This window comes from Burkholderia sp. YIM B11467 (genome assembly GCF_052952715.1).
Window position 1 is genome coordinate 1 of the sequence record NZ_JBQVSQ010000004.1, and the last position, 461,373, is coordinate 461,373.

Below are 461,373 nucleotides of genomic sequence, written 5' to 3' on the forward strand. Positions count from 1 at the left end.
CGACTAATAGCTCGGTGTCGTCGCTGTCGACGTCGACGTCGACCGGCTTGTCGTCGGCCAACAGCTCGATTTCTTCGCTGTCCACGTCGACCTCGACAGGCATCAGCTCGCTGTCGACCGGCCTGAGCTCGACTGATAGCACGGTGTCGTCGCTGTCGACTTCGACGTCGACCGGTCTGTCGTCGGCGAATAGCTCGATCTCTTCGCTGTCCACGTCGACCTCGACGGGGCTTTCGTCCGCGAACAGCTCGATCTCCTCGCTGTCCACATCGACTTCGACGGGCATCAGCTCGCTGTCGACCGGCTTGAGCTCGACCGACAGCACGGTGTCGTCGCTGTCGACCTCGACGTCGACCGGCTTGTCGTCGGCTAACAGCTCGATCTCTTCGTTGTCTACGTCGACTTCGACGGGCATCAGCTCGCTGTCGACCGGCCTGAGTTCGACCGATAGCTCGGTGTCGTCGCTGTCGACTTCGACGTCGACCGGTTTGTCGTCGGCGAACAGCTCGATCTCTTCGTTGTCCACGTCGACTTCGACGGGCATCAGCTCGCTGTCGACCGGTCTGAGCTCGACTAATAGCTCGGTGTCGTCGCTGTCGACTTCGACGTCGACCGGTTTGTCGTCGGCCAACAGCTCGATCTCTTCGCTGTCCACGTCGACTTCGACGGGGATTAGTTCGCTTTCTACCGGCCTGAGCTCGACCGATAGCACGGTGTCGTCGCTGTCGACTTCGACATCGACGGGCCTGTCGTCGGCGAATAGCTCGATCTCTTCGTTGTCTACGTCGACTTCGACGGGCATCAGCTCGCTGTCGACCGGCCTGAGCTCGACTAATAGCTCGGTGTCGTCGCTGTCGACCTCGACGTCGACCGGCCTGTCGTCGGCGAACAGCTCGATTTCTTCGTTGTCCACGTCGACCTCGACGGGTCTCTCGTCCGCGAACAGCTCGGTGTCGTCGCTGTCGACTTCGACCTCGACCGGCTTGTCGTCGGCCACCAGCTCGATTTCTTCGCTGTCCACGTCGACTTCGACGGGCATCAGCTCGCTGTCGACCGGTCTGAGTTCGACTAATAGCTCGGTGTCGTCGCTGTCGACTTCGACGTCGACCGGTTTGTCGTCGGCCAACAGCTCGATCTCTTCGCTGTCCACGTCGACTTCGACGGGCATCAGCTCGCTGTCGACCGGTCTGAGTTCGACTAATAGCTCGGTGTCGTCGCTGTCGACTTCGACGTCGACCGGTTTGTCGTCGGCCAACAGCTCGATCTCTTCGCTGTCCACGTCGACCTCGACGGGCATCAGCTCGCTGTCGACCGGTCTGAGCTCGACTAATAGCACGGTGTCGTCGTTGTCGACCTCGACGTCGACCGGTTTGTCGTCGGCCAACAGCTCGATTTCCTCGCTGTCCACGTCGACTTCGACGGGCATCAGCTCGCTGTCGACCGGCCTGAGCTCGACTAATAGCGCGGTGTCGTCGCTGTCGACTTCGACGTCGACCGGCTTGTCGTCGGCCAACAGCTCGATCTCCTCGCTGTCCACGTCGACTTCAACGGGCATCAGCTCGCTATCGACCGGCCTGAGCTCGACCAACAGCTCGGTGTCGTCCCTGTCGACCTCGACATCGACCGGTTTGTCATCGGCCAACAGCTCGATCTCTTCGCTGTCCACGTCAACGTCGACGGGCATCAGCTCGCTGTCCACCGGCCTGAGCAGCACGAACAGCACGATCCTGTCGCTGTCCACCTCGACGTCGACCGGCATCGGCTCGCTGTCCACGGGCCTCAGTTCGACCAACAGTTCGATGACTTCGCTGTCGACGTCGACCTCAACCGCGATCGAAGCCGCGAAAACGCATTATTTCAGCGTCAACGACGGCGGTACGCCATCGGCGAACTACGCCAACAGCGCCGCGACCGGCCTCTACTCGCTGGCCGCCGGCGTCGGCGCCACCGCGGCGGGCGCAAGCAGCGTCGCGGTCGGCAACGGCTCGAACGCGCAATCGAACGGCTCGGTCGCGATCGGTCAAAGCGCTTCGGCAACAGGCGGCAAGGCCGTGTCGATCGGCTCCGGCAACACCGCGAGCGGCGATGGCGCGGTCGCGATCGGCGACCCGAGCGTCGCGACGGGCACCGGCGCAGTCGCGATGGGTGCAAACGACACGGCGACCGGCACCGGCGCAGTGGCGCTCGGCAACGCGAGCACGGCAGCCGGCAACAGCGCGCTGGCATTCGGCAGCTCGAGCCAGGCCACCGCGGACAACACGATCGCACTCGGCAACCAGGCCACGGCCAGCGCCATCGGCGCGCAGGCCTACGGCTCGGGCGCCACGGCCAGCGCCACCAACGCGCTCGCGTTCGGTTCGAACGCCACCGCGAACGTCGCCAACTCGATCGCGCTCGGCGCGAACTCGGTCACCGGCAACGCGGTTGCGGTGTCGAGCGTCACGGTCGGCGGCGTCACGTTCCCGGTCGTCGGCGCCAATCCGGTGGGCGTCCTGAGCGTCGGTGCACCGGGCGCGGAACGTCAGATCACGAACGTCGCTGCCGGCCAGGTCTCGGCCACCAGCACGGACGCGATCAACGGCAGCCAGTTGAACGCGACGAACCAGGCGGTCAACAACCTGTCGACGTCGACCGCAACGAACGTCGCATCGCTGTCGACCGGTATCAACTCGCTGTCGACGGGCCTGAGTTCGACCAACAGCAACGTGTCCTCGCTGTCCACATCGACGTCGACCGCGATCAACGCGCTGTCGACGTCGACGGCGGCCGGCATAGGCTCCCTGTCCACCGGCCTGAGCACGACGAACAACAACGTGGCGTCGCTGTCGACCGGCGTGACGAACATCAACAACCAGTTGAATCAGCTGTCCACGTTAATGACGACGAATACGACGAACGCCGCCGGCGTCGCCGCTGACATGAGCGGTACCGGCTCCGACAAGCCGACCGTCACTGCCGGCTCGAACTCGGTGGCGATCGGCGCGAATTCGACGGATGGCGGCCGCCAGAACGTGGTGTCGGTCGGCAGCGATACGCAGCAGCGTCAGATCATCAACGTCGCGCCGGGTACGCAGGGCACCGACGCGGTCAACGTGAACCAGCTCAATGCGGTGCAGTCGACGTTGTCGACGGCGCTGTCGGGCCAGCAGGCGCAGATCAACACGCTCGGTTCGCAACTGCAGCAGACCGACCAGATGGCAAGGCAGGGCATTGCCGCGGCGACGGCGCTGACCATGATGCCGCAGGTCGAACCCGGCAAGACGATCAACTTCGCCGTTGGTGTCGCGCGCTTTGCCGGCGAATCGGGCATGGCGTTCGGCGCGAGCGCGCATGTGTCGACCAACGGCATTCTGAAGCTGGGTATCGGCATGTCGGGCAACAACAAGACTTACGGTGCCGGGTATGGGTATAGCTGGTGATGGTGTTGTCAGGCGTCTTGACGCGGCGTGGCGGGCTCGGCGTCGAGCCCGCGAACGCGATTCCGGCGACCGCTCAGTTCAGGGTCGCGCCGCAATCTCGTCGAGATGCCACAGCAGATCCGCCGGATCGTCGTACACGCGCAGCGCGCCCGCACGCTCCAGTTCATCGCTGCCGTATCCGCCCGACAGCAGCCCGACGCCGAGCGCGCGGCAGCGGCTGGCGGCGAGCATGTCCCAGATACTGTCGCCGACCACGACCGTGTGTTCGATCGGCACGTTCAGTTGCGCGGCCGCGGTCAGGAACAGGTCGGGGTCAGGCTTCGCGTACTTGACCTGATCGCGCGTGACCACGACGTTCTTCGCCGGATCGACGCCGAGCGCCTCGAGATTGACGGAGGCCGTTTCCATCCGCCCGCTGGTGGCGATCGCCCAGCGGATGCCCGCGCTCGACAGCGCGGCCAGCAGTTCGCGCGCGCCCGGCAGCGGCCGAACCTGCGCGCGCAGCCGCTGGTACGCGGCCGCATGCAGCCGGGCGAGCCGTTCGACGCGCTCGGCGTCGATGTCGCCCGCCGTTTCGCGCAGCAGCTGGTTCAGGAAGAGGCCGCCGCTCATCCCGATCTTGCGGTGGATGCGCCACACCGACAATTCGATGCCCTCGGCATCGAGCGCTTCCTTCCACGCGAGCACGTGCTGATAGACGCTGTCGACGAGCGTGCCGTCGAGATCGAACAGAAAAGACGTTTCAATGCGCATGTGAATCTCCTGGCCTGATTGGGTTCGAACGAACCGTCCGTGAAAATCCCGTCGACACATTATCGGCGCATGGCCATGTCATGGCGATGTCCCGTGGCCGCGCCGCGCCGTGACGAGTCATGCGCCGCTGGTACAATCGCGGGCGATGCGCCGGGCCGGGCTTTCCGTGCCGTACGCACCCCCAACCCTCGTCGATCCCAGGTATGGCAACACCGGACGCCATCAGTTCCGAGCATTCGTGGTGGGGCGTAGTGGCCCTGGCACTGACTGCCTTCATCTTCAATACCACCGAGTTCGTACCCGTCGCGCTGCTCAGCGCGATCGGCGACAGTCTGCACATGCAGCCGACCGACGTCGGCCTGATGCTGACGATCTACGCGTGGGCCGTCGCCGTCGTGTCCCTGCCGCTGACGCTGGTGACGCGTCACGTCGAGCGCCGCAAGCTGCTGATCGGGGCGCTGCTGGTGTTCATCGGCAGCCACCTCGTCACCGGCGTCGCGTGGAATTTTGCGGTGCTGATGGTCGGCCGGTTGGGCATCGCATGCGCGCATGCGGTGTTCTGGTCGATTTCCGTCCCGCTGGCCGTGCGGCTCGCGCCGAGCGACCGGAAAAGCCGCGCGCTCAGCATGCTGGCGATGGGCACGTCGATCGCGATGGTCGCCGGCATTCCGCTCGGGCGCGTGATCGGCGAGGCGTTCGGCTGGCGTGTCACGTTCCTGATCATCGCGGGCGCGGCAGGCGTTGCGCTTCTGCTGTTGCGCGCGACGCTGCCGCAACTCCCGAGCCAGGGCGCCGGATCGCTCAGCAGCGTCGGCGTCTTCCTGCGCAAGCCGGCGCTGGTGTCGCTCTACGCGATTACGGTGCTCGTCGTGTCCGCGCATTTCACGTCGTACACGTACATCGAGCCGTTCGTCCAGAGCGTCAACCACGCGAGCAGCAGCCGGATCACGTATGTGCTGATCCTGTTCGGCATTGCCGGCATGCCGGCCGCGATCTGCTTCAATCGCATCTATCCGCACGAGCCGGACAAGTTTCTGCTGGCGTCGATCGTCGCTTTGTCGGGATGCCTGCTGATCCTGTTCCCGTGCGCGCTGAACATCGTCACGCTGTCCGTGCATACGCTGGTCTGGGGTGGCGCGATCGTCTGCTTCGGTCTCGCGATGCAGGCGTGGGTGCTGAAGCTGGCGCCTGAGGCAACGGACCTGGCCGTGTCGATCTTCTCGGGCCTCTACAACGTCGGCATCGGCGCCGGCGCGCTGCTCGGCAACCATATCGCGAGCGGCTTCGGGCTGCCGTGGGTCGGCACCTTCGGTGGCGTGGTCGGCGCGGTCGCGGTCGGGATCGCGTGGCTCGCGTTGCGTCTTCACGCGAAACGGGCGGTCGCGTAACCGACGCCCGGTTCCCGGGTGCGACGTCGGCGGCAGGGGCCCGACGTCGCGCCTGACACGTCATGCAATCGAATAACCGCCGTCGGCCACGAGCGCATGCCCCGACACATAGCTGGAATCGTCCGACGCGAGGAACGCGACGATCGTCGCCATTTCCTCGGCGGACCCCCACCGTCCGGCCGGCGTCGCCGCGGCAAAGGCCTGTTGTGCATCGTCCGACGGCCAGATGCCGCGGTGATGGAACGGCGTTTCGATCAGCCCGGGGCACAGTGCGTTGACGCGGATGCCTCGCTTGAACCACTCGATCGAAGCGGTCTTCGTCATCCCGATCACCGCGTGTTTGCTCGCGATATAGACCGACGCATTCTCGAAGCCGATGAGCCCGCCCATCGACGCGTTGTTGATGATGCTGCCCGAACCCTGGCGCAGCATGATTTCGGCCGCGTACTTCATCGAATTGAACACGCCGCGCACGTTCGGTTCGAACACCATGTCGAACCGTTCGGCATCCTGCTCGAGCAGCGGCGCGAACACTCCTTCCGTGCCGGCATTGTTGAACGCGATGTCGAGGCGTCCGTAAGTCGATGCCGTGAACGCGAAGGGCTTGCGGAGATCGTCTTCGTTCGCGACGTCCGCGGCGAATGCCTTGGCTTCGCCGCCGGCGGCCGAGATGGCTTCGACCAGCTGATCCAGTTCCGTCTTGCGCCGTGCCGAGACGACGACCTTCGCGCCGCGCCGTGCGAGTTCGATCGCGGATGCGCGGCCAATGCCGGAACTGGCGCCCGTTATCAGGGCGATGCGGCCGTCAAGTTGAGTCGGTTGGGTGCTTGCGTTCATGATGAGATGCTCCAGAGGGGTTGACCATTCACGTCGAAACGACGTCTGAAGCACAGTGTGGTTGTTCGCCGGCCATAAAAAAATGGAACAATGACGCATTCAGAATTCCTGCTTCAGGAATAAAATCGCTTCTTCACGAGCGTCAACGGGGAGACTCATGCTCAACCGACTCGACATCCTGAAGATCTTTGCCGCGGCCGCCGCGGCGCCGACATTCCGCGAGGCGGCGACGCGTCTCGGCGTGTCGCCGCAGGTCGTCACGCGTGCGGTGCGCGAGCTGGAAGAGATGCTGGGCGAAACCCTGTTCCATCGGACGACCCGCAGTATCCGGATTACCGCCTTCGGGCAGTCGTTCGCACTTGAAGCGCAGGCGGCGCTTTCCGCCGTCGACGGGTTGTTCGGGGCCGCGAACGGTCAGGTCGATGAACCGGTCGGCGTCGTCAGGGTGACGGCCCCGTCAGGCATGGGGCGCCATTACGTCCAGCCGATCCTGACCGATCTGATGCAGCGGTACCCGGGTCTCGTGCCGGACCTGAGGCTGTCGGATGTGCCTTCGCTGGTGGTCGACGAACAGATCGACATCGGCGTGCGGGTCGGGGCGATCGGCGATAACCGCTTTGTCGCGCGGATGGTCGGGCCGTTGCCGATGTGGGTCGTGGGCGCGCCGTCGCTGATCAAACGGCTGGGTGAGCCGAAAAGCCTGAAGGCACTAGAAGCGATGCCGGTAACGTGCCTGATCGACCGCGCGAGCGGCCGGGCATGGCCATGGATTTTTCGCGGGGAGCAACAATTCAAACCCGCGTCGCCGGCCTATCTGACGGACGACACCGAGGCGGAGGTCGACGCCGTGTGCGCGGGGTTGGGATTCGCCCAGTGCTCGGAATATCTCGTCCGGCCGTACATCAACAAGGGGCGTCTGGTGCGCTTGCTGTCCAACCTCGAACCCGAACCGTGGAAGCTGCACGTCTATCGACCGCGGCGTGGCCCGATGCCCCGTCGCATCCGGGTGGTGTACGACGAACTGGTAGCGAAGCTGGCGCAGGCAACGTGGCGGGGATAGTCGCTGCGAAGCAGGGTGAATCTCCGGTTTCGCCATAAACCCGCAATAGCCGCCCGGATTATTTCCATTTGGTCGGCCATATATTCAAAGATTGGGTTTTCCCTATCAATTATTTAAATTATTAACGATAAAATATTCCCGATCCGAAAAACCTTCATCTCCCAGTATTTGACCGCATGCTGCAAAGATTGAAACGGGGAAAGGAACGTCATTAATCTGCGTACGCGTGCGAAGCGGGCCGACGTGCGTCATTCACAACGATCGGGAGACGAAGATGAAGGGCAGAAATCATTTAGGAATATTGATGATGTGCTTCGTTGCAGCGGCGACAGGTTTGTCCGCATGCGGCGGAGACGATGTCGGTTCATCGCCGGGAACAAGTACCTCGGCAACCAGTACGACCTCCACTACCGGCACGACATCGACGGCTGGCGGCAGCGGAACCACGGCGCCGACGGCCATGCAGCAGATCGCGGTGAATCCGCCTCCGATGGGCTGGTCGTCGTGGAACAGCCTCGAGGAGAACGTCAGTTTCAATACGATCAAGGCCCAGGCCGACGGGCTGGCCGCGCTGAACGCGAACCTCGCGACGGGCAACAAGTACCAGTATGTGAATATCGACGAAGGCTGGTGGACGTCCAGGAAACGCGATGCCAACGGCAACTTCATCATCAACGTCGACATGAACGGCAACCCCACCAACCAGTGGCCGGGCGGGATGAAGGCGATGGCCGACTACATTCACGGCAAGGGGTTGAAGGCCGGCATCTATATCGACTCGGGTCCGCAGGGCTGCGGAAACACGAACGGCACGCATTTCGTCGGCAGCGATTACGCGCACTACGACCACGATTTCCTGCAGTTCGCGCAATGGGGCTATGACTTCGTCAAGGTCGACTGGTGCGGCGGCAGGGTGGCCGGATACGATCCCCAGCAAGCCTATACGGCGATATCGCAGGCGATCCAGAAAGCCTATGCCGCCACCGGAAAGCTTCTCGTGCTGAACATGTGCGACTGGGGCACGCTCGGCGGCAGCGGATATCCGGACTACAACCTGGGGCCCTGGGATTGGGGCGCGGGCATCGCGACGTCGTGGCGGACGACGGGCGATATCTACGGGCCGGGGAGCGGGGTTCCGAAGTTCGGCTCCGTGCTCGGCAATTTCAACGGCAACTATCATCCCGAAGGCCAGCACACCGGTTACTACAACGATCCGGACATGATGGTGGCCGGCATGGGCATGACGGCGGCGAACGACCTCGCGCATGTGAATCTGTGGGCCATTGCCGGCGCGCCGATGATACTCGGGAACGACCTGTCGCAGACACTCGCGAGCGATACGGTGAGCCTGCTCACCAATCCCGAGCTGATCGCGATCGACCAGGACATGCTCGGCCTGCAGGGATTGAAGGTCGCGGATGCCAACGGGCAGCAGGTCTGGGCGAAGCTGCTGGCCGGTGCAGGAAAACGCGCCGTCCTGCTGTTCAACAACGGGTCGGCGGCAAGCGACATGACCGTCACGTGGCAGCAACTGGGTTTCGCCGCAGGGACCTCGGCCACCGTCCGCGATATCTGGGCACACAAGGATCTCGGCGCGGCCACCGGTTCCTATACGGTCGCGGGCGTGCCCGCCGGCGGCACCGTGATGCTGGTGCTGGGCGGCACGGACCTTCCGTCGACGACGTTCCTGCCGAGTACGTTGTCGGGTGGCGCGACGTATACGGACTGCGCCGCTTGCGCGAGCGGCAAGAAGGTCACCGGGCTCGGCATGGTGACGTTCAACAACGTGACCTCGCAAACGGTGGGCGGCTACATCCAGATCGCGTACCAGAACACCGGAACGGAAACCGTCAAGGCTCGCCTCGGCGCGAACGGCGGAAACGGCACGACGCTCGCGTTTCCGCCCACGGGCAATGCCGTCGGCACGGTGACGGTGTTCGCGAACCTCGTGTCCGGGCAGAACACGCTGACCTTGTCGAGCCTCGACAGCACGACGCCGGCACCCGAGGTCACGTCGGTCGCGGTGGTGGCCGGGCCGGTGAAAGTGCCGCCGCCGCCGCCGATGGCGTATGAGGCCGAGGCGGCCGGCAATACGCTCGGCGGTGCGACGCGCGTGTCGTCTTGCGGCGCGTGCTCGGGCGGACAGGACGTCGGTTATATCGGGAACGGCGACGGCACCAGCAACGGGACGCTGACGATCAACGGCATTTCGGTTGCGTCGGACGGCACATACAGCGTCGTGATCGCTTACGTGAACGGCGATTCGACGCCGCGCAGCGCGCAGCTCAGTTTCGACGGTGCGGCGCCCGTCTCCGTGTCGTTCCCGTCGACGGGCGGGTGGGGGAGCGTGTCGACGCTGACGGTGACGGGCACGTTCAAGAAGGGAAGCGCCAACACGCTGAAGTTCTCCAACCCGACGGGCTGGGCGCCCGATATCGACGGCATCGGCGCGCCGGCGAAGCAGTAACGTGTGCGTGGCGCGGCTACCCGGCCACGGGTGGTCGCGCCATGCGCCGGGCGACATGCGAAAAGCCGCTATATTGCGGCATCATCATGGCACCGCCGCACCCGCGAGCGGTGCCCGATGTCCGACTGGAGACCCTGCATGCCGATACCCCGGATTGAAACCCGCGACGCGATGGGAGACCCCGATGCGGTCTTTCTCAACCCGGACCACGTGCTGTGGATGTCGCGGCCGACCGCCGCGCAGCGGCGACCGGGCAGTACGGCCATTCGCATCGACGACCGCGTGAAGGGCGGCGCATTGCTGATGGCCGACAACCCGCCGGCCGCGCAGCTGCTGCAGGATCTCGGCCCGTTCGTGACGGTGACGCTGGCGAACCCGTCGTCCGACTATCCGGATGGTCTCGTGCATATCCGTGCGCACGCGATCGTCAAGATCGCGACGGACGACCACGACAAGCCGCTGGCCGAGCGGACGCTGGGCTGGGTCCACGTCCAGGACGGCTCCGCGTTCAAGGTGAAGGATTTCGCGGGCGTGGCCGCGCAATGGCAGGCGTCGGTCGCGGCGGCCGGCCGCTGACAGTGCCTTCACACCTGCGCGACGATGCAGCGGCCCGGTGTCGTATCCGATACGCGATGCCTCGATCGGCCGCGTAACATCGCGCATTCAGACGAACCCGGGCGCGTTCAGGCCTTCGTCGCGGAAGCGCCCGTCGACGCTTTCGGTGCAGGCGTTCGCCACCGGCTTGCGGAGAATCCATCATGAACCTGTCCGTGTCCGATATCACGCCGGAGGAACTCCGGCTGTTCGGCGACATCGTTGCCCACCTGGAAGCGCTGGGGCCGCTCGTCGATGTGAGGACCGTCGTGCTGCCCGCGATCACGCAGTTGATCCGCGCGGATTTCGCCGCATCGTTCGATTGCGACGGGCAAACCGGGCTCTGGCGCAACGGCTTCTCGTACAACCTCGATCCGTCGCAGATCGCACGGTATGAAGCGTGGTTCCAGCATATCGACCCGGTCACGCCGCAACTGCGTGCGCGCTGCGTGGCGACCTGCGTCGACGAGGTGATGAGCCGCCGCGATCTGGAGCGCACCGCGTTCTACAACGATTTCCTGAGCCGCGACGGCATGCACCACGGGATCAACGTCTATGCATTCGACGGCGACACGCACGTCGGCGACCTGCGCATCTGGCGCGCGCAAGGGCGGCCCGACTTCACGGAGCGCGACAAGCTGCTGCTGAACGGCATCGAGCCGTTTTTCCGGCGCGCGCTGCTGAGGCGGCGCCATGCGTGCACCGGGCTGACCGAACGCGAGAGCGACGTCGCGCGGCTCGTCGCCGCCGGCTACACCGACAAGGACGTCGCGCGCACGCTCGGGATCGGGCTGTCGACGGTCCGCACGCATCTGCGGCGCGTGATGGCGAAGAAGGGTGTCGCCAACCGGGCGAGCCTGGCGGTCGCGATGGCGTGACCGGTCGCGCGGCGGGCGACCCGGGGTCATCCATTGTGATGATGGGCGTCAAAATCCGCGCGCCCTACCTTGTGACGATCCCCTGTTACGAGGCATGCCGACCATGACCCCCCTGGGTTCCCTGACGCTCACCGAAGCCCGGCACGCGATCCTGCGCCGGGAGTTTTCCTGTGTCGAATACGCGTATGCCTTCATCGAGCGGCACGCGCGCTGGCGTTACCTGAACGGTTTCACGTGCGTCGACGATGCGCGGCTGCTGGCCGAAGCCGCCCGCTGCGACCACGACCTCGCGACGTCGTCTAATCCGCGCGTGCTGCTCGGCCTGCCGATCGCGATCAAGGACAACATCGACACCGCATGCCTGCCGACCGGCAACGGCACGCTGGCGCTGCACAACCGCGTGCCGCCGCAGCATGCGCCGGTCGTCGCGCGGCTGCTGGCCCACGGCGCGCTGATCGCGGGCAAGGCGAACCTGCACGAACTCGCGTTCGGCGTGTCCGGCAACAACCGCGTGACGGGCGCGGTGCGCAACCCGTACGATTTCGACCGGATCCCGGGCGGCAGCAGCAGCGGCTCGGGCGCGCTGGTCGGCGCGGGCGTGGTACCCGCCGCGCTCGGCACGGACACCGGTGGTTCGGTCCGCATTCCGGCGGCGCTGTGCGGCGCGGTCGGCTTTCGGCCCACGGTGGGGCGTTACCCGCAGGGCGGCGTCGCGCCGATTTCCCGCACGCGCGACACCGTCGGCCCGATTGCCCGGTCGGTGGAGGACATCGCGCTGCTCGACGCGATCCTGGCCGGCGACGCCGCGTCGATGTCGACCCCGACCCGCAGCATGGCGCGTCCCATGCGTCTTGCGATTCCGCGCACGACGTTCTGGCGCGGCATCGCGCCGGATGTCGACGCGGTGGCGCATGCCGCGGTGGCGAAGCTGGAGCAGGCGGGATTCGAGTGCGTCGACATCGACCTGAATGCGTACCCGGGGTTCTTCGACGACGAGCCGGCCGTGATCGCGATGTACGAATTCCGTACGTCGATGCAGGCGTATCTGGTCGAGAACGGCTACGACCTGTCGGTCGACGACATCGTCGCGAACGTGGGGAGCCCGGACGTCGCGAGGATTGCCCGGCATATCACCGGCCCCGCCGGCATCGGCGAAAAGGCTTACCGCACCGCGCTCGACCGGCGTACGCGGTCGCGCGCCGCGTATCGGCAGTGCCTCGCCGACAGCGGTGCCGATGCGCTGGCCTTTCCGACCACGATCGCGACCGCCTGCCCGATCCCGTCGGGCGACACGATGATCCTCAACGGCGAGACCGTTCCGGTGTTCCGCACCTACACCAGGAATACCGAACCGGGCAGCAACGCAGGGGTACCGGGCATGACCGTGCCGGCGGGCCTGACGGCGGCCGGTCTGCCGGTCGGCCTTGCGCTGGATGGTGCGGCCGGCACCGATCGCGAACTCATCGCGGTCGCGCTGCACGTCGAACGGGTGCTCGGGCGATTGCCGGTACCGAACGACGGCTATGGGGTGGAAGGCCGGCTGGCCGGTTACCCGGGCGCCGGCGGCGCAGCGTGACGCGTGATCTGCCGGAACGCGTGGCCAGTCGATCGCGACGGGATGCGATCGTGGGGCCAGCCCGTGTCGCTTTCCGCCGTCGCTGACGATCGCGCGCGCCGCCAATCTGGTCGAGAACCGTGGCGATCCATCAGGAAAACCCTGATGCGGCTCGGCGCAGCGGCGTTTTCATGCCCCGGCCGGCACGGCGGCCGCCTCCGTTCCGGCCCTCCGGCGGGCCGCATCCCGGGTTGCCGCTCCCCCTGATCCAGCATGGCTTGCAGACCGTATTGCCTGTCACGGCGGGTATGGTGGTCAGCGATATTTGGCGATTCCCTCGTCATTTCAATACCTCTCAGGTATTGAAATGGCCGCCCAAAAGTATTGGACGCTCCGTTTGACCGGGACGTATAAATCGCCTCAAGAACTTCATCTCCACGGCGTGCCCCATGTCCTCCGTCACCATCGAACGCATTGAAACCCGCCTCGTCGATCTGCCGACGATCCGTCCGCACAAGCTGTCGGTCGCCACGATGCACGGCCAGACGCTGATGCTGGTGAAGGTGTTCTGCAGCGACGGCGTGACGGGTATCGGCGAAGGCACCACGATCGCCGGCATGGCGTACGGCCCGGAAAGCCCCGAGGCGATGAAGCTCGCGATCGACGCGTACCTCGCACCGGCGATCGTCGGCCACGACGCGACGCGCATCCAGACACTGATGGCGTTCCTCGGCAAGCTCGCGAAGGTCAACCACTTCGTGAAGAGCGCGCTCGAAACCGCGCTGCTCGACGCGCACGGCAAGCGGCTTGGCGTGCCGGTCAGCGAACTGCTCGGCGGCCGCCGACGCGACCGCCTGCCGGTCGCATGGACACTCGCTTCGGGCGACACGGCGACCGACATCGCCGAAGCCGAGCGGATGCTCGATCAGCGCCGCCACAACGTGTTCAAGCTGAAGATCGGTGCGAAGGCGCTGGCCGCGGATATCCGGCACGTGGCCGAGATCAAGAAAGCCGTCGGCGACCGCGCATCGGTGCGCGTCGACGTGAACATGGCGTGGAGCGAAACGCAGGCCGCACGGGCGATTCCCGCGCTGGCCGATGCCGGCTGCGAACTGGTCGAACAACCGGTCGCGTCCGCCGCGGCCCTGGCGCGCCTGATGCGCCGCTTCCCGGTCGCGCTGATGGCCGATGAAATCCTGCAGGGCCCCGACAGCGCGTTCGACATCGCGAAGCAGCACGGCGCGGACGTGTTCGCGATCAAGATCGAACAGAGCGGCGGGCTCTTCGCCGCGCAGCGCGTGGCCGCGATCGCGGATGCGGCTGGCATCGAGCTGTACGGCGGCACGATGCTCGAAGGCGCGTTCAGCACGGTCGCCTCCGCGCACCTGTTCGCGAGTTTCGCGAATCTGCAGTGGGGCACCGAGCTGTTCGGGCCGCTGCTGATCACCGAAGAGATCCTGACGCAGCCGCTGGACTACAGCGAATTCGAATTGACCGTGCCGGACGGCCCCGGTCTCGGTATCGAACTCGACGAGGACAAGGTCAGGCGCTTTACCCGCGACGGGCTGACGAAAGTCGTCCGGTAGCGCGAGCCAGGCAAGCCCCGCCATTCCCCCATAACTACGTGGAGACACCATCATGAGCGTCAAAGTTTTCGAGACCAACGAAGTGCAGGACCTGCTGAAGGCCGCGTCGAATGCAGGCGGGAACGGCGGCAACGCGCGCACCCGGCAGGTCGTGCAGCGGCTGCTCGGCGACCTGTTCAAGGCGATCGACGATCTCGACATCACGCCCGACGAGGTGTGGGCCGGCGTCAACTACCTGAACAAGCTCGGCCAGGACGGCGAAGCGGCGCTGCTCGCTGCCGGCCTCGGCCTCGAGAAGTATCTCGACATCCGGATGGACGCCGAGGACAAGGCCGTCGGCCTCGACGGCGGCACGCCGCGCACGATCGAAGGGCCGCTGTATGTGGCAGGCGCACCGGTACGCGACGGCGTGTCGAAGATCGACCTCGACGCGGACGAAGGCGCGGGCCCGCTCGTGATCCACGGCACGGTGACTGGCCTCGACGGCAAGCCGGTGGCCGGCGCGCTGGTCGAATGCTGGCACGCGAACTCGAAAGGCTTCTATTCGCACTTCGACCCGACCGGCGCGCAGACCGAATTCAACCTGCGCGGCGCGGTGAAGACGGGCGCGGACGGCAAGTACGAATTCCGCACGCTGATGCCGGTCGGCTACGGCTGCCCGCCGCAAGGCGCGACGCAGCAGTTGCTGAACGGCCTCGGCCGCCACGGCAACCGCCCGGCGCACGTGCACTTCTTCGTCGACAGCAACGATCACCGCAAGCTGACGACGCAGTTCAACATCGACGGCGATCCGCTGATCTGGGATGACTTCGCGTATGCGACGCGCGAGGAACTGATCCCGCCGGTGGTCGACAAGACCGGCGGCACGGCGCTCGGCATGAAGGCCGATGCGTACCAGGACATCGAGTTCAACTTCGTGCTGACGCCGCTGGTGCAGGGCAAGGACAACCAGATCGTCCACCGCCTGCGCGCTGCCGCGACGGCGTAACCGCCCACCGGCGCGGCGCGGATGCGCCGCCGCCGGCCGGGTTCCCGCGAGATTCAACCGATACCGATGCGAGCGTGCTTGCAGGACGCGGCACGCGCATGGGAGGAGCCAACATGTCCGCCACGATCGACCAAGCCAACGAACTGGATCACCTGCTCGCTACTGCCGTGCAGGACGACAAGGAAGCCGGCGTATTCCGCTGCCGCCGCGACATCTTCACGAACCCGGAACTGTACGAGCTCGAGATGAAGCACATCTTCGAGAGCAACTGGGTGTATCTGGCGCACGAAAGCCAGATTCCGGACAACAACGACTACTACACGACGTGGATCGGCCGTCAGCCGGTGGTCGTCACGCGCGACAAGACCGGCGAGCTGCATGCGGTCATCAATGCGTGTGCCCACAAGGGGGCGATGCTGTGCCGCCGCAAGCACGGCAACAAGGGCAGCTTCACGTGCCCGTTCCACGGCTGGACGTTCTCGAACACCGGCAAGCTGCTGAAGGTGAAGGACGAGAAGACGACCGAGTATCCGGTGCAGTTCAACACGAACGGGTCGCACGACCTGAAGAAGGTCGCGCGCTTCCAGAACTATCGCGGCTTCCTGTTCGGCAGCCTCAGCGCCGACGTGCTGCCGCTCGAGGACCACCTCGGCGAAGCGCGCGTGATCATCGACCAGATCGTCGACCAGGCGCCGAACGGGCTCGAAGTGCTGCGCGGCAACTCGTCCTACATCTACGAAGGCAACTGGAAGATGCAGATGGAGAACGGCTGCGACGGCTACCACGTCAGCACCGTGCACTGGAACTACGCGGCGACGATGGGCCGGCGCAAGGAAGACGGCACCAAGGCCGTCGACGCGAACAGCTGGAGCAAGTCGGTCGCGGGCGTGTACGGCTTCGACAACGGCCACATCCTGCTGTGGACGCAGACGATGAATCCGGAAGTGCGGCCGGTGTACCAGCATCGCGACGAGATCAAGGCGCGCGTCGGCGACGTGCAGGCCGATTTCATCGTCAACCAGACGCGCAACCTGTGCGTGTACCCGAACGTGTTCCTGATGGACCAGTTCAGCACGCAGATTCGTGTCGTGCGGCCGCTCGGTGTCGACAAGACCGAAGTCACGATCTTCTGCTTCGCGCCGAAGGGCGAGAGCGACGCCGACCGCACGGTGCGCATTCGCCAGTACGAGGATTTCTTCAACGTGACGGGCATGGGCACCGCCGACGACCTGGAAGAGTTTCGCGCATGCCAGGCTGGCTATGCGGGCATCACGGCGATGTGGAACGACATGTCGCGCGGTGCGCCGCTGTGGGTCGACGGCCCGGACGAGAACGCCCGGAAGATGGGGCTGAACCCGCGCATTTCGGGCGAGCGCAGCGAGGACGAAGGGCTGTTCGTGTGCCAGCACGAACACTGGATGCATGTGATGCGCGATGCGCTGAAGAAGGAACGCGGGGAGGTGGCGGCATGAACTTCGATTACCGGACTGTGTGCGCGACGCTGTATCGCGAAGCGCGTCTGCTCGACGATCGGCAGTGGGACGAGTGGCTGACGTGCTACACGGAAGACGTCACGTACTGGATGCCCGCGTGGGACGACGACGATCGGCCGACCGACGACCATCAGAGCCAGATCTCGCTGATGTATTACCCGGATCGCGGCGGCCTCGAGGATCGCGTGTTCCGCATCAAGACCGAGCGCAGCGGCGCGTCGACACCCGAGCCGCGCACCAGTCACAACGTGACGAACGTCGAGGTGCTGGCCGAGCGCGAGAACGAAGTGGACGTGCGCTACAACTTCCACACGCTGAACCATCGTTACCGCGTGACCGACCACTTCTTCGGCACGATGTTCGTCACGTTGCGCAAGGCGGGCGACGCGCTGCTGATTTCGCACAAGAAGATCGTGCTGAAGAACGACTACATCCGGCAGGTGCTCGACGTCTACCATGTCTGACGCCCGTTGTTTTGTCATGAAAGGAAGTGGAGGTGATGCCATGTCCAGCTACAAGATTGCACTGAATTTCGAGGACGGGGTGACCCGCTTCATCGACTGCAAGGCCGGCGAGAAAGTCCTCGACGCGGCCTTCCGCGCGAAGATCAACCTGCCGATGGACTGTTCCGACGGCGTGTGCGGCACCTGCAAGTGCCGCGCCGAAAGCGGCGCCTACGATCTCGGCGACGACTACATCGACGACGCGCTCACCGAAGACGAAAAAGACGGCGGCCTCGTGCTGACGTGCCAGATGGTGCCGCAAAGCGATTGCGTGATCGCGGTGCCGACGTCGTCGGTCGCCTGCAAGACCGGGCAAAGCGGCTTTGCCGCGACCGTGACGAAGGTCGAGCAGCACAACGATGCGGCCGTCGTGCTCGAACTCGACGTCGGCGCGGCCGCGCCCGTGTTCCTGCCGGGCCAGTACGTGAACATTGACGTGCCCGCGAGCGGCCAGCACCGTTCCTATTCGTTCTCGTCGGCGCCGGCGGACGCGAAGGTCAGCTTCCTGATCAAGAAGATTCCCGGCGGCGTGATGAGCACGTGGCTCGAATCGGCGCAGCCCGGCGACACGCTGGAACTGCACGGGCCGCTCGGCAGCTTCTACCTGCGCGACGTGCAGCGCCCGCTGCTGTTGCTCGCCGGCGGCACGGGCCTCGCGCCGTTCCTGTCGATGCTCGAGGTGCTGGCGCGTACCGGTTCGCAGCAGAAGGTGCACCTGATCTACGGCGTGACGCGCGATCTCGATCTCGTGCTGGTCGACGCGATCGAAGCCTACGCGGCGAAATTGCCGAACTTCAGCTTTGCGACGGTCATCGCGGACGCGGCATCGAGCCACCCGCGCAAGGGCTGGGTCACGCAGCATATTCCGGCCGATGCGCTGAACGACGGCGACGTCGACGTGTATCTGTGCGGGCCGCCGCCGATGGTCGATGCGGTGCGCAAGTACTTCGACGAAGAAGGCGTGAAGCCCAACAGCTTCCACTACGAGAAGTTCACCCTCAACGTCACGGCAAAGGCGGCATGACCATGCAACGATTCTCCGGCAAGGTCGTCGTCGTCACCGGCGCGGCACAGGGTATCGGCCGCGGCGTCGCGCTGCGCGCGGCGGCCGAAGGCGGCAAGGTGCTGTTCGTCGATCGCGCGGATTTCGTCGCCGAGGTGGCCGCCGAAGCGCCGCACGGCGAGACGGCCGGATTCGTCGCGGATCTCGAAACCTACGACGGTGCGCACGCGGCAATCGCGTGTGCCGTGCAGAGGTTCGGCGGCATCGACATCCTGATCAACGGCGTCGGCGGCGCGATTCGCATGCGCCCGTTCGCCGAGTTCGAGCCGGCGCAGATCGACGCGGAAATCCGCCGTTCGCTGATGCCGACGCTCTATACCTGTCACGCGGTGCTGCCGCACCTGCTCGCGCGCGGCGGCGGCACGATCGTCAACATCTCGTCGAACGCGACCCGCGGCATCCGCCGCGTGCCGTATTCGGCGGCGAAAGGCGGCGTCAATGCGCTGACGCAGGCGCTCGCGATGGAATACGCGGAGCACAACATTCGTGTCGTCGCGACCGCGCCGGGCGGCACCAGCGCGCCGCCGCGGCGCGTGCCGCGCAATGCGGCCGGCGACAGCGAGCAGGAACAGGCGTGGATGGGCGAAGCGGTGCGACAGGTGACCGATTCGACGTTCTTCAAGCGCTACGGCAGCCTCGACGAGCAGATCGCGCCGATCCTGTTCCTCGCGTCCGACGAGGCGAGCTACATCACCGGCACGGTGCTGCCGGTCGCGGGCGGCGATACGGGTTGAGCGACTTGCCGTGAAGCTGCCTGCTGTTCATCGACAACCCATCGGCCGGTGCGAAGACGCCGGCCACGGAGACATCCATGCGTGATCGCAAAGCCATCGTTCCGGCGGGAATGGAAGCGGTGTACGAGAAAATCGGCTACGCGCCCGGCCTGAAGGTCGGCGATACGCTGTACGTATCCGGACAGATCGGCCGCGACGCGGCGATGCAGCTCGTCGAAGGCCGCGAAGCGCAGATCGTGCAGGCGTTCGAGAATCTCGGGTGCGTGCTGGAGGCCGCCGGTGCCTCGTTCAACGACGTGGTCGACCTGACGACGTTCCATACCGACATGCGCGACCTGCCGTTGTTCATGCAGGTGCGCGACCGTTACCTCGCCGCGCACCCGAAGCCGGCGTGGACGGCGGTCGGCGCGCACATGCTGGGCGGATCGCCCGGTTATATCGTCGAGATCAAGGCGGTGGCGGTGTTGCAGGCATGATCGCGCGAATGCATGGCTGTCCGGCTTCCGCTCAGTTTCGCGAGGCCGGATCGGCGCGTTCCGCCGCTGGCAGGTACGCCATCCCGTGCTCGTCGTACAGGTCGTAGATGAGCTGCAGCATGCGTTCGATGTCGTCGGATTCGTCGAGCATGCGCATGCTCATGATGATCGGCGACACGAGCCTGGCGTCGTCCAGATCCAGGTATGACACGTCGTCGCGTTTGAGCCCGTACACGCTCTTCGGCACGATCGACACGCCTTCGCCCGCCGCGACGAGCCCGAGCGCGACCTGCAACTCCCGCGTCTCCAGCACGCGCGCCGGCTTGAGCGCGCGATCGTGGAACGCCGCGAGTACCTGATCCGCATAGCTCGGGCGCGGTGCCTTCGGAAACACGATCAACGTTTCGTTGAGCAGGTCGTGCAGCGACAGCGCTGCATTCGCTGCGCATAGCCGGTGGCCGAGTGGCAGCGCCGCAATCATCGGTTCCTCGCGCAGCACGACGCGGCGCACGCTCGGATCGTTGAGGCGAATGCGCCCGAAGCCCACGTCGATACGGCCTTCCTTGAGTGCCTTGATCTGGTCCATCGTCGACATCTCGTGCAGGCTCAGTTCGACCTCGGCATGCCGCTCGCGATAGCGGCGAATGACTTTCGGCAGCATCCCGTACAGCGTCGAACCGACGAAGCCGACCGACAGGCTGCGTTCGATCTTGCCGACGCGGCGCGTCATCGATTCGAGCTCGGCCGTTTGCGCCAGCAACTGAACCGCATGCTGGAGGAAGAAGCGGCCGGTCTCGGTGAGCTTCAGCGGACGCGATTCGCGCTCGAACAGCATTGCGCCGAGCAGCTGTTCGAGTTGCTGGATCTGTCGGCTCAACGGCGGCTGCGCGATGTGCAGCCTTTGTGCCGCGCGCGTGAAGCTGCGTTCTTCGGCGACAGCAACGAAATAGCGCAGATGGCGTAGCTCCATGTTCCTTGCCGTCGAATGGAAGAGGGGGATGTAGCCGAAGCCGCACACGTTGGATGGCCGCTGTGTGGCCGTGAGGTGGCCTTCTTGATTCTACGGTAGGTTCGACACGAGCGCGGCCGGTTTTTACAGGAAAATTAGTTCGGTTTGCAGATGGATTCATGTGGCATGCCACGCCATCCGTGCACCAAATATGGGCGACCAACCCGTTCATACCTCGCAGATATAAGCTGATACCCATTCGGTGTTGGACTGGTGAAATGGTGGTCGCTACTATCGTCGCAAACAGGTTGCAAACCCGAACGGAATCATGCAACAAGGAGACACCCCCCGATCACATTCCCCATCGGCCGGAAGCCCGCGGCGAGTCGAACGGCAGCGTCGACGCTCGACGCGCATGCCGTGTTGCTCCGGCCCGGTCGCGATTTTCAGAAAGAAACCCGCATTTCGCGCCCGCCGTACATCGTCGGGTGTAGCGTCGAATCAGCGGAAATAAATCCATCGATTCAGGATAGCTGATCAGTTATCCGAAGAAACGAGAATTACCCCTATCAACGTTTGGAGACGGAATGAGATTTCAGCATCTCGTAGGCGGAGCTTTGCTCGGATTCACGACGGCAGGCTTTGCGCAAAGCAGCGTGACGTTGTACGGCGTGATCGATACGGGCGTCGAATACGTGTCGCACGCCAATGCCGAGGGGAAGGGTATTGTGCGCATGCCTTCGATCACCGGCGAGCTGCCGTCGCGCTGGGGGCTGCGCGGATCGGAGGATCTCGGCGGCGGTTACAAGGCCGTCTTCGCGCTCGAGAGCGGTTTCAATGTCGGCAGCGGCACGATGGGACAGGGCGGCAGGTTGTTCGGCAGGCAAAGCTGGGTCGGAATCGACAGCCCGTACGGCACGCTGTCGTTCGGCCGTCAGTACACGATGACGTATTACGCGGTGCTCGATTCCGACCTGCTCGGCCCGAACATCTACGGGCTGCCGTCCCTCGACGCGTACATCCCGAACGGCCGCGCCGATAACGCCGTTGCGTGGCGCGGCAAGTTCGGCGGATGGACGGCCGGCGCGATGTACTCGTTCGGCCGCGATTCGGCCGGGACGGGAAACTCGCCGGGGCAGGGTACGTGCGCAGGCCCGACGCCCGGCGACATGACCGTGTGCCGGTTGTGGTCGGCGATGCTCAAATACGATTCGACGTCGTTTGGCGCGGCCGCGTCGTATGAGGAACAGCGCGGCGGCGGCGCGACCGCTGCCGCGAACTTCTTCGACGGTGTCAAGCCGATGCCGCTGACGTCGAGCGGCGACAAGGACGACCGCGCGCAGGTCAACGGCTACGTCAACGCGTTCGGCGTGAAGTTCGGCGGCGGCTGGATCGGCCGCTGGGTGGACACCGATTCGTCGGGCGGCCCGAATGTGCACTCGAACCTGTTCTATCTCACCGCGAACTACTACGTGACGCCCGCTTTCCTGGTCGATGGCGGCGTCTATCACGTCAACGTCTCGGGCCAGGATGCACGCGCGACGCTCGGCGCGTTGCGCGGCACCTACTTCCTGTCGAAGCAGACGGCCGTTTATCTGCAGGGCGCGTACCTCGCCAACAGCGCGCACGCCGCCTTCACGATCAGCGCCGGCGGTGGCGGCACGACGCCCGCACCGGGGCAAAACCAGGTCGGTGTGATGGCGGGTATCCGGCACATGTTCTGAGCGAGTCGCTTCGAACGACCACGGAGCGAATCGGTGCGCGCCGGTTCGCTTTCAAGCATGCAAATAACACGAAAGAAGACGGAGAGACGATATGAAATCGACGATCAGCGGCAACGACGGCCGCAGTGGATGGCGTTTGGGGGTGGTGGCTGTCGCATCCGCGCTCGGAAGCCTGGCGCTGTCAGGCTGTAACGATCACGACGTGGCGGCGTCCGGCGGCGCGACATCCGTTGCGCTGGCATGCAACGACACGATGAAAGCGCGCTTCGCGCCGGACGCGAACACCACCGTGATTGCCGTGAAGGCGTTCAAGGCTGGCGATCCGCTCGTGCTCGCTGCATCGGCGGCCACGTCCGCGACGCCGGTTGCCGGCAGCGATCTGTGTCTCGTCAAGCTGAACGTCGGCCCGGGCAATGCGGGGCCGGCGGGCGCGCCGTCGACGTCGGCGGGCATCGGCATGGAAATCTGGCTGCCCACGCCGTCGAACTGGAATCACCGGATCCACAATCTCGGCGGCGGCGGCTGGCAAGGCGGCGCCTATGACGACCCGACGCAGATCGCCAGCGCCGGCGGCGTGCCGGGCGCGGCGACGATCGCGGCCGCCGAGGGCGCGGTGGTCGGCACGACGGACACCGGCCATGCCGTCACGAACGGCTCGTTTGCGATGAATCCGGACGGGACCGTCAACACGACGCTGTGGGGCGACTTCGCGCAGCGTAGCCTGCACGAGCTGGCGCTGAAGACGAAGGCACTGGTCGCCGCGTACTATGCGACGCCGCAGAAGTATGCGTACTGGGACGGCTGCTCGACGGGCGGCCGGCAGGGCTACAACGAGGTGCAGAACAATCCGTCCGACTACGACGGCTATCTGAACGGCGCGCCTGCGTTCAATTGGTCGAAGTTCATTACGAACGAGCTCTATCCGCAGGTCGTCGCGCAAAACGATCTGGGCGGCGTGACGCTGACCGACGCGCAACAGACGCTGCTGTCGGGGGCGGCCGTGAGCGCGTGCGATTCGGTCGGCGGCCAGCATCTGGGTTATCTGATGGATCCGGCCCAGTGTCGCTACGATCCGACTCAGGACGCGAACGTACTGTGCGCCGGCGTGAAGATCGGCGCCGTCACGGGGACGAATGCAACGGCCGCGTGCGTGACGGCCGCGCAAGCGACGTCGATGAACAAGACCTGGTACGGGATGACGCGCGACGGTTCGGTGCCGAGCCCGGCTGCCGACATCGGCACGGCAACGTCGCTGGCGAGCAATCAGCTGTGGTTCGGCCTGATGCGCGGGACCCTTACCGGCGCGCTGGCCGGATCGTCGCCGTTCAGCATCTCGACCGACCTGGTTGCGCTGGAACTGCAGGATCCGACGATCGCAGGGTCCAGCTTCACGAATGCGACCGGAAACGGCGCGAACAAGTGGAAGGGCCTGACCTATGCGGGTCTTGCGAACGCATACGATCAGGGGATCGCGCTGCAGCCGTCGTTCGGCAACATCAATACCGACAATCCAGATCTGTCGGGGCTCGTGAAGACCGGCGCGAAGGTGCTGCATTACCACGGTCTCGCCGATCCGCTGATCACGCCGTCCGGCAGCATCAACTACTACGAACGCGTGGCGAGCCGGATGGGCGGAATCCCGGCCGTGCAGCAGTTCGACCGGCTGTTCCTGGTTCCCGGCATGGGGCATTGCAGCGGTTACGGCGGCGTCAACGGCACGGCCGGCCCCGCGCAAACGGCCAATACGGTGCCGCTGCCGAATGCCGACCGGCAGGACCTGTATGCGAAGCTGGTCGACTGGGTCGAGCACGGGAACGCACCGGCAAGCATCAAGCTGACGTCGGCGGACGGCAGCGCGAGCCAGCCGGTGTGCATGTATCCGACGAAGGCCACGTACAACGGTTCGGGGTCGATCAAGGATGCGGCGAACTATTCGTGCCGGTAGAGGCAGGGACGGGATGCGCGCGGCGGAGCACGCCGCGCGCATCTGGTGTCGTGAAGGGGCGGCTACGACGCGTTGCCGGTGTCGCCGAGATCTATTTCGTATCCTGCGCCGTCGGCGGTGCGGTGAGGTCGACATAGGACCCGGCGGGCCACTGCTTCCCGTGCCACGTGACCGGCGCGGCCAGAAAGCACGACCTCAACGCGGGGCCGGCGGGGGTGAGGTCGAACATCGTATCGCCGCAAGGCAAGTCGTCGATGATCGTACCGGCGCTGACTTCAGCCCTGGCGCGGTCGCAACAGTTCTCCGGGATGAAGATCAGCCCGTCGATCGGCACGTTGCCCAGCATGACGGGGCGGGGGCCATGAATCGACTGCAGCGTGCGTTTTGCGCCCCAGCCGAAAAAGCCGCCGGCGCCGTCGTAGTGGGCCTGACTCCCGGGCGGGAAGGTGACGCCGAGCACCACCAGCGGTTTGGTCGTGACCTCGGGCCTGTCGGTATAGCCGTCGAGCGCGTATTCCCAGAGGGCCATGCCGCCGATCAACAATGCGGGCAGGCAGAAAAACAGCACGGTGCACGCGAGCCGTTTCAGTAGCGGCAGCCGGCGCAGGAACCACACGAATACCACCACCGTCAGCACGACCCAGACCGTCGACGAGAAGGTAACCGCGGCCATCGCGATGCCGCCCAGTTCGCCCGCTTCGGCATGGCTGACCAACGGAAACAGCGCGGACAGCAGCGCCGGCAAGGCAAACTGGCCGAAGCGGGATCGGAGGCGTCGGAGTCGCATCGGTTGTCTCGTCAATGGGCGCGGAGGGTCGTGATCGGCTTCTCGACGGGCACCACGCTGCCCGCGAGCGGGCGGAAGTGATTCGACCGGGCGGGCAGGCCGCGGGTGTCGATCGCCCGGTCATCGAGGTATTTACGACGGGCGCGTCGATGAAGTCAAGCGGGATGAGGGCCCGCTGATCGGGTTGTGCCTCGACGAAGCCGGGTTGTAAATCCGACTCCGTGGACGGCTTGCATGCCGCTTACACGATCGTTGGCGTTCGACAAGCATGGCATGCAGTGCGGGATGCAGAATCTCGCGGTGTTGCTGACGGCGCTGTCGCGCACCCCGTCCGAACAGTTCGGCAAGGCCGTGTTCGGGCATTCTTCAGGCGAAAACGTTTGCGAAAACCCGCTGTCGCGAACGTCGCCTGCGCGGGCCGATGCGAGGCCAGGCAAGGTAACTCGACATATCAATACAAAATATTACCGACGTCGCCGCGTATCGTTCCCTACAATCCCCGCACCTGACACGTGCGCATGATGTTCCGTGACGCCTCCGTTTCCCGATCGTATCGAAGCATCGAGTTATCTCGCGCGTGCCCGGAATCGAACGCGTACGGGTCGGGTTCGCGTCGTACCGGCTCTCGACGGGCAGGCAATCGGACAACGAGCTATTGACAGGAGTGCGAAATGGTAACGCTGCAAGTCGTCCAGAGTCTCGATGCGCTCACGAACGCAATTGAAGTCGCGGTTGAGCGGGCCGACTGGAGCGAGGCCGTCCGGGCCGCCGAGACACGTTTGAGGTTCGTGGCTGCGCTTGCGCCCGATCAACCGGACGAGGTTCTTGCGGCGCTCAGGAGAATGCAGGAGATCGACGTCCGGATCTCCACCGCCGCACGCGAAACGTTGCTGGCGCTCGTCGCCGAGGGCCGGATGGCGTTGCACGAGACCGGGGTGGCGACGAACGAGCTGAAGGCGCACCAGAGGTCGCTCGACGCAGGCGCTGCGGCATCGCGCTGTGTTTCTTCCCGCGCGGGCACGCGATTCGCTGCCCGGCCGGCCACGCGAGGCTGATATTCGTTTCCCAAGGGGTGACATGAGATTCAGAAAACGCACCAGTCATGTCGAGGCAACCCGGTGGTTCGTCGACGGCGACCATGACCGGGTGGAGCGCCATCAGGGCATGTGGGCGGTCGCGACGCCGGAAGGCTGGCGTGCGGTGATGCCGGGCGACTGGATCCTGCTCGACGAAAGCGGAAACTGCTGGCCGATGGACCACGGCCACTTCGAGCATTTCTACGAACCGGTGGCGGGGTGACTCGATTCCGGGCGGCCGGGACGCCCGCGCCTACCGGCTCTTGCGTGAAAACAGCAACGAATCGGCGTCATTGAAGCGGATCCGCGTCGGTTCGCCATACCCGGCTTTCTCCGCAACCCGGATCGACGCGACATTCGTCGGCGCGATCAGGCACACGCTGCGCTCGAACCGCTGCTGCCCGTCGAGCCATGCAAGCGCGGCCGCGAGCGCCTCGGTCGCGTAGCCCTTGCCGTGCGCCCACGCCGCGAGCGCCCAGCCGGCTTCCGGCACGCCGCGAATCGACGGTTCGACGATCCGGTGGAAATCCGCGAAGCCGAGGTCGCCGACATAACGGCCTGACGCTTTCTCGCGAATCGCCCAGTAGCCGTAACCGAGCAGCGGCCACAGCCCGCGATACGCGAGCATGCGCATCCACGAGTCGCGCGGCGCGGACGGCTTGCCGTTGAAGATGTGCGCGACGACCTCCGGCTCGGCCGCACATTGCGGCGAGCGCGTCGAAATCGCCGAGCGGATGGCCTTCGAGGACGAGGCGTGGCGTGTCGAGAACGGGCGGGGAAGAGACGGGCGGCATCGTGGTTTCCGGGGAGGCGTTGAATGGAACGGCTAGACCGTCAGCACGTCGATGCCGCGTTGCCGAAGGTCGTCGACCACAGCCGGATCGGCGCCCGTATCGGTGATTAGCATGTCGAGCTGCTCGACGCTCGCGATTACCGACAGGTTGCGCTTCATCAGTTTCGACGAATCGGCTACCGCGATCACCTGGCGCGAGATCTTCAGCATCTGCGCGTTGAGCTGCGCTTCGAGCAGGTGCGGCGTCATCAGGCCGATCTCGGGGTCGAGGCTGTCGACACCGAGGAACAGCCGGTCCGCGTACAGCCCTTGCAGCGCGACGACGGCCTGCGGACCCGACAGCGAATAGGAATTCGGCCGCAGCTGACCGCCCGGCATGATCAGGTTGATGTGCGGCGCGGCCGCGAGCAGCACGGCCACGTTGAGTGCATTCGTGATCACGTTCAGCGACTGCAGCTTCATCGCGAGGATCTGCTTCGCGATTTCCTCGGTCGTGCTGCCCGAGTCGAGCAGGATCGTTTCGCCGTCGCCGATCAACGCGGCAGCGGCCGTCGCGATCCGCACCTTCTCCGCGTGACGGAGCTTCTGCTTGACCGCGATCGGCACTTCGTCGCTCTCGCGCAGCACGAGCGCGCCGCCGTGCGTGCGCAGCACCGCGCCGGCCGCCGCGAGCGCATTCAGGTCGCTGCGCACCGTGACGAGCGAAATGCCGAAACGCTCGGACAGCTCCTCGACGGTGACTTTCTCCCGTTCGCGCACCAGTTCGCAGATCAGGCGTCGACGTTCCTCGACAAGCAGCGGCGCGTGATCGACGGCGGGCGATGGAGGCACTCGGTGAGCGGGCATGTCCATTTCGGCAAGACAGGGAGCCGAAATGATATCAAAACCCCTGCCCGGGCTGGAGCGCACGCAATGCCGACGGGCCGAGCGGCCGGCCCGCCAGCCGGGCCGCATGCACGGCCGCGCCGACATGCGGGCCGAGCCGCGGCGCGGTGAGCACGGCGTGCGGCACGACGCGGGTGAGCGCGTCGCGCAGCGGATCGAGCACGAGCGCACCCGCGTTGAACACGCCGCCCGAATACGACACGGGCAGCGGCTGGCCGGGCGGCCAGTCGAGCGTGCGTGCGACGCCGGCCGCGAGCCGCGCGAGTTCGTCGGCCGCGCGTTCGATCAGCGCATGCGCGTGCGCGTCGCCCGCGCGTGCCGCATCGATCACGAGCCGCGACAACTGCGCGAAGCGGCTGCGCACGGCGCCCGAATTCACCGCCGCGCACAGGTCGAGGTCGTGTTCGAGCGAGAAGTGCGCACGCACGATGTCGAACAGCGGCCCGCGCGCGGCGCGGCCGTCGGCCATCCGCGAGAACGCGGCGAGCCCTTCGCGCGCGAGCCAGTACGCCGAGCCCTCGTCGCCGAAGATCTCGCCCCAGCCGCCGCAGCGCGCGGTGCGGCCTTCGAGCTGCCCGTATGCGATCGACCCGGTGCCGGCGACGATGCTGATGCCGTCGCCGCCGGCCAGCGTGCCGGCCCAGCTGCACACCATGTCGTTGCCGATCCGGTAGCGGCCGTGGTCGAACAACGGGGCGAGCAGGCCGTCGAGTTCGGGCAGCAGGCGGCTGTCCTCGCCATAGGCGGGCAAGCCGGCGAACGCATACGCGATCTCGTCGCGCGCGACGTCCGCGGCGGCCAGCACCGCGTGCACGCCGTCGGCGAGCAGCGCGCGCAGCGCGTCCATGCCGATTTCGAGGTAGTAGCTGGTGGTCGTTTCATGGCGCGCGAGGATACGGCCTTGCTGGTCGATCACCATGAAGGCGGTTTTCGTGCCGCCGCCATCGATGCCGAGAAAGAGTGGAGTCATGTGGGCTGCCCCGCATACGGATGAATGGTGACGCCCGCCACGACACGGTTGACGGTGCCGGATGCGCTCGGATTGTCGGGTGTGAGCCCGAGCCGCAGCGATGCGAGCAGCGCGAAGCACTGCGCGAGAATCAGCGCAACGGGCGCGAGCGCGAGATCGGGCAGGCCAGGCGGTAGCGGCACGGTCAGGTTGTCGTCGGACGGCGGCAGCGTTGCGGTGCCGTCGGCCGGCGCGACGCCGACCGACAGTATGCCGGCCGCACGGTTTTCGCGCCGCAGTTCGCGCAGCAGGTCGAGATCGTAGCGGCGCGTATGCGGATCGCCGGACAGCAGCACGACGACGAGCGTGCGCTCGTCCAGGAACGTCTTCGGGCCGTGCCGGAAGCCGAGCGGGGATTCGGCCATCGCGACGATCAGCCCGTCGGTCAGCTCCAGCAGCTTCAGCGCGGCTTCGCGCGCAAGCCCGAGCAGTGCACCGCTGCCGAGATAGACGACGCGCTCGGGCAACTGCCGCACGTGCGCGGCGATCCGCGATGCCTGCTCGCGCAGCAGCGTGCGCGCGGCGTCGGCCAGCGGTTCGACCGGCATGCCGGTCACGTCGAAAGCCCAGGCCGCGCCGAGCAGCATGCCGCTGAAACTGGACGTCATCGCGAACGCCTGGTCGTGCGTGGCCTCCGGCAGCAGCACGACGTGCGCGCGCGGATGCGTGCCGAGGTGCCGGTTCAGCATGCCGTCGGCCGCGCATGTGAACACGAGGTGGTGGCAGCCGTCGACGAAGCGGTCCGCCAACTCGACGGCCGCGACGCTTTCGGGGCTGTTGCCCGAGCGCGCGAACGAGACGAGCAGCGTCGGCACGCCGGGCTGCAGCGTTTCGCCGGGGCACGCGACGATGTCGGTGGTGGCCACCGCTTCGACGCGGCCGCCGAAGCGGTGCCGCAGCGCGGGGACGAGGCACTGTCCGATGAAGGCCGAGCTGCCGGCGCCCGTCAGGACGATGCGCAGGCCGGGATCGGCGAGAAGCGGCACGAGAAATGCGTCGAGCGCCGCGCGTTGTGCGTCGACGACCGCGTGAACGTCGGGCCATACGTCGGGCTGCTGGGCGATTTCGCGCGCGGTGTGGGCGGCGTGGCGGCGGGCAAGGTCGACGGGATCGAGATCGAGAAATTCCATGAGCAGTTCAGAGGAGAGTCGGTCACGCGGCACACGCGTGAAGATACGGACGGACGGCGGCGGCCGTGCCGTCTTGCAACAGGGCGCCGGCACGCAGGTCGAGCCGCCCTTCGCGGACGGCCTCGTACTGGCGCGGCAGATGCTGGCTGACCAGCGTGAGCGGCGGCGGCGACGCGTCGAGACGCGCGAGCAGGTCGGCACACGCGCGCTGCACGGCCGGATGCGTCCAGTAGTAGCGGATCCGGTCGCTCAGGCTGTAAGCGAGGTCGAGATCGAGCTGTGTGCCGGCCGCGTAGTAGTCGCGCCAGTGCACGGGTTCGTCGCGCATCACGCCGAGCACGGTCGCGATGAAGCCGTCGTCGCCGCCGAGCCATTCGCGCTCGATCGCGGCGAGTGCCCACAGCGTTTCGCGCATCGCGAAGGTCACGCCCGGTCCAACCTTCAGGATCGCGAAGTGATCGCGCGCGAGTTGCGCGAGATTGTCGGGCGTCTGGTAATCGGTCGAATGCGCTTCGAACACGAGCGCGGGTTCGTCCTCGATGAACGCGCTCAGCGCGCGGGCCTTGCCGGCGTCGTAGTCGATGACCTGGTGATGATCGAACTCGACGCCGGGCTGTACGACCATCGCGATCACGCGCGACCACGCATCGTCGAGGCCCGCGCGCGCGAATGCGTCGCGGTGCAGTGCCAGCGTCGCACTGGCCGCGTCCGGCGCGGTGACGGCCAGCGCGTCGAGCGTCTCGTGCGCGCCGCCGGGCACCGGCACCTCCGTGCCGATCACGTAGACCGGCGCCTCGCCGCGCGGCGAACCGGCTGCCCACGCATGTTCGGCGGCGCGGCACAGGCGCACGGCGCGCGCCGCGATTTCGGCTTCGGGCAGCGGCGACGGATCGTCCGCGCACGACATCGAGCAGTCGAGATGCAGCTTGCGGAAACCGGCCGCGACGTACTGCGCGACCATCGTCTCGGCATTGTCCATCGCGTGCGCGGCCGGCAACCGGCGCCACGCGTTCGGACCCAGGTGATCGCCGCCGAGCAGGATCGCGTCGGGGCTCACGCGTTCGCGCCAGGCGATGTCGAACACGTAGCGGCGGAAGTCGTGCGGCGTCATCCCCGTATAGCCGCCGTCCTGGTTGACCTGGTTGCAGGTCGCCTCGATCAGCGCGGGGCGATCGAGCGCCGCGCATTCGCGCAGCGCCGCGGCGATCGCGACCGGATGCGCGGAGCACACGGACGGGATGCCGATCGCGGGCGTGCCGCGCGATGCGTGCCGGGGCGACTGTTTGTGACGGCGAACGAGATCGAGCAGGTAGTTCATGCCGATTCCCCCGCTGCGTTGGCAGCCGTCGCGCTTTCCGGCTGCAGCGCGAGCAGCAGCGCGGCCAGCAGTGCCAGCGCAATGCCCGTCAGCTTGCTGCCGGTCGGCGCCGTGCCCGTGACGGCCATCGAGATCACCGACGTCAGCAACGGCGCGCCCGCATTGACGAGCGGCGACACGACGATCGCCTTGCCGAAGCGGAACGCGTAGACGAGCGTCAGCGCGCCGATCGCGTTCAGCACCTGGATGACGGCGGCGAGGCCCGGGCCGCTGATCCCGTAGTTGATCGTCCGGCCGAAGTCGGTCATCCACAGCGCGAACGGCACGCACAGCAGGCCGGTCAGCGCCATGTAGAAGAAGATCGATTCCGCATCCATCGACGCGTTCGCGATCTTGATGAAGTACGCCTGCAGTCCCCACGCGACGAGCACCAGCAGTGCAAGCGCGAACCACAGCCCGAATCTGGCAGGCCCCTGGCCGGACTGGAAATCGAACAGCGGCAGCGAGCAGAGCGCGAGCACGATCCCGGCCAGGCCGAGCTTGCCCGTGCGTTCGCGCAGCAGCAGGAACGACAGCGCGATCGTCAGCGCCGGCGACAGCGACACGATCGGGAACACGAGGTACGGCGGCCCCGATTCGACCGCGCGAAACAGCAGCATCTGTCCGCCCGCGCCGAGCAGCCCGATGGCCAGCCCGAGCACGAGCGAGCGGCTGTCGTGCCGCACGCGCCAGCCGGCGCGCCCCAGCGCGACCAGCGCCGGCGGAATCATCGTGAACGCCCACACCACGTAGATCAGCGTATCGGGGAAGCCCTGTTCGGCGGGCAAACCGGTGAATGCGCCCCACACGCCCCACAGCAGGGTCGTGACGAGCGCGTGGACAAGCCAGGTGTTTTGCATCGGTCGCGTCTTTCGAAGATGGTTCGGAACCGTCGAATGCTTTCGTTTTGTCGCTGCACGAGCATAGCCGGAAGCAATCGATGGGCCACTCCCGGCGGTGTTTCACAAAGAAATGTCAGAGTAACTTGCCGGGAGCCGCCAATCTATGTTCTTTCGATATCTTTCGTTATTAGTGTAAACCACAAACGAAAGAAAGCGAAAGATGAACTAGATTGCCGATCTGCACGATGCGGATGTGTCGGCGCACGGCCCTTCTTCACGAGGAACCTCGTATGAACGCTTGCTTTTCCTTTCGATTTCTTCGGTCCGCCCGGTTTGCCGCCCGGCCCGCCCGGTGCGTGCCGGCCGTCGGCGGCGCCGGTGTGTCGCTTTGCCGCGAGGTGCGCCAATGACCACGCGGCGCGCGTTCGTGCAGTGGCTGGCCGCCGGCGCGGCGAGCCCGATCCTGGTCGGTATCGGCGTACGCGATGCCCACGGCGGCGAACCGCGGCGCGTCGCGCTGCGCGATGACCGGCTCGTGATCGAGTTCGACCCGGCGATGCGCTGCCGGCTGGCCGTCCGCCGAGGTGGCGGCGCGCGCGCGCTGACCCGTTTCGATGCGAGCGAGACGCTCGAACAGCTGATCGGCCCGGCCCCGGCGCCCACGCCGGACGGCCCCGCGCCCGACACGCGGCCGGTGCGCACGATCGACCGCTTCGCGATCGTCGACGCCGCGCATGCGGAAGTCGTGACCGCGTTCGGCGCGGGGCGGCAACTGCGGCTGGTCGGGCGCTCGGCGCACGGCTTCGAGAAGACGCTGCGCGTCACGTTGCTCGACGCGCGGCCGGGTGTTGCGCTGATCGACACGCAGTTTCGCAATGTCGGCGCGCAGGCGGCCGACATCCGCGCATGGAACGTCGGCGCGCACCGGTTGCTGCCGGCCGCCGCCGGCGCGGGCGGTTACTGGACCTATTCGGGCGCGAGCCATGCGGACCGGCGCGACTGGGTGCAGCCGGTGAAGGCCGGCTTCGACCAGCGCAATTTCATGGGCATGAACGCGTCGGACTACGGCGGCGGCACGCCCGTCGTCGACGTGTGGCGGCGCGACCAGGGCATCGCGCTCGGCCATCTCGACACCGTGCCGCGCCTCGTGTCGCTGCCGGTGAAGGCGGTGCGCAACGAAGTCGCGCTCGGCCTGCGCGGCGAGAAGACGGTGACGCTCGCGCCGGGCGCGACGCTCGACACGCCGACCGCGTTCGTGATGCTGCACGCCGGCGATTATTTCGTCGCGCTCGATACCTACCGCCAGATGATGGACGCGCAGGGGTTCCATGCGCCGCAGCCGCCGGCAAGCGCGTACGAGCCGATCTGGTGCGCGTGGGGCTACGAGCGCCAGTTCAGCCTCGACTACGTGCGCGCCACGTTGCCGAAGGTGCAGGCGCTCGGCTTCAAATGGGCGGTGCTCGACGACGGCTGGCAACGGCGGACCGGCGACTGGGTGCCCGACCGCGCGAAATTCCCGGCCGGCGAAACGGACATGAAGGCGCTCGTCGACGACATCCATGCGCGCGGGCAGAAGGCGCGGCTGTGGATCGCGCCGCTCGCGGTCGCACCGGGCAGCGACGAACTGCACGACAACACCGACATGCTGCTGCTCGACGCGGACGGCGCGCCGCAGGCGATCACGTGGTGGAACAGCTTTTATCTGTGCCCGGCCTACGAGAAAACCCAGGCACACATCGCCGCGCTCGTGAAGAAGGTGATCGGCGAGTGGGGTTTCGACGGGATGAAGATCGACGGCCAGCACCTGAACGGCGTCGCGCCTTGCTACAACCCCGCGCACCAGCACGCGCGGCCGGAGGATTCGGTCGAGCATCTCGCGGATTTCTACCGCGTGTTCCATGACGCCGCGCATGCGCTCAAGCCGGACGCCGTCGTCGAAGTGTGTCCGTGCGGCACCGCGTACGCGTTCCACAACATGCGCTATATCGATCAGGCGCCCGCGTCCGATCCGCTGTCGAGCTGGCAGGTTCGCCACAAGGGCAAGACGCTGAAGGCGCTGATGGGCGCGTCGTCCGCGTATACGGGCGACCACGTCGAACTGAGCGACGGCGGGCGCGATTTCGCGTCGGCGGTCGGCGTCGGCGCCGTCATCTCGACGAAGTTCACGTGGCCCGTCGATCCGAAGCCGAAGAACTCGTTCCTGCTGACACCCGAGCACGAGCAGGCGTGGCGGCACTGGGTCGGCGTGTACAACGCGCACCGGCTCGCCGAGGGCCGCTATCGCGGCGAGCTCTACGACATCGCGTTCGACAAGCCGGAGGCACACGTCGTGGAAAAGGACGGCGTGCTGCATTACGCGTTCTACGCCGACCGCTGGAGCGGCTCCATCGCGCTGCGCGGCCTGCAGCCCGACCGCTCGTACCGGATCGTCGACTACGCGAACGGCAATCGCACGGTCGGCCACGTCGCACCCGGGCAGGCCGCGATCACATTGCGCTTCGAGCATGCGGCGCTGCTGCGCGCCGAACCGCTCGACGCTTGAGCGTCACCTCGCATCACCCGGCATCATCTCGCGTCACCGAGCAACCCGGCAGTTCCGCAACCCGCAGTTCCATTCGTCATCCCGACCCCTCCACTGGAGAAGCATCGATGAAAAAAACCGTACGCAACCTTTCGTGTGTCGCGGCGCTCGCGCTGTGCGCATCGATCCTGCAGGCCTGCGGCGACGGGTCGTCCGACCCGCTGTCGTCCAAGGCCTTTGCCGCGACCCGTCCGGCCGCGCCGACACCCGCGCGTGTCGGCTCGCACTGGGCGCCCGTCGTATCCGACACGTGGCAATGGCAGCTCAGGGGCAAGCTCAACACGTCCTACGACGTGGCCATCTACGACATCGACCTGTTCGATACCGACCCGGCGACCATCGCGGCGCTCAAGCAGGCAGGGCGCAAGGTCGTCTGCTATTTCTCGGCGGGGAGTTCCGAGAACTGGCGGCCCGATTTTTCGAAGTTCAAGGAATCCGACCAGGGCAAGAAGCTCGACGACTGGGAAGGCGAGCGCTGGCTCGACATTCGTTCGAGCAACGTCCGGGACATCATGACGGCCCGCCTCGATCGCGCGGTGTCGAAGGGGTGCGACGGCGTCGAGCCCGACAACGTCGACGGTTATGCGAACGACACGGGTTTCCCGCTGCAGGACAGCGATCAGTATGCGTTCAACGTGTTCATCGCAAACGAGGCGCACAAGCGCAATCTGGCGGTCGGGCTGAAGAACGACGTCGACCAGCTCGTGGCGCTCGAGCCGTCGTTCGATTTCGCGGTGAACGAGGAATGCAACGAGCACAAGGAGTGCGGCGGCTACACGGTGTTCACATCGAAGAACAAGCCGGTGCTGAACGCCGAGTACGCGAGCAAGTACCGCACGCCGAGCGGGCAGCGCACGCTGTGCGATGCGGCGCGCGCCCTGAACATGCGCACGCTCGTGCTGGCGAAGAAGCTCGACGACAGCTACCGGTTCAGCTGCGAAGCATCCTGATCCGGTAGCGCCCGCCGCGACGGGCGAACCCGTGTGACTGATGCGCGCTCGCGTAAGCCGTGTGCCCCGGCGTGCGCGAGCGCGAGCATCACGATGCCGTGAACCGGCGCGGCCTGAAACCGATGCGCAACGCACGGCCGACGTTCTGCCGACGTCCGTTCATATCGATTCGCAGTACTTATTCATAGACACGATGAAAAATTGCATGCTGATTGCAGGCGCCGCCGTTGCGGCTTCGCTTTCCGTCGCCGCACGGGCGGAAGGATCGGTCACGCTGTACGGCACGATCGATACCGGAATCGCCTATCTGAATCACGCGGAAGGCGGGCAGTCGCGTGTGTCGATGTCGTCGGGCGCGCTGTCGTCGAACGAATGGGGATTGACCGGCAGCGAGGATCTCGGCGGCGGGATGAACGCGATCTTCACGCTGGAAAACAACTTCGACGTCGCGAGCGGCCAGCTCGACGGCGGGCGGCTGTTCGGCTCGAAGGCGTTCGTCGGTATCGCGTCCGACGCGTGGGGCAAGCTGACGCTCGGCAGGCAGAACGATCCCGTCACGGACCTCGTGCAGCCGATCACGGCCGACGCGTTCAGCGGGCTCTTCGCGCCGCCCGGCGACGTCGACAACTACGACAGCAGCGTAACGTTCAGCAACGCGGTCAAATGGACGGGCGCGGCATGGCACGGCGTGACGGTCGCGGCGATGGTCGCGCCGGGCGGCGTGGCCGGCGCGTCGGGATCGGGCCTCGTGTATTCCGGCGCGGTTGGTTATGCCGACGGTCCGCTGAGCGCGGCGGCCGGCTACCTGCACGTCGACAACGGTAATGCGATTCGTTCGACGCGCGGCGTGTCGTCGGCCGATTCGTTCTTCAAAAGCGCGGTCAGTCGCGCGTATGCGTCGGCCCGGTCGATCGGGATTGCGCGTGCCGGTGCGCAATATGCGATCGGCAACGTGACGGTCGGCGCGGCGTTCAGCTTCAGCGAATACCGTCCCGACGCGTCGTCGACGTTCGTGCATGCGGAGCGCTACAGGAACGGTTCCGCGTTCGCGCAATGGCAGGCGCAGCCGGCGCTGCTGGCCATCGTCGGCTACAACTTCACGTGGTCGGACGGCGATTCGTCCGCGCGTTATCACCAGGTCAACGTCGGTGTCGACTATCTGCTGAGCAAGCGCACCGACCTCTATACGACTGTCGGTTATCAACACGCGAACGGCTTCAACGGGAGCGGGCCGGCCCAGGCCGTGATCGGGTCGTACAACGTCGACGCCGGCACGAATTCGCAACTGCTCGCGATCGTCGGCATTCGACACCGGTTCTGAGCCTTCTGCCGGCCTGTGCGACGGCGAACGTGCGGATTTCCCGGACGCTCGCCCGCGCAAGCAGCCGCCCCCGCATCACGCCACCGCGGCTTCCCGATGAAACGGATAGTCCGTATACCCGCGCGCATCGCCGCCATAGAACGTCGTGCGGTCGTAGCGCGTCAGTGGCGCGCCGGTCCGGAGCCGTTCCGGCAGATCGGGGTTCGAGATGAACATGCGGCCGAAGGCGACGAGATCGGCGTGGCCATCCGCGAGGATCTGTTCCGCGTTGTCGCGCGTGAAGCCGCCGGCCGCGACGATCGTGCCGTGGAACGCCTGGCGCAGGTCCTTCGACGACACGTCGTGTTCGCTTGCGTCCGCGTTTTCCTCGTTGCCGCGAATCCGCGGCTCGATCACATGCAGATACGCGAGGCCGTAGTCGTTCAGGCGCCGCGCGACATAACCGAACGTCGCGTGCGGATCGCTGTCGGATACCGTGCCGTACGAACCGCTCGGCGACAGCCGCACCGCGACGCGCCCGGCGCCCCAGACGGACACCGTCGCATCGACGACCTCGAACAGGAAGCGCGCGCGATTCTCGATCGGGCCGCCGTAGGCATCGGTGCGGTCGTTCGCGCCGTCGAGCAGGAACTGGTCGAGCAGGTAGCCGTTCGCCGCGTGCAGTTCGACCCCGTCGAAACCGGCCGCCTTCGCGCGCTGCGCGCCGGCGCGAAACTGCTCGACGATGCCCGGGATCTCGTGCAGCGCGAGCGGACGAGGCTCGACGAGCTCGGCTTCGGTAATCCCGCCGTGCACGTCGCGAATCGCCGCATGTTCGAGCGAGCGCCGCGCGGACGGCGCGATGGGCGTCACGCCGCCCGTGTTGGCCGGATGCGCCTGACGGCCCGCATGCCAGAGCTGCAGGAAGATGCGCGCGCCTTTCGCATGCACGGCGTCGACGACCCGCTTCCAGCCGGCGACCTGGGCCTCGGTATAGATCCCCGGCGCATCCACGTACGCGATCGCGAGCGGCGAGATCGCGGTGGCCTCCGTGATCAGCAGGCCGCCGTCGGTCGCGCGCTGCGTGTAGTACTCGACGATCAGGTCGCCCGGCACGTTGCCCGGTTCGCTACGCATGCGGGTCACCGGCGCATGCACGACGCGGTGGTTGAGTGTGATGGGGCCGAGCTTCAGCGGATTGAACAGCTTGTTCATGGTGTTCTCCTTGGAACAGGTGTTGGACGACTCGATGTTCGTCCCGAACGCCGCGCGCCAGAAGGCCGGCCGCGGCGATAAAACCCATTCCGCAGCGGAATGGCCGGCAATAACGCGGCCCGCAACGCCGCCGCGCGCGATGACATCGGCTTCCCGCGCGATAATCGGAACTTCACGCGGCGTTTGTCGTACGCGCGCCGCACTTCCGATCCTTCTCCATCACTCGACATGACGCTCGAATCCGATTGGCTCAGCCGCTTCATCGCGCTCGTCACGGTCACGGGGAAGCTCGAAATCCGCTGCGCGTTCGGCGCGCCGTGGGCGGTCACGTACGAGCGGTCACCCGCGTGCGAGATCCCGTATCACGTCGTGCTGCGCGGCCGCGCGATCCTCGAGAATCCCGACGACGGCACGGTGCGCGAACTCGGCGGCGGCGATCTCGTGCTGTTGCCGCACAGCTCGCCGCACGTGCTGCACGACGGCAGCGGGCTGCCGCCGGTGCCGGCGATCAAGCGGCCCGGCGGTCACGTTTTCATCGGCGAGAACGCGGGCACGGGCGAGCGGCTGGACATGCTGTGCGGACGCTTCGTGGTCGCGCCGCCGCATGACCGGCTGATCCGGCGTCACCTGCCGCCGGATCTCGTCGTGCGCGCGGCGACGGACAGCCGGGCCCCCGACGCGCTGGCCGCCGCCGCGCGGCTGACCGCCCTCGTGGAACTGATGCGTGCGGAATCGCTCGAGCAGCAGCTGGGCGGCCTCGCGATCCTGAATGCGCTGTCGGCGGCGTTGTTCGCGCTCGCACTGCGCGCGGTCAGCGAATCGGGGCAGGCGCCGACCGGCCTGCTGGCGCTGGCCGGCCATCCGCGCCTCGCGCCCGCGATCGTCGCGATGCTCGACGATCCGGCGAGGCCGTGGACGCTGCCCGAGCTGGCCGCGCTGTGCAGCATGTCGCGCGCGACGTTCATGCGTCACTTCCAGTCGAAGCTCGGGCACTCGGCCGCCGACCTGCTGACGGACATCCGGATGAGCCTCGCCGCGAATGCGCTGCGCCAGCCGTCGGCCAGCGCGGAGGCCGTGTCGGCCGACGTCGGCTACCAGTCGGTCGCCGCGTTTCGCCGCGTCTTCACGCGCTGGGCGGGGATGACGCCCGGCGACTGGCGGCGTCAGTCGCTCGGTGACCGGCGCGATGCGGCGGCTCCGGACGATGGTGAGGCCGGCGACGCGGAGTAGGTCCGAAGCGGGCGGTTGTCCGCTCCGGTTGCGGTTGTCACGCTTGGGCCCGCCCGCCATCGGCCACCTAACTGCTGTCGTCCGACGCAAGGAACAGCGCGGCAGCCGCCGGTTCGACCCAGGTTCGCGCGAGCGTCGTACTACAATTTGCGCGAACGGCATCTCGACTGCCGGCATGGTCGTGCCGCCCGGCACCCGCACACGGAGAAGCAACGCATGGATCGACTCGCGGCAATGGAGACCTACGTCAGCGTTGTGGAAGCCGGTTCGTTCTCGGCGGCCGCGAAGCGGATGAATCTCGGCCAGCCGGCCATCTCGAAGTCGATCGCGCAGCTCGAGGAGCGGCTCGGCGTACGTCTGCTGCTGCGCTCGACGCGCGGGCTCACGACGACCGACGCCGGGCAGCGTTTCTACGAACACGCAAAGCTCGCGATCCGCGAGGCCGATCAGGCCGAGCACGTGGTGCGCGATGCGTCCGCGAGCCTGTCCGGCAAGCTGCGCGTGAGCGCCGCCGTGAGCTTCACGTGCCTGCATGTGCTGCCGCTGCTCGACACGTTCCTGAGCCGGCATCCCGATCTGGAGATCGATCTCGCACTCGACGACCGCAACATCGATCTGCTGGAAGAGGGCACCGACGTCGCGCTGCGAATGGGCGAACTGGTCGATTCGTCGATGATCGCGCGGCGCATTGCGCGCAGCCCGCGGCTCGTCGTTGGCACGCCGGCGTATTTCGCGCGGGCGGGCATTCCGAAAGCGCCGGCCGATCTCGCCCGTCACCAGGCGATCGTGTATTCGCAGCGGGGCGGCGGCGAAACCTGGTCGTTCAACCGGAACGGTGCCGAAGTCGCGGTGGCGGTTTCCGGGCGCCTGCGTGTCAGCGCGGCCGAAGGAATGCGGACCGCCGTGATCGCCGGCATGGGGCTGGCAGTCGCGTCGCGCTGGATGTTCTCGCCCGAACTCGCGTCCGGCGCGGTGCAGGCCGTGCTGACCGACTGGGAACTGCCGCCGATCGACCTGTGGGCCGTGTTTCCGGCCGGCCGGCTCGTGACGGCCCGCGCCCGCGCGTTCGTCGAATTCGTCGAACAGACGCTGGCGGACGGCGAGCCCGCATCGGCGCAATGACGGCGGCCGGGCAGGGCCGCCGTTTTCTCCGACCCTTGGTCGCCGCTCAGAACGGTGCCTTGCCGATCGACGCGCCGCCGTCGACATAGAGCGTCTGCCCCGTCATGAAACCGGCATCGTCCGACAGCAGGAACGCGATCGCCGCCGCGATTTCGTCGGGCTTGCCGAAGCGCCCCATCGGGACCGCGGCGAGATAACGCTGCTCGCCTTCGCTGCCCGGTGCATTGTTGGCGCGGAACAGTTCCGTTTCCGTCGGCCCGGGCGCCACCGCATTGACGGTGATGCCCGTGTTCGCGAGTTCCAGCGCCCACGATCGCGAAAAGCTCACCAGCGCGGCTTTCGCCGCCGCATACGCGGTGCGCTGCACGATGCCGAGCACGGTCAGGCTGGAAAGGTTGACGATGCGCCCCCAGCCGCGCTCGCGCATGCCGGGCAGCAGTGCCTGCACGGTCTGGACGGCCGGATGCAGGTTCAGCGCGAGTACGTCGTCGAGGTCGCCGAGCGTCACGTCGCCGACGGACTGCGGGCGCACGAGGCCGACATTGTTCACGACGCCGTCGATCGCGTGCCGCTGCACGAGTGCTTGCAGCACGGCGCCGGTCGCGCGGCTGTCGGCGAGATCGACGCGAACGAGTTCGCCCGGGAACTCCGCGTCGTCGCGTGCGAGGCCGATGACGCGATGCCCGGTGCGCACCAGCCGTTCGGCAAGCGCGCGTCCGATCCCCTTGGTCGCGCCGGTGACGAGAAAAGTGCGTGCGGTCATGAAGGACTCCAGATGAAACGGGAAAACAGAAAGCGCCGCCGCGCCACATGCGGTGGCGCGGCGGCGCGCGATCATGCGTGCACGGCTTTTTCGATGACGGGGAACATGTCCGACGGATCGGGGCGATGCGTGTAGTCGGGATTGACTTCCGAGTACAGCACGATGCCGTCCTGGCCGATCACGTAGCGTGCCGGCATCGGCAGCGTCCAGCCGGAATCGTTGTTGAATGCCGGCAGGTCGTTCTTCAGCATCGTGTACAGGTCGACCAGATAGTCGGGCAGGTTGAAGCGCAGGCCGAACGCGGCGCCCGTCTCGCCGTGTGCATCGACCAGCACGGGGAAGCCGAGATGATTCGTGCGGACGGACTTGCGACTGTTGACGGCCGTTTGCGGCGAAATCGCGACCACGTTCGCGCCGAGCGCCTGGAGTTGCGGCAGCGCTTCGTTCAGCGCCTGCAGTTCGAGGTTGCAATACGGGCACCAGACGCCGCGGTAAAACGTGACGACGAGCGGCCCCTTCGCGAGCAGGTCGACGGACGACACGTCGTTGCCGTCCTGGTCCTTCAGGCGGAACGTCGGCGCGCGATCGCCGGCCTTGATCGCACGGGCGGCCTGGCCGCTCGCGATCAGTTCGGCCGTCGCGCGTTCCATGATCGGGTGGATTTCGGGCGGCGCGTGGTACGGCGGCTTGCCCGCCTTGAAGTCGGCCTTGAATGCGTCGAGCTTGTCCTGGAGCGACATGGCGAATCTCCTGTGAATGAATGGATGTCGGGTTGCGTGGCTGACGAGCGATCGGCTCGTCGTGGAACCCATCTTCGGCGAAGCGCTGTCGCGTCGGTAGCGGGCGCGCACGCATAACTTCCATTCCCGGCGGGAATGGCGGCTGCGAATCCTGCGTTGCGGCGATGATCGACGCAGGACGCCCGTCGCGGCAACGGGGCCGGGACGGGCGCGGTCGAAACAGGGATGGGAATCGGCATCGGGACGCATGCCGCCCCGATGCCGGCGATACCGCTTACTTCACGGGCGGGAAATCGACGACCGTGTCGTTGATGCGGTTGAACGTGTTGGTGAAGATCGTCAGCGCGATCGCGAGCGAGATTTCCGCGAGTTGCGCATCCGTGTAGCCGGCTTCGCGGATCGCCGCGAATTCGTCGTCGGTGATCGTGCCGCTGGTCCGTTGCAGGTTCAGCACGAAGCGGATCAGCGCGTCGCGCTTTGCGTCGCCGGTGCCCGGCTGGCCCGAGCGGATCGCGCGCAGCGCGTCGGCCGACAGGCCGGTCATCTTGCCGAGCAGGTTGTGCGCGGCGACGCAGTAGTCACACCCGGTGTCGGCGCTGACCAGCAGCTTGATCGTTTCGAGATCCTGCTTGCTCAGCGTGCCGCCGGCGAGCACGCCTTCGGCGTTGAGCACGGCTGCAAGCGCGTTCGGCGCGAGATGGCCGACGGCGGCGAACAGGTTGGGGACGGTGCCGCCGGCGACCTTGCGGACTTGTGCGTACACGTCGGCGGTTGCGCCGGTGGCGGATTCGATGGCGGGGATGGCGATGCGGCTCATGACTGGCTCCTTGACTGGAAAGTTGAGGCCCGTTCGTTCGGGGTGACTCCACTTTAGAAGCGCAGGCTGATCCTCGTAAGACGCAAAATCGCCAAATCGATGCTCAAAAGTATCAAGCTGATTGGCGCGCGGCGCGCGACCTACTTCCGGCTTTTCAGGAAGGTCCGACCTTCGGGCGTGATCGACGCGCCGGAACGGCCGTGTGCGGAATGGCTGACGAAGCCCGCGTTGACGAGTTCCCGCGCGATCGACCAGCCGAGCGCCGGCGCATCGCGTCCGTAGCGAACATCGGCGAGGCGTTCGAGCGCCCAGATGGCGGAGGCTGACAGGTTCGGGGCGTTTGACGTGAAGTTGTCGCTCATCGCTTCCTCGTGGAATGGAGATTCGGGGATGGACGGCGCCATGCCGTGCCATCGCGTCGCGCGGGTCAGCGCGCTTGCAGCAGGGGCAGCAGCGCCTGAAGCGCCGCTTCCTCGTCGGGGCCGGTGGCCAGCACCTGCGCGGATGCGCCGCCATGCACCTGCAGCGACGCGATTGCCGTGTCGTCCTTCGCGTTGCCGCTTTGCCCGTTCGCGATCATCAGGATGTCGCTTTCGAAGCCGCGTGCCGCTTCGACGGTCGCGTTTCGTGCGGTGCCGCCGCGGTTGCGGTTCCACGCGGGGCCGATTTCAACGTACACAACGGTTGCCACGATGTCGGATAGCCTCTGGACGGGTCGTCGGGATCAGTGCGCGGCGCCGATCGGGTAACCGGGGCGTGCCATCTTGCTTGAATTTGCTGGCAATCTCGGTGAAATCGCTGGCAAGTCCGATGAACGGCAGGAAGTGAGGGATTATAATACAGCGGGCAATATATGTGTATTGCATTATAATGCCGTGTGCGCCGATGCCGGCCTGCCGACCCGTCGGCACGCGCGTCGATGCCGCCGGGGCGACGTGCCTGCTCGCCCGGCATTGTTTCGATCGACTCAACTCCCCCGAATGGAAGCCGCAATGAACGCCCCCGCCTGCCCGCAATGCGCGATGGAAAACACTTACCCGGACGGCACGCTGACCGTGTGCGCCGACTGCGGCCATGAATGGTCGGCCGGCGCCGGTGCCGAAGCGGGCGACGAACCGGCGGGCGACGTCGTCAAGGACGCGAACGGCAACGTGCTGTCGGACGGCGATTCGGTCGTGCTGATCAAGGACTTGCGCGTGAAGGGTTCGTCGATCACGCTGAAGATGGGCACCAAGGTCAAGAGCATCCGGCTCGTCGGCGGCGATCACGAAGTCGACTGCAAGACCGACATGGGCGGTTTCATGCTGAAGGCCTGCTATCTGAAGAAGGTCTGAGCGCGCACGCTTCGCTCAATCGTTTGCATCTGGCTACCCGGGCATGGCAGAGGATCGCACTTCCTACGACGCGTTTGTCGAATTTCTGTCGACGCCACTGAACGACGGGCGGCCTTTCGTGCTGGAGACGCGGCACGCGCTGTCGCTGCACTTCGATCATTTCGGCACGCAGAGCTTCATGTCGCTCCGGGATCCGATCCGGCTCGAACTCGGCTACACGCGTGTGATGATGGGCTTTCTGCTGCTGCAGCCGGCGCCCGCGCATATCTGCATGCTCGGGCTCGGCGGTGGCTCGCTGGCGAAGTACTGCTACCGGCACCTGCCCGGCGCGGCGATCGACGCGGTCGAGATCAACCCGGACGTGATCGCGCTGCGCGACGTGTTCAGGATTCCTGTCGATGATGCGCGATTCGCCGTGGTGTGCGCCGACGGCGCGGATCATGTGACACGCTCGGACATCAGGACGGACGTGATCCTGCACGACGCATTTGTCGCGGACGGCACGCCGGGCCGGTGTACCGGCGCGGCATTTCTCGACGCGTGCCGCGAGCGCCTGAGCGAAGCCGGCGTGCTGGCGATCAACCTGATGGACGACGATCCGGCACTGCCGCGGCATCTCGAGCAGCTGCGATCGGTGTTTGGTTCGTCGTATGCGCTGGTGCCGTGCGGCGACGACAACAACTTCGTCGCGTTCGCGTGGAAGGGCAACCAACGGCTGCCGTCGCTGCGCATCCTGCTCGAACGCGCGCTCGCGTGTGTGCAGGCCGGCGAACTCAAGCTGGCGGCCACCGCGAGACGCATGAAGGACGGGGAAGGTGTCGATCCGCAGCGGCTGGTGTGGCGTGCGCAGTCGCACGGGCGATGGGAAATCGGCGCATAAGCGGCGCCGGTGGTGCGGCCCGTGCGGCCGCACTTACTTCACGCGCTTGCCGAGCGCGCTTTTGGTCTTGTACGTCACGCCGTGCCGGTCGAGATACTCGCGGATCAACTGCCGTACGACTTGCGACGGCGTGAGATCCTGCTCCGCGCAGAGCATCTCGAAGGCTTCTTTCTTCGCGGGGTCGATCAGGACGGTCAGGCGGGCGGTTTTCGTTTCCATTGCAGGGCGCGGGTGGTCGGTATGTTAATCAAATTATAATCGATCCGCCTGGCGGGTTACCGCCGAAAGTGCCGCCCTGCGCGCGCTCAGCGTCTGCCGCGGCGCAACGCGAGCAGGTCGTCGATCACCGGCACGATCGCGAGCGTGACGAGCAGGGCGGCGAGCGGCACGGTCGACACGTAGCCGACATGCTTGAAGCCGATCGCGCCGGCCAGGCCGCCGACGAAGAACGACGCGAGCATCGCGCCGTGAATCCTCAGTTTCGAGCGGTTGGCGATGACCGCGTGCGCGTCGACGTCGACGGCCGACCGGTTCCAGTAGAACAGCTTCCCGAGCTCGATGCCGAGGTCGGTCACGATGCCCGTCATGTGCGTCGTGCGGATCTCCGCGCCCGACAGCTTGGTGATCGTCGCGTTCTGCAGCCCCATGATGAAGCACAGCAGCGTCACGGTCACCGGCACGAAGAATGTCTCCCACAGCGCGAGGTGGCTGCCGAGCAGCCCGAACAGGAGCAGCAGCGCGGCTTCGACGAGCAGCGGCAGCATGAACTGGCTCTGCAGGCCGCGGCGGCGCCCCCAGTTGACGAGGATCGCCGAGCAGCTGGCACCGATCAGGAACGACCCCAGCGAGCTGACGCCGGCCAGTGCGAGCCGCACGTCGCCGAGCGCCGTCTGGTCGGCGATCGCCGATACGATGCCGCTCATATGCGACGTGTATTGCCTGACCGCGAGGAAACCGCCGGCATTGGCCGCGCCGGCGACGAACGCGAGCGAAAACCCGAGCTGGCGGTTCGCGGTCGCGCTGCGGTGTTTTCCCGTCAGGTTTCGAAAGTACTGCGCTGGCATAGGGGCTTCGCTCAATCGCCGCGGGTTGCGGGCACGGACGGGAAGACCGGCGCCGGACGGCCGCGCGGGCAGGCCGCTCGCACACGTCGCCAAGTCTCTCGAATCATGTGACGAACATGATAATGTCATTATCATACTCTGTTGGCCCGATGGGGCTTTCAGTACAATGTGTGCGGCGCGGCCTGCCCGCGGCTTCGCTGCCGCACGGCCCGCCTTCGCGATGACTTCGACCCACCGTTTCATGACCCCGACCAAGTTCATTCTTCGCTACACGGCGATCCCGTTCACGGCCATCGTGGCCGTGGTGATCTGGACTGTCATACCATCGTCGAAAGAGATCGATGCGAGACAATATGCGGCGCTGTCGCGTGCGTACGCGAGTTTCCCGCTGCCGTTCCGGCGCGAGATCTCGGAAGCGATTGACCATGGCCGGATCAACGACCGGCGCTACCAGACGCTCGTGCGCGATTCGCTGGGCAACGGCGTCGCGCTGGACTGGCCGGCGTCGGGCGTCGGCAACCTCGCCGACGAACGGCAAAAACTGGCCGAACTGATTCAGGCCGATTCCGATCTTCAAGGGCAACACCAATGAAAACTCTGCTGGTTTCCGTGGCATTCGCGCTGATCATCGCGAGCCTGATCTTCGCGCTGTATTTCATGAATCACGATCGCGGGAAATCCAAGCGGATGGCGTGGTCGCTCGCGGCACGCGTCGGGCTGTCGGTCACGCTGTTCCTGTCGCTGCTGATCGCGTACAAGCTCGGCTGGATCGAACCGACCGGGTTGCCGATCGGGCGTTGAGCGGGGTGCGCCCCGTTGCGTGCGGGGCGTTCTGGAAAATGGAAGTTTGATTCTGTAATCGTGATGTTGTGATAAGAATACTTATCCCGATAAGTGGATATTGTTGTCACGCGGTTCATCCGGCAAGCGTATCCATGCACCGCGGCGCGACCGCAGGCGCCCTGAGCAGTGAATGACTATTGCGGAACCCGTAACGGTTTGAGCTGCCGCTCTCCCGCCTGAAATGAAAAAGCCGATCCCGTGAGATCGGCTTGCGGTGACTGTTTTCCCGGGCTGCTGGTACGTGTTGCTACCGAGCGTCGGGCGGATCAGCGGACCCAGTGGCAGGTGCGATGCAGATGATGCAAGTGGCAGACCTTGTGGGGGCTCGCCTGCGCCGCCTCGGGTGCCAGTGCCGCAAAGGCGGCAGCCGAAACCAGACCGACGAGCAGCAGTGCTTTCGCTCTTTTCATCGCGCTTCTCCAATGATGTAGCAGTTGTTAGTGGTGACGATTCCGTCGCGGCAGACATCACGCTGAAGTCTGGCTCCTGCCTGACTCGCGCGACTTGGAATCCATGCTACTTGGCCCCGCGCAGCGAAAATTGAACGATTGTCACCCTTGGGGATTCGCGATGAACAGTGTGCGGCAAGCGTCATTTCCGCTCGGAGAGGGTGATGCAGCCCGGGATGTCGGCAGCCCACGAAAATCACGTCGGGAGGTCGAAAGCGGCCCAGTGGGAATCAAGAACCGCGAACACAAATCGTCGACAAACCGAGCACTGGTGATTGCGGCGAGCGAAATAGGCGCGGAGCGAAATGCTATCATTGCCAGCCCCCTGATTGCCTGACCGAGCTCGGTCTGGACATGATGGAATTTTGAAGAGGACTACACAAGATTGAATCGACGTCGCTTTTTACTTGCCTCTTTCGCCACGGCCGCGGTTTCAAGTGGCGCATTTGCTGCTGCGCCTGACGGCGAAACCTGGGGCAAATATTTTACCGAAGCCAACGCACAAGGAACGCTTGTCGTAGCCGACCTGAGAGGTGGAAAGGAAGTGGTCTTCGTGCACGACAGGGAGCGCGCTGCGCAACGCCTGTCACCCGCGTCGACCTTCAAGATTCCCCACAGCCTGATTGCGCTCGACGCCGGTGTGTTGCGCGACGAGTTTCAGATCATTCCCTGGGACGGTGTAAAGCGTCCTATCGACGCGTGGAATCACGACCAGGACTTGCGTTCTGCCGTACGCAACTCGGCTGTCTGGGTTTTCGAGCGCTTTGCAAAGGAAATCGGTCGAGAAAAAGAAGCCGCATATATGCGGAAGATTCCCTACGGGAATGCGCTTTCAAGTGGCGCGGAACCGTTCTGGGTCGACGGGGATCTTGCAATATCGGCTCAGGAACAGGTCGCTTTCTTGCGCCGTCTCTACAACAACACCTTGCCGTTCCGCGTCGAACACCAGTTGATAGTCAAGGATGTCCTGATCAATGAGGCGGGTCGAGACTGGATTCTTCGCGCAAAATCCGGGTGGAGCGGAAAGATCGGCTGGTGGGTGGGGTGGGTTGAATGGCCTGACGGCCCGGTATTCTTCGCGCTCAACATCGATACGCCGAACCGGATGGAAGACTTGCCAAAGCGCGAGAAAATCGTCCGCCAGGTATTACGGTCTCTTGACGCATTACCGAGCTGAGGCTTGCCGACACGAGTCAGCAAGCAATCGTAGCCGCCTATCCCTGCGTCCGGCGAAGCGCGCGGCTCATTTCCGCGATCGGCATCGCGGCAATCGAGTTCAGCAGGCGGATTTCCCCGGCATCGGGGCGCGCGATTTCCCTGACTTCATCGAGCGTCTGCGCGACATTGCGCTCGAGCGGTTCGAGAAAACGCTGAAGCTCGTTTTCGGCTGCCTTCTCCTTGAGCCCGAGCGCGTTGCCGAATGCGATCAGCGCGCCCGTGTCGATGTCGGAGAAGCGCGTCGCCGCGCCGAGCGGCATCGTCAGTTCACAGTGCGGCCAATGATCGCCGCGATGGTCGGGGCGGTGCGTGGGCGTGTGATAGACGACCGTGCTGACGATGTCGTAGAACGGCGCAAGGCGGTAACCGCGCGCGTCGACGAAGAACGACAGGTTTTTCAGGTGCGCGTCGGCATTGCCCACCACCACGTTGAAAATCGACCAGCGGAACACCGACAGGCGCGCCAGCGCACGCGTGCTGGTCTGCGCGATCGCGCGGCCGAGTTCCGCCGCGTTCGCGCGCTGGTACTTGAAGCCGCGATCGTAGTTGAGCAACTGCATCGCATCGATCGTGTGCAGGCGTCCGGCCGGCTCCGCCGCGGTATCGCGGTCGAAACGGTCGATCACGTAGCACGCGGACGGCGCGCGCAGAAAATGCACGTCCGGAACGTCGAGGCCCATCCGCTTCGCGAGCTTCATGCAGAAGAACTCGTTGATCGCCGAATGCGGGTAGCCGGCGGCGCGCATGTCCGGCTTCAGCAGATGCATCGACGGTTCGCTGCCGACCGGTTCGAACAGCGCGTAGTCCGGCGCGTCGCCGCGCAGGATCAGCAGCAGTTTCTGCTGCGCGCCGGCCGCCGACATGCGCTTGGGCGCGGTGGCCGTCAGCGCGCGCTCGGGCATCGCCTGGATGCGGCGTTCGAGCTCGTCGAGCGCAAGCGGCTGCATGCTGCCGAGCGCTTCCTGCTCGCCTTCGGCCAGCAAGGTGAGCGCGCCGGCCGATTCGCGCCCGAAGTATGCGAGCAGGCCCCACGCGTCGGCGGCATCGACCTTCGCCTCGCGCGCGAGCGACGTCCGCATGCCTTCCTCGGGCAGCAGGTTGTCGAAGAACCACTGGACCGGGCGATCGGTTGAGCTGTCGGTGAAGGCGCCGGCGCGCAGCGCGAAAGCCGGCGACAGCGGATACGCGCGCGGCGAGGCCAGCCACTGCGCGTCGTACGTGAACGACCAGACGCCTTTGTCGTCGGTCAGCGTGCCCATGCGCAGCCCGTTCGCGGACGCAATCAGCGTTCTAGTCGCCATGGCGGCTCCTGCGGCGTTGAGCGGCCTTGAGCGCGTTTTCCGCTGAAATCTCGATGGACGACTGCGCGAGCAGGTGCACGCCCAGTTCGCCGAGCAACTGCAGCACCTTGCCGATCTGCGCGGTCGGCTTCCCGGCTTCCACCTGGCTGATGAACTTCGGCGAGAGCCCCGTTGCGTTCGCGAGTTCGTCCCGCGTGAACCCCTGCTGGAGCCGCGCCGCGCGGATGAGGTTGGCGAGCGCGCCGATCGTGTTGACGGACAGGGTCTCCGGCATGACGTTCTCCGTGCTTCGTATCTGATCGGGAACAGTATTGCACAACTCGCGGGTGCAGGCATCGATTCGTATCCGAACGGAAACGAAAATGGAGATTGGGCTATGGATCGGCTGTTTCGTACCCGATCGGGAACCGGATGTGATGGAATCGGGGTCGACGGCGTTTTCGTATCCGGGCGGATACGCGCTTTGAGCGTCCCGAAAGGGACGGGGGCGGCGCGCGTCGACATGGTTAGAATGACCGCGGCGCATGCGCCATGCCGTGGCGCGACCCTTGCCTGACTGGAACCCATGACCGTACAAGAACTGGAAAAACGGATGCGAAGCCTGTTCGAGGACGACAGCCTCGAAGTCTTCGGCGACACCGGCTACAGCATTTCCTTCGTCGTGCCCGGCAAGGTCGGCGACGTCAAGGCCGCGCTGCTGGCCCGCACGGATCCGGCCGGATGGGACGGCGAGGCGGTGCACTGGTTCTACCGGTGCGACGACGAGGACTGGGCGCTGTATCTGCGCTCGATCCCGCATGCGGTGTTCTGTATCGCGACCGTGCAATCGTTGCATGCGCTCCACCTGCAGCAGCATCTGGATGCATCGGCGGTTACGCCGGAGCAGCAGGCGATCTACGATGCCGAGGAGGCGCAACGCCAGCAGGAGGCCGACGCGCGGCAACGGCGCGACACGCGGACCGAGCCGCTGGCGCCGCTCGGCGGACCGTTCCACAGCGATGGCGAACGCGTATGGGCCCGCGTCGGCAGCGGGCATCGGTATCGTGCGCTGAACAATTTCGATCTCGGCAGCTTTCGGCATCTGGTCGACAACTTTGCCGTCGATGCGTCGGGGCTGCGCTACTACGCGAGCGGCGCCGCGTTCAGCTACGACGACGAAGGCGACGGGCTCGTCGCCGATGGCGATGCCGCGACGCTGGAATCGCTGGGCGGCGACTGGTATCGCGATTCGCGGCAGGCCTACTATTTCGGCACCGATATCTACGGTCTCGGCGAACGCTACCTGACCGTGGTCAAGGCCGATGTCGCCAGTCTGACGACTATCGGCGGCGCGTATGCGCGGGATGCGAAGCACCTGTTCTGCGCCGGCGTGCGCAAGCGCGGCATCGACGATCCGGCCGGCGTGGTCGGCCTCGGCTACCGGTATGCGCGGCTCGGCGCGCAGATTCTTTACGACGGCAAGATCGTGACCAAGCCGGGGCACATCGACGTCGAGACCGCGCGCGGCGTTTTCCACGACGTGCTGATCGACGATGACGGCCACGTGCTGTGGGGGCAGAACTACCGCAAGCCGCTGCCCGGGATCGATGCCAAAAGCCTGCGGTTCCTGACGCGGTTCTTTGCGGTCGACGACCATCGCGTCTACTACCGGACCAACACGAATCTGGCCGTGTGCGAAGGCGTCGACCGCGCGAGCGTGGAGGTCGTATCGTCGATGGGTATCCGCGATCGGGACGGCCTGATCGATATCCGGTATCCGGAAGGCATCGTGCGCGTACCCGATCCGTCGACGGAATCGTGATGGCCTCGCCCGGCGCGGTTCCGTGCCCAGCGCAACCGCCGTTGCCACGCGTATGCCCGAGCAGCGATCTTTATGAGCGCAGCAGATAAACGTATCCGAATCGCTTCGTTGACGCAGTCCGGCACGCACTCGTAGATTCGCGTTTTGACCGAATCAGGGGCTGTGCCGTGACGACTACCGCCATCCGCGACGCTGCAACGCTTGCCGCCGGGCATCAGCCCGCCGCGCGGCCGGGCAGTGCGGCGCAGCGCTTCGACATCGTTCCGTTCGACGCGCCGCTCGGCGCGGAAGTGATCGGCCTCGACCTGTCGCGGCCACTCGACGCCGATGGTTTCGCGCGCATCCATCGCGCGCATCTCGACCATCACGTGCTGGTGTTTCGCGACCAGCGCATCACGCCGGACGAACACATCGCGTTCAGCCGCCGCTTCGGCCCGCTGCAGATCCACGTGCTGCACCAGTTCGCGCTCGCCGGGCATCCGGAGGTGCTGATCGTGTCGAACATCGTCGAGAACGGCAAGCCGATCGGGCTCGGTGACGCGGGTCATTTCTGGCACTCCGACCTGTCGTACAAGGAGAAACCGAGCCTCGGTTCGCTGTTGCACGCGCAGGAGTTGCCGGCGGAAGGCGGCGATACGCTGTTCGCGAACATGCATCTTGCATGGGACACGCTGCCGGTCCATCTGAGCCGCGCGATCGAAGGGCGGCGCGCCGAGCACACGTACCTCGCGCGTTATGCGGAACTGCAGGCACGCAGCCCGTGGCGGCCGAATCTGTCGCCCGAGCAGATCGCGCAGGTCGACGCGGTCGTTCATCCGATCGTGCGCACGCACCCAGAAACGGGCCGCCACGCACTGTTCGTCAGCGAACATTTCACGACGCGCATCGTCGGGCTGCCCGAAGACGAAAGCCGCGCGCTGCTCGACGCATTGTTCGCGCACAGCGTGCGTGCCGAGCATCTGTACCGGCACCAGTGGCGCGCGCACGATCTCGTGTTCTGGGACAACCGTTCGCTGATGCATCTCGCCGCCGGCACGCCCGACCACCTGCGCCGCAAGCTGTACCGCACGACGATCGAAGGCGACGCGCCTTTCTGAGCCGCGTGCCGCGTCATTCTTCCGCCTCGGGTCACAGACGGCAGTGGACGGATTTTGGGCCAAACCGGTGAACAGGCGCGGGGCCTCGAACCGTGCCGCGAGTTGTTTTCGATAAAGCGAGGCGTGCAGCAGATGGGGTTTGCCGCGCAGCATCACGACCATCTCGTCGAGGTGCCCGGTGCGGCCCGGCTTGCGCCGCCAGGCCGGCGCCGAAAGTTTCCGCCCATTTCTTGTCGGAGATGGCGTCGAGCATCGCGATCACGGCCGCGCGCGACGCGTCGATTGTCCGCGCCTCGTAGCCGGGCACTTGGCGCCCGAGCAATGCGTCCGAGACGGCGTAGTACGGCGCGTCGTTGGCGGACAAGCCGACAATGACGTGCACGGCCCACCTGCGGTCGCGATGTTCGACCGATATGCCGATCACCTCGACATCACCCAAGTGCATAGCGACCGAAAACACCACGGCGTCGACGGCGCGAGGGAGGGCGACCGGGCTGGCGGTTTCTTGGTGGAGGTACGGGCCACGGATTCAGCTCCTGTCAAATAGCGGCACGTCAACATAGTGCAGCGGCGGCTCGCTTCGTACCAGCGCGAAGAACTTTCCGACGGCGGATATTCGATGACGTATTACGGAGAGCCAAATAAAGAGATTTTGTCTTCTTCACGTCGTCATCTTGAGCCAACTCCACGAAAATTTTACAGAGCGCAAGACGCGACCAGGATCGATTTCGGACGGCTCGTCCATGCTCATCCGCCACTGGACAGCGCTAACTGTATAGATTTGTCGTTTTTTCTGACTAGTCATATTCTGAATTGCGTCGCCTGTGTATATTTGTCATTTGATTTGACTGGTCATTTTTGATGCCATTTCATTCACTGCCGAAATTACCAATCATTACTGTGTCGGCAGCGTAATCCTTTATATTGTTTATTTAGAATTACTAAACTAAAAATTAAGGATAATTATGAAAAGCAACGGAATGACGAAGAAAGGCGGGGGTATGCCGATCCACTATCGGCGCTGCTTCGTGCTACCGCTGGCGATTTCGCTTAGCGCTATGTTGATGACGGGTTGTGGCGGAGACGACGGATCGCCCGCGGTCGCGGCTGCGACGACGCAAACGCCGCCCGCTACGACCGCGCTGGTGGCCGACAAGCCATACAACGATCCGGTTGCGTATGGCAATCGCGCCGACGATTCGATCACTGACGCGAACGAAGACGGAGCGGTCACGCACCACGTCGTCACGGTCAACGGCCAATCGATTCAGTATACGGCGACGGCAGGCCATCTGGTGACCACCGACCCTGGTAGCTCGCAGCCGAACGCGAAAGTGTTTTACGTCGCCTATACCGCGGACGGCAAGAAGGCCAGTTCGCGGCCCGTCACGTTCTTCTACAACGGCGGCCCGGGTTCCGCCTCCGTGTGGCTACTGCTCGGCTCGTACGCACCGAAACGGATCAAGACGTCGATGCCGGACTACACGCCCCCGGCGCCGTATTCGATTGAGACGAATCCCGATAGCCTGCTTGACAAGACCGATCTCGTCTTCATCAATCCGGTCGGAACTGGCTATTCGACCGCGATTGCCCCGGCGAAGAACAAAGACTTTTGGGGCGTCGATAAGGATGCGACATCGCTCACGCAGTTCATCAAGCGCTACCTCACCGCGAACCAACGCTGGAATTCACCGAAATTCCTGTATGGCGAATCGTACGGCACTCCGCGCACGGCTGTGCTCGCTAATGCGCTGCATGGCGACGGGGTAGATCTGAACGGTGTCGTGCTGCAGTCGTCGATTCTTGATTTCCGTCAGAGCGACAACCCAATCGGCCTCCTGCCGACTTACGCCGCCGACGCGTGGTATCACAAAAAATTCAGCGCACCGACGAGCGCCACCACGCTCGCGGGCGTGATGGACGACGTGACCAAGTTCGCATCCGGAGACTATGCGGCGCTCGCAAAGGACGCAATGTCCGCGCAGGCTGCGAAAACAGCCGCACGCAACGACCCGGTCTTCTCGGCCGCGATCGATCAGGCGTTCGCGGCGGCGGGCAGCCCGTCGAGCATGAAGTGGTCTGACATTATCGGCTTCTTCCAGAAGCAGCCGAACGCGGACGTGCTGTCGCAGAAGACGCAGGCCTACTTTGATGCCTACGACAAGGTCGACCAGTTGCCGGCACCGAGCGACGCCGCCGCGCAACGCGTCGCGCAATACATCGGCATCGACAAGACGCTTGTCACACATGCGAAGCTGATGGTTGATTCGGACGTGTTCCAACGCAACCTGGTTCCGAACCGCAGCGTCGGCGCGTACGACGGTCGCGTAACAGCGACGAATCTCGGCGTGGCAGCAGACATCACCCTCATCAACAACGATGCGTTCGACCGTGCGACCAACGGCGTTTATATCGCCGCGTGGAACGTGTATCTGAATGAGGAACTGAAGTACACGTCGAATTCGACGTTCACGGGCATTACGGCAGTGACGTGGGACTGGACGCATAAGGATCCGACCGGCAAGACCTCGGTCGGCCGCGGCAATCTGAATACCGTGACCGATCTTGCTGCGATCATGAGCATCAACCCGGATCTGAAGGTGTTCCAAGCCAGCGGCTACTACGATGACGTCACGCCGTGGTATCAGACGCGCCTCGACCTGCAGAACATGAAGCTCGATCCGGCGCTGCGGAAGAACCTGCAGATCAAGGAATATCCGTCCGGGCACATGATTTATCTAGACTCTGAATCGCGGACGGCGCTGCGCAACGACCTCCTGCAGTTTTTCCAGAACGTCGGTTCCGATAAGGCTGCGATGGGCCGCATCATGAAGCTGCAGCGTTAGACCAGCTCGCGATGGCTTGAGAAGCCCCGGCGCGCAGCGCAGGCGGTTTGCATGAAAACGAGCGAGACGACCGCCAAGGGCTGGCATGTCACCGGCCCTTGGCATTGCATCGTGGGTCATATTCTCGTTCGCGTATTGCGACCGGCATTGTCACGTTAATCGGGCTGTCACGTTAGCGGACTATGTTCGCAAGAAGCGTGAGAGCAGCCTGTATGTTTCGTGCTGCAGACGGATTCCGGGTGACTTCGGTGAATTCACACCACGTCGAGAAGCGTGCGGCAAGGTGTTTGCGATAAAGGGAGGCGCGCAGCAGATGCCGCTTCAAGGCGAAACGCTGGCGGATCGGTCCGAAGCTCGCGAGGAAAGCCTGAGTGGGCTTCGGGTCGCGAAATCCTCGCATGCGTCGCTCGCGTTCGCGGGTCGGCTGATGACTGTTCTCGGCGCGGTTGTTCACGCGGGCTCCGGGATTTCTGCTTTTGCGGCGGGGTAGCTGTGCAGTTGGTCGGTGACGATCTTGCGCGGCGCTGGCTAGGAACGCAGCACGCGCTGGAAGAAGCGTTTGGCCGCCGCCGTGTCTCGCCGTTTCTGCAACAGGATGTCGAGCTCTGCGCCATGCTCGTCAACCGCGCGCCAGCGCAGCCAAGACTCGCCGCGCAGGCTGAGTTGGATGCGGTAATACCAGCGTACGGCGCAGCTGATGACTACCGCCGGGAACCGGTGTCCGAGGTAGAGTGATTTGCCATTCGTTATTCCGTCATCCTGCGCGATCACCTCCAGCAACGTTGCAATTCCGTAATTTGATATACGTTTGTGGATACCAGTCGAAATACCGTAACTAAAATTAATCGTGAGCCAGGCGAAGGGGCCATGCTTCGCCAACACGATACGTGGATCTCTATGAAGTTCTTTGCAGGCGCAAGATTGTCAGTATTCCTTATTTCAGTTGTTAGTACGCTCACGGGTTGCGGTGGTGGGGATGGCGGGGGAGGCCAGCCGTCGAATGTTTCAACCGTGCCGCCAGCAGTTGTCGGCGGCACGAGCAACAAGCCAACTCCGCCGGCGACGACAACCGATAACACGGACTGCAGCACTTCCAGTACAACGGTGGCGACGGCACCGAGTTCGTCCACTGGGGGCCAAGGTGCGGCAGGCGTGATCGTAAGGCTGTCGCCATTCGAAACCGTCGCCCTTGCTGGGCGAGCGATGGCCGCCGTTACTCCGGAGCGACGGATCGCGGCCGTGATTGATCGAGTCGCTGCGGCGACGGGCAAGCAGGGCGCTGGCGGACGGATCTTTGCGGCTGTGGATGGGGCCGACCGCCCACATATCGAGCGAATGCTTTCGGCCTCGACTGCGCTGGTTGCGTTCGACCGGATCATCCCTGCCGCTAAGCTGGAAGCGCTTGTCAAAGCCTACGCCGCGGACCCGGATGTGGCCGGCGCGGAAGCGGACGATATGATGAACGTCCGTGCGGTACCAACGGATCCGGACTATGCCCAGCAATGGAATCTCTCGAGTCCCACCGTCGGCATCAACCTCCCGGCAGCCTGGGACATCACGACGGGAGCGCCCACAGTGGTGACCGCGGTCCTGGACACCGGATATGTGCCGCACGCGGATCTCGTCACGAATCTACTACCGGGTTATGACTTCCTCACGAGCATTGCGATCGGTAACAACGGGCACGCGCGCGGGCCCGATGCGATCGATCCGGGCAATTGGGTCACGCGTGAAGAAGCGGCCGACCGGTCGAGCCGGTTCTACAACTGCGATCCTCGGGCAAGTACCTGGCACGGGACGAAAGTCGCGGGATTGATTGGCGCCACGGCCAACAACGGTATGGGTATCGCAGGGGTCAACTGGTACGGCAAAATCTTGCCTGTCCGGGTGCTGGGGAAGTGTGGCGGCCCGACGAGCGATGTCATCGACGGACTTCGCTGGGCTGCTGGAATCGACGTGCCGGGCGCGCCTGCGAACCCTACGCCGGCCAAGGTGATCAATCTCAGCCTCGGCGGGAAAGGGCGGTGTGGTGACGAGATGCAACGCGCGATAGACGACGTGATCGCACGAGGCACAACTGTTGTCGTGGCGGCCGGCAACGAGGGGAATCAATTCGGCCTGGACCGTCCTGCGAATTGCCGGGGTGTGATCGCGGTGGGTTCGACGGACAACACCGGTCGCCGTGCGTGGGACAGCAATTTCGGTGCAGACGTGCTGCTAAGCGCGCCCGGCGCCAACGTCCTGTCGACCTCGAATACAGGTTCAACCAGTCCGCAGAAAGATACCTTTAGCGCGGACAGCGGAACAAGCATGGCGGCGCCACAGGTAACGGGTGTGGTCTCGCTAATGCTTACTGTCAATCCGACGCTCACGCCGCGCCGGATCGCCGAGATCCTCAAGCAGACAGCCCGACCTGCTGTCGGCGGGGCGGTGCAGTCGTGCCGCGCGCGCCCCGCCGGTGCCGGCATGCTGGACGCTGCCGCCGCGGTGGCAGCCGCCGCTCGAGACTGACCGGGAGGCTGGCGCGCATGGCGTGTCGACGGTCGTCGTCAGGGTTGCGGGGAGACATGATATCGGCGGAGATTGATATCTCGACCCGATCTCGCTGCACCGTCGACCAATCATGACGACGACCAACACGCCACGCGTCACGCAACAGGCTACCCGCTAGCTTAAGTGAGAGGCTATGTCCGTGTTTCAAGGGGCTGCTCCAAGTTCGGACGCGTATCGCGCGCAGGGGCCGCACGCGGGGAAACGGACATTCTCGGCAACCGGGCGCGACGCGGCAAACAACGATTCCCGCTTTGCTTATCGCGCCTGTTGCGCCGCGCCCGCTGCGCGCGCCGTCAGAACTTCACGCGCAGCCCGCTGACGACCGCGACCTGGCGGTTCGTCGACGATGCGCTGCCGATGTTCGAGATCGCCGCGACCGCGCGATAGCCGCCGGCCGTTGCCGTGCTCGGGTCGCCGGCCGCGAGCTGGTAGATGCCGGACAGGTAGAGATCGGTGCGCTTCGACAACGCGTAGTCGAAACCGAGCGTGAACTGGTGCCAGCGCGGCTTCAGCGTCTGGCCGCCGGTGCCCGGCAGGCCGCTCGCGCGCCCGTCGGTGAACGTGTAGACGCCGATCAGCGTGGCTGCCGGCGTGATCTGGTAGCGCGCGTTCACGTCGTAGTTGTTGAACTTGCGCGACGAGCCGTCGACGTAGTCGAGCTGCGTGTGGCTCCACGCGAAGCCGAGCGTCGCGCGGCCGAGCGCGTAGTTCGCGCCCAGGGCACCGATCTGCTGCTTGAGCACGCCGCCGTTCAGCCCGTAGAAAAACGCGCCGCTGTAGTCGTTGCCGGTGGTCGAGGTCGCACCGCCCACCGCGCCGCTCGTATTCGACGTCGCATTCGGATGATTGAACCGTACGTAACCGCCGCCGAATGACAACGGGCCGTTCACGTAGTTCGCCGACACGCCCCATGCGTTGTTGTTCGAGAACCCCGTGCCCGCGCCGCCGTTCGCCTGGTTGCTGAACGCATAGAGCAGGTCGGCCGTGAAGCCGGCGATCGTGTCGCTGCGGAACTTCACCGCGTTGTTCAGCCGGAAGCTCTGGTTCATGTTGTCGTTGTCGCCCACATGGGTAGCCGGCGACCAGAAGCCGGACCCCGAGTACTGCGCGACCAGATCGGTGATCGGCTCGTACTGGCGGCCGAGCGTCAGCGTGCCGATGCCGCTCTTGCTCAAGCCCACGTACGCGGAGCGGCCGAACAGGCGGCCGCCCTGGCCGAGCCCGCCGTCGCTCGGACGGAACCCGCTTTCGAGTGTGAAGACCGCCTGCAACCCGCCGCCGAGATCTTCCGCGCCTTTCAGGCCCCAGCGGCTGCCGCTCAGCTTGCCGCTCGTCTGCTGGATGTTGCTGGCGCCGCCCTGGTTGTTCGTATAGGCGATACCGGCATCGACGACGCCGTACAACGTGACCGAACTCTGCGCATGCGCGCTGACCGAACCGATCGAAACCAAACCCAGGACTACCGATTTCTTGATCATGACCATCCTCTGTTTTTATGGGTACGTCTGCGAGGATCACGATGCTATTGACGACGGCCGCTCCGATGAACGGCCGATCCGTGGTTTGCAAATCGATGCGCGGCCGATTTGCAATGTGCAATGCCGCAAGCCCGGCATGTGCGTCGCCATCGCATCCGGCACGCATGCTGCGGCGAACGCATCGCACCGACGGCGAACGTCGACCGCCGGAAATGCGCGATCGACGTCATATCGATCGGTGAAATCGTTCGATGTGCGCAATACATGCCGTTCGGTGCGCGATGCATTTACGCAACGACTCGCTGTGCAGCGCACGGCCGATGCGCTATGCGCACCCGCATATCGATTCCGCAAAACGTTGGTAGGGCCGAGAGATGCGTGACGGTAGAGTCGGGCATCCGGTCGCGGGCAGGCATGCACCGGGAACAGGAGGGCGCGCAAGCGCGCATTCGTCCCGGCTGAACAACGAACACGGGAGCCGTTTGACATGAGTCGCGATGTGCTGTTTCTGCTGGAACCGGGCTTTGCCGATCCGAAGCATCCGGGGCAACGTTTCGTCTGTCCGCACGGACTGTCGATCGAAGGGCTGCTGGCAAGCGCGCCCGATCGCGCCGGCCGCCTCGACGTGAAGCGCGTCGGGTTCGAGCGGCCGCGGCATACGGTGATCGAAGCACTCGACGATGCGCACCAGGGCCTGCCGGTGCTCGTGCTCGGCCACGACCAGCCGGCACCGGACGATGCGCAGACGCTCGGCGACGTGCGCTTCGTCACCGACGCGCGCCGCATCCTCGAACTGCTGGCCGCGCGCCACGGATTTCCGGCGCTGCATTGACGCGACGGTTCAACTTCTCATCTGATCGACCGGAGCATCCGATGTCGTCAATTTTGGCGGCACGCCACCGCCTGCTGCTCGCCGGCGCCGCCGTCGTGTCGACTCCCGCGGCCATGCGGGCCGCGTTTGCCGCGCCGGCCATCAACGCCGATCTCGCCGGCACGACGTTGCGCGTCGCGACCTACAAGGGCGGCTGGCGCGCGCTGCTGCAGGCAGCAGGGCTCGGCGATACGCCATACCGGATCGACTGGCGCGAACTGAACAACGGCGTGCTGCACATCGAGGCGCTCAATGCGGATGCGCTCGATATCGGCTCGGGCAGCGAGATTCCGGCCGTGTTCGCCGCGCGCCAGAAAGCGAATGTCCGGTTCATCTCCCGTGCCCGCGAAGACCTGAACAACCAGGTCACGCTTGCGCGCAAGGACACGCCGATCCGCGGCATCGCGGACCTGAAGGGCAAGCGGGTCGGCTACGTGCGCGCGACGACGTCGCACTATTTCCTGTATCGCCAGCTTGCGGAGGCGGGCCTCAGCTTCGACGACATCCAGCCGATCAACCTGTCGCCCACCGACGGATTGTCCGCGTACGACCGCGGCGACATCGACGCATGGGCGATCTACGGCTACAACGGCCAGCTTGCGCGCAATCGCTACGGCGCGCGCGTGCTGAAGACGGGGAAGGGTTATCTGTCGGGCAATTTCCCGGTCTACGCGAATCCCCGCACGCTCGACGATGCGCGTCGTCGAGCGGCGACCGGCGATCTGTTGCTGCGGTTTCGGCGTGCGTATGCGTGGGCGAACGGGCATTTTCATGACTATGCGCTCGTGCAGAACCGCGAGACGCGCGTGCCGGTTGCCGATCTCGTCGCGATGTTCGAGCAGCGCAGCGAAGACTATGCGCTGCTGCCGGTGACGCCCGACGTGGTTGCGCAGCATCAGCAAGTCGCGGATGTGTTCGCCCGGATCGGCGTGCTGGACGGGCCGGCCAATGTCGCGCCGCTGTGGGATACGTCGTTCAACGCGCTGGTGGCGTCGGCGTGAGGTTATGTGAAGAACGGGATGCAGTGCCTGAGTGCGACGCTCACGCGAACCTGCCGGTACGACACCATCCGTCGAGTATCCACCGCGCATCGGCAACCATTGCATCCCACGCACCGATCGCCGGTTGCCGAACGATGCGGACACTGGGATACCACGGCGTCGCCGTCGGCAACCGTTCGTAGCGCCAGTCTACGTGGAGCGGCGACAGCAGAATGGTCGGCAGGTTGAGGCTGACGAGGTCGAAATACTCGATCGAGCATCGACCGGATATCCAATCCGCAGACGCAATGCCGGTCAGCCAAACAGGCTTGTCTCCGCGTGTCGAGTGACAAGCACACAATAATCCAATTCAAAATTTGTCTAGTCATCCTTGCGATTCGTCTAGGTCTGTTGCACCAAATTCGTGCCCGGATTCCCCGCAACGAGGCACGCCGGAGGCCTGTAATTAAGGGATTTCCCGCGTTTACGTCGATTTTTATTGTCGACGCTTGTCCTGCCGTTTTTCTTCTTGCATGCTTGTATAGACAAATTCCTGAGGCGGCTTGCATGACCGAAGGGATGACGAACTTCAACGCAAGGAGAAATCTCGTGAACGGCAAGCGCATCAAGTGGGCAGTCAAGACGATCGGCGTCATCGCGGCCGCGGCGGCAACGCTCGCCGCGCCGGTGCAGGCGAAGGAGTGGAAAACGGTGACGGTGGCGCTCGAAGGTGGCTACGCACCGTGGAATCTCACGCTGCCGGGCGGCAAGCTCGGCGGCTTCGAGCCGGAACTGCTCGCGAATGTCTGCGGCCGGATCAAGGTTCAGTGCAACATGGTCGCGCAGGACTGGGACGGGATGATTCCCGGCCTGCAGGCCGGCAAGTTCGATGTCCTGATGGATGCGATCTCGATCACGCCGGAGCGCGAGAAGATCCTGCTGTTCTCGCGCCCCTATGCGGCCACGCCGGCGACGTTCGCCGTCACCGACACGAAGATCATCCCGAAGGCTGCACCCGGCGCGCCGGCCGTCAAGTTGACCGGTGACGCGAATGCCGACAAGCCGACCGTCGACGTGCTGCGCAAGCAGCTGAAGGGCAAGACGATCGGCATCCAGTCGGGCACCGTCTATACGAAGTTCATCAACGACAGCTTCAAGGACATCGCGTCGATCCGCGTGTACAAGACTTCGCCCGAGCGCGATCTCGACCTCGTCGCCGGTCGCATCGATGCGTCGTTCGACGACGTCACGTACTACGCGGCGAACATCGAGAAAAAGGAAAACGCGTCGATCGTGCTCGCGGGCCCGAAGCTCGGCGGGCCGATCTGGGGGCCGGGCGAAGGTCTCGCGTTCCGCAAGCAGGATGCCGACCTGAAGACGAAGTTCGACGCTGCGATCGGCGCGGCGCTCGCGGACGGCACGGTGAAGAAACTCGCCGACAAGTGGTTCAAGACAGACGTCACGCCGTAAGCGCACGTCCGGCCGCCGCCGCGTAAGCGACACGCAACGACACCGCGACGCGCGGCGGCGCGCATCCTGCCGATTCACTCAACGCTTGCCGGGAGACACGCATGGCGATCCTTGAAATGCTGGGCTTCGGAACCGAAGGCTGGGGCGGTGTGCTGCTGCTCGCCGCGCTGATGACGGTCGCGCTGACGCTCGCCGCGCTTGCGGTCGGCGCCGTGATCGGCGCGGCGATCGCGGCCGCGAAACTGTCACGCCACCGCAGCGCCCGCCTGCTCGGCGATCTCTACACGACGGTGTTTCGCGGCGTCCCCGAACTGCTCGTCATCTACCTGTTCTATTTCGGCGGCTCGACGCTCGTGACGACCATCGGCCAGTGGTTCGGCGCGGAGGGCTTCATCGGCGTGCCGCCGTTCGTGATCGGTGCGCTGGCGGTCGGGATGATCTCCGGCGCGTATCAGGCGGAGGTCTACCGCGCGGCCGTGCTGGCCGTGTCTAAGGGAGAACTCGAAGCGGCCCGCTCGATCGGCATGCCGCGCAGCATGGTGCTGCGCCGCATCCTGATTCCGCAGGTGCTGCGCTTTGCGCTGCCCGGCATCGGTAACGTGTGGCAGCTGAGCCTCAAGGACTCGGCGCTGATCTCGGTCACCGGTCTCGCCGAGCTGCTGCGCACGAGCCAGATTGCCGCGAACTCGACGCACCAGTACTTCGTGTTCTTCGTCGCGGGCGGCGCGCTCTACCTCGTGATGACGGGGCTGTCGAACCGCGTGTTCAACCGGGCGGAGGCGATCGTCGGCCGCTCGTTCCGCCGCAATTTCGCGCGCAACTGACGGAGAGCACGCATGTCCATCGATTTCGACTTCCTCATCGACACGCTGCGCCAGTTGCTCGCGGCCGTGCCGACCACGCTCGGCCTGTTCTTCGCGTCGCTCGTGATCGGCGGCCTGCTGTCGCTCGTGATCGTCACGATGCGCGTGTCGCCGCACTGGCTGCCGAACCGCTTCGCACGCACATACATCCTCGTGTTTCGAGGGTCGCCGCTGCTGATCCAGATGTTCCTCGTGTACTACGGGCTCGGCCAGTTCGGTGTGATTCGCGAGAGCTTCATGTGGCCGCTGCTGCGCGAACCGTATGTGTGCGCGGTGCTGTCGCTGGCGTTGTGTACCGCCGGTTACACGGCCGAGATTCTGCGCGGCGGACTGATGGCCGTGCCGGTCGGGCAGATCGAGGCCGGTTATTCGATCGGCCTGTCGGGCTTCGCGCTGCTGCGGCGCGTGATCGGCCCGATCGCGTTGCGTCAGTGCCTGCCTGCGTATTCGACCGAAGCCGTGCTGCTCGTCAAGTCGACCGCGCTGGCCAGTCTCGTCACGGTGTGGGAAGTGACGGGCGTCGCGCAGCAGATCATCCAGCAGACCTACCGGACGACCGAGGTGTTCGTGTGTGCGGCCCTCATCTACCTCGGCCTGAACTTCATCGTCGTGCGCGTGCTCGGCGCGCTCGAATGGCGGCTGTCAGGCCACCTGCGCGCGCCGAAGCCGGCCGGCACGCCGGCCGCTGCCGAGCGCAACGCCCGGCGCGTCGCGTCCTGAGCGCATCCCTCTTTCCCGGAGAATCCGATGAACACCGCTGCTCCCGTTGCCCTGTCGGTCAGGAACATCCACAAGTCGTTCGGCGATCACCATGTGCTGAAGGGCATTTCGCTCGACGCGCACGAAGGCGACGTGATCTCGATCCTCGGCGCGAGCGGCTCGGGCAAGAGCACGTTCCTGCGCTGCCTGAACCTGCTCGAGACACCCGACGACGGCACCGTCGCGCTTGCCGGCGAGGAACTGAAAATGAAGCGCGCGCGCGACGGCAAGCTGCAGCCGGGCGACCGGCGTCAGGTCGACCGGATTCGTTCGCAGCTCGGGATGGTGTTCCAGAACTTCAACCTGTGGTCGCACATGACGGTGCTCGACAACCTCGTCGAAGGCCCGCTGCGCGTGCAGAAACGCAGCCGCGCGGAAGCGGTCGAGGAAGCCGAGGCGCTGCTCGCGCGCGTTGGCCTCGCGGACAAGCGCGACTACTATCCGGCGCACCTGTCGGGCGGCCAGCAGCAGCGCGTCGCGATCGCCCGTGCGCTCGCGATGCATCCGAAGGTGATGCTGTTCGACGAACCGACGTCGGCGCTCGATCCGGAGCTGGTCGGCGAGGTGCTGCGCGTGATGCGCTCGCTCGCGGAGGAAGGGCGCACGATGCTGGTCGTCACGCACGAGATGGGTTTTGCGCGTCACGTGTCGAATCGCGTGATGTTCCTGCATCAGGGCGAGGTCGATTCGGACGGCACGCCAGGCGATCTGTTCGGCGGCCAGTGCTCGGAGCGCTTCCGGCAGTTCGTATCGAGCCATCACGACCGTTCCGCGAACTGAGGCCGCCATGACCGTATTCCGTTCGGCAAGGCCGCTCGACTGGCGGCAGATCGCGGCGGTGGCCGCGGGCGAACCGCTTGCACTCGCCGACGAAGCGCGCATGCGCGTCGTCGCGGCCCGCGAGCTCGTCGATGAAATCGTCGCGCGCGGCATCCGCGCGTATGGCGTCAACACCGGCGTCGGCGCACTGTGCAACGTGATCGTGTCGCCGGCACAGCAGAGCACGCTGTCGCGCAACATCCTGATGAGCCACGCGGTCGGCGTGGGCGCACCGCTCGGCGCGGCGGAAACGCGCGCGATCGTCGCGGCGGCAATCAACAACTACGCGCACGGTCATTCGGGCGTGCGCGCCGACGTCGTCGACCAGCTCGTCGCGTTGCTGGAACACGATTGCCTGCCGGAGGTGCCCGCGCACGGCTCGGTCGGCTATCTGACGCATATGGCGCATGTCGCGCTCGTCTGCATCGGCCATGGCCACGCGCGCCACCGCGGCGAGCGGATTCGCGGCGACGAGGCATTGCGCCGCATCGGCCGCGCGCCGCTCGTGCTCGGCGCAAAGGAAGGGCTGAGCCTCGTCAACGGCACGCCGTGCGTGACGGGGCTGGCAGCGCTCGCGCTGGCCCGTGCCGAGCGGCTGCTCGACTGGGCCGACTGGGTCGCCGCGATGAGTTTCGAGAACCTCGGCGGGCAGCTCGCCGCATTCGATCCGGCGTCGCTTGCGTTGCGGATTTCGCCCGGCATCGGGCACGTCGGCGCGCGCTTGCGTGCGCTGCTCGCCGACAGCGGCATGCTCGCGGCGGCAAGCGGCCGGCATACGCAGGATCCGCTCAGCCTGCGCACGATTCCGCACGTGCACGGCGCGGCGCGCGACGTGTTCGACGTGACGGCGGAGGTGGTCGATCGCGAACTGGCGTCGGTGACCGACAATCCGATCGTGGCCGGCACGCGCGACGCGCCGGCCGTCCATTCGCAGGCACATGCGGTCGGCGCGGGCATCGCGCTGGCGATGGACAGTCTCGCGGCGGCGATGGCCCAGGTCGCGGCGATCGCCGAACGGCGTCTCGACCGGCTCGTCAATCCGCTCGTGAGCGGGCTGCCGGCATTCCTCGCGACGCCGGGCGGTACCTGTTCGGGCTTCATGATTGCGCAGTACACGGCGGTCGCGCTCGTCGCGCAGAACCAGCGGCTCGCGGGGCCGGCGAGCCTCGACGGCGGCATCACGTCGGGCCTGCAGGAAGACCATCTGTGCCATGCGACGCCGGCCGCGCTGAAGGCACTCGACATCATCGAGAACACGACGCGCGTGCTGGCGATCGAGCTGCTGGCCGCCGCGCAGGCCTACGATCTGCAGGCGGGCAGCGCGTCGCGGGCCGCCCCCACCGACACGCTGTGGCGGCATGTGCGCGAACGCGTGCCGGCGTACCGGGACGACCGGCCGCTCGCGGACGACATCGCGATCGCCGCCGGCATCGTCGCGGGTGTGCCGCCGCCCGTGATGTAACGGCGGGAGACCGGCCGCCGTGACATCGCGGCGGCCAGCGGGCGATCCATCATTCATTCGATCGAGGGCGCATGAACGAAGCGGAACGACAACTCGCCGGCCGGCAGGCGAGCGCACCGGGCGACGACGTGCCGGCGCGCGCGTTGCCGGCCTACCAGCAGATCAAGCGCTACGTCGTCGAGCGGATCGCGAACGGCGACTGGAAGCCCGGCGGCGCGATTCCGACCGAGGCCGAACTGGTCAAGGAGTTCGGCGTCGCGCGGATGACGGTATCGCGCGCGCTGCGCGAGCTGACCGCCGAGCGCGTGCTGACCCGGATCCAGGGCGCCGGCACGTTCGTCGAACGGCGGCATTACGAATCGACGGTGCTGGAAATCCGCAACATCGCGGACGAGATCGCGGAGCGCGGCCATCGGCACAGCGCGCGCGTCTTGCTGATCGAAAGCAGCGACGATCAGGAGGCGGTCGAAGCGCTCGGGCTGCGTTCGGGGCCCGTGTTCCATTCGCGCATCGTGCATTACGAGGAAGAGGAGCCGATCCAGTTCGAGGATCGCTACGTCAATCCGGCGTTGTTTCCCGCGTATCTGGAACAGGACTTCACGGTCGAGACGCCGAATCACTACATGGTGCGGCTTGCGCCGATCCAGCGCGCGGAGTTCCGGATCTACGCGCAGAAGCCCGACGCGCAGGTGCGCCGGCACCTCGTGATGGAAATCGGCGAGCCGTGTCTGTTATTGAGGCGCCGCACGTGGGTCGGCGAGCATGTCGCGACGTCGGTGCGCTTGTGGCATCCGGCATCGCGGTTTCATCTGGCGGGGAAGGTGTGAGCCTGCGGGTCGCCACCCGGCGGCTCAATCCTGCGTAGCGATATGCGTTTCATCGTGCCGGTCTAGAGCGACCGCTCTGAATTCTCGCCGCACTGCCGCATAAAACGGTCATCAACTGGGGGAGGCACGCGGGGCAAATCATTTCGTAGGTACTCGGCAAAATCCGCCGTGCTCCCGGGATAGGGCCGTCTGGTAAGGGGCGCGGCGAGTTTGTCGTCGTCATCCCCGACCTGCCGGAGCCACTTTCGCGCATCCGGCTCGCGATCCGCATTCAAGCGACGAATGTGTGCATCGCAACAATCCATTTCATTCGCGGCAGTCGTCCCGGTAAGGTGAACGCACGTTCGAATTTGCTCGAACGAAGCGAATTCACCACTCGACGATGCCATGAAAACGACTCCCGATCGACCTGCGGAAGCGTCACCCTCGCGCCCCGGCGTCACGCCGGCAGGCGGCGGCAATGGGCGCGCGGCGGGCCTGAGCCTGCCGTCCCGGCTGGTGGGCCCGATCGTGCTCGGGACGCTGCTCAACGCGCTGAACTCGTCGATGATCGCGGTCGCGCTCGTCAGCATCCAGCAGGCGTTCAATCCGCAGGGGCATGAACGCATCGACACGATGTGGCTCGTGTCGGGCCTCTATCTCGCGACGGCCGTCGGCCAGCCGACGATGGGGCGGCTCGCCGACCGGTTCGGCGCGAAACGGATCTTCTGCATCGGCCTCGCGATCGTCTTGATCGCATCTGCGCTCGCGCCGTTCGCGCCGTCGCTCGGGTGGCTGATCGCATCGCGCGTCGCGCTCGGCATCGGCACGTCCGCCGCGTATCCGGCCGGCATGGCGATGATCCGCACGTGGTCGCAGCGGCACGCGAACGGCGCGACGCCGACAGGCGGCCTCGGTGCGATCTCGGTCGCGGCGCAGGTGGCCGTCGCGTTCGGGCCGCCGCTCGGCGGCGCGCTCGTGCAGTTTGCCGGCTGGCGCGCGATCTTCTGGATCAACGTGCCGATCGTGCTGCTGGCCTTCGTGCTGGCGTGGCTGTGGATTCCGGCCGACGTCGTCCCGCGCGGCGCGCAGGAACGCCGCACGCTGCGGGGCACGCTGAAGGAGCTGGACCTGCCGGGCGTCGCGCTGTTCGTCCTGACGCTCGCGAGCCTGCTGCTGTTCCTGCAATCGGTATCGCACGAGCCCGACTGGCTGCTGCTGGTCGCGACGCTGGTCCTGTGCCCGATGCTGGTCGGGCGCGAGCGGCGGGCCGCGGCGCCGCTGATCGACATCCGCATGCTGAGCGACAACCGCGCACTCACGAGCACGTACCTGCGCTGCGTCGGCACCTACGCGGTGTTCTACGCGATCTTCTATGCACTGCCGATGTGGCTGCAGGAAGCCAAGCACCTGTCTGCCGCCGATGCCGGCCTCGTGATGCTGCCGGTCGCCGGGATCGGCACCGTGGCGACGATGTTCGCGACCCGCCTCGCGCACCGTCACGGCTCGCGGCCGGTGCTGATCATCGGCTCCGCGATGCTGTGCGTCGGCAGCGTCGTGATGAGTCTCCTCACCAGCGCGATGCCGGTCTGGTCGATCGTGCTGCTGTCGATCGTGTTCGGCGTGCCGAACGGCTTCAACAATCTCGGCAACCAGGCGGCGCTCTACCAGAGCGCGCCGCACGACCGGATCGGCACGGCCTCGGGGCTGTACCGCACCGCGCAGTATGTCGGCGGCAGCCTGTCGTTTGCGCTCGTCGGGCTGGCGCTCGGCCATCCGGCGAGCGATCGCGGCCTGCGCGAGCTGGCCATTGTCCTGGCGGTCATCAGCGTGCTGCTGCTGCTCAACGCAGCATCGAGCCGGCACCTGGACGCCGCCGCTTCTTCCATCTCCCAACAGAAGTGAGGTTTTACATGTCCATTCCGACGCTCAATCGCACGGTCGCCCTGGTCGCCATCGATCTGCAGAACGGCATCGTGTCGCTGCCGGTCGTGCCGTACACCGGCGCGCAGGTCGTGGCGAAGACGGTCGAGCTCGCGACCGCGTTCCGCGCGCTGCAGCTTCCCGTCATCTACGTGCACACGAGCTACCAGCCGGACGGCGGCGTCGCGCTGAAGGTCAAGACGGATGCGCCGTCGGCGCCGCCGAATCTCGATCCCGAATGGAGCGCGTTCGCGCCGGCGCTTGGCGTGGCGCCGTCCGACATCGTCGTGACGAAGCACCAGTGGGGCGCGTTCACCGGCACCGACCTGGACGTGCAGCTGCGCCGGCGCGGCATCACGGACATCGTGCTGACCGGGATCGCAACCAACATCGGCGTCGAATCGACGGCGCGCCAGGCATACGAGAACAACTACAACGTCGTCGTCGTCAGCGACGCGGTCAGCACGTCGTCCACCGACGCGCAGACCTTCGCGCTGACGCAGATCTTCCCGAAGCTCGGGCAGGTGGCCGCGACGGCCGACGTGGAGGCGGCACTGGAGCAGGCGTTTTCGCGCTGAACGAAGCGGCGTGTTCGGCGTGCACCATTCATACAGAGCCATTTAACGAGGCATGACGATGATCAAGACCGATGCATGGGTTCTTTACGCAGGACCGGAACCGAGCAAGAAGCAGGCGCCCGTGGCGGGCGAGCTGCGTCGCGAAACCTTCGAATTCTCCGATCTGGAAGCCGACGAGGTGCTGGTCGAGCCGCTGTACGGATCGTGGGAAGCGAACCTCGACCACGCGCTGTCGCGCAATCCGGTCGACATCTGCCGGCAGCGCCGCGAGGACAAGATCGTGCTCGGCAACGGTGCGCTGGTGCGCATCGTCGAGCGCGGTCGCGGCGTGAAGACGCTGAAGGAAGGCGAGATCTGCATGGTGATGCCGTTCGGCAAGCGCGACGAATACGGGTTCGCCGAACTCGTCTACGCGTACGACGCACCGGGCACGATCGGCGTGATGGCGCAGCGGACCAAGATGCGCGCCGACAACCTCGTGGCGGTGCCGACGGAAAGCCGGCATTCGCTGCTGCAATGGGCGACGTACGGCCGCTACTTCACCGCGTGGGACAACTGGAAGGTGGCGTCGGCGTGCTGGCGCTCGCAGTTGCCGGACGTCGATCCGGCCGACTACCTGGTGTTCGGCTGGGGCGGCGGCACGACGCTCGCCGAACTGCAGCTCGCGAAGCGCGAGGGCTTTCGCGTCGCGATGACGGCGAGCAACGACCGGCGCCTCGAGGAGCTCGCGAAGCTCGGCATCACGCCGGTCGATCGCCGCAAGTTCCCGAATCTCGCGTATGACGACGAGCGCTACAAGACCGATCCCGAGTATCAGGCGAGCTATCGCGAGTCGGAGCGCGTGTTCGCGGAGACGATCGCCGAACTGAGCGGCGGCCGCGGCGTCGCGATCTTCCTCGACAACCTCGGCGGCGCGCTGTATCGCTCGACGATGCGCGTGGTCGGCCGCACCGGCATCGTCACGACGGTCGGCTGGAAGACCGGGATGCGCCTGTGGAACCTGCGCGCGACGGAGTGCATCAACCGCCGCCTGCACATCCACACGCATGCGTGGCGCTACGACGACAGCATCACGATCCGCGACTTCCAGGAAACGAGCGGCTGGATCGGCGAGGAGCCGACCGAGATCTTCGATTTCGACGAGGTGCCGAAGCTCGCGTCCGACTACCTGAACGGGAAGATCCAGACGTATTTCCCGATCTACCGGATCAACGCCGTCTGAGCGACAGGTCGCGCGCCGCGCCCGCATCTTCGCATGTTGATTAGTCATGCAGACGATGCCGGCGCGCGGCGCGCCGTGCAATCCATTTGACTGGAGAACGGCATGGCCACTGTGGAAATCGGGGACGTCGACGCCGGCGCGGCGTCGGACGCCTCCAAACGGGCGCCGCTCGACGGCATTCGCGTGATCGACGCCGCGACGCTGTTCGCGGGCCCGCTCTCGGCGACGATGCTCGCGGACTACGGCGCCGACGTGATCAAGGTCGAGCATCCGGACGGCGATCCGGCGCGCAAGTACGGCGCGCGTCGCGACGACGTGCCGTTGTGGTGGAAGGTGCTCGCGCGCAACAAGCGGGCGGTCACGCTGAATCTCGGCACGGCCGACGGCCAGCGGATCTTCCGCGAACTGGCAGCGCAGGCGGACGTGGTCGTCGAGAATTTCCGGCCCGGCACGCTTGAGCGCTGGGGGCTCGGTTACGACGTGCTGTCCGCGATCAACCCGCGGCTCGTGCTTGTGCGGGTGACGGGCTTCGGCCAGTTTGGCCCGTATGCGAGCCGGCCGGGCTTCGGCACGCTGGCCGAGGCGATGAGCGGGCTCGCGTCGATCACCGGCGAGGCGGACGGGCCGCCGCTCCTGCCGTCGTTTCCGCTTGCCGACACGGTCGCGGGGCTGACCGCCGCGTTTGCGATCATGACCGCGCTGAAGGCGCGCGAGCACACCGGGCGCGGCCAGGTCGTCGATCTCGCGATCATCGAGACGATGCTCGCCGCGATGGGCGCGCAGGTCGCGAGTTACGACCAGACGGGCCGGGTGCCCGAGCGCACCGGCAATCGTTCGCCGAACAACTCGCCGCGCGGTGTCTACCGCACGTCGGACGGCAAGTGGGTCGCGCTGTCGACGTCGGCGCACAGCATCGCCGAACGCGTGATGCGCCTCGTCGGCCGCGCGGACCTGATCGACGAACCGTGGTTCGCGAACGGCGCCGAGCGCGCGCAGCATGCGGACGAGCTGGATGCGGCGGTCGGCAGCTGGATCGGGCAGCGCACGCGCGACGAGGTGATCGCCGAATTCGAGCGCGCGCAGGCGGCGGTCGCGCCGATCTACGACGTCGCCGACGTGCTGCGCGATCCGCAGTACGCGGCGCTCGGCTCGGTCGTGTCGGTGCCCGACGCGGAGCTTGGCGCGTTCCGCACGCACAACGTGCCGTTCCGGCTGTCCGACACGCCCGGCGCGATCCGCTGGGGAGGACCTGCGCGCGGCACGCACAACGACGAAGTATTCGGCGCATTGGGACTGGAGCGGCGCGAGATCGCCGATCTGACCGAACGAGGGGTTCTATGAAAACCAGCGCAACTTACCGCAGTTACCTTTACGTGCCCGCGCACAAGGCGCAGGTGGTGGAAAAGGCGTATGCAAGCGAAGCCGATGCCATCGTGCTCGACCTCGAGGATGCCGTGCCGGCCAGCCACAAGGCCGAGGCACGCCAGGCGGCCGCCGCGATTCTCGCGGAAGGCCCGCCGAAGCCGACCTACGTGCGGATCAACCCGATCGGCAGCCCGTGGTGCCGCGATGACGTCGAGGCGATTGCGCAGCCGGCACTGCAGGCGCTGCGCCTGCCGAAATGCGATCTGCCGCAGCATATCCAGGAGGTCGCGGGCTGGCTTGACGCGCTCGGCTGCGATGCGGGCATCCAGATCCTGATCGAGTCGGCGTACGGCGTCGAGACGGCTTACCAGCTCGCGACCGCGTCGCCGCGGCTCGAACGGATCGGGCTCGGCGAGAGCGACCTGCGCGCGGACCTGCAGATCGGCGTCGACAACTTCACGCTCGAGGTGTGCCGCGCGCGCTGCGTGGTCGTGTCGCGCGCGGCGGGGCTGAACGGGCCGATCCAGACGGTCTATCACACGCTGCCCGATCTCGACGGGCTGAAGGAATCGACGCTGCGCGCGAAATCGATGGGGTTCCTCGGCCGCTTCGCGATTCATCCGTCGCAGCTCGCGGTGATCAACGAGGTGTTCACGCCGTCGGAGGACGAGATCCGCGCGGCCGAGCGCGTGCTCGAGGCGGTCGATGCGGCGGCCGGCAAGGCCTCGGCGTCGTCGGTATTCGTGCTGCCGGACGGCCGCGTGGTCGCGCCGCCGCTGATCGCCAACGCACGCGTGACGCTCGCGCTCGCGAACAATCTTCGACTCAGTGGAGCACTGGCATGAGCACACCCGAAACGCTTTCCGCTCCGGCGGAGGCCGCGACGAACCGGCCCGCGCCGCCCGACGGCATCGTCGGCGCGCTCGGCCGCTTTGCGGCGGAGGTGCGCGCCGAAGGGCTGGATCGCTGGCTGCGCGTCGAGGCCGCCGCGCGCGTGCTCGACGTGGTCGGCAACAGCCTGATCGCGCACGACGAACCGGTCGCGCAGTCGGTGCTGCAGGTCGCGCGGCGCTGGGGCGGCAACGGCCCGGCGAGCGTGATCGGCGCGCCCGACCGGTTGCCGGCCGCGAGCGCCGCGCTCGTCAACGGCACGCTTGCGCATGCGATGGATTTCGACGATTCGCACATGCGCTCGGTGCTGCATCCGAGCGCATCCGTGATTCCGGCCGCGCTCGCCGCCGCGCAGGCGAGCGGCGCGTCGGGTGCGGCGCTGCTCGATGCGATCACGGTCGGCACCGAGGTGTGCATCCGGCTCGGCGTTGCCGCTTACAACGAGCGGCTCGGCAATTCGGTGTTCTTCGAGCGCGGCCAGCACGCGACGTCGATCTGCGGCACGGTCGGCGCGGCGGCGGCCGCGGCGATGCTGTTCGGGCTCGACGCCGCGCAGATCGCGGCGGCGCTCGGCATTGCCGCGAGCATGGGCGCGGGCCTGCTCGAAGCGAACCGCACCGGCGGCTCGGTGAAGCGGATCCACTGCGGCTGGGCGGCGCACGCGGGTGTGAGTGCGGCGGAACTGGCGGGCGCGGGCGTGACCGCGCCGCCGACCGCGCTCGAAGGCCGCTTCGGTTTCTTCCACGCGTGGTGTGGGGACCTCGCCGACGTCGACGCGGTGCTGCGCGGCCTCGGCGACGAATGGGAGACAAGCCGGATCATCTTCAAGCCCTATCCGTGCAACCACTTCACGCATCCGGGCATCGACGCGGCGCTGCAACTGAAGGCGCAAGGCGTGACGGCGGACGACGTGGTGTCGGCCGAGCTTCGGGTCGCGACGTCGACGCTGCGCACGATCGGCGAGCCGGCGGAGCTGAAGGCGAATCCGCCGACCGGTTATGCGGCGGCGTTCTCGGGGCCGTATACGGTCGCGGCGGCGCTGCTCGGCGGCGGCGGGCTTGGCGTCTGGTTCGACGATTTCGACGATGCGCTTGCGCAGGACCCCGCACGGCGCGCGCTGGCCGCGAAGGTGCGCTGCGTGGCCGATCCGTGGTGCGACACGCGCTTTCCGAACTTCCTGCCGGCCGTGCTGCGCGTCGAGCTGCGCGACGGGCAGGTGCGCGAGGCGCGGATCGAATCGAGCAAGGGCACGAATTCGCGGCCGCTGACCGAACAGGAGCTCACCGCGAAATTCGTGCTGGCGGCGAGTTCGGCGCTCGACATGGAGCGCGCGCTCGCGCTGCGCGACGCAGTGCAGGCGCTCGCCGACGATGCGCCGCTCGACGGGCTTGCGGCGCTGACGTCAGGTACTGAAGGAGGGCACCGATCTTGAATGCACCCCGCTGGAAAAAGCGGCCGCCCGGCTCGAACTGGGGCGATTTCGGTCCCGACGATCAGAAGGGGCGGCTGAACTGGCTGACGCCGGACAAGGTGCGGCAGGGCGTCGCCGAAGTCCGGGAAGGGCTGTCATTCTCGCTGAGCCTGCCGCTCGACGTGCCGCGCGGCGGCGGGCTGAACGCGCGGCGCCGGCCGCCGACGATCATGCCGGCACTGCTCGGCGACAAGCCGTACTTCGGCTATCGGGCCGACGAACAGGTTGCCAACGCAACCGACGTGGTCTGCGACGACTCGTTCTGCATGCACTCGCAGTTCTCGACGCAATGGGACGGCCTGTCGCACGTGGGTGGCGTGTTCGACGCGGACGACGACGGCGTGCCTGAAATCGTGTTCTACAACGGTTTCCGGATGGGCGAACATCTGCGGGTGCCGCAGGAGGGCGACGCGACGGGCGGCGCGCGCGCGCTCGGCATCGAGGTGATGGCGCAGACGGGTGTGCAGGGGCGCGGCGTGCTGATCGACCTGCGGCGTCATTTCGGCGATGCGCGCACGAAGGTCGGCTTCGCGCAGTTGATGCAGGTGATGGAGGCGGACCGCGTGCAGGTCGAGCGCGGCGACATCGTCTGCATTCACACCGGCTTCGCCGATCTGCTGCTGAACGACGACGGCGGATCGCCGGCGACGGTCGCGAGCGCATGCGTGCTGGACAGCAGCGATCCGCGGCTGCTGCAGTGGATCGACGAATCGGGGCTGGCCGCGCTCGTGGCCGACAACCATGCGATCGAGGAACGCCCGCAGCATGCGCAGCCGCTCCCGCAGCCGGGCGCACTGATGCCGCTGCACGAGCTGTGCCTGTTCAAGCTCGGCATTCACCTCGGCGAGCTGTGGCACCTGACGCCGCTCGCGAACTGGCTGCATGCGCATGGCCGGAACCGGTTTCTGCTGACCGCGCCGCCGTTGCATATCCGCGGCCTGGTCGGCGCGCCGGCGAATCCTGTCGCGACCGTTTGACCCTGCGGGCGGCGGCTGTGGCGGCGGCTGCCCGCATTTTTTGCAACGCGACCGGGTTGCGAAAATCGCGAATTAAATGTCCGATTGGCACGGTATTCAGAAGAATCGACACGAAACGGACCCATTAATTTAAAAACTTAACCAATATCGTCCGATACCTAAAAATATAGATACGTCAAGATTGGACTATTCTTGTGCATTGCACTAAATATCTGGGGATTGCTCCGATTGCAGAATTTCGCAATCGTAATCGGAGGCGGTGATTAACCTGTTTAGTGGATGGTCGCAAACATGAATCTACGTTCGATCGATCTGAACCTGCTGGTCATACTCGATGCGCTATTGACGGAGAAGCAGGTCACACGGGCCGGCCAGAAGGTCGGCCTCACGCAGCCGGCCGTCAGCAACGCGCTGGCGCGGCTGCGATTCCTGTTCAAGGACGAGATTCTCGCGCGCACGGCGGTCGGCATGGAGTTGACGCCGCGCGCGCAGGCGCTGGCCATGCCGATTCGACAAATCATGCAACAAATCGAGGAATTATTTGAATCGGATTATCAATTCAATCCTTTTACGTCCGAGCGCCATTTTACGGTGCGCATGTCGGATCTCACCGAATTGCTTTTGCTGCCGGCCCTGCTGCGCTGCATGCGATTGACCAGCCCGAATATCGGCATGGACGTCGTGCACATGAGCGCCACTAGGACCGCCGACGCGCTCGAATCGGGGCTGCTCGACCTGGCGATCAGCGCCGGCCTCGAACATTCGGGCACGCTGTCGTCGCGCATCGTGTTTCATGACCGGATGGTCTGCGTGATGAGTTGCAGCCATCCGGACGCGGGCGCGCCGCTGACGCTCGAGCGATTCCTCGCGCTCGACTTCCTCAACGTGACGATCAACCCGGTCGACCACAGCCTGATCGACAACCTGCTCGCGACGATGAACTGCACACGGCGCATCGCGCTCAACGTGCCGCACTGGCTCGTCGTGCCGAACATGCTGGATGCGCTGCCGTACGCGGTGATCATGTCGGAGCGGCATGCGCTGAGCCTCGACGATGCGCGGCTCGTGATCCGCGAACTGCCGCTCGCGATGGAGCCCGTCGCTTGGTCGCTGTACTGGCACCGCCGCTACGACGGCAGCAACGCGCACGCGTGGCTGCGCGGCCGCATCATCGAGGTCGCGGAAGCGCTCGAACGGCACGTCGTCGCGGCGGTGGCTTAGAGTCGCTGACACAAGTCATCCACGAAGCGTGAACAGATGACGGCGGCAGTCAGGAAAACAAGAACGAGATGAATATCGAGTCGGCGCTCGAAGCGAATCCGAAGTTTGCCGAAGCCAGCGAACCAAGCAGCGTTCGCTCGACAACCCAGCGATGTCGTCCGAGCCGCTCGCTGCTTTCCACGCCGCGACGGGCGATACGAGCCTTGATGTGCGGTGGACGGGCGCCTGGCCCGGGATGCCCGGTGCGGTGCCCGTCCTCCGCGTGCCGTCACAGCGGCGACAATCACGCTGGGCCCAAGTCTAGTACGACAGCCGGCTTTATCACGGTCACCGCTTTCCGGCCGCCGTCATCGGTTGCGCAGTACGTTGGTATTTTCGCTTTCAGTTGAGCCTGCGCGACATTGAAGAGTTGCGTTTTGAGCGCGGGGTGATCGTCAGCTACGAAACTATCCGGGGCTGGGCCGACAAGTTCAGCGCGAGGTTCGCGCATCGGGTCAAGGCTGCGCGTCGCAAACCGGGCTCGACCTGGCACCTCGACGAAATGTTCGTGACACTGTGCGGCGAGCCCTATCTGCTGTGGCGAGCGGTCGATCAGCACGGTGTCGAGCTCGATATCCTGCTGCAGAAACGTCGGGACAAGGTGGCAGCCAAACGGTTTTCAAAGCGTGTTTTTGCAGCTTGTCCGAAAGAATCTTCTTCATTGGGTCCAGCCAGTAGTCGCTGAACCAGTTGATATGGTTCTTCCCGTATGGCGAGAGCACTTTCAGTACCTCGGCGTCGATCGGATGCCCTTTCGCCTGCAGTTCCTTGAGCGTGCGCGACGTCCGCTGCACGTTGTGGAGGACATCATGTTTGCGACGAGCTGGTCGAGGGGATGGCCGGGGTTCAAAAAAATCCCTCCGCATCTCGGACCCCGAGTTCCATCTACAATCAACAATCCTGACCAACCTGCACAATGTCAACGATCAAGCACTCATGACCGATTCCACCGAGTCTTCCAAACCCGTACCGGCCAAGCGCCGCGGTCCGCTACGCGCGCTCTTTGCGCTTCGCTATTCGTGGAATGGCGTCGTCGAAACCTTTCGGGCCGAGAGTGCGTTCCGGCAGGAGGTAGCGTTTGGGGTGGTCCTGCTGCCCTGCGCGGTACTCGTGCCGGTTAGCTCGGTCGAGCGTGTGCTGCTGATCGTTTCGGTGCTGCTGGTGCTGCTCGTCGAATTGCTGAATTCGAGCATCGAAGCCGCCATCGATCGCATCTCGCTGACCCGGCACGAACTGTCGAGGCGCGCAAAAGATTGCGGCAGCGCCGCCGTGACGATGTCGCTACTGATCTGCGCGGTGACATGGGGCCTGCTGTGCGGGCCGCTTCTCCTGCATTGGCTGCGCACCTGAGTGGCGGGTGCGGTAACGGTACGCTGCTCGACGCGCTGAACGCCGGTCCATGTGGGGCCGGTCACAACCTGCTTCTGGTCCTGTGAACACTTCAGCTTTTTCCGCCTTGCTTCTCGTCTTCTGCTCACCAGCAGCATTGCCACAACGTCAGCGCCCGTGAGGCAGGGTGTCGCGTGAAAAATTTGGTCAGGTTCACTACGGAAATCAGAAACTCTCCGTTCTGAACTTGAACCCATAAGGCTTGGTGGCACTGCGCAGATGGCTCGACATGATGCGATTGCCACAGAAAAACACCGTCGCCGGGGAATTTTTTTCATTCAGTGCCGCCAGGGCTTTGAACTCATCGTTCCAGTCTATCTTTCTCTGATAGATAAACGGTTGGTTGAGCATGGCGTCGTTGCTATCCTTGCCAGCAATGAGATTCAACTCAAGAACGTCGAATAATTGTTCGTGTAATTTCAATAGAAGCGAATGAAATTCAGCGAAGTTCCGGGCGTCACGTTCCAGCCAGTACAGCACAATTTTCTGGTGGAAGCCTGTTGGCTTATCAAGCAGATCGTTAAAAAATGAGATAAATGGCGTGATACCGATCCCTGATGCGATGATGATGCTGTGCGAGCATTCGAGTAACTCTCGACTCGGGCTGGCAAAAGGGCCGTCGATACGAATCTGGCTGCCGACCTTTAATTTTGTCAAGCTTTGCGTCCACGTCCCGCAGCGCCTTACTGTGAAGGTCAAATCCCCTCGATTCGCGGGAGCATTGACTAATGAAAATGGATGCCACTCCAGTCTGGAGATGGAAGGTACGCATAAGAAGGCGTAATCGCCAGCCTGATAGGAAAAAAATTCCGGGCGGGTCAGGGTAATATGTGTATCGTCACGAACATGATCTATTTTTGCAACAGTCGCTGACTTTGTCATCCAGAAGAACCGGATAAATCGATCGGACAGGTAGAGAAAAAATGGAAGGCAGGTCCAATATGCGAATTTGGGTGCATGCCAGAAACAGAGTGACACAAAAGGAATAAACAGGTAGTGACTATAATAAAAATATTCGAATTTCTTTGATTTCCGGCTGTACGCTCCACATACCAGCAAAAACAGCAAAAAAGTCAGCGCGATACCGGTGCTGTTAGCCGGTCGTGATTTGATATTTGCGAGCCATGTCTGACCATTTCCCCCATAGAGAGCGAGATAGGCCAGCACGTGAACGAGTGAGAAAAAGGTCAGCGTGTAGGCAATGATAATATGTGCTTCTATTGCGTAGTGTAGCGGCAGGATGCCGGTAATTTTTCGAACCATATTATTGGAAAGAAAAAAACGTAACATCGGCAAAAAAATCAAAGCACTATTAAAATAGATCGCTGCGGCCGATGCGCGAGCAAGCCTGACCTCCATCGGCGCATTCAATGCAGCATAATGCTGATATGCGATGGCGCAAACAAATAGGGTCGCCATGGTGTATAGCGAGAGAACCATGGATTTTCGTTTGTTTCTCAGGATAGACAGCAGCAGGTTGCTATTGATCATGATCTTTTATTCCGCATTGTATGGATATATCCAGGTGCACTGACCTTGAGGGGCGGCCGGGATTCGCTAATTTTTCGCCAAAACTGCATCAAGCAGCTGTCTTGTAAGCGAAATTGATCGTTGGGTCGAGCGGAATAATATTCTTCATTAGGTCCAGCCAGTAGTTGCCGAACCGGTTGATATGGTCCTTCCTGTATGGCGAGAGCACTTTCAGTACCTCGGCATCGATCGAGTGCACTTTCGCCTGCAACTCCTTAAGCGTGCGTGACATCCACTGTACGTTGTAGAGGATCGCCATGTTTGCGACAAGCTGGTTGTACTTGATGTACCTTATGCTGCTCGTGCCGTATGTTTTCGGCGATGATGCCTTCGCCTCCGAACATCAACCATTGCGCGAAGCCGTTGAACTGTTCGCTCTTGTTGGTTGCCGCGTGAATCGTGCGGCGTATTTCGGGGCCGTTAATGTACCTGAGCAGGAACAGCGCACGGATCACGCGGCCGAGTTCACGGAGCGCAAAAAAATGCAGCTTGTTCTTCACGCTCTCGGAGCCCAGCCAACGCAGGATCGTCGACGGCGTCATCTTACCCGCCTTGATCGAGATCGCGACGCGCAGCATGCCGGGAGAATGGCGCTCGATCAGTTCCCAGTCGACGGATTCGCGAAACAGTGATTTGATGTTTTGATAGTGCTTGTCCCGGTCGGCCTTGTAGAACCTCAGGTCCTTGATGTTGCGGATACGTGGCATCAGGTTGATTCCGAGCAGGTGCGCGAGACCGAGTACCGGTGCACTTTGCGCCTGCGTGTCGCTGTGAACGGTGTCGGGCTGCACGTCGGAGGTATTTTTGATCAGCCCATCGAGAATGTAGACGGCCTCATGCACGGCGCACGGGATGGAGTGGCTGAACCGTGCGATGTACATGTCCGACACGTGATAGTAGCCGATCCCGCCGTAGCCGCCATATCGGATGTGGTATTCGGACAGCAGGTTCTGCTCGTAGAGGTTCCACTTCGTGCCGTCGGCCGATACCTGCCTGCCGGAACCCCGGAATTTCGGCAGCGCAAACTGGTTGTACGCATTGATGACCTTGACGATTGCCTTGTCGAGCCGCTCTTCGGTGACGTACCGCAGGTTTAGCCACGCGACCTGTTTGCGCGTCAAATTCTTGACGCAACGCGCGGTCTGGCTGGGGCGGAGATTGCAGCCATAGCAGAACAGCGTCGCGATGAAGCGCTTGTGCGGATCGTCAATCTTCTCTTCGAAGCCCGAGAGCGGACCGAAGAGCTTTTCAAGATCGAGCCACTGCTCGGTTTCGGTGAGCATCTCGAGAATGCTGACGGGTCGCATTGATGCCGTGATGGCCTGATCGATCAGCTTCTTGTTCGGTGGGTCGGGTTCCTTGTCGATCTTGTGAAGAATGAGGCCCTGCTCGCCGATCTCGACGTGGCTGTTCTCCGGAAAGCCGGCGTCAATCTCGTCGGCCCGCGTGCTGAGCTGGTCGCGCAGGTCTTTGACGACGGCGCGACTATCGACCGGCATCCCGACGATGCTCGCCGTAGCGCGGCAGTTCCTCATGGAATTCTTCCCACGACACCTGATGCTCGCGGGGGTCGTCGTACGGGTCGCTCTGCTCGACGTAGACGTCGCCGGGGTTGAATTCACGCATGAGCTGGCTGAACACGCACAGTTCAAAATACTTGCGGTGCAGCAGCCGGACGGACCGGCCATCCGTCGGCAATTCGTTTTCTTCGCGTTCGTAAGCCGCGGGCGTGTGGGAGCGATTGCATCTGGCGATGCTTCGTCGATTACGTGAACACGACCAGATTGATTGGGAGCGCGCAAGCCTCGATGGCGCCAGTGTCTCCAGCCCCCGGGGGGCCAGGAAACCGGCCCCACCCCGACGGATCGGGGAAAGCTTGGTTCGAAACGGCACATCGTCGTAGACGCACGCGGCATCCCTCTGGCTGTCACGGTCACGGGCGCCAACCGACACGATTCGATGGCATTCGAGCCCACGCTTGATGCCATCCCGGCGGTGCCGGGCTTGAGCGGCCAGCCCCGCAAACGTCCGGGCAAGTTGCATGCAGACAAGGGCCATGACTTCGCTCGCTGCCGGCGTTATCTGAAGCAGCGTGGCATCAAGGCCCGTATCGCCCGTCGCGGCGTGGAAAGCAGCGAGCGGCTCGGACGACATCGGTGGGTCGTCGAGCGCACGTATGCATGGTTTGCGGGTTTCGGCAAACTGCGTATTCGCTTTGAGCGCCGACTTGATATTCATGTTGCGCTTCTCTTCCTGACCGCCGCCGTCATCTGCTCGCGCTTCGTGGATGACTTGTGTTAGCGACTCTTAGGCGTAGGCCGGGCACGCCGGTCAGCCGACGACGAGCAGCGGCGGTAGCGTCGCGACATCGGGCTGCTCGTCGAGCCGCCACAGGTAATCGAGCGCCGCGCGAATCTGTGCCGGGTTCCAGTGCCGGCGGCAGTTCTTCGTGAACTTTGCGACGTAGTCGTCGCGCCGCATCGGCCGCGTCGGCGAGCCGGGCAGGTCGTCCACCTGCTTCGTGCAGGTCGTGCCGTCTTCGCACACGGCCGTCACGCGATTCGGTGCCTGCGCCGGATAACGCGCGGTCAGCGCCGGGTCCTCGCGCACCGTGATCCGCTCGATCAGCGCGCGCAGCGCCGGATCCTGCAGCGCGTCGTGCCGATAGCTCTCGGTCGTGATGTCGCCGTCGAGCATCGCGCGCGCGACGATGTACGGCAGGCTGTGATCGGCGGTCTCGTGGGTCGACGGCGCCCATTTTTCGCGGTCGCGGCCGGCCGTCACGTAGCCGACCTCGGTCGTGTCGATCTCGATGCGCTGGATGCGGCGCAGGTCGCCGACCTGCGCGGCGACGTCGACCGCGGCCGGAATCGCCGTTTGCGTGAGCCCCTGGGCGGGATAGAACTTCACGAAGCATTTGCCGATCCTGAATGCGCCGCCGCGCCCGCCGAATTCGCGCGTGTCGACCGCGAACGGCCCGGACACCTGTGGAAAGAACCCCGCCATGCCTTCGAAGATCGGCGCGGGGCCGGTCAGCCCGGCGCGCGCGAGCTGCGTCGAGAACACCGCGTTGCGCGCCGCGTCCGCATCGGCGAGCGCCTTCCAGTTCGACAACTGCTGGACGCGCGTCTGGTTCAGCGCGAGATGGCTGTTGATCGACAGGTTCACCGCCTGCACCAGCTGCGGCGCGGGCATGCGCATCAGCTTGCCCGCGGCGAGCGCGACCGCGGGCAGGCTGTAGCACGTGTGGTCCCAGCCGCGCGGGCTGATCGCGGCGGCATCCATCAGCCGGCACGCGATCTCGTACGCGATCGCGATCGACAGGATCAGGTCGCGGCCGTTCGCATGCTGCGCTTCGGCGACGGCGAGGCACGCGGACATGTTGTCGCTCGGATGGCCGGTCTCCTTGCCGGCGTAGGCGTCGTTGAAATCGTAGTAGCGCAGCGCGGTGCCGGTCGCGAACGCGGCGAGATCGGGGCTCGTGCGCTCGCGGGTGCCGACGATCGTCGACACGCCGCCCGGCGACGCAAGCGCCACATCGCGCGCGATCCGCACCGGGCGTTCGTCGTGTGCGGCGATCGCGCAGCCGAGCGCGTCGATCAGGTGCGCCTTGATCGTCTCGATCGTCGTGTCGTCGAGGTCGCGATACTGCAGCCCGGCCGCGTAGTCGGCGAGCTGCTGCGCGAGATCGGGGCGGCCGGTGGTGATGCCGGCGGCCGGGAGCGCGCCGGCGCGGGCGTGGGCGAACGGCAGCGCGAGCGCCGTGCCGGTCAGCGTGGAAAGGAAGTGGCGGCGGTTCATGGTGCGTGGCTCCGGAGGTTCCTGAAACGGGGGGAGAGGCGGGCTCAGAACAGCTTGCGCAGGCCGAGTGCCGCGCCCGCGCTGCTGGCGCGGTCGCCGGCCAGCGTGTAGTGGAGAAAGTTGTAGTTGTAGTTGTCGAAATCGAGCGCGGCGCGGCGCGCGTAGCCGCCCGCCAGGTACACCGTGACGGCTTTCGACAGGAAGTAGTTCAACTGCAGCGTGACCTGCTGCGGGTTCGCCGGGTGCGGTGCGGGTGTCTGCGCGTTCGGCGGATTCTGCGCGCGGATGTCCTCGTAATAGAACGCGCCGATCGCCTGCAGGAAAGGGGTGATCGCGTAGCGCACGCCGGCCCACCAGAACGTGTAGCGCGTCACGACCGATGGCGCGGCGACGCCGCTCTGTCCGTGCGTGACGCCGGCCAGCAGTTGCACGCGGTCGATCGACGCGATCGCGGCGGCGGCGTAGCGGCGGAAATGCGCGAAGCCGCCCGGCTGCGGCGTGTTGACGTTGTCGAACGCGGCGGCGACCGAGAATGCGTCGCCGACATAGTCGAAGCCGGCGCCGTAGGCGGCGTTCGACTGGAACGCGCCGGGCGTGCCGCCGAACGAATAGTGCGTTTCGAGCGTCAGCGCGCCGATCTTCGCGAGGTACTTGGCGACGTTGTTCTCGCGGAAGTTGACGCCGACGATCGCACCGGCCGGCTCGTACAGCGTCGAGTACGCGCCCGTCGGCGAATAGTGCTCCATGACGTCGAACAGCGTCGTGTACTGGTGGCCGAGCCGCAGCGCGCCCCAGCACTCGTGCTGCAGCCCGACCCATGCGGAGCGGTCGAAGCCGCCCGCGCCGGTGCCGGTGCCGTTGTTCAGGTTGATGCCGCTTTCGAGCCGAAACGCGGCCTGCCAGCCGCCGCCGAGTTCCTCGACGCCCTTCAGGCCCCAGCGCGAGCCGCTCTTGCCGCCCGACGCCATCCGCACGAGCGATGCCGACGCGTTATTGCCGGGCGCGGCCTGGTGGGTGAGGAATTCCGTATAGACGTCGGCCACGCCATACAGCGTGATCGTGTTCTGCGCGCAGGCGCTGGCCGATACGAGGCCCAGTCCGCACAGTGCGGACATCCGCTTGCCCATGGCTTGTCTCCTTCGTGGGTTTATTTATTGGATTGCGGCGCCGCGCCGGTCGAGCGGCGCGGCGGTGCTGCGGGGCGACGCTATCCGGGCCGGGCGGTGAACGGGTGGCGTCGTGGCGCAACGCACGCGCGTTTCGCGCGACCTGCGCATGCGCAGGGATGAGGCGCGGTAATGAAGGGTTGAGCGCGCATTACCGGGGCGTGGCGCCGGTACGCGCTTCGACGGCCGCGTGACGCGCGAGCACGCGCTTCGCGCGGGCGACGCCGGGTGCGTCGACCATCCTGCCGTCGACGCGCAGCGCGCCGCGTCCGTTCGCGCGTGCGTCGTCGTAGGCGGCCAGTACCGCGTTCGCGTCGCGCACCGCGCCGTCGTCGGGCCGGAACGCGCGGTTGAGCGCGCCGACCTGCAGCGGATGGATGCAGGTCGCGCCCGCATAGCCAAGCTCCGCGGACATGCGCGCGATGCGCTCGAACGCGTCGAGATCGCGCAGCTCGTCGAGGCCGCCGACGAGGCCGAGCGGCAGGATGCCGGCCGCGCGCGCGGCGATGATCAGCAACTGCTTCGGCACGCGCAGCACGTCGGCGCTCGCGCCGCTTTCGCAGTTCAGCGCGAAGTCGCCGCCGCCCAGCATCATCGCGACGACGCGCGGCGACGCCCGCGCGATCCGGTCCATCGCCTGGAACGCGCGCGGCGTTTCGACGATCGCGACGATCCGCGTGCCGCCGGGCGGTGCGCCGGTTTCCTCTTCGAGCGCGGCCAGCAGCTCGTCGATCGCCTCGACGTGCGAGCTGCCGCGCACCTTCGGCAGCACGACGCCGTCCACGCCGGCCCGGACGGCCGCGCGCAGGTCGGGCACCAGCAGGTCGAGCGGGCCGTTGGCGCGCACCAGCACGTCGCGGCCGGGCGTGCGCAACGCCGGCACGGCGTCGGCCAGCCCGTCGCGGGCGGCCGCCTTGCACGCGGCCGGGACGCTGTCCTCGAGATCGAGGATCAGCGCGTCGGCGTCGCTCGCGGCGGCCGATGCGACGAAACGGGGGACGTGGGCGGGGACGTACAGCAGCGAGCGCCAGACAGGTTGATGCGAAGAATCCATCGTTGATCTCTAAAAATGAAAGTCACTTTCATTTTTGTGATGGATGATGGCATTCGTCAAGATTATCGTTAACGCCTAGTTTCAAAGGAGATTGCGCGACGATGAGCGAACGAAGCCGTACGGATTCATGTTGATGTCATCGATGATCTGCGTATAATGAAAGTGACTTTCATTTTTCGAGTGCCGGCCAACACGGCGCTGGCACCGATGCCCGGCATCGCAAGAGGTGGACATGAGCAAGGTGGAGACAAGCAATCCGGCAGAAGGCGGCGTGGCCGCGGTCAACCGCGCGCTGACCGCGCTGCTGGTGTTCGGCAACGCGCCCGGCGGGCTGATGCTCGCGCAGGTCAGCGAGGAGACGGGGCTCAACATGAGCACGCTGTTGCGGATGTTCGAGTCGCTCGAGCAGTTCCGCTTCATCAAGCGCCTGCCGGACGGGCGCTACGTGTTGGGGCCCGCCGTGTTCCAGCTGGGGATGATGTATCGCGAGTCGTTCCAGCTGCGCGAGTACGTGATGCCGATCCTGTCGACGCTGTCGGCGGAAACCGGCGAGACGGCCGCGTTCTACGTGCGCGAAGGCGACCAGCGCGTGTGCCTGTTCCGCATCCAGGCGCAGCGCTCGGTGCGCACGCATCTGCGCGAGGGCGACCGCTTCCCGCTCGACGTCGGCGCGGCCGGGCGCGTGCTGCTCGCGTTCAGCGGCACGCGCGGCGGCGACTACGAGAAGACGGCCGAGCAGGGCTATGCGGTATCGATCGCCGAACGAGACCCGGAAAGCGCGGCGATCGCGTGCCCGGCGTTCGGTGTCGGCCGCGTGCTGAGCGGTGCGATCTCGCTCGGCGTGCCGCGTTATCGCTTCAACAAGAAGGTGCTGGCCGACTACCTGCCGCGCGTGCAGGCCGCCGCCGCCGAGCTGACGCATGCGCTGGGCGGCGATCTGCCCGCCGCGGGCGCGGCGTTCCGCTCGGCCGACCAGCTCGGCGCGCTGCTCGAGTAGCGCCGTGCGCGGTTGAGCGCGCACTTCGAAGTCCGTATCGAACGACGCACACACCAACCAGGAGACAAGCATGTTCGTTCCCGACCCGCAGGCCGCGCACGCGGCCGGCGCGCGCCGTCGCGCGTCCACCGGCCCGATCCATCCGAAACCGTTCGACGCCGGCGCGCAGGGGCCGCTCGCGGGCGTACGCGTCGTCGACCTGTCGCGTCTGATGGCGGGCAACATGCTGAGCGTGCAGCTCGCCGATTTCGGCGCGGACGTCGTGAAGGTCGAGAGCGAGCGCGGCGATACGCTGCGCGCGGTCGGCGCGGGCGGGATCAGCACGAACTGGAAGGTGTACGGGCGCAACAAGCGCAGCGTGTGCGTCGACCTGCGCACGCCCGAGGGGATCGACATCGTCCGCCGGCTGGTGCGTGACGCGGACGTGTTCGTCGAGAGTTTCAAGCCCGGCGTCGCCGAGAAGATGGGGCTCGGCCCGGACGACCTGCTCGCGATCCGGCCGGAACTGGTGATCGCGCGGATCTCCGGCTGGGGGCAGACGGGGCCGTACCGCCACAAGCCGGGCTTCGGCACGCTCGCGGAAGGGTATGCGGGGTTCGCGGCGATCAACGGCTTCGCCGATCGCGAGCCGGTGCTGCCGCCGATGTTCCTCGGCGACATGACGGCCGGGTTGTCCGGCGCGCTTGCCGTGCTGGTCGCGCTGCATGCGCGCGACGCGCACGGCGCGGCGGGGCAGGTGATCGACGTGTCGCTGTTCGAGCCGCTGCTGTCGATCCTCGGGCCGGCCGCCGCGAACTACGTGATGACCGGCGAGATCAAGGCGCGCACCGGCAGCCGTTCGTCGAACACCGCGCCACGCAACGCGTATCGCACCCGCGACGGCAAGTGGCTGTGCCTGTCGAGCTCGACGCAGGCGATGGCCGAGCGGCTGTTCCGCGCGATCGGCCGCGCGGAGCTGATCGACGATCCACGCTACGCGACCAACGTGCAGCGTGTGCAGCACGCGGAGGCGCTCGATGCGATCGTCGGCGAATTCATCGCCGCACGCGATCTCGACGCCAATCTCGCGTTCTTCGAAGAAGCGGGCGTGACGGTCGGGCCGATCCAGGACATCGCGCAGATCGTTCAGGATCACTACGTGATCGAACGCGAGGCGCTCGTCGAACTGCCGGACGACGACGTCGGCAGCCTGCCGATGCACAACATCACGCCGCGCCTGTCAGCCACGCCCGGTACGTTCCGCCGGCCGGCGCCCGCGCTCGGCGAGAACAATCGCGAGATCCTGCTGCCGCTGCTCGGCGAACAGGAATACGAGCGGCTCGCCGGGCTGGGCGTGATCCGCACGCGCTAGCCGCGAAACCTCGGGCGCGACACGGCCGCGAAGGACGGCCGTGCGCGCCTGCCGCCACACCCTGGATATGGCATGGAGGAGACACCATGAAACCACGCTGGACCCATCGGCCGCCCGGCTCGAACTGGGGCGATTTCGGCCCGGACGATCAGAAAGGGCGCCTGAACTGGCTGACGGCCGACGCGGTGCTGCGCGGCGTCGCGGAGGTGCGCGAAGGCCGCGTGTTTTCGCTGAGCCTGCCGCTCGACGTGCCGCGCGGCGGCGGGCTGAACGCGCGGCGCCGGCCGCCGGCGATCATGCCGGCGCTGCTCGGCGACAAGCCGTACTTCGGCTACCGGGCCGACGAACAGGTTGCGAACGCAACCGACGTGGTCTGCGACGACTCGTTCTGCATGCACTCGCAGTTCTCGACGCAATGGGATGCGCTGTCGCACGTCGGCTCGCTGTTCGATCCGGAAGGTGACGGCGAGCCGGCCCGCGTGTTCTACAACGGCTACCGGATGGACGAGCACATCCACGTGCCCGAAGCGGGCGCGCCGCGCGGTGGTGCGGGTGCGCTCGGCATCGAGGTGATGGCGCAAACCGGCGTGCAGGGGCGCGGCGTGCTGGTCGACCTGCGCCGTCACTTCGGCGACGAGCGGCGCAAGATCGGCTACGCGGAATGGATGGCGGTGCTGCGCGCGGACGACGTGGTCGTCGAGCGTGGCGACATCGTGTGCGTGCACACGGGCTTCGCCGATCGTCTGCTCGACGCCGACGCGCGCGGCGAGCCCGGTGCACCGGACCTGTGCTGCGTGCTCGACGGCAACGACCCGCGCCTGCTCGAATGGATCGCCGCATCGGGGCTCGCGGCACTCGCGGCGGACAACCACGCGGTCGAGGAGCGCCCGCGCAATGCGTCGGCGCGCGAGCGGCCCGGTGCGCTGATGCCGCTGCACGAGCTGTGCCTGTTCAAGCTCGGCATTCATCTCGGCGAGCTGTGGCACCTGACGCCGCTTGCCGAATGGTTGCGCGCGCACCGACGCAGCCGCTTCCTGCTGACCGCGCCGCCGCTGCACCTGCGCGGGCTCGTCGGGTCGCCGGTCAATCCGGTCGCCACCGTCTGAACGCCGGCGCCGCGCGCACGCTGCGCCGGCGCCTTGTCCGCCGCTTCGCGCCGGCCGCGCGGGCGGATCATCGAGGAGTCGCCATGTCCCATTCCCATGCGGCGTCGATCGCCGCGCGCATCGACCGCCTGCCCGCGACGGCCAGCATCTGGACGCTCGTGCTGTTCCTGAGCGTCGGCGGGTTTTTCGAGGTCTACGACCTGTTCCAGATGACCTACCTGCCGCCGGGGCTGATCCGCGACGGCATCTTTCATGCGGGCTCGCACGGCGTGCTCGGCATGTCGGACCAGGGCGCGCTCGGCGCGGCGACGTTCGCGGGGCTGTTCGTCGGCGAGATGTTCGTGTCGCGCCTCGCGGACCGCTTCGGGCGGCGCGCGCTGTTCACCGGCGCGCTGCTGCTCTACACGGCGGCGAGCCTGGCGATGTGCGTGCAGACGCATGCGCTCGGCATCCTCGTGTGCCGCTTCATCGCGGGCTGCGGCATCGGCGCGGAGCTGATCACGATCGGCGCGTTCCTGACCGAGCTGGTGCCGAAGGCGGTGCGCGGCCGCGCATTCGCGCTGTGCTTCGCGGTCGGTTATCTCGCGATGCCCGTGCTCGCGCTGGTGTCGTGGTTATGGGTGCCGCACGATCCGCTTGGGATCTCCGGATGGCGCTGGGTCGTGCTACTCGGCGGCAGCGGCGCGGTCGTCGTCTGGTGGCTGCAGTCGCGGTTGCCGGAGTCGCCGCGCTGGCTCGCCCGCAACGGCCGCGAGGCCGAGGCCGAAGCCGTGCTGCAGCGCCTCGAGCAGGCGGTCGAGCGGGAATCCGGCCGGCCGCTGCCCGCGGTCCCGGCGCCGGCCGCAACTGCGCCGGCCCCGCAGCGCGCGCCGTCGATGTGGGACGCGCAACATCGCGGCCGCACGGCGATGCTGATCGCGTTCAATGCATTCCTGAGCATCGGCTTCTTCGGCTTCAGCCAGTGGCTGCCGACGCTGCTCGCCGCGCAGGGCGCGAGCGTCACGAAGAGCCTCTGGTATGCGTTCGTGATCGCGTTCGCGTATCCGGTGTCGCCGTTCGTCGCGGGTCTGCTCGCCGACCGGATCGAGCGCAAATGGCTGATCGTCGCGTCGGCGTTCGGCGTCGCGCTGTTCGGCACCGCGTTCGCGATGTCGGCGCAGGCGCCGTTCGTGATCGCGTTCGGGCTGCTCGTCACGCTGTCCAATACGGTGCTCGCGAGCAACGGCACCGCGTACCAGTCGGAAGTGTTTCCGACCGAGATCCGCGGGCGCGCGCTCGGCTTCGTGCATTCGATCGGCCGCCTGACGGGAATCGCGAGCAGTTTCATCATCGCGCTGCTGCTCGAACGCGCCGGGGTGTCGGCCGTGTTCGTGCTGATCGGCGGCAGCATGGTGATCGTGATGGTGTCGATCGGTGTGTTCGGGCCGTATACCAACAACCGGGCGCTGGACGAGATCACGGGCGCCGGCGATGGGGGCGAGAGCGCGGCGGCGGTGCGCGGGCTCGCTGTCTTGCCGACTCGGCGTGTCGATGGGCCGCGTAAGGGCGCCGGGGATCGGGCGGTGTAATGACGTCGGCGGCAACGTTCATCACGCCGTCTCGGCCGCCGACTCACGCATCGCCGCTCACTCGCGGCGGCGCGGTCGAGCGGTCGCGTCGGTGACGCGGTCGACCCAGCCCCGGTAGAACGCGCGGTACTTGAGCACGAGCTTGTCGTACTTGCTGTACGCGCCGCCGCCGTCCGGCTTCATCCCGTTCCAGATCTTGACGTCGTACCCGGCGGCCTGTCGGGTCTGCAACCCGAACAGCACGAAGTCGGTCGCGCGGCGCAGGGGGCCGCCCACCTTCTTGATCGAGATGAGCATGTGCATGACGTTCTTGCCGTCGCTCACCGGCGTCACACACTGGAGCAGCTTGTATTTGAAGTCTCCGTCCAGCGCGACGGTCATGACGCACCCGCCGGGGTAACCATCGAAGTGCAGGTTCATCTGCGACATGCTCAGGCCGAGCGCGCGCGACAGCATGCCGAGGGGCCCGAAGTACCGGTCCACGGTGAAGTCGATCCCGGCACCGAACCACGCGCCCGCCCGGGCCAGCGGCTCGACCTCCGGCCACGGGCGCCAATCGTCGAAGAGCTTGAGCTCGAAGGCCGAGATCGGGAGCGCGTGCACGGGGTTCGCGTGCTGCGCGTCGTAGAAGTTCTCGACGATCCGCAAGACCGCCGTCGTCGTCTCGAACGCGATGTGCAGGTGCATGAAGTCGCCGTTGTCGACGTCGGCCGCGGCGATTTCGGGCAGCGGGTGCAGCGGCTGCGGGGAGCCGTACCAGACCCACACGTAGCCGTATCGCTCGGCGGTGACCCAGGTCGGCTGGCGCGCCCCGCGCGGGACGGGCTCCAGCCGGCTCACCGCCGAGCAGTGGCCGGGGATGTGAACGCACTGGCCCTGCTCGTCGTACCGCCAGTGGTGAAACGGGCACTGGATGCACCCTTCCTCGACCCGCCCGTCGGCCAGGTTCGCGCCGAGGTGCGAGCAGTGGCGGTCCATCACCACGGCCCGCCCCGTCGCGCCGCGCCACGCCACGCACGGACGGCCGAAGAGCGTCAACGCCGTCGGCTTGTCCTCGAGGTCGTCCGAGCGCATCGCGACGTACCAGCTCGCGGCCACGCGCGTGGTCGCGTCGTATGCCCCCAGGGGATGCGCCTCGGGGCGCGCTTGATCCAATTGAACGTCGTTCATCGTTTTCGTTCCGGAGCCGGCCGACTACTTCAGCGCCAGGCCGATGCGGGTCGTGACGTACGCCCTGAGCAGCGCGAACATCGGGTTGTAGTCGAAGTACCTTTTCACCTCTGCCGGCGCGCTGGTTTGCGTCCAGTGCAACAGCTTCATCGCCGGCAGCAGGCTGTACTTCGAGTTGTTGAGCTGCGGCCTGGCCCCGGTGATGCAATACCCGAAGCCGAACATCGGCCTGGCGAAATCTCGTTCGTCGATGAGGGCGTGAATCCGCGCCGCGGCCTCGTCGGCCGGCTTGCGCCCGGCGCTCACGGCCTCGACCTCGGCCTTGGCGTCGTTGAACAACTGGTAGTACCCCTCCATGTCCGCGCACAGGTACCCGAGGTACGGCGGGTTGTCGTCGAGGTGATCGAGGTCGCCCTCGTCACGCGACGCGCGGAACCGCGCGTGGGCTTGCACCAGCCGGAACTGCCCGAGGATCGTGCCGACCGCCCACAGCCGGTGGAACGCATCCCACAGGCGGAAATCCGAGAACGCCGTGTAGCAGCAGCTGACGAAGTCGTCGTTGTGGTCCAGCAGCTTCTGCTGCAGGCGCTCGATGTACTCGAAGCGCTCGGGGGAGAAGTCGTCGTCGCGCAGCGCCTTGATGAGGCGCGCCGCGAGCGCGTGGATGGTCACCGCGGTGTTTTCGAGCCCCCGGGAGAAAAGCGGGTCGATGAAGCCGTTCGCGTGCAGCATCAGGCAGTAGCGGTCGCCGACGCAGGCGCTCGACGAGAATTGCAGGCGGTCGGTCTTGACCCAGTCGCGCACCGGCACGGCGTCCCGGAACTGCGCCCCGATGCTCGGGAACCGCGCGAGGAACGCGTCGAATTCCTGCTGCGCGGAGATGTCCGTTTTCGGGTAGACGCGCGGGTCGAGCTGCAGGCCGACGCTCACCAGGTTGTTGGTCGACCGCGGGTGGTTGTTGAACGGAATCACCCAGAGCCAGCCTCCCGCGAACATGTGGTGCAAGGTCCCCTCGTGCCAGCGCCAGCGCTGCCCCTTGACCTTGAAAATGTCGTCGAACGGCTTGACCCCGAGCATGTGCGTGTAGAGGCTGCGCGAGTGCGTCTTGAAGCGACACGGCTCTTCGCGGAGCTTGAACTGGGTCGCGAGCGGCGCGCGGGGGCCTCCGCAGTCGATCATGTACCGGCCGGTAAACCGCTCGCCCTGGGCGGTGGTCACCGCGACGCCGTCCTTGTCGGCGTGGTATTCGGTCACGTTCGTCTTCTGGCGGACCGTGCAGCCGTATTTGATGGCGGCCTGCAACAGGTAGGCGTCGACGTCCTGCCGGTAATAATGGCTCTCCGGACCCCACGGCAGCTCAGGAATGACGCACTGCGTGAACTCCTTCGGGTCGTGCTCCTGGCCGGGCTTGTGGAACACGAAGCCGAAGTTGCGCTTGATGCCCGTGCTCGACGCGACGTAACGCTGCGTCGCGTAGAACGACGTGATGTGGTCGAGCTCCGGAATGCCGTAGCGATCGGCGATGATGCGGTTCATCAGCGACGTCTCGGGGATCGACGATTCGCCGATCGTGAACCGCGGGTGCGACGACTCCTCGACGATCAGCACGCGAAACTGTTGCCTGGCCAGGATGGCCCCCATCTGGGTGCCGGACATGCCCGAGCCGAGGATGATCACGTCGAAGTGATTGCTGTCGTGCCCGTTCGCGGGGCTGTTCTGAGTCATGGGGGCAAGTTCTCCTGGTGAGATGGAACACAGGGCCGCAAGCGTCAGGCGTCAGCGCTCGTCGAGCGCGGCGCGGAGGCGGAACCGCGCGGCACGCGTGAGCGTGAGCAGATCGACGAGCGCGCTGGGTGCGTACCCGCCGCTGCCGATGGCGGGGCCGCTTTGCCCGGCTTCGTACGCCCGCTCCGCCAATTTGAGGTGAGGCGCCCGGAAGCGCAGCAGGACCTCGAAGACCCGGTCGAGGGCGGCCAGCCCGGCCCCGACGGGCTCACCCCGCGCGCCGGCCACTTGCGCGTCGCCGAGCACGCGGTCGACGAGCGCCGGCTCCCCGGCGAACCGAGCGTAGACGGCCCGGTACGCGGGAAGCACGTAGGGCAGGTACGTCTCCTTGAATTCTCGATAAGCCGGGTGGTCCGATTGCGAGCCCCACAGCACGTGCTCCAGCACGAAGAGGGGCATTTCCACGGCACCGGGGCCGAGGTAGCTCTGGCCCCCGACTCGAATCGGTTCGTAGAAGGGGCGGAGCTCGTGGTAGAAGACCTGCAGCGAGATGAAGCGGTAAGCGTAAACGACCGATTCGACCATTTTCTGAAGATAGGCCGCCAGCTCGTCGCACCCTTGCGCGAACGCGGGGGACCGCAGAGGCACGTCGTACAGCTCGACGGTCACCGCGATGGCTGCCTCGAGGGCCGCCATCGAGATGCGCACGCTCTCGAGCAGGTGCGCTTCGTCGCGGAGCCCGGTGTAGCTCCGCTGCGCGTCGGCCGCCGCGGGGTTCCAGACCGTCACATGCAGGAGCGTCTCGCGCGGCGGCAGGTCGGTCGCGCGCGCCAGGCCGAGCAGGATCGGCTCGAGCCCGGGTACCACGTCCACGGGCTCGTGTCCGTGCCGCTTGAGCGACCCCAGGAAGAACCCGATGTCCCGCATCACGGCGGCGGCTTCGACGAAGCTCCAGCCGGAGGGCACGCCGCGCGCCGGGAGGAACTCGCGCAACAGGGCAACGATGCCGGGCACGTCCTTGTTACGGTTCAGGCCCGGCAGCTGCAGAACGAGCGCCCGCGCGTGCAGCGGATCGCAGGCCGCCACCGCGGCGTGCGTGGCCGCGAATGCGCATACCCGGCCCAGGGCGCGCTCCACTACAGGATTTCCGGCGTCGCGAACGTCGGCCCGGGCTGGCTGCGAGACCGCCCCGCGTCGCCCTCACGCAGCGACCGCAGGTAGTCGTAGTTGGTCGGCAGGCTCGTCCGCAGACGCTCGGCCTCGCGCCGGATGCGGGCGAACATCGCCTCGGCCTTGTCGATCGACTCCGGTCGGTGCCGCAAGAGCGGCAGCGACCGGTCGGGCAGCATGCCCAAGCCGGCAAAGATGCAGTAGTAGTTTCCGTTCAACCAGAAGTTCTTGAATTCGTAGTCGAACGTTTCGTAGTACGTGGAATCGTCGAACGACGTGGTGGTCAGCGGCAGCCCCGCCTTGTAGCGCTGAACCTTCTCCTTGATGGCGTCCGAGAGCCGCAGGTCGTGCCGGTTCGCGAGCCAGAATGGCGTGTCTTCGCGCGACGTCGCGAAATAGTGCGCCTGGACGAAATCCCGGCAGTCGTCGAACATGTAGACGATCTCGGCGTTGAACGCGTCGGTCAAGCGCGGATCGAACGAGGTATCGGGGAAGTGCTTCACGAGCTGGTACAGCGCTGCGTAGATGAAGTAGATTCCCGTCGATTCCAGGGGCTCCAGAAAGCACGACGACAACCCGATGGCGACGCAGTTGTTGACCCATGCCCGCCCGTTGCGCCCGACCCGGAACTTGATCTGGTTGAGCGGCTGGTTGTCCGGGAGGCCCCAGAGGTTGAGGAAGTCGGCGGTGGCCTGGTCGCGCGAGGTGAACTTGCTCGAGAAGACGTAGCCGCTGCCGAACCGGCCCAGCATCGGAATCTTCCAGGTCCACCCCGAGTTCATGGCGATCGCGGAGGTGTACGGCTCGACCCCCACGCGCGCGTCGGCGTTGGGCACGGCGCTGGCGACCGCGCTGTCGCACAGCAGGTAGTCGGACATGTCGATGAAGGGTTCCTTCAGGGCCTGGTTGATCAGGAGCCCCCGCATGCCGGAGCAATCGATGAACAGGTCCGCCTCCAGCGTCCGCCCTTCCTTGGTGGACAGGCTGGAGATGTAGCCGCGGTCGTTCAGGCGAACCTCCACGACCTCGTCGACCACACGGTTCACTCCGCGTTCGACGGCCCAGCGCTTCAGGAAGTCGGCCACCAGGTGCGCGTCGAAGTGCCATGCGTGGGACATCTGGCGGGTGCCGTCGGGCAGGCACGGTGCCAGCTTGCCGTCGAGCGCGCCGGGCTGCGGGTAGCAGGCGTACTCCATCGGCTGCTGGAAGCCCTGTTCGCGCTTGCGCAGCCAGTAGTGGGTAAGCGGCACGCCGTCGCAGTTCGGCACGCTGCCGAACAAATGGTAGAAGTGATCGTCGCGCGAGCGGTCGGGCGACTTCCTCCAGTTCACGAACTTGATGGCGGCCTTGAATGCGCCGTTCACCTGGGGCATCCACTCCCGCTCCGGTATTCCGAGGAAGTCGAAGAACACCTTCTGCAAGCTCGGGATGGTCGCCTCGCCCACGCCGATCCGGGGGATCGCATCAGACTCGATGAGCGTAATGTTCGTGTGTTGCTGGAGTGCCCGGACGAGGTACGAGGCGGCCATCCAGCCCGCGGTGCCGCCGCCCACGATGACGATATTCTTGATCGGGTTGCTCATGACACGTTTCTCATAGGATTTGAAACCTGAATGGATAGTGCCGCCTTATCGAGCTGAGATCGCCACTCGTCCGGTAACGCGTCATGACGTGTCGGACTCCTCACGACACATGACACCAGGAAGGCAGAGTGAATCGCAGCGAAGTTCGGCTAAATGGGGGACGTCCCTTTACGCAATATCCGGACATCCTTGCCCGCATCCCCGGGGTTTTGTCCGAGGCTGTTCCGCTCTCGGTTCAAATAGACGCATGATCGAACAATGCGAGGCACCCATCGCATCGGCGGCACACCGCGTAAGGGATGCCGCATCAACAGGTTGACTGGCCGATGCAGCAATCGCCATTAGCGCATCGAGATGCTCAGACAACGTCAGCTTCCCGAGGCTTGCCATACCGTGCACGTCACCTCTGCGATACACCATAGCAGTGTTAACGATGACATACCTTGCAAAATTTCATATCAATATCAGCTGATCCAGAGGAATCGTTAATCCAGTAAAGTATCGGCGGAATATTTCCAAACAAGCTATTTGATTATTTTAAAAACGGAAATTTGATTATTCATCTTTGGCGTTCGAGCAGGCGAATTTGTTGTATAGGAGTGAGAAATTAATGACTGAATTCACATGAAATAAATAAGGTCGCCACCATTTTCGAAACAAAGATGTCAACCTTTGCGTATTTCGGCGGTCTTGATCTGCTCCCCGCGTTTATTTCGAGGCGATCGTGCATGAATACAGGTTCATGACAGGCGCTAGCGGTTGAGTACGGAAAACACCAGCGTGCCCGCGAACATCCACAGCACGACCGACGCACCGCGAAGCAGCGTTCCGGTATGTGTGGCCAGAGACCGGCGCGCCGTCAAGGCGCCGCCGATGGTCAGCCACATCGAACCGATCGTGACGGCGAGCACGGTGAAGACCGCGATCGAGCAGAGATAGAACGGAACCGATACGAACGCCTGCGGGGGAAAGATCGCAGTGGCGAACAACAACGCCTTCGGGTTCAGGGTCGTCGCGACGAACATGTCGCGAAAGCCGATGGGGTCCGACTGGATGTCTTCAAAGTGTGGTCTTTTCCATAGCTGCAGGGCGAGATAGAAGATATAGGCCGAACTCCCCAGCTTCAGCGCATCGTAAAGCCACGGCCGTGTGGCGGCGAATGTCGCCAGGAAGAAACCCCACAGTGATATCGCGAAGCCGTAGCCCGATGCCTCTGCAACCAGGAGCGGCGACGATTGCCGGAAGCCGACCTTGATTCCCGAGGACAGCAGCAGGGTATTGGTCGGCCCTGGCGTGGCCAGGATCAGCGAAACGTAGAGTGCCATCTTCAACATCACGTGCAATGTCGGCATCTTGTTTCCTTGGGGTCGATGACGATCGCCACGCGTCGGGGCGACCCGTCGTATTGGTTGCAGTCATGCTGTATTCGGGCAGCTGTTGGCGCTCACAATAAGCGCGAGCGGTGCTCAGGAACCATGTTTGCGGCGATCAAGGGTGGAACCGCCCCCTGAAACGCCGGACACAGTCACCTACTTACAATAGCGGGTAAACGGGGTGTCGGTCGCGCCCGGGCGTTATCAACATTGGGTGCAAACTTTGGGAATGCCATCTTGAAAGACTTGGCGTTGGAACTTGCAAAGCCGCGTGTTCGGTTGTTTCGGGAAAGTACCCCGTGCACGCTTGTCATGTCTGTCGGAACTATGCTTGCGATGACCATGCTTTGATCAGATCGCGATCAAGCAATGATGCAAGTTGCCGAGCCCCGCTCGTCAGTTCTGTCGGGCCCGAATAACTCCCTACAACAACGACATCTGGCCCGGCATGCTCGACGGAGCCGCAGGGTTGCTTTCCGGCGTAGTTCCGCTCGACTGGTGTTCGGGTTCCGGATCCTCACTCGAACTCGCATGTGCGTTGGTCTGCCGATACTTGCGCGCCCACTCGACACCCAGTACATCGGCTGAGAACACGACGCCCGGCGCAATCTGAACAAGCTGGCTCATCGGCAGATCCTCCTGAGCGGACTGAACGTCGAAGTGCGCAGCGGCATTGCGCGCGCTGCAGTTCCACACTTCGACGCCGTCACGGGTGAACGTAGGCCATCCATCCTTTGCGATCCTCTCTGCACGCGGCAATACGTCGCCATGCCGGTTTGCCGCGACAGCCATGAGCCGAGACGGGACGCCGAGCGTCACATCTGCTTGAAGAGGCCCGCGCATGCGCGGCTGACGGGCAGGACGTCGTTGTTCCCGCGCAAATGGATACGCAGCCGGCCGAGCAGATCGCGTTCGATGTGATCGATGGCCGCATAGGCGACGATTACGCCGCGATGCACCTGCGCGAAGCGTTCGGAATCGAGCCGCTGCAGCATGTCCTTGAGCGGCGTGCGGATCACGTGCCGCTCGCCCGCGGTCACGACCTCCGTATATTTGTCCGTGGCCTGGAAGTACAGCACCTCGTCCACCGACACGAGCCGCGTCGTGTCCCGGAGGCCCACGGTCAGCCAGCGGATCGGCGCGGCATCCCGCTGCTCGCGCGCGTGCGCCAGCAGGGCGGTGTCGGCGGGCGCCGGGCCGCCGCGCTGCAGCTTGACGATGCAGCGCAGCAGGCGCTCGTCGGTCACCGGTTTCAGCAAATAATCGATCGCCGACTGGTCGAACGCCTGGACCGCATACTCGTCATAGGACGTCACGAACACGATGTGCACGTGCGGTACGAGACTTGCGATTTTCAGGCCGTCGATACCCGGCATCCGGATGTCGAGGAACGCGAAATCCGGGCGCTTCGCATTCAGCTCGGCGAGTGCGTCCACGCCGTTGCGGGGCATCCCGACGATCTCGAGTTCCGGCCACAGCGGCGCGAGGCGCGCGGCAAGCTCCGCGGACAGGTTGGGTTCGTCGTCGGCAATCAGGGCGGTCGGCATATCAGGCGATCGGGATCTGCAAGGTTGCGGTCACGCCCCGCATGGCGTCGGCATTCGCGCCGACCGACACGCGGCCGCGCTCGCCATAAAGACTGATCATCCGCGCGCGAACGTTCGCGAGCCCCACGCCGCCGTGCAGCTTCGTGCCGCTGTTGCCGAGTCCCACGCCCGTGTCGCTCACGCTCAGGACGAGCAGGTCGCCGCTGCGCGTGCCGCGAATGAGCACTTCGCCGCCGTCGACCGACGGCTCGATGCCGTGCAGCAACGCGTTCTCGACGAGGGGCTGCAGCAGGAGCGGCGACAGCGGCAACGCCCGCAGCGCGGCCGGCACGTCGATCGCATAGCGCAGGCGTTCCTCGCCGAGCCGGATCGTCGCGATCTTCAGCAGCGCCTCGACCAGTTCCAGCTCTTCCTCCAGGGTGGAGGTGGCCTCGCGCGTCCGGCTCAGGCTCGCACGCAGATAGCGGTTCAGGCTGTCGAGCATCGTCGTGGCGCGGGTCGGATCGCGTTCGATCAGGCTTTGCACGTTCGCTAGCGTATTGAACAGGAAATGCGGCTCGATCTGGGCCTGCAGCAGCGCGAGCCGCGCGGCCGTTTCGGCCTGGCGCGCCTCGGCGGCCTCGCGCCGCTGCGTTTCGAGCGACGCGCGCATGCGCGCGGCCTGCACGAACACCGAGACGAATGCGCAGGCCGCACCGGCGATAACGAACGACGAACCGTAGGCCAGCCATACCTTGATACCCGCATGTCCGATCAGGTGCGGAACGTGCCCGATCGTCGATGCCGCGATCTCGAAACCGATGAACACGCTGGCAGGCGCGACGATCAGGATCTTCGGCACCAGTGCCAGCTTGCCGCGCACGAGCCTGTCGGCGGCGAAGCTGAGCAGCATCGCGCTGAAACCGATGCCGTTCGCGACGACCAGGTACGGCAGCAGCGCCTCGTTGCGGCGGGTGGCCCAGAAGATCAGTCCGACACCGGTGTTGAAGACAAGGAGGCCCAGCAGCGATCGGCCGCGATGGGCGGGGCCAACATGCGGCGCGGACGACAGGAATGGGAGGAGCCTGCTTTGCATGGCAGCGAGCGAGTGCGGATAGCGGAGATGGTAACGTAATTCGCGACAGCGTCACCACCGGCAATCGGCCGCGACGCCTGCGCGACGGCTTCGATTCGCGCAGGCGCCCGGCGCGGATGTGCCGTGCCGTCGGGCTGTTGCAATGCAGCAGCGCGCGTGGGCTGGCGCGACGACGAAGCGGCCCCGCACGGACATTCGCCGGACGCAGGCGCCGTTCATCGGCCGATTCCCGCCGTTCATCGCAAAGCGCGGCAGGCGGACCTTCCGGCCGCTATAGTCGTCGACATATCCGCCGCGCGCGGCGCTTCCGAACAGGTACCCCATGCAACATCTCCCGTCCTACGTCTACGTGTTGTTCTGCGTGCTCGTCTATATCGGCGTGAAGCGCTGCTTCGCGCGCGAAGTCCGGCCCGTGCGTCCGATCCTGTTTCCGATCGTGTTCGTCGGGCTCGGCCTGTCGAGCCTCGGCCACCTGTTTCCGCGGGCGGGGGGCGATGCCTACGCGGCCGCGCTGGCTGCGCTCGTGCTGGGCGCGACGGGCGGCTGGTTCCACGCGCGCCGCTGGCGGCTGCAGTTCCGGACCGGGCCCGAAGGCATGCTCGTGCGCCTGCCCGGCGACGCGAGCCTGCTGGTCACGCTGCTCATGACCTTCGTCGCCGAGACGTTCATTCATTACGCGATCGCCACGTCGCGGCCGTGGGCCGCCACCGGAACCTTCGCGATCCTGTCGTTCGCGGTCTGGGGCCTGCTCGTCGGCATGCCGCTCGGACGCGCGATCAACGTGGTCACGCGCTGTATCCGTCATGCGAACGGATCGTCCGACGAAGGCGCCGCGCCGGCGTTCGAGTCGCGCTGAACCGGCGCTGAACCGGCACGGTCGCCCGTGAGGGCGGCCCTCGCGCCGCGATCTTCTTCCGCGCCCGACGCATTGCGCCGGGCGATTCGTTTTCCGCGCCATGAAGCAACCTGTCCGTCGGCCTCGATCCCCGGCGCCGTCAGGCCGCGCATCGCCGCGGCCGCCGCCCGCTCAAAAGAAGAACGTCACGATCCCCTGCACGATCTCGCTTTGCGCCTGCCCGCCGTAGACGCTGCGCGCGGAGCCGTGGTTGCTCTGCCATTGCACGGCGAAGTCCGTGCGCGGCCAGTGATAGCGCGCCTCGAGCCACGTGAAATAGCTGTGATCGTCGAGGTCGTAGCGCGCCATCGCGGCCAGCGCCAGATGCTGGACGAAGACGTCGGGCATCGACGCGTAGACGAACAGCGAGTGCCGCGTCATCAGCTCCTGCGCGACGCTCGCCGTGTCGCGATAGCGCCAGTATCGCGACGGGTCGCCCTGTAGCGCACGCCAGGCGGCGGCGCTCGCGCTGGCGCCGTCGTAGTCGTACTCGAACGTCAACGACAGCTTGTTCGCGAAGGTATGGGTGACGCCCGTCGCGAGCTTCGAGGTCCATGACGACGAAGCCTGCGCGAAGTCCGCGGTCGCGCTGCCGCGGCCGATCGCGTATTCGAGGAACCCGACCGTCGAGTTGTCGATCAGCGTGGTGGCGTTCAGGCCCAGCTGCGGCGCGATGCCTTCGCCGCCGTACAGCAGCCACTGCGGCGCGAAGTCGCCGAACAGGCGCTGCGATCCGCTCAGCATGTAGCGCGTGCGCGCGTTCGTCGCGCCGAGGTCGGGATTGAAGGTCGCGTCGTTCCGGTGCGTGTCGAGCCGCGGCGACACCAGCGCGGTGACCGAGCCGCCGTTCCACAGCAGCTGCCCGCGCGCCATCACGCTGCCGAGGCGGTTTTCGCGCAGGCTCTCGGTGTCGATCGACACCACCGAGCGCAGCGCGCCGGCCTTGAAGAAGTCCGTCGGATTGAAGCCCGACGCGACACCTTCGCGCAGGTTGACGCGGCCGACGTCGACGATCGCGTTCGGGCTTGCCTGCCAGCTCACATAGGCCTGCTTCAGCGTGTCGACCGCGTTGTACTGCGACGTGCCCGCGCGCCATCCCGCATCGAAGCGATTCGACAGGATCACCCGCCAGTTGCCGAACGTGCCGTCGTACGACAGCGTATTCGACACGCGCGCGTTGTCGTCGAGCGTCACGGGTCCGGTCTGGCTCGCCGCCGTGTAGTTCGCCACAGCCGCCTCGAACGTGCCGCGCCAGTTGCTCGGGGCCACGGGCGCGGCAGTCGCCGTGTCGGCGAGCCGCAGCGCGTCGCCGTCCGCGTCGCCCGCCGCGAGCGCGGGCTGCGTGGCCGCGAGGCCGGCCGCGCAGACCAGCGCCGCGACCCGGGATCGCGCCATCGCTCAGTCGGCCTTGAAGCGCGACAGGTACGCGCGCTGCAGCCACGCGTCCGGAATGTCGCGCCACGCGTAGTCCGAGTAGCGCATCACCGTGACCCAGCCGGGATCGAGGCCGTCGATGATCACGGTTTCCGTCGGCCGTGCCGCGCCCAGCTGCTCCTGGTAGTGCCGGTAGTAGGCGATTTTCAGCACGCTGCCGCTCGCCGCGAAAAAGCGCGCCTTGACCGGCCGCTTGGTGTCGCTCGCGATCCACAGGTCGATCGCGTGATACGTGACATCCGGTGCGCGCGCCGTCAGGTGCAGCCGGTAGCAGTGCCGGGTCTGGTGCTCGCCGTCCGCCACGTCCTCCTCGCCGGCGAGCGACGCGTCGTAGTCGTTCGCCCAGTTGACCGTCACGACATCGCCGTTCGCGGCCTGGCCGAGCAAACGCTGCTGCGGCGAGATCCGCACGCTGGCCTGGCTGGACGGATCGTAGAACCACAGATCGTTGCCGCTCTTCAGCATCAGCTTGTTCGCGTCGCGGGCAGGGGCGACGAACTGCACCAGCGTGCGGAACTGGCGGGTCGCCGGGTCCGCCTTCGAGTAGACCTTCAGGATCTCGGCGTCGGTCTGCTGTCCATTGCGAAATTCGAGCAGGGTCGTCGTCAGGCCGAACGGCTTGTCGGGGTTGCGCACGGCGTCGCTTTGCGCGAGCAGCTGTTGCGCCGCGGGGTCCGCGGCGGCGGCGGTGGCGGCGAGCGCCAGCAGCAGCGCGGCGGCGCGCGCGATCCGGATGGGCAATGTCATGGTGTCGGTCTCCCGGTCAGGCGAAGCGCAGTGCGTCGACGATCGGCAGGCGCGCCGCGCGGCGCGCGGGCAGCCAGGCCGAGAACGTCGCGACGATCGTCACGCCGAGCGCGTAGCGCGCGATCATCCCGAACTCGCCCCACACGCGCACCGACAGCGCGACCGGGTCGGTCTGCCCGGGCGGCGTCCAGTGCAGGCCGGCGCGATTGATCGCGAAGCCCGCCGCGAGTGCGAGGAGGGTGCCTGCGACCGCGCCGCACAGGCCGAGCAGGCAGCCTTCGCAGACGAACAGGCGGCGAATGCCGGCGCCGCGCAGGCCGAGCGCGCGCAGCGTGCCGATCTCGTGCGTGCGCTCCATCACGGCCATGTTCATGGTGTTGCCCACCGTAAACAGCACGATCGTGGCGATCAGCACCGCGATGAAACCGAAGATTGCGCCGAACATACCGGTGACCTGGCCGTACTGCGGATTGAGCGTCGCGAAGCCGAGCACCTCGAGCGGCTCGCCGGCGAGCCGGGTGCGCAGCAGCGTCTGGATGCGCGCGCGCGCGGCCGGCAGGTCGGCCGTGTGCCTGAGCTGCACGACGACGGACGTCACCTTCGCATTCGGGCCGCTGCCGTAGACGAGTTGCTGCGCCTGCGGCAGATGGACCTGCACGAACATGTCGTCGATTTGCTTGACGCCTTGCTTCTGCGCCGCGATCACCGACAGTGCGGCGACGTTCGGCGCACCGTACGCATTCGACGTCAGCAGTTCGAGACGGGCGAGGCCGGCGGGGTGCGCGGGCTTCGCGGCGGTCTCGGCCCGCGAGAGCGACGCGATGTCGTCGGGCAGGTCCGACGCGTCGGCCGGGGCGGCGGCCGCCGGATCGCGGCAACCGGGCACACGCAGCGCGTCGCAAAGGTGCAGCACGCGTGCGACACCGGTGCCGATCACGGCGGCGTTCGGCGCGCTGCCGGTCAGCGCGACGGGCGTCGGCCGGTCGGCGAAACCGTAGTCGTTCCACTGCCGCATCCGGTTCTGGTCGGCAACGACGATCCCGCTGCCCGAGACGGTGCGCGATACGCCCGCCGCGAAGTTGCCGGCGATACCGTTGATCGTCAGCACCGGCGTCACGACCGTGACCTTGCTTGCCAGCTCCGGGTCGCCGAGCACGGTATCGATGACCTTGCCGTAATCGCCGATCCCGTACGAGACGGGGTCGCCGCTGCCGTACAGGAAATAGTCGCGGTGCTGGATCTGCAGATGGCCGCCCTGGCGCACGTAGCTGGTCTGGAGTCCGTAATTGATGTCGCGCGCGTAGCCGCCGAACAGCAGGATCGCGGTCAGGCCGACGATCATCGCGAGCAGCGTCGTCGACGAGCGGCGGCGATTGCGCAACAGGTTGCGGAAGGCGAGAACCCAGAGGCTCATTGGCAGGCCTCCTCGCGCGACGCAACGGAACGGACTTCGACCACGCGCCCGTCGCGGATCATCGCGACGTCGTCCGCGGCGGCGATCACCTGCGGATCGTGCGACGAAAAGACGAACGACGTCGCCCGCTCGCGCTGCATCGTGCGCATCAGCCCGATGATGGCCGCGCCCGTCGCGCTGTCGAGGTTGGCCGTCGGCTCGTCGGCCAGCACGAGCGCCGGCTCGGTGACAAGCGCGCGCGCGATCGCGACGCGCTGCTGCTGGCCGCCCGACAGCTGGCCGGGCCGGCGATGCGCCATGTTACCCATGCCGACGGCGTCGAGCAGCGCGAGCGCCTGCTCGCGTCGTCGCGCGCGGGCGACGCCGAGGAGGGTCAGCGGATATTCGACGTTCTCGAACGCGCTGAACACGGGCAGCAGGTTGAACGACTGGAAGACGAACCCGACGTGGCGCGCGCGGAAATCCGCCAGCCCGTTTTCGTTCATCGCGTCGATCCGCTGGCCCGCGACCGTGATGGCGCCACGCGTCGGGCGATCGATGCCGCCGAGCAGATTGAGCAGCGTCGTCTTGCCGCTGCCGGAAGGGCCGGACAGCACCGTGAAGCGGTTCGCGACGATATCGAGCGACGCATCGTCGGCCGCCGCGACGGCGAGCGTACCTGTTCCATAGGTTTTCGTGACATAACTCAAGCTGGCCGCTAACACGGGCGCCTCCCGGGGTATCTGATCGATGTCGCCACCTTAGCGGGAACCGCTCCCCCGTATTGCGCGGTGCGACGAATGGCGGAACGCGCGGACGAACGGCATTCCTCCCCGACGAGCGGCGGCCGGCCGCGCCCGCTTGCGCGCACCGGCACGGCGCGCGGTCGGGCGCACCCGCGTTGCATTCCATCGGCGCCAAGCGCGGTTCGTCGCCCGTTTCTGCAATTGGTCGCATGATCGTTTCTTTCGACGACGAATCGATACACTCGCAGCCAATCAGCAGTCGATTCGCACGACACCGGCCGATGTGAGAGCGGTCGCCGGGGTTCGGGAAGCCAAAACACAGATATAACAAGGCATAACAATGAGCCATACCAGGTTTGAGAGGGGGAGCGAGACGGCGCGGCCAGGCTTTCTTGCCCTTTGTCGAGTGATCCGCGATCCGTCCGATCCCGCGCGCTTCGCGGGCGACGCCGATCCGCGACGGTATCGCGACTGGCCAAGCGCGCGACCGGCGCTCCTTGTCATCGAAGCGCTGCATCAGTTCGCGGTCAAGGCGGCGCGCGCGATGCACGGCGAGCCGGCGCTGATGGTGCCGGCGCAGCTGCGCGAACTGACGCTGAGCCACGTCGACGGCTATCCGCGGCTCGCGCTGGCCGGCACCGTCGCGAAACACGGCGATGGATACCGTGTCGAGGTATCGGCGCGCGACGCCGACGCCGGCATGTATCCGGCCGTCGCGTCGGGCACCGTGTTCGTCGCGCTGATGCCGGCTCGCCGGCCCGCGTCCGCCGCGCCGGGAGAACGGCCGTGATGGCCGCCACCGCGACGCCGGCGGCCACGATCGCCGGCGAACACTTCGGCGTGATCGACGTGGCGAGTGCCGCACCGCTCTTCGACGAGCACTTCGAACAATTTCCCGTGCTGCCCGGCTCGTTCAGCCTGAGCCTCGCGATCGCGATGCTGTTCGACGCGCTCGGTCTCGCGGCGGACCGCCCGCACCCGCCGCTCACGCTGCGCAAGGTCAGCTTCATCTGCCCGGTGCGGCCGGGCCAGCGCCTGAGCGCGCGCCTGCGGCGCCTGCAGCAGGACGGCGCGCGTACCACCGCGCACGTCGAGCTGCGCAATGCGGACGGCCAAAGCGTGATGGACGGCATCCTCAGCTGGGAGCACCACGCATGACGAAACTTGCGATTGTCACGGGCGGCACCCGCGGGATCGGGCGCGCGATCGTCGATGCGCTGATCGCCGACGGCCATGCCGTCTACTTCACCTATCGATCGAATCCCGAGCTGGCCGAAACGCTGGAGCGCACATACGACGGCGCGGCGCGGGGCTTTCGCGTCGACGGTGGCGACTGGGCAGCCGTGCAGGCGTTCGCCGACCGCGTGAACGCGGAGGCGGCCGTCGACGTGCTCGTGAACAACGCGGGCATCAACGACGACGCGATGCTGATCGGCGACTCGTTCTCCCGCTACTGGGAAGCGTTGCGGATCAACCTCGGCGCGACGATGGCGTTTTGCCATGCGTTCGGAGAAGGGATGCAGGCGCGCCGGCGCGGGGCGATCGTCAACGTGTCGTCGATTGCCGCGCGCAAGCCGAAGGTCGGTAACGGCGCGTACGGCGCGTCGAAGGCGGCGATCGAGCGTTTCACGAAAACCCTCGCGCTCGAGATGGCGCGCTTCGGCGTGCGCGTCAACGCGGTCGCGCCGGGATTCGTGCGCTCCGACCTGTTCGAGCGCTTTCTCGCGTCGCAGGACGCGGCGGCGTTCTATCGCCAGATTCCGATGCGGAAGATCCTCGAGCCCGACCAGGTTGCGCGCGCGGTCCTTCTGCTCGCGAACGGCTCGCTCGCAACGACCGGAAGCGTGATCGATCTCGGCAATGGCGAAAACATCAGTGGCTGACCCCGTGACTCAAGGAGAGTGGAGCATGAAGGAAGACATCAAGGACATCGTCGCGCAAATCCTCTATCTGAGCGGTCCCGAGCAGGTGGCCGACTCCGCGTCGCTGTTCCGCGAACTGAACATGAGCTCGATCGATTACGTCGACCTGTGCTACGAGCTCAAGGACAAGGTCGACAACCGCATCAGCCTCGAAAACCTGTGGCCGTTCAACCGGATGCTGCTCGATCCGCAATACCACACCGGCACCGAATGGACCGATGCCGGCTGGCAGCAGGTGTGCGACGTGATGAGCTGGAACGGCCACGAGAAATGCAGCCTGCAGGACCTCTACGAGCACTTCTCGGTGAACTACATCGAGCGCCGCATCGCGCAGTTCAGCTGACCGGGGCCTTCCCGCCGCATTGCAGGGACGCCGCGCCGCGCGGCGCGGCGTCTCGCACCCGATCGATTCCCGACTCACGTGAATGGGGATTTGCCATGTCGTACATCACCGGCCTCGGCATCGCGACGGCCGCCTTTCCCGACATCGCGTCGCTGCTGGACGTCGACTTTGCCGAGCGCGAACCGCTCGCGCCGGCAGCGAAGCCCGGCGACTACGCGCGCGTCAACTTGCCGTTCCCGCTCGTACAGCGCATGGCGCGCGAGGACCGTTCGCTGCTGAATCCGAGTTCGCGTCTCGCGCTGCAAGTCGCCGCCGAGGCGTTCGACGCGGCGTCGGCCGGCCGGCCCTACACGGCCGAAGAGCGCGAGCGGTTCGCGGTGTTTACCGGCGTCGAGGGCGAGGATGCGACGATGGCCGTGCTCGCGCCGTTGCACGAGCGTCGCGGTGTCGATAGCTGCGGGTACTTCGGCGAGGTCAAGGCGCACCTGAATCCGCTCGACATGCTGCGCCTGCTGACCACCAACGCGCTGTACCAGATCTCGAAGCTATTCGAACTGCGCGGCGAAGGTTATCCGCTGCAGCGGATGTCGCTGACCAGCCTGTGTGCGCTCGAGGAGGCGCACCGGCAGATCGAGGGCGGCGCGATCGACCGGGCGATCATCGCGGCGGTCGGCGACATGACGGCGCCCGACAACGTCGGCGCGTTCGAGAAGATGGGCCTGCTGCGCACCGCGTCGCACCCGGTCGGCATCATCCCGGCGTTCGGGGCGGTCGGCGTGGTCGTCGAAGGTGCGCCGCGCGAGGGGCGCGCGCCCTGCGCGCAGGTGCTCGACGTCCATTCGCTGTACAAGCCCGATACGTCCGTGTCGAGCGGCGACTGGTCGAGGCTGTTCGCCCGCTTTCCGGGCGAGGCCGCGCTCGGCGTGCCGCACGTCGTGCTGTACCAGAACGGCGAACCCTCGCTGGGCAAGGCCGAGCGCAACGCCGTGCAGAACGCCTGGCCGAATGCCGTCATGCACGCGTACAAGCCGCACGTCGGCTACACCGGGCGGGCGAACAACCTGATCGACCTGGTCCTGGCGATCGCGGACCCGGCCATACCCGTCGGCGCGCCCGTGCTGGTCAACGGTATCGGCGTGTCGTCGGGCCTCGGCGCGATCCTCGTGCGCAAACTGAGCGGGGTGGGGCGATGAAGCCGCGATCGGACGCAATCGTGATCAGCGCATTCGGCGCCGTCACGCCGCTCGGCGGCAGCTACGACGCGCTCCACGCCGCGCTGCGCGAAGGCCGCTCGGGCATTCGCAGGATCGAGAAGTTCGATTGCTCGACCTATACGACCCAGCATGCGGGCGTACCCGAGGAAGGTAACGAACGGGTGCGCTGGCCATCGGCGCGGCGGATCTCGGCCGAACAGCTGTACGGCGATCTCGCCGCCGCACGCCTGCTCGCGCAGGCGCCGTTCGTCGCGCGCGACTACGCGCCCGAACGCATCGGCTGCCTGGTCGGCGTCGACGTGCCGGCTACCGACGTGCAGAGCGCGCTCGAGCTCGTCGACAAGGTCAACGGCGACAAATCGCGCGACGCGCTGATCCAGGTGCTCGTGTCGCACATGCGCATGAGCGAATTCGTGAGCGGCGACGCGACCTCCGTGTTCGGCGCGATCCATCGCCACATCCCGTTCAGCGGATGCGCGCTTGCGCATGTGGGCCTGTGCTCGGCGTCGCTGCAGGCGATCGGGATGGGCATGCTCGCGCTGCGCCAGGGGCGTGTCGACGCGGCCATCGTCGGCGGCGTATCCGGCAAGGTCAATCCGCTCAACCTCGCGAGGCTCGAATCGCTCGACGTGATCTCGACCGACCTGAACCTCGACCCCCGGCATCGTTCGCGGCCGTTCGACGTGCGTCGCTCGGGCTTCGTGCTCGCGGAAGGCGCGGTGCTGTTCCTGATCGAGCGCGAATCGGCCGTGCGCGCCCGCGGCGACACGCCGCTCGCGCGCGTTGCCGGCTATGGTGCGAGTCTGGCCGCCGAACACATCGTGATTCCGCACCTGCAGTCGCTCGAGATGCGGCTCGCGATGCAGCGCGCGCTGGACGACGCGGGATGCGCGCCAGCCGATATCGACTACGTCAACGCGCACGGCACGTCGACGGTGCTCAACGACAAGCACGAGTCCGAGGCGATCTGCGCGATCTTCCCGATGCGGCCCGAGATGCCCGTCACCGCCAACAAGTCGCAGCACGGCCACCTGATCGCGACGGCGGGTGCGATGGAGGTGCTCAACACCGTGATCGGGCTGCGTGAGCGCTTCATTCCCGCGACCGTCAATCTCGACGAGCAGGCGCCGGAGTGTCCCGTCAACGTGGTGCGCACGGCGACGCCGAGCGACGCGCGGCGCGTGCTCAAGAACTCGTTCGGCATGGGCGGGCTCGCCGCCTCGCTCGTGCTGGAAGGAGCGGCCGCATGAAGTTCGCGTCGCTGCTTGCCCGCGATGCGAGCTGGCGGATCATGTTGCATGGCGCGAGCCTGACCGCCGGGGACCTGCGCGCGCGGGTGCGCGCCGCCCGGCGGGCGCTCGGCGCCCTGGAACCGCAGCTGCGCGGGCGCAGCCGTCTGATCGCGGTCGGATTCTCGGGGTTCGACTATTTCCTGTTCACGCTGCTCGCGTCGACGCTCGGCTGCCGGATCGTCCTGTGCGACCCGAGGATGCTGTCCGCCGCGCTGCGCCAATATCGGCTCGACGCACTCGCGGTGGTCGCGACCCGGTCGATCGCCTGCGACGGGCTGCCGGTTGTCGTGCTCGACCCGGCGGCGGCCGATGCGGAAGAGACGGGGCACGACGCCGACGCGTGGGCCGACACCGACGCGCCGCGCGCGCAGATCGTCTTCATGACCTCGGGCACGACGAGCGCGCCCAAGCTGGTCGTCTACGACGAGGCGCAACTCGTCGAGAACGCGCTGGCGGTCGGCCGCTATCTGGGCGTGCAGCCCGGCGACGGCGTGCTGTGCATGTTCCCGACGCACTACATGTACGGCTTCTCGACGCTGATGAACGGCTTGCTGGCCGGCGCGACCGTCTGGCTCGAACGGGCGTCGCTGACCGCGCACGAGGTGCTCGGTTACCTCTGCAGTGGCCGGATCCGCTTCGCACCGCTGATCCGCAGCATTGCCGAGCGCGTGTGCGAACTGGCCGAGGCGACGCCCGGCGTGCGTTTCGACGGGATCGTCGTGCTCAATGCTTCCGACCGCATCTACGCGGCGCAGGTGCGCCGCCTGCTCGCGCTCGGTGCGTGCGTCTGGAACAACTTCGGCCAGACGGAGTCCGGGCCGCGGATCTTCGCGCTGCTGCTCACGCCGGACGACCTGCCGCGGCTGGATTCGTACTGCTTCGAGGGCGTCGTCGCGCCGGGCCGTCCGATCGATCCACGCATCGAGCTGTCGATCGTCGACGCGCAGGGCCGGCCGTGCGCGCCCGGCGAAACCGGCCATCTGCATTACCGCACGCCGTACGCGATGCATGGTTATCTGCTGCCCGACGGCAGTCTTCAGCGATTCACGACGCTCGAATCCGGCGACCTCGTGTTTCGCCGCGACGACGGCATCGTGTTCTGGGTCGGCCGCAAGGACGAGACGGTCAAGTGCAATGGCCGGCTCATCAACGTCAGCCTGCTGCACCAGCACTTCGATGCGTTCGACGACATCGCGAAAAGCTATTTTCTCGCCGATCCGCAGACTGGCGCGCTGACCGTGTTCGTCGTGCCCCGTCCGTCGCCGGCCAGCGCGGACGTGGATTTCGAGGCGAGGATCCTGAGCCGCTACCGGGCCGCCTTTCCGTTGTATCCGCGTATCGCCGACGTGCGGTTCGTCGACGACCTTCCCGTCACCAGCACGGGGAAGATCTCATTGCGTCTCCTGCGCGAAAGCGCATGACGGCCGCCTGAACCTGGAGCCCACGATGTCCGACCGCACGACCCGCTTCGATTCCTCCGCCGTGAGCGAAGCGCTTTCGTACGATGCCCACTATGCGCGCTTGCTGCCGGCGGGCGTGGCCAGCTACGCGGCGTTCCGCGCGCAGGTCGCGATCGAGACCGCGGACGACCTGAAACGGCGCGTGCTGGAGCGCCTCGATCACGACGGTCTCGCCGGCGCGACGTTCTACACCACGTCGGGCACGAGCGGCGAAGCCAAGCTGCTGCTCAGCGCGACATCGCGCAAGCGGCCCGATGCGACCTATGGCCGGGCGCTCGCGAACGCGCTGGCGGGCAGGGTGTTCGCGCCGACCGACCGGGTGGCGAACCTGTTCACCGCCGGCGGCTTTTCCACGCTGTACGACGGCGTGAACCGGCTGCTGGAGGCGATCGGTGCGAACGTGCTGCCGATCGGGCGGCTGGACGCCTACGGCGCCGATCTGCCCGCGATGCTGAACCTGATCGGCCGCACCCGTCCCAACGTCCTGGTCGGCACGCCGACGAGCGTGCTGCAATGCCTGCGGCTGCTCGACGCGCACGGCGTCGACCTCGACGTGACGAAGATCCTCTACACGGGCGAGGCGTTCCCCGCGCGCAAGCGCGAGATCGTGCGGCGCTGCTGGCGCAATGCCGAATTCTTCGGACTGTACGGCACCACCGAAACGGGCTTTCTCGGCTATCACACGCCGCACTGCGATGACGGGCATTACCACGTGCTCGACGACTGGTTCTTCCTCGAGGAGGAGGACGGCCAGTTGCTCGTCACGAGCCGCGCGAACCCGGGCCTCGCGATGCTCCGCTACCGGATCGGCGATCGCGTGCGCATCGGACCGTCGGTGCGCTGCGCGTGCGGCGAGGCAGGGTCCGTCGTCGTGCTGCAGGGCCGTGCGGACCAGCGCTTCAAGTTCGCGGGCAATCTCGTCAGTGTCGCGCTGCTCGCCGATCGGCTCGCGGCGTGCGCCGGCCGACCGCTCGATTGCCAGTTCCGCCTGGGCGCCGACGCGCAGGGGCGCGATTGCCTGAAGGTCGCGGTCGACCTGGCCGACGACGAACTCGCACCGCTCGCGCCACGGCTCGCCGGCGCGCTGCTCGAGATCGAGGACGTGCGCGAGTGCATCGACAAGGGCGAGGGCCGCCTCGACGTGCTCGGCCGCGATGCGTTGCGCTTCTCGGCGCGCCAGAAGCTGCCGCGCCTGATCGACGAGAGGCACGCTCATGTCCGATGATCGCGCCACCGCCACGCCCGTCGCGTCGGGCGCGTCGCGCGCCGAACGCATACGGCAGTTCGCGGCCGAGGTGCGTGCGACCTGGCTGATGCTCTATCCGATGGTGCTGTCGTCGATCGCGGGCTATTGCATGACGCTGTTCGACTATCGCTGGATCCGCGACCTGCCGGCCGAGGACATGGCGCTGCTCGCGCTCGTCAACGGCAGCGTCGTCACCTTCATGTTCCTCCTCAGCAAGAGCTTCGAGGAATCGTTCGTCGCGGTGTTCGCCAAGGCACCCCGTGCGGACCAGGGCCGGTTGTTCGTGCAAAGCCTGGTGTTCGCGGGCGGGATCGGCGTGCTGGTCGTGCTGGCGTTGATCGGCACGCGGGCGCCGCTGATGATGTTCATTTCCGGCGGTCAGTTCCACGGCGACCGCATGTTCGGCTACTACGCGCTCGTCATCGGCAGCTTCCCGCTCACGCTGCTCAGCACCACGCTTTCGGCGGCGATGCGCACGTATGGCGACACCAAGTCGCCCGCGCGCATCAGCATCGTGTGCGGCGTGATCAACAACCTGCTCGACCCGCTGCTCGTGTTCGGGCTGTTCGGCCAGCATCCGACGCTGCAGCTGTTCGGCCTCGCGCTGACCGCGTGGATCACCAAAAGCCTGTACCTCGGCTGGAGCATCGGATGCATCCGCCCCCGGCTGCGCCGCGAGCAGGTCGCGTTGCCGCGCCCCGGCGTGGAGTGGCCGACGCAGCGCCGGCTGCTGCGCATCTTCGTACCGTCGGCCGCGCTCGAGACGCTGACCTTCCTCGCGAACACAGCCGTCTATTCGATGATCGCCCGCTACGGCGTGCGCGCGATCGGCGGCTACGGCATCGGCTTCGAGCTGATGACGATCGGCTTCATCCTGATCAAGGGCTTGAGCATGGTCTTCATGATCCGGATCGGCCATCTCGTGCGCAGCCGGGCGCCGTCCCGCGCGGCGCTGCAGTCGGTGATGCTGCTGGGTGTGCTGTTCACGGCCGCGATCAGCATCGCGTTCTTCCTGCTGCGCGCGCTCGCGCTGCGCTTTCTCGCATCCGACGCCGGCGTGATCGCCGTCGCGAGTGCGCTGCTCGACTATGTGCCGCTGTTCGTCTTCAGCTATCTGCTGACGAACCTCGTGACGGGCTGCTTCCAGATCCTCGAACGCCCGGCGTACGCGATGGCGCTCGGCCTGTTCTTTTCCTGGATCGTCACCCCGGGCGCGATCTATCTCGGTGTCACGCATCATCTCGCGCTCACGCAGCTGTTCGCGCTGCTCGCGGGCGTGAGCGTCGTGCGCCAGACGGTGTACCTGACGATCTTCCTGCGGCTCATGCGCAGGCTCGGCGCGGCACCCGCCGCCGCACCGGCCGGCGCGCGCCACGCCGTCGGATGAATCCGCGGCTGCCTTACCCCTCGACCTCACGACTGGAGACCTGCATGCGTACCAACACCCCCGCCGAAGTCAACGCCGACACCTACGATCATTACGTCGACGCGTTCACGCTCGAATGGAACCGCAATCTCGTGCAACGCGTCGAGCACGAACTCGCGCAGCGGCGCATCGCGTCGGGCCGGTTGCTCGACGTCGGCACCGGCACCGCGCGTACCCTGATCGAACTGGCTCGCGTCCCGTCGCTCGCGCCGCTGGGCTTCGTCGGGGTCGACTATTTCGACGACATGGTGCAGCGCGCCGAGCAGAACGTGCGCGCGGAAGGGCTGGGCGAGCGCATCGAGATCCGCGCGGGCGACGTGCATGCGCTGCCGTTCGACGACGCGACGTTCGTCGCGGTGATCGGCCGCTCGGTCGTGCATCACTGGGCCGATCCTGTCGGCGCGTACCGCGAGATCTTCCGCACGCTCGCACCCGGCGGCTTCGCGCTGATTCACGAGCCCTGCAGCGATCCCGATCCGGAGGCGCTCGCGTTCTTCAACGAGCGGCGCGCGGCCGCGAACGTCCATCCGGTCCATCTCGACGGCAAGTTCACGGTGGCGGAGTCGATCGAGCAGCTGCGCGAAGCCGGTATCGGCGAGTACGCGCAAGTGTCGAAGGGATCGGGGATGCTCGCGATCGGCTTCGAGGTGCTGATCGCGAAGCCGGCGCGGCAGTAAACGAGGCCCGCCGATGCGACTCGACCCTGACCTGCCGGCGCGGGAGGCTGTCCGGCCGCGCGCCGCGCGCGACGAATGCGAGATCGACGCGGTGTCGATCGCGCCCGACCGGCTCACCGTGCGGGGTGTCGATCTGCTGCAACTGATCGAGTCCGTCGATTTCACCGCCGCGATCCTGCACGTGCTCACGGGCCGGATGCCGGACGCCGCCGACGTGCGCGCGCTCGATCGCGCGCTGGCGGCGCGGCTGGCTGACGACGGTGCGCCCGAGGATGGCCTGCTTGCCGCGCAGCTGGCGCGCCGCCAGCGCCGGCCCGAGGTGTTTCTCGCGGCGGCCGTCGCGGCCGGGCTCGCCGACGGGCCGCCCGCGCGGCCGGTCGCGTTGCCCGAAGCGTTGCGCGACATCGGGCAGGGCGCCGAGATCGCAACGGGCCTGGGCATCGTCGCCGCGTTGCCGCGCCTGCTGTCGGTGTGGCGCGAGGTGTCCTGCGAGACGGCGGCCCGGACGCCCTCGGCAGGCGCCACGCGCGGCTTCAGCGCGGCGGTGCTGGACTGCCTGGGCGGCGGTGCGTCCCGCGACGCGCAGGCCAGCCTGTTCGATGTTCTGCTGGTTGCGCTGCACGGCGGCTTCGGCCTCGTCGCGCCCACCATCGCGCTGCCGCGCTTCTCGGCCAGCACCTACGCGAGCGTCGACTTGAACCTGATCGCGGGCTTGACGGGCAGTGGCCCCGCGCACGTGGGCGCCTGCAGCGACGCGACGCGCTTTCTCGCGCGCCTCGTCGGCAAGACGTCCGCCGAGATTCGCGATTGCGTCGCCGAACGTGTGCGTGCGGGCGACCGGATTCCGGGTTTCGGCCACCCGCTGCTCGAGCGCGACCCGCGGCCCGCCGCGCTCGAGCACCACGCGGCGCGGCTGGGTGTCGGCGGGGCGGCGTTCGACGCGTATCGGGCGGTGTGCGACACGATGCAGGACGTGCGCGGCCTGCCGCCGAACATCGATGCGGCCGCCGCAGCGATCCTGCTCGAACTCGGCGTGCCCGCCGTGCTTGCCACGCCGGTGTTCCTGTTTGCCCGGATGCCGACGATGCTCGCGCACGCATTGCAGAAGAAAGCGCACCCGCCATTCGGCCAGACTCGCCCGATGGCGCGCGAACGCCTCGCCGCGCTGCCGAAGGCATGGATCTGACGCCGGCTCGCCGGCGCCCCACAACCCGAGATTGGATCGACACCGACATGCTGACCAACCTGCCGCTCGCGCCGCATTGTGCGGCCAACGATACCCAGCACCGTATCGACTTTGTGAAGACCCAGATTCATCGCTGGATAGACGAGATGTTCGTGTCGCCGGACCGGCACGATCTGCGCGCCTGTTTCGCGAAGACGCTGCTGATCCGCAACTACCTGCTGTCTCCCGTGCTCGATGCGCATGAGACGGAACGCTTCCTGCGCGACGCGACGGTGCGCGAATACATGAAGCGCTTTCAGGCGCTGTCGCTCGACAACGAGGTCCGCTTCGAGCGGCAGATGAGCGACGTGTTGCGCGCGGGGCCGTCGAGCGAGGGGCTGCTCCTAATCATCAAGGAGTACTACGCGGAGATTTACCGGCTGCTCGCGCGGACCGAGATATTCCTGTCGGACATGTGCTCGGATTCGACAGTGGCGATGGTCGGATCCGGCGGCATGCCGCTTTCGCTCCTGTTCATGCAGTCGTTCAGCGGCGCGCGCATCGTCGGGCTGGATCTCAGCGAGGAATCGCTACGAACCGGCGAGCGTTTCGTCGATCATCTGTGCGCACTGCATCCGGCGCGCTATCGCCGCGACGCGATCGAGATGGTCCACGCGGATGGCGCGGCCTACGACTACGGCGCGTGCGACATCGTCATCCTGTCGATCCACATCGAGAACAAGACGGAGATCGTCGAGCGGATCATCGAGACGGCGCCGCGCGATCGCCGCGTGATCGTGATCGAGCGGCAAGTGCAGGGGCTCGGCCAGTATTTCTATCCGAACTATGGGTTCGATCCAGCCGGGCTACCGCTCGCGAAGCTGGCCACGTTGTGCTCGTCGCTGCTGGTGAGCACTGCCTACCAGCTCGACCGGTAGGCGGGCGCGATGACGGGATGCGAGATGCGCACGGGCGGGATCGGTCTGTTCCACGCATGGGAACGGCAGGTGCTCGCGCTTTACATGGAGGCGTTCACGACCGGGGCCTACGCCGGGCACTATCTCGACGAGGCCGCGGAACGGGGCTGGATCTACCGGCTGTTCCGCGAGCATGCCGCGCGCTGCCATCTGTGGGTGACCGGCGACACGCTGGCTGGCTTCCTGCTGTCGGCCGATTCGTGCTACGACCGCAAACTGCCGGCGTCGCTGCGCGCGACGCTCGGCGACGGGCCCGTGCTGTCGATCGCGGAACTGGCGGTCGCGCCGAGCTGGCGCGCACGCGGGCTCGGCGAAGCGCTGGTGCGGCGCTGTGTCGAGGAGGCGGCGCCCGGCTACCGTGACGTCATCGTGCGCAGCAACGGCAATGCGGCCGCCGCGCACCGGCTCTACCTGCGGCTCGGGTTCGAACCGTTCGGATCGGTGCGGGTGCGAAACGACATGCTGAGCGACGGGCGGCACGGCGTCGAGTGGGTCGACAAGCAGTATTTCCGTTATCGGATGGCTGGCCACTGACCGCGAGCCGGGTGGGGCGCGAAAGACGGGGCACACTCGAAGCGGCTAACGGGCGCCGTCTCCCCACCCAACCCGCCGCCACGCCACCGGCCACTACATCAGCGAAGGCATCGCGCCCACAGCGGTGTCGCACCGCCCCGCATCGGCCAACGCTTGGCCGATCGCGTGCTGAACGACGGCCGGGTTTTCCAATAAATAGAAGTGCCCGCCGTCGAACTCGCGGAAGCTGACCGGGTGCCGCGACGCGCGCATCCAGTCACGCTGCCCGGCGGGGCTCGGCACCGTGTCGTCGCGGCCCGAGAAGACCGTGACGGGGCACGGCAGCGCCGTCGCGGACGGTAGCGGAAAGCACTCGTCGACCACACGAAAATCCGCCTTGGCCAGCTTCAGCAGCATCGCCCGGAGCGCGTCGTGTTCGACCACTTCGCGCGGCGTGCCGCCGAGCGACACGACATAGTCGACGATCTCCGCGTCATTGCGCAGGTGAACCGGCGCGCCATCGAGCCGCGTGTGGCGATGCGGGTAGAACGGCGCATCGGTGCCGGAGGCGCCGAGCCAGACGGGCGGATGCCCCAGTTGCGTCATGTCGCGCGCGAAACAGTACGCAATCAGCGCCCCCATGCTGTGGCCGAACACCGAATAGTCGCGCGGCAGCAGCGGCCGAAGGGCCCGCAGGAAGTCGATCAGTTCGGGCAGCGTGTCGATCGCGCGCGTGCCCAGGCTCCTGCCGCGGCCGGGCAGTTCGATCAGCCATACCTCGATGTCGTCCGGGAACGACGCTCCCCACCGGTAGTAATTGGCCGCCGCGCCGCACGCATGATGGAACACCAGCAGCCGGTGCCGCGCCGTCGGGCGCGCGAGCGGAATGGTGAGGGTACTGGGTAGCAAGGCCATGCGTCGGGACTCCGCTTTAAAAAACCGACTATAAAAAATTTTCAAACAATTGCACCGATTATCTATTTAATCGAAGAGGCTGATCGTCTTCTATCGGTTAGCATATTTATGAAACAATGATCGGGATTATTGGATGTCGGTGATTATGATTTATTTTGTTTTCATGCAATAGAAATGTAATTAATTTTAGATGGCCTATGGTAAAGTCTGCTCGCTTCGATTTCAAAATACTTGCATCGTTGCCAGGCGCGAACGGGGCGGGCTGTTTTTATCGAAAAATCGAATTGTTTGATGCGTGCGACACGTGTGATCGATTATTGAAATGAGAGAGACATGGAAGCCGAAACGCCGCAAAACGACGCCGTTTTCAAGGTAGTCGTCAATCACGAGGAACAATACGCGATCTGGCCGGACGACAAGCATGTGCCGGAAGGCTGGCGGGCGGCAGGCCCGTCGGGAACCCGGGACACCTGTCTCGAATGGATCAACGCCAACTGGACCGACATGCGGCCATTGAGCGTGCGGGCCGCGCTGTCGGCCTGACTGTCGACGCGTCGCGCTACTCAGCGCGCAAGAAAAGATAAAGGAACGATGCGGCATTTCGCGGCCCGGTGACGGCGCGCGCGGGAGCACGCTGCGTTTCGCCGAGAGAATCCGAGGGAAATAACACTATGTCTGTCGATGATCGCCTGGGGGTCTTCCTCAATACAGGCATTCTGGCTTCGCGCGCGCATGATTTGGGCTTGCTGATCGAGCGGCAGGACGCGCTCATGCAGCAATTCATGGAAGCGAAATTCGAACCGGCCGCCTGCGCCGCGCTGTTGCGCGACGCGATTGCGCGTTATCCGTTCCTGGCCGGGCTGTTCGATCCGGATTCGGTGGCGGCCGGCGGCTGCATCGCGAGCCGCGCGCTGCTCTACGATCTGCATCAGCACCGTGATCGCTGGACGCTCGCGCTCGCGCCGCGGCACGGCGAGCCGATCGTGCTCGACACCGCCGCCGCCGATGTGCCGCAGATCGCGAACGCGCTGCGCGACGCGCTGCAGCGCAACCACTGGCAGCCGCTGTCCGAGCTGTACGCGGACCCCCGCCTGCTCGGCTGCGAACGGCCGGACGGCGACGCGGCGCTGGCGTGGCCGGCGTTCGACGGCCCCGGCATCCAGCGGCTCGAACACGCGTCGCTGCTGATCGCATCCGAAACCACCCGCCTGCTGACCGACCCGATCAGCCTCGCGATCGGCGGCAACGTCGGCCTGCCCGATCTCGATCGCGCGCCGTCCAACCTGGGCCAGCGGATCGACGGCATGCTCGTCACGCACGGGCATCTCGACCACTGGCACATCCCGACCATCCTGCGGCACGGCGGCGACGGATCGGTGCCGGTCGTCGTGCCGCACATCCCGGTCGCGTCGCTGCTGGCGCAGGACGACATGCAGCAGTCGCTGCGCGACGTCGGGCAGACGGTACTCGCGCCCGGCTGGGGCGAAACGGTGCGGATCGGCGACATCGAGATCGACATCCTGCCGTTCTACGGCGAGCAGCCGACCATCGGCGCGGCCGTGCCGCCGCAGGACGTGCGCAACTGGGGCAATTGCTACCGGGTCACGACGCCGCAGTTCTCGGTGATCCTGCTCGTCGACAGCGGCGAGGACGCGAAGGGCTCGGTGATGGACGTGATCGACCGGTCCGTCGCCCGGCGCGGCCAGCCCGACCTGGTCCTGAGCTGCTGCCGCGAATTGCGCAAGCCGCCGTTCTGGCAGGGCCTGTTCACGTTCTGGATGGTGCTGCCGATGACCGACCTGCAGCGCCTGACGCACGTCGCGGAAGCGGGCGACGGCCCGTCCATCACGCTCGGTCCGTCTGGTATCGGCGAACTCTGCGCGCGCGCCGGCGCCCGCGCGTTCGCGCCGTATGCGAACGGGTTCTGCGGCATCGCCACCGAGATCGGCGACATCGGCTGGATCAACGGCGAGCCCGCGGAAGCCGACACGCTCGACCAGATCGACGCGCGCGTCGGCGCGCTCGGCGGCGCCACCCGGGTGATCCGCTGGCTGCCCGGCGACGTGCTGCGCCACGACGGCGATTGGCAGGTGTCCTGATTTTCTTCCTGTCGACAGGAGCCCCACGATGACTGGCAGCAAGATTGTGCCGATGCCGCGGATTCGCTACGACGGCAGCCGGAGCATGCGCGACGTTCTGGCCGGACTGAAGCATCCGGCCGTGCTGGAAGGATTCATCGAAGCATGGCCCGCGCGTACGCGCTGGACGCCGGATTTCTTCGTCGAGCGTTACGGCGAGCACGAGATCACGGTGGAGACGTCGCAGCTATCGCCCACGCCGACGCAGCCGGACCTCTACCTGGGCGCGCGCCGCTACGAAACCGCGCGCCTCGGCGCGACGATCCGCGCGATGCAGGCGCAGGGCAGCGCCCGCACCGCGTACATCACCTACGCGGCGATCTATTCGACGGCGCCGGAGCTGAAGGACGACATCACGCCGCTGCACGAACAGCACGGCTTTCCCGGCTGGATGCCGCACTGGCTGCGGCGCCGGCTGGTGTTGCGGCCGGGCTTCTGGCTCGGCCCCGAAGGGATCTCGTCGCCGATGCATTTCGACCGGCACGAGAACCTGAACGTGCAGGTGTACGGCCGCAAGCGCTGGGTGCTGTTCGCGCCCGAGCAGTCCGCCAACGTGTATTACCGGCAGCGCCGCGACCTGCCGGTGATCTTCAGCCCGGTAGACATGAGCGATCCGGACCCGGCGCTGTTTCCGCGCGTGCAGTCGGCGCCGCGCCACGACTTCGTGCTGGAGGCGGGCGACGTGCTGTACCTGCCGCCCGGCTGGTGGCACTACGTGGAATCGCTGAGCGATTCGATCAACGTGAACTACTGGTGGTGGTCGCCCCGCGCCGTGCGGACCTTCTGCCGGGTCGAGCTCGCGAGCCTGTGGCAGGCGCTCGCGCGCCGGTGGCGCCGCGCGGCCGACAGGGCCGGCAAGCCGATGTCGATGCCGCGCTGACGCGCCGGTGCCACGCCGTTCGTTCTATCGGGCCGCCGTGCCGGCGGCCGTGTCTCTTCAGGAAGCCATGATGCAGAACGAGTTTGATTTCACCGTCATCGATGCGCTGTACGCGACCGGCTATCACGGGCCGCGCGCGCTCGACAAACCGGAGTTCTACTGGCGCTCGATGCTGGGCTCGATGGTCGCCTATCGCGACAGTTTCTTTCGCCCGCTCGGCGAGGAGATCGCGCCGGCCGACGCGCGCGACGGCATCGAGATCGAGGCCACGCGCTGCGAGTACGAGGGCAGCCGGTTTCATCACACGCTGCCGATGAACATCTCGTCGCTGCGGCAGTTCGCGAACCACTGGCACCTGGTGCTGCCCACCATCTCGACGCTGCGCGACGGGGTTTGCCGCCTGCGTGGCCACGACGGCGCGGTGTCGATGCTCGACCTGTGGTTCATCAGCAAGCTGTGCCAGCTGCTGCCCGCGTACCTGATCCGCCGGCGCGAGCAGCCGGCCGACCCGGACGGCATTCCCGTCGTGCCGTCGATCATCTACCGGATCTCGCTCGGCATGCACCGGATCGTGCATATCTCGCTGATCAAGCGGATGGCGTCCGGCGGCGATCCGGCCGCGCCGTGCCTCGCCAGCGACGCGTATTACCTGATCGCCGAGGCGGCGGGCCTGCTCGTCGGTCGCAACTCGGTGTGTGCGGGGCCGCAGACGATGGTCGAGCAGGCCTACCGCGCGATGATCGAGTCGGCGCCGCTGGCAGGCGCCGAAGCGAGCGCGGCCGAGCCCGGTTTTTACCGCTATGCGGCGGCGTTCCTGAAGCTCGAAGCCGAAAAATACCTGTTCGCGGTGCGGGCGGCGCAGCAGTTGCGCGCGCTGATCGTCGCGCTCGACGCGGTGCCCGGGCAGGCGCGAACGCACGCGTTCCGCGACGCGCTGGCGCGCTTCGAGGATTGGTCCACCGAACACACGAGCCCGCTCGCGCACGAGATCGCCCGCGAGGATCTGGCGATGCTGCTGCAGGGCGACGAGGCCGAGATCGCGCGCGCGCGGCAATGGCCGGCGGGGACGGTGCTGCGCCAGATGACGGCCGGGCTGAACCAGCTTGTCGCCGCGGCGGACCGGATGTGCGTGGCCACGCTTGGCGCACACGGGCCGGCGCTGCTGGCCGAGATCGACGCAATGCGCGCCGCGCCGCGCGGCGCGGACGAATGGTCGGCCGATGCGTTCGCGGCGCACGGGCTCGACGCGGCGGCGGCGCAGGCGACGGCGGCCGCGCTCAATACGTACCTGCACGACGAGCACGCCGCGCAGCGGATCTTCACACGGCTCCAGCAGGAGGTGGACCGCGCGCTCGGTATCGACGACGCCATCGCGCCGTACTCGGCCGATGACATCGCCGCGGTGTTCGGGCCGCGGCTGCGCCACTGCATCGCCGAACACTTCACGGAACCGGACGTCGCGGACCACGCCGTCCGTTGACGCGCGGCGCGCCGGGATCGACTTGCCGCGCCGTCCTTCACGTCCTTCATGCATCCAGACAGGGGCTAGCATGCGTACCACCTCGCTTTCAGCCTATCAGTACCGCTTCTGGCTCGAGTGGCAGCTCAATCCGCACTCGTCGGCCTACACGACCGCGCTCGTCTACCGCCTGTCGGGTCCGCTGGATCGCGACGCGCTGCGGCGCGCACTGGACGCGTTCGTCCACGAGCATGACGAAGGATGCCGCAGCACGTTCCGGATGGACGACGCCCGCGCGGTGCGCGACGTGCACGCTCGGGTGACGATCGCGCTCGACTACCGCGACGCGCGGGCGGCGCCGGCGCTGGACGCCGACGAGGCAGACGCGTGGATCGCCGCGCGCGCATCGCACGTGTTCGCGCTCGACGACGCGCCGCTGTTCCGCTTCGCGCTGCTAAGTGAGGATGCCGATGCGCACCGGCTCGTGCTGAGCTTCCCGCACATCATCTCCGACGCGTTTTCGGCGGTGTACATCAACCAGCGGCTGACGGCGCTGTACAACCACGCGCTCGGCGCGGGCCCGGCGCCCGCCTGCACGTTGCGCGATCTCGGCGAGCAGCTCGCGTTCGAAGCCGCGTACCGCGCGTCGCCGCGCTACGACGAAGATCTGGCCTATTGGCTCGGCGCGCTCGCGCATGCGCCGCTCGGGGTCGAGTTCGACGCGGCGGCATCGGCGGAGCCGCGCGAGGGGCGCATCCATCGGCTGCGCTTCGACGCGGACACCATGCGCCGGCTGCGCGCACGGGCTCGCGCGAGCCGCTCGACGCCGTTTCTCGTGCTGTCGAGCCTGTTCGCGATCGCGCTGGCCCGCTGGCAGGACGTGCGCGAGCTGGTCGTGACCTATCCCGTCAACATGCGCTCGCCGGGCTTTCGCGATGCGAGCGGATGCTTCGTGAACAACCTGCCGATGGGCTTTTCGCTGCGGCAGGGCGACACGTTCCGCGACATCGTCGCGCGCACCACCGCACAGCGTGCCGACAGCAAGCGCCATCAGCAGCTGTCGCTGACCGACCTCGTGACGGCGCTGCGGCGCACGCGTTCGCTGGCCGATACGCCCGTCTTCAACGTCGGCGTGACGGAAGCGTTCTTCGTGCAGGATGCGCCGCTCGCATTTCACGGCGTGCACGCGGAATTGCTGCCGGTGGTCGCCGCCGAGCGGCCGTTCGACCTGAACTTCGCCTATCAGCTGACGCCCGATGGCCTGTATGTGAATCTCGAATACGACACCGGCTGCCTGCCGCCGGCGCGAATCGGGGAGTTCGCCGCGCGCTTCGGCCGGCTGCTGCGCGCGTACCTGAACGACGATGCGCAGCCTGCGCTCGCGGTCGACCTGCTGGCGCCCGAGCAGCGCGCGCGGCTCGCGCAATACTGGCACGGGCCCGCGCGCCCGCTCGACGCGACGGACTGGCCGGCCCGCTTCGCCGCGCAGTGCGCCGCGACGCCGGATGCGCCGGCGGTCCAGTTCGGCGCGGAGCAACTGACCTATCGCGAACTGGATGCGCTGTCGGCCCGGCTGGCGGGCTTTCTCGCGGCGCGCGGCGTGACGCCGGGGGCGCTCGTCGGGCTGTGCTGCGAGCGCTCGACGGAGATGGTGCTGGCGATCCTCGCGGTGATGCGCGCGGGCGCGGCCTACGTGCCGCTCGATCCCGCCGCGCCGCCGGACCGGCTGCGGCGCATCGTCGACGACGCGGGGCTCGCGCTGCTGCTCACGCAGCGGCACCTGCTGGCGCGCCTGCCCGCCGGTCCGGCCGAGCGGCATCTGCTGGACGAGCGTGCGATCTGGCTCGCCGCCGAGCCGCTGCCGCAGCAACGCATTCACCCGGACGGGATCGCGTACGTGATCTACACGTCCGGCTCCACCGGCACGCCGAAGGGCGTCGCCAACACGCATCGCGCGCTGGTCAACCGGCTCGACTGGCACGGTTCGCTGCTCGCCGATGCGGCGCCGGTGCGCGTGCTGCAGAAGACGCCGTACTTCTTCGACGTGTCGGTCTGGGAATTCCTGTGGACGTTGCAGAGCGGGCATGCGCTGGTGATCGCGCCGCCCGAGGTACACAAGGATCCGGCCGGGCTGGCGGCGCTGCTGCGCGACGCGCGGATCGCGGTCGCGCACTTCGTGCCGTCGATGCTGAACGCGTTTCTGGACGCGGTGCCCGGGCAGCGCTTCCCGGATCTCGCGCTGGTCGTCTGCAGCGGCGAGGCGCTGCTCGCCGAGCAGGCCGAGCGCTTCCACCGGCTGCTGCCGGGCGTGCGGCTCGCCAACCTGTACGGGCCGACCGAGGCCGCGATCGACGTGACCGTGTGGCACTGCGCGCCGGGCGAGGCCCATGCGTGCGCCGGCGTGCCGATCGGCCGGCCGATCGACAACGTGTCGCTGTACGTGCTGGACGCGGGCCTCGAGCCGTGCCCGCCCGGCAGCGCGGGCGAGCTGTACATCGGCGGCGCGGGGCTCGCGCAAGGGTACGTCGGCCGCCCGGACCTCACCGCGGCGAGCTTCGTGCCCGATCCGTACGCGGGTCGTCCGGGCGCGCGCATGTACCGCACCGGCGACATCGCGAAGTTCGGCGAGCACGGCGAGCTGCATTACCTCGGCCGGCGCGACGAGCAGGTCAAGCTCAACGGCAACCGGATCGAGCTGCGCGAGATCGAGGCCTGCCTGCTGGCGCTGCCGGGCATCGCGCAGTGCGCGGTGGTGCCGGTGCGGGTGCAGGGGCGCGTGCGGCTGCTGCACGCGTTCGTCGAGCCGGCCGCGGGGTGGGACAGCTGGACGGCGGACGCGCTGCACGCGGCGCTGGCCGAGCGGCTGCCCGACGCGATGCGTCCGTCACGCATCGACGTGGTGGAGCGCATCGCGCTGCTGCCGGCCGGCAAGATCGACCGCAAGCGCTTGGCCCAGCTCGCCGACGCGGCGCTCGAGACGCGCGGGCGCGGTGCCGATGCGCGCGCGAAGACGCCGTTCCAGGCCGAGATCGCCGCCGAGTGGTCGGCCGTGCTCGACGTCGCCGACATCGGGCCTGACGACCATTTCTTCATGCTCGGCGGCAGCTCCGTGCAGGCGATCCAGCTGATCGGACGTCTCAATGGCCGCTACGGGCTGCTGCTGTCGCCGCCGCTGCTGTTCGGCGCGCCGCAGCTCGACCGGTTCAGCGCGCAGGTGCTGGTGGCGCTCGGCCAGAAGGCCCAGCGGGAAGACCGCCTGGAAGCGCTGCTCGATCGCCTCGCGCCGGACGACATGGACGAACTACTCACAGTGTTTTCATCGTCGGGAGAGCTGGTTTGATGTCGCATAAGGATTCCACCGAAAACAAGCGTCGCCAATTGCTCGAAGCGTTCGGCAGGCAGCGTGGCGCGGGTAGCCGCGACGCGATCACCCGCCAGGCGCGGCCGGCGGACCTGCCCGCGTCGGCGGAGCAGTTGCGGATGTGGGTGCAGATGGCGATCAGCGGCGGCGCCGGCCATTTCCACGTGCCGCACGTGCTGGAGATCGCGGGCACGCTCGACGAAGCGGCGTTGCGGGCGGCGCTGCGCGACGTGGTCGCGCGGCACGAGGCGCTGCGCACGACGTTCGACGAGCGCGACGGCAACCTGTACCAGCGGGTGCACCCGGAACTCGATCCGTCGCTGCCGGTGCACCGCCACGCGGCGGACGCGACCGACGCGGAGATCGCCCGCGCGATCACGGCCGAAATCGCGCAGCCGTTCGACCTCGCGCACGGGCCGCTGCTGCGCGTGTCGCTGCATCGCCTTGGCGACGCCCGGCAGATTCTCGTGCTGACCGCCCATCACCTGATCGTCGACGGGTGGTCGCTGGAACTGATGCTGGCCGACTGGTGGTCGGCCTATGCGGCACGGCTTGCGGGCCGCGAGTTCGAGCCGCCGGCAGACGACGCGCCGCACTACGCGGACTATGCGTTGTGGCAGCAGGCGCGCAGCGCCGCGGACAGCGCGCCGAGCCTCGCGTACTGGCAGGGCCGGCTGACGGGCGCGACGACGCTCGAATTGCCGTTCGCGCTGCCGCGCCCGTCGCGGCGCGCGCATGACGGCGAACTGGTGTTCTTCGCGATTCCCGCCGCCGTGCGCGCGCGGGCCGAGGCGCTGGCGCGGCGGCAGGGCGCCACGCTGTTCACGGTGATGCTGGCCGCGTGGCGGTGCCTGCTCGGCGACTACGCCGGCCAGGACGACTTCTGCATCGGCACGACCGCGTCGAACCGCGTACATCCGGGCAGCGAGCGCATCGTCGGCTTCTTCGCGAACCTGCTCGCGTTGCGCACCGCGCGGCAAGGCTGCGCCACGTTCGCCGCGCTGGTCGAGCGCGAGCGCGACACCGTCGCCGACGCGCTGCGGCATCAGGCGGTGTCGTTCGACCACGTGGTCGAGCAGGTCGGCGTCGCGCGCGATTCCGCGCGCAGCCCGCTGTTCCAGGTCAACTTCGTGCTGCAGGACACGAAAGGCGCGGTGCCTGGCGCCGCCGAGCCGGCGGCGCCGGCCGGGATGCCGGCGATGACGGTGCGCGACGACCTGTACCGCTACGCGCAGTTCGACCTGACGCTGTTCGCCGAGCTGACGCCCGACGGCGTGCGCTGCTGCACGGTGTTCCGCACCGATCTGTTCGAGGCCGCCGATATCGAGCGGCTGTCGCGCACCTATGTGCAATACCTCGACGCGCTGACCGCTCAGCCGGACGCGCCGTTCGGCACACTCGCGCGCGGCGACGCGCCCACGCTCGACGCGCTGCGCGGCTGGCAGAGCCGGGCGCTCGGGCAGCCACTACCCGACTCGATCGGCGCGGTGATCGACGCGCTCGCGCGGCAGCATCCGGGCCGCACGGCGATCCGCCACGGCGACGCGACGCTCGACTACCACGCGCTGAACACCCGCGCGAACCGGCTGGCGGATCACTTGCGCGATCTCGGCGTGTCGCCGGGCTCGACCGTCGGCCTGTGTCTCGAGCCGGGCGCGGAGCTGATCGTCGCGATGCTGGCGGTGCTCAACGCGGGCTGCGCGTATGTGCCGCTCGACAGCCGCTATCCGGCGGACCGGCTGCGATTCCTGATCGACGACAGCCAGGCGAGCGTGATCGTCACGCGCGAGGACGTGGTGGCGCGCACCGACGCGCTGCGCGACGGTTATCTGAACCTGATCGTCCTCGAGGACCACGACGACGAGATCGCCGCGCGCGACGGCGTGTTCGTCGCGAGCGGGCTGCCGGCGCAGATGCCGGCGTACCTGATGTACACGTCGGGCACCACCGATCGTCCGAAGGGCGTCATCGTGCCGCAACAGGCGATCCTGCGGCTCGCGTACCGGCCGGCCTATCTCGACGTGACGCCGGACGACGTGTTCCTGCAGTTCGCGCCGACCGCGTTCGACGCGTCGACCTTCGAGATCTGGACCGCGCTGCTGAACGGCGCGTCGCTCGTCGTGCCGGTCGGGCGCGACGCGTCGCTGGACCAGCTCGGGCCGCTGCTGGTCGACGCGCGCGTGACGATTCTGTGGCTGACGAGCGGCCTGTTCGCGGCGATGGTCGATCACGCGCCGGACGCGCTGCGGCGGCTGCGCTACCTCGTCTGCGGCGGCGACGTGCTGTCGCTGCCGCATGTGGCGCGCGCCCGCGCGCTGCTGGAACACGGGCAGGTCGTCAACGGCTACGGGCCGACCGAGACCACGACGTTCGCGACCGCGTACCCGGTGCGCGGCGCGCTGGCGGCGGGGCGCACGGTGCCGATCGGCATGCCGATCCAGGGCACGTCGGTGTACGTGCTCGACGACGACCTGAATCCACTGCCGGCCGGAGCGGCGGGCGACATCTACATCGCGGGGCTCGGCGTCGCGCACGGCTACGCGAACCGGCCGGACCTGACCGCGGCCGCGTTCGTGCCCGATCCTTACGGCGGCGAGCCGGGCGCCCGCATGTACCGCAGCGGCGACGTCGGCTACTGGTCGCATGACGGCGCGTTGCATTACCTCGGCCGGCGCGACCGGCAGGTGAAGCTGCGCGGCTACCGGATCGAGCCTGCGGAAATCGAGGCGGCGCTGGCCGCGTGCCGGGGCGTGCAGGCCGCCGTCGTGACGGTCGACGCGACGCCGCAGGGCGACAAGCAGCTCGTCGCGTACTGGACCGCCAGCCCGGGCACGGGCGCGGACGCGCCGGACGAAGCCGGCCTGCGCGCGCAACTGCGGGTGTCGCTGCCCGATCATCTCGTGCCGGCGCGCTTCCACGCGGTGCCGCACATTCCGCTGACGGCGAACGGCAAGGTGGACCGGGCCGCGCTCGCGCGGCTCGCACCCACGCAGGTGGCCGCCGAAACGGCACCCGAGTTGCTGACCGACACGCAGCGCGCGCTGCGCGCGCTGTGGGAAGACGTGCTCGGCCGCAGCGGGTTCGGCCTCGACGACGGTTTCTTCGATCTCGGCGGCGATTCGCTGCTGGCGATCCGGCTGAAGGCGCAGGCGCAGCGCCACGGGCTCGAATTCGAGATCCAGGACCTGTTCGTCCACCAGAGCGTGCGTACGCTGGGCGAGCACATCGAGCGGCAGCGCGGCGCAGGCACGGGTACCGGCGTGCAGGCGGAGGCCGCCGTACCCCGGGCACCGCTGACGAGCGACGCGGATCGCGCGCGACTGCCGGCCGGCGTCGTGGACGCGTATCCGCTCAGCCGCCTGCAACTGGGGATGCTCTATCACAGCCTGCGGCACCAGCACTCGAGCCTGTACCACGACGTGATCGGCTACGAGGTTGCGTATGCGTACGACGAAGCCTGCCTCGCGCACGCGCTCGAGCGGCTGTCGGCGCGTCATCCGGCGTTGCGCACCGCGCTGCGGATGGAGGGGTTCAGCGTGCCGCTGCAACTCGTGTTCGACACGGCCCGCATTCCGCTGGCGGTCACGGACCTGACCGCGCTCGACGCGGCGGCGCAGGCCGCCCGGATCGCCGCGTTCATGGACGGCGAGCGGTTCGCCGCGTTCGACATCGCCGCCGCGCCGCTGTTTCGCTGCTTCGTGTTCAAGCTGGCGGCGCAGCGCTTCAAGCTGGTGTGGAGCTTCCATCACGCGATGCTCGACGGCTGGAGCGAGGCCGCGCTGACCGCCGAATTCGTCCGGCTCTACACGGCGGGCCTGACGGGCCTGCAGAACCTGCAGAACGACGAGCCGGTGCAGGCCGGTTACCGGGATTTCATCGAACTCGAACAGGCCGCGCTCGCCGATCCGGCCCAGCGCGATTTCTGGCGCGGCCAGCTCGACGGCGCGCAGGCGCTGTCGCTGCGCCGCGCGCCGCTGACGGGCGACGCGGCGGACGAACGGGTGGACTATCTGGAGGTCGAGGTCTCGGCAGAACTGGAGGCGGCGCTGCGTGCGCTCGCGCGCGATGCGAACGTGCCGCTCAAGAGCGTGCTGCTCGCCGCCCACCTGCGCGCGCTGCAGGCGCTGAGCGGGCGCCGCGACGTGCTGACGTCGATGGTGACGCACGTGCGGCCCGAGACCGAGCACGCGGAGCGCGCGGTCGGGCTGTTCCTGAATTCGGTGCCGGTGCGCGCGGCGCTCGATGGTGAAGCATCGCCGGTCGCGCAGGTGCGGCAGGTGTTCGAGATCGAGTCGGGCATTTTCCGGCACCGCTTTTATCCGTCGCAGCAGATCCGGCAGGACAACGGCGGGATCGAGCTGGGTGAGGTGCTGTTCAATTTCACGAGCTTCCACGTGCTGCGCGAGCTGGACGACGCGGACGTGCGGATGCTGGCGGGCCGCGACGGCCATGCGGTCAACAGCTTTCCGGTGCAGGTCGATTTCTCCGTCTCCGCGAGCGACCAGCGGCTGCGCTGCATCGTCGGCTACCGGGCCGACAGCCTGCGGCGTGCCGACGCGGAAGACATCGCGCACGCCCAGCACGAAGCGCTGCGGCGGCTTGCCGGCGCGCCCGCGGCGGCGTGGCTGCTGCCTGCCACGCTCGCGCGGCTCGACGACTGGGCGGCGCCGAAGCCGGGGCTGCCGGCCGGCGCGAGCGTCGGCGAGCGCCTCGCCGCGTGCGCGGCCGCCGCGCCGGACGCGGTCGCGCTGATCGACGACGCGGGCGAGACGACCTATGCGGCGCTGCTCGACCAGTGCGACCGGCGCGCGGCGGCGCTCACCGCGCTGGGCGTGCGGCAGGGCGACGTCGTGGCGGTGTGCGCGGGCCGCGCGGCGGCGACGCTGCAGACCGTGCTCGCGCTGTTCCGGATCGGCGCCGTGTATCTGCCGCTCGATCCCGCATTGCCGGAAGCGCGTCATCGCTTCATGGTGGACGACGCGCGTCCGGTGGCGATCGTCGGCGATGCCACCGCGCCCGCGTGCCTGCGTGCGTGCGGCGTGCGTTTCGTCGAACAGGCGGCACTGGCGGAAGCGGGCGCGGCCGCGTGGGCCGCCGCGCCGCGCGTCAGCCCCGGCGACCCCGCCTACATTCTCTATACGTCCGGCTCGACCGGTACGCCGAAGGGCGTGCTGTGCCGCCAGGAAGGCATCCTCGCGCTGTTCGATGAGCTGGCACACACTTATTCGCTGGCTGCGGGCGACCGCGTGCTGTGGAAGACCGCGCAATCGTTCGACGTGTCGCTCACCGAAATGCTGTGGCCGTTGATGAAGGGCGCCGCGATCGTGATCGCGCGGCCGGACGGCCAGTACGATCCGCGCTACCTGCAGCGCGCGATCGAGCAGCATCGCGTGACGGTGGTCAATTTCGTGCCGTCGATGCTGCACCTGTTCCTGCAGTCGCTCGACGCCGGCGCGGCGAGCCCGCTGCGCGCGGTGTTCGCCGCCGGCGAGCCGCTGCTGCCCGCGACCGTCGAGCTGGCGGCGCGCGTGCTGCCGCACGCGCCGCTGTTCAACGCATACGGCCCGACCGAGGCCAGCATCTACGCAACCGTGTGGCGCTGCGCGAGCGGCCCGGTGCTGATCGGCCGCGCGGTGGGCGACGTCGGCACGCATATCCTCGCGCCCGATCTTGCGCGGCTGCCGATCGGCGTGACCGGCGAGCTTTACCTGTCCGGGCGCGCGCTGGCGTCGGGCTACCTGAACCGGCCCGAGCTGAGCGCCGAGCGTTTCGTGCCGAACCCGTATGCCACGGGCGACGCGGATCGCGTGCTGTATCGCACCGGCGACCTGGCCCGCTTCGATCGGCACGGCGACATCGAATTCGTGGGCCGCGACGACCAGCAGGTCAAGGTGCGCGGCTTCCGCATCGAGACGGGCGAGGTCGAATCGGTACTGGGCCGCCATCCGGGTGTCGCCAAAGTCGCGGTGCTGGCGCGTTCGGGCAGCGCGGGCGCTGTGCTCTGTGCGTTCGTGCAGGCGGCGGGCGCGCTGCCGGACGGCGCGCTGAAGGCGCATGCGCAACAGGCGCTGCCGCCGTACATGGTGCCCGACCGGATCGTCGTGCTCGACGCGATGCCGATGACCGGCAGCGGCAAGATCGATCGCCTCAGGCTGGCCGACTGGCCGCTCGACGGGGCGAGCACCACCACCGACCACGCCGGCTCCGCCAGCCCTGCGCGCCGCGCGCCCGGCGATGCGCAGGCCGCGGTCGCGGCGATCTGGCGCGACGTGCTCGGCGTCGCCGAGATCGATCCGGACACCAACTTCTTCGACGCCGGCGGCCATTCGCTCGCGTTGATCCAGTGCCAGGCGCGGCTTCGCAGCGCGTTCGGCCGCGACGTCGACATCGATCACCTGTTCCGCTACACGACGATTCGCACGCTGGCCGGCTGGCTGTCCGCGTCCGGCGATCCGTCGGCCGACGTCGGCGGCGCGGCCGCGGCCGCAAGCGCGTCGCACGTCGACAGCCGCGACGTCGCGATCATCGGGATGAGCGCGGCCGTCTCGGGCGCGGACGACGTCGAGCAGTTCTGGCAGATGCAGCTGGCGGGCGAGGACGGCATCACGCGGCTCGACGACGCGCGGCTGCGCGCGCTCGGCGTGCCGGACGACCTGCTCGGCAATCCGCGCTTCGTCGCCGCACGCGGGTTGATTCGCGATCCTGACTGTTTCGACGCCGCGTTCTTCGGTTATACGCCGCGCGAAGCCGAGATCATGGATCCGCAGCAGCGCAAGCTGATGGAGGAAAGCTACCGCGCGCTCGAGGACGCCGGTTACGCCGGGCCCGGGCATGCGCGCGACGTGGGCGTCTACGTCGGCGTGGGCGCGAGCCAGTACCTCGCGAACCACGTGCTCGGCAACCGCGACGCGGTTGACGCGCTCGGGCTGTATCAGATCAACGTGCTGAACCAGCCCGCGACGCAGATTGCCTATCGGCTGAACCTCACCGGCCCCGCGGTCACGCTGAACACCGCATGCTCGACGTCGCTGGTCGCGCTGCACATGGCCGCGCGCGCGGTCGCGCAGGGCGACTGCGAACTCGCGCTCGCGGGCGCGGCGTCGATCGGCGTCGACGGCGTGCCGGGCTACCTGCACCGCACCGGCGGGATCTTTTCCGCGGACGGCTATTGCCGCGCGTTCGACGCGGCCGCGAGCGGCACCGTCGAGGGCAGCGGCGCGGGTGCGGTGGTGCTGAAGCGGCTCGATCTCGCGCGCCGCGACGGCGATCACGTGTATGCGGTCGTCAAGGGCTCCGCGATCAACAACGACGGCCACGACAAGGCCGGCTACACCGCGCCGAGCCCCGCGGGCCAGGCACGGGTCATCCGCGCTGCGCTGGCGGACGCGGGCGTGGACGCCGCGTCGGTCGGTTATGTCGAGACGCACGGCACCGGCACGCTGCTCGGCGATCCGATCGAAATGGCTGCGCTGAAGGCGACCTACGGACAGCATCCGGCACGCGCGCCGCGCATGCTCGGCGCGGTCAAGACGAGCGTCGGGCACCTGGACAGCGCGGCGGGGCTCGCGGGCGTGATCAAGGCGGCGCTCGCGCTCGAACGCGGCAAGGTGCCGGGCACGCTGCACTTCGACACACTCAACCCGCTGCTCGAACTCGACGGCGCGGCCTTCCGCATCACGGCGGAAACGGTCGACTGGCCGGACGGCGGCGCGCCGCGCCGCGCGGCCGTCAGTTCATTCGGCATCGGCGGGACCAATGCGCACGTGATCCTGGAGGCCGCGCCGCCCGAGGCGGACGTACCGACGGCCGCCGCCGCGCATTGCCTGCGGCTGTCGGCCGCCACGCCGGACGGGCTGCGGCGCGCGGCGGACGGCCTCGCCGCCGCGCTGCGCCGCCACCCGGAATGGGCGCTGGCCGACGTCGCGCATACGCTGCAGGCTGCCCGGCAGGACCATGCGTGCCGCGCGTTCGTGGTCGCCGAGTCGCGCGACACGGCGCTCGACGCGCTGGCGGCGGGCGTGTTGCCCACCACCGACGACGCGCCGCACGCGCGCCCGGTGATTTTCCTGTTCACCGGGCAGGGTGCGCAGGCCGCCGGGATGGCGCGCGACCTGCATCGCGAGCACCCGGTGTTCCGCGCCGCGCTCGACCAGGTGTGCGGGCGGTTCGCGAGCGCGGCCGGGCTGGCGCTCGAACCTTATCTGCTGGGCGAGGCGAGCACCACCGACACGGCGCTGGTGCAGCCGCTGCTGTTTGCGTACGAGTACGCGCTGTATCAGGCGTGGGCTGCGCTGGGCGTGACGCCGGACTACCTGATCGGCCACAGCCTCGGCGAATTGGTCGCCGCGTGCTGCGCGGGCGTGTTCTCGCTCGACGAGGCCGTCGGCCTCGTGGCGGCGCGCGCAGCGGCGATGCAGGCGCAGCCGGCCGGCGCGATGCTGTCGGTATCGATCGCGGAGGACGAGCTGGCCGCGCAACTGCCGCCGACGCTCGCTGTCGCGGCGGTCAACGGGCCGCTGCAATGCGTGGTGTCCGGCCCGGTGGACGCGGTCGAGCTGTTCGCGGCGCACCTGCGCAACACGGGTGTCGCGCATGCGCGGCTTGCGTCGTCGCATGCGTTCCATTCGCCGATGATGACGGACGCGGCCGCGCGCGTGCAGGCGCATGTCGCGACGATGACGCTGCGCGCGCCGCGCATCCCGTTGATCTCCAACCTCGACGGCACGCTGCTGGACGCGCAGCGCGCCACCGATCCGGCGTACTGGGCCGCGCACGTGCTCGGCGCCGTGCGCTTCTCGGCGGGCGTGCGGACGCTGGCGGCGCTGGGCGACGCGCTGTGGGTCGAGATCGGCCCGCGCGACGTGCTGGCGGCGCTGGTGCGCGCGCATCGCTGCGCGCCGGCCGACGCGGTGCTGGCGAGCTTCACGGAACGCACGCCGCGCACGATGGCGACCCTGCTCGCCGGCTACGGGCGGCTGTGGGCGAAGGGCGCGCGTCTGACCCGCCGCGACGCGTACGCGGGCGAGCGCCGCAAGCGCCTGCCGTTGCCGGGTTATCCGTTCGAGAGAACGCGTCACTGGCTGCCGGCACAGCAGGGCGGCTCCGTCGGGCGCGCGCGGCCGGAGGCGCTGGCTGCGGCATCGGTGGCTGCACCGGCCGCGGTCGACATCCCGCCGGCCGCACCGGTCGAAACCGACGACGTGCAGCACGCATTGGCGCGCATCTGGACCGAGTGCCTCGGCCATGAGCGGATCGCGCCGACCGACGATTTCTTCGAGCTGGGCGGCGATTCGCTGCTGGCCGGGCGCGTGCTCACGCGGATTCACGAGCGTCTGAATGCGGAGCTGACGCTCGAGGCGTTCTTCAGTGCGCCGACGATCGACGGGCTGGCCCGCGCGATTCGCGCGCAGGCCGAACCGGCGCAGCCCGCGGTGCGGGCGGCAACGACGCCGGCCGCCCTGCCGGCCACCGGGCCGCGCCGCGCGCCGATGTCGTTCCAGCAGCGCCGGCTGTGGACGCTCGAACGGCTCGGCATGGGCGGTTCGGTCTTCCACTTGCCGCAATGCCTGCATCTGCACGGCGACGTCGACCGCGCCGCGCTGCACGCGGCGCTCGCCGGGCTGGTCGCGCGCCATCCGGTGTTGCGCACGTCGTTTCACGAGGGGCCGGACGGCGGCGGCGAGCAGCACGTGCATGCCGACGCGGCGGTCGCGCTGTCGATCCATGCGTACGCAGGCGGCACGGACGACGCACAGCGCGCGTTCATCGCGCAGCATCGCGACGCGCTGCGGGCGGAACCGTTCGATCTCGCGCGGCCGCCGCTGTTTCGCGCGCGGCTGCTCGAACTCGGGCCGCGCCGCGCGTGCCTGCTGATGTCGTTCCATCACATCGTCGTCGATGGCTGGTCGTTCCGGCTGATCGCGCAGGATCTCGCGTCGCTGTACGGCGCGGCGAGCCAGGGGCGCGCGCCGGATGCCGCGCCGCCCGCGTGGGATTACGCGGACTACAGCGAGGAACAGGCGGCGCGGTTCGCCGCCGGGCACTACGCGGCGCACGAGGCGTTCTGGGCGCATCTGGACGGCGCGCCGGTGCTCGATCTCGGCGGCGACCGGCGCCGCGCACGCACGCCGGGGCGCCTCGCGCACAGCGGCCGCGTCGCGGTGGACGCCGGGCGCGCACAGCAGGTCGACGCGCTGGCGCGGCGCTTGCGGACGACGCCGTATGTCGTGTTCCTGTCCGCGTTCCTGCTGATGCTGTCGCGGCGCACCGGGCAGCGCGACCTGGTGGTCGGCTCGCCGGTCGCCAACCGCGCGTCGAGCCGCACCGAAGGGCTCGTCGGCTTTTTCGTCAACCTGCTCGCGCTGCGCGTGGCGTTCCCGGCAGCCAGCCGCGCGCGGGCATGGATCGAGCGGGTGCGCGACTGCGTGATGGCCGCGCACGCGCACCAGGACTATCCGTTCGAAAAGCTGGTCGAGCGCTACGCGGGCCCGCGCGACACGTCGCTGACGCCGCTGTTCCAGGTGGTGTTCTCGATGCAGGAGGCGCCGGTTCGCAACGTGCAGATCGGCGCGCTGGACGTCGCGTTCGAGGACACGCCGGAAACGGAAACCGAATACGACCTGACGATGAACCTGCATCGCGACGGCGCGGGCTACGGCGGCGTGCTGCTGACGCGCGACGGCGCGCTGGAGCAGGGCGAGGCGGACGAGGTGGTCGAACAGTTCCACGCGGCGCTGGACCTGTTGCTGACGCTGCCGGACGATGCGCCGCTGGGTGACGCGGGTGTGCTGTCGGCCGCGCAGCGGCACGCATGGCAGGCAGCGTCCGGGGCGGCCGACGCATCCGCGTGGGCGGCGTCCGACCTCGTGTCGCTGCTGTCGGGCACGCTGACGGCCGGCAACGCTGCGCCGGCGGTTGCCACCGCGCACGAGACGCTCAGTTATGGGGCGCTGCGGGACCGGGTGGAGCGGGTCGCGGGCGCACTGCACACGCGCGGCGTCCGCACCGGCGAGCGCGTCGCGTTGTGCTTGCCGACGGGGCTCGACGCACTGGTGGCGCTGCTCGGCGTGCTGCGCGCCGGAGCGACGTACCTGCCGCTCGATCCCGCCGCGCCGGCCGCGCGGCAGCACGCGATCCTGTCGCAAGCGGCGCCGGTGCTGCTCGTGCACGACGCCACGGCGGCGCCGCCGGCGTGGCCCGGATGCGCGGCGATCGCGTTCGCCGCGCTTGGCGACGCGCCCGCCGGTGCGCTACCCGCGCGTATCGATCCGCAACAGGCCGCCTATACGTTGTTCACATCCGGCTCGACCGGCGTGCCGAAGGGCGTCGACGTCAGTCATCGGGCGGTCGCGCACAAGATCCAGGCGCTGTGCGCCGCGTATCGCATGACGGCCGACGACCGGGTCGTGCAGTTCTCGTCGCTCGTCTTCGACGTGTCGATCGAGGAGATCTTCACGACGCTGTCCGCCGGCGCCTGCCTGCTGCTGCTCGACCGCGCGGCATGGCCGACGCTCGGCGCGTTCAGCGGCCTGCTCGGCGCGCAGCGCGCGACCGTGCTCAACCTGCCCGCGTCGCTCTGGCGCGAATGGGTGCGTGCGCTCCGGCTCGGCGAGGCCGCGCTGCCGGCGCGGCTGCGTCTGGTCGTGACGGGCAGCGAGACGGTGCCGCTCGCGGCGGTGCAGGCGTGGCGCGCCGTGACGGGCGGCCGCGTGGCGCTGATGAACGCGTACGGGCTGACGGAAAGCGTGATCACGTCCGTCGTACACGACGTGCCGGCCGACGCGCGCCCGGACGAACGCGACGTGCCGATCGGCGCGCCGCTGCCGGGCACCACGGCCTATGTGCTCGACGCGCACCTTCAACCGGTGCCGCCGCTGTGCCGCGGCGAGCTCTACCTGGGCGGCAGCGCGCTCGCGAGCGGCTACTCGGGCCGGCCCGGGCAGACGGCCGCGGCCTTCCTGCCCGATCCGTTCGCCGGACAGCCGGGCGCGCGCATGTATCGCACCGGCGACCTCGTGCGTCGCGACGCGCAGGGCGCGCTGGTCTACCTCGGCCGGGGCGATCGCCAGATCAAGATGCGCGGGGTGCGCGTCGATCTGGCCGAAGTGGAGGCGCTGCTGCTCGAACAGGACGGCGTGCGCGAGGCGGCGGTGCGGCTGTCGGGCGGGCATGACGCGCTGGCGCCGCGCCTGGAGGCATTCATCGTCGTCGGCTCCGACGCGTCGGGCGCGTCAGGCACGCCGGACACGCCACGCGAGGCTGCGCGCGAGCGGTTGCGCGCGCTGCGCCGCGTCGCGCCGGCGCATCTGGTGCCGCATGCGCTGGTTATCGTGTCGTCGCTGCCCAAGACGTCCGGCGACAAGATCGACCGCCAGTGGGTGTCGACGGCGGTGCTGCCGGACGAGGCCGCGGGCGACGACGAAACGCCGCCGCTGCGCGCGCTGCTGACGGTGCTGCGTGACGTGCTGCGGCAGGAGCAGATCGGCCGCGACGACAACTATTTCGGACTGGGCGGCGATTCCATCCTGGTGCTGCGGGCCGTCGCGCAACTGAACCGGGCGGGCTGGACGGTCGATCCGCAGGATTTCTTCGCGAGTTCGACCATCGCGGACCTGGCCGATTGCCTGCGGCCGCTGGCGGCGCGGCCGGAGTCGGACGAAACGTCCGGGTTTCCGTTGACGCCGTATCAGCGGCGCGTGTTGCAGCGCCCGCACGCGCACCACTGGAACCGCTCGCTGCTCGTTCAGGCGGCGCAGCCGCTCGACGCCGACGCGCTGCGGGCCGCATTCCGTTCGCTGCTCGACGCGCACCCGGCGCTGCGCTGCGTATTCGACCACGATGCGCTGCTGGGCCGAGTCGCGCCGCCGGACGCGGATGCCGCGCAGCGCTGCTTCAGCAGCCACGACCTCGGCACGGCAGGCGATGCGGCGCGCTTTATCGTCGCGCACAGTACGACGCTGCAGCAGGGCTTCGATCTGGCGCACGGGCCGCTGATCCGGATTGCGCACTACCGGTGCGGCGCGGCCGGCGACCGGCTGTTGCTCGTCGTGCACGGGCTGGTGGCGGACAGCCACGGCTGGGCGGTGCTGCTGGACGACCTGGCCAACGCGTATGCGGCGCATGTGAACGCCGGGGCGCCGACACTGGCCGCGCCGACGCTGGCGTACCCGGCCTATCTTCGCGCGCTGGACGCACGCATTGTCGCCGCGCGGCAGGCGGGCGAAACCGCTGCGTACTTCGCGCCGATGGCGGCCAACGTCGCGCTGCCACGGGATCGGCACGCAGCACACGGCGAGAACGCCGAGGCCAGCCAGCAGGTCGTGCGCGACCGGCTGACGGGCGAGGCCGCGCGACAGATGCTGGCCGTCGTGCCGCAGCGCCTGCGCGTGAAAGCCGCCACCGTCGCGATCGCGGCGGCCGCGCGCGCGCTGACCGATTGGGCGGGTGGCGCGGTGGTCGCCGATCTCGGCCGGCATGGCCGCGACTGGCTCGACGACGGGCCGGCGGTCGAGCGCGCGGTCGGCTGTTTCGTCTGCGACGTGCCGCTGCTGTTGCCGCATCACGCCGGCGTGCCGAGCGTCGCGGCGCTGCGCGAGTGGGAGGTGACGCTCGCCGCGCTGCCGCCGGCCGCGCTGGGCGGCGCGGACGTGTCGCCGCCCGCCGGCGTCGATCCCGACGCGTGGCGGCGCTGCGTGCAGCCGCAGGTCAGCGTCGATTTCGTGTCGGCGGCGGCCGCGCGCCCGTCCGCGTGGTTCTCCGCCGCCACCGAGGTGGTGGGCGCGGACCGCGCGGCGAGCGACGAACGTTCGCACCTGCTGAACCTCGTCTGCGTCGCGGGCGACGGCGAACTCGCGTTCGAGTGCCGTTACAGCGACGCCGTGCACACGCGCGCCACCGCCGAACAGTTGCTGCGTCAGTGGCGCGAGCACATGGAGGCCGCGCTCGCGCATGTCGCCGCCGCCGCCGTTCCCGTAGTCGAACACGACCATTCCTGACATGACCCAGATCTACCTGAAACCGAACGCCGTCTTCGAACCGCTGATCAATCAATGGTATGCGTGGACCTTCCTGCTGCAGCCGGCGACCTGCGCGCTGGTGATGAAGCAGGTGCACCTGCGCATCATGGAATCCTTCATCCGCGCGCCGGAGCTGCACCGGCGTTCCGCCGCGAAGATGGCCGGCGGGCCGTTCCTCAACGGCGGCCGGGAGCTCGTGCCGGCGGTCGATGCGCTGATCGGCGACACCCGCACGCGCGCCGCGCCGCTGCTGGCGCTCGCGGACGCGCTGCGCGAGCTCGACGAACTACTCGCGCGGGAAGGGCGCGGCGACACGCTGTCGCCGCTGTATGCGCGGGTGCCCGAGCCGTTGAAGGGTCTCGTCGAGCTGGGCTACGACCTGCGCGGCCACGCGTCGTACCGGCTGTTCGAGCGGCTGCTGTACGACAGCGCCGGTTATCTCGACGCGCTGCAGAGCGTGAACGGCTTCGTCGCGACCAGCGACGACCGGAGCTTCATGCTCAGCACGCCGCGCTTTCCCGACGAGCACATGGTGCAGATCCGCCTGCCGTTCCGCGACGCGCTGTACGACGAGCTGTTCGCGGCCCGCCACGCGGGCGCTGCGCCGGACCTGATCGACCGTCTGCTCGCACACGCGGAAGGGGGTACCACGCGGCGCGCGGCGCTCGAAACCTGGTTCACCGACGCGCCGCCGCCGCGCCCGCCGTCGGTGCCGGCGCGTGCGGGGCAGCCGGTGAGGGTGCGCTACTTCAACCATGCGACGGTGCTGGTCGAAACCGCGGAATTTTCGCTGCTGACCGATCCGATCGTCGGTTATCCGCTCGGACAGGGCGACGATCCGTTCACGTTCGCGGATCTGCCCGAGCGCATCGACTACGTGCTGCTGACCCACAACCATCAGGATCACATCGTGCTCGAGAGCCTGCTGCAGCTACGGCACCGGATCGGCACGCTGGTGGTGCCGCGTAGCCACGGCGGGTTCCTGCAGGACCCGTCGATCCGGCTCGCGCTCGAGGCGTGCGGGTTCGAGCGGGTGGTCGAGGTCGGCGAGCTGGACAGCGTGCCCGTGCCGGGCGGAGAGATCGTTGCGCTGCCGTTCCTCGGCGAGCACGGCGATCTGCATATCGCCGCCAAGATGGCATTCGCGCTGAAGGTGGGCGGCAAGAGCATGCTGTTCGCGGCCGACTCGAACAACCTGCAGCCGGAGCTGTACCAGCGCATCGCGCAGCGCATCGGCCGGATCGGCACGCTGTTCATCGGCATGGAATGCGAAGGCGCGCCGATGTCCTGGCTGTACGGCGCGCTCCTGAACGAGCCGCTCGGGCGGCAGTTCGACCAGAACCGCCGCCTGAACGGCTCCGACTGCGAGCGCGCGTGGCCGCTGGTCGAGTGCTTCGCGCCGCGCCAGGTCTTCGTCTATGCGATGGGCGCGGAGCCGTGGCTCAAGTTCATCTCCAGCATCGAATACGCGCCGACCTCGCTGCCGATCGTCGAATCGGACAAGCTGATCGCCCGCTGCCACGCGCACGACATCCAGTCCGAACGGCTGTACCTGAAGAAGGAAATCCTCCTCTGAGCGCGGGCGGCCGCGTGGCCGCCCGCATCGTTTCGTCGAATCGTCGAACCAGGAAAACACCCCCCATGCCGGATCGTCATCCGTCCCGTGTCGCTACCGCCTTCAAGATTCTCGCCGTCACAGTCGTGCTGTTGCTGGTGACTGCCGCGGGCCTGCTGTATTGGGCGCTGCCCGCCGCGACCGGCTATGCGTCGCATTACCTGTGCGTGCGCGTGCTCGCCGGCGGCGCCGGCAATCCGGGCGCGCTGTTCGCGCGCGAAGTGAAGCCGATCAATCCGTTGTTCAACCTCGTCACGTACCGGATCGACCGTGCGCGACAGACTGTCGAGGCCGCCGGGCTCGGCGTGCTGCGCGCGACGGTCGCGCTGTACCGGCCGGGCCTCGGCTGCACGATCGCGCCGGCCGACGCGATCGACGCGTTGCGCGCACAGGGCCGCGGTCTCTCGCTGCCGCCCGCCGCGGCCGATGCCGACAACGTCGACAACTTCAACAACGTCGATGATGCCGTGCCGTCCGATCCTCCGCCGGCGCTGCGCAACGTGCTGGAGCGCGCGATGGCGGAGCCGTCGCCCGGGTCGCTGCGCAACACGCTGGCCGTGGTCGTGCGGCAGGACGGCAAGCTCGTCGGCGAGCGGTACGCGCCGGGCGTCACGGCCGCCACCCCGTTGCTCGGCTGGTCGATGACAAAGACCGTCACCGCGTTGCTGGCGGGCGTACTGGCCCACGACGGCAAGCTGACGCTTGCGCAGGATCACCTGCTGGACGACTGGTCGTCGCCCGGCGATCCGCGCCAGGCGATCCAGCTGCGGAACCTGCTGCAATGGACGAGCGGGCTGGATTACCAGGAAGGCTATCTGCCCGGCTCGGACACGACGAAGATGCTGTATCAGTCGACCGACATGGCGCACTTCGTCGCGAGCCGGCCGCTGAAGGTCGCGCCCGGCCGCGAGGTGGACTACCAGAGCGGCGGCAGCGTGCTGGTCGCGAAGATCGTCGCGCGCGCGGTCTCGCCGCGGCCGCTCGACATCGTGCCGTTCGCGCGGGCGCGGCTGTTCGAGCCGCTCGGCATCCGCACCGCGATGATGGAGCCCGACGCGTCGGGCACGCTGGTCGGCGGCAGCTACATGCTGGCGTCGGCGCGGGACTGGTCGAAGCTCGGCCAGTTGATCCTGCAGCAAGGCGTGTGGCGCGGCACGCGCATCGTCGATCCGGACTGGGTGCGGTTCATGGCGACGCCGCAGGCAGAGCGGCACGACGGCCGGCGCGGCGCGCACCTGTGGCTGAACGCCGGCGTCGACGGCGCGCGCCGGTTTCCGTCGCTGCCGGAGGATCTGATGATGATGGACGGCTTCAATCACCAGCTGGTGGTGATCGTGCCGTCGTGCCGCGCGGTTATTACACGGCTGGGCGCGACGGTGGACCGCAGCTGGGACACCGAACGTTTCGTCGCCGACGTGATGGCGAGCCTGCCGGGCTGCACTGGCCCGACAACCACGACCGCTGCGAGGTAAGCGAATCATGAGGATTACTGTACGAGACGCTGTGGCCGCCGATATGCCGGCCCTGCGCGAGCTGTTCCTGCGCTCGCGCCAGGAGACCTTCGTCTGGCAGCCGGCCGGCGCGTTCCAGCTGACCGACTTCGAGGACCAGACGGAAGGCGAGCGGCTGCGGGTCGCCGAGGACGACGGCGGGCAACTCGCCGGCTTCGTGTCGGTCTGGGAGCCCGACCATTTCATCCATCACCTGTACGTGCACCGGCCGCATCACCGGCGCGGCATCGGCCGGGTGCTGCTGCGCGCACTGCCGGGCTGGCCGGCAACGCACTACCGGCTCAAGTGCCTGCGCGCCAACACGCCGGCGCTGGCGTTCTATGCCGCGTGCGGCTTCATCGAGATCGGCGCTGGCAGCGCGGAAGACGGCGAGTACCTGCTGCTCGAGTCCGGCGGCAAGGACGGCCGATGACCGTCCACCTGCGGTACTGCCTGCAGCAGGCGGCGTTGTGGGGCACCTTCGGCCTCGTGCTGCCGGTCGTCACGCTGTTCCTGCTGCACAACCATTTCACGCTGTTCGAGATCGGGCTTTACGCGGCGCTGTTCAGCCTGTCGACCATCGCGCTGGAGCTGCCGTTCGGCGCGATGGCCGACCGTGTGGGCCGCATCCGGACCTATCGCGTATCGCTGCTGATGAACAGCGTCGGCTGCGCGCTGATGCTGTGCTTCAGCCAGAAGCCGATGCTGTACCTCGCCGCGGCGAGCTTCGGCGTCGCGCGTGCGATGAGTTCCGGCACCGTCGACGCGTGGTATGTCGGCCTGTTGCGCGAGCACGGCGAGACGAAGCGGATTCCGTATTTTCTCGGCCGCGCGGAGCTGGCCTCCGCGCTCGGGCTGGCGAGCATGTCGCTGGTCGGCGGCGTGCTCCCGGACCTGATCGGCAGCCGGCTGTTCGACAACCCGTACAAGATCGGCCTGGCGTTCGCGTGCGGCTTGTTCATCGTGCTGCTGGGCCTGACGTCGTGGTTTTTCGCCGAGGCGGAGCGGGCGCCGCACGAGGCGGCGCCGGCCGGCAGGATGCTCGACGATCTTCGCGAACTGGTCCGGTTCGCGTGGCATGGCGGCGCGGTGCGGCCGCTGATCGTGCTGTGCATGCTGCTCGGCGGCGTCGTGTCGGTGCTGGAGAGCTACTGGCCGGTGGTGCTGAAGACGCTCGTGCCGATGCATGGCGCGACCTGGGCGTTCGGCCTGTTCCTCACGCTGATGCTGGTCCTCAAGGGCGCGGGCGGCTGGGCGTCGTATCGCGTGATGAAGCATTGCGCCGCACGGCCGGCGCTCGCCGTGACGCTGCCGTTCGCCGGGCTCGCCGTGAGCCTCGTGCTGACGCGCTGGGCGTTTGACGTGGTCGCGTTCGGCGTCGTGCTGAGCGGGGTCGCGCTGTTCCTCGGCATCGCCGGTGCCGTGGTCAACGCGGTGCTGCATCACCGGACGCCCGATGCGCTGCGATCGCGCGCCGTCTCGTTCTTTTCGCTGGTGTTCCAGCTCGGCAGCATGATTGCGTCGATCCTGCTCGGCTACCTGGTCAGCCAGTGGGGCGTGCAGGCGGTGTGGTGCGGCGTCGGCGTGCTGGTCGCGGTGGCGGCCGGGTACGGTGCGTCGATCGGCGGCTGGGCCGCCGGCCCGGTGGACGAGGCGAAGGCGACGGCGCGCGTGTAGGGCAGCGCGCGCCGGTTCGATTCATGTGTGATGCGCGATGCGGTAGCGGCAATCTTTTTAGTTTGTCACCCCACGATAGCCAAGGAGAGCGACTTATGAAGCAGGAGATGCGCAATGCGATTCACGAAACGCTGGAGGCGCTCGTGTCGCAGTACGGGATAGCGGAACTCAAACGCGTGATCGAGTTCGTCGACATCAACACGGGGCGCGTTCCGCTGCCCGCGTTGCCGAAACATCAGCGGCCGTTGCTGTTCTATTTCCCGGGGCTGGACGGCAAGCCGTGGTACGAGGCGTCCGATTATCCGGAGCTCGAGGCGTTCACGTCGACGATCGAGGCGTCGGTCGACATACTGCGCGAGGAGTTTCTCGCGCAGGTCACCACGCCGATGCTGCTGCCGTATGAAGAGCAGGTGGCGGGACGTTTCGAGTCGATCCGGCGGAACGACTGGGGGTCGTTCTATTTCAGGCGCAAGGGCGAGCCCGAGGTCGAGGAGAATTGCCGCCGCTGCCCGCGCACCGCAGCGCTGATGCGGCAGGTGCAGGATTTCCTCAGCCCGAGCGGCGCCTTCATCTTTTCGGTGATCCAGGGCGGTACGCGGATCCCGCCGCATTCGGACACGACGAATCTCAAGCTGACCTGCCAGCTTCCGCTGATCGTGCCGCGCGGCTCGCGACTGCGCGTCGGCGACGAGACCCGCGAGTGGCCGGACCGTCGCGCGATCATTTTCGACGATACGTTCGAGCATGAGAGCTGGAACGACAGCGACGAGCCGCGGGTTTGCCTGCTGGTCGATATCTGGCATCCGGGAATGACGCGTATCGAGCGGGACGCGGTCGAGCGGCTCGACGCTGCGATCAGCCAGCATCTCGGGCTGGAGTTTCGGCCACCGTGGGCGCAAGCAGCCGCGGCGTGAGGTGGGGACGGGCGACGGGTTTGGGGGCGGTCGCCTTTTGATCATCGACCGATAGAGACGGTGGCCGAGCAGTTCGACTTGCGCGGGACGATTTGGATTCTTCAGTCATGATGTCCGCTGGATTTTTGCAATTCACTCCATCGAATCGCAATATTCCCGCACGAAATTGTGCCACCGGATGACAAGATAGTTCCGCGTGCGTCGAAAACAAGCGACGCTGGCGTTGCCCCGCGGTACGGGTCGGCAGGCGTGTTGCGTCGTGGGTTGGCTGGCTGCCGCCCCGATGATTTCAAGTAATCCAAGTGCTTTGGAGGCAGGGGAATACCCTGCTTTTTTGTGCGGCCATTTGTTAGGTATTATGACCTACGTTAGTCAACTATTTCTAGTTACGGGGATTCTGGTCCGCTTGATGCGACGGCAATCGATGGACGGGGCGGGAATCGGGGAACGGTGGTATGCGGTGTCGCTGCCGGTGCGAGCGGGAGACATGCGCACACAGATGGGCGTGCGCAATCGCGTCGGGCGAGCATTGATCCGGGAAACAAATGAAGCATCGAACCGAATCGGTACTGGAAGTTTCATGATGGATTTCAGATCTCCTGACATCTGGTTGTCCGTCGCCTTGCTGGCATGGGCGACAGGCACGTATGGCCTGAAATTTGTCCGCAAGCGCAACCCGCTGCTCGGAGTCGCATGGTGGGTCGTTACGGCATCCTCAATCAATGCGCTGATTTTCATGGCGACGGGCTGGTCGTGCTCGTCCGGCCTAGCGCATTTCCTGGACATGTTCACGAGAGGGTTCGGCATCCCGGTGATCGCGGCTGCCGGCATGATGGCCGTCACGCACGAATACAGGCCGATGGCCCAGCAGGTCGTGATGTTGTTCGGGATGGCCGTGGTGGGGACGATGGCGCTGATGACGCTCGAGTTCGTCGATGTCGTCCTGCCGTATTTCTATGTAGCGATGTGGACGGTGCTGGCGCTCTATCTGGTTTATTTCGTGGTGCGCCTGTTGCGCGCCGGGGAAGCGTTGCATGCGATGACGACGACGCTGGCGCTCGTGCTGTCGCTGATCGTCGCGTATGTCGACGACCTGTACAAGATGCCAGGCACTGCGCACGGCGCTGTATTCAGCTTTCCCGTGCTGGCCCTGCTGACGTGGTCATATTTCGCGGTCGCGATCTATTACGCGTATTGCGCGCTGGAGCGGAAGCGTCATGTGGAAACGCCAGGGGCTGCAGGCATGCTCCGGTGGCGTGAATTTACCTCATTCGAATAGGAATCCTGATATGAATGAGGATCTGAAAGAGTATGCGGAACCCGGCGCGGATCAGGCGGGACATGCGATGAAGACGACGCCTCGGCGCGGAAGGAAACGCGACGGCGAGTCGCGGGAGCGTTTGCTGCAAGCAGCACGCACGATTTTCGCCGAAAAGGGGTACGAGGCGGCGAGCATCGAAAGCATTGCCCTCGCGGCGGGTTATACGCGCGGTGCGTTCTATTCGAATTTCCGCGACAAGACGGTCGTGCTGCTCGAGTTACTGAGGCGCGATCACGAAGACGTCGAACGCGAACTGATGCGCATCGTCGAGGCTGGCAACGACCGCGAGGCGATGGAGCGTGCGATACACGCGTACTTCAGGCAACGCTATCGCCAGCCGGACGCCTGCGTCATGTGGATGGAAGCGGCACTCCTGTCCGTGCACGACCAGCCGTTTCGCGTTCAATTCGCTGCATTTCTGAACGCGCGGCGAGATCGTGGCTTGGCGTGCGCCGGTGCGCGGCTGCCTTTGCCGATCGAATTGCTGACGCTCGGCCTGACGGGGCTGGGCGACGACGTGTTGCCCGACGGCGCGAGCGGACGGTGGCACCTGACCGATGCATGGGTCGACGCGGCGGTGACGCGGGTGTTCGCGAGCAGCCCGTGCGACCAGACGATGGAATGACCGCGCGATTGCGGCGTACCGGTGGAAGGACAAACTGACGAGGACGGAAGAAACATAAAAATGAATCGCAAACCCAGGCCGGATGCCCAGACCCGGCGCAACATACTCCGCCTCGCAGCGGTGGGCGCGGCGTCGCTCGCGGCCGGTGAAGTGTCGCTCGCGCAAGCAGCCGGCGCAGTCACCGGGAACGACGGCGTGCTCGACGTCGCGATCATCGGCGCCGGGCTCGCGGGGTTGACCGCCGCGCGCGACCTGAAGCGCGCCGGATGTGAATCGTTCGTCGTGTTCGAGGCGCGCGATCGTGTCGGCGGGCGAACCTACAACCACGACCTCGGCGGCGGGAGAATTTCCGAGGCGGGAGGGCAGTGGTTCGGCCCCGGCCAGACGGCGATCGTCGATCTCGCGCGCGAGCTGAACGTCGATTCCTTCGATACGTACTACGCCGGCAAGACGGTGTATCTGGCGGACGGTGCGCGGGTGGCCCAGGACACGAAGGGGACGGTGGGCGGCAACGGCACGATCGCGGCCCGGCTCAACGCGATGGCGAAGAACGTACCTTCGGCGGCACCGTGGAAAGCGCCGAATGCGGCGGCGCTCGACAAACTGTCGCTGGGCGCGTGGCTCGCGCAGCAAGGCCTGACCAACGAGGAGAAATTCTCGTTCAGCCTGGCGGCCCGTTTGTCGCTCGGCACGGCGCCGGCGCAGCTCGGCTTGCTGCACTACCTGGCGACGATCAACAGCGCGAACAGCGACTACGACCAGCTCGAGTCGATCAAGGGGGGCGCACAGGAATCGCGTTTCGTCGGCGGTTCGCAGGTGCTGAGCATCAGGATGGCGAACGAACTGGGCGAACGGGTGAAGCTGTCTTGCCCGGTGCGCAAGATCTCCGGCTGGAATCGCGAGGTCGTCGAGCTCCATACCGACCAGGGTGTCGTACGTGCGCGCCGCGTGATCGTCGCGTTGAATCCGGCGCTGTGCAACCAGTTCGTGTTCGACCCGCCGCTGCCGGACGGCCGCGCGCAGTTGCAGCGCCTGTGGCCCGCCTACGCGCCGATGCGCAAGACGGTTCACGTCTACGACCGGCCGTTCTGGCGGGATGACGGGTGCAACGGGCAGGTCATCCCGGTCAACGGTCCGCTGTTGTGGGCCTATGACAACTCGCCGCCGGACGCCTCGATCGGCGTCATCAACGGCTTCATCGCACCGGGCGCGCTGGCGAGCGACGCGAAGGTGGCGGAACAAACGCTTTCCGCGATCTACGCGCAAGCGCTCGGCGACAAGGCGCTGCGCCCGACGCAATTCCACGATTACGACTGGGGCAAGGTGGACCCGTGGTCGCTGACCTGCATTCATCCGATTCCGCCCGGCTTCTGGACGAAGTGGGGCGAGCACCTGCACCCGCCGGCCGGGCGGCTGATCTGGTCCGGAACGGAGACGGCCGATATCTGGGCCGGCTCGATGGATGGCGCGGTGCGTTCGGGGCATCGCGCCGCACTGCAGGTTTTGGGTGCGCTCGCGCATCGGACGACGGAGGCTTGAGTGAAGCGAGCATGGATCATCGGTGTTGTCGTGGTCGCCGCCGTGTCGGCGGCAGGCGTACTGTTCGGGCGCGATCTGTACGGCTATTACCGCTTCGGGAAGGCGCTGGACGGCGAGGCCGACACGCTCAGGGCCGATGCCGGCCCGTGGCCTCAGCCGCAGGAGACGTGTTTTATCTGTCACGGCCCGCGCGGGCAATCCGGTAACGGCGGATATCCGGCGCTGTCCGGCCAGCCGGCGGCCTACATCGAAGCCCAGTTGCGCGCGTTCGCCAGCGACCGCCGGCCGGACCCGTACATGGGGCCGCTTGCGCGCGGCATGGACGAGAAACAGATGAAGCTGCTGGCCGAGTATTTCGCGCGACAGGCGCCGGTCCGGAACGAGAAGATCCGCGTCGACGCGGCGCTCGCCGCGCGCGGCATGTCGGTGGTGCAGACGAGGAGCTGCGTCGCGTGTCATGGCGCGGGCCTGACGGGCAACGAGCGCGCGCCTCGCCTCGCGGGGCAGGGCGAGGCCTATCTCGCGGACCAGCTCGTCGCGTTCCGGGCGGGCAAGCGGCATGACGAGACAGGCGCGATGAACGGGGTGGCCGCTGCATTGTCGGACGATGACATCCGGGTCGTCGCGCATTACCTGGCGGGTATCGCACCGACGCACGCCGCGGCCGCCACCGCATCGGTGGATCATGCGCCGCGCCTCGCGAATCACGGCGAAGCGGATCTGGTGAAGCAGATCACGGCCATCAAGGCCGGGAGTCGAGCCGATCCGGCCGGTGCGATGCATGCCGCTGTCGCCAGGTTGTCCGGCGACGACATCCGTGCCGTGGCGTACTACCTGGCCAACGTGTCTTCCGGGCGCGACGGCGGCGCCAGGTAACGCCGGGAGAGGCGATCCCGGCTGCTTGTGGCGACGGCGCTGTCGGACCCCAGCGCCGATGTGGAGCGGGCAGGCAAGGGGCGGCCCCGGCAGCCGCGACATGGCGCGCGATACACGCGCCGCGACGGACGGAGGCAGCGGCCGCGAGCCGCCGGCCGGCGGCGCCCCGGATGGAAATTGGTGTCGGCATCGGGTATAGTCGTTCGCGACCGGCGAAACGCCGGTCCTATCACATCAGGAGGGCGGGAACGCCCGGATCATGACGGAAGCGATGACAGTGCCTATTGAGCAACCGACCAGGAAACGGCGCACATCGAGTGCTGCACCCACCGGCGCGCAGCCTGAAGGCCTTCGGGCCCAGGGCGTTCGTACGCGCAAACTCATCGTGCGCGTGGCGAGGAAACTCCTGCTCGAGGGCGGTGCGCTGGAGTTTTCCCAGCGTGCGGTCGCGCAGCGCGCCGGCATCAGCGTCAGCAACCTCCAGTACTACTTTCCAACGCGGCTTGCCGTGCTTCGGGCGGTCATGGAGCCCGAGATCGAGGCCTACCTGAGCGCGCTGAAGCGTGCGCTCGAAAGCGGCGCGCCGCCGCGTGAAACGCTCGATGCATTGCTCGGCATGGCGCTCGAGAATGCGAAGGACGTTAAGGGCACGGCCCTGTGGGCCCACTTCGTTTCGTTCGCGTCGATCGATCCCGAATGCGCTCGGCTGATCGAGGAATGGTATGCGTCCTTGACGCAAGCCATTGCCGCGCTCGTCCGTGCGGTGAATCCGGGCGTCAAGGCGGCCGATGGCGAGCACGTCGCGATGCTGCTCGTCGCGATGGCCGACGGGCTGGCGCTCCAGTACACGATGGGACGGCAGACGGAGGGGCTCGATGCGAGGTTCCTGGCGTCGGCGTACAGCCTGGTGGAGGGCAAGGTGTCCGGCGGCAAGAGCCGATAGCGGTCGCAGCCTGACCAGGTGACACAGGAAGACAGGGCATGTCCCTGTCTTTTTTCTTTTGACGCCGCGCGTGATCCCGCGTGGCGGGCGCTGCGTTTGACGATGGTGACGCGCAGGGTGGGCATTCAGCTTGCCCGAGGCGTGTTGCCAAGCGTTCCGCGGAATTTCGCCAGCTGACGCGATTCCGCCACGAGCTGCCCGCCCGTATCCCGCAATTCACCATCGATGACCAACAGGCCATTGCGGACGTCCTTCGTCAGGAAGCGTGCGTGGATCGGCCCGGGGCCGGGCGTGGCCTTGAGGTGTACCGCATATTCGATCGTCGGCACCGATCCCCACTCGGCGCGATCGATGACGTTGAAGATCGGCGGCGGGAACGCATCGGCGAAGAGGGTCAGCGACGCGAGCGTCGGTATTGATTCGGTATCCAGAGAAATCCATCCCTCGATGGTCGCGGTGTGTTCCGGCCCGCCGTTCTGCAATGCACCAGGTGCGAGACGCAGGTCGAACTGTGAGATGAACGAGCGCATCGGATCGGGGGTCGCCAGCGTGTCGATGCTCACGCACGAGCGATAAGGCGTGGCCGGCAGCTGCGATCCCGCGCAGTGCGACGCCGTAGCGCCGGTTGTCCGGGAGAAGTCGGTGAACGTCGCCACGTAGAACGCCTTGAGTTCGCCTTCCTGTATCAGCGACAACGTCGCGCGCGACAGGCTTTTCGTCGATCCCAGTTCGACGATGCGGGCCGTTGCGGGGCCGGAAACGGGATGGCCGAGAAAACTCGCGTTGATCGACAGCAGGTCGGGGTGCGCGCTTCGCCCGGCGAGCGTCTCGGCGGCCAGCCTCGTGAGGTAGCCCCCGTTCGGATAGCCGAGGACGTTGAATCGCGACGAGATATCGACGGGTATTTCCACGCAGGCGCCTGACATTCCTGTTCCCATTAAGCCATGCCCCGTTGACGAGGCGGGGCATCGGATTGAGTGGTACGAGTGCCACGACGCGCAGGCGGGGCGCGACCGCATATGGGTTGCCGTGATCGAGCGCGGGAATGCCGTGCGGCGATGCCATTGCCGGCGGGTCGATGCGATTTCTCGCGTGGATTCGTGACCGCGAGCATAGCGGGCACGTGCACCGCACTGAAGTTTATTTTGTGAATCGGCCTGCATTCGTGCGATGAATGACCTGCTTCGCGCATCGTCGTCTGCCAGCGTTAGAAAGTTCTCCAGGGCAGGGTAATCCCCTGTCTTTTCTTTATTTTGGTTATATGTATCATGACCTACGTTTGTCACATATTCCTATAAATGGATTGCGTGGTTCGTCGACTTGCCTTGCGCCACGAGCGGGGCGGGGATGGCGGCCGCATTCCGATCGGTCTGGAACGACGTGCCGAACGGGCCGCCTATCGTTCGTCATCCTGATTGACGGCTCCCGAGCGACTTTCATTGCAGTAGCCAAGACAAAATGCCAAAGAAGTCTTTCCCCAATGGAGCAGCCGATTTGCATCGGAGGCAGTGGCTCAAGTATGCGGGCGCGTCAGCCGCCGCCGTGGGCACGCTTGCGATCGGCGCGCGGCAGGCGAGCGCCGGCGAAGGCGGCACGTCCGGCACGCCGGGCGACGTGCTCGACGTGGTCATCATCGGCGCGGGGCTGGCCGGACTGACGGCCGCGCGCGACTTGCGACAGGCCGGTTGCGAATCGTTCGCGGTGCTCGAGGCGCGCGACCGCGTCGGCGGCCGGACACTCAACTACAACGTGGAAGGCGGATTTGTCACCGAGGTCGGCGGCCAATGGATCGGGCCTGGCCAGACCGCCGTCGCCGATCTCGCCCGCGAACTGGAGGTCGGCACGTTCCCGAGTTACTACGAAGGCAAGACGGTCATCCTGGGCGGCGAAGGCCGCGCGACGGCCGACCTGAAAGGCACGTTCGGCACCGACGAAGCCATATCGTCGAAGCTCAGCAAGATGTCGCGGGACGTGCCGTCGGGCGCGCCGTGGACGTCGCCCCGGGCGGGCGAGCTGGACAAGCTGTCGGTGGCCGACTGGCTGGTGACGCAGGACATCAAGCCCGAGGACCGGATGGGTTGGGAGGGTTCGTGCACGCTGAGCGGCGGCGTTCCGCCGGTCAGGATGGGGCTGCTGCACTTCCTGTCGATGATCAATTCGGCATCCTGCGACTTCACGCAACTCGACTCCATCAAGCACAGCGCGCAGGAAACGCGCTTCATCGGCGGCTCACAAATCCTTTGCACGAAGATGGCCGGGCAACTGGGTGACACGGTGCGCCTGTCCACCCCGGTGCGCCGGATTTCCGGTTGGGATCGCGACATCGTCACGTTGCATACCGATCGTGGAGAGGTGCGTGCGCGCAAGGTCATCATGGCCATCCACCCGGCCCTCTGCAACCAGGTGAAGTTCGAGCCGGCGTTGCCCGAGAAGCGGGCGTCGCTGCAGCGTGCGTGGCCCGCTCACTCGCCGGCGCGCAAGACGGCGATGGTCTATCGCCGTCCGTTCTGGCGGGAGAAGGGGCTGAACGGCCATATCTTCCAGGTCGGCGGGCCGATCATCTGGGCGTTCGACAACTCCCCGCCCGGCGGCGAGATCGGGATCATCAATGCATTCGTCCGGAACGCGCTGTTGCCGACGGACCGGAAGGCCGCGCAACACATCCTCACGGACATCTATGCGCAGGCGTGGGGTGACGACGCGTTGTCACCCGTGTCGTATCACGACCACGACTGGAGCCGCGCCGACCCGTGGACGATCACGTGCGTGTCCGCGATTCCACCCGGTTTCTGGACTGCGCACGGCGAGGGACTGCATTTGCCGTGCGGCAACCTGATCTGGTCGGGGACCGAAACCGCGAACATCTGGGCGGGCTACATGGATGGCGCCGTGCGTTCGGGCCATCAGGGCGCTTTGCAGGCACTGAACGGCCTGCGCCGCGCATAGGAGAGCAATCATGAAAAAACGCATCTTGCTCGCCATTGCGGGGCTCGTCGCCGTATCGCTCGTCGTCTTCGGGCCGACGCTGCTGAATCTGTACCGCCTTCAACAGTTCGTGTCCGTGTCCGACGATGCGTACCGCGCCGACGGCGGGCCGTGGCCGCACCTGACCGACGCGTGCCTCGGCTGTCACGGCGTCAAGGGTACGTCGGTCGACCAGGGTTATCCGAGCCTGGCGGGGCAACCGGCGTCCTACGTGGCGGCCCAGCTTCACGACTTCGCGAGCGGCAAGCGCGCCAACCCGAACATGGCGCCGCTGGCGATGAGCCTGAGCGAGACCGAAATCAAGTCGCTGTCCGAGTACTACGCGCGGCAGCCGGCCCGCAGCAACCGCTACTTCGAAGCCGATCCGCAACTGGCGGCCCAAGGCAGGCAACTAGTCGAGAAGGGGGCGTGTGCCGCGTGTCACGGCGCCCGCCTGACAGGCCAGGCGCAGTTCCCGCGCTTGGCGGGCCAGGGGCACGACTATCTGCTGAAGCAACTGGAGGCGTTTGCCGCCGGCACGCGAACCGATGCGACCGGCACGATGCAGCGCGTCGCCGCCACGCTGTCGCCGAAAGACCGCGAGGCCGTCGCCCAGTACCTGGCGAGTGTGAATCCGGAGAAGGAATGATGAACCGTACGCAATCGGAATGGAGCATTTGATCATGGACAGCAGAACGCTCGTACTTTGCTTCGCCAGTGGCTTGCTGGCAACCACGACGGCCACTTACGGCTGGAAGTTTCTCAAGCGACGCAATTTCCTGCTCGGGATCGAGTGGCTCATCGTCACGGTCTCTTCGACCAATGCGCTGATCTACTTCGCGACTCACTTCGAGATTTCGGGGCTCGTGTCGCATATCCTGGACGCGTTTTCCCGGGGCTTCGGGATGCCGCTCGTCGCCGTCGCGGGCCTGATGGCCGTGACGCGCGGCTACCGGCCGTCGGGCCGTCAGGATGTCGTGCTGTTCGGGATCTCCATCGTCGGCACCATCGTGCTGGTGTCCGGCCTGATCGCGAAAGTGCAGCCGTATTTCTATGTCGCGACATGGGCATGGCTGACGATCTACCTCGCCGGTTTTGTGCGGAAATTGCTGGCGGCCGGCGAGCGGCTTCACGCGATGACGACGACCGTCGCGGCGGTGGCGTCGATGGCGATTGCGTGCATCTACGACTTCTATCCGATACCGGGAGACGAGCACAACGTCGTGCTCAACTTCTTTGTACTCGCGCTGGTGACGTGGTCGTACATGACGGTCGTGCTGTATTACGCCTATTGCGCGCTGGAGCGCGCGGGTCAGACGCATGACGCCAGCCGGTTCCGCTCGCCACGGAACGGGGATCGTCGCCTCGCGTAAGCGCGTGGCGACGCGCATCGGAGCATTCGCGTCGATCGAAGACACGCGCCGGAGACGGCTGTCGTGTCGTCGTGCCGCGCAGGGTCGAATCGCCTCCGTGACTCACCGCGGCCGATCGCGCGCGCGTGAGTAACGGTGTTCCGGAGCGCGGCTTGCGTGCATCGGCCGTCGCATATTCACCGGCCTTCGTCGGGTGGTGTCGACATCGATCCGTCGACGACCCGAGTGTCTCGTTGTCCGGCTAGTTCTGGATGGCGGGGTGTCGGCGCGGTGCTGACCGCGACGCGTGAAGGCCGTCGAACAATCGTCGCAGGAAAGAGGGGGCACTAGCCCTTCGCGTGCCCTTTCGCCGCGCCGCCGTGATCGGCTTCGCATGCCCGGCCGGGGATCGGCTGCCATGCGGGCATCCCGCTTTGTCCACGCGTTGAATCCGTACCGGGAATACCCTCTCTTTTTATTTTGTTCTAAATTTATCATCATTACCTAACATTGTTATCCCGTTCTATAGTCAAGACGGTACAGCGGACCCGCAAGCAAGGCGGGGGCGAACCAACAGGAGGTGACAAATGGACGATGTCAAGCGCAAGGCTTTCGCAGAAGACGGCGCGGTTCTGATCGAGGGTGTGTTGAACGAGGAACAACTGGCCCGATGCCGGCTCGCGTTCGACTGGGGTATTGAAAACCCGGGGCCGATGGCGTCGAGCCTGCTCGACGGTACCGAATTCCGGTCGCACGTCGACAACGCGAATCCGTATGCGAAGGAACGGCTCGACGAGCTGGTCGCCACGCTGCCGCTCGGTCGCCTGTTTGCCGACTTGTGGGGATCGGAGCACGCGTGGTTCTTCGCCGAGGAGCTGTTCCTGAAGCGAGGCGGAAAGGGCGCACGCTCGTTGTGGCATCAGGACACCTCGTACCTGCCGTGGGCAGGGATGCACTTCGGCAACGCGTGGATCAGTTTCGAGGCCGTTCCCAAGCGCAACGCGCTCGAGATCGTCCGGGGTTCGCATCGCGGCGTGCGTCACGACGGCACCACGTTCCAGAACGTCGACGATCCCACCGAGCCGCTGCATGGCGGTGGCGTCTGGCCGCGGATGCCGGACATCGAAGCCGAACGCTGCGCCGATCCGGGCAAGTACGACATCATCTCGTGGGCCACGAAGCCGGGCGACGTCCTGCTGCTTCATCCCGGCGTGCTGCACGGCGGCGGCGTGGTCGATCCGGCGTTTCCCGATCGCCACACGCTCGTGCTGCGCTTCTTCGGCGACGACGCCACGTTCAGCCCGCTGCCGGACAACAGCGCATCCGGCTTCACGCCGGCCGGCGTGCTGTTCGTGGACGAACTCGCGCCCTTGAAGGCGGGCGACCCGTTTCGCGCGCCGTGCTTCCGTCAACTCGTCTGAATCCGGAGGATTCCAGTCATGGCAACAACCAGCAAGCGGCAACCGATCATTCCACCCGGGTTCAAGGCGTGGTACGACACCTACCATTTCGCCCCGGCCACGCGTGTGGGCGACACGATCTGGGTTTCCGGCCAGGTCGGGATCGGCGCGGACATGCGGCCGGGCGACGGCGTGCAGGCGCAGGCGCGCATCGCGTTCGAATCGCTGAAGGCGATTCTGGTGGAGGCGGGCGCGAGTCTTGCCGACGTGGTGGAACTGACGACTTTTCATACGGATCTGCGCGCCGAGGTTGAAGCCTTCACAACCGTGAAGGACGAATACTTCCCGGATCGCTATCCGTCGTGGACGGCGGTCGGGGTGACGCAGCTCGCGTTGCCCGAGCTGTGTGTCGAAGTGCGGGCGGTGGCGGTGGCCGGTTCCGGCGCTGCCTGACGCGGACGCCCGGCCGTTGGCGCGGCCGGCGCGGCGTCGACGCAAGAGGGTGTTCGACGCCGCCGCATCCGGCAGAAGAATACCGAAAATACTTCGTATTACTTACAACATAGATCGCATCGGCCGGTGATGTCGAGCGTTTCGCGGTCGCGGAGATCGCGCGATGGCTTTCCATGAAGCGGCGCGCTAACCGCACGAGACGGATTGAACGCCTGTCGCCCGTCAACCGCACAACCGGTGAATGAAAGCCGAGTCTCGGAAGGAGAACATGATGAAGAAGCACACGATCGGAACCGTGTCCGCAATCGCGGCTGCGTTGTTGGTGATGGCCGGCAGTGCCGTGGCTGACGACCTTACCCCCGCAGGAGCCGAACGCGGCGCGAGCAAGGACGGCTCTATTCCGGCCTTCGCCGGTAAGCAGGAGCAGCAGTCGGGCTGGGAATACGGCAAGACGCGAGGCGATTTCTGGAAACACCGGAACGAGAAGCCGCTTTATTCGATCGATGCCGCGAACGTCGACAAGTACGCGAGCAATCTGTCGCCCGGCCAGATCGCATTGATCAAGCAGCGCAAGGGTTACCGGATGGATGTCTATCCGTCGCACCGCGAGTGCCAGCTGCCGGAAATTGCCGAGCAGAACGCGAAGGCCAACCTCACGGCCGCGAAGCTCGCGTCGGATGGAGAAACGCTCGAAGCGGGCATCTTGCCCGGCGTACTGTTTCCCCAGCCGAAAAACGGCGCCGAAGCGATCCTGAACTACGAGAACCGGTATCGGGGTGTCGGTATCGAATGGCCGCTGGTCGTCACGTCCATCTCGCCGCGTCCGGGCGGCGGCGAATGGATCGACGGGATCGGCCCGCAGGTCTTCTATTTCCCGGCGGGTAAATCGGGCAAGAGCGGGCCGAAGGATGTCGACCAGCTCAGCCTGGCCGCCTATTTCTCGGCCACTTCGCCGGCCGCGCTGGCCGGGCAGGCATTCGTGCAGCGCCAGTATTTCAACAAAGACTCGGAAACCTACTACTACTTTCCGGGCCAGCGCCGCGTGAGACGCATGCCGGCCTATACGCATGACGCGCCGCTGATCGGCTTCGAGAACCAGTACCTGATCGACGAAGCCAACATGTTCAACGGCTCGATCGACCGGTTCAACTGGAAGCTCGTCGGCAAGCGCGACTTGCTCGTTCCGTACAACGCATTCGGCATGTACAAGTTCAAGAGCAAGCTGCACGACGTCGTGACCCCGGACGGCATCGCATCGGCGAACCGCCGCTACGAGATGCATCGCGTATGGGTCGTCGAGGCGACGGTCAAGCCGAGCGCGCGCCACGTCGCGTCGAAGAAGGTGTTCTACCTCGACGAGGACAGCTGGCTCGCACTCGTCGGCGAGGACTACGACGCGCAGGGCAAGCTGTGGAAGGTGCGCGAGAGCTACCCGATTCCGGTATGGGAGCTGGGCGGTGCCTGTGACAACGAGCCGATGGCGCAGTACGACGTGCTGAGCGGGCGTTACGTATTCGATTCGTCGACGATCGGCCAGGGCAAGGATATCCGCTGGTATCAGGAGATCAACGATCCGCGCTTCAAGTCCGATTTCTACTCGGCGGAATCGCTGAGATCGGTCAGCGAACGCTGATTGCGGTAATAAAAAAACAAAACAGGCCCGACGTGCGCACTCGCGCCGTCGGCATCCGGTCTGGAGATGGGTGGGTGGTGCGATGAAAGCAAGCAATATCGTCAAGAGTACTACGGTGTCGATTGCAATGCTGGGCGCGGCAACGTCGACTGCGTACGGGTACGAGTTCACGCTCGGGGACGGAGCCGTCCAGGGGTCGTGGGTGAGCAATCTCACGGCGGGCGGCGGGATCCGGACCAAGAGTCCGAGCTGCTCGCTGACCGGCGATCCGAACGCATACGGATGTGGCGCGGCCGCCAATACGAACCAGTGGGGTTACGGCGACAACGGTGACCTGAACTACCGCAAGGGGCAGCCGTTCAGCACGTACGTGAGCGCGACCAGCGAGCTGCTGCTGAAGATGCCGAGCGAAGGGCTCAAGTTCATGGTGCGCGGCACGGGCATGTACGACTTCCTCGCCGGGAGAACGGCCAGAACGCCGCTGTCGAGCACGGCTGCCGCGCAGGTGGTGTACAACACGCAACTCCTCGATCTGTGGGCGCAGAAGGATTTCACGATCGGCGGGCGCAACGCACACGTCCGGCTCGGCAACCAGGTGATCAACTGGGGCGAGAGCATCTACGCGCAGAGCGGCATCAACGCGACCAACTCGATCGATGTGCAGAAGCTGCTGATCCCGGGTTCGCAACTCAAGCAGGCGCTGCTGCCGGCGCCGATGCTGAGCCTCGCAGCCGATCTTTCCCACGGCTTCAGCACCGAAGCGTATTACCAGTTCCAGTGGAACGGCAACCGCATCCCGCCGGTCGGTTCGTACTGGTCGCTGGCGAACGTCATCGGCCGCGGCGCCGAACCGTTCACGATCAACGCCAACAACCCCAACGTCGCGGGCCCGGGCGTCGGCACGATCGCCAATGCGATCGGCGGCGGGGCTGCGGCGGGCAACCAGGATACGCTGAACGCGATCAAGAACGGGCTCGTCAACGGGGCTTTCGCGGGGCCGCCGTTCAATGACCTCGGCATCCCGGTCTCCACGCAGTTGCCGGCGAAGTACCGGCCGCAGTTCGGCGTGAAGTTCAATTACTCGCCGCGCTCGTTCGATGCGAACTTCGCGTTCTACTACATGAACTACACGGACAAGTCGCCGGTGCTGTCGACGCTGGCCAACGGCACCGCGCAATGGTCGTATCTCCAGAACCGGCAACTGTTCGGCGCGAGCGCGAACTTCGGGGTCGGCCCGTGGGCCATCGGTACGGAGCTGTCGTATCGGCCGCGCGATGCGGTCGCGCTGTCGAGCTGCTACGGCGCGGGCGGCCCGACCGACCTGATCACGAACGGTGTACAGGGTGTCAACTGCCAGCAGTGGGCCGACAAGAAGAAGTTCCAGCTGGATGTCAACGGGCTCCTCGCGCTGACGCGCAGCGAGTACCCGTTCCTGAAGCTGATTGCCGCGGATTCCGCCGCTTTGACCTGGGAACTCACGTGGATCTACTACCCGGGCCTCGGTTCGGACGTGACGCGCACGGTGGACGGGCAGCCGGTCACGCAGGTGCCGGCCACCGGCTATTTCCCGTGGCTGAACAACAACTCGGGGCTCGGCTATCCGATCGCGCAAGGGCAGGGCACGTCAAGTTCGGTGGGCGCGACGGTCGACTTCAACTGGACTTACGACGGCTCGCTGATTCCCGGCTGGCAGGTGACGCCGGGCGTGACGTTCAGCACCGGCCTCTACGGGTACACGCCGACCTTCACCGCGAACTACATGCAGGGTGCGAAGTCGGTGAACGTCTACGTGCTGTTCAACCAGAATCCGCCGACGTGGCAGGCGGGCATCAACTTCGCGGCGTTCTTCGGTGGCCATCAGTCGGTGGGGAACCCGTATTCGGACCGCAATTTCGTCGGTGTGTTTGCTACCCGGAACTTCTGACGGGTGCAAGCGGAAGCGAGCGCGCGTGTCGGGCCGCGCCGGAAAACATGAAGGGGTCATGCAGTGCTTAATCGTCTGGTCAGCCGCCTTGAAAGGCTTTTCTTCGGTCATCGCGCGATCGTGCTCGCGGCGATCGGCCTGTTCACCGTCGTGATGGCCGTGTTCGCGATGCAACTGCGCATGGACGCCGGCTTCGAGAAGCAGATGCCGATCGGGCACGAGTACATCCGCACGTTCCAGCAGTACCGGAACGACCTGCTCGGCGCGAACCGGATCACCGTCGTCGTGCGCGCGAAGCACGGCTCGATCTGGACGCCGGACGGCCTGACACGGCTGTACAAGGTCACGCAGGCGGTGACCTACCTGCCGAACGTCGACCGGATCGGCGTGCGCTCGCTGTGGACGTCGAACGCGTTCGTCAATGAAATTACCGATGAAGGGTTTCGGGCGGAGCCGATCATTTCCGGCACGATCACGCCGGATCAACTGACGCCAGAAATCGTCGAGAAGATCCGTCGAGCGACGACGCTGGGTGGCTATGTCGGCACGCTCGTGTCGCACGGCGAAGATAGCGCGATGATCACGGCCGAACTGAACGAACGCGACAGTGCGGGCAAGGTGCTCGACTACGTCGCCTTCAACCATTTGCTGGAACAGAAGATCCGCCAGCCCTTCGAGGATGCCGGCTACGAGGTGCAGATCATCGGCTTCGCGAAGCAGATCGGCGACATCGCCGACGGCGCGAAGGCCGTGCTTGGCTTCTGCGCGATTGCGCTGCTGCTGACCGCGCTCGCGGTGTACTGGTATTGCCATTCGTTGCGCTTCACGGTGCTACTGATCGCGTGCTCGCTGACCTCGCTGGTCTGGCAGTTCGGCACGCTGAAGCTGCTGGGTTTCGGCCTCGACCCGCTCGCGGTGCTGGTGCCGTTCCTGGTGTTCGCGATCGGTGTTTCGCACGGTGTGCAGCAGGTGAACTTCATCGTCCGCGAGATTTCGCACGGGCACAGTTCGTACGAGGCGGCGCGCCGCAGCTTCAGCGGGCTGCTGATTCCGGGCGTGCTGGCGCTGATTACCGCGTTCGTGTCGTTCATCACGCTGCTGCTGATCCCGATCCCGATGGTGCGTGAACTGGCGATCACCGCGTCGCTCGGCGTGGCATACAAGATCGTGACGAACCTGATCCTGCTGCCGGTGGCCGCGTCCTGCTTCAACTTCACGAAGCGCTACGCGGACAGCGCGCTCAAGCGCGGCGAGCGGCGCTCGGCATGGTTGCGGCCGCTTGCGCGCGTCGCGCAGCCGAAGTATGCGGGGGCGACGGTCGCACTGACGCTGGTCGTGTTCGCGCTGGCCGCGTGGCAAAGCCGCGATCGCGTGATCGGCACGCTGCAGCCGGGCGCGCCGGAACTGCGCGCGGATGCACGCTTCAATCGCGACGCGACGGCCATCGCCGGCAACTACGACATGGGCCTCGACTGGCTGACGGTTGCGATCGAGTCGGCCGGCAAGGGCTGCGACAACCCGGCGGTCGGACTGTACGAGGACGATTTCGCGGCGGCCATGCGCACCGAGCCGGGCGTGGTGTCCGTGCAATCGTACTCGGGCATGCTGCGCGCCTACAACCAGGGCTACAACGAAGACTATCCGAAGATGAACGTGGTGCCGATCGACCCGGAGAACTATGGGGCGGTATCGGTCGACGTCGGGCGCGTGAAAGGCTTCATGAAGGCCGACTGCACGATGTCGGCCGTGCACCTGTTCCTGACCGACCACAAGGCGACCACGATCAACCGCATCCTCGACGACGTGAAGCAGTACCGCGCGTCGCATCCGTTCCCGGGCGTCGCCGTGCGGCTCGCGGCCGGCAACGCGGGCGTGCTGGCGGCGACCAACGAGGAAGTCGCGGGCAGCGAGCTGCCGATGATGCTGTACGTGTACGGCGCGATCCTGATCCTCGTGTTCCTCGCGTACCGCGACTGGCGCGCGATGATCGCCTGCTGCGCGCCGCTGTCGGTCGCGACCTTCATCGGCTACTGGTTCATGAAGGAGCTGCAGATCGGTCTGACGGTGGCGACGCTGCCGGTGATGGTGCTCGCGGTGGGGATCGGCGTCGATTACGCGTTCTATATCTACAACCGGCTGCAGGTGCATCTCGCCGGCGGCCAGCACATCGTGAAGGCCGTGCAGCACGCGATGCTCGAGGTGGGCGTCGCGACGATCTTCACGGCGATCACGCTGGCGATCGGCGTCGCCACGTGGAGCTTCTCCGCGCTCAAGTTCCAGGCCGACATGGGCAAGCTGCTCGCATTCATGTTCATCGTGAACCTGGTGATGGCGATGACCGCGTTGCCCGCGCTCGCGTCGCTGCTGGAACGCTGGTTCCCGCGCCGCAAGCCGGCCCGCGCGCCGGGTTTGTTCAGTCACTGAAGCTCGTGAACCTGCTGATGGAGATTCGATCTTGGTCAAGACGCTAACTGCTTGCGCCGCAATGTGCATCGCGGCGGGTGTCCTCCCGCGATTTCATGAAACAGGCGCGGGGCGGACCGCGCCGGCTCATGCGTTCGCGACGGACACGGCGCGCACCGGTGTACGCCACGCCGCAACCGGCGAAACAGGTGTCGCCGCGTCGTCGAACGACGGCTGGGTCGAGAGACGGGCGGCGGCCGCGCAGGGCGGCGGCAAGCCGCCGGCCGTTATGCTCGGCGAAGCGAATGCCGGCTGGTCGGCGCTATTCAACCACTGATGCTCGCACACTACTGAGATTCACCATGATCAAGACGCTCATTGCCTGTATCGCGCTCTGCGCGGCCGCGACGGCCTCCGCACAACCGCAGGACGGAACCGTTGCGGCCTGGGCCGCGAAGCCCGCGCACGCGTGGGCCGCGCCGACGCACATGATGCTGATGGACGCGGCGCGCGCCGGGTCGCGGATCGTCGCGGTCGGCGAGCACGGCATCGTGCTGCTGTCCGACGACGACGGCAAGACCTGGCGTCAGGCACGACGCGTGCCGGTGTCGGCGACGCTGTCGGCAGCGTCGTTCGCGGATGCGAAGCACGGCTGGGCCGTCGGCCAGTGGGGCGCGATTCTCGCGACCGACGACGGCGGCGAGACCTGGACGACGCAGCGCATCGACACGTCGGTCGACCAGCCGCTGTTCTCCGTGCTGTTCACGACGCCGCAGGACGGGCTCGCGGTCGGCCTGTGGTCGCTGATGCTGCAAACCCATGATGGCGGCAAGACCTGGACCCGGGTGACGCTGCCGAAGCCGCCGGGCGGCGGCAAGGCCGACCGCAACCTGTATCACGCGTTCGGCGATCGTCACGGCGCGCTTTACATCTCGGCCGAACAGGGCACGGTGCTGAAGTCGACTGACCGTGGTGCGAACTGGAGCTACCTGCAGACGGGCGGCAAGGGTTCGCTCTGGACGGGCGTGGCGCTGCCGGACGGTCGCGTGGTGGTGGGTGGCCTGCTCGGCAGCCTGTACCAGAGCGGCGACGGTGGCGCGAGCTGGACGGCCGTCGACAGTCGCACGCGGAGTTCGATCACCGGTCTGGTGGCGGCAGGCGACGGCCTGATCGGCGTCGGGCTCGATGGCCTGGTATTGAAGCAGCGTGCGGGGGCGGCAACGGTCGAGGTCGCGCAGCGCCCGGATCGTGCGACGCTGACTGCCGCGCTGCCCGATAAGGGCGGCACGCCGATCCTTTTCTCGCAGGACGGCGTGTTGACGTCGCCCTGATTGCATCCCGAATGACACGGGATTCCCGTTGGTGGCACGGAGTGACGGAGGCACACATGAGCGATTCGCAGTACCAATTTATGAAAGAATCGACTGGCAATGCCATGCGGTTCGATACGGCGCAGGAAGACCGTGCGTTGCGAGCATACCGACCCATCGGCGGATGGATCGAGCGGCCGGCTGACATGCAGCCACAGCTCGAAGGCGACGTTCGCGCGGATGTGGTCGTCGTCGGCGGCGGCTTCGCGGGTCTGTCCACCGCGCTCGAACTGACCGCGCGCGGCGCCAGCGTCGTCGTGATCGAACGAGAGTTCGCGGGCTTCGGCGCGAGCGGCCGCAATGCCGGCTATCTCGCGGGCGGGCAGGGGCTTGAGTACGAACTGTTCGTGAAGCGCGTGGGGCGCGATCAGGCGAAGCAGATCGTCGGCTTCTACGACGAAGGCGTTGCCTACGTCGAGCGCAAGCTCGTCGAGTACGGGATCGACTGCGACTTTCGCGCGACAGGGATCATTCGCGCGGGCGTGCATCCGTCGCAGGAGAAGCGCCTGCGCGAGAACATGGAGATGGGCATTGCGCTCGGTTCTCCTGCCCGGTTTCTCGATGGCGCGGCGCTGCGGGCGCGCGGCATTCCGCCGGCGTTCCTGTTCGGTTGCCACCTGCCCGGCGGCGGCACGCTCGATCCCGGCAAGTATGTGACGGGCTTGCGGCGCGCCGCGCTCGCGGCAGGCGTGAGGCTCTACGAGAACACCGCGCTGTTCGACTTCGACGCGGGCAAGACCGTACGGGCCCGGACGGCGCGCGGCAGCGCAAGCGCGCCGGTCATGGTGCTCGCCACCAATGCGTATACGCCGCAACTCGGCTTGCTGGGCAACAAGGTGATGCCGTTGCGCGTGTCGGCGCTCGAAACCGAACCGCTGTCCGATGCGCAATTGGCGATACTCGGCTGGCCGAATCGCGAGGGAATCGTGACGCCGCACATGACGATGGAGAGCCACCGGCTCACCGCGCGGAATGCGCTGTTGGTGACGACCAAGCGGCTGGATTACGTCTATGGCTCGCGGACGCCGAACGTACCGGACGACGCGGCCTATCGTGCGCTGCTGGCGACGCTTCACGCGCGTTTCCCGCAACTGGGCAACCTGCCGGTGCGTGCATGCTGGAGCGGCTATATCTCGGTTGCCAGCGATGCGCTGCCGGTGGTCGGCGCGACCGGCATGCATCACAACGTTTTCTACACGGCCGGATGCTCGGGGCACGGCGTCGGCACGCAGTCACTGATCGGGCAGGTGCTGGCCGACCGGATCCATGGCACGGAGTCGCCGCTGCTCAACGCGCTCACGCACCGCACGCCCTCGATGCCGCCGGAGCCGCTGCGCTGGTGCGCGATCAAGGCAGTGCTGGGCATCGCGAACCTGCTCGACGAACGCGTGAACCGCCATGCGGATCGCGGATAGCGCCATGCGAGACCCTCACGACGACCCGGACACAATGACCGAACCCAAAGCGCACCACGGTGACAGAAGGCTGCGCGCGACGAGTGCCGCTTCGTCAGGCGGCAATCTCGACGGCATGCGGGCCCAGGGCCTGCGCACGCGCAACACGATCGTTCGCGTCGCGCGGGAATTACTGCTGAAAGGTGGCCCGCTGACATTCTCGCAGCGCGCGGTCGCCGCCGATGCCGGTATCAGCGTGAGCAATCTGCAGTACTACTTCCCGACCCGGCTGGCCGTGCTGCGGGCCGTGATCGAGCCGACCATCGATGCGTACCTGCGCGAGCTGACGCGCGTGCTCGACAGCGATGCCACTCCGGACGACGTGCTCGAACGCGTGCTGGCACGCTCGCTGAGCGATGCGAAGGATGCGCAATACGGCGCGCTGTTCAGGCATTTCCTGTCGTTCGCCGCCATCGATCCGGAATGCCTCAAGCTGTTCGACGGATGGTACGACACACTGACGCGCGAGATCGCGAAGCTGTTGCGCACCATCAATCCGGCATTCGACGCGGCCCACAGCCTGCACGTTGCCGCGCTGTTGATTGCGACTGCCGATGGCCTGACGATGCAATCCGGGTCAGCGCGATTTACGCAGGAGCTCGATGCAATGTTCATGGAGACGGCCCGTTGCCTCATCTACGAAAGGCGGCCTTGAGGCAACACCCTGCGGTGATAGTGCGTGGCGGGTAGGCGTCGCCGGTCACGGCGCGGCTGCGCGATATCGTGCCGGGTGCGCCGGGCCGTGACCGTGCGATAGCGGCAGAGACGTGTTGAGCTGACCGCAGCTGCCCGTTGCTCGTCACCGGCCGTTTGCACACATCATCCGCATGTGAAGAGCAGTCTCGACGCATTCACCGCAATCAATCCGGATCGCTGGCGATCCAATACAGCACCTCCAGCGCAGCCGCGACGTGCAGACGCTGCTGTGCGAGCGGGCGGGGCAGCAGCGACTCGGCGCGCTCGAGCCGGCGCAGCAGCGTGTTGCGGTGAACATGGGTTTTCTCGGCCGCGTCGGTCACGCTGCAGCCTTCCGCGAGAAACGCGCGCAGCGCAGCGCGCAGCGACTTGTCGGCGGTGGCCAGGTCGCCCAGCGTATTGGTGACGAACTGTTGTACGGATTCCATATGGTTCGTCATCAACGCGATCAGGCTCATGCTGTCCGCATGCACCACACCGACGCCGGCGTGCAGCCGGCCGAGAAGCCGCTGCGTCGCCAGCGCGTCCAGATGACCATGCCGGAATCCTTCCATGCCGCTCCCGGCAGTCGCGACGGCCATGTGCACGCCGGGCAGCGCGTTGATCGCGCGCTGCAACCAAGTCATGTCGAGCGGTTTGCCGTCGTGATACGTCCAGACCCACAACGTCGCCGTGTTCGCGACGACGACCAGTGCATTGTGCGTGCCCGAGCATTGGGCCAGCGCGTCGGCCGCCCGCTCCAGCAACCCCAGTTCGATATCCGCTTCCTCGCTCCAGACGATCGCGGCGTGATGGCGTTGCTCCAGCGTATAGCCCAGACGCCGGCTGGCCTCTTGCGCGCTGATGGTCGCGCCTTCGACAATCTGCGTGACCAGTTCGCGACGGTCGGCGTGAGTGCCGCGCAGTCGGGCTTCGCGTTCGGCGCGCATGAACTCCGCCATGCCCACCATGTTGGTGTCGATGTAAGTCGCGATCGAACGTGACGACACGGCCAGAAATTCGCGCAGTTCGTCCGGGTCCTGGGTCAGCGCAAACGCGAGCTCCATCCAGCGTTGCCACAGGACACTCTGCGACGAACGGGCCGCGACGAACACGAGGTCGGTCAGGCCGCGCCGCACCAGTTCCTGCGCACTACTCAGCATGTCGGCGGAAAGAAAGCGGGAAACGGGCGCGCAAGGGTTTTCAAGGTTGGCTGTTGCCCAGTGAATCAGCCCGTTGCGGTTGATTCGTCGCACGGCCGCCGCGAGCACGGGATCGCTCATCGTCGGGCTGGTCGCCACGTTCTCCTTGTCCAGTTCCTGCAGCCATTCCGTCTGCACATTCAGTGCGATCTCGGCACCCTGGCGCATCAATTCCCGGATGCGGGGCGACGGCAGCGGCCAGGGCGGCGGGGTGACAGGGGCAAGGGGCTGGGACATGGCGGGCAAGAATCACGCGAAGAGGTGCAAGTTGCACCAATTGTAGTCTCGGACGGTGCTTTCAACACCTTGTTTGAGCTAATTCGGTTGATAACAATAACGTCACATAGCGCATTTCGACGCAATCAGGAGACACGCCGTGACCGTACACCCTCTTCCGTCCACCGAGCACGTGGATTTGCTCATCGTAGGCGCCGGCCTTTCCGGGATCGGCGTTGCTCGTCAACTCGAGACGGACCGTCCCGGCACGACGTACCTCATTCTGGAAGCGCGTGCCGCGACCGGCGGCACGTGGGACCTGTTCCGTTATCCGGGCATCCGCTCCGACTCGGACATGCACACCTATGGTTACGGTTTCAAGCCGTGGGCCGACAAGAAGGCGATCGCCGGAGCGGATGCGATCCTTTCGTACCTGAGAGAGACGGCGGCCGAATACGGGATCGATCATCACATCCGCATGAATCACAAGGTGATCCAGGCAAGCTGGTCGAGTGCACAGGCTCTGTGGAGCGTCGAAGTCGAGCGCCTCGATACAGGCGAACGCAAGACGATCCTGGCCAAGTGGTTCTTCAGCGCCGCAGGGTTCTATCGCCACGACGAAGGCTACACGCCGAAACTCGACGGAATCGAGAACTTCGGCGGCCCGGTGGTTCACCCGCAGCACTGGCCGGAAGATCTCGACTACAGCGGCAAGCGCGTGGTGGTGATCGGCAGTGGCGCGACAGCCGTCACGCTGTTGCCGGCGATGGCCGGCAAGGCCGGGCACGTGACGATGCTGCAGCGCACGCCGACCTACGTGGTGAGCCTGCCGTCGGAAGACATCATTGCCAATACGCTGCGCAAGATCATGCCTCACAAGTGGGCCTACGCGATCGTGCGGCGGAAAAATGTCGCGATTTCCCGCTTCATCTGGCGCTTCTGCCGGTCGCGTCCGCAGGCAGCGCGGCGCCTGATCCGCTACCTGACCAAACGCCAGTTGCCGAAGGATTATCCGGTCGACGTCCACTTCAATCCGCCCTACAACCCGTGGGACCAGCGCCTGTGCGCGGTGCCGGACGGTGATCTCTTCAAGTCGATCCGCGATGGCCGCGCGTCGGTCGTGACGGACCGCATCAAGACCTTCACGGAAACGGGCATCGTGCTGGAATCCGGGCAGACATTGCCCGCCGATATCATCGTCACGGCAACCGGGCTCAGCGTCAGGTTCTTCGGCGGGATCAAGCTGACGGTCGACGGCGAGCCGGTCGATCTCCACAGCAAGGTGGCTTTCAAAGGCATGATGCTCAGCGGCGTGCCGAATTTCGGGTTCTCGATCGGCTATACGAATTCGTCGTGGACGATGAAGGTCGGGCTGCTGGCCGAACACTTCTGCCGTTTGCTGACGCATATGGAGCGCGGCGGCTACGCGGTCTGCATGCCTGAATTGCCGGACAGCGACATGCCGACGCGCCCGCTGCTCGATTTCGGTGCCGGGTACGTGCAGCGCGCGATCGGCGGCCTGCCGCGCCAGGGCCCCGGCACGCCGTGGATCATGTCGATGGACTATCACGTCGATGTCAAGATCCTGCGGCATGGCCCGATCGAAGATCCGTGCCTGCGCTTCCGGTATGCGCGGGCAGCGAGCGGAACGGATCGCGTCGAGGCCCGTCGGGCCGTCGGAGCCTGACCATGACGATCCACGCCATGGAAGAGATTCAGGACGCGTTCCGCGATCTGTCGAGCGGAGTGCGCCTCTGCTATCGCACCTACGGGCCCGACGACGGCGAGCCGTTGCTGCTGATCGCGGGCATGACGCTGCAGTTGACCTTCTGGCCGCCTGCGCTGATCGGCGCGCTGATTCAATGCGGCTATCGCGTGATCGTGTTCGACAATCGCGATGTCGGGCGCTCGTCCCGCATCCCGCTGCCGGGGCCGAGTGTGCTCCAGCAATTCCTGCGCCGGCCCGTCAAGGACGGCTACGACCTGAATGACATGGCGCAGGACACGATCGGCTTGCTCGACAGCCTGCAGGTGGCGAGCGCGCATGTTGTCGGCATGTCGATGGGCGGCATGATCGGCCAGGTGCTCGCCGCGCGCTATCCGCAACGCGTGCTGTCGCTCACCTCCATCATTTCCACGACCGGCGCCCGCGAGGTCGGACAGCCGGCCATGTCCAGCATGCTGATGCTGACCGCGCCGCCGCCGCGCACGCGTGAAGCGGCGGTTGAGCAGTACAGCCGCATCATGGCCCACATCGGCACGCAGGCGTATCCCGCGGATGACGTCGCACGACGCGCGTACGCGGCCCAGGCGTGGGATCGCGGCCAGCAGGCGCGCGACCACGAGAGCACGACCCGCCAGATCGGCGCGATCATCAATTCAGGAGACCGGACCGACGAACTCCGGCGAATCCAGGCGCCGACGCTGGTTGTGCACGGCGATCGCGACCTGCTGGTCGCGCCAAGCGGCGGCGTCGCGACCGCCGCAGCCATCGCGGGTGCCGACATGGTCACGGTGCGCGGCATGGGGCATGACATTCCCGATGGCGTCGTGCCGCTGCTGACGAGCCTGATCGATGGTCATATCCGGCGCCGTGCGACACGCGCTACCGCGGAACCCGTGTGCGCCGGCAGGCACATTGCGTGAGCCGGTTCGCTTGCGGAAAGCGATCCGCGCGTGACGTCGGGACGCAGCGCTCACGCAATCGCCGGCCACCGAACCGGCCCGTCGCCGCGTGAGAACCTGGAACATTTTGCAAGCCGCTTGTCGTCGTGACGCGACGCGATCGCACGATCGACAAGCCGGAGGAGACACCATGCATCAAGGCTACCCAACCGACCTTGCGGCGCGCTTCGAGCGCCAGCGCCGCGCATTCGCACTGGAGCCGAACCCGGCGCTGGCCACCCGGCTGGCGCGCCTCGAACGGCTGGCTGCGTGGCTCGATGCGCACGAGCACGACATCGTACGCGCCATCGACACTGATTTTCAGGGCCGCTCGGCTCACGAGACGCGGCTGGCGGAGGTGTTCATCGTGCGCGCTGGCATCAGGCACGCGCGCAGGCACCTGAAGCACTGGATGCGGGCGCGCCGCGTGCCGACCGCGCTGCATTTCCGTCCCGGCTACAACCGGCTCGTGCCGCAACCGCTGGGCGTGACGGGCATCATCTCGCCGTGGAACTACCCGCTGCAGCTTTCGCTCGGGCCGGCACTCGCGGCGCTCGCCGCCGGCAATCGCGTATTGATCAAGCCGTCCGAGCTTACGCCCGCACTCTCCGACCTGCTCGTGTCGATGGCGCGCGAGACCTTTGCGCCGGACGAGCTGGATGTTGTGGTGGGCGACGTCGAGCTCGGAAAGGCGTTCACCGGCCTGCCGTTCGATCACCTGTTTTTCACCGGTTCGACCCAGGTCGGGCGTGTCGTTGCACAGACGGCCGCGGCCAACCTGACGCCCGTGACGCTCGAACTCGGCGGCAAATCGCCGGCCATTCTCGATGCGTCGTGCAATGTCGCGATTGCCGCGCAGCGCATCGCGTTTGGCAAGCTGCTGAACGCTGGCCAGACCTGTGTCGCGCCCGATTACCTGCTCGTGCCCACCGGAATGGCCGATAGCGTCGCGTCGCACCTGGTGCGCGCCGTCGGGCGCCTGTATCCGACGCTGTCCGCCAATCCCGACTACACGGCCATCATCACCGAACGCCACCGCGCGCGCCTCGCCGACATGGTCGATGAAGCGCGTCGTGCGGGCGCCCGCATCCTCGAAGTCAACCCGTCCGGCGAATCGTTCGGCACGTCGTCGCGCAAGTTCGTGCCCACGATCGTGCTCGGCGCACCGACCGACACGCGGCTAATGAACGAAGAGATCTTCGGGCCCGTCCTGCCGATCGTCGAATACACGAATCTGGACGATGCGCTTGCCTACATTCAGGGCCGTGCGCGTCCGCTGGCGTTGTACTGGTTCGGCGAAGACGTGTCGCATCGCGATCGCGTGCTGCGCGAGACGGTATCCGGAGGCGTCACGATCAACGATTGCCTGTGGCACCTGGTACAGGAAAACCAGCCGTTCGGCGGCGTCGGGCAGAGCGGCATGGGCGCCTATCACGGACAGTGGGGCTTCGACACCTTCAGCAAACTGAAGCCGGTGTTTCACCAGACCCGCTTGAACGGTGCCGTGCTGTTCCATCCGCCGTACGGCCGCGTCTTCGATTTGTTGCTGCGCACACTGTCGCGACTCACGTGACTTCCGAATCCTGTATCGAGAGAAATGCCATGAATCATCATTTCGACTACATCGTCGTGGGCGGAGGCTCAGGCGGCAGCGTGGTAGCAGGGCGCCTGACCGAAGACCCGAACACCAGCGTCTGCCTGCTGGAAGCGGGCGGCGGCGGCAACGACATGGCGATCAACATCCCGGCCGGCACGGTCGCTATGCTGCCGACCCACCTCAACAACTGGGCGTTCGATACGGTGCCGCAGCGTGGGCTCGGCGGGCGCATCGGCTATCAGCCGCGCGGCAAGGCGCTAGGCGGCTCGTCCGCGATCAACGCAATGGTCTACATTCGTGGCCACCGCAGCGACTACGACACGTGGGCTGCGCTCGGCAATCCCGGCTGGTCGTACGACGAAGTGCTGCCTTACTTTCGTCTGAGCGAGCACAACGAGCGCATCAACGACGAGTGGCACGGCCAGGACGGCCCGCTGTGGGTCAGCGACCTGCGTTCCGACAACCCGTTCCAGGCGCGCTTCCTGGCGGCGGCCCGCCAGGCCGGCCTGCCGTTGACAGACGATTTCAACGGCGGGCAGCAAGAAGGTGTCGGCATCTACCAGGTCACGCAGAAGCAAGGCGAGCGGTGGAGCGCGGCGCGCGGCTATCTGTTCCCGCACCTCGGAAAACGCACCAATCTGGCCGTCGAAACTCACGCGCAGGTCCGGCGCATCCTGTTCGAGGGCAAGCGCGCAGTGGGCGTGGAAGTGCTGCAGAAAGGCACGTTGAAGACATTCCGCGCCCGGCGTGAGGTGGTGCTGGCAGCGGGCGCGCTGCAGACGCCGCAGTTGCTGATGCTGTCCGGTATCGGCCCGGCGGGCGAGCTTGCGCGCGTCGGCATCGAGACGCTGCACAATCTGCCCGGCGTGGGCCGCAACCTTCAGGATCACCCCGACTTCATCTTCAGCTACCGCACGCGCAGCCTCGATACGATGGGCATCTCGTTGCGCGGCAGCGCGCGAATGCTGCGCGAGATCATGCGCTTTCGCCGTGAACGGCGCGGCATGCTGACGTCGAATTTCGCCGAAGGCGGCGCGTTCCTGAAGACGCAACCGGGCCTCGACGCGCCCGACATCCAGTTGCATTTCCTGGTGGCGCTGGTTGACGACCACGCGCGACGCATGCACCTGGGTCACGGGCTGTCCTGCCACGTGTGCCTGCTGCGCCCGCGTAGCCGTGGCTCGGTCACGCTGCTCAACCGCGACCCGGCCGCCGCGCCGCTGATCGATCCCGCGTTCCTTGACGATCCGCGCGACCTGGAGGACATGGTGGCGGGATTCAAGATCACGCGCGGCCTCATGAACGCGCCCGCGCTCGCGGAGTGGATCACGCGGGACATGTTCACGCGCGACGTACACAGCGACGACGAGATCCGGGCCGTGCTGCGCAAGCGCACGGATACCGTCTATCACCCGGTCGGCACCTGTCGCATGGGCCAGGACGCGATGGCCGTGGTCGATCCGCAGTTGCGCGTGCATGGCATCGACGGGCTGCGCATCGTCGATGCATCGGTGATGCCGACACTGATCGGCGGCAACACCAATGCGCCCACCATCATGATCGCGGAGAAGGCGGTCGACATGATGCGCGGCGTGAGCCGCGTGGCGTCCGCGGCGCGCACGGCAGCGGTGGAAACGCGCCGGGTCACGACGTCGGGCATCGAGGCCGGCCGATAGGGTGAAAGTCCGATCACAGTGAAAGTCGGATTGTCGTCAGCGTCGGACTTTCACGCGACCAAGCGAATGCGTGCATGCAGCGTCGGGACGACGAGTCCCGTCGATGCCATTTATCACCCGCAGTTTTGACGAAGAGTTGCCGAATCATGTCTGCCATCCGATCGCCATTCTGGCCCGCGCACCTGGCCACGCATCAGGTGCCGCCCGCGACCAACCTGTTTCGTCACGTGGAGGCCGCGGCGGCGCGTCATCCCGACAAGCCGTTCATTCTTTTCTACGATACGCCGGTCTCGTTCGCGCGCTTCCAGGGCGAAGCCGAGCACGTGGCAGGCTTCCTGCAGCAACGGTGCGGGGTGAAGGCGGGTGACCGCGTGCTGCTGTACATGCAGAACAGCCCGCAATGGATGATCGCGTACTACGGCATCCTGCGTGCGAACGCGGTGGTCGTTCCTGTCAATCCGATGAACATGACCGACGAGCTGGAGCATTACATCGAGGATAGCGGTGCGAGCGCGGCATTCGTCGCGCAGGACCTGTATCCGCGCATCGCGCAGCTCGTCGGCGGCGCGAGTGGCCTCGCGAACGTCGTCGTGGCGACGTATGGCGACTACGTGGCGCAACCTTCGGCCGTCGCGTTGCCCGATTTCGTGGCCGCGCCGCGCCACGTCGACGGGCCCGGCGTGGCCCACTGGTGCGATGCGCTCGCCGCGAAGCTGGCGCCGGGCGAACTGACGGCGGGCCCCGACGACATCTGCCTGATGCCCTACACGTCCGGCACGACGGGCAAGCCGAAAGGCTGCGTGCATACGCATCGAAGCGTCATGTGTACGGCGGCGGGCTTCGTCGACTGGTTCGACGATCCTGAAGACGCGATCCACCTGGCAGTGCTGCCGCTGTTCCATGTCACCGGCATGCAGGGCGGGCTGAACGGACCGTTGTACCGCGGGTCGACCGTCGTCGTGCTGCCGCGATGGGACCGCGATGCCGCGGGCCGTGCGATCGGCCGCAACCGCGTCTCGGTGTGGCAGTCGATCTCGACGATGATGGTGGATTTCCTGTCGAACCCGAACTTGCAAGAATACGACCTGTCGAGCCTGCGCTCGTTGCGCGGCGGCGGCGCAGCGATGCCGGACGCGATCGCCCGGAAGCTCAAGGACGCGGTCGGGCTCGATTACGTCGAAGGCTACGGGATGTCGGAAACGATTGCCGCGACGCACATCAATCCGCCGGCACGCCCCAAGCCGCAGTGCCTCGGCATTCCGGTGTTCGACGTCGATGCGCGGATCGTCGATCCGATTACGTTCCATCCGGTGCCGCAAGGGGAGGTGGGCGAGATTGTCGTGCATGCGCCGCAACTGATGCAAGGGTACTGGCGCAATCCGGATGCCACGAGAGACGCATTCGTCGAGATCGACGGCAAGCGCTTCCTGCGTACCGGCGACCTCGGTCGCGTCGACGCGGACGGCTATTTTTTCATGGCCGACAGGCTGAAGCGGATGATCAACGCATCGGGCTACAAGGTGTGGCCGGCCGAAGTCGAGACGATGATGTACCGCCATCCGGCGATCAAGGAAGTGTGCGTGATCGGCACGCGCAGTGTGCATCGAGGCGAGACCGTCAAGGCATTCGTCGTGCTGGATCCGACCTACCCCGACGGTGTGACGCCAGACGACGTGGTTGCATGGGCGCGCGATCATATGGCGTCCTACAAGGTTCCGCGCATCGTCGAGTTCGTCGAGTCGCTGCCGAAATCAGGATCCGGGAAGATCATGTGGCGGGAACTGCAGGAAAGGGAAGAGGCCGCGACGGCCGCAGCCGCTCAAGGAAACGCTGTGGTGTGACTGACCCGCGACGCGTTACGCGTTGACCTGGATGAAGCGGCCATGAGGGAATTCCCTCATGTTTTGCGTCGATTTTATATTTGTTATTGTGACCTATTATTGTTAGTGTGAACTACAAATGGGACGACCCGGTTTGCGAAGTCGTTCGGTCGGGTCGGTCACTGTTATCGAAGGGTTCCCTGTGCGGGAGCCGGACATGGTGTACGGAGAAAGAGAATGAGGAACGATTCATACAAGGTCATGCGCTTCACGGCATGGAGCGCGATCATCGGCGGCCTGCTGGCCTACGCGAACGTCGGGCTGGTATCGATGGTGGCCGGCACGGATATGGGCATGTTGCTGCACGGCGCGACCATGCTGAGCTTGCCGTCCGACACGCGCAACCTGTTTCGCTTGTCGATGCTGGTCGACGTGTTCGGCTTCTATCTCGCGGTGCTCGTGATCGGCGGGTACTTCCTACACGCCTTCAAGGATGAACTCGGCGCGCTGGGTTACATGATCGCGTTCGGGATCGGGGCGTACGCGGTGCTCGGCATCACGGGCGCCGCACTCCAGTTGTCGGTGCTGAACCCGCTGGCGCAAATGTATGCGGGCGGAGACGACGCAACGAGGGCCGCCGCGGCGGCGGCATGGACGACGGTCGCCAACGGCACGCAAAATGGGTTGTGGTGGACCGAAGGCCCACTGGTGTTCTTCTGGGCGCCGATCGTCGCCAATTATCTGAAAAAATCCGGTTGGCACGGGTCGTTCTTGCTGAAGATCGTCGCATGGTTTTTCGCGGTCATTTTTGTGTCCGGATTCTTTCCGGAGTACGAGGCCGTGACGGGTGCGAGCGAGATCGTCGTCGTCCTCCTGCTGCCGTTGTGGATGTTGTGGTTCGGCTTGCAGTTGCTTCGCCGCACACGAAAAGTTCCGGCACACGTGCAAGGTGCTGGCGCGACCGCCTAATGAAACGCTCGAACACATCTCAATAGGGGATCGGATATGTCTACCTTGATCGTGAGCTACCCACGCACGGAAGGAGCGACCTTTGACCGAGAGTATTACCTCTCGAAGCATGGTCAACTTGTCGGCACTGCATGGAACAAATTCGGTCTGCACTCTACCGAATTCTTGTTTCCATCACCGACCCAGCAACCCTTCGCATGCGTTGCGATACTGCGTTTCAGCGATCAGGTAGGAATCGATATGGCTCTCTCTTCCGCCGAAACTCGTGAGGTGATGAGCGACGTGAAAAACTTCACCAATATCACGCCGACGATTTTCCGCGCGGATGACTGACAGCTCGCGCGGCTAGCCTGATTTCGTCATTTCCATCGGGCCTGCAATCCATGCGATGAAATAACCATCTGATAGACCGAACTGCCTGATGACATTACAGATTGGGATTCCTCTGGAGACCGCCGCCGGTGAACGGCGCGTAGCGACCGTCCCCGAAGTGGTCGAGAAGCTGATCAAGCTGGGGTTTTCGGTCGCCGTCCAAAGCGGCGCCGGTGCCGGCGCGAACTTTGACGACGACGCCTATCGTGCGGCCGGCGCAACCGTTGCCACAACGGCGGCCGACCTCTGGTCCGGCAGCGACATCGTGTTCAAGGTGCGCCCGCCGACCGGCGACGAAGTCGCGCTGATGCGCGAGGGCGGCACGCTGATCGGCTTCGTCTGGCCGGCGCAGAACCCCGAACTGATGGAGCAACTGGCCGCCAAGCGGGCCACCGTGCTGGCGATCGATTCGCTGCCGCGCACGCTGTCGCGCGCGCAGAAGATGGACGCGCTCACGTCGATGGCCAGCATCAGCGGCTACCGCGCGGTAATCGAGGCCGCGCACGCATTCGGGCGTTTCCTGAATGGCCAGGTCACGGCGGCCGGCAAGATTCCGCCGGCCAAGGTCTTCATCGCCGGTGCCGGCGTGGCCGGCCTCGCCGCGATCGGCACGGCCGCCAGCCTCGGCGCGATCGTGCGTGCGAACGACACGCGTGCGGAAGTGGCCGATCAGGTCAAGTCGCTGGGCGGCGAGTTCGTCAAGGTCGACTACGAGGAGGAAGGTTCGGGCGGCGGCGGTTATGCGAAGGTGATGAGCGAAGGCTTCCAGCAGGCGCAGCGCGCGATGTACGCGCAGCAGGCGAAGGACGCCGACATCATCATCACGACCGCGCTGATCCCTGGCAAGCCCGCGCCGAAGCTGATCACGGTCGAGATGGTGCAGTCGATGAAACCCGGCAGCGTGATCGTCGACATGGCCGCCGAACAGGGCGGCAACTGCGAACTCACGGTGCCCGGCGAGGCCGTCGTGCGCCACGGCGTGACGATCGTCGGTTACACGGATCTCGCGTCACGCCTGTCGCGGCAGTCGTCCACGCTCTATGCGACCAACCTGCTGCGCGTGGTCGAGGAGCTGTGCAAGGGCAAGGACGGCACGATCAACGTCGACTTCGACGACGACGCGATCCGCGGCCTCACCGTCATCAAGGAAGGCAACGTCACGTGGCCGCCGCCGCCGATCAAGCAGGCGGTCGTCGCGCCCAAACCGCAGGCGGCGCCCGCAGCGGCCGCGCCCGCGAAGTCCAAGGGCCACGGCCACAGCGGCGAGCCGACGTCGGCCAAGGCGCTCGCGATCGTGTTCGCGAGCGGCGCGCTGGCTTTCCTGCTCGTCGGCCAGTACGCGCCGGCGAGCTTCCTGTCGCACTTCACGGTGTTCGTGCTCGCATGCTTCGTCGGCTACATGGTGATCTGGAACGTCACGCCGTCGCTGCACACGCCGCTGATGAGCGTGACCAACGCGATCTCGTCGATCATCGGGATCGGCGCGCTCGTGCAGGTTGCGCCGCCCCTCGGCGAATTGGCCAACGCGGGCGATCGCCCGTCCGGGCTGATCCTCGGCCTGGCGGTGGGCGCGCTGACGCTCACGGCCGTCAACATGTTCGGCGGCTTCGCGGTCACGCGACGCATGCTGGCGATGTTCCGCAAATAAGGGGACGACAACCATGACTTCAAACCTGACTACCGTCTCCTATATTGGCGCCGCGATCCTGTTCATCCTCAGCCTCGGCGGGCTGGCCAACCCTGAAACGGCACGCCGCGGCAACCTGCTCGGCATGATTGGCATGCTGATCGCGGTGCTGGCCACCGTGGCCGGTCCGCGCGTGTCGGCCGCGGGCATTCCGTACGTGGTCGCCGCGCTGGTCGTCGGCGGCGCCGTCGGCCTGTACGCCGCGAAGAAGGTGCAGATGACACAGATGCCGGAGCTGGTCGCGCTGATGCACAGCCTGGTCGGTCTCGCAGCCTGCCTGGTCGGCTTCGCGAGCTACATCGACACGTCGCTGCAGTTCACCGGCGCCGAGAAGGCCATTCACGAAGTGGAGATCTACGTCGGCATCCTGATCGGCGCCATCACCTTCGCAGGCTCGGTCATCGCGTTCGGCAAGCTGTCGGGCAAGATCGGCGGCAAGCCGCTGCTGCTGCCGGCGCGGCACTGGATGAACCTGGCCGCGCTGCTGATCGTGATCTACTTCTGCCGTGCATTCCTGCATGCGGAAAGCCTCCAGGACGGCATGCTGCCGCTCGTCGTGATGACGGTGATCTCGCTGCTGTTCGGCGTGCACATGGTGATGGCGATCGGCGGCGCGGATATGCCGGTCGTGGTGTCGATGCTCAACAGCTACTCGGGCTGGGCAGCGGCGGCCACCGGCTTCATGCTCGGCAACGACCTGCTGATCGTGATCGGCGCGCTGGTCGGCTCGTCCGGTGCGATCCTGTCGTACATCATGTGCCGCGCGATGAACCGCAACTTCATCAGCGTGATCGCGGGCGGTTTCGGCAGCGGCGCAGGCGCTCCGGCGGCAGCCGGCGGCGGAGCGCAGCCGGCTGGCGAGGTGGTTGCGGTGAGCGCGGCGGAAACGGCCGAGCTGCTGCGCGAGGCGAAGCGCGTGATCATCGTACCCGGCTATGGGATGGCGGTGGCGCAGGCCCAGCACACGGTGTTCGAACTGACGAAGCTGCTGCGCGAGAAGGGCGTCGACGTACGTTTCGCGATTCACCCGGTCGCGGGCCGCATGCCGGGGCACATGAACGTGCTGCTGGCCGAAGCGAAGGTGCCGTACGACATCGTGCTGGAGATGGACGAGATCAACGACGACTTCCCCGAAGCCGACGTGTCGATGGTGATTGGCGCGAACGACATCGTGAACCCGGCGGCGCAGGACGACCCGACGAGCCCGATCGCCGGCATGCCGGTGCTGGAGGTGTGGAAGGCGAAGACGTCGATCGTGATGAAGCGCAGCATGGCTTCGGGCTATGCAGGCGTCGACAATCCGCTGTTCTACAAGGACAACAACCGCATGTTGTTCGGCGACGCGAAGTCGATGCTCGGCGAGGTTTTCGGCATGCTGGCGATCTGATCAGCTCATCAAGTTATTTATTGGGTATCCCGGAATCAGGATGACCCGCTATTTCACAATAAAGGAGTATTTGCATGATCAAGTCCCGTCGCAATTTTATGATCACGTCCGCAGGCATTGCCTCGGGACTCGCGCTGTCACGCGTTGCGTTTGCAGATGCAGCCAAGGTCTCGGAAGCCGATTCGACGGCGGTCGCGCTCGGCTACTTGGCCGATGCGACCCGGGTGAACAAGGCGAAGTACTCGAAGTACGCAGCGGGAGAGGACTGTCGGAACTGCGCGTTGTACCAGGGAAAACCGAATGATCCGTTTGCCCCGTGCCCAATTTTTGGTGGCAAGCAAGTTGCGGCCAAGGGATGGTGTAGTGCGTATAGCAAAAAAGCTTGATTTCTCAAAGGCAGCATGACCACGGAAATCATGTAAATGCTGCACATCGTTGCGCCCCCCCCCACACATAGCTGACCGACCCTGGATGCCGAGGCAGACGCCGACGATGGGAATGCCGTCGACGGTCACAACGGATAGTTGGTATATCAATCAATAAGGTGGCTGATTTCCATCTCCGAAGCATCACTTCGAGCAAACAGTGTAAACACGATTTAGGCGAATTATGAAGACGCAAATCACCGAGCTCCTTGGCATCGAACACCCCATCGTCCAGGGCGGCATGCATTTTGTTGGATTGGCCGAACTGGCCGCTGCGGTTTCTAACGCGGGAGGGCTTGGCATCCTTACAGCGCTGACGCAGCCCACGGCGCAGGCGCTCGCTGACGAAATCCGTCGCTGCCGCGAAATGACCGACAAGCCATTCGGCGTGAACCTTACCTTTCTTCCCGTGCGCACGCCGCCGGATTACGCCGGATACGTGAAAGCGATCATAGATGGTGGCGTCAAGGTCGTGGAAACGGCGGGGAATAATCCTCAGAAATGGTTGCCGGGGTTGCATGAGGCCGGTATCAAGGTCATTCACAAATGCACCTCGTTGCGCCACGCGCTCAAGGCCGAGGCGCTTGGCTGCGATGCGGTCAGCGTGGATGGTTTCGAATGCGGTGGCCATCCCGGCGAAGACGATGTGCCCAATTTCATCTTGCTGCCGCGTGCAGCCGACGAACTGCGCATCCCGTTTTTGGCATCTGGAGGCATGGCTGATGGCCGTTCGATGGTCGCCGCCCTGTCTCTCGGCGCCGCCGGCATCAATATGGGCACGCGCTTCGTGGCGACCCGGGAAGCACCCGTGCATCCGCGCGTGAAGGAAGCGATCGTCCAGGCCAGTGAATTGGACACGCGTCTGGTCATGCGGCCGCTGCGAAATACCGAGCGTGTGCTCCGCAATGCGGGCGTCGATCGCCTGCTGGAAAAAGAGCAGCAACTGGGCGCCGAGATCCGCTTCGAGGATATTGTGGACGAAGTGGCAGGTGTCTACCCGCGTGTCATGCGAGACGGCGACATCGATGCTGGTGCGTGGTCCTGCGGCATGGTCGCGGGTCTCATCCAAGACGTTCCTAGCGTCGCCGAACTGATCCGTCGGGTGATGAGCGAGGCCGAGCAAATTGTCAGGCAGCGCCTGTCAAAGATGATCGACTGAGATCTAGCAGCTAGGTAGCTAACGGAGGAGATGCGCACCGATCAAATTCGCCGATACCACGTGCGAACAAGCGTACTCGGCGTCGCCTATGCGCTGCATCTGATCGGTAACTGCGGCACGCGGCAATCGACTAGGCTTAGCGTGCGCGCCAAAGTTGCGTCCATATTGGCCCGGCGACGGAGCGGTTATCCTTCGGCCGCGCCGGGATCGCCGCGTTCGGTAACTCGGAGAAACCGCCGGGATGCCTGCATCAACGCAAGCCACTCGCCATCCACGGTTCCCGGCACTTTTCCTGTCCATCTCTGGGTTGTGCCGGCGCTGTCGGCCATCATCGGCAGAACAAACCGGTCGGGCGCATCATGAAAGAAGAAGTGGCCACCCGAATGGCGCTGCAACAGCGACGCGATCAGCGATGGGGCGTCGGTCGCGAACGGCTCGTGCCGGCGCGATCCGCGTCCAGGCAGTTGCACGCCCACGATATCGACATCGTGCGGCAGCCATTTCCACCATCGGACGTAGTAGCTGGCGTTTCCGCCGGCATGGTGAAAAAAGGAGAGGCGCCGGCCGCAGGCCGGTACTTCGCGCCGTACGAACCAGGGCGAGGAGGCGATCGGGCTCATTGGGTCCTGCTTCGAATGATTGACGGAGTGCATGGCACGAACGCCGTGCTGAATGGAGCAATTCCCGGCGACTCGGCAGGTCAGCGCCGGGAAGACACCTTGTCGAAACCCGCTGTCGCACGCTACGTGACCGCGCTCATGATGAAGGCCGGACAGATTGCAGCGTCTCGCAGCCAGCGCATGACCTTGGCAGCGGTCAATTCCGCGGCGTCGTCAGACTGAACGAATGCGGGCCCGCATAAGTAGCAAAAGAATTTACATAATGCTGACTAGCGAAGTTTTTATGGGGTCTGGTTGATATTGGAGGACTGCAGTCAACGTCACGAACGCTGACGTCCGCGTCGCCGTCGCCGATCGCTAATTTCGCGCGCGGCCTTCGGCAGGCCGTCGCGCACACGGGCCTCGAGCTCCGCCAGCGTATGCGGTACCGGCCGAAGCTCCATCACGTCGGCCACCGCTTCAGGGGTCACAAGCAACATGTCGGATCCCTCCATAAAGTATCAATTGATACCAGCGTGCGGTTCACATGGTGCCAGATACAGGGGTGCCACGGCGCGACCGAATCGAATGGAGGTCGGTCACTTCGGCTTGTGGCCGGCGAGCCCGCGCAGCGCAGCGCGTTGCGGATTCGTTACTTCTGACGTGGCATTGGTGCCGCTGGCGACCTGCTGCCGCACGCCGTCGGCCATCTCGCTCGGGAGGCTGATACTCATTGCTGGGTGATGCCCGTGGTGCCTCCTACTCCATCCTCGTAACGCCGTCACGGACCGTGGTTTGCCAGGTGCGCGCCGGGCGGGCCGAAGTACAGCGCCGCGCGATACCAGCGCTGACGCCGCTTGCGAATCAGTGTGAGCAGATCGGCACACGTAGCGACGTCGGCGGCCGTGAGCCGCCCAATGAGCTGGGGTCGAACCAGCCCTCGAGCGCGTGCTCGGGCTGTGACGTCTCAACGAGACTCGCAGCCCTCCGCGCCCTGCTTCGGGTATGGAGAGCGATGCGAGCGCGGATCTCGCGCAGGGCCCCGCCGTGGACATTGTTACGTATTTAAATGCATATCCGTGCCGATGTTCAAGAATACGATGCGCTTCAACAGCGTATTAAGGTTGACTTAACAGTTATCACATTGTCGTCGCCGGATTTTTCGGGATATCGACTACCCCGACATCTGCAGCCGATCGAGATGGATTTTTTAAATAATCGTTTTCCAAGCACCTTTGCCAGACTGCTTCCGCTTTTAGGACCGCCAGGCGCGAATCTCATCGTGGTGCGGGAAGTCATTCCCCTAAACGGTGCCGAATAGATTTACGCAAGCCAACAACGACATCGAAATCAGTCTTGCAAAAAAGGGGGGCATAGATTTTCTGAAGCGCCCCGAAATTCTCCTTGCATTTCCCAAATCCTGACCAATACTGATACCACTTTAATACCAAATACATACCAAAGTAAACCAGGCTTTATCACCGGCATCCGCCATAAAGCAAAGGAGAATGCAATGCAACGTTCGATTTACCGCCTGTGCCTGCCCCTGATCGGCGCGAGCAGCCTCATCGTGGCCAGCTCTGCGGCCCATGCCCTGCCCAGCTGCAGCGCCTGGCAATCCAGCCAGATCTATAACGCGGGCGATTACGCCTTATACAACGGCCAAACCTGGCAAGCGCAATGGTGGACGCGAGGGGAAACGCCTACAGCCAGCCAAGGGGCCGTTTGGCAGCAGCGCGCCGCCAACTCATGCGCGCCTGTCAGCGGCGGCAGCTCAGGCAGCGGCGTGCCGCCGGAACCCACGCCCACCGTGGGCTACAACGTGGGCTCTTATTTCACCCAATGGGGCATTTATCAGCGCCAGTACTTTGTGAAAAACCTGATGGCCAGCGGTGGCGATAAAAAACTCACCGTGCTCAACTACGCTTTTGGCAATGTCTACGCCAACGGCCAGTGCGGCATGGTCACGGTCGCGGAAAGCGGCAATGGCGATGGCGGCGACGCCTGGGCGGATTACCAGCGCGCCGTCTCCGCGGCGGAGTCCGTGGACGGCCAGGCAGACAGCTGGGACACCCCACTACGCGGCAACTTCAACCAACTGCGTAAGCTGAAACTGACAAATCCGCAGCTCAAGGTGCTGATCTCCCTGGGCGGCTGGACCTGGTCCAAGAACTTCTCCACCGTAGCCGCCAGCGACGCCAGCCGCCAGGCGCTGGTTTCCTCCTGCATCAACCTCTACATCAAGGGCAACCTGCCGCAACAAGAAAACGCTGGGGGACAGGGTGTGGCGCTGGGCGTGTTTGACGGCTTTGACATCGACTGGGAATACCCGGTGGCCGGTGGCCTGCCCACCAATCATTACAGCGCGGCGGACAAGCAAAACTTCACCCTGCTGCTGGCGGAGTTCCGCCGTCAGCTGGATGCGCTGGGACAGCAGAACAAGCGTCGCTATTACCTTTCCGCCGCGCTGAGCGCCGGAGTGGACAAAATCCGCAATACCGAACCGAGCAACTACGGCGCTTACCTGGACTGGGCCAATGTGATGTCTTATGACTTCCATGGCGGCTGGGAAGCGCAAGGCCCCACCAACTTCCAGTCCAACCTCTACCCGGATCCGGCCAATCCGGCCCAGAACGACGCCAAGTTCTATGATATCGACGACGCGGTGAATGCCCTGGTCAGTGCTGGACTGGCCCGCAACCGCATCAATGTAGGCATCCCCTTCTATGGCCGCGGCTGGACCGGCGTGGCCGCCGGCCCTTATGGCAATGGCCTGTATCAAAGCGCCACCGGCCCCGCGCCCGGCACTTACGAGGCCGGTTACGAGGACTATCGTGTGCTGGGGGGCCGCGCAGGCGCGCGTTATGTGCATCCCGTCACCAAGCAGATGTGGAGCTATGACGGCACGCAGTTCTGGAGTTATGACACACCGGATGTGATCCGCACCAAGCTGGGCTATGTCAAAGCCCAGCAACTGGGCGGCGTGTTCAGTTGGTCATTGGATGGCGACGATATGCAAGGCTCACTGCTGTCCACCATGGGCGAGTTGCGCAGCGCCACCGCCGCCACCAAGCCCACCGGGGTGGCGCCGAACCGTTAATGCTAGCAAGGCATTTTTAGCTGGAGTCCAGCATGCCGGTCCGCGTGCCCGATCCCTCGCTCAAGGTACGCGGACTTTTAACGACGCACCGGCATTGTCACGTTTGCGTAGGATAACGACATGAAAACGACCTCGCTCTATCGTGGACGCCGGTTTCCTGCGGCCACCATTGCTCAGGCCGTGCGGTGGTATTTCCGCTTCCAGCTCAGCCTGCGCGATGTCGAAGAATTGCTGTTCGAGCGCGGTGTCGTGGTGAGCTGCGAAACGATCCGGCGCTGATGCGACAAATTTGGCGGGCCCAACGGGTTCATTGCGTTTCTGCGCCATCGAGGATAGAGGTGGCCTCGCAAATTCGGACAGCCAGATAAGTGGATCGGCCGGGGCCTGAGCCAGCGATAATGCTGGCAAAGGAACCGAGGAAATGACGAAGAGAACCCGACGTACGCACTCAGCGGCGTTCAAAGCGAAGGTGGCGCTGGCAGCGGTCAAGGGCGAGCGCACGCTGGCCGAGCTGGCGCAGCAGTTCGATGTGCACCCGAACCAGATTACCGAATGGAAGCGGCAATCGCAGTGCGGCGGACGTGTTTGGCGCGGCATCAAGTACGAAGAGATTTACCTGCGGGCCTACGAGTCGGTCAGCCATGCCCGGCGCTCCATCGGCGACTACATCGAGTTGTACAACCGGAAAAGGCCCCATTCGAGCCTGGCGGATCAGACGCCGGATGAGGCATACTTCGCGACACTGCCTGCGATCAAATCGGCAGCATGATTGCCTCGGCCGCTCCACTTAAAAATCTCAGAAAACTGTCCGAACGAGTGAGGCCATCTCTCGACCGTCGAGCTGACCAACGCACTGGAGCAGGAGAAGTCCACCGGCAAACAAGGCCAGATCGCCCATAAGCTGATGTACGTCGACCTGGTGATCCTCGACGAACTGGGCTACCTGCCGTTCAGCCAGACCGGTGGCGCATTGCTGTTCCACTTGCTCTCGAAGCTGTATGAACACACGAGTGTCGCGATCACCACCAACCTCAGCTTCGGCGAGTGGGCGACCGTGTTCGGGGACGCAAGGATGACGACGGCGCTGCTGGACCGCGTCACCCATCACTGCCACATCGTCGAAACGGGCAATGAATCCTGGCGCTTCAAGTCCAGTTCTGCCAAGGCGAAGGCAACGAGAAAGAGAGCAGCAAAAGCAACAGGCAGTGAGGAGCTATCCACATCGGAATAGATGTACTACGCTGTCTCGGGGTGGGTCACGATTCGGTGGAAATCAACAGAGACGGAACAGCTTCTAAAATATTTCGGAGATAAAGCAGGCAGCGGCATTCGTGACCGCCGCCTGCAGTACTACCCTCCGCTGTCGAATTATCGGCATAGCCACGAGTTCTGCTGCCTACAAATTGACGAACAAGCCAGAATGCCCGAGCTGCCTATTGACGCCCCAAAGTTAGTCGATCCTTAGGAGCTTTTCCCGGAAGTGCGGGCGTCGTTGCTCAGCGTAGAAGTATATATTCGTCTGCAGCTTGATCACTTCTTCGTCCGACAACATTCGCACCACCTTAGCGGGCGAACCGAGAATCAGCGCACGATCCGGAAATTCCTTGCCAGATGTCACGATTGCGCCCGCACCAACCAGAGACTGACGTCCAATCCTGGCTCCGTCCAGGACTACGGCCTGGATGCCAATCAGAGAGCCTCCACCGATTGAGCAACCATGCAGTACGGCTTGATGACCGACCGTGATGTGCGAATCAAGCTCCAACGGGAATCCCTTCTCGGTGTGTAGCACGGCGCCGTCCTGGATGTTGCACCCTTCTCCGATGCTGAGCGGCTCGGTATCGCCGCGCAGTACAGCACCGAACCACACGCTCGAATGGGCTGCCAAGTGGACATTGCCGATGACCGCTGCCGTGTCCGCGACAAATACACTGTCGTGAATCGTGGGTGTGCGATCGCTGAGTCGATAGATGGCCATTTCGTCCTCAACACGTCATTGGTGAGCCAGCTTCTGCGACCCCACCGCACCGATCGGCATGCTCAGCATATCCCGTACCTGCGCGGAGGTTTGTACAGCAATGCCCTTTGCATGGAGCGCCTCGCGCAACATTCGGACCTGTTCCCACGTGCCTCGAGCTTTCCGTACGCCACCTGGGGCGCGGCTGTCATATACGTTCAAGCCGTCCTCGAGCCCAACTCGAACCCCATCGAGCCCCAAGCTGAGTGCCACATCGGCCAGCATCACCTGCATCGGCCCGGGCAAGAGGATTGAAATCTTGCCCGTCGGGAAAATATTTCTAAGTCTCTCGACTACCGGTTGCAACTGTTCGGCCGCGATCGAAACGGCCCGCTCCCTGTGGGCGAGGTCGCCGATCGACAAGAGTTTGCCGATTTCCTGGCGGCAGGCAGGCTCGATCAGCGAGTCGTCCTCCACTTCTCCGGTAATGGGGTCGCGACGGTACTGATCCACGCCTGCCACCAGCATGAATAGGACCGGCTTGCCCGCGGCATCGAGGTGCTCTCGGTACAATGTCGTCGCGTTGTCAACGATCGTGTGGTTGAATACCTCAACTTCCGGGCGGGTACCGGTACGCCAAAAATGCGTGAACTGTGCGGCCAGGAAATCTGGCGCATTATCGTAACCACCACCACCCTGAAAGATAACCGCCGCTGGGCTGAGCGACGCCATTTCCGGAACATCCGCGTCGCCGTACGATTTCAAATGTGCGCGGCGCAAATCACTGCGAGCACTTTGGCGATCACCGCGTACACTCGTTGACAAATTCAAAATTGCCGATGCGTCACGCGCCTTGACTGCAGGCACGATTTGGTCGTAATGCTCCAGCACGATCTGATTGCGTTGCGAACCCACCGTGATCTGGCCGAGTCCGGGAATCTCGATTTGTCGACGGTCAGCGAGTTCGCGTGTATGCAGGTGAACGACTGCCGCACCTTCTTCCAACGATCGTATGGATTCCTCAACAATATCCATCGGAGAAATTGGCAGAAATGGCGAACGCGCCTTACCCGGTTGCCAGTATCCGGCCCCGCAGACCTGCCAGCCACATCCCTCCATTTTTCTCAACAAGGGCTGACAATTTTCGCGGATTGAATCGATTAAAGCAGGAGGGAAATAGCTATGAAGCTTTGCATGCTCCCAAATGAGATCGCCTCGTTCTGAGACCACCCAGCCATACGTGGTCAATTGCAAAACGATTTGTCGCACCAATGGCATCGACTTAACATCCATCAGCCATTCGCGTGGCAACGTCGTTGCTTCGGCAGCGGAAGTCTGCGGAGCATGCCACGCTTGATCCCGACGCAGCCATCCTTCCGATTCCAACGTCTGTCTGGCAGTGCCCGCATCGGCATGTTGCTCGATCCAACTATCTGCGATGAAACTGTCGTGTCCGCGTGTAAGCAGCATCCCTCCGTGCGGAACAGCCTCCCAGCCATCAGCCTGCAATTGCGCAAGAATGCGGGCCGACTCCGAACCATCGATCAATTGAAGCAAATAGGACGGAATAAAGGTTGGCTCCAATGGATTGATCCATTTTGGAACGGCCCCGATCGGCGCAGCGGTAATGTACATTGAAGTCATGAATATCCTCCAGGGAATTGGACATTAATGCTTGTAGCGGGTACCACAGGCCAAATTCTACGCGACATAATTTTCAATGCAAGTAAACTGAAAGAATGTCATCATGCTGATGAAAGAATTTGGGTTTAAGCGGAATTTTCGTAAATAATCTCGACATCTGTTTCGAGAATATGAAATTTTCACCCTATCCTTTGCAGTAATTTCTCGAATTTTTTGGCGGATTATCAGATGAGTACGTGGCGCACGCGATTTTTGATAATATAAATTTGTTGAAATTGCATCAAATCCGCGACTCGACGCGCTCATTTCCATATTCGCGCGTGTGGCCGCATGATGTGAGAGCTTGTGGAACTCCGTGAGGACCATTCGATCAACCTCACGATCGAGCATTGCGACTACGAACTGGAGAGAGTCCGCGTATTGAGAAAAGGTGTCGACAATGTCAGGCGAGTCTACTTTTTATTTAACATCAGAATACAAACCAAATGCAGGCGAAAAATCACCCACAAGAGAAAGGCAATAACTGATTCGCAGAGCGTCCGTCTTCTGAATTAGGCCAGATATTGACCTGCTCGGAGATGCCTGCGGAAATTTTCTGTCGATACTCGGGATATAGGTTTTTTCGTAGCGTTCGCTGTCGCCGGAGGTGACCTGCCCTGGAGTTTTCGGACCAACTGAAACTTGAGAGAATGGCTTCCAACGGATACGGCTACCGTCGAATCCAGATTTTTCTCGAGCGGCAGGGTCACCCGATGAGCGCGGACCGGGCGTGGCGGCTATGGCGTCTTGCCGGCTTGCAGGTCCCGCGCAAGCGACCTCGCAGGCGTGTGGCGGTTCGCCGTCCCCGGCCACAGCCGGCGACGCATTCGAGTCTGGCATACCTGACGCCCGACGAGTTCAAGCAGCAGTATTGTTCAACTGAAGCAACCGAGGCCGTTCCCCAAGCTTGAAATGGCCTGAGGAAATCAGGCAGGTCACCCCGCCTTTCTCTGCAGCGCGCATGACGATGCGTGAACTGCACACGTCCCGTTTTTCTACGACATACATCCACGCGGCCTCATGTTTAACTCATGCCCAGCCGGGTCGGGTGCATTCCGAATCCTGGCGGCACCATGAATTTCCATGAGGCGAATCAATGCTTCCGCGACTTCTCGCGTGCGGCCTCGCAGCCTGCGTACAGCGCTAACGAACCGGCTATGGAAACGGCCTGTCGCCTGGCGCATCGCGAAGCCGCGCCGGGTGTTCAAGCCCGATTCCCGCCAGGTGAAGATGGCCGACGCATCACCATGAAAACAATGACCGGACCTTTAGTCGTGAACAACGCCGAACCCGTGAATGCCTGCAGCGCGATCTCCGGCAGCCCGGCAGCAAGTGCGCCGATCGAGTACCCGCACACATGCGTCTGATCTGTTTCCCTTACGCGGGCGGCTCGGCCGCCGTCTATCGTGGCCTGCAACCGCTATTGCCCGGGATCGAGGTGCACCGTCATGAGCTTGCCGGTCGAGGCAGCCGCCTGTCCGAGCCAGCCGTGCGGGATATGGCAACGCTGATCGACGCGTTGCTGGACGACCTGGGCAGTTGCTTCGATCGTCCCTTCGCACTGCTCGGCCACAGCATGGGCGCGGCGATTGCCGTCGAGCTGGCGCTGCGGCTTCCCGCCCATGCGCGACCGAACCTCCGGCATCTGTTCGTGAGCGCGCGCGCTGCACCGGGCAAGGAGCGCCCCGTTCGACGGATGCAGGCGCTGGACGACCGTGCGTTCATCGACGCGCTGCACGAGATGGGCGGTACACCGAAGGCGGTGCTGGACAACCGCGAAATGATGGCGTTGATGATGCCGGCGCTGCGTGCGGATTTCACGATGATCGAAAACTACCGGGCCGTGCCCGGACGCAGGCTGGCAGTCGACATCACCGCGTTCGCGGGCGTGGCGGATGAACAGGTCCCTGCCGATTCCGTTTCAGGCTGGGATGCCGCGACGACCGGGCGCTGCGAATTTCATGTCATCAACGGCGATCACTTCTTTATCCGGAGCGAAATGCGGGCGATGGCCGACATCATTGCGACGCGCCTGCGGCGCGCGGATCACGTTGCACCGAACGCCCTGAAAGCATGACGGGCATCGCACACGTCGGGATCCGCATCGCGCGATCGGCGTGCCGTGCCGTGATCGTCGAAGCGAAGCGCCTCGCGGTCCCGGCGAACGTGCCCGGGGGCAGATCGCCACTTACCTACGCGTCAAACCTGGAGTGCAATTGTGCAACGTAATCGAAAGCGGATCCTTGTAACCGGTGGCGCGGGTTTCCTCGGTTCGCATCTGTGCGAGCGCCTGGTCGAACTCGGTCATGACGTCTTGTGCGTCGACAACTATTTCACCGGCACCAAGCAGAACGTGGCCGCGCTGCTCGGCAACCCGAGCTTCGAGGCGCTGCGCCACGACGTGACCTTTCCGCTGTACGTGGAGGTGGACGAGATCTACAACCTCGCCTGTCCGGCATCGCCGATCCACTATCAGTTCGATCCCGTGCAGACCACCAAGACCAGCGTGATGGGCGCGATCAACATGCTGGGGCTCGCGAAGCGCACGCACGCACGCGTGCTGCAAACTTCCACGAGCGAAGTGTACGGCGACCCCGACGTGCATCCGCAACCGGAGACGTACCGGGGCAACGTCAACCCGCTCGGGCCGCGTGCGTGCTATGACGAAGGAAAGCGGTGCGCGGAGACCCTGTTCTTCGACTATCACCGCCAGCAAAACGTGCAAATCAAGGTGGTACGGATCTTCAACACGTACGGGCCGCGCATGCATCCCAACGACGGTCGCGTCGTATCCAACTTCATCGTGCAGGCGCTGCGCGGCGAGGACATCACGCTGTATGGCGACGGCAGCCAGACCCGCGCGTTCTGCTATGTCGACGACATGGTCGGCGGCCTGATCCGGATGATGGGCACGCCCGCGGACGTCACCGGCCCGATCAATCTCGGCAATCCGCATGAGATCGCGGTCAGTGAACTCGCGCAGATCATCTTGCGCCTGACGGGCTCGAAGTCGCGAATCGTATTCCGGCCGCTGCCGAAGGACGATCCGACGCAACGTTGTCCGGATATCAACCTCGCACGCACCCACCTCGACTGGAAGCCGACGATCGGGCTCGAAGTGGGGCTGCGTCGAACCATCGACTATTTCCGCTCGACCGTGCCTGCCTGACGCCACGCCGGTGTCCCGCTTTCCCGTGGCAGACGCAATACGGAGACCATGCTTCAATCAGCCGTACCGCTGCACCCTTGCCGTTGCACCATTGGCCGACACGAAGCGATGCTGATTCGCCAGTGTCCATCATCCGCGCTGCAAGCCGGATCCCCAAGCATGGAAAAACTCGATTATCTCAAGCATGTCGAATCGAATGCGCGAACCTACGCGACGTCGTTTCCACGGCTGTTTACCCATGCCGAAGGCATACGCATGCGCGACTCCGACGGGCAGGAATACATCGACTGCCTGTCCAATGCCGGAACGCTCGCACTCGGGCACAATCACCCGGAAGTCAACGAAGCCGTCATGCGGTTCCTGTCCTCCGGTCAACTGCAACAGGCGCTCGACCTGGCGACGCCGGCCAAGCACGCGTTCGTCGAACAGCTGTTCTCGATGCTGCCGAACGCGATCGCCGATACCGGCAAGATCCAGTTCTGTAGTCCGAGCGGAGCGGATGGCGTCGAAGCGGCGATCAAGCTGGCCCGGCATCATACGGGCCGCCCGACGATCATGGCGTTTCACGGCGCCTACCATGGCATGACGGCCGGCGCACTCGCCGCATCGGGCAATCTCACGCCGAAATCGGCCGGCAGCAACGGGCGCGACGTTCATTTTCTGCCCTACCCCTATGCCTTTCGCTGCCCGTTCGGCACCGACGGCTCGGCAACCGATCAACTCAGCATCAACTATATCCGGACGGTCCTGTCCGATCCCGAGAGCGGGATCACGAAACCCGCGGCCGTCATCGTCGAAGTCGTGCAAGGCGAAGGCGGCTGCATCCCCGCTTCCGACGCCTGGCTGATCGAGTTGCGCGAGCTGACGCTGCGGCATGAAATCCCGCTGATCGTCGATGAAGTGCAGACCGGCCTCGGCCGAACCGGCGCGCTGTTCGCCATCGAGCATTCCGGCATCCGGCCGGACGTCCTGGTGTTGTCGAAGGCGTTCGGCGGCGGCTATCCGCTGTCGGTGGTGGTCTATGACAAGCGCCTGGACACCTGGCTGCCAGGCTCGCACGCGGGCACCTTCCGCGGCAACCAGATCGCGATGGTGGCCGGTTTGTCGACCATGCGCATCGTCGATCGAGACGGGCTGTCGGCGCACGCGGACGCGGTCGGCAAGCTGCTGGTCGCCGGCCTCGAACGTATTGCCGAACGCTTCCCCAGTCTGGGCCAGATCCGCGGCCGCGGCCTGATGATCGGCGTCGAAGTCGTGCTGCCCGGCCGCGATGGCCAACCCGGCCCGACCCATGCGGCGCTCGCGAAAGCCATCAAGCTGAATTGCCTGCGCAACGGACTCGTGATCGAAACCGGCGGCCGTCATGGCGCGGTACTCAGGTTCCTGCCGCCGTTGATCGTCTCGGAAGCGGACATCCACGAGATTCTCAACCGCTTCGAACAAGCGGTGGAAACGGCCTGCCGCTCATAGGCACACTGCAGCGTAACCGTGAAGTCCGGTCGGTCCGCGGTGCGTCGCGATCCACATTTAGATAAGGAATAGTTGACCATGCTGGGCATGACGGAACGCAAGCTGCTTGCCGACGGGGCCTCGCCGTTGCTGCTGGAGCCGGTATCGAGCGGGCGAGTGAACGGGCACGATCTCGTGCTGGCGGTGAACGACAATCGAGTTGAACTCGAGTCGCGGCTTCTGGAACATGGCGCGCTCCTGTTTCGCGGTTTCGACGTGTCATCGGTCGCCGAATTCGAGGCGTTTTCGAACGCGGTGTCGGCTCATCAGTCCGACTACGTCTATCGTTCCACGCCGCGCACCTCGATCGGCAACGGCATCTTCACCGCCACCGAATATCCGCCGAGCGAGACGATCGCGCTTCATTGCGAAAACGCGTATCAACGCAGCTGGCCGCTGCGCGTCGCATTCTGCTGCCTTTGCGCGCCCACGGCCGGCGGCGAAACGCCGATCGCCGACATGCGGGAGGTGAGCCGCCGGATCGGAGCACGCATCCTGGGGAACTTCGAGGCGAAGCAGGTCCGCTATGTCAGGCACTACCGGCGGCACGTCGACATTCCGTGGGAAACCGTCTTTCAGACCACCGACCGCAGCCAGGTCGCGGCCTTCTGCGCAGACAACGGCATCGAGCACGAATGGCTCGACGACGACACGTTATGCACCGCACAGATCAACCAGGGCGTGGCCTACCATCCGGTCACCCGTGACAGGGTTTTCTTCAACCAGGCGCACCTGTTCCACCTCTCGAACCTGGAAGCATCGCTCGCCAGTTCGATCGTCAGCCTGTTCGGCGAGGATCGCGTTCCGCGCAATGCGTTCTATGGCGACGGGAGTCCATTCGATCTCGACGACATCGAGCAGATCCGCAACGCGTACCGCGAATGCGCGATCCAGTTTCCCTGGCAGCGCGGCGACGTCCTGCTCGTCGACAACATGCGATTCGCGCATGGGCGCAACCCGTTCGAAGGCGAACGCAAGGTGATCGTGTCGCTGCTGGACCCCTACTCCCCCGACACGGGAATGTCGTCGGCCAGGTAGTCGGCAAACCATGACCGCGCGAATGAATGACCGGCCCGATTGAATACGCACACGAACCGCCGTGTCCTTGAATTACAGGGCAGACGCCGGTTTGGCGCGATGCTCTAATCTCAATATAACCCGATTCAAGAAGCAAGGCTGGCGGGCGCGCCGCGACTGGTCCTGAGGTCACGCGACGCGACAGTGAGCCCGGTATGCGCCCGGCACATGGCGTGCATGACGGACTGTCTTTGCCCGTCAGAATGAACGCACGGATTCACAAGTGACGTGCATTCAGATCAACGTTTGGCAGACAACGAAGGTTGAGTATGCTTCTCGATACAAAATTCAGGACTGTTACAGAAATACTGCAGTTTCGCGGCAAGATCGAACCGGAGAAGACAGCGTTCATTTTTCTCGATAACGGCGAATCGGAACTGGCCCGACTCACGTACGGCGACCTGGACAAACGCGCGCGCGGCATCGCCGCCAGCCTGCAAGAGATTGCGCAACCGGGGGATCGTGTCCTGCTGGTCTATCCGCCCGGACTGGAATTCATCTGCGCGTGGGTGGGATGCCTGTACGCCGGCCTGATCGGCGTGCCTGCCTATCCGCCGCGCAGGAATCGCCCCGCCGATCGCCTCAAGTCGATCGTGGCCGACGCCGGGCCGGTTGTCGCGCTGACCGACGCAGCCACGCTCGGCGGCATCGCGCATCGCGCGGACGGTTATTCCGACACGCTGGAACTGCGGATCCTGGCGACTGATCAGGGCTTCGACGCACCGGCCGGGCAATGGCGCGCGCCGCACATCACACCGCAGACGCTGGCGCTGCTGCAGTACACGTCGGGCTCCACCGGTACGCCAAAAGGCGTGATGATCAGTCATGCGAACATTCTGAGCAACATGGCGGTCATCGCCGAAGCCAGCGATGCCGATGCGTCGGCCGTGTTCGTCAGCTGGCTCCCGGTGTTTCACGACATGGGGTTCTTCGGGAAGGTGCTGTTGCCGATCTATCTCGGCGTGCTGTCGGTTTTGATGGCGCCGGCGGCGTTCGTGCAGAAGCCGCACCGCTGGCTGAAAGCCATCACGAAGTATCGCGGCACGCATTGCGCGGCACCGGATTTCGCGTATGACCTGTGCGCACGCAAGATTTCGGACGAAGCCGGCGAACAGCTGGATCTGAGCAGTTGGAGGGTGGCATTCAACGGCGCGGAACCGGTGCGCGCGGAATCGGTGGCGCGTTTTTCGCGTGCATTCGCATCGCGCGGCTTCCACGCGGAAACCATGCGCCCGGTTTACGGCATGGCCGAGGCGACCTTGTTCATCTCCGGCCAGCCGGCGCGCTCGCAGCCACTCGTGGCCGACTTCGACGCCGACGGTCTTGCGCAAGGCGTGGCGACGAGAAGCGCGCACGGCAAGCGCCACGCGCTGGTCTCATGCGGCCGCGCCTGGGCGGGGCATCGCCTGCAGATCGTGAACCCGGAGACCGGTCTACGCTGCCCGCCCGGCCGCATCGGAGAAATCTGGTTGACGGGCCCGAGCGTCGGCGTCGGCTACTGGAACCGCGCCGAGGAAACGGAGCGCACCTTTCGCGCGAGGCTGGACGGCGATGACGCGCGCTACCTGCGCACGGGCGATCTCGGCTTCGTCGATGGCGAGCACCTCTTCGTCACCGGCCGCCTGAAAGACCTGATCATCGTCGCGGGCCGCAATCACTACCCGCAGGATCTCGAGCAATCGGCCGAGTCAAGCCACCCCGCGCTGGCGCCCGCCGCGTCAGCGGCGTTCTCGATCAACGTCGATAACGTGGAGCGGGTCGTCGTCGCCGCTGAAGTGCGCCGCGAAGCGCTCAACACGCTGAACGCCGAAGCCGTCGCCACGGCGATCCGGCGCCAGCTCGCCGAAGTGCACGATGTCGATCTGTACGCAGCGATTCTGTTGAAACCCGCGACGATCCTGCGCACGTCCAGCGGAAAAATCCAGCGCAGCCGAATCCGGCAAGCCTTCCTCGATGAACAGGGGCTCGCGATCGCGGGCGAATGGCGGCGTTCGCTCTCCCGGGAGGCCGCACGCCCGGCCACCGCGGTGCGCGGCACGCAGGAACTGGTGCAATGGTGCATCGAGCGGGTCGCGCATCTGTCGGGCATCGCGCCCGGCAAGCTCGACCCCGACGCGCCGTTCAGCACCTTTGGGCTCGATTCGAAAGACGCGATCCTGCTCTCGGGCGAGTTGCAGGACTGGCTCGGGCAGCCGGTTTCTCCTACGGTCGTCTACGATTTCCCGAGCATTGCCCTGCTGGCGCGCCATTTCTGCGGCGCCGGGCATGCGGCGTCGGACGACACGCCCGTTGCCGCCACACGCGCGGATATCGCCATCGTCGGCATGGGATGCCGCTTCCCCGGCGCCAGTCATCCCGACGCATTCTGGCAGCGCCTGCTGGAGGGCCACGACGCGGTCGGCGCGTCGAACGCACGCGCCGGCGGCCTGCCGACCACGGGATTGCTGGACCAGGTCGATCAGTTCGATGCGGAATTCTTCGGCATCAGCGCTCGCGAGGCGGAAACGATGGACCCGCAGCAGCGCCTGCTTCTCGAGGTGGCGTGGGAGACGTTCGAGCACGCGGGGATCGTGCCCCGGCATCTCGCCGGCAGCCGCACCGCGGTCATCGTCGGCATCAGCAATTCCGACTACGTCCGGCTGGCGCAGGAAGAAGACGCGGATGTCGGCCCGTATGTCGCGACCGGCAATGCGCTCAGCGTCGCCGCCAACCGCATTGCCTACACGCTCGATCTGCGCGGCCCGAGCTGGGCGGTCGACACGGCGTGTTCGTCGTCGCTCGTCGCGGTGCACCACGCGTGTCGCGCGCTGCAGCGCGGCGAGAGCGATGCCGCGCTTGCCGGCGGGGTCAACCTGATCCTGGCGCCGCAATTGAGCGCGTCCTTCACGCAAGCGGGCATGCTGTCGCCGGATGGCCGCTGCAAGGCATTCGACGCGGATGCCAACGGCTATGTGCGCGGCGAAGGCGTGGGCATGGTGCTGCTCAAGCGTCTCGACGATGCGCTCGCGAACGGCGACACCGTGTTCGCCGTGATCCGCGGTTCGGCGGTGAACCAGGATGGGCGCAGCAACGGTCTGACCGCGCCGAACGGCCCGGCTCAGCAGGCAGTGATTCACAGCGCGCTGCGCGATGCCGGCGTGCGGCCGCAGGACATCGGCTTCGTCGAGGCGCACGGAACGGGCACGCCGCTGGGTGACCCCATCGAGCTGAACGCGCTGACGGCTGTGCTGGGCGAATCGCGCCAACCTGAAGCGCGCTGCTGGATTGGTTCGGTGAAGACCAACATCGGCCACCTGGAATCGGCAGCGGGCATCGCGAGCCTGATCAAGACCACGCTGGCGCTGCACCATCGCACCATTCCGCCGAACCTCCATTTCCGGTCGCTCAATCCGCATATCGCGCTCGACGACACGCCGTTCCGCATTCCGCAGCAGGTCATGCCCTGGCATCCGGAACACGGGCCGCGAGTGGCCGGCGTGAGTTCGTTCGGCTTCGGCGGCACCAATGCGCACATGATCCTGTCCGAAGCGCCGCACGCCGGAGCGGTCGAAGACGACCCGGCGGCGCCCGCGACGCACGTCGTGACACTCTCCGCGCGCACGCCCGAAGCGTTGCAAGCGCTGGCGGCGTCCTATGCGGCGTATTTCGACGCTCATCCCGAGGTCCACTTGCGGGAGGTCGCGTCGACGGCGAACACCGGGCGCACCCACTTCACGCGGCGGGCGGCCATCGTCGCATCGAGTCTCGATGCATTGCGTTCACGGCTGCATGCCGTTTCGGCCGGCAAGGCCGCCGACACACCGCCCGCGGTGACGTTTCACTTTTCCGCCGACGACGGCGCCAGCGCCGATGCGGTTCGGCAATTGCGCTCGGCGAGCCCCGCTTTCAGCGCGCTGATGCAGCAGCAACCGGACGCGGCCGAGGCCAGCTTCACGGCATTCCAGCGCGCGCTCGCGCAACTGTGGATGTCCTTCGGCATCACGCCGGACGCCGTCAGCAGCACGGGCGACGGGCATCGCGCCGCGGCCTCGCTGGCGGACGTGCCGCAGGCCCCGGACGGCGCTGCGGCGGGCACCCCTGGCATCGTCATCGAGATCGGCGCGCAGGCGGCCGCCTGGGACGCGATCCTGCACACGCTCGCCGAGCTCTACGTCCGTGGCTCATCCGTCAACTGGCATGCCGTCGAGCAGCCCGCCCCGCGCCGCCGGCTCGCGCTGCCGACCTATCCGTTCGAGCGTCGCGGCTTCTGGCTCAACCCGCGCGCGCCTCGGCATCCGTTGCTCGGGCGCCTCATGGCGCAGCACGCGCATTTGCCCGGCACGTGGATCTGGGAGTCGAGCCTCGACGCACCGGACACCGCTTTTCTCGCCGGTCATCGCGTGAAGGGACCGCCCGTCCTGCCCTATTCCGCCTATGTGGAAATGGCGCTGGCGGCCACCGCGGAGATCGGCGCCGACGGCCATACCACGCTGAAGGACCTCGCACTGCATGCACCGTTGCCGCTGCATCGGCATGCATCGCACGCCGTGCAGACCGTGCTGAGCCGCCAGTCGTGGGGACCGTTTTCGTTTGCCGTCTATCACCGGATCGAGGACACGAGCGCTGCCGCGACATGGCAGATCTGCGCCAGTGCCGAAATTCACGAATCGGATCGGAGCCACGCATGAAATTCGGCCTGATGTTCTTCGCCAGCAGTGAAGAGGCGTTGTCCGGCAACAAGTACCAGCTCGTGATGGAGAGCGCGCGCTTCGCCGATGCGAACGGGTTCTCCAGCGTCTGGGTGCCGGAGCGCCATTTCACCGAATTCGGCTCGCTGTACCCGAATCCCGCCGTCCTGCACGCCGCCCTCGCCGCGGTCACCGGACGCGTGCAACTGGTCGCGGGCAGCGTGGTCGCCGCGCTGCACAACCCGATCCGGATCGCGGAAGAATGGTCCATGGTGGACAACCTGTCGAACGGTCGCGTGGGCGTGTCGTTCGCCTCCGGATGGAATCCGGACGACTTCGTGCTCGCGCCTGACAAATACGCGACCCGGCAGGACGACATGCTGACGACGCTGCGCACCGTCCAGAATCTGTGGCGCGGCGGATCGCTGAATGCGAACAATGGCGTCGGCAAGCCGGTGCAATTGCGCATCTACCCGACGCCGGTGCAGCCGGAATTGCCCGTCTGGGTGACCGCCGCCGGCAATCCGCAGACGTTCGTCCGCGCCGGCGAAGTCGGCGCCAACCTGTTGACCCACGTGCTCGACCAGGACCGGGACCAGCTCGCGCACAAGATCGCGCTCTACCGCGAGGCGCGCGTGAAGCATGGCTTCGACCCGGCGACCGGCACCGTGTCGGTGATGCTGCACACGTTCGTCGGCGACGATGCGACGCGGGTGCGCGAGCAGGCGCGCGCGCCGTTCTGCAACTACATCCGCAGCAATATCGGACTGCTGAACGGGCTGGCGCAAAGCCGTGGCCAGTCGGTGGACGTGCGCGCGATGGGCGCGCGCGAACTGGACGAGTTCGTCGAGTTTCTCTATGAACGCTTCGCGCAATCGCGCGGCCTCATCGGGACGCCGGAAAGCTGCGTCGACCTGGTGCGGGACCTCGAGTCGATCGGCGTGGACGAAGTGGCGTGCCTGCTCGACTTCGGTCCGCCGGTCGAGCTGATCCTGGGCAATCTTCCTCACCTGCGCCGGCTGCGGGAGATGTGCGCGCCCAAACGGCGCGCCGAGCCGGCGAGATTCGATGCCGCCGAGGTGCAGGCGCGCTGCACCGAAACGACGTCGGGCGCGGACTTCAATGGCGAAATCCGGCAGTACGGCGTGCAGATCGACGGCGTGTTCGATGCGATCCGGCAGATCTGGCGCACGACCGGTGAGGCGCTGGGGAAAATCAGCCTGCCGGCCGACGCGCTGGCGTCGTCGCAATTTCAGGTGCACCCGGCGTTTCTCGATGCGTGCAGCCGCGTGCTCGCGGCCGCCATCGATCCGGACGCGCTGGAGGCCGGGGGCCTGTACCTGCCCAGTTCGATTGGTGCGGTACGGATTCATCAGCCGCCGTCGTCGGCGGAGGCGTGGAGTCACGCGACGCTGCGCAAGCCGACCGGGCAACATGCGCTGGAGGGCGATATCCGCGTCCACGACCTCGCCGGCCGGCTGCTGATCGAGATCGATGCGCTGCGGTTGCAGCAGGTGCGTGCCGGGCGCGCCGTCGAGCGGCACGACTTCGCTGCCCTGCTTTATCAGCGTGTCTGGAGACCGTCGAGCGTCGAAGCGGCAGCCGGCGCTTCAGCACATGGCGAGTGGCTGATTCTCGCGGACCATGGTGGCGTCGGCGCGCAACTGTCGACCCTGCTGGAAAGCACGGGCGATACGTGCGCGCTGCACTTCGCCGACGCGAGCGCGGCGCTGCCCGCGCTCGACCGGCCGCTGAAGGGCGTCATCCATCTGTGGAGTCTCGATCTCGCGCCCGCCGATGTCGCCGCGAGACGGCGCGCCAGCGCGAGCGTGCTGCAACTGGTCAGGGCGCTTGCGTCGCGCGCGCCGTCGGCCCGGCAGGCGCGTCTGTGGCTGGTGACGTCGGGTGCGATGAACGTTCTGGATGGCGAATCGACCGCCGTGGCGCAGGCGCCGCTGTGGGGGTTGGGCCGGGCGATCGCGGTGGAGCATGCGCCGCTGTGGGGCGGCCTGATCGACCTCGATCCCGCGCAGCCGTCGGCGACGGACATCGTGCAGGCGGTGCTGGCCGGCAGCCGTGAAGACATGATCGCGTTTCGCGGCGGACAGCGCCACGTCGCACGCATCGCCCGCGACAATCGCGAATTCGTCAGCCACCGGCCGGTCAGGTTCCACCCTGACGCGACCTATCTGGTGACCGGCGGGCTCGGCGGGCTCGGCCTGCGGCTCGCGGCCTGGCTCGCCGGCAACGGCGCCGGCAAGGTCGTGCTGCTCGGGCGCAACAAGCCTTCCGCCGCCGCCGAAAAGATCCTGCAGACGCTCGACGCCCGCTTCATTCACGCCGATCTGTCGCGTCGCGAGGATGTTGCGGACGCGATCGACGAAATCGCGCGTTCGATGCCGCCGCTCAAGGGGGTGTTTCACCTCGCCGGCGCACTCGACGATGCGCTGCTGGCCCGTCAGGACGATGACTTCTTCCATCGCGCCGGCAGCGGCAAGGCCGACGGCGCGTGGTATCTGCACGAGCTGACGGCCAACCTGCCGCTCGACCATTTCGTGCTGTTCTCGTCGATGGCCGCGCTGATCACCATGCCGGGCCAGAGCAACTACGCGGCGGCGAACAGCTTCCTCGACGCGCTGGCGCAGCATCGGCGCGCGCAGGGAAAACCGGCGCTCAGCGTCAACTGGGGGCCGTGGGCCGAGATCGGCCACGCCGCCACCGACTACGGACGGCGCGCGCACGAACAGCTGGGCGCGCTCGGCGTGGGCACGCTGTCGCCCGAACTGGCTATCGCGACCCTCGAACGGCTGATGGCGTCCGGCGTTGCCCAGTCCGGGGTTGCGCGCATCGACTGGCCGACGCTGTTCCGGGTCGATGCGCCGGCTGCCGGGTCGGCGTTGTTTTCCGAGCTGGCGCAACCGGCCGCGCAGCCTGCGCAGCAGGAGACGGCATTGCTGCGCCAACTGCATGCGTGCGCGCCGCGCGAGCGGCTCGAGCTCATCGCCGGCACGCTCGCGAAGATGCTGGCCGAGACGTTGCGTCTGCCCGGCCCCGACGCCATTGCGCCCGAGCAATCGCTGCTCGATCTCGGCCTGGATTCGCTGATCGCGCTCGAACTGACCGACCGCCTCACCAAGGTGTTCGGCAGGCCGTTCCGCGCGACGCTGTTCTTTTCCTATCCGAACCTGCAAGCGCTCGCCCGGTACGTGCTCGGCGAACTGTCACCGTCGCTCCCCGCGCCTGTCGTCGACGAAGCATCCGACGACCTCGACGAGGACGACCTTTCCGAACTGATCGCGCAGGAGATCGGCGCCCAATGAACGCCAAAGCCACGCATGCACTGAAAGCCGCGCTCGACGAACTGCGCCAGCGGCGCGCGGAAATCGCGGCGCTGCGCTCGGACCGCAACGAACCGATCGCCATCATCGGCATGGCTTGCCGCTTCCCCGGCCGCAGCGATACGCCGGACGCGTTCTGGCAATTGCTCGACAACGCGCGCGATGCCGTCACCGAAGTACCCGGCGAACGCTGGGACATCGATCGCTATTACGACCCCGATCCGTCCGCGCCCGGCAAGATGGCGACCCGCCACGGCGCATTTCTCGAACGCGTCGATCAGTTCGATGCGGCGTTCTTCGGGATCGCGCCGCGCGAAGCGACCTATCTCGATCCGCAGCAACGGCTCCTGCTCGAAGTGGCCTGGGAGGCGCTCGAGAATGCCCATCTCGCGCCCGAGCGCTTCCGGCAGTCCGCCACGGGCGTGTACGTCGGCATTACCTGCTTCGACCATGCGATCCAGGTGTCCAATGCGGCGATGCCGTCGAGCAGCTACGCCGGCACGGGCAGCGCACTGAACATGGCCGCGGGGCGGCTGTCGTTCGTGCTGGGCCTCACCGGCCCGAGCATGGCGATCGATACGGCCTGCTCGTCGTCGCTGGTCTGCCTGCACCTCGCCTGCGAAAGCCTGCGCTCGCGCGAAACCGGCATGGCGCTCGCGGGCGGCGTCAACCTGATGCTGTCGCCCGAGGTCATGGTCAGTTTCTCGCAAGCGCGCATGCTGTCGCCGGACGGACGCTGCAAGACCTTCGACGCGTCGGCGGACGGCTACGTGCGCGGCGAAGGGTGCGGCATGGTGGTGCTCAAGCGCCTCGCCGACGCGCTCGCGGACGGCGACCGGGTGCTCGGCATCGTGCGTGGCACGGCGGTCGACCAGGGCGGCGGCGGCGGTGGGCTGACCGTGCCGAGCCGTGATTCGCAGGAACGGGTGATACGCCGTGCGCTGAACCAGGCGGGCCTCGCGCCCGGCGACGTCTCCTATGTCGAGGCCCACGGTACCGGGACCTCCCTCGGCGACCCGATCGAGGTCGAAGCGCTGGCGGGCGTTTACGGTCCCGGCCGCACGGCCAGCGAGCCGCTCGTGATCGGTTCGGTCAAGACCAATATCGGGCATCTCGAATCCGCGTCCGGCATCGCCGGCCTGATCAAGGTCCTGCTGTCGTTCGAGCACGACCGGATTCCGGCGCACCTGCACTTCACGCAACCCAATCCGCATACGCCGTGGCAGGACATCCCGATCCGCGTCGCGGCCGATCCGGTCGCATGGCGTCGCGGGGAGCGCCGGCGAATCGCCGGGGTCAGCGCGTTCGGATTCAGCGGCACCAATGCGCACGCGATCGTCGAGGAACCGCCGGTCGCACCGGCGCACGCGGCGCAGCGCCAGTTGTTGTTGCTGTCGGCCCGATCCGAAGCGGCGCTGGCGGCGCTCGCATCACGCTACGAGCGCGCGATCGCCGGCGCGACGCCGCAGGAGCAGGCCGCCATCTGCCGTGCCGCCGCCACCGGGCGGAGTCACTATCCGTTTCGCACGGCCTATGTGTCGGGCGGGCGGAGCGCGTCGGCGGCCGTGGCGCGCACGGGCAAGGCGTTGCGCCTGGGCGCCCGGTTCGGCGTGCCGGACACCGGTGTCGCGCGCGCGCTCCACGCATCGGAACCGCTGTTTCGCGATGCCTTCGACCGTTGCGCGGTGCCGCTGGAGGCGCTCGATACCGACGCGGGCCGCTTCGCGGTCCAGTTCGCGTGGGCGGAACTGTGGAAGGGATGGGGCATCGGGCCGGCCGTCGTGTCGGGACACGGCATCGGCGAATATGTCTCGGCCTGCGTGGCGGGTGTCGTGAGCGTGGCCGACGCGCTGCGCCTCGTGGCCGCCCGCCGGGACGCCGACGCGTTGCGCGCCGCGCTTCGGGACATGCCGCTCGCACGGCCATCGGTCCGCCTGATTTCCGGTTGTCTCGGCGCGGAGGTGACCGACGAGGTGACACACCCGCAGTACTGGCTGCAGCTTGCCGGGGCGCCGGATCAGCCCGACGCGCCGCACGTGCCGGAGGGGCTCGCCGACGGCTGGCTGCCGCCACCCTGCGCCGGCGAGGCACTGGAGCACGCACTCGCGGCGCTGTACGTGCAGGGCGGGCAGTTCGACTGGCACGCGCTGTTCCCGGCGCCGGCCCAGCCTGCCACCACCTTGCCGAACTATCCGTTCGAGCGGCAGCGGTTCAGCCTGGAGAAGATCCCGTCGCCCGTCGTCGGCATGGATGCCGGCAGCATCGACGCCGCGTTGCGGCACCTCAAGTCGTCCGGCAAATACCCGGAAGACGTGCTGAACGTGTTTCCGGACCTGCTCAGGGCCGCGTTCACCCCGGCCGAAACCGGCACCCCGGCCACGCCTCCGCTCTATCACGTGGTGTGGGAGCAGCAAGCGGCATTGCCGACGGCACGGCTCGCCGCCGACGCGTCCCCGTGGCTGATCTTCGCGGACGAGAGCGGTGTCGGCGAGCGGCTCGCCGCGCTGCTGCGCGCACACGGCGCGTCGTGCGCGCTGGTACGCCCCGGCCGCGACTATGGCGGCGGCGCGGAAGCGGGCTGGCAGGTCGCGCCCGAGCAGCCGGACCATTTCGTGCGCTTGCTGAACGAGACCGCCGCGCCCGGGCAGCGCATCGTCTTTTTATGGGCGCTGGACGAAGCCGTGGGCGCGTCGCGCATGTCCACCGCGCTGCTGCATCTCGTGCACGCGCGGGCCGGCAGCGAGCGCGAGCGGACGTCTTCGATCGGGCCCAGGATCTCGGTGGTCACGCGCGACGCGGTGGAAGCCGGCGAAGCGCCCCGCGTCACGGGGCTCGCACAGGCTGCACTGTCGGGCCTGGCACGCGGGGCAATGATCGAGCATCCGGAATGGTTCGACACGGCGATCGATCTCGATCCGGCCGCGCCGGCGGACGAGACGCAGGCGCTGCTTCAGGAACTGCTCGGCGAGCACCGCGAAGAACAGGTGGCGTTGCGGCGCGACGTGCGCCATGTCGCGCGCCTGAGCCCGCTCGCGCAAGCCGACACGACCGCGCTGCGGGTCGATCCGGACGCGGCCTACCTGATCACCGGCGGGTTCGGCGCGCTCGGGCTGCACACCGCGCGATGGCTGGCGGCGCGCGGCGCGGGCACGCTGATCCTGGTCGGCCGTCAAGGGGCGGCAAGCGACGAGAGCCGGCGGGCGATCGACGAGCTGCGCGAGCGCAATGTGTCGCTGCGCTGCGAGCGCCTCGATATCGCGAATCCGGTGGCGGTCGCCGATTTCTTCGCCGCGCTGCGGCGCGACGGCGTGCCGCTGCGGGGCATCGTGCATGCGGCCGGCATCGTCGGCTACAAGCCGATCGTGCAGGTCGAGCGCGCGGAACTCGACGCGGTCCTGGAACCGAAGGTCGCCGGCGCGTGGCTGCTTCATCAGCACAGCGCGCCCTTCCCGCTCGATTTCTTCATCCTGTTTTCGTCGATCGCATCCGCATGGGGCTCGCGTGACCAGGCGCACTACAGTGCCGCGAACCGCTTCCTCGACGCGCTCGCGCATCATCGCCGCGCGCTGGGCCTGCCGGCCCTGAGCGTGAACTGGGGGCCCTGGGCACAAGGCGGCATGACGTTCCCCGAGGCGGAAGCGCTGCTGCGGCGCGTCGGCATCCGGTCGCTGGCGGCGGATCGCGCGCTCGACCTGCTGGATCACCTCCCCGCCGTGCCGCAGGCGGCGGTCGTCGATATCGACCTGGCGCTGTTCCAGGCCTCGTACGAGGCGCGCGGGCCCCGCCCCTTCCTCGACCGCGTGCGGGTGACCGACACCGCCACGGGCGCGCAGGCGATGCCGGCATGGCGCGACGTATCGCCGCGCGAGCGCAAGCGTCTGCTGGCGGACAGCATCGACCGCGCGGTGGCCCAGGTGCTCGGCTACGAAGCGGGGACGCTGGATCGCAACCTCGGCTTCTTCGAGATGGGCATGGATTCGCTGATGGCGCTGGACGTGCGCACGCTCGTCGAAAAGGCGCTGGACATCCCGTTGCCGGTCGCGCTGCTGTTCGATCATCCGACGGTCAACGCCCTCGCCGATTTCCTGGCGGACCAGTCGTCCGGCACGACGCCGGACGCGCACGCGATGCCGACGGAGGTCGTGCCGCCGCGGCCGGTCGCGGCGACCGTTGCGGCCCGCGAGACCGGCACGCCGGAGCCGATCGCGATCGTCGGCATGAGTTGCCGTTTTCCGGGCGCCGCACACGACCTCGACGCCTACTGGCAGCTGTTGAACGACGGCGTGGATGCGATTTCCGACGTGCCGCGCGAGCGCTGGGACGTCGACGCGTACTACGACCCCGATCCGGAAGCGCCGGGGCGCATGTATTGCCGCTTCGGCGGTTTCCTCGGCGACGTCGACCAGTTCGATCCGGCCTTCTTCCGTATCACGCCGCGCGAAGCGGCCGCGATGGACCCGCAGCAGCGCCTGTTGCTCGAAGTCAGTCACGAAGCGCTGGAGCATGCCGGGATTCCCGTCGACGGTCTCAAGGGCAGCCGAACCGGCGTCTTCGTCGGCATCACCACCAACGATTACGCGAACCTGCAGCTTCGCAACGGCGACGGCAGCGGCATCGACGGCTATTTCTTCACCGGCAATCCGCTCAACACGGCGGCCGGCCGCATCTCCTATGGACTGGGCGTGCAGGGACCGAGCATGGCGATCGACACCGCCTGCTCGTCGTCGCTCACCGCGATCCATCTCGCCAGCCAGAATCTGCGAAGCGGCGAATGCGATCTCGCGATCGCGGGCGGCGTCAACCTGATCCTGTCGCCGGACAATTCCATCGCCGTGTCGCGCACGCGGGCGCTGGCGCCGGACGGCCGCTGCAAGACCTTCGACGCGGCGGCGGACGGCTTCGTGCGCAGTGAAGGCTGCGGCGCACTGGTGCTCAGGCGCCTGTCCGATGCGCTCGCCGCAGGCGATCGCGTGCTGGCCGTGCTGCGTGGTTCGGCCGTCAACCACGATGGCGCATCGAGCGGCTTTACCGCGCCGAACGGTCGCGCGCAGGAAGCCGTCATCCGTCAGGCGCTGGGCGGGCTGTCCGCCGCGTCCATCGATTACGTGGAAGCGCACGGCACCGGCACCCCGCTCGGCGATCCCGTCGAGGTGCAGGCGCTCGCGACGGTATTCGGCGAAGGTCGTGACGGGGGCCGGCGGCTGCGGGTCGGCTCGGTGAAGACCAACATCGGCCACACGGAATCCGCCGCCGGCATCGCGGGGGTCATCAAGGTCGTGCTGTCGCTGAACCACGACCGCCTGCCCGCCCACCTGCATCTGCGCCGCCCGAACCCGCTGGTGCAGTGGGACGCGCTGCCCGTCGAGATCTGTACCGAGGCGAGCGCGTGGCCGCGCGGCGAGCGGCCACGGCGAGCCGGCGTGAGCGCGTTCGGCGCGAGCGGCACCAATGCGCACGTGGTACTCGAAGAAGCCCCCGTGCCGGCGCAACGGGCGACACCGTCGAGACACAACGTGCATGCGCTGGTGCTGTCGGGCAAGACGCCGGCGGCATTGCGCGAGCTTGCCGGGCGCTATCAGCGGCGGCTCGAAGCCGAACCGGGTCTCGATATCGCGGCCGTGGCGTTTTCGGCGGCGGCCGGCCGCTCGCATTTCGCACACCGGCTGGCGCTGCCGGTGACCTCCGTCGAGGACGCCATCGACAAGCTGCGCGCCTTCCAGGCCAAGGAACCTGCGGACGCGGCGCGGCCCGCCCCGCGCGTGAAGATGGCGTTCCTGTTCACCGGTCAGGGCTCGCAATACGCCGGCATGGGCCGCCGCCTGTATGACGCGTATCCGGTGTTCCGCGACGCCATCGACCGCTGCCGCGCGGTGGCCGATCCGCTGCTCGACAAGCCGTTGCTCGAGGTGCTGTCCGCGCCGTCCGAGGACATCCACCAGACCGGCTACAGCCAGCCGGCCCTGTTCTCGCTGCAGTACGCGCTCACCACGTTGCTGGCGTCGTTCGGCGTGGTGCCCGACGCCGTGATGGGGCACAGCGTCGGCGAGTACGCGGCGGCTTGCGCGGCCGGCGTCTTCTCGCCGGAAGACGGCCTGCGGCTGATCGCCGAACGCGGCCGGTTGATGCAGGCATTGCCCCGCGACGGCGAGATGGCGGCGATTTTCACCGACCTCGCCACGGTCGAGCGCGCGATCGAAGCCTGTCCGCACGAGGTCGCGGTGGCTGCCGTCAACGGCCCGGCCAGCATCGTGATTTCCGGCAAGCGCGAGCGCATCGCATTGCTGGTCGACGCGTTTGCCGCGCAGGGCATCCGGTCCGTGCCGCTCAACACGTCGCACGCGTTTCACTCGCCGCTGCTCGAGCCGATGCTGGACGGCTTCCAGGCCGCGGCGCAAGCCGTGCCCGTCGCGCGCCCGGCCATCCCGTTCTATTCGAATCTCACGGGCGCCGCGATGGACGAGGCGCCCACCGACGTGTACTGGCGCCGTCACTGCCGCGAGCCGGTGCAGTTCGCGAGCAGCGTCGAGCGCCTCGCCGAAGCCGGTTTCAACGTGCTGGTCGAAATCGGTCCCAAGCCGGTGCTCGTCAACCTGGCCCGCGCGTGCTGTGCGCCGGATGCCGGGATCCAGTTCCTGGCCCTGCAGCGGCCGCAAGTCGAGCAGCAAGCGCTGATCGAAACGCTGACGAGCCTTTATGCCCGGGGCGTCGATGTCGCCTGGGCCGCAACCGAAACACCCGCGCCCGTGCGCGTCGCCTTGCCGTCCTATCCCTTCCAACGCAGCCGTACCTGGTTTCAGAAAGCGGACACGTCCATGACTCAGACAAGCGCATCACCCCTCGCTGCAACGCCGACCCACGACCGTAGCGGCGAGGTTCTCGAATGGCTTCGCGGCAAGATCGGCGAATTGATCCAGGCCGATCCCGCCACCATCAACATCGACCTGCCGTTCCTGGAGATGGGCGCCGACTCGATCATCCTGATCGAGGCCATCCGGCACATCGAGAAACAGTACGGCGTGAAGACGGCCATGCGCCGCTTCTTCGAAGACCTGGCAACGGTGCAGGCGCTCGCCGAATACATCGCGGACAACCTGCCGGCGGAAGCCGCGCCGTCCGAGGCCGAGGCCGAGGCCGTAGCCGTGACCGTGGTCGAGCCGTCCACGGTGGCGCTCGCACCGTCCGCGGAGGGGCGTGTGCCGCCCGCCGCCGCGCCGGTGGAATGGGTGGCGGCCGAAGGCGGCTCCACGGTCGAGCGCGTGTTGCGGGAGCAGAATCAGTTGCTGTCGCGCGTCATGAGCCAGCAGATGGAGTTGCTGCGCACATCGCTGACCGGCCACGCCGACGTCCGGCCGGCGACGGTCGCCGCGCAAGCCGTCACGAACGTTGCGAACGTCGCAGCCAAGGCCGCGATCGCGGTGCCGGCCGCCACGCCCGCGGCGAAGCCCGCGCCGGCAACTGCGGCCGTGGCCGGCAACCGGCCGCCCAAGCCGATGATGCCGTGGGGCAGCCCGGTCGAACAGCGGGCGCGCGGCTTGTCCGCCGTACAGCAGGAGCATCTCGAAGCGCTGATCGTGCGCTACACGACGCGCACCCGGAAATCGAAGGAATCGGTGCAGGCGTCCCGCCCGGTGCTGGCCGACAGCCGTGCCACGGTCGGCTTCCGCTTTTCGACCAAGGAAATGCTGTATCCGATCGTCGGCGAGCGCGCGGCCGGTTCGCGGCTGTGGGACATCGACGGCAACGAGTACATCGATTTCACGATGGGCTTCGGCGTGCATCTGTTCGGCCACACGCCGGACTTTATCCAGCATCAGGTCAGCCGCGAATGGCAACGCCCGCTCGAACTGGGCGCACGCTCCAGCCTGGTCGGCGAAGTGGCCGCGCGCTTTGCCCGCGTCACCGGCCTCGATCGCGTGGCGTTCTCGAACACCGGTACCGAGGCGGTCATGACCGCGATGCGGCTCGCGCGCGCCGTGACGGGGCGCGACAAGATCGTGATGTTCACGCATTCGTATCACGGCCATGCCGACGGCACGCTCGCCGCGGCGAATGCGGAAGGCGTCACGGAAACCATCGCTCCCGGCGTGCCGTTCGGCTCGGTCGAGAACATGATCCTGCTCGACTACGGCAGCGACGCCGCGCTCGAGGCCATTCGCGGCATGGCGTCGACCCTCGCGGCCGTGATGGTCGAGCCCGTGCAGAGTCGCAACCCGTCCCTGCAGCCCGTCGCGTTCCTCAAGGAACTGCGCCGCATCACCGAAGAGGCCGGCGTCGCGCTGATCTTCGACGAAATGATCACCGGCTTCCGCGTCCATCCGGGCGGCTCGCAGGCCATGTTCGGCATCCGGGCCGATCTCGCGACGTACGGCAAGATCATCGGCGGCGGCCTGCCGCTGGGCGTCATCGCCGGCACCACCCGCTTCATGGACGCCATCGACGGCGGCATGTGGACCTACGGCGACCACTCGTTCCCGGTCGCGGACCGCACCGCGTTCGGCGGCACGTTCTGCCAGTACCCGCTGGCGATGGCGGCCGCACTGGCCGTGCTGGAGAAGATCGAACAGGAAGGCCCGGCGCTGCAGGCCGCGCTCAACGAACGGACCGCGCAAATCGCCGGCACGTTGAACGCGTTCTTCGTGGAGGCCGAGGCGCCGATCAAGGTCACGTGGTTCGGCTCGATGTTCCGCTTCGAATTCACCGAGAACCTGGACCTGTTCTTCTATCACATGCTCGAAAAGGGCATCTACATCTGGGAATGGCGCACCTGCTTCCTTTCCACCGCGCATACGGATGCCGATGTCGACCGGTTCATCCGCGCGGTGAAGGACAGCGTCGCCGACCTGCGCCGCGGCGGCTTCATCCGGCCACACTCGAAGCACGGCACGGTCGCCGCGCTGAGCGAAGCGCAACGCCAGCTGTGGGTGTTGTCGGAAATCGATCCCGAAGGCTCGCTGGCCTACAACGTCAACACCACCCTCGAACTGAAGGGCCGGCTCGACGAAGCCGCGATGCGCGCCGCCGTCCAGGGCCTGGTCGATCGACACGAGGCGCTGCGCACGACGGTGACGCCGGACGGGTCGGGCCAGATCGTGCATCCGTCGCTGACGCTGCGGATTCCGCTGATCGACGCGGACCAGGACGCGTGGCGGGACCAGGAAAGCCGCGAGCCGTTCGACCTGGTGAACGGTCCGCTCTTTCGCGCCGCACTCGTGCGCGTCGACAGCGAACGTCACCTGCTGGTGATGACGGCCCATCACATCATCTGTGACGGCTCGACGTTCGGCATCCTGCTCGAGGATCTGGCCCGGGCGTATGCCGGCGCCGCGCCGGCCGCGGCGCCGCTCCAGTTTCGCGAATACCTGAAGCAGCTCGACACCCAGCGCCACAGCCCGGAAACGAAGGCGAATCGCGCGTACTGGCTCGCGCAGTGCGAGCGCCAGGCCGAACCGTTGAACCTTCCGGCGGACTACCCGCGGCCCGCGGTGAAGACGTTTCACGGCAAGCGCGTGTCGCTGCATCTGGACGCGGCGGCGGCCGCGCCGCTGCGCACCGCCGCCCGTCAGAACGGCTGCACGCTCTACATGGTGCTGCTTGCCGGCTTCAACCTGTTCCTGCACCGCATCGCCGGCCAGCAAGAGATCGTCACCGGCATCCCGGTGACCGGCCGTTCCGTGGCCGGCAGCGATCGCCTCGCCGGCTACTGCACGCATCTGCTGCCGCTGCGCTCCACGCTGCCCGAGCAGGCCACCGTGGCCAGCTTCCTGGCCGGCACCCGGCAGAACCTGCTCGACGCGCTCGAGCACCAGGACTATCCGTTCGCCGAGCTGGTCCGCGAAATCGGCGCGCAGCGCGATCTCAACGCCGCCCCGCTGGTATCGGCGGTCTTCAATCTGGAGCCCGTGTCGGCGCTGCCCGGCCTGCCGGGCCTGACGGTCGACCTGGTCGCCCCGCTGATCCGCCACACCGCGTTCGATTTGAACGTCAACGTCCTCGACTCGGGGGAGGCACTCCTGATCGATTGCGACTACAACACCGATCTGTTCGACGAGAACACCGTGGAGCGTTTCCTCGCGATCTACCGGACCCTGCTCGCGCGTCTCGCGGACGATGCGTCGGCCGCCGTGGCCCGGCTGCCGTTGACGAGCGAAGCGGAGCGGAACCTGCTGACCGTCGAGTGGAACCGGACCGAAACGGAGTTCGGCGAGGCCGCCGCACAGCCGCTGCACCGCCTGTTCGAACAGCAGGTCACGCGCACGCCCGATGCCGTCGCTGCCGTCCATGACGACAACACGCTCACCTACGCCGAACTCAACCTGCGCGCCAACCGCCTCGCGCACCGGCTCATCGCGCTCGGCGTCGGGCCCGACGCTCTCGTCGGCGTCGCCATGGAACGCTCGCTCGACATGATCGTCGCGCTGCTCGCGGTCCTCAAGGCCGGCGGCGCCTACGTCCCCGTCGACCCCGACTATCCCGCCGAGCGCGTGCGCTTCATGATCGATCACGCGCAGTTGCGCTGGCTCCTCACCCAGCAACATCTGCGCGACGCGCTGCCCGACACCGATGCCGCCCTGATCGTCGTCGATTCCAGCGAACTCGACCTCGATCTCGACGCCGTGGCCAACCCCGAGCCTGATCTGAACGGCGACAACCTCGCCTACATGATCTACACGTCCGGTTCCACCGGCCGGCCCAAGGGCGCGCTCAACACCCATCGCGCGATCACCAACCGCATCCTCTGGATGCAGCACGCCTACTCGCTCGACGCCGACGACGCCGTCCTGCAGAAGACCCCGTTCAGCTTCGACGTCTCGGTCTGGGAATTCTTCTGGCCGCTCGTCACCGGTGCGCGCCTCGTATTCGCCCGACCCGGCGGACAGCGCGAGACCGACTATCTGGCCGAACTCATCGAGCGCGAACGGATCACCACGATTCACTTCGTGCCGTCGATGCTGCGTGCCTTCCTCGACCATCCGGACCTGGACGCGCACTGCACGTCGCTGCGCCGCGTCGTGTGCAGCGGCGAGGCACTGCCCCACGACCTGCAGCAGCGCTGCCTCGAGCGCCTGGACGTCAGGCTGTACAACCTCTACGGCCCCACGGAAGCCGCCGTCGACGTGAGCGCATGGGAGTGCAAGCGCGACGACCCGCACCGCATCGTTCCGATCGGCCGGCCCATCGCCAACACCCGCCTTCATATCGTGGACGCGCACATGCAGCCCACGCCGCTCGGTGTGGCGGGCGAACTGCTGATCGGCGGCACGCCAGTGGGGCTCGGCTACCACGGCGAACCGGAACTGAGCGCCGAGAAGTTCATCGCCGATCCGTTCTCGACCGACCCGCGGGCGCGCCTCTACCGTACCGGCGATCTCGCGCGTTACCGCCCCGACGGCAACATCGAGTTCCTCGGCCGCATCGATCACCAGATCAAGCTGCGCGGCCTGCGCATCGAGCCCGGTGAGATCGAGGCGGTACTGACCTCGCACCCGCTGGTCGACGCCGCCGTCGTGGCGGTGCGCGGCGTGGACGACGGCGCGAAACTCGTCGCATGGCTGTGCGCGTCGCACCCCGAAGCCGAATTGATCGAAGCGGTCCGCGGCCATCTGCGGCAGCGGCTGCCGGATTACATGGTGCCGTCGGCGTTCGTCGTCGTGACCGCGTTCGAGACCCTGCCCAACGGCAAGCTCGATCGCGCGAGGCTGCCCGAACCCGGCGACGGCCCGGACCACGTTGCGCCCGCCAACGCGCTCGAAGCGCAGTTGACGGCCATCTGGCAGGAAGTGCTCGGCCAGGCCCGCATCAGTACGACCGCCCATTTCTTCGAGCTGGGCGGCAATTCGCTGTCCGCGACGAAGGTCGTCGCGCGCATCCGTCGCGATCTGCAGGCGAAGCTGGAAATCCGCAGCCTGTTCGCGCACCCCACCATTGCGGGTCTCGCGAAGCGCATCGCCGATACGCAGCCGATCGATTACGTGCCGGTGACGCCGCTGCCGGCGCAGACGCACTACGAACTCTCCCCCGCCCAGACCCGGCTGTGGGTCCAGGATCGCCTCAATGCGGGGCAAGCCGGCGGACCGCTGCCCACGTCCCTGCTGTTCGAGGGCGTGCTCGACGTGGATGCGCTCGTGCGTGCGTTCCGCGCGCTGAGCGAACGTCACGAGATCCTGCGCACGCGTTTCGTGCTGGCAGGCAATCAGCCGGTCCAGCAGGTGTTGCCGCCCGGCGAAGCGGCCTTCCCGGTCGAGGTCGTCAATCTGCAGGATGCCGAGGACCGGGACGCCCAGGCCATCTCGATCTACGAGAGCGAACGGCTCGCGCCGATGGATCTCGCCGCCGGCCCGCTCTTCCGCGTCAAGCTGCTCAGGTTGTCCGAAGTCCGGCACGTCTGCCTCTGCACGATGCATCACATCGTGAGCGACGGCTGGTCCACGGAGGTGCTGCTCGACGACCTGTCGAAGCTCTATGACGCGTTCGTCCAGCGTCGGCACAATCCGCTGCCCGCCCTCTCGATCCAGTACAAGGATTACGCCGGCTGGCTGAACCGCCTGCTCGCCGGGCCGGACGGCGCCCGCATGAAGGACTACTGGCTGGCCAAGCTGGGCGGCGGCCTGCGCGCGCTGGCACTGCCGGGCGACGTCGAGCAGCCGGCCGCACCGAGCTGGAAGACCTGGCGGTTCGAACTGCCCGCCGCCGAGACGGCGGCGCTTGATGCGCTCGGCAAGCGTCACGGCGCGACCTTGTTCGTCGCGCTGCTGTCCGCCATCAAGGCACTGTTCTACCGCCGCTCCGGCCAGGAGGACATCGTCGTCGGCACGCCGGTCGCGGGCCGCGAGCTGCCCGAACTCGAGTCGCAGGTCGGCCCTTACCTGAACGTACTGGCGCTGCGCGATCGCGTCGCCGGCGACGACCGTTTCGACACGCTGCTGACCCGGGTGCGGGACACCACCCTCGAAGCGTTCTCCCATCCGCTGTATCCGCTGGATCGCCTGCTCGACGAACTGCACATCAAACGCGTTGCGGGACGCAACCCGCTCTTCGACATCGGCCTGACGCTGCAGAACCAGCGCGAGGGCGCCGTCGATCGCTACGCGGGACAAGTGCACATTGCCGAGCAGCCGGACCACGATCCGCAACGCGCGGACACGGAAGCCGCGACGGACTTCTGGTTCCTGGCCGAGCCGCGCGCCGAGGGCCTCGCGATCAGCGTCGTCTATCACGCGGGGCGGTTCAGCGAGGCCCTGGTGCAGGGCCTTGCCGACGAGCTGACGTCCGTCATCGGCGAAGTGCTTGCCGATCCGGGCGTTCGCATCCGGAACCTGTCCTTGGGACACCGTGCGCTGCACGCCGAAACCCGTCAGCCGACCGTCGAACTCAGCGCATTCTAAGGAGCCTTCGTTGACTATTTCGTCCAGCACACACGTCTACCTGCGGCAAAACATTCAGTTCGAGCCGCTGATCAACGGTTGGTACGCGTGGTTTCACACGCTGCCGCCGTTGACCGCCGCGCTCAACGTGGCCGAGCGGTTCCTGCCGCTGATGCAGTCCTATGCCGCGTCGCCGATGATGCATGCGGCGGCCTGCAAGGATCCCGCGATGCGCGGTGGCCCGTTTCTCGACCTGGGCGGCAAGCGCGTCGACGAAATCCGCGCGCTGATCGAGCAGACCACCGCTCGCGCGACCCGCCAACTGGAACTGGCGAAGGCTTACAAGACGTTCTCCACGTTGCTGCTGGAGCAGGCGAAGGGGATGGCGTCGGATCCGATCTATCCCGAGATCCCGGAAGTGCTGAAAGGCTATGTCGAGATCTACTACGACCTGAATCACAACCCGTCCTTCCGGCTCTTCGAGAGCTTGCTGTATGCGAGCCCGCTCTACGCGCGCGATGCCCAGAGCATCGCGCTGTCGGCGATCGACGAGAACACGCCCCGGCCATTCATTCTCAGCACGCCCCGGCTCAGCGACGAGCGCACGCTGTTTTGCAAGATGGCCTTCGACGATCGCGCGCTCGATGCGCTGTTCCGGATGCGCGACACGCCCGGCAGCTACGCGAAAATCGTCGACCTGATGCGCGTGGAGGAGAAGGACGAGCCGCTGTTCCGCACGTTCTTCGTCGAGGAGGCGCCCGCGCCGAAACCGGATCGTTCGTTCGACGGCGACGACATCCGCATTCGCTATTACGGTCACGCGTGCCTGCTGGTGCAGAGCCGCGGCGTGAGCATCCTGATCGATCCGATCATCAGCTACGGCTACGACACCGCGCTGCCGCGCTATACGTTCGCGGACTTGCCCGACCAGATCGACTACGTGCTGATCACGCACAGCCATCACGATCACATCGTCCTCGAAACGCTGCTGCAGCTTCGCCACAAGATCAAGACCGTGGTGGTCGGCAGGAATCTCGACGGGTTTCCGCAGGATCCGTCGATGGCGCTGGCGTTGCGCAAGCTCGGTTTCGACGATGTGCTGGAAGTCAGGGATGCAGACGAAATCGAGGTGCCCAACGGCGTCATCACCGCGATTCCGTTCCTGGGCGAACACAACGACCTGGCGATCCAGAGCAAGCAGAGCTTCATGATCCGCTTCGGCACGCGTTCGGTGCTGTGCATCGCCGATTCGTGCAACCTGGACCCGCGCCTTTACGAGCATGTGTTCCGCCTCGCCGGCAAGCCGGACACGTTGTTCGTCGGGATGGAAACCGAGGGCGCACCGCCGTCATGGGTCTACGGCCCGCTGTTTCCCAAGGCGCTGCCGCGCGACCTCGACCGGTCGCGCCGGGCGCGGGGCTGCCAGTTCGGCGAGGCGGCCGCGCTGGTGGACGACTTCCCGTTCAACGCGGCGTATGTCTATGCGATGGGGCAGGAGCCGTGGCTCAACCACCTCCTCGACAACACCTTCGACGAAAACTCGCCCAGCCATATCCAGTCCACCCAGTTTGTCGCGCACTGCAAGGCCAAGGGCATCGCCTCCGAAATCCTGTACGCGACGAGGGAGATCGTGCTTTGTCAGAACTGAATCTCAACGCGCTGTCGACCAGCGGGCAATACCAGGAACACCTCGCGTTCTGGAACGACGCGCTCGGTCGCATCGACGAAGACTTCCGTCTTCAGCAAGCATGGCAGGCATATGCGTTGCCCCTCGGCCCCGCGCCGGCGCTGACACTCGCGCTCGACGGCGACGCGGCGCAGACCCTGGCGAAGCTCGCTGCCGGCAACGAGCTGGGCGCGTTCGTCGTGCTGCTGGCGGCGCTGTTCCGGGTGCTCGGGCGCTACGACGGCGCAGCCAGCCTGTTCGTGGATACGCCGCGCCTGATCGCCGGAGCCGCGAACGGTTCCGCCGATTCCGTCCCGCTGCTCGACGCCGCCCGGCCCGGCCCCACGGTTCGCGCGTACCTGAACCAGGTGCGCGACAGCGTGCAGCGCAGCTATTCGTATCAGGATTTTCCGATCGAGGCCCTCGCGCACAAACTGCGCGGCGAACGGCCCGCGACCAACGTCGGCGTGCGCTTCGACGGCCTGCACGAAGCGTGGACGAAAGAGGACTACGACCTGTCGATCGAGATCCGGCATCGTGCGTGCTACGAGATCGTCCTGACGGGCCGGCCGACGGTCTTCACGCTGCATTATCTGCAGCATGTCGCGCGGCACCTGCGCAACGTCGTGGCCGGCTTCGGCGCGCTGGACGCCCCGCTCGACACGGTCTCGCTGCTCGATGACGAGGAACGTGCGCGCCTGCTGGCGCATGCGGCCCCCGTTGCCGTGGAGGGCACCTTCCTCGCGCAGTTCGCGCAACGGGTCGCGGCCACGCCGGACAGCATCGCGGTGGTGACCGCCGACGCTGCGCTGACCTATGCGCAGCTGGACGACCAGGCGTCCCGGCTGGCGGGCTTCCTGCTCGCGGAATACGCGATCGAGCGCGGCGACGTGGTGGGGGTGGTCGCCGACCGGTCCGAGCGCTGGATCGTCGGCATGCTCGGCGCGCTCAAGGCGGGCGCGGTCTATCTGCCGCTCGACCCGGAGTTTCCGCGGGAGCGGCTGCGCTTCATGATCGAGGACGCGAAGGTCAAGGCGCTGCTGACGAACTCGGAATACCTGCCGTTGCTCGCCGATTTCTGGGCGATTCCGATGTTCGCGCTCGACTTTCAGCTCGACACGCTGGAACCCGCACCGGCGTCGGCGCAGGTCGAGGTCGCGCCGGGCGACGCGGCGTACATCATCTACACGTCCGGCTCCACGGGCGTCCCCAAGGGGGTCGTGCTCGAACATGCAGGGCTCCTGAACATGGCGCAGTCCCATGTGAACGCCTTCGGATTCGATGCCGACGACCGGTTCGTCCAGTTCTACTCCCCGGGCTTCGACGGCTCGATCATGGAGATTTTCGTCACGCTGCTCGCGGGGGCGCGCCTGGTGCTGGCGAAGACCGCCGTGATCCGGGACGTGCCGCGTTTCGTCGACTACCTCGCGCAGCAGGGTGTCACCACCGTCAACGCGACGCCGGCCTATCTCGCGTCGCTCGACTGGAACGCGCTCGGCGCCGTGAAGCGGGTCATCAGCGCGGGCGACAACGCGCGCGTGGCGGATCTGCGCGAACTGGCCCGGACCCGCGTGTGCCACAACTCGTACGGCCCGACCGAGGCCACCGTGTGCATCGCGGACTACGTGGTCGACCCGGCGATCGCCTACGGCGCCCGTCTGCCGGTCGGCCGCCCGATCCACAACACGCACCTGTACCTGCTCGACGAGCACGGGGCGCTGGCCCCCGACGGGTGTACCGGCGAGATCTGCGTGTCCGGCATCGCGCTGGCGCGCGGCTATGTCGGCCGCGACGACCTGAGCGCCGCCGCGTTCGTCGACCACCCGTTCGAAGCGGGCGAGCGCCTCTATCGCACCGGCGACCTCGGCGTCTGGCTGCCGGACGGCAACCTGGAAGTCACCGGGCGCCGCGACACGCAAGTGAAGATTCGCGGCTATCGCATCGAGATGGGCGAAATCGAAGCGGCGCTCCGGCAGCACGCCGGCGTGACCGACGCGATCGTGTTGGTGCGCGAGGATACGCCGCAGCACAAGCAGCTGGTGGCCTGCGTCGCCACGGCGACGGCCAGCGTCGCCGGCCTGCGGGAACATCTGAAGGAACGCCTGCCCGAGTTCATGGTGCCGGCCTCGATCGTGACGCTCGAACGCCTGCCGCTGACACCGAACGGCAAGCCCGACCGCAAGGCGCTCGCCGCGCTGGAGCTGGCGCCCGTGCCGAGCGCAACCGCGTACGTCGCACCGGCCAATGACGTCGAAGCGCGCCTGGGCAAGATCTGGTCCGAGGTGCTGGGCCTCGAGCCGATCGGCGTGCACGACAATTTCTTCGAACTCGGCGGCGACTCGATCCTGCTCATTCAGGTGATGTCGCTGGCGCAGCAGGTCGGCCTCAAATTCACCGCCGACCAGTTTTTCGCGCATCCGACCATCGCCGCGCTTGCCCAGGTTGCGGTGGAGGCGCCGTCGATCCGGATTCCGCAGGAACCCGTGGTCGGCCCCGCCCCGCTGACGCCGATCCAGTCCTGGTTCTTCGCGCAGGACGTGGCGGATCCGCACCACTACAACCAGTCGACCATGATCGAGGTGCCCGCGTCGCTGCGGCCGGACGTGCTCGAGCACGCGCTGGCGGCGGTCGCGACCCATCATGACGCGCTGCGGCTGGGTTTCGAGCGCGTCGCCGGCGCATGGCAGCAAGCGCATGCGGCGCCGCCGCTGGCGATTCCGCTCGGCGTCACGTCGCTGGCGGACGCGGCGCCCGCCGCACGGCAGGCGGCCATGCTCGCGACCGCCAGCGACCTGCAGGAAAGCTTCACGTTGTCGGCACCGCCGCTACTGCGCGCGCACCTGTTCCAGTTCGGTCCCGACGCGCCGCAGCGCCTGCTCGTGGTCGCGCACCATCTGGTGATCGACGGCGTGTCGTGGCGCATCCTGTTCGAAGACCTGTACACCGCGTGTCGCCAGCGCGAAGCGGGCGAAGCGGTGCGGTTGCCGGCCAGGACGACGGCGTGGCGCGACTGGTCGACGCGCCTGTCCGAACTCGGTGCGAGCGCGCCCGACGGGCTGGACTACTGGCTCCGGGCCAGCGCCGACGAGCCTGCGTGCTTCGACGACATGCCGGTCGGCACCGTCGGCGAAGCCGGCACGACGGTCATCGATTTCGACGCCGGGCAGACGCTCGCGCTGTTGCAGGACGTGCCGCGCACGTTCAACACCCAGATCAACGAAGTCCTGCTGACAGCCCTGCTGCTCGCGTTCGGTGACTGGACCGGCAACGCCACGCTGGTCGTCGAGCTCGAAGGCCACGGTCGCGAGGACCTCTTCGACGGCGTCGATACGTCGCGCACGGTCGGCTGGTTCACCACGCACTACCCGGTGTACCTGAATGCCGGCAACGCCACCGTGGCGGTCGACGCGTTGCGCCACGTCAAGGAGCAGCTGCGCGCGGTGCCGATGCGCGGGCTCGGCTACGGCGTCGCCCGCTACCTCGGCAACGACGCCGGCATCGCGGCGGCACTGGAACGGCAGCCGCCGGCGCCGGTGCGCTTCAACTACCTCGGCCAGATCGATCGCGTGCTGGCCGACGACACGGGCTGGAAACCGGTGCTCGACTTCGAGAGTCCCGAGCACAGCCCGCGCGCACGTCGCGGCCATCTGTTCGAGATCGACGGGATGGTGTTCGACGGGCGTCTGCGCCTGACCTGGCGTTACAACCGCGAGGCCTGCCCACCCGGCGTCATCGAGCAGCTGACGCAGTGCTACCGCAGCCGTCTGCTGTCGATCGTCGAGGCCAGCGGTGACGGCACACGCGGGCTGAGCCCGTCGGACTTTCCAGCCGCCCGCATCAGTCAGGAAGCGTTGGACGCCCTCGTATCAAGGATCAAATCGTGACCTCCCCCACCATCGCCGATATCTACGAGCTCTCCCCGATGCAGGAGGCGATGCTCTTTCATGCCGTGCACTCGCCCGGCGCGAGCAGCAGCTTCAACCAGCTCGGTTGCCGGATCACCGGCAGCCTCGATCCCGCGCTGTTTCAAGCCGCCTGGCAGCAGCTGATCGATCGGCACCCGGTGATGCGCACGTCGTTCCATTGGGAGGAATTCGACAAGCCGATGCAGGTCGTGCATGCGCACGCCACGCTGCCGTGGGTGCAGGACGACTGGCGCGATCTGCCGGACCACGAACAGCGCGCGCGGTGGCGCGCGCATCTCGACCGCGACCTGGCCGAAGGCTTCGCGCTCGATCGTGCGCCGCTCGTGCGCTGCCGCCTGGTGCGCGTCGCCGAGCACGCGTACCTGTTCAGCTGGAGCCACCATCACATCCTGGCCGACGGCTGGTGCCTGTCGCTCGTCATCGAGGAGATCTTCGAGGCCTATCGCGCGCTCACGCACGGCGTGCCGCCGGCGCTCCCCGCGGTGCGCCCCTATCGCGACTATATCCAGTGGCTGCAGCAGCGCGAGCCGCAAGCCGCGCAGCAATACTGGGCGCGCTATCTCGAAGGTTTTCACTCGCCGACCCCGCTGCCCACGGCCGCGCGCGCGGCCGCGGGCGAGCGCTTCGGCGAGGGCCTCGCGCAAGTGCAGGCCGACCTGTCGGCCGACCTGAGCGCGCGCCTGCGGCAATTTGCGGCCCGCCATCACGTCACCCTCAATACCCTCGCGCAAGCGGCCTGGGCGCTCGTGCTGTCGCGTTACAGCGGGGAGACCGACGTGGTGTTCGGCGCCGTCGTGTCCGGACGGGGCGCCAACCTGCCGGGAATCGAATCCATGCTCGGCCTGTTCATCAATACGGTGCCGGTGCGGGTGCGGGTCGACCCCAGGCAACCGCTGGTGCCGTGGCTAAAGATGATCCAGGCGCGCGTGGCCGCCCGCGCGCCATTCGAGCACACCCCGTTGCCCGACATTCAGCGCTGCAGCGAAGTGCCGCTGACGACGCCGCTGTTCGAGAGCAACATCACGTTCATGAATTACCCGCTGGACGCGTCGCTGACGCATGGCGCGCACGGGCTGGCGGTCGACGAGGTTCAACTCTACAACCGCGCCGACATCCCGCTCGAATTCGTGGTGACGGCACGCGACGACTGGAAGATGGAACTGTCGTTCGATCCGCGGCGCTTCGATGAAGACACGATGCAGCGCATGCTGGGCCACGTGGCCGCGACGCTCGATGCCTTCGCGGCCGATCCGAACCGGCTGCTCGGACGCCTGCCGATCCTGCCCGAGGCCGAACGCCGCCTACTGCTGGACACCTTCAACGACACCGCCGTGCCGTTCGACGCCGCGCTCACCGTGGTGCATCGTCTGGAACAGGCCGCCGCGGCGTACCCCGGGCGGGCGGCGGTCGAGTACCGCGACAGCGTCCTGAGCATCGGTGAACTGAACGCCCGCGCCAACCGTATCGCGCACCGCCTGCTGGCCGCCGCCGAGCTGGGGGCGGACGCGCTGGTCGCGATCTGCATGCACCGGTCGGCCCGCCTGATGGAGGCGATCCTCGCCGTCTGGAAGTGCGGCGCCGCCTATATTCCGATCGACCCCAACTATCCGGCGGCGCGCATCCGCACCATTCTCGAGGATTCCGGCGCCGCCCTCGTGATGACCTGCGACGGCCTGTTGCCGGCCGAGCTGGCCTCGCTCGCGCCGGTCGTGTCGCTCGACGACGCCACCGGGATCGACGACGACACCAACCCCGGCCGCCCCGTCTCGCCCGACAGCCTCGCCTACGTGATCTACACGTCCGGTTCCACCGGAAAGCCGAAAGGGGCGATGGTCGAGCACGCCGGCATGCTGAATCACATGCTCGCCGAGATCGACGAGTTTTCGATTTCGGCTTCGTCGGTGATCGCGCAAACCGCGCCGCATTGCTTCGATATTTCGGTCTGGCAATTTTTCACGGCGCCGCTCGCCGGCGGCAAGACCGTGATCGTCGACGACGAATGCATTCGCGATCCGGCGTCCTTCATCGCGACCCTGGACGCCACCCGGGTCAGCATCCTCGAACTGGTGCCGTCCTATCTGTCCGCCGTGCTCGACCGCGCGTCGGAACGGCCTGCGCTGATGCGGCACCTGCGACACCTGCTCGTCACCGGCGAGATGGTCAGCCCGGCCCTGGTGAAACAGTGGTTCGACGTGTTCCCGGACATCGCGCTGGTGAACGCCTACGGCCCGGCGGAAGCATCCGACGACGTCGCGCAGCACCGCATGACGTGCGCGCCAACCACGCCTTACGTCCCGGTCGGCAAGCCGATCCGCAACGTACGCCTCTACGTCGTCGACCCGCAGATGAACCTGTGCCCGATCGGGATTCCCGGCGAACTGTGTGTGTCCGGCATCGCCGTCGGCCGCGGCTACCTGAACAACGAAGCCGCGACGCGGGAGGCTTTCGTCGAGGATCCGTTCATTCCGGAGCGCGGTGTCCGCATGTACCGCACCAGCGACATCGGCTGCTATCTCCCCGACGGAACGATCGCGCTCTACGGCCGCAAGGACCACCAGCTGAAGATCCGCGGCTACCGCATCGAGCTCGGGGAGATCGACAACGCGCTGGCTGCCATTCCGGAAATCCGCCAGGCGGCCGCACTCGACTATCGCGACGACGCCGGCCGCGCCGCGCTATGCGCGTATGTCGCGTTCCGCGACGGCGCGTCGCTGAGCGATGCCGCGATAGCCGCCGCGTTGTCCGCCACGTTGCCGGATTACATGGTGCCCGCCATCTACGTGGTACTCGACGCGCTGCCCCTGAGCGGCAACGGCAAGATCGACCGCAAGGCGCTGCCGCCGCTCGACCGGTCACGGCTGTCGGCGGCGGCACACGCACCGACACCGCCCCGCACGCCCACCGAGACGCTGCTGTGCCGCATCTGGGGAGAAGCGTTGGGCATTCCGGCGCCCGGCATCCACGACAACCTGTTCGCGCTGGGCGGCGACTCGATTCTCAGCATGCGCATCGTGTCGCTGGCCGCCAAGGCGGGCCTGAAGCTCACCACCCGGCTGATCTTCCAGCATCCGACGGTTGCCGAGCTCGCCGCCGTGGCGACGCGCGGCACGGTCGGCGCGGCGGAGTTCGTCGCATCGTCCGGCCCGCTGCCGCTGACGCCGATCCAGACGCGTTTCTTCGCGCAGCATCAGAACGATACGGACCAGTACAACCAGGCGGTCCTGCTGGACGTGCCGGCGGATTTCGATCCGGCCTTGCTGCGCCAGGCGTTGCGGCACGCGGTCAAATGGCACGATGCGCTGCGACTGCGCTTTCGCGCGGGCGAGTCCGGCTGGATCCAGGCAGTCGTCGACGATCCGGAGGTGCCCGTCGGCGTGTTCGATATTCCGGGCGAGCGGCTCGCGCAGCACGTCGCGCAGTCGCATGCGAGCCTGAATCTGTCGGACGGCCCCGTCGTGCGTGCGGACCTGTTCCGCCTCGACGAAGGCCGTTCGCTTCGTCTGCTGCTGGTTGCGCATCATTTGGTCGTCGACGGCGTGTCGTGGGGCGCGCTGCTCGAAACCCTGTACGACGCCTATACCCGCCTGCGCAACGGCAAGGCGCCCGAATTTGCGGGCGGCAGCGCGACGTGGACCGCCTGGACCCGGGCGATCTCGCGCTGGGCCGGCTCAGGCGCCGCCGACGCCGATCTCGCCCATTGGCAGGCCCTGGCGCGCGCCGACCTGCCCGGCCTGCCGCTCGATCGCACCGCGCCGGCCGACGCCAATACCGTGTCGTCCGCCGACACGATCGTGGTCGAGCTGGGCGAAGCCGCGACGACGGCCTTGCTGGGCGCCGCGCCCCGGGCCTACGACGCGCAGATCAACGACGTGCTGCTTGCCGCGCTCGCGCGTGCCGTCAGCGACTGGAGCGGATGCGCCGACGTCCTGCTGGATCTCGAAGCGCACGGGCGCGAAGAACTGTTCGACGACCTCGACATCTCGCGCACGGTGGGCTGGTTTACGTCCGTGTTCCCGGTCGCGCTGACGGTCGATCCCGGCCCGCACGATCCGGCTCGTCTGGTTGCGTCGGTCAAGACGCAACTGCGCGCCGTGCCGAACGCGGGCATCAGCCATGGCCTGCTGCAAGACCGGCTCGACGGTCCGGCGCCGCAGCCGCAACTGCTGTTCAACTACCTGGGCCAGACCGACCAGCTGTTCGCCGCCGCGCGCGACTGGAAACCGGCGACGGAGCCGAGCGGGGACGGCCGCCATGCAAACCAGCGGCGCGAACACCTGCTCGACATCAACGCCTACGTGAGCGGCGACCGCCTGCACGTTGCGTGGGAATTCAGCCGGGCCTGCCACGACACCGCCACCATCCGGCGCGTCGCGCAAGCGTACCTCGCGGCGCTCGAATCCCTGGTCGCCGCCCCTGCCGACCCGTCCGCATCGACCCGGCCCGCGACCGGCCTGGCGCAAGCGCCGGCCTCGGTCATGCCGGACGAGATCACCGACGTCTACGCGCTGACGCCGACCCAGCAGGGCATGTTGTTCCACGGGCTGTACGAACCCGCGTCGGATGCGTACTTCAGCAGCCTGAATTTCCGTATCGACGGCGCGCTCGACGTCGAACGGTTCCGCCGCGCGTGGGATACCGTGGCGCAGCGGCACGATATCTTGCGAACGTCGTTTCACTGGGAAGACCTCGACAGCCCCGTGCAGGTCGTGCATCGTCATATCGACTTGCCGTGGCACGAGGAGGATCTGCGCGCGGCGTCCGCCGCGGAGGCCGAACGGCGTCGGCAAACCTACGACGCGCAGGACCGGGCACGCGGCTTCGACTTCACCCGGGCGCCGCTGATGCGCCTCGCGCTGTTCCGCATGGGCGATCACGCCTGGTGCTTCCACTGGAGCCATCACCACATCCTGCTCGACGGGTGGAGCTCCGCCCGTCTGCTGGGCGAAGTGGCCGCCGCCTATCAGGCGCTGCCAGCCGACGGTGCGCCGGAGCAGGACGCGCCGCCTGCGTTCGCCGAGTACGTGCGCTGGCTGGCGCGCCAGGACGCAGCCGCGGCGGAACGCTTCTGGAAGACGAAGCTGGCGGATTTCCCGGCGACGACGTCGCTCGTGCTGGGACGCCCGGAACTCGACGGCACGGCCGCGCCGGGCGCCTATGTCGAAGTGCCGCTGTGGCTCTCCGAAAGCGACACGCAACGGCTCGTCGCTTTCGCGCAAACCCGCCGCCTCACCCTCAACACGCTCGTGCAGGGCGCGTGGGCCCAGCTGCTGGGCCGCTACAGCGGCGAAGCGGACGTCGTGTTCGGCACGATCGTTTCCGGCCGCCCGGCCTCGCTGCCGGCATCGGACGAGATGGTCGGGCTGTTCATCAACACGCTGCCGGTGCGGGTTCGCATCGACGCGCGCCCGACGTCCGCGTGGCTCGCGCAGTTGCAGATGGAGCTCGCGCAGCAGGAGGAATATGCGCACTATCCGCTGGCCGACATCCAGAAATTCGCCGGCCTGCCGCCCGGCGTGCCGCTCTTCGAAAGCCTGCTGATCTTCCAGAACTATCCGGTCGAGGAAGCGCTGGCCGATGGGCTGCCCGGCCTGCGGATCGGCGAATTCCAGGTCGCCGATCCGAACAACTACCCGCTGACGCTGGTCGTGACGCCGGGCAAGCGCCTGTCGCTGCAGGTGCTGTACGACGACGGCCGGTTCGATCGCGAAACGATCGTGCGCCTGTTGGGTCACGTCGAAACACTGCTCACCGGCCTCGCCGGCGAGGAAGATCGCCCGAACCGTAGCGTTGCGCTCCTCACCGCCGCGGAGCGGGACGCCATCGTGCTCGGATGGAACGATACGTACGCGCCGGTTCCGTCCGACCGGACCCTGCCCGAACTGATCGAAGCCGTCGCCGCCGCGCATCCCGAGCGCATTGCGGTCCGCTGCGGCACGGAGGTCCGCACCTATCGCGACCTCGTCGAAGGCGCCAACCGGATCGCCGGTCATCTGCTGCACGTCGCGCCGATCCAGCCGGACGACCGGATCGCCGTCTGGATGCCGCGCTCGCCGCTGATGCTGGAAACGATCCTGGCCATCTGGAAGTGCGGCGCGGCGTACGTTCCGGTCGATCCGGCCTATCCGGCCCAGCGGGTCGAGACCCTCCTGACGCTGGCCCGGCCGGCCATCATCGTCGCGACGGACGGCATGCCGCCGCCGGCGCTGGCGTCGATCCCGCGGGTCGATCCCGCGCGCCTGCCCGAGCATCGGGGCGCCGGCGCGCCGGCGCCGCGTTGCCGGCCCGCGGACCTCGCCTACGTGATCTTCACGTCGGGTTCGACCGGCCAGCCGAAGGGCGCGATGGTCGAGCATCGCGGCATGCTCAATCACGTGCTCGCGATGGCGCGCAGGGTCGGGCTCGGCGCGCAGAGCGCGGTCGCACAGACCGCTTCGCACTGCTCCGACATTTCGGTCTGGCAGTGCTTCGCGGCACTGGTGTCGGGCGGCACGACGGTAATCTATCCCGATGCCGACATTCTCGAGCCCGCGCGCCTGATCGACGCGCTTCACCGCGACCGCATCACGGCGATGCAATTCGTGCCGTCCTATCTGGCGACCTTTCTCGGTGAACTGGAACGGCACCCGGCGCCGGCTTTCCCGCACCTCGACACGCTACTGACGATCGGCGAAACCCTGCAGCCGGCCTCCGCGCACGCGTGGTTCCGCCTGAATCCGGCGGTCCGGCTCATCAACGCGTACGGGCCGACCGAAGCGTCGGATTCCGTCGCGCATTTCAGCATGGAACGCGCGCCGGATCTGCCGGCGATTCCGATCGGCCGCCCCATCGAGAACCTGCGCCTCTACGTCGTCGACGCCGACATGAATCCGTGCCCGGCCGGCGTCAAAGGCGAGATCTGCATCGGGGGAGCGGGCGTCGGGCGCGGCTACCTGTTCGACGAAGCACGCACCCGGGCGGTGTTCCGCGACGATCCGTTCTGTCCGGAACCGGGCGCGCGCCTGTATCGCACCGGCGACATCGGCTGCTTCGGGGCCGACGGCACGCTCCACTTCTTCGGACGCCGCGACTTCCAGGTCAAGATCCGCGGCTATCGCATCGAGCTCGGGGAAATCGAAGCCGCACTGACGGGGCTCGCAGGCATCTCCAACGCCGTCGTGGTCGCCCGGCAGGCGTCGGACTCGGACATGACCCTGTGCGGCTACGCGTCGGGCACCGGCTGGACGCCCCAACGCCTGCGCGACGCACTGCGCGACACGCTGCCGGCGCATATGGTGCCCGACACCGTGATGCTGTTGCCGGCGTTGCCCGTCATGCCGAACGGCAAGATCAACCGCGCCGCGCTGCCGCTCCCGGATGCCGCGTCCGTGCCCGACGGCGCGCCGGCCGAACCGCAGACGCCCGTCGAGGCAGCGCTGCTGCACATTTTCGCCGAGGTGCTCGGCCGTCGGCCGAAGGGCGTCGACGACGACTTCTTCGAGCATGGCGGCCAAAGCCTCAAAGCGATCCAGATGGTCAGCCGGATCCGGCGTGAACTGAAACTGAACGTCGCGGTCGCCGATATCTTCCAGGCGCCGTCGCCGCGCGCACTCGCGCGGAAGCTGGCGTCCCGCCCCACCGAGCGCCTCGATGTCGATGCGCCCATCCCGGCGCTTGCGGTGCAACCGTCCTACGCGGTGTCCCGTGCACAGAAGCGGATCTGGCTCGCCAGCCGCAGCGCGGATCCGTCCACGTACAACATGGCAGGCGCGCTGCAGCTGGACGGCGCCATCGACACGGCGCGCCTCGTCCGTGCGTTCGACGCGCTGGTCGATCGCCATGAGAGCCTGCGCACCGTGTTTGCGATGATCGAAGGCGAGCTGCGGCAACGCATCCTCACCCGCGAGGCATCCGGATTCCGGGTCGAGCACATGGATCTCGCGGACGATGCCGCGCTGCAGGCCATCGATGCGCTGATTCGCGAGGAAAGCGGGCAGCCATTCGATCTCGCGTCGGGGCCGCTCTTGCGCGTCAAGCTGGTCCGGCTCTCGCCGACGGAACACCTGCTGCTGTTGAACATGCACCACGTGATATCGGATGCGTGGTCGATCCGCGTGCTGACCGACGACCTGCAAGCCCTGTATGCGGGACACGACCTGCCGCCGCTGTCGATCCAGTATCGCGACTACGCCGCGTGGCACAACGCGAGCCTCGAAGGTCCGCACGCCGCCGCGGATCGCGCGTACTGGCTCGCGCAACTCGCGGCGCCGCTGCCCCGCCTGCAACTGGCGTCCGACTTCCCGCGTCCCGAGCGGCCCGGTCATGCCGGGCAGACGCTCGAAGTCGAACTGTCGGAGCCGCAGGTGACGGGCCTCGCGGCACTGGCCCGCGCGCACCATACGTCGCTCTACACGGTGCTCCTCGCGTCGTTCTGCGTGCTGATGCACCGCTACACGGGGCGCGAGGACATCGTCATCGGCAGCGTGTCGGCCGGGCGCGACAGCGAGCAGCTCGAATCGCAGATCGGGGTGTTCCTCAACACCCTCGTGCTCCGCGTCCCGGTGCAGAAGTCCGCAACCGTCGAAGCGGTGATCGACGCGGTGGCAAAAGCCTCCACGGACGCGCTGGCGCATGCGTCCTATCCGTTCGATGCACTGCTGGACGACCTGAAGATTCGCACCCCGGCCGGCCACTTCCCGATCTTCGACATTCAGGCGAACGCCGTTTCGATGCCCGCGCCGCAGTCGGATCTGCGCATCACGGACCGCTCGCAGGCGGACACCACGGCCAAGTTCGATCTGTCGTTCCAGGTCGTGGAAAGCGATGGCCGCCACCGCATTCAGTTGATCTACAACGCCAACCTGTTCCGCCCCGCGACCATCGCCGCGATGCGCGATCGACTGCTCGCGATCCAGGACGTCTTCTGCCGCGATCCGGCCATGCCGGTCGATCGCATCCCGCTGTCCGGCGATGCGCCCGCCGCCAGCCCGCGCGTGCGGGTCGGCCTGCGCCTCAAGCGAGCGCGCGAAGTCACCGTCGACGACGTGCTCGAGGAGAAGTCGTGATGCCGGCCGGAGTTCGAACGGCGGACGCCATGCGCCCGGCTTCGGGTTGTTTCAGGTGAACAAAACGTATCGAGGAGTTTCCTGTGCAAGACAATAACGTGCTGGTCACCGACCATCGCTATGCGCACACCGCGCGATTCTGGCGCGAAAGCCTGTCCCGGGTCACCGGCACCTACCGGATCGCCGCGCACGCGCCGAGCCCGCAACCGGGGCGCCTGCTGTCCCGCACGGTGCCACTCACGCCCGCGTCGCTCGACGTGCTGCGGCGCATCGGCGACGGCGAGCTTGCCGAATTCGCCGTCACGGCGGCGGGCATTGCGTTCCTGCTCTGGCAATACTTCCGTACGCCGGTCACGGTGCTCGGCACGCCGGGGCTTGCCGAGCACCCGTCGACCCTGGCCGGCGCCATTCCGCTGATCATCGAGGTCCGTCCCGAGGAGCGCATCGAGGACTACCTGTCGCGCGTGGCCGGGATCGTCGAGGACAGCTATGCCGAGCATCAATTCCCGCTCGAAACGCTGGTGCGCAACGAAAAGGAGCTGGCGCTCGCGCAGCTCACGAAGGTCTCGCTGGCGGACGATCGGGTGCACCATGCACTGACGGGGCAGGACGACGACCTGCAGTTGCACCTGCGACTGGCGCGCGGCGAAATCGAGATTCGTCATGCCGGCGCCATCGAGCCGTTCGTCATGGACGGTTTCGCAAGCAGCCTCGCCACGGTGCTGCAGGCATTCGAACACCTCGACCAGCCGGTCGGCGACATCGACTCGAGCGCGCCGGACGCGCGCCGGCAGCTGGCCACCTTCAACGAAACCGCGGCGGCCGGCCCTCGCCATCCGACGGTCGTCGAGATGTTCGAAGCGCAGGTCGCCCGCACGCCGGCAGCGCCGGCCCTCGTCACCGACAGTGCGTTGATGACCTACGCCGACCTGAACGCCCGGGCCAACAGCCTCGCGCATCAGCTGCGCGAACATTACGGCGTCGGGCAGGAATCGCTGGTCGGCGTCATGCTCGAACGTTCCGAATGGATGATCGTCGCGATTCTCGGCATCCTGAAGGCAGGGGCCGCGTTTGTTCCGTTGGACCCGGCCTATCCGGCCGAACGGATCAATCACATTCTCGGCGACACCGGCCTGTCGCTGCTGGTGACCCAGTCGAGTCAACTGGCGCAATGGTACGAGTTCTCCGGCGTGACACTGCTGCTGGACCAAGCGCTCCCCCACTGGACGCCGCTGCCGGACAATCCGCCGTGTCGCGCCGAACCGGCGAACCTGGCCTACGTGATCTACACGTCCGGCTCGACCGGGCGCCCGAAAGGCTGCCTGCTCGAACACCGGAACCTGGCCCACTACATTGCGTGGGCCGCCGAGTACTACTTTCCGGAAAGCACGACCGGCAGTTTCGGCCTGTACAGCTCGCTGTGCTTCGATTTCACGCTGACCAACCTCTTCTGCCCGCTGGTGCGCGGCAAGACGCTGCGCATCTATCCGCAGTCGGAAAGCATCGACACCATTCTGGCCCGGATGTTCCAGCCCGGCAGCGGCGTCGACACCCTCAAGCTCACGCCGACCCACATTCACCTGCTGGAGTACATGAACCTGGAACGCTCCGGCGTGCGCAAGGTGATCGTCGGCGGCGAGGAACTGACGCCCCAGCACATCGCGACGCTGCGGAAGATCGATCCGTCGATCGAAATCTACAACGAGTACGGTCCCACCGAGGCGACGGTCGGCTGCATCGTCGAGCGCGTCGAGGACGTGCCGGCTTCGGTGCTGATCGGCCGGCCCATCGCCAACACCCGGGTGTACATGCTCGACGAGGCCCTGCGGCCGGTCCCGCTTGGCGTGCCGGGGGAAATCTGCCTCGCCGGCGCCGGCCTCGCACGCGGCTACCACCTGCGCCCCGACGTCACCGCCGCGAAATTCGTCGAGCATCCGTTCCCCGGCGAAGCGCGCATCTATCGCACCGGCGACATCGGCCGATGGCTGCCCGACGGACGGATCCAGTGCTATGGGCGCGTCGACGACCAGGTCAAGATTCGCGGGCACCGTGTCGAACTCGGCGAGATCGAGGCCGCGATCACCGCGCACGAGGCGGTCGTCGGCGCGGCGGTCATGCTGCGCGAATCGGCTCACGGCGTGCGCAAGCTGGCGGCCTACGTCAAGGGCTCCGCGAGCCTGAACGTGCCGGACCTCAGGGCGTTCCTGGGCGGGAAACTGCCGGACTACATGGTCCCGTCCGATATCGTCCTGATCGCCGAATTTCCGCTCAACGCCAACGGCAAGCTGGATCGCCCGGCGCTGCTGGCCATGGAGCCGGCCGCCGCGCCCGACGCGCCCAGCTCCGACGCCACGCCGGTCCAGCTCGAACTGTTGCGCATCTGGCGCGACGTGCTCGACAACCCGGCCGTCGATCTCGCCGGCCGCTTCTTCGACTACGGCGGCGATTCGCTGCAGGCCATGCAACTGGTCTCGCGGATCTGGGGCAGCTTCTCCGTCGAGATCGGCATCGACGCGATCTTCGAACTCCAGACCATTGGCGCGGTGTCCGACCTGATCGAGGCGTCGTCGCCCCGCGCCGGTGCGACGGCCGGCAACATCCTGCCCCGCTCGCGCGCGAACGACCTGCCGCTGTCCTTTCCGCAGCAGCGCCTGTGGTTCCTCGCTCAACTGGAAGGCCCGTCGGCCGCCTACAACATCTCGAGCGCGCTGCGTTTCGACGGCGAACTGGGCCTCTCGCGCCTGCGGGCCGCCGTGTCCGGGATCAGCCGGCGTCACGAGATCCTGCGCACGACGTTTCCCGCCATCGACGGCCTCGGGGTCCAGCGCATCGTGCCGCCCGCGCCGGTCGCGCTCGACGTCGTCGACGTCGCCAGCGAGTCCGAGGCGCTCGCGCTGCTCGCCGAGGAAGCCGATCGCCCGTTCGATCTCGCCGCCGGGCCGCTCTATCGCGTCGTGCTGTATCGCGTGCATGCGGATTTGCACGTCTTCGGCGTCGTGATGCATCACATCGTGTCGGATGCGTGGTCGTCAGGCATCCTCATCGGCGAACTGGCCGCGCTCTATGCAGGCCAGCCGCTGCCGGAACTGGCCATCCAGTACGCGGACTACGCGGTGTGGCAGCACGAGCGCCTGGCGTCCGCCGATACGCATCGGGAACTGGCGCTTCTGAGCGCATCGCTGACGGACGCGCCGGACCTGATCGAACTGCCCACCGACCGTCCCCGCCCCGCCATCCAGCAGTTCCGCGGCGCGGTGCTGCCGTTCCGGCTGGACGGCGAACGCGCCGACGGCCTGCGCGCGATCGCACGTGCGTCCGGCACCAGCACCTTCATGGTCGTGCTCGCTGCGTATGCGCTGCTGCTGTCGCGGTACAGCCATCAGCAGGACCTCGTCATCGGCTCCCCGATCGCCAATCGGCGCTCCAGCATGACCGAGCCGCTGATCGGCTTCTTCGCGAACATGCTCGCGCTGCGCGTGGACCTGTCGGGCAATCCGACCTTTGGCGAACTGCTGGCGCGCGTGAAGCGCGTCGCGCTGGACGGCTATAGCCGCCAGGAGATTCCGTTCGAACAGGTCGTGGATTCGCTCAAGCTCGAGCGCAACCTGAGCCGCACGCCGGTTTTCCAGGCCGTGTTCGCGTACGAGAAAGCGCAATCCCAGGCGCTGAGCTTCCCCGGTCTCGTGGCGACGCCGGTGTCGGTGGAGACCCACACCGCCAAGTTCGACCTCACGCTCCATATCCAGGATGCCGACGACGGCCTGGCGGGCTCGCTGGAATACAACCTGGACCTGTTCGACGCCGCCACGATCGATCGCATGGCGGAACACTTCCGCACGCTCGTCGATGCCGTGATTGCCGATCCGGACCGGCCGCTCGGCGGGCTGCCGCTGACGAGCGAAGCGGAGCGGAACCTGCTGACCGTCGAGTGGAACCGGACCGAAACGGAGTTCGGCGAGGCCGCCGCGCAACCGCTTCACCGCCTGTTCGAACAGCAGGTCGCGCGCACGCCCGATGCAACCGCTGCCGTCCATGGCGGCGACACGCTCACCTACGCCGAACTCAACCTGCGCGCCAACCGCCTCGCGCACCGGCTCATCGCGCTCGGCGTCGGGCCCGACGCCCTCGTCGGCGTCGCCATGGAGCGCTCGCTCGACATGATCGTCGCGCTGCTCGCCGTCCTCAAGGCCGGCGGCGCCTACGTCCCCGTCGACCCCGACTATCCCGCCGAGCGCGTGCGCTTCATGATCGATCACGCGCAGTTGCGCTGGCTCCTCACCCAGCAACATCTGCGCGACGCGCTGCCCGACACCGAAGCCTCCCTGATCGTCGTCGATTCCAGCGAACTCGATCTCGATCTCGACGCCGTGGCCAACCCCGCGCCTGATCTGAACGGCGACAACCTCGCCTACATGATCTACACGTCCGGGTCCACCGGCCGGCCCAAGGGCGCGCTCAACACCCATCGCGCGATCACCAACCGCATCCTCTGGATGCAGCACGCCTACTCGCTCGACGCCGACGACGCCGTCCTGCAGAAGACCCCGTTCAGCTTCGACGTCTCGGTCTGGGAATTCTTCTGGCCGCTCGTCACCGGTGCGCGCCTCGTGTTCGCCCGTCCCGGCGGACAGCGCGAGACCGACTATCTGGCCGAACTCATCGAGCGCGAACGGATCACCACGATTCACTTCGTGCCATCGATGCTGCGCGCCTTCCTCGACCATCCGGACCTGGACGTGCACTGCGCGTCGCTGCGCCGCGTCGTGTGCAGCGGCGAGGCACTGCCCTACGACCTGCAGCAGCGCTGCCTCGAGCGCCTGGACGTCAGGCTGTACAACCTCTACGGCCCCACGGAAGCCGCCGTCGACGTGAGCGCATGGGAGTGCAAGCGCGACGACCCGCACCGCATCGTTCCGATCGGCCGGCCCATCGCCAATACCCGCCTTCATATCGTGGACGCGCACATGCAGCCCACGCCGCTCGGTGTGGCAGGCGAACTGCTGATCGGCGGCACGCCGGTGGGGCTCGGCTACCACGGCGAACCGGAACTGAGCGCGGAGAAGTTCATCGCCGATCCGTTCTCGACCGACCCGCGGGCGCGCCTCTACCGTACCGGCGATCTCGCGCGCTACCGCCCCGACGGCAATATCGAGTTCCTCGGCCGCATCGATCACCAGATCAAGCTGCGCGGCCTGCGCATCGAGCCCGGTGAGATCGAGGCGGCGCTGCGCACGCATCCGGCGGTCGACGACTGTGTCGTGATCGCGAAAACGGAAGGCATCCGAACGTTCCTGATCGCCTATATCGCGACCGCAACGCCGGACCTCGCCGATCTTCGCGACTATCTGGGCGGCAAGCTCGCGGACTACATGGTGCCGTCGCAGTTCGTCGCGCTGGCGTCCTTGCCGATGCTGCCCAACGGCAAGATCAACCGCAAGGCGTTGCCCGCACCCGCGGACACGATCGACACGGCCCTGCCGCACGCGCCGGCCGTCACACCCCGGGAAATCCTGCTGGCGTCAATCTGGCAAGACGTGCTGCAACTGCCTTCGGTCGGCATCCACGACAACTTCTTCGAACTGGGCGGCGATTCCATCCTGAGCATTCAGGTCATCGCGCGTGCCAATCGGGCGGGACTTCGTGTGACGGCGAAACAGCTGTTCCAGTACCAGACGATCGCGCAGTTGGCCGCCGCACCCGAAGAGCGGGCAACGTATGCGTCGAGCGTCAGCCCGCTGGGCGATGCGCCGCTCACCCCGGTGCAGCACTGGTTCTTCGAGCAGGAGACCGATGCGCCGTCGCACTACAATCAGACGGTCCTGATCCAGGTGCCGGCGGATATCGACGCGTCGCGGCTCGCCGATGCGTTCCGGCAAGTCCACGAACATCACGATGCATTGCGCCTGCGTTTTTCGCGCAGCGCGGGCCGCTGGACCCAGGAAGTCGTCGCCGGCGACGAGGCGCCCGCATGCTTCGCGAAGCGGGAGATCGCCGGCGACGCCGGCGAGCGCCTGGCGGCGATGCGCGCCGCCGCCGCCGAAGCCGAACGCGACATCGACATCACGCACGGCCCATTGCTGGCGGCCCGGCTCTTCCGCGTGGCCGACGAGCCGCTCGCCCGCCTGTTCGTGTCGGTCCATCACCTGGCGGTGGACGGCGTGTCGTGGCGCGTGCTCCTCGAGGATCTGCATGCGGCCTACCACGGCCAGCCGCTGCCGGAGAAGACGACTTCGTTCCGCGAATGGGCGTTGCATCTGCAGCAACTGAGCCGGTCGCCGGCCATCGGCGACGAAGCCGGGCTGTGGCACACCCTCGTTGCGCAGCCCGTCGAACCGATGCCGGTCGATTATCCGGCCGCGGGTGCGGCCGGCAACGCGGTCGGCGACGCGGCGTGCGTGTCGTTCGAGCTGGACGAAGCCGCCACGACGGCGTTGCTGCGCCGGCTGCCGCGGGCCCACGACACCCGCATCAACGACGTCCTGCTCGCCGCGCTTGCGCAAGCCTGCAGCATGGTCACGGGCAACGCGCGCACCCGGATCGATCTCGAAAGTCACGGCCGCCACGTGTCGGATGCGCCGATCGACCTCACCCGGACGGTGGGCTGGTTCACCTCCATCTACCCCGTCGTGCTCGAGGCCGACGCCCGGCACACGCCGGAGGAAGCGCTGCGTGCCGCACGGCAGCAGTTGCGCACGATTCCAGCCGAAGGCTTCAGCTATTCGCTGCTGCGCTACCTGAGCCCCGACGACGCGGTGCGCGACAGTCTCGCCGCGCTGCCGAACGCCGATATCCTCTTCAACTATCACGGGCAGCTCGATACCGTGTTGCAGCAATCCGAAGGCTGGCGCCCGGCGGCCGAGGACCTCGGTTCGCTGCGTGCCGAGCGGTCGCAGCGCACGCATGCGTTCGAGATCGTCGCCGCCGTTGTCGACGGCAGGCTTCAGGTGGACTGGCGCTACGGCGAGCGGCTGCACCGGCGGCAGACGGTCGAGAACCTGGCCGCGCACTTCAAGGACCGCCTGCTCGACTTCGCGGCGTCGGTCCAGGACACCGCATGGGACGACATCGAGGACAGCTACCCGCTCTCTTCGCTGCAGCAGGGCATTCTGTTCCATTCGCTGTACGACCTGGATCCCGCCGCCTATTTCCAGCAGTTCAGCTTCGTCGTCCGCGGCCCGCTCCAGGTGCCGGCGCTCCGGCAAGCGTGGGCCCATGCGCTCGCGCGCCATCCCGTGTTGCGCACCGCGTTCGCGTGGGCTGATCGCGATCAGCCCGTCCAGACCGTGCTGCACACGGTCGACCTGCCGTGGACGTGCCTCGACTGGCGATCCCGCGATGCGTCCCGCCGTGCGCAGGACTTCGACGCTTTCCTCGCCGAGGACCGGCGGCGCGGCTTCGATCTTCAGCGCGCGCCGTTGTTCCGCTGCACGCTGATCCAGGAAACGGACACGCGCCATCGCTTCTGCTGGAGCGCGCACCACATCATTCTCGACGGCTGGAGCACCGCCATCCTGATGAAGGAAGTGTTCGACGACTACCTGTCGCTCGTCCGCACTGGCGCGCCCGCGGCCACCGCATCGGCGCCGGGATACCGCACGTACATCGACTGGCTCGCGCGCCATCCTCGCTCCGCCGACGAAACCTGGTGGCGCGCCGAACTGGCGGGGTTCCATGCCGCCACGCCGATCGCGGCCGGTCCTGCCCGGCAGGCCGCCGGCGACGCCGCTCGGCAGGCTACGCGCCGGACCCAGCAATTCCTGCTGGACGAGGCCCTGGCCGCGCGGCTGCAAGCGCTCATGCGCACCCATCGCGTCACCCTCAACGTCCTGATACGCGCTGTCTGGGCATTGGTGCTGCAGCGTCACACCGGAACGGACGACGTCGTCTTCGGCGTCACCGTGTCCGGTCGCCCGCCGATGCTCGACGGCGTCGAGTCGGTCGCGGGGCTGTTCATCAACACGCTGCCGCTGCGCTTGCGCATCGCGCCAGAGCGCCCCTTCACCGAATGGCTGGCGGAGGTCCACGCAGCCCAGACGGCCATGGAACCGCATTCGTACAGCTCGCTGGTCGATATCCAGTCATGGAGCGAACTGCCCGCCCGCGACAGCCTGTTCGACAGCCTGCTGGTGTTCGAGAACTTCCCGGTTGCCGCTGCGCCCGATCTCGGGCCGGACGACATCGAGATCCTCGACACCCGCGCCTTCGCGGAATCGAATTACCCGCTGACCCTGACCGTGCACCCGAACGAGCGTGTCGGCTTCGAAATTTCGCACGACGCACACCGCGTCGCGCCCGACGTGGTGCGGCAGATGCTGGACACCCTCCGCGCGTTGCTGGAGCGATTCGCCGCCGAGCCAGACCAGTTGACCGGCCAGCTCGCGGAGGGGCCGGCTGCCGGTGGCCAGCCGGGCGCGCCGCGCGGCGTGGCCGACCCTGCCGTCCAACCCGCCGCCGGTCCGGTTACGGCGGCACGCGCCGTCGCGCCGACGGCACACGAAAGCACGTTGCTGGCGATCTGGCAGCGGATCTTCAAGCGAGACGACATCACGGTCAGCGACAACTATTTCGATCTCGGCGGTCACTCGATCATCGCGATCCAGCTGATGGCCAATGTCGAGAAGGCGTTCGATCGCCGGCTGCCGATTTCCTGTCTCTTCGAGAATCCGACGATCGAGAAACTGGCGGCGGCGCTGGCCACGCAGGAACCGTCCGCGCCTGCCGGCGGGCTCGTGCCGATCCGCGACGGCGGCCCCGCTGCGCCGCTGTTCCTCCTGCCGGGCGCCGGCGGGAACGTGGTCTACTTCCACCCGCTCGCGAACCACCTGAGCGGAACCCACGCGATTCACGGGCTGGAAGCGCTCGGCCTCGACGGCGCCTGCCTGCCGCTCACCCGCGTGGAAGACATCGCGGCCCGTCACATCGAACGCATCTGGCCGCTGGTGGGCGCGGGCCCTTACTACCTGGCGGGCCACTCGTTCGGCGCACAGGTGGCACTCGAAATGAGCCGGCAGCTCGTCGCCAAGGGCGCCGTCGTGAAGCTGCTGGCGATCTTCGATGCGTCCGCACCCATCGACAGCCCGGCCGCCACCTACTGGCAGGACTGGGACGACACCGAATGGCTGGTCGCGATCGCCCACGAAATCGGCACCTTCCTCGGGACCGACCTTCAGGTGACGCGAGACGACCTCGTCCCGCTCGATCCCGACGGCCAGGCCGGCCTGATCCTCGACCGGATCGGCGCTCGCGGCAGCTGGTTCGCGGACGCCGGACCCGACCGCCTGCGCGCCTATCTTCGCGTCTATCAGGCCAACTTCAAGTCGCACTACGCGCCGCAGGCCTCTCCGCTGCCCGTGCCGATCGCGTTGTTCCGCAGTACCGAGCGCGATCCCGGCGACTACGACCCGTCGCCCGAGATCGCGCAGCTTCGCCTGGACCCGGCCTGGGGGTGGTCACGCTTCTCGGCGCTTCCCGTCGAGGTGACGGACGTCCCTGGCGACCACCTGACCATGCTGCTCGATCCGCATGCCGGTGTCCTCGCTGCCCATGTCAATCAGTTCCTGGAAAAAACGCCTTCATGAAATCAACGCCGACGATCGACAACACTTTTGCCCGCAAGGTCTGCATCAACCTGGACCGGCGTCCCGATCGCTGGGAGGCGATGCAGCGAAAATTCGCCGAGCAGAACATCCTCACGGTCGAACGGCTGCCCGCCGTCGATGCAAGACTCGTGAGCGTGCCGGAATCCTTGGGCCACATGCGTCCGCAGGACTACGGCTGCACGATGAGCCATCTCGCCGCCGTGCAACAGGCCAAGGCCGCCGGCGCGAGCGAAGTCCTGATCTTCGAGGACGACGCGTTCTTCGCCGCCGATTTCGCCGCGCGCTTCCCCGACTTCATCGCGCAGGTGCCGGATGACTGGCACATGCTGTTTCTCGGTGCGTATCACTTCGCGCCGCCCATTCCCGTCGCGCCGAACGTCGTCAAGACCGTGGAGACGCTGACCGCGCATGCGTACGTCGTCAGGGACTCGCTTTACGACGCGTTCATCGCGATCAACGAACACCCGCCGGCCATCAACGACCGCAACAACCTCGTCCTGCAGAAGACGTTCAACTGCTACTGCTTCGAGCCCAATCTGGTCGGCCAGGAGTCCGGCTACTCCGACATCATGGACGAAGTCATGCCGGAAAAGCCGCTGACCTATTCCATGCCCATTCCGGATGGCTGGTAACGCCTGCGGTCCACGCGCGCCGCAATCCATCACTCGACAGGCCATTGAACATCATGCAAATCACTACCGTTGACCATGAAGCGGCGTTCGTACAGGCCGCGCTGGATGCGCTTCACCGGGACTGCAAGCTCGGCGAGGCGATTTCGCTGGCTTACGGGAAATGCGAATCGACCGCCGGCGTGATCGACCTGATTTTTCCGTTGATCACGAAGAAACTGCGGATCGATTACATCCTCATGTACAGCATCGAAAGCAATCCCCGCACCCTCCTGAAATTTCTTCGGCTGATCGAGTCGCAGCTGATCCGGAACGACGGCTGGACGGCTGCGTCGGTCGAGGCCGCGTTGCAGGGCGTGGCCGATTCCATGAACGTCGGCTGGGACCGTGCGCAGCGCCTGCTGAAGTGCTGCATCCTGTTTTCCGATTCGCCGTTGGAAATCGTCGAAAGCATCACGTTTCTCGGAAGGCACGAGGCCTCGTCAAGATTGAGATCAGCGGCACACGCCATCGAACTCAGTCACCTGGTCAACTGAGCCCTTCCCGTTTTCACGCCTTTCCGAATAGCGACTCATGGACTCCGAGCAAAGCAAATCGCCGCCGTGGCACTCAGCCGTCACCCTGATGTGGCGCAGTCATCCCTGGTTGACCCTGGGCACGGTCCTGACGGGCCTCATCAGCGGCGTGGCGTCGATCGCGGGCGTCGGCCTGATCAGCCGGGTGCTTCACGACCAGGACGATCGACCGATGCTGTTGATGATCTTCATCGCGGTGAACGTCGTCGCGGTGATCTGCCGGAGCGGCGCTGCCGCGATGCCGTCCTACGCGTGCATGAAAATCATGACGCGATTGCGCGTCAACCTGTGCAAGCGCATCCTGGCGACGCCGCTGGAAGACATCGACAGGCGCGGCGCGCCGCATGTGCTGACGATGCTGACGCAAGACATTCCGCAACTGAGCCAGACCCTGCTCACCATACCGACGATCCTGGTTCAATCAGTCGTCCTGATGTGCAGCGTCGCCTATCTCGCCTATCTGTCGTGGATCGTCTTCGCGTCGACGCTCACGCTGACGATCGTCGGCCTGGTGCTCTACCTGTTGTTCTATCGAAAGGCGGCCAATTTCACGGAACGCGTGCGCGACGAGTTTGTCCAGTTCAACGAATACACGCACAGCCTCGTGTTCGGCATCAAGGAACTCAAGCTCAACCGGGCCAGACGACGCTGGTTCACCAAGGCGGCGATCGAAGTCTCGTCACGGCGCGTGGCGGGCTACAACTTCATCGAACGCTTCTGGTTCATGACCGGCGACAGCATCGGCCAGGTCACCGTGGCGGTCCTGCTCGGATTCCTGCTGTTCGGCGTGCCGTCTCTCGGCGTCGTGGATCCCGCCGTACTCACGGCGAGCATCCTGGCCGTGCTCTACATGATGGGGCCGCTGACCATGCTGATCAACATTCTGCCGATCGTGGCCGAGGGCAAGACCGCCCTCGCCCGACTCGCGGAATTCGGTTTCCTGATCGACGACACGCCCGATTCATTCGGCAAGCCGCCCTCGCCCGGCATGGGGGAATCCGCGCCGATCAGGTCATGGCAGCGTATCGAGTTGCGCGACGTCAAGATGACCTACCGTGACAACGCGTCGTCGGTCGACTTCGTCCTGGGCCCCGTCAACCTGACGATTCACGCCGGAGAGCTGGTCTATGTGATCGGTGGAAACGGCAGTGGCAAAAGCACACTGGCGAAGGTGCTCAGCGGCCTCTATGCGCCAACCGAAGGCCATATTGCCCTGGACGGAAGGGTCATCGACGACGATGCGCGGGAGCGGTACCGGAATCTGTTTTCCGCGGTATTCACCGATTTCCATCTGTTCAATCGTATCATCGGGCCGGACCATGAAAGCGCGAGCAGCAAGCGTGCGCAGGAATACCTCGAAACCCTCAAGCTGGCCGGCAAGATCGACATTCACGACAAAACGTACTCGACGACCACGGCCTTGTCGACGGGGCAGCGCAAGAGACTGGCGTTGCTTTGCGCCTACATCGAGGATCGCCCGATCTATATCCTGGACGAATGGGCTGCCGACCAGGATCCGGTTTTCAAGAAATTCTTCTACGAAGTGCTGGTGCCCGATCTGCAATCGCGGGGGAAATGCGTGATCATCGTGACCCATGACGATCAGTATTTCAGGCTGGCCGGTCGGGTCATTCGCCTGGATAGCGGTCGCATCTTCTCGGACTCGGCCAGGTGTCCCGTCAGCGCCGACATGGCAGGGTGACCGGTGACCCGGGCCACCGGGGTGTCATCGGCGGCGGCGACGATGCGATGCGGGTGTTCGCGCGAATGTATGTCGACCCCTCCGTGCAATGAGCGGGCGTCCGGACGATGCCGCTTCGTCACGTGACGATCCCGTTTTCAACGAACGGCGGATCGCCCGGGCCGGCGACCGCTTCACGGGCCGGATGCGTCGATCTGACCCGCGGCGCCGCGCGCCGCACCGGATTCGATGGCCGGTGCTTCGTCGGTTTGTCCCGGATATCCGCGACAAATGGATGAGCGGCACGATGTTCGAATCATGTCGGCGCGCGCCGCGCGCGAGCGCAGCTTCAACGCCTCGTCAGGCGTCTTCCGACAGCGTTGAACAGAGGGTCGATGAAGCAGCCGAAGCCGGAACCGCGATCCGATGCGCGAAAGGAAGCGGCGTCATGCCGCCGATGCGCACGGCGCGCAATTGTCGATCATCCATTTCGTGAGCCCGTGCCGGCCGCTGATGCCGAGCTTCACCGCGGCACGCTTGATGTACGTCTCGACCGTGCTCTCCTTGACGCCGAGCTCGCCGGCCATTTCGCGCAGCATCTTGCCCGCGAGCAGGCCGAGACACACTTCGCTTTCGCGCGCCGACAGCACGACCGAGGCGCGCGCCAGCCGCGATTCGAACTCGTGGCGCAGCGCCTCGACACCAGACCCGACCGCCATCGCACCGCGCGGCGTCCCGCCTTCGCGCACGCCCTGCCGCCGCGTCGATGCATGCCACTCGACGAGCGGCAGCAGCGTATCGGCGAAATTCCTCAGGAACGACATCTCCTGCAACGAAAAGTCGTCATGCGACGCCGCGCGATGCAACGAGATCACGTAGCGGCGATTCGCCTTGCGCGACACGAGGTGGCACTGGAATCCCACGCCCGCCCCACGCGGCGGCACGACCTCTCCGCCGTTGCCGCGCCGCATCAGCGGATCGACGTGAATGAGCTGCCGGTCGCAAGCGGCCACGATCCGGTTCCGCAGTGGATGCGTCTCAGGTTCCCGCTCGCCGTGCACGACCGGTGCGCCTCCGCGTCCGTCGTCGCGCGTCGCGCCGAACGCACCGAGCGATTCCACGTGGACCACTTCGCCCGCCGGCTCGTCGAGCGTCCATTCCGTCATCCTGGTGGTTGCGACCGGAATCGATCCAACCAGCAATGCATGCATGTCGGATGCGAACCGCTCACTGCCGGCGCTCGAAATCACCTTTCCGAGCTTCGCGAAGATCGCGACCATCTGACTCTCCTTGTCGTGCGTGCTTGAGGACGGCGGCGCAGGGATTGACGATTGCTGGCGAACCCTGCCATAAGCTGAAACATTTATTTCGGTCATTGAGTGTCGCGGGATAAAAGCGCTCTTGGCGTGTTTACCGAATAAAACGAAACAAAAAAATCGAAACGATCCCTTTCATTGATTTGATGCACGAGTACCCTAGCTGCGTATGATATCTACGATTTAAGATATTTTGCAGTCAATTGGATATTTTCATCAGGCGCCTCGTCCAGCAAAACGGAAATCGATTGATGCACCAGTTTTGAATGAATAGATTCGCTATTATTTGGCACGATATTTTGCAACAATCCAGTCATGCATTGCGCGCGGGAGTTTTCGTTTCTATTTCCGTTTTTGTTTCCGTTTGCGAAACGTCGTTCGAGAGAAGGCGAGGCGGATTTCATCCAGGATTATTCGTTCTCCACCGTGCTTTTTTTGCATTGATCACCGCTTGTCACACATCGAACAGATTGATACCATTTCGGCGATGCAACGGGTAAATCATCAACCGATCATGAATTGCGAGTGATTTTATTTAGAATCTTGAAACATGCGAATAAATATTCACGCGCAATCGTCCTTTATTGATCGTCGCGGCTAGCGCTTCGTCACGCGATATTCAGTCGAATTCCCCTACTCGCCTGCCGGCAGGACAGGCCGGCGCCAGTTGAATAAGAAACCGGGCGGCTTCTGGATTTCCTTCCAGAGGTCCGCGATGATGCGCGTCCGCGAATCGCCGAACCGGTCGTTTTTTCAATCCTGACCGGCCAACGCTTTAGCCCGCATCGCTGCTGTTCGAATTGCCGCATCCCGGTATCAACGCGTCATCTGTCGTCTTTCCGATCGTCAAAACCATTCCGAAAAAACTGGAGCACACCATGAGTCAAGACTTCCGAGACGAACCTGCGTCGCGCCGCGCTTTCCTCGCCGATATGGCGAAGCTCGCGGCCGCAGGCGTCGTCACCGGCTGGACGCCGCTCTACCAGATTGCGGCCAACGCGCGGACCGCTGACGCGACGCCGCCCGGCTTCCCGGCCGATATCCCGCTTTACAAGCAGGCGTTCCAGAACTGGAGCGGCGAAATCGCAGTGCAGGACGTGTGGACCGCCGCGCCGCGCTCTGCCGACGACGTCGTCGCGGCGGTCAACTGGGCGCGCGCGAACGGTTACCGGATCCGCCCGCGCGGGTACATGCACAACTGGTCGCCGCTGACGCTGGATCCGGGCGCCGGTGCCGCGAATCTGGTGCTGCTCGATACGACGAAGTCGCTGACGGCCGTCTCCGTCGACACGTCGGCACGCCCGGCGCGCGTCACCGCCCAAACGGGCATCTCGCTGGAGTCGTTGCTCGCGACGCTCGAGCAGTATGGCCTCGGCGTGATTGCCGCGCCTGCGCCAGGCGACATCACGCTCGGCGGTGCGCTCGCGATCGATGCACACGGCACTGCCGTGCCGGCGGCCGGTGAAACCTTGCAACCGGGCCACACCTACGGCTCACTGAGCAACCTCGTGGTCGCGCTCACCGCGGTCGTGTACGATCCGGCCCGGCAGCAATACGTGCTGCGCCGGTTCGAGCGCAGCGATCCCGAGATCGGCGCGTTCCTCACGCACATCGGGCGGGCGTTCGTCGTCGAAGTCACGCTGACGGCGGGCCCGAACCAGCGGCTACGCTGCCAGAGCTACGTTGACATTCCGGCATCCGAACTGTTTGCGCCGGCCGGCACATCGGGCCGCACGATCGCGTCGTTTCTCGATCGTGCGGGCCGGGTGGAAGCCATCTGGTTCCCGTTCACGTCCAGCCCGTGGCTTAAGGTCTGGACGCCGACGCCCAGCAAACCGTTCCTGTCGCGCGCCGTCACGCAGCCGTACAACTATCCGTTCTCCGATTCGATCCCGCAGTCCATCTCGGATCTCGTCAAACGGATCGTGATCGGCGGCGAAGGCGCATTGACGCCGCTGTTCGGCCAGACGCAATTGGCCATCACGGCCGCCGGTCTCGCGCTCACGCTCAGCGGGGATATCTGGGGCTGGTCGCGCACCGTGCTGCAGTACATTCGACCGACGACGCTGCGCGTCACCGCGAACGGCTACGCGGTACTGGCGCGGCGCGCCGACGTGCAGCGCGTGATCAGCGAATTCGTGCAGTTCTATCAGAACCGCGTCGACACGTACAAGGCGCGCGGCGAGTATCCGATGAACGGTCCCGTCGAAATCCGTATCACCGGTCTCGACAAGCCGGCCGATGTCGGCGCCGGCGCGGTCGTGCCCACCCTGTCCGCACTCAAGCCGCGCCCCGACCGGCCGGATTGGGACGTCGCCGTGTGGTTCGATATTCTGACGTTACCGGGCACGCCGTCTGCCGATCGCTTCTATCGCGAGATCGAGCAATGGATGCTCTCGAACTACACCGGTTCGTATGCGACGCTTCGCCCCGAATGGTCGAAGGGTTGGGGCTACACCGATACAGCTGCCTGGCAAGACGACACGATGCTCACCCGCACGATTCCGAACCTGCATCGTGAAGGACAGCCGGCGTCGAGCACGTGGGATGCGGCGCGCGCGACCCTCGAACGCTACGACCCGAACCGGATCTTCCGGTCGCCGCTGCTGGATCGGTTGATGCCGTAGCAATCCCGGCGGACGCCGGAGTCGAAATTCGTGGATTTTGCCGATGGCGTTCGCTTGAACGCCAATCTTGGCACGCCGGATGACGGTGGCGAAGACCTGCTCGCGCACTTCTCCGAGGTTCAGGGAAGTGGCTTCAGATCGCTTCGGGAGGGCCGGAAGGTCAGCTTCGAGATCAAGCAGGCCCCAGGGGGAAGCAGGCTGCCAGCATCGAGCCGCTGCAAGTATTCCCCGCAGCGAATACGCCCGTTCAGGACAACGATCAGGCCGACGCCTGATCGCTGCAAGCCTGGAGCCGGGCGCACGCCCGGCTTGCCTTAGCGCTCGAGAAAGGGCCTGAGCTTGTCCGCCCGGCTGGGATGCATCAGCTTGCGCATCGCCTTGCTCTCGATCTGACGGATCCGCTCGCGGGTCACGTCGAACTGCTTGCCGACCTCTTCAAGCGTGTGATCGGAGTTGGTGTCGAGCCCGAATCGCATCCGCAGAACCTTGGCCTCGCGCGGCGACAACGCGCTGAGCGCCTCGTCGATCGCCGCGCGCATGTTCGCCTGAATCGCGGCCTCAGCCGGCGAACTCGCCGAGACATCCTCGATCATGTCGCCGAGCGTTGCATCGGCGTCGTCACCCACCGGGGTTTCGAGCGAGACAGGTTGCTTGGCGATCTTGAGGATACCGAGCACTTTTTCCTCGGACATCTCCATGCGCTTTGCCAACACGGCGGGATGCGCTTCCTGCCCTGTCTGTTGCAGGATTTCGCGCGATATCCGGTTCAGCTTGTTGATCGTCTCGATCATGTGGACCGGCACGCGAATGGTCCGCGCCTGATCGGCGAGCGCACGCGTGACAGCCTGCCGGACCCACCAGGTCGCGTAAGTCGAGAACTTCCAGCCGCGCCGGTATTCGAACTTGTCCACGGCCTTCATCAAGCCGATATTGCCCTCCTGGATCAAATCCAGGAACTGCATGCCGCGGTTCACGTACTTCTTTGCGATTGAAATGACAAGACGAAGGTTCGCCTCGATCATCTCGCGCTTGGCCTGCCGCATTTTCAGTTCCGCGGCACTCATCTGGCGGTTGATCTGCTTGAGCTGCTGGAGTGGCAACGAGACCCGGGACTCGATGTCGACGAGTTTCTGCTGCGCCGCCTGAATCGCCGGCTGATGTCGCTCGAGCGCCGCGCCAAACTGCTGCGAGGTCGCCGCCGCGCGGTTCGTCCATTCGAGGTCGGTCTCGTGACCCGGGAACGACTCGACAAACGCGTCGCGCGGCATGCCGCAACGGTCGACAGCAATCGCCAGGATGCTGCGCTCGATCGCGCGGACCTCAGTCACCTGCCCATGCACAATGGCGCACAGGCGGTCGATGGTCTTGGCCGTAAAGCGGATCGGCGCGAGTTCCCGCTGGATCGCCGTGCGCACTTGCGCAACTGCTGCGGAACGTGCATCTCCTGTGACAGGCAGATCCGGCAACTGTTCGAACAGTGCACGCACACGCGCAAAAATCACGAGACTGTCGTTCGTGAGTTCTTCGAGGCGTGCCGCGTTCACCTTCTCCGAATCCCCGGCGTCCGTTTCAATGCCGTCTTCGTCCGACTCATCGTCGGCAGCGAGTGCTTCCGCATCCTCTTCCTGGGACTCCGGCGTCATTTCGCTTTCATCGGCGTCGACACGGATGCCATCGACCAGTTCGTCGATGCGCAGTTCGCCGGCAACGATGCGGTCGACATCGGCAAGAATCGTGGACACGATCGACGGACACGCGGCAATCGCTTGAATCATGTCCTGCAGACCATCTTCGATCCGTTTCGCGACCTCGATTTCACCGGCGCGGGTCAGCAGTTCGCTGGCCCCCATCTCACGCATGTACATCCGAACCGGATCCGTGGTGCGGCCAAATTCGGAATCGACGGTCGACAACGCAGCTTCCGCTTCCTCGTCCGCCTGATCGTCTGATGCCACGGCCGGCGCGGCGTCGGTTAACAGGAGCGCTTCGGCGTCCGGCGCTTGTTCGTATACGGCCACGCCCATGTCGCTGAACGTGCTGACGATGGTGTCCATCGCCGCCGTTTGGGCAAAGTTGTCGGGCAGGTGATCGTTGATGTCCGCGTGGGTGAGATAGCCGCGCTCGCGACCGAGCGCGATCAACGCGCGCATCTGGTGCTGGCGCTCCTCATTCTGGCGTGCCAGCGACGCGATGTCCGTCGGTGTCAGGGCCTGAGCCTTTCCCTTTGACACACGGCGGCCGACTTTTGCCGTGGCGGTGATTTCAGGGGATATAGAATCGTTCCGATCAGGAATTGCCAATACATGCTCCTCGACAGATGAGCCGACGATCGTCGTGCACATGACACCAGAAGAATGGGTTGCCTGCCGGGATGCGAACGGAATCGTGTACGCACGGATAGTCGAGGGCGGGACGCCTCGCGCGAAATCCGTGTGTGCAGCTTGTGGGGGGCGTGAATGATACCGGAATGTATTGTGCGGCACAACCTTGACGGCGGACATTCGCAGCCGTGGCGCATCGGATGTCTGGAAAACTGCCTGTAGCGGCCTCAACAAGTGGCTTCCCCGAACGTCCGCCAAGGCCGGCGGATTCAACCGGTCGATGCAACGGCTTGATGGAATCGTTCAGCCGGTGTATCGAAGGCATGCGCTGGCTTATTGACGGATACGGCTCAGGATCTGCTGATAGATCGCGGGCGCATTCCGATGAGTTGCACGTGCAGCCATAGCGAGTTGCTCCCCCAGGAACCGCCACCCTTGACCGGGAATCCGTGCATCCCATGGCGCGCCCCAGCCATCGAGATTGGCGATTCCCGTCGACGCCTCCACATACGTGGCGCGAAAATCGCCGGCCTGCAGCCGCAAGGCGGCCAGCAGGAACCTCGGCTCCGCACATTGGGGCGCGAGCTGGATGCAGGCCCTGAGCGCTTGCGCGGCATGGCTGGAGGGCGCGGCGAGTGCATGCTCATACAACGTGGACAACCGACGTTCCTGTACGTCGCTGATGCTGGGCGCGCGGATGAACGACCGCGGCACGAAGCCAATGCTTCGGAATCCTTTGCACATACCGGACAACCACGGCCCGTCGATCCTGAACAGGGTTCTGCGTTGCTCGGCTTCGTTGGCGAGATCGAGCAGTCGCAATGCCCTGCACTGTGCGGCCGTCACATGCAGTTCACCGTCGCCCGCGTGCGTCGGTATGCGCAAAGGCCTGCGCACCGGCGCGAGGTCAAGGCGCTCGGACGCGCGACGAAGGCTGTCCCGATCGAGGACGCAAAATGCATGGGCGAGCGCTTCGATCCGTTGGCCGACCACCATCGCCACCCGTTCGCGTTCGCCTGGTGCCACGACGCGATGGCGGAAGTACTGGGTCGAGTAGATGCTGTGAATCAGGCCTGCGAGACGGGTGTCGGGATCGGCGCCCCATCCCGACAGCACCTCGTAGGTCCCCAGCAGGTGATCCCAGAGCGTCGAACCGGAATGCGCGATGCGCATCGCATCCGCGACGAGGGCCAGCGTGGCGTTCAGACGATCCGCGTCGATGGGGGCGTCACGCATCGCAGGCCACGCGCTCAGGTACGTCCGGCCTTGCCCGCGACGCTTGCGAGGCGCGGCGCGAGGCGCTTGCCGTCGAACGATGCGAGCGTGTCTCGCAGCGCGGCGATACAGGTTGCGATATGGGGTTCCAGCTCGGCAACGCCGGTAGGGCCCGCGCCGGTCACGAACGGCCGCATGGCGTCCGGCATGCCGGCCAGCGACGCTTTCAGCGCGTCGAGCAGGACGTCGCCGACCGTCGCGCCGCTGTGATTGAATGCCATGTTCAGTGCGAGCGATCCGCCGTCACCCGCCCTCGCCTTGTGCCACAAGCCGGGCGGCAGGCAGAGCAGGTCGCCCGGATAAAGCGTGACCTTGCGGATCGTCTGCCGCGCGACGGCTCGATGCACGGCGGCCATGTCGGAGCGCGTCGAATTCTCGGTCGGAAACAACGTATGAGGCGACGTGGCGTACCACCAGGTCTTCTCGCCATCGAGTTGTAACGTGGTGGCGGTCCTCGCGTCATAATGAAAATCGAAGCCCGAGGATGGCGGCGAAAGATACGCGCGGAAATCGACCCGCCCGGCAAAGCCGATTTCCCGCCGGACGTTGCGGGCCGCCGTCCACAGCGAACGGTGCGCAAGCTGCATGTCCGTCACGCAGATCGTGGCCCCGGCTTCGTACATCTCCCGGATATCGGCGGGACCGATGGTCGCCTGCTTCAAGCCGCCGAACACGCAGCGAATCTCGGTGACCTTGTCCAATCCGAAGATCATGCGCGACGGTTTCATCAGGAAATCGAATTTCCCCGGTTGCCCGCGAATCAGGAGCGGGCGCTTGCCGAAAGACTCGCGCAGGAACGCATCGATCGATATCGGATCGAGAATTTTCGCGAGGGTCGCGCGTGGGTTCGCTTGGGCTTTCACGTCATGTTTTCCTTGATGCGGCGCACGAGGGCATCGGTGTCGAGGCCATGCGCGCGTCTGAGGTCGGCGATGGCACCCGATTCGCCATGCCAACCCGACGGCCACGACAGAGCGCGCACGGTGACGCCAGGCGGGGCGATCCTGCGAACGGTGTCGGCCAGGCCGCCGGCCGGTCCATGGTCTTCGAGGACCACGATGCCGCGCAGGCGTGGCTGGCTCGTGATCCACTGAGCGAGCACGGTTTCGCCGAGATGCGCGATGTGCCGCCACGGAATCGGCACGCCGTCGGCAGCCAGCGCCTGCACGGCCTCCTGTGCCCAGTGCGATGCGTATCCGCACGACAGCAGCACGGTCTCGCCGGCCACGCCGTTGCCGCGCACGACGCCCGGCGGCAGCCGCAGGTCGCCGACCGGTTCCCGGCTCGTTCTCACGTAGGCCGGCCGCGGCGAAGCGGCCAACGACCCGACGGCCAGTTCGACGTCGGCGGCGTCCGCGGGCGCCCAGAGATCCACGCCGCCGATGGATGCGAGGACACCGAGGTCCGACAGGCTGGCATGGCTCGCGCCATTGGTGCCGCTCGCCGCGCCCGCATGCGAGCCGATCATCACGACGGGCAGCCCCTGCGACGCGACGCAGGTGCGGATCTGATCCGCACCCCGATGGCACAGGAATGCGCTGAACGAGAACACCCAGGGCCATTGCCCGCTCACGGCCAGCCCGGCCGCGACGCCGATGAGCGCCTGTTCCGCGATGCCGGCCTGAACGAAGCGCGAGAACACGGGCCGCCCCTGCGCGTCGTACAAGCCGTAGGAATCGCCCAGGTCGCCGTCGAGCACCCAGATACGGTCGCTCTGTTCGGCCCTCCTTCGCAGCTCGTCGACAATCGATAGCGCCAGTCTTTTCATGCGGCAAACCTCTCATCGATCCGGCGCGTGGCCGGAGCCCGCGATGCGTGCCCACTCGTCGCCGGACAATTGGGTGCAGTGGCGACGAAACCGATCGAGCTGGAGCCCGAGGCCGTGACCCTTGACGGTTCGCGCCAGCAGGACGGTCGGCCCATGCCGGGGCCCTTCTGCATGCGCATGCGCGAAGCCGGTCAATGCGTCGATGTCGTGTCCGTCCACTTCATCCGCGTGCCAGCCGAATGCACGCCACTTGGCGAGGGCGTCGGGCAAGGGCGTGGAATCCAGCCGCGCGTCGTGCGCCCAGCCGCATTCCTGTTCCCCATTGAGATCCACGATCACGTGCAGATTCGGCACGCCGTGGCGGGCCGCCAGCATCGCGGCTTCCCACACCATGCCTTCCTGGCATTCCCCGTCACCCAGCACCACCCACACGTGGCGCGCCTCGCGCGCGAGCGCCATGCCCAGCCCGATGGCGACGCCCTGCCCGAGCGCACCCGACGAGAAATCCATGCAGGCCAGCCGGGTGCGATCGGGGTGCCCCTGCAGCGGGGAGCCGGCGGTACCGAACGTGCCGAGCGGCCCCAGGTCGACGCCGGCCTGCTGCAACACCGCATAGAGCGCCATGCTTGCATGGCCTTTCGACAGCAACAGGGCGTCGCCTGTCGCGTCGAGCGCGGACATCGCACGCGCGGCGAACAGCGCGAGCAGGATGTCCACGCAGCTCAAGGTGCCGCCCAGATGGCCGCCGCCGTTGGCGCGCAATCCTGCCAATATCGCATGCCGCACCCGCAGTGCTACACTGGGATCGGCCAGTTCTGGCCGCACCAGCTGTCTGTCGGACGTCGCGCGCTTGCCGGTAGTGTTATTCATCTCGGATGCGATTCCCTTTGCAGGACGGGGATCGATACTGCCCTGACACTAGGATTCTCAAGGAAAGCCAACATGTCAACTCTCGAGCCGCTCAGCCTGGATATCGTCGTCACCTGGAGAGGGCGGCACGAGCTGAAACAGGCGCTTCCCTCCTTGTGCCAACTCGCCGCCCGGCATGACGGCGGCGTTACCGTGGTCAATTACGGCGGCGACGCCGATCAACTGCGCGACCTGATGGCCGGCCACGCGGCGAACGTCAAGGTGGTGCACGTGGACGAATCCGGCTGGTTCAACAAGGCCCGCGCCCAGAATATCGGCGCCGCGCACACGCGTCGTCCGCTCCTGTTCTTCTGCGATTGCGACATCATCATTCCGGACGGGCAACTCGACGCGCTGGTCCGGCAGTTGCAAGCCGAACCCGACGCCTTCGGAACCGTCGCCGGCGTGACGGAGACCGTGCGCAACGCGCGCAAGGCCGGCCAGGTCGCGATGTTCGGCTATCACCTGAAGCTGCGGCTTGCCAACGGACGCGCGCTCGAGATCATCGACAACGAGGAAGACGCGGCGGACGGCACACGCCAGGCGCCCGGCTTGCTGATGGTGCGTCGCGTCGGCTTCGAATGCATCGGCGGCTACAACGGATGCCTGTTGGGCTGGGGCTGGGAGGACCAGGACATGATCGCGCGGCTGACGCTGAGCGCCGGGCTCATGCGGCGCCAGAGCGGCACCGTGCTGCATGTGTCCCACGACGACGACGCGCGCATTCGTCATTATCCACCCGTGCAAGATCGTTGGGAAAGCCGCGACCGCATGTTCCGGCAAGCCCTGGCCAACTACGATCGCGGGGATTGGCTCGGGACCTATGAGGAAGACGCCTTGCGCGCAACGACGCGCAGCCCGGTTTCAGCGAGCTGAGGCGTCCGTCGCATCGATGGTCGCGCGCAAGCGCACCAGCAACGCGATTTGTTCGTCGAGCGCGTCGGCCCGCCACGCGGCAAGCGCCGCCGGCAAGCGGATATCCAGCGCGCGTTCCGCATCGTCAAGCGAGCGGGTCAATACATAGCGCCCGTCCTCGACGGTCACGCCGTCGTGCAACGCATACGATCTGTTCAGTTGCTCGGCCTGCTCCGGCGTCATGCCGCGCGGCAACGCGAGATGGAGGCCGGCGGCATCCGCGCGCACCGGATAGCCGCCGGGCCGGCCGTGCAGGCCCGGCGCATGACCCTGCCATGCGTCCGCACGGCCTGACAGGGCGCGCAGCATCGGCGCGGCGAGCGCGCCCGTGAGGCTGTTGAGCGTGGCGTCGGCGGGCAGGCGCACGGGCGCGGTCAACGCGGCGGCTTCATGTTCCGGCAGGCGGCGGCTGTCCAGCCACACGGCCGGCGCGGGCAGTCCGTCCCAAGCGCCGCGTATCATCGCGCCGACGTGCGCGTGATGCGCGAGCAGCGACAGGGGCACGCATTCGGTGCGACCGTGCAACATTGACGCGACGATGGCGATATTGCCGATCCCTCCCGCGACCGGAATGCCGCGCCCGGTCAGCACGTGGTTGGCCAGGTCTGGATAGCAGCCGTTGACGAGATGGGCGTCGGGATGGACAACTGTCGCCGCCCGCATGACCCGGTCGGCGAGCGCGGCCTGCAAGGGTAGCGTGCAGCCGTAGCCCAGCACCGCGATGAGTTTTTGCCACCCGCGCGTCATCGCCCACGGCGACTGCATCGACGCCAGGGTCAACACGACGCGCGGCCGATATGCGTCGAACAAGCGTGCCAACGATGCAGGCGAGTAGTCGCACGCCACGGGGGTCACGGCAATGCGGCCCGCGCTTCCGCCGCCGAGCGCATTGGCGAGCGTCGCCATGTGATGCACGGCCGTGTCGTTGCGCGCCGCGGCAATCACGTCCATCGGCGCGTCGCCGCATCCGGCGAGACTCATCAGCACCGCGTGAGCCAGCGAGCCAGAGCCCACCACGATCAGATCGACGTCGCGCATGACGGATTCACTCCCCTACCTCGACGCAGAATGGCGATTGATCCAGCTACACAGAACCAGGATCACCCATAGCTGTTCGTGCCACCGGCCGTCGTCTCCGACATGGTCATAAGCGCGCAGCCTCGACAACAGAGCGGTCCGGAATCGCGTGGTCAGCGGCGCGATTCTCCACAGGTCGGAATCGGCGACCTCATCGATGACGCGCTTGCGAAACCGTGAGTCCAGCAGCCAATGCGCGATCGGTGCGAGCAGGATTTGCCGCTTGCGCATCACGATCTCCGGCGGCAGGTAACGACCGGCGACCTGACGCAGCAGGCGCTTGGCCCACCATGCATCCGCCTCGTACCAATAGCTCAGGCCGGGATCGATCGCCGACGCCCAGCCGTAGACATCCTGGCGCAGGAACGGGAAATCGAGGCGGGCGCCGTGCATGAGCGCATTGTCGGCGAGCGCCGGCAGCAGCAGCTCGCCGATCCGGAACACATACTCGTGCGCGGACATCGCCTCCGTCGGCAGCGCTTTGGGCTTGACCGCGAGCAACTGCCGATAGAACGCGACGTCATCCGCGAGCAACGCGTCGACGGCCTGCGGATCCCGGCTCAGACGCCGCATCTCGTCGACGGAAAAGAATTCCGCGATGCCGAGGAACAGCACGTCGTCGAGACCCAGCAGGCGCGCGGCCGGCAGGTCGTACAAGCCGGGAAGGTCGACGCCGAGCCGGCGTTGATGATGCATCTGGGCTGCGAGACACGTCAGGGGCTTGTGGTAGCCACCGAAGCATTCGTCCGCGCCCAGGCCGGAGACCGCGATGGCGTGTCCGTCCGCGACGGTCGCCTCGATCAGGGCGGCATGGGTCACGGCGGCGGGCGCCGTGAGCGGAAACGGAGCGTCCAGGATGCGGTCCAGCAGTTGCAGCGCGTGGTCGACGTCGAGATGGACGATCCGGTGGCGGATGCCGGTGATGCGCGCCACGGTGGCCGCGTAGTCGGTTTCGTTGAGACCGTAGTCGTCGTCGAAGGCGATCGTATAGCCGGTGACCGCGTGGCGCTCGCGCAGGAGCGCGGCCAGCAATCCCGAGTCGACGCCGCCGGAGAGGAACAGGGCGATGTCGCGCGCCGCGTCGGCGACGTGATCGACGGACGCCCGAAGGCGCGACAGCGCCTCTTCCTGAAGGCAGGACGCATCGTGCGATACCGAAGCGGCTTGAAGGGGCCATGCGAAACGCCGGACGACGGGCGGCGCACCCGGCTCGCATATCAGCGCCTCGCCGACCTGCAGCGACTGGATGCCTTGCAGAAGCGCATGCGCCGCCCGCGGCCTGCCTCGCCACAGCAGATGCAGCAGCGAGCCGACATCGAGTTCGCACTTGATGCCGAGCGTCCGGACCAGCCGCTGCGGATCCCGATCCCATTCGATGCTGTCGCGCTCGATGCGGAAATAAAGCGGACGACGCGCATGCAACCCGCGCCGGATGATCAGTGCATCTTGCTCGTCACGCGAGACGTCGAGGTCGTCGTCATCGTCGTCCGGCGATGTCGCGCCCCAGACGATACGTTCGTCGCGCGGGTCGAGACGCCAGTCGGTCTGTCCGCGGCCGATCGGCGTGGCGTCCCGCGCACGCTCACGCAGTGCGGCACAGCCCGCGTCGGTTAACGCCGCCGCGCCTCGCATCGACAAGGTCTGCTTGCGCGCGCGGTGGGTCAGGCCTTGGCTTTCGTCGCGCGTTTCTTCGCGGCGGGCTTTTTCGCGGCTGTCCTGGTGCGTCGCTCGGCGGGCCGGATGATGATGCCGCCTTTCGTGTCGCCTTCGGCGCGCCGGATCGATCCGCCTTTCGTGTCGCCGCCATCCAGCGTGATTTCATAGCGCCGCTTGTAGAGCTGTTCGAGCGCGTCGAGATCGATGGAAATGGTCAGTGCCTTTTTGCCGCGCTTGGCGGCGGGCTTGGTGGATTTAACGGCGGAAACTTTATTGGATTTCTTTGTGGTTGCCACGTCTGCTCCTTTCCATGACGATGTGAAGGGAACCCCCGTCAACACACGACGCGCCGCAATATCACGGTAATCGTTGCGTGATGACTGCGTGGAACGATTATAGGAGATATAAATTGAAGTTCCGTTATTTCGCATAACTCAAGCAATGCTGACCGCCTGCCTGATCGTCCACAACGAAGCGAGCGTATTGGCGAGATGCCTGACGTCCTTGATGCCGTGGGCCGATGCATGCTGCGTCGTCGATAGCGGCTCCACCGACGGGACCGTCGATCTCGCACGGCAATTCGGCGCCCGGGTGCAGGTGATGCCGACGCTCGCGGACGCGCGCGGCAGATTGATCGACTTTGCCGCAGCGCGCAATGCGGCGCTGGCGATGGTGCGCGATGGCTGGGTCCTGTCGATCGATGCGGACGAGGTGCTGGCGATACGCGATCGCGCCGAGTGGCGGCGCCTGATCCGGCGGCGCGATTTGCAGGCGATCGAACTGGTGATCCTGTCGGGCGGCACGCGCTGGTATGTGCCGAGAGTGTTCCGGAAGCAGCCGTGGTCGACGTGGCACGGGCGCGTGCACGAATGGATCGCGCTGCGGGAGCCGACGTGCCGGACGGACTGCGCCACGCTCACCAACCAGCCGGACAAGACGGGCAAGGAATCGGCGGTCGAGCGCGATCTGCGTCTTTGCGCGGTGGCATTGCGCGACGATCCCGACGATTTGCGGGCAGTGTTCTATCATGCGCGCGCCCTGAGGCTTGCAAAGCGCCATGCCGAGGCCATTCCCCTCTATCTGCGCTATTGGCGGCAAGCGGAGTTCCAGGCGGGCCGCTACACAGCCATGCTGGGTGCCGCCACCTGCGCGCTGTTGATGCACGACCTCGAGGCGTCCCGCCGCTATGCGATGGTCGCGTATCGCCTCGATCCCGCGCTTGCCGAGGCATGCTGCGTGCTGGGCGACGTCGCGCTCGGCATGGGGCGTGCCGACCTCGCCATCGGCTGGTTCGAAAAAGCGCTGCACAAGCGCCTGCCCGGGATCGCGCAGGCGCTGTTCGTCGACGAGAGCTGTTACGGGCCCTATCCGCGCGAGCGTCTGCGCTGGATTCGCGAACGGATCCAGGCACGGTAGCGTGCGTTCACGCCAGCGCGATATCGAGTCGCCCGGCACATTCGATAATGCGGCGGAAAGAAAAATCATGACAAACAGGTAAATCTTTCATGTCGCGGTTTCACCCACCCGGATTGCAAGTGCCGGCTCCTTGCTAGAAGCGGTATTCCTCGCCTATAAATGGACAACATTCCTCGAGCACTTTCCGTTGCATATCTGCTTTTGAAAGGTCATAAGCAGGGCGCACGTATCGTTGAAGTCGATGGCCTTGGCGCCATCAAAACGGAGACGACTGAAAGGGTGGGATCTTGGCCAATCTTCAGCGAAGACGTGAAGACGACGAGCATGCGGCCGCCGCCCCACCCGGTGTCAGCGCGCCTGCGCTAACGCTTCCCAAAGGCGGCGGTGCCATTCGCGGTATCGGCGAGAAATTCGCCGCCAATCCGGTGACCGGGACGGGATCGATGACGGTGCCGATCGCTACCAGCCCGGGTCGTTCCGGTTTCGGTCCTCAACTATCACTCTCGTACGACTCCGGCGCCGGGAATGGCCCGTTCGGCTTCGGCTGGAGCCTTTCCCTGCCGTCGGTCACGCGCAAGACCGACAAGGGGTTGCCGCAGTATTGCGACACGGTCGATTCGGACGTTTTCATCGTTTCTGGCGCGGAAGACCTGGTGCCTGTCCTGGTGCAGGATGCCGCCGGCAATTGGGTGCGGGAAGCGCTTCCACCCAGAACGGTAAATGGCCGAATCTTCCGTATCCGTCGCTACCGACCGCGCATCGAGGGCCTGTTTGCGCACATCGAGCGATGGACAAACACGACCGACGCGACCGATGTGTTCTGGCGGTCCATCACGCATGACAACGTCACCGCCTGGTACGGGAAGACGGCCGATAGCCGTATTGCGGATCCGGCAGACCCAAGCCGCATCTTCAGTTGGCTGATCTGCCAAAGCAATGATGACAAGGGCAACGTCGCCGTTTACGGCTACAAGGCGGAGGACTCGGCAAAAGTTTTCGAGGATTCGGCCGGGACCAACCTGCGCAGGGCCCGCGAACGTAACCGCACCCATCGGTCCCGTTCAGCGCAGCGTTATCTGAAGCGCATTCGTTACGGCAATCGCTCGCCCTACTTTCCGGAATTGAAGGCCGACGCGGCCTGGCCGGAACCTCCCGATGCCCACGCGCCTGACGGCAGCGATGCGTGGCACTTCGAGGTTGTCTTCGACTACGGCGAACACGACGCCAAAGCGCCGGCCCCCCACGACGCAGAGCCCTGGCCCTCACGACCGGATCCGTTCTCGTCCTACCGCGCAGGGTTTGAGGTGCGTACCTATCGGCTCTGCCAGCGCGTCCTGATGTTCCACCATTTTCCAGGCGAAGTCGGCGTCGAGCGGAATTGCCTCGTGCGCTCGACCGACTTCACTTACCCGGACGAAGTCGACCCCACCGATGCCCTCAATCCCGTCTACACTTTTCTGGAAGCCGTCGCGCAAACCGGCTACCGCCGCGACAATGGCGGCTACGATAGTCGCAGCCTGCCTCCGGTACAGTTCGAATACAGCAAGCCCACCGTGCAGGAGACCGTCGAGGAAGTCGATCCGTCGAGTCTCGACAATCTCCCCGTTGGCGTAAACGGCAGCGCCTACCGATGGACTGATCTGCACGGCGAAGGGATCCCCGGCATCCTCACCGAGCAGGCCGATGCCTGGTTTTACAAGCGCAACCTGAGCCCGCTGACCAGCACGGCGGCGTTCGCGCCGCTCGAAAACGTCGCGCTCAAGCCCAATGTGGCCCTGAGCAGCGGAGCGGACTTCATGGATCTCGCGGGCGACGGCCAGCTCGACGTCGTTGTCATGGACGATCCCGTCCCCGGCTCGTACGAGCATGACGACGCAGAGGGCTGGCAGCCCTTCCGCCCGTTCACCTCGCGCGTGAACCTCGACCCGCGCGACCCGAACCTCAAATTCGTCGATCTGGACGGCGACGGCCGCGCCGACGTGCTCATCACCGAAGACGACGCCTTCGTCTGGCATGCGTCACTCGCCGACGAGGGCTTCGGTCCCGCCCGCCGCGTTGCACAGGAACTGGACGAGGAAAGAGGCCCGCGCGTCGTCTTCTCCGATGGTACCGAGTCCATCTACCTGGCCGACCTCTCCGGCGACGGCCTCACCGACATCTGCCGCATTCGCAACGGCGAAACCTGCTACTGGCCCAACCTGGGTTATGGCCGTTTCGGCGCCAAGGTCACGATGGACAACGCGCCCTGTTTCGACAACCCGGACCAGTTCGACCACGCGCGTATCCACCTGGCCGACATCGACGGCAGCGGCACCACCGACCTCATCTATCTCCACCGCGACGGCGTGCGCCTGTACTTCAACCAGTCCGGCAACGGCTGGAGCCAGCCGCACACGCTGAAGGTGTTTCCACGCATCGATGACCTCGCAAGCATCGTCCCGACCGACCTGCTCGGCAAGGGCACCGCCTGCCTGGTCTGGTCCTCCCCGTTGCCGGGTGATGCGCGCCGGCCGATGCGCTATGTCAACCTGATGGGTGGCCTCAAAGCCCATCTGCTGGTCAGGACCGTCAACAACCTTGGCGCGGAAACGCGCGTCGCTTACGCCCCCTCGACCAAGTTCTACCTGCAGGACAAGCGCGACGGCAAACCGTGGATCACCCGGCTGCCCTTCCCGGTGCACGTGGTCGAGCGCGTGGAAACCTACGACCACATCAGCCGTAACCGCTTCACCAGCCGCTACGCCTACCACCATGGCTATTTCGACGGCGAGGAGCGCGAGTTCCGCGGCTTCGGCATGGTGGAGCAATGGGACACGGAACAGTTCGCAGCGGTCGCCGACGGCAGCGTCCCGGCAGATAACGTCGCCGCTGCATCGCATGTGCCGCCCGTGCACACCAGGACCTGGTTCCACACGGGCGTCTACCTCGGTTGGGAACGCCTCTCGCGCCACTTCGAAAGCGAGTATTTCCGTGAGCCCGGACTGACCGTCGAAACCGCGCGGCCGCTCTTGCTCGATGACTCCACTGTCCCGGCGGACCTGACGCCGGACGAAGCGCGCGAGGCTTGCCGTGCCCTCAAAGGCGCCATGCTGCGCCAGGAGGTCTATGCCGACGACGCGGATCACCCGGGCGCGACGCCGCAGCAGATCCAGCGCGCCCGCACGCCCTATACCGTCACCGAGCAGAATTTCACCATCCGCGCCCTGCAGAAACGCGGCGCGAACCTCCACGCGGTCTTTTTCAGCCACGTGAACGAGGCACTGAGTTATCACTACGAGCGCAATCCGGCAGATCCGCGCATCCAGCACACGCTGACCCTGGAAGTCGATGACTTCGGCAACGTACTCAAGCAGGCCGCAATCGGCTACGGGCGCCGGCTCTCGCCGCTGTGGACGCAATGGGATCGCGACCGCCAGACAACGGCGCTGCTCACCTATACGGAGAACCGCGTCACCAACGCGATCGGATCGTCCGACGCCCATCGCAATCCGCTGTCCTGCGAGGCGACGACTTTCGAGCTGACGGGCTACACGGCCACGGGCCCGGCCGGTCGCTATCGGGCCTCCGATTTCGTCGAGCCCGATCCTGCCGCTCCCGGCCGCCTGCGTCACAAGTTCTCGGCCCCGGAAGTCGGTTACGAGGCCACTGCCGCCGGGAGCCTGCGCCGTCGCCCCGTCGAAGCGCTACGCACGCTTTATCGGCGCGACGACCTTTGCGACCTCCTCCCGCTTGGTGAGCTGCAACCGCGCGCCTTGCCCGGCGAAAGCTACAAGCTTGCCTTCACTGACGGCTTGCTCGACCAGGTCTTCCAGCGTCCACGCCAGGGGCAGGCCGACGAGCCTCTGCTGCCAGATCCCGACGCGGTGCTGGGTGGCCAGGCCGGCAACCGGGGCGGTTACCTGCGAAGCCGGATTCTCAAGGCGGATGGTCGCTTTCCGGCGAGCGATGCGGATGATCGCTGGTGGGTGCCCTCGGGGCAATCCTTCTACAGCGCGAATCCCGCCGACAGCGCCTCCGCCGAACTGGCGCAGGCCCGGCACCACTTCTTCGTGTCGCGCCGCTACCGCGACCCGTTCGGCCAGCACGCCTTCGTCGACTTCGACGCCCACGACCTGCTGATGACGGAGACCCGCGATGCCCTTGGCAACCGCGTGACCGTCCACGCCAACGACTATCGCGTGCTGCAGCCGCGTCTGGTCGGCGACCCGAACCGGAATCGGACCGAAGTCGCGTTCGATACGCTGGGCATGGTGGTGGGCACCGCGGTCATGGGCAAACCGCTGCCCGCGCCGGTGGAAGGCGACACGCTCGCCGGCTTCGTTGCAGACCTCACGCAAGCTCGGCTCGACGGCTTCTTCGAGGCGGACGATCCGCATGCCGCCGCTGTGGGGCTACTGAAAGAGGCGACCACGCGCATCGTCTACGACCTGAACCGCTTCCGCCGTACTCGCCAGGCCAACCCCGACCATCCGGACAAGTGGCAGCCGGCCTGTGCCGCCACGCTCGCCCGCGAAACGCATGTCAGCGCGCCGCTGCCACCGCAGGGCCTGAAGATCCAGCTCAGCTTTTCGTACTCCGACGGTTTCGGCCGCGAGATCCAGAAGAAGATCCAGGCCGAACCCGGTCCGGTGCCCCGGCGCGACACGACCGGCAGGATCGTCATCGGCGCGGATGGTCAGCCCGTGACGACACCGGATGACGCGAGCCCGCGCTGGGTCGGCAGTGGCTGGACGATTTTCAACAACAAGGGCAAGCCGGTTCGCGAGTTCGAGCCCTTCTTTACCGACACCCACCGCTTCGAGTTCGCGGTCAGCATCGGCGTCAGCCCGGTGTTGTTCTACGACCCGGCCGAGCGCGTCGTCGCCACGCTGCACCCGAACCACACCTATGAGAAGGTGGTGTTCGACCCGTGGCAGCAGACCACCTACGACGTCAACGACACGTGCGCGCCGCGCAACGCGCAGACCGGCGACCCGCGCACCGACGCCGACATTGACGGCTACGTCGCCGAATACTTCAGGACCCAACCGGCCTCTTGGCAGACCTGGCGCGCACAGCGAATGGGCGGTGCCATGGGCGTGGACGAACGCAACGCCGCCCTGCGCGCCGAAGCGCATGCCGACACCCCTGCCACCGCCCATTTCGATGTGCTGGGCCGCCCCTTCCTGACCGTGGCGCGCAACCGCGTCGTTTGCCCCGGCCACGACCTCGACGGCAGCGAAGAAAGTTTCGCCACCCGCATCGAGCTCGACATCGAAGGCAACCAGCGCGCCGTGCGCGATGCCATCCAGCAGGCCGGCGACGCGCTCGGCCGCATCGTCGTGCGCTACGCCTTCGACATGCTGAGCCACCGCATCCACCAGCTCGGCATGGAGGCCGGTGCACGCTGGATGCTCAACGACGTGACCGGCAAACCCATCCGCGCCTGGGACAGCCGCGGCCATGGCTTCACCACCCGCTACGACGCGCTGCGCCGCCCGACCGAGCAAACCGTGCACGGCACGTCCAGCGAGTCCGACCCACGTACGCTCGACCTCGACATCCTGGTCGACAAGATCGAGTACGGCGAGACACTGCCGAACGCCGAAGTGCTCAACCTGCGCACCCGCATCTATCGGCACTCCGATTCCGCGGGCGTGGCAATCAACGCGCGGCTCGATGTCACCGGCAACCCGACCGAGGCTTTCGACTTCAAGGGCAACCTGCTGCGCAGCACGCGGCAACTGGTCAGCGACTACATCGCCATCCCGAACTGGCTGCTGAATCCCAGGCTGGACGATGAATGCTTCGAGAGCAGCACCCGCTACGACGCACTCGAACGCCCGGTCCAGTCCATCCCGCCGCACAGCAGTCTGGGACGCGGCCAGTTCAACGTCATCCAGCCGGTGTTCAACGAGGCCAACCTGCTGGAACGGGTGGACGTGTGGCTGGAGCGCGCGGCAGAACCCGTCGAACTGCTGGACACCGCCAACGAAGCCCCATCGCCGGTCGGCGTCGCCGACATCGACTACGACGCCAAAGGCCAGCGCCTGCGCATCGACTACAAGAACGGCGCCAGCACCTTCTATCGCTACGACCCGCTCACCTTCCGACTTGATCGACTGCTGACCAGGCGCAAGGCGGCGGACTTCCCCGCCGACGATCCGCGGCCGCCCGTTGCCGGCTGGCCGGGCAAGCAATTGCAGAAGCTGCACTACACCTACGACCCGGTCGGCAACATCACCCACATCCAGGACGACGCGCAGCAGACGATCTACTTCAGGAACAAGCGCGTCGAACCGAGCAACGACTACGTCTATGACGCCCTGTACCGGCTGATCCAGGCCACTGGCCGCGAACACCTGGGCCGGGGCGGCACGCCCATCGCCCATTCGCCCAATGACGCCGGCCGCGTGGGCCTGGTCAGCGCCGACGCGGCGGGGCGCTTCGCCCCCAACGACGGCAACGCCATGGGGACGTACATCGAGCGCTACGTATACGACGCCGTCGGCAACTTCCTGCAGATGCAGCATCGCGGCAGCGGTCCGGCACATGCGGGCTGGACGCGCGCGTACGACTACCTCGATCCGAGCCTGATCGAAGACGGTAACGGCGGTGCGCTGCTCAAGGCCGGCAACCGCCTGACCCGCACGACGCTGAACCCGGCAGGCAACACGCCGCAGCCGGAAAGTTACATGCACGATGCCCACGGCAACATGCTGCGCATGCCGCACCTGGGCGGTGGCCTGCCCGGGCCGAATATGCACTGGGACTACAAGGACCAGTTGCGGCAGGCCGATCTGGGAGGGGGCGGCACGGCCTACTACGTGCATGACGCCTCAGGCCAGCGCATGCGCAAGGTGTGGGTGAAGGCGCCGGGTCTCACCGAAGAGCGCATCTACCTCGGCGGCTTCGAGATCTTCCGCAGGCACGGCGGCTCCATCGGTACCCACACCGCCAAGCTGGAGCGCACGACGCTGCACGTGATGGATGACAAGCAGCGCATTGCGTTGGTGGAGACGCGCACGCTCGACACGGCGAGCGACGACCCGGCGCCACGACAACTCATCCGCTACCAGTTCGGCAATCACCTTGGGTCGAGTTGCGTGGAACTGGACGAGCAGGCGCAAATCATCTCTTACGAGGAATACGCGCCCTACGGCAGCTCGACTTATCAGGCGGTGCGCAGCCAGATGGAGACGGCGAAGCGGTATCGGTACACGGGGAAGGAGCGGGATGAGGAGAGCGGGTTGTATTACCACGGGACGAGGTACTACGCGCCGTGGCTCGGGCGATGGACGGCCTGCGATCCGGCCGGCGAGGAGGAAGGTCCCAACCTCTACCAATACTGCTTCGATAATCCGGCGGGCTTCGTCGATCCTGACGGCCAGAGCGGCAAAAAACTCGCCATCGTCATGCACAACGAAACCAGGCCGACTAGAACGGAACTCCCCAAACCCGAGGCGCCCGTCAAGCCTCATAAGACGAAGGTCAAAGCTCCCGGAAAGAATGCTTCAGATAAAGATAAGGCGAAATACGAGAAGGACAAGAGTAAAGCCGATAAAGAATTCTCGGAAGGCATGAAAACGTATGAGGCAGCAAAAAAGAAATACGCTAAAGATTTGAAAGAATACAAGGCAAGCCAGAAGGAATGGAGTGCTTATCATAAGTCGCAAAATGAGTTTGAAGCGTCTGAGAAGGCGCTGAAAGCCGCAGGTTATGACGTCGTGAAAGTCGATTCCGGCAAAGCGTTACTCGAGGCGCTCCAGAACGCTGGAACGATCAAGGAACTCGTGATCGTGCACCATGGCACGCCCTTTGGCGTGGGCGGTGAAGGGCCTGGCGCCGGTCTGTACACCGACAAGCCGGCCCCCGGCACCCCGCTCGACGCCACGCGCGGGGCCAAACTGTCGGACCTGAAAAAATTGATCGACGAGAAGAAGATCGTGTTCGATGAGGCCGCGACGATTGTCCTGGCAGGGTGCAGAACTGCTGGCGGTAAAGAAGGTTCGCATCCCGGGTCCACATGGACCGGACCGATCGAGGACACCTTCGCTTATCGGCTCGCAAAAATGACTGGCCTCGAAGTCTTCGGCAGCAAGGGTGTCACATCATACGGCAAGGACCAGCGAAGCTCGACGCCGTTGCGCTATAGCGCCATTAGATGGCATCGATTTACGCAACAGGGAAACTCGATCAAAACAGAAGAGTTGAAAGGGAAATATTTGAATGTCGTGACGCGACAAACAAGCAAGTCCCCCCCTTGATGCGGCGCCGGGAAGGTTAAGGCATGTGAGCCGCTACTGCTGAGCAGCGTCGACTTCAACGAAACAAAACGCCGGGCGACAGCTCGATTTGTGCCGAGGAGATAGACCATGCCGCAAATACTCGTGATCCGGCTCCACCCGGACACACCCATCGGTGGCACGCGTTTCAGCGATTTTCTGACCGGCCTGAAAATCTCGGCCTTCGATCTGAGCGTCGGCGATCCCAACGTGGGCCAGCATATCGGTGATGCCGCATTCGTGGCACCGGCCGCGCCACCGATCCCCGACCCGGGCACGACCATCGTCCAGCATTACACGCCGCCGATTCCACCGCTGCCGCTCACGATTTACGCCGAATCCGAAGCAACGGCGGTGATCCCGATCACGCTGCCCGCCGGATACAAGGAATACGTGACGCCCGACGTCCGGCTCGAAATCAGCCGCGGTGGCGCGAAGATCGCGAGCAGGCTCGTCTACTATGACGTCAACGTCGTGACCGTCGGCGCGTTGCCCGCGCCGGCAACGTATCCTGCCATTCCGGCCAGCGAGGTCGGGATCTATCTGCCGCTCCCTCGCCCGCTGTCGCCCGGTCTCGCCCAAATCGACTTGAGCCAGGGGCAGGCACCCGATTTCGAATCGCTCAAAACCGCCGTGCAAACGGTGTTGGCCGCGGATCAGGGGCCGGTGCCCGCCATCACCGACATCACGCCCGTCCAGGCGACGCATATCGCCAATGAAATCATCTGGGGCCCGCAAGATCCGCTACCGGCGGCGCCTGCGAGCGGTACGACCGGGTTCGACGATCTGGGCGCGTTATATACCAATCCCCCGAACGACGGCACGATCGGCAACCAGCTCGAACAGAACCGGCAGCAGTTCGAAGGCAACCTGAACAGCTATTACGCGACGCATAACGCCAACGTCGATCGGCTGGCCCGCTACACGTTTGCACTCGGTTGCGCGATGGCCTGTGAAAAGATGAGCATCGACGCCGAGATGGCGTTGTTGGTCTTTCCGGTCAACCCCGGTGTACCGAGTCCAACCACAACGATCAGCAGCGCCGACGTCGTGCTGGTCCAAAGCGGCGGCGGTACCCTGGCGCCCGCATTCAAGGTGCCGGCCGAGTATTTCTATGCGCTCGGCGTCATGCTGCCCATGCAGATGCCGGCGAAGCAGCGATATCAACTCGCATGCCGCGACAACGAGGAACGTACGCTGCCTGCGCTGACGTCGGCAGTCGATGCCGGCACGATCAGCGATTCGCTTGCCGTCAATCCGGCACAGGCGGCTCGGCGGATTGCGGCACTCGTGCCCGGCGTGCAATACGACGCGACCGCGCCGCACTGCGAAGTCGATGCCACGCTCACGCCGCTCGTCAATGATTGGCTTGCGTATCCGTCTGCCGCCAACTGGCGCGACTATCACCCTGGCGACGATACCGTCGGGTTCTGGACACCGGAAATCGCCGCGCAGCCGAACGCCTATCTCTCGCTCGACCTCGCGGCGGTGACGAACGACCACCAGCCGTTGATCGCCGCGATTCGTGCCATTCCCGTGACGAGCGTGAGCCAACTGTCGCTGATGTCGGTCACGGATTGGAACAATCTGTTTGGCACGCCGCCCAACGTTGTGCTGCTGCCGCCCTTCACTGCGCCGGGAACGGCTCAAGCGCGCGTGGCGGCATTCATTCGCCGCGTCCAGAAATTCTTCGCGGTCGGTTTCGGGATCGCGACACTGCCGTCCGCCGCCGCGCCCGCCGCACCGGTGCTCGATTTGCCCACGGCCGACGTCATTGCCGACTGGGTCAGCGCTTATCAGGCGCTGGTGGGCGGCACCTTTTCCTTCGGCGCGGGCGCACTCGTGGATGCGAACGTGACCGCTGCCGCGCAGACGGTGTTGCCCGGCGACCCATCGGCGCAGGCGTGGCTCGTTCAGCGCGTCACGGTGTTGAATGCCTTGTGTCAACTGGCCGGCGTTGCATCGAATGTGATGCCGCCCGTGCCGAGCCTGGCGTTTTCCATCGCCGAAGCGTTGTATGCGCGCGGCTTCACCAGCGCGATGGACATCAACCGGCTGAACCAGGCGGATTTTGCCGATGCGATGCGCGGGACCGTCGCGTTCGATCAGGCCAATGCAATCTGGAGCGCGGCAGGCGGCGTCAATCCTCCCGCGCCGCCGCCACCCGGCCCGTTCCAGTCGGTGAACCCCGGCGGATTGGAGAACTGCGTGCCGCCGTGCTACCTGTCGCCCACGGGCACGGTCGAGTATTTGCATGAACTGCTGCGGCTTTCGGAGAATTCGACTTGCGCGACGCCCGCTGCGCCGCCTGATCAAGGCAGGCCGACGCTCGAAGAGGCAATGGCCGCCCGCCGCAGTGACCCAGGCTTGTTGGACGCGAGCGCGGCAAACGCAATGACGCCGCTGCCGCTCGTCGACATCGTCATCGAGCAACTCGAAAACCTGGTCGCGCCACCGGCTTCCGGCAGCGTCTACAACACGGCCGAACGTCACCTGAACGATCACAAGCTGTGCTCCGCGGACGAGTGCGCCGACGTGGTCGAGAATACGGACAAATGCCAACCGCCAGCCAGTGTGTTTCGCGCGCTGTCCGAATTCAATTCGCCGGCCACGCCGGTTGCAAACCGCGCGGCGTATGACGCGCTGAAAACCGATTTTTCGTCACCCGCGCTACCGTATGCGCAGCCGCTCGACGTCAACCGTGCGTACCTCGATGCGCTTTCATCGTGCCGTTTTGCGGCGATGCGCGGCTTCAGAAAGGAGATCACCGAATTCGCACTCGACCCGACAGTCGTTGCGCCGACGTTTCAAAGCCATTTGTGGCGATACCCGGTAAAGATCGATATCGGCATCGAGTATCTCGGCATCAATCCCGAAGAGTATGCGCTGCTGTTCACCCACGACATTGCGCTCGTACCGACGCCAGGCCAACTGGTGCTGTATGAGTTGTATGGCTTCCCCGTAGCGAACCCGGGGGGCTTCAATTGGGTCGACGTCGTACTGCGGTTGCCTGAATTCCTGAAGCGCACGGGCCTGACTTATTGCGAACTCGTCGAGCTGCAAAAGTCGAACTGCTTCCGGTTCGCCGTCGTGCAGCAGCAAAGGCAGCGCGATACCAACGCGCCCGCCGGCACGGATGCGACGAGTGGAGGCGATAACTCGGGATTGCTGCCCGTTTGCGAGCCTTGCTGCCCCGAGCATTACCGGATCGTTTTCCAGGACCCCAAGAATCCTCTCGATGCGTTGAGGTTTCTCGCGGTATATCTGCGACTGTGGCGCAAGCTTGGGGCCGTATGCGGAGCGCGCTACACGTTCACCGAGCTTTGCGATATCTGCGAGGTGCTTCAGCTTTTCATCGGCGGCAGCATCAACCCTGATTTCATCCGTCAACTGGCATCGTTCCAGATTCTGCGCGACCAGTTCAGCTTGCGTCTGACCGATGGCACGGCACCGAAAGGTGCACATGGCGCGGACCGGACGCATCTGCTCGCGCTATGGGCGGCGGCCCCACCGGCGGCGAAGTGGAATTGGGCTGTGCGCCAGCTGGTCGATCGAGTCATGCGCTATTCCCAGACACGCATCGATCATTGCCCGAAACGGCCGCCCCATTTCATCAAGCTGCTGGTCGAAAACCTCGATTCACTGTCGGCACTGGCCGGATTCTCGACGACCGTCGCGACGGACAGTTGGCATGCCGTCCCGACCCATACGCTGCGGTTTGCCGAAGTCCTCGCGAAAATCACTGCCTCGCGTTTCGGCATCGGCGAACTGCTGTACTTGTTTTCGGTAGAGCCGCATCTCGACGGCGACGATCCGTTCCCGCTGCAGGATGCCAACGAATCGCTCGACCATCCCTTCGATCTGCCCGAGGAAGAATCGCGACAGAACCACGCGCGTAACGAAGAAGGTGCGCAGGGCCACAGCCTGGATGCGTTGCGCAAGAAGCTGCTGGCAGTCGCCGTTGACGAAAGCGAGATTCATGACTGGACATGGCACCGGATCGAAAGCGCATTGAAGATGGAGTTCGGTTATGCCGTGCCGCCCGGCGGCACCGATTACCTGACGTCGCTCGGCAAGCACTTCTTCCCCCGCACGCTGGAGCGCGCCGGTGTTGCCGTTGGGGCGACGGATCGGCAATACCGCACGCCGTTGACGACGGCATCGCCCGACATGTGGAATACGCCGGCGGAAGGTCCGTTCAGATTCGATGCGGCGACCAACGAGCTCTACACGCAGCTTCCGCTGAGCGATCGCGCCGTGATCGAAAAGCTCGTGCACGTCCGCGACCTCACGCTGGACGAGCAACACGCCGTGCAGAACCTGCTTGCGATGCCGCGCGTCGATCTCGCGCCGTTTGCGATGTTGTTCCCCGACTTCGCGGCGGCGGAACAAAATCTGATTGCCGAGCACGACGAAGAAAGGCGCTGGCACTGGTTTCGCGAGCGGTTTGCGCTGATGGTCAAGCGCTGCCATGTGATTGCCGCGCATCTGGTCGGCCATGTCGGTGCCGTCGCGAGCGCTTCGCCATGCGGTTGCACCGACGCGCCGTTGCCGCACGAAACGCAAACGGCATGGCTGATTCTGCGGCACCTCTTCGGCGACGAGAACCGCGGTTTGACTTCGTGGGAAAACGATTCGGGTGCGATACCCGACGTCATGTGGAAGCCGTTGCCGTCTGGCGGGGCGTTTGCGGCGCTGCTAGGACTCGTCGGAACGGGATTGATGGGCGAGTTCCACACCAGCGGCGGTGAGCTCGTCTGGCGCGAGCTCCGCGCGAACATGCGGGCGTTCGATACGGAGAAGAACGAGAAGAACGCGCCAATGCCTACGATCCTGCCGGCGCTCGAGTTGAGCCTTTCTCCCGAGCAACTGAAGCTCTTCGGCGTGCGCAACGGTTTCGCGATTCAGAACCGCCGCGGCACCGAGCTCGGTGGTGCCGCCGGCTTTCATATCAAGTGGCGTGGCGTTCTGATGGTCGACGAGGAAGGCCGCTACCACTTCGAAGCCGGCGTACCGCGCGGGAACGCAGGCAAGGAGAAGGACGAAGGCGGCGAAGACGAGCGCGAGTGCAATCCGGAGCGCCGCTGGCGAGTCACCTTGAGCCGCGGGCAGAAGACGTGGGCGGTGCTGTCACATCATTGGAAAGACGAACCCGGCGAAAGCGGTTCGACACTGAATTTGAAGTCGGGCGCATACAACCTCGAAGTCGAATTTTTCCAGAACGAACCGCAGTTTGCGGGCGAAGACGATGTGCGTCCGTTGCATACCGGCTTCGAAGTCAAGTATTCGGGCGCCGATACGCACGGGCAGCTCGTGGTGCTGCCGCTCGACAAGCTCTTTTGCACGAGCAAGGACGAACAGCTCATCGGCAAAATGAGCTTTCCGAAGGGCAGCAGCGTTGCCGAGTACCTGTACCTGAGATACACCAGTACGCTGCGCGACATACGTCGTACTTACCAACGCGCGTTCAAGGCGCTGCTTTTCGCGCATCGTTTCGCGCTCACGGGCCATCCGGCGAAGCCGTTCGGGCAGTCCGAGCTGGGTTATATGTTCGCGCATGCGGACTTGTTCGCGGGCGTCAGCTATTACCGCAATCCGGGTTTCGTCAGGCACGCCGCCAATTTCGACATGAACCTGCTGCCACTCCTCGACTACTATCAACCACCGGCGACGAGTCAGGATCAACGCACCCTTCCGAGCAGCCAGCGCAGGCAGGCGCTGTTCGATTGGTGGGAGCGGATGTTCGATTACTCGCGAATGCGCGGGTCCACGGACGAAAGGGAAGACGAGAGCGGAAAGAAGACGTGGGCGCGCGCAAGACCCGTCTGGCTGTTGTTCGAAGAAGCGGCTGAGAAGCAGCCCGACAACCCGGCTCAACTGCTGCGCCATCTCGACGTCGACCTGGATCACGCGCCCTGCGTGCTGTCGTATTTCTCGACGCAGACGACACCCGTCTACAAGATCGACAGCGACGACCTGAAGGACGATCGATGGGCCGTCAGGGTCTGGCATGCCGATCACTGGATCGATGAACTTGTCGAACGTTGCCCGCCGAACGACATTCGTCTCGCGCGGCCGGACTTATGGGCATCGGACGACCCGGGCGCGCTGGTGCCAGGTGAAGCGCAAACCGGCAATGTCAATCTGGTGCGGCTTTTCGAAAACGCGATGATCGAGCCCGATGAACCCGATCTGCGCCGCTACGACGATCTGCAAAAGATCAACGATTGCCTGCGCGTGCATGCACGTGCGCATTTGCTCGCGTATCTGTGCGGAATGAATCGGGTGCCGCTGCCGTGGGGTGGCTACGCGAAGTCGCCTGAAGCGTTGAGCGCCCTCCTCCTCATTGACGTCGAAGCCGGCTTCTGCGAAAGGGCCAGCCGGATCGAAGAAGGCATCACGGCGGTGCAGACGTTCGTGCAGCGCGCGCGGCTGGGGTTGGAGGACTGGGCGATCGGACCGTCGTTCCTGAGTCTGTGGAAGAACGTGTTTGCCAGCTACAGGGTCTGGGAGAGCTGCCGCTGCAGGACGCTCTACCGAGAGAACTGGATCGCGTGGGACGAGCTGAGAAAGGCGCGCAGAATCGAAGCATTCCAGTTCCTCGAAGATCAATTGCGCCGCTCGACGCTGACGTTGGCCGCACCCGGCGGCCTGGAATACTGGGCGGCGTCGCTGCCGCCAGCGCATCCGGCGGTCGAACTGCTGCAGCAGTGCACGCCTTCCTCGCTGCGCTTGCTGACGCCGCCGAGGGAAGGGCTCGGCGTGCTGGGGACACCCGAGCGTGATGCCCGACCCTCGTGGCTCGCGCCTGACTCCGGTACGCCTCAAGGGACACCCCAAGGCTCGAACAATCCCTCGTCGCCCACCATCGCTCGCGTCGCGGACACGCGTGCCGCGGGCGCGGTCGTCGCGACGTCGGCCTCGAGCGCGTCACCTGCAGCCGCGTCCGACAAGCCGCCGTTCTGGATCGAGGCGGCCATCCGTCTTGGCGTGCGCTTCATCCGCGTTGCCGCCGGTGGCGTGCCGCCTGCCGCGGCGGCGTTCGTTCCGAGCGACTTTCACGCCGAACCGGGTTGCTGCACCGAATGTGGCTGCGCGCATCCGCCACTCGTCGACGAATACTATTTCTGGCTCGTGCCGGCGCAGACATTCGACGAGCCGTTCCAGGACGAGTATTACGACCCGTCGGAACAGATCTCCCTTTACTGGCACGACCCGCAGCAGATCCCGACGCTTCTCGACTGGAAGCCGGAATCGGCCGTGCGGCTTGCGTGGTGCCGAGTGCATAACGGCGAATTCAAGCAGCCGCGCCATTCCGCTGGACTGGTCAAGCTGTCTACCGGCGCGACGCCTGACCTGACCTACGTCGGGAGGCTGGACGACTCGCTGACTTTCGCAGTGACCGGCGGCATTGCGCCCACGCCCGTCGGTTACAACGGCACGGACGCCCCGGGCTTCCGCTACGACATGGCCGTGGATAGGTGCGTGACGCTGCCGCTCGTGGCGGATCCGACGCCCGTCGCGAGTTCCTGCCCCGCCGGGTTGCCGGCCTATCCGTATTTTGTTTTCGTCGAGCCCGGCGAGCGGCTTTTCGTCGAATCGATGTTCAGCCCGTCGATCGAAATTGCCGATGCGCTGCGCTGTCATTGTCATTTCGAACCGGCACTGAAGTGGTACGAGCTCGTGCGCAATCCTCTGCAATCCGACAATATGTGGGTGCATTGCAGCACGGGCAACCAGCCGGGCGGCGGCACCCTGGGAACGGTCGATGTGGCCGGGCAACCGGCCGACGTTGCGGTGGCGGAGCAGCCGTCGGCGACGCATGAGTCCTCGACCGACGGCGGGGATGTGCGTGGCCAAGGACGTGCGCCGCTCGACATGTGCTGCGATAGCACGAACATCTCCGCACAGACTGCTCGCGATCGTGCGATCGTGCTCGCTTATGCCGAAACGCTCGTCGAATGGGCGCGCGCGCTGATGCGGAAGAACTCGCGCGAGTCGGCGCAAGAGGCCCGGCTGATTCTCGACACCGCTTCGGCCATTCTCGGTCCCTGTCCACCGACCGTGCACAATCCGTCAAGGCCGCACAGGCAGACCGTCGCGACGTTCGTGCCATTGAACCCGCCGCTCAATCCGCGGCTGATGCAGTTGTATTGCCATGTTCGGGACGGCCTTTCGCTCGTGCATCGTTGCCTGAGCGACAAGCGGCTGCGCAACCCGGATGTGGCGGGTGCGTGCGGCTCGCCGTACTGGGGGCAGGATCCATGCTGCTGCGATCCGGCATCCCACCGGCCGTGCGACGAACCCGTTTGCTGCGAGGATGACGCGTGGTGTCACCCGCTCACGCAGTATCGCTTCGTCGTGTTGATGCAGAAAGCACGAGAAAGCGTGGGGCACCTGCGCGAAATGGGCACGGCGCTCCTGGGTGCATTCGAACGCGGCGACGGCGAGTATCTGGCGCAGATGCACGCGCGGCACGAGACAGAGCTGGCCGACATGACGGTCGATATCCGGCAGCAGCAATGGCGCGAGGCGGACTGGCAGGTGCAGGCGCTGCGCAAGGGCAAGGAGGTGCAGCAGACGAACCGCCGGTACACCAAGCGACTGATCGATGTCGGCCTGATCAATGGTGAGCTCGACTATCAGGACAATATGAACAACGAGATCGGGCTGCGCACCACGGCAACCGAGATCGAGGCCGTGGCGGAGGCAATGGAGCTGATTCCAGACCTCTTCGTCGGCTTCCCGTGCGAAGAAACCTGGCTTCCGCTCGGCACCAAGCTCGCCGGCATGTTCAAGACGATCGCTCGCATTACGAACGAGATCGGCGAGATCGCCGGCCTCAATGCGCAGCTCGATTTGACGCAAGCAGGCTGGCAGCGCAGGCTTGACGAGTGGGTGCATCAGGTCGAGGTCCTTGATCTGGAAATCGAACAGATGGAGATCCAGATCCTCGCCGCAGAGAGAAAGGCCCACGAGACCTTGCTCGAATTGAATCTGCACCAGCAGTCGCTCGAGCAATCGCGCGAAAGGCTGAACCTCTTGCGCGACAAGTTTACGAGTCACGAGCTATGGCTATACCTGCAGAAGGAAGGCATGGCCATGTACTGGCAAATGTACGAGCTGGCGCAGCATGTCGTGCGGCAGGCACAACGGGCGTTCAATTTCGAGCTCGGTTTTACCGGTCGCAATTTCCTGCCGTGCGAAAGCTGGAACGGCCTGCAAGAAGGCTTGCTCGCGGGAGACAAGCTGCAACTCGCGCTCGACCGGATGGAAAAGGAATATCTGCAATGCCATCAGCGCGAGTACGAACTCACGAAGCACGTGTCGCTCGCGTTGCATTTTCCATTGCAGTTCCTGCAACTCAGATTGACCGGCTACTGCGAAATCGAAATACCCGAGTGGATGTTCGACATGGACTATCCGGGGCAGTATATGCGGCGCCTCAAAAGTGTCAGCGTGACGATACCGTGTGTAACCGGACCCTATACGGGCGTGCATTGCAAGCTGACGCTCCTGCATAGCTGGACGCGTATCGACCCGTGTCTGCCCTGCCCCGTGACGCATTGCTGCAATGACAAGCCGAAGGGTGCCTGCGGCTGCCGTCATCCCTTGCACGAGCATTACGAGGCGGGATGCTGCGATCCACGCGGCGTGAAGCTGTATGGTGCGCGCGAAGCGATTGCGACGTCGAGCGGCCGCAACGATGCGGGGTTGTTCGAACTGAATTTCCACGACGATCGGCATTTGCCATTCGAATATGCCGGCGCCGTCAGCTGCTGGCGCATCGAACTGCCGCAGGAGAGCAACTACTTCGATCTCGATACGTTGGCCGACACGGTACTGCACCTGAACTATACGTCGCGCGAAGGCGGCACGGCATTGCGCGATGCGGCTCGCGCGGCGATTCGGGAAAGGCTGCCCGGCAATGGCTGGATCTATCTCGACGTGCATCGCGACTTTCCCGATGTGTGGGAGCAGCTGCGTCGCTCGCGCAGCGCGATGCAGGACGGCGTGCGGAGGCGCAGCGTCGATGACGCGCATCCGGGAGGCGTCATGACGCTGCCTGTCTCAAGGAGGCTGTTTCCGTACTTGCCAGGTGACCCGTCGATCAAAGTCACCAAGGTGGCCGTGCTCTTCGACAGCAGTCATTGCTGCGAGCAGGAATGTCCGCACATCGACGCGTGCCCTTGCGCGCATGAAGTGAAGCGCGGCAGCCACCTCGTCGAAATAACCGTCGACCACCCGGACAGCGAATGTTCGCCGGACGAGTTCGAAATCGAATGCAGGAGCAGCGTCGATTGGCCGGGGCTGTATCACGGCAGCGGAGAGCTTCGTATCGCTCCGCTCGACAACTGCCATCCGGGCCATACGATGACGTTGAACTTTGCCGATCGCATTTGCGGGCTGGAGCGGGTTTTCGTGCTGTGCCGTTACGAAGTCATCGAACGTTGTTGCGAGACCGTGCGGCCGGGTTCGTCTTTCGACGTTCATGAGGGAGGCTGCCATGACTGCGCGTAAGCCGACAGTGCAAATCCGGGAGGGGAAGGTGGAGCACCCCGCCCGCGACTCCGCCGAAACGGACCGTCAGAAGAAAGTGAAGTACCAATTTGCCACGGGCGTGACGTTGGTGGCGCTTGAGGACCGGGTCAATCAGCTGATTGACGAACATCCGGATTTGACGCTGAAGCAAGTATTGTTTGCGCAGGGAACCGGGTTTGTGGCCGTGCTCGAGCGGTCGGCGTGAGATCCGCGTCGTACCGCTCCTGTACGCCGTAATCGGTCGAAAAACCAAGCGTCCGATCGGCCGGCGAGCTGTCGCCTTACCCATTCGCGCAGGCTCCGAGGCGCAAGCCAGCGCACGCCGAAGGCGGCCGGGGCTCGGCGCAGCGCATTTCATTAATAATCCGTGCAATTCTCGAGTGGCGCGAAGTATTCACGAAGCTCCGTGATAAAGCGTAGTACGCGGTGCTTGACGAAAACATGCATCTGCTATCCGTCCGGCGTCGCTTTTTATGACAGGAAACGCAGGTTCCCGGATAGGTGTATCGTGTCGGTCGATTATTCGAGATTTCGTGCTCTATCGACGTGATTGATTCAAAAATTAATTTTCAAATCGATAACGATTCCCCCCGCCGTCGAGCAATTCGCCGTGGCAGACTGATGTCCCGTTCGAGTTCCCGCTTCACACGATCGACCGAAGCCTGTGTTGCGGCGCGGCTCTTGGCAATCGTGAAGGCAAAACTTGTAGCGGCCAAGTTGCCATCCATGGCCAGTTCCTGATTATGATGGCGTTCGACTATCCTGTTCGGCACCCGTCACCCGCGTAATCGACCATTGTGATGCGCGGACGCATCGTGGACAAACTCGCCGCGCTCGCTCGCCTACCGCTGCGTGCTACTCTCGTCAATGGCACCAGCCAAGACAGTTCCGTGGTGCGCGCCCAGTGAACATTGTGGATTCACGCATCATGTACTCGATCTTGCCCGCGTTCGTATCTGCGTTGTTTCTCGGGTTTGGCCTCTACGTGCTGGCCACCAAGGGTCTCACGCGCGTGTCCGTCCCGTTCGCCTTGATGTGCGCGGCGACCTTCGTCTGGCAGGGAACGTGGGCCTTCCTGTTCCAGACGACCGATGCGAACGTCGCCAACCTGTTGGTCAAGGCAGGCTATCTGTTCATCCTTTTTCTGCCGACGACCTTCTATCATTTCGTGACGGAGATCGTGTCGCGTCGGGACGAGCGGCCGATCATGTTCGCCTCCTACGGACTCTGCGTCCTGCTGGCTGGGCTGCTGGTCACGAGCAATGCGGTCGTCGATGGATTCCGCCTGCATTTCTTTGGTCCGTATCCCAAGGCGGGCCTACTGCATCCGTTACACGTCGCGCAAACGGTATTGCTGGTCGGCCGCAGCGCTTGGCTCCTGATCGACGCAAGACGACAGGAGCGAGCGCGAGACGTCCGGCAACTGCTCGCGCAATGTCTCGTCAGCCTGGGCCTCTACTCGCTCGCGGCGACCGACTATGCGGTGAACTACGGCGTCGAGTTCTATCCGGTCGGGGTGCTGTTTATCGCGGTCAGTCTCGGGATTCTCGCGACGTCGATCGTCCGTTATGGCCTCATGGGCCCCTACCTTCTGGCCGCGACGGTCGCGCACGAAGTGGCCACGCCGCTGGCGGCGATCGGCCTGCACGCGGACGAGCTGCGCAACGTCCTGCCGGTGCTGCTGCGCGGGTATCGGCTGGCGGTGGAGCACCGGTTGTGCGCCGACGGTTTGTATCCCGGACAGCTGGAGCGGCTGCCGACGCTCGCGTCGTCGATCCGGCGCCAGGTCGACACCACGAGTACGGTGGTCGAAATGTCCCTGGCGTCCTTTACGCTGGACCGGCTCGATCGCCACGGCTTCGCGGCCCATCCGATACGGGCCTGTGTCGACGCCGCGGTGGATCGCTTTCCGTTCCGTCCCGGTGAGCGCGACCGCGTATCGGTCGACGCGATCGATCCGGACCTTCGGTTCTCCGGATCCGACTCGCTCGTGATCTTCGTCATCTTCAATCTGCTGAAAAACGCCCTGTACGCGATCCACTCGAACGGCCGTGGGCAGATCGAGATCGACGCCCATCGCAGCAACGGTTACTGCGTGGTGCGTTTCAGCGATACGGGCCCGGGCATCGCCCCCGATGTGCTCCCTCGAATCTTCGACGCCTTCTTCTCGACCAAATCGCACGGTCGCGGCGCCGGCATGGGCTTGAGTTTTTGCCGCCGCGTATGCGAAGCGCTCGGCGGCACTATCGTGTGTGAATCCATCCCTGGCGTCCGGACCACGTTCACGATTCGGCTGCCGGAGCCCGGTTCGCCGGCGGATCAGGTATTGCGCGATCCGCCGGCGCCCACCCGGCGCTATCGCATCGGGTAAGGCGGTCTCACATTCAGTTCGCGGTGGACGGCAGGATCAGTTCATACGCCTTGACCCGCTCGATGATGCCCGACGGAAACCGGCGGATCCGCTTGTCGGAACCGGCAAACACGATCTGCTGATACCCCAGCGACACCTGTCGTCCGTCAACGTAGAAGCGAAACAGCAGATAGGCCGAACACTGCCGGACCTCGAACGTATTGAGATAGCAGTCGACCCGCTGGAACGGAAACGTCTCGTGGACGTATTCCTGATGCGCGCGCTTCGTCACGAACGACCCGCCGGCCGCCAGCAGGTTGTTGTGGATGCATTCGTGAAACCAGCGTTCACGGCACACGCCTTGCCATTCGAAGTAGCGTGCGAAATAGGTATTCATGAAGGCATTGGAATCCTTGAGGTAAATGTCGATCACGTGGTGGAAGGTTTTCTCGGACAGATGTGCCGTTTCGTTGGAAAGGACGTGAAGAATTGCGTCTCGCGTCAACATGGATAACTCCTTGAATCGCTACTGGCGGTAGCGGCGCATTCCTTCAACGAGAAGGAATGGCCCGATTCTCCCCGTGCAATTCCGTTGAGCCGCGTGGTAAAAAACGCCGAATTCGCAAATAACGAGCAGTTGATATGCGTCCCACTTTCGCCGGATAATTGGCGCGGTCGTGCAACGCGACCGTCATTCGCGGTAACGTGTCTCCGGTACCGCATCTTCTTTTGCTGATTTATCGAGACTCGTATGCAACCCTTCGTTAGCCAGCCGGTGCTCTATCCCGTGTCCGTGGTGTTTGTCGACGACAATCCGGATTTCCTGCAGGCGCTGCGGGGCGCATTTCCGGACGAACACCTGAACCGCTTTTTTACGCAACCGCAGGCGGCGCTCGACTTCGTGTCGTCGCGTGACGCGGAGCTGCCACCAACGGCCGCGGACTATTTCGGTGCCGAGAAAAAAGGCGGAAATGCGGTCGGCCAGGATGCGCTCACCGATCCCGCCCGCTTCGAGGCGGTGGGCGCGGTGGTCGTCGACTATTCCATGCCGGAGGTCGACGGCGTCCAGTTTCTGTCCTCCATCCGCAACGCGAACTGCATGAAAATCCTGCTCACCGGCATCGCCGACGAGCGCGTGGCGGTGGACGCGTTCAACGCGGGACTGATCGATTGCTATCTGAAGAAAACCGACGTCGAGATGGCGCGCAAGCTGGCAACCGTGCTGGACAACGCGAAACGCAAGTACTGCGCGGCCCGCGGGCACATCAGCCTGCATGAAGCGGGGTCGACCTACCGGGATCCGCGGATCGTCAAACTGATCGATGAGGTGGCCGCGCGGGAAGGCATCGTCGAATACTACTGGCGCCCCAATCAGGACGCGGTGCTGATGTTCGACGCGGCCGGCGCGCCAAGCGTATTTCTCGCCTGGAACGAAGAGGATTGGTCGTTCCACTGCGACATCGTGGCCGACGCGGACGGGCCGGCCGAATTGTGCCGCGGCATGGAAGCGCGCCGCATCATGCCGCTGTTCTGGCCATCTCAGGCCTATCGGCCGGGCCTCGCGGACGTTCACTGCGTGGCCCCGCTACCCGTTCCGGGATGGAGCGGCACGTTTTATAGCTGGACCCGTCTGGATGATTCGGCCACCGAGCGCGAGCTGCCGACGTTGGCAAAATGGCGTCACGCGTAAGCAATCATCCGCCTGTTTCCAAACGGAAAGTTTAGGCGAGGCGGTGTTGTCGCCGACTCGGTAGCAACGCAAACTGGAGCAGTCCCTGTCAATATTGACAGTTATCAACGGCGTGGATTTTTGTTCCAATAGCACCCTATTCCGAGGGCCACCCACTATTCCAATTAGGTGGCACATCCGTTCAGGGCAGGCCGTTGACCAACGGCTTGCATCGCCTCCCGATATCGATCGATTCTCGATCTGATGTTGTCTCACGCTTCTGAAAGCTGCAGCGACAAGCGATCCGTAAATTTCCGACTGGCGCATCGAGGCTCGTTTTCACGACGCGTCGACGTCACCGCACGGGCCCGGGTCGTGTCTATGGATGACGCGAAAACGGGCTCTCACGGTCGTGTGCAAGGTAACGCTTCCGGCGTCGCAGCGCCGGCCCGCCTCGTCAGAAATCACCCCTGTCAGACCGCCTCGCACCGACCGCGGCCATCACACAACATGGCCGATTTTCGGTGGATCCTCGCGCGGCGTTAGAATAGCGCCCCTTCTGATGGGAGACGAAAATGTCCTGGTTCGTTTACGAAGTACCTGAATACCATGAAGACGCTGCGCGCATCGAGCCTTTCAGCGACCTGCGTAGCCGTGTGCTGCAAGTCGGTGGCCCGGCCATGGCCGACGAACTGGAAAGCGTTCGCGAGAACGCCGCGGCGACAGCGGACACGTCCGAGCGCCCCCTGCGGACTCCGGAGAATCCGCATGTCTTTCCGATTCCTTACGCCGACTCCATGATCCTGGTCGGATTCATCTTCGATCTGAAACGCGAATTCCGGCAACTGGTCGTGTCGCCCGTGGAAATGCCCTGGCTGAAAGACGCGTAAAAGGTGGTCGGATCGGAAGCCGACGGGAGCGTTGCTCCTGTTCCGGAGCCGCGGCCGAATGTCCAGCGCACGCTTTCGGATACACGCGCCTCGAGTTGAACCCGCGCGTCGGACTGAATCGGGCTTCCCCGTTCGCTTCAGCGCATGACGCGGTTCGAGATCGCGTGAGAAATCGCAAGCAAGTGTACGCACACAGCATCCGCGCTTGGGCGATCTACCGGCGTCCCGGCTTCCAGAAACGGGCATGTAATGACCGCGATGGCGTTCCCTGCCCTATCCAGCAACGGGAACGACATGTTTTCCAACCCGCTGAAGCTCAAGCTCGATATGCGTGCGTATCCCATTCGACAAATGGCGTCGAGCTGTCCATGCGGAATTTCCGCGAGCCCGCGTTCGTCAAGCGTCGCACGCTGCGTGGCGCGCAGCATGGCAATCCGGGCCTGGACACCCTGAAAAGCCAGCAGGGCCAAGCCCGGCGCGGTGTCGATCACGCCAAGTTCTGCGCCGATCCTGGGTGTAATCGTGAGTCGGTCCGGCGGCTCATACGTTGCGACGACGCGCACCTGGCCGTCGTGAAAGACGCCCAGGAAAGCGGATTGAGATACTGCGCGGACGAAATTCGTCATCTCCGGATACAGGGTGTCGAGAATGTCACGCAATGCCGGATGTTGCATTGCCAGTCGATAGATTTTGGAGGAGAGGTGATAACGATCCCCGCCGGATGCGCGATGGACGTAACCGCGTGAGACCAGCCTCTCGACCATCCGATAAATCTCGCTCGGATTGCGACCGAGCGCCGTCGACATCTCGGTGCGCGACAAGCCGTCAGCCTGCCCCGCAAGCAATTCCAGTATGTCGAGCCCCTTGTCCAGCGCGGGTGCGTGATAGCGATCGTGCCTGACTGCGCGATGCGCGTTTTCCAGAGAGTGGGATTCAGAACCAGTCATCAGTTGTACAGATCGATCCGGTGAAATGCACCAGGAGTGCGCGGTGCGGAGGCATCGGCTCGCATGACGCGACGGTTGTAGTCATGCCCGGAGCCGACGCAATCATGGCCGGAAGCGAGCACTGCTCTTCGAACAAGGGGAAGAAATGGGTTTCTAGTTGTTTTTATCGACACGGCGCTTGTCGGTCGTCATCGCTCGACAGGTGATCAACGCAAAATCCGTCGCTCGAACGGTCGGACAGCGCCGCGCTTCCGGCCCCGCCCGGCCCGATTGGACCAGGCGAGGCTGGAGAGGGACGAGCGGCTGCCCGCCATCTTCGCGCGCAACACCCCATCAGCCAGCAAAACCCTGCCGACCGTCCGTTGACGGCGATGGCATTGTGGTCAACGAGCGCCCTCGTGCCGATTTCTTGTGATGGCTCGTCGGAATGCCGCCGCCCGCCCGGCCCTGTTGTTTTCTGCGTCGATCAAAGCGGCCACATGACCGATCGACGCGCCGTCATCGCGCGGGGCGCTGCCAATGGTGGCATCGCTGGTCAAGGTTTCCGGGAGCGCATTGCCGGCGAACACGCCCCGTCTCCCTTGATTGGCGCGAATCTTAAATGAACGCGTGCGGCGAAAGCTGACAACTTCTGACATCCGGCTCGCGTGCGCAGCGGACGCCGTGCGGCCGGACGACGTCGGGCGTTCGGTTATAGTGACGCCCGATCGCAGAAACCGACACGAATCGCGTGATGCTCCCGCTCATATTCTTCATATTATTTTCCTGGGCCTCGGGAGCGTTCGCGTCAACGCCCATTCCGCTGCCGGATGGCGGGCGCGTCAACATCCAGGCAGGCTGGGATCTGCTGCGCGATCCGGGCAACGCGCTCACCGTCGAGCAGATATCGGGCGCCGAGATCGCACGCCGGTTCGTCGGCCAGACGTCGGAGCCGGCGCTCGGTTATGTCAACGGTGCGGTGTGGCTGCGTCTGACCGTGATGCGGCCGGCGAGCGCACCGCCGATGTGGCTGCTGGAATTGCGCTCGTCGCTGCTGAACGACGTCACGCTGTACGTGCCACAGCCCGACGGCGGCTATCGGCGCCACGTCGCGGGCGACCGCAAGCCGGTGGAGCAACGCGACGTCGCGTACCGCAACCCCGTGTTCCGCCTCGATCTGCCCGCCGGCCAGCCGGTCACGCTCTATCTGCGGATTCGCAGCACCAGCACCATGAGCTTCTCGATGGTGCTGTGGTCGCCCGACGCGTTCATCTCCGCGACGAGCAAGGAATCGCTGTTGTTCGGCCTGCTGGACGCTGCGCATCTCGTGCTGCTCGCATCGAGCCTGTGGCTCTTCCGGGTGACGCGCGACGCGTCTTTCGGGCTCTACGGGCTGAGCGTCATCGTGAACCTGCTCACCGCGCTCGGTGCCGAAGGCTACCTCTACCAGTACCTGCTGCCGGACTTTCCGCTCGCAAGCAACGCGGTTTACCTGCTCAGCTGGCTATTCGGCACGCCCGTCGGCACGCTGTTCACCGCTCACTATCTCGGCCTGTTCGACGCACGCTGGCGGCGTCCGGCCATCGCTTTTTGCGTGCTGACGATCGTCGCAGCGCTGGCTGCCGCGCCGCTGATGCTGGTCGTCAACGTCTGGTGGGTGCGTCCCCTCTACCTGTTCTGGCAGATGGCGGTCATCATCGTGATGATCGCCGTTTCGATCTGGCTCACGGCGAACGGACACCGGCATGCCCGCGTGATCGTGCTCGTGCTGCTGCTGTTGCTCGGCGGCAGCGCGTTGCGGGTCGCACGCAACGTCGGCTGGGCCGCACCGGGGCTGCTCGTCGACAATGCCGGCTATCTGGGTATGCTCGCGTTCATGCTGATCATGAATTCGGCGATCAGCGCGCGCTACAACGCGATGCGCAATGCGATGGAATCCGCGCAGGCAGACGCTTTGCGCGTTGCCCGCCAGGCCGAGCGCGATCTGGAAGCCAAGGTCGCGCTGCGCACCCAGGCGCTTCGCGAGGCGATGGAGCAAGTGGAAGCGTCTCTGGCGATTGAAAAGCGTGCGCAGGACGAGCAGCGCCAGTTGCTTGCAACCGTCTCGCACGAGCTGAGGACGCCACTGGCCGTGATCGACGCCACCGCTCAGAACCTCGAGCTCGACGATGCTCATGCCGATGCGCTGACCTCGTCGCGCTACCAGAAGATCCTGCGCGCGACGCAGCGTTTGACGGTGCTGATCAATGACGCGTTGCACGAGGACGGTTTCGAACTGCTGCGGCGCGGACCCCGCATCGACCACGCCGGCCTGGCAGCCTTGCTCGACGATGCGGCCACCGCCGCCGGGGTGCTGTCCGACGGCCACCGCATCGAAATCGACGCGAAAGATCTCCCGGACGCCTTTGCATGCGACGTCGGCCTGACGCGCCTCGTGCTGCGCACGCTCGCCGATAATGCCGTCAAATACACGCCCGGCGGCACCCGGATCGTGTTGCGCGGCCGGCGTGTGCCGGGCGGCGTGGAACTGGAAGTGGAGGATGGCGGCCCCGGTATTGCACCGGCGGACCTGCCGCACGTGTTCGACCGTTTCTATCGCGGCCGCAACGTGGGCCGCAAACCCGGCACGGGCCTCGGTCTGCCGCTGGCACGCCGCATGGTCGAGATGCAGGGCGGTACATTGAGTCTGGTCAGCAACGAGGGGCACGGCTGCCGGGCGACCGTCTTCTTGCCGGCGAACGCGGACGCGGTGGCCGTTGCTGCTCAGCCGACCATCAGCGGCGCGGCGAACGCGTAACCGGTGCGATGCACGGTCTTCAGCGGCAGCTCCGAGCCCGACTCGCCACGCCAGCGCTGCCGAAGTCGGCTTACCATCGTCTCCAGCCTGCGCTCGTCGTAGTCGACCCAGTCGAAACCGAACGCCTCCGCGATCTGCCGCCGGCTGACAGCCTCGGACGGATGGCGCGCCAGCAGGGCGAGCAGGCCGATCTCGCCGGCCGACAGGTCGAGCCGCCCGCCGTCCGGCGCGAACAGCACGCGTGCCTGACGGTCGAGCCGCCAGTCGCTGGCGACCCGGCGGCCGAGGGCCTGAAGAATGGCGTCGAGTTCGATCAGCTTCACCGGCTTGACGAGATAATGATCGGCCCCGCCAACCAGGCCATTGATCTTGTCCTGCGTCTCCCCTCGCGCGGTCAGCATGACGATGCCGCAGTCGCGATGCCGGGCCCTGAGCCACGCAGCCGCGTCGAAGCCGCTCCCGTCCGGCAGCATCACGTCGATGATCGCGAATGCGAGATCCGCCGCCCGTTCCCGGAATTCCGCAACCGTGCCGGCCTGACTGACCAGCCAGCCACGCCGTTCCAGAAACGCGGCGATTTCCTCGCGTAACTCGACCTCGTCATCGAGCAACAGCACTTTAGCCATACCACCACCCCGGCCCCGCGTTGTGCACTTGCGGAGTTTTCCTTGTTTCCGTCGCCGATCGGCGGTTGTGCCGCGCTGGATTGCGCGATGCATTCGTCATCGGCCCCACATGTGCTTGCGCGTCGCGAGCACGGGGAATTCTAGCCGACGATTACCGTGGCGATGATGACCGGTTGCAAGGAATCGAAGGCCGGGCCGGATGCTTAGCTCACGCGGGTGTCGACCGGCCAGCGGATCGTGTTGTCGCTGGCCGGCACCGTGGCGGACAAAGAAAAATTACAGGGCGTCGGCTTCCCGGGCCCTCTCCCCACTTCGCTCTACCCAGCCCCCGCCCAACGCACGGTAAAGCGTAACCAGGTTGGTCCAGCGCGCCAGCCGCGCATTGATCAGCGACTGCTGCGCCGAGTACAGGTCGGTCTGCGCGGTCAGCACCGACAGGTAGCTGTCGACGCCTTTCCTGTAACGCAGGTCCGACAGGTCGAAGCGGCGCTGCTGCGCGTGCTCGTTGCGTTCCAGCGCAGCGATCTGCTGGTCGTACGTGCCGCGTGCGGCCAGCCCGTCCGACACTTCGCGGAACGCCGATTGAATCGCCTTCTCGTAGTTCGCGATCTCGATGCGCTTCTGCACGTTCGCGAGATCGAGGTTCGCGATGTTCTGCCCGCCTTCGAAGATCGGCAGCGCAATGTTCGGCGCGAACGACCACGCCGCCGTACCGGCCTTGAACAGGCCACCGAGCGTCGGGCTCGCGGTGCCGAACGCGGCCGTCAGCGAGATCTTCGGGAAGAACGCCGCACGTGCCGCGCCGATGTTCGCGTTCGCGGCCAGCAGCGTCTGTTCGGCCTGCATCACGTCAGGACGACGCGTCAGCAGATCCGACGGCAACCCGGCCGGCACGTCCGTCAGCAGGTTCTGCGAGTCGAGCGGCATGCCCGGCGGCAGATCGTCCGGCAACGGCTCGCCGATCAGCAATACCAGCGCGTTCACGGCCTGCGCGCGGGCACGTGCCTGAGCCTGCTGGTTCGCGAGCGCCGTCTCGACGACCGTCTGCGCCTGACGCAGGTCGAGCTCGGAGCCCGTACCGTTGTCGAACTGCAGCTTCGTCAGGTCATACGATGCTTGCGCAGTCTTCAGCGTGTCTTCCGTGACCTTCAGCAGATCGTCGGTCGACAGCACCGCCAGGTATTGATCGGCCACCTGCGACACCAGCGAGATTTCCGACGCCTGCCGCGCGTACGCGGTCGACAGGTACTGCGCGAGCGCCTGGTCCTTCAGGCTCTGCACGCGGCCGAACAGATCAAGCTCCCACGACGCGGACAAACCGACGTTGTAGGCGCGCGTGATCAGCGGCGCGCCCGTCGTCGACACGCCAGCCGGATAGCGCTGGATGTTGCCCGAACCCGCTGCATCGAGCGTCGGGAACAGGCCGGCGCGCGTGATCTGGTACTGCGCACGCGCCGCCTCGATGTTCAGCACCGACACGCGCAGGTCGCGGTTGTTCTTCAGCGCGATCTCGATCAGCCGCTGCAGGCGCGGATCGACGAAGAACTCGCGCCAGCCGATGGCGGCGGCCGCCTGACCGTTCGCGCTGCGCGCGCGGGCCGCGGCACCCGGTTGCGTCGCATAGACGCCGCCGGTCGGGAACGCCTGTGCGACAGGCGCGTCGGGCCGCGTGTAATGCGGCGCCATCGTGCAGCCCGTGGCGAAGAGCGCGGCTACCGCGGCAGCCGCAACGCGGATCCGATTCATGTTGCTCCCGTTGCGCACCACTGCGGCGCGCGTTTCAAATTGCTCGCTCATACCGTCTCCAGCACACGTGCCCGCTCGCTGGTCGCCGCCTCGCGATGCCGCTTGGCGATCAACGTGTAGACGGTCGGCAGCACGAACAGCGTGAACAGCGTGCCGACCAGCATGCCGGTCGAGACCGTGATGCCGATCGCGAAGCGGCTGGCTGCGCCCGCACCGCGCGCGAAAATCAGCGGCACGAGCCCGGCGACCATCGCGGCAGTCGTCATCAGGATCGGCCGCAGGCGCACCGCGGCCGCGTGCTCGATCGCCGCGCGCCGGTCGAGGTGCTGCGTGCGCTGCAGCTCATTCGCGAAGCTCACCATCAGGATCCCGTGCTTGGAAATCAGGCCGATCAGCGTGACGAGCCCGATCTGCGTATAGATGTTCAGCGTCGCGAAGCCGAGATACAGCGGCACCAGCGCGCCGCACACCGACAGCGGCACCGACACGAGGATCACGAGCGGATCGCGCAAGCTTTCGAACTGCGCGGCGAGCACGAGGAAGATCACGACGAGCGCGAACACGAACGTGACGGTCAGCCGGTTGCCTTCCTGCACGTATTGCCGCGATTCGCCGAGCCAGTCGATGTCATAGCCGGCCGGCAATGTTTGCTTCTGCAGGAATTCGACCGCCTGCCCCATCGTCACGCCGGGTGCGGTCACCGCCGACAGCGTGGCCGAATTCAGCTGGTTGAATTGCGTGAGCGCGTTTGCCTGGCTGCCGTTCGACACGCGCACGACGGTCGACAGCGCGACCATCTTGCCGCTGCGCGTCTTCACGTAGTAGCGGTTCAGCATCTCGGACGACAGTCGCTCCGCGCGTGCGACCTGCGGAATCACGTCGTACGAGCGGCCGTCGTGATCGAAACGATTCACGTAGTTCTCGCCGACGAGCACCGCGAGCGTATCGGCAATGTCCTTCATCGTGACGCCGAGCGCATTCGCCTGGTTGCGGTCGATCGTCACGCCCACCGCGCGGCTGTCGAACGTCAGGTCGCTGTCGACGACCGCGAACAGCCCGCTCTTCGACGCGGCGGCCTTCAGCTTGTCCATGGTCGCGAAGATGTCCTTGAAGTCCGCGGGCGCGCGCAGCACCATCTGGATCGGCAGGCCGCCGCTCGACGCGGGCAGCGACGGCAGCAGGAACGTAAACACCTGGTCGCCGGCGATGGCATTCGCGCGCGTCTGCACGAGCGCCTGCAGCTCGGCGGCGCCGCGCGTGCGCTTCGACCAGTCGACGAGGTTGACGCCGGCGAAGCCGAGATTGGCGCCACCGACGCCATTCAGCACGAAACTCGTATCGGCCTCCGGCAGCGATCGAAACACCTTCTCGACCTGCGGCGCGTAGCGTTCGAGGTAGTCGAGGTTCGCATACTGCGGCGCCTTGACCTGCAACATGATCGAGCCCTGGTCCTCCTGCGGCGCCAGTTCGCGCTTCACGCCGCTGAACAGCAGGCCGATGCCGAGCAGCACGCCCGCGCCGAACACGAGCACCGCCGGCCGTGCGGCAAGGCTCGCATGCAGCAGGTGCCGGTAGCCGCGTGTTATGCGCGACAGCGTGTGTTCGATCGCACGCGCGATGCGCCCTTCCGACATCTTGCTGTCGAGCAGCAGCGAGCTCAGCATCGGCGACAAGGTCAGCGCGATCAGCGCCGACACGCACACCGCGCCGGCGAGCGTGAACGCGAATTCGCGGAACAGCGAACCGGTCAGCCCGCCCATCAGCCCGATCGGGGCGTACACCGCGATCAGCGTGATCGTCATCACGATCACCGGCGACGCGATCTCGCGCGCGCCGAGCAGCGCCGCGCGCGCGGGTGGCTCACCGGATTCGATGTGCCGGTGGATGTTCTCGACGACGACGATCGCGTCGTCGACGACGAGCCCGATCGCCAGCACCATCGCGAGCAGCGTCAGCAGGTTTAACGAGAATCCCGCGGCGAGCATCAGCGCCGCGGAGCCGACGAGCGCGAGCGGAATCGTCACGACCGGGATGATGACCGCGCGGAACGAACCGAGGAACAGGAAGATCACGACGACCACGATCGCGATCGCCTCGATGATCGTCTCGCGCACCTCGTCGATCGACGCATTGACGAAGCGCGCGACGTCGAACACGTCGCCGATCTGGATGCTGGCCGGCTTGCTGCGCTCCATCGTCGGTAGCAGTGCCTGCACGCCGCGCACGATGTCGAGCGGGTTGCCCGACGGCGTCGCGTTGATGGCGATGTTCACTGCGCGGTGGCCGTTCATCAACGCGCTCGCGCTGTACTGCTGGCCGCCCAGCTCGATCGTCGCGACGTCGCGCAGCCGCACGAAACCCCCGTTCGCATCGGACTTCACGACGAGGTTGCCGAACGCGGCAACGTCGGTCAGATCGGTGTTCGCGGAAATGTCGGCGACGGTGAGCGCGCCCTTCAACTGGCCCGGTGCGGCCTGGACGTTGTTCGCCTTCAGCGCGGCCGACACATCCGCGGCCGACAACCCGTGCGCGGCCAGCCGCGCGGCGTCGAGCCAGACCCGCATCGCGAGGTTCTGCCCGCCGACGATCTCGGCCGATGCCACGCCCGGCACCGTGGTGACCAGCGGCTGCGCGACTCGCACCACGTAGTCGGTGATCTCGGGGATCGACAGCGTATCGCTCGAGAAGCCGAGATACATGACGGCCGTGGGCGCATCGGTGAGCTTGGTGATCACCGAGTCGTACGCGCCTTCGGGCATCTTGTACTTGACCTCCTGCACCTTCGCCATGATTTCCGTCATCGCGCGGTCGGCGTTGGCATTCAGGCGCAGCCGCGCCTTCACGACGCTCTTGCCCTGGGTCGACGTGGACGTCAGGTACTCGATGCCGTCCGCGGTCGCGATCGACTGCGCGATCGGCGTCGTCACGAAACCCTGCATCAACGCCTGCGACGCGCCGGGATAGGCGGTCTCGACGCTGATCGTCGCGCTCTCCAGCATCGGATACTGGCGCACCGGCAGCGCGCCGAGCGAGCGCAGTCCGATCAGCAGGATCAGCACGCTGCACACGAGCGACAGCACCGGCCGCCGCACGAAGATATCGGTGAAACGCGCGCCTTGCGTGGTCTGGCTCATCGCACGGTCTCCCGTTGCGTCGATGCATCGGCGAGCGCCTGCACCTTCGCGCCCGGCGCGACGCGCAGCTGCCCGGTCGTCACGACCGCGTCGCCGGCGCGCAGCCCGTCCTCGATGACGATGCGGCCCTGGTCGCGCGTGCCGGTGCGCACCTTGCGCACGCGCGCGACGCCGATGCCGCGCCCGTCCCGCTGCTCGACCACGACCACGGTGTCGCCCGCCTGCGACGTCTGCACCGCCGTATCCGGCACGCTGATCACCGCGTCGCGGCCCGGCAGCATCAGATGGGCGTCGATGTACATGCCCGGGCGCAGCAGTTGGCCGGCATTGGTCACGGTGGCCTGCACGGTGATGTTGCGGGTCTCGTCGCCGACCTGCGGCTCGATGGCGGTCACGCGCCCGTCGAACGACCGTCCCGGATACGCATCGGTCGTCACGCGCACGGTCTGGCCGAGCGCGACGCGGCTCAATGCCTTCTGCGGCACCGTGAAATTCGCATGCAGCGTGTCGAGATCGGTGAGCGTCGCGATCGCGTCGCCCGGGTTCAGGTACTGCCCGAGATTCACGCGTCGCAGCCCGATCACGCCGGAGAACGGCGCGCGAATCAGTTTCTGCGTGATCACCGCCTGGGTCTCGCGGATATCGGCGCGCGCGGCATCGAGTTCGTAGCGGCGCACGTCGAAGGTCGCCTTCGGCTCGGCGCCGTTCGGCGCCAGCTGCTCGGAGCGCGCGAACTGGCGGCGCGTGTAGTCCGCCTTCGCCTGCAGCCCGGCAAGCTTCGCCTGTTCGGGCGCGTCGTAGAGCTGCACCAGCGCTTGACCGGCGCTCACACGCGAGCCGGCGACGAACTGGATGCCGACGATGCGGCCCGCGACTTCCGGCGCGATCGTCACTTGCCGCACGGCTTCGAGCGAGCCAACCGCGTCGAGCGTCGGCGCCGTCGACTGCGGATTCACGACGACGGTTTCGACCGGCAACGGTGCGGGCGGCGGCACCGGCCGATCGGCAGCCGACACGCGCTCCGTGCGCCAGAGGAATAATGCACCGAACAGGATGGCCAGCGCGCCGGCGGTAAAGAACATTGAGCGTCTCATGGAGAATTTCCGATCGAGTCTGTCATGGCATCAGTTTGGACAGGGCGGCATGAGCCGGATGTCAATTTTTTGAATTCCTGATTAAATATTTCGCGCACCGGACGAAAAAAAACCGCATGCCCGGGACGTCGGGTCATGCGGCCAAAAAAGCACCTGCTACGACGGTCAGAGGGTCGCAGCAGGCGAGCGCCACGCGTGAAGGGTCCACGCGCGAGCATACGGATGCGACATCGCCAGCACGACCGCGCCGAACAGCAGCAACGGGTTGGTGCTGACGGCACCGCACATCAGGAACAGCGCGGACAGCGCGGCCGCCGTGCCGATACCCCAAGCGGTCGCGACGCCGAGCAGGATCGACACGCCCGCTGCCAGCTCGAGCCAGGGCACGGCGAAATTGACCAGCGCGACATGCGGCAGCGCGACGTGCCCGATCGCGCCGATCAGTGCGCTTCGCACGGCTTCGGGCGCCGCCGCCGAGCGCGAGACGGCGGCCGTGAGGAACGGCCCGGCATCGAAGTGTCCGACCAGCTTCGTGAGTCCGGCCCAGCACCAGAAGGCGCCGAGCACGAGCCGCAACGCGAGCGCGAGGGCCGTCTTCATCGCGCCACCTGCGGATGCAGGCGATGCAGTTGCCGGAAACCGACCATGGTCACGCCCAGCAGGCACGCGAACATGACGGCGATCGCCGCATTCGTTTCGATCGGCAGCGCGCTGACGACCCCTGACACGATGGAACCGAGCGCCAGCATCAGGCACCCTTGCAGGCTCGCCGCGGCGCCGGCCCGACCCGGGAACAGCGCCATCGAGCGGGCCATCGCATTGGAGAAGATGAAGCCCTGCGCGAAGGCAATCAGCATGATGCCGCCGAGCGCGGTCAGCAGGATCAGCTCGCCGCCGCTCGAGGCCACGCAGGCCACCCCGAGGGCAAACGTCGCGATGCCGCCGCGCATCAGCTGCTCGCCGCTGTAGCGGCGGATCAGGCTCCGGTTCAGCGTCGTGCCGCCGAGGTAGCACAGCCCGACGCCAAGCGCCGTCGAGCCGAAATACGACGCGGAATGACCGAGACGGAACTGCACGATGTACGGGCCGATCACGTTCCACATCAGGAACGCGGAAAAACTCATGCCGAGCATCGCGACCGCCGACAGGAAATGCGGATCGGACAGGATCTCGCGGTAGCCCGCGATGGTTTGCCGCGGCGTGCGCCGCAGTTCCGGCCGCAACGTCTCGCGCAGGCCGGCGAACGCGAACGACAGCACGACGAGGCCGTACCCGCAGTAGACGACGAAGTTCCAGCGCCAGCCGGCCCACTCCTGCACGTGTCCGCCGATATACGGCGCGATCACGGGGCCGAGGCCGAATGCCAGGCTGAGATAGACGATCGCGACGCGGAAGCGGTCGCCCTTCAGCCGGTCGACCAGCACGGCGCGCGCGACGACCTGGCAGGAGCCGATCGCGAAGCCCTGGATCGCGCGCCCGATCATCAGCACTTCGAACGATGGGGCGACGACCGCGAGCACGCTGCCGGCGATGAACAGCGCGAGGCCGAACAGCACCGACGGGCGGCGGCCCCACCAGTCGGCGAGCATGCCGAATGCGAGTTGGCCGATCGCATAGAACACGAGCGTGATCGTGATCGTGTTCTGCATCATGCTCGGCGCGACGTTGAGTTCTCGACCGATGGCCGGGATGCTCGGCGCATAGAGGTCGATCGCGATCCCGCCGACGCTGTTGATCAGCGGCGCCAGGAACACGAGAAAGTTTTCGTATCGTTTGGAATCGGACATGGGGACGTTCCTGAAATGACGGGACAGGCCGACGCGCATGCGTGCGGCCCGTCGGGATCAGTGACCGTTTGCGGCCAGTTCGACCTGCCTCAGCGGCATGCGCGCCGACGGTGCATCGTCGAGCGGGCTCCACATCGGCAGATCGTTGCGGGCGGCCAGGTCGTCGATCTTCACCATGATGACGCGCGGCGCGTTGTCGTAGTACGTGCCCCAGTCGACATGCGTGTCACGTACCCGGCTCACGCACGCGGGGCCGAGATCGTCGTAGGCGATCTGCAGCGACTGCACGATGTGGCGCACCCGCTCCGTCGCCGTCATCAGCACGTACCGGTAATGATGCTGGGCCAGCGTGCGGAACACATTCGAGATCAGGTAGCGCCCGGCGCCCTTCGAGCCGAACGACGAGAACTGCCCGAGTTCGACGAGTTCGGCGCGCGACAGCCCGTACAGGCGCGTGAGCGACTCGTCGAGGTAGTGTTCGGAGAACAGCGGCGCGCTGTCCCCCCAGCTGAGCCCCACGCACGCATAGCCGGGCAACGACATCGCGCGGTCGGTCAGGCACCAGAACTGGTCCGGCCGCGGCTCGGGCCGCGCGCCGTGCGCCTGGTAGTAATGCTGCGTGACCGCGAGCTGGATCTGGCGATAGGCGCCCTGACCCGGATGGAAGGTTCGTACGATGTGCACGTTGGGCTCCCGGTCAGTACAGCGACGCCGCGTGGTCGCGCTCGATCAGCTGGCGGCGCGGCCGCCCGGTGACCGTGTAGTAGTCCTTGCGGAAACGCTCGATGTCGGTCACCACCCTGACCCGCCGCACCCGCGCGAAATCCGCGAGCCGAGGTTCGAGTCGCACCATCTCGTCGCGCACCGCCGCTTCATCGTGCGCGGACAGCACGATCGCCGCCGGCTCCTCGCGCCCTTCGCCGAACACCACGATGTCGTCGATCAGCGCGCTTTCCTTGTAGACCGTCTCGACCCACTCCGGCGAGATGTTGCGCGCCGTCGACAGGATGATCACGTGCTTCTTGCGGCCGGTGATGTACAGGAAGCCGTCGACGATCTCGGCGATGTCGCCGGTATGCAGGTAACCGTCGGTCAGCTCGCACGACGTGTCGTCCGAGTTGTAGTAGCCCGCGCAGAGCGTCGGCGTGCGTACACGCAGCTCGCCGTCGACGATCACCGGCAGGATCCCGTCGAGCAGCGTGCCGGCCGAGCCGATGCGGCGCTGGCCCGGGTAGTTCAGCGAGATGATCGAGCTGTTCTCGCTGAGCCCGTAGGCCTCGTAGACCTGCACGCCGCGCTTGTCCAGCGATTCGAGCACGGTGGCCGGAATCTTCGCGCCGCCCGTGATGATGTGCGGGTTGCGGCGGCCGAACAGCTGCGTCACGCTGGTCGATTCGAGCAGTGCATCGGCTTCCTCGAGCAGCTTCGGCGGCAGGTACAGGAAGTTCGGATCGACGCGGGCGATCAGGTCCAGGTAGTCGCGTGCATTGCCGCTGCGCGAACCATACTCGGCGTAGTTCGCCGGCATCAGCGTCAGCGAGCCGCCGGACAGCACCGGCAGGAACACGCCGAGCACCTGCTCGATCAGCAGGCTCATCGGCACGATCGACAGGTAGTCGAGCGGGCCGGCCGGCACACGTTTCAGCACGTTGGTCACGAGCAGGCCGACGGCCTCGTCGCGAATCTTCACGCCCTTCGGCTTCGAGGTCGTGCCGGACGTATGGATGATCCCGCAGATGCCCGGCTCGATCCGCTCTCCGGCGCGTGCGCCGGCTGCCGGCCACGCGTCGCGCCCGCTCGCGGCGTCGAGGCAGGCGATGCCCGGCAGGATCGCGCCGATCCGCGCGGCGGTATGCGCATCCTGCGTGAAGATCGCGGTCGCCTTGTGCAGCAGGCTGCCGATCTGCTCGTCGGAGAATTCGATCGGTACCGGCAGCAGCACGGCCTTCACGCGGAAGATTGCGAGCATCGTCGCGACCCACGTGTAGCTGGAGCGCGCGGCGATCCCGAACACGAGGCCGCTGCAGTCGCCGTACACGTCCTGCAGTGTGGCGGCGATGCGTGCGACGTCCGCGCGCAGTTCGTCCAGCGAGTATTCGCGACCGTCCATTTCCTTCACGACGACGCGGTTCGGTGCTTCGGCGAAATGACGTTCGATGAGTGCGCTGATCATGCGATGGCTCCCTTGCGATAGCTTTGGGCACCGAAGATGCGGCGTCCCGTGTCCGCGAGGCGGCGGCGGCCATGCATCACGCGGCTGTTGTCGATTGCGACGATGTCGCCCTTGTTCCAGAACAGGTCGTACGTATAGCGGGCGGTCACGTCCTTGATTTCGTCCCACACCTCGAAATCGATGTCGGTGCCGTCGGCCCAGGTGATCAGCGGCGGCTCGTAGTTCACGCTCGGTCCGAGCAGCGAGTTGCAGAACGCGCGGCGGCCGGAGAAGCAGCTGGTGGTGATCGCGTCGGTCACGCGCTCGGACGATACGAGGAACGGGTCGAGACGGCGATACTGCTGGCCGCGCACGCGCTGGTTGACGACCTCGAGATGCGAGTCGTTCACTTCGTCAGCCGGCACCTGCAGCTCGATGCTCAGGAAGCGCTGCACGTTCGGCCAGGGAATGCGGCGCGCATACTTGATCTGGCGCTGCTCGAACAGGCGACGCACGGCCGGCGTCAGTTCGTGCAGTACGCGCTGCCCGTCGCAGATCGTCGTCTCGGAGCCGACGCGCGCCGGCTCGAGGCAGTAGAACCATTGCAGGTCGGGCGTGAACGGCAGGTTGCCGTTTTCGCGGTGCAGGCCCATTTCGAGCGCGCCGGCATCGATCTCCGCGGTGTTTTCCGTCGAGGTCTTGCGCGCCGGGTCGAACGTGACGCGCGCCGAGTGCTGGCTGACGAAACGGTTGAAATCCTCGAGCGAGTCCGCGAAATTGCGGTAGATCACGACGCCCGAGTGGGCGAGCTGCTCGTACAACTGGTCGGTATCGACAAGATCGATCGCCTTCTGGCCCGGTTCGAGGCTTTCGATCAACTCGAAGCCGAAACGCGGCAATGGTTTGTGCTGAACCTGCGCAGTGACTACGTCAACTACATCCATCATGGTTGCCTCTCAGTGTGGTTGGTCTTGAGTTCGAAGCGCGGCTTCGTCGAACACTGACCAATCTACCGACACGGCTGGGCAGACCGTTTTAAAAATTAAATGGAGAATGTAAATTTTGTTTAGGGTCCTGCAAGGAAGCCGGCCGTTGCTTCCTCACCGTCAACAAACCGGACGTCGGCCGGGGCCGGTTGCTACGCGCGGGGCAGTTCCCCCGGCTCGAGTGCGTTCGCGCTCGCGAGATCCTTGAACAGTGTGCGCATCGTGCGGATGTCGGGGTTCTTTTCCATCTGGGTGGACCAGATGACGTCGAGGGTGAAGGTCGGGAAGCCGAGCGGCACCTCGCAAATCTGCACGGAGGTCGGAATCGACAGGTACGGAATCAGGCGCCGCGGCAGGATCAGCACGACCGGTAGCCGCGCGACGATATTCAGGCAGGCCTGGTAAGTGTTCGCCCGCGCGACGATGTTGCGCGACCGTCCGAGCTTTTCGAGCCAGCCGTCGATCATGTTCCGCTCGGAAATCCACGGCGTCGGAAAGACGTGGTGCATGTCGCAGAACTCGTCGAGCGATACACGTGTCGATGGGGCAAGTGTGCGCGACGCGGTCAGGCACACGAACGTGTCGGACAGGACGGATTCCCATTGCAGGTCGGGATGGAGCCGGTGATAACCGGGACCAAAGCCGATCGCGAAATCAATTTCGCCGGCCAGTAGCCGTTCGACCGGCAGTTCGCGGCCAAGCCGGTCGACGACCAGCGAGGTTTCCCGGCCACGCTTCATGAACGACTCGAGCACGCCCGGCAACAGCAGCAGCTCGAAATACTCGGGTGCGCATACGCGAATGACACGGCGCGCCGACGCGGCGACCTGATCGTCATCCATGTCCGCGCAGTGGTTCACCGCGTCGATCACGTTACGCAGATAAGGCTCGATGGCTTCGGCCTTGGACGTCGCGACGAGACTGCCGTGATCGACGTCGAACAGCGCGTCGTGGAAGCAGTTGCGCAGCCGTTTCAGGCAATAACTGACGGTCGGCTGGCTGATGCTCATGACTTCAGCGGTGCGTCTCGCACTTTTGTGTTCGTACAGGCACAGGAACACCATCACGTCCTGCAGATCAAGTTGGCGCAATACGTTGTTGTTGAGCACGTTATTTCCTGATCGTTGTTGTTGTCACTGTTTCAGGCCCCTCGCAAGACCCGGCCAGATATCGCATGAGCGTACGCTCTCCCCTGTCGCCGCTAATCCTCGCCGTCCGGCGGCAGTGCCTCGCCCGGCAGCGCGAGCAGCGCGCGCTTCAGTAACGCGGCGAGCGTCGTACGCGCGTCGCCGTCCAGGCCGCCGAGCAACAGGTTCTGGGTGTCGACGTGAACGTCGACGGCACGGTCAATCAGTTCGAGGCCTGCTTTCGTCAACCGCACGGCAAGTCCCCGGCCGTCCTGCGGATTCGGCACGCGCTCGACGAAGCCGGCCTGTTCGAGCCGCATCAACCGGTTGGTGATCGCCCCCGACGTGATCATCAGCGAGCGATAGAGCTGCGTCGGCGACAGCTCGTACGGCTTGCCCGCCCGCCGTAACGTTGCCAATACATCGAATTCGCCTTCCTTGAAGCCGAACGGCGACAGCGCTTCGGCGCGCGCCTTTTCGCAATGCTTCGCGAGCCGCGCCAGCCGTCCAAAGATCTCCATCGACGCAACGTCGAGCTCCGGACGCTGGCCATGCCATTGCGCAACGACGTGGTCGACGTGATCTTCCTGGCCCCGCACGGTCATGAATGTCCTCTCATTCGAAGATGCGCTCGATGAGCGCTTGTCATCAATATATCTCAATATTAAGATAACCACGAGGGCGCCCGTGCGCACGTCACTGGAGCAGACAATTGACAAAACTATCACTCAGAGACCACGACATCTATTATGCGGACGTCGGCAGCGGCATTCCGGTCATGCTGATTCACGATCTGGGTAGCTGCGGCCGCGCATGGGCGCGGCAGATTCCGTTCCTTCGTCAGGCAGGTTATCGCGTCATCGTGCCTGATCTTCCCGGTCACGGCGCATCGTCTCATCCGGATCGCACGCTCGATACCCCGGCGCTGGCCAGCGCTCTGGAGCATCTCCTCGATCATCTCGGTCTTGACAGCGCGACGCTGGTGGGCCTCTCGTTCGGTGGCGCGATCGCGCTGACGATGGCGATCGATGCACCGTCGCGCGTCGGGAAGCTGGTCGTCTGCAACGGATTCTCGAATTCGACCGCCGACGATGCCGTGCGCCGTTTCGAGCTGTGGAAAGCCGGATTCCAGCGCGACGACGGTGCGATCCGCTGGTTCGAGGACAGGTGGCCGTCACTGGTCAGCGCGGAGTACGCGCAATCGGAGGACGGTGAAATCGCATATCAGATCGGGCACGCACAGGCCGCTGCGGCCAATCCCGCCTATCTGGCCCGCTTGTGCGACGGAATCGCAAGCTACGACGTCCGAAGGCGACTGAATCTCGTACGCAGCGAGACACTCGTGCTGCAAAGCGAGGATGACGGAATCCATCCGGCCATCGAGGGCCAGCGACTTGCCGCGATGATTCCAGGCGCCCGGTTCGGCATGCTGCCCGGAAGCGGCCATCATCCGAACGTCGATCGTGCCGGCACGTTCAACTGGACGCTCCTGCGATTCCTGGCGGGACATGAGGTGCTGGATGCGGCGTGCGATACGTGCCCGCAATAAGCGTCGAGCCATGCCGGAATGCAGGGCGTGGCTGTGCGTTTTGGGCCGACCGGCGTTTCGTGGACACGCCCGCTCACCCGGTCAAAATACAAGGGGCGCTTCGCGGCCCCTTGTTGGTCGAGTCAATCGCAGCCTGCTTCGCTCGGATGGTTTTTCACGACGATCGAGCGGTTGTGACAGGAAAGATTCCCCATACCGACCGGTTCCGCCCAGCAGAAATGCGGCGGCGTCGGCGTTTTCGCCATCCCCTCTGAAGTCGGCCCTCAACACCGACGTCGTCAATCGTTCACGTTCTCGCAGCTCTTCGGGCCGTCGCCCCAGCTCTTTCCTCCTCCGTTCGTGCACTGCCGCTTGGTGTATTGCTCGGGCAGCTGACCTTTCGGCAGCTTTCCGTCGGCGGGGCAATTGTGATGGAAATAGCAGAAGGATTTTTGGGCGGCGCCGGCTTCTCCGTTGAAAACAAGGCAAGCCAACAAGGTCGGAAAGAGAATCTTGGCAATAGTGCGCATGTCGATGATCCGGATCGAAAAATGGCGGGTAAAGAGACAGGCGCCGTTACGGCGCCTATCTCTCATATGACAACCGTGTCCTGGCCGTTTAGTTATCGTATTCGAGCAAAAGCCCGGATCTCGCCGGTTGCGCAGCAATGAGCCTTTCCACCACATTGTTTTCGACCGCCACTTGCTGGCCATAAGTGATGTTGAGCTTGATCGTGCTGCCGTCCATGGTCGCATTGACGGTCGCGAGATTCAGCCCGCTAGGATAGGTCAGCTGCAGCGGCCCGACGACGACGTTGCTCGAGATCACTTCGCCGAGGACGAGTGAATTGAACAAGCCGACCCAATAAGTCGGCGTCACCTGGAACTGAGCCGATGCGCCGCTGACCACCCCCTTCTTGTACACGGATCCTTGACCGCTCATGCCGATGCCAAGGTTCGCGAGACTGGCCGACTTGTTATTGATGAGGATGGAATCGGCCGGTACGGATCCGCTCGCCGGCACCAGTTGCTGGACGTTATCTTGGAAAACGCAGTCCCATGCCGTCCCCAATTCCGCCTTCAACGTCTGACTGGCTTTATAGACCCCGATGCCGCCAATCTGTTGGTAATTGGCAATGGCGACGTTGTAAAGAATATCCCACGTCACACCGCTGGAACCGCTTTGAGGGACGGTCGTTTGCTTCCACGACACGCTCTCCAATCCAATGGAACTCGGCAGGGTCTGATAGACAGCCATCGTCCAGGTTTGTTGGGTGCCATTGTTGAAATCGACGTAATAAGAAGGCATTTTCCGGTCTCCACGATGAAAGATAGATTTTGTGTCTCGACGCACATATTTCATCTGTAGCTTGATTTTCTTACATAAGCGCCTCCGTAATACGCGATTGACGATTCGATATTTTTTTGACAAACAAAATCCACGTCACCCGAGATTCTGGCTGTATGCTTTTCGGAAGCATTCGGCGCTCATGCTCGGAATGATTTTCGTCAGAAATAGGTCTCTCCGCCCCGTTTTCGACTACCCGAGGCTCGGGTGAAATTTTTCAATAAATTTTTTTAAAAAGGGCCGATGTCGTAATGATTTTGAAGCGACGGACGACAATTCAATCTGCGCATCCCCGCCAGATCATCTTAGGAAATTTTTTTTAAATCAAATGCGACAAACGCCCTATCGTTTACCCCATATATGGATTTGCTTATTTTTATCTCTAATTCAATGTGGAATTTCGCGCCAGACAACGAATGGCATTCTTGTCAACACTGGGTCTTGTAGTTTCGACTGCAGATCCGATCGCCTGCGCGGTATCTGCATCGGACGCACTTGCGTGGATGCCGGAGGTCCGTTGCACATTTAAAGACAGTTGCTGCCATAAATGATAAACGCGGCATCTTGTGTCAATTTTATTTCGATGAAAACAAAAGCAACAATCAAAGTCAATATTCAGTAAAACAGATTCCGGCTATCGTTGTCGTTCCGCTTCAAATCGCCCGTTCCGCTCCAGCAGCGTCACGCCCCGCCCCGCTCCGCGCCCGAATCTCCCGACGCTCGCCACGCGCACGCCTTCGGCGCGATGTTGCCGATACCGTCAACGCGACCAACAAGATCATTTCATGTTTCTCACCAAATCCTGACTTGATTAACATCTTCATTGTTAAAAATTAATCTGCCAGAAAATATCTTGTAATTATAGAAGCGACCTTCTAGCATGCGTCTGCGGTTCGCGACATGTCTTATATCAAGGTTGGTGCTTGATGCATTCCTCGAAATTCACGCTTTTATTCACAATCTGGGGGATTACATGAAGAAACTGTCTCGTCTGCTGTCCATCACCGCGATTACCCTTGCGAGTCTCAGCGCTTTTGCCCAAGCCGGCGACCAGTCGGCCGCGGTCGACAAGGCGCTGCAACTGATCCAGCAGAACCCGTCCGCCTTCAGTCTGGCTACCGGCAGCGCCGCACGCACGTTGAAATTCGCGGCGCCGCTGGCGGGCGCGCCGACGGACGGCGACCAGTTCCAGGTCCGCGACGTGATCGTCGATCCCGACGGCACCGAGCACGTGCGCTTCGACCGCTTCTATGCGGGGCTGCCCGTGATCGGCGGCGACGTCGTCGTCCATTCGAGCAAGGGGCAACTGAAGCAAGCGAGCGTGACCCAGCCCGCGCCGGTCAATCTCGCCGGCAAGGTCGGCAAGGTTGGCGACCGCTTCGTGGTGCGCAACGCGCCCGACGTAGGCGCGGCCCGGGTCAAGCGCATCGCGGTCGCGCGTTTCAATTCGGACGTGCGCCGTGTTGACGAAGCGGAACTCGTCGTGTTCGCACGCGACGTCACGCCGACGCTGGCGTATGCGGTGCGCGTATACGGCAAGTCGACCGACGCGCACGGCGATGCGGTGCTGTACTACGTCGACGCGCGCACGGGCACCGTGCTCGATGCGCAGGACCTGATCAAGACCGCCGCCGCGACCGGCACCGGCCGCTCGCTGTACTACGGCACGCTGACGCTGACCACCGACCAGACCGGCACGAACGCATACCGGATGCTCGATCCGAATCGCGGCAGCGGCTCCGTGTACGACGGCCGCGGGCTGATCGCGGAGGACGTCGAGCAAGCGACCGATCTGCCGATCTTCACGAGCAGCACGAACGTGTGGGGCAACAACACGACCACCGACCGGCAGACCGTCGCCGCCGACATAGATTATGGTCTCGCATTAACTTGGGACTACTACAAGACGACGCACAACCGCAACGGCATCTTCAACGATGGGCGCGGCGTGAAGAGCTTCGCGCACGTGGTGTTCGACACCGGCAGCGGTACGACCGGCGCGAACGCGGCATGGATGCCGTCGCACATCATGGTGTACGGCGACGGCCAGCCGGGCACGAGCCTGCCGAAGCCCGTCGTGTCGGTCGACGTGGCCGGTCACGAGATGAGCCACGGCGTGACCGAGGCCACCGCCAACCTGAACTATTCGGGCGACGCGGGCGGCCTGAACGAGTCGACGTCGGACATCTTCGGCACGCTCGTGAAGTTCTACGCGAACAACCCGAACGATCCCGGCAACTACGTGATCGGTGCGCGCGTCGTGAGCGGCGGCCTGCGCAAGATGTACAAGCAGGATCTCGATGGCCGATCGTTCAGCTGCTATCCGTCCGGCGGCTTCTCGTGGTCGAATCCGCGCCACGATCCGCACTTCACGTCGGGCGTCGGTAACCGCCTGTTCTACCTCCTGTCGGAAGGCCCGGTGGTGCCATCGACCGATACCGGTCTGTCGAGGACGCAACTGGTCTGCAACGGCGACACGACCTTCAGCGGCCTGGGCCGCGAGAAGGCCGGCAAGATCTGGTACCGGACGCTGACCGTGTACCTGAACGCCAACTCGAGCTACCCGAACGCGCGGCGTGCGTCGATCCAGGCGGCGAACGACCTGTATGGCGCGAACTCGGCCGAGAGCGCAACGGTGGCACGCGCGTGGAGTGCGGTCGGGGTGAATTGATGGTGCTTGCGTGGGGGTAAGAAGGCCAGGTGTCGATCGGCCGCCTGCGGTTGCAGGCGGCTGATCGGCGGGCAAATCATCCGGCTTCGCCAGCCGGTGGTACCGCGCGCAACGCCTGACCCTCCTGCTTCAAACCCTGACAGTCCGCCCCGGCAGCGGGGCGGCAACCGTCACTCGACGTTGTCCGTCACGTCCGTCATCCGGATCATGTGCGGGCGCACCGCGTCTTCGTCCGGCGCGTTGTCCGTCGGCTCCGGATGAATCAGCGCTTCGAGCCGCGCCTTCGTCGCGATGAATTCCGGTGTGTTGAACTGCGCATAACCGCGCGGACGCGGCACCGGCACCTCGATCAGCTCCTGCACCGCGCCCGGATTGGCCTTCAGCACGAGAATCCGGTCCGCGAGCAGGATCGCCTCGTCGAGATCGTGCGTGATGAACAGAACCGTGACGTCGATGTTGCGCCAGATGTCGAGCAGGTGCGCCTGCATCTTCGCGCGGGTCTGTGCATCGAGCGCGCCGAACGGTTCGTCCATCAGCAGGATGCGCGGCCGGTTCGCAAGCGCGCGCGCGATCGCGACGCGCTGCTTCATCCCGCCCGACAGCTGGTGCGGATACACGTCCGCGAAGCGCGTGAGCCCGACGAGGTCGAGCCACTGCAGCGCTTCACGCTCCGCCTCGCCGCTGCTGCTGCCGTTGCGCTTCAGGCCGAACATCACGTTCTTCTTCACGGTCAGCCACGGAAACAGCGTGTAGCCCTGGAACACCATCCCGCGATCGGCACCGGGGCCCTGCACGGGTTTGCCGTCGAGCAGCACGTCGCCGCTCGTCTGCGACTCGAGCCCGGCCAGGATGCGGATCAGCGTCGACTTGCCGCAACCGGACGGCCCGATCACGCAGACGAACTCGCGCCGGTGGACGCGGAAACTGATGTCGTCGAGCGCGGCCACGTCGCCCTGCGGCGACCGGAAGCGCTTGCCGAGATGGCGCACATCGAGGATCACGTCGCGCGCCTTCAGGCGCGCGAACCGCTCGCGCACGGCGTCGGACTGAAGGAGGTAGTCGGGCAGGCTGTGCGGATTCTGCATGATCGTCTCTTCCGAAAGGATGCGGTAGGTCATCGTCTTCAGCCGTCACGCCTTGAGCGTGCGGTCCCATGGAAACAGCCGGCGGCCGAGCAGCGCGAGCACGATGTCGGTCCCGAGGCCGATGATCCCGATCATCAGGATCGCGGCGTACACGTTGTCGAAATGCTGGTAGCGCGCCTGCTGGCTGATGTACCACGTGATGCCCGAACTGGTGCCGACCAGCTCGGCGACGATCAGGTAGGTCCACGCCCAACCGAGCAGGATCCGCTGGTCGCGGTACAGGTCGGGCAGGATGCCCGGCACGACGACGTGCGCGATCAGCCCCGGCTTCTTCGTGCCGAGCGTCAACGCCGCCTCGAACAGCCCGTACTCGAGCTTGCGCGTGGTGTTCGCGACGATCAGCACCTGCTGGAAGAACGTCCCGATCACGATGATCGCGATCTTCGGCGCGTCGTAGATGCCGACGATCGCCACCATCAACGCGCCGAACGCCGGCGCGGGCAGATAGCGGAAGAACTCGAAGAACGGCTCCTGCAGCCGCGCGAGCGCGCTGAAGGTGCCGCATACGATGCCGATCGGCACGCCGATCGCCGACGAAATCACGAAGCCCCAGAAGATGATGCGAATGCTGTGCCACAGGCTTTCGTGCAGCCATACGCCCTCGCGCGACGCCGGCGGCGTCGTGAACGCCGTGTAGAACGCGCGCAGCACCTGATGCGGCGCGGGCAGATACACGGGGTTCGCGCGCTCGCCTTCGGGCACGGCCGCATGCGTCGCGCGCGCATGCGCGAGCTCGTCGTCGAACACGTCGCGGTCGACCTGCATGCCGGGCTGGAAGTAATCGACGCTGCCGGGGGTCGTGATGCGCACCTGCGGATGCCAGACGAACGGCACATAGCTGAGCACGCACCAGACGGCGAGCGGCAGCAGAAAGGACGCAATGCCGAGCGTCCACTTGCCGCGGGTCGACAACTCGCGGCGCACCGCGAGCCAGTCGGTCGTATTGCGGGTCACTGACATGGTGAATCTCCGTATCGTGTTGCTTGCCGGTCGCGGGCGACCGGACGTTCAGTGCGGCGCACCGTTCGCGCGGTAGGCGCGCCAGCCGCCGAAGCGCGTGATGTCCGCGGCCCCGTCGAGCGCGGCGGGTTCGCATAAGAAGCCCTGCACCTGCGCGCCGCCCGCGAGCGTCAGCGTGCCGATGCCGAGCGGCGCGGCGATGCCGGCGACGAAGCTGCCGTAGGCAGCGACCGGCATCTCCCAGATCTCGACCGCAATTGCCGCACCGTCTTCCGGCACGCGCACGAGGCCCGGCTTCGCGACGCCGCCCGATACGGCCGCGCTCAACGCGTAGAGGCGGTAGGCCGGCGCGGTGGTCGTCGCGGCGACGAAGCGCGCGCCGCGCTGTGTGAGTTGCCCGTTCAGCGGCTCGCCGCGGAGATGCGCACCGACGACGGCCATGCGCACGACGCCCGTCGAAACGGCAAGCGGCTGCGCGGCCGTGACGCCGCCCTCGCCCGCCGGCGCAGCGACCCACGCGTCGGCCAGATCGAGCAGCATCGCGTCGTCGTGCGCGCGGCCGACGAACGTGATGCCGAACGGCAAACCCGCGTGGTGCCCGGTTTCGCAGACGCCCGCCGGTACCGCGATCGCGGACAGGTCGAGCAGGTTGACGAAGTTCGTGTAGTAGCCGAAGCGCGCGTTGACGCCGATCGGATCGGCTTCGAGTTCGTCGACGGTCGCGGTCGTTGCCGACGTCGGCATCGCGATCGCGTCGATGCCGTCCCAGGCGCGGGCGGCGTCGACGCGCAGCGCGGCGAGCCGGTCGAACGCCGCGAACGCATCGGCGGCACTGAAGCGCGCCGCGCCGCCGACGATCTCGCGAATCACCGGATGCAGCGCGTCGGGCTGTTCCGCGAAGAACGCGCCGATCGCGGCGCGTCGCTCGGCGACCCAGGGCCCTTCGTACAACAGCCGCGCGGTTGCGAGGAACGCGCTGAAATCGATCTCGACGACCTGCGCGCCGGTCGTACGCAGGCGTTCGACGGCCGACTGCCACGCGGCCCGATACGACGCATCGCCGAAGAACTCGAGCTGATCGGCGCGCGGCACGCCGAAGCGCATGCTGGCAAGCGGTCGAGCGTGCCGTGCATGACAACCGCCCGCGTCGAGCAGCGGTTGCCACGCGCGTCCGTACGGATCGCCGTCCGTCACGCCGTGCGCAACGGCGAACACCGCGCGCGCGTCGCCCGGCGAATGCGCGAACAGCGACACGCAGTCGAGCGACCGGCACGCCGGCACGACGCCGAGCGTACTCAGCACACCCTTGGTCGGCTTGAGCCCGACGAGCCCGTGGAACGCGGCCGGCACGCGGCCCGATCCGGCCGTGTCGGTGCCGAGCGCGAACGCGGCGACGCCGAGCGCGACGGCCACGGCCGATCCCGAACTCGATCCGCCCGACGCATAACGCGGATCGAGCGCATTGCGGCACGCGCCGTACGGCGAGCGCTGCCCGGACAATCCCGTCGCGAACTGGTCGAGATTGGTCTTGCCGATCGGGATCGCACCGGCGGCGATCAAGCGCTCGACGACCGGCGCGCTGCGCGACGGCACATACGCGTAGGCGGGGCACGCGGCCGTCGTCGGAATGCCGGCCAGGTCGATGTTGTCCTTGATCGCGAACGGCACGCCATACAGCGGCAGCGTTGCGATGTCGCGTCCGGCCAGCGCATCCGCGTAGCGTGACATTTCGTTGTGCGTCAGCGGCCGGATCCACGCATGATGCGGATCGCCCGCGTCGAAGTGCGCGGCGATCGCATCGACGAGCGCATGCGGCGTCAGGCTGCCGGCCTCGTACCGTGCGCGCAGCGCGGCGATCGAGCGCAGGTCGGGAACCGAATGACGATCGAAGGGCTTCATGCGACCTCCTCGGCCGCGCCGGCCTGCATCACCATCAGCCGCTGCCCGGCGACTACCGCCGCGCCGGGCACGCAATCGACCGCCTCGATCACGCCATCTTCCGTTGCCACCACCGGCACCTCCATCTTCATCGATTCGAGAATCGCGACGACCTGCCCCTCGGTCACCCGTGCGCCGGTGTCGACCAGTACCTTCCAGACGCTGCCCGACACGTCGGCGGCGATGCCGCGCTGCGCGCCGGTGAGCGTGTCGCCAGCCGGCAACGCACCGGCATCGCCCTGCCCGGCTTCGCCCACATACTCGGCGTGGCCGGCGGCCCGCCAGCGCTCGCGCTCGTCGTCGAACGCGGCCTGCTGCGTCGCCTTGAACGCGGCAATCGAGTCGGCTTCGTCGCACAGGAAGCGGTTGTACGCGCCGAGATCGAACACGGATTCCTCGATCTTCAGTTCGGCACGGCCCGCGATGAAATCCGCGCGCAGCCCGGCCAGCTCGGCCTCGTTGACCTCGTAGAAGCGGATTTCGTCGAAGAACCGCAGCAGCCACGGCTTGCCGGGCTCGAACGCGCGCGTCGTGTGGTGACGGTTCCACATCTGCACCGTGCGGCCGACGAACTGATAGCCGCCGGGCCCTTCCATCCCGTACACGCACAGGTACGCGCCGCCGATGCCGACCGCGTTCTCCGGCGTCCACGTGCGCGCCGGGTTGTACTTGGTCGTGACCAGCCGGTGCCGCGGATCGAGCGGCGTCGCGACGGGCGCGCCGAGATAGACGTCGCCGAGCCCCATGACCAGATAGCGCGCGTCGAACACGATGCGCTTCACGTCGTCGATGCCGTCCAGCCCGTTGATCCGGCGGATGAACTCGATATTGCTCGGGCACCATGGCGCGTCCGGCCGCACCGACTGCATGTAGCGCTCGATCGCGATACGTGTCGACGGGTCGTCCCACGACAGCGGCAGGTGCACGATCCGGTTCGGCACGCGCATGTCGGCAACGTCCGGCAGTTCGCGCTCGGCCACCTGCAGATGTGCGAGCAGCACATCGAGCGGTAGCGCGTGCGCATCGAAATGCACCTGCAGCGAACGGATGCCGGGCGTGAGGTCGAGCATGCCGGGCAGCCGGTGCGCGTCGAGCCAGCACATCAGCGCGTGCACCCGAAAGCGCAGGTTCAGGTCGAGCACGAGCGGACCATACTCGATCAGCACGTTGCGATCGCCCGAGCGCCGGTAGACGACGCCAATGCCGTTGCCGGCCGCCGGATCGCGGTACAGCACGCAGTCGTTCGCGTCGTTGGTCGCAGCGCCGGACGCGGGCAGCAGCGCGGGCGCCGCCAGCGTCGGCGCGTGCGCGGGCATGGCAGTTACGCGCGCGAACTGCACGGTGTCACCCGGCCGCAACTGCCCGAGCTTCCACAGTTCGTCGCGCACGACCGTCACCGGGCACACGAAGCCGCCGAGGCTCGGCCCGTCGGGCCCGAGGATCACCGGCATGTCCCCGGTGAAATCGACGGCGCCGATCGCATACGCGTTGTCGTGGATATTCGACGGATGCAGGCCCGCTTCGCCGCCGTCCGCGCGCGCCCATCGGGGCTTCGGACCGATCAGCCGCACGCCCGTGCGGCTCGAGTTGTAATGGACCGTCCAGCGCGTGTCGTACAGCATCGCGATGTCGTCCGCCGTGAAGAAATCGGGCGCGCCGTGCGGGCCGTCGAGCACGCCGAGCGTCCATGCGTGCGTGAGCACCGGCCGCTCGGCGTGGGCGAGCGTCGCGCCGGCTTCGCCGCGTCCCGCATCCGCATGTAGGTGCAACACGTCGCCCTTGCGCAGCGCACGGCCCGCGTGGCCGCCGAACTGACCGAGCGTGAAGGTCGCCTTGCTGCCCAGATAGTCGGGCACCTGCAGCCCGCCCTTCACCGCGAGGCATGCGCGCACGCCGGCGCCCGTCACGCCGCCCAGCTTCAGCACCGCACCGGACTCCGCACGCAGCACTTGCCAGAACGGTGCGGGCACGCCGTCGAGCGTCGCGGCGAGCGGCGCGCCGCCGAGCACGAACAGCGTGTCGGTATTGAAGCGCAGTGTCGCGCCGACCATCGTGAACTCGAGGCCGGCCGCGTCGCTCGGATTGCCGAGCAGCGCATTCGTGAGATCGAACGCGCGGTCGTCCATCGGCCCGGACGGCGGCACGCCCACGGCCCAGTAGCCGACACGTCCCGGCGTTTGCTGCACGGTCGTCTGCACGCCGCCGTCGAGCACGTCGATCGTATGCGGCGCGAACGCGAAACGCGACAGGAACGCGGTCGTCTGCGCGCCGCGCGCGAACGTGTCGGAACCGGCGATCGCGCGCAGATAGTCGAGATTGGTCTCGATCCCGTATAACTCGGTGGCCGCCAGCGCGTCGCGCAATGCCGCCAACGCGTCGCGGCGCGTATCGCCGCGCACGATCAGTTTCGCGAGCAGCGGATCGTAATAGGCGCTGACCTCGGTGCCCGAGTCGATCCACGTATCGACGCGCACCGTGTCCGGAAACGCAACATGCGTGAGCACGCCCGCGCTCGGCCGGAATTGCTTGTGCGGATCCTCCGCATAGAGCCGTACCTGGATGCTCGCGCCGCGCGGCGCGACGGCGAGCGCATCGAGCGGCGGCAGGTCGCCTTCGGCCTGCAGGATCATCCATTCGACGAGATCGATGCCGGTCACGGCTTCCGTCACGCAATGCTCGACCTGCAGCCGCGTATTCACCTCGAGAAAATAGCAGCGGCGCTCGCGCGCATCGAACACGAACTCGACCGTGCCGGCCGACGCATAGGCGACCGCGCGCGCGAGCCGCACCGCGCTCGCGTGCAGCGCGGCGCGCTCGGCGTCGGCGAGATCCGGCGCGGGCGTTTCCTCGATCACCTTCTGGTTGCGCCGTTGCACCGAGCAGTCGCGCTCGCCGAGCGCGATCACGCCGCCGCGCCCGTCGCCGAAAATCTGCACCTCGATATGTCGTGCGTGCTCGACGAATTTCTCCAGATAGACACCCGCATGCGCGAAGTTCGCGCTGCCGAGCCGCACGACGGAATCAAAGGCTGCCGCGAGCTGCGTGGCGTCGCGGCACAGCGACATGCCGATACCGCCACCGCCCGCCGTGCTCTTCAGCATGACCGGATAGCCGATCGCATCGGCTTCGGCGAGTGCCGTCGCGACATCGGCGAGCAGCCCGGTGCCGGGCAGCAGCGCGATATCGTGCGCACGCGCCAGTTCGCGCGCGGTGTGCTTGAGGCCGAACGCGCGCATCTGCGTACCGCGCGGCCCGATGAAGCGCAGTCCGGCGGCCTCGCATGCGTCGGCGAAATCGGCGTTCTCCGACAGAAAGCCGTAACCGGGATGCACGGCCTGCGCACCGGTCGCGCGCGCCGCAGCGAGGATCGCGGCGACGTTCAGGTAGCTGTCGGCCGCCGGCGCGGGGCCGACGCGGACGGCTTCGTCGGCAAGTATCACGTGGCAGGCATCGCGATCGGCCTCCGAGTAGATCGCGACCGACGCGATGCCGAGCCGCTTCAGCGTGCGGATGACGCGGCAAGCGATTTCGCCGCGGTTCGCGACGAGGACTTTGGAGAATCTCATTGCGGTCCCCAGATCGTCAGCCGCACCGGCGTCGGGTTGTAGCCGTTGCACGGGTTGTTGAGCTGCGGGCAGTTCGAGATCAGCACCGTGACATCCATCTCCGCGCGCATCTCGACATACTTGCCGGGCGCGGAAATACCGTCCTCGAACGTCAGCCCGCCGAGCGGCGTGACCGGCACGTTCATGAAGAAATTGACGTTGCCGACGAGGTCGCGCTTGGTCAGCCGCGCGCCGGTGCCGCATGCGCAGTGCGCGATCGCGTTGAGGAAGCTGTCGCGGCAGTTGTGCATGTGGCGCTTGTCGAGCGCGTAGCGCACCGTGTTGCTTTCGGCCGCGCAGGCGCCGCCGAGCGTGTCGTGGCGGCCGCAGGTATCGGCGACGATCGTCACCATCGGATTGCCGAGACTGGACAGCAGCACGCTGCCGGCGCTCAGGTACAGGTTGCGCTGCTCGCGGATCGTGTCCTGCGCGCTGTAGCGCTCGTCGGGTGCGTCGGTGCGATAGAACAGCGTGTCGACGGCCTGATTGCCTTCCAGATCGAGGATGCGCAGCACCTGTCCGCGCTTCACGTCGTACAGCCACGGTTCGCCCGCATTCAGCGTGGTGTCGTGGATCGCGTGCCGCGGGTCGAGGCGGCTTTCGATGATCGGCATGTCGGGTCTCCTCACGCGAACAGTCGGTCGGTATTGACGAAGCCGCGCGTGTTTTCCGCGCATGCGGTGCGGCACGGGTCGGCTTCCGGCGCTGCCGCATCGGCCGGGTATGCGCGGTACGCGATCAGCTTCACGGGTTTCGGCGCATAGGCCGGCTGCGGATCGAGCGGATGCGGCGCGGTGGAGAACGCGGCGAGCGTATTCATTTCGAAACGCAGGTCGAACGTACTGCCGGCCGGCGAATGGCCCGGGACGAAGTCGAACGAACCGTCGTCGCGCGGCGCGAGCTTGCTGAAGAAATTGACGTTCGCGACGAGGTCGCGTGCGGACAGCCCGTATTTCGCGAGTTCGAGCACGAGACTGTCGCGGCCGTTGCGGATCATCGCGTTGCGTTCGGCCTGATACGACGAAGCGCCGTACTTGCGCGCGAACAGCCGCGCGTCGCCGATGCCGCCGAGCGGATCGTGCCAGCCGAGCGTGTCGGCCGTGATCGACGCGATCACGCGGCCCATGTCCGTATACAGCGCGTGGCCGCGCGTCAGGTGCGCGGTGTGCTGCGCCTTCAGCGTATCGGCCATGTTGTAGCGTTCGAGCGGATCTTCGTGGCGATGAAACACGGCGGACAGGTTCGCGCCGCCGTCGACGTCGACGATGCGCAGCGCGAGACCGCGGCGCAGGATACCGGACCAATGGGTTCCGGCGGGAATGACCGTTTCCCACACGACGTGCGGCAACGGGGCAAGCGAGGCTTGGGGGCTTGGCGACATGGCGGCTCCTCGGATCGGTTGGACAAAAGGCGTGAGAGGGCGACCGAACGACATCGCGACCTCCCGGGCTTTTGTCCCTCCGTGGAGCCTCGCCGGATCCTCGCAACAAGGCAGGCGGCAAGACCGGATTGCTCTCGGACCAGGCATCGCGCGGCGTGTGACGCCGCGCGACCGGAACCCTAGCGATCCTGAAGATGATGCAAATTGCTTCGCACCTCTCGGACGGTGACTAAGCGAGTTGCGTGCCAGCGTGGGCATTCGGGCGAGCGAGGCCCCGTGCAGCGGTGCACGGGCGACCGAACGGCGCGCCATGCACGCGTGCCGGCCCGCCCTCGAGTTGGGCAGCGTGCGCACCACACGAACGCGGCCGGCACCAGCGCGGGGCACCGGGACGCTCGCGCACCGCGTTCGCTCGCCATGGCATGGCCATTGCTGAATACGGGCACCGTTACTCTGCCGACCGACCGCTCATGAACAAACTCGACCTGCTGCGGCGCGCGCTGACAGCGCTGTTCTCCGTCCGCTTCATCGAACTGCAGCGTGCCGCGCGGCGGCGCTGAACGACTCGTTTCCGACTCGCGGCGGCCGTCGGAAAACGCCGCTGGCATGCTTCTCGCTCGCCACGATGCCGAGAGGTGCGGCGGAGTCGCATCTTAGGGATGCTAGGGTTCCGGTTCATCGAACGTCTGGTCCGAGAGCAGCCCGGTGTCGGTGCGTACGGTCGTCGGATCGTGCGCGCATGGCGCTACACGGCGGGACAAAAGCCCGGGAGATTGGCGATGGCGACGGCCGTCGCGCCTCTCCGTGGCCGGTCGTTTGTCCCGCATCCGCAGGAACCGGTCACGCGGCCGGATCGCGCATAGGCGCGATCCGTGCCGACGATCCCGATCCCGGTCTCCTGGAGAAAACGATGACCCGCCTCGCCTCGCCGTTCCGCCGCCTGCTGTCCTCCCGGCACCTTCGTTCCATTCGCCATGCGCTTGCCGCCGTTGCCGTCACGACGTCGCTGTTCGCCGCGCCCGCCGCACATGCGGCGCCCCCGCTGAAAATCGGCTACAGCGACTGGCCCGGCTGGGTCGCGTTCCAGGTCGCGCTCGACAAGGGCTGGTTCAAGGAAGCCGGTGTCGACGTCGATTTCGAATGGTTCGATTACTCGGCGTCGCTCGATGCGTTCTCCGCGGGCAAGCTCGACGCGGTCGCGGTGACCAACGGCGATGCGCTCGTCACGGGCGCGTCCGGCGCGAAGAACGTGATGATCCTGCTCACCGACTATTCGGCCGGCAACGACATGATCATCGCGAAGCCCCCGCTGCGGACCGTCGAAGGCCTGAAAGGCAGGAAGGTCGGCGTCGAGCTCGGGCTCGTCGATCACCTGCTGCTCGAAACCGCGCTGCAGAAGCATGGCCTGAAGGACGGCGATGTCACGCTCGTCAACGCGAAGACCAACGAACTGCCGCAGGTGCTCGGCGCGTCGTCCGACATCGCGGCGATCGCGGCGTGGCAGCCCAACGCCGGCGAAGCGCTGAAACGCGCGCCGGGTGCGCGCGCGATCTTCACGTCGGCGGATGCGCCGGGGCTGATCTACGACGCGATCACGGTGACGCCGACCAGCCTCGCCGCGCGCCGGGCCGACTGGGCCAAGGTCGTCAAGGTCTGGTATCGCTGCGTCGCATACATCAACGATCCGAAGACGCAGGCCGACGCGGTGAAGATCATGTCCGCCCGCGTGGGCCTCACGCCGGCGCAATATCTGCCGCTGCTGAAGGGCACGCACCTGCTCGATGCCGCGGCCGCGAAGCAGGCGTTCCGCAAGGGTGACGGCCTCGATTCGATCTACGGATCGACGCGCAACGCGAATGCCTTCAACGTGCGCAACGCGGTCTACAAGCAGTCGCAGGAAATCGACGCGTATATCGATCCGCGCTTGGTGACGTCGCCCTGAGGGTGGCCGGGCCGTCGAGTGCGGCCGGCATGTGCAATGCGTCGAGTGGTATCACGTCGGCGCCGGCGCACGGCGCGTGCGCCGGCAGCGGAGCCGACGCGCCATTCAACCTCGCATCACCGCCCATAAAAAACCACCGGCTCCGGTTCCACCCCCCGCTGCATCGCCTCGACGCGCGCCGTGCGTCCGCGTCGCGCATCTTCGGTGTTGTGCAGCGGCATCCCGAGATCGAGCACCACCTGGTCGGCGCCCGGCACACCACCCGCCGACCACGCTTTCAGCAGCGCGCGGATGGCCGCATACGAGCGCGTCGGACCATTCGCCAGCCGGATCGCCAGATCCTGCGCAGCGCTTTCCACATCGGCTTCCGGGACCACGAACGCGGCGATCCCCAGTTCGCCCGCCGTCGTACCCGACATCACCTCGCTCAACATGACGTAGCGTGCCGCCCGCGCCGGCCCCGCGCGTTCCGCAATCCGTTGAACGGCGCCGCAGACGGGAATGGTGCCGACCGACGGCTCGATGCAGCGGAACGACGCGTTATCCGCCGCCACGACCAGGTCGCATGCGAGCGCCAGTTCGAACGCGCCGCCCCAGGCCCGGCCGCGCACCGCACACACGGTCGGAATCTGCAGTGCTTCGATCTTGCGATACGCGTGATGCATGTCGCTGATGAAGGTGCGCCACGCGTTGAATTCCTTGTCGATGAAATCGAGGATATCGCCGCCCTGGCTGAAGTTCGGGCCTTCCGCACGAACCAGCAGCGCGCGGATGTTCGCTTCGCTGGCCTCGTGGATCGCGTCGCTCAGGTGTTCGGAAAACGCGGTGGCAATCAGGTTGAGCGGCGGGTTGCCGAGCACGATGTGGCCAACGGAATCGTGACGCTCGAAACGGACGGATTTCATGTTTGTCTCCTTGATCAGGCAGTTTTGCTTGGATTCAGATCGAGTTCCCGGATCATGCTTTCGCGCATCGCGAACTTCTGCGCCTTGCCGGTCACCGTCATCGGCATGTCTTCGACGAAGCGGATATAACGCGGGATCTTGAAGTGCGCGATCTGGTCACGGCAGAAGTCGCGGATCTCGTCCTCGGACGCATCCTCGCCTGGCTTGAGCACGATCCACGCGCAGATCTCCTCGCCGTACTTTTGATCGGGCACCCCGAATACCTGCACGCTCTGCACCTTGGGATGGCGGAACAGGAACTCCTCGATCTCGCGCGGGTAGACGTTCTCGCCGCCGCGAATGAGCATGTCCTTCACGCGTCCGACGATATTGCAGTAGCCGTCGGCATCGATCGTCGCGAGGTCGCCGGTGAACATCCAGCCGTCGCGAATCGAATCCTGCGTGCGCGCGTCGTCGTCCCAGTAGCCGAGCATGACCGAGTAGCCGCGGGTGCACAGTTCGCCCGTCTGCCCGATCGGCACGACGTTCCCGTCCGCATCGACCACCTTGCACTCGAGATGCGGCTGGATGCGGCCGACTGTCGACACCCGCTTGTCGAGCGGATCGTCCGTCGCGCTCTGGAACGACACCGGGCTGGTTTCCGTCATGCCGTAGGCAATCGTGACTTCCGTCATGTGCATGTTCGCGACCACCCGCTTCATCACCTCGATCGGGCACGGCGCGCCGGCCATGATGCCGGTGCGCAGGCTGGAGAAATCGTGGCGCGCGAAATCAGGGTGGTCGAGCTGCGCGATGAACATCGTCGGGACGCCGTGCAGCGCGGTGCAACGCTCGTCGCTCACGGCCGCCATGGTGGTCGACGCATCGAACGCCTCGCCCGGAAACACCATGCACGCGCCGCTGGCCGTACACGCGAGGACCGACATCACCATGCCGAAGCAGTGATACAGCGGTACGGGCACGCACAGCCGGTCCGTTTCCCGCAGATTCATGGCCGCCGCCACGAACCGTGCATTGTTGATGATGTTCCGATGAGTCAGCGTGGCGCCCTTGGGCGCGCCGGTGGTGCCGCTGGTGAACTGGATGTTGATCGGGTCGTTGGCATCGAGCGCCGCGGCAATCGCATCCAGCTCGTCTATCGGCACGCCTGCGCCGCGCTCAAGCACCTGCCGATACGTCAGCATGCCCGGCGTGCGCACCTCTTCCATGCGAATCACCCATCGCAGCGTGGGCAGCCTTGCCGCACGCAATTCGCCGGGCGCGCAGTGCTGCAGCTCGGGGGCCAGGGTCTGCAGCATGTCCAGGTAGCGGGATGTCTTGAACGACTCGGGCGCGACGATGGCCTTGCAGCCCACCTTGTTCAGCGCGTATTCAAGCTCCGCGAGCCGATACGCCGGATTGACGTTGACCAGGATCAGGCCGAGCCGGGCAGTCGCGAACTGCGTCGCGGTCCATTCGAACCGGTTGGGTGACCAGATGCCGATCCGGTCACCCCGGCGCAGGCCCATCGCATGCAGGCCGGCGGCCATCGCATCGACTTCTTCGGCGAACGCCTGCCAGTTCCAGCGCACGCCTTGCGCGCGGAATACGACAGCCGGACGTTCGCCGTGAAGCTTCACGGTCTCGGCCAGCAGCGCCGGCACCGTCAGTTCGCTCAACGCGAAGCCGGTGGCGCCTTTGACGTAGGACAGTCCACTGACCGGCAGCGTCGCAACGTCGTCGGCCCCGGATGTTCCAGGCTGCATCTTCATTTGTGTCTCCAGAGTTTCACCGGCGCAACGCTTGCCACGACTCGCGCGTGGGCTTCGTCCGATCCGTTTCCGGGATGCATCATTGTATCTTCCTAGGAAGATGTCAATACGGGATTCTTCCCGTATCGTGGTGAGAGGTTGTTTCCGCATGAATGGTCCTTCAATCGCGGAGAAATCTACAATTTCAACCCGGGATATCGAGTGGAACGATGCACGCGTACGCTCTCGAAAGACGAGATAACGTCATCCATGGAAGCGTATAAAACCGTCTTCGCCGTGATGCGAGCCCGCACGAACGACGCGCGCACCGTTTCTTCAGAACATATGGCGAATGCCGACCATCACCCCGGTCTGGTCCACGCCCGGCGCCGGCCACGAAGACGTGCCCGCAGTACCGCCGTCGATCGTGAGCACGGAGTCGCGCTGATTGAAGATGCGCCCTGCCGTCACGTAGACGGAGCTGCGCTTCGACAGCAGATACATCGCGCGCGCCGCGATCACGGAGGCGCCGGCGTCGTATCCGTTCACGGTGAGATGGCCGAACTGCGCGTCGAGGACGATGCTCGGAACCGGCAGATAGGTCGCCCCGAGCCACCAGTAATTGCTGCTCGCATCGAACACGCCCGGTGCCATCTCCCCGTGGTTGATGCGATGCAGGAAACCGCCGCCGATCGTCGCCGTGCCGAACTTCACGTAGCCGTCGATGACGGCCCGGGTGTCGGTCTGCGAGCTGTACGGCAGCGGCGAGTCGGGCCCGCCGCCGCCATAGTTGCGATCGAACGCGGTCGCGATGCCCCAGCTGTCCGCCTCGTATTTCAGCATCGCGGAGATCGACTTGCACGCGCGATAGTCGGTCGGCGACTGGCCCGCGCATCCGCCGGCGGCCGCGGGCGCGACCGCGTCCCGCCCGAGCGAATAGCTGACGCCGAAGGTAAGGCCCGACGACGTAATGCTGTAGACGATCGTGTTGTCGAGGCGCGCCTGGGACAGATAGGTGTCGAGCAGCCCTGCCGCATAGATGTTCGGCCCCATCGTATCGCCCGGTATCGCCCAATAGATCTGCGAATACTGACGGCCGACCGACAGCGTGCCCCACCGCCCCGACAGCCCGACGTACGCCTGCCGGCCGAACAGGCGGCCGCTCTGGTTCAGCGTCCCCTGCCCCGGCGAAAAACCCGACTCCAGCACGAAGACCGCGCTCAGGCCGCCGCCCAGATCCTCCTTGCCGCGAAGGCCCCACCGCGACGGCAACGACCCGGTGAGTTGCGGCACCTTCACCACGCTCTTCTTCTGGGGCCCGACGTTCGTCACGTATTCGACGCCGGTATCGATGATCCCGTACAGCGTCACGCTCGATTGCGCGTGCGCCACTCCGGACGCGCACATCGCGAGCGTCGACAGTCCGAGCCAGACCGCGTTGCGCCGCGTTAACCCTTCTCCAAACCCATTTGTCCGCAGACTCATTTTTGCTGCCTCCATGTAATCCATGTCTTCCACGGAAGATAGTAATCACACATCTTCCATGTCAACCGACAGCCGGGTCGTGAGTTACCCTATGCTTGCTCGGAGTGGCGCGTTTACAGGGGATTTGCGGGAAATTGAAGCGCCTCATAGTTTTCCCTACCTCGACATTTGGTTCATCGTTATCTATCTTCCACGGAAGACGAATAAGATTCGTCTGATCCGATTCATGTGGCGAGACAGGAAAATGAAAGAGTCAGAAGATCATCAGGCGGCCGCTCATCCCCGGAGCATGCCGTCGCCGGCCGACACCGCCGGCTTCGTCTGGAGCGACGACTACGCGCTCGGTCACGGGTCGATGGACGACACGCACCACGAATTCGTCGCATGCGTGAATGCGCTGCTCACGACACCAGACGACGACCTCGAACGTGCGCTCGATGCGTTTGCCGCGCATGCGCACGACCACTTCGGCGACGAGGATGCCTCGATGCGCGACACGGCCTATGGCTCCGCGGGCTGCCATATCGACGAGCACGCGGCCGTGCTGCGGTCGATCGACGAGGTTCGCGCCGCGCTGGCCGAAGGCCGGCCGCAGGTCGTCCGGGCATTCGCCCGCGCGTTGGCCGGATGGTTTCCCGAACATGTGCGCGTGATGGACCAGGGGCTCGCGCGCTGGCTCGTTCAGCAACAACTGGGCGCGGCCCCGGTCGTCATCCGGCGCCGTGTTGCGGTCGCGGCGTGACGCACGCCCCTCTTTTTCATTCGAATGCTCATCATGGAACAGACCCCTCTCTCACCGAACGCGCTGCTGCGAGTCGGCGTATCCGCGAAGACGTGGCTGGCCGACGACATCGTCGGCTTTGAGTTCGCGTCGCTGTCGGACGATCGGTTGCCCGACTTCGAAGCGGGTGCGCATATCGACGTGCACCTGCCTAGCGGACTCGTGCGTCAGTACTCGCTGTACGACCTGCCGGGCGAGCCGTCGCGCTATCGCATCGGCGTGCTGCGCGATCCGCAATCGCGCGGCGGATCCGCGAGCCTGCACGACGACGTCCGCGCAGGAGACACGCTGTCGATCAGCGCGCCGCGCAATCACTTCGCGCTGCACCGCGGCCCCGAGCAGTCGCTGCTGTTTGCGGGCGGCATCGGCATCACGCCGATCCTCAGCATGGCGCAGCAGCTGGCGCGCGAGCACCGGCCGTTCGCGATGCACTACTGCGGCCGCTCGCTGGCGCGGATGGCATTCGTCGAGCGCGTGCAGCAGATGGCGTCCGTCGACGATCCGCGCGCACGGGTGCAGGTTCACGTCGACGACGGCCCGGCCGAGCAGCACCTCGATGCGCGTGCCGCGATCGGCTCGCCGTCGACCGACAAGCATTTGTATGTCTGCGGGCCGACAGGCTTCATGGATCACATCCTGCAGACCGCGCGCACGCTCGGCTGGGACGACGCGCATCTGCACCGCGAATATTTCGCGGCGGCGCCGGTCGAGCCGTCGGACGAAGACGGTCCGTTCGAAATCGAAATTCACAGCAGCGGCGAAGTGATCCAGGTGCGGGCCGACCAAAGCGTCGCGCATGCGTTGCTGGATGCCGGATTCAACCTGCCGCTGTCGTGCGAACAAGGCGTTTGCGGCACCTGCATGACGAAGGTGCTGGCCGGCGAGCCCGACCATCGGGATCTCTATCTCACCGACGACGAGAAAGCACGCAACGACAGCTTCATGCCGTGCTGCTCGCGTGCGAAGACTGCACGGCTGGTACTCGATCTCTGAGGCCGCCGCCCGCGACCCGCTGAACACTGCAACGAGGGAATCCACATGTTGACCAAGCAGGACAATGAATTGATGTGCCGCACCGGCCCGGGCACCGCGATGGGCAATGCGATGCGCCGCTTCTGGCTGCCGGTGATCCAGTCATCCGATCTGCCGCAGCCCGACGGCGACCCGAAAACGATCGAGCTGCTCGGGCAGCGGTTCGTGGTCTGGCGCGACCGGGACGGCCGGCCCGGCCTCTACGACGAAGGCTGCCTGCACCGCGGCGCGTCGATGCAGCTCGCCCGCGCGGACGGCGACGGCCTGCGCTGCATCTATCACGGCTGGAAATTCGCGGTGGACGGAACGGTGCTCGAAACGCCGAACGTTCCCGATCCGAAATTCAAGGATCGCATCAGGGGCCGCACGTACCCGGTGCGCGAAGCGGGCGGCCTGATGTGGGCATATCTCGGCCCGGCGGGCAACGCGCCGCCGTTCCCGCACCGGGCATTCATGGATCAGCCGGACGCGCATCGCATCAACGTGTGCGCGATCGTCAACTGCAACTTCGTGCAGGTGATCGAAGGGCTCGTCGACTCGTCGCACCTGACCGTGCTGCACAGCTCCGCGCTGGCCCAGACCAACGACTCCGATCTGGACTATGCGGGGAAGATCACGCACATGCAGTTCGACGCGGCCCCTGCGATCGAAGCGGACGAGACGGATTTCGGCTTTCACTACGTCGCGATCCGCCAGGCCGGCGACAACCGCATCGCCCGCGTCACGTCGTTCATCACGCCGGGCTTCATCGCCAACGCGAACGGCGACGTGTGGCTCGCCGCGGTGCCGATCAACGACGAGCGCTGCTACTTCTTCCACGTGTGGTGGGATGCCGACAAGCCCGTCGGCGAAGAGCCGCTGCGCAGCGCGCAGCTCAAGTTCGTGGGCCTCGACGAGTCGACGCTGCGCAAATACGGAATGACGCTCGACACCTGCGACTCGCCGGCGGCGATGTCGTTCGTCAACGGCTATCGCCAGGATCGCCATGCGCAGCGCGACGGCCACTTCACCGGATTCGACAGCATCACGCAGGAAGACGCCGCATGCAGCATCTCGAGCGGCGCGATCCGCGACCGGTCGCAGGAAATGCTGTCGAGCGCGGATCTCGCGATCAGCCGCCTGCATCGCACGCTGCTCGCGTGTGCGCGCGCGGAGCGCGATCAGCAGGACATTCCGGCGCTGCGCGCGGAATCGGGCCGTGCGATCGGCGTGTCCGGCGAAATCGGCCCGGGCGAGGACTGGCGACAGCTGGTTCCGCACCACCGGATCGTGTCGTCTTCCGGCGCCCGCACGCAACGCAACGCATAACCCAGTCTGAAACAGGAGTTCGACATGTTGAGTCACGAAGATAACGAAATGCTGTGCCGCGTCGGTCCGGGCACGCCCGGCGGCGCATTGATGCGACGTTACTGGCACCCGGTCTGCACGTCCGCGCAATTGCCGAATCCGGACTGCGCACCGCTGCGCGTGCGCCTGCTCGGCGAGCAGTACGTCGCGTTCCGCGACTCGAACGGCCAGGTCGGCCTGCTCGAGGAGCTGTGCATGCACCGCGGCGCGTCGCTTGCGCTCGGCCGTGTCGAGGAAGGCGGCATTCGCTGCCTGTATCACGGCTGGAAGTTCAGCGTGTCCGGCGCCGTGCTGGAAACGCCGAACCACGCGGACCCGAAATATGCGGCTCGGATGAAGGCGCCCGCGTTTCCGGTGCGCGAGGCCGGCGGCATCGTGTGGGCCTATGTCGGCCCGAAGGAACTGGAGCCCGCGTTTTCGCGCTACGCGTTCATGGATGCGGCGCCGAACCATCGCGTCGTGCTGCGCATCAACGTCGCGTGCAACTACCTGCAGCTGGTCGAGGGCGGCGAGGACAGCTCGCACGTCGGCGTGCTGCACACCAACATGGCGCGGCCCGGCTGGAAGGACGACGCGTTCACGCGCAATCCGGATGTCGTGAATCCGGCCGCGCTCGCGTCGAACGATCTCGAACCGTCGCTGAAGATCGAGGACACCGCGTTCGGCTTTCACTACGTCGCGCTGCGCAAGACCGACGAGCCGGGCGTGCGCAACGCGCGCGTCGTGCCGTTCATCGTGCCGTACGGCCGCATCATTCCGGCGCCGGCGTTCTTGTTCACCGTGCTCGAAGTGCCGGAAGACGACACGCACACGAGCACCTACATCGTCGTGCATGGCGATTCGCCGGTCACGGAAGACAAGATCATCGAGCTGCTGGGCCTGGACGATCCGAAGTATTACGATCGCCAGAACTGCACGTTCAACGCGAACTGGGCCGATTCGTTCGGCCAGAGCCGCGAGCGGATGAAGGAAAACTGGACCGGTCTGCGCGGCGTCGAAGTCGAGGACGCGACGATCGGGCTGTCCCAGGGGCCGCTCTACGACCGTTCGCGCGAGCATCTGGTGCCCGCGGACCAGGCCGTCGTGCGGGTGCGCCGTGCGCTGCTGGCAGCAGTCAAGCGCGTGATGAACAACGAGCCGCCGCCGGCGCTCGGGCTCGATCTGCGCGGCGTCAGCGCGTGCGACCGGCCACTCGCGGACGATGCGGCGTGGCAGGAACTGCTGCCGACGCATCGCGACACCATCGAAGCGTGAGGAGAACCTTGATGACGAACGATCAAACCCGCAGCGATACGCCGGACTACCTGTCCCTGCTGCGACTCGACGGGCGCGGTTTCGTGGTGCTCGGCGCCGGCCAGGGCATCGGCGAGCAGACGGTTCATGCGCTCGCGCAGGCCGGTGCACGCGTACTCTGCGTCGATCGCGACGAAACACTCGCGCGCCGCATTGCCCAAGCTGTCGACGGCGTGCCATGTGCGGCCGACGCCACGTCGCGCGACGACATGCAGCGCGTGTTCGACACGGCGCGCCAGCACTTCGGCCGCATCCACGGCGTCGTCGACATCATCGGCGTCGCGGGCATCAAGCCGCTGTCCGCGGTGGACGATGCGTCGTGGAATCAGCAGTTCGACATCGTCGTACGCCACGCGTACCTCGCGCTGCAGATCGGCGGCGAGCTGATGAAGGCCGACGGCGGCGGCACGTTCGCGTTCGTCGGCTCGCTCGCCGGCGATCGCGCGGTGCCGAGCGAGGTCGCGTATGCGGCGTCGAAGGCCGCGCTGCACCATCTGGTCCGCTGCGCCGGCGTCGAGTATGCGCCGTACAACGTGCGCATCAACGCGGTGTCTCCAGGGTTCGTGCGTACGCCGCGCCTGAACCAGCGGCTGGACGAAGCGACCTGGACGCGGGTCGGCGAAGCGATCCCGATCGGGCGCGCGGCCACGCCCGCGGAAATCGCCGGCCACCTGCTGTTCCTCGCGTCCGACCTGAGTGCCCACATGGCCGGTGAAATCGTCACCGTCGACGGCGGCCTCGGCGTGAAGGCCGCCATTCCCGCCATCACGTTTGCCCCGTCGGCAACCCCCACGCCATGAGCCAGATCACACAACCTTCGCCACGCGACCTCATTCATCCGTCGCTGCGTGCGTTTGCCGACGCGGCCGCCGCGCGGCCGAGCCTCGCTCAGATGAGCGCCGACGACGCGCGCGCCGGCATCGCCGCGCGCACCGCGACGCGGGCGCCCGGCCCGCGCGTCGACAAGGTAATCGACCTCGCGATTCCCGGCCCGTACGGCGGCATCCCGGTGCGCATCTACCATCCCGATGGCGCCGCCGGCGCGACGATGGCCTTTCACGGCGGCGGCTGGCGGATGGGCAATCTCGACAGTTTCGACGCCGTGTGCCGGCACCTGGCCAACGATTCCGGGCTGGCCGTGATCAGCGTCGACTATCGGCTGGCACCCGAACATCCGTTCCCGGCGGCGCTGGAAGACGTGTGGGCGGCGACCTGCTGGGTAACCGAGCACGGGCATGAGCACGGGTTGCCGACCGGGCGGCTGACCGTGTTCGGCGAATCGGCCGGCGGCAATCTCGCCGCCGTCGTGTGCCTGCTTGCGCGGGAGCAGGCACACCCGCGCATCCTCGCGCAGGCGCTCGTGTATCCGGCGACCGACGCCACGCAGCACCACGCGTCGCGGTCCGTTTATGCGGAAGGTTTCGTGCAGCGCACCGCCGACGTCGCGCATGCGTTCCGCGAGTACGCGCTCGATCACGGCGTGTCGCCGTCGGTCTGGACGCTGTCGCCGTTCCATGCGGCCAGTCACGCGGACCTGCCGCCGGCCCTCGTGATCACCGCCGAGTGCGACGTGCTGTGCGACGACGGCGAAGCCTATGCGCGCAAGCTCGCCGAAGCGGGCGTGGCGACGACGTGCGTGCGTTATGCGGGGATGCTGCACACGTTCTACGGCATGCGCGGCGAGGTCGGCGCCGCCGCGCTGGCCCAGCGGCAGGTGGCCGACATGCTGCGTGCGGCCGTACACGCCGGGTAGCGAGCGACGCGAACGTGCGACCGGGAAACTTACGTACAATGGCGGTCAGCCACGCCGGTCATCGCCCCGTTACGATCGATCCGGTCGCACGCCCTTCCAAGGAAGCCATCGAGATGAGCACCGCAGACGCAAAGCAGCCCGCCCGCAACCGAACCGGCACGAAAGCAGCGCCGGCGCAGACGGAATCCGCTCCCAAGGCGAGCCTGCCGCGTCACAGCCTGATCGAACTGATCACGCTGCAATGGCAGCACGAGCACAGCGAACTCGACCTGTCGAATTTCCTGATGGCGATCTACTTCATGCGGATCGGCACCCTCGTCGAGCAGTCGTTCGACAAGATGTGCCAGCGCATGTGGGGCATCAGCGGGTCCGACATGCGTGTGCTGCTTGCGCTGCGCCGCAGCGGGCACCCGTATGCGAAACGTCCGACCGATCTGTACCGCGCGCTGCTCGTGACGTCGGGCGCGATCACCAAGAAGATCGACCGCCTCGCGAGCCTCGGGATGGTGGAGCGTCAGCCCGATCCGGGTCACGCCGGCGGGTTCATCGTCCACCTCACCCGGAAGGGGCTCGACGTCGTAGACAAGGCCGTCGTGAAGCTCGCGAACGAATCGTCGATCGCACCGGCGATGGCGCATTTTTCCGATGCCGAGCGCGAAGCCGGCAACGATTTCTGCCTGCGCACGCTCGCGTTGATGGAAGACCTGGTGCTTTCGGACGCCGACGATACGGACAGCGCGCCACCCGCGGCGCGGGCCAAGCCAACGCGTCGCGCGCCGCGCGGCGGCAAGTAAGCGGCGGGCCGGCCGGCGCGTGTAGCGGGATCTATCGGGCACATCAGGCACAATACGCGGCCTCGCCATTCCACCGCGGTCAAACACATGCGCTTCGTCGTCGTCGGAACAAGCGGGTCGGGGAAATCCACATTCTCCAGCGCGCTGGCGGCTGCCGCGGGCTGCCCGTACATCGAACTCGATCAACTCTACTGGGGCCCCGACTGGACAGCCGTGCCGCCCCAGCAGTTCGAGAACGCGGTGCTTGCCGCGACGGCCGGCGACCGCTGGGTCGCCGACGGGAACTACAGCGCCGTGCGCGACGTGCTCTGGTCGAGGGCCACGCACGTCGTCTGGCTCAACTTCGGGCGATGGACGGTGTTCTCCCGCGTGCTCTGGCGCACGGTAAGCCGCGGGCTCATGCGCACCGAGCTTTCGCACGGCAACCGGGAGTCGCTGCGGATGGCGTTCTGCTCCAGAGATTCGGTGCTGCTGTGGTCATACACCACGTTCGACAAGAACCGCGTCAAGTTCGCCACCCTGCGCGACGATCCGAAATTCGCGCATCTGCAGTGGACGGAAATCACCAAGCCATCGCGTACCCGGGCGTTCATCGACATGCATGCCCGCACCGGCGGGTGAATGCGACGCGGTATCCGCGCGCGTGTTCGGTTTGAACATCACGCCACCCTCGTCCGTCGTCCTTGTCGCGGCGAACAGCCATTAAATATCACGTTGCGATATATAAGGATGTCTGACTGAAAGGCCTGGACACCGTGCAATCCACTAGCCGCGGGCACTTGCCGGAACCCATCGCCGGGCGTATGGTTGATTTCTCTATCGCCCTTATCCGGGAGATATCAACATGGCTGCCACACAATCCGCGGCCACGCCCCTCTCCGACGAGGAAGCCCGGCGCCAGTTGCGCCGCGCCGTCATCGCCAGCACGATTGGCACCACGATCGAATGGTATGACTTTTTCCTCTACAGCACGGTCACCGGCCTGGTCTTCGCAAAGCTGTATTTCCCGCAATCCCACCCGCTCGTCGGCACGCTGCAGGCGTTCCTGATCTATGCCGTCGGCTTTGTCGCGCGGCCGGTCGGCGCGGCGATCTTCGGCCATTACGGCGACCGCATCGGACGCAAGGCCACCCTGATCGTGACCCTGTTGCTGATGGGGCTCGCCACGTTCGCCGTGGCCTTCGTGCCGACTTACGCCGCGATCGGCATCTGGGGCGCGGTCATTCTCACGGTGCTGCGTTTCATCCAGGGCGTCGGCGTGGGCGGCGAATGGGGCGGCTCGGTCCTGATGTCGATGGAGTGGGCGCGCACCAATGCACATCGCGGTTTCGTCGCGTCGTGGCCGCAGTTCGGCGTGCCGGCCGGATTGTTCCTCGCCAACCTCGCCGTGCTGGCCATGAGCTGGTTTTCCGGCAGCAGTTTCCTCGCGTGGGGCTGGCGCGTGCCGTTTTTCCTCAGCATCGTGCTGGTCGCGATCGGGCTCTATATCCGCCTGAACATTCTCGAGACGCCGATCTTCGCGAAGCTGCTGGCCGAGCGCCGGATCGAGAAGACGCCGATGCTCGAAGTGTTGCGCAAGCAACCAAGGGATATCGTGCTGTCGGCATTCGCGCGGATGGCCGAACAGGCGCCGTTCTATATCTATACGGCGTTCGTGTTCACTTACGGGATCACGGCGCTGGGCGTGTCGCGCGAACTGCTGCTGACGGCGGTGCTGGTGGCGTCCGTGGTCGAGTTCTTCACCATTCCGCTGTTCGGGCACGTGTCGGATCTGATCGGGCGGCGGCGAATGTACATAATCGGTGCGGCGGTCGTCGGTGTATTCGGATTCCTCTACTTCGCGATGGTCGATACCCGGAACCCGGTCTGGATCTTCGCGGCCATCGTGCTGTCGCTGGTCCCGCATTCGATGATGTACGGGCCGCAGGCCGCCTTGATCGCCGAGTCGTTTACCGGGCGGTTGCGGTATAGCGGCGCGTCGATGGGTTATCAGCTCGCGTCGGTCATTGCCGGTGGCCCGGCACCGCTGATCGCGACGGCACTGTTCGCCTACTACCATTCGGGGTATGCGATCGCGGCGTACGTGCTGGTGTGTGCGGTACTGAGCGTGGTCGCCGCATCGAAGCTCGGGGACTACACGAACAAGGATATTTCGCGGGAATACGACGACGCGCGGGGGTTGGGCGATCACGGGCACGCGCCGCCGGTGACCTGACGAACCGGCCGGCGATCGAGCCGCCGGGAAGGGTATGGGGTGCGCGCCCGTTCGGCGGCACCCCGCTCACTTCTTGTTATCCGCGCGCACGGCGCCCAGCGCTTCGAGCAACGGCCGCAGCGCATCGAGTTCCGCGCCGAAGCCGGCCCAATCCCCCGCCTTCAGGCGCTCGATCGCGCGGTTGTAATGAGCCAGCGCGTCGCGGGCGCGCGCATCCGCTGCGCCGCTCGCTGGCGCCGCCACTGCCACCGGCCCCGTCTCCTTGAAGAGCGCGGCGAGCGCCTCGCTCAGGTTCTCCTCCATCACGACGCGATCGCCGTAGGCCGCGATCACCCGTTTCAGCTCGGGCAATTGGCCGGACGCCGCTCGCAGATAAAGCGGCGAAACGTAGAGGATCGAGTTCTCGATCGGCACGACCACGAGATGGCCGCGGATCACGCGCGAGCCCATCTGGTTCCACAGCGAGATCTGCTGCGAGATTTCCGTGCTCTGCTGGATGCGCGCCTCGATCTGGTACGGCCCGTAGATCAGCTTGTCCTTGGGGAATGCGTAGACGATCAGCTTGCCGTACCCGGGCGGATCGCAACGCGCGGCCAGCCACGCGATCATGTTCTCGCGCTGGCTCGGCACCATCGGCAGCATCAGCACGAAGCCGGCCTGCGCGTCGCCGGGCAGCCGCATGATCGTGTAGTACGGCGCCATCCGCGTGTTCGCGGCGTCGGCGCCGTCGATATCGCCGAGCGCGCGCGGAAACTGCCAGAGGTCCTCGCGGTTATAGAACACTTCCGGCGCGTCCATGTGATACGCGCGGTAGAGGTTCGCCTGGATCAGAAACAGGTCTTCGGGGTAGCGGATATGCCGTTGCAGATCCTGCGGCATCGCGTCGAGCGGCTTGAACATGCCGGGGAAAATGCGCGCGTAGGTCCGCACCAGCGGATCGGACGGATCGCTGACGTAGAAGTCGACCGTGCCGTTGTATGCGTCGACCACCACCTTGACCGCGTTGCGAATGTAGTTGGCGCCGTCGCCGACACCGGGCGGCGCATACGGAAACCAGCGGCTGGTCGTATAGGCGTCCTGCATCCAGAACAGGCGGCCGTTGCTGGCCACGATGTACGGGTCGTGGTCGAGCGCGAGGAACGGCGCGATCGTGCGGATCCGGTCCCGGATGTTGCGGCGAAACAGGATCCTGCTGTCGTTCGTGATGTAGTGCGTCAGCAGGATGTTCGGATCGTCGAACTGCCACGCGAACAGGCTGCGCCGCGCCACGCCGCCGATCGCGACACCGTCGCGCCCGCTGTAGGACGTGTAGACGTTGCTGTCCCCCTTCGGGTAGTCGAACTCGGGCACGCTGCCCTTCACGATCACATAACCCTGCCCGCCTTCGCCGAAGTAAATGCGCGGTTCGCTGATGGCTGGCCCGCCCTCCGCAGCAGGCGGAATGTCACGCAGATAAAGCGACGGCAAGCCTTCCGTGGATTTCTCCGTGACCGGTGACATCACGACGCCGTTGCCGTGGGTGAACAGCAGATGCAGGTTCACCCAGGTTCGCGCATTCTCCGGCAGCATCGTCTGCTCCAGCTCGCGCGCCGACAGCATGACCTGCCGGTAGCCGGAGTCGAGCCGGTAGCGATCGATATCCACGGAGAAGAACTTGTAGTAAGTCCTGATCTCCTGCAACTGTGCATAGGTATCCATCAGCGGCTGCACATCCCACAGGCGGATGTTGTCGACGGTCGCGCGATTGGCCTGCAGCGACGCGAGATTCAGCCCTTCCTCGGCTGCAAACGGTTTGACTTCTATCTGCGCGAGCCCGTAAGCCTGCCGCGTCAGCGCGATGTTGTGCTGGATATAGGGCGTCTCGAGCTGCAGCTCGCTCGGCTTCACGTAGAAGCGCTGGAACAGCGCGGGATAGAGTATGCCGAGCGCAAACGACGTGCCGAACACCAGCAGCACCGCAGCGGCCGGCAGCCGATAGCCGGGCCGGCGCAGGTTGATCAGCATCGCAACGGCCGACGCCGTGGCGAGGCCGACGAGCAGCCACAGCACCGGCAGCATCACGTGGACATCCGTATAACCGGCGCCGACCACGACACCGTTGTTGTCGTAGAGCAGCAGAAAGCGTTCGAGCCACCACGACCACGCCTTCAGCAGGAAGAAGAGCGCCAGTAGCGCCGAACCGTGAACGGCGGCGGCCGACGAAAGCCCCTTCGGCCGCCGCAGAGTGATGTCGCCGCGCAGCCAGTAGACGATGCCTGCGGCGATCGCGCAGCACACGACCACTTGCAGCAGCAGGTTCTTCAGCACGATCCAGACGGGCAGCGCGAACAGATAGAAACCGATGTCCTTGCCGAAGATCGGATCGCGCGCGCCGAACGGTACCTGATGCAGAAAGCGCAGCGCAACGTCCCAGTTCGACATCGCACCGGCGGCGATCGCAAGCCCGAGGAAGGCGGCGCCGGCCGCAATGACCACGCGCCATGGAATGCGCGACGCGACGTCCCTTGCCAGCGCCAGAAGGACTTCCTCCTCGCGCGTCGACGCAGTGTCCTCGACCGGCCAGACATCGACGGGCCCTGCATGACGATGCGCGAGCAACCCCGACGCGCCGATCGCGGCCGCCGCCGCGGCGAACACCGCGACGAACAGCAGCACCCGCGTGGACAGGACCGTCCAGTACACTCCGCCATAACCGATCGACGAGAACCACAGCCAGTCGACCAGGACCCCGGTAATGCGCCCGATGACGATCAGGCAGGCGATGACGATTGCAGCCGCGATCCCATAGCGTTTCAGGCGCGAAACGGACGTTGCTTGCGAGCGCATCGAGGCTCCTTTGCCGGGCCGTCATGCGTGGCCGGCTGCGGCCCGATCGGGGTGTGCCGCCGATCCGTCGGTGAGGATCGCGGCTGGCCGCATGTCTGAATGCTACGCCCGTTGCCGAAACGTCGCTATCCGGCGGCAGGCGCGACGTCGCCGGGGACGATCGATCGCAGCGCAGTGCAGCAAATCCGGTCGCACCCGGTGCGACCGGCAAGCCCGTGCCGACGAGCCGTGACGAACAGGCGTTCGATGCACGGCTCGTCGAACCGACCGCTTACGCCAGCTGCCTCACCTGCTCCAGCGCAATCAGCGTGCACGATTCGGGCGGTTGCGGCGGCAGCGGCACGCCGATGTCCAGCAACGTCGCTCCCGAAAGTTCGGCGCCTTCGCCGGCCATCGCCGCGAACAGGTCGGTCTGTTGCACGAAGTGCGGCGCGACGGGCACATGAAGGAAGCGGACGCGATAAACGACGTCGCGCCGCAGTCCGTCGATGCGCAGCGGCAATGCGTAGCGCGTGTCGTCCTCGTGCAATCGATAGACGGCCAGCAGCGACGACATCCCGTCGTCGGCGACGGCCTGGGTCCACGACAGCGCACTGCCGGCACGCCCCTGCCGCAAGGTTCCGCCGTGCAGGACCGGCCGCCACGTCTTGTACAGCGCAATCCAGCGGCGGGCTTCGTCGAATTCCTCGGCGCTGAGGGTTCGCGGATCGATTTCGAGCCCGAGGTGACCGAAGATCGCGACGGCGGCCCTGAACGCCAACGTATGCCGCCGCCCTGTCGTATGAGAGCGTTCCGCGCCGATGTGCGCGCCCATCACCTCGGGCGGAAAGAAACGCAGGAAGCCGCGCTGGATGCCGATCCGGGTCAACGCATCGTTGCAATCGCTCGTCCAGATCCGCTGAACGTATTCCAGCACGCCATAATCGGCACGCCCGCCGCCGGATGCGCAACTCTCGATCTCCACCGACGGAAACGCGCGGCGCAACCGGTCCAGCAATGCGTAGAACGCACGGATCTGGCGACGGTACGCAGCGAGGCCGTGGTGGCCCGCGGTCGCAAGATCGCGATTCATGTCCCACTTGACGTAAGAGATCGCGTGTTCGTGCAGCAACGCACCGACCTGCTCGAACAGATGCGCTGCCACCTCGGGCTCGGCGAGATCGAGTACCAGCTGGTTGCGCCCCGTCACCCGCGGCCTGCCATCGAGCCGGAGCACCCACTCGGGATGGGCACGATACAGCTCGCTGTCCGGATTGACCATCTCCGGCTCCATCCAGAGCCCGAATTCCATGCCGAGGCCGCGCACGTGCTCGATGAGCGGCGCGAGTCCGCGCGGATACTTGTCGGCATCGGGCCACCAGTCGCCCAGCCCGGCGCGATCGTTGTTGCGTCGATGAAACCAGCCGTCGTCGAGCACGAAGCGCTCGACACCCAGCCGCGCGGCGGCACGGGCCAACTCCTCGAGATCCGCGGGATCATGCTCGCAATACACGGCCTCCCAGGTATTGAGCATGACGGGGCGCGGGCGCATGGGCTGCTGCGGCGCGTTCAGCATGTTTGCGCGAACGAAACGATGGAACCCGGCGCTCAGTCCGTTCAGGCCGCACGCGCTATATGACAGGTAGGCGCACGGCGTGCGATAGCGTTGCCCGGGGCCAAGCACGACTTCCCCCGGGGCCAGCCACTCGCCCAACTGGAGTTGCCGACGGCCGTCGAGCATGGGCTCGATGACGATCGAATGGTTGCCGCTCCATCCCAGATGCGCGCCATAAACCTGGCCTTCGTCGTCCCCGAGCGACGAACCGATCATCACGCCCGGAAACGAATCGTGGGAAGTGCGACCGCGCCGGTTGTCCCGGCGCCACGTTGCGACGCCGAGGCGCTCGCGCGTTTCCTGGAACTCCAGCGTCCAGCGCCCGAAGAAACCCAGTACCTGGTCTGCGTCGGGCGGCAACGGCACCGATGCCGCGGCCAGCCAGTCCACGCGAAACGGCGTCTTGCCGCGGTTCTCCACCTCGGCCCACATCGTCACGACGTCCGACGCCGGATCGATCGCATAACTGAGCGTCACGCCCAGCGCGGCTTGCTCGTCGCTCAGCTGCAGCAACATGCCGTGCGCGTTTCGGCTGACTTCGTCGAGCCGGAATTGCTGCGCCCAGTCGGTGTCGCCGTCCGTCCCCGGACGGGCGCCCGCCAGTGCGGGCTGGTGAAACCAGCCGAACCCGTGGGTCGGCAGGACGGTGAACGGCGGATCGCCGTCGAGCACCGTCGGCGGGTGCGGTCGCGCGCTCGCGGCGCGCCACAAGCCGGCACGTTCATCGGGTTTCGCGCCGAAGTGACGCCATACCGGCGGCATGCCGGACGACTCCTCCACCGCGATGCAGATGTTGGAGCCGTTCAAGCACACCAGTTTCGTATCGAACATAGGTCTTACCCTTTGGTGGCCCCCATCGTGAGGCCGGCAATGAAGTGTTTTTGCTTGAAGAAAAAGATCAGGACAGGCGGAAGGGCCGCCACGATCGACCCGGCCGCGACGAGATGCCATTGAGCGACCCAGATGCCGCTCAGCGTCTTCAGCCCGGCGGTGACCGGCATCGCGTGATCGCCCTGCACCAGCACCGTCGCCCAGAAGTAGTCGTTCCACACGAAGGTGAAGACCAGTACCGAGATCGCCGCCATCGCCGGCCGCACCAGCGGCAGCACGACCTTGTAGAACACCTGGAACTCGGTCGCACCATCCATGCGGGCCGCTTCGATCAGCTCGCGCGGCAGCTCGATGATGAAGTTGCGCATGAAGAACGTGCAGAAGCCGGTATTGAACGCGACATGGAACAGCACGAGGCCCGGCACGGAGTTGTAGAGCCCCAGTTGCAGGCTCATCAGGCGGACCGGAATCATCAGGATCTGGAACGGCACGAAGTTGCCGGCCAGGAACAGGAAAAAGACCGGCAGGTTCAGCCTGAACCGATAGACGCCGAGCGCGAAGCCGGCCATGCAGCTCAGGGCCACCGCGCCGATCACTGCCGGCACCGTGATCAGGCAGGTGTTGACGAGATAGCGCGCAAGCGGCGTATCCGTGAACACGGCGCGATAGTTCTCCACGATGCGCCATTCGGTCGGCCATCCCCAGTAGTTGCCGGCGAAGATGTCGGCGGACCCGCGAATCGACGTCAGCGCAATGGCCAGAAGCGGCAGCAGCCAGACGACGAGCGCGACGGCAAGCACGGCGCGGTACAGCCATTGCGCGGAACGGCCGGCCTGTTCGATCGGTGTGGGAAACATTCAGGCAAGCTCCTTTTCCTGCGTGTAGACGCGAACGATGACGAAGCCGATATAGACGAGCATCAGCAGAAACAGGATCGTCGCGATCGCCGAGCCGTAGCCGACCCGATAGCCGTAATCGCCGAGTGCCTGTTCGACCATGTAATAGGCGAGCACCCGCGACGATCCGTACGGGCCGCCCTGGGTCATGATCGACACCATGTCGAAGCTGCGCAGCGCGCCGACGACCGTCACGACGATCGCCACGAACGTCGCGGAGCGCAACTGGGGCAGCACGACGCGACGCAGCATCGACCAGCCGTGCGCACCTTCGAGGCGGGCTGCCTCGATCAGGTCGGGCCGCACGTTCGACAGGCCCGTCAGATAAAGAATCATGCAGTACGAAATCTGCGGATAGAGCCCGGCGGCAACGATGCCGTAGGTGACGTACCGCTCGTCGGACAGCACGGCCAAGGGAGGGATGCCGAACCAGTGGAGCACGTGGAACAGCAGGCCGTTGGACGGATCGTAGAACCAGCCGAACACGAGCCCGATCACGGCCTGCGAGATCACGAACGGAAAGAAGAACATCGACTTGACGGCGCGCATCCCGAACACGTTCTGATTGAGGAACAGCGCGAAGAACAGGCCGGCGGGAACGGCCAGTAGAAAGCCGACCAGCCAGATGATGTTGTTCCTGAACGCCGTCCAGAAATCGGGGTCCCCGAGGAGCTCGAGGTAGTTGCCCAGGCCGACGAAGCGCGGCGTGCTCAAGCCGTCCCACGCATAGAAGCCGAAGCCGATCGAGCGTGCGATCGGGACGATGACGTAGACGGCGAACAGCACGAGCGCGGGCGCGAGAAAGAGCCAGGGCGCGATCGCGCGCTGATGACGCTCCCAGAACGTGACGCGCGGGGCGCCGACGGATGTGGCAGTGGATTGCACGAAACCTCCGGTGGCGGACGAACGCGATACCGCGTCCGTCCGGGGCACGATTCGATCGTTATTTGTAGACGCGCTGGCGAACCTGCTCCAGCCGGTCGAGCACCTCGCCACGCGAGTCGGGTTTCAGCATGTAGCGCTCGAATCCGTCCATCGCGGCCTGGGTCAGCTCGGGCGCGGCATCCCGGTCGAAGAACTGCGACAGCCCCTGTGCGTTCGCGAGCAGCGCCGCGCCGGCCTTCAGATACGGATCGCTCGGCGGCGGCGCATCCTGGTTGACCGCCAGTTCCTCGGTGCGCTCGCCGTATCTGGCCTGCACGTCCGCGCGCGCCATATAGGCGAGGAAGCGGCGCGCGTCGGCCTTGTTCCGCGCATTCGCGGGGATGTGGATCGACTCGATCGGCGCCTCCTCCGCGCGGGGCACCGCGGGATCGATCGTCGGGAACGGCATGAAGCCCAGCTTGTCCGGGCCGAGGCCAGCCTGCTTCATCGGCGCCACCACGAAGTTGCCCATCAGGTACATCGCGCCCTTGCCTTGCGCGAGCGACGCGGCCGCCTCCTGCCACGTGTAGGACGCGTGATTGGCGAGGAAATAACCCGGCTTCGTCAATTGATCCCAGCGATCGAACACGGCCTTGACGCGCGGGTCCGTCATCGGTACCTTGCCGCTCGTCAGCGCCATGTGGAACGGAAAGCCGTTCACGCGCAGGTCGAGATAGTCGAACCACGCCAGATTCGTCCACGGCTCCTTCGTGCCGATCACGAGCGGCGTGATGCCGTTCGCCTTGAGCTTCGCGCACGCGTCGAGCAATGCCTGCCATGTCTTCGGCGGCTCGATGCCGAACTTCGCGAAGAGGTCCTTCCGGTAATAGATGCCCCACTGGTAATACGTGTACGGGATGCCCCACTTCTTGCCGTCCAGGGTCAGCGCCGGCGCCGCCGACTTCAGCTTGGCGTCGAGATTGCCCTTCGCCCACAGATCGGACACATCCTCGAAAAGCTTCGCGCGCACGAACGGCTCCATCTTGTGCCCCGGATACCAGTTCACGACATCGGGCGCGTCGGCGGTCAGGAAATTCCGGATCGCCGTCTTGTACGCATCGTGGTCGAAGCGGTTGACCTTGACCTGCACGTCGGGATTCTCGGCCTTGAAGCCGTCCACCGCGGCGTCGAACGCGGCCTTCACCGCGACGTCGGACGTATCGGTATTGATGACGAGGGGGGCGGCGCCGGCATGCAATGCGGCCGTGGCCGCCAAGGTGCACAACGCCGTCTTCAACACGTTCCTGCGGGTATTCATGGGGATCTCCTCCTTGTGGTTCGCGGCGGCGTGGCGCCGCTCGTATCGTTGCGTTGGTTGCTTGCGGTTCACGCGTACGAGGCCAGCAGCGGCGCTTCCTCGTCGATGCAGCGCCGCAGTGCCTGCCCGCTGCGGTCGAACGCGTGCAACTTGTCGGCCGGCATGAACAGCGAAAGACGGTGGCCCGCACCGACGTTCGTCGTGCCGGGCAGCTTCGCGATCCATTGCTGCCCCGCGTCGTCGCCGTGCAGATAGACGTAGGTCGCTTCGCCGAGCCGCTCCTGCCAGGTCGCCTCGCGCACGAGATGCTGCTTCTCGCCGCCGAGCGCGAAATCCTCCGGGCGAATGCCGAGCGTGAGCGGTTCGCCCGGGCTCAAGCGGCGGGCATCGACGCAGGCCGACAGCACTTCGCCGCTCGCGAGACGCACGCGAGCCTGACGCTCGCCGGCGTCGACCAGCACGGCGTCGATGAAATTCATCTTCGGCGAACCGATGAACCCGGCGACGAAGCGATTGCGCGGATGGTGATAGAGCTCGAGCGGCGATCCGGCCTGCGCGAGACTGCCGTGCTGACGCGTCGCATCGCCCGAATTGAGCAGCACGACGCGGTCGGCGAGCGTCATCGCCTCGACCTGGTCGTGCGTCACGTAGATCGTCGATACCCGGCCGATCTCGCGGTGAATGCGCGCAATCTCGTGGCGCGTCTGCACGCGCAACGCTGCGTCGAGATTGGACAGCGGTTCGTCGAACAGGAAGACGCCGGGCTCGCGCACGATCGCGCGTCCGATCGCGACACGCTGCCGCTGGCCACCCGACAGCGCCCGCGGCTTGCGATCGAGCAGGTGCTCGATCTGCAGCGCGCGTGCCGCCCCGAGCACCTTGTCGCGAATCGTCGCCTTGTCGACGCGCGCCAGCGTCAGGCCGAACGACAGGTTTTCATAGACGGTCATGTGCGGAAACAGCGCGTAGCTCTGGAACACCATCGACACGCCGCGCCGCGCGGGCGGCACCTCGTTGATCCGCCGGTTGCCGATGAAGATCTCCCCGTCGGTGATGTCCTCGAGCCCGGCGATCATGCGCAGCAACGTCGATTTCCCGCAGCCCGATGCCCCCAGGAAGACGCAGAACTCGCCTTCGGCGATGTCGAGATCGACATCCCGCACGATCGGCAGACCGCTGCCGTATGCCTTCGACACGCCTCTCAGTACTACGCTTGCCATGCCAGTCTCCACGTGAATGTCTGGTTCGGATGCATGCCGCGTGCCTATTTCGAAACCTGTACGACCGCGGTGCCTTGCGGGGCGACCGTCACGTCGACGTAGGTATAGGTCGGTCCGCCGCTGCCTTCCGGCTGTTCGGTGTTCGCCGCGCGCGCCACGCCGTTGACGACGACGCTCGGGTAGACGCCCGCGAATCGCGCATGCCATGCATAGGACGTCCCGCCCGCCGGGTTCTCGTTGGCGAGCGTGCTGCGCGTGGCGCCGTCATGTCGTACGGTGACTTTCCCCGCGCCGATCGGGATGTGCGAGACCTGCAGCCAGGCCATGCCGGTGGCCGGCAGTTGCGGCGTCGTGGTCAGCTTGCCGGCCGACGCGTCAGGCTCGACGCCAAGCAGCCCGGCAATGGCCTGTCCGACGAGCGTGAACGACACCTCCGGATAGTCTCCGTTGACGAAGTTGTTGCCGTAACCGCCGTGGACGTCGTTGATGCGGTTGTACACGTATTGCATCCACGCCCACGCGGTGGTGCCGTCGTGAACCGCGAAGAATGCATCCGGCAGATAGGTCACGGCTTCGAGGTTGGCGGGTGCCTGGCCAAGCGCGGTGGTGTTGAGCCATCCCATGTACTGGTCGCGGCGCGTGCCCGGGTTCATGATCCCCTTCATCGGCGGGAACCAGCTCATCTCGCCGCCCCACGCGATCGACTTGACCGCCGATGCGTCGTAGGAGCGCACCACATCGGTCGAGTCGGTGGACGACACCACGCTCCACGGCGCGTTGTAATAGGTCTTCAGGTCGCCGGCCCGGGTCGCATAGGTGTTCGCCGTCGTCGTATCGCCGGCCGCCGTCGCAAGCTGCTGCATCGCGACGTACGCGCGGTACTGGCTGGACAGCGCGTCGGCCGCCTCGACCGGATTGCCCGGTGCGCCTTCGTTGTAGCTCGCCACGCCGGCCCAGATGTCGGCGCCGCTTTCCTGCGCGACCTTGACCTGCCGGCCGTTGGCCGTGCCGTCGACGAGCGGACCGTAGTGCGTGTCGACGAACGCACCCGCCGTGTTCGTGACGAACGCATAGAACGGCCCGCCCGATGCCGCGTAATCGGCGTCGCCGGTCCAGCGGTAGCCGTCCGCGATACGCTGCGCGAGCTCGAACGGTGCCGGCAGCTCCCGCACGAACGCCGTATCGCTCGAATAGTCGGTGAGGCCGATGGAGCCGTCGAAGTTCAGTGCCCACACCGGGTAGCCGCCGCGCGCCGTGTTCGCGGTCGCGGCGAACGCGGCCAGCATCGCCTTGTTCTGCGCGTCCAGCCCCAGCATGTGCGCACCGACGAACTGATGCGCGAAATCGCGCGCGTAGTAGTAGGAGCGGAATGGATAGCCGGCCCAGTAGGACGGCGCGTAGGTCGCGACGCCCTGCCCGCTCGGATGCGATTCGTCCTGGTTGGTCACGCCGGTCGTGCAGGCCAAACGCGTCCACGAATTCGCCTTGACCTTTGCCCAGTTGAACAGCGCGACGACGGCCGTGTTGTCCGACGACAGTTGCGGATCGTTGGGGGCGGAAGGGACGACCTCGATATCGTCGACATTGATCCACGCGCGCCCGCTCGACGACGTGAAAACGATCGTCACGGCCTGATTCGCGGCCACGGCAACATGCGGGAGGGTGTACTTGATGTAGTTCGAATTCGCGATCGTCGACGGCAGCGTGACGCTTTGAACGGTCTGGCCGGCCACCTGAACGGAGAAGGTGCCCCCCGTGCCGTTCGCGGACGTGGCGATCCAGGCGGAGAGATCGAAGTTGCCCGCGACAGGCGCCGTCACGGTCTGGGACACCGAGTAGCCGTCCCCGCCGTTCAGGAATGCCGCGCGCCCACCGCCATGCGGATTGTTCGACGCACATCCGGCGCCGGACGTGACCGTCCACGACGCCGGGCACGCATAACCGGTTGCCCCCGCGGATTCGAAACCCGGATCGCCGAACTGCAGGCTCTGAAAGTTGGCCGGGCATACGGCGTGCGCCAATCCGGCGCTTTGGAGAATGGCCGCACACAGCATCGCCGCGTGGATTTTGCGCTGCGCGAGCGCACCTTTCCGATTGTCTCGTCTCATGATTTTTCCAATCCTTTTTTATGTTCGCATTCCTGATTACTTGCCCGGCATTCTCCGTACGCTTCCCGCCTCGTATTGCTTGTCCGTCGATTGCTTGTGTCGTGCCCGACGATCGCTCGCCGGGCGCATCCGTGACGTGACGACGTGGTCTTTGTCGCGCGGCGTGCGCGCTGCTACGTCTTCCGGTTCGCGCCGCAGGATTGCCGGACGATCAGTGGCGCGAGATCGCGGGTATGCAGCCCGTCGGGCGAATCGCCGGAAATGATGCCGAGCAGCGTGGCCGCCGCGTCGCGACCCTCCTGGAACGGTTCGGTGCGGACGGTCGTCAGCGCGGGCGTCGCGAACGCCGCCAGCGGAATGTCGTCGTAGCCGACGATCGCGATGTCCTCCGGAATGCGCAACCCGGCTTCGCGAATCGCCGCCATCGCGCCGAACGCGATCGTGTCGTTTCCGGCGAACAGCGCCGTCATGCGCGGCGAACCGGCGAGCATGGCGCGCATTGCGTCATAACCGCTCTGCGAACTGTAGTCGGCGAAGGCGATCCATTCGGGTCGCACGTCCACGTGATGCGTTGCCATCGCTTGCCGGAAACCGTCCAGACGATCGCGAACGACCTGATAGTCCTCCGACGCAAAGCCGATATGCGCGATCCGCTCGTGACCGAGCCCCAGCAGGTGTTCCGTTGCCTGCTGCGCGGCCGCGCGGTTGTCGACGCCGATCGCACACACGGTACGCTGCTCGGCCAGGTTCGAACCGAACACGACGAGCGGGAACCCCTTCTCGGCCAGCTCATGCAGGTGTCCTTCGTCGAGACGTCGCGGATTCAGGACGGCCAGTCCGTCGATGCGCCCGCTGTCCACGAGATCGAGGAACGCGCCGGGGCGGTCGGTCTCTTGCACGGGTTCGAGCATGACCTTGTAGCCGTGCGCATGGCACGCGACGCTGAGGCCGGCGAGAAAGCGCGGAAGATAGGCGTCGACGTCGACATGCACGTGATCGCCATGCGGCATCAGAAGCGCGATCGTTTTCGTGGAGCCGCTGGCGAGCGATCGGGCCATCGCGTTCGGCACATAACCGAGTTGCCGCGCGGCCATCATCACGCGCTCGCGCGTTTCCTCGCTGATCCCCATGCCGGTTACGCCATTCAGCACGAACGACACCGTCGTGCGCGACACGCCGGCAAGCTGGGCGACCTGGGTACTGGTTACGCGACTCACGACGCCATACTCCTAATTCGATTTAGTTACAGACTGGAAGGCTGGCGCAGGCAACCCCGCCCCAGGTTGATCGTCGACCCCAATATACCCGAGGCAACCAGCACCCTCGTCGCAGTGCGCTAAACCACCATCTAACGCGGTTTAGTATAGAGACGGCACGCAACAGGTCAAGGAAACGAAATTGAGTGAATACCCTTAGGCCGGCGCATGACTGCCGCGCCGGTCAGCCGACGCGGCGTGCGCATGCGCCGTGCATCCGCACGCGCTCCGGACCGCTTCAGGAGGACAGCGTGACCGCCATTTTCGTCACGCTCCAGTTCGGATCGCCGGTGCTCATCCAGATCCCCGAGCCGTCGCTGCCGCCGCAGGTCGGCACCCCGTTCGAATCGGATGTCAGCGCGTAGTACCCCGTCGATTGCGTGCCATTGGACCAGGTCTGCACGACCTTGCATTGCGTATTGCTGCCCTTCGACGGGAACTTCACGAGCCAGTGGAATCCGCTGACCGGCTGGGCGACGGGATCGGAATCGTAGGTGAAATCCGTCTCGATCGTGCCGTTCGCCGTCATCGTCTGCGCAATGCCCGCCTTGACCGTGATCGTGTTGCCCGCGTCATGGAAGTACAACGGGATGTTGTTGACGGCGACGCTGTTGCCGGCCTGGAACGACGACGGCAATCGGGCGAGCGTGACGAGCTTCTTGTTGGGTGCATCGAAATCGAGACCCAGCACCTTCGTGATCACGTCGGAGATCATTGCGAACGCAACTTCGGGATAGCCCGTGACGCCTGCACCGGATTCCCACGACGCCAGCCGCGTCAGCCATTTCCATGCCGTATCCGGCTGGTTCGCGTTGTAGAACGCCGTCGGCAGATAGGTATGCGACTCGATGCCCGGGTACGAGAGGCCGTGTGCTTGATAGAGCGCTTCCGACTGGCTGTCGACGTAGTTCGCCTGGTTCGTCAGTTTCCCCGCATCGGTAATCACGCCCTTGTAGAGCGGGAAGAGATTGGGTTCCTGCGCGTAATAGTCGTAATACTGCAGGCTCTGGTAATTCGACGCGTTGTAGGTCGTGCTCGTGGTGCCGACGAGCCCCACCGAGAAATGCTGCACGGCAGGCAGATACCAGTCGCCGTTGAAACTCGTCGACAGCGTGCCGAATCGGTTCGTCACGTTGGTCGCGTCGCCTTGCGCGAGCAGCGACGGATACGCGGAAATCTCGCGGTAATAGGCAATCTCGCTTGCCGCCATATCGCCGCCCAGCAGGATGACGAGATTGCTCGGGAGGTTGTTGCCGCGGTCATGCACGAATTCGTTGTAGGTCGCCGCCTCGCCGTTCGTCTGGGCCCGTGCCATCCGGAAACCCTCGGCGTTGACGTAGCTGTTGTTGCTGACGTTGGTAAAGCCGTTGTTCAGGTTGTTCGTATAGTTCGTGAAATCCGCACCCAGATAGCGGCTGTCCGCGGTCAACCGGTACATCCTCGCAATGTTCTCGCCGATCTCGAACGGCGCCGGCGATTCGTCGTTCTGCTCGTACACCGTGCCGTTCGCGCCGATGGCCCAGTAAGGCGCCATCGCGCCGCCGTTGTCGTGCATCAGCTTCACGAAGTGATCGGCCATCTGGTAGTTCTGTTCGTAGAAGCCGAGGTAGTACGCGCCCGTCGCCTGATGGACATAGTCCCGCGAATAGTAGGCGCAACGATTCTGCAGACCCGCGAGATAACCCGGCTGCAGATCCTGGGCCGACGACGGGCAACGCACGTCGCTCGATGCGCTCGGCCAGCCGAGGCCGGCCGGCTGCGGCGTGCTGAAGAAGCTCCAGTTGTCGGCCACGAAGTTCAGCTTGCGGGCTTCGACGACCGCCTGGTTGAATGCCGTGGCCAATGCAGCGGCGGAATTCGCGGAATCGGAACTGCTGGCATGCGCCGTCAGTTCGCCATTGTCGACCGCAACCGCGGCATTCAGCGCCGCGACGGAACGCGCAACCGGATTGTCCGATTGCCCGTTGCATCCGAACAGGAACACGCTCGCGGCAACGGCCGCCAGCACGCGCAGCCGATGGGGCGCGGTTCCGCCATCGGCGCCCGGACCGCTTGCAAAGCGCTTGAGATTCATGCGCGCACCCGCGCGCCCCGTTGAACGGACATCCATCGTGAGTCTCCTTGCGTAGTTGACAAGCGCAATCCGGCGCTCGCGGTACGGCTCACCTTCTCCTCCGCTCGTCCACGGAGAATGATTTGCAGTTCGAATCAAAACGACGGCATGAGCCGGTGCCGGGAACGACACGCTGGCCCGCTCGACACATGCCGGAGCCATATCGAGCCGAACTCCGATGCAGGATACTAACTCGCGTTAGTTGTGAGGCGAAATAAAAGCTCCGGTCCACAATGTGCACATTCATGCGCGATGAACAGCACCGACGCAGGATGTTTTCGACCTGGAGCTTCAGTAACTAATGCGTGTTAGTTTAGTGTCTCGCGTGATCAAGTCAAGGTGAGCGGTGCCTAGGGGTTTCCCTAGGCACCGCTCGATCACGCTCTGCACGGTCGCGTTCGGCAGTCCCGGCGCGACACTGATATCCGGTCGGCGCGACATGCCGGCGCGTGTGATTCGGGCAAGCTTCGCATGGTCGGATGATCGTTCGCATGCGTGAACCGAGGGGCCGATGACGCCGTGTTAGAACAGGGTTTTAACGCAAGAACCCGGAGTCCAGACATGTCGATATCACGTGTGAGAGGCGCGAATGCAGCCCCTTTGCCGCACCCGTCAACGGCGAACGAAGCCGGTGCGCCCCGTACCCCCGGATTTTCGAATCGGCCCGCGGTTCCCGGGCAACTCGCCGGCCTCGCCCCGCGGATGGCTCGCGGCTCGCGTGAGGCGGCGGCGCCGGCGAACGGTCACGAAAGCGAGCCTGCGTCGCCGCTGGACCGAAATATGGAGTCGCAATTCGAATTGGCGAAGATTCAGTCGTTCACGAGTCTGGTACAGGCTCAAACCGAAGCGATGAAGACCAGTTCGGCGGGCATCGAGAAGGCGGCTGCGCCGGCGTAGCGCGAGCGCGGCGTGCGGTCAGACCGCGCGTGTCAGAGGCGCGGCTTGCGGGTCGGGTCCGGGCGTTGTTCTGTCAGCGCGGTCTCGGTGCTGGGCGTGTAGAACATCTCCTTCATGTGCCGGGCGATCGCGCTTCTCACCACGACGTGAAAGCGCGAATCGATCTTTTGCGTGATGGCCTCATCCAGTTTGTGCTCCAGTTCCACACGGGCGGCCGTCCGTCGCGCCAACGCGTTCCACGGAAACAGCTCGTGCCGAAGCGGGCCCAGAACACGCTCGTCGAGCCCGAGACGTTCACCCAGGTCGAACACAAAGTCGAGGAGTTCGTTCCCACCTTTGGTCACCAGCGAATCCGTGTCCTGTTCGATGTAGTGCAGCACAACGTCCTGAACGTGAAACTGTCGTGCCGGACCTTGCACAGCGTGTCCGGGCAACACCGGGGTGTTGTGGTGGATGGCCGCGCGGTTACCGGGTGGTGTCGAATGATCGCGCGCGACACTGCCGGGCCGATTGGCGCGTTCGCGGGTACCGAACCCCGCGGCGAACGCTTCCAGTCGCTCGCCTGCCGCCAGCAGCGTTTGTTCGTGCGCCGCGCGTGCCGCGTGTACCGTACCCTGACGTTCCGCTTCCTGCTCGGTCAATCGGTTCGCAAGGTCCAGCGCCCGCTCGTGCCTGCCCTCCGCCGCGTCCAGCGATGCGACGCGATGCTGCATCGGGCCGCCGGTGCGCCGGGCGAGTTCGATGGCGGTTTGCGTCGTCGCTCGCGTAGCCGCGGTCAGGCGCACATTCGTGTCGGCGATGCGCGTCGTCAACTGGCGCGTCGTGGGCCGGGATGACGCGCCGGCAGACGACTGCATGCGCTTGAGAAATTCCGGCCGCTCGGGCAATGGCGGCGGTTCCGCCGCCGATGTCCGGGAACGGACGTCGGTGTCCGAGCCCGAGTCCGAATCGGAATCGCTCGGATCCGGCGAAGAGGAGCGGCTGGAAGCGTTCGAGACGCTGGGAGAGGATCGGGAGATGTTCGGCATGGCGTCGCCTGTTGCGTCGAGCGCGTGGAAAAAGGGAAAAACGCCGATGATCGCCCCCGTGCGACCGGTCGCACGGCGCGCATGCGAACGCATGTCCGACGGAGCGATGGCTGTCCGGTCGATGAAGGGATGCCGGACCACGGCGGCGAATTCGCGCAGCGCGCCGTGGATTCGCATGCGCCCCCCGTATGCGATCGCATCGTGCGGGCATGATGGATGCCTCACACTCCCGACGATCGAACCCATGGCCATCCGAGCGATCGCGCTTCTGGCGCTGCTGCCGTATCTGATGCCTGTTGCCCATGCCGAATGCTTTTCCGAGGCGGCCGCCTATCAGCACGTCAACGAAACGATTCTGCGCGCGCTCGCGTGGCAGGAATCGCACGACAACGCCAACGCGAAGCGCGTGAACACCAACGGGTCGATCGACTACGGCCTGATGCAGATCAATTCGATCCACCTGTCGGTGTTGTCGAACTACGGCATCACGTCGCACACGTTGATGGACCCTTGCGCGAGCATCTATATCGCCGCGTGGCATCTGCGCAAGATGATGCTCAAGTACGGCAATACGTGGAAGGCGGTCGGTGCGTACCATTCGCAAACCCCGGCGGAACGCGATCGTTATGCGGCACAGGTCCGGCTGATCGTGCAACGGATGCAGTCGAACTGACGCAAGCGGCATGCGCCGCCGAACCGGGTAAGGCGCCTACCGTGACGGTGCGATCTGCTCCATGGTCACCGAGATCCGGTGCTCGAGCAGCGACGCACGCTGCCGGCGGGCTTCATGCGCCGCCTGCTCGAGCAACGTCCGCACGTCGCCGGCGGGCACGCCGGCGCGGTGGCGCAACACCGCGTGCACGCGCAACACTTCCGGCAGCAACCACCGGCGTCCACTGTCCGGCAGGTTCGCGCTCATCTGCTCGAACAGGCGATTCAATGCCGGGCCGCCCGCGAGATTCAGCGCCATGCCGGCAAACTGGTCCAGCATGGCCAGATCGATGATGCTCACGTGGCCGCGCGCGAGGTTGCGCAGCGCGAGCTGGATCAACTGCCGGGTCTCGTCGCGCGTGTCGTCGGTCGCCTGGATCCACAGCAGGAAGCTGCGTCCGATATTGCGCCAGCCTGCCAGGCCGTTGCGTTGCGCGACCTCGACGAGCAGCCGTGCCTGTTGCCCGACGCGCGACGCATCGCCTTCGAGCAGGAACAGCACGCACGCCATCATCGCGGCGGCGCAGCGCGACAACGGATCGGACTGCTGCCGTGCGCCCTGCAACGCGTGCAGCAACGCCGGATGCGCGATCGCTTGCGCGCCGGTGAGCCACAGCGAAATCGTGAGCGCGTTGTCCGCGACCGCCGTGATGTAGTCGGGCCGGCACATGTCCGGCGCAGGGACGTCGGCGCTGCCGCAATCCACGTCAGAGGCTGGAACCGGCGCGTCATGGGGCGACAGCAGTTCGATCGCCTCGTCGTGACGGCCATCCAGCGTCAACAGCGCGCCGCGCAGCAGCGCAAAACTGCGATGCGACGATGACACATCGCATTCCTGGGCGATCCGTGCCCGGACGCGCATCAGGAGTTCGGGCGAATCGTCGCTGAAGCCGGCTTCGAGCGTGCGCAGCAACAGGACCGACAGCGCGTGCAGGCGGCTGTCGTCGTCGGCACAGGCGGTCGCGAGTTCGTAGACGCGCCACCACGCGGCAATCGTGTCCGCCGGCGGCGGCGCCGGCATCTCCTGCTGCATGGCCTGCGCCAGCGTCAATTGCAGGAGCATGAGGTCGCGCACCTTGAGAATCGAGCGCGACAGATCGTGGTCCAGGATGCGGCCGGTCCAGATCATCCATTCGCGGGTGAGGCGCGCGGCGGCCCAAAGCGGCCCCGAATGCTGCAGCAAGCGCGCGGCGATCTGGAAATGCCGCGCGTCGATCGACCAGCCGACGGCCCGGCGCACGTCCGCGAGCGCGGGCGCACGACGCGCGGGCTCGTCGTCGCGGCCGTCGGTCTCACCGAGCCGTTCGGCTATCCGCAGCGCGTGTCGGGCCGCCCCCCGTGCGTAGTCGTGCCGATGCGAGAGCAGGTCGAGCGTGAATCGCCGCACCGCCGTCGGCAGCCGCAACAGGCGGCCCGCGTCGATCGACGGGTGTTCAACCAGCAGGCCGGCATCGATCAACGTCGACACGACGGCGTGCATCGCGCTGTCGTCGTCGGAGATGCGGGTGGCGTCGTCTTCAGCGGATACCGCGTGCGCATCGGCAAGATCGAACGGCCCCGCGAACAGACTCGCACAACACAGCACGTGCTGCGCGCGGGCGTCGAGTGCGGCATACGCGTGGGCAACCACCGTCGGCACCAGCGCGGCAGGCGACAATGCCAGCTCGCGGCTGCCGGCTCGCTGCAGCATGAGGCGGCGCCAGCGCGTATCCCAGGCCGCGACCGACTCGGCCAGCGTCGTGCGGCCGCGCGATGCACCCGCGATCTGGCGCGCCGCCAGGTCGAGCGCGAGCGGATTGCCGCTCAGCGCGCGGCAGATCGATTCCAGGTTGCGCTGCAATGACACGGCAGGGTCGGCGCGGCCCTGCGTGCCGTTTGAGGCCGCGCCGGCGGCTCCGTTCGCGAACTGCGCGCCGCACGCTTCAAGCTGCGCGGCAAGCAACTGACAGGCGTCCGACGGCGGCGCGTCCGGCACCGCGGGCGATACGTCGTTTGTCGGCCGGAGCGCAAAGCGCAGCGGCGCCAGCGGCAACACGTATTCGCCGGCGATGAACAGCGGCGCTTCCGCGCACACGATCACGCACACGTCGGTGGCCACCAGCAACGCGTCGACCACCGCGCCGACTTCATGGGCGAACTGATCGCAATCGTCGACGATCAGCAGCGTGCGGCGGCCGGCGAGCCGCGCGATGAGTCCGTCCAGCCCCGGCGCGGTTGGTTGCGGCTGGGGTGGAAGTTGTGCGGCGATCGCGTCCGCGATGCCTTCGGGCAGCGTCAGCCCGGCCAGATCGATGCGGACGATGCCGTCCTGAAACAGCGCGGCGGTGCGCAACGCCGCTTCGTGCGCGAGCCGCGTCTTGCCGTTGCCGTACGCGCCCATCAACGTGACCAGCCGATGTTGCGACACCCGCATCGACAGCTCGGACAACTCGGCATCGCGTCCGATCAGCAGCTTTCGCGCGGCATCTCGCTCGGGGGCAGGGTCGATCCTGTCGTCGCGACCGTTGGCCTGCCGCAGGCCCGGCGCCGCATACGCGTCGGCCGCGGGCGCATGAGTCTCGTTGTCGGAGGTGCCCAGCTGGTCGCGTAGGTCGTACCACTCGGCGGCGAAGCGGTAACCGCGGCGCGGGACCGTTTCGATCATGTCTCGATCGTCACCGAGTGCGCGGCGCAACTGCGACACGAGCGCGTGCACACTATGGGCCATGACGGACGCCACCGGCCGCAGGCGTTGCTGAAACTGCTCGATCGACACGATCTTGCCGCCGGCATCGACCAGCGCGATCAGCACTTCCATCGCGCGCTCGTTGATCGCGAGTGCGCTGCCTTCGACATACAGCACGCGCGCGTCGCGATCGAGCGCAAAGCGGCCGAACAGCGTGACATGCGCGGCCGGGGCGGACGGCGACGGGTTTGGCTTCATGCGCCGCCTCTCGGGAGCGCGGCGACGAAGACGAAGGGAAGCGGAGTTTTCATGTCGGCGTGAACTTGATCGACCGTTGCGCAAGCTGCGTCGATTCGTGTCGATCGATCCGATACAGGCGGGAAGATGGGTGAACCTGGGCGCTCGACGGTGAGGCGCCGTGCGCGTCCGCGGCGGCGAATGCCATCAGTAACCGTCAACCTGCACAATCCGGACAGGTCATTTCTCGGCGGCAACGCGTGCCGGCCGGGCGCTAAACACGGGGGCCGCGGGCAACCGGTCGCGACGGTCACCCGGACAGCAGGCGCGACGCAACGTCGCCGCGAGCGCGGATGAAGCATTCGCATCCGCTCGTTTCTCTCGATGAAATTATTATCATGCGCATGTCGATTGAGTGACACGTTTTTGTGAACGGTCGCGATGTCGCAAGCAACCCCCTGGGTCATTGCAGAGAATCAGGGAATGCATTTTAGTCTGAGTCGGAATTGCGCGCTGGTTCGTCCGATACGCACATCACGACACGAGTCGATTCGATTGAACATTCGAATCGTACCCGCCGGCCGCCCGGTCGTCATTGCGCAATCCGGACAGCGGATTGCGCGCGCCGGTCAACGGACGCGCGACGCCAGGCGCATCAGTTGGGCGCGGGAAGGTTGAACGCTTGGCCCGGCGTATGCACCCACGCGGCGACGACCTTCGCACCGGCCGGCCCCGCGCGCGTCACATGCACGACGCCGGCCGGCAACCGGAAGGTCTCGCCTGCGTGAACTACCTTCGGCGGCTGGCCGTCGACCTGCACGGTGACCTCTCCTTCGAGGACATAACACAGCTCGGGGCCAGTGGCCGCATGACGCGGCTTGGCGGCATTGGGCGGGAATTCGGCGATGCCCATGCCCATCTCGCGATCGGTGTTCGGGACGGGCACGCGCTGCAGCACGATCGTCGGCTTGCTGTCGGGCGCGTTGCCGGCTGCCTGTACGGAAGGCGCGGCCACGAGGGCCACGAGGGCCACGAGCACCAGCGAACCGCTTGCGGCCATTCTCATCGCGACCGCGTGCCGCCTGCGCACGCTGGCCATCAGCGACATCCTGTTTCCCGACTTCATTTTGCGGCTTCCTTCATCAGCATCGATATCGAACAACCGCCACTGTCGCGTCTTCGGCGTATTGCGACAAGCAACGATATATTGCGCGCGACCCTGGAAAATCTTATGGAAAGACCCTGCATCGTCATTCGGTCGTTTTAAACGCATTCGGCTCACTCATGCCGGTCGGTTGCCCTCGTATCCACATACGGCTCGAAATTGGTCAATTGCACGGCCGTTTGCGTGTGCGACTCCTTCGCGACGAGTACGTATCCGCTGCCGATCGTCTTGGTGGCCTGCGTCTGCCGGATGCCGAACAGGCCCACCGGCGCGAGCATGGCCGGATCGTTCAGGAAGTCCTGCATGGCTTCCGACGCGGCGAGCAGCCGGTCCTGCGCCTGCGCCTTGCGGTGCGGATCGGCGGTGGCGGCCACCTCCTGCTTGAGCGTTTCGACCATGCGCTCATGCACCGTGTAGACCGCGAATCCCGTCGTGTCCGGCCGGAAAATCCAGCGTTCGCCCAGGCTCGTCGCGCCGTCGTATTCGACGGCAGCCTGCGCGATGTACTGCGCGAGGCGCTCGGGGCCGATACCCTGCTGCCACGTCGGGTTCTGCTCCACGGCCTCGCGCCAGCCGCGGAAGTCGTGATAGAACGTGTCGCGCACCATCAGCGACGCGATGGGGCCGCGATTGTCGCGCGCCAGGTACGTGCTCGACACCTTGCTGGTCAGGAGCGCGTCCGTCACGCCGGCATCGGCCACCGTCAACGCGGCCAACCGCTGCGCGGCCGGATCGTGCCCGCCCGCCGACAGCGTCGGCATCTGCAGGCCCGCCGCGACGTTGGTGCTGACCGACGTCGCGCTGCGGAAGGTGGACGACGAAGCGACGGCCGCGCCCTGTTCGACCGACAGCGCGTGATCGACGAGCGTGGCGGTGCCCGCCACGCTGCCGAACACGCCCGGCTGGATGCCTGCACCGGCCGGCGTCAGGCGCGCGTTGACGCTGCCCGATCCGACGGCCACCAGGTTGGCCGCGTTCGCGCTGCGCGATGCCATCTGGATCGACGGCTTGCCGATGCAGGCAGCGGCGAACGCATCGGCATAGTCGTCCGGATCGCCGGACCCTGCGTCGACTTCGCCTGCCACCCGGAACATCGTGACCACCATGTCCTTGCCGTCCTCGCGCCACTGTTCGAGCGCGGCCGGATCGTGCCCGAACGCGCGCCGGGGCACGGCCGCGCGAAACAGCACGCCGCGCGTTTGCGTGCTGCTGCCGCGCAACGCCCCGCCGCCACTGCCGCCGATGCCGACCAGTCCGCCCGCGAGCGCGACGCCGCCGTAGCCGGACGCACCGCCCGCCACCGTCCGGACACGCTCATCCTCGAAGCGGACCGCGAAGCCGTTGTTCTCCGCGCCGACCGCATAACCGCTGGTGTTGCTTTGCAGCCCGGTCACCGCGACGGCGACCGGAACCACGCCGAGCGCCACCGACAACTGCACGCCCGCGGTGCCGCCCGACATCGCGCGATACTGCGTGCCCGGCTCGGTGCGGTCGACCAGCGCCGACCATTGCCGCTCGAGCGACTCGCTGTCGATCCGCTCCAGCGGCAAGGTTCGACCGTCGTCGGCGATGTGTCGCGCCTGCTCCAGCCGGCCGTGCCATTGCAGCGTGTCGTCTTCGGCATGACGGCTCGCGCCGCTGAGATCGATCCAGCGTTGCAGCGCTTCGCGACCGAACGGCACCGGCGCGGTGGTCAGCTGGCTGACGAATTCCGCCTTGCGGTTCGGATTCTCGTCGAAATGACGCAACGCGGCCGCCTTGACGTTCGGGGCGGCACCGCCGGCGTCCTGCTGCACCCGTTCGCGCGCACGCTGCCATAACTGCCCGGCCGTTTCCGCATCGACGCGGAACGACTCCGGCCGCGGGCTTTGCGCGACCTGCGGCCGGGTGCCCGGAAGGTCCAGCGCGCGCGTGTCCTGCCAGGCGGTGAGCTGCTCTGCGATCAACGCCAGCGACGCGAGTTCGCCGGGATCGTTCGCGTGCGCGATGCGTTGTTCGCAGTAGGCCAGCAACGCATCGCGCGTGGCGGTCACGTGCCCGTCGTACGCGGCCCGCTGCTTGTCGCTGGTGTCGAGATCCTGGCCGAGCATGCCGGGCATCGTGCGATAGATGGCCCCGCCCGGGCCGAGGGCTTGCTCCCGGGGCAGGGCGAAAGCCGGCGCCGCCGTCGACTCCGGTGCCTGGAATGGCGATGCCAGTTTGCGCGCGACAGCCGCCAGCGGGCCGCCTTGCAGCCGGCCGAACGTGTCCTTGACGAATGACATGCCGTCATGCGCCCACGCGCTCCACGTATCGCTCGGCGGACGGCCGGCACTGGCTTCGACGGAACGGGTGAGACGGCGATAAGCGAGCGCGCCGCCGTCCGTGAACGGCGTGCCGGGCCCGCGCTCGTCATGCGACCACAGGAGCGCCACGACCGCGGCCAGCTGGGACCGCGTCGCGCGAATCCGCACCGTGTAGTCTTCGTGATCGATGACGGCGACGCGCACGCCGCGCGGATCCTGCGATTCGTGCGTGACCTGCACCGCGGCGGCCGGCCCCGGTTGCGCTTTCGCGACGATGTCCAGCGAACCCAGCGCACGCAACGCGTCGAGCGCGAGCGATGCCTGCGGGTTGCCGGCCAACTCGCCCCAGTGGTCCGGATTCATCGCGTCGCCGGGCACGCTGCTGAAACCCGGCTGGATCACGGCGAGCTTGGCCGTCGCCCGCAGAAACACGACGAGCGCGCCGGCCTTGCCGACGTTGCCGTCGTCCTCGTCGCGCAGGCCCTGGAGACCGAGCAGCGCATCCAGTGCCACGCCGCCCGGATGGTCCGCGGTGCCGACGAGATGTCGCGCGGCCTGCCACGCGAGCCGCTCGACGGCCGGGTCGGTCGACGCTTGTGCGCCGTCACCGTGGCCATCGGCGTGCAGTTGCAACGGCTGTTGCAGCCGCCGCGCGATCTGCACCGCGAGCCTCGGGCTGCCGCCGGATACGTCGGCCAGCACGCGGGTCACGTCCCAGCGGTGTTCGAACGGCAATGCCTGGATGAAGGCGGTCAACTGCCGTGGCGCGTTGGCGGGCTCGGGTTCGCTGCGCCGGCTTGCGCTGCGCGCGTCGTCCCGGCGAGCGGGCGGCGCGGTGACGGACGTGCGGAAGTACCCGCGGATCAGTTGCTCGGGTTGCCCCAACGCGCCGATCTGCTGCTGAACCCATGCCTTGGCCGCGTGCGACGGCGTGCTCGGGTGCGTCACGGCCAGATCCCACTCCGGGCGCAGGCCGGGCCACGCACCGGGCATCGTCGGTTCCTCGGCGGATTGCAGTTGCGCTGTTCGTTCCAGAAACGCGCGGGACGTGACGGCTTCGGGGTGCGTGAAAGTCGGTGCGCCGTCGGGTACGTCGCGTGGCGCGCCGGGCGGACAGTCCGTACGCGGATCGTTGATGCGCATGCGCGGGCCGACGCTCTGTTGCCAGCTGGCGGCGCCGACGCTGACCGAGGTGCCCGCGGGCGCAAACGCATGCCGCCCTGCGGCAAGCGTCGACTGCACGTGCCGCAATCCGTCCAGCAGCGGAGACGGCCGGTTGCCGCGGCCCGCCCGATCATCCGGCGACGACGCGGGAGCCGGGCCGTCGCCTCGTTCAAGCGCGCGCTCCACATTCATCGGCGTGGCGCGATTGCCTCCAATCGTATTGCTGTCTCCCACTTCGTTCTCCGGACGGTGATTGCTTTTATCGGGCTCACCTCGTGATACGCATCGGGCTGCGACGGCGTGAAGGCGGAATGGTGCGAGCGATCCCGTGTTCGACGGCCGGGTGACGAGATGGGCTGCCCATGACGGCATCGGGTCTTGTCGCGCGGGCCGACGTCACCCGGACCGCACGATCACGCGTTCATTGTCTGCGTCCGTTCCGTGCGTCGGCTCGTCTCGTGGCGAACGCATGTATGCGAAAACGCAGCGGCAGACGCGCGATCGCGACAATCCGGGGCGTGTTGTCAGGCCGAGGGGCAGCCGAAGGCGCGCGTCGCCGCCGGGATTTCGGGGCAGTCGGCCGGCATGCCCTCCTGCCCCTCCCGCCCTTCATGCCCGCGGCACAGGCTGTCGCGGCCAGTTCCGGTCCAGTCGATCGGCCTCGCGCGGCGACAGCTTCAGCGCGGCCACTTCATGCTCGCCGCGCGCGCCTTTCTGCACCGCGATCTGCAGGCCGAGCCGCAGCCCCGCCGTGACTTGGCGGTCGCTCGTCTGGATGGTCAGAAGTTCGGTCGGCATCCATGAGTCGACGCGCCGGAGCAGCGCGTCACGCCGGTCGAGCAGCGTGTCGATGTCGTGCGCATGCGCGTCGCCGCGATTTTTCGCGGTCAGCGATGCGATCCGGTCGTCGAGCGCGTCGGCTTCGCTGGCCGCGTGTTCGCGCAGGCGGCGCCGCAACACGAAGCGCAGGTTCTGCACGCGGTTCTCGGCGACATGGGACAGGTAGCGCTCGACTCTTTCACGGCCGGCCGCGAGTGCCCGTTCGTAGTCCGCCGTCGCGGCCGGAAGCGGATGCCCGGGCGTCGCGCCGAACGCGAGCAGCCACGCGGGATCCTCGCGCAACGCTTTTTTGTACTGCGTGAAGTCCGCGAATTCGGTGTCGGCATTCGACGCGCGCACCTGCAGCCTGCCGCGTTCGCGTACGAGCGTCGCCTTGGCCTGGTGAAACGAGTCGTGAACCGGCACTTCGATCCCGATCAGCTTCGGGGAGAAAATCGACACGGTCGCGACATCGGCCGGATGCGCGCTGCCCGTCTGCGCGTTTTGCAGTTGATCGCTGATGCTGACGTTCACGCCGACCTCGACGCCGACACGATGGCCGCTGCCGACACGATGGTTCTCGATCATCGTCTGGCCGCTTGCATCGACCGAATCGAGTTCGGCGCGCCGCACCCATTGATAGGTGCCGCCCGCTGCCGCATTCGCGCGCGCCGAATACTGGCCCGCGCCGATCTTGACGCCGGCCCGCAGATCGGCCACGCCGCCGACTTTCCGCAGCCTGGCGGTCTGGTTGTTCCAGGCGACCGAGAAGTCGTCGTGGTCGAAGAAGCGGCTGCCGAGCTCGTTCCACAGCGCGCGCTCGCCCCTGCCCCGGCCGGCGTTGTCGAACAGGTAGCGGTTGACGGCCTTCAGTTGCCGCCGGCCTGCCGCATCGTCGTACGCGTCGTTGTCCGGATGCAGGCGCCGCGCGATGCTCAGGTCGACGGTGCATTGCCCGGTATCGTCCCACTCGTGCCCGAGTTCGAGGTTGCCGGCCGCACGCGCGATTCCGATGTTGTGACCCACCTGGATGCCGCCGCCGGCCTCGAAGCGGTTTCTGCGCTGCGTACCGAAGCCGATCTTGTACGCGGCCGTGCTGCGGCTGTACTCGAGTACCGACTGGCGACCGTGCGACGCCTGCAGGTTGACGCGCGGCGCAATCCACGGGAACGACGCGGCGGTTGCGCTGATGCCGCGCGTGCTCGCGCCGATGACGCCGCCTTCCGTGACGACCGCCTTGCCGCTGCCTTCGAGCGCGTCGATGATGCGCTCGCCCGCGTCGCGGAAATGTGCAGTCGTCGTGCCGCGCGGCGTGACCGCTTTCCCGAGCGCGATGCGGTCGATCGTGTCGAACCGGGTGGCGACCGCGGCCGGCACGTCGTCGCCGATGTGCTTGCGCCAGCGGCCGAGTTTGTTCGCATCGAGCACGTCCGAGCCGCCGATCAGGTGCTTGCGCACGCGTTTGAGCGCGTCGGCGCGCGCCTGCGGACTCCGGTCGGCGCCCGCCAATGTGTCGCGGAACGCAACGAGCGTACGGCGCACACGTGCTTCGCGCCGCGTCGATCGGCCTACACCGGACGATGCGCGTTCGCCGGGCCTTTGCACGGTACGCCGTGCGAGCCGGTCGATTGTCGCGTCGTCGAGCGTGCGCACGACGCGTTCGGCGATGCGGCCCACCGTGGCGTCGTCGTATTTCATCCCGTATTCGACGGGCTGCCTGCCGGCGCCGGACGTGGGTTCGGTGGTGCGCGACAGCGCCGCCAGCACCGCGAGTTCAGCCGCGCCGACTGTCTCGTGAATCGCGCGGCTGTCTTTCCTCAGTTTTCCGGCGCCGCCCGCCGGTTCGCGAACCGCAGCGTGCGCGTGCATCGCGATGAACGCATCGCGAAGCGCGGCGTCGAGCACCTGTTCGTCCTTGGACCATGCGCCGAGGCTTGCGCCTTGCACCCCGCCCTTCATCGCCGCGACGGCGCTCTTCCGGTATCCGAACGGGCGCACCGCGGCCGCGAACATCGAGCGCTGCGCCGCGACCGGCACGGCATCGTCGCGTTCGTCCGGCGCCGGATCGAAACGGTCCGACGTCGCGCGCGGAATCGTGTGATTCAGGAAGCGTGCGAGCCGGTTCTTCGTGGCGGCGAACGGCGTTCCCGGCCCGTCCGTGAAAAAGCCCTGGCGACCGGCGAGCAACGCGCCCTTGTCCGATGCGTTCAAGCCCGCCGCGCTCTGGCTTCGCCATAACCGCGACGCCGCACGCACGATCCACGCGGCATGGGCGCGCGGCGTGGCCGACGTATCGTCGGCCAAGGCCCGTGCGTGGCGTTCGACGTCCGCCGGATCGGCTTCGCACCGCGTCGTGTCGACGAGGCGATCGGCGGCCTGCAGCCACACTCTCGGCGCATACCGCGCCGCGCCGTCCGCGGGCGGCCACGCGCGACCGGCCAGCGCATGCACGCAGTCGTAGCCGCTGGCGGTCTCCGCGAGTTTCTGCGCGGTTCTCCATGCGAGCGCCGTCAGATGGTTGTCGATGAAACCGGCATCGCGCGCCGGTTGCGACCGGATCGACAAACCTTGCTGCAGGCGATGCAGCACGTCGCGGGCGAGCCCCGGTTGTTCGTGGCAGGAGTCGGACAGTGCATCGATCAGCAGTTCACCCTGGCCGGCCAGACTCGCCGGCGACAGGTCCGATGCCGACGCGAGCGCGTGCCGTACGTCCGCGACGAGGCGGTCGATGCTGGCCGGGTCGCGGTTGCTGAAGCAACGATGCGCGGTCGCGGCCAGGTCGTCGATCCGGTCGGCTGCATCGTCGGCCGGTGTCGTGCCGGCCGTGCGTGCGCTGAAGCCGCCGAGCGCCTGCTGCATCGATCGCACGGGCTTGCGCGTCGCACTTTCCGGCGGCGCGTAGGCGAGCGATTCGGCCTGCGTCGCGTCGGACAGTTCAGGCGGCGGAACGGCAACGTCCCGCGTGGGATCCTTCGTGTGGTGCGGAAGAACCGGCCGGCCTTTCGTGCCGATCTTGAGCAACGACAGCGCGGTGAGATCCATCGGGAGATTCGGCCGCTTCGGATGGGCAATCGCTTTGCCGGCCGCCTTGGCGCGCGACGTGAGATTCGATTTCAGCCCGGCCAGGACACCGGTGACCTGGCCGGACCCTGACGCCGTCGGTGCCGATTCCGTATGTGGTGCCGTGGTGGCCGGCGTATCAGCTGCATCGTCAGCCGCCCGTGCTTGCAGCGTGCCGGTCGATGGGTTGAGCGCGGGAGTCGACATCTCGCAGGAACAATCACGTAGTGGGATGCAGCCACTATCGCGACCGGACATGAAACTGCCGTGACGCGATGGAATGAATCCGACCTGACAGCAATAATCAGGAAACCTATTTTATTGTCGGTAAGCATTACACGGCCGGAACTTCGGAATTCCGTACGGCTTTTCGCGTGACGTGCGCGGCACGGCGCGTCTCCATCTAGTCTTTGAGCATTGGAATGTCCATTGACCCGATACGCATGCCCGCGGTCAATGCGGGGCGTTCGGTCATGGAGGCATGATGATTTCGATCCAGTATCCCGATTCGGTTTCGATGGGCGCATTGATTCATGGCGGCCAATCCGGTCAATCCAATGATCTTGCGTCCGTGCTCAAGGGAATCCTGCAGGACATCGAGGGACTGCTCGCCACGGAGTTCGGCGGCTCGCAGGCTCAAGGTCCGGTTGGTCAGTACCAGCAGGCGCAGGTGTCGCCCATGCCGCTCGGTTTCCACACGAACTTCACGCGGACACAGTCCTCCACCGACACGACGAAATCGGACGGCCCTCCCGCGCCTGCCGTAAACCAGACGCGGTGTGCTGCGTCTCCGGACCCGACGATGGCGCCATTCGCGACCCAGGTGCCGAACGATCAGACGAAGCGTCCGCCCGGTGACAACCGGACGGCCCAGCAGATCATCGACGACAACCCGCTGCTGAAAAACCTCGGCAATCAGGGCGGCGTCAAGGACAACCTGAACAAATTCGTTGGCGGCAACATGGACAACGATCCCGATCAGGCGTTCAAGGCGGCCGCGTTGCTCACCAACATCAAGAGTTCGGCAAACAGGAACGGCGACGCGCGCGATGCATCGGAGGTCGGCAACGGCAAGATCGACGGCTTCACGAAAGACGGCGACGCGCGTCACGGTACGGAAGCCGGGCTGTTGCAGGACGTGGTCGGTGGCGGCGGACATCCGGGAGGCGGCTGGGCGCACCTCGAGCAGACGGGACACAAGCTCGACGAGACGAACGATTCCCACGTGAACCTCGACGGCACCAACAAGGACAATCTGCAGTGGGGGTTCGAGCAGGCCGGCAAGTATATCGGCGCGTTCTTCAAGGGCATCGGCAAGAGCCTCATCGACATCATCACGAAAGGCCGCATCAATCCGGTCTCCGCGGTCCTTACGGTCATCAAGGATGTGGGTGTGTCGGAGGCCAAGACGGCGATCGAGAACAGCAACCTCGGCAAGGATGCGAAGCAGACGGCGGACAAGGTCTTCGGCGTGCTCGACAACATCTGACAACGTGTCGGCACGCGTGCCGTTCAGCATCTTGAAGCGATAAGTCTCGCCAATCAGGCGCGCCGCGGTATGCGCGGCGTAATGCGAAAGACGATCTTCCCGTCGCCCGTGGGTACCCCGGTCCAGCCGTTACGCTTCATGAATTCAACGCAGACGCGATTGTCGGCTTCCACGACGCCCAATGCCTCCGGCGTCATGCGGAACAGCCATTCAAGCGCGGGCTTCCACAGAATGGCCCACCGCCCGTGGTACGCGGGCAGCACGGCCAGGTGAGCATGACCGCGATCGAGGATCATGCCGCCGATCGCGCGGCCGTCGCATACGAAACCGATTGACGGGCACCCGCTGTAATGCGCGATGAACACTTCCAGGCTGACGACCTGCAGGATGTCCGCTCTGCCGGCATGAAAGTACGACGCATCGGCCTCGTAGAAGACCGCCAGATCCGCGCGGTCTGCGAGGCGGAATCGATTCATCGCGCCGCTTCGAAGCCGTGGGCTTGCCGCTCGATGCCGAGCAAGCCGCGCATGACCTTGCGGGTGTCCGGGTCGGGACTGTCCTGATGTTCGACCGCATAGCTGTGCCATAACGGATCACCGAGCGCATGCAGGCAGAGCGCCTTCAGGTCCGGGCGCTCGTCCTCATGCAACCCGTTGACCAGATGCAGCGCATCCTGGGGGCGTCCCCGCCGGATGGCGATCGCCACGGGAAATATCAACAGGGATCGCGCGGCGGGACGCGCGACGCAAAGCCTTTCCAGCAACCCCTCGGCTTCGTCGAAACGATCCCCCATGATGCTGTCGATCACCGCGCGTCCCAACTGGGCAACATCATCATCGTCGTCAGGTTGCATGAGCATTCTTTCCGATTAGTGAATCGTTCAGTATTACGAATCGCTGCTGGCGGACGGCGGGGTCTCCAGGGTTTTCAGGCCCGACCCCAGCAGGCCCTGCATCAGCGCGTCGACCGGTGACGAGCTGGCGGCATCCTTGCCGCCTGCCCCGGTGATGCCTTCGATGACTTTCGCCCCGACTTCTGCAATTGCACCCATTTGATTCTCCTGATTCCAGTGTGAGACTCGATTGATGCGAACTCTGGTTGACCTTCGCTGCTCCAGATCGCAATGAAAAGACTAGCGCGCGGCGACATACCCTGCGCCCGCGAACCGAACCGACGTGCTGCGAAGCGAATGTGCGCGAGCGCGTTGTTCGCGGCCGCCCGGCCCGCGCAGCCAGATACCCGTTCAGAAATCGGCTTTCTGATTCAGGTCGCCGACGCTCATGGTGAACTGCGATGACGAGAAGACCGCGTTGCCGCCGGAGCCTTCCGTCGGGGCGAGTTTGCTGTCGACGCCGAGAACATCGCGGCCACCCGTCATGAGCCGCTTGATCTCATCGCTCGCACCGGAGTTGAACGAAAGCTGGCCGGTCTGCTGATCGTAGCGTCCGACGGAATTGCCGCTGCCGTTGAACAGATTGCCGTTCTGGTCCATCTTCAGGTGCAGTGCGTCTCCGCCGGCCGGCGAGTTGAACTTGACGTCGCGCAGCCCCTGGCCCTGGCCTGGCCTGAAGCCATCGCCGGGCATTCCGTTGCCGTAACCGCCACCGGTCTGAATGCCATCGCCGTTCATGCCGTTGCCGCCCAACGGCATGCCATTCCCACCCATCGGCATCCCGTTGCCACCCATCGGCATCCCGTTCCCACCCATCGGCATGCCGTTCCCGTAGCCGCCGCCCATGTCGTCGCCCGCGCCGCCGTTGCCGCCATCGGCACCACCGCCCATCCCCAGCATGTCGGTAATCAGTTTCTCGATGTCTTGCTTCAGCTTCTGCAAGATGCCAAGACCACCCATGATTCCGCCACCGGAAAGACCTTGCGGCGACATATTCGACGAACTGCCGAAGATTGCGCTCAGGCAACCTGACGTGATGTCGTTCATGTATTTGCTCCCGCTGAAAAATTGTGGATCGCCAGAAGAACCGGACGCACCGTCCGTGAGCGGCCCGATTCACCGTCAGACTATGGGCACGCACGCGCGAACCCGGCGACCGATGCGAAGCCGCGTCATGCGAACCGAACCGGTCGATCACCGCGCGATGCGGATAGCGGCCTGCGCGGCGCGACCGTTCGTTGTCGCGCACGATTCGTCGCCCCATTCAGCGCTTCGTGCGCGCCGGCATGCACGACCATCGCGTCGCGGACAATCTCGATGCCGCCATGGCTGCGTCATCGGCGCATCGACGCGACCCGTTCGTCCGCCTGATCCGGTCGCGACGCTTACTACGTCTTCGGAGCCAACACCATGTCGAACCCACAAGTCGTGTCGAATATCCTGCTGACGATGTTTTCCTGGGGCGTGCGTTGCGGCTCGCGTGCCGAGCTCGAGGACATGCTGCCGGCGTTGCGCGTGCTGCACCCGCATGGCCCGACCGGCGACATCTGCGAAGCGCGACTCGAGATCGGCTCGTCGAACTGGCTTGCCGCGTCGCAGGTGCTGCGGCAGATCGACGAGCGGGGCGACGGCGGGCCGATCAGCTGGGCCTTGCAGAGCTGGTGCCTGTACATGCAGGGCGATATCGATTGGCAGCGTTGCGCGCGGGCGGTGCTCGCGAACGGCCACCCGACCGCGATCGCGATCGTCGACCGCTTCCTCGCCGCGGCCAGCGACGATCAGCACGTGGGCTACCGCAGCGCCGACGCGCACGCGCGCGTCGCGGAAGCGCTCAGTTCGAACCGCGTGCAAGCGGCCTGATTCGAGCCGGCACGATCCGCATGTTCCCGAGCCCCTCCTCCGGCTTCATCGTGTGCTGCGTATCGCATGCGACGCACGCGGCACGCACGCTGGCGTCGGCGATGACGCTGGCCGCCCTTGCGGCCTGTGCCGCGCCCCATGTCGTGCCGGCCGACGACGACTTGCCCGCGATGCTGCGGGCCGGCCCGGCCCAGCACCTCGACCAGGTGCTGACCGCGCGCGGCCAGACCATTTACGAATGCCGCCATGACGGCGAAGTGCGTTTGTGGGCCCGCGAAGGCGATCTCGCGACGCTCGTCGACCCGCAGCGCCAGAGCGTCGGCACCGTCGCGCCGGGCGGCTATTTCACGGCCTACGACAGCAGCTACGTCGTCGTGCGCGCCGATGCAGTCGCGCAGGTCACGGCCGGCACGCCGGTCTGGGCGCGCTTCGTCGCGCGTCGCCGTCCGGGCAGCGTGATGCGCGGCGGACGTTTTGCACGCACGTCGATGATCCAGCAGGTCGCCACCAGCGGCGGCCTGCCGCCGGATCCGCTGTGCGATCGAGAAGGCAGCACGCTGCTGGTACCGTATGGCGCGACCTATCTGATTTACAGCGCGCGCGCCGGCAATGCAGCGAATGCGCCGACGCAAACCGGTCGCGGCGGCGCAATGCCGGCGCCGTGGCACGCGCCGGTTCATCCGGCAAACGGCACGGTACCGATTCCAAACAACTGACCAATACTCAATCAAAGTCAGTTGATACTTTACGGCCTGTAATATTTCGCGAAAGCCCTTGCGCCACAAGGCTGGCGCAGGCGATTTGTTAGACATTTTGCTCTTGAAATGAGCAATTGACCAAATATTGAGCGATGAAAAATTGATTGAATAATCGCTTAACGTCGCCCAATTCCGCCCAATTGTTCCAATATTTTTTTCTCGGCATGACACGTTCCAGGCTGCGTCATGTCATTTCTTGCGTTATTTAACAAAATGTTACGGATCTAGCGAGGGCCTCCCCCTACCTTTCGTGGGCCGGGACAGGCGCTGTCGTGTCTTCCCGAGCGTCCAAGTAAAAGAGCGATGTCTTCGCGAGGTGCCCATTGAAACTGGCAATCTTTACCCACGATTCGGCGTTGTTTCATCTGATTCAAAGCTGTCTGGTCGGCGATGGCGTCATCTGCACGCGCTATAGCGAGGACATCGATCTGGCGCGCGCGCTGCATCGGGAAGAATTCAGCGCGATCGTGTTCGACGCATCCGCGGGCATGGATGCGTCTCACCCGGTGCTGGCCCGGCGCGCGTGTTATGGCGACCGGCGCGCGCCGCTGATCGCGATCGGCGAATTTCTCGCGCACGACCGGGCGATCGCCGCGTTGAGCGCGGGCGCCGACGATATCGTGCTGAAGCCGGTCGATCCGCGCGAGCTGCGCCTGCGCTTCCTGCTCGCGGTGCATCGCTTCACCGGCAATCCCGCGGAGTCCGGCAAGCCGCAGCCGACCGACGACGAAATCGGCATGGGCATCTACCGGTTGAGCCGCCGCAACGGCAGCGTGGAAATGAACGGCAAGGTGGTACGCCTGACCACCCGCGAATTCGCGATTGCGTGGGTGCTGTTCTCGCAGCACGGCAACTACGTGACGCGGCGCGCGATCGCCGCGACCGTGTGGGGCAGTTCCGAGGAAATCGTCGGGCGCACGCTCGAGCAGCACATCTACAAGCTGCGCAAGAAGCTGCTGCTCGACGGCGCGTGCGGCATCGTGCTGCGCACGATGTACGCGCACGGCTACCGGATCGAGCGCGTGGTCGAGCGGGTGATGGCGCAGGTTGGCGAGCCGGCCAACGCGCGGCTGCTCCGCGCGCCGGCGGCCGGGCCGTCCAAGCTGATGACGAGCGACAGCGAGGCCGCGTGCAACACCTAGGCGAGGTCCGGCCGGGATTCGCTAAAAGTCCACCCCGTCTCGCTCCGGGCTGCTGGTTTGAATGCGAAGTCGATGGTCGGATCGCGTAATGGAACGGGGCGTGGCGGATCCAGCAGGCAGTCCCCGAGCCGAGCCTCATTACCCGTTCGCACGATGGAACACCCTGGTCTGTCCCAAGGCGGATACGCCGAGGTAACCACGCAGATGCATCTTTCCATCCTTGATAGTCGCCTTGCAGTTGTACGTACGTCCGGAGGACCCGTCGTAGAGAGAACCGCCCACCCATTCACCCTCCTCCCAGTGAAGGCGCGACAGAAACACGATGTTTTTCAGCGAGCGGGAACGTAGTGCGGGATTGGGGTTTCGGGTGTCAAGCTTGAACGTGACGTTGTCGGATTCCACGACCTGGTTCCCGTACAGCAGGCGCGCCTCGAATTCGGTTCCAGCCTTGTACATGTCGAGCTTCACGCTGCCATCATCGGCTTCCCATGTTCCAACAATCTCGTCGGCGGGAGCGTGCTGGGCATGAGCCGTTACCGCGAATGACAGGCTCATGATGAAGAGCATCATGGAGACAGCGGATTGACGTAAAACCACGCTTGTTTTCATGCCGGTGATCCTTGTTTGACGGGTTTTCAACGCGCAACCTTGTCCGGAGCAACCAGCGGGTATGCGTCTCCACAATGGCAGCGCACAGTTCGACAGGACCGGGCTCACGCACACGACGCGCGTGCATGATTGCGATGAATGACTGGATCGTAAGTATTGAGGCTGGATAGCACAGTGGCCGACGACGACGATCCGGTTGCGTATGGCGCCATTCTTTCCGCGGGAGGATCTGCGCTTCCCATTACCCTTGGCATGGCGCGAATTGCAACCCGTGTGGCGCGTTCGGTTAGTGTGCCGGCGCCGTGTAGCGAGTAACTTTCAACCTAGTCAGAACTCGCTGAGAGACCACGATGTTTGATAGAAGCAAAAAGACGGCCCTCGTGACAGGCGCCTCCTCGGGCATGGGCAAGGAAATCGCACGACAGCTGATCCAAGATGGCTTCCAGGTCTATGTGGCTGCCCGGAACGTGGACAAGATGATCGACCTGGAGCGCCGCGGCGCGAGGCTGCTGCGCATGGACCTTTCCCGCGAAACGGAGATCGTCGCGGCCGTCGATACGATCCTTAAGGAAACCGGGGGCGTGGACGTGCTCGTCAACAATGCCGGATTCGGGTTGTACGGGCCGGTAGAGGACGTGGGAATCGAGGAAGCGCGATACCAGTTCGAAGTCAACGTGTTCGGCACGGCCCGCCTCACGCAATTGCTTCTTCCTGCCATGCGCGAGAAGGGAAGCGGCACGATCGTCAACATCACGTCGATGGGTGGCAAGATCTATACGCTGCTCGGCGCGTGGTATCACGCGACGAAACATGCGCTCGAGGGATGGTCGGATTGTCTGCGGCTCGAACTCGCGCCATTCGGCATTCGCGTCGTGATCGTGGAGCCAGGCCTGATCGAGACAGGATTCGGCGACGTGGTTTCACGCGGCCTGCTTGCCCGCTCCGGAAGCGGCGCTTATGCGAAGCTGACTCAGGCCGTCGCGAAGGCCACGCAGCAAGCCTATGACAATGGACGCGGCACGGACCCAGCCGTCATCGCCAACGTGGTATCGCAGGCAGTGCGTGCCAAAAAGCCGCGCACGCGATACGTCGCCGGTAAATACGCGAAGCCGATGATCCTGATTCGCACCTGGTTTGGCGACCGCATGTTCGACCGCGTGATCATGAGCCAGATGCGCTAGGATGGGTGCGCGTCCTCACAAGCCAGACATGGGCGAGCGCCAGGGCGATTCCACGCAGAGGCAACGATGAGTGCAGTCATGGCAGACCGATGCAAGGTGCCGCAGGCGTTCTGGCGCACGATGGCGCACGTCGGCTTGTCGCCGTCCGCGATACTGCGTCTGGCTCGGCTACCTGCCACGCTGCACTTGAATCCGAAGGCACTCGTCAGCACGGAGCAGTACTTCGCGCTATGGAAAGCGATCGAGCAGCTTGCGCCCGGGCCAGGCCTGGGCATCGCACTCGTGACCCAAAGCGATACTGCGACGCACCCCCCTTCCATCCTGGCTGCATTCCATGCACGGGACTATCGGGACGGCCTCGAGCGGGTCGCACGCTTCAAGCGACTGTGCACGCCGGAGCAATTGCATATCGCCGAGGAAGGTGCCGAGTGCACGCTCACCGCTGAATGGCTATACGCGACCGAACCCGAGCCTGCCATTGCGACCGATGTCACGTTCGCGATGTTGCTCGAACTCGGCAGGCGGGGCACGGGTCAACGCCTGACACCGCGCCGCGTGGAGTTCGTTCGCACGGGGCCGCGACACGAGTCCTGCCGCGCGTATTTCGGTTGCCCGATTCGCTACGGCGCGTCGCGCAATGCACTCGTGCTGAAGTCGTCCGATCTGGACAGACCGTTTCCCGGCCACAATCCCGAATTGCTCGAGATGCTGACCCCCGCACTTACCGAAGCGCTTGGGGAACTGGAAGCGCTCAGCTCGATTCGTGAGCAGGTAAAAGCTGTACTCAAGCGGTGTCTCGCCAGCGGCCGGCCGGAACTGCCGGATGTGGCGCGCGACCTCGGGATGAGTGAGCGGACGCTGCAGCGCCGCATAACCGATGAAGGCACGACATTTCGGGATCTGCTTGCCGAGGCGCGGCAGGAGCTCTGGCGGCGATTGCTCGCGGACCCGGCAGCGGGCATCGACGAAGTTTCCTGCCTGCTGGGCTATCAGGACACGAGCTCGTTCTATCGCGCGTTCCGGGATTGGGAGGGTGTCACCCCAAACCGGTGGCGCGAACTGAACTCACCGAGCTTTGCCGCCGAATCGATCTGAAGTGCACGCATCGCCGCACGAGTTTGCGCCTCAGAGCCCCCCGCTGTGCCGTCGACTTATGAAGGCAGCGCAGAGTCCGTCGGTCGAGGAGACAGTCCACACCCGCGGGCAGACAGCGCTAGAGCGATCCTGAGACCCCGTCTGCAACCCGACCTGGCGTGCGTGATTGATGAACCCCGGCCGACCGCATGCCGTATCTGGGGAGATATGACGGATTTTTCTCGAATCCCGGCCGGGCCTCCAGGCGTCGTGGCGCGTGACGTGCGGCTACAGCGTTTTCAGATGCGCGCGGGCGTCGTTGATTCCCGCAGGGCCGATATTCTGCTCGATCGTGTCGAGCGAATCGCTCAGCCGTTTGCGGACTTCCTGCCGGTCGCCTGACGATAGCCCGTTCGACGCGTCGACGATCGCGTTGAACGAGGACTGCCAGTCCCCTTCGTTGAGTGCCAGCAAGAAGAGCTTCGGATCCGCTGCGAGCCCCTCGACGATCGGTTTGAGTTGCTCCGGCGGGATGCCACGCGTGCTGTTCGCGATGCCGGACAGATTCGTTCGTGCGTCACGAAGCGAGTCCGGCGTGGTGGGCTCGGGGGAGCGGAAGATGGCCGTCTGCAGCGCGATCAGGATATTTGCCCGATTGCCCGCCGGGAGGTTCCGGGCCGCGGCAAGCGATTGGTCGAAAACGGCTTGCTGTGCTGCGCGCGGCAGCGTGCCGTTGATGAGGGTGGAAGCGTGATACACACCTGCCGCCGCGAGTGCCGGGGGGCGCATGCGGCTGAACGCCGAGATGCTTTGCGCGAGCTGAGCCGTATGTTCCTCCGCCTGGATGGGCGCGATGCGCGTCATCGCCTCGGACATCTTCCCGCCAATCGTGAGGAAGAGCGTCTCCGGGGCGTGCTCGCTCGATGCCGGGATCGCTTGCGAGTCCGCGCGCGATGCGACCATCCCGGTGAGCCGATGCAGTTTGTCCAGGTCGGTAGCCGAGTCGATCTCGTCCCGCAACGTGCTGAGCGAATCGACCGGGGAATGCTCGGTGCTTTCGGCTTGCGGCGACCCCGCGGCATCCGGCCTTTGCGACGTGCGGCTCGCCGGCCGCGTGCTCAATCCGCCGAGCGGCCCGTCGGTCGCGCGAAGTTCCGTGGACCCGCGCTGCTGCGCATAGGGAGACGCGGGGGCTTGCCCTTCAACGTGCGACCCGGCGATCGGGCTTGGCGGTCTTGATCCGACAGGGAGTGTCATGATGTCCTCGTTAGGTTGAATGATTCGCAGACCGAAGATACGTTCGTCATGGACGGTCGAACGAACGTGATGCGATCCGGTCGATCGAATTGCGTATGGACGTCCGTTGCGCGGCGGGCGCATCGCAGGACATCCACCAGTCGTCAGAATTCGATCAGCCGCGGCGACAGCAGCACCAGCCGTTCCATGTGGCTGTGCTGGTTCTCGCGATAGCGGAACAGGCCGCCGAGCAGCGGGATCTTCGACAGCACCGGAATGCCGCTCTCCCCGTTCGACGTGTTGTCTACCCGATAGCCGGCGATCAGCAGGCTCTCCCCCTGCGATACGACCGCCTCGGTGTTGATCGTGCTGGTCGTGATGACCGGAATGTTGTCGACCTTCTCCGAGGTCGTCATGCCGTCTTCGACGTGGACCTGCAGCTTGATCTGGGTCCGCCCGTCTTCGTCGACGACCATCGGCAGCACGCGCAGCGACGTGCCGGTCGAGATCGCGTACAGGTCGCCCGACGTGTAGCCCTGCACGCGGACATAAAAGCGCTTCTTGTTGTCCATCACGGCTTCGACGTTGTCGAGCGTCGCCACCTTCGGGCTGGCATCGATCTTGGCGAGATTGCTGTCTTCGAGCGCATTGACGCGCGCCATCAGGTAGCGCCCCGCATCGCCGAGCACGGCGGTCAGCGACAGGCCGGCCGGCGTCGCGTTGAGGATCGTGCTGCCCTTCGAATCGGTGCCGCTGAAGATGGGGTTCAACTGCCCGTTCGAATAGCTGTTGGCCGCCGTCGTGCCGGTGCCGGTCTGGATGTCGATGTGGCTGTTGTGCGCGCGCCAGTCGACGCCGAGCTGGCGCAGCGCCGAATCGTCGATTTCGATGATGTGCGCTTCGATCTCGACCAGCCGCCGCCGCACATCCAGCTGATCGATCAGCGCCTGATACTGGCCGATGCGCTGCGGCAAGTCGCGGATCAGCACGGAGTTCGTTCGCGGATCGGCCTTGATCACGGGCAGCATGCCGGTGCCCGACGGCACCGCGCCCGTGCCGCCGCCACCGCCGCCGGCGTTCGCGTAGCTGCCGTCCGCGCCGCGGCCCGGCGCCGGCGGCTGCGCGGCAAACTGCGGCGCGCTGCCCGAGCCGTGACCGAAGAAGGCGGGCAACGGCGGATTGACGCCGCCGCTGGCCGGGTTGAACGGCGAGCCGCCGCCGGTGCCGCCGGACGCGTCGGTCATCGGCGTCTGGCGTTCCATGCCGGGCGCCATGGTGCTCGCGCCGAGGCCCGGGTTCCCGTCCCCATCGTCCTTGCCCGCGTGATACATCTCCGCCAGCACGCGCGCGACGCCCGGCACCGTCACGGTCTTGCCGTCGATCACCACGTCGTGATCGGCCGCCCAGCCATGTTTCAGCGGGAAAATCCGCACGCCGGTACCGACCCGCCGGTTCGCGTTCTGATCGAGGCGCGACGCGAGATTGGCGACCAGCGCCACGTACTGGCTCGGGCCGGTCACCAGCGCCGCGCCCATCGACGGATCGTAGACGATCGGGAAGCGCTTGTTCTCCAGCCCCATCTGCGCGAGCGTCGAGCGCAATTCCTTCGTGCGGGCGAAGTCGAGATGAATCACCCGGCGCGTCACGTCGCTGGCGCTGCTGATCGACAGCACGCTGCCATCGTAGAACCAGACGAATCCGAACGTCGACGACAGCGTATCGAGGAAGCGCCGCGGCGACATGTCGAAGCGGCCGGACACCGCGCCATGCACGTCGCCGGCCACCGACGCGACGACGCCCTGGCTGGCCGCGAAATCCCGCAGCACGTCTTTCAGGTCCTTGCCTTCCACCTCGATGTGCACCGCCGAGGTCCGGAACGGCACGTCGGCAGCCAGCGCGGGGCGCGCGCCATCGCCGATGGCCAGGGAAAGGATCAGGCACAGTTTGAGGCTGGCGGCGAACCGCCTTCCCCATGGTTTACGACGCGAAGTGACTGTCATGTGGTTTGCCGGCTGACTGGAAATTGATCGGGCGAACGCGGGGTGCGTCGCGGCGGCGGATTCGGCGGACTCGGCTGATTCAGCGCTTGAGCGTGTCCGACGGCGCTTCGTCGAACTGGCGCCGGTAGCCGTTGACCAGCGTCGAGCGGCTCTGCACGCCCCATCTCGCGGCGGCGAACAGCACGCTCGGCGCGCCCAGGGTGGTGCCGCTTTCGAGCTCCGCGCGAATCCGCTCCATGCGCTTCTGGCGAATGATTTCGGTCGGCGTCGACCCGAGGCTGTTCTTGAACGCGCTCTGCAACGCGCGCTCGGTCACGCCGATCTCGGCCGCCACCTCGCGCACCGACAGGTCGCTGCGATCGAGGTTTTCCATCAGGTAGCGATACGCGCGCCGATACCTGGCCGGCAAGCGCGCACCGACATCGTCGAGCTGCTCGGTCACGCGTTTCGCGCGATGGGCGAACGGCGCGAGCGCCGCCGAAGCATCCCGCAGGCACTGCATCGCGACGAGCGCATAACGGCTGTACAGCTGCGCCGCATCGGCGTCGCGGCCCTGCGCGGCCCGTGTTTTCGCGAGGCAGTACAGGGATTCGAGTTTCCAGCGGCCTTGCGCGGCACGCCGGTCGGCACCGAGCGGTGCCAGCATGGTTTCCGCGAGTTGCGGCGTGCCGCCGGCCAGCCCGGCGAGCGCGATCTCGATCCGCACCGCGTACTGATATGCATAGAGGCCGTTTGCCATCGCCCAGTTCAGGTGCGCGACCGCGGCTTGCGCGGCTTCGCGCTGCCCGGCGGCGAGACGCTGCACGTGGCCCAGATAGTCGATCCGGCCGCGCAGCAGCGGCGAGCGCACGTGCGCGACGGCCGATGCAAACTGCCCGGCCTCATCGACGGGCGACGCCCTTCCCGCCGTCAGGCCCGACTGCCAGAACACGTGATCGGCGAGCTGCGCGGCGGTGCGGAGCGCGTTCTGCACGCGCAGGTCGTAACGCAACGTGTCGATCAGTTCGCGCCATACCGGCAGTTGCGGCATCGCGGCATCGCCGGCCCCGGCCTGCGCATCGAGCATGACCTCGAGTTCGCCTAGCAGCCCTTCGGCCTCATGCAGTTGCCCCAGTTCGAGCAGCACGCACAGCGCGCCGAAGCGCCCTTCCATCGATTGGCGGGATTCGAGCCGCGGATCGTCGACGATGGACATGAAGCACGACATCGCGGTACCGAACCGGTGACGGAAAAAGGCCTGCCAGCCGGCGTTACGGCACGACGCGATGCGCAAGTCGCGGCGGGACGAGCGGATCATCTTCTGCGCTTCCCGGTACGAATCCTCCGCATCCTCGTCGATGCCGAGCATGGTTTGCAGGTCGGCCTGAATCTGCATGCAGCCCGATGCACTGCTCTCATCGTGATCGCATTGCTCGGCGCAGCGGCTCGTGTACGACATCGTCTCCGCGATCTTTCCGTCGAGCAGCATGCCGAGATGGTCGGGTTGCGCATCGTGACAGGCCAGCACCGAAACGAGCGGAAAATAGAGGCTTGAAAACATGTCGGACTCCATATTGATGGATCGGGAGTGTCGACATGAATCGATTGCCGACACCAGCCGCCGGCGTATCGCTTGCGCCCCCGTTGATGCAGGGTGTCGAGCAGCGTGCCGGGCTATGGGAGCAATGTAGACGAGGACGACATGTTGAACATTCAACAAACCTAACGCCGCGGCCCGATTTGAGGAGTGTTGAAATTCCGGCTGCGTTTATACGGTTTCTGCGCTTTCAGCAACCGAAGCACAAGCGGCCGCGTTTCAATGCGCGGCCGGCCCCGGCCCGCGCGCGAGCTCGCGCATCTGTCCGGCGAACAGGCGCAAGTCGAGCTGATCGTGGATCTGATCGACGAAGATCCCGCAGAACAATGCGAGGATCAGCACGGCCATCGCGCCTTTGATTGGCTGGCTGAGCGCGCTGAGCTCGAGCTTTTGCGCCGATTTGGACGCCAGGTTGGCGCCCAGGTCGATCAGGACCATCACGAACACCATCGGCGCGGCGAGCTTGGCGATCATCTGCATCAGCGTATCGGTCTGACGCAACACGAACATCTCGAGGAAGTTCATGTCGATGGGCGTCCGGGCGGCCACCGGCCACCAGCGGTACGACTCGTACAACGCCTGCAGCAGGAATTCCATCCCGCCGAGCGACCAGAACGCGACGATCGCGACCTGGCTGAGCAAGGTGCCCGACGGTGTCGATTTTTCCGAGCGCATCGGGTTGGTCAGCTGCGCGTTGTTGTAGCCGCTGAGATTGTCGAGATAGATGCCCGCGCTCTCCGCGACCCAGAACACCGTCGCGGCGGCAAACCCCAGCACGGTGCCAATCAGCGCTTCCCGCAGCGCGATCACGACCAGCCCGGTGCCGGCCAGCGATCCGGCGAAACCCACCGGTTGCGCGATCGCGATGTAGAGGCTGAAGATCAGCGCGACGCCGTTGCGCAACGGCCCCTGCAGGATGCCGTCGGCGGTCGGCGGAAACAGCGTCAGGATCACGAGGAGCCGGATCGAGCACACGCCGAGCACCAGCAGGTCCTGAACCAGTTGCGGGCCGACCTGCAGAAATTGATCGTTCATGCTCAGCCGCGGCGCGCCAGCGCCAGTTCTTCCGCCGCTTCGTCCTCGGCGTCGAGCTCGATCTGGTCGAGCGTCCGTTCGAGCTGCGTCGTGCGCGTGCGGCACATGTCGATGCGGCCGCGGTTCTGCGCGATCGCGCGACGCGCATCGGCCACTTGCCGGTCTTTCGCGGTCACGGCGTCGCGCTGCGTGTCGAGTTCCGCCCGCGTGGCCAGCACCTGCGCGTCGACCACTTCGAGGTAACGACGGCAGCCGTCGAAATCGTCGATCGCGAACGGCTCCGCGCCGGTCATCATGCCGGCGATGCGCGCACGCTGGCGCGCGACGATCGCGTCGAGTTCCGCGAGCCGGGCCGTCGTGTGTTCGACGCGCGCCTGCAGTTCCGCGTGCTCGCGCCGTCGCGCGTCGAGTGCGCCGCGCAACTCGGGTTCCATTCGCTCGCGGCGTGCGCCCGCGCGCTTGAGCGCCGAAATCCGGCGCGAGATCGTGCGCATCAGAACGTGCCTCCGCCGCCGGCCTGTGCCAGCTCCATCATCATCGCCTCGGTATCGGCGGGGTCCGCATAGTGATCGGTCCGCTGCGACAGGAACGCATTGATCGCGTCGATCTTCGCGATCGCTTCGTCGGACAGCGGATTCGAACCGGGCTGGTATTCGCCGACCTGCAGCAGCATCTCGACGTCGCGGTAGCGAGCCAGCAATTCGCGCAGCCGGGTCGACGCCGCGAGATAGCCGGGCGAGACGACCTGCGGCATCACGCGCGACAGGCTGCCCAGCACGTCGATGGCCGGATAGCGGTTCTTCGCCGCGATCTCGCGCGACAGGATCAGATGGCCGTCGAGCACGCCGCGCACCTCTTCCGCGATCGGGTCGCTGCCCGACTCGTCTTCCGCGAGCACCGTGTAGAGCGCGGTGATCGAACCGGTGGCGCCCATGCCGGCGCGTTCGAGCAGGCGCGGCAGCTCGGCGAAGATCGACGGCGGAAAACCGCGTCGCGCCGGCGGTTCGCCGGCCGCGAGACCGATCTCGCGGCCGGCGCGCGCGAAACGCGTCAGCGAATCCATCATCAGCAACACGCGCTTGCCTTCGTCGCGAAAGTGCTCGGCAATCGCGGTCGCGACATAGGCGGCTTTCGCGCGCTCGATCGAAGAACGGTCGGAGGTTGCGCATACGACCACCGAACGCGCCATGCCCTGTGGGCCGAGAATCAGTTCGACGAACTCGCGCACTTCGCGCCCGCGTTCGCCGATCAGCGCAATCACGTTGATATCGCATTGCGCGCCGCGCGCGAGCATGCCGAGCAGCGTGCTCTTGCCGACGCCGGCCGGCGCGAAGATGCCGATCCGCTGGCCTTCCGCGAAGGTCGTCATCGCGTCGATCACGCGCACGCCGGTCGGCATGGTTTCCTCGATCATGCGGCGCGTCATCGGGCTCGGCGGATCCGCGAAGATCGGCCGCGCCTGCGCGTCGTCCATGCCGAGCGGGCCGAGGCCGTCGATCGGTTCGCCGAGACTGTCGATCACGCGCCCGAGCAGCCGGTCGCCCACCTTCACGGACAGCGGCCGGCCGAGCCCGACGACGCGCGTCGAGCGCGAGACCTGCGTCAGCCGTGCGAACGGCGACACGAGCGCATAGTCGCGCGTGAAGCCGATCACTTCGCCGTGCTGCAGCAGCGTGCCGTCCGGCGCGCGCAACTCGCACAGCTCGCCGAGCTGCAGGTCGAGGCCCGCGACCTTGATCAGCGTGCCGATCACTTCGGTGATCTTGCCGCTCTGATGCACGCGCACGCTGGCGCGCAGTTCACGTTCGATGGCGTCGGTCAGGTTGCGCAGCCGCGTGTCGCGCACGGGTGCAGTGGGCTTGCCGGCGGCCGGCGGCGCATCGGCGGTGTCCGCAAGCGGCCCTGCCGGCATATCGGTCAGAGCCATGTGTCGGCCTCCTCCGCTTGCGCATCGCCGCTTGCGTCCGTTGCAGCCGCATCGATCCGATCCGCCGGCACGTCGTCGTCATTTACGGCCATCCGATCGTCATCGGCACCACCCGCCTCCTGAACCGACTCCTTCAGCGCGCGCGCGATGGCCGCCCGCATCGTCCGCAATTGCGTCGACACGCTCGCGTCGATCAGGCCGACGTCGGATTCGCACAGGCAACTGCCGCGCGCGAGCCGCCGGTCTGCCGACACGGTGACCGGCAACGGCCGTCCGAGGTCGCGCCAGCGGCTCGCGAGGCCGTCGAACGCGGCGCGCGCATCGTCCAGGTCATCCGGATGAACCGCGACCCGCAGGCAGGTCGAGCCCTCGACGATCCGGTCGACGGCCGACAGCGCCCGCTCGAACAACGCGCTCGTGCCTTCGCTGCGCACGATCTGCTCGACTGCGACGGCGACGATCTCGGCCATGCGTCCGCGCATCCGCTCCTGCGCCGCCCGCGCGTCGCTGCCCGCCTGGGCCACATTGACGAGCCAGTCCGCGGCGCCGCGCGCGCTGCCTTCTTCGAAGCCGCGCTGCGCGGCCGACGCGAACTCGGCGCGCGCCGCGTCCAGCAACGCGTCCGCGTCGGCACGGCCGGCGGCGACGATGCGCCGCGCCTCTTCGCGTGCAGCGTCGAGTTCGGCGCGGGCATCCTGCCCGGCCTGCCGGTAGGCAGTCTCGATGTCGACCAGCGTCCCGAACACTTCGCGCGGCAGGATATCGCCATGCGCGCCGAACCGCGGGCGCGGGTCGTCCGCCGACGGATCGGCTTGTCGCGGCTTGCTCAGCCAGATAACCATGCGTACTCCGGCAACAGATGGGGGAGTTCGGCAAACAGCGCGTCGGTGCCGTGCCGGTCGAGGTCGGCCGGAATCCGGTCGACCCAGCGATGCGGCGAGCCCGACGCGAGCGCCGCGTGGCGCGACACCGGCCGGTACCCGGCCGCGTCGTCCGCATCGACCGGCAACGCGAGACGCAGCAGCGGGCACGGCGAATGCGCGTTGCCCAGGTCGCGCCGGATCAATGCATGCCCTTCCAGCGCGAGCGTTGTGCCATCGATTGCCGTGACCGGCGGAATCGGCGTGCGCGCGGCCATCTGCTCGATGTCGGGCATCGCCTGCCGTTTGCCCGGCTGCTCGACGATCAGCCGGTCGAGCGGGAGCCCCGACCATTCGGCGACGCGCGCGCGCATGCGCTTGTCGACGATCCGCCGTATCTCGCCGCGCCGGAAGCGCAGCGCGCGAATGCGCAGCACGCGCAAGCCGGCCTCCGGCGGCAACGCGTCGACGCACAGCGCGCCCGGACCGGTGGCGGCCTGGAGGTCGGGCAGCGGCAGCCCCACGCAGCGAAGCAGCGCCAACGAGCACGCGTCCAGGCACGCGCGCAGGCGGATCGCGGCGTCGGCGCCTTCATCTGCCGCTGGGTATACCGCCGGCGCGTCTGCACCGCGTTGCCCGGCCATCGTGCGTGCCAGCGCGACGGCCGCGGCCTCGTCGATGCCGAGCGCGCACGCCAGCCACGACGGATGCGCCCATTGCAGCACGCTCCGCGCATTGCGCTGCCACGCCGCCAGCGCGGCAGCGGCCAATCGATAGGACATGTCGGTCATCGCATTCATCGACAGGACAGGGTCACGATCCGGCGCGACCCATCGCGCGAATCGACCGGCATCTCGCGCCTCACGTTCAGGCCTGCGAGCCGCGCTTGCGGCGCAGCGACGCGAGGCCCGCGATGCGGTCGCCCAGCACGTCGGCGGCCGGCTTGAGTCGCTGCTTCAGGACGCGGTGCCGCATGGCCGCCGCCGCACCGCCGATCACCAGCAGCAGCACGCCAACGCCCGCCAGGATCCAGCGCAGCGGATGCGGCTGCGCAGGCGTCGCGGCCGCGATTTCAACCGGTTCGGCCGCGACCGCGGTCACGCTCACCTGATCGTACGAAAGCCCTTCGACGCTATGCACGACGAGGTTCTTGATCTGCGGCACGAGCGCATCGATATCGGATTCGGGCCGGTACTTGATGAACACCGCCGCCGATGAAGGCTTCACCTGCTGGGCCAGCGGATCGTTGTTCGGCAGCACGATCTGCACGCGCGCGAACATGACGCCGTCGATATGCGACAACGTGCCCGACAGTTCCTGCGACAGGCCGTAGATGAAACGCACGCGCTCCTCGGTCGGCGTGGACACCAGCCCTTCCTTCTTGAACAGGTTGCCGAGATCGTCGAACTTGCTGTGCGGCAGGCCGCGCATCCGCAGAATCTGCATCGCACGCACCATGTCGCCGCTTTCGACCTGCAGCACGTAGGTCTTGCCGCCGTCCGGGCTCGCCTTGTCGGCGCTCACGCCGCGTTCCAGCAACGCGACCGTCATCTCGTTGACGTCCTGCTCGCTGAGGTTCGCATACAGCTCCTTCTTGCACGACGCCAGCAACGCGCAACCGGCCAGCATCAGGGCCAGGCCGGCCCGCCGCGCCGCGTCGCGCTTCCATCCAGGCCGGCGCGTCATGGCTACTGGTTCTTCATCAGCGTTTCGGCCGACGACCTCGACGACGACACGACGCTCATCTTCGCCTGAAAGTCGAACTGCACGCGGTACATCTCCATCGCGGCATCGGCCGATTGCGCGATCACCTGCTTCACGTCCATGTTGGCGCTCTGCGCCGACAACTCGGTGATGCGATCCATCGCGTGCTGCGCGGCCGCGTCGTGCGTGGTCAGCATTTGCGCGATCACGCTGCCGCCATCCGCGCCTTCCTGATGCGTGCCGGGCGGGACCAGCTGCGGCTGATTCATCAGCGCCTGGAATTTTTCCGCCGCGCCGGCGTTGGCGGCATCGCCGCCCTTCGTGAGATCGGTCAATGCCGAGTCGATCATCTGGCTTGTGACTGCGTGGCTCATTCGCCCTCCTCGTTCGGTGCTGTGCAATGCCGCCGATGCGGCGTCGATCACGCGCGCAGGTAGTTCAACTGCGGGGCGGAAGCCGGCGACGAGGCCGGGCCGTCGTCGCGGCGCGATGGTTCGTCCTGCGGCTCGCCCGCGAACGGCCGGCACGATTCCGGGATCGTGAATTCGCCGCCGCGATAGTCGCGCACCGCGTTGTTCAGGTCCTCGCGCGCCTCGAGCGCGCGCACCAGTTCGAGCGACTCGCGGTTCGGGTTCGATTCGAGCGCGCTATGCGCCCATTGGCGCCAGCCCGGCTCGCCCTTGGACGCGAGGCAATAGGCCATCATCGCCTTCGCGTAGACGAAGTCCGGCGCGAGGTCGATCAGCGCCCTCAGCGCATGCGCGGCATCGTTCCAGCGGCCGTGAACGATATGCAGCACGCCGTCGAGCATGCCGATCTCCGCGACGGCCGGGCGGAACACGCGCAACGCATCGAGCACAAGCTCGACATCGAGCGTGTCGCCGGCCGCCTTCGGAAACCGGGCGAACAGCGCGGCGGAGACGGTATCGATCAGGCCGCACACAACGTCGTGACTGCATTGCAGGTAGTCGGGTGGCGCGTTCGCCGCAGACGGCGCAGGCTGGCTGTTGAGCATGACGTTGACTCTCCATGGATACGGGCAATCGCCGTTGCGGCAGGCACATCGCGCGCCGGCCCTCGTGACATCCGGCCACGCGCACCGCGACCAGCGATACATCCCACCATAGCAACGGGGCGCGGCGCGGCCGGCGGGCGACGCGAAGCCTTCCGTGCGCAAACGAAGCCCCGCGGGCCGACCGCGCGAAACCGGCGGGAACCGCCGCTCGCTTCGTTTGCGCCGCCGGTGCTTCGGGCCTGCCGGGCGGGCCGACCCGCGCGGCCCTATGATCGGCGCAGGTTCGTCGACACATGCAGCGTGCCCGGACGGCCCGCGGATTCCCGTGCCGGGTGCGGCTGCATCCGGCGCCGGCCGTCGGGGCCAGCCCGCCGCCACGTCGTCGCGCTTGCCCGCCCTTCCGACCCAGGCCTTCGATGAGCGACGAGAAAACCGAAAAGCCGACCGACAAGAAGCTGCGCGACGCACGCCGCGACGGCGAGGTGTCGAAAAGCACCGACCTCATCGACGGCGCGCTGCTCGCGACCGGTGTCATCGTGCTGCTCGCGTGCGGCGACATGATCGTCGACGCGACGCGCTCGTCGCTGCACATCGCGCTCGATTTCGTCGCGACCGGCCACGACATGGTCACGCTGGCGGTGGCGTTGCAGCAGATCGGCACGCGGCTGGCGGGCGCCGTGCTGGTGCCGGTCGCGGCGGCCCTCGTCGCCGTCGTGGTGGCGCTGGCGCCGCAGGTCGGCTTCCAGGTGTCGATGAAGCCGGTGGCGTTCAAGCTCAATGCGGTCAGCCCGGTGGCCGGGATCAAGAAGATCTTCTCGATGCGCACGCTGATCGATCTGCTGAAGATGATCGTCAAGGGCTTGATCGTGTCGTTCGTGATGTGGCGCACCATCGACGCGGTCATGCCGATGGTGGCCGGCTCGCTGTACCAGCCGCTGCCGCAGCTGTCGCGGCTGCTGGGCGTGATCGTGCTGAAGCTGTTCGGCGTCGCCGCGCTGGTGTTCGTCATCATGGGCGCGGCGGACGTGAAGCTGCAGCGCTGGCTGTTCATCCGCAGCAAGAAGATGAGCAAGGACGAAGTCAAGCGCCAGCACAAGCAGGACGAAGGCGACCCGATCATCAAGGGCGAGCGCCGCCGGATCGCGCGCGAACTGTCGAACGGCCCGGCGCGGCCGAAGGTCGGGGCGGCGAACGTGATGGTCGTCAACCCGACCCACTATGCGGTCGCGCTGCGCTATGCGCCCGACGAACACCCGCTGCCCGTGATCATCGCGAAAGGCTTCGACGCGGAAGCCGCGCGGCTGCGCCGCGAGGCGCAGCTGGCCGACGTGCCGATCGTCGGCAATCCGCCCGTCGCGCGTGCGCTCTACAAGGTCGAGCTGGGCGCGCCGATTCCCGAGGAGCTGTTCGAGACGGTCGCGGTGATCCTGCGCTGGGTCGAATCGCTCGGCGCGTCGCGCGCTCGGCCCGATGCGGGCGCCCGCGCCGACGCGCACTGACCCACGCAACCCGGTTACGTCCCATGGCCACCCTGTTCAAGTCGCTGAAGCTGCCCGCCGGCGGAGAAATCGCGTTGCTCGCGCTGATCGTCGCGATGATTTCGCTGATGATCCTGCCGCTACCCACGCTGTTGATCGACATCCTGCTGAGTCTCAATCTCGCGATCAGCGTGACCTTGCTGATGGTCACGCTCTACGTGCCGAGCATCGTGTCGCTGTCCGCGTTCCCGACACTGCTGCTGTTCACGACGCTGTATCGCCTGTCGCTGAACATCGCGTCGACCAAGTCGATCCTGCTGCACGCGGAGGCCGGCGACATCATCGACAGCTTCGGCCAGCTGGTGGTCGGCGGCAATCTGGTCGTCGGGATCGTCGTGTTCGTGATCATCACGGTCGTGCAGTTCATCGTGATCGCGAAGGGCTCCGAGCGGGTCGCCGAAGTGGGCGCGCGGTTCACGCTCGACGCGCTGCCCGGCAAGCAGATGAGCATCGACGCCGACCTGCGCGCGAACAACCTGACGCCCGACGAGGCGCGCCACAAGCGCGCCACGCTGGCGCTCGAAAGCGCGCTGCACGGCGGCATGGACGGCGCGATGAAGTTCGTCAAGGGCGACGCGGTCGCCGGGCTGATCATCACGGTCGTCAACATCGTGGCCGGCCTCGCGGTCGGCGTCGCGTATCACGGGATGAGCGCGGGCGAGGCGGCCAACCGCTTCTCGATCCTGTCGATCGGCGACGCGATGGTGTCGCAGATCCCTTCGCTGCTGCTGTCGGTGGCCGCCGGCGTGATGATCACGCGCGTCTCCGACGAGCGCGAAGGCAAGTCGCTGTCGCTCGGCGCCGAGATCGGCCGGCAGCTCGGCGCCAGCGCGCGCGCGCTGGCCTTCGCGTCGCTGCTGCTGCTGGCGTTCGCGGCGGTGCCGGGTTTTCCGTGGCCGCTGTTCCTGCTGCTGTCGGGCGCGCTCGGCTTCGCCGCGTATCGGCTCGGTCAGCGCAAGCCGTCCCGCGGCGCGTCCGCCGATGAACCGCTCGGCTCGATGCAGCGGGCCGGCGCGAAAACGGGCTCGCCCGCGATCCTGCCGCAGGCGCCCGCGTTCGCGGCGCCGCTGGGCGTACGCATTTCCGCCGATCTGGTCGTGCGCATCAACCAGCCGGCGCTCGACCGCGCGTTCGAGGCCGAGCGTGCGCTGCTGCAGGAGGAACTCGGGTTGCCGTTCCCCGGCATCACGATCTGGGTCTCGGACCGCGTTCCGCCGTCGAGCTGCGAATTCCTGATGCACGACGTGCCGCAACTGTCGCTCGCGCTGCCGCCCGGCAAGGTGGTGCTGCCCGATCTCGGCGCGGCGGCCGCGAGCGCGCCGGAACCCGGCGATGCGCGGACCGTGGACAACGAAGCCGCCAACGCGATGATCGCGCAGTGCGACGTCGGCATGCCAATCGTCGCGAACGGCCCGCAAACCTACTGGATCGACGAAAAGTCGGTGCCCGCGAAGACCCGCGTGTGGCGCGCGGAGCAGCTGATCGCGCATGCGTCGGTCGCGTTGCTGCGGCAGCACGCGGCGTTGTTCGTCGGGGTCCAGGAGGTGCAATACATCTTCGACCAGATGGGCGGCGACTATCCGGGGCTCGTCGCCGAGGTGCAAAAGGTGTTGCCGCCGCAACGGATCGCGGACGTGCTGCGGCGCCTGCTCGAGGAGCAGGTGTCGATCCGCAATGCGCGCAACATCATGGAAAGCCTGATCGCGTGGGGGCCGAAGGAAAAGGACATGCTGATGCTCACGGAATACGTGCGCGGCGACCTGTCGCGCTTCCTCGCGCATCGTGCGGCCAACGGCGCGCGGCAGTTGCCGGCCGTGCTGTTCGACATGCCGGTCGAGCAGCATATTCGCCAGGCGATCAAGCAGACGCCGACCGGCAACTACCTGGCGTTGCCGCCGGAAGAAGCGAAGTTCCTGGTCGACAGCATCCAGTCCTTTGTCGGTCCGGTGCCGCGCGCGGGCATCGCGCTGGTGACGTCGATGGATATCCGCCGCTATGTGAGGCGCATGATCGAATCGCAACTCGGCTGGCTGCCGGTCTACTCGTATCAGGAGCTGGGCTCGCATGTCGATCTGCAACCGCTGGGCCGGGTGATGCTGTAAATCGCGATGTCCAGGATCCATCGCCCCGCCCGCATCATCGCGCCCGCCACCGAGCCGGCCGACCTGCCCGGCACGCGTCGCGCGCGGCGCTTCGATTACGCGGCGCTGCTGCGCCGGCGGGCCGTGCCGCGCGTGGCCCGCACGGCGTCCGACGGCGATGGCGACGGGCAGGATGCGTACGACGCACCGGATTCCGGTGCCGAAGGCGACAACGCCGGCGGCCACGTGCCGTTCGGCACCGCGCGGCGCCACCCGCGCGCGGGCGCTGCGCTGGACGAGCGAATCGGCGCGGCCAGCGCACCGATCGTCGGCGCCGTCTACCGGCAGCAGAACCGCTTCATCGAGCTGACCGCGCGCATCGCGCGCGAGATCGCCGAGTTCTGCTCGAACCGCGCGATCGCGCGATCGGGCAACTGGGATGTCAGCCTGCCGCTCGACCCGGCGGTATTGCCGGATACGACGCTGTACCTGTCGCTTTCGCCTGCCTGTCTGCAGCTTCGTTTCGATGCGCAGGATCCGTCGAGCAGGCAGCTACTCTGGCAGCACAGTCGCCTCCTGGATCGCGAACTGACCGGACTCCTCGACGCATGGGGCGAACCGCGGCAGATCGAGATCGTCATCGAGTGACGCGACGTCACGCACGGATCGTCTGCCGCATGCCTGCCGACGAGCGTCCCGACACCGGCCTGGACAACCCTCAATCGCTATCGTGCTCACCGAAACAGTTTCGCGAAATGACGGCATGACGGGCGGCGCGGCACAGCGGCCGATCGCCCTCGTCGCGAACGGCGCCGACGTGCCGGCGTTGCCCGCCGATGCGCTGGCGCATGGCCTGCCAAGGCTGACGCCCGCCGCCGCGCAAGCGAGCCGGATCCTGTTCGACGCGCGTGTCGACGCGCTGGTGTCGCATCTCGGTGGCGTCACCGGATGGCAGCTGAAACCCGCGGCAGCGACGGCCGATCCGGGTGCGCATCCCGCCGAACCGGGCCGGATCGTCCTCGCGCATGTCACGGGGAGCCTGTCGATCGACGTCGATCTGGCGCGCTATCCGGCGTTGCAGATACTCGCGCCCGAAGCCCGCGGAGCGGCACCCGCGGCCGGCACCGGCGCCGTGCACGCGTTGCGGCAATCGATCGCGAGCGTGCTGCTGGCGCCGCTCACGGAGGTGCTGCTCGCAACGGGCATCGGTACGTGGCGCGTTGCGGACGTGCTGCGAACCGGCAGCGCGACGGCCATGCGCCACGGGGAGCGCCATGCGGGCCGGATGTCGGACCCGCGCGACGTCAGCGACGATCAACTCGCCGCGGATGTATCCGTCACGTTCGACGGATACCGCCACGATGCAACGCTGCAGATCGGCCCGGCGACCCTCGCGCTGCTCGAACGGCGGCTGTCGTCGCTGCACACGAGCCGGTCGCACGCGGCCGCGGCGCAGGACGCGCTGCCTGCGCGGCCCGGCGCCATCGACGCCTTTCATCCGCCGCTGCGCATCCCGGGCCGCGTCACGATCGGCGCACGCCGTATCGCGATAACCGCGCTCGAGGCGCTGCGCCCCGGCGACGTTTTACTGCGCACGATGCCGACCCACATCGAGACCGCACTGGGTCTGGGCGATGCGTTTCGCGCGCGCGCCGCCTGGGGAACGCCGGGGCTGACCCGGCTTTGCGCCGCTGTCGAAATCGACGGCAGCCGGCTTGTCATCATCGAGGAGCCCGTCATGACCGACGAACTGCAACACACCGACGACGACCCGCCACCGCTCGCCGACGATTTCCACGACGAGCCCGTCGACATCGGCGAACTGGACCTGCCCGTGCAGTTCGAGCTCGACAGCGTCGCGCTGCCGCTCGCGCAACTGTCGTCGCTGCGTCCGGGTTATGTGATCGAGCTCGACACGCGCGTGACCGACGCGCGGATCAGGCTGGTCGCGCACGGGCAGACGATCGGCCATGGCGAGCTGATCGCGGTGGCCGACCGTCTCGGCGTTCGAATCCTGCGGATGGCACACGACGATGGTTCAGTACAGTGATCTCACCGGGCTGCTGCTCGTCGTCGTCGCGATCACGATCGTGCCGTTCGTCGCGATGGTCGTCACCTGCTACATGAAGATCGTGGTGGTGCTCGGCCTGTTGCGCAACGCGCTCGGCGTGCAGCAGGTGCCGCCGAACATGGTGCTCAACGGTATCGCGATCCTGGTTTCCGCGTACGTGCTGGCGCCGGTCGCCATCGCCGCGTCGCGCAACCTGCCGACCGATCCGGTCGCCGGCGAATCCAGTTCGCAGGCGGTGATGCAGGCGTTCAGCGCGGCGCGCGAGCCGTTCCGCAAATTCCTCGAGGCCCACGCACACCAGCGCGAGCGGCGCTTCTTCGTCCGCTCGGCGGCGGTGGTCTGGCCGAAGGATGTCGCGAGCGAACTGAAGGACACCGACCTGTTCGTGCTGGCGCCCGCCTTCACGCTCACCGAGCTGACGGAGGCCTTCAAGATCGGCTTCCTGCTGTATGTCGCCTTCATCGTGGTCGACCTGATCATCGCCAACGTGCTCCTGGCGATGGGGCTGAACCAGGTGCAGCCAACCAACGTCGCGATTCCGTTCAAGCTGCTGCTGTTCGTCGTGATGGATGGCTGGTCGACGCTGATCCATGGCCTCGTGCTGACCTACAAGTAGTGCGCGGCAATCGATACCGAACGCTTGTTCACGGGGACTCTCGATGGAAATCGACGCGCTGATCGGCGCTACCGCCCAGGGGATGCTGCTGTGCCTCTACTGCTCGCTGCCGGTCGTCATCGTGGCGGCCGCGGTCGGGCTCGCCGTGTCGTTCCTGCAGGCGATCACGTCGATGCAGGACCAGACCTTGCCGCATGGCGTGAAGCTGGTGGCGGTGGTGATCACGATCGTCATCGTGGCCCCGCTGGCGGCGTCCGCGGTGCTGCATTTCGCCAACCAGATGATGCGCACTGCGTTGCCGCAATGAACGACCCCATCACGACGATCGCCGCTGCGCGCGTCCGGCCCGGGGGGCTTGGCCGATGAGCCGGATCTCGCACAATCCGTACGCCGCGGCCCAGGACGGGCTCGCGCAAGCCGAGCAGGCACGGGCCGACCGTGCGCGCGACGACACGCGTGCGACCCATCAGGCCGCGCTGTATCGTGGCCGCACGACCTTTACCCATGCGCATCGGGCGAGCGCGAAGCTGCTGGCGAACAAGCTGCGCGCCGCCAAGTTGCGTGCGCGCCTCGCACAGGCCCGGCGGAAAAATGCCGGCAAGCGGGCCAGCTTCGCGATGTCGCGCAAGGCGCTGGCCCAGGCGCCGCGGCAATCGGGCTCGTCCGGCTCGACCCGACGCGCGATGCCGAAATCGCTGTCGGGATTGCGTGTCAGCCGTGATGGCGGGCGCGGCGGGCAGCGTGGCGGCGGCGGGCAGCAGTCGTCGCAGCAGGACGGGAAACAGCAGCAGCAAGGCCGGCAACAGCAACGGCAGGAACAGGATGCGCGGCGCGTGCCGGGCAAATTGCGTGTCGCCCATCGCGGCATGGGTGCTGCGTTGCCGGACGACGCAACGTTGCCCGACTGGTTGAACGATGCGCTCGATCATGAAACCGACGGCGCGCGCGAACAAGCCGTTGCCGACGCGTGTTGCGACGAGCTGCTTGCGATGCGCGACGAACTCGCCGCGGCCCCCGAGCAGCGCCTCGATGCCCGGATGTATCGCGTTGCCCGCGAAGTCACGCTTGCGCGCACGTGGCTCGGCGCATCGGGCGCGACGGGTTTCGAAGCGGTTCGCGCGCGCCTCGTCGAGCGGTCCCGGTTGCGTGGTGCCGTCGCGGGCGCGGAGGATGCGCGTCGCGCAGACCAGCCGACGTCGGCCACGGAGCCGGTGAGCCGCGTCCGGCATTTCAACCTGCTGCTGGGCCTGCAGTTGCTCGCGCTCGAGCGGCCGACGGTCGGCTCGCGCGCGACGCGCGCGGACAGCATCCTGGCCTCGCTGCAGGCGGGCGCCAGCGCGGAACACGACGACGCGCGCGGCCGGCAGGACGACGACGCGGAGCCGTCCCCCGCGTCGTCGCATTGAGCGCTTCGCAACCGCGCACGCCGGTTCGCGCGCCGGTCAGGCGCCGGCATCGTCGGTCGCTACAGTGAAAGCATCGAAAGCACGCGACGCCGATGCGATTCGACGCATGTCGCCTGCCTCACCGCAAGGATCCGAGTCGATCATGAAACTGCTGCGCATCCTCACGGGACACCACGCCGGCGCCCAGGTCCATCTGGAGCCTGGTGCGTATCGCGTCGGCGTCGACGACGACGCCGACATCCAGCTCACCGACTGGCGCGGCGCCGACGTGCTGCTGGTGGTCGAGCCGAATGGCGCCGTCAGCAGCCAGCGACTCGAGCGCGGCGATGCGGATGACCCGCAGGCGGCTTTCGCCACGTCGCCGGACGGCCGGCGGCTCGACGGCGATGTCGATGGCGACGTAGCGGCTGGCACGGCTCAACGCGAGGCTCACGACGAAGCGCACACCGTGGGCGAGGACGCGCCGCTGGACCCCTGCAAGGTGTGGATGGTCGACTTCGTGCCGCTGCAGTTCGACGACATCGCGTTGTGCATCGGCTGGGCGGACGACGCGTGGCCGAGCGATCTCGCGTTGCTGTCGACGCTGCTGACCGGCCCCGCCCAGACATCACGCGAAGGCGACGGCCCGCAACGCGGCGCCGCGCGCCTGAAACGGCTGCGCTATACGGGCATCGTCGCCGCGTGCGTGGCCGTCGGCGCGGGCGTGATCGGCATCAGCTTCGTGCTGACCACCAATGTCAGCCGCGCCGCGCTCACGCCGCCCGACGTGCTGTTCGAGCAACGCGTGAACCGCGCGCTGGCCGACGCGCACCTGAACGAGCTGCATGCGGCGCGGGATGGCGACGGCGCCGCGCGCGCGGTGGTGGCGGGCATGGTCCGCTCGGCCAACGACGATCACGTCGCGCGGCAACTGTTCGAACACCTGAAGCCGGGCGTCGTCGTGCGCCGCTACCGGGTGGCCGACGACATCGCGCGCGGAATCCGGGATGCCGTCGATGTCGACGGCGTGCAGGTCGCCTACGACGGACATGGCGTGTTTACCGTGTCCGGCGCGGTGGCCGACCGGCAACGCGTCGAGAACGCGCTGACGCGTATCCGCGGCGATTTCGACAAGAGCGTCACGCAGATTCGCGTGTCGCTGAGCGATATCGCTGTTCCGGCGCCGGCGCCGAAACAGGGGACGTTCACCGCGCTGCTGTCGTCGGGCGACGTGCGGTACGCCGAAACGCCGGACGGCGTGAAGCACATCTATCCCGTGCCGGAAGCCGCCGACGACGGCGCCTCGGACGCGATCGCCGCATCGGCGCCGGGCGCTGTGTCCGACACGCCGGGCTCGCCCGCCACGCCGCCTGCCGCGCAGGCCAGCCCCGTGCCGTTGCCGTCGGACGACCGGGTGGCCGCGGCGTCGATTCACTGAACCCAAGGGGAAAAACGCATGTACGAAGCCATCGAACGCCACGCCGAGGATTTCGGCAATCTGCAGAACCTGCTTGCCGATCCCGCCGCGGGGCCGCGGCTGATCGAGCTTGAGCGCGCGTTGCAACAAAGCGCGCAGGCGGTCGGCGACGCACAGGGCGGCAACGACCTCGACCGCAGCAATCGCTCGAAGATCTACCTCGGGCTGATGGCGGCCAGCCGCCTTGTCGCCCAGCTTCGCGAACAGGAACTCGCGAAGTAACGCCCGGTTTTCGCGCTTGCGCGCGGAATCCCGCGACGCCGGATCACCGGTCCGTCGCGTTTTGCAACGACTGCCGGGGAAGTCACTCGCGGGCAACCGCGACGTCCTTCGTACGGCTTTTTCCACACGTCGAAAGGAGTGAGTCATGGGTGTGAGCAACTTGGCCAGCAGTTTCGCAGGCGGCGCAAACGGCGCCGCCGCCTCCGGCGGGATCATCGGACAGATCGAGGCCAATGCGAACCAGTCCCTGGCGATCGCAGGGGCACAATCGGATGCGCAGCTCAAGCAGGCGGCCGGTGAGGCGCTGAAGGGTGGCGCGAAGGGCATCAAGGACGCCGCCAGCCCGTCGTGATCGAGACGGGGCCAGCCGGCACCGTCTTTTCGCCGATCGGGCCGCGTCGCGGCGCGGTCGGCTTTTCCTATCGGTTGTGTTGCCGATGAGTATCGATATCTATACCGCGTTGATCGGCGAGCTGTGCACCGCCGTCGGTTTGCCCGATGTCGACCACGTGCTGCAGACGCGCACGATCGAGGTCGAGGGTTTCGACGTGCGGCTCGATCACTTCGACAACGATCAGGGCGCGCTCTACGTCAATTTTCATTACGGTACGGTCACCGCCGGCCGCACGTTGACGATCTTCCGGCTGATGCTGGAAGCCAACCTGCTGATCTACGCGCAGGATCAGGCGCAACTCGGCATGGACAGCGACACGGGCGGCATCGTGCTGATCGTGCGCGTGCCGTTCGCCGACGACGTGACCGGCGAAACCATCGCCGACCTGTTGTCGCACTATGCAGAGCACGGACGGTACTGGCGGCAGAACATCATCGAATCGAGCGACGACATGTTCGAAGGGATCGCGACCGGCGAATTCATCTGGCTGCGCGCGTGAGCGTGCGCCGCGACGCGTCGTGTCGAACCACGGATGGCGCCGCGTGGCGGGACGACACTTCGCGTCCGCTTATCCGTCTTCGCTTCGGTGCCGCGATCCGCGCGGCCGCGCTCCTATGCTGAGGTCCGGAACCCGTTGACCCCGGAGGTCACATGACTGAAACGCGTATCTTCCACGGCCCGCGCCCTTCCTTCGACCCGACGCAGCAACACGACGGGGCCGGCAACGCGCCCCCCGGCAAGGGTTCGGTGCGCTCGTCGTCGGCGCAGCAGCCCGGCGCACTGCTGGGCGGACTGCAACGGCCCGCGCCAGGGCCCGGCACGCGGGGCGCGTTCAATGTGCCCGGCCGGGGGACGAACCTGCAGGACGTGCTGGTGCCGGCCGGCACCGCGCCGCGCGTCGCGCCGCGGACACCGCCCGCGTCCTACCCGCAACGGCCGATGTCGATGCCGCCGTATCCGCACGAGCCGTCATCGAACGCGTATCCGGGACGCCCGCGCGCCTACTCGATGCCCGGGCCGGCGCGGGGACAGCTGACCATGCCCGATCCCGCCGATTACAAGCCGGGCGGCAGATTCGGCCCGGCGCAAAACGCGGACGCGCGGCCGGTGCACGCGTATCCCGAGCCGCAGTTCGCTCGGCCGCATCCGGGATCCGTGCCGGCGCCGCAAGCGTCCTATCCGGCGCGACCGGCCCATGCGCCGCAACCTCACCCTCCCGCCGGTGTTGCACCGGGTCCGGCCGTACCGACATTCGCGACGTCTCCTGTCGACGCGCGAATCGGCTCTGCCAGGCAGCTCTTCCGCACTGTGCGGCAAGCGTTGCGTGCCTTTACGTCCGATTGGACCCGTGCCGGCGATACCGGCGGCACCATCAGCGCGAGCCAGTCGAGAAGCGAAGCGCGCCTGGCGCGTTACGCGGAGGACTCGGCGTCCGAGACGCCGCTGACCGGTGGATATGGCGACGGCCGATTCGATCGCCGTTGATCACGCCAATGCCGGCAGCAACCGACGCCGGGGCTGACGGCAAGCCCCGGAGTGGGCATTTTTAGCCGTCGTACGAAAGCATGGATGCCGTGCGCGTGCGGGTGTGACCGCGATAACGAGCCGACGCCGGCAGTCGCCATGATTTGTTTGGGTTTCGAGACCTGATCCGAGTGTGCCGATGACCATTCCGATAACCACCGGCGAAAGCGCCGATCCGTATCACGCCGCGACCCACGAAGGCCCTGCCGCGCCGCCCGCCCCATCGGCATCGGCATCGCGGCCGACTCCCGGCCGGCCTTCGCAGCTGGCAGGACTGCCGGGCCGCTCCGACACGCGTTCGACACCGGCCGATTCGGCATCGCGTGAACCGGGGCACGCGAACGGCGCTTCGTCGGCCAACCGGATGGAAAACCGGCAGCGGGATATTCCGCAGCAATCCGAAGCAACGCGCGCATCGGCTTCGCGTATCGACAGGCGTTTCAGGTCGGCTCCGCCGGTTCCGATGGTGCCACCGCAATATGCCTCCAGCGTGTCGCCATTGCGGCCCGCGGTCACGCGTTCCCGCTCTGCGCCGTCCGCCGTCGTCGAGCCGCAACGCGATGCACCGGATGCGTCGGCTTCGCGAATCGACCGGAATTTTCCTGGCGCGCCGCCCGTCCCGATGGTGCCGCCGCAGTTTGCCGCCAGCGTACGGCCGTTGCGACCGGTCGTCCCGCGCGCTCCATCCGCGCCGTCCGCTTCGGCCGGGCCGCAACGGGATGCAGCGGGCACTCCGAATTCGCGAATCGACCGCAATTTCCCCGACGCGCCGCCGGTTCCGATCGTGCCGCAACGCATGCTTGCCGACACACCGGCCGAGTCGACCGAAGCGATCGAAATGACCGACATACCGCCGACGCCGATCGACACGCCCGCATCGGGTGCTGAAGTTCAGTCGACGCGCGCACGTGCAACAACGCCGCCTGAAACCGCCCCATCCACCGACAGCATCGAGCAACAGGAAGCGCAGATCACGGAAAAGGTCGGCCTGCTCCGGCAGTTGCTCAGCAACACGGCGACCACGACCGGCATCGGCTGGACTGCCAACGTACTGCATGCGACGGCGCGCGAAGGCACCATCTACTATCTGGCGACGGCCATCCGCGAAGTGGTCGGGCAACTCGCCGCGAAAAATCTCGAGCATGTGTCGGAACCCGTGAAAGTCGCCGTGTCCGCGAGCATCGTCGCCGGGGTCGGGATGCTCAACGCGCTCGTCGCGGTCCAGCAACGCATCAACGGGCGCGGCAACTGGATGACCCGTTCGGCGCAGGCGTCCAATATCGCGTTGCTCGGTGCCGCGGCGACGATTGCGGGGAACACCGGCGGGCTCGGGAAGGCGACGGCATTGCTGATCAAGGCGACCGAGTATTCGGCCAGCCTCGGCGCGATCGGCTTGTTCATCCGGCCGGCAGACAATCGCGATCCGTCGCTGCAACACGCGAACGGCCGCGCGGTATTCACCAACATGGTGGTCTATGGCGTCAGCCAGATCCCGATCTTCACGCTGCAAGGGACGGGCGCCGCCTATTCGGGCACGAGCGATGCCGCGCTGGCCAGTTCGGCGAAAAGCGCGTTCGGCCATTTCAGCGCGTTTGCCGCCGCCAACGCTGCCGGCGAAGTGATCAACTCGCTGATGTACCCGGCGCTCACGGCCTTTTACGACCACCTGGCCGATGGCCTGAGGCCAGCTCTGCGCGCGGTGCAGGACGTCCGGCTCACGACCCATGTGCACGTTCCGTTCGGCAAGGATGTCATCAACAACTGGGCGGGACGAGAGGTGGTCGGCGGCGTGACACGCAATGACGTCGAGGATCGGGCGACGGGATCGACGCTCGCGCTCGAGTCGCTATTCGTGATCCTGTACCCGTTCCTCGATGTATTCAGCAGGGCCGGGCCCGCCGCCCATCTGAGTCCGAGGGACAGCGATTATCTGACGAACACGATCGCGGGGTTATCGATCGGCCTGATGTTCGTGTCCTACGTCTTCATGACGAGCATGTCGCCGCGCCGTACGGTTGCGGCCATCGATCCGGAAGCCGCGCCGGCGGAACACGCACCGCCGGCTGCAACGGATGAGCCCGGGACCGTGCAGCCACGCCCGGAGGATGCGACGCCGCCGCACTGAATCCACGAACCGGTTGCCGGCGCGCCCGCGATCGATCCGGCGCAGCTTCGGGTTCGACGACGACGCTTCAGACGCCGCCGCTGCCACGCGGCACCCGCTTGTTATAAGTCGAGCGGTGTGTGCGGCAGCGGATGCCGCTGCGGTCGACACATCACGCCCTCGCCTGTCCGCCGCCGCACGCGCAATCGGCCGCAGTCGATACACATGCCGACCGTCGCGGCCATTCCGGCGCGCAACCCGATACTGGAGATCCGATGCAAACCACCCATGCAACGCACCACGGCGCGAGCATGCCGACCGAACTTGATGGCGGCGCGCTCGAGCACGTGGACAGCCATCAAACCGAGGGCCATGTCGATGCATCGCCGGCCCCCGCCGCGTCGACTCGCGTCAACCCGCGCGTCGATGTAAGACTGGCGCAATTGGCACGCGCCCCAACGCCCGAACGAAGAACCGATACCGCGTTTTCCGCCAAACCCGGTCCGGTACAGACGGGAAACCCGACGGGATCCACGTCGACGCAGCTCTGCTTTATCCAGAACGGCATGCCGCCACGGTATCTGACCGGCACGCTGCTTCAGCATGGCACGGTGTTGATGGCCCGCGCGCCGACTCCCGACGGAGGGCAGCGCATGACCCGATTCTCGCGAGTGACCGCATCCGACGGCTCCAGGCTGTTCATGCCCGGATTGGCGGGTGGCGCCGGCTGGTACAGCACGCAAGGCGGGCAGCCGTATTACCACGACGAAACCGCCGCGGCAGGCGCACAGTATTTTCACGGCGACGCGTGGCAGTCGGCGCCGCCGCAAGACCTGCACACGGGCGCGTCTTCCGCAGCCGGATCGGCTTCGGTATCGGAATTCCAAGCGCTTCCGGACGGGACCTGCGCGACCAACGGAAACATCTATGTGATCGCGTACAGCGCGCACGGGCCGTTTGAATTGTTCGACGTGCACACGCACGAATCGGCCGGGAATTACTGGGTCTCCGCGACCGAGTCAGGTCGGACGATTTCGTTTCCCTCCATCGAGAACGACTCCGATATCCCGGGGGCCGTCGATCTGGCCATCTGGCATCTTGCAAGGCACACCTCGATGCCCGAGATGACCATCGAATGTGTCGTCAATTCCGAATTACTGCGCAAGCTGACATCGAAATACGAAATGACATGCAATGACGGCTTGAATTGCACGGGAAACACGCAAGCGATGCGGGCGGTGGCGGAGCGGAGTCTGCTCAGAAACGGATGGCGCCTGAATTGACGGATGCATCGGCGGCCTGATACGGGCCGCGCCGCCCCCGGTCACCCATTTTTGAAAGTCGAACACGTCATGCGAACACGATCCGCCGTTTCTCCTCGCCGCCCCGACCTCGCACCCGACAACCCCGCGACGCCGAGCCCGGAAGCAGGACGCCCGGAGGCGAACGCCGCGTCGGCCGATCAACGTCTTTCATCGCTGACCTCGTTTCAGCACCGGCGAAGATCGAGCGAGTCGCCGGTTGCCAGCACGGTCGAACTGTCGACGCTGCGTGCCGGCACCCGCGCGCGGTTGCCTCGCCACGAGAGCGGTGAAACAGAACGCGTATCAGCGGCGTTGCCCGACGCCCGAATCACCGAAGCGCAGACCGACGAGCCGAATTCGGTACCGGTCCAGCAAACAGCGCACCTCGGCTACGAAGAGATGCGAACGCTGTCGCGGAACGTGCACGAACTGACGGCGTCGCTGACGTCGTCGGTCGACGACGCCGTCGCGCTGCACACGAAGTTGCGAACGGAACTGGCGAAGCACGACGTCAACGCGCTGACCGACGCCGATCTGCGGCGCGTCGACGCATTCCAGCAACACATCGCGATGGCGCAACCCGTGAAGCAGGCGCTCGACAGGATGGCGGGCGACCTCGACGCGCTGCTGGCCTCGGATGAAGGAAAGGCCGCGGAGCAGGCCGCCGGTCGCGCCGGCAAGATCCAGCGCGCGATCGGCATGACGGAAGCGATGCTCGCGATCGTCGCCAAGAACGCCGCGTGGTATGCCGCGCCGGGGATCATTCCGGCGACAAGCACGTCCTTTCATGACGTCGGCAGGATGGCTGCACTGGTGGCCTCGCGTTCGGCGCTCGCGATGGCGCTGGCCGCAACCACCGAATATCCGCTCGCGACCGACGGGCAGCGCCGCTACAGGGACGCCGGCGGGCCACTTATCCGGCTCCAGGGTTATGTGCAGGCGTTCGACCAGATGGCGGCACTGGCCACGATGTTCGCCGTCAGCAAGGCGACCGGCCAGGCAGCGCCGCCGGCGTTTCAGGTCAGCGGCTTCGTGCTGTCCGCCTTGGGCGCGGCGATGCAGACCGGCGCGTTGAACGACGTGATGCTGCGTATCGTGCGGCCGATCTCGACCCTGCTGCGCGGCAATGCGCCCCGCCCCGTCGAACCCGCGTTCGTGCCGATCGCGACCAACGGGCTGCGAGCCGCGATGAACGACGCGCGACCGGCGCAACCCGATCGGGTCGAACCGGCCGGACGGGATCTCGAACAAGGATTCGGGCCCGTCGCGCGCGGCGCCGATCCGGCATCGGCACTGCAACGCGTGCTCGACGAGCTGCATGCGTACCCGCTCGATCGCATGCAATCGGACATCGCGAAGGCTTGCCTCTCGATCACCAACCTGCACGATGTGATCTTTCCCCGGCTCGACGCGCAGCCGGCAGACGACGCGACGGCATCGGCACACCCTGCGCCGGCTCCGCCGCTGACGTATGACGCCCACGTCGAGCGGTTCACGCACGACATCGACGCGATACGCGCCGCCGCGCGCCGGTTTCGCGACGGCTTGCCTGCGAACGACGAGCGGCGCGTCCGGATCGACGCGGCGTTCAAGGATGCGCAGGACACGGAAGCGCGGATCGCGGCGATGTCGAAGGACGGATCGCCGAAACGCACCGCGTTCTTTGCCGCGATGGGGGCCTTGAGCGTCACGGGCGCGGTGCTCGGTGCGATCGGCCCCGCCGTTCACGACGAATGGCTGTCGAACCTCGGCAACCGGGCGGCGATTTTCGGTGTGACGTCGTCGGTGCTGCAGGCGTTCGCGAACCTCGGCCAGTTCCTCGGCGGCGCGCAACCGGGCGACGGCCGTCTCGCGCGCATCCTGAAGATCGGCATGGACCAGGAGAACAGCCAAACCCTCGCGTGGGCCAAGAACTGGGCGCGCTCCGTCCGGTTCCTGCTCGGCGAGTTTCCGCTGCTGCAGTTGTCCACGACGTTCTCCGAGATGGCCGACAAGGAAGCCGGCAGGATCCCGGAGGCGCCGGCGCACGGCATCCCGTCGGCCTATACGATCAGAAACGTGCAGGAAGCATTCCGCGCTGCGTTCAGCCTCGCGTTCACCACGATGGCGCTCGACGAGACAGCGCAGTGGAATCACCTCGCAGGACTCGGCGTCAGCGCGCTTGGCGCGATCGTGCCGGTGGCGGTCGAGGCGGGTGCGTCCGTCAGGCGCTAGGCGGTGGATGACGCCTGCCGCGCCGGCGCATCCAGCGCACGGGTCAGGATTGTGTCCACGCGACCGTCCTGACTCACCGCGGTGCAGAAGTCCGGGACGCGGCGGTTGTCGCGAGCAGCGCGTCGACGCGGCTTCACTCCGTCGATCGTGTCCGGCTCAACGGAGTGGAGCCAATCGCGCCAGTTCACACGGTCGGATCTCCGCGCAACGCACGCGCACGCCACCGCGCCCCGACGTGCAACCCCGCGCCCGCCACGACGAATGCCGCGCAAACGCCCAGCACGCCCGACCACCCGGCCGCCGCCCACGCCGGCACGGCCAGCGCGGTGCCGCAGGTGCCGCCGATGAAGTAGACGATCATGTAGACGCCGTTGATGCGCGTGCGTGCGGCCGGCCGCAGCGCATAGATCACGGTCTGGTTGCAGACCATCGCCGCCTGGATGCCCATGTCGAGCAGCACGATCGCCAGCGCCTCGACGGCGACCTGTCCCGGCCACGCGGCGAACAGCGCGAGCGCGACGAACAGGCAGGCGAGCGCGCGCCCGAACACGCGCTCGGGGCCGAGCACGTCGGCCGCGCGGCCGAGGGCCGGCGCGATCAGCGCACCGGCGATGCCCGCCAGCCCGAACAACCCGTCCACGGACGCGCCCCACGCCGGATGCGCGTGCTGCAGATGCAGCGCGTAACTCGCCCACAGCGCGCTGAACGCGCCGAACAGCAGCGCCCCGCGCCATGCCGACAGCCGCAGGCGCGGCTCGTCGCGATAGAGCGCGCGCAACGAGCGCAGCAGGTCCGCATAGGATTCACCGGTCGTCGCCGGCGCGCGCGGCAACCGGCGCGACACGAGCCATCCGAGGGCTGCCTGCGCGAGCGCCGCGAACGCGAACATCGCGCGCCAGCCGAGCGTCTCGGTCACCGCGCCCGACACCACGCGGCTCGCGACAATGCCGATCAGCAATCCGAGCATCACGCGCCCCACCACGCGGCCGCGCCGCTCGGGCGCCGCCAGCGTGGCCGCGAATGGCACGGTCAGCGACGCGGTGGTCGCGAACACGCCGCTGACGAGCGCAGCAAGCGCCTCCAGTGCGAAAAACGGTGCAAGCGCCGCGCCGGCCAGCGCGAGCGCGCCGAGCCACGCGAGACGCGCGACCAGCGCACGCTTTTCGTAGCGGTCGCCCAGCGGCACGAGCAGCACGAGGCCCGCCACGTAGCCGACATGACCGAACACCGACAGCGTGCTCGCGGTGGCCGGCGCGACGCCGAAGCTGTGCGCGATCGCGGCCGCCATGACCTGGTTGTAGTAGAGGCTGCCCGCCGAAAACGCGCACAACGTCGCCATCAGCGCCACCTGCGCGCCGGTCAGGCCGTCGCCGCCGGCCGCCCCTTCGCGCGCGTCAGCAGCCATCGCCGAGCGCTCCCGGGTTGACCCGCCGATCCGGATCGAGGCTCGCCTTGACGCGCCGCATCAGGTTCCACGATCCCGGCTCCAGCACGCGCTCGAACGGATAGTCGCGCGAGACCTGCCAGCTCGCACCGCCCAGTTCCGCATACGCGAGATAGGTTGCGTCGCGGATCGCCTGCACCGCGGCCCGCGCGTCGGGCGCGGCCGGCCGGTCGGCCCACGGCGCGGTGACGTCGGCGCCGACCATCGCGACATGCAATGGCGTGAGTTCGTCGCGCCAGTAGAACGCGGTCTCGAAGAAGAACTCGTTGCCGATGCACATCAGGAAATGCGAGCGGCTGATCCCGTGCTGCGCCATCAACGCGTCGAACCCTTCGAAATGACGCGCCATCGCGTCGCAGACATACAGCGCGTCGCCGAGGGCGAACGTCGCGTGGCACGGCACCCAGCGCTCGCCGTTCAGCCCGAGCATGCCGCGCACCGGGCCGAACGGCTTCGCGCGGATCACGCGCGGCACCGAATCGGGCAGCTCCACGCCTTCGCGGAGCACGATGCCGCGCACCTCGGTCAGCGCTTCGTCGAGACGGCGCGCAGATTCGTCCTCGACCATCAGGTGCAGCGTGTACGGATGCGCGGTCAGGAATTGCGTACCGGCCGCCGCCACCGTTACCGCATCCTTCATGCCGACCGCGAGGCTCTTGCCGGCGCCGATCACGGCCAGCAGACTCTTGACGCTGTCCGCCGAGCGGTTCACGCCGGCCGACTGCAGCGCCTTGTTGCGGTCGATGCCGAAGCTCTCGGCGATCTTGCCGGTCTGCGCGAGACGCACCTGCGCGTCGACCATCGCCTGCATCGTCGCGAAGCCGGCCGACAGGTAACCGACATGCGGCGTGCGCTCGATCAGGCGCAGCGTGGCGGCGACCTTGATGCCGAACGCGCCGTTGTCGCCGAGAAAGAGCCCGGTGAAATCGGGCCCGCCGCCGTGTCGCGTGAACGGCTTCGCGCCGCGCCGCCCGCCCGACCCGGTCGTCACGCAGGTGCCGTCGGCCAGCACGGCCGTGACGCCGAGCACGCTGTCGGCCGCGGTGCCGTGGCGGCTCGATCCGTAGAACGCGCTGTTCTGCGACAGCGCGCCGCCGACCGTGCCGCCGATCCCGGACATCGGCCCCCAGTACGGCGTGCGCAAGCCGGTCGGCAACAGCGCCTCATGCAGTTCGGCCCACGTGCAGCCCGCCTCCACGGTGACGAAACGGCTCTTCTCGTCGATCTCGATCACGCGCGACATGCGCCGCGTGTCGACCACGATGCAGTGGCGGTGCGGCGGCAGATAACCCTTGCCGTATGACAAACCGCCACCGCGCGGAATCAGCGCGACGTCGAGGTCCTGCGCGAGCCGCGCAAGCGCCACCACGTCGTCGGCGCTGCGCGGCAGCGTGATCGCGAGCGGCGCCACGCCCGGTTGCCAGAACACGTCGTTCGAATAAAAAGCGAGCGACGACTCGTCGGTCAGTACCGCGTCGGCGCCGATGAGCGCGCGCAGCCGTTCGCCCAGATCGCCGTGCATCGGTCCGTGAAATGCAATCTGCATGGTCATGCCTCGACTGAAATCGGGTGGAAACGGAATGCGTCGTGCCGCACGGCGCGCGATGCCGGAACGTCCGGTTCGGGCGCCATTCGGCGCGCGAGCGACAGCTGAAACGCGTGCAGCGGCCCTTCGTGGAACGGCGAGAACGGACCGGGGCGATAGCCGGGCGAGCGACGGCACGCCTGCATGCCCTCGATCATCGGAATGTCCTCGCGATTGATGCGATCCCAGTTCGTGCGCACGCGCATGCGGATCGCTTCCAGCGGATCGGATGCATCGCCAGACGGCTCGCCGACGAAGAAGAAGTACACGTGCTCGTCGGTGGTCTGCACGTCGACCGGATCGACCGTCAGCACGAACAGGTAGTCCGCGTGCAGGCCCAGCATCAGCGTCGGGCTCGCGAGCAGGTACTCGGCGCCGCGCGCGCGTTGCGGCGACAGCCCGGCGAATGTCGGCAAGCCGCCGTGGCCCGCGGTCGCCGCATCGTAGACGTAGGTGCCGACGCCGCAGAAATGATCGTCCACGACCGGATAGTGCTCGCTCCACAGCGACGCCTTGTTGAGCGCGGGATGAACGAACGGGTTGTGATAGCTGTCGAGAAAGTTCTCGACCACCAGCTTCCAGTTGCCGTGCACGCGATAGTGCAGCGCGCCACCGTAGTGCAGTTGCGAGAAGTCGTAGTCGTGCCAGCGCGTGTCGAGCGCGGCCAGCGTATCGGCGAGCGGTGCCGCGTGCCCGCCCGGGTTCACGCAGACGAGGCCGTTCCAGCACGCGCTGCGCACGCGATCGAGTTCGAGACAGCCGCGGCGCGATTCGTCCACGCGGTGATCGTGGATCCCGTTGAAGTGGCTCGCGCGTTCCAGCGAACCGTTCAGCCCGTATCGCCACGCGTGATACGGACACCGGATCGAATTGACGTCGCTCGCCTGCTCGCTCACGAGCGGCACGCCGCGATGCTTGCAGATGTTGTGGAAGCAACCGAGCGTGCCGTCGCGGTCGCGCGTCACGACGAGCGGCATGCCGGACAGCGTGACGGGCAGCACGTCGCCGGGGCGGCCGACCTGCCCGCTCGCGGCCGCGACGCGCCAGTGACGTTCATCGAGCACCGCCAACTCGTGCGCGAAGATTCCGGGATCGGTGTAGAACAGCGCGGGTAGCGATACCGCTTGCTCGAGCGGTTTCGCGAGATGCTGGGTGAGGACATGTTGATAGCGCTGCGCAGCCTGCATGAAGTTCCCCCTGGTGAGCCGCGCTCGTGCGGCCGTGACAGCGATCGTAGGAGAAACGTGCCGTCGCGACGGCTGCGATGCGAAACGGTGGCGATCCATCCGTATCGGACGGTCGCCGGATTCACGGGTGCGCGTCATCCGGGCTGGTGTCTTGTCGCGAGGGTCGGCGAAGGAAACGTCGGGGTGTGCCGCTTCGGAGATCGCGCGTGCTTCGCATTCGGCAACCGCCGTTCCGATGCGGCGACTGTCATCGCAGCGCCTCCGCCTACATTCGTCCACATCCCATCAACCATTCCCCGAACGCCATGCGAGTGACGCGCACAGAGAATCCGGACTCCTCCCCGCGGGCCAGCGAAAGCCCCACCGATAACACACGCCGTACGCCGACGCCGACCGTGGACACGGCCGCGCAAGCGCTGACCAGAGCGCAATTCCCGCCGTCTTTTCTCGGGAAGCGCCGCCAGAGCACGGCGTCGCTGGAGACCGCGAGCGACGCACCGTCATCACAACGCTTTCGCGCGTCAGGCACCACGCCGGAAGCCATCTCAGGCGGACTCGGTGCGCCGGTTGCACAAGCGGCCGGCGCGTCGCGGCATGCCGTCGGTACGCCCGAGCTCGTCGGGCCGGTCATGATGACGAATGTCAGACACTATGCCGACGGAACCCGCATGGGCGAAATCGACCCGCATGACGAGGACACCCGAAACGAGCTCATCAGTTTCCTGTTCGAAATAGACGGGGACGATCGTGCCGCGCTCGCGTCCCGTTTCGAGCATGACTATCCTCCCGACGCATTTGACCCGCGCATCTATGACGGCATGGTCGTCGCGGTCAAGGACGAGGTCATCGCAGGTTTCATGGACTATTCGGAAACGGAACTGCACGCCCCGGGGCAAGTTGCGCAGATCAATATCCTGGTTGCGAAGGAGCATCGCGGAACCGACGTCGCAAGAAACCTCGCGAAACAAGTCGACGAGGCACTGCTCGCCAGGGGCTTTCGCTACAAGCTGTCCCGCGTATGGGAAAGCAATACGGCGCAGCTGGAACGCAAGCACCGGCGCGGTTGGCGGCCCGACCCGGCACTGACCGTAGCGGGCGACACGAAAGCGTTCTGGATCGCGCTGAATCCGACGTTCGCGGACATTCCGCCGCCGAGGCGCAGCCCGGCCCGTTGACCGCGCCGGGCCGGCATGCACGCTGTATCGCCGGCCCGCGCGTCGTCGGGCGCTGTCCATCTAGTCGAGCAGATCGGCGAATGCCTGCAACGGGCCATGCCGCCGCGCTGCCGACAGGCGTTTGATCGGCGCTTCGACCATCGTCATGAGTGCCGCGTGGTGCTGTGTCGGCTGATGGCCGATCGCGGTCACCAGTCTCGTGAGCGGCTCGCTCCGATAGCGGTCGGGCAGCAGTTCGATTTCGCGGAGCATGCTCGAGAACGGTTCGAGATCGTCGGCGTTTTCCGGCAAGCGAATGTCGCCGGCGGATTCCCCGAGCCGGCCGGCGAAGGCTTGCATCGGCTTGTGCCGATGCTCCGCCGGCAATCTCGTGATGGTTTCGAACAGTCCGCTTCGGAGCTGCGGCTGAAGGTCGCCCGACAGCTTGCCGGTCTCTGCCACGAGCGCCGCAAGCGGCACGCCCTGCTGATCGTGAGGCAGTTCCTCGCTGACACCCTTGAGAACGGTCGCGAACGCGCCCAGATGATCGGCGTGATCCATGCCGTGGATCAGCCCCGCGAACTGAGTCAGCTGTTGAGCACGCGCGCTTGGTCGCACCGGCGGCAGATTTTCCGCGATCGCCTGCAAGCGGCCCAGCAGCTGACGATAGGTTTCGTGATCGATGCGCAACGGATGATCTTCAGGCAAATGGAAACTGGTCGTGAATCCATGCATGAGGCGGTCCGCCTCCGCGATCGATTGCGGGACGTGCTGGCGCGGCAGTTCCTCCCAGCGCCGTTGCGCATGCTGAACGTCACGCACGGGAGAGCGGTTCCTCAGCAACGGCTGCATGAATTCGGGGATCGCGCGCTCGCGCGCCGAAGGCGTCGGGGACGCGGCGGCGCTCGCCGCCGTCCCGGCTTCTTCGGCAGCTTCGCTGTGCACCGGGCTCGAGGCCCCCGATCGAACGGGCGTAGGCATGGTCGTACTCCATTGAGGTTGTTCCGTGCCGGCCATTTCATCGGACGACGGCCGTCGTTGAACGGTTGCCGGCGAATTCGTCGATCAGGATCCGAACGTGGTTGCCTTGATTGCCGCACAACGACGCTCGACGCGCATCTGCCGACCACGTGCAAGCCGGCAGCGAACCTCGGTAAAACCTGCGCCGCGCCCCGAAGCAATCGCTTCGTACTCGATGCCGATCGACGCAAAATCTGCCGACGCATCGCGCATTGAAGCGCCGGGAAACTGCCTTGCCAGACGGTTCGTAAACCGCGCTTGCCTTTCGCAATCGCAACCGCGCCCGAACACCGGGCGACGTAGTGTTGGGTCACGCCATCTTCGTCAGCCGGGCCCACACCATGTCGTCTTCGATTCGTTCCACGTCGCCCGTCGCGTCGACGCACTCGCCTCAGCCGGACGCAGCGCCGGACAACACCCCGCCGAGCCGGGCCGCGAGCCCGTCGGGCAACGCTTCCCGTCGGGCGTCGACGGAATTTCCCGCGCTGAAGCCGCGCGGTTCGACCGATACGTCGGCATCAGGCGCGCGGCCGCCGGAATCGCTCCCCGCCGACGGCACGGGCAGCCTGCGTCGCGTGGACAGCACGGTCCTCGACGCGCACCGGTCGCGCCGCGCCAGCACCGCGTCTTCCATCGAGATGGATCGCATCGCACCCGAAAACGCCGCCACGACGTCAACCTCGTCAGCCGCGTCGGTCACGTCCGCATCGACAGCATCGACGGCATCGACCGACAACGAAGTCAGCTTCACGATGCCGCCGCCTTGCGGCGGCTCGCTAACCCGGCACGAGGACGGGCGCTTGCGCTGCGAGCAGGATCGAGGCGCGCAGGGCGTGCTGAGCCTGCTGTCGGAACTCGATCCGGACACCGTCAGGAGCCTGGCGCTTCCGCCCGACGCGACGATCCGCATCGAGTGGGACGAGAACCTGATGCAGCACATGAGCGCGTTCATGCGGCTGGCGGGCGGCGATGTGCTCGTCGCCACCGATATGCTGCGCGACGCGATCGCAAGTGGCGCATCCGCCTTCACGCCGCAGGCGCGCATGCCGGGCGGCGATCAGCATCCGTCCGATTTCCTGCGCAATCTCGGCATCCGCGTGCACGTGACGCCGGACAACGGAACCGGCGCGCGCCTGCAGTCCATCCTGGAGCGGCAATACGACGACCCGGCGAAGAACATGCGTATCGCGCAGTTCCGGCATGATTTCGGTGCGATGTCGTTGCTCTCGCTGGCGAACAACAAGCAGTTCACGAAGCAGCTCGCGTACGGCGTCGGCGCCAGCCTGACCGGCACCGGAACGATCGGCGCCACCTTCGACTACGGCATCTGGGACAACGTCAAACGTTCGATGAGCGAAGCCGCCGTGGCGAAATTCGGCCCGCTGCTGGATTCGCTGACGCCGCTGTTTGCCGAAACGTTCGACTCGATGGTCATCTCGCGACTGCTCGAAGTGATGAAGGGCGGCAACTTCCTGCCGGAGAATTTCGGCGAAGCGTGGGACACGCTGAAGGGCGCCGCCTACTCGGGCGCGATCGCCGCGATCGGTTCCATCGCGAACAACTATGTGCGCGAACTGGCCAGCGAAGCGCGCCAGGCCGGCCATACCGAGGCCGCCGCCGCGCTGCTCGTGGCGAAGCAGTTCACCAACCTGCTGGCGACGTGGATGTCCGGCGCGATGATCCCGCTCGAAGTGATGAGCGACCACGAGGAACTCGTCGACGCGAAGATGAACCTCATCGAAACCGGCGTGATTCCGCGGCCGGACGTGGCCGACGTACGCACGCACGTCAGCGAATCGACGCTCAACACGATCCGGGCCGCGCGCGGCACCGGCTCCGCGATACGGTCGATGGCCACGGGCGGCGAGATTGCCGCGACGATCGGGCTGCTGCTGTCGATCCTGGAACACCAAGGCGTCATTTCCGGTTCGTTGGAACAGCTCATCACGCTGATGTATTCGACGCCGACCGAGGTCCTCAGCATGACCGCGTCGATGGCGGCCGAGAAGTGGGTCGGTGCCGACGGCGACAAGGAGAACGCCCGCATCACCACCGACGCCGGCAAGCAAAGTGCGATGCTGGCGCGGATCTCCGGTCACGAAACGACCACGCTCGACGATCTCGACCGCATCGCACGGCCTGACGGTGAGCGCAATGCGTCGCTCGGCCATGCCGTCACGCAGGCGCTCGGCACGGCCATGGGCATCGTCGACAAGGGTGCCGAACTCGGCATCCGGTACACCGGCGCGGGCCTGACTCGCGTGGGCAATGCGTTGTCGCCGATTGCCGACATACCGTATGTCAGCCCGGTCCTGACGTCGGTGGGAAACGGGCTGTCCGGCACTGCCCAGTTCGCGTTCGAGCATGCGCTCAAGCCCCTTGGCCAGGGCCTGCAAGCGGTTTCCGGGGCGGCTTACCGGAACGCATTGAAACCGGCCGGACAAGGTCTTGCGCGGGCCATCGACATGGCGAGCCCCGTGCTCGATCCGCTCGGGAAAGGCGCGGCAACCGTGGCAACGGGCGCCGGGCGTCATGTGGTCAAACCGGTTGCCAATGCAACCGCGGCGACGTTCGATACGGTCGTGCGCACGCCAGGTGCCGTGGTCGGTGCGGGCGCGAAGGCGTTCGATCAGGCTGCGTCGTCGGCGACCGACGCACTGAGCGGCGCCATGCGACGGCGTCGGGCCCCGCGGAACACCGAGCCGTCCGGGCCGGATCAGGTTTGACGACGAGGTCGTCGACGGACGTGCGGCCCAACCGCAAGCGCGCTTCGCAACCCGTCAAACGTCAATGGCCCGAGGTCAACATACTGACCTCGGGCCACGAATTCTGCAGCGCGAGCGCCCAGCGGCGGAAAGCGCTCAAACCGCGCTATGCACCGGCGATGTTGCAGTACTGTCCTCTGAAGTACAGCAACGGCTGCGTAGCGGCCGTTGCTTGCAGGTCCAACGCTTTCACTTCACCGATCACGATCAGGTGATCGCCCGCGGCGTGCTCGGCATAAATTTCGCAATCGAGCCAGTGAAGGCTGCCGGCAATGATCGGGTTACCCAGCGGCGATTCCTGCCAATCGACGCCGTGCCACTTGTCCGTGCCTCGTCGAGCGAATTGGTTGGAAATCCCGACTTGCTCGTCCGACAGGATATTGACGACGAATCGACCTGCCTGGCGAATTTTCGGATAGCTGGCCGAACCGGACATGACGCTGAACGACACCAGCGGCGGGCTCATCGACACGCTATGGAAAGACTGGCAAGTGAAGCCGATCGGCTCGCCATCGACGTGTGATGCAATCACCGTGATACCGGATGCGTAATGCCCGAGCGATTCGCGAAAGCTCAATGGCTCGATGGCCGTGCTGGAAAGTAACATGGTAGATACCGAATACTGGGGGCGGCTCGGAGATGTCGAGGCGGCGTATTCCGACAGATTCAAGGAGCCATTTCACTGCACTCCCCGACATCCACGCGGCCTTCGATTCCCCGAGCACGACGTCCGACTTCAGCGCGGAACTAGTTCGAGAGTTCTTGTCGGACGATTTCCGCGCCCGCGCTCAAGGCACTCAGCTTGCCTCTCGCGATGGCGCGCGACAGCGGAGCCATGCCGCAGTTGGTGCAAGGATAGAGCTTGTCGGCATCCACAAACTGAAGGGCTTTTCGCAACGTGCTGGCGACTTCCTCGGGGGTTTCAATGGTATCGCTGGCTACATCGATGGCCCCCACCATCACCTTCTTGCCTCGAATGAGCTCGATCAGCTCCATCGGAACGTGAGAGTTGTGACATTCCAGCGAAACCATACCGATACTGGATTTTTGCAGTTTGGGGAAGGCTTCCTCGTATTGCCGCCACTCCGACCCCAGCGTCTTCTTCCAGTCCGTATTGGCCTTGATGCCGTAGCCATAGCAAATATGCACGGCGGTTTCGCACTTCAGACCTTCAATCGCCCTTTCCAGGGTCGCGACGCCCCAGTCGTTCACCTCATCGAAGAAAACATTGAATGCGGGCTCGTCGAATTGAATGATATCGACGCCGGCGGCCTCCAGCTCCCTGGCTTCCTCGTTCAGGATCTTCGCGAACTCCCAGGCCAGTTTTTCGCGACTCTTGTAATGATCGTCGTAAAGCGTATCGATCATGGTCATCGGGCCCGGCAAAGCCCATTTGATGGGCTGCCGGGTCTGCTGGCGCAAGAATCTGGCGTCCTCAACGAACACCGGTTTTTGCCGGGCAACCGCATCGACGACCGTCGGCACGCTCGCATCATAGCGATCGCGAATTCGAACGGTCTTGCGATTCTGAAAATCAACGCCGCTGAGGTGTTCGATGAACGTGGTCACGAAATGCTGGCGTGTTTGCTCGCCGTCACTGACGATATCGATGCCTGCATGTTGCTGCTCTTGCAACGACAAACGCAAGGCATCCTGTTTGCCCTCGATCAATTCCTCGTCCTGCAATTTCCAAGGCGACCAAAGGGTCTCGGGTTGTGCGAGCCAGGCGGGTTTGGGCAAGCTGCCAGCGGTTGAAGTAGGTAGCAATTTTTTCACGGTAGACGGCCTTGCGTTTTGTTAGTCAAAGAGCGTAGTCAGCGGACCACTGTTCAAGAATGGCCTGGTATGGCTTGATAAATTGGTCCTCGACAAACCTTCCCTGCTCGACAGCCAGCCGGCTACGTTCTTCCCGATCGTAAACAATTCGAGTCAACGAAAAATCCTGATGCTTCAAACTGGGTTGATAGGATTTTCCCGCCGGGGAATTCGCATTGTAAATCTCCGGCCGGTAAATCTTCTGGAAGGTATCCATCGTGCTGATGGTGCCGATAAGCTCAAGATCGGTGTAATCAGCAAGCAAATCCCCGGTAAAATAAAAAGCCAAAGGCGCAACGCTGTTCGGAGGCATGAAGTAGCGAACCTTCAAACCCATTTTTTCGAAATATTCGTCAGTCAATGAATATTCGTCCTGCCGATACTCGATACCCAATACAGGGTGCTGATTGGCAGTCTGGCGATAAGTCTTGCTACTCGAAACGCTCAGGCAGATAACGGGCGGCTTGGCGAAATTATCCCGGTAAGCGCTGGAATTCACGAAGCACTTGAACAGCTTTCCATGCAGATCGCCAAAGCCGTCCGGCGTACTGAATCCAGGCCGATCCTTGTTGTGCTCCAGCAATACCACACTGAAGTCATAATCCCGCACATAAGAGGAAAAATTATTTCCCGCAATACCTTCAATACGCTCGCCTGTTTTTCTATCGAGAATATTGGTTTTCAATATCTCGATCAAAGGAAGCGCGTTAGCACCGCCCTCCCCTTCGATACTCATTTCAACGGAAATGATTTCAAGCGTGACGGCATAACGATTACCCTCAGGGTTATCCCAATGCGCCAGCGAATTGAAACGATTGTCAATCATCGCGAGAGTGTTGCGCAAGTTCTCCTGGCGGCTCTCTCCTCTGGCCAGGTTGGCAAAATTGGTCGTGATACGCGTATTTTCGGAAGGCTGGTAGTCTTCATCGAAACAGATGCTGTTAATGGCAAATGTAAATTCTTTATTCATTGCGATCTCGCACCCTGGTTTCTGAAATAAACTGCGCTTGCGCTTTGCTTTCCAATGCTTCCCGCCTTTCTTCTCCGGCTTTTACTCGGCAGTCTCATCGGTATCGACATTCCGAACGAACTTGGCGTCGAGCCACGGTCGACCATGCATGAATCGATTTCATACAACCATTAATCATGTTCATGACGCGGTGTACGTGGATCTGCGTGGTGACCATGTACTGCGTGTTAATCAGAAGAAAAGTAACTGTCAGCGATGATATAGTTCCCGTCGCATGAATAAAAATGGATTTATTTCATGCAAACATTAAAATTGTTCATGGAGTGAGCGATGCTGGATCGCAGTCATCTGATGGTCGTGCGGGAAGTGGAACGGCAGGGTTCGCTCACGGCCGCCGCCGATACGCTCAATCTCACGCAGTCGGCGCTCAGTCATGCGGTGAAGAAGCTCGAGCAGCAGCTCGGTACGCCAGTGTGGACGCGCGAGGGACGATCGATGCGGCTCACGCAGGCCGGACAGTACCTGCTGAGCCTCGCGAACCGGTTGCTGCCGCAGTTCGAACTCGCCGAAGCGCGCATGAAGCAATACGCGCAGGGCGAGCGCGGCACGTTGCGGATCGGCATGGAATGCGCGCCGTGCTACCAATGGCTGCTGAAGGTGGTGTCGCCGTATCTCGCGCGCTGGCCGGATGTCGACGTCGACGTGAAGCAGCGCTTCCAGTTCGGCGGCATCGGCGCGTTGATCGGCCATGAAATCGACGTGCTCGTGACGCCCGACCCGCTCAAGAAGCCCGAACTGCATTTTCAGCCGGTGTTCGATTACGAGCAGGTGCTGGTGGTCGGCGATAACCACACGCTGGCCGGAGAAGCGTATGTCACGCCGGAGCAGTTGCAGCATGAGGTGCTGATCACGTATCCCGTCGAAACGGACCGGCTCGATATCTACACGCAGTTCCTCACGCCCGCGAACATGGTGCCGAAGCGCCACAAGGTGATCGAGACGACCGACATCATGCTGCAGATGGTGGCGAGCGGCCGCGGCGTGGCGGCGTTACCTCGCTGGCTCGCGGAAGAATACGCGGGCTGGATGCCGCTCACGCCCGTGCAACTGGGAGAGAAGGGTATTGCGAAGCAGATTTTCCTCGGCACGCGCAAGGCCGATGAGGACATCGATTATCTTGCGGCGTTTGTGAAGGCTGCGCGGGAGTGGAAATGGGCGGAAGCGAAGATGCGAGACTAGTTTTGCATCGAGGCTGGCGCTCAACGCGCATCAGCAGCAGGTCATGCGATACGCGGCAGTGTGGATCGAGGTAAAACGACGATGACCAACTCCAACGAACGCACATCCCTGCCCTTGCCGGGCGGCCAGCCCAACCGGATCTCCGTACACCAGGAACGGAACGCGTTCGCCGCTTTCGAGACGAACCTCGCGAATTGCGTATCGGGTCACGCCAGGCTCCACTCGACGAACGGAGCCCATTTTTTACCGATTGGGCACGTTCCGCCCGGATCGAAAAATGCGCAAACGAAAAAAGACCCGAAAATCCGGGCTAAATCACTGATTTAGCCAGAAAATTCGAGTCCATCCCTACACCAGGAACTTACGTTCCTCCTAGAACTGATAACCCGCGCCGACCACCGCGCCGAAGTCCGAGCGGGTGTTGCCCGTCACCGACGCCTTGACGACCCAGCGGTTGCTCTCCGTCACGTACGAGTACCCTGCCGCGAAGCCCTGCTGGCCGTGATAGTTCGAGGTCGCCGCCGACACCATCGAGCGGCCCGCGCCCGTCGGTTGCGGCAGTCCGGCCACCGCCATCGCCGACGCGACGCCGCCGTACATGTCCTTCTTCAGGTCGTTGAACGAGTTGTACACCTGCCCGATGCGCTGGTCGGTGTAGTTCTTCGCCTGCGTCGAAGCGGACGTGAGGTTGTCGTTCATCTGCTGCACGTTCACCGCGTCGGTCGGCGCCGTCCCGGCCGCGACGTTCGTGATCTGGCGCTCGCTGCCCTTCGCGCCGACCGAGAACGAATTGTCGCGATCGGCGACCGAACCCTGACCGACCGCCACCGCGTTCTTGCCGGTTGCGGTCGCCGTCGACCCGATCGCTCCCGCATCGGCGCGCGCGATCCACGTCGTGTTCGCGTCGGTTACCGCCGCGCGGATCTGGTCGTTGGCCGCCACGTTCTTCAGCGCATTGTTGAACTGGCCGACGTTGACCGCATCGTTGTCGTTCACGCCCGCCGCGACGCCGGTCAGCGTGCGGTCGCCCGCCGTGCCGGAGAAGTTCACACTGGTGCCGCCGGAGCCCTTCCCGACCGTGATCGCGCCGTTCGGATCCTGCTGCTGCACGAGGCCGGCCTTGCCGTTCGCGATACTGGTCACGTTCCCCTGCAGGTTCGAGATGTCGGTCGTGTTCTTCGAGACCTGCTGGTTGGTCGCGTAGAGCTGCGAGCCGTTCACCGCGTCCGTGCTGGTCGCGCTGAGCGTGCCTGCCTGCACGTTGGTGATGCGCGTGCCGCCGGCACCGCCGAGCGTGATCGTGCTCTTCGAGCTGTCGTCGTACTGCACCGCGAGCGCGCCGAGCTGGTTGAGGTTCGACTGCACGTCCTTCAACTGCTTCACGTTCACCGCATCGGTGTCGCTGGTACCCGCGGCGACGTTCTTGAGCACGACCGCCGAGTTCGCGTCGCCGCCGACGAGCGACACCGAATTCAACCGGTTGCCGTTCGTGTCGACGTCGTACTTGACGACGTTCTTCACGGCTTCGCCGGTCTGGTTCGACACCTGCGTGATCTGCTGCTGCAGATCGGACTTCACGCCCGACAACTGGCCGCCGTTCACCGCGTCCGTGCTGCCCGCGGCGACGTTGCCGTCGGCCACGTTCGTCAGCTTCGTCGGCGCACCGCCGCGCGCCGCGCTGTACGCACCGAGTTTCGGGTCGAACTGAAGCGCGTCCTGCTGCAGCCCGGCGATCGCGGCGGTATTGCCGGCGATGTTCGCTTCCGCATTGCCGAGCCGCGTTTCGTGATTCTCGAGCGTCGTCGTGTTGCTGCCGACCCGGCCGTCGAGATTCGTCAGCGCGTCGCCGACGTTGTTGAACGAACCGCCGCCGACCTTGTAGGACGGTGCGCTGATCGAGCCGTCCGGATTCGCCGTCGCGCCGCCGCCCAGCGCGGCCGCGGTGCCGTCGATCGCGCGGCGCAATTGCGCGCCGTTCACCGCGTCCGTGCTGCCGGACGCCACGTTGCCTTCCGCGACGTTGGTCACGCGCACCGGGCTCCCGCCGTTGCCCGCGCCGAGCGACACCTGCCGCTTGCTTGCATCGTCGTACTTCACGGCCAGCGCATCGAGCTGGCTCGTGCCGTTCTGAACCGCCGCGGTCAACTGGTCGACGTTGACGGCATCCGTGCCTTTCTTGCCGGCCGCGACGTTGCTGATGAGTTGCGGGCCGTTGCCGCCGTGGCTCGCATCGTAGGCGCCGAGGCTCGGGTTCCACTGGAGCGCGTCCTGCTGGAGCGCGGCGATGTTGCCCGTATTCGTCGTTACCTGGTTGCCCAGCGTGGTAATCGACTGATTGAGCGTGCTGGTCGCCTTGCCGAGCTGGCCCACGTTCACGGCGTCGCCCGCGGCAATGCCGTCCGCGACGTTGTGCAGGCCGACCGGCGCCTGCGCGCCCGTGCCGCCGAGCGTGACGCCGCTGTGCGCGTCGTCGTCGTACTGCACGGCGTTCTTCGTCGCGGCGCCGATCTGGCTGGTGATCGACGTGCTCAGGTTGCCGAGCGTCGTGCTGAGGTTGTTCGTCACGCTCGTGCTGAGCGATGCCAGGCCGCCGTTCAGTTGCCCGACGTTGACGGCATCGTGCACGTCCTTGCCGTCCGCGACATTGTGCAGCGTGGTGCCGTTGGGGCCGGCGAAGGTCACCGAGTCGAACCCGCTCGGGCCGTCGTACTTCACGTTGCGCGTATCGGCCGCCTGCAGGCTGCCGATGTTCGACGCCGCCGTGCTCAGCGACGTATTGATGCCGGTGACGCTGCCCTGCAGGTTCGTGATGTTCGAGGCCGCCGTCGAGATCGACGTCTGCAGCGGCGCGACACTGCCCTTCAACTGGCCGACGTTGACCGCATCGGTATCGGCGACACCGGCCGCGAGCCCGCCGATCGTGGTGCCGTTGCTGCCGTCGAGCGCGATCGCCGCATGCGAAGCGTCGGTGTATTTCACGACGTTCTGCGTGGCCGTCACGATGCTCGTGCTGAGGCTGTTGCCCACATTGGTCACGCGCTGGTCGACGTTCGAAATCGTGGTCGACAGCGAATTGCCGACCGACGTCACGCGCGCATCGACGTTGCCGATGCCGGTGCTGAGCGTGCTGTTCACGTTCTTCAGCTGCTGGACGTTGACGGCGTCCGTGTCGGCCGCCCCCGCCGCGACGTTCTTGAGCTGGCGTTCCTTGCCGAGCGCGCCGAACGACACCGCGCCGCCGACCGGTGCGGCCGTGCCGCCGAACACCGGCGTGCCGCCGTTGTTCGCGCCGACGCTACCCGAGCCGATCGCCACCTGGTTGTTGTCGTTCGTCTGCGCGCCCGCCCCGATCGCCACGGATTGCGTGCCGCCGGCGCGCGTCTGCGTCGCCGCGTCGTACGCGGCGCCGCTCGAGACGCCGTCGCTCGACGTCGGATTCGCGCCGCCGATCGCGATCGAGCGATCGCCGCTGGCCAGCGCCGAGTGGCCGAGCGCGATCGAGCTGGTGCCGTGCGCATCGGCGACGTTGCCGATCGCCATCGAGAAATCGCCGATCGCGGCGGACTGACGGCCGACCGCCAGCGCCGTATTGCCTTGCGCCACCGCCACCGTGCCGATCGCGGTCGACGAGTTTGCCAGCGCCTGCGAACCGACACCGATCGCGATCGCGCCGCCGCTGCTGGTGCCGCCGTTGCTGCTCGCGTTCGACTGGTCGCCGATCGCGATGCCGCTGGTGCCGGCCTTCGCATTCGTCCCCTGCGTCACGTTCGCGGTGCTCACCGCCACGAAACTCCCGCTCTTCGTTGCGACGCAGAGCGGGTTCGTCCCGTCGATGCACTGGCCGTTCAACGCGTTGTCCGGGTTGCCGCGGTCGACGAAATTGTCCGCATGCGCGGCTCCCGCGATCAGGACACCGGCACCCGTGAACATGGCGGCGGCGAGCGCCGAAATCTGCTTCCTCTTCATGGTCTTCTGCTCCGTTTTGTAGCGTCTGGTTTGAATTTGGACTACTTACTTTTATCGACAGCTTCGACTTCGATTTCGATTGCGACTTTCGTGCGGAACCTGATTCCGATACCCGGTTCGGCCTTGTCGAAGGCAGCACGTATCGGCCGTCCGTATCGACAGGGCGTTCGAAGGCCCGGGCACGCCGTTCGTTTGACGGCCCGTTCCGTTAATTCGACAACTCAATTAGCAATGCAGATTGTTATTTATGGACGAGCCATCCCCCGACTGAATCCGGAGATTCAACCCGCCGTTATAAACAACCCTGATTCGATGCCGCGCCGACCGCGACCCATCCCGTTTCTTTTAATTCATCTCGGCAGCATCAATTGATGCTTCGGACCTGGGTCACGCAACGTCCGTCACGATTCGCTGTGGCTTCCGTTTTCCTGCATCACCCCTCGTTCAAGTCGGACGAATTATGAGACACGATCTAAAATTATTGAAGGCAACATTCTTTATAGATTGTAAAATTCAATATATTCAATGAGTTGCGTTAAATATAGATATCTCGCAAACGTTTTACACTCATCGCGATTAATCCAAATGTTTTTAGAAGCGGATAAATACTTTGCCGAAGCGGATTCAGATTAAATGCCACCAAACAAATCGTCGCCGGAAAACCGCCCTACCGTGCGATTCCGCACGAAACACACACGCAAGTCACGGGTATTGACCAACATCAACGGCCGACACTTCAGGCGCGATCCGCAGCATATGGCGAATAATCGTTGAAACGGAATGAAGGGAATAGAGCCGACCCATCTGGCGGGAATCGAAATATGCTCCTACAATTCCGCTCGCATCGATACCGGCAGCCGCGTGCATTCCAGGCGCGACGACGGCAACGCTCCGCGTCTTTACCGGCTCAGTGATCAGAACAACGAACGCCAGGTAACGCGCCGACCGGTTGCCCGTCGCGCAGTCCGGCGCAATCCGATTGTCGATGCGAGCGTGCGACGCGTGTGCGCGTCGTCATGGAGCAGCTTCCCAGGATTTCCCCGAACCGGGCCGGCCACCCGCGGGAACGCAGCCAGCATTATTTCCAGAACAGGTGCACGATGCCTCCATCGATCTCCGCATTGAGTGACGCCCATATCCTGATCGTCGACGATCAGCCCGACCAGCTGCATCTGCTGATCGACATCCTGCGCAGCACGGGGTGCCGCATCAGCATCGCATTCGACGGGTCGCAGGCGTGCCAGCGCACACAGGCGCTGATGCCCGACGTGATCCTGATGGATGTGCGCATGCCGCGCATGGACGGGTTCACCGCGTGCCGGCTGCTCGCCGCCGATCCGCTGACGAGCGCGATTCCGGTCATCTTCCTGACCGTGGCCGGCGAACTGCACGAACGTCTCGAGGGGCTCGAAATCGGCGGCGTCGATTATGTGGTGAAGCCGTTCGAGCCGGCGGAAGTGCTGGCACGGATTCGCGTGCAGCTCGCACGGACGAAACGCGACCGGCCCGCCGACGCGGAAAGCCCGTTCGCGGCCGGCAAGGACGACGACATCATCGTGCGTGCGGCGATCCGCCACCTGTCCCGAACGCTGAACGATCCGCCGACGGTGGAGCAGCTGGCGCGCGCGGTCGGCACGCATGAAAAGCGGCTGTCGCGCGCGTTTCGCGACAATCTCGGCCAGACGGTGTTCGAGTATCTGCGGGTCGAGCGGCTGCGGATCGCGCAGGATCTGCTGGATTCGACATCGCTCAGCATTGCCAGCATCGCGAAGGAAATCGGTTTTTCCACGCCGGCGAATTTCGCGACCGCGTTCCGCGAACGTTTCGGCATCACGCCGACCGAGTGGCGGCGCCAGCGCCAGGCGGGCGGGCGCGCCGCGACCCGGGAACCGCAGCGCGACGCGTAGGCCGGCTCGGCGTGATCGCGACTACCGCGCTTACCAGTTGTATTTCGCGGTGGCCAGCACGGTCCGCTCGTTGCCGAACACGCACACGGCATACGACTGGCAGCCGCTGACGTAACGCCGGTCGAACAGGTTCGCGACGTTCAGGGCCAGGCGCCAGTGCCGCATCTCGTAGTGCATCGCCAGGTCGTACAGCGTCGTGCTCGGCACCGTCAGCGCGTTGTCGGGCGCGCCGGCCGACGCGCTCTGGTAGCGCACGCCGCCGCCGATCCCGAGGCCTGACAGATCCCCCGTGCGCCAGGTCCAGTCGGCCCACAGCGACGCCATCTGCCTCGGCAGCGGCACGGCCACCGGCCAGTTGTTCAGCGACGCATCGTTCGCCTTCACGTTCTTGACGTCCTGATAGACATACGACGCGACGATCGACAGCTCGCGGGTCAGCTTGCCGACCGCGCTCAGCTCGATGCCGCGCGAGCGCACTTCGCCCGTCTGCACGGACGACGTGCCGGTCGGGTCGAGATTGACCGGCGTCGGCGTCACGACGTTGGTCTGGTTGATCTGATAAACGGCCGCGTTGAGCATCAGGTTCCGGCCGGGCGGCTGCCAGCGCAGCCCGGCCTCCGTCTGCGTGCCGCGCGTCGGTTTCGGCAAGCCGCCACCATATAGCCGCACGCCGATCACCGGATCGAACGACGTCGAATAACTCAGGTACGGCGACAACCCGGCGTCACCCTCATAGGTGAGCCCGACGCGCCCGGAGAACGCACTGACGTCCTGCTGCTTCTGCATGCCGGCCGTCCGGTCGTCGAACCGCGCATTGACCCAGTCCTCGCGACCGCCGAGTGTCAGCGTCCAGCGCTGCCAGCGAATCTGGTCCTGCGCGTACGCACCGAATCCGTTCATCGCCGTGTACTGGTCGACGTGGCCGAGCGACGTCGGGCCGGAGAAGATCGCGGCCGTGACGGGCCGATAGACGGGGTTGTACAGGTTCAGCGACGGCGCCAGCGCGAGCCACACGCTGTTGGTCGTCGTCTGCCGGTCGAATTGCAGGCCGAACAGCAGCGTGTGTTCGAGCGGCCCGGTGCCAAAGCGCGCCTGCGCGTGGTTGTCGATATCGAGTCGGCTGTAGTTGAGCTGGAACAGCCCCGCGAAACGCATCATGTTGGTCGTGCTGCGGGGCGCCAGGCCGTTGCCGAACACCGTCGCGTCGTCGAGCGACAGGCGCGACCAGCGCACGTCCTGGTGCAGCGACCAGATCGCGTTCACGCGGTGCTCCAGCGCGTAGCCGAGCGACCATTGCTTCTTGCGGTAGTCGTTGAACCCGGGATCGCCCATGTAGATGTCCTGCGACAGGCGCCCGTTCGGGTTCGGCAGCACCGTGCCCGACGCGGGCAGGAAGTTCGACGAAATATCGCCGCTGTCCTGCAGGAAGGTCGCGGAGAACGTCAGCGACGTGTCGGCATTCGGTCGCCATCGGAACGACGGCGCCAGCGCGACGCGCCGGTCGCCGTTCGGGCCGGTCACCGCGTTGCCGTCCCGGGCCACGCCGACGAAGCGATACGCGTACCGGCCGTCCGGGTCGAGCGTGTCGCCGACGTCGAGCATGACCTGCTTGCGCGCATCGTTGCCGATCTGCACGCCGGCCTCGCGCACGCGCTCGCCGTCGGCGAGCTTCGTGTGCGCGTCGACGATCGCGCCGGGCTCGCCCGCGCCGTACAGCACTGACGTGGGCCCGCGCAGCACCGCGATCGAGTCGATCGTATACGGGTCGACGCGCCAGTTCGCGATCACGGCCGTATTCGGCGCGGCCACGCCGTCGACGTACAGCGTCGGCGTGAAGCCGCGCAGCGCCGCATACCAGTCGGTCCGGCTGTCGGCGCCGAACGTCGCGAAACCCGGCACGTAGCGCAACGCCTGGTTCAGGTCGGCCGCGCCGGTCATCTCGATCTGCTGCGCGGTCACGATATTGATCGTCTGCGGGATCTCGGCCACCGGCGTGTCGGTCTTCGTGCCCGCCGTGGTGCGCAACCCGACGAGCCCGACGGACGATCCGTCGGCCTTCCCTTTCACGGCGATCGGCGGCAGCACGGCCGCCGCCGCGTCGGGCTGCTGCGCCGATGCTGCGCCCGATGCCTGCGCGTGCGCGCCGCCTGCTGCCGCCACGCACAGTGCTCCCCCGGCAGCGACCGCCATTGCGCGTCGCGCCGCCCTCGTCCCCGTTACCATCGTTCCATGCTCCGTCGTGCTGGGGCCGATTCGGCCCGATCGTGGCGCGACGCGCCGCCGGCGTCCGCCCCGTGTTGTCGTTTTGGTGATGCTGGTTGCGCGCGAGTCGGAATGCACTGGCCGATGGCGTCGTTCGCGAGCGCAGCGATCATACCGGGCGAACGTGGCGCGGTCTTTAAAAAAGTGCGCAGGGGCGCACGGGTGGGCGAAGCCCGGGTTCCGGGCGCTGGAGACGGTGCACGCGCGCATCGATCGGGCCAATTCCCATTGCTGTCGGGAAAGGCGGATGAAAGACGGAAACGCTAGACTGCGTGCGGCCCGGGAGCGGCCGCGCACCACGCGGTCCCGGCGTCGCATCGTGCGTGATCGAGCGCGTTCGGCGTCGCGGCGTTACCTGCGGCCAGATTGGCGGAGCCGGTTGCGGCCTTTACGCCGCGATCGCGATACCGGCTTACGCGTTTGCGACACCACCGTCACCCTCTCACCCCCGAGGACCGTATGCGCCGCATGTCGACCCGACCGCTGTTCGCCGCATTGCTCACCCTGGGCGCGATCTTCTGCGCCGTGCCATCCGCCCACGCCTGCGACATACCGGCGGCCGTGACGACGATCGATCCGCCCGGCTACTACGACGACGCCGCCGGTTATGCGCGCGCCGCGAAGCCGATGCGCGATTTCATTTCCCGGCTCAACACGGCGGCGGACAAAGGCGACTGGGCCTGCGCATTGAGCCTGCTGGAAAGCTGGGCGCAGGCCGATGCGCTGATGGGCCGGATCTCGGGGTATCAAGGCTATTACGAGCGCTCATGGGCCGGCACCGACTTCGCGATGGTGATCCTGCGCATGCCGCGTGACGTGCGCGATGCGAATCGCGCGCGCTTCGACGCGATCGATCCGTGGCTCGAACGCATCGCGATCGCCACCCGCGATTCGGAAGCGATCAACCACCTGCACAACAACCTCGTGTACTGGGCCGGTCTCGACCTGATCGCGATCGGCACCGTGACCGGCAACGCGAGCCTGATCGACTCGGGGCTGCTGCGGGTTCGCGAAGGCATCCGCGACATCGGCCCCGACGGCGCGCTCGCGCGGGAAGTCAAACGCGGCAACCGCGCGCTGCACTATCACACCTTCGCGCTGCTCCCGCTCGTGTTCGCGGCGGAACTCGTGCAGCGGCGCCATATCGATCTCTACCGGGAAAACAACGGCGCGATCAGCCGCCTCGCGAATCTCGTGATCGACGCGGTGGAAAATCCCGCGAGTTTCACGGCCATCACGCCGATCAAGCAGGATCTGTTTCTGTGGACGTTCCGCGACGAATTGAGCTGGGTCGAGCCGTACTACGCGCGCTTTCACGACCCGCGTCTGCCGGCGATCATCGCGCCGCGCCGCCCGTTCGACGAATGGCGGCTCGGCGGCAATGTGACGGCGGTCTGGGGCGCGTCGCTGCCGTAGGCGATTCGCGGGCTTCGCGCTGCCGGCGTGCGCTGCGCGTCAGCGCGGTGCGTCGAAGCGACGGCTCGACCGCTTCGACGCATCTGTTGAATGTGTCGCACCGGCTCGCGGATCGCGCGCATCGCCAACGAGCAACACGAGCGCCGCGAGGGCCAGCGCGCCGCAACCCGCGAACGTCGCACGATAACCGAACAGATCGACGAATGCGCCGGACAGGACACCCGACACGATCGAGCCGACGCGCGCCGTACTGAAGAACATCGCGGTCGCGGTGCCGGGACGCGTCGGCATCAGGTCGCACACGCGCGTCATGCCGAGGCACGACGTGATCGCGACCACGCAAGCGCTCAGCAACTGCAGCGGCAGGATCGCATCGACACGCGGCACCGTCGCGAGCGCGGCGAAGTACACGGCATGCACGGCCGCGCAAGCCGTCAGCCAGCGCGCCTTGTTCAGCCGCGCCGAACGGATGCCGAGCCACAGCATCATCGGGATCTCGAGCAACGCGGCAAGACCGAGCGCCGCCGACACGTCGGTCGGCGTGCCGCCCAGCCCGCGCACGATATACAGCGGCAACACGATCATCGTCGCGTTCGCCGCCAGCCCGATCAGCATGAGTGCGGCAAGCGTGCGCAGCACGACGGCACGCGGCGCGGCCTCGCGCGGCGGCACCGGATCGCCGCCGGATGCGCGCGTCGTCGCGGCCCTGCCCATATCGACCGGCGCCGGCCGGCGAGCCGGTTCCGGAATGCGCGCGACGATCGCCGCGCACGCGACAAAACAGGCGGATGCCGCGAGAAAGAGCCCGGTGAAGCCCGTCTGCGCGAGTATCAGCGCGCCGAGCGCGGGGCCGAACACCCAGGCGACCGACATCATCGTGCGCAGCGCGGCCAACGCCAGTTCGCGCTGCGCGTCATGGTCGACCGGCAGCACCGCACGCGCGAACGAGAAGATCTGCGACAGCGACACGGCGCCCGCGCCGAGCATGATCGTGCCGACCGCGATCACGGGTATCGGCGCGCGCATGACGCACAGCAGCGCGAACCCGAGCGCGGCGGCCACGAGCGACGCGACGAGCAGCGGACGGTGCCGGTCGCGGCGATCGGACCAGCGGCCGGCCCACGTGCTTGCAACGACGCCGCTCGCCGCGATCAGCGTCATGAATACACCGGCGAGCAACGGCGACATCGCGGCCGCCTCGACGCCGAACAGCGACAGGTACGGCGCGGTAAACGACATCGCGACGCCAAGCATCAGCGCCGCGGCGGACAGCGGAACGAAATGCGTGATCCCGGCCAGGCCCGAGAAATGCGACCGCAGCGATGGCATCGCGTCAGTCCGGCTCGACCCAAGCAGCCACGTCGACCGCGTCGAGTTCCGGGCCACCGAGCACGAAGCGCGCGCCGGCCGGCGCGGGCACCGTGCACGGCGTCTCGCCGTAGTTCAGCGCGAACACGACACGCCCGCGCCGACGCAATCGCAAGGCGTCGGGCAGCACCGCCACGGGCAATCCGGCGTCGCGCGCGCAGCGGCCGACGATCGCACGCAACAGCGCGCGATCGAAGCACGCGGTCGCCATCGTCACGTGAGCGTGCCGAACCAGCGCCGGTACACCGTCGTCGAACGCCGCGAGCACGTCGATTCCGGCCGCTGCGTCCGTGTCGACGTGATCGCGCCATTTCACCGCATGGCCCTCCACGCCGTCGAACACGACACGCGGCGCGAGCGACGGCCGCAACGATTCGACCTGTGCGATCCGCACCGGCAACACGTCGCGCAGCTTGCCGGGCGCAAGGCCCGGCACGATCGCGAAGTCGGCCGTGCGCGACCCCGTGCGCGGCCCGAACAGCCAGTGCGCGCCGCTGCCGGCAACCTGCTCGACGACGCGGTCCGGGACAACCGGCAGCGTCGGCGCGACGACCAGCGCATAACGCGACACATCGGCATCGGCCGCGACAATGTCGACGTCGAGCCCCAGCTCGCGCAGCGCGCGATACCAGTCGAACGCATGCTGCTGATAGTCGAAATCGACGCCGTGCGGCTGGATCCGGATCATCCAGTCGGCTTCGTAGTCGAACAGCAGCGCGACGCGTGCCGATGCGCGTTCGCCCGCAACGAGCGCGGGATCGAGTGTCGCCAGCTCGTCGGCGACGCGCGCCACTTCGTGCCCGCCGGGCGACAGGCGGTCATCGGGCGTATTGAGCCCGGAATGCAGTTGTTCCTGGGCGTGCGGATACTGCCGCCAGCGGAAATACGACACCAGTTCCGCGCCGTGCGCGAACGCTTCCCAGGTCCACAGTCGCACCGCGCCCGCATGCGGTACCGGATTGTGCGGCCCCCAGTTGACGGGCCCCGCCTGTTGCTCCATGACCCACATCCGGCCGTTGCCGACCCCGCGATACAGATCGTGCGAGAACGCCGACACGTCCGGATGGCCCGTGCGGGCCCAGCGGTGCTTGTCCTGCTCGTCGAGCGGCAGCACTTCGATGCGCGGCACCGGATAGCTGTCCCACGCGGCGACGTCGAGCCCTCCGCGTGCGAACGCGTAGTGATCGAATTCGGTAAAAAAGCCCATGAAGTTGTGCAGCACGTCGCGCCCCGGCGCATGCGCGCGGATCGCATCGACCTGCACCGCATGAAAGCGCGCGACCTCGTCCGACTGAAAGCGCCGGAAGTCGAGCAGGTGGGCGGGATTCGCGTCGGTCGGCGTACGGCACGGCAGTTCGATTTCGTCGAAGCCGCGATATTCCATGCTCCAGAACACGTTGCCCCACGCGCGGTTCAACGCGCCGACGTCGCCGTAGCGTGCGGCGAGCCATGCGCGAAACCCCGTCAGCGCCGCGCGCGTGTAGCTTGGCAACGTGTTGTGGCAACCGAGTTCGTTGTCGGTCTGCCACGCGATCACGGCCGGATGCGTGCCGTAGCGCCGCGCCATCGCGTCGACGATCCGCACGCAGTGTTCGCGATAGACGGGGCTCGAGATGTCGTAGTGGCGACGCGAACCGAACTGCCGGACGACACCGTCCGCGCTGACCGGCAGGATCTCCGGATGACGGTCGACGAGCCATTTCGGCGGCGCCGCGGTCGGCGTGCCCAGCACGACGTTCAGGCGCTGGCGTGCCAGCGTGTCGATCGCTTCGTCGAGCCACGCCCAGTCGTAGCGGCCGGGCTCCGGCTCCATCCGGCTCCACGCGAATTCGGCGATCCGTACGCGGGTCAGGCCGAGTTCGGCCATCCGCCGCGCGTCGCGATCCCATTGCTCGCGCGGCCAGTGTTCGGGGTAGTAGCAAACGCCGAGGTGCATCGTGGATTCCTGGCAGGAAAAGAAAGGGTTGGACGGATTCAGCCTTTGGTCGCGCCGAGCGTGAGCCCCGCGACGAAGTGCTTCTGCATCGCGAAGAACATCGCGACCGACGGCAGCGCGGCGAGCACCGAACCGGCCGACACGAGGTTCCATGCGGTGGTCCACTGCCCCTTGAGCGCGGCGACGCCGACGGTGATCGGCGCCGCGTCGTCGCCTTGCGTGAGGCACAACGCCCAGAAGTAGTCGTTCCACACGAACGTAAACACGAGGATCGCAAGCGCCGCGAGCGCCGGCCGCACGAGCGGCAGCACGACGCGCCAGTAGATCGCCCACTCGGACGCGCCCTCGACGCGCGCGGCTTCGATCAGCTCGAACGGCAGCTCGCGGATGAAGTTGCGCAGGAACAGCGTGCAGAATCCCGTCTGAAACGCGGTATGGAACAGCACGAGCGCCCACACGGTGTTGTAGAGCCCGATGCCGAGCATGATCTGGCGCACCGGAATCATCAGGATCTGGATCGGCACGAAATTGCCGGCGACGAACAGCCCGAGCAGCACGACGTTGCCGCGGAACCGGTAGTTCGCGAGCGCATGGCCTGCAAGCGACGCGAGCAGGATCGCTGCGGCAACCGACGGCAGCGTGATCAGCATGCTGTTCGCGAAGTAGTGGAGCATCGGCGTCTGCATGAGCGCGGTGCCGTAGTTGTCGACGAACGCGAACTGTTTCGGCCAGCCCCAGTAATTGCCGGCCATGACCTCGTCGGTCGAACGAACCGACGTGACCAGCACCGCGAGCAGCGGCACGAGCCACAGCACGAGCGCACACGGCAGCGACAGGCGATACAGCAGGCGGGATGACCTTCCCCAGCGTGATACGGGCATCGGGTACATGAATCGTGATCCTTATGATTCGACGCGCACCAGCTTGCGCAGCTGCCACACGATATAGACGAGCATGATTGCGAACAGCACCACCGCGATCGCGGCCGAATAGCCTTCGCGGTAGTACTTGATCGCCTGGTCGACCATGAAGTACGCGAGCACGGTCGAACTGTCGAACGGGCCACCGCCCGTCATCACGGAGATCAGGTCGAAGCTGCGCAGCGCGCCGATCACGGTCAGCACCACCGCCATGAAGGTGGCGGGACGCAACTGCGGCAGGATCACGTGCCACAGCAGCGTGAAGCCGCGCGCGCCTTCCATCCGCGCTGCCTCGACGATTTCGCTGTTGATGCCCGTGAGCCCGGTCAGGTAGAGGATCATGCAGAACGGAATCTGCGGCCACAGTGCGGCAACGATCACGCCGTAGGTCGCATAGCGCGGATCGCCGAGCACCGGGATCCCGTGCCCGACGATCACTTTCAGCAGCCCGAACGTCGGGTCGTAGAACCACGAGAACACCAGGCCGACGACGACGCCCGGCAGCACGAACGGCGCGAAGAACAGCGACTTCACGAGCCGGATCCCGAACACGTTCTGGTTCAGGTACAGCGCGAGCCCGAGACCGAGCGGCGGTGCGGCGAGGAACAGCACGAGCCACAGCACGTTGTTCTTCAGCGCGACGTAGAACGTGTCGGACTGCAGCAGCTCGCGATAATTGTCGAGCCCTGCGTACGTCATCGGCGTCATCCCGTCCCACTGATGGAAGCTCAGCCAGATGCTGCTGACGATCGGATACAGCACGAACACGGTGAAGAGCGCGAAACCCGGCAGCACGAACAGCAGTGCGGCACGGTTGCGCCGGCGTGCGAGCGACGCGCGCGCATGCCGCTGCGGGCCGGCGTCGCGACGCACGGCGCCCTCGGACAGGCTGGTTGACATGATGTGACCTTCGACGAAACGAACATGACGGTAACGACGGAGCGCCGGCCCTGCCGGGCCGGCGCACGGCGTGCTACTTCCGGTAGATGCGCTTGCGGGTCTGTTCGAGGCGCTGGAGGACTGCGTCAAGTTGCGTCGGGTCGGACAGGAACTGCTGCATCGCCTTCATCCCCTCGTCCGCCATTTCCTTCGTCATGTCGCGATCGTAGAACTGCGCGATGCCGCCCGACGTCGTTGCCAGCGTATGGAAGCCGATCTTCGAGATCGGATCCTGCGGCTCGGGCGCCCGGTTGTTCGACGGCAGTTGACCCATGCCCTTCGCAAACTCGCCGTTGATCGCAGGCTGCCCCATGAACGCGAGCAGGCGGCGTGCATCCGTCTTGTTGTGCGCCTTCGCCGGGACCACCATCACGTTGACCGGGCCGTCCTCCGCGAGCGGCACCGACGCGTCGATCACCGGGAAGCGGAAAAAGCCGATCGGGTTGCGCGCCGCGCTCAGCAGGCCCGCCGAATACCAGGTGCCCATCAGCGTCATCGCAGCCTGACCGTTGATGATCAGCGGGCTCAGCGCATCGACGTCGTAAGACAGCGCGTTGTCGATGAAGTACCTGTCGTCGATCAGCTTCTTCCATGCCGTGTACACGGCACGCACGCGCGGATCGGTATAAGCGACGTCGCCCGCCATCAGCTTCTGGTGGAACGCGTAGCCGTTGATCCGCAGGTCGAGGTAGTCGAACCATGCGGCAAGCGTCCACGCGTCGCGCGCGGCCACCGCGATCGGCGCAATGCCCGCCGCCTTCAGCTTGCGGCATGCGTCGAGAAACTGCGGCCAGTCGGCCGGCTCGCCATGAATGCCCGCCTTTTCGAACAGGTCCTTGCGGTAGAACAGGCCATAGGCGTCGTAACCGAGCGGCAGGCTGTAGACCTTGCCGCCGTAGGTCGACGACTGCTTCACGGCCGCAAACGTATCGTTCCAGCCGTTCTTCTGCCAGTCCTGGCTCAGATCCTCGATCAGCCCGCGCTTCGCGAAATAGGCAAGGCGCTCGCCGTTGTTCCAGCTCAGCACGTCGGGCGGATCGGTCGCGAGCCAACCGGACATCTGCACCTTGTACGCCTCCTCGCTGACGTAGCTGACCTTCAGGTCGATATCCGGATTCGCCTTGCGGAACTGGTCGAACACCGCTTGCCATGTCGCGCGCTGGTTGCCGCGCGACGCTACGTTCACGTTGAGCGTGCCCGCGTCGGCCGTACCCGCCGTCAGTGCGGCGGCGGTCGTCAGGGCAAGCAGCAGTTGGCTCGCACGAAGTCTCATCGTTGTCTCCTGGTATTGGTGTAATGGATGCCGCGTCGCGCGCGGCGGATCGGCGCCGCGCCGCTAGACGAACATCGCCTCGGCACGAACGGCCGGCACCGCGATGCCGGCCTCGTCGAACAGGTGGCAACACGACGGCGGCATGCGAAACGCATGGCGCTCGCCGCGCCGCAGCGTGGCCTGCCCCGGCAACTTCGCGAGCAGCGCCACGCCGCCGGGGTGGTCGAGATGCACGTAGGCGGCCTCGCCCAGTTGCTCGACCAGCGCAACATCGCGCACGATCGCGGGCAGCCCGGCGTCGCCGGCCGGGCCGGCGGACAGATGCTCGGGACGAATGCCGAGCGTCATCCGCGCACCGGGGCCGATGCCGGACGGCAACGGACGGTCGTGCAACGTCAGCACCTCGTCCGTGCCGTCGACGCGCAGGCGGCATCCGTGTGCATCGTTCGATACGACGGCCACCGGCAGGAAGTTCATTCGCGGCGAGCCGATGAAGCCCGCGACGAAGCGGTTGGCCGGCCGGTGATACAGCTCGAGCGGCGCACCGGCCTGTGCGATGCTGCCGAAGCGCGCGACGTCGTCGCCCGCGTGCAGCAGCACGATCCGGTCGGCCAGCGTCATCGCTTCGATCTGGTCGTGCGTCACATAAACGGAGCTCGACTGCGAGAAGCGGGCATGCAGGCGCGCAATCTCGACACGCGTCTGCCCGCGCAGCGTCGCGTCGAGATTCGACAGCGGTTCGTCGAACAGGAACACGCGCGGCTCGCGCACGATCGCGCGGCCGATCGCGACACGCTGCCGCTGACCGCCCGACAGCGCCTTCGGCTTGCGCTCGAGCAGCGCGTCGAGCTGCAGCACGCGCGCGGCCTCGGTCACGCGGCGGCGGATCTCGTCCTTCGGCACGCCGGCAATGCGCAACCCGAAACCGATGTTGTCGAACACGGTCATGTGCGGAAACAGCGCATAGCTCTGGAACACCATCGCGACGCCACGCTCGGCAGGCGGCGTGTCGTTCATGCGTGCACCGCCGATCCGCAGTTCGCCTTCGCTCACGTCCTCCAGCCCCGCGATCATCCGCAACAGCGTGGATTTACCGCAGCCCGACGGACCGAGAAACACGCAGAACTCATGCGACTCGATCTCGAGGTTCACGTTGCGCAGCACCGGCGCATGGTCGCCGTAGCGCTTCGAGACGTCCTTCAATGAAATGGCGGTCATCGCGCCCTCCTCCCCTGAATCAAGCGCGTCGAATCGGAAAATTTAAACGCTTAAATTTTGATGGCGCATTCAGCTGGCTTCGCCGTACCATGGTGTCTCCTTCATGTGATGTGCCGAGAAATTAGCGTATCGCCTGTCTCTGTGCAACTTGTGGGATGCACTCCCAGAATATGAGCAAATACACCCACACTTCCCCGCCCCGGCACGACCTGGCTCGACCCGCCGGGGGCCGCGCATGGTGACGCTCGCGGAAGTCGCGCGACGCGCGAACGTCACCGCGGCGACGGTCTCGAACGTGTTGCGGAATCCGCAGAAAGTGAAGCCGGCGACCGTCGAACGCGTGATGGCGGTGATACGCGAACTCGGCTATCGACCGAATCTCACGGCGCGTGCGCTCGCCGAAGGCCGCACGTCGACGCTCGCGCTGATGCTGTCGAACATCACGAACCCGTTCTATCCGGAGTTCGTGCTCGCCGCCGAGCGCGAAGCGCGCAAGCGCGGCCATTATCTGCTGGTGTCCAACACCGACGACGACCCGGCGATCACGCGCAACTACCTGGAGCGGATCGCCGGCACGCTGGCGGCCGGCGCGATCGTGATGAGCACCAGCCTCGCCGAGGCCGAGCTTGCCGACATCGCGCGCCATCGCGCCGCGATCGTGCTGTGCATGTGGGAGCACGTGCCTGCGTCGCGCATCCTGCCCTGCGTCACCGTCGATTTCGCGGCGGCGGGCGCGCTCGCCGCCGCGCACCTGTCCGAGCTGCGGCATCGCGCGTTCGGCGCACTCGTCGGCAAGGGTTCGGACGGCCCGCAATCGGTACGGCTGCGCGGCTTTATCGACGAACTCGCGGCTCGCGGCCATGCGCCGGACGCGGTGACGACCGTGTCCGCATACGATTCGATCGAGGGCGGCTACGAGGCGGCCGCCGCGTTGCTGCGCGCGAAGCCCGGCCTCACCGCGCTGTTCGCGACCAACGACCTGATGGCGATCGGCGCGCTGCAGGCGGCGGCCGATCTGGGCCGGCGCGTGCCGGCCGACCTGTCGATCGTCGGCATGACCGATATCCAGCTCGCCCACCAGTTCCGCCCCGCGCTGACGACGGTCCGATTCCCGAAATCCTTGGTCGCCGCGCGCGCGATCGCGCTGGCACTCGATATGATCGACGGCATCGAGTCGACCGCGGCTGTGCATACGATCGGTACACCGGAGCTCGTCGTGCGCGAGTCGACCGCCATGGCGCCGACCCGGTGATCGGCGGACGGGTGCGCCGAATGCGCGCCCGCCGCTTCCTCCCTCACCCCCGCACGCGCCGCATCCTCAGCGTCGCCGACGGCGACTCCCCGAACGCCCGCTTGTACTCGATCGCGAACCGCCCGAGGTGCGCGAAGCCCCATTTCAGTGCGATATCCGTCACCGACGCGAGCCCCGGCGTCGTTTCGGCCAGCAGTTCCTTGCGCACATGTTGCAGCCGCAACTGCCGCACGAAGCCCATCGGCGTGATCCCGTGGCGGCTCCGGAAGCCGGCGAACAGCGTGCTCGGGCTGACGCCGGCGAGCTCGGCGAGCCGCTCGATCGTCAGCGGCTCGTCGAGATGCGCGCGGATGTATTCCTCGACACGCCGCACATAGAACGGCGCGAGCGCCACCGGCAGGTGCCGCGTGCCGTTGCGCGCGCTATTCGGGTGGCCGTGCAGCAGCAGGTTGAGCAGCGTCGATTCGAGCTGCTCGAACGCGAGCGGATGACGCAGCGGATGCGCATCCGTCGCGATCGCGCCGGCGAGAATCGGCAGCAACTGGGCCAGGCACGTCCCCTGCGGCGATGCCAGGCTGAATTCCGGTTCGAATTCGACCGGCGCGCGCCGGTCGTCGCCGAAATGCCGCTGCGCATGCCGCTCCATCACCTCGCGCTCGATGCGCACGATCACTTGCGGACACGCATCGCCCCACCGCATCTTGAGCGGCAGCGTCGGCGAGATCAGCGACGCGGTGCCCGGCGACGACACGAAGCGCGTCGAGCCGCACTCGATCTCGGCGTCGCCGCGCAGCGGGATCTGCAGCAGGAAGAAGTGTTCGAGCGGCCCGGGCTCGATGCTGACGCCGCCGCCATAATCGAGCAGGTTCAGCGACACGTTGCCCCAGCGCGCATGATGCATGCTGCTGTGCAGCGCACGCGATTCGCCGGTCGGCGTGAGCCGGTGCGGCTTGAAGACATCGGCAACCCGCGCGCGAACCTCGTCGACGTCGTTCGACTGCAGCAGCAGGTTGCCGTGATTGAAACAGGCGGCGTCGTCCAGCCAGCCGGTTTCGGAAAATTGCGCCATCAAAGTTCTCCCGTCATGCTCGATCGCACTCGCGCCGTGCATGCGTTCCCTGAATCGGGGAATCCGTCGCACGATCCGGACAGCGCCCGGCGTATCCGGACAGTCCGCCCATCGGAACACGCAAGTCCCGCGCAAACGACGCAAGAAACGGACCGTTCGCGCATCGTAGAAAACTGTGCGGGGCGCCCCCATCCGCACATACCCGCAGTCAGCCGCGCATCCGCCCGGGCGCGGCGGCCGGTTCGTCAGGTTTCCGGAATTCGCGGATACCGGCCGAAGAAAGCGGATAGAAGCGCGCGTTTCGTCCGCCAATACTGGGCCCGTCACAGACACGAACAGCATGGAGGAACACATGAAAGGACGTCACATCGAGATTCCGTCACCGGACGGCGGGACGTTTCGCGCATACCTGAGCACGCCGGCCGGCGGCACCGGGCCGGGCATCGTGCTGTGTCACGAGATCTTCGGCGCGAACGCGACCATGCGGGACGCGGCCGATTACTACGCGGAGGAAGGCTACACGGTACTCGTGCCCGACCTGTTCTGGCGTCAGTCCCCGGGCATCGAACTCGGCAACTCCGCGGCCGATGTCGAACGCGCGATGACCCTGTACCAGGGGTTCGACGAAAACAAGGGCGTCGAGGACGTCGGCGCGGCGCTGAGCGTGCTCACGCAACGGCCGGAATGCACGGGCGAGGCCGGCGTGCTCGGCTTCTGCCTCGGCGGCAAGCTCGCGTATCTCGCCGCCTGCCGGCTGCCGGGCGTGGCCGCGGCGGTCAGCTACTACGGCGTGGGCATCGAGCATGCGCTGGACGAAGCGTCGCACCTGCGCGGGCGGCTCGTGCTGCAGATTGCCGGACAGGACCGCTTCTGCCCGCCCGACGCGCAGCAGCGCATCGCCGAAGCGCTGGCCGGGCGCGCAGGCGTCGAAGTGTATGTGTATCCGGGCGTCGATCACGCGTTCGCCCGCATCGGCGGCGATCATTTCGACAAGGCCGCCGCGGTCATGGCCCATCAGCGCGCGATCGCCGCGTTCCGCGCCGCGCTCGGCCCGCATTACGACCTCTCCGCGCTGTGGGAAGCGCATATCCGGCACGAATTCGATACGCGCGACGTCGACGCGACGATGGCCACGATGGTCGCCGAGCCGTACGTCAACCATATTCCGACACTGACGGGCGGCGTCGGCTACGACGAACTCAAGCGCTTCTACACGCATCACTTCGTGCATGCGAACCCGCCCGACACGACGATCACGCCGATCTCGCGCACGGTCGGCGCGAGCCAGATCGTCGACGAACTGCTGTTCTGCTTCACGCACACCACCGAGATCGACTGGATGCTGCCCGGCGTCGCGCCGACCGGCAAGCGCGTCGAGATTCCGCTGGTCGCGATCGTGAAGTTTCGCGGCGACAAGCTCTATCACGAACACATCTACTGGGATCAGGCGAGCGTGCTCGTGCAGATCGGCCTGCTCGACGCGGCCGGCCTGCCGGTCGCGGGCGCGGAGACGGCCCGCAAGCTGCTCGACGAGACCGTGCCGTCGAACGGCCTGATGCGCCGCTGGCAGGACAGCGAACCGTCACCGGGTGCGCGTTGACGCGGCCCTTCCCTCACCCATCGATTCCAGGAGACACCCCATGACTGCCCTTGCTGGCAAAGTCGCGATCGTCACCGGCGGCGCCACGCTGATCGGCGCCGCGGTCGCGCAGGACCTGAGCCGCGCCGGCGCGTGCGTCGCGATCGTCGATCTCGATGCGGAGAACGGCGCGCGCGTCGCCGATTCGCTGGGCGACCGTGCGATGTTCGTCGCGCTCGACATCACCGACGACCGCGCGATCGAGCAAGCGGTAGCGGCCATCGCTGAACGGTTCGGCGCGATCGACCTGCTCGTCAACCTCGCGTGCAGCTACGTCGACAACGGCATCCACGCGACCCGCAACGACTGGCTCGCGGCGATGGACGTCAACGTCGTGTCGGCGGCGATGCTGGCGAAGGCCGTGCACCCGCACATGGTCCGGCGCGGCGGCGGCGCGATCGTGAATTTCAGCTCGATCTCGGCCCAGTGTGCGCAGACCGGCCGCTGGCTCTACCCGACCTCCAAGGCGGCGATCCGCCAGCTCACGCGCAGCATGGCGATGGATCTCGCGTCCGATCGCATTCGCGTCAACTCGGTGTCGCCGGGCTGGACCTGGTCGCGCGTGATGGACGAGCTGACGCGCGGCGACCGCGCGAAGACCGATCGCGTCGCCGCGCCGTTTCATCTGCTCGGCCGGGTCGGCGATCCGTCGGAGGTCGCGCAGGTCGTGACGTTCCTGTGCAGCGACGCGGCGAGCTTCGTGACGGGCGCCGACTACGCGGTGGACGGCGGTTATTCCGCGATGGGCCCCGAACAGGCGGTGCCGGCCATTCCGCGTCTGGCGGAATGACCGCGGACCGCTTGGCCCCCTCGCCATCATTCCGGCCGGAACCCGGCCAAACCAGGACATTCTCATGAGACGCATCGCTATCGTCGGCGCCGGCCAGTCCGGCCTGCAACTCGCTTTCGCCCTGCTCGACCAGGGCTACCACGTCACGCTCGCGACCAACCGCGACGCGGAGCAGATCCGCACCGGCAAGGTCATGTCGAGCCAGTGCATGTTCCATACCGCGTTGCAGATCGAGCGAGATCTCGGCCTGAACACGTGGGAGGAAGCGTGCCCTTCCGTCGAAGGCATCGGCATCGCGGTGCCGCATCCGGACGGCAACGGCCGCAAGGCGATCGACTGGTCGTCGCGGCTGACCCGCTATGCGCAGTCCGTCGACCAGCGCGTGAAGATGGCCGACTGGCTCGATGGCGTCCGGCGTCGTGGCGCGGACGTGCGCATCGGCGATATCGGCGTGCCCGAACTCGAGGAACTGGCGCGCAGCCATGATCTCGTGCTGCTCGCGGCCGGCAAGGGCGAAATCGTCAACCTGCTGGGCCGCGACGACGCGCGCAGCGCATTCGACCGCCCGCAACGCGCGCTGGCCCTCACCTATGTGAAAGGGATGACGCCGAGCCAGCCGTATTCGCGCGTGCGCTTCAACCTGCTGCCCGGCATCGGCGAGTATTTCGTGTTTCCCGCGCTGACCACGACGGGCCCGTGCGAAATCATGGTGTTCGAAGGTATTCCGGGCGGCCCGCTCGACTGCTGGGCCGACGTGAAGACGCCCGAGCAGCATCTCGACAGGAGCCTGTCGTTCCTGCAGCAGTATGTGCCGTGGGAATACGAGCGCTGCCGCGACGTCGAGCTGACCGATCCGAACGGCACGCTGTCCGGGCGCTTCGCGCCGACGGTGCGCAAGCCGTTCTTCCGGCTGCCGTCGGGCCGCACGGTCTTCGGGATGGCCGACGCCGTGGTGGTCAACGATCCGATCACCGGGCAGGGATCGAACAACGCCGCGAAATGCGCGAACGCGTATTTCGATGCGATCGTCGCGCGCGATGCCGCGCCGTTCGGCGAAGACTGGATGCAGCAGACCTTCGAGGGCTACTGGGCCTATGCGCGGCATGTCGTGCGCTGGACCAACTCGCTGCTCACGCCGCCGCCGCCGCACATCCTCGAACTGCTCGGCGCGGCCGGCCAGTTGCCGTCGCTCGCCGCGGCGCTCGTCGACGGCTTCGACGACCCGCGCCGGTTCTCGCCGTGGTGGTTCGAGCCGTCGGCCTGCGCGGCGTTCATCCGCGAACACAGTGCGCGTTCGGAGTAACCGCCATGGAAACGACCGTTCCCGGCAGTCCGGCCATCGACCCGATGCAATTGCGCGCCGCCTTCGGGCAGTTTCCGACCGGCGTCACCGTGATCACCACGTGCGCGGCCGACGGACGCAAGGTGGGCCTCACGGCCAATTCGTTCTCGTCGCTGTCGCTGGACCCGCCGCTCGTGCTGTGGAGCCTCCGGAAGATCGCGCCGAGCCGCCCCGATTTCATCGCGGCCAGCCACTTCGCGATCAACATCCTCGCGCACGACCAGATCGACCTGTCGCGCCGCTTCGCGACACCCAGCGCCGACAAGTTCGACGGCGTGTGTCACGTGGAGTCGGATCGCGGTGGCGTGCCGTGCCTCGACGGCGCGAGCGCGCGCTTCGTATGCCGCAACATCGGTCATTACGAAGGCGGCGATCACCTGCTCTTCATCGGCCAGATCGAGCAGTTCGATGCGTTCGGCAAGGCACCGCTCGTGTTCCATGCGGGCCAGTATCGCGCGATCGCCGATCACCCCGATCTTTCACGCGTCATTTGATTAGTTATACCAATAAATAACCAGGAGGTGGTGGACATGAAATTCGGCTCTCGCCTGCTCGTCGCCGCAGGTCTCGCGCTCGCCGGCATCGCCGGTCACGCGCCGGCCAACGCGACCGACCTGCCGTCGGTCAACCTCGGCATGACCAGTTTCCTCGACGGGATGCCGCCGGCCGGCTCCGGCTGGTACGGCACGCAGTACTTCCAGTACTACACGGCCGGCCGCGTCAACGACAATGCCGGCAACAAGGTCGGCCTGCCGAAGCAGGACATCGACCTGTTCGCGGGGTTGAGCCAGCTCGTCTATCAGTCGCCGCTGACGTTCGCCGGCATGCATCCGGGCCTCGACGTGATCCTGCCGTGGATCGCGTCCGCGCATACGGACGACGGCATCGGCAACGTCGCGCTGAATGCACGCGCCGGTTTCGGCGATCTGCTGATCGGCCCGTTCGTCCAGTTCGACCCGGTGATGGGCGCGCAGGGCCCGCGCTTCGCGCAGCGCGTGGAATTCCAGTTCATCGCACCGACCGGCGCGTACGATCCGGCGCGCGCGATCAACCCGGGCAGTCATTTCTGGTCGTTCGATCCGTACTGGGCCGCGACGCTGTGGCTCACGCCGAAATGGACCGTGTCATGGCGTCTGCACTATCTGTGGAACGCGACCAACCATCAGCCGGCCACGGCGCTCGGACCCGACGTGACGTCGACCCAGGCCGGTCAGGCGATCCATGCCAACTTCGCGACCGAGTATGAAGTGCGCCCCGGCCTGCGGCTCGGGCTGAATGGCTATTGGCTACGCCAGACCACCGACATGAAGGAAAACGGGCAGGACGTGCCCGGCACGCGGGAGGCCGTGCTGGCGATCGGCCCGGGTGCGATGGTCAGCCTCTCGCCACACGATCACCTGCTGTTCAACGCGTACTTCGAGGTCCAGGCGCGCAACCGGCCGCAGGGGTCGCGGATGGTGCTGCGTTACGTGCATCACTTTCAGTGACGCGCGCGACCGGATGAACAGGCCGTATCGCTATCCTTAGACGAAAGCAATGCGTGCTGCCGGCGTGGACGCGCCTGTCCTATAGTTCTGAAAGATGTCCGTCACGCACACGGAGGGCCGCGCGATGACTACTTCAGCACTCTCCCGGTTCGTGGCGAGCGCGGCGAAACGGCTGGTGCACGGCATGGTTGCCTTCGCACCGGTCGCGATCGTCGGCATCGCCCTGTCCGCGTGCGGCGGCGACAGTTCGCCGACGTCCAGCGGGCCGGCGTTCGCCAACGAGGCGCGCCCGCAGATCAACGCATTGCTCGCGGACACGATGACGTCCGGCGCGGTCGTTTATGTGCAGTCGCCGCAGGGCAACTGGCTCGAATCATTTGGAACGGCCGTGCGAGGCACGAACACGCCGATCCCGACGAACGCGCACTTTCGCGTCGGCAGCGTGACGAAGACGTGGACCGGCACCGTGATCCTGCAGCTCGTACAGGAAGGCAAGCTGAGCTTGAGCGACACCGTCGGCAAGTACGTTGCCAACGTCCCCAACGGCAATACGATCACGATCGGGCAATTGCTGACGATGCGCAGCGGCCTCTATAACTACTCGACCAGTCTCGCGTTCAACCAGACGCTCGATTCGCAGCCGGACAAGGTATGGACCACGGCGGAATTGCTGGATATCGCCGAAGGCCAGCCGGTCTATTTCGCGCCGGGCGCCGATTTTCGCTACTCGAACACGAACACGGTGCTGCTCGGGCTCATCATCGAGCAACTCACCGGCATGAGCGCGGCCGATGCAATGAACGCGCGCCTTTTCGCGCCGCTCGGCCTGGCCAATACGTTCCTCCCGCCGCAGCAGAATACGGCGCTGCCGGCGCCCGCGCCGCTGGGCTATCAATGGGGCACCAATGCGGAGACGACCGACAGCGACGCGCTGTCGCCCGAACGCCAGGCGGCCGCGAACAACGGCACGCTGCAACCGACGGACGTGACCAACGTCAATACGTCGTGGGCGTGGACGGCCGGCTCCGGCATGTCGACCGTGACGGAACTGGCCGCCTACGTGCAGCGGATGGTCGGCGGCGGCTACCTGAACGCCGATCTGCAGGCGCAACGGCTCGCCAGTTGCACGCCGATCAATCCGTCCGACCCGATGTCGCCCAGCTACTGCATGGGCCTGGCCAAATTCGGCACGTTCTACGGGCACACGGGCGAGATACCGGGCTTCAATACCTTCATGGGCTACGACCCGGTAACGCAAACGACGATCGTCACGTGGGCGACCACGGCGGCCGCACCCGACGGGCGCGCACCGGCCAACGTGATCGCGCAGATCGTCATGGGCGAGCTCAGCAAGGCCGCGGAAGTGCCCAGCGAGGGACGGCCGTGAGGCGCGCGCGGTCGGCGAGCGGCACGCCGATCGCGACGACGAACACGTTGCACCATGCGCTTGCAAGCGGCACACACCAGCGCAAGTCGGCCGGCAGCACATCGACGGCGCTCAGCGTGCCGAGCGCGACGACCCGCAACGCGGCGGACCTTGCGACCGGCGCGAGTGCGTCGCGACCGGCCGGGCTGCCGGGCATGTCGTCGTTGCCTTCCGCCTGTTGCCCCATCGGGGATCCTTACGTACGCGTTACAGGGTACGCAGGTCCGACCGGGATGGCGCGATACGCAATGAACGGTGCCACGAGCCACAGGCCGCCGCCTTGGGTGCCGCGCAGCCGCACCCGCTCGTCGGGCTCCAGCGGTTCAATCGTCAACGTCGGCATGGTGTTCCTGTCGTCTCCCGACCGGGAATGGCGCGCGCCGCGCCGTGGTTGCCGACCATGCTATAGCGCGGCGCCGATCCTGTCATCGCCGCGATCGCGTCCGTGACGCCGCGCAAACACCGGTCGCGATCCGCGACCTCCACGTCATCGCTCAAAACGCGATGCCGGCAAACTTCGCCGGCATTCAGGTTAGCAGTAGGGGGCAGCCGAAAAGGCGGTGGACTACGGCTTGTTCCATGGCCGACCATGGGTCCAGGATGCGTTGACGCCGCTATGGTCAACCTGTCTCGCGGTGCCGCCTGGGGAGGAAGCCTCCATGAAGCCTGTTGCCGTGCCGGCCGGCGGGTGCGTCAGGGCCGGCACGCAAATTCCTTGTCGACGCCCCTTCCCGCTCACGGCGCGACGCCAACGAACGTCGGCAGCAGCACGCGATAGACGTGAATCATCGCCGGCCCGAGCAGCACCAGCATCAGCGCGGGAAAGATGCAGAAGATCAGCGGGAACAGCAGCTTCAATGCGATCTTCGCCGCGCGCTCTTCCGCGCGCATCCGCCGCCGCGTGCGCAACATGTCCGACAGCACGCGCAGCGATTCGCTGATGCTCGTGCCGAAGCGATCGGCCTGGATCAGCATCGCGCAGAACGATTCGATGTCCTCGACACCGGTCCGCAGCGCGAGATTGCGCAGCGCCGTTTCCTTCGTGAAGCCGGAGCGCATCTCGAGCAGCAGCAGGTCGAGTTCGCTCGCGACCACCTCGCTGCGAAACCGCAGCTCCTCGCTCACCTTCATCAGCGCCGCGTCGAGCCCCAGCCCCGCTTCGACGCACACCGTCAGCAAATCGAGCGCGTCCGGAAAATCCTCGAAGATCTTCTGCTGGCGCACCTTGACCCGCTGCGACAGCACGACGTTCGGGATGTAGTAGCCGATCCCGGCCAGCGCCACGAGGATCACCGACAGCAGCTCGCGCTCATTGCCGATCTCCGTCGTGATCAGCGCCAGCAGCGCCGTGCACGGCAACGCGAGCGCGAGCAGCGTCTTCGCGGTGAAATACAGCGCGGCCGCACTCTGGTCGCGCCAGCCGGCATTCATGAGCCGGATGCGCAGCGGCGAATTCTCCCAGCCGTCCTTCGGCACCGACAGCTTCGAGATCGGGGTGGACAGATCGACCAGCTTCGCGACCCAGCGCGACGCCAGGTCGTCTCCGCCGCCCGGGCCCGCGACGGCACCCGCGCCCGCCCCGGCCCCGCCGGCCTGCTGGATCCGGCGCTGGATATTACGCGGCGCGAACAGCAGCATCGCCACCAGCGCGCCGCCGGCCACGAAGATGAACAAGCCGCCCAGCATCACGGCCTGGACTACGCTCAGGTTTTGCATGACAGCCTCGCAACGGTTCGTTAATCGATTGGCGCGTCAGACGCGAATCCGGACGATGCGGCGGATCCAGAACAGACCGAACAGCATCGACACCAGCATTCCGCCGACCATCCTGATCCCGGCAGGATCCTCCCAGAGCACCGACAAGAACTCGCGGTTCAGCAGTGCCATCACCGCCGCGGTGCCGAACGGCAACAGCCCGAGAATCCACGCCGACAGCCGCCCTTCCGCCGACAGCACGCGCACCTTGTCGAACAGCTTGAAGCGCTCGCGGATCAGCGCGGCGATGCTGTCGAGCAGCTCGGCCAGGTTGCCGCCCGTCTCGCGCTGGATCAGCACCGCGATCACGAAATAGCGGAGATCCTGCACCGGCACGCGCGTCGCGAGGTTCATCAGCGCATCGTGCAGCGACACGCCGTAGTTGACCTCGTCGAACGTGATCCGGAATTCGCCACCCATCGGATCGGGAAACTCGTCGCCGACCATCCCGAGCGTGCCCGTGAACGAATGCCCGGAACGCAGCGCGCGCGCGATCATGTCGCAGATGTCCGGCAACTGCCGTTCGAGCTTGCGCATGCGACGTCCGCGGCGGCGCATCACATACATCATCGGCATGCACGCAACGAGCAGCGCGACCGGCAGCACGGCGATCTGCGGCAGCGTGGCGAGGCTCAGCACGAACCACGTGCATGCCGGCAACGCGGTGCTGAGCACGATCAGCTTCGGCAGCGTCCAGTCGAGTCCGGATTGCTGGATCACCAGATCGAGCCGGTGCACGCGCGGCACGCGCAGCAGCATGCGGTCGAACGGCTTCGAGTCGTCGAGCATCCGCTTCTTGAGGATCGACAGCCGCTCCTGCTGCACGTTGCCGCCGGCCGACATCGCGCGAATGCGCGATTCGATCCGGCGCGCGGCGCTGCCGTGCCGCGCGTTCCACCATTGATAGGCACCTTCGATCGTGAGCACGACCGCGACGAAGGTGAGAATCACAAAGGCATAAAAGATCGTGTTCATGAAGCCTCCCCGGGAGCAAGCGGCGACCGGCCGTCAGTTCGTCTCGTAACGCTGGGACGGGTCGTAGAGCGAATCCGGCAGGTTGATGCCGAACGCCTGCAGCCGCTCGACGAACTTCGGCCGCACGCCGGTCGCGCAGAAGTGGCCGCGTACCGAGCCGTCGCGGTCCACGCCCGTGCGCTTGAACGTGAAGATCTCCTGCATGTTGATGATGTCGCCTTCCATCCCGGTCAGCTCCTGGATGCTGACGATCTTGCGCTTGCCGTCGGTGAGCCGCGCCGCCTGCACGACCACCGAGATCGCCGACGCGATCTGCTGGCGCATCGTCTTCGGCGGCAGCGACAGCCCGCCGATGCTGATCATGTTCTCGAGCCGCGTCAGCGCGTCGCGCGGCGTGTTCGCATGGATCGTCGCGAGCGAGCCTTCGTGGCCGGTGTTCATCGCGTTGAGCATGTCGAGCGCTTCGGCGCCGCGTACTTCGCCGAGGATGATCCGGTCCGGCCGCATCCGCAGCGCGTTGCGCACCAGCGTGCGCTGCGTGATCTCGCCCTTGCCCTCGATGTTGGGCGGGCGCGTTTCGAGTCGCAGCACGTGCGGCTGCTGCAGTTGCAGCTCGGCGGCATCCTCGATCGTCACGATCCGCTCGTTGCGCGGAATGAAGCCGGACAGGATGTTGAGCAGCGTCGTCTTGCCGCTGCCGGTGCCGCCCGACACCAGCACGTTCACCTTCGCGCGCGACAGCGCGTCGAGCAGCTCGGCCATCGGCGGCGTCAGGCTGTGGAAGCGGACCAGGTCGTCCATCTTCAGCGGGTTGACCGCGAAGCGCCGAATCGACATCAGCGGCCCGTCGATCGCCGACGGCGGGATGATCGCGTTCACGCGCGAGCCATCCGGCAGCCGCGCGTCGACCATCGGGCTCGATTCGTCGATGCGGCGCCCGACGCGCGACACGATCTTCTCGATCACCTTCATCAGGTGCGCGTCGTCGTAGAACGTCACGTCGGTCAGTTCGAGCTGGCCGCAGCGCTCGACGTACACCTGCCGGTACGTGTTCACGAGGATGTCGGAGATGCCGGGGTCGCGCAGCAGCGCTTCGAGCGGGCCGAAACCGAACATCTCGTCGTACACGTCGATCGCGAGCTGGCGCCGCTCGATGTCGTTCGCGGGCATCCGCTCGTCGTCGAGGATCCGCGAGATCAGCGCGGAGATTTCCTGGCGGACCTGCTCCGGCGGCATCCGCGACAGGCGCTCCAGCTCGACGCGTTCGAGCACGGCCAGGTGAATTTCGCGGCGCAGCTTCTGGTACGCGTCGCGTACCGACGAATGGGCCGGGCCCGCCGGTTCGCTGCCCGTCGCCAGCGGGGCCGTCCGGTGCAACGACATCTGTTCGCGCAATGACATGATGGTTTCCCCGAAAGAGTTACATGGACTTGAGTTTCGGCGTGGCCTTGCGGCCGAACAGCCGGGACATCAGCGGTTCGCTGCGCGCCGCGCTGTGCCCGGCGCGCACTTCCCCGTCGACGAGTTGTTTCGCGCAGGCCTGCAGCGCGCGCGCGACCGCCGTGCTGCGCGCGAGCCGCGACACCGGATGCCCCTGGTTGATCGCTTCGAGCACGGTCTCGGCGTCGTCGGGAATCGTGCAGGCGGCCTGCAGGCCGAGCACTTCCTCGAGCGCGGTGCGGGTCCGGTCGCTCGCGCGCGTCGCGCGGTTCACGATGAGCCGCATCTGGTCGGTCGAGTAGCCGAGCGACACGAGGATCTCCAGCAGCCGGCGGCCGGCGCGCACGTGCGGCATCGCGGGCTGCAGCACGATCTGGATCTGGTCGCTGCGATCCAGCGCGACCATCGACAGCGGATTGATGCCGACGCCGACGTCGAAGATCACGAAGTCGTAGCGCGGCGCGGCGACGCCGAGGATCCATTCGAGCGCATCCTCGCGCATCTCGGCGGCCCTGACCGGGTCGCCGGCGCCCGCGAGCACGTGGAAGTTCTCCGTCACGTGCGCGACGCTCGCGTCGAGAAACGCGCTGTCGAGCCGCTCGATCTGCGCGCAAAGCTGCGGCAGCGTCGACGGCGGGGTTTCGTCGCTGACCAGGAACGCCGCATCGGCGAACTGCTGGTTCAGGTCGATCAGCAGCACGCGGCGCTTGAAGCCTTCTGCGATCTCGAACGCGACGTTGCTGGCTGCGAAGCTCGTGCCGGCCCCGCCCTTGCACGACATGAACGACACGATCCGCGTATCGTCGGTGTCGCATCGCGTGCTTTGCGCGGCGGCACGCTCGAGCGCGCGGCCGAGCGCCTGCGGATCGAGCGGCCACTGCAGCACGTCGCGCGCGCCGGCGCGCATCGCGTCGAGCAGCACGTGCGGCGACGCGTCCGCCGTCACCAGGATGCAGGTCAGGCCCGCGTGCCCGCGGCAGATCCGCTCGATCGCCGACAGCTCGGACGGGTCGGTCGGATCGAGCGACGTGCCGTCGACCAGCAGGATGTCGAACGCGTCGAGCCCGTCGGTGCGATGCTCGATCTGCGACGGGCGGCCGGTCGCGCGCGTCGCGCGATAACGTCCGCTGTCGGCCACGAGGCGCGCGATCTGCGTGAGTCGCGCGGTATCGTCGGAAGCTACGAGGATATTGATCATGTCGTGTGCCTCGTCTGTTCGATCAGTTGCAAGCGTTGCCGCCGGTCGCGGAAGTCAGGCTTTCGCGCGGCAGCGTGGTCGTGAACGGCGGCATCGTCACCGTGACGTTCACGAACGGGATCATCGTCTTCACCGTGACGTTCGTGACGCTGACGGTCACGAACGCGCACGTGTTCACGGTACAGCTCGCCGGCGAGTAGCTCACCGACACGTTCGCGCTCGACAGCAGCGGCAGCAGCGCGGTCACGCGTTTCGCGACGCCGGCGGCATTCACGTCGCAGACCACCGCCGTGCGCGCGCCGAGGCGCACGGCCTCGCTCGCGGTATTCCAGTAGAACAGCACGCGGCCGAATTCGAAGATGCCGATCAGCAGCATGATCAGCACCGACGCGATCAGCCCGAACTCGACGATCGTCGAGCCGCGTTGGCCGCGCCGGCGCGACAGGGGGAAGGGGCGCGCGTTCATGACACTTGCCTCATCACGGTGATGATGTTGCCGAAGGTGATCGTCGACAGCCCCGGGAACGCGGGAATCGGCTGGTACTTGTAGCCCTTGACCTTCACTTCGACGACGTTGATGGCACCGGTCGCCGTGCCGCTCGCCGCGTTGTTGCTCGCGTCGTAGGTCGGCAGGTTCGAGAACTGCGACGGGTCGGACGCGTCGCTGCAGCCGGTCGTATGCGCCGCGTCGCAGATGGTCACCATCGAGGTCTTGAGCCCCGGCACCAGCTCGGTGCCGGACGCGCCGCAGGTCGTGCTGCCGTACACGACGAGGCATTGCGCCGCCGACACCGGATACGCGCTGTCGGTCGGCAGCCAGATCGACAGGTAGCGCGCCGCGTCGCGCGTGGCCTTGGTCAGCGTCTCGTACTGGTAGATCGCGCGGCCGAACTCGGCCACGCCGGTCGCGAGCGTGACCATCGGGATCAGCACGAGCGCGAACTCGACGGCGGCGACGCCACGGGTGCGCGAACGACGAAACGGGGGCTTTTTCATGATCGCCTCTCCCTATTGAACGAGCATCGGCACCTGGACCCCGGACGCGCTGCCGTCGCCGGGCAACCCGTGCGTCGCGCACGGATTGTTGCCGGAGACGGACGAGCCGAGGTACTCGAGGTGGGCGATGACCCCGCCGCTGCCGGGGCTGAACGGCAACGGATCGAGCATCAGCACGCAATCCCATTGCGTGACGTGCACCTTGCCGCTGCTGCCCTTCAGCGACGAGCAGTCGCCTTCCGGCGCGAGCGCGACACGACGGTCGCCGCCATAGGTCTGGTAGTTGCTCGCGGTCACGGTGCCGTTGGTGGCGATCCCGCTGCCCGCCGGCGGCGCGCCGTCGCCCTGGTAGGACTTGAAGGCCGTGCGGTCGGTCACGAACTGCGTGTACGCGTCGCCCTTGATACCCGCCGTTCCCGGCGGCCCGTAGTTCGGGCCGACATACGCGTAGCCGGTGAAGTCGGGCTGGCCGCTCGAGCCGTTCGCGCCATTCGTGTAGATGCCGAAGCGCGTATTCCAGGCACGCAGCGACGCCGACTTCAGGCCCGTGCTGCCGAGATCGGGCGGGCTCGTGATATTGCAGGTGTTGCCCGACAGCTCGCCCGCGATGGTCGGTTCGTTCGTCGAGCCGTCGAGCGCCGCCCAGCCGAAGTTGCCGGGCCCGTAGGACGAACCGGACGGCGACGTGATCCAGTCGCCGACGTTGTAGGACGGCGCCCCCGTCGCGCGGCATACGAACACCGGAATCGCGCAGGCGGTCTGGCCGCCGCCGACGGTTGCGATCGCGCTCGCCGACACTTCCGCCGCGTTCGCGAGCTTGGTGCCCGGCAGCACGTTCAGCACCTCGATGAACCAGTGCGCGATGTTGCTCAGCTTCGCGGTGCATTGCACGTACTTCATGTTCGCCGGCGTCGTGACGGAATTCTTCGGCAGGAACGGATCGGTCAGCGAGTCGCTGAACGTGACGTTCGCATTCGTCAGCATCTGCACCGACTTGTTCTGGAAGAACACGAAGTTGAGATGGCCGGCGGCGATGCCGTCCGCTTCGGCGACGGACAGGCTGATCGCCGAAGTCAGATCACGCGCAGCGGACAGCGCGCACGCATCGGCGCTGTTCTGCAGTTCGCTGCGCGTGACGTACAGCTTGCCGAGGTCCAGCGCGAGACCGACGAACCCGATCATCACCGCCAGCGCGAGACCGACGATGATCGCGACGGCGCCGCGCTGGCGATGCAGGCCGCGACGGGTGACTTTCGGATAACGAGTTGCGCTGGACATGGCGTTCTCCCTGAGCGTGCCGTCGTTACTGGCTGGCCTTGCCGATACCGATCACGAAGGCATTGGTGGGCGGATCGACCTGCTTGAACGACTTGTCGTAGTTGTCGAGCGCGGCCGTGGCGGCGCCGCCGTTGACCACCGCCGGCGCTGTCGCGTGCTCGGCGGCATGCGGATCGATGATCTGGGCCTGCATCACCGCGCGGACCGATTCGCCGAAGCGGGTGTCCCACACCGGCGTCGACGACATGCAGCCGGCAAGCGCGAAGGCGAGCGGTACGGCGAGCGCCGCGCGGCGCACGAATACGAGGTAGGCGGATTTCATGAGCGTCCCCTTGGATGGGTTCAACGATCGGTGGATTCGGGTTCCGCGCTCGCACGTGCAACTTGTGCGCGTGGGGCCGCCGGTATCCGGTGCGTGGATCGCGCCGCCGGCTGGGCCGGCGTGGCGGTGCCGGCCGCCGCAAGGCGCGCGGCGGCGGCTTCGATGTGCGCGATGCGGGCCGCGTTGGCCGTGTCGGGCTGCGGTGCGGTGGCCGCCACCGGCGCGGGCGTCTTGTGCGGCTCGGCCGGCACCGGCGGCTGTACGTCCGTGCCTTGCGGCGCGCGCGGCGCGGGCAGCGCGGCGGCCGCGCCGGCGGGCGCTTCCGATTGCGGTGCCGGTGCCGGAGCCGGTGCCTGGGCAGGTGCCTGCGGGGCTGCTGCCGCGCCGTTCGCGGGTTGCGTGCCCGGCCGGCGGACCCCACCACGGCCTTCCATGTTGCCCGTCGCATACACGTCGGCTTCGTTCGGCTTCGAGAAGCTGTCGGTCGGCAGCGGCACGTCCGCGGTCTGCAGCGGCTTCACCAGGTGCGGCGTGATCAGGAAGATCAGCTCGGTGCGGTCCTGCTGGAACGACGTGCTGCGGAACAGCGCGCCGAGCACGGGCACTTCGCCGACCCCCGGGATCGCCTTCAGCGAGCCGGTCCCGTTGTCCTTGATCAGCCCGCCGATCGCGAACGATTCGCCGTCGCTCATCTGGACCGTCGTCGACGCACGCCGTGTCGTGATCAGCGGCAGGATCGACGTGCCGCCGATGTTGGACGCACTCAGCGTGACGCCCGTCTGCGACAGCTCCGACACTTCCGGTGCGACCTTCAGGCTGATCCGGCCGTTTGCGAGCACGGTCGGCGTGAACTTCAGCGCGACGCCGAACTCCTCTTCCTGCAGCGTGATCGACGAGATGCCGTTGCCGCTGCTTTGCGGGATCGGGATGAAGATCTTGCCGCCGGCGAGGAACGTGGCTTCCTGGCCGCTGATCGTCACGAGATTCGGCTCCGCGAGGATCTTGACGAGGTTGTCGGTGTTCTGCGCATCGGCCGCGATGTTGAACGGCTTGTTGTTCGCCTTGCTGAAGGCGACCGCGCTCGACACGCCCGCGAGCAGGTTGCTGACCAGCGCGCCGCTCCACGAACCGAACCCGCCCTGGATGTTGAGCGCGCTGCCCATCTGGTTGATCAGCGTCTTCGACACCTCGGCCACCTTCACTTCGAGCATCACCTGCTGCGGCGACGTGACGGCCAGCATGTTCAGCACGCCGCTGCCGGACTTGGCGCCCCCGGCGGGGTCGCCGGCGCTGTCGCCGTAGGCGTGTGCGATCTGCACGGCCTGCTGCGCGGCCTGCGAGCTCGACACGGTGCCCGACAGCACGATCGTGCCGGCCGCGGTCGTCACCCGGATGTCGCGTTCAGCCGGCATCAGCTGCAGCAGCGACGCCTGCAGGCCGCCGGCATCCGCGCCGACCGCCACGTCGATCACGCGGCATGCGCCGCTCCTGCCCTGCACGATCATGTTGGTCGTGCCGACCGACAGCCCGAGGATGTACAGCGTCTGCGGCGACACCATCGTTGCCTGCGCGACGGCCGGGTTGCCGATCGTCCGATTGCGGACCGGCTCCGGCATCGGCACCAGCAGCGACTTGCCGAGCGGCACGCTGACGCTGGTCGACTCGCGCACCGCGCCGACGCAGTTCGGCCCGTGCAGCGGACCGGACGAAGCGGCGGGTGCGGCGGCCGCTGCCGGCGCCATGCTGATCGTCATCTGTACCGGACCCTTGCCGATCGCGGCCGGCGCGCTGGCGCCGCCCTTCGTCAGCACGCCCGTTTCGATGCCTTCCTGGGCCAGTGCGCCATATACGGTCAGCCATCCTGAACAGAGGATCGCGGCCATCATCGTGCCCCGTGCGACGCGCGTCCGCAGTGGGCCGGTACCTGTGCATTGCGGTTTGATCTTCATTTCGTCTGATCCCCCGAGAGACCGGCGCCGTGCCGGTTGTCGACTTCCCAGGCCGCCGCGCTTCACGGACGGCCAATCTGTTTATCTGGATGTGTTGATCTGCTTCAGAAACATTCGACGCTGCCCTTCACGCCCGTCAGCACGCCGACGCAGTCGCGCCGCGCTTCCGGCGCCGCGTGCGACGCGACGTGCACGCGCACCGTCCGAACGTGTACGGGAGCCGGCGGCGCTTCGGGCACGGGTTCCTTGCCGAGCAGCGTTATCTTGGTCGCGCCGCCGGTGTTCAGCGTCTTCTGGTCGACCTGGTTGCGCAGCACGAGCGACAGCGTGCCGACGCTGCGTGCGAGGTCGAGCCGTTCGGCCTGATCGGGCGTGACTTCCAGCGTCACCGCGTTGACGACCTTCGGCGCGGTGTCGTCGCGGCTGACCTGCTGCGCGACGGCGAGCACGAGGATGTGTTCGAGCACGATCTTCGAGATGCTCTGCCCGTCGGTCTTGCCCTGCTGTTCCTGCGTGTTGACGATCACGTCGACGTAGTTGCCCGGCAGCGCGAAACCCGCGACGCCGACCACGTCGTTGACGCGCACCGTGATCGCGCGGCTGCCGTCGGCGATCACCGCGGACAGCCCGCCCTTCGTGCCGACCGGTGCGAGCTTCGACTCGATCACCGGCTCGCCGCGCGACAGGCTGGTGCGCACGACCCGCCCTTCGAGCCCTTTCGTATCGGTGAACGCGCCGGTCGGCACGCTGCCCGACGGCCAGCTGACCATGTGGATCTGGTTCGGCCCGAGCGGTTCGCCCAGGTTCAGGTCGGTGGTGGCCACCGCGACCGGCGTGACCGAACTCGTGGATGTCTGTACCAGCCAGTGAGACGCGAACACGACCGCGGCAAGACCCGCGACCATCGCGACGACCAGCATCATGAGCGCTCGACTGTTTTTCATGGCAATGCTCCTCGACGAATCGTGAAAGAAACGGCTCAACCGGTGATGAACGTACGTCCACCGCGCTCAACGGGCGGCGGATGGCTGCCGTCCCGTTCGGGCGCCGCGCCGAAATAGCTGGCCCACGCGTCGTACAACGCGTCGTGCGTCACCTCGAGCGGATCGCCGCGGTAACGCGCGCCGGCGGCCACGAGGCGCAGCAGGTCCGCCGGAAAGCACGCTAGAAACGCCTTGCCGGTCGGCAGGTGCAGCCGGTGCAGCAGGTAGTCGAAGGCATCGCTCGCCGAGACGAGGCCCAGCGATGCGCAGGCCGCGTCGTACACGGCGCGGTAGGCGTCGATCGACATCGCCCCGACGTGCAGCTTCGAGCCGAGGCGGCGCAGGAATGCGTCGTCGCAGAACTGGTCCGGCGCGAGGTTGCTCGAGAACACCGGCCACACGTCGAACGGCAGCACGAAGCGGTTACCGGATTCGAGCGTCAGGAAATCGACGCCGCGATCGAGCGGGCGCAGCCAGCGATTGAGCAGGTCGCGCGGCTCGACGCGCTGGCGGCCGAGATCGTCGACGATGTACATGCCCATGTTCGCCTTCATGTGCGGCGGCGCCTGGTAGAAACCGGCGGCCTCGTCGCGGCGCAGGTCGAGCTCGTCGAGCGTCAGTTCGCCGCCGGACATCACGACCGGCCGCTTGCACAGGCGCCAGCGGCGATCGACCGACTGGCTGCCGGGTTGCGACGCCACGTCGACATGCACGAGCGGGTCGTAGATCTGGATCACTTCGCCGGCCGCGCAGATCGCATGCGGCACCGGCACGCGGCCGTGCATCAGCGAACCGAGCCGCTCGGCGAGAAAGGTCTTGCCGCTGCCGGCCGGGCCGTAGATCAGCAGCGGACGGCCCGCGTTCAGCGCCGCGGCCGCCGCATCGAGCACCGCCGTGTCGATCACGATGCCTTCGAACGCGCTCCACACGTCTTCCTGCGCGATGTGCAGCTTGTGCACCGAATGGGCGCTCACGCTGGCGAGATACGCGTCGAGCGTCACCGGCGCCGGCCCGCTGTAGCCGCTGCGCGCGCGTTCCTCGAGCGCGAGCACGCGGCCCGCGTCGGTCAGGCGGAACGTCACGTCGAGATCGGTCGCGCCGCGATGGGTGAGCTCGACGAGATGCTCGCGCACCAGGAAGGCGAAGATGTCGTCGAGCACCGCGAGCGGCAGGCAATGCCGCTCGACCAGGTCGCCGTACGACGGGCGGCCGAGCATCAGCGTCGACTTCAGCACGAGGCCGGCGACGAAGGTCGTGCTCAGCCCGGTTTCCGCGAGCGTGCGCGGCGCCGCCGGCAGCTGCGCACCCAGCTTCGTATGCGCCTCCCGCGACGGCAGCGGATCGGGCAGGTGGGCCACCTGCGCGTCGCGTCTCGGTTCGGTGTGGTTCGTGTTCATGGTCGTTCCGTCCTCTATGCGGGTTCGTCGCGCTATGCGCACGACGCGAACAGCATGCCCAGCGTGCCGGCCGCGATCGCCACGCCATACGGCAGCGTGCCGACCGAGGCGATTTCGACGGGGCCGTCGGCGGCATCCGTGCGCGCCCCCTGCGAGCGCCGCGCGATCAGCGCGCGGACGTTCGCCCACATCTGGCGCATCCGGCCGCGCAACAGCGCGTATGCGATGGCGCCGATCCCGCCGGCGATGAAGGTCGCCAGCACGATGTAAAACGTCATTTCCGCGCCGACCCACGCACCGATCGCGAGCATCAGCTTCACGTCGCCGGCCGCCATGCCGCGCAACAGGTAGAACGGCAGCAGCAGGCCGAAGCCGGTCGCGGCACCGGCGAGCCATCCGAGTGCGCCAGCCAGGACGCCGTGCAACATGCACTGGGCGATCAGCGCGCCGCCGAGTCCGAGCGCGACGAGGCGATTCGGGATGCGTCGGGTCGCGATGTCCGTGCTGGCCGCGGCGACCGCGAGCAGCGTCACGCACAACGGAACCGGGTAAGGCGGCGCAACAGGTAACATGGCGAACCTCGCGGATCGAATTCGGTGAATCAGGAAACCAGCGCCATCGCGGTGGTCACGGCAAGCGTCACGGCCGTCGCGATCGCCTGGTACGCATCGCCGAGCGAGCCTTTCAGCGTGACGACACTGCCCAGCACGGCGACGGAGAACATCGCCGCGAGCAACGCATACTCGATCGACGTCACGCCTTGCTCGTCGCCGATCCAGCGGCTGACGACACGCACTTGGGTCCGCATGATGATCTCCGGTTCCGGTTGATCGGAAGACCGGGACGGCTCGAGCACTGCACCAGCCGAGCCGTCCGCGGTACGGTCCATCAGATGCCTGCCACCGCCGAATCCAGGTCGGCCGCGATCGTGCTGAACACGGTCTTGAGGTCCTTCCCGATGGTCGACAGCGCGAGGATGATGCCGACTGCGATCAGTGCGGCGATCAGGCCGTATTCGATGGCGGTCACGCCGTCTTCATCGCGAACGAAACGGCTGGCTTGTTGAATGAACTTGGACATGATGATCTCCTTGTGTGGTGACGCTCAAAGCGCTCGCGTGCCGGCTGGTCGGTTGACCGTGCATCGATACGTCGAGACATGTTGTTGATGCCGTATGGTGGCGACGAACGATTCGGCTGAGTCGCTCGTCGTGCCGCCCATCAGATGCCTGCTACTACAGAGTCCAGATCAGCCGCAACCGTGCTGAACACGGTCTTGAGATCCGTACCGATCGTCGTCAACGCGACGACGATTCCGATCGCGATCAGCGCGGCGATCAGGCCATATTCGATGGCCGTCACACCTTCCTGATCCTGGATGAACCACGCGATCTTTTCGATGACTCTTGACATGAGTAATCTCCTTTCGGACTGCTATTAAATTCCCTTCGTCGGGCACGACGTCGGGGACGGGGGCACCACCGGCACTACAAGAAAATCGGAACGCGACGCTCAGCTGCGAAGACAGGGATGCGCACACCTGTCCGTTCGAACGGATTGCAGCGAGAGGAAACGCAGGAGATGCGCAACCGGTTCGATCAGCCGGATGAAGCCAGCGAGCCGATCGGCCGGAACGGCGTCATTGCCGTTCGATGCGCGGAATTCAATTGAACGGGAGACACACTCCCGGCGATGCTGCAGATCGATTTTGTCGCGGTCTGCGAGCCGCGATGTGCTGTGGTCTTTCATTTTTATACCCCGTGTGCTGCCATGCCGATTTTTATTGCCCTGACGATACCGGGTCTCATTGGCCGGCCGACGATGGTTCTCGCGGTTCATCGACCTGGAGCTGCGTGTTTCCCCGATGCGCTCCGGCCTTCCTTTCCGCGGGTGATTGTCGAGTCGGTTCCGTCTGTCTTTTTTCAGAACCGCCCGGTCATCACGTCGTCGACTGCCGTGCCAACGCTTACGCAAAGAGCGGACCACCTCGAGCGGAATCGAGGCCCATCAACGGTTGCGGCGATCCCCATGCTCCCCGGCCGGTGACGCGACACGCAAAATGTTTCAGATTTGATATATGCGTTCCGGCGAACGCGACACGCCGGGATACGCGTCGCCGCGCTGCGCAAAGGGTCCAAATTTTTTTCTCGGGACTTTCCCGAACGCGGGAAGCCGGTCGTGTTTCGCGGGATCGGCGGCGTGCCACACCGACGAAAATCGCCAAATGTTTCAGGCCGGATACATAAATTCCGGCCGTGTCGATTTCTCATACCTGAAAACGCGGTTTTCAAGCGACTCACCGGCATATCGACATGCCGGGTTTCCGTGCGTGGTTTGCGTCGTGCGATTTTTTCTCCAACAATGCATTCACCGGACAACGCCATTCAGAGCGATTCGATCCGGCGGCACGACAACATGAAACAGCCGCGACAGACCAAGCGGCTTCAACCACATACGGGGCATCATGCACACAGCCAATCGTGGGACGCGCGATCGCGCCATACACCGGGCTCAATGGCTGACAGCAGACCGGATCATTCCGTACAGCTGCATCATGCTGATGCTCTTCGCGTCGTTGCTGATCGTCTGGGGCATCGTGACCGACGGCTTCACCTCGAACGCCACCGCTCGCCCCGGCATCGACTTCTCGGTCTTCTGGACCGCATCGCATCTCGTGTTGCAAGGCCACGCGGCATCGGCCTACGACCCTTCGTCATTCTTGCAGGCCGAGTTCGCGCACTTCGGTGCGTATCTGCAGCACCGGCCGCTTCCCTGGCTCTATCCGCCGACGATGTTGCTGTTCATCGCGCCGGTTGCCCTCGTGCCTTTCCTGCCCGCATATTTCCTCTTTTTCGCGGGCAGTCTTTTATGCTACGCGTTCGCCGTCTCGCGGTTGTCGGGATTGCGCGCGCATCTTCCCGTGCCGCGTGCGGCGGCGCTCGTCGTGCTCGGGTATTCGGCGGTGTGCATGTCCGCGCTGTTCGGCCAGAACAGCATCCTGACCGCCGGCCTCGCGGCACTCGCGCTGCATCTGCTCGGCAAGCGCCCGATCCTGGCCGGCGTATTGATCGGACTGCTCGCGATCAAGCCGCAGCTGGCCGTGGTGTTCCCGTTCGTGCTGATCGCGGCGCGTGCGTGGCGCACCTTCGCGGCGGCGGCGATCAGCGCAACGCTGTTCGCGGCGGCCGGCGTCGCACTGGCCGGCCCCGCCGCGCTGCACGGGTTGAGCCATGCGATGTCGACGGTCCGCGACCAGCATTTCATGCTCGCGTCGTACTGGCTCGCATCGCCGACGCCGTTCGCCGCGTTGCGGCTCGCGGGCGCGCCGGTCGCGGTCGCGCTGGCCGCGCAAGCGGCGATCGCCGTGCTCGCACTGACGGCCGCGGTCGACGTGTGGCGCCGCACGCGCGACATGCGCCTGCGCGGCGCGGCGCTGGCGATCGCCACGCTGCTGACGACGCCGTATCTGTGGAACTACGAACTGACGTGGCTCGGCATCGCGATCTTCTGCCTGCTCGCCTACGGTCTCGACGAAGGCTGGTTGCCCGGCGACCAGGGCATTCTCCTGCTCGCGTGGCTGCTGCCGATCTTCGAGATGCTGAACCGGCTGATGAAGCTGCCGCAGATCGGGCCGCTCGTGCTGCTCGCGGTGCTGTTCGTCGTCGTGCGCCGCACGGCGCTCGCGTCGCGGAGCGCATGATGAAGGCGCCCTCGTTCGCGCGCCACGCGCATCCGGCCGTCGACGTGCATCCGGAACTCCCGATCGCGGGCCCGCGCCGCTACCCGCACTGGCTCAATCGCGATCGCGTGCGTCTCTATGCGGCCGGCGTGCTGCTGGCCGAACTGCTGTTCATCGGCATCTACGTGATCCGCGTGGCCCTGTCACACCACGGCGCGCTGGAGCCGCTGTCGCAGGATTTCTCGCCGATCTGGAGCGCCGCGTGGCTCGCCGCGCACGGGCACGGCGCCGATGCATGGCACTTCCCCGCGCTGTTCGCGGTCCAGAAGCTCGCGCTCCCGACGATGACGCTCGCGGACGGCACACTGCCGTGGCTCTATCCGCCCACGATGCTGCTGCTCGTGCTGCCGCTCGGCTGGCTGCCGTACACGCTGGCGCTCGTCCTGTGGCTCGGCGTCACGTATGCGCTGTTCGCCGCGACGATTCGCGCAACCGTGCAGCGCGATGCCGCGTGGCTGTGCGCGCTCGCCTTCCCCGGCGCGTTCCTCACCGTGATCGTCGGGCAGACCAGCCTCTTCACCGCGCTGCTCGCGGGCATCGGCTTGCTCGTGCTGAACCGCCGCCCCGTGTGCGCCGGGATCTGCTTCGGCTTGCTGACGATGAAGCCGCAGCTCGCGGTGCTGTTCCCGCTCGCGCTGCTGTGCGCGGGCCAATGGCGCGCGCTGGCCGCGTGGACCGCGACGATCGCCGGCAGCGCCGCGCTCGCGACGCTCGCGTTCGGCGTCGGCCCGTGGGTCTCGTTCGCGCATGTGATCGGCAACGTGTATGCGATCGTCGGCACCGGTCACGCGAAGCTCGCACGCATGCCGACCGTGTTCGCGCTCGCGACGATGGCCGGCTGGCCCGCGCTCGTCGCGCGCAGCCTGCAGCTGCTGTCGGCCGCGGCCGCCGTCTTCGCCGTCGTCTACGCGTGGCGCGGTGCATGTTCGTACGCGCTGCGCGCCGCGACCCTCGCGTGCGCATGCCTGCTCGTCAGCCCTTACCTGTACGACTATGACCTGACGTGGTACGGCATCGTGATCGCGTGGTACGCGCGTTATGCGTGGACGCACGGCTGGCGGCGCTTCGATCGCGAATGGCTGATGCTGATGTGGCCGATGCCGCTCGCGGGCCTGGCAGTCGTGCCGCATCTGTCGTTCCAGTTCATGCCGCTCGTCACGCTGGCGTCGCTCGCGCTGCTCGTCAGCCGGATCGCCCAGGAACGACACGACGTGCCGACGATACCGGACGCACGCGACTACTCGACCGAGACCGGGTTCGCGCATCCGGTCCGACCGCACCACCGCACGGCGTACGGAATGCGCCGCGCCGGCCGCCCGACCTTCGGCGCGGACCGGTGAAGCGACATCACAAAGGGGAATCATCATGCGGGAACCACACTACACACCGCTCATTTCGCTGGTCGTGCCGTTCTATAACGAAGGCGAGGCCGTCGAGCACTTCTTCGACGTCGTGATTCCGTTGCTGACGGCCATCGAGTCGATCCGCTTCGAGATCGTCTGCGTGAACGACGGCAGCCGCGACGACACGCTCGAACGCCTGATCCGGATCGGCACCGCCGAACGGCGCGTGCGCGTCATCGATCTCACCCGCAACTTCGGCAAGGAAGCGGCGCTGACGGCCGGCCTCGACGAAGCCGCCGGCGACGCGGTGATCCCGCTCGACGCCGACCTGCAGGACCCGCCGAGCCTGATTCCGGTGATGATCGAACACTGGCGCGACGGCGCGGAGGTCGTCGCGGCGAAGCGCAGCAACCGCGCCTGCGATTCGTTCGCGAAGCGCACCGCCGCCGCGATCTACTACCGCGTGCACAACCTGCTGTCGGACGTGAAGCTGCCGGAGAACGTCGGCGATTTCCGGCTGATGGACCGCAAGGTCGTGAACGCGCTGCGCAGCCTGCCCGAGCGGCACCGCTTCATGAAGGGGCTGTTCGCGTGGGTCGGCTACCGCACCGTGATCGTCGAATACCAGCGCGATCCGCGCAGCGCCGGACACTCGAAGTTCTCCGGCTGGAAGCTGTGGAATTTCGCGCTGGAGGGGATCACCAGCTTCAGCACCGTGCCGCTGCGCAGCTGGACCTACATCGGCGTCGGCATCGCCGCGCTCGCGTTCCTGTACGGCGCGTTCATCGTCTTGCGCACGCTGCTGTTCGGCAATCCGGTGCTCGGTTACGCGTCGCTGATCTCGATCACGCTGTTCATCGGCGGCATCGAGCTGATCGGCATCGGCGTGGTCGGCGAATATATCGGGCGGATCTACGACGAGTCGAAACAACGGCCCGTGTACCTGATCCGCCGCCGCTACCAGGCGCATGCCAAGGTGATCGAGCTCCCGGTCGCGCGCGATGCGCGCCGCCAGATCGCACGCCGGCGCGTACAGCCGATCCGCGCGCGGATCGACGGACGCTGAACGCGTGCAGACGGCCATGATCGACCTGCTCTATGCCGAACGCACGAGGCTCGTGCGCTTCGGCTTGTCGGGGCTGTTCTCGACCGCGATCCACACGCTGGTCGCATCGGCGATGTTCGAGATGTGCGATGCGACGCTGGTGGCCGCGAATGCGGTCGCGTTCCTGTGCGCCACGGCGTTCTCGTATCTCGCGAATACGCTGTGGAGCTTCTCGTCGACGGTGCGCACGCGCAACGCGCTGCGCTTTCTCGCGGTCACGCTGGCCGGCTTCCTCGAAACGCTGTTGCTCGCGCGCGTCGCAGAAGCGTTCGACGTGTCGCGCGGGATGAGCATCGTCGTGATCGCGCTGCTCGTTCCGCCGACGACGTTCGTGCTGCATCGGCTCTGGACCTACCGTTAAGCGGACTGTCGCCGGCCGTCCCGCCTCTTTTCCCATTTCAGAAAAATAATCGATCAATCAATTAACAGATTCAATGCCGTGATATTTATGTCACGCATCGATTCGATTGATTCCGATATTAAAATTACCGTCTGAAATTATTTTAACGACCCTGTTTACTTTCACAGCTTCCAGAATGAATCGAACGGGATAACCTGCATTCGCCGTCGCGCCCGTACGTGCCCCAATCAGCGTGGAGCCTTGCGGGACAAGGCGATGGCCGCTGCACGAAGAAATTCGCGCAACAATTAGTCCCATTCATTCAAACGGGAGCTTCTATGTCACGCGTCACTGATGTGCTCGTTTCTTTCGACACCGAAACCATTCTCAAGAAATATCCGAATCCCAGCAAGAATCCGGCCGCGCCGACGCTGATCGACTGGCGTTATGTCTATATGGTGACCAACCAGGACAACGTCATCTCCGGGCAGGCGGGCGGCGAACTCGACCTGAAGGCGCAGGTCGGCGACCTGATCCGCTGGCGTGAAACGAGCCTGTCGCTGGGCTTCGAGAACCAGGTGGTGTTCTACAAGTTCATCGGCAACGTCGGCAACGAACTGATCTCGACGCCGACGCCGCGGGTCGCGGAAGCGTCGATTCCGGTGCCGAACACCAGCAAGCCGGAAGTGCCGACGTGCCAGAAGGTCGCGAACTACTACTGGTCGTCGGAATGCCTGAAGGTCGGCCGCGTGACCTACCACTTCCAGTTCCAGATCATCGATCGCAACTGCCAGAGCCAGGGCTGCTTCTCGTGGGATCCGTTCATCTCGATCCATAACTGATCGCGGCAGGCGGGCGGCCGCGCGGCGGTCGCCCGTGTCGTTTCCTTGTTGCGGAGGAAGTGTTCATGTCTGGTCTTCGTTGCGATGTGCTCGCGATCGTCGATGCCGTCACGCTGCTGTCGACCTACCCCGATGCGAGCCGGGATGCCGCTGCACCGACCGTGATCGACGGCCGGCACATCTACGTGTTGAGCCCGGGCGATGCCGGGCAGCTCGGCCACAACGACAACCGGCTCTTTGCCGGCCTCGCGCCGGGTGACGCGCTGCACCTGCGCGAAACCGCGCTGGCGCTGCGTGCCGAGTTGAGCGTGCTGTTCGTCCGGTTCGCGTTGAAGGATGCGGGCATCGTCGCGCCGATCGAAGCGGAAGTGCGCAACGCCACCGCGCCGGTACCGGATGGCGACGACCTGCTCAATCCATCGTGCCGGCCGATGAAAGACCATTTCTGGCGCAGCGAGGTGCTGGCCGCCGGCACCACCACGTGTACGGCCGATTTCGCCGTGCTCGATCGCGACGGCGCCGTGTCGGGTTATTTCCGCTGGGAAACGTCGATCGAGATCGCCGGCAGCCAGCCGGATACGAAGCAACCGGATTTCAAGCCGTCGTCCGACCGGAACGGCAACTTCAACCTGCCGCCGAATACCGCGTTCAAGGCGCTCTTCTACGCGAATGCCGCCGACCGGCAGGATCTGAAACTGTTCATCGACGATGCGCCGGAACCGGCCGCCTCGTTCGTCGGCAACAGCGACGACGGCGTCAGGCTGTTCACGCTGAATTCGCAAGGCGGCAAGATCCGGATCGATGCATCGGCCAACGGCAGGAAGTCCGCGACCGATGCGCGCCTCGCGCCGCTGTCCGCGGGCGACACGGTGTGGCTCGGCTGGCTCGGGTCCGAGGACGGCGCCGACAGCGACTTCAACGACGGGATCGTCATCCTGCAGTGGCCGATCACCTGATCGCACGTTCACTGCATCACGCTCAGGTGCGCGGCAGCCCCGGCGGATTGGTCTGCGACTTGTCGATCGCCTCGGCGTCGAGACTCCAGCGGCCGAGCACCTTGCGATAGCTGCCGTTCGCGATCAGCGCATTGATCGCGATCGTCAGCGGATCGGCAAGGCCGCTGCCCTTGCGTGTCGTGATCGCGATATCCGCGGTGCGCGGCCAGCCGCCGCTCACGGTGCCGATCAGCTTCGCATCGCCGCGCAGCGACGCCTGGTACGCGAGCATCGAATTCACGCTGAAGATCGTGTCGACGCGGCCCGACTGCAGCGCGACCCAGCGCTCCGCCGCATCGGCGTAATACTGGATCTCGACCGGCGCGAGGCCGCGTGCGACGTTCTGCCGGTTCCATTCGAGCAGGATCTTTTCCTGGTTCGTCCCCGAGTCGGTTACTACGCGCAGCCCTGCGACGTCCTTCGGCTCACGGATCGCGGCGATCCGGCTGTTGTTCTTCACATAGAAACCGAGCTGATCCCGCCGGTAGGTCGAGAAGTCGAACTTCTCCTTGCGCTGCTCGGTGACCGTCACGTTCGAGATCACCGCGTCGACCTTGCCCGACTGCAGCGCGAGCGGCCAGTCGGCCCACGCGAGCGGCACGATCTTCAGCTTGCGGCCGACGCTGTCTGCAATGAGCTGCGCGAGATCGGGATCGAAGCCGACCACCGTGCGCGCATCGGTCGCATACGTGCTGAGCGGCGGCAGGTTCGGCGCGATGCCGATCGTCAGCGTATTCGTTTCGGCAAACTTGAAGCCGCCCGGCAACGCCTGTTCGACTACCGGGTTCACGGTGCCGCGCTGCCGGCCCGGCTGCTCGGGGCTCAGGTCGAACGTCGCGGCCTGTGCGGCGACGCTGCCGCCAAGCAAGACGGCGGCCAGCACACGCACGACGCGCGCCACGGGAAATGCTGTTCTTCTCATGTTGTCGGGGTTCCTTCCGGTTCGTTGATGCATTGGCCGAACGCGGGCGGGGGCCGGACGATGGTCAGCGCAGGTCGCCGCCCCCTCCGCGTTCGCGGCCCGCTCATGCTGGCGTGGCTTCGAGTTCGGCCGCGGCCGCGCGCTGCGGCACCGGTTGCGCGACGGGTATCGGGCGCTGCTGCGCCGGCGACTCGCCCGCATACAGCGCTTTCGGATCGAATACGCGCGCCTGCAGCGGCGTGAATGCGCGGAAATTCCACAGGCTGCGTGCGACGAACACGCGCTGCACCCAGCGAAACGCGCGATCGTTCTCGTCGTATTGCGGATCGAAGCGGTCGCGCGAATGCAGCGTGAAATGGTTGTTGATCAGCACCAGCTTGCCCGGCGACACCTGGACGCCGAACGACACCTCGCGCACCGCGCGATACAGGTTGGCCAGTGCCTCCTGCGCACGCGTGTTGACCGCCAGCACCATGTCCGGATAAAACGCGACCGTCACGCGCGGCGCATCGAGCGGCCCCGACAGCACGGCGCTCAGGTCGGTGTTGTCGCGCGGCGTCGGCGCCGCGCCGCGCCACCGGTACGGCACGCGGATGATGTAGTGCTCGCCGTAGAGCAGCGCGATATCGTCCGGCGACAGCAGTTGCAGCGCGCGGCGCGCATCGGCGAGCCGCGTGTACGGGCCGCCGCCGGCTTCGCTGCGCACGCCGAGCAGCAGCAACGCGAACGGCGACGTGTCGCCTTCGGGCATGTGGGCCTGCGCGGCGTTCTCGATATGGAAATCGAGCTCGACCTCCGAGCCGAGGCCCGTATAGTCGCGCGCGGTCGCCTTGTGCGGCGTGAGGTTGTTCACGAGCTCGCGGCCTTCGTGCGCGATCGAATACGGCTCGCCGGCCAGCGTGCTCAGGGCGACCAGCACGTTCTCGCTCAGCACGCCGGCCTTGAACGAGCGACCGGTTTCCTCGAACCTCGGGCTGCCCTGCACATCGTCGTCGATCGGCAGGTTGTCGATCTCGATCGAGCCGTGCGCGTCCGCGGTCGGTGCCTTCGCGCAGTCGAATGCGTCGACGACCCGGTCCGGAAAGGCGTTGTAGGCGAGCTTGCGTACTGCGCTGATGTAGCCGGCGCCGCCGGCCGGGTCGTAGGCCAGCGCGCCGAGCGTCTTCCGGATGTGACCGGATTCCGCTGCCGTCAAAACGATGCGTTCATCTGCGAGATAGGTCATAGGTCTCTCGTATAAAGAATCTTGGGTCGAAGAGCGGTTAGGCACCACCGCCGCGCCGTGCCGTCCTCGGTGCGCAGCGCTCGACAAGACTAGGAGACCTCTGTTGCGTTGCGAAATGATATTAAATCGATTGCTAACAAAAATAATCGATATAAGTTCAGCAACACGGCCGGCGTCAGGCCGCATCGATCGTGCCGGCCTTTAACACGAATACTTGTTAAAAAATCGCTGCTTATTATTTGTATTCGCCAGCGGGTCGATGCTAGTTTTCTGTCGGATTCGACGATGCGGTCGGCCCTCGACGGGCGGCCGGCTCCCTTCATCCGCCATACGGAAACCCGCCAGATGAACCGATACCGCTTGCCGCGCTGCGCCTTCGGAACCGACGTGCCGTTGCCGGCATGCGGCCTCTCGTGCCACGCGCACCACTCGCCCCAAGCAGCCCGGGAATCGCGATGAGCGAGCAGGCTCCGGCGCTCGACAGCGCGCTCACCGCGGCCGCGCCGCCGCACCGCACGTCGCTGCGCGCGATCTTCCCGACGGTTGCAGCCGCGAGCCTCGGCTTCGCGATCGTCCAGCTCGACGTGACCGTCGTCAACGTCGCGATTCCGAGCCTCGGTCATTCATTCGGATCGAGTGTCCACGGGCTGCAGTGGATCGTCGACGCGTACACGCTGTCGTTCGCCGCGCTGCTGCTGACGTCCGGCACGCTTGCCGACCGCTTCGGCAGCCGCCGGCTGTTTGCGTACGGCCTCGCGCTGTTCCTGCTCGCGTCGCTCGGCTGCGCGCTCGCGCCGTCGCTGGCGGCACTGATCGCCGCGCGTGTCGCGCAGGGTGTCGGCGCCGCGATGATCCTGCCCACGTCGCTCGCGCTCATCACCCACGCTTGCGCGAACGATGCCGCCGCGCGTGTAAAAGCCGTCGCATGGTGGAGCGCGACGGGCGGCGCGATCAGCGCGGCCGGGCCGACGCTCGGCGGCCTGCTGATCGATTCGCTCGGCTGGCGCGCGATCTTCTTCATCAACCTGCCGATCTGCGCGCTCGGGCTGTGGTTCACGCTGCGCCACGTGCAGGATTCGGCCGCCGCGCGCACGCGGCTGTTCGACCCGGCCGGCCAGATCGTCGCGGTGCTCGTGCTCGGGCTGCTGACGGGCGGGATCATCCGGGCCGGCGCGCACGGGCCGGGCGACCCGTATGCGGCCGGCGCGCTGGCCGCGTCGGTCGGGCTCGGCGCGCTGTTCGTCGCGATCGAGCGGCGCGTGGCTGCGCCGATGCTGCAGCTTGCGTTCTTCCGGATCGCACGCGTGCCGGGCACGCTCGCGATCGGCGCGGTCACGAACGCCGCGTTCTACGGGCTGATCTTCTCGCTGAGCCTCTATTTCCAGAACGCGCGCGGCTTCACCGCGACCGAATCGGGGCTCGCGCTCGCGCCGCTCACGATCATCATGCTCGCCAATATCGCCAGTGCGCGCCTCGCCGTCCGGTACGGATTCCGCGCGACCGTCATCATCGGCCTCGCCGTGTCGCTCGCCGGTTACGTGTGGCTGTGGCAGACGCTCACCGCGCACACGCCGTATGCGCTGCTAGCGCCGGGGCTCGCGGCGATGGCAATCGGCGGCGGCATCGCGATTCCCGCGCTGACGTCGACGATGCTCGGCAGCGTCGAGGCCGGCCGCTCGGGCACCGCGTCCGCGATCCTCAATACCGCGCGCCAGGTCGGCGCCGCCGTCGGCGTTGCGGCGCTCGGCGCGCTGGTCGCGGGCCAGGGCGCGGCGATCGTGGCCGGCGCGGCGCACGCGTTCGCCGTCGCGGCCGTCCTCGTCGCTGTCTGCATCGTGCTGGCCGCGCGCTGGCCGGGCGATGCGCCGAACGCCGGCACGCGGGCCTGAGCACGCGACACCCGCCCCCCTTCAACCGATCCCACAGCCGAGCGAGGAATCCATGCAGCATCGTTTCATCGATACCGTCCTGATCGTCGACGGCGCGTCGACCGCCGCCTACCTGGCGCCCGCGTTTCGCGCGTACGGCATCCGTTGCGCGCACGTGATCAGCGATCCCGATTTGCCGGAAATCTACTGGAACCAGTTCGTTCCATCCGACTATATCCGCCAAGTCCAGCATCGCGGCGACATCGACGCGACGCTCGCGCAACTGAGCGACCTGCGGATCGGCGCGGTGCTGCACGGCCTGGACGCGGCGCTGGAGCTGGCCGACACGCTGGCCGAGCGGCTCGACGTGCCGTATCGCAACAACCTCACGACGTCGGCCGCGCGGCGCGACAAGTTCGTGATGAACGAGCGCATTCGCCAGGCCGGCCTGCGCGCGCCGGCGCACTTCCACAGCACGTCGGTCGACGAAGCGCTCGAATGGGCCCGCGCGCACGGCACGCTGCCGCTCGTGGTGAAACCGGCGCGCAGCGCGGGCGTGGCCGGCGTGAAGATCTGCCGGACGCTCGCGCAGGTCGAAGAGGCTGCACGCGACGTGCTGGCCACCCGTTCGCTGTACAACCAGCCGAACGACGACATCGTGATCCAGAGTTATTCCGAGGGGCAGGAATACATCGTCGATTCGGTGTCGTTCGAAGGCCGCCATCGGGTGGTCAGCCTGTGGGAAGTGCACCGCGACCGCACGCACGCGCCGCGCCTCGACAAGATGCTGGTGCTGAACCACGCCGACCCGCGCTACGCGCCGCTGCTCGATTACGCGGCTGACGTGCTCGACGCGCTCGACGTGCGCTACGGGCCGACCCATCTCGAGCTGTTCGATACCGCCGACGGCCCGACGATCGTCGAGCTGAACGCGCGACTGCACGGCAGCCTCGA

Annotated in this window: 335 protein-coding genes, 15 pseudogenes and 2 riboswitches (1 of these 352 only partly in view); of the genes and pseudogenes, 195 read left to right on the forward strand and 155 right to left on the reverse strand. The window is 66.1% G+C overall.

The window, feature by feature from the left end:
* Positions 1–3,419 (forward strand): YadA family autotransporter adhesin (locus ACTRWB_RS15485; RefSeq protein WP_446902754.1); only part of this gene is annotated, 3,419 nt, incomplete at its 5' end.
* A gap of 78 nt (positions 3,420–3,497) precedes the next feature.
* Here the strand turns inward: ACTRWB_RS15485 and ACTRWB_RS15490 are convergent.
* Entirely contained in the window at positions 3,498–4,172 is a 675-nt protein-coding gene (locus tag ACTRWB_RS15490) for an HAD family hydrolase (RefSeq protein WP_193102873.1), read from the reverse strand.
* Between the two features lie 203 nt (positions 4,173–4,375).
* Here ACTRWB_RS15490 and ACTRWB_RS15495 point away from each other — a divergent pair, with 203 nt between their 5' ends.
* Positions 4,376–5,560 (forward strand): sugar transporter, encoded by a 1,185-nt coding sequence (locus tag ACTRWB_RS15495; protein ID WP_446902378.1) that lies wholly within the window; start codon positions 4,376–4,378, stop codon positions 5,558–5,560.
* 60 nt (positions 5,561–5,620) lie between these two features.
* Here ACTRWB_RS15495 and ACTRWB_RS15500 read toward each other — a convergent pair whose 3' ends face one another.
* Positions 5,621–6,397 (reverse strand): SDR family NAD(P)-dependent oxidoreductase, encoded by a 777-nt coding sequence (locus ACTRWB_RS15500; RefSeq protein WP_446902379.1) that lies wholly within the window; start codon positions 6,395–6,397, stop codon positions 5,621–5,623.
* Between the two features lie 157 nt (positions 6,398–6,554).
* On the opposite strand from ACTRWB_RS15500, the gene ACTRWB_RS15505 reads away from it, so the two are divergent.
* Positions 6,555–7,457 (forward strand): LysR substrate-binding domain-containing protein, encoded by a 903-nt coding sequence (locus ACTRWB_RS15505; protein WP_446902380.1) that lies wholly within the window; start codon positions 6,555–6,557, stop codon positions 7,455–7,457.
* Positions 7,458–7,745: 288 nt separating this feature from the next.
* On the opposite strand, the gene ACTRWB_RS15510 is transcribed toward ACTRWB_RS15505, so the two are convergent.
* Positions 7,746–7,919 carry a hypothetical protein gene (locus ACTRWB_RS15510; protein WP_446902381.1) on the reverse strand — a complete coding sequence of 58 codons (174 nt, stop codon included), beginning with the start codon at positions 7,917–7,919 and terminating at the stop codon, positions 7,746–7,748.
* A 13-nt stretch (positions 7,920–7,932) separates the two neighbouring features.
* Here ACTRWB_RS15510 and ACTRWB_RS15515 point away from each other — a divergent pair, with 13 nt between their 5' ends.
* The 11 genes from ACTRWB_RS15515 (at position 7,933) to ACTRWB_RS15565 (ending at position 19,794) form a co-directional block, all read left to right on the forward strand.
* Complete coding sequence (locus ACTRWB_RS15515; RefSeq protein ID WP_446902382.1) at positions 7,933–9,924, forward strand: alpha-galactosidase; 1,992 nt, start codon at positions 7,933–7,935, stop codon at positions 9,922–9,924.
* 138 nt (positions 9,925–10,062) lie between these two features.
* On the forward strand, positions 10,063–10,500 hold the full coding sequence (locus ACTRWB_RS15520; RefSeq protein ID WP_446902383.1) for a hypothetical protein: 438 nt from the start codon (positions 10,063–10,065) through the stop codon (positions 10,498–10,500).
* Positions 10,501–10,682: 182 nt separating this feature from the next.
* Complete coding sequence (locus ACTRWB_RS15525; protein ID WP_446902384.1) at positions 10,683–11,396, forward strand: helix-turn-helix transcriptional regulator; 714 nt, start codon at positions 10,683–10,685, stop codon at positions 11,394–11,396.
* 103 nt (positions 11,397–11,499) lie between these two features.
* Positions 11,500–12,972, forward strand: a complete 1,473-nt coding sequence (iaaH, locus tag ACTRWB_RS15530) for an indoleacetamide hydrolase (RefSeq protein WP_446902385.1) — start codon at positions 11,500–11,502, stop codon at positions 12,970–12,972.
* Between the two features lie 428 nt (positions 12,973–13,400).
* On the forward strand, positions 13,401–14,537 hold the full coding sequence (locus ACTRWB_RS15535) for a muconate/chloromuconate family cycloisomerase (RefSeq protein WP_446902386.1): 1,137 nt from the start codon (positions 13,401–13,403) through the stop codon (positions 14,535–14,537).
* 52 nt (positions 14,538–14,589) lie between these two features.
* Entirely contained in the window at positions 14,590–15,525 is a 936-nt protein-coding gene (catA, locus tag ACTRWB_RS15540) for a catechol 1,2-dioxygenase (RefSeq protein WP_446902387.1), read from the forward strand.
* Between the two features lie 113 nt (positions 15,526–15,638).
* On the forward strand, positions 15,639–16,997 hold the full coding sequence (locus ACTRWB_RS15545) for a Rieske 2Fe-2S domain-containing protein (RefSeq protein ID WP_446902388.1): 1,359 nt from the start codon (positions 15,639–15,641) through the stop codon (positions 16,995–16,997).
* Positions 16,994–17,482: a benzoate 1,2-dioxygenase small subunit gene (gene benB / locus ACTRWB_RS15550; RefSeq protein WP_129517986.1), complete on the forward strand. Its 489-nt coding sequence runs from the start codon at positions 16,994–16,996 to the stop codon at positions 17,480–17,482. Before ACTRWB_RS15545 ends, benB begins: the two co-directional genes overlap by 4 nt.
* A 40-nt stretch (positions 17,483–17,522) precedes the next feature.
* Entirely contained in the window at positions 17,523–18,545 is a 1,023-nt protein-coding gene (gene benC, locus ACTRWB_RS15555; protein ID WP_446902389.1) for a benzoate 1,2-dioxygenase electron transfer component BenC, read from the forward strand.
* A complete protein-coding gene (gene benD, locus ACTRWB_RS15560) occupies positions 18,542–19,318 on the forward strand; it encodes a benzoate diol dehydrogenase BenD (protein WP_412025709.1) in 777 nt (258 codons plus the stop codon). Before benC ends, benD begins: the two co-directional genes overlap by 4 nt.
* A 77-nt stretch (positions 19,319–19,395) precedes the next feature.
* Positions 19,396–19,794 (forward strand): RidA family protein, encoded by a 399-nt coding sequence (locus ACTRWB_RS15565; protein WP_446902390.1) that lies wholly within the window; start codon positions 19,396–19,398, stop codon positions 19,792–19,794.
* A 31-nt stretch (positions 19,795–19,825) separates the two neighbouring features.
* Here ACTRWB_RS15565 and ACTRWB_RS15570 read toward each other — a convergent pair whose 3' ends face one another.
* Entirely contained in the window at positions 19,826–20,764 is a 939-nt protein-coding gene (locus ACTRWB_RS15570; RefSeq protein WP_343492078.1) for a LysR family transcriptional regulator, read from the reverse strand.
* 566 nt (positions 20,765–21,330) lie between these two features.
* On the opposite strand from ACTRWB_RS15570, the gene ACTRWB_RS15575 reads away from it, so the two are divergent.
* Both ACTRWB_RS15575 and ACTRWB_RS15580 read left to right on the forward strand, forming a co-directional pair.
* Complete coding sequence (locus tag ACTRWB_RS15575) at positions 21,331–22,467, forward strand: porin (protein ID WP_343492077.1); 1,137 nt, start codon at positions 21,331–21,333, stop codon at positions 22,465–22,467.
* A gap of 91 nt (positions 22,468–22,558) precedes the next feature.
* Positions 22,559–24,412, forward strand: coding sequence for a tannase/feruloyl esterase family alpha/beta hydrolase (locus tag ACTRWB_RS15580; protein ID WP_446902391.1), 1,854 nt, complete (start codon positions 22,559–22,561; stop codon positions 24,410–24,412).
* Between the two features lie 91 nt (positions 24,413–24,503).
* Here the strand turns inward: ACTRWB_RS15580 and ACTRWB_RS15585 are convergent, their stop codons facing one another.
* Complete coding sequence (locus ACTRWB_RS15585; RefSeq protein ID WP_446902392.1) at positions 24,504–25,199, reverse strand: hypothetical protein; 696 nt, start codon at positions 25,197–25,199, stop codon at positions 24,504–24,506.
* Positions 25,200–25,870: 671 nt separating this feature from the next.
* On the opposite strand from ACTRWB_RS15585, the gene ACTRWB_RS15590 reads away from it, so the two are divergent.
* Together ACTRWB_RS15590 and ACTRWB_RS15595 are read left to right on the forward strand one after the other, a co-directional pair.
* Positions 25,871–26,254, forward strand: a complete 384-nt coding sequence (locus ACTRWB_RS15590) for a hypothetical protein (protein WP_343492074.1) — start codon at positions 25,871–25,873, stop codon at positions 26,252–26,254.
* A gap of 22 nt (positions 26,255–26,276) precedes the next feature.
* Positions 26,277–26,498: a hypothetical protein gene (locus ACTRWB_RS15595; RefSeq protein WP_446902393.1), complete on the forward strand. Its 222-nt coding sequence runs from the start codon at positions 26,277–26,279 to the stop codon at positions 26,496–26,498.
* 30 nt (positions 26,499–26,528) lie between these two features.
* Here ACTRWB_RS15595 and ACTRWB_RS15600 read toward each other — a convergent pair.
* The 6 genes and pseudogenes from ACTRWB_RS15600 to ACTRWB_RS15625 all read right to left on the reverse strand — a co-directional run bounded on the left by ACTRWB_RS15600 (position 26,529) and on the right by ACTRWB_RS15625 (position 32,309).
* Positions 26,529–27,069, reverse strand: a pseudogene (locus ACTRWB_RS15600) (GNAT family N-acetyltransferase).
* Between the two features lie 32 nt (positions 27,070–27,101).
* Positions 27,102–27,914, reverse strand: coding sequence for a DeoR/GlpR family DNA-binding transcription regulator (locus ACTRWB_RS15605; RefSeq protein WP_226800701.1), 813 nt, complete (start codon positions 27,912–27,914; stop codon positions 27,102–27,104).
* A gap of 34 nt (positions 27,915–27,948) precedes the next feature.
* Positions 27,949–28,923: an N-acetylglucosamine kinase gene (locus ACTRWB_RS15610; protein ID WP_446902394.1), complete on the reverse strand. Its 975-nt coding sequence runs from the start codon at positions 28,921–28,923 to the stop codon at positions 27,949–27,951.
* A complete protein-coding gene (locus ACTRWB_RS15615) occupies positions 28,920–30,092 on the reverse strand; it encodes an SIS domain-containing protein (protein WP_446902395.1) in 1,173 nt (390 codons plus the stop codon). The genes ACTRWB_RS15610 and ACTRWB_RS15615 overlap by 4 nt, the downstream gene beginning before the upstream one ends.
* A 22-nt stretch (positions 30,093–30,114) precedes the next feature.
* A complete protein-coding gene (locus ACTRWB_RS15620; protein ID WP_446902396.1) occupies positions 30,115–31,410 on the reverse strand; it encodes a D-tagatose-bisphosphate aldolase, class II, non-catalytic subunit in 1,296 nt (431 codons plus the stop codon).
* Entirely contained in the window at positions 31,407–32,309 is a 903-nt protein-coding gene (locus ACTRWB_RS15625) for an EamA family transporter (protein WP_446902397.1), read from the reverse strand. Before ACTRWB_RS15625 ends, ACTRWB_RS15620 begins: the two co-directional genes overlap by 4 nt.
* Before the next feature lie 388 nt (positions 32,310–32,697).
* Between ACTRWB_RS15625 and ACTRWB_RS15630 the strand changes: the two genes are divergently transcribed.
* The 3 genes from ACTRWB_RS15630 to ACTRWB_RS15640 all read left to right on the forward strand — a co-directional run bounded on the left by ACTRWB_RS15630 (position 32,698) and on the right by ACTRWB_RS15640 (position 37,143).
* On the forward strand, positions 32,698–34,833 hold the full coding sequence (locus ACTRWB_RS15630; RefSeq protein WP_446902398.1) for a glycoside hydrolase family 36 protein: 2,136 nt from the start codon (positions 32,698–32,700) through the stop codon (positions 34,831–34,833).
* A gap of 107 nt (positions 34,834–34,940) precedes the next feature.
* Complete coding sequence (locus ACTRWB_RS15635) at positions 34,941–35,822, forward strand: endo alpha-1,4 polygalactosaminidase (protein ID WP_446902399.1); 882 nt, start codon at positions 34,941–34,943, stop codon at positions 35,820–35,822.
* 193 nt (positions 35,823–36,015) lie between these two features.
* Positions 36,016–37,143, forward strand: coding sequence for a porin (locus ACTRWB_RS15640; RefSeq protein ID WP_446902400.1), 1,128 nt, complete (start codon positions 36,016–36,018; stop codon positions 37,141–37,143).
* A 75-nt stretch (positions 37,144–37,218) separates the two neighbouring features.
* On the opposite strand, the gene ACTRWB_RS15645 is transcribed toward ACTRWB_RS15640, so the two are convergent.
* Positions 37,219–38,337, reverse strand: a complete 1,119-nt coding sequence (locus ACTRWB_RS15645; RefSeq protein ID WP_446902401.1) for an alkene reductase — start codon at positions 38,335–38,337, stop codon at positions 37,219–37,221.
* Positions 38,338–38,565: 228 nt separating this feature from the next.
* On the opposite strand from ACTRWB_RS15645, the gene ACTRWB_RS15650 reads away from it, so the two are divergent.
* Both ACTRWB_RS15650 and ACTRWB_RS15655 read left to right on the forward strand, forming a co-directional pair.
* A complete protein-coding gene (locus ACTRWB_RS15650) occupies positions 38,566–39,567 on the forward strand; it encodes a cupin domain-containing protein (RefSeq protein WP_446902402.1) in 1,002 nt (333 codons plus the stop codon).
* A gap of 216 nt (positions 39,568–39,783) precedes the next feature.
* Entirely contained in the window at positions 39,784–40,689 is a 906-nt protein-coding gene (locus ACTRWB_RS15655; RefSeq protein ID WP_048246522.1) for a LysR family transcriptional regulator, read from the forward strand.
* A 46-nt stretch (positions 40,690–40,735) separates the two neighbouring features.
* Here the strand turns inward: ACTRWB_RS15655 and ACTRWB_RS15660 are convergent, their stop codons facing one another.
* The 5 genes from ACTRWB_RS15660 to ACTRWB_RS15680 form a co-directional block, all read right to left on the reverse strand.
* The gene (locus tag ACTRWB_RS15660; protein WP_446902403.1) at positions 40,736–41,452 is read right to left on the reverse strand and encodes an SDR family oxidoreductase; all 717 of its coding nucleotides are present in this window, start codon (positions 41,450–41,452) and stop codon (positions 40,736–40,738) included.
* Positions 41,453–41,523: 71 nt separating this feature from the next.
* Complete coding sequence (locus ACTRWB_RS15665; RefSeq protein ID WP_446902404.1) at positions 41,524–42,192, reverse strand: peroxiredoxin-like family protein; 669 nt, start codon at positions 42,190–42,192, stop codon at positions 41,524–41,526.
* 274 nt (positions 42,193–42,466) lie between these two features.
* Positions 42,467–43,009: a carboxymuconolactone decarboxylase family protein gene (locus ACTRWB_RS15670; RefSeq protein WP_048246519.1), complete on the reverse strand. Its 543-nt coding sequence runs from the start codon at positions 43,007–43,009 to the stop codon at positions 42,467–42,469.
* A 140-nt stretch (positions 43,010–43,149) separates the two neighbouring features.
* Positions 43,150–43,371: a hypothetical protein gene (locus ACTRWB_RS15675; protein ID WP_193102841.1), complete on the reverse strand. Its 222-nt coding sequence runs from the start codon at positions 43,369–43,371 to the stop codon at positions 43,150–43,152.
* 65 nt (positions 43,372–43,436) lie between these two features.
* On the reverse strand, positions 43,437–43,700 hold the full coding sequence (locus tag ACTRWB_RS15680; protein WP_319022358.1) for an HPr family phosphocarrier protein: 264 nt from the start codon (positions 43,698–43,700) through the stop codon (positions 43,437–43,439).
* A 289-nt stretch (positions 43,701–43,989) separates the two neighbouring features.
* Here ACTRWB_RS15680 and ACTRWB_RS15685 point away from each other — a divergent pair, with 289 nt between their 5' ends.
* Together ACTRWB_RS15685 and ACTRWB_RS15690 are read left to right on the forward strand one after the other, a co-directional pair.
* Positions 43,990–44,343: a zinc ribbon domain-containing protein YjdM gene (locus ACTRWB_RS15685; protein ID WP_412025689.1), complete on the forward strand. Its 354-nt coding sequence runs from the start codon at positions 43,990–43,992 to the stop codon at positions 44,341–44,343.
* A gap of 43 nt (positions 44,344–44,386) precedes the next feature.
* On the forward strand, positions 44,387–45,223 hold the full coding sequence (locus ACTRWB_RS15690) for a spermine/spermidine synthase domain-containing protein (protein ID WP_446902405.1): 837 nt from the start codon (positions 44,387–44,389) through the stop codon (positions 45,221–45,223).
* A 33-nt stretch (positions 45,224–45,256) separates the two neighbouring features.
* Here ACTRWB_RS15690 and ACTRWB_RS15695 read toward each other — a convergent pair whose 3' ends face one another.
* Complete coding sequence (locus ACTRWB_RS15695; protein ID WP_021158209.1) at positions 45,257–45,442, reverse strand: ribbon-helix-helix protein, CopG family; 186 nt, start codon at positions 45,440–45,442, stop codon at positions 45,257–45,259.
* Positions 45,443–45,528: 86 nt separating this feature from the next.
* Complete coding sequence (locus ACTRWB_RS15700; RefSeq protein WP_446902406.1) at positions 45,529–46,287, reverse strand: YoaK family protein; 759 nt, start codon at positions 46,285–46,287, stop codon at positions 45,529–45,531.
* Between the two features lie 241 nt (positions 46,288–46,528).
* On the opposite strand from ACTRWB_RS15700, the gene ACTRWB_RS15705 reads away from it, so the two are divergent.
* Positions 46,529–46,879 (forward strand): hypothetical protein, encoded by a 351-nt coding sequence (locus ACTRWB_RS15705; protein WP_129518418.1) that lies wholly within the window; start codon positions 46,529–46,531, stop codon positions 46,877–46,879.
* Positions 46,876–47,088 (forward strand): twin transmembrane helix small protein, encoded by a 213-nt coding sequence (locus ACTRWB_RS15710; protein WP_048246513.1) that lies wholly within the window; start codon positions 46,876–46,878, stop codon positions 47,086–47,088. The genes ACTRWB_RS15705 and ACTRWB_RS15710 overlap by 4 nt, the downstream gene beginning before the upstream one ends.
* 308 nt (positions 47,089–47,396) lie before the next feature.
* On the opposite strand, the gene ACTRWB_RS15715 is transcribed toward ACTRWB_RS15710, so the two are convergent.
* Positions 47,397–47,540 carry an HHHH-motif protein gene (locus tag ACTRWB_RS15715; RefSeq protein WP_446902407.1) on the reverse strand — a complete coding sequence of 48 codons (144 nt, stop codon included), beginning with the start codon at positions 47,538–47,540 and terminating at the stop codon, positions 47,397–47,399.
* Positions 47,541–47,964: 424 nt separating this feature from the next.
* Here ACTRWB_RS15715 and blaOXA point away from each other — a divergent pair, with 424 nt between their 5' ends.
* A complete protein-coding gene (blaOXA, locus tag ACTRWB_RS15720) occupies positions 47,965–48,756 on the forward strand; it encodes a class D beta-lactamase (RefSeq protein ID WP_343492048.1) in 792 nt (263 codons plus the stop codon).
* Between the two features lie 37 nt (positions 48,757–48,793).
* On the opposite strand, the gene ACTRWB_RS15725 is transcribed toward blaOXA, so the two are convergent.
* On the reverse strand, positions 48,794–50,098 hold the full coding sequence (locus tag ACTRWB_RS15725; protein WP_446902408.1) for a HipA domain-containing protein: 1,305 nt from the start codon (positions 50,096–50,098) through the stop codon (positions 48,794–48,796).
* Positions 50,088–50,372: a helix-turn-helix domain-containing protein gene (locus ACTRWB_RS15730; protein WP_193102825.1), complete on the reverse strand. Its 285-nt coding sequence runs from the start codon at positions 50,370–50,372 to the stop codon at positions 50,088–50,090. Before ACTRWB_RS15730 ends, ACTRWB_RS15725 begins: the two co-directional genes overlap by 11 nt.
* A 318-nt stretch (positions 50,373–50,690) precedes the next feature.
* On the opposite strand from ACTRWB_RS15730, the gene ACTRWB_RS15735 reads away from it, so the two are divergent.
* Both ACTRWB_RS15735 and ACTRWB_RS15740 read left to right on the forward strand, forming a co-directional pair.
* A complete protein-coding gene (locus tag ACTRWB_RS15735; RefSeq protein ID WP_446902409.1) occupies positions 50,691–51,899 on the forward strand; it encodes a hypothetical protein in 1,209 nt (402 codons plus the stop codon).
* 167 nt (positions 51,900–52,066) lie between these two features.
* Positions 52,067–52,996, forward strand: coding sequence for a TauD/TfdA dioxygenase family protein (locus ACTRWB_RS15740; protein ID WP_446902410.1), 930 nt, complete (start codon positions 52,067–52,069; stop codon positions 52,994–52,996).
* Between the two features lie 39 nt (positions 52,997–53,035).
* Here the strand turns inward: ACTRWB_RS15740 and ACTRWB_RS15745 are convergent.
* Positions 53,036–53,137 (reverse strand): annotated as a pseudogene (locus ACTRWB_RS15745) (IS6 family transposase); the annotation flags it as partial.
* 917 nt (positions 53,138–54,054) lie between these two features.
* Here ACTRWB_RS15745 and ACTRWB_RS15750 point away from each other — a divergent pair.
* Positions 54,055–54,877 (forward strand): annotated as a pseudogene (locus tag ACTRWB_RS15750) (S10 family serine carboxypeptidase-like protein); the annotation flags it as partial.
* A 1,137-nt stretch (positions 54,878–56,014) separates the two neighbouring features.
* Here the strand turns inward: ACTRWB_RS15750 and ACTRWB_RS15755 are convergent.
* Positions 56,015–56,592: pseudogene (locus ACTRWB_RS15755) on the reverse strand (DDE-type integrase/transposase/recombinase).
* Positions 56,593–56,778: 186 nt separating this feature from the next.
* Between ACTRWB_RS15755 and ACTRWB_RS15760 the strand changes: the two are divergent.
* Complete coding sequence (locus ACTRWB_RS15760; protein ID WP_446902755.1) at positions 56,779–58,353, forward strand: S8 family peptidase; 1,575 nt, start codon at positions 56,779–56,781, stop codon at positions 58,351–58,353.
* A gap of 335 nt (positions 58,354–58,688) precedes the next feature.
* On the opposite strand, the gene ACTRWB_RS15765 is transcribed toward ACTRWB_RS15760, so the two are convergent.
* A complete protein-coding gene (locus ACTRWB_RS15765) occupies positions 58,689–59,873 on the reverse strand; it encodes a porin (protein ID WP_446902411.1) in 1,185 nt (394 codons plus the stop codon).
* On the opposite strand from ACTRWB_RS15765, the gene ACTRWB_RS15770 reads away from it, so the two are divergent.
* The 17 genes from ACTRWB_RS15770 to ACTRWB_RS15850 all read left to right on the forward strand — a co-directional run bounded on the left by ACTRWB_RS15770 (position 59,872) and on the right by ACTRWB_RS15850 (position 77,551).
* Complete coding sequence (locus ACTRWB_RS15770; RefSeq protein WP_446902412.1) at positions 59,872–60,255, forward strand: hypothetical protein; 384 nt, start codon at positions 59,872–59,874, stop codon at positions 60,253–60,255. The genes ACTRWB_RS15765 and ACTRWB_RS15770 overlap by 2 nt on opposite strands.
* A 105-nt stretch (positions 60,256–60,360) precedes the next feature.
* Positions 60,361–60,705 carry a DUF3088 domain-containing protein gene (locus ACTRWB_RS15775; protein WP_343492041.1) on the forward strand — a complete coding sequence of 115 codons (345 nt, stop codon included), beginning with the start codon at positions 60,361–60,363 and terminating at the stop codon, positions 60,703–60,705.
* A gap of 41 nt (positions 60,706–60,746) precedes the next feature.
* The gene (locus tag ACTRWB_RS15780) at positions 60,747–61,745 is read left to right on the forward strand and encodes an ABC transporter substrate-binding protein (RefSeq protein ID WP_446902413.1); all 999 of its coding nucleotides are present in this window, start codon (positions 60,747–60,749) and stop codon (positions 61,743–61,745) included.
* Positions 61,746–62,333: 588 nt separating this feature from the next.
* A complete protein-coding gene (locus ACTRWB_RS15785; RefSeq protein ID WP_048246563.1) occupies positions 62,334–63,194 on the forward strand; it encodes a transporter substrate-binding domain-containing protein in 861 nt (286 codons plus the stop codon).
* Between the two features lie 101 nt (positions 63,195–63,295).
* Positions 63,296–64,018 (forward strand): ABC transporter permease, encoded by a 723-nt coding sequence (locus ACTRWB_RS15790; RefSeq protein WP_129518022.1) that lies wholly within the window; start codon positions 63,296–63,298, stop codon positions 64,016–64,018.
* Between the two features lie 12 nt (positions 64,019–64,030).
* On the forward strand, positions 64,031–64,777 hold the full coding sequence (locus ACTRWB_RS15795) for an ABC transporter permease (RefSeq protein WP_446902414.1): 747 nt from the start codon (positions 64,031–64,033) through the stop codon (positions 64,775–64,777).
* A 27-nt stretch (positions 64,778–64,804) separates the two neighbouring features.
* On the forward strand, positions 64,805–65,596 hold the full coding sequence (locus ACTRWB_RS15800; RefSeq protein ID WP_048246498.1) for an ABC transporter ATP-binding protein: 792 nt from the start codon (positions 64,805–64,807) through the stop codon (positions 65,594–65,596).
* A gap of 7 nt (positions 65,597–65,603) precedes the next feature.
* Entirely contained in the window at positions 65,604–67,097 is a 1,494-nt protein-coding gene (locus ACTRWB_RS15805; protein ID WP_048246497.1) for an HAL/PAL/TAL family ammonia-lyase, read from the forward strand.
* Positions 67,098–67,168: 71 nt separating this feature from the next.
* Entirely contained in the window at positions 67,169–67,924 is a 756-nt protein-coding gene (gene hutC / locus ACTRWB_RS15810) for a histidine utilization repressor (protein ID WP_048246496.1), read from the forward strand.
* A 387-nt stretch (positions 67,925–68,311) separates the two neighbouring features.
* Positions 68,312–69,808 (forward strand): MFS transporter, encoded by a 1,497-nt coding sequence (locus ACTRWB_RS15815; protein ID WP_446902415.1) that lies wholly within the window; start codon positions 68,312–68,314, stop codon positions 69,806–69,808.
* 8 nt (positions 69,809–69,816) lie between these two features.
* A complete protein-coding gene (locus ACTRWB_RS15820) occupies positions 69,817–70,404 on the forward strand; it encodes a hydrolase (protein ID WP_048246495.1) in 588 nt (195 codons plus the stop codon).
* A 58-nt stretch (positions 70,405–70,462) separates the two neighbouring features.
* Positions 70,463–71,626 (forward strand): zinc-binding dehydrogenase, encoded by a 1,164-nt coding sequence (locus tag ACTRWB_RS15825; protein WP_446902416.1) that lies wholly within the window; start codon positions 70,463–70,465, stop codon positions 71,624–71,626.
* A 102-nt stretch (positions 71,627–71,728) separates the two neighbouring features.
* Positions 71,729–72,967, forward strand: coding sequence for a CaiB/BaiF CoA transferase family protein (locus tag ACTRWB_RS15830; RefSeq protein WP_446902417.1), 1,239 nt, complete (start codon positions 71,729–71,731; stop codon positions 72,965–72,967).
* On the forward strand, positions 72,964–73,836 hold the full coding sequence (locus tag ACTRWB_RS15835; protein ID WP_129518027.1) for an HpcH/HpaI aldolase/citrate lyase family protein: 873 nt from the start codon (positions 72,964–72,966) through the stop codon (positions 73,834–73,836). Before ACTRWB_RS15830 ends, ACTRWB_RS15835 begins: the two co-directional genes overlap by 4 nt.
* Positions 73,833–75,314, forward strand: coding sequence for an MmgE/PrpD family protein (locus ACTRWB_RS15840; RefSeq protein ID WP_446902418.1), 1,482 nt, complete (start codon positions 73,833–73,835; stop codon positions 75,312–75,314). Before ACTRWB_RS15835 ends, ACTRWB_RS15840 begins: the two co-directional genes overlap by 4 nt.
* Positions 75,311–76,330: a cyclase family protein gene (locus ACTRWB_RS15845; RefSeq protein ID WP_446902419.1), complete on the forward strand. Its 1,020-nt coding sequence runs from the start codon at positions 75,311–75,313 to the stop codon at positions 76,328–76,330. Before ACTRWB_RS15840 ends, ACTRWB_RS15845 begins: the two co-directional genes overlap by 4 nt.
* Positions 76,331–76,621: 291 nt before the next feature.
* Positions 76,622–77,551 (forward strand): LysR family transcriptional regulator, encoded by a 930-nt coding sequence (locus tag ACTRWB_RS15850; protein WP_446902420.1) that lies wholly within the window; start codon positions 76,622–76,624, stop codon positions 77,549–77,551.
* On the opposite strand, the pseudogene ACTRWB_RS15855 reads toward ACTRWB_RS15850, so the two are convergent.
* Positions 77,548–77,759, reverse strand: a pseudogene (locus tag ACTRWB_RS15855) (IS5/IS1182 family transposase); the annotation flags it as partial. The gene ACTRWB_RS15850 and the pseudogene ACTRWB_RS15855 overlap by 4 nt on opposite strands.
* Positions 77,760–77,867: 108 nt before the next feature.
* Here ACTRWB_RS15855 and ACTRWB_RS15860 point away from each other — a divergent pair.
* Positions 77,868–78,236, forward strand: a pseudogene (locus ACTRWB_RS15860) (IS6 family transposase); the annotation flags it as partial.
* 4 nt (positions 78,237–78,240) lie between these two features.
* On the opposite strand, the pseudogene ACTRWB_RS15865 reads toward ACTRWB_RS15860, so the two are convergent.
* Positions 78,241–78,419: pseudogene (locus ACTRWB_RS15865) on the reverse strand (Tn3 family transposase); the annotation flags it as partial.
* A 107-nt stretch (positions 78,420–78,526) separates the two neighbouring features.
* Here ACTRWB_RS15865 and ACTRWB_RS15870 point away from each other — a divergent pair.
* Positions 78,527–78,940: a diacylglycerol kinase gene (locus ACTRWB_RS15870; protein WP_446902421.1), complete on the forward strand. Its 414-nt coding sequence runs from the start codon at positions 78,527–78,529 to the stop codon at positions 78,938–78,940.
* A 204-nt stretch (positions 78,941–79,144) separates the two neighbouring features.
* Here the strand turns inward: ACTRWB_RS15870 and ACTRWB_RS15875 are convergent, their stop codons facing one another.
* Both ACTRWB_RS15875 and ACTRWB_RS15880 read right to left on the reverse strand, forming a co-directional pair.
* Entirely contained in the window at positions 79,145–80,470 is a 1,326-nt protein-coding gene (locus ACTRWB_RS15875) for a ferric reductase-like transmembrane domain-containing protein (RefSeq protein WP_446902422.1), read from the reverse strand.
* 88 nt (positions 80,471–80,558) lie between these two features.
* Positions 80,559–82,198 (reverse strand): annotated as a pseudogene (locus ACTRWB_RS15880) (Tn3 family transposase); the annotation flags it as partial.
* Between the two features lie 31 nt (positions 82,199–82,229).
* Here ACTRWB_RS15880 and ACTRWB_RS15885 point away from each other — a divergent pair.
* Positions 82,230–82,810 (forward strand): annotated as a pseudogene (locus ACTRWB_RS15885) (IS5 family transposase); the annotation flags it as partial.
* A gap of 30 nt (positions 82,811–82,840) precedes the next feature.
* Here the strand turns inward: ACTRWB_RS15885 and ACTRWB_RS15890 are convergent.
* The 3 genes from ACTRWB_RS15890 to ACTRWB_RS15900 form a co-directional block, all read right to left on the reverse strand.
* Positions 82,841–84,310, reverse strand: coding sequence for an MmgE/PrpD family protein (locus tag ACTRWB_RS15890; protein ID WP_446902423.1), 1,470 nt, complete (start codon positions 84,308–84,310; stop codon positions 82,841–82,843).
* 44 nt (positions 84,311–84,354) lie between these two features.
* Entirely contained in the window at positions 84,355–85,437 is a 1,083-nt protein-coding gene (locus tag ACTRWB_RS15895; RefSeq protein ID WP_446902424.1) for a porin, read from the reverse strand.
* 190 nt (positions 85,438–85,627) lie between these two features.
* Entirely contained in the window at positions 85,628–86,530 is a 903-nt protein-coding gene (locus ACTRWB_RS15900) for an HpcH/HpaI aldolase/citrate lyase family protein (RefSeq protein WP_446902425.1), read from the reverse strand.
* 232 nt (positions 86,531–86,762) lie between these two features.
* On the opposite strand from ACTRWB_RS15900, the gene ACTRWB_RS15905 reads away from it, so the two are divergent.
* The 4 genes from ACTRWB_RS15905 to ACTRWB_RS15920 all read left to right on the forward strand — a co-directional run bounded on the left by ACTRWB_RS15905 (position 86,763) and on the right by ACTRWB_RS15920 (position 91,552).
* On the forward strand, positions 86,763–87,527 hold the full coding sequence (locus ACTRWB_RS15905) for an IclR family transcriptional regulator (RefSeq protein WP_446902426.1): 765 nt from the start codon (positions 86,763–86,765) through the stop codon (positions 87,525–87,527).
* Positions 87,528–87,597: 70 nt separating this feature from the next.
* The gene (locus ACTRWB_RS15910; protein WP_446902427.1) at positions 87,598–88,878 is read left to right on the forward strand and encodes a CaiB/BaiF CoA transferase family protein; all 1,281 of its coding nucleotides are present in this window, start codon (positions 87,598–87,600) and stop codon (positions 88,876–88,878) included.
* Positions 88,879–88,964: 86 nt separating this feature from the next.
* On the forward strand, positions 88,965–89,984 hold the full coding sequence (locus ACTRWB_RS15915; protein WP_193102801.1) for a cyclase family protein: 1,020 nt from the start codon (positions 88,965–88,967) through the stop codon (positions 89,982–89,984).
* Positions 89,985–90,067: 83 nt separating this feature from the next.
* The gene (locus ACTRWB_RS15920; RefSeq protein WP_446902428.1) at positions 90,068–91,552 is read left to right on the forward strand and encodes an MFS transporter; all 1,485 of its coding nucleotides are present in this window, start codon (positions 90,068–90,070) and stop codon (positions 91,550–91,552) included.
* Positions 91,553–91,609: 57 nt separating this feature from the next.
* Here the strand turns inward: ACTRWB_RS15920 and ACTRWB_RS15925 are convergent, their stop codons facing one another.
* The 8 genes from ACTRWB_RS15925 to ACTRWB_RS15960 form a co-directional block, all read right to left on the reverse strand.
* Positions 91,610–92,722 carry a Rieske 2Fe-2S domain-containing protein gene (locus ACTRWB_RS15925; protein ID WP_446902429.1) on the reverse strand — a complete coding sequence of 371 codons (1,113 nt, stop codon included), beginning with the start codon at positions 92,720–92,722 and terminating at the stop codon, positions 91,610–91,612.
* 24 nt (positions 92,723–92,746) lie between these two features.
* Positions 92,747–94,447, reverse strand: a complete 1,701-nt coding sequence (locus tag ACTRWB_RS15930; protein ID WP_446902430.1) for an NAD(P)/FAD-dependent oxidoreductase — start codon at positions 94,445–94,447, stop codon at positions 92,747–92,749.
* Between the two features lie 51 nt (positions 94,448–94,498).
* Positions 94,499–95,584, reverse strand: coding sequence for a monodechloroaminopyrrolnitrin synthase PrnB family protein (locus ACTRWB_RS15935; RefSeq protein WP_446902431.1), 1,086 nt, complete (start codon positions 95,582–95,584; stop codon positions 94,499–94,501).
* The gene (locus ACTRWB_RS15940; protein WP_446902432.1) at positions 95,584–97,200 is read right to left on the reverse strand and encodes a tryptophan halogenase family protein; all 1,617 of its coding nucleotides are present in this window, start codon (positions 97,198–97,200) and stop codon (positions 95,584–95,586) included. The genes ACTRWB_RS15935 and ACTRWB_RS15940 overlap by 1 nt, the downstream gene beginning before the upstream one ends.
* 752 nt (positions 97,201–97,952) lie before the next feature.
* On the reverse strand, positions 97,953–98,552 hold the full coding sequence (locus ACTRWB_RS15945) for a LysE family translocator (RefSeq protein ID WP_446902433.1): 600 nt from the start codon (positions 98,550–98,552) through the stop codon (positions 97,953–97,955).
* A gap of 444 nt (positions 98,553–98,996) precedes the next feature.
* The gene (locus tag ACTRWB_RS15950) at positions 98,997–99,200 is read right to left on the reverse strand and encodes a hypothetical protein (protein WP_446902434.1); all 204 of its coding nucleotides are present in this window, start codon (positions 99,198–99,200) and stop codon (positions 98,997–98,999) included.
* 188 nt (positions 99,201–99,388) lie between these two features.
* Positions 99,389–100,120, reverse strand: coding sequence for a LytR/AlgR family response regulator transcription factor (locus ACTRWB_RS15955; protein ID WP_419690320.1), 732 nt, complete (start codon positions 100,118–100,120; stop codon positions 99,389–99,391).
* Position 100,121: 1 nt separating this feature from the next.
* Positions 100,122–101,195 (reverse strand): sensor histidine kinase, encoded by a 1,074-nt coding sequence (locus ACTRWB_RS15960; RefSeq protein WP_193102794.1) that lies wholly within the window; start codon positions 101,193–101,195, stop codon positions 100,122–100,124.
* 322 nt (positions 101,196–101,517) lie between these two features.
* On the opposite strand from ACTRWB_RS15960, the gene ACTRWB_RS15965 reads away from it, so the two are divergent.
* Positions 101,518–102,051 carry a DUF6622 family protein gene (locus ACTRWB_RS15965; protein WP_048252047.1) on the forward strand — a complete coding sequence of 178 codons (534 nt, stop codon included), beginning with the start codon at positions 101,518–101,520 and terminating at the stop codon, positions 102,049–102,051.
* A 171-nt stretch (positions 102,052–102,222) separates the two neighbouring features.
* On the opposite strand, the gene ACTRWB_RS15970 is transcribed toward ACTRWB_RS15965, so the two are convergent.
* The 4 genes from ACTRWB_RS15970 to ACTRWB_RS15985 are packed head-to-tail and all read right to left on the reverse strand — an operon-like array spanning position 102,223 to position 106,389.
* On the reverse strand, positions 102,223–103,485 hold the full coding sequence (locus ACTRWB_RS15970; protein WP_446902435.1) for a hypothetical protein: 1,263 nt from the start codon (positions 103,483–103,485) through the stop codon (positions 102,223–102,225).
* A gap of 3 nt (positions 103,486–103,488) precedes the next feature.
* Positions 103,489–104,271 carry an outer membrane lipoprotein-sorting protein gene (locus ACTRWB_RS15975; RefSeq protein ID WP_446902436.1) on the reverse strand — a complete coding sequence of 261 codons (783 nt, stop codon included), beginning with the start codon at positions 104,269–104,271 and terminating at the stop codon, positions 103,489–103,491.
* Positions 104,272–104,287: 16 nt separating this feature from the next.
* Complete coding sequence (locus tag ACTRWB_RS15980) at positions 104,288–105,685, reverse strand: ABC transporter permease (RefSeq protein ID WP_446902437.1); 1,398 nt, start codon at positions 105,683–105,685, stop codon at positions 104,288–104,290.
* Entirely contained in the window at positions 105,682–106,389 is a 708-nt protein-coding gene (locus ACTRWB_RS15985; RefSeq protein ID WP_446902438.1) for an ABC transporter ATP-binding protein, read from the reverse strand. The genes ACTRWB_RS15980 and ACTRWB_RS15985 overlap by 4 nt, the downstream gene beginning before the upstream one ends.
* Positions 106,390–106,816: 427 nt before the next feature.
* Between ACTRWB_RS15985 and ACTRWB_RS15990 the strand changes: the two genes are divergently transcribed.
* The 13 genes from ACTRWB_RS15990 to ACTRWB_RS16050 all read left to right on the forward strand — a co-directional run bounded on the left by ACTRWB_RS15990 (position 106,817) and on the right by ACTRWB_RS16050 (position 118,666).
* Positions 106,817–107,200 carry a hypothetical protein gene (locus ACTRWB_RS15990; protein WP_343492017.1) on the forward strand — a complete coding sequence of 128 codons (384 nt, stop codon included), beginning with the start codon at positions 106,817–106,819 and terminating at the stop codon, positions 107,198–107,200.
* Positions 107,200–107,568, forward strand: coding sequence for a hotdog fold domain-containing protein (locus ACTRWB_RS15995; protein ID WP_446902756.1), 369 nt, complete (start codon positions 107,200–107,202; stop codon positions 107,566–107,568). Before ACTRWB_RS15990 ends, ACTRWB_RS15995 begins: the two co-directional genes overlap by 1 nt.
* Positions 107,565–108,293 carry an SDR family NAD(P)-dependent oxidoreductase gene (locus ACTRWB_RS16000; protein ID WP_129518052.1) on the forward strand — a complete coding sequence of 243 codons (729 nt, stop codon included), beginning with the start codon at positions 107,565–107,567 and terminating at the stop codon, positions 108,291–108,293. The genes ACTRWB_RS15995 and ACTRWB_RS16000 overlap by 4 nt, the downstream gene beginning before the upstream one ends.
* Positions 108,294–108,318: 25 nt before the next feature.
* The gene (locus ACTRWB_RS16005; RefSeq protein ID WP_129518053.1) at positions 108,319–108,675 is read left to right on the forward strand and encodes an acyl carrier protein; all 357 of its coding nucleotides are present in this window, start codon (positions 108,319–108,321) and stop codon (positions 108,673–108,675) included.
* Positions 108,676–108,770: 95 nt separating this feature from the next.
* Positions 108,771–109,868 carry a beta-ketoacyl synthase N-terminal-like domain-containing protein gene (locus ACTRWB_RS16010; protein ID WP_129518054.1) on the forward strand — a complete coding sequence of 366 codons (1,098 nt, stop codon included), beginning with the start codon at positions 108,771–108,773 and terminating at the stop codon, positions 109,866–109,868.
* On the forward strand, positions 109,865–111,139 hold the full coding sequence (locus ACTRWB_RS16015; RefSeq protein ID WP_446902439.1) for a beta-ketoacyl-[acyl-carrier-protein] synthase family protein: 1,275 nt from the start codon (positions 109,865–109,867) through the stop codon (positions 111,137–111,139). The genes ACTRWB_RS16010 and ACTRWB_RS16015 overlap by 4 nt, the downstream gene beginning before the upstream one ends.
* Positions 111,136–112,602 (forward strand): AMP-binding protein, encoded by a 1,467-nt coding sequence (locus tag ACTRWB_RS16020; protein ID WP_446902440.1) that lies wholly within the window; start codon positions 111,136–111,138, stop codon positions 112,600–112,602. Before ACTRWB_RS16015 ends, ACTRWB_RS16020 begins: the two co-directional genes overlap by 4 nt.
* Positions 112,603–112,627: 25 nt before the next feature.
* On the forward strand, positions 112,628–113,866 hold the full coding sequence (locus ACTRWB_RS16025; protein WP_446902441.1) for a hypothetical protein: 1,239 nt from the start codon (positions 112,628–112,630) through the stop codon (positions 113,864–113,866).
* Positions 113,856–115,274 (forward strand): MATE family efflux transporter, encoded by a 1,419-nt coding sequence (locus ACTRWB_RS16030; protein ID WP_446902442.1) that lies wholly within the window; start codon positions 113,856–113,858, stop codon positions 115,272–115,274. The genes ACTRWB_RS16025 and ACTRWB_RS16030 overlap by 11 nt, the downstream gene beginning before the upstream one ends.
* A gap of 44 nt (positions 115,275–115,318) precedes the next feature.
* A complete protein-coding gene (locus ACTRWB_RS16035) occupies positions 115,319–115,990 on the forward strand; it encodes a class I SAM-dependent methyltransferase (RefSeq protein ID WP_193102781.1) in 672 nt (223 codons plus the stop codon).
* Positions 115,991–116,003: 13 nt separating this feature from the next.
* Positions 116,004–117,176 (forward strand): citrate/2-methylcitrate synthase, encoded by a 1,173-nt coding sequence (locus ACTRWB_RS16040; protein WP_446902443.1) that lies wholly within the window; start codon positions 116,004–116,006, stop codon positions 117,174–117,176.
* A gap of 47 nt (positions 117,177–117,223) precedes the next feature.
* A complete protein-coding gene (locus tag ACTRWB_RS16045; protein WP_446902444.1) occupies positions 117,224–118,093 on the forward strand; it encodes an SAM-dependent methyltransferase in 870 nt (289 codons plus the stop codon).
* A gap of 9 nt (positions 118,094–118,102) precedes the next feature.
* Positions 118,103–118,666, forward strand: a complete 564-nt coding sequence (locus ACTRWB_RS16050) for a GNAT family N-acetyltransferase (RefSeq protein WP_446902445.1) — start codon at positions 118,103–118,105, stop codon at positions 118,664–118,666.
* A 93-nt stretch (positions 118,667–118,759) separates the two neighbouring features.
* Here the strand turns inward: ACTRWB_RS16050 and ACTRWB_RS16055 are convergent, their stop codons facing one another.
* Positions 118,760–119,560 carry a thioesterase II family protein gene (locus tag ACTRWB_RS16055; protein ID WP_446902446.1) on the reverse strand — a complete coding sequence of 267 codons (801 nt, stop codon included), beginning with the start codon at positions 119,558–119,560 and terminating at the stop codon, positions 118,760–118,762.
* Positions 119,561–119,893: 333 nt separating this feature from the next.
* Here ACTRWB_RS16055 and ACTRWB_RS16060 point away from each other — a divergent pair, with 333 nt between their 5' ends.
* The 16 genes from ACTRWB_RS16060 to ACTRWB_RS16135 all read left to right on the forward strand — a co-directional run bounded on the left by ACTRWB_RS16060 (position 119,894) and on the right by ACTRWB_RS16135 (position 152,413).
* The gene (locus tag ACTRWB_RS16060) at positions 119,894–120,103 is read left to right on the forward strand and encodes an MbtH family protein (RefSeq protein ID WP_193102776.1); all 210 of its coding nucleotides are present in this window, start codon (positions 119,894–119,896) and stop codon (positions 120,101–120,103) included.
* Between the two features lie 227 nt (positions 120,104–120,330).
* Positions 120,331–121,659 carry an MBL fold metallo-hydrolase gene (locus ACTRWB_RS16065; RefSeq protein WP_446902447.1) on the forward strand — a complete coding sequence of 443 codons (1,329 nt, stop codon included), beginning with the start codon at positions 120,331–120,333 and terminating at the stop codon, positions 121,657–121,659.
* A gap of 28 nt (positions 121,660–121,687) precedes the next feature.
* Positions 121,688–122,578 (forward strand): cupin-like domain-containing protein, encoded by an 891-nt coding sequence (locus ACTRWB_RS16070; RefSeq protein WP_446902448.1) that lies wholly within the window; start codon positions 121,688–121,690, stop codon positions 122,576–122,578.
* 70 nt (positions 122,579–122,648) lie between these two features.
* Positions 122,649–124,058, forward strand: a complete 1,410-nt coding sequence (locus tag ACTRWB_RS16075) for a hypothetical protein (RefSeq protein WP_446902449.1) — start codon at positions 122,649–122,651, stop codon at positions 124,056–124,058.
* Positions 124,059–124,128: 70 nt separating this feature from the next.
* Positions 124,129–127,377: a non-ribosomal peptide synthetase gene (locus ACTRWB_RS16080; protein ID WP_446902450.1), complete on the forward strand. Its 3,249-nt coding sequence runs from the start codon at positions 124,129–124,131 to the stop codon at positions 127,375–127,377.
* Positions 127,377–141,392, forward strand: a complete 14,016-nt coding sequence (locus tag ACTRWB_RS16085; protein ID WP_446902451.1) for an amino acid adenylation domain-containing protein — start codon at positions 127,377–127,379, stop codon at positions 141,390–141,392. Before ACTRWB_RS16080 ends, ACTRWB_RS16085 begins: the two co-directional genes overlap by 1 nt.
* A 1-nt stretch (position 141,393) precedes the next feature.
* On the forward strand, positions 141,394–142,989 hold the full coding sequence (locus ACTRWB_RS16090) for an MBL fold metallo-hydrolase (RefSeq protein ID WP_446902452.1): 1,596 nt from the start codon (positions 141,394–141,396) through the stop codon (positions 142,987–142,989).
* Between the two features lie 65 nt (positions 142,990–143,054).
* Positions 143,055–144,500, forward strand: coding sequence for a serine hydrolase domain-containing protein (locus ACTRWB_RS16095; protein ID WP_446902453.1), 1,446 nt, complete (start codon positions 143,055–143,057; stop codon positions 144,498–144,500).
* A 7-nt stretch (positions 144,501–144,507) separates the two neighbouring features.
* On the forward strand, positions 144,508–144,951 hold the full coding sequence (locus ACTRWB_RS16100; protein ID WP_446902454.1) for an N-acetyltransferase family protein: 444 nt from the start codon (positions 144,508–144,510) through the stop codon (positions 144,949–144,951).
* Positions 144,948–146,195: an MFS transporter gene (locus ACTRWB_RS16105; protein WP_446902455.1), complete on the forward strand. Its 1,248-nt coding sequence runs from the start codon at positions 144,948–144,950 to the stop codon at positions 146,193–146,195. The genes ACTRWB_RS16100 and ACTRWB_RS16105 overlap by 4 nt, the downstream gene beginning before the upstream one ends.
* A 95-nt stretch (positions 146,196–146,290) precedes the next feature.
* Positions 146,291–147,109: an aspartyl/asparaginyl beta-hydroxylase domain-containing protein gene (locus ACTRWB_RS16110; protein WP_446902456.1), complete on the forward strand. Its 819-nt coding sequence runs from the start codon at positions 146,291–146,293 to the stop codon at positions 147,107–147,109.
* Between the two features lie 583 nt (positions 147,110–147,692).
* Positions 147,693–148,388, forward strand: coding sequence for a hypothetical protein (locus ACTRWB_RS16115; RefSeq protein ID WP_446902757.1), 696 nt, complete (start codon positions 147,693–147,695; stop codon positions 148,386–148,388).
* Complete coding sequence (locus ACTRWB_RS16120) at positions 148,327–149,055, forward strand: TetR/AcrR family transcriptional regulator (RefSeq protein ID WP_446902457.1); 729 nt, start codon at positions 148,327–148,329, stop codon at positions 149,053–149,055. The genes ACTRWB_RS16115 and ACTRWB_RS16120 overlap by 62 nt, the downstream gene beginning before the upstream one ends.
* A gap of 60 nt (positions 149,056–149,115) precedes the next feature.
* Positions 149,116–150,594 carry a flavin monoamine oxidase family protein gene (locus tag ACTRWB_RS16125; RefSeq protein WP_446902458.1) on the forward strand — a complete coding sequence of 493 codons (1,479 nt, stop codon included), beginning with the start codon at positions 149,116–149,118 and terminating at the stop codon, positions 150,592–150,594.
* Positions 150,595–151,470, forward strand: a complete 876-nt coding sequence (locus tag ACTRWB_RS16130) for a c-type cytochrome (RefSeq protein WP_446902459.1) — start codon at positions 150,595–150,597, stop codon at positions 151,468–151,470.
* Positions 151,471–151,741: 271 nt separating this feature from the next.
* Positions 151,742–152,413, forward strand: a complete 672-nt coding sequence (locus tag ACTRWB_RS16135; protein WP_446902758.1) for a TetR/AcrR family transcriptional regulator — start codon at positions 151,742–151,744, stop codon at positions 152,411–152,413.
* A 125-nt stretch (positions 152,414–152,538) separates the two neighbouring features.
* On the opposite strand, the gene ACTRWB_RS16140 is transcribed toward ACTRWB_RS16135, so the two are convergent.
* On the reverse strand, positions 152,539–153,324 hold the full coding sequence (locus ACTRWB_RS16140; RefSeq protein WP_446902460.1) for a thioesterase family protein: 786 nt from the start codon (positions 153,322–153,324) through the stop codon (positions 152,539–152,541).
* A 547-nt stretch (positions 153,325–153,871) separates the two neighbouring features.
* On the opposite strand from ACTRWB_RS16140, the gene ACTRWB_RS16145 reads away from it, so the two are divergent.
* From ACTRWB_RS16145 to ACTRWB_RS16195, 11 genes are all read left to right on the forward strand, one after another.
* Positions 153,872–155,359, forward strand: coding sequence for a flavin monoamine oxidase family protein (locus ACTRWB_RS16145; RefSeq protein ID WP_446902461.1), 1,488 nt, complete (start codon positions 153,872–153,874; stop codon positions 155,357–155,359).
* A gap of 10 nt (positions 155,360–155,369) precedes the next feature.
* The gene (locus tag ACTRWB_RS16150; RefSeq protein WP_446902462.1) at positions 155,370–156,026 is read left to right on the forward strand and encodes a c-type cytochrome; all 657 of its coding nucleotides are present in this window, start codon (positions 155,370–155,372) and stop codon (positions 156,024–156,026) included.
* Between the two features lie 34 nt (positions 156,027–156,060).
* Positions 156,061–156,750 carry a hypothetical protein gene (locus ACTRWB_RS16155; protein ID WP_446902463.1) on the forward strand — a complete coding sequence of 230 codons (690 nt, stop codon included), beginning with the start codon at positions 156,061–156,063 and terminating at the stop codon, positions 156,748–156,750.
* 566 nt (positions 156,751–157,316) lie between these two features.
* Positions 157,317–158,150: a phytanoyl-CoA dioxygenase family protein gene (locus ACTRWB_RS16160; RefSeq protein WP_446902464.1), complete on the forward strand. Its 834-nt coding sequence runs from the start codon at positions 157,317–157,319 to the stop codon at positions 158,148–158,150.
* 18 nt (positions 158,151–158,168) lie between these two features.
* The gene (locus ACTRWB_RS16165; RefSeq protein ID WP_446902465.1) at positions 158,169–158,582 is read left to right on the forward strand and encodes a RidA family protein; all 414 of its coding nucleotides are present in this window, start codon (positions 158,169–158,171) and stop codon (positions 158,580–158,582) included.
* Between the two features lie 268 nt (positions 158,583–158,850).
* Positions 158,851–160,215 (forward strand): DUF1329 domain-containing protein, encoded by a 1,365-nt coding sequence (locus ACTRWB_RS16170; protein WP_446902466.1) that lies wholly within the window; start codon positions 158,851–158,853, stop codon positions 160,213–160,215.
* 82 nt (positions 160,216–160,297) lie between these two features.
* Positions 160,298–162,139 (forward strand): DUF1302 domain-containing protein, encoded by a 1,842-nt coding sequence (locus ACTRWB_RS16175; protein WP_446902467.1) that lies wholly within the window; start codon positions 160,298–160,300, stop codon positions 162,137–162,139.
* 63 nt (positions 162,140–162,202) lie between these two features.
* Entirely contained in the window at positions 162,203–164,563 is a 2,361-nt protein-coding gene (locus ACTRWB_RS16180; protein ID WP_446902468.1) for an efflux RND transporter permease subunit, read from the forward strand.
* A gap of 341 nt (positions 164,564–164,904) precedes the next feature.
* Complete coding sequence (locus tag ACTRWB_RS16185; RefSeq protein ID WP_446902469.1) at positions 164,905–165,873, forward strand: WD40/YVTN/BNR-like repeat-containing protein; 969 nt, start codon at positions 164,905–164,907, stop codon at positions 165,871–165,873.
* An 80-nt stretch (positions 165,874–165,953) separates the two neighbouring features.
* The gene (locus tag ACTRWB_RS16190) at positions 165,954–167,327 is read left to right on the forward strand and encodes an NAD(P)/FAD-dependent oxidoreductase (protein ID WP_446902470.1); all 1,374 of its coding nucleotides are present in this window, start codon (positions 165,954–165,956) and stop codon (positions 167,325–167,327) included.
* A gap of 4 nt (positions 167,328–167,331) precedes the next feature.
* A complete protein-coding gene (locus tag ACTRWB_RS16195; protein WP_446902759.1) occupies positions 167,332–168,021 on the forward strand; it encodes a TetR/AcrR family transcriptional regulator in 690 nt (229 codons plus the stop codon).
* A 205-nt stretch (positions 168,022–168,226) separates the two neighbouring features.
* Here the strand turns inward: ACTRWB_RS16195 and ACTRWB_RS16200 are convergent, their stop codons facing one another.
* Positions 168,227–169,480, reverse strand: a complete 1,254-nt coding sequence (locus ACTRWB_RS16200) for a PucR family transcriptional regulator (RefSeq protein ID WP_446902471.1) — start codon at positions 169,478–169,480, stop codon at positions 168,227–168,229.
* A 139-nt stretch (positions 169,481–169,619) separates the two neighbouring features.
* Here ACTRWB_RS16200 and ACTRWB_RS16205 point away from each other — a divergent pair, with 139 nt between their 5' ends.
* The 11 genes from ACTRWB_RS16205 (at position 169,620) to ACTRWB_RS16255 (ending at position 183,215) form a co-directional block, all read left to right on the forward strand.
* Positions 169,620–171,146, forward strand: a complete 1,527-nt coding sequence (locus ACTRWB_RS16205; RefSeq protein ID WP_446902472.1) for a flavin-containing monooxygenase — start codon at positions 169,620–169,622, stop codon at positions 171,144–171,146.
* Between the two features lie 2 nt (positions 171,147–171,148).
* Positions 171,149–172,105 (forward strand): alpha/beta fold hydrolase, encoded by a 957-nt coding sequence (locus ACTRWB_RS16210; RefSeq protein WP_446902473.1) that lies wholly within the window; start codon positions 171,149–171,151, stop codon positions 172,103–172,105.
* A 169-nt stretch (positions 172,106–172,274) separates the two neighbouring features.
* Positions 172,275–173,696, forward strand: a complete 1,422-nt coding sequence (locus ACTRWB_RS16215) for a coniferyl aldehyde dehydrogenase (protein ID WP_446902474.1) — start codon at positions 172,275–172,277, stop codon at positions 173,694–173,696.
* 29 nt (positions 173,697–173,725) lie between these two features.
* A complete protein-coding gene (locus tag ACTRWB_RS16220; protein ID WP_446902475.1) occupies positions 173,726–175,396 on the forward strand; it encodes a GMC family oxidoreductase in 1,671 nt (556 codons plus the stop codon).
* 146 nt (positions 175,397–175,542) lie between these two features.
* Positions 175,543–177,237 carry a long-chain fatty acid--CoA ligase gene (locus tag ACTRWB_RS16225; protein WP_446902476.1) on the forward strand — a complete coding sequence of 565 codons (1,695 nt, stop codon included), beginning with the start codon at positions 175,543–175,545 and terminating at the stop codon, positions 177,235–177,237.
* A 240-nt stretch (positions 177,238–177,477) separates the two neighbouring features.
* Entirely contained in the window at positions 177,478–178,185 is a 708-nt protein-coding gene (locus tag ACTRWB_RS16230; RefSeq protein ID WP_446902477.1) for a hypothetical protein, read from the forward strand.
* 36 nt (positions 178,186–178,221) lie between these two features.
* Positions 178,222–178,518, forward strand: coding sequence for an EthD family reductase (locus ACTRWB_RS16235; protein WP_446902478.1), 297 nt, complete (start codon positions 178,222–178,224; stop codon positions 178,516–178,518).
* Positions 178,519–178,606: 88 nt separating this feature from the next.
* Positions 178,607–180,205 carry a Re/Si-specific NAD(P)(+) transhydrogenase subunit alpha gene (locus tag ACTRWB_RS16240; protein WP_446902479.1) on the forward strand — a complete coding sequence of 533 codons (1,599 nt, stop codon included), beginning with the start codon at positions 178,607–178,609 and terminating at the stop codon, positions 180,203–180,205.
* Positions 180,206–180,218: 13 nt separating this feature from the next.
* On the forward strand, positions 180,219–181,631 hold the full coding sequence (pntB, locus tag ACTRWB_RS16245) for a Re/Si-specific NAD(P)(+) transhydrogenase subunit beta (protein WP_446902480.1): 1,413 nt from the start codon (positions 180,219–180,221) through the stop codon (positions 181,629–181,631).
* A 74-nt stretch (positions 181,632–181,705) separates the two neighbouring features.
* Entirely contained in the window at positions 181,706–182,017 is a 312-nt protein-coding gene (locus tag ACTRWB_RS16250) for a high-potential iron-sulfur protein (RefSeq protein WP_446902481.1), read from the forward strand.
* A 223-nt stretch (positions 182,018–182,240) separates the two neighbouring features.
* Positions 182,241–183,215: an NAD(P)H-dependent flavin oxidoreductase gene (locus tag ACTRWB_RS16255; RefSeq protein ID WP_446902482.1), complete on the forward strand. Its 975-nt coding sequence runs from the start codon at positions 182,241–182,243 to the stop codon at positions 183,213–183,215.
* Positions 183,216–183,400: 185 nt separating this feature from the next.
* On the opposite strand, the gene ACTRWB_RS16260 is transcribed toward ACTRWB_RS16255, so the two are convergent.
* The 4 genes and pseudogenes from ACTRWB_RS16260 to ACTRWB_RS16275 form a co-directional block, all read right to left on the reverse strand.
* Positions 183,401–183,835, reverse strand: a complete 435-nt coding sequence (locus ACTRWB_RS16260; protein ID WP_446902483.1) for a thioesterase II family protein — start codon at positions 183,833–183,835, stop codon at positions 183,401–183,403.
* Between the two features lie 368 nt (positions 183,836–184,203).
* Positions 184,204–184,314, reverse strand: a pseudogene (locus tag ACTRWB_RS16265) (antitoxin Xre/MbcA/ParS toxin-binding domain-containing protein); the annotation flags it as partial.
* Between the two features lie 99 nt (positions 184,315–184,413).
* Positions 184,414–184,548, reverse strand: a complete 135-nt coding sequence (locus tag ACTRWB_RS16270; RefSeq protein WP_446902484.1) for a ribbon-helix-helix domain-containing protein — start codon at positions 184,546–184,548, stop codon at positions 184,414–184,416.
* A 47-nt stretch (positions 184,549–184,595) separates the two neighbouring features.
* Positions 184,596–184,751 carry a phage integrase family protein gene (locus ACTRWB_RS16275; RefSeq protein WP_193103120.1) on the reverse strand — a complete coding sequence of 52 codons (156 nt, stop codon included), beginning with the start codon at positions 184,749–184,751 and terminating at the stop codon, positions 184,596–184,598.
* Positions 184,752–184,883: 132 nt separating this feature from the next.
* On the opposite strand from ACTRWB_RS16275, the gene ACTRWB_RS16280 reads away from it, so the two are divergent.
* The 6 genes and pseudogenes from ACTRWB_RS16280 to ACTRWB_RS16305 form a co-directional block, all read left to right on the forward strand.
* Positions 184,884–185,135 (forward strand): hypothetical protein, encoded by a 252-nt coding sequence (locus ACTRWB_RS16280; RefSeq protein ID WP_446902485.1) that lies wholly within the window; start codon positions 184,884–184,886, stop codon positions 185,133–185,135.
* 192 nt (positions 185,136–185,327) lie between these two features.
* Positions 185,328–186,914: a glycosyl hydrolase family 18 protein gene (locus ACTRWB_RS16285; RefSeq protein ID WP_446902486.1), complete on the forward strand. Its 1,587-nt coding sequence runs from the start codon at positions 185,328–185,330 to the stop codon at positions 186,912–186,914.
* Positions 186,915–187,034: 120 nt separating this feature from the next.
* A pseudogene (locus ACTRWB_RS16290) lies at positions 187,035–187,190 on the forward strand (IS6 family transposase); the annotation flags it as partial.
* Positions 187,191–187,335: 145 nt separating this feature from the next.
* Positions 187,336–187,479 (forward strand): annotated as a pseudogene (locus ACTRWB_RS16295) (transposase); the annotation flags it as partial.
* Between the two features lie 51 nt (positions 187,480–187,530).
* Entirely contained in the window at positions 187,531–187,683 is a 153-nt protein-coding gene (locus tag ACTRWB_RS16300) for an integrase core domain-containing protein (protein WP_081851940.1), read from the forward strand.
* 60 nt (positions 187,684–187,743) lie between these two features.
* Positions 187,744–188,145, forward strand: a pseudogene (locus ACTRWB_RS16305) (ATP-binding protein); the annotation flags it as partial.
* Positions 188,146–188,364: 219 nt separating this feature from the next.
* On the opposite strand, the gene ACTRWB_RS16310 reads toward ACTRWB_RS16305, so the two are convergent.
* Positions 188,365–188,892 carry a gamma carbonic anhydrase family protein gene (locus ACTRWB_RS16310; protein WP_048244854.1) on the reverse strand — a complete coding sequence of 176 codons (528 nt, stop codon included), beginning with the start codon at positions 188,890–188,892 and terminating at the stop codon, positions 188,365–188,367.
* 15 nt (positions 188,893–188,907) lie between these two features.
* Positions 188,908–190,515: a 3-keto-5-aminohexanoate cleavage protein gene (locus ACTRWB_RS16315; RefSeq protein WP_446902487.1), complete on the reverse strand. Its 1,608-nt coding sequence runs from the start codon at positions 190,513–190,515 to the stop codon at positions 188,908–188,910.
* 704 nt (positions 190,516–191,219) lie between these two features.
* Here ACTRWB_RS16315 and ACTRWB_RS16320 point away from each other — a divergent pair.
* From ACTRWB_RS16320 to ACTRWB_RS16395, 16 genes and pseudogenes are all read left to right on the forward strand, one after another.
* Positions 191,220–191,378 (forward strand): annotated as a pseudogene (locus tag ACTRWB_RS16320) (IS3 family transposase); the annotation flags it as partial.
* A gap of 249 nt (positions 191,379–191,627) precedes the next feature.
* Positions 191,628–191,921: a hypothetical protein gene (locus tag ACTRWB_RS16325; protein ID WP_193102755.1), complete on the forward strand. Its 294-nt coding sequence runs from the start codon at positions 191,628–191,630 to the stop codon at positions 191,919–191,921.
* Complete coding sequence (locus ACTRWB_RS16330; RefSeq protein ID WP_446902488.1) at positions 191,912–192,631, forward strand: thioesterase II family protein; 720 nt, start codon at positions 191,912–191,914, stop codon at positions 192,629–192,631. The genes ACTRWB_RS16325 and ACTRWB_RS16330 overlap by 10 nt, the downstream gene beginning before the upstream one ends.
* 141 nt (positions 192,632–192,772) lie before the next feature.
* Positions 192,773–193,723 carry a UDP-glucuronic acid decarboxylase family protein gene (locus ACTRWB_RS16335; RefSeq protein ID WP_048244863.1) on the forward strand — a complete coding sequence of 317 codons (951 nt, stop codon included), beginning with the start codon at positions 192,773–192,775 and terminating at the stop codon, positions 193,721–193,723.
* A 108-nt stretch (positions 193,724–193,831) separates the two neighbouring features.
* Entirely contained in the window at positions 193,832–195,193 is a 1,362-nt protein-coding gene (locus ACTRWB_RS16340; protein WP_446902489.1) for a diaminobutyrate--2-oxoglutarate transaminase family protein, read from the forward strand.
* Between the two features lie 78 nt (positions 195,194–195,271).
* Positions 195,272–196,270, forward strand: a complete 999-nt coding sequence (locus ACTRWB_RS16345) for a TauD/TfdA family dioxygenase (RefSeq protein WP_446902490.1) — start codon at positions 195,272–195,274, stop codon at positions 196,268–196,270.
* Positions 196,271–196,578: 308 nt separating this feature from the next.
* Entirely contained in the window at positions 196,579–200,976 is a 4,398-nt protein-coding gene (locus ACTRWB_RS16350; RefSeq protein ID WP_446902491.1) for a hybrid fatty acyl-AMP ligase/type I polyketide synthase, read from the forward strand.
* Complete coding sequence (locus ACTRWB_RS16355; RefSeq protein ID WP_446902492.1) at positions 200,973–204,296, forward strand: type I polyketide synthase; 3,324 nt, start codon at positions 200,973–200,975, stop codon at positions 204,294–204,296. The genes ACTRWB_RS16350 and ACTRWB_RS16355 overlap by 4 nt, the downstream gene beginning before the upstream one ends.
* A complete protein-coding gene (locus ACTRWB_RS16360; RefSeq protein ID WP_446902760.1) occupies positions 204,293–217,696 on the forward strand; it encodes an amino acid adenylation domain-containing protein in 13,404 nt (4,467 codons plus the stop codon). The genes ACTRWB_RS16355 and ACTRWB_RS16360 overlap by 4 nt, the downstream gene beginning before the upstream one ends.
* 10 nt (positions 217,697–217,706) lie before the next feature.
* A complete protein-coding gene (locus ACTRWB_RS16365) occupies positions 217,707–219,323 on the forward strand; it encodes an MBL fold metallo-hydrolase (protein ID WP_446902493.1) in 1,617 nt (538 codons plus the stop codon).
* Positions 219,311–223,225, forward strand: a complete 3,915-nt coding sequence (locus tag ACTRWB_RS16370; protein ID WP_446902494.1) for an amino acid adenylation domain-containing protein — start codon at positions 219,311–219,313, stop codon at positions 223,223–223,225. Before ACTRWB_RS16365 ends, ACTRWB_RS16370 begins: the two co-directional genes overlap by 13 nt.
* Positions 223,222–232,308 (forward strand): amino acid adenylation domain-containing protein, encoded by a 9,087-nt coding sequence (locus tag ACTRWB_RS16375; RefSeq protein WP_446902495.1) that lies wholly within the window; start codon positions 223,222–223,224, stop codon positions 232,306–232,308. The genes ACTRWB_RS16370 and ACTRWB_RS16375 overlap by 4 nt, the downstream gene beginning before the upstream one ends.
* Positions 232,309–232,406: 98 nt before the next feature.
* Positions 232,407–241,886, forward strand: coding sequence for an amino acid adenylation domain-containing protein (locus tag ACTRWB_RS16380; protein ID WP_446902496.1), 9,480 nt, complete (start codon positions 232,407–232,409; stop codon positions 241,884–241,886).
* Positions 241,883–242,539, forward strand: coding sequence for a glycosyltransferase family 25 protein (locus ACTRWB_RS16385; RefSeq protein ID WP_343491973.1), 657 nt, complete (start codon positions 241,883–241,885; stop codon positions 242,537–242,539). Before ACTRWB_RS16380 ends, ACTRWB_RS16385 begins: the two co-directional genes overlap by 4 nt.
* Positions 242,540–242,592: 53 nt before the next feature.
* Complete coding sequence (locus ACTRWB_RS16390) at positions 242,593–243,072, forward strand: hypothetical protein (protein ID WP_129518427.1); 480 nt, start codon at positions 242,593–242,595, stop codon at positions 243,070–243,072.
* A 37-nt stretch (positions 243,073–243,109) separates the two neighbouring features.
* Positions 243,110–244,813, forward strand: a complete 1,704-nt coding sequence (locus tag ACTRWB_RS16395) for a cyclic peptide export ABC transporter (protein WP_446902497.1) — start codon at positions 243,110–243,112, stop codon at positions 244,811–244,813.
* A 425-nt stretch (positions 244,814–245,238) separates the two neighbouring features.
* Here the strand turns inward: ACTRWB_RS16395 and ACTRWB_RS16400 are convergent, their stop codons facing one another.
* Together ACTRWB_RS16400 and ACTRWB_RS16405 are read right to left on the reverse strand one after the other, a co-directional pair.
* Positions 245,239–246,072, reverse strand: coding sequence for a response regulator transcription factor (locus ACTRWB_RS16400; RefSeq protein ID WP_048244886.1), 834 nt, complete (start codon positions 246,070–246,072; stop codon positions 245,239–245,241).
* Positions 246,073–246,284: 212 nt separating this feature from the next.
* Positions 246,285–246,512 carry a hypothetical protein gene (locus tag ACTRWB_RS16405; protein ID WP_446902498.1) on the reverse strand — a complete coding sequence of 76 codons (228 nt, stop codon included), beginning with the start codon at positions 246,510–246,512 and terminating at the stop codon, positions 246,285–246,287.
* A 474-nt stretch (positions 246,513–246,986) separates the two neighbouring features.
* On the opposite strand from ACTRWB_RS16405, the gene ACTRWB_RS16410 reads away from it, so the two are divergent.
* Positions 246,987–248,735 carry a cholesterol oxidase substrate-binding domain-containing protein gene (locus ACTRWB_RS16410; protein ID WP_446902499.1) on the forward strand — a complete coding sequence of 583 codons (1,749 nt, stop codon included), beginning with the start codon at positions 246,987–246,989 and terminating at the stop codon, positions 248,733–248,735.
* Positions 248,736–248,765: 30 nt separating this feature from the next.
* Positions 248,766–248,953: pseudogene (locus ACTRWB_RS16415) on the forward strand (cold-shock protein); the annotation flags it as partial.
* 96 nt (positions 248,954–249,049) lie between these two features.
* On the opposite strand, the gene rpoD reads toward ACTRWB_RS16415, so the two are convergent.
* The 5 genes from rpoD to ACTRWB_RS16440 all read right to left on the reverse strand — a co-directional run bounded on the left by rpoD (position 249,050) and on the right by ACTRWB_RS16440 (position 254,969).
* The gene (gene rpoD / locus ACTRWB_RS16420; protein WP_446902500.1) at positions 249,050–251,077 is read right to left on the reverse strand and encodes an RNA polymerase sigma factor RpoD; all 2,028 of its coding nucleotides are present in this window, start codon (positions 251,075–251,077) and stop codon (positions 249,050–249,052) included.
* Positions 251,078–251,389: 312 nt separating this feature from the next.
* Complete coding sequence (locus ACTRWB_RS16425; protein WP_446902501.1) at positions 251,390–252,292, reverse strand: DUF6817 domain-containing protein; 903 nt, start codon at positions 252,290–252,292, stop codon at positions 251,390–251,392.
* Positions 252,293–252,306: 14 nt separating this feature from the next.
* Entirely contained in the window at positions 252,307–253,032 is a 726-nt protein-coding gene (locus ACTRWB_RS16430; protein WP_446902502.1) for a JmjC domain-containing protein, read from the reverse strand.
* A gap of 158 nt (positions 253,033–253,190) precedes the next feature.
* Positions 253,191–254,099 (reverse strand): transketolase, encoded by a 909-nt coding sequence (locus tag ACTRWB_RS16435; protein ID WP_129518116.1) that lies wholly within the window; start codon positions 254,097–254,099, stop codon positions 253,191–253,193.
* Between the two features lie 12 nt (positions 254,100–254,111).
* On the reverse strand, positions 254,112–254,969 hold the full coding sequence (locus tag ACTRWB_RS16440; RefSeq protein ID WP_419690384.1) for a 1-deoxy-D-xylulose-5-phosphate synthase N-terminal domain-containing protein: 858 nt from the start codon (positions 254,967–254,969) through the stop codon (positions 254,112–254,114).
* 72 nt (positions 254,970–255,041) lie between these two features.
* Here ACTRWB_RS16440 and ACTRWB_RS16445 point away from each other — a divergent pair, with 72 nt between their 5' ends.
* Positions 255,042–255,884, forward strand: coding sequence for a galactosyltransferase-related protein (locus tag ACTRWB_RS16445; protein ID WP_446902503.1), 843 nt, complete (start codon positions 255,042–255,044; stop codon positions 255,882–255,884).
* On the opposite strand, the gene ACTRWB_RS16450 is transcribed toward ACTRWB_RS16445, so the two are convergent.
* Genes ACTRWB_RS16450 through ACTRWB_RS16460 form a run of 3 tightly spaced genes read right to left on the reverse strand, consistent with a single transcriptional unit; the run spans position 255,873 to position 258,952 of the window.
* Entirely contained in the window at positions 255,873–256,961 is a 1,089-nt protein-coding gene (locus ACTRWB_RS16450; protein ID WP_446902504.1) for a hypothetical protein, read from the reverse strand. The two genes, ACTRWB_RS16445 and ACTRWB_RS16450, sit on opposite strands and share 12 nt — an antisense overlap.
* A 15-nt stretch (positions 256,962–256,976) precedes the next feature.
* Entirely contained in the window at positions 256,977–258,632 is a 1,656-nt protein-coding gene (locus tag ACTRWB_RS16455; protein ID WP_446902505.1) for a DUF7411 family protein, read from the reverse strand.
* 29 nt (positions 258,633–258,661) lie between these two features.
* Positions 258,662–258,952 carry a hypothetical protein gene (locus ACTRWB_RS16460; RefSeq protein WP_048244900.1) on the reverse strand — a complete coding sequence of 97 codons (291 nt, stop codon included), beginning with the start codon at positions 258,950–258,952 and terminating at the stop codon, positions 258,662–258,664.
* Positions 258,953–259,097: 145 nt separating this feature from the next.
* Here ACTRWB_RS16460 and ACTRWB_RS16465 point away from each other — a divergent pair, with 145 nt between their 5' ends.
* From ACTRWB_RS16465 to ACTRWB_RS16485, 5 genes are all read left to right on the forward strand, one after another.
* Complete coding sequence (locus ACTRWB_RS16465; protein ID WP_446902506.1) at positions 259,098–260,072, forward strand: glycosyltransferase; 975 nt, start codon at positions 259,098–259,100, stop codon at positions 260,070–260,072.
* Positions 260,073–260,359: 287 nt separating this feature from the next.
* Complete coding sequence (locus ACTRWB_RS16470) at positions 260,360–268,318, forward strand: SpvB/TcaC N-terminal domain-containing protein (RefSeq protein WP_446902507.1); 7,959 nt, start codon at positions 260,360–260,362, stop codon at positions 268,316–268,318.
* Positions 268,319–268,426: 108 nt separating this feature from the next.
* Positions 268,427–278,857 (forward strand): Tc toxin subunit A-related protein, encoded by a 10,431-nt coding sequence (locus ACTRWB_RS16475; protein WP_446902508.1) that lies wholly within the window; start codon positions 268,427–268,429, stop codon positions 278,855–278,857.
* Positions 278,844–279,083, forward strand: coding sequence for a hypothetical protein (locus ACTRWB_RS16480; RefSeq protein WP_446902509.1), 240 nt, complete (start codon positions 278,844–278,846; stop codon positions 279,081–279,083). Before ACTRWB_RS16475 ends, ACTRWB_RS16480 begins: the two co-directional genes overlap by 14 nt.
* 723 nt (positions 279,084–279,806) lie before the next feature.
* A complete protein-coding gene (locus ACTRWB_RS16485; protein ID WP_446902510.1) occupies positions 279,807–281,249 on the forward strand; it encodes an ATP-binding protein in 1,443 nt (480 codons plus the stop codon).
* A gap of 13 nt (positions 281,250–281,262) precedes the next feature.
* Here the strand turns inward: ACTRWB_RS16485 and ACTRWB_RS16490 are convergent, their stop codons facing one another.
* Positions 281,263–281,736 (reverse strand): acyl-CoA thioesterase, encoded by a 474-nt coding sequence (locus ACTRWB_RS16490; RefSeq protein WP_446902511.1) that lies wholly within the window; start codon positions 281,734–281,736, stop codon positions 281,263–281,265.
* Positions 281,737–281,979: 243 nt separating this feature from the next.
* Between ACTRWB_RS16490 and ACTRWB_RS16495 the strand changes: the two genes are divergently transcribed.
* Together ACTRWB_RS16495 and ACTRWB_RS16500 are read left to right on the forward strand one after the other, a co-directional pair.
* Entirely contained in the window at positions 281,980–282,918 is a 939-nt protein-coding gene (locus tag ACTRWB_RS16495) for a response regulator (RefSeq protein ID WP_446902512.1), read from the forward strand.
* A gap of 554 nt (positions 282,919–283,472) precedes the next feature.
* Positions 283,473–283,787 carry a helicase gene (locus ACTRWB_RS16500; RefSeq protein ID WP_412026314.1) on the forward strand — a complete coding sequence of 105 codons (315 nt, stop codon included), beginning with the start codon at positions 283,473–283,475 and terminating at the stop codon, positions 283,785–283,787.
* A gap of 137 nt (positions 283,788–283,924) precedes the next feature.
* Here the strand turns inward: ACTRWB_RS16500 and ACTRWB_RS16505 are convergent, their stop codons facing one another.
* Positions 283,925–284,734: an IclR family transcriptional regulator gene (locus tag ACTRWB_RS16505; protein WP_446902513.1), complete on the reverse strand. Its 810-nt coding sequence runs from the start codon at positions 284,732–284,734 to the stop codon at positions 283,925–283,927.
* Between the two features lie 383 nt (positions 284,735–285,117).
* Positions 285,118–285,372 (reverse strand): hypothetical protein, encoded by a 255-nt coding sequence (locus tag ACTRWB_RS16510; RefSeq protein WP_419690393.1) that lies wholly within the window; start codon positions 285,370–285,372, stop codon positions 285,118–285,120.
* Between the two features lie 95 nt (positions 285,373–285,467).
* Between ACTRWB_RS16510 and ACTRWB_RS16515 the strand changes: the two genes are divergently transcribed.
* The gene (locus ACTRWB_RS16515; RefSeq protein WP_446902514.1) at positions 285,468–287,510 is read left to right on the forward strand and encodes a 7TM-DISM domain-containing protein; all 2,043 of its coding nucleotides are present in this window, start codon (positions 285,468–285,470) and stop codon (positions 287,508–287,510) included.
* Here ACTRWB_RS16515 and ACTRWB_RS16520 read toward each other — a convergent pair.
* From ACTRWB_RS16520 to ACTRWB_RS16570, 11 genes are all read right to left on the reverse strand, one after another.
* A complete protein-coding gene (locus ACTRWB_RS16520) occupies positions 287,477–288,229 on the reverse strand; it encodes a response regulator transcription factor (protein ID WP_446902515.1) in 753 nt (250 codons plus the stop codon). The genes ACTRWB_RS16515 and ACTRWB_RS16520 overlap by 34 nt on opposite strands.
* A gap of 183 nt (positions 288,230–288,412) precedes the next feature.
* Positions 288,413–289,882, reverse strand: a complete 1,470-nt coding sequence (locus ACTRWB_RS16525) for an efflux transporter outer membrane subunit (RefSeq protein ID WP_446902761.1) — start codon at positions 289,880–289,882, stop codon at positions 288,413–288,415.
* A gap of 47 nt (positions 289,883–289,929) precedes the next feature.
* Complete coding sequence (locus ACTRWB_RS16530; protein WP_446902516.1) at positions 289,930–293,016, reverse strand: efflux RND transporter permease subunit; 3,087 nt, start codon at positions 293,014–293,016, stop codon at positions 289,930–289,932.
* Positions 293,013–294,110 (reverse strand): efflux RND transporter periplasmic adaptor subunit, encoded by a 1,098-nt coding sequence (locus ACTRWB_RS16535; protein ID WP_446902517.1) that lies wholly within the window; start codon positions 294,108–294,110, stop codon positions 293,013–293,015. The genes ACTRWB_RS16530 and ACTRWB_RS16535 overlap by 4 nt, the downstream gene beginning before the upstream one ends.
* A gap of 165 nt (positions 294,111–294,275) precedes the next feature.
* Positions 294,276–294,710 (reverse strand): DoxX family protein, encoded by a 435-nt coding sequence (locus ACTRWB_RS16540; protein WP_446902518.1) that lies wholly within the window; start codon positions 294,708–294,710, stop codon positions 294,276–294,278.
* Positions 294,707–295,897 carry a multidrug effflux MFS transporter gene (locus ACTRWB_RS16545; RefSeq protein WP_129518133.1) on the reverse strand — a complete coding sequence of 397 codons (1,191 nt, stop codon included), beginning with the start codon at positions 295,895–295,897 and terminating at the stop codon, positions 294,707–294,709. Before ACTRWB_RS16545 ends, ACTRWB_RS16540 begins: the two co-directional genes overlap by 4 nt.
* 57 nt (positions 295,898–295,954) lie before the next feature.
* Positions 295,955–296,581, reverse strand: coding sequence for a thermostable hemolysin (locus ACTRWB_RS16550; protein ID WP_129518134.1), 627 nt, complete (start codon positions 296,579–296,581; stop codon positions 295,955–295,957).
* A gap of 13 nt (positions 296,582–296,594) precedes the next feature.
* A complete protein-coding gene (locus ACTRWB_RS16555; RefSeq protein WP_446902519.1) occupies positions 296,595–298,070 on the reverse strand; it encodes an AMP-binding protein in 1,476 nt (491 codons plus the stop codon).
* On the reverse strand, positions 298,067–298,996 hold the full coding sequence (locus ACTRWB_RS16560; RefSeq protein WP_129518136.1) for a TauD/TfdA family dioxygenase: 930 nt from the start codon (positions 298,994–298,996) through the stop codon (positions 298,067–298,069). The genes ACTRWB_RS16555 and ACTRWB_RS16560 overlap by 4 nt, the downstream gene beginning before the upstream one ends.
* 191 nt (positions 298,997–299,187) lie before the next feature.
* The gene (locus ACTRWB_RS16565; protein ID WP_343491935.1) at positions 299,188–300,144 is read right to left on the reverse strand and encodes a LysR family transcriptional regulator; all 957 of its coding nucleotides are present in this window, start codon (positions 300,142–300,144) and stop codon (positions 299,188–299,190) included.
* Between the two features lie 92 nt (positions 300,145–300,236).
* Positions 300,237–300,767 (reverse strand): MarR family winged helix-turn-helix transcriptional regulator, encoded by a 531-nt coding sequence (locus ACTRWB_RS16570; protein WP_129518138.1) that lies wholly within the window; start codon positions 300,765–300,767, stop codon positions 300,237–300,239.
* A 107-nt stretch (positions 300,768–300,874) separates the two neighbouring features.
* Here ACTRWB_RS16570 and ACTRWB_RS16575 point away from each other — a divergent pair, with 107 nt between their 5' ends.
* On the forward strand, positions 300,875–301,711 hold the full coding sequence (locus tag ACTRWB_RS16575; RefSeq protein ID WP_446902520.1) for an alpha/beta fold hydrolase: 837 nt from the start codon (positions 300,875–300,877) through the stop codon (positions 301,709–301,711).
* A gap of 278 nt (positions 301,712–301,989) precedes the next feature.
* Here the strand turns inward: ACTRWB_RS16575 and ACTRWB_RS16580 are convergent, their stop codons facing one another.
* Together ACTRWB_RS16580 and ACTRWB_RS16585 are read right to left on the reverse strand one after the other, a co-directional pair.
* Positions 301,990–302,220 carry a hypothetical protein gene (locus ACTRWB_RS16580; protein ID WP_193102720.1) on the reverse strand — a complete coding sequence of 77 codons (231 nt, stop codon included), beginning with the start codon at positions 302,218–302,220 and terminating at the stop codon, positions 301,990–301,992.
* A gap of 88 nt (positions 302,221–302,308) precedes the next feature.
* Positions 302,309–302,998 carry a hypothetical protein gene (locus ACTRWB_RS16585; protein ID WP_129518141.1) on the reverse strand — a complete coding sequence of 230 codons (690 nt, stop codon included), beginning with the start codon at positions 302,996–302,998 and terminating at the stop codon, positions 302,309–302,311.
* A 1,012-nt stretch (positions 302,999–304,010) separates the two neighbouring features.
* Here ACTRWB_RS16585 and ACTRWB_RS16590 point away from each other — a divergent pair.
* The gene (locus ACTRWB_RS16590; protein ID WP_446902521.1) at positions 304,011–305,708 is read left to right on the forward strand and encodes a M4 family metallopeptidase; all 1,698 of its coding nucleotides are present in this window, start codon (positions 304,011–304,013) and stop codon (positions 305,706–305,708) included.
* Positions 305,709–305,878: 170 nt separating this feature from the next.
* Here ACTRWB_RS16590 and ACTRWB_RS16595 read toward each other — a convergent pair whose 3' ends face one another.
* From ACTRWB_RS16595 to ACTRWB_RS16620, 6 genes are read right to left on the reverse strand one after another with little or no spacing between them, the layout of a single operon-like run.
* Positions 305,879–306,793 (reverse strand): ABC transporter ATP-binding protein, encoded by a 915-nt coding sequence (locus tag ACTRWB_RS16595; protein ID WP_446902762.1) that lies wholly within the window; start codon positions 306,791–306,793, stop codon positions 305,879–305,881.
* 45 nt (positions 306,794–306,838) lie between these two features.
* The gene (locus ACTRWB_RS16600; RefSeq protein ID WP_446902522.1) at positions 306,839–307,813 is read right to left on the reverse strand and encodes an ABC transporter permease; all 975 of its coding nucleotides are present in this window, start codon (positions 307,811–307,813) and stop codon (positions 306,839–306,841) included.
* A 48-nt stretch (positions 307,814–307,861) separates the two neighbouring features.
* The gene (gene atzF / locus ACTRWB_RS16605; RefSeq protein WP_446902523.1) at positions 307,862–309,712 is read right to left on the reverse strand and encodes an allophanate hydrolase; all 1,851 of its coding nucleotides are present in this window, start codon (positions 309,710–309,712) and stop codon (positions 307,862–307,864) included.
* Positions 309,709–313,317, reverse strand: a complete 3,609-nt coding sequence (gene uca / locus ACTRWB_RS16610; RefSeq protein WP_446902524.1) for an urea carboxylase — start codon at positions 313,315–313,317, stop codon at positions 309,709–309,711. The genes atzF and uca overlap by 4 nt, the downstream gene beginning before the upstream one ends.
* Complete coding sequence (locus ACTRWB_RS16615; RefSeq protein ID WP_446902525.1) at positions 313,314–313,970, reverse strand: urea amidolyase associated protein UAAP2; 657 nt, start codon at positions 313,968–313,970, stop codon at positions 313,314–313,316. Before ACTRWB_RS16615 ends, uca begins: the two co-directional genes overlap by 4 nt.
* An 11-nt stretch (positions 313,971–313,981) precedes the next feature.
* Positions 313,982–314,737 carry an urea amidolyase associated protein UAAP1 gene (locus tag ACTRWB_RS16620; protein ID WP_129518148.1) on the reverse strand — a complete coding sequence of 252 codons (756 nt, stop codon included), beginning with the start codon at positions 314,735–314,737 and terminating at the stop codon, positions 313,982–313,984.
* 58 nt (positions 314,738–314,795) lie between these two features.
* A riboswitch (guanidine-I (ykkC/yxkD leader) is annotated at positions 314,796–314,931 on the reverse strand.
* Between the two features lie 457 nt (positions 314,932–315,388).
* Positions 315,389–315,511, forward strand: a riboswitch (guanidine-I (ykkC/yxkD leader).
* 136 nt (positions 315,512–315,647) lie between these two features.
* Between ACTRWB_RS16620 and ACTRWB_RS16625 the strand changes: the two genes are divergently transcribed.
* Positions 315,648–316,679, forward strand: a complete 1,032-nt coding sequence (locus tag ACTRWB_RS16625; RefSeq protein ID WP_446902526.1) for an ABC transporter substrate-binding protein — start codon at positions 315,648–315,650, stop codon at positions 316,677–316,679.
* Positions 316,680–316,795: 116 nt separating this feature from the next.
* Here the strand turns inward: ACTRWB_RS16625 and ACTRWB_RS16630 are convergent, their stop codons facing one another.
* The 3 genes from ACTRWB_RS16630 to ACTRWB_RS16640 all read right to left on the reverse strand — a co-directional run bounded on the left by ACTRWB_RS16630 (position 316,796) and on the right by ACTRWB_RS16640 (position 320,799).
* Positions 316,796–317,584, reverse strand: coding sequence for an enoyl-CoA hydratase/isomerase family protein (locus ACTRWB_RS16630; RefSeq protein ID WP_446902527.1), 789 nt, complete (start codon positions 317,582–317,584; stop codon positions 316,796–316,798).
* A gap of 14 nt (positions 317,585–317,598) precedes the next feature.
* Entirely contained in the window at positions 317,599–319,335 is a 1,737-nt protein-coding gene (locus ACTRWB_RS16635; protein ID WP_446902763.1) for an AMP-binding protein, read from the reverse strand.
* A gap of 315 nt (positions 319,336–319,650) precedes the next feature.
* On the reverse strand, positions 319,651–320,799 hold the full coding sequence (locus tag ACTRWB_RS16640; protein ID WP_446902528.1) for a porin: 1,149 nt from the start codon (positions 320,797–320,799) through the stop codon (positions 319,651–319,653).
* Between the two features lie 58 nt (positions 320,800–320,857).
* Here ACTRWB_RS16640 and ACTRWB_RS16645 point away from each other — a divergent pair, with 58 nt between their 5' ends.
* The 9 genes from ACTRWB_RS16645 to ACTRWB_RS16685 all read left to right on the forward strand — a co-directional run bounded on the left by ACTRWB_RS16645 (position 320,858) and on the right by ACTRWB_RS16685 (position 330,014).
* Positions 320,858–321,541, forward strand: a complete 684-nt coding sequence (locus ACTRWB_RS16645; RefSeq protein ID WP_446902529.1) for a bacteriohemerythrin — start codon at positions 320,858–320,860, stop codon at positions 321,539–321,541.
* 33 nt (positions 321,542–321,574) lie between these two features.
* A complete protein-coding gene (locus ACTRWB_RS16650; protein ID WP_446902530.1) occupies positions 321,575–322,573 on the forward strand; it encodes a PDR/VanB family oxidoreductase in 999 nt (332 codons plus the stop codon).
* Between the two features lie 45 nt (positions 322,574–322,618).
* Positions 322,619–323,920, forward strand: a complete 1,302-nt coding sequence (locus ACTRWB_RS16655; protein ID WP_446902531.1) for a Rieske 2Fe-2S domain-containing protein — start codon at positions 322,619–322,621, stop codon at positions 323,918–323,920.
* A gap of 24 nt (positions 323,921–323,944) precedes the next feature.
* A complete protein-coding gene (locus ACTRWB_RS16660; RefSeq protein ID WP_446902532.1) occupies positions 323,945–325,213 on the forward strand; it encodes a Rieske 2Fe-2S domain-containing protein in 1,269 nt (422 codons plus the stop codon).
* 11 nt (positions 325,214–325,224) lie between these two features.
* Positions 325,225–326,052, forward strand: coding sequence for an SDR family NAD(P)-dependent oxidoreductase (locus ACTRWB_RS16665; RefSeq protein ID WP_446902533.1), 828 nt, complete (start codon positions 325,225–325,227; stop codon positions 326,050–326,052).
* Positions 326,049–327,005: an alpha/beta hydrolase gene (locus ACTRWB_RS16670; protein ID WP_446902534.1), complete on the forward strand. Its 957-nt coding sequence runs from the start codon at positions 326,049–326,051 to the stop codon at positions 327,003–327,005. The genes ACTRWB_RS16665 and ACTRWB_RS16670 overlap by 4 nt, the downstream gene beginning before the upstream one ends.
* A gap of 113 nt (positions 327,006–327,118) precedes the next feature.
* Positions 327,119–327,799, forward strand: a complete 681-nt coding sequence (locus tag ACTRWB_RS16675) for a MarR family winged helix-turn-helix transcriptional regulator (protein WP_446902535.1) — start codon at positions 327,119–327,121, stop codon at positions 327,797–327,799.
* Between the two features lie 87 nt (positions 327,800–327,886).
* Positions 327,887–328,420 (forward strand): toxin, encoded by a 534-nt coding sequence (locus ACTRWB_RS16680; protein ID WP_446902536.1) that lies wholly within the window; start codon positions 327,887–327,889, stop codon positions 328,418–328,420.
* 223 nt (positions 328,421–328,643) lie between these two features.
* A complete protein-coding gene (locus tag ACTRWB_RS16685; protein WP_193102708.1) occupies positions 328,644–330,014 on the forward strand; it encodes an MFS transporter in 1,371 nt (456 codons plus the stop codon).
* 66 nt (positions 330,015–330,080) lie between these two features.
* On the opposite strand, the gene ACTRWB_RS16690 is transcribed toward ACTRWB_RS16685, so the two are convergent.
* The 10 genes from ACTRWB_RS16690 to ACTRWB_RS16735 form a co-directional block, all read right to left on the reverse strand.
* Positions 330,081–332,840: a UPF0182 family membrane protein gene (locus ACTRWB_RS16690; RefSeq protein ID WP_446902537.1), complete on the reverse strand. Its 2,760-nt coding sequence runs from the start codon at positions 332,838–332,840 to the stop codon at positions 330,081–330,083.
* A 271-nt stretch (positions 332,841–333,111) separates the two neighbouring features.
* Positions 333,112–335,385, reverse strand: coding sequence for an alpha-galactosidase (locus ACTRWB_RS16695; RefSeq protein WP_446902764.1), 2,274 nt, complete (start codon positions 335,383–335,385; stop codon positions 333,112–333,114).
* Positions 335,271–336,122 (reverse strand): carbohydrate ABC transporter permease, encoded by an 852-nt coding sequence (locus tag ACTRWB_RS16700; RefSeq protein ID WP_446902538.1) that lies wholly within the window; start codon positions 336,120–336,122, stop codon positions 335,271–335,273. The genes ACTRWB_RS16695 and ACTRWB_RS16700 overlap by 115 nt, the downstream gene beginning before the upstream one ends.
* Positions 336,123–337,046 carry a carbohydrate ABC transporter permease gene (locus tag ACTRWB_RS16705; protein WP_446902539.1) on the reverse strand — a complete coding sequence of 308 codons (924 nt, stop codon included), beginning with the start codon at positions 337,044–337,046 and terminating at the stop codon, positions 336,123–336,125.
* Between the two features lie 58 nt (positions 337,047–337,104).
* Entirely contained in the window at positions 337,105–338,343 is a 1,239-nt protein-coding gene (locus tag ACTRWB_RS16710) for an ABC transporter substrate-binding protein (protein ID WP_446902540.1), read from the reverse strand.
* A 68-nt stretch (positions 338,344–338,411) separates the two neighbouring features.
* On the reverse strand, positions 338,412–339,563 hold the full coding sequence (locus ACTRWB_RS16715; protein ID WP_446902541.1) for an ABC transporter ATP-binding protein: 1,152 nt from the start codon (positions 339,561–339,563) through the stop codon (positions 338,412–338,414).
* A 44-nt stretch (positions 339,564–339,607) separates the two neighbouring features.
* Complete coding sequence (locus ACTRWB_RS16720) at positions 339,608–341,671, reverse strand: hypothetical protein (RefSeq protein WP_446902542.1); 2,064 nt, start codon at positions 341,669–341,671, stop codon at positions 339,608–339,610.
* 173 nt (positions 341,672–341,844) lie between these two features.
* Entirely contained in the window at positions 341,845–342,888 is a 1,044-nt protein-coding gene (locus ACTRWB_RS16725) for a LacI family DNA-binding transcriptional regulator (RefSeq protein ID WP_446902543.1), read from the reverse strand.
* Positions 342,889–343,165: 277 nt separating this feature from the next.
* Positions 343,166–345,037 (reverse strand): hypothetical protein, encoded by a 1,872-nt coding sequence (locus ACTRWB_RS16730; RefSeq protein WP_446902544.1) that lies wholly within the window; start codon positions 345,035–345,037, stop codon positions 343,166–343,168.
* Positions 345,038–345,969: 932 nt separating this feature from the next.
* Positions 345,970–347,142 carry a hypothetical protein gene (locus ACTRWB_RS16735; RefSeq protein ID WP_446902545.1) on the reverse strand — a complete coding sequence of 391 codons (1,173 nt, stop codon included), beginning with the start codon at positions 347,140–347,142 and terminating at the stop codon, positions 345,970–345,972.
* A 67-nt stretch (positions 347,143–347,209) separates the two neighbouring features.
* On the opposite strand from ACTRWB_RS16735, the gene ACTRWB_RS16740 reads away from it, so the two are divergent.
* Complete coding sequence (locus ACTRWB_RS16740) at positions 347,210–347,638, forward strand: lytic transglycosylase domain-containing protein (RefSeq protein ID WP_129518172.1); 429 nt, start codon at positions 347,210–347,212, stop codon at positions 347,636–347,638.
* A gap of 36 nt (positions 347,639–347,674) precedes the next feature.
* On the opposite strand, the gene ACTRWB_RS16745 is transcribed toward ACTRWB_RS16740, so the two are convergent.
* From ACTRWB_RS16745 to ACTRWB_RS16760, 4 genes are all read right to left on the reverse strand, one after another.
* Positions 347,675–350,599 carry a winged helix-turn-helix domain-containing protein gene (locus tag ACTRWB_RS16745; RefSeq protein WP_446902546.1) on the reverse strand — a complete coding sequence of 975 codons (2,925 nt, stop codon included), beginning with the start codon at positions 350,597–350,599 and terminating at the stop codon, positions 347,675–347,677.
* Positions 350,600–351,233: 634 nt separating this feature from the next.
* A complete protein-coding gene (locus ACTRWB_RS16750; RefSeq protein ID WP_446902547.1) occupies positions 351,234–351,704 on the reverse strand; it encodes a cupin domain-containing protein in 471 nt (156 codons plus the stop codon).
* Between the two features lie 152 nt (positions 351,705–351,856).
* Complete coding sequence (locus tag ACTRWB_RS16755) at positions 351,857–355,270, reverse strand: hypothetical protein (RefSeq protein WP_446902548.1); 3,414 nt, start codon at positions 355,268–355,270, stop codon at positions 351,857–351,859.
* A 531-nt stretch (positions 355,271–355,801) separates the two neighbouring features.
* Positions 355,802–359,053: a hypothetical protein gene (locus tag ACTRWB_RS16760; protein WP_446902549.1), complete on the reverse strand. Its 3,252-nt coding sequence runs from the start codon at positions 359,051–359,053 to the stop codon at positions 355,802–355,804.
* Between the two features lie 499 nt (positions 359,054–359,552).
* Between ACTRWB_RS16760 and ACTRWB_RS16765 the strand changes: the two genes are divergently transcribed.
* Positions 359,553–360,560 carry a hypothetical protein gene (locus tag ACTRWB_RS16765; RefSeq protein ID WP_446902550.1) on the forward strand — a complete coding sequence of 336 codons (1,008 nt, stop codon included), beginning with the start codon at positions 359,553–359,555 and terminating at the stop codon, positions 360,558–360,560.
* A gap of 53 nt (positions 360,561–360,613) precedes the next feature.
* Here the strand turns inward: ACTRWB_RS16765 and ACTRWB_RS16770 are convergent, their stop codons facing one another.
* The 4 genes from ACTRWB_RS16770 to ACTRWB_RS16785 form a co-directional block, all read right to left on the reverse strand.
* Complete coding sequence (locus ACTRWB_RS16770; protein WP_446902551.1) at positions 360,614–361,036, reverse strand: GNAT family N-acetyltransferase; 423 nt, start codon at positions 361,034–361,036, stop codon at positions 360,614–360,616.
* Positions 361,033–361,413 carry an HrpB1 family type III secretion system apparatus protein gene (locus ACTRWB_RS16775; protein WP_446902552.1) on the reverse strand — a complete coding sequence of 127 codons (381 nt, stop codon included), beginning with the start codon at positions 361,411–361,413 and terminating at the stop codon, positions 361,033–361,035. Before ACTRWB_RS16775 ends, ACTRWB_RS16770 begins: the two co-directional genes overlap by 4 nt.
* Before the next feature lie 33 nt (positions 361,414–361,446).
* Positions 361,447–361,611 carry a hypothetical protein gene (locus tag ACTRWB_RS16780; RefSeq protein ID WP_193102691.1) on the reverse strand — a complete coding sequence of 55 codons (165 nt, stop codon included), beginning with the start codon at positions 361,609–361,611 and terminating at the stop codon, positions 361,447–361,449.
* Positions 361,612–361,803: 192 nt separating this feature from the next.
* Positions 361,804–362,499, reverse strand: coding sequence for a hypothetical protein (locus ACTRWB_RS16785; RefSeq protein WP_446902553.1), 696 nt, complete (start codon positions 362,497–362,499; stop codon positions 361,804–361,806).
* Between the two features lie 363 nt (positions 362,500–362,862).
* On the opposite strand from ACTRWB_RS16785, the gene ACTRWB_RS16790 reads away from it, so the two are divergent.
* The 3 genes from ACTRWB_RS16790 (at position 362,863) to ACTRWB_RS16800 (ending at position 365,212) form a co-directional block, all read left to right on the forward strand.
* On the forward strand, positions 362,863–363,312 hold the full coding sequence (locus tag ACTRWB_RS16790; RefSeq protein WP_193102690.1) for an HrpB1 family type III secretion system apparatus protein: 450 nt from the start codon (positions 362,863–362,865) through the stop codon (positions 363,310–363,312).
* Positions 363,313–363,332: 20 nt separating this feature from the next.
* Positions 363,333–364,028, forward strand: coding sequence for a DUF3455 domain-containing protein (locus ACTRWB_RS16795; protein WP_446902554.1), 696 nt, complete (start codon positions 363,333–363,335; stop codon positions 364,026–364,028).
* Positions 364,029–364,426: 398 nt separating this feature from the next.
* The gene (locus ACTRWB_RS16800) at positions 364,427–365,212 is read left to right on the forward strand and encodes a response regulator transcription factor (protein ID WP_446902555.1); all 786 of its coding nucleotides are present in this window, start codon (positions 364,427–364,429) and stop codon (positions 365,210–365,212) included.
* Positions 365,213–365,350: 138 nt separating this feature from the next.
* Here the strand turns inward: ACTRWB_RS16800 and ACTRWB_RS16805 are convergent, their stop codons facing one another.
* Positions 365,351–365,821, reverse strand: coding sequence for a DUF2147 domain-containing protein (locus ACTRWB_RS16805; RefSeq protein WP_446902556.1), 471 nt, complete (start codon positions 365,819–365,821; stop codon positions 365,351–365,353).
* 350 nt (positions 365,822–366,171) lie between these two features.
* Between ACTRWB_RS16805 and ACTRWB_RS16810 the strand changes: the two genes are divergently transcribed.
* Together ACTRWB_RS16810 and ACTRWB_RS16815 are read left to right on the forward strand one after the other, a co-directional pair.
* Positions 366,172–367,002, forward strand: coding sequence for an oxidoreductase (locus ACTRWB_RS16810; RefSeq protein WP_446902557.1), 831 nt, complete (start codon positions 366,172–366,174; stop codon positions 367,000–367,002).
* Positions 367,003–367,068: 66 nt separating this feature from the next.
* Complete coding sequence (locus ACTRWB_RS16815) at positions 367,069–368,097, forward strand: AraC family transcriptional regulator ligand-binding domain-containing protein (protein WP_446902558.1); 1,029 nt, start codon at positions 367,069–367,071, stop codon at positions 368,095–368,097.
* Positions 368,098–368,364: 267 nt separating this feature from the next.
* Here ACTRWB_RS16815 and ACTRWB_RS16820 read toward each other — a convergent pair whose 3' ends face one another.
* The 11 genes from ACTRWB_RS16820 to ACTRWB_RS16870 form a co-directional block, all read right to left on the reverse strand.
* A complete protein-coding gene (locus tag ACTRWB_RS16820; protein ID WP_446902559.1) occupies positions 368,365–369,333 on the reverse strand; it encodes a hypothetical protein in 969 nt (322 codons plus the stop codon).
* A 143-nt stretch (positions 369,334–369,476) separates the two neighbouring features.
* Complete coding sequence (gene sctC / locus ACTRWB_RS16825) at positions 369,477–371,312, reverse strand: type III secretion system outer membrane ring subunit SctC (protein WP_446902560.1); 1,836 nt, start codon at positions 371,310–371,312, stop codon at positions 369,477–369,479.
* Positions 371,313–371,391: 79 nt separating this feature from the next.
* The gene (locus ACTRWB_RS16830) at positions 371,392–372,852 is read right to left on the reverse strand and encodes a helix-turn-helix transcriptional regulator (protein ID WP_446902561.1); all 1,461 of its coding nucleotides are present in this window, start codon (positions 372,850–372,852) and stop codon (positions 371,392–371,394) included.
* 255 nt (positions 372,853–373,107) lie between these two features.
* On the reverse strand, positions 373,108–373,923 hold the full coding sequence (gene sctT, locus ACTRWB_RS16835) for a type III secretion system export apparatus subunit SctT (protein WP_129518185.1): 816 nt from the start codon (positions 373,921–373,923) through the stop codon (positions 373,108–373,110).
* A gap of 2 nt (positions 373,924–373,925) precedes the next feature.
* A complete protein-coding gene (locus ACTRWB_RS16840) occupies positions 373,926–374,417 on the reverse strand; it encodes a type III secretion protein (protein WP_446902562.1) in 492 nt (163 codons plus the stop codon).
* The gene (gene sctN, locus ACTRWB_RS16845) at positions 374,417–375,850 is read right to left on the reverse strand and encodes a type III secretion system ATPase SctN (protein ID WP_446902563.1); all 1,434 of its coding nucleotides are present in this window, start codon (positions 375,848–375,850) and stop codon (positions 374,417–374,419) included. Before sctN ends, ACTRWB_RS16840 begins: the two co-directional genes overlap by 1 nt.
* Entirely contained in the window at positions 375,841–376,692 is an 852-nt protein-coding gene (gene sctL / locus ACTRWB_RS16850; RefSeq protein WP_446902564.1) for a type III secretion system stator protein SctL, read from the reverse strand. Before sctL ends, sctN begins: the two co-directional genes overlap by 10 nt.
* Positions 376,677–377,501, reverse strand: coding sequence for a type III secretion protein HrpB4 (locus tag ACTRWB_RS16855; RefSeq protein ID WP_446902565.1), 825 nt, complete (start codon positions 377,499–377,501; stop codon positions 376,677–376,679). The genes sctL and ACTRWB_RS16855 overlap by 16 nt, the downstream gene beginning before the upstream one ends.
* A gap of 76 nt (positions 377,502–377,577) precedes the next feature.
* Positions 377,578–378,396, reverse strand: a complete 819-nt coding sequence (gene sctJ / locus ACTRWB_RS16860; protein ID WP_193102681.1) for a type III secretion system inner membrane ring lipoprotein SctJ — start codon at positions 378,394–378,396, stop codon at positions 377,578–377,580.
* Between the two features lie 2 nt (positions 378,397–378,398).
* Positions 378,399–378,788: a hypothetical protein gene (locus tag ACTRWB_RS16865; RefSeq protein WP_446902566.1), complete on the reverse strand. Its 390-nt coding sequence runs from the start codon at positions 378,786–378,788 to the stop codon at positions 378,399–378,401.
* A 47-nt stretch (positions 378,789–378,835) separates the two neighbouring features.
* Positions 378,836–379,429, reverse strand: a complete 594-nt coding sequence (locus ACTRWB_RS16870) for an HrpB1 family type III secretion system apparatus protein (protein ID WP_193102680.1) — start codon at positions 379,427–379,429, stop codon at positions 378,836–378,838.
* A 416-nt stretch (positions 379,430–379,845) separates the two neighbouring features.
* Here ACTRWB_RS16870 and sctU point away from each other — a divergent pair, with 416 nt between their 5' ends.
* From sctU to ACTRWB_RS16930, 12 genes are all read left to right on the forward strand, one after another.
* Complete coding sequence (sctU, locus tag ACTRWB_RS16875) at positions 379,846–380,928, forward strand: type III secretion system export apparatus subunit SctU (RefSeq protein WP_446902567.1); 1,083 nt, start codon at positions 379,846–379,848, stop codon at positions 380,926–380,928.
* Positions 380,929–380,951: 23 nt separating this feature from the next.
* Positions 380,952–383,069, forward strand: coding sequence for a type III secretion system export apparatus subunit SctV (gene sctV, locus ACTRWB_RS16880; RefSeq protein ID WP_446902568.1), 2,118 nt, complete (start codon positions 380,952–380,954; stop codon positions 383,067–383,069).
* 6 nt (positions 383,070–383,075) lie between these two features.
* Positions 383,076–383,696, forward strand: a complete 621-nt coding sequence (gene sctP, locus ACTRWB_RS16885) for a type III secretion system protein SctP (protein ID WP_446902569.1) — start codon at positions 383,076–383,078, stop codon at positions 383,694–383,696.
* Positions 383,697–383,811: 115 nt separating this feature from the next.
* Positions 383,812–385,098, forward strand: coding sequence for a type III secretion system cytoplasmic ring protein SctQ (sctQ, locus tag ACTRWB_RS16890; protein ID WP_446902570.1), 1,287 nt, complete (start codon positions 383,812–383,814; stop codon positions 385,096–385,098).
* On the forward strand, positions 385,082–385,735 hold the full coding sequence (gene sctR, locus ACTRWB_RS16895; RefSeq protein WP_446902571.1) for a type III secretion system export apparatus subunit SctR: 654 nt from the start codon (positions 385,082–385,084) through the stop codon (positions 385,733–385,735). The genes sctQ and sctR overlap by 17 nt, the downstream gene beginning before the upstream one ends.
* Before the next feature lie 43 nt (positions 385,736–385,778).
* Positions 385,779–386,042 (forward strand): type III secretion system export apparatus subunit SctS, encoded by a 264-nt coding sequence (gene sctS, locus ACTRWB_RS16900; protein ID WP_048245064.1) that lies wholly within the window; start codon positions 385,779–385,781, stop codon positions 386,040–386,042.
* 55 nt (positions 386,043–386,097) lie between these two features.
* Positions 386,098–387,141 carry a hypothetical protein gene (locus tag ACTRWB_RS16905; protein WP_446902572.1) on the forward strand — a complete coding sequence of 348 codons (1,044 nt, stop codon included), beginning with the start codon at positions 386,098–386,100 and terminating at the stop codon, positions 387,139–387,141.
* A gap of 142 nt (positions 387,142–387,283) precedes the next feature.
* On the forward strand, positions 387,284–388,558 hold the full coding sequence (locus ACTRWB_RS16910) for a secretion protein (RefSeq protein ID WP_446902573.1): 1,275 nt from the start codon (positions 387,284–387,286) through the stop codon (positions 388,556–388,558).
* A gap of 18 nt (positions 388,559–388,576) precedes the next feature.
* On the forward strand, positions 388,577–388,819 hold the full coding sequence (locus ACTRWB_RS16915; RefSeq protein WP_048251936.1) for a hypothetical protein: 243 nt from the start codon (positions 388,577–388,579) through the stop codon (positions 388,817–388,819).
* A 145-nt stretch (positions 388,820–388,964) separates the two neighbouring features.
* Positions 388,965–389,171 (forward strand): hypothetical protein, encoded by a 207-nt coding sequence (locus tag ACTRWB_RS16920; RefSeq protein WP_048251935.1) that lies wholly within the window; start codon positions 388,965–388,967, stop codon positions 389,169–389,171.
* A gap of 85 nt (positions 389,172–389,256) precedes the next feature.
* Positions 389,257–389,712 (forward strand): CesT family type III secretion system chaperone, encoded by a 456-nt coding sequence (locus tag ACTRWB_RS16925; protein WP_129518198.1) that lies wholly within the window; start codon positions 389,257–389,259, stop codon positions 389,710–389,712.
* Between the two features lie 152 nt (positions 389,713–389,864).
* The gene (locus ACTRWB_RS16930; RefSeq protein WP_446902574.1) at positions 389,865–390,698 is read left to right on the forward strand and encodes a hypothetical protein; all 834 of its coding nucleotides are present in this window, start codon (positions 389,865–389,867) and stop codon (positions 390,696–390,698) included.
* A gap of 219 nt (positions 390,699–390,917) precedes the next feature.
* Here ACTRWB_RS16930 and ACTRWB_RS16935 read toward each other — a convergent pair whose 3' ends face one another.
* Positions 390,918–391,607: a hypothetical protein gene (locus ACTRWB_RS16935; protein WP_446902575.1), complete on the reverse strand. Its 690-nt coding sequence runs from the start codon at positions 391,605–391,607 to the stop codon at positions 390,918–390,920.
* Between ACTRWB_RS16935 and ACTRWB_RS16940 the strand changes: the two genes are divergently transcribed.
* The 3 genes from ACTRWB_RS16940 to ACTRWB_RS16950 all read left to right on the forward strand — a co-directional run bounded on the left by ACTRWB_RS16940 (position 391,576) and on the right by ACTRWB_RS16950 (position 396,359).
* Complete coding sequence (locus ACTRWB_RS16940; RefSeq protein ID WP_446902576.1) at positions 391,576–392,862, forward strand: hypothetical protein; 1,287 nt, start codon at positions 391,576–391,578, stop codon at positions 392,860–392,862. The two genes, ACTRWB_RS16935 and ACTRWB_RS16940, sit on opposite strands and share 32 nt — an antisense overlap.
* Before the next feature lie 254 nt (positions 392,863–393,116).
* On the forward strand, positions 393,117–394,124 hold the full coding sequence (locus ACTRWB_RS16945; protein WP_446902577.1) for a hypothetical protein: 1,008 nt from the start codon (positions 393,117–393,119) through the stop codon (positions 394,122–394,124).
* A 69-nt stretch (positions 394,125–394,193) separates the two neighbouring features.
* Complete coding sequence (locus ACTRWB_RS16950) at positions 394,194–396,359, forward strand: hypothetical protein (protein ID WP_446902578.1); 2,166 nt, start codon at positions 394,194–394,196, stop codon at positions 396,357–396,359.
* Between the two features lie 184 nt (positions 396,360–396,543).
* Here ACTRWB_RS16950 and ACTRWB_RS16955 read toward each other — a convergent pair whose 3' ends face one another.
* From ACTRWB_RS16955 to ACTRWB_RS16965, 3 genes are read right to left on the reverse strand one after another with little or no spacing between them, the layout of a single operon-like run.
* Positions 396,544–397,764 carry an MFS transporter gene (locus ACTRWB_RS16955; protein ID WP_446902579.1) on the reverse strand — a complete coding sequence of 407 codons (1,221 nt, stop codon included), beginning with the start codon at positions 397,762–397,764 and terminating at the stop codon, positions 396,544–396,546.
* Complete coding sequence (locus ACTRWB_RS16960; protein WP_446902580.1) at positions 397,754–399,349, reverse strand: FAD-binding oxidoreductase; 1,596 nt, start codon at positions 399,347–399,349, stop codon at positions 397,754–397,756. The genes ACTRWB_RS16955 and ACTRWB_RS16960 overlap by 11 nt, the downstream gene beginning before the upstream one ends.
* 2 nt (positions 399,350–399,351) lie before the next feature.
* The gene (locus ACTRWB_RS16965) at positions 399,352–400,575 is read right to left on the reverse strand and encodes an aromatic ring-hydroxylating oxygenase subunit alpha (RefSeq protein ID WP_446902581.1); all 1,224 of its coding nucleotides are present in this window, start codon (positions 400,573–400,575) and stop codon (positions 399,352–399,354) included.
* A 395-nt stretch (positions 400,576–400,970) separates the two neighbouring features.
* Between ACTRWB_RS16965 and ACTRWB_RS16970 the strand changes: the two genes are divergently transcribed.
* The gene (locus tag ACTRWB_RS16970) at positions 400,971–401,750 is read left to right on the forward strand and encodes an N-acetyltransferase family protein (protein WP_446902582.1); all 780 of its coding nucleotides are present in this window, start codon (positions 400,971–400,973) and stop codon (positions 401,748–401,750) included.
* Between the two features lie 60 nt (positions 401,751–401,810).
* Here the strand turns inward: ACTRWB_RS16970 and ACTRWB_RS16975 are convergent, their stop codons facing one another.
* Together ACTRWB_RS16975 and ACTRWB_RS16980 are read right to left on the reverse strand one after the other, a co-directional pair.
* Entirely contained in the window at positions 401,811–402,710 is a 900-nt protein-coding gene (locus tag ACTRWB_RS16975; protein WP_446902583.1) for a hypothetical protein, read from the reverse strand.
* Between the two features lie 430 nt (positions 402,711–403,140).
* Positions 403,141–403,485, reverse strand: a complete 345-nt coding sequence (locus ACTRWB_RS16980; protein WP_446902584.1) for a hypothetical protein — start codon at positions 403,483–403,485, stop codon at positions 403,141–403,143.
* Positions 403,486–403,549: 64 nt separating this feature from the next.
* Between ACTRWB_RS16980 and ACTRWB_RS16985 the strand changes: the two genes are divergently transcribed.
* Positions 403,550–405,475 (forward strand): hypothetical protein, encoded by a 1,926-nt coding sequence (locus tag ACTRWB_RS16985; protein WP_446902585.1) that lies wholly within the window; start codon positions 403,550–403,552, stop codon positions 405,473–405,475.
* 145 nt (positions 405,476–405,620) lie between these two features.
* Here ACTRWB_RS16985 and ACTRWB_RS16990 read toward each other — a convergent pair whose 3' ends face one another.
* From ACTRWB_RS16990 to ACTRWB_RS17000, 3 genes are all read right to left on the reverse strand, one after another.
* Positions 405,621–406,121: a flavin reductase family protein gene (locus ACTRWB_RS16990; protein ID WP_446902586.1), complete on the reverse strand. Its 501-nt coding sequence runs from the start codon at positions 406,119–406,121 to the stop codon at positions 405,621–405,623.
* Between the two features lie 140 nt (positions 406,122–406,261).
* Positions 406,262–407,290: a methionine synthase gene (locus ACTRWB_RS16995; protein WP_129518211.1), complete on the reverse strand. Its 1,029-nt coding sequence runs from the start codon at positions 407,288–407,290 to the stop codon at positions 406,262–406,264.
* 25 nt (positions 407,291–407,315) lie between these two features.
* The gene (locus ACTRWB_RS17000) at positions 407,316–408,299 is read right to left on the reverse strand and encodes a DUF1852 domain-containing protein (protein WP_446902587.1); all 984 of its coding nucleotides are present in this window, start codon (positions 408,297–408,299) and stop codon (positions 407,316–407,318) included.
* 330 nt (positions 408,300–408,629) lie between these two features.
* Here ACTRWB_RS17000 and ACTRWB_RS17005 point away from each other — a divergent pair, with 330 nt between their 5' ends.
* On the forward strand, positions 408,630–409,538 hold the full coding sequence (locus ACTRWB_RS17005; protein ID WP_343491868.1) for a LysR family transcriptional regulator: 909 nt from the start codon (positions 408,630–408,632) through the stop codon (positions 409,536–409,538).
* A 372-nt stretch (positions 409,539–409,910) separates the two neighbouring features.
* On the opposite strand, the gene ACTRWB_RS17010 is transcribed toward ACTRWB_RS17005, so the two are convergent.
* Positions 409,911–413,504: a YadA family autotransporter adhesin gene (locus ACTRWB_RS17010; RefSeq protein ID WP_446902588.1), complete on the reverse strand. Its 3,594-nt coding sequence runs from the start codon at positions 413,502–413,504 to the stop codon at positions 409,911–409,913.
* A 1,100-nt stretch (positions 413,505–414,604) separates the two neighbouring features.
* On the opposite strand from ACTRWB_RS17010, the gene ACTRWB_RS17015 reads away from it, so the two are divergent.
* Complete coding sequence (locus ACTRWB_RS17015) at positions 414,605–415,411, forward strand: response regulator (RefSeq protein WP_446902589.1); 807 nt, start codon at positions 414,605–414,607, stop codon at positions 415,409–415,411.
* A 30-nt stretch (positions 415,412–415,441) separates the two neighbouring features.
* Here ACTRWB_RS17015 and ACTRWB_RS17020 read toward each other — a convergent pair whose 3' ends face one another.
* Entirely contained in the window at positions 415,442–417,634 is a 2,193-nt protein-coding gene (locus ACTRWB_RS17020; RefSeq protein ID WP_446902590.1) for a TonB-dependent siderophore receptor, read from the reverse strand.
* Between the two features lie 507 nt (positions 417,635–418,141).
* On the opposite strand from ACTRWB_RS17020, the gene ACTRWB_RS17025 reads away from it, so the two are divergent.
* Positions 418,142–419,089, forward strand: coding sequence for a mannuronate-specific alginate lyase (locus ACTRWB_RS17025; protein ID WP_446902591.1), 948 nt, complete (start codon positions 418,142–418,144; stop codon positions 419,087–419,089).
* Positions 419,090–419,128: 39 nt separating this feature from the next.
* On the opposite strand, the gene ACTRWB_RS17030 is transcribed toward ACTRWB_RS17025, so the two are convergent.
* From ACTRWB_RS17030 to ACTRWB_RS17055, 6 genes are all read right to left on the reverse strand, one after another.
* The gene (locus tag ACTRWB_RS17030; protein ID WP_446902592.1) at positions 419,129–420,418 is read right to left on the reverse strand and encodes a sugar efflux transporter; all 1,290 of its coding nucleotides are present in this window, start codon (positions 420,416–420,418) and stop codon (positions 419,129–419,131) included.
* Positions 420,419–420,422: 4 nt separating this feature from the next.
* Positions 420,423–422,393 carry a beta-galactosidase gene (locus ACTRWB_RS17035; protein ID WP_446902593.1) on the reverse strand — a complete coding sequence of 657 codons (1,971 nt, stop codon included), beginning with the start codon at positions 422,391–422,393 and terminating at the stop codon, positions 420,423–420,425.
* 38 nt (positions 422,394–422,431) lie between these two features.
* Positions 422,432–423,283 carry a carbohydrate ABC transporter permease gene (locus tag ACTRWB_RS17040; protein WP_446902594.1) on the reverse strand — a complete coding sequence of 284 codons (852 nt, stop codon included), beginning with the start codon at positions 423,281–423,283 and terminating at the stop codon, positions 422,432–422,434.
* 12 nt (positions 423,284–423,295) lie between these two features.
* Complete coding sequence (locus ACTRWB_RS17045) at positions 423,296–424,213, reverse strand: carbohydrate ABC transporter permease (protein ID WP_446902595.1); 918 nt, start codon at positions 424,211–424,213, stop codon at positions 423,296–423,298.
* A 73-nt stretch (positions 424,214–424,286) separates the two neighbouring features.
* On the reverse strand, positions 424,287–425,525 hold the full coding sequence (locus ACTRWB_RS17050; protein WP_446902596.1) for an ABC transporter substrate-binding protein: 1,239 nt from the start codon (positions 425,523–425,525) through the stop codon (positions 424,287–424,289).
* Positions 425,526–425,588: 63 nt separating this feature from the next.
* The gene (locus tag ACTRWB_RS17055; RefSeq protein ID WP_446902597.1) at positions 425,589–426,743 is read right to left on the reverse strand and encodes an ABC transporter ATP-binding protein; all 1,155 of its coding nucleotides are present in this window, start codon (positions 426,741–426,743) and stop codon (positions 425,589–425,591) included.
* A gap of 235 nt (positions 426,744–426,978) precedes the next feature.
* Here ACTRWB_RS17055 and ACTRWB_RS17060 point away from each other — a divergent pair, with 235 nt between their 5' ends.
* On the forward strand, positions 426,979–427,995 hold the full coding sequence (locus ACTRWB_RS17060) for a LacI family DNA-binding transcriptional regulator (protein WP_446902598.1): 1,017 nt from the start codon (positions 426,979–426,981) through the stop codon (positions 427,993–427,995).
* Positions 427,996–428,038: 43 nt separating this feature from the next.
* On the opposite strand, the gene ACTRWB_RS17065 is transcribed toward ACTRWB_RS17060, so the two are convergent.
* Positions 428,039–429,064, reverse strand: a complete 1,026-nt coding sequence (locus tag ACTRWB_RS17065; RefSeq protein WP_446902599.1) for an AraC family transcriptional regulator — start codon at positions 429,062–429,064, stop codon at positions 428,039–428,041.
* 352 nt (positions 429,065–429,416) lie between these two features.
* On the opposite strand from ACTRWB_RS17065, the gene ACTRWB_RS17070 reads away from it, so the two are divergent.
* From ACTRWB_RS17070 to ACTRWB_RS17095, 6 genes are all read left to right on the forward strand, one after another.
* Positions 429,417–430,664 carry a dienelactone hydrolase family protein gene (locus ACTRWB_RS17070; protein WP_446902600.1) on the forward strand — a complete coding sequence of 416 codons (1,248 nt, stop codon included), beginning with the start codon at positions 429,417–429,419 and terminating at the stop codon, positions 430,662–430,664.
* Between the two features lie 40 nt (positions 430,665–430,704).
* A complete protein-coding gene (locus ACTRWB_RS17075) occupies positions 430,705–431,493 on the forward strand; it encodes an SDR family oxidoreductase (protein WP_446902601.1) in 789 nt (262 codons plus the stop codon).
* A gap of 64 nt (positions 431,494–431,557) precedes the next feature.
* Positions 431,558–432,796, forward strand: a complete 1,239-nt coding sequence (locus ACTRWB_RS17080; RefSeq protein WP_446902602.1) for a styrene monooxygenase/indole monooxygenase family protein — start codon at positions 431,558–431,560, stop codon at positions 432,794–432,796.
* 5 nt (positions 432,797–432,801) lie between these two features.
* Positions 432,802–433,329: a flavin reductase family protein gene (locus tag ACTRWB_RS17085; RefSeq protein ID WP_446902603.1), complete on the forward strand. Its 528-nt coding sequence runs from the start codon at positions 432,802–432,804 to the stop codon at positions 433,327–433,329.
* Positions 433,330–433,365: 36 nt separating this feature from the next.
* The gene (locus ACTRWB_RS17090; RefSeq protein ID WP_446902604.1) at positions 433,366–434,322 is read left to right on the forward strand and encodes a SphA family protein; all 957 of its coding nucleotides are present in this window, start codon (positions 433,366–433,368) and stop codon (positions 434,320–434,322) included.
* 124 nt (positions 434,323–434,446) lie between these two features.
* Positions 434,447–435,709: a serine hydrolase domain-containing protein gene (locus ACTRWB_RS17095; RefSeq protein WP_446902605.1), complete on the forward strand. Its 1,263-nt coding sequence runs from the start codon at positions 434,447–434,449 to the stop codon at positions 435,707–435,709.
* On the opposite strand, the gene ACTRWB_RS17100 is transcribed toward ACTRWB_RS17095, so the two are convergent.
* The 17 genes from ACTRWB_RS17100 to ACTRWB_RS17180 form a co-directional block, all read right to left on the reverse strand.
* Entirely contained in the window at positions 435,669–435,935 is a 267-nt protein-coding gene (locus ACTRWB_RS17100; RefSeq protein WP_446902606.1) for a hypothetical protein, read from the reverse strand. The two genes, ACTRWB_RS17095 and ACTRWB_RS17100, sit on opposite strands and share 41 nt — an antisense overlap.
* A gap of 548 nt (positions 435,936–436,483) precedes the next feature.
* Positions 436,484–437,464, reverse strand: coding sequence for a type II secretion system F family protein (locus ACTRWB_RS17105; RefSeq protein ID WP_419690451.1), 981 nt, complete (start codon positions 437,462–437,464; stop codon positions 436,484–436,486).
* Between the two features lie 36 nt (positions 437,465–437,500).
* Positions 437,501–438,478: a type II secretion system F family protein gene (locus ACTRWB_RS17110; protein WP_446902607.1), complete on the reverse strand. Its 978-nt coding sequence runs from the start codon at positions 438,476–438,478 to the stop codon at positions 437,501–437,503.
* A gap of 33 nt (positions 438,479–438,511) precedes the next feature.
* Positions 438,512–439,879: a CpaF family protein gene (locus ACTRWB_RS17115; RefSeq protein WP_412026261.1), complete on the reverse strand. Its 1,368-nt coding sequence runs from the start codon at positions 439,877–439,879 to the stop codon at positions 438,512–438,514.
* Between the two features lie 19 nt (positions 439,880–439,898).
* The gene (locus ACTRWB_RS17120) at positions 439,899–441,116 is read right to left on the reverse strand and encodes an AAA family ATPase (protein WP_446902608.1); all 1,218 of its coding nucleotides are present in this window, start codon (positions 441,114–441,116) and stop codon (positions 439,899–439,901) included.
* 22 nt (positions 441,117–441,138) lie between these two features.
* Positions 441,139–441,582, reverse strand: a complete 444-nt coding sequence (locus ACTRWB_RS17125; protein WP_048251888.1) for a TadE/TadG family type IV pilus assembly protein — start codon at positions 441,580–441,582, stop codon at positions 441,139–441,141.
* Positions 441,579–442,112, reverse strand: coding sequence for a TadE/TadG family type IV pilus assembly protein (locus tag ACTRWB_RS17130; RefSeq protein WP_446902609.1), 534 nt, complete (start codon positions 442,110–442,112; stop codon positions 441,579–441,581). The genes ACTRWB_RS17125 and ACTRWB_RS17130 overlap by 4 nt, the downstream gene beginning before the upstream one ends.
* A 12-nt stretch (positions 442,113–442,124) precedes the next feature.
* Positions 442,125–443,390 (reverse strand): pilus assembly protein TadG-related protein, encoded by a 1,266-nt coding sequence (locus ACTRWB_RS17135; protein WP_419690457.1) that lies wholly within the window; start codon positions 443,388–443,390, stop codon positions 442,125–442,127.
* A gap of 25 nt (positions 443,391–443,415) precedes the next feature.
* Positions 443,416–443,712 (reverse strand): hypothetical protein, encoded by a 297-nt coding sequence (locus ACTRWB_RS17140; RefSeq protein WP_048251883.1) that lies wholly within the window; start codon positions 443,710–443,712, stop codon positions 443,416–443,418.
* A 20-nt stretch (positions 443,713–443,732) separates the two neighbouring features.
* Entirely contained in the window at positions 443,733–445,661 is a 1,929-nt protein-coding gene (locus tag ACTRWB_RS17145; protein ID WP_446902610.1) for a type II and III secretion system protein family protein, read from the reverse strand.
* Between the two features lie 104 nt (positions 445,662–445,765).
* Complete coding sequence (gene cpaB / locus ACTRWB_RS17150; protein ID WP_412026256.1) at positions 445,766–446,605, reverse strand: Flp pilus assembly protein CpaB; 840 nt, start codon at positions 446,603–446,605, stop codon at positions 445,766–445,768.
* 35 nt (positions 446,606–446,640) lie between these two features.
* Positions 446,641–448,041, reverse strand: a complete 1,401-nt coding sequence (locus ACTRWB_RS17155) for an ATP-binding protein (RefSeq protein ID WP_419690459.1) — start codon at positions 448,039–448,041, stop codon at positions 446,641–446,643.
* Between the two features lie 32 nt (positions 448,042–448,073).
* On the reverse strand, positions 448,074–448,613 hold the full coding sequence (locus ACTRWB_RS17160; protein ID WP_129518234.1) for an A24 family peptidase: 540 nt from the start codon (positions 448,611–448,613) through the stop codon (positions 448,074–448,076).
* Between the two features lie 29 nt (positions 448,614–448,642).
* Entirely contained in the window at positions 448,643–448,849 is a 207-nt protein-coding gene (locus ACTRWB_RS17165) for a Flp family type IVb pilin (RefSeq protein ID WP_412026254.1), read from the reverse strand.
* 80 nt (positions 448,850–448,929) lie between these two features.
* Positions 448,930–449,121, reverse strand: a complete 192-nt coding sequence (locus ACTRWB_RS17170; protein WP_011349893.1) for a Flp family type IVb pilin — start codon at positions 449,119–449,121, stop codon at positions 448,930–448,932.
* 140 nt (positions 449,122–449,261) lie between these two features.
* Positions 449,262–449,453 carry a Flp family type IVb pilin gene (locus tag ACTRWB_RS17175; RefSeq protein WP_048251875.1) on the reverse strand — a complete coding sequence of 64 codons (192 nt, stop codon included), beginning with the start codon at positions 449,451–449,453 and terminating at the stop codon, positions 449,262–449,264.
* A gap of 99 nt (positions 449,454–449,552) precedes the next feature.
* The gene (locus ACTRWB_RS17180; protein WP_446902611.1) at positions 449,553–449,879 is read right to left on the reverse strand and encodes a hypothetical protein; all 327 of its coding nucleotides are present in this window, start codon (positions 449,877–449,879) and stop codon (positions 449,553–449,555) included.
* Positions 449,880–450,504: 625 nt separating this feature from the next.
* Between ACTRWB_RS17180 and ACTRWB_RS17185 the strand changes: the two genes are divergently transcribed.
* From ACTRWB_RS17185 to ACTRWB_RS17210, 6 genes are all read left to right on the forward strand, one after another.
* Entirely contained in the window at positions 450,505–451,740 is a 1,236-nt protein-coding gene (locus tag ACTRWB_RS17185) for a glycosyltransferase family 87 protein (protein WP_446902612.1), read from the forward strand.
* Positions 451,740–453,119, forward strand: a complete 1,380-nt coding sequence (locus tag ACTRWB_RS17190) for a glycosyltransferase family 87 protein (RefSeq protein ID WP_446902613.1) — start codon at positions 451,740–451,742, stop codon at positions 453,117–453,119. Before ACTRWB_RS17185 ends, ACTRWB_RS17190 begins: the two co-directional genes overlap by 1 nt.
* Before the next feature lie 25 nt (positions 453,120–453,144).
* Entirely contained in the window at positions 453,145–454,188 is a 1,044-nt protein-coding gene (locus ACTRWB_RS17195) for a glycosyltransferase family 2 protein (protein WP_446902614.1), read from the forward strand.
* A gap of 16 nt (positions 454,189–454,204) precedes the next feature.
* Positions 454,205–454,588: a GtrA family protein gene (locus ACTRWB_RS17200; protein WP_446902615.1), complete on the forward strand. Its 384-nt coding sequence runs from the start codon at positions 454,205–454,207 to the stop codon at positions 454,586–454,588.
* Between the two features lie 317 nt (positions 454,589–454,905).
* The gene (locus tag ACTRWB_RS17205) at positions 454,906–455,409 is read left to right on the forward strand and encodes an inclusion body family protein (RefSeq protein WP_048251869.1); all 504 of its coding nucleotides are present in this window, start codon (positions 454,906–454,908) and stop codon (positions 455,407–455,409) included.
* Positions 455,410–455,474: 65 nt separating this feature from the next.
* Positions 455,475–456,365, forward strand: coding sequence for an AidA/PixA family protein (locus tag ACTRWB_RS17210; RefSeq protein WP_419690467.1), 891 nt, complete (start codon positions 455,475–455,477; stop codon positions 456,363–456,365).
* Positions 456,366–456,387: 22 nt separating this feature from the next.
* Here ACTRWB_RS17210 and ACTRWB_RS17215 read toward each other — a convergent pair whose 3' ends face one another.
* Together ACTRWB_RS17215 and ACTRWB_RS17220 are read right to left on the reverse strand one after the other, a co-directional pair.
* Positions 456,388–457,326 (reverse strand): ABC transporter substrate-binding protein, encoded by a 939-nt coding sequence (locus tag ACTRWB_RS17215; protein WP_419690468.1) that lies wholly within the window; start codon positions 457,324–457,326, stop codon positions 456,388–456,390.
* Positions 457,327–457,429: 103 nt separating this feature from the next.
* A complete protein-coding gene (locus tag ACTRWB_RS17220) occupies positions 457,430–458,551 on the reverse strand; it encodes a TauD/TfdA family dioxygenase (protein ID WP_446902616.1) in 1,122 nt (373 codons plus the stop codon).
* A 455-nt stretch (positions 458,552–459,006) separates the two neighbouring features.
* Here ACTRWB_RS17220 and ACTRWB_RS17225 point away from each other — a divergent pair, with 455 nt between their 5' ends.
* Together ACTRWB_RS17225 and ACTRWB_RS17230 are read left to right on the forward strand one after the other, a co-directional pair.
* On the forward strand, positions 459,007–460,440 hold the full coding sequence (locus ACTRWB_RS17225; RefSeq protein ID WP_446902617.1) for an MFS transporter: 1,434 nt from the start codon (positions 459,007–459,009) through the stop codon (positions 460,438–460,440).
* A gap of 52 nt (positions 460,441–460,492) precedes the next feature.
* On the forward strand, positions 460,493–461,373 hold the 5' portion of the coding sequence (locus tag ACTRWB_RS17230; protein ID WP_446902618.1) for an ATP-grasp domain-containing protein. 388 nt of this gene lie beyond the right edge of the window; 881 of the gene's 1,269 nt are visible here — the first part of the coding sequence; the start codon lies at positions 460,493–460,495; the stop codon falls past the right edge of the window.

Bases quoted from the DNA above. Each gene is read 5' to 3' on its own strand.
- ACTRWB_RS15490 (WP_193102873.1), bottom strand. From the start codon at position 4,172: ATGCGCATTGAAACGTCTTTTCTGTTCGATCTCGACGGCACGCTCGTC.
- ACTRWB_RS15495 (WP_446902378.1), top strand. From the start codon at position 4,376: ATGGCAACACCGGACGCCATCAGTTCCGAGCATTCGTGGTGGGGCGTA.
- ACTRWB_RS15500 (WP_446902379.1), bottom strand. From the start codon at position 6,397: ATGAACGCAAGCACCCAACCGACTCAACTTGACGGCCGCATCGCCCTG.
- ACTRWB_RS15505 (WP_446902380.1), top strand. From the start codon at position 6,555: ATGCTCAACCGACTCGACATCCTGAAGATCTTTGCCGCGGCCGCCGCG.
- ACTRWB_RS15510 (WP_446902381.1), bottom strand. From the start codon at position 7,919: ATGGCCGTCGGCGCCGTGGTTCCGCTGCCGCCAGCCGTCGATGTCGTG.
- ACTRWB_RS15520 (WP_446902383.1), top strand. From the start codon at position 10,063: ATGCCGATACCCCGGATTGAAACCCGCGACGCGATGGGAGACCCCGAT.
- ACTRWB_RS15525 (WP_446902384.1), top strand. From the start codon at position 10,683: ATGAACCTGTCCGTGTCCGATATCACGCCGGAGGAACTCCGGCTGTTC.
- iaaH (WP_446902385.1), top strand. From the start codon at position 11,500: ATGACCCCCCTGGGTTCCCTGACGCTCACCGAAGCCCGGCACGCGATC.
- ACTRWB_RS15535 (WP_446902386.1), top strand. From the start codon at position 13,401: ATGTCCTCCGTCACCATCGAACGCATTGAAACCCGCCTCGTCGATCTG.
- catA (WP_446902387.1), top strand. From the start codon at position 14,590: ATGAGCGTCAAAGTTTTCGAGACCAACGAAGTGCAGGACCTGCTGAAG.
- ACTRWB_RS15545 (WP_446902388.1), top strand. From the start codon at position 15,639: ATGTCCGCCACGATCGACCAAGCCAACGAACTGGATCACCTGCTCGCT.
- benB (WP_129517986.1), top strand. From the start codon at position 16,994: ATGAACTTCGATTACCGGACTGTGTGCGCGACGCTGTATCGCGAAGCG.
- benC (WP_446902389.1), top strand. From the start codon at position 17,523: ATGTCCAGCTACAAGATTGCACTGAATTTCGAGGACGGGGTGACCCGC.
- benD (WP_412025709.1), top strand. From the start codon at position 18,542: ATGACCATGCAACGATTCTCCGGCAAGGTCGTCGTCGTCACCGGCGCG.
- ACTRWB_RS15565 (WP_446902390.1), top strand. From the start codon at position 19,396: ATGCGTGATCGCAAAGCCATCGTTCCGGCGGGAATGGAAGCGGTGTAC.
- ACTRWB_RS15570 (WP_343492078.1), bottom strand. From the start codon at position 20,764: ATGGAGCTACGCCATCTGCGCTATTTCGTTGCTGTCGCCGAAGAACGC.
- ACTRWB_RS15575 (WP_343492077.1), top strand. From the start codon at position 21,331: ATGAGATTTCAGCATCTCGTAGGCGGAGCTTTGCTCGGATTCACGACG.
- ACTRWB_RS15580 (WP_446902391.1), top strand. From the start codon at position 22,559: ATGAAATCGACGATCAGCGGCAACGACGGCCGCAGTGGATGGCGTTTG.
- ACTRWB_RS15585 (WP_446902392.1), bottom strand. From the start codon at position 25,199: ATGCGACTCCGACGCCTCCGATCCCGCTTCGGCCAGTTTGCCTTGCCG.
- ACTRWB_RS15590 (WP_343492074.1), top strand. From the start codon at position 25,871: ATGGTAACGCTGCAAGTCGTCCAGAGTCTCGATGCGCTCACGAACGCA.
- ACTRWB_RS15595 (WP_446902393.1), top strand. From the start codon at position 26,277: ATGAGATTCAGAAAACGCACCAGTCATGTCGAGGCAACCCGGTGGTTC.
- ACTRWB_RS15605 (WP_226800701.1), bottom strand. From the start codon at position 27,914: ATGCCCGCTCACCGAGTGCCTCCATCGCCCGCCGTCGATCACGCGCCG.
- ACTRWB_RS15610 (WP_446902394.1), bottom strand. From the start codon at position 28,923: ATGACTCCACTCTTTCTCGGCATCGATGGCGGCGGCACGAAAACCGCC.
- ACTRWB_RS15615 (WP_446902395.1), bottom strand. From the start codon at position 30,092: ATGGAATTTCTCGATCTCGATCCCGTCGACCTTGCCCGCCGCCACGCC.
- ACTRWB_RS15620 (WP_446902396.1), bottom strand. From the start codon at position 31,410: ATGAACTACCTGCTCGATCTCGTTCGCCGTCACAAACAGTCGCCCCGG.
- ACTRWB_RS15625 (WP_446902397.1), bottom strand. From the start codon at position 32,309: ATGCAAAACACCTGGCTTGTCCACGCGCTCGTCACGACCCTGCTGTGG.
- ACTRWB_RS15630 (WP_446902398.1), top strand. From the start codon at position 32,698: ATGACCACGCGGCGCGCGTTCGTGCAGTGGCTGGCCGCCGGCGCGGCG.
- ACTRWB_RS15635 (WP_446902399.1), top strand. From the start codon at position 34,941: ATGAAAAAAACCGTACGCAACCTTTCGTGTGTCGCGGCGCTCGCGCTG.
- ACTRWB_RS15640 (WP_446902400.1), top strand. From the start codon at position 36,016: ATGAAAAATTGCATGCTGATTGCAGGCGCCGCCGTTGCGGCTTCGCTT.
- ACTRWB_RS15645 (WP_446902401.1), bottom strand. From the start codon at position 38,337: ATGAACAAGCTGTTCAATCCGCTGAAGCTCGGCCCCATCACACTCAAC.
- ACTRWB_RS15650 (WP_446902402.1), top strand. From the start codon at position 38,566: ATGACGCTCGAATCCGATTGGCTCAGCCGCTTCATCGCGCTCGTCACG.
- ACTRWB_RS15655 (WP_048246522.1), top strand. From the start codon at position 39,784: ATGGATCGACTCGCGGCAATGGAGACCTACGTCAGCGTTGTGGAAGCC.
- ACTRWB_RS15660 (WP_446902403.1), bottom strand. From the start codon at position 41,452: ATGACCGCACGCACTTTTCTCGTCACCGGCGCGACCAAGGGGATCGGA.
- ACTRWB_RS15665 (WP_446902404.1), bottom strand. From the start codon at position 42,192: ATGTCGCTCCAGGACAAGCTCGACGCATTCAAGGCCGACTTCAAGGCG.
- ACTRWB_RS15670 (WP_048246519.1), bottom strand. From the start codon at position 43,009: ATGAGCCGCATCGCCATCCCCGCCATCGAATCCGCCACCGGCGCAACC.
- ACTRWB_RS15675 (WP_193102841.1), bottom strand. From the start codon at position 43,371: ATGAGCGACAACTTCACGTCAAACGCCCCGAACCTGTCAGCCTCCGCC.
- ACTRWB_RS15685 (WP_412025689.1), top strand. From the start codon at position 43,990: ATGGAAGCCGCAATGAACGCCCCCGCCTGCCCGCAATGCGCGATGGAA.
- ACTRWB_RS15690 (WP_446902405.1), top strand. From the start codon at position 44,387: ATGGCAGAGGATCGCACTTCCTACGACGCGTTTGTCGAATTTCTGTCG.
- ACTRWB_RS15695 (WP_021158209.1), bottom strand. From the start codon at position 45,442: ATGGAAACGAAAACCGCCCGCCTGACCGTCCTGATCGACCCCGCGAAG.
- ACTRWB_RS15700 (WP_446902406.1), bottom strand. From the start codon at position 46,287: ATGCCAGCGCAGTACTTTCGAAACCTGACGGGAAAACACCGCAGCGCG.
- ACTRWB_RS15705 (WP_129518418.1), top strand. From the start codon at position 46,529: ATGACCCCGACCAAGTTCATTCTTCGCTACACGGCGATCCCGTTCACG.
- ACTRWB_RS15710 (WP_048246513.1), top strand. From the start codon at position 46,876: ATGAAAACTCTGCTGGTTTCCGTGGCATTCGCGCTGATCATCGCGAGC.
- ACTRWB_RS15715 (WP_446902407.1), bottom strand. From the start codon at position 47,540: ATGAAAAGAGCGAAAGCACTGCTGCTCGTCGGTCTGGTTTCGGCTGCC.
- ACTRWB_RS15725 (WP_446902408.1), bottom strand. From the start codon at position 50,098: ATGGCGACTAGAACGCTGATTGCGTCCGCGAACGGGCTGCGCATGGGC.
- ACTRWB_RS15730 (WP_193102825.1), bottom strand. From the start codon at position 50,372: ATGCCGGAGACCCTGTCCGTCAACACGATCGGCGCGCTCGCCAACCTC.
- ACTRWB_RS15735 (WP_446902409.1), top strand. From the start codon at position 50,691: ATGCGAAGCCTGTTCGAGGACGACAGCCTCGAAGTCTTCGGCGACACC.
- ACTRWB_RS15770 (WP_446902412.1), top strand. From the start codon at position 59,872: ATGACCATCCTCTGTTTTTATGGGTACGTCTGCGAGGATCACGATGCT.
- ACTRWB_RS15765 (WP_446902411.1), bottom strand. From the start codon at position 59,873: ATGATCAAGAAATCGGTAGTCCTGGGTTTGGTTTCGATCGGTTCGGTC.
- ACTRWB_RS15775 (WP_343492041.1), top strand. From the start codon at position 60,361: ATGAGTCGCGATGTGCTGTTTCTGCTGGAACCGGGCTTTGCCGATCCG.
- ACTRWB_RS15780 (WP_446902413.1), top strand. From the start codon at position 60,747: ATGTCGTCAATTTTGGCGGCACGCCACCGCCTGCTGCTCGCCGGCGCC.
- ACTRWB_RS15790 (WP_129518022.1), top strand. From the start codon at position 63,296: ATGGCGATCCTTGAAATGCTGGGCTTCGGAACCGAAGGCTGGGGCGGT.
- ACTRWB_RS15795 (WP_446902414.1), top strand. From the start codon at position 64,031: ATGTCCATCGATTTCGACTTCCTCATCGACACGCTGCGCCAGTTGCTC.
- ACTRWB_RS15800 (WP_048246498.1), top strand. From the start codon at position 64,805: ATGAACACCGCTGCTCCCGTTGCCCTGTCGGTCAGGAACATCCACAAG.
- ACTRWB_RS15805 (WP_048246497.1), top strand. From the start codon at position 65,604: ATGACCGTATTCCGTTCGGCAAGGCCGCTCGACTGGCGGCAGATCGCG.
- hutC (WP_048246496.1), top strand. From the start codon at position 67,169: ATGAACGAAGCGGAACGACAACTCGCCGGCCGGCAGGCGAGCGCACCG.
- ACTRWB_RS15815 (WP_446902415.1), top strand. From the start codon at position 68,312: ATGAAAACGACTCCCGATCGACCTGCGGAAGCGTCACCCTCGCGCCCC.
- ACTRWB_RS15820 (WP_048246495.1), top strand. From the start codon at position 69,817: ATGTCCATTCCGACGCTCAATCGCACGGTCGCCCTGGTCGCCATCGAT.
- ACTRWB_RS15825 (WP_446902416.1), top strand. From the start codon at position 70,463: ATGATCAAGACCGATGCATGGGTTCTTTACGCAGGACCGGAACCGAGC.
- ACTRWB_RS15830 (WP_446902417.1), top strand. From the start codon at position 71,729: ATGGCCACTGTGGAAATCGGGGACGTCGACGCCGGCGCGGCGTCGGAC.
- ACTRWB_RS15835 (WP_129518027.1), top strand. From the start codon at position 72,964: ATGAAAACCAGCGCAACTTACCGCAGTTACCTTTACGTGCCCGCGCAC.
- ACTRWB_RS15840 (WP_446902418.1), top strand. From the start codon at position 73,833: ATGAGCACACCCGAAACGCTTTCCGCTCCGGCGGAGGCCGCGACGAAC.
- ACTRWB_RS15850 (WP_446902420.1), top strand. From the start codon at position 76,622: ATGAATCTACGTTCGATCGATCTGAACCTGCTGGTCATACTCGATGCG.
- ACTRWB_RS15870 (WP_446902421.1), top strand. From the start codon at position 78,527: ATGACCGATTCCACCGAGTCTTCCAAACCCGTACCGGCCAAGCGCCGC.
- ACTRWB_RS15875 (WP_446902422.1), bottom strand. From the start codon at position 80,470: ATGATCAATAGCAACCTGCTGCTGTCTATCCTGAGAAACAAACGAAAA.
- ACTRWB_RS15890 (WP_446902423.1), bottom strand. From the start codon at position 84,310: ATGAACCGCCGCCACTTCCTTTCCACGCTGACCGGCACGGCGCTCGCG.
- ACTRWB_RS15895 (WP_446902424.1), bottom strand. From the start codon at position 85,437: ATGGGCAAGCGGATGTCCGCACTGTGCGGACTGGGCCTCGTATCGGCC.
- ACTRWB_RS15900 (WP_446902425.1), bottom strand. From the start codon at position 86,530: ATGGATTCTTCGCATCAACCTGTCTGGCGCTCGCTGCTGTACGTCCCC.
- ACTRWB_RS15905 (WP_446902426.1), top strand. From the start codon at position 86,763: ATGAGCAAGGTGGAGACAAGCAATCCGGCAGAAGGCGGCGTGGCCGCG.
- ACTRWB_RS15910 (WP_446902427.1), top strand. From the start codon at position 87,598: ATGTTCGTTCCCGACCCGCAGGCCGCGCACGCGGCCGGCGCGCGCCGT.
- ACTRWB_RS15915 (WP_193102801.1), top strand. From the start codon at position 88,965: ATGAAACCACGCTGGACCCATCGGCCGCCCGGCTCGAACTGGGGCGAT.
- ACTRWB_RS15920 (WP_446902428.1), top strand. From the start codon at position 90,068: ATGTCCCATTCCCATGCGGCGTCGATCGCCGCGCGCATCGACCGCCTG.
- ACTRWB_RS15925 (WP_446902429.1), bottom strand. From the start codon at position 92,722: ATGAACGACGTTCAATTGGATCAAGCGCGCCCCGAGGCGCATCCCCTG.
- ACTRWB_RS15930 (WP_446902430.1), bottom strand. From the start codon at position 94,447: ATGACTCAGAACAGCCCCGCGAACGGGCACGACAGCAATCACTTCGAC.
- ACTRWB_RS15940 (WP_446902432.1), bottom strand. From the start codon at position 97,200: ATGAGCAACCCGATCAAGAATATCGTCATCGTGGGCGGCGGCACCGCG.
- ACTRWB_RS15945 (WP_446902433.1), bottom strand. From the start codon at position 98,552: ATGCCGACATTGCACGTGATGTTGAAGATGGCACTCTACGTTTCGCTG.
- ACTRWB_RS15950 (WP_446902434.1), bottom strand. From the start codon at position 99,200: ATGAGCCAGCTTGTTCAGATTGCGCCGGGCGTCGTGTTCTCAGCCGAT.
- ACTRWB_RS15955 (WP_419690320.1), bottom strand. From the start codon at position 100,120: ATGCCGACCGCCCTGATTGCCGACGACGAACCCAACCTGTCCGCGGAG.
- ACTRWB_RS15960 (WP_193102794.1), bottom strand. From the start codon at position 101,195: ATGCAAAGCAGGCTCCTCCCATTCCTGTCGTCCGCGCCGCATGTTGGC.
- ACTRWB_RS15965 (WP_048252047.1), top strand. From the start codon at position 101,518: ATGCAACATCTCCCGTCCTACGTCTACGTGTTGTTCTGCGTGCTCGTC.
- ACTRWB_RS15970 (WP_446902435.1), bottom strand. From the start codon at position 103,485: ATGGCGCGATCCCGGGTCGCGGCGCTGGTCTGCGCGGCCGGCCTCGCG.
- ACTRWB_RS15975 (WP_446902436.1), bottom strand. From the start codon at position 104,271: ATGACATTGCCCATCCGGATCGCGCGCGCCGCCGCGCTGCTGCTGGCG.
- ACTRWB_RS15980 (WP_446902437.1), bottom strand. From the start codon at position 105,685: ATGAGCCTCTGGGTTCTCGCCTTCCGCAACCTGTTGCGCAATCGCCGC.
- ACTRWB_RS15995 (WP_446902756.1), top strand. From the start codon at position 107,200: ATGGCCGCCACCGCGACGCCGGCGGCCACGATCGCCGGCGAACACTTC.
- ACTRWB_RS16000 (WP_129518052.1), top strand. From the start codon at position 107,565: ATGACGAAACTTGCGATTGTCACGGGCGGCACCCGCGGGATCGGGCGC.
- ACTRWB_RS16005 (WP_129518053.1), top strand. From the start codon at position 108,319: ATGAAGGAAGACATCAAGGACATCGTCGCGCAAATCCTCTATCTGAGC.
- ACTRWB_RS16010 (WP_129518054.1), top strand. From the start codon at position 108,771: ATGTCGTACATCACCGGCCTCGGCATCGCGACGGCCGCCTTTCCCGAC.
- ACTRWB_RS16015 (WP_446902439.1), top strand. From the start codon at position 109,865: ATGAAGCCGCGATCGGACGCAATCGTGATCAGCGCATTCGGCGCCGTC.
- ACTRWB_RS16020 (WP_446902440.1), top strand. From the start codon at position 111,136: ATGAAGTTCGCGTCGCTGCTTGCCCGCGATGCGAGCTGGCGGATCATG.
- ACTRWB_RS16025 (WP_446902441.1), top strand. From the start codon at position 112,628: ATGTCCGACCGCACGACCCGCTTCGATTCCTCCGCCGTGAGCGAAGCG.
- ACTRWB_RS16030 (WP_446902442.1), top strand. From the start codon at position 113,856: ATGTCCGATGATCGCGCCACCGCCACGCCCGTCGCGTCGGGCGCGTCG.
- ACTRWB_RS16035 (WP_193102781.1), top strand. From the start codon at position 115,319: ATGCGTACCAACACCCCCGCCGAAGTCAACGCCGACACCTACGATCAT.
- ACTRWB_RS16040 (WP_446902443.1), top strand. From the start codon at position 116,004: ATGCGACTCGACCCTGACCTGCCGGCGCGGGAGGCTGTCCGGCCGCGC.
- ACTRWB_RS16045 (WP_446902444.1), top strand. From the start codon at position 117,224: ATGCTGACCAACCTGCCGCTCGCGCCGCATTGTGCGGCCAACGATACC.
- ACTRWB_RS16050 (WP_446902445.1), top strand. From the start codon at position 118,103: ATGACGGGATGCGAGATGCGCACGGGCGGGATCGGTCTGTTCCACGCA.
- ACTRWB_RS16055 (WP_446902446.1), bottom strand. From the start codon at position 119,560: ATGGCCTTGCTACCCAGTACCCTCACCATTCCGCTCGCGCGCCCGACG.
- ACTRWB_RS16060 (WP_193102776.1), top strand. From the start codon at position 119,894: ATGGAAGCCGAAACGCCGCAAAACGACGCCGTTTTCAAGGTAGTCGTC.
- ACTRWB_RS16065 (WP_446902447.1), top strand. From the start codon at position 120,331: ATGCAGCAATTCATGGAAGCGAAATTCGAACCGGCCGCCTGCGCCGCG.
- ACTRWB_RS16070 (WP_446902448.1), top strand. From the start codon at position 121,688: ATGACTGGCAGCAAGATTGTGCCGATGCCGCGGATTCGCTACGACGGC.
- ACTRWB_RS16075 (WP_446902449.1), top strand. From the start codon at position 122,649: ATGCAGAACGAGTTTGATTTCACCGTCATCGATGCGCTGTACGCGACC.
- ACTRWB_RS16080 (WP_446902450.1), top strand. From the start codon at position 124,129: ATGCGTACCACCTCGCTTTCAGCCTATCAGTACCGCTTCTGGCTCGAG.
- ACTRWB_RS16085 (WP_446902451.1), top strand. From the start codon at position 127,377: ATGTCGCATAAGGATTCCACCGAAAACAAGCGTCGCCAATTGCTCGAA.
- ACTRWB_RS16090 (WP_446902452.1), top strand. From the start codon at position 141,394: ATGACCCAGATCTACCTGAAACCGAACGCCGTCTTCGAACCGCTGATC.
- ACTRWB_RS16095 (WP_446902453.1), top strand. From the start codon at position 143,055: ATGCCGGATCGTCATCCGTCCCGTGTCGCTACCGCCTTCAAGATTCTC.
- ACTRWB_RS16100 (WP_446902454.1), top strand. From the start codon at position 144,508: ATGAGGATTACTGTACGAGACGCTGTGGCCGCCGATATGCCGGCCCTG.
- ACTRWB_RS16105 (WP_446902455.1), top strand. From the start codon at position 144,948: ATGACCGTCCACCTGCGGTACTGCCTGCAGCAGGCGGCGTTGTGGGGC.
- ACTRWB_RS16110 (WP_446902456.1), top strand. From the start codon at position 146,291: ATGAAGCAGGAGATGCGCAATGCGATTCACGAAACGCTGGAGGCGCTC.
- ACTRWB_RS16115 (WP_446902757.1), top strand. From the start codon at position 147,693: ATGGATTTCAGATCTCCTGACATCTGGTTGTCCGTCGCCTTGCTGGCA.
- ACTRWB_RS16120 (WP_446902457.1), top strand. From the start codon at position 148,327: ATGTGGAAACGCCAGGGGCTGCAGGCATGCTCCGGTGGCGTGAATTTA.
- ACTRWB_RS16125 (WP_446902458.1), top strand. From the start codon at position 149,116: ATGAATCGCAAACCCAGGCCGGATGCCCAGACCCGGCGCAACATACTC.
- ACTRWB_RS16135 (WP_446902758.1), top strand. From the start codon at position 151,742: ATGACAGTGCCTATTGAGCAACCGACCAGGAAACGGCGCACATCGAGT.
- ACTRWB_RS16145 (WP_446902461.1), top strand. From the start codon at position 153,872: ATGCCAAAGAAGTCTTTCCCCAATGGAGCAGCCGATTTGCATCGGAGG.
- ACTRWB_RS16150 (WP_446902462.1), top strand. From the start codon at position 155,370: ATGAAAAAACGCATCTTGCTCGCCATTGCGGGGCTCGTCGCCGTATCG.
- ACTRWB_RS16155 (WP_446902463.1), top strand. From the start codon at position 156,061: ATGGACAGCAGAACGCTCGTACTTTGCTTCGCCAGTGGCTTGCTGGCA.
- ACTRWB_RS16160 (WP_446902464.1), top strand. From the start codon at position 157,317: ATGGACGATGTCAAGCGCAAGGCTTTCGCAGAAGACGGCGCGGTTCTG.
- ACTRWB_RS16165 (WP_446902465.1), top strand. From the start codon at position 158,169: ATGGCAACAACCAGCAAGCGGCAACCGATCATTCCACCCGGGTTCAAG.
- ACTRWB_RS16170 (WP_446902466.1), top strand. From the start codon at position 158,851: ATGATGAAGAAGCACACGATCGGAACCGTGTCCGCAATCGCGGCTGCG.
- ACTRWB_RS16175 (WP_446902467.1), top strand. From the start codon at position 160,298: ATGAAAGCAAGCAATATCGTCAAGAGTACTACGGTGTCGATTGCAATG.
- ACTRWB_RS16185 (WP_446902469.1), top strand. From the start codon at position 164,905: ATGATCAAGACGCTCATTGCCTGTATCGCGCTCTGCGCGGCCGCGACG.
- ACTRWB_RS16190 (WP_446902470.1), top strand. From the start codon at position 165,954: ATGAAAGAATCGACTGGCAATGCCATGCGGTTCGATACGGCGCAGGAA.
- ACTRWB_RS16195 (WP_446902759.1), top strand. From the start codon at position 167,332: ATGCGAGACCCTCACGACGACCCGGACACAATGACCGAACCCAAAGCG.
- ACTRWB_RS16200 (WP_446902471.1), bottom strand. From the start codon at position 169,480: ATGTCCCAGCCCCTTGCCCCTGTCACCCCGCCGCCCTGGCCGCTGCCG.
- ACTRWB_RS16210 (WP_446902473.1), top strand. From the start codon at position 171,149: ATGACGATCCACGCCATGGAAGAGATTCAGGACGCGTTCCGCGATCTG.
- ACTRWB_RS16215 (WP_446902474.1), top strand. From the start codon at position 172,275: ATGCATCAAGGCTACCCAACCGACCTTGCGGCGCGCTTCGAGCGCCAG.
- ACTRWB_RS16220 (WP_446902475.1), top strand. From the start codon at position 173,726: ATGAATCATCATTTCGACTACATCGTCGTGGGCGGAGGCTCAGGCGGC.
- ACTRWB_RS16225 (WP_446902476.1), top strand. From the start codon at position 175,543: ATGTCTGCCATCCGATCGCCATTCTGGCCCGCGCACCTGGCCACGCAT.
- ACTRWB_RS16230 (WP_446902477.1), top strand. From the start codon at position 177,478: ATGCGCTTCACGGCATGGAGCGCGATCATCGGCGGCCTGCTGGCCTAC.
- ACTRWB_RS16235 (WP_446902478.1), top strand. From the start codon at position 178,222: ATGTCTACCTTGATCGTGAGCTACCCACGCACGGAAGGAGCGACCTTT.
- ACTRWB_RS16240 (WP_446902479.1), top strand. From the start codon at position 178,607: ATGACATTACAGATTGGGATTCCTCTGGAGACCGCCGCCGGTGAACGG.
- pntB (WP_446902480.1), top strand. From the start codon at position 180,219: ATGACTTCAAACCTGACTACCGTCTCCTATATTGGCGCCGCGATCCTG.
- ACTRWB_RS16250 (WP_446902481.1), top strand. From the start codon at position 181,706: ATGATCAAGTCCCGTCGCAATTTTATGATCACGTCCGCAGGCATTGCC.
- ACTRWB_RS16255 (WP_446902482.1), top strand. From the start codon at position 182,241: ATGAAGACGCAAATCACCGAGCTCCTTGGCATCGAACACCCCATCGTC.
- ACTRWB_RS16260 (WP_446902483.1), bottom strand. From the start codon at position 183,835: ATGAGCCCGATCGCCTCCTCGCCCTGGTTCGTACGGCGCGAAGTACCG.
- ACTRWB_RS16270 (WP_446902484.1), bottom strand. From the start codon at position 184,548: ATGAGTATCAGCCTCCCGAGCGAGATGGCCGACGGCGTGCGGCAGCAG.
- ACTRWB_RS16280 (WP_446902485.1), top strand. From the start codon at position 184,884: ATGCATATCCGTGCCGATGTTCAAGAATACGATGCGCTTCAACAGCGT.
- ACTRWB_RS16285 (WP_446902486.1), top strand. From the start codon at position 185,328: ATGCAACGTTCGATTTACCGCCTGTGCCTGCCCCTGATCGGCGCGAGC.
- ACTRWB_RS16310 (WP_048244854.1), bottom strand. From the start codon at position 188,892: ATGGCCATCTATCGACTCAGCGATCGCACACCCACGATTCACGACAGT.
- ACTRWB_RS16315 (WP_446902487.1), bottom strand. From the start codon at position 190,515: ATGACTTCAATGTACATTACCGCTGCGCCGATCGGGGCCGTTCCAAAA.
- ACTRWB_RS16325 (WP_193102755.1), top strand. From the start codon at position 191,628: ATGAATTTCCATGAGGCGAATCAATGCTTCCGCGACTTCTCGCGTGCG.
- ACTRWB_RS16330 (WP_446902488.1), top strand. From the start codon at position 191,912: ATGCGTCTGATCTGTTTCCCTTACGCGGGCGGCTCGGCCGCCGTCTAT.
- ACTRWB_RS16340 (WP_446902489.1), top strand. From the start codon at position 193,832: ATGCTGATTCGCCAGTGTCCATCATCCGCGCTGCAAGCCGGATCCCCA.
- ACTRWB_RS16345 (WP_446902490.1), top strand. From the start codon at position 195,272: ATGCTGGGCATGACGGAACGCAAGCTGCTTGCCGACGGGGCCTCGCCG.
- ACTRWB_RS16350 (WP_446902491.1), top strand. From the start codon at position 196,579: ATGCTTCTCGATACAAAATTCAGGACTGTTACAGAAATACTGCAGTTT.
- ACTRWB_RS16355 (WP_446902492.1), top strand. From the start codon at position 200,973: ATGAAATTCGGCCTGATGTTCTTCGCCAGCAGTGAAGAGGCGTTGTCC.
- ACTRWB_RS16360 (WP_446902760.1), top strand. From the start codon at position 204,293: ATGAACGCCAAAGCCACGCATGCACTGAAAGCCGCGCTCGACGAACTG.
- ACTRWB_RS16385 (WP_343491973.1), top strand. From the start codon at position 241,883: ATGAAATCAACGCCGACGATCGACAACACTTTTGCCCGCAAGGTCTGC.
- ACTRWB_RS16390 (WP_129518427.1), top strand. From the start codon at position 242,593: ATGCAAATCACTACCGTTGACCATGAAGCGGCGTTCGTACAGGCCGCG.
- ACTRWB_RS16395 (WP_446902497.1), top strand. From the start codon at position 243,110: ATGGACTCCGAGCAAAGCAAATCGCCGCCGTGGCACTCAGCCGTCACC.
- ACTRWB_RS16400 (WP_048244886.1), bottom strand. From the start codon at position 246,072: ATGGTCGCGATCTTCGCGAAGCTCGGAAAGGTGATTTCGAGCGCCGGC.
- ACTRWB_RS16405 (WP_446902498.1), bottom strand. From the start codon at position 246,512: ATGAAATCCGCCTCGCCTTCTCTCGAACGACGTTTCGCAAACGGAAAC.
- ACTRWB_RS16410 (WP_446902499.1), top strand. From the start codon at position 246,987: ATGAGTCAAGACTTCCGAGACGAACCTGCGTCGCGCCGCGCTTTCCTC.
- rpoD (WP_446902500.1), bottom strand. From the start codon at position 251,077: ATGTGCACGACGATCGTCGGCTCATCTGTCGAGGAGCATGTATTGGCA.
- ACTRWB_RS16425 (WP_446902501.1), bottom strand. From the start codon at position 252,292: ATGCGTGACGCCCCCATCGACGCGGATCGTCTGAACGCCACGCTGGCC.
- ACTRWB_RS16435 (WP_129518116.1), bottom strand. From the start codon at position 254,099: ATGAAAAGACTGGCGCTATCGATTGTCGACGAGCTGCGAAGGAGGGCC.
- ACTRWB_RS16440 (WP_419690384.1), bottom strand. From the start codon at position 254,969: ATGAATAACACTACCGGCAAGCGCGCGACGTCCGACAGACAGCTGGTG.
- ACTRWB_RS16445 (WP_446902503.1), top strand. From the start codon at position 255,042: ATGTCAACTCTCGAGCCGCTCAGCCTGGATATCGTCGTCACCTGGAGA.
- ACTRWB_RS16450 (WP_446902504.1), bottom strand. From the start codon at position 256,961: ATGCGCGACGTCGATCTGATCGTGGTGGGCTCTGGCTCGCTGGCTCAC.
- ACTRWB_RS16455 (WP_446902505.1), bottom strand. From the start codon at position 258,632: ATGCGAGGCGCGGCGGCGTTAACCGACGCGGGCTGTGCCGCACTGCGT.
- ACTRWB_RS16465 (WP_446902506.1), top strand. From the start codon at position 259,098: ATGCTGACCGCCTGCCTGATCGTCCACAACGAAGCGAGCGTATTGGCG.
- ACTRWB_RS16475 (WP_446902508.1), top strand. From the start codon at position 268,427: ATGCCGCAAATACTCGTGATCCGGCTCCACCCGGACACACCCATCGGT.
- ACTRWB_RS16480 (WP_446902509.1), top strand. From the start codon at position 278,844: ATGACTGCGCGTAAGCCGACAGTGCAAATCCGGGAGGGGAAGGTGGAG.
- ACTRWB_RS16485 (WP_446902510.1), top strand. From the start codon at position 279,807: ATGTACTCGATCTTGCCCGCGTTCGTATCTGCGTTGTTTCTCGGGTTT.
- ACTRWB_RS16490 (WP_446902511.1), bottom strand. From the start codon at position 281,736: ATGTTGACGCGAGACGCAATTCTTCACGTCCTTTCCAACGAAACGGCA.
- ACTRWB_RS16495 (WP_446902512.1), top strand. From the start codon at position 281,980: ATGCAACCCTTCGTTAGCCAGCCGGTGCTCTATCCCGTGTCCGTGGTG.
- ACTRWB_RS16500 (WP_412026314.1), top strand. From the start codon at position 283,473: ATGTCCTGGTTCGTTTACGAAGTACCTGAATACCATGAAGACGCTGCG.
- ACTRWB_RS16505 (WP_446902513.1), bottom strand. From the start codon at position 284,734: ATGACTGGTTCTGAATCCCACTCTCTGGAAAACGCGCATCGCGCAGTC.
- ACTRWB_RS16510 (WP_419690393.1), bottom strand. From the start codon at position 285,372: ATGTCAGAAGTTGTCAGCTTTCGCCGCACGCGTTCATTTAAGATTCGC.
- ACTRWB_RS16515 (WP_446902514.1), top strand. From the start codon at position 285,468: ATGCTCCCGCTCATATTCTTCATATTATTTTCCTGGGCCTCGGGAGCG.
- ACTRWB_RS16520 (WP_446902515.1), bottom strand. From the start codon at position 288,229: ATGCATCGCGCAATCCAGCGCGGCACAACCGCCGATCGGCGACGGAAA.
- ACTRWB_RS16525 (WP_446902761.1), bottom strand. From the start codon at position 289,882: ATGAATCGGATCCGCGTTGCGGCTGCCGCGGTAGCCGCGCTCTTCGCC.
- ACTRWB_RS16530 (WP_446902516.1), bottom strand. From the start codon at position 293,016: ATGAGCCAGACCACGCAAGGCGCGCGTTTCACCGATATCTTCGTGCGG.
- ACTRWB_RS16535 (WP_446902517.1), bottom strand. From the start codon at position 294,110: ATGAGACGCTCAATGTTCTTTACCGCCGGCGCGCTGGCCATCCTGTTC.
- ACTRWB_RS16540 (WP_446902518.1), bottom strand. From the start codon at position 294,710: ATGAAGACGGCCCTCGCGCTCGCGTTGCGGCTCGTGCTCGGCGCCTTC.
- ACTRWB_RS16545 (WP_129518133.1), bottom strand. From the start codon at position 295,897: ATGTCCGATTCCAAACGATACGAAAACTTTCTCGTGTTCCTGGCGCCG.
- ACTRWB_RS16555 (WP_446902519.1), bottom strand. From the start codon at position 298,070: ATGATCAGCGCACTCATCGAACGTCATTTCGCCGAAGCACCGAACCGC.
- ACTRWB_RS16560 (WP_129518136.1), bottom strand. From the start codon at position 298,996: ATGATGGATGTAGTTGACGTAGTCACTGCGCAGGTTCAGCACAAACCA.
- ACTRWB_RS16570 (WP_129518138.1), bottom strand. From the start codon at position 300,767: ATGACCGTGCGGGGCCAGGAAGATCACGTCGACCACGTCGTTGCGCAA.
- ACTRWB_RS16580 (WP_193102720.1), bottom strand. From the start codon at position 302,220: ATGCGCACTATTGCCAAGATTCTCTTTCCGACCTTGTTGGCTTGCCTT.
- ACTRWB_RS16585 (WP_129518141.1), bottom strand. From the start codon at position 302,998: ATGCCTTCTTATTACGTCGATTTCAACAATGGCACCCAACAAACCTGG.
- ACTRWB_RS16590 (WP_446902521.1), top strand. From the start codon at position 304,011: ATGAAGAAACTGTCTCGTCTGCTGTCCATCACCGCGATTACCCTTGCG.
- ACTRWB_RS16595 (WP_446902762.1), bottom strand. From the start codon at position 306,793: ATGCAGAATCCGCACAGCCTGCCCGACTACCTCCTTCAGTCCGACGCC.
- ACTRWB_RS16600 (WP_446902522.1), bottom strand. From the start codon at position 307,813: ATGTCAGTGACCCGCAATACGACCGACTGGCTCGCGGTGCGCCGCGAG.
- atzF (WP_446902523.1), bottom strand. From the start codon at position 309,712: ATGAAGCCCTTCGATCGTCATTCGGTTCCCGACCTGCGCTCGATCGCC.
- uca (WP_446902524.1), bottom strand. From the start codon at position 313,317: ATGAGATTCTCCAAAGTCCTCGTCGCGAACCGCGGCGAAATCGCTTGC.
- ACTRWB_RS16615 (WP_446902525.1), bottom strand. From the start codon at position 313,970: ATGCCGATCATCGAAAGCCGCCTCGACCCGCGGCACGCGATCCACGAC.
- ACTRWB_RS16620 (WP_129518148.1), bottom strand. From the start codon at position 314,737: ATGTCGCCAAGCCCCCAAGCCTCGCTTGCCCCGTTGCCGCACGTCGTG.
- ACTRWB_RS16625 (WP_446902526.1), top strand. From the start codon at position 315,648: ATGACCCGCCTCGCCTCGCCGTTCCGCCGCCTGCTGTCCTCCCGGCAC.
- ACTRWB_RS16630 (WP_446902527.1), bottom strand. From the start codon at position 317,584: ATGAAATCCGTCCGTTTCGAGCGTCACGATTCCGTTGGCCACATCGTG.
- ACTRWB_RS16635 (WP_446902763.1), bottom strand. From the start codon at position 319,335: ATGAAGATGCAGCCTGGAACATCCGGGGCCGACGACGTTGCGACGCTG.
- ACTRWB_RS16640 (WP_446902528.1), bottom strand. From the start codon at position 320,799: ATGAGTCTGCGGACAAATGGGTTTGGAGAAGGGTTAACGCGGCGCAAC.
- ACTRWB_RS16645 (WP_446902529.1), top strand. From the start codon at position 320,858: ATGTCAACCGACAGCCGGGTCGTGAGTTACCCTATGCTTGCTCGGAGT.
- ACTRWB_RS16650 (WP_446902530.1), top strand. From the start codon at position 321,575: ATGGAACAGACCCCTCTCTCACCGAACGCGCTGCTGCGAGTCGGCGTA.
- ACTRWB_RS16655 (WP_446902531.1), top strand. From the start codon at position 322,619: ATGTTGACCAAGCAGGACAATGAATTGATGTGCCGCACCGGCCCGGGC.
- ACTRWB_RS16660 (WP_446902532.1), top strand. From the start codon at position 323,945: ATGTTGAGTCACGAAGATAACGAAATGCTGTGCCGCGTCGGTCCGGGC.
- ACTRWB_RS16665 (WP_446902533.1), top strand. From the start codon at position 325,225: ATGACGAACGATCAAACCCGCAGCGATACGCCGGACTACCTGTCCCTG.
- ACTRWB_RS16670 (WP_446902534.1), top strand. From the start codon at position 326,049: ATGAGCCAGATCACACAACCTTCGCCACGCGACCTCATTCATCCGTCG.
- ACTRWB_RS16675 (WP_446902535.1), top strand. From the start codon at position 327,119: ATGAGCACCGCAGACGCAAAGCAGCCCGCCCGCAACCGAACCGGCACG.
- ACTRWB_RS16680 (WP_446902536.1), top strand. From the start codon at position 327,887: ATGCGCTTCGTCGTCGTCGGAACAAGCGGGTCGGGGAAATCCACATTC.
- ACTRWB_RS16685 (WP_193102708.1), top strand. From the start codon at position 328,644: ATGGCTGCCACACAATCCGCGGCCACGCCCCTCTCCGACGAGGAAGCC.
- ACTRWB_RS16690 (WP_446902537.1), bottom strand. From the start codon at position 332,840: ATGCGCTCGCAAGCAACGTCCGTTTCGCGCCTGAAACGCTATGGGATC.
- ACTRWB_RS16695 (WP_446902764.1), bottom strand. From the start codon at position 335,385: ATGGCATCTCGTCGCGGCCGGGTCGATCGTGGCGGCCCTTCCGCCTGT.
- ACTRWB_RS16700 (WP_446902538.1), bottom strand. From the start codon at position 336,122: ATGTTTCCCACACCGATCGAACAGGCCGGCCGTTCCGCGCAATGGCTG.
- ACTRWB_RS16710 (WP_446902540.1), bottom strand. From the start codon at position 338,343: ATGAATACCCGCAGGAACGTGTTGAAGACGGCGTTGTGCACCTTGGCG.
- ACTRWB_RS16715 (WP_446902541.1), bottom strand. From the start codon at position 339,563: ATGGCAAGCGTAGTACTGAGAGGCGTGTCGAAGGCATACGGCAGCGGT.
- ACTRWB_RS16720 (WP_446902542.1), bottom strand. From the start codon at position 341,671: ATGAGACGAGACAATCGGAAAGGTGCGCTCGCGCAGCGCAAAATCCAC.
- ACTRWB_RS16730 (WP_446902544.1), bottom strand. From the start codon at position 345,037: ATGGATGTCCGTTCAACGGGGCGCGCGGGTGCGCGCATGAATCTCAAG.
- ACTRWB_RS16735 (WP_446902545.1), bottom strand. From the start codon at position 347,142: ATGCGAATCCACGGCGCGCTGCGCGAATTCGCCGCCGTGGTCCGGCAT.
- ACTRWB_RS16740 (WP_129518172.1), top strand. From the start codon at position 347,210: ATGGCCATCCGAGCGATCGCGCTTCTGGCGCTGCTGCCGTATCTGATG.
- ACTRWB_RS16745 (WP_446902546.1), bottom strand. From the start codon at position 350,599: ATGAAGCCAAACCCGTCGCCGTCCGCCCCGGCCGCGCATGTCACGCTG.
- ACTRWB_RS16750 (WP_446902547.1), bottom strand. From the start codon at position 351,704: ATGAAGTCGGGAAACAGGATGTCGCTGATGGCCAGCGTGCGCAGGCGG.
- ACTRWB_RS16760 (WP_446902549.1), bottom strand. From the start codon at position 359,053: ATGGATCTCACCGCGCTGTCGTTGCTCAAGATCGGCACGAAAGGCCGG.
- ACTRWB_RS16765 (WP_446902550.1), top strand. From the start codon at position 359,553: ATGATGATTTCGATCCAGTATCCCGATTCGGTTTCGATGGGCGCATTG.
- ACTRWB_RS16770 (WP_446902551.1), bottom strand. From the start codon at position 361,036: ATGAATCGATTCCGCCTCGCAGACCGCGCGGATCTGGCGGTCTTCTAC.
- ACTRWB_RS16775 (WP_446902552.1), bottom strand. From the start codon at position 361,413: ATGCAACCTGACGACGATGATGATGTTGCCCAGTTGGGACGCGCGGTG.
- ACTRWB_RS16780 (WP_193102691.1), bottom strand. From the start codon at position 361,611: ATGGGTGCAATTGCAGAAGTCGGGGCGAAAGTCATCGAAGGCATCACC.
- ACTRWB_RS16785 (WP_446902553.1), bottom strand. From the start codon at position 362,499: ATGAACGACATCACGTCAGGTTGCCTGAGCGCAATCTTCGGCAGTTCG.
- ACTRWB_RS16790 (WP_193102690.1), top strand. From the start codon at position 362,863: ATGTCGAACCCACAAGTCGTGTCGAATATCCTGCTGACGATGTTTTCC.
- ACTRWB_RS16795 (WP_446902554.1), top strand. From the start codon at position 363,333: ATGTTCCCGAGCCCCTCCTCCGGCTTCATCGTGTGCTGCGTATCGCAT.
- ACTRWB_RS16805 (WP_446902556.1), bottom strand. From the start codon at position 365,821: ATGAAAACAAGCGTGGTTTTACGTCAATCCGCTGTCTCCATGATGCTC.
- ACTRWB_RS16810 (WP_446902557.1), top strand. From the start codon at position 366,172: ATGTTTGATAGAAGCAAAAAGACGGCCCTCGTGACAGGCGCCTCCTCG.
- ACTRWB_RS16815 (WP_446902558.1), top strand. From the start codon at position 367,069: ATGAGTGCAGTCATGGCAGACCGATGCAAGGTGCCGCAGGCGTTCTGG.
- ACTRWB_RS16820 (WP_446902559.1), bottom strand. From the start codon at position 369,333: ATGACACTCCCTGTCGGATCAAGACCGCCAAGCCCGATCGCCGGGTCG.
- sctC (WP_446902560.1), bottom strand. From the start codon at position 371,312: ATGACAGTCACTTCGCGTCGTAAACCATGGGGAAGGCGGTTCGCCGCC.
- ACTRWB_RS16830 (WP_446902561.1), bottom strand. From the start codon at position 372,852: ATGTTTTCAAGCCTCTATTTTCCGCTCGTTTCGGTGCTGGCCTGTCAC.
- sctT (WP_129518185.1), bottom strand. From the start codon at position 373,923: ATGAACGATCAATTTCTGCAGGTCGGCCCGCAACTGGTTCAGGACCTG.
- ACTRWB_RS16840 (WP_446902562.1), bottom strand. From the start codon at position 374,417: ATGCGCACGATCTCGCGCCGGATTTCGGCGCTCAAGCGCGCGGGCGCA.
- sctN (WP_446902563.1), bottom strand. From the start codon at position 375,850: ATGGCTCTGACCGATATGCCGGCAGGGCCGCTTGCGGACACCGCCGAT.
- sctL (WP_446902564.1), bottom strand. From the start codon at position 376,692: ATGGTTATCTGGCTGAGCAAGCCGCGACAAGCCGATCCGTCGGCGGAC.
- ACTRWB_RS16855 (WP_446902565.1), bottom strand. From the start codon at position 377,501: ATGACCGACATGTCCTATCGATTGGCCGCTGCCGCGCTGGCGGCGTGG.
- sctJ (WP_193102681.1), bottom strand. From the start codon at position 378,396: ATGACGCGCCGGCCTGGATGGAAGCGCGACGCGGCGCGGCGGGCCGGC.
- ACTRWB_RS16865 (WP_446902566.1), bottom strand. From the start codon at position 378,788: ATGAGCCACGCAGTCACAAGCCAGATGATCGACTCGGCATTGACCGAT.
- ACTRWB_RS16870 (WP_193102680.1), bottom strand. From the start codon at position 379,429: ATGCTCAACAGCCAGCCTGCGCCGTCTGCGGCGAACGCGCCACCCGAC.
- sctU (WP_446902567.1), top strand. From the start codon at position 379,846: ATGAGCGACGAGAAAACCGAAAAGCCGACCGACAAGAAGCTGCGCGAC.
- sctV (WP_446902568.1), top strand. From the start codon at position 380,952: ATGGCCACCCTGTTCAAGTCGCTGAAGCTGCCCGCCGGCGGAGAAATC.
- sctP (WP_446902569.1), top strand. From the start codon at position 383,076: ATGTCCAGGATCCATCGCCCCGCCCGCATCATCGCGCCCGCCACCGAG.
- sctQ (WP_446902570.1), top strand. From the start codon at position 383,812: ATGACGGGCGGCGCGGCACAGCGGCCGATCGCCCTCGTCGCGAACGGC.
- sctR (WP_446902571.1), top strand. From the start codon at position 385,082: ATGGTTCAGTACAGTGATCTCACCGGGCTGCTGCTCGTCGTCGTCGCG.
- sctS (WP_048245064.1), top strand. From the start codon at position 385,779: ATGGAAATCGACGCGCTGATCGGCGCTACCGCCCAGGGGATGCTGCTG.
- ACTRWB_RS16905 (WP_446902572.1), top strand. From the start codon at position 386,098: ATGAGCCGGATCTCGCACAATCCGTACGCCGCGGCCCAGGACGGGCTC.
- ACTRWB_RS16910 (WP_446902573.1), top strand. From the start codon at position 387,284: ATGAAACTGCTGCGCATCCTCACGGGACACCACGCCGGCGCCCAGGTC.
- ACTRWB_RS16915 (WP_048251936.1), top strand. From the start codon at position 388,577: ATGTACGAAGCCATCGAACGCCACGCCGAGGATTTCGGCAATCTGCAG.
- ACTRWB_RS16920 (WP_048251935.1), top strand. From the start codon at position 388,965: ATGGGTGTGAGCAACTTGGCCAGCAGTTTCGCAGGCGGCGCAAACGGC.
- ACTRWB_RS16925 (WP_129518198.1), top strand. From the start codon at position 389,257: ATGAGTATCGATATCTATACCGCGTTGATCGGCGAGCTGTGCACCGCC.
- ACTRWB_RS16930 (WP_446902574.1), top strand. From the start codon at position 389,865: ATGACTGAAACGCGTATCTTCCACGGCCCGCGCCCTTCCTTCGACCCG.
- ACTRWB_RS16940 (WP_446902576.1), top strand. From the start codon at position 391,576: ATGACCGACATACCGCCGACGCCGATCGACACGCCCGCATCGGGTGCT.
- ACTRWB_RS16945 (WP_446902577.1), top strand. From the start codon at position 393,117: ATGCAAACCACCCATGCAACGCACCACGGCGCGAGCATGCCGACCGAA.
- ACTRWB_RS16950 (WP_446902578.1), top strand. From the start codon at position 394,194: ATGCGAACACGATCCGCCGTTTCTCCTCGCCGCCCCGACCTCGCACCC.
- ACTRWB_RS16955 (WP_446902579.1), bottom strand. From the start codon at position 397,764: ATGGCTGCTGACGCGCGCGAAGGGGCGGCCGGCGGCGACGGCCTGACC.
- ACTRWB_RS16960 (WP_446902580.1), bottom strand. From the start codon at position 399,349: ATGCAGATTGCATTTCACGGACCGATGCACGGCGATCTGGGCGAACGG.
- ACTRWB_RS16965 (WP_446902581.1), bottom strand. From the start codon at position 400,575: ATGCAGGCTGCGCAGCGCTATCAACATGTCCTCACCCAGCATCTCGCG.
- ACTRWB_RS16975 (WP_446902583.1), bottom strand. From the start codon at position 402,710: ATGCCTACGCCCGTTCGATCGGGGGCCTCGAGCCCGGTGCACAGCGAA.
- ACTRWB_RS16990 (WP_446902586.1), bottom strand. From the start codon at position 406,121: ATGTTACTTTCCAGCACGGCCATCGAGCCATTGAGCTTTCGCGAATCG.
- ACTRWB_RS17000 (WP_446902587.1), bottom strand. From the start codon at position 408,299: ATGAATAAAGAATTTACATTTGCCATTAACAGCATCTGTTTCGATGAA.
- ACTRWB_RS17005 (WP_343491868.1), top strand. From the start codon at position 408,630: ATGCTGGATCGCAGTCATCTGATGGTCGTGCGGGAAGTGGAACGGCAG.
- ACTRWB_RS17010 (WP_446902588.1), bottom strand. From the start codon at position 413,504: ATGAAGAGGAAGCAGATTTCGGCGCTCGCCGCCGCCATGTTCACGGGT.
- ACTRWB_RS17015 (WP_446902589.1), top strand. From the start codon at position 414,605: ATGCCTCCATCGATCTCCGCATTGAGTGACGCCCATATCCTGATCGTC.
- ACTRWB_RS17020 (WP_446902590.1), bottom strand. From the start codon at position 417,634: ATGGTAACGGGGACGAGGGCGGCGCGACGCGCAATGGCGGTCGCTGCC.
- ACTRWB_RS17025 (WP_446902591.1), top strand. From the start codon at position 418,142: ATGTCGACCCGACCGCTGTTCGCCGCATTGCTCACCCTGGGCGCGATC.
- ACTRWB_RS17030 (WP_446902592.1), bottom strand. From the start codon at position 420,418: ATGCCATCGCTGCGGTCGCATTTCTCGGGCCTGGCCGGGATCACGCAT.
- ACTRWB_RS17035 (WP_446902593.1), bottom strand. From the start codon at position 422,393: ATGCACCTCGGCGTTTGCTACTACCCCGAACACTGGCCGCGCGAGCAA.
- ACTRWB_RS17040 (WP_446902594.1), bottom strand. From the start codon at position 423,283: ATGTACCCGATGCCCGTATCACGCTGGGGAAGGTCATCCCGCCTGCTG.
- ACTRWB_RS17045 (WP_446902595.1), bottom strand. From the start codon at position 424,213: ATGTCAACCAGCCTGTCCGAGGGCGCCGTGCGTCGCGACGCCGGCCCG.
- ACTRWB_RS17050 (WP_446902596.1), bottom strand. From the start codon at position 425,525: ATGAGACTTCGTGCGAGCCAACTGCTGCTTGCCCTGACGACCGCCGCC.
- ACTRWB_RS17055 (WP_446902597.1), bottom strand. From the start codon at position 426,743: ATGACCGCCATTTCATTGAAGGACGTCTCGAAGCGCTACGGCGACCAT.
- ACTRWB_RS17060 (WP_446902598.1), top strand. From the start codon at position 426,979: ATGGTGACGCTCGCGGAAGTCGCGCGACGCGCGAACGTCACCGCGGCG.
- ACTRWB_RS17065 (WP_446902599.1), bottom strand. From the start codon at position 429,064: ATGGCGCAATTTTCCGAAACCGGCTGGCTGGACGACGCCGCCTGTTTC.
- ACTRWB_RS17070 (WP_446902600.1), top strand. From the start codon at position 429,417: ATGAAAGGACGTCACATCGAGATTCCGTCACCGGACGGCGGGACGTTT.
- ACTRWB_RS17075 (WP_446902601.1), top strand. From the start codon at position 430,705: ATGACTGCCCTTGCTGGCAAAGTCGCGATCGTCACCGGCGGCGCCACG.
- ACTRWB_RS17080 (WP_446902602.1), top strand. From the start codon at position 431,558: ATGAGACGCATCGCTATCGTCGGCGCCGGCCAGTCCGGCCTGCAACTC.
- ACTRWB_RS17085 (WP_446902603.1), top strand. From the start codon at position 432,802: ATGGAAACGACCGTTCCCGGCAGTCCGGCCATCGACCCGATGCAATTG.
- ACTRWB_RS17090 (WP_446902604.1), top strand. From the start codon at position 433,366: ATGAAATTCGGCTCTCGCCTGCTCGTCGCCGCAGGTCTCGCGCTCGCC.
- ACTRWB_RS17095 (WP_446902605.1), top strand. From the start codon at position 434,447: ATGACTACTTCAGCACTCTCCCGGTTCGTGGCGAGCGCGGCGAAACGG.
- ACTRWB_RS17100 (WP_446902606.1), bottom strand. From the start codon at position 435,935: ATGGGGCAACAGGCGGAAGGCAACGACGACATGCCCGGCAGCCCGGCC.
- ACTRWB_RS17105 (WP_419690451.1), bottom strand. From the start codon at position 437,464: ATGCAAAACCTGAGCGTAGTCCAGGCCGTGATGCTGGGCGGCTTGTTC.
- ACTRWB_RS17110 (WP_446902607.1), bottom strand. From the start codon at position 438,478: ATGAACACGATCTTTTATGCCTTTGTGATTCTCACCTTCGTCGCGGTC.
- ACTRWB_RS17115 (WP_412026261.1), bottom strand. From the start codon at position 439,879: ATGTCATTGCGCGAACAGATGTCGTTGCACCGGACGGCCCCGCTGGCG.
- ACTRWB_RS17120 (WP_446902608.1), bottom strand. From the start codon at position 441,116: ATGATCAATATCCTCGTAGCTTCCGACGATACCGCGCGACTCACGCAG.
- ACTRWB_RS17125 (WP_048251888.1), bottom strand. From the start codon at position 441,582: ATGAACGCGCGCCCCTTCCCCCTGTCGCGCCGGCGCGGCCAACGCGGC.
- ACTRWB_RS17130 (WP_446902609.1), bottom strand. From the start codon at position 442,112: ATGAAAAAGCCCCCGTTTCGTCGTTCGCGCACCCGTGGCGTCGCCGCC.
- ACTRWB_RS17135 (WP_419690457.1), bottom strand. From the start codon at position 443,390: ATGTCCAGCGCAACTCGTTATCCGAAAGTCACCCGTCGCGGCCTGCAT.
- ACTRWB_RS17140 (WP_048251883.1), bottom strand. From the start codon at position 443,712: ATGAAATCCGCCTACCTCGTATTCGTGCGCCGCGCGGCGCTCGCCGTA.
- ACTRWB_RS17145 (WP_446902610.1), bottom strand. From the start codon at position 445,661: ATGAAGATCAAACCGCAATGCACAGGTACCGGCCCACTGCGGACGCGC.
- cpaB (WP_412026256.1), bottom strand. From the start codon at position 446,605: ATGAAAAACAGTCGAGCGCTCATGATGCTGGTCGTCGCGATGGTCGCG.
- ACTRWB_RS17155 (WP_419690459.1), bottom strand. From the start codon at position 448,041: ATGAACACGAACCACACCGAACCGAGACGCGACGCGCAGGTGGCCCAC.
- ACTRWB_RS17160 (WP_129518234.1), bottom strand. From the start codon at position 448,613: ATGTTACCTGTTGCGCCGCCTTACCCGGTTCCGTTGTGCGTGACGCTG.
- ACTRWB_RS17165 (WP_412026254.1), bottom strand. From the start codon at position 448,849: ATGCGGACCCAAGTGCGTGTCGTCAGCCGCTGGATCGGCGACGAGCAA.
- ACTRWB_RS17170 (WP_011349893.1), bottom strand. From the start codon at position 449,121: ATGTCCAAGTTCATTCAACAAGCCAGCCGTTTCGTTCGCGATGAAGAC.
- ACTRWB_RS17175 (WP_048251875.1), bottom strand. From the start codon at position 449,453: ATGTCAAGAGTCATCGAAAAGATCGCGTGGTTCATCCAGGATCAGGAA.
- ACTRWB_RS17180 (WP_446902611.1), bottom strand. From the start codon at position 449,879: ATGAACCGCGAGAACCATCGTCGGCCGGCCAATGAGACCCGGTATCGT.
- ACTRWB_RS17185 (WP_446902612.1), top strand. From the start codon at position 450,505: ATGCACACAGCCAATCGTGGGACGCGCGATCGCGCCATACACCGGGCT.
- ACTRWB_RS17190 (WP_446902613.1), top strand. From the start codon at position 451,740: ATGAAGGCGCCCTCGTTCGCGCGCCACGCGCATCCGGCCGTCGACGTG.
- ACTRWB_RS17195 (WP_446902614.1), top strand. From the start codon at position 453,145: ATGCGGGAACCACACTACACACCGCTCATTTCGCTGGTCGTGCCGTTC.
- ACTRWB_RS17200 (WP_446902615.1), top strand. From the start codon at position 454,205: ATGATCGACCTGCTCTATGCCGAACGCACGAGGCTCGTGCGCTTCGGC.
- ACTRWB_RS17205 (WP_048251869.1), top strand. From the start codon at position 454,906: ATGTCACGCGTCACTGATGTGCTCGTTTCTTTCGACACCGAAACCATT.
- ACTRWB_RS17210 (WP_419690467.1), top strand. From the start codon at position 455,475: ATGTCTGGTCTTCGTTGCGATGTGCTCGCGATCGTCGATGCCGTCACG.
- ACTRWB_RS17215 (WP_419690468.1), bottom strand. From the start codon at position 457,326: ATGAGAAGAACAGCATTTCCCGTGGCGCGCGTCGTGCGTGTGCTGGCC.
- ACTRWB_RS17220 (WP_446902616.1), bottom strand. From the start codon at position 458,551: ATGACCTATCTCGCAGATGAACGCATCGTTTTGACGGCAGCGGAATCC.
- ACTRWB_RS17225 (WP_446902617.1), top strand. From the start codon at position 459,007: ATGAGCGAGCAGGCTCCGGCGCTCGACAGCGCGCTCACCGCGGCCGCG.